The sequence below is a fragment of the Humibacillus xanthopallidus genome (assembly GCF_006716675.1).
In the GTDB taxonomy this organism is placed as follows: Bacteria; Actinomycetota; Actinomycetes; order Actinomycetales; family Dermatophilaceae; genus Humibacillus; species Humibacillus xanthopallidus_B.
The window spans coordinates 1-457,440 of the sequence record NZ_VFPM01000002.1 but is presented as its reverse complement, the minus strand read 5'-3'; the positions used below and the strand labels follow the sequence as shown (position 1 = coordinate 457,440).

Genomic DNA, 457,440 nt, shown 5'->3' with positions numbered 1-457,440 from the left:
ATGGCCACGACTCCGGAGGCAGCCATCGCGTCGAAGGGGCGGGCTATGACGTGGATGCCCACCACGCCCTCGCCCGCGAGGTGGCCGCGCGCAGCGTCGTGCTGCTCGAGAACGACGGCATCCTCCCCCTCGCGCCCACGACCCGGGTCGCAGTGATCGGCGCGTTCGCGGCCCAGCCGCGCTACCAGGGCGCCGGAAGCTCCCTCATCAACCCGACCCGACTCGACACGGCGCTCGACGGCATGCGCGAGCACGCCGCCGAGGGCACCGTGACGTATGCCGCGGGCTTCGTCCTCGGCGACACGGACCCCGCCGCCGCAGCCGCCCAGACCGGCGAGGAGCTCGTGCGCGAGGCCGTGGCCGCAGCGGCGGCGAGCGACGTCGCCGTGCTCTTCCTCGGCCTGCCCGCCGAGCTGGAGTCGGAGGGCTTCGACCGCGCCGACATCGAGCTGCCCGCGGAGCAGGTGGCCCTGCTCGGCGCTGTTGCCGACGCGAACCCGCGCGTCGTCGTCGTGCTGTCCAACGGCGGGGTCGTGCGCCTCGGTGAGGTCGCGGACCGCTCGGCCGCCGTCGTCGAGGGCTGGCTGCTCGGTCAGGCCGGCGGCACCGCCGTCGCGGACGTGCTCTACGGCGCCGTCAACCCCTCGGGGCGCCTCGCCGAGACGATCCCCCACCGACTGCAGGACTCCCCCGCCTACCTCGACTTCCCGGGCGAGCGCGGTCACGTGCGCTACGGCGAGGGGCTCTTCGTCGGCTACCGGTGGTACGACGCTCGCGACCTCGACGTCGCCCACCCCTTCGGCCACGGACTGTCCTACACGACGTTCGAGCACTCCGGGCTGTCGGTGACGCCGGATGCCGAGGGGCTCGCGGTGAGCGTCACGGTGACGAACACCGGCGAGCGCGACGGACGTGAGGTCGTGCAGGTCTACACCGGCCTCGCGTCCTCCGACGTGGCGCGGCCCCCGCGCGAGCTGAAGGCCTTTGGCTCGGTCGCCCTGGCCGCGGGTGAGAGCCGCGTCGTCGAGCTGCGCGTGAGCCGAGCAGACCTGGCCTGCTGGGACATCCGCGCTGGTGCGTGGGTCGTCGAGGGCGGGTCGTATGCCGTCGAGGTCGGCGCATCGAGCCGTGACATCCGGGGCAGCGAGACGGTCGCCGTCGTGGGCGACGAGGTCGCGATGCCCCTCACGCTCGAGTCGTCGCTCGACGAGGTCATGGCCGACCCGGAGGCGGCGCAGCTCGTCCGAGAGGGACTCTCCCGCTTCCTCGACGACCCCGACATGGTCAAGCTCATCGGGTCAGCCCCCGTCGGCCGAATCCTCGGCTTCCCGGGCACCGGCGTCGTGCCGGCGGAGGTCGGCGCGCGGCTCGAGCGACTCAACGCCGAGCGCGGCCTGACCTGAGGAGGATGCTCAGGCGGCGTTCGGCCGCGTTCCCCTCACGACCGGGTGACCGGACTGGATCCACTCCGACGTACCGCCGTCGACCGAGCGGGCGTCGAAGCCGGCGCGCTCGAGGAAGTCGGCCATCGCGCGGCTGCGGTTGCCGCTCGCGCAGATCACGAAGACCGGGCGCGAGCGGTCGAGCTCGAACACGCGGGAGGCGAGCTGCCCCATCGGCATCAGCACGGCGCCGGGCACGTGCCCGCCGACGTACTCCATCGGTTCGCGGACGTCGATGACGACGGCGCCGTCGGCGTGCGCCGCGGCGAGTGCGCTGACTGTCGTGGTCGCGGTCATGAAGTGTCTCCTCACACTGGTGCCTTATACCCCCTGGGGTATATCTCGAGGCACAGCGTAACCCGGCCGCGACATCGAGCGCCAATCGGACGGCATACCCCAGCATGGGGACCATGAGCACCTCCGCCGCGCGCTCACGACACGACGGTCGGCCTGACGAGTCAGCTTGGACGACAGGGCAGCTCGCCCGTGCTCAGGACATCGAGCGAGAGCTCGTGCAGCTTCCGGTTCTGGTCCTGGCTCGCCCTGCGGAGCAGCTCGAAGGCCTCGTCGCGGGTCACCTTCTTCATCGCCATCAGCACGCCGATGGCGGCGCCGATGTCGCGGCTGTGGCCAAGGGCTCGTCTGAGATGGGCGGCCTCCGTGTCGGCGGCGTCGAGCCGCTCGAGCATCTCGAGGATGAACTGCTCGGTCTCGGTCAGGTCGACGTCAACCGCTGGTCGCGGCTCGCTGGTGTGGATGGCGTGGGCCTCGTGCACGGGCTCCGGCACCGAGGTCGACGATCGTGTCATCGGACTACTCCTGCGACGGTGGTGCGAGTCCGGCACCTTGCCTGACCGGCTCCTCACCAGAGGATAATCCGTGGCGCGGGCGTGCTGCCAGACCGATATCGGGAGGCGTCGTCCGGTCACAGGCGGGTCAGCGGGGGTGCTCCACGAGCATGGCGCGGACGGCGGCGCGGAGGTCGCCTCTGGCGTCCGCGGCCACCGCGTCACGCATCCGCAGGTAGCCGGCGCCGCCACGGAGGATGTCCTCGACTCCCGCGAGCTCGGCCGAGCAGCCGAGCGTGCGGGCAGTGGGCTCGAGCTGCGTGAGGAGGTCGCAGATGTCGTCGACGACCGGGCCCTCCCGGTTGGCGGCGTCGCGGATGATGATGGCGTCGAGGCCGTAGCGCGCGGCCCGCCACTTGTTCTCCTGCACGTGCCAGGGCGGCAACGGCCGCGCCAGGACGCCCTCGTCGAGCTGGTCCTCGAGGTGTGCGACGAGGCAGTGGATGAGGGCGGCGATCGCCGTGACGTCCTGTGGTCTGGCGAAGCCGTCACACGCGCGCACCTCGATCGTGCCGAGCCGCAACGACGGTCGGATGTCCCACCGCAGCTCGCTCGCGTCGGCGATGACGCCGGTCGTGAAGACGTCGTGGAGGTACTCGCGGTACTGCGCCCACGTCTCGAACTGGAAGGGCAGGCCGGCGGTGGGCAGCTGCTGGAAGAGCATCGTCCGGTTGCTCGCATAGCCCGTGTCGGCGCCGGAGCCGTACGGCGACGACGCCGAGAGCGCCGTGAGGTGCGGGTGGTAGGTCAGCAGCCCGTTGATGAGCGGCCACACCTTCGCGGCCGAGCGGACGCCGACGTGCACGTGGACCCCGAAGATCACCATCTGCCGTCCCCACCACTGGGTCCGGTCGATGAGGGTCGCGTAGCGCTGCCCCTCGGTGACCTGCTGGTCCTCCCAGCGGGCGAAGGGGTGCGCGCCACCCCCGTAGAGCAGGACCCCGAGCTCGGCCGCCGCCGCCTGGACCCGCTCGAGCCCGTCCGCGAGGTCGGTGGACGCCTCCTCGGCGTTCGCGCAGATCCCGGTGACGATCTCGACGGTGTTGCGCAGCAGCTCCTTCGTGACCGTCGAGCGCGACTTCGTCCGACGCGCGTGGCCGCTGTCGCCGACACCGTTGGCGAGGGCCAGCAGCTCGTCGGCCCTCGACGTGAGGTCGAGGGTGACCGGGTCGACGAGCCCGAGCTCCCACTCGACCCCGAGCGTGCGCCCCACCGAGGGCGCGAAGCTGACCTCGGGGGCTGGCGCTTCCGGTTGGGTCATGGCCACCTCGCATGGCTCGTCGGTGCAGGTCCGCGGAGACGTCGCTGCGGGCTGCGGTGCCGGGTGTGAGCGGGCTCCTCGAGCCTATCGGCGCCGATCGGCAGTCGACGAGCAAGCCGTGACGCGTGCGTCGACGTCGTGGGGCTAGAGGACCTGCGAGAGGAAGCGCCGCAGCCGCTCGGTCCTGGGCGCGTCGAACACCTGGTCCGGGTGCCCGGCCTCGATGACCTGCCCGTGGTCCATGAAGAGCACCTGCTCTGCAACCGAACGGGCAAAGCCCATCTCGTGGGTCACGACGATCATCGTCATGCCTTCCGCGGCGAGGTCGGCCATGGTGGCCAGGACACCCTTGACGAGCTCGGGGTCGAGCGCCGACGTGGCCTCGTCGAAGAGCATGACCTCCGGCTCCATGGCGAGCGCCCGCGCGATGGCGACCCGCTGCTGCTGGCCACCCGAGAGGTTGCCGGGGCGCACGTCGGCCTTGTGGGCAAGGCCCACGCGGTCGAGGTGGTGGAGTGCCAGCTCCGCGGCCTCGTCCTTGCGCAGGCCCTTGAGCCGAGTGAGACCGAGGGTGATGTTGCCGCGAACGCTCTTGTGCGGAAAGAGGTTGAAGTGCTGGAAGACCATGCCGACCCGCTGGCGCAGCGCATCGGGATTGTCGGCGAGGACGCTCCGACCGTCGAGAAGCACGTCTCCCCGCTCGGGCTCGATGAGGCGGTTGACGACGCGGAGCAGGGTCGACTTCCCTGATCCGGAGGGGCCGATGACGCAGGCCGTGGAGGCCGCCGGGACGTCGAGATCGACACCGCGCAGCACGCGGTTGGACCCGAAGGCGAGGTGGATGTCGCGCACCGCGACGGCAACCCCGCGGGTCGAGGGTGGTGAGGTGGTCGCTGCGCTCATCGGGGCTCCTGTGCCAGGGCGAGTCGTGAGGTGGTGAGGTCGTCGTGACGAGACCCGCTTCGGCCGTCGCCGTCCGGTCCGTCGCCGCCGCCAGACGTCTCCGCACCGTCGGCGGCGCGGCCGTCGCGCAAGCGCCGGTCGATGGCGTTGACCGCATGGGTCAGCGGCACGGTGATGAGCAGGTAGAAGAGCCCGGCGAGGACGAGCGCCGACTGGTTGCCGGTGTTGGCAGCCGCGTCCTGACCGATCCGGAAGAGGTCGCGCTGGCTCGCGAGCAGCCCGAGGAAGTAGACGAGCGAGCTCTCCTTGATGAGCGCGATGAACTGGTTGACCAGGGCGGGCAGCACCCGCCGCACGCCCTGGGGGATGACGACGAGGCGCATGCCCGACGGCCGGCTGAAGCCCAGGGCCCGAGCGGCCTCGAGCTGACCCTGGTCGACGCTCTGGATGCCCGAGCGGAAGATCTCGCCGATGTAGGCACTGGCGATCAGGGACAGGGCGAGGATGCCGAGCGGATACGGGTTCGGACCCCAGATCTCGAGGCCCACCGGGGCCAGCCCGATGCCGATGAGCAGGATGGTCACGGCGGCCGGGAGCCCGCGGAAGACGTCCGTGAACACCCGTGCGGGCCAGCGGAGCCACCGTCGGTGCGAGAGCCCGCACACCGCGAGTCCCATCCCGAGGACGGTTCCGATCACCGCCGAGAAGAGGGCCAGGATGAGCGTGTTGGGCAGCCCGACCCGGATCAGCTCGGGCAGCGCGGCGAGCATGGCGTCGAGGTCGAAGAAGGTCTCCTGCAGCGTGTTCAGGATGTCCATCCGGCCCTCCTCTCGGTGTGGTGGTGTGGCGGCGTGGGGGTGTGATCCGTCGGCTACGAGGCCGAGGAGCCACTGCCCGGCGTGAAGTCGGCCGGGATCGCGCGGCTCGGGTAGTACTGCTTCTGCAGCTTCGCCCAGGTGCCGTCGGCGACGACCTCGTCGATGCCCTTGTCGAGAGCCGCCCGCAGCCTGTCGTTGCCGGGGGCGACGGCGTAGGCGATGCCGCCCGGGTCGAGCTGCTTGGCGACCGAGACGACCTTGCCACCCGAGTCCGCGGCGGTCTTCTCGCCGATCTCGGCGGGGGTGATCCAGGCGTCGGCAGTGCCCGATCGCAGCTGGTTGAGTGCAGCGTTGTAGTCGGGCACCCGCACCGGGTTGAGGTTCTCTCGGGTGGCGTAGTCGTCCTGGACCGTCCCCTGCACGACGACGACACGCTTGCCGGGGAGCTGGTCGAAGGAGGTGATGCTCGAGCCCTGGGGCACGTCGAGGCCGAGGAAGCCGAAGTCGTACGTGTTCGTGAAGTCGACCGTCTTCTTGCGGGCCTCGGTGATGCTGATCGAGGACGAGCCCACGTCGAACTTGCCGGTCTTGACCTGCGCGAGCAGCGAGCTGAACTCGGTGCCGACGAACTCGACCTTGAGGCCGAGCTTGACGGCCACTGCGGTCAGCAGGTCGTTGTCGAAACCGGTGAACCTCCCGTCCTTGAGGAAGACGTTCGGCGGGGCGTCGGTGAGCGTTCCGGCCCGCAGGGTGCCCGGCTGCTGGAGGTTGTAGGGGTTCTCAGCCGTTTCTCCGCTCGGAGCGGAGCCACCTCCGCAGGAGGCGAGCGAGAGGGCGACGAGGGAAAGGGCGGAGGCCGTCACGGCGCTCTTGAGCAGGGGCATGCGGATGTCCTTCGGGACGGGACGCGTGAGCACGCCGAAGCGCGGCTCGCCGGGCGTCGGTGCTGGCTGACGGGGTGGACGCTGGCGGTCACCGGAGCAGCCGGGCCCTGGGCCCAGGCATGACCGAGCGATCCCGCTGAACGCGGGAAGGAGCCTCGCATCCGTTCGCAACGTTATAGGACAAATAACGTTGAGTGATAATCCGTCGGCCGCGGTCCACTGCACCGCACCGAACCGCACCGCACCGCACCGCACCGCACCGCACCGCACCGCACCGCACCGCACCGCACCGATGAGCCTGCCCGCGCATCCCGCTCACCGTGGGATCACAGCCATGCCGCCTACCGTCAGCGGATGAGGAGCGTCACTCGGCTGGTGGCCGCCGGGGCGGCCTGCCTCGCCCTCGCTGCGTGCTCCACCCCCGCGACCGGCCCCAGCGGGAGCACCGTTCCCGCACGCGCCGGTTCGGTGGCGTCCGGATCCACCGGGTCGCCCACGTCGACGACGCGGTCGACGGTGGCGGCGAGCACAACGCCCACTCCATCGCTGCCGACCAAGCCGTCCGGAACGGGACCGCCCGCGCACGCGAATGCTCCGCAGAGCTACCGGACGGTCGCGGTGCACCGCGGCCCCGACCACCCCGACGACCTCGTCCTCGACGCCTCCGGTGCGCTGCTCTACAGCGACTACACGAACGGCACGATCAGCCGACTCAACGCGGACGGTTCGAGCACGGTCCTGCACCGCGGCCTCGACGGGCCCGAGGGCATGGTGCTGCTCGCCGACGGCACTCTCGTCGTGGCGGAGGAGAACACCAACCGTCTGCTCGCATTCCCTGCTGGCCGGGCCCGTCCGGTCGTGCTCACGACCCTGCCCGGCCGTCCGCTGAAGGTGACCTGCCACCAAGGTGTCGACGGGATCGCTTGGGACGCAAGGACTTCCAGTCTCGTCGTACCCGACCCGGTCATGGGCACCATCTACCGCATCACACCCGACGGCACCTCACGTACCGTGCTGGCGCGAGGTTTCGTCCACCCCGTCGGCGCGGCTGTGGCATCAGACGGCAGCGTCTTCGTCGCCGACGAGTGCGGTGGTGACGTGTGGCGGCTCGGCGCAGGCGGCTCCCGCACGCGAGCCGCACGGGCCTCGATGCCGGACGACGTGGCTCTCGACGGCTACGGCAACCTGCTCGTGACCGACGTACGCCACAGCCGGCACGACCTTCGTCGCTGGCCCCTCCGCGGCGGCCCCTCCACGGTGCTGGCCGCGAGCGGCCTCATCGAGCCGCAGGGCCTGCTCATCGACGGCTCGGGCCGCATCTACATCTCCGACGACCAGGCCCGGGTCATCCTGCGCCTCACCCCCGCATCGTGACGCGGGGGTGAGGCAAGCACGGGGTCGAGATGGGCCCGGGTCAGCGCCAACGGCCGCCGCGCCAGATCAGCTTGTGCACGCCGAGGTGCTTCGGCAGCGTGCGCAGGCCCGGGATCCAGGGGATGCAGATGAAGCCGATGCTGAGCAGGATCATGAGCGCCCAGACCTGGACGTCGGCGTTGTCGGAGGTCGAGAAGGGCGGGATCTGATACCAGAACGTGTAGAGCCACAGCCACGGCTGACCCGGGTAGTTGCCGGTCTCGTTCATGATGCCCCACTGGTCACCGCCGAGGTTCTGCGCCCTGGCCTGGTCCTCGAGATAGGTCCCGTCGGCGAGGAGCAGCAACGGCTTCGTGCTGTCGGTGCCGAAGAAGCTCGTCCTCGAGGAGACCAGCCCCTCGAGTGCCCCGCTGCTGGCGAGGGCGAGCTCACCCTTCGCGAGCGCCGGCACCGGACCGTAGTCGCCGGACGCCACCTTCGCGGGGTCGCCGTCGGGTGCGGCTGCGAGGGCGTCGGAGTATGCCTGCGCCCACGCCGTGCGCTTGTCGGCACTCGCGCTCGACCACTGGCGGAGCGCCGCGGCAACGGCCGGGTCGGAGGACAGGGTGCGCAGCGGCGTGATGACGAAGTCGTTCGCTGCGTCGATGGGCTGGGTGACGCCGGCCAGCTTCGGCAGGACGACCGGGCCGAGGCTCTGCCCATCGGCATTCGTGTTGTAGGGAGGTCCATAGGTCGCGGTCGTCGTCGTGCCGGCGAGCTCGCCGGTCGCGGTCGCGACGACGTCGTTCGGCGCCTCCTGTGCCCAGCGCTCGAGGGAGAGGGCGCTGTCGTCGGGCGAGGAGAAGACGAGCGCCGCCACGATCGTGAGCACGAGCATCACGCCGAGCGCGATGACGAACTCCTTGACGAGGTCGTAGCGTCTCGTCGGGAAGTCGTGTGAGTCGGGGGCCCAGGTGGCACTGCGTCGGGTCGCCGTGGCGCTCATGACCCCACCTCCTGGGCCGAGACACCTGCGGTCGGTCGGGCAGCTCCGGGAGGGGCGGCATCCGGGGCCGACGCGGTGGGCGGTTGTGCCCTGGCCGGCGGCTCAGCCGCCACCGGAGACTCGGCGCCGACGGGAGACTCGGCCCCGATGGGTGGGACGACGCCACGCCGCCGGACGAGCAGCAGATGCAGCCCGACGATCACTCCGACGACGAGTGGCAGGAAGGACACGTGCCAGAGCACCATCTGGCCGACGTTCATGACGTTGAAGTAGGCGCCGACGCCAGCTGCGTTGAGCCCGTCCTTGGCTTGGGTGCTGATCCACTGCGCATCGAAGTTGGTCTGGATCAGGTAGCCGGTGAAGGCCGTTCCGAGCGAGCCGAAGAAGGCGAGCGCCCCTGTCGCCCAAGTCATTCCGCGGTGACCACGCCACGCCGCCATGAAGAACTTGCCCCACAGGTGAATCACCATGGTGGCGAAGAAGAGCTCGACGCTCCACAGGTGCGTGGAGTTGACGAAGTGGCCGAAGGAGTTCGTGTGCCACCACGTGATGCCGCCGAAGGTGAGCACGAGCCCCGATGCGATGACGACGACGAGCGCGGCGAGGCACGCCACGCCGAAGACGTAGATCCACGAGGCGACATAGGCGGGTTGCCGGTCGGGCAGCCACTGACCCTTGGGCACGAGCCCCTCGATCCAGCCACTGAGGGCCCGGGTCCAGCTGTCGTGGTTGCCGGCGCGCGGGGGCGCCGCCGGGTCCGTGCGGCTCATGGCCGGTCCTCGTCACGATCCGCAGGGAAGGGCAGAAGGATCGCCAGGACGAAGACGACGATCATCGTGAGGATCACGATGAGGTTCGCGGCCGTGATCGTGAGGAAGCCCCACTGGACGACGGCGCCCGCGGGGACCGTGGATGTGACGAGCTGACCGGACATGTGGCTCTCCTGGACGAGGGATCTGCGTGAGTCACTCCCGCCAGTTGAACTACTACACGCCGTAAGAGTAAGTCCGGTCAGCCCGTCGGCGCACCCCTTTGCCGGAAGCGGATTGTCGCGCAAGGGAGCCGTATGCCGTCAGGCTGAGGACCAGCCCCGCCCGACGGCATACGGCAGGCCGGGTCAGCCGACGGCCTTGAGCGCGTCCACCTCCCCCGCGCCGTACCAGCTGTTGTGCCCCACTCCACCCGTGCACGTCTGCGGTGCGCCGTTGTCGACGGCTGGGAAGAAGTCGTAGGCAGTGGTGTCGGCCGGGCAGGCGATCGGGTTGACCGCCCGAGTCAGCGCGGCCACCAGCGCGCCGCCCCGCTGGCCGGTGACACTGGCGATCAGGGCAGCGACGCCGGCGGCGTGGGGTGACGCCATCGACGTGCCCTGCTGGTAGCAGTAGGTCGCGCCCGAGGCGTCGACGAGACGGCGAGCCGGCAGGCAGGTCGTGCTCATCAGGTTGGCCGGCCACGTCGACAGGACCCGTCCGTTCGGGGATGCCGCCGTCCGTTGGAGGATCGAGTCGCCGCCGGGGGCGGCGACGTCAGCGGAGGAGATGCCGTAGGACGAGTAGAACGACTTCTGCTGCAGGTTGCCGGTGGCAGTGACACCCACGACACCGGGCACCTCGACGGGCATCACCGCACACGCGTTGGTGACGTCACGCGTCACCGGCGTCGTGTCGTCCGGACTCGTGACGTCCTGGGTGGGGTGCGAGAGGTCGTCGGCCTGGTTGCCCTCCGCCGCGACGAAGGCGACCCCCTTGGACTGGGCGTACTGGAGAGCGCGGCGCTCGGCGGTCCAGATGGCTCGCTGATCGGGGTCGTTCTTGCAGTTGAAGAGCCACGGGTCGGCGAAGTAGCTGTTGTTCGTCACCGCAGCACCCGTGCCGGCCACCCACATGTAGGCGCAGATCACCGACTCCGGGAAGAAGAACCCGTCGGCGTCACCGGCCTTGACCCCCGCGATCCGCACACCCGGCGCGACACCGACGATGCCGATGCCGTTGGCGGCCGCGGCGATGGTTCCGGCTGTGTGGGTGCCGTGTCCGTTGTCGTCGTTGCCGACGGTGAGCGGCGAGGGAACGCCGCTCACACAGTTGGCGCTGTTAGCCGCGTCGTAGTTCAGCGCGAGGTCAGGGTGGGTGAAGTCGAGACCGGTGTCGATGTCGGCAACGAGGACGTTGGGGCTTCCGCCGGTGACGGCGTTCGCCTCGGGCACGTGGATCTGGGCCATGTCCCACTGCAGGCCCGACAGCGAGTCGGCGTCGGTGACCGGCGCGTTGCCCGCCGGTGGGTCGGCCGTGGTCGACGACGCTGTGCTTCCATCATCGATCCGGGTCGCGAACCTGGCTGTGGCAGAAGCACCCTCGACACCGGGTGCGCCGCGCATGGTGCTGGCGAAGCCCGCGTCGGATGAGCGTGCGATGACGACCCCGATCTTCGAGTAGTTCGCCACCACCCGGCCATTCGCGTCGCTCACCGCCGTGGCGGCACCGGACGTGGAGACCCCCGTCCGGTAGACGATGACGTAGGTGGCGGTCCCGCTCTGGGACGTGTCCGCGGCCGAGGCACCCGTGGGTCCGGCAGCCGCGAGGGCAAGAGCTCCGGCCGAGATGGCGGCCGCGGCGACGAGCATCCGAGATCTTCCCCGAGAAGCAAAGACAGACATGAATCCTCACTTCCACGGCGGTCGCGTGGGACGCGTACCGCCTGGTGACCGTCTCCGTTGGCGGTCATCCCATCGACGGTAGACCCGCGCAGCCGGACCGGCACGGCATTCGGCTCAGTCGCCGAGCGCCCGCGACGACGCTCACCCGGCGCTCGGTGCGCCTGGCGGCATACCGCGTCGACGGCTGCATGCGCGGCCGGGTGCTGGGTAGGGAGACCACGACAGCACCGGGCTGTCGATGCCGAGTGGAAGGGACATCACCATGTCGAAGGACCTGAGCAGCGGCAAGAACCGCAAGAACCTCAAGAAGTCGTCCTTCGCGCTGCCCGAGGAGGAGAAGTACCCGATCCCCGACATCGCGCACGCGCGCAACGCGCTGGCGCGGGTGGCGCAGAACGGAACGGCCTCCGAGCAGAAGAAGGTCCGGGCAGCCGTCGAGAAGAAGTACCCCAGCCTGAAGAAGGACGACTGAGTGCCCGCCGTCGCCCACGGGCGTGGCCCGTGGCTGCGCTGAGCGCCCCCTCGCATGGGTACGCGCCAGGTGAGCTGACCAGACGAGAGGGTGCCCGATGCCACTACCCGGGATGATGGGAGAGGTCGCACAGCTCGTGCTCGTGCGGCACGGCCAGAGCGCGGGCAACGTCGCCAACGACGAAGCCCACCGGCGCGGGCACGGCCGGCTCGAGCTCGCCACCCGCGACGCCGACACGCCGTTGTCCCCCGAGGGGGCGGCCCAGGCGCGCGCCGTCGGCCACCACCTGGGCGACCTCGCACCGGACGATCGCCCCGAGGTCGTCCTCAGCTCGCCCTATGAGCGAGCCGCGCGCACGGCCGCGCTCGCCATGGAGTCCGTGGGCACAGAGGTCGTGCTCGACGAACGTCTTCGCGAGCGCGACCTGGGCGCCTTCGACGGCCTGACGGGAGACGGCATACGCGCTGCGTTCCCGGAGGAGGCCGAGCGCCGGTCGCTGACGGGCAAGTTCTACTACCGCCCGCCGGGGGGCGAGAGCTGGACTGACGTCGCGCTGCGCATCCGCCAGTTCCTCACCGAGCTACGACAGGTCCACCCCGACCGACGGGTGTGGATCTTCACGCACCAAGCCGTCATCATGAGCTTCCGCCTCGTCGTCGAGAGGTTGGATGAGCAGCGTCTGCTCGAGATCGACCTCTCGGAAGCCCTCGCCAACTGCTCCCTCACGACCTACGTGCGAGCGCCCGACGGCCGGTTGCGGCTCGAGGCGTTCGGCTCCACGACTCACCTCGACTCGTGTGACGCTCCCATGACCCACGAACAACCGCGGCATGGCCCCGGTGACCCGGGTGACCAGAAAGCCGTTGACGGAGAGGGAGATTCATCCTCCGATGCCTGACACCGAGCCGACGAGCCTCAGCCCGACCGTGCTACGGCAGTGGCCGTTGCCTCGGCTCGGCGGTGACAAGCACGCTCGGGGCACCGCCCTCATCGTGGGCGGTGGCCGCCAGACGCCGGGAGCGGTGCTGCTCGCCGCCGAGGCGGCCCTGCGTCTCGGCGCCGGAAAGGTGCAGGTCGCCACCACCGGGTCGACAGCGGCGCACGTCGCCGTGGCGCTCCCTGAGGGCTATGTCGAGGCACTGCCCGAGACGCGGGAGGGTGACCTGCTGCCATCGGCTGCCTCGCGCATCCTCGACCTCGCGGCTGGCGCCGATGCCGTGCTCATGGGTCCGGGCCTCTCCGACCCGCTCACGAGCGCGCTCCTGCTCGGCGAGGTCGTGCCGCACCTCGACTGCACGCTCGTCCTCGATGCGCTCGCCACCGCCTACCTGACCCCGGACCTCGATCGCGTCTCGCACCTCTCGGGGCGGGTCCTGCTCACGCCGAACGTCTCGGAGCTGGCCGCCACCCTCGCCCTCGAGGTCGATGAGGTCCGGGGCGACCCGGAGACCGCCACTCGCGCGCTTGCCCGACAGACGCGGGCCACCGTGCTGAGCGGTGACGAGACGTCATACATCGTCACGCCCGACGGCCGCTGCTGGTCGACGGCGGCCGGGCCACCATCCCTCGCGACCGCCGGCTCGGGCGACGTCAAGGCGGGGGCCGTCGTGGCGCTCTGCGCCCGGGGCGCTCCCGTCGAACAGGCCGCGGCGTGGGCGGCATACTGCCACGGGGTCTCAGGCGAACGGCTCGCCCGGACCACGTCCGGCTTCCTCGCACGTGACGTCGTGACCGAGCTGCCGTCGGCCCTCGCGGCGATCGAGGCCGGTTGACTGTTTGAGCCCAGCCCCCTCGGGGAAGGGAAGGAGCAGCGCACGACGGAGGAGGTGGCGCCATGACACGTATGCCGTCCGGCGGGTCCTCCGGGTCGGGCCGTCGCGCGCTCGTCACCGGGGCCTCCAGCGGCATCGGCCGCGCCACCGCCCTCCGGCTGGCCGACGCGGGGTGGGATCTCGTGCTCGTGTCCCGTTCGTCAGAGGCGCTCGGCCAGGTGGTGGACCTCTGCACCGACCGCGGGTCACGAGCCCTGATGGTCGTTGCCGACGTGGGCGACGAGGCCGCCGTCGGCCGCGCCTTCACCGTCGCCGAGCGTGAGCTCGGCGGGGTGGACGCCGTCGTCCATTCCGCGGCGGCCCTGGCCTACGGGCGCTTCGAGGACGTGCCCTCCGATGTCTTCCGGGCCGCCACGGAGACCACCCTCAGCGGTACGGTCCACGTGGCGCGCGCGGCCCTTCGCAGCTTCCACTCACACGGAGACCGGGGATCGCTCGTCGTCGTCGGCTCGCTCCTCGGCAAGATCGCTGCGCCTTTCATGAGCTCCTACGTCACCTCGAAGTGGGCAGTGCACGGCCTCGTGAGGACGTTGCAGATCGAGGCCCGATCCACTCCGGAGATCTCCGTCTCCCTCGTCTCACCTGGCGGTGTCGACACGCCCGTCTACCGTCAGGCAGGCAGCTATCTCGGCGTCCACGGTCGGCCCCCACCACCCATCTCGTCTCCGGAGGAGGTCGCGGAGGCAGTCGTGAGATCGATGACGCACCCGTCACGAGAGAGGTCGGTGGGCCTGGCCAACCCCCTTGTCGTTCTTGGCTTTCGCGCTCTCCCGGCCGTCTTCGACGTCATGGTCACTCCGCTCATGCGACGAGGGGGCCTGTCTCGGGAAGAAGTCCCTGCCACGCCGGGCAACGTCCTCGACCCCGTGCCGCGCGGGGAGAGACTTCACGGCGGTTGGACCCGCAGTACCCGGACGAGCAGCAACGAGTCGGAAGGACCAAGCCACATGAGCACACCGGAGAACGCCCTCGTCGTCGAACGTGAGGTCCAGGCCGGCGCCGATGCCGTCTGGTCGGTCCTCGCCGACGGGTGGTCCTACGCGACCTGGGTCGTCGGCACGGCGAGCGTCAGGGCTGTCGACGACGGCTGGCCCTCGGCGGGGACCCGGATCCACCACTCTGTCGGCATGTGGCCGCTGCTCCTCCATGACACCACCGCGGCGCTCGAGAGCCGTGCGCCCACGCAGCTCGTCCTCGAGGCCAGGGGCTGGCCGATCGGCAAGGCACACGTCACCGTCGAGGTGCACCCGCAGGGCGCGAGCTCCTGCCTCGTCACCATCCGAGAGGACGCGGTCGCCGGACCCGGGACCCTCATTCCCAAGCCGGTGCGTCAAGCAGTGATCCTCCCCCGCAACCGCGAGGCCCTCCGGCGCCTTGCACTGCTGGCCGAGGGCAGGGCCCAGGGCTCCCTCGACCGGGCCGTCACCGGTGGCAGCACGTCGAACGACACTGTGGCGCAGTCGAACGACACTGTGGCGCAGGCGTCGTCCGACCCCAGGGACCCGGTCCTCTCACCCGATCAGCCGACCAACTCGGCATGATGGTGGTCCGCGCGAATGTGAGCCCGTCGAGGGAGTGACCCATGCCAGATCCTGATGCCGTCGTCATCGGGAGCGGACCCAACGGACTCGTCGCCGCGAACCTGCTCGTCGACGCCGGGTGGGACGTGCTCGTCCTCGAGGCGCAGCCCAGGGTCGGAGGTGCCGTGGCCAGCGACTCCGCCGTGCGCGAGGGATGGGTTCACGACACGTTCAGCTCGTTCTACCCCCTGGCCGCAGCCTCGCCGACCATCGCCGGGCTCGGCCTGCAGCAGCACGGCCTCGAATGGGTGCACGCTCCTGCCGTCGTCGGTCACCCTCTCGCCGAGGGACGCTGGGCCGTCCTCCACCGTGACCCGGATGACACGGCGGCCTCCCTGGACGACCTGTGCCCCGGGGACGGGGATGCCTGGCTCGAGCTCTGCCACTGGTGGAGCCGCATCTCGGAGCCGCTCATCGGGGCGCTCTTGACCCCCTTCCCCCCGATGCGTCACGGTTCAGCCCTGGGGCTGCGCGCGGCGCGGGCGGGCGGCCTCGACATGGTGCGGCGCATGCTCCTGCCCGCGCGGGCCCTCGGAGCCGAGCTCTTCCGCGGCGAGGGCCCGCGGCTGCTCCTCGCGGGCAACGCGGCTCATGCCGACATCCCCCTTGACTCGCCCGGATCCGGGCTCATGGGGCTGCTCCTCGTCATGCTGGGCCAGGAGCGCGGGTTCCCCGTCCCTCGAGGTGGCGCCGGCAAGCTGGCCGAGGCGATGGCGGCGCGCTTCGAGGTGGCGGGCGGGACGGTGCGCACGTCGTGCCGTGTCACGCGCATCGTCGTCGAGGCGGGTCGAGCAACCGGAGTCTGGACCGATGACGGGGAGCACCTCCGCGCTCGCCGGTGCGTCATCGCCGATGTCTCCGCTCCAGCCCTCTACGGCGGACTCGTCGGCTGGGACGACCTGCCCGGACGGCTGCGGCGTCGGATGGCCCGCTTCGAGTGGGATCCGGCCACCGTCAAGGTCGACTGGGCCCTGGACGGTCAGATTCCCTGGACGGGGGCGCCCGCCGCCGCGCCCGGAACGGTGCACCTTGCTCCGTCCGTCGCGGGTCTCGCCGTCGCAGGGGCCGAGGTCTCAGCAGGCGTCGTTCCGCGAGACGGACTCATCCTCCTCGGGCAGATGGCGACCGCCGACCCGAGCCGCGCGCCGGCTGGAGCTGAGTCCGTCTGGGCCTACACCCACGTGCCCCACGAGGTGCGACAGCCGAGCACCGGCACGGGCGGCAGCCCGACGATCGAGCCCGGCGCATGGTCATCGGCCGCTGCGGAGCGCATGGCCGACCGCGTCCAGGCACGCATCGAGGAGCGCGCCCCGGGTTTCGGTGACCGGGTCGTCGCACGTCGGGTGCTGGGACCCGCCGACCTCGAGAGCCTCGACGAGAACCTCGTCGACGGCGCTCTCAACGGGGGCACCGCGGCCCTTCAGCAGCAGCTCGTGTTCCGTCCCGTGCCGGGTCTGGCGCGGGCAGAGACACCCATCAAGGGGCTCTACCTCGGCTCCGCGTCGGCACACCCCGGGGGCGGCGTCCACGGTGCGTGCGGGTCCAATGCCGCGAGGGCGGCTCTGGCGCACGCGCGGGTCGCCAGCTGGCGAGCGCCTGCCCGACGGCGCGAGTCAGAAGGGGGCTGAGCCGGCCACATGCGATGTCGTTGCGACGACGGAGGGCGCAGACCTCGCGGTCTGCGCCCTCCGTCGTCCGGTCGACGTCCAGTCGAGGTCAGTGCTGCTCGCGCACCGCGTCGGCGGACTCGGCGGCGCTGTCGCGCACGTCGCTGCCGGCCTGCTTGGCTTCCTGCTTGACATTCTCGGCCGACGTCTGGGCCTGCGCCTTGACGGCATCGACCGCATCAGAGGCGGGAGCCCTGAGGTGCTCGCCCGCCTCGCTGGCGACGTCCTTGACGGTGGACTGCGCCGCCTCGACGACGGGAGCCGCCTTCTCCTTCACGGTCTCGCTGAGCTCGCGCTCCTTCTCGGAGGCGGGCAGCAAGGAGCCGAGCAGCCACCCCGCACCCAGCGCGATGAGTCCGGCGGCCAGGGGGTTGCCCTTCGCCCGCTGCTTCACGGCCGAGGCAGCATCGTGCGTGCGGTCCCCCACGTCCGAGGCGAGCCCCGACGCGCGGTCAGCGGTGGCGCTCCCCGCGTCGGAGGCGCTGCCCATGACGCGGTCCTTGAGGTCGCCGGCCCGGCCCATGACCTTGTCGGCCTGCCGCCTCGCGACGTGGCTCGGGGTCACCGACTCGCCGAGAGCGTTGACGTCGCGGCTCAGGTTGCGGCGGGTCTGCTCGATCTCCTCCCTCAGGACCTCCGGGTCGTTGGTCGTCTCGCTGTAGTTGGTGCTCATGTCGTCTCCTGTCCCTTGAGCGCATCGGGAACTCGTTTGGTGGTCTCGACGGTGCGCGGCAGCCCGCTCACCCGCCGCATCTCTGTCCTGCCCATGGCGGCTAGAACCGCTGCGATCACGGCCCAGATGGCCATGACGATGACGGCGGCCCACCCACGGTTGTCGATCGCACCGGCGATCCACTCCCACACGGCGAGCGAGAGGAAGAGCGCTGCCATCCAGCCGCCGAGTGCCGCACCGCTGAAGAGACCGGCTGCCTTGCCGGCCTGCGACGCGGACTCGCGTGCTTCGGCCTTGGCCAGCGCGACCTCCTGCCGCATGAGTGTCGACAACCCGGAGCTGATGTCACCGACGATGTCGCCCAGCGACGCCGTCTCGGCCTTCTGCTCGGCGCTCATCCCGTCGACGCCGGGGCTCGATTCGAGCGGATGCGGTGTGTGCGTGCTCATCGCAGCCCCTGGCGGTGCTCCACGCCCTCGAGGGGCTCGACGCCCGCGATGTCCGGGCCGTCCTCGATGCCCTCGAGCCTCTCGGTGCCCTCAGTGCCCTGCCCCGCCCAGGTGCGGTCCTCAGGACCTCGGGTGGACGGCGACGGAGCAGCGACGACGGGGTCGAGGCCGGCATCGACCCGGGTCGGGTCGGTGCCCATGCTCGTCGCGGAGCCAGGGGCATACCCCGTGCCGTTGCCGGCGGCCCCGTTCGAGGACGAGGCGCCGGACCCCGCCGCGATGCCGCGGGTGAGCCGACCGCCGACGAGGCCGACGACGGCCGCGGCGGCGAGGAAGGTGCCGGGACGGCGGCGCGCGAAGTCACGCACCTCGTCGAGGACCTCCCCCGGCTGTCGGTGGTCGAGCCACCCGGCGAACGACTGCACCCGGTCTGCGGCCTGCCCCGCAAGATCCGTGGCGAGGCCCTTCTGCCCGGACGACGATGCCATCTGCCGGAGCTCGTCACCGAGGGCCCGCAGACCCTGCACGGCTCGGTCGCTCTGGGCGGAGGCCTGGTCTGTCGCCTCGCCCCGCAACTGATGCAGGAGCGTCGACATCTGCGAACGAGCCTCTGCGACAACGTCCTTGGCTTCCGATACAGCGGCGCCGGCAACCTGACGACCGCTCTGGGCCGCATCTGAGGTCACAGAGGCCGCCTCGTCACGCACGGACGCTGCTCTGCCGTTTCCTCCCGGCTCCACACCGAAGCTCGAGCCACTCGCCGACGTGCCGATCGACTGCTCTGTGCCCGTGGGAGGCACGCTGGTGACGGACGTCGCGTCGTCATGGGTGGACCCTTGCGTCGGCAGGGTGGCATCCGACTCGTAGGACGTGCCGGATGGTGTCAGTGGATTTTGGGTCATGGGTGTGCCCTTCCGCTGCGCCGGCCACGAGGAGCCCGTGTCTTGAGCTGTGGCAGGGCCGGCGCTGTGCTTGTCCTGGCTCCCTACCCCACGCCCTCGGGGTCTAAGCCTGGGATGGCGATCTGTCCGGCGAGGTCTTGCCCTGCCCGGGCCCTCCGTGGCAAGGTCGAAGGGAACAGAGCGGTCCAACCACGCGCCTGCTCCGGCATCACCACCTCCTCGGAGTCAGTCATGTCGCGTGGCACCCACAGTGACCGAAACTCGTACGACGATCGAGACCGCGAGTCCGATCGCCTGTTCCATCAACTGAGCTCGGGGCCGGACGAGCCGACCCGGACCAGGGCACGGGACGAGCTCGTGCGGCTCTACCTCCCTCTGTGCACCGCGATGGCGCAGCGCTACAACGGCAGGGGCGTCGAGCACGACGACCTCGTCCAGGTGGCGCGCCTCGGTCTCGTCAAGGCCATGAGCCGCTACCGGCCCGGCCGCGGCCGCTCCTTCGCCGCTTATGCCGTTCCGACCATCTCGGGTGAGCTGAAACGTCACTTCCGCGATCGCGGGTGGATGGTGCGGCCCCCGCGCCGCGTCCAGGAGCTGCGAGCCAACGTCAGTACCCATCGCGCCGAGCTCGAGCAGCACCTGGGCCGCACGGCGACGGATCCCGAGCTCGCTGACGCCCTGGGCCTCGCCGTCGACGAGGTGCGCGAGCTGGCGCGGGCCACGAGCTGCTTCCGACCGACCTCCATCGACACACCGCTCGACAGTGAGGGGCCACGAGAGCCGGCCGCCGGCCTCGCCTATGACGACCCGGCCTTCGAGCTCGTCGAGGACCGGGTCTGCCTCGCAGGGCTCCTCGCGGGGATCGACCAGCGCTCGCGACAGATGCTGTCGCTGCGCTTCGTCGATGGACTCACGCAACGTGAGATCGGCGAACGGCTCGGCATGACCCAGATGCAGGTGTGCCGCTGGCTGAACCGCGTCCTGCGGCAGCTGCGCAGCGAGGTCACCGCGGAGGGATCACCCCGATCTGCGTGACGGGCAGGGGCGCTGGCCCACGGCGAACACGATGATCATGCGAGCTCCCTGGCCCGGCGGCGAGAAGATCGGCCCCATCGGGGTACGGCGGGGTCATGGAACCGATTCCTGAGACTCAGGCGGCCCTCGACCGGCTGGCCCACGACCAGGACGACGACGTGCAGGCCCAGTTCTCCGAGATGGCCGCGAAAGCACGGCGGCTGGTGCCCAGTCTCGTCGGCCTCAGCGTCACGCAGATCAGTGAAGGGGTGACCCTCACCTACGTTGCCAGCCCGGCGACCGCGGTGGCCCTCGACGCACTCCAGTACGTCGACGGCGGGCCGTGCGAGGCAGCGGTCCGTCGAGGCGCTCACGTCGCAGTGGACCACGACGAGCTGCTCGACGAGGGACGTTGGCAGCTGTTCGCGCAGGCCAGCGCCCACGCCGGCGTGCGGAGCACGCTGTCGTTGCCCGTCTTCAGCGGGAGCGACGTCACCGGAGGCGTCAACCTCTACGGCTCGCTCAACGACTCCTTCGTCGGCCATCACGAGGCGTTGGCCGCGCTGTTCGGGGCGTGGGCGGCGGGAGCGATCAGCAACGCCGACCTGTCTTTCAGCTCGCGGCTCGAGGCCATGGAGGCTCCCGCGCGAATCGAGGACGCCAACACCGTGAGTGCTGCCATCGGCGTGCTGAGCGAGACCCATCAGATCAGCACTCGAGACGCCGAGGACCATCTCCGCCGAGCTGCAGCTCGCGCCGGGGTCCCGATCGTGGCCCTCGCACTGTTCATCCTCCACCCGCCACAGCCGTCCTGAGAGACGCTCGGGCACACCGTTGGGATTGCTCATGACTGAGTCGCCAAGCAGCGCAAGCGTGCCGGGGCACCTGCGACGGGTCGCGGAGGCCTTCGAGCGACTGGGCCGCCAGCTCCACGCATCCGGATCGAACCCCTTCGACGCCGTCACAGAGCTCGCTCTGGAGCGCGTGCCCCACGCGGCGGCCGCGAGCATCACCACCGTCGTCCACGGGCGGTTCGTCACGGCGTCGGCGACCGACGACATCGCCAGGAGAGCCGACGCGATCCAGTACGACCTCGGGTCCGGTCCGTGCATCGATGCGATCGTCGACCAGACGATCTACCAGCCGAAGGATCTGGCCTCCGATCTCCGGTGGCCGGACTACGGCCGTCGCGTGGACGCAGAGCTCGGTCTGCGAAGCATGCTGTCCTACCGGATGAACCTCGAGTCCACCGGGGTGATCGCCGGTCTCAATCTCTATGCACACCGAACGGCCGCGTTCGACGAGCACGACCTCGCCGAAGGGTTGTTGCTGACGACGCACGCAGCCCAGGCGGTCGGCGCTGCCCACCTCCGAGACCGCGCAGACAACCTTCAGCGAGCGCTCGACTCCAACCGCGACATCGCCACCGCGGTCGGCGTCCTCATGAGCGAGCAGAAGATCACGCGTGACCAGGCGTTCGACCTCCTGCGGATCGCGAGCCAGAACACCAATCGCAAGCTGAGAGAGGTGGCCCTCGACGTCATCGAGACCGGCGCGCTCGACGTCACTCCCCGCGGTTGGTCCTGACCGGCTCGCTGGACCTCACGGCCCTGGCACAGAGCGGCAGCTCGCCGGTGTTGAGGAGGTCCCTCGCGACGTCGCGCAGCTTGACGTTGCCGGTCTGCGAGACCCGGCGAAGGTAGCTGAACGCCGCCTCGGCAGACAGCTCGCACCGCTCCATGAGGATCCCGACCGCCTGCCCGATCTGCTGGCGGGTGATCATCGCGAACTCGAGGTTCTCCGCCTTCTTCGCATACGACAGCGTGGCCGCGGCCTGTGCGGCATACGCCGTGGCGAGCTCGACGACACCGTCGGGGAGGGAGCCTTCGTGCACGGAGTAGACGCTGAGGGCGCCGAGCGTCCTGCCGCTCCAGCACAGCGGGACCGCCGCGACCGACGTCACCCCCAGGGCGCGCGCTCTCGGCCCGAACTCCGGCCAGCGCGCGACGATCTCGTCGCACTCGACGATGACGGGCACCGCCTCGTGGGCTGCGTCGTGCGTCGGCCCCTCGTCCAGGACGACCTGGAAGGACTCGAGACGACGCGGGAGGTCGTCGGTGGCGGTGAGCAGGCGCAAGGTCTCGCGCTGCATGGCGCTGAGCGCCACATGGCGAATCCCGGGCACGACCTTGGTGCTCGCCTGAATTACGTCGTGGACCACTGCCGCGACAGCATCATCCACAGGAGGGCACACCGTCATGGATGCTGGTGCGTCAGGGTTGTCAACTCGTCGGGACGTCAGGGTCACGGGAACTCCTCACAGGCCGGCGAACCCTCTGCGGTTGAAGGCGCCGTGCACGAGACCTGACGTCGTCTGCCGACCTGGTCAGGGAACTCGTGTGCCCGATCCTTTGCGACGGTACACCGTCGACCTGTCTCCGAAGCGCTCCGCCATCGCACGGGGTGCGAAGGTCTCGCGGCGATCCCGCCGATCAGGGCAGCAGACAGCGCCGCGCGATCCTGCTGGTTGAAGACCGACGGCGCTGATCCCACTGTGACAGCGCCCCGGCGGGCTGTCTCGATTTTGTCCAAGGTTGCATCACCTCTCGTGACAACTAGGACGTCCAGCCCATGGCCCACAGCTCACGCTCCTCGAAGCCCTCGGCGGCGCGGTCGAAGTCACCGAGGGCGCGTACGAGCGCCCGGCGCGACGCGGGCGCCATCCGTGCGAGCACCGGCTGGATCGCCTCCGCGCGTTGACGCATGACCTCGTCGACGACGTCTCGACCCTCGGCCGTGAGCCGGAGCAGCAGCTGCCGGCGGTTCGCCGGGTCGTCGGTCCGGTCGACCAGACCCTGGGACACCAACCGGTCGCAGAGGCGACTCGCGCGGGTCAGGTGGATGCCGACCGAGCGCGCCAGCTGTCCGAGCGAGAGCGTCTCGCGGCTGCGCAGCACGACCATCGCTCGCATCTGGAGTGGGTCGGTCACCTGGGGCACCGCGGCCAGGGACCGCGCCGTGATGGCGACGAGGATCCGGCACGCCCGCAGCACTGTGTCGACCTCGCCCTCCTGGGGTAGTGGACGAACAGCGGTCTCGGTGCGGTCCGTTGTCGGCACCGCACCAGTCTGCTCCGCAACCCTTGCGCATCGCAACAGTTGCGCGTAGTACACAAAGAGATCTTCTCGTCGGGCGCCGCTGGCGAGGGGCTCGCACGAGGCGAGCCCGGAGCGGGCCGACCCCGCCCCGGCTCGCAGTCGATGACGACGACGAAGGAGATCGAGATGGCTGACCAGGTTGCCGATGTGGTGCTCTCACGACTGCGCGAGTGGGAGTCCGGCCAGTGTCCGCCTCGCTGAGCCGACAACCGCTGCCCCCGACCCGGAACCACACCACCGAGGAGAGGAATCCCCATGAACGACAAGACATCCCACGGCGACCAGGTCGTCGCCGTGACGGGCGCCAGCGCCGGGATCGGTCGGGCCTGCGCGATCGCCTTCGGCGCGCGAGGCGCCAAGGTGGCCCTTCTCGCGCGCGGCACGGCCGGGTTGGAGTCGGCGGCCGAGGAGGTGCGCGCGGCCGGAGGACGTCCCCTCGTCGTGCCCGTCGACGTAGCCGACGCGGAGCAGGTGAGCGAGGCCGTCGACACCGTCGAGCGCGAGCTCGGTCCCGTCGACGTGTGGGTCAACGTCGCCTTCACGTCCGTCTTCGCGCCCTTCGACCAGATCACGCCGGACGAGTACCGACACGTCACGGAGGTTGCCTACCTCGGCTACGTCTACGCGACGATGGCCGTGCTGCCGCGCATGAAGCGACGTGGGGCGGGCACGATCGTCCAGGTCGGCTCGGCCCTCGCCTACCGCGGCATCCCGCTGCAGACGGCCTACTGCGGAGCCAAGCACGCGATCCAGGGCTTCCACGAGGCGCTGCGCTGCGAGCTGCTCCACGAGAAGAGCCCCGTGCGGGTCACCATGGTGCAGATGCCGGCGGTCAACACGCCCCAGTTCACCTGGGTGCGCTCGCGGTTGCCACACAAGCCACGACCCGTCCCGCCGATCTACGAGCCGCACGTGGCAGCCGCCGCGGTCGTGCACGCCGCCGACCACCCGCAACGCCGCGAGTACTGGGTGGGCGGGAGCACCGCCGGGACCCTTGCGGCGAATGCCGTGGCCCCGGGGCTGCTCGACCGCTACCTCGCACGCACCGGGTTCACGTCCCAGCAGACCGACGAGCCGAGCGACCCGGACCGACCCGACAACCTGTGGCAGCCGGTCGACGCCGACCGGGACCACGGCACGCGTGGGCCCTTCGACAGCCGGTCGACCGACCGGTCACCGCAGCTGTGGGCCTCGCAGCACCACGGCGTTCTCGGCACGCTCGGTGGCGTCGCCCTCGGCGCCGCCCTTCTGGGGGTGGCGGGGAGACGCTCGCGGTGACGGCGCCGGCATCTGGGGCGACGACGCGGGCGTGACCCCTCTGCCATCCTGACCCGATGCGAGCCGTTGTCATCGATGCAGTCCGGGCCCGGCCCGAGGTCCGTGAGGTCGCCGACCCGACGGCGCCGACGTCCGGCGTCGTCGTCCGGGTCATGGCGACCGGCCTGTGCCGGAGCGACTGGCACGCGTGGGCCGGTCATGACGACATCGCCGTCCCCCACGTGCCGGGTCACGAGCTCGCCGGCGTCATCGTCGAGGTCGGCCCTCACGTGCACCGCTGGGCGGTGGGCGACCGGGTGACCGTGCCGTTCGTGTGCGGCTGCGGCCGGTGCGCGTGGTGCCTCGCCGGGGAGGCCCAGGTCTGTCCGGACCAGGAACAGCCCGGCTTCACCCACTGGGGGTCCTTCGCCGAGCTCGTCTCGCTGCACGCGGCTGACACGAATCTCGTGCGGCTCCCCGACGACATCGACTTCGCGACGGCTGCTGGTCTCGGATGCCGCTTCGCCACCGCCTACCGCGCGCTGGTCGCTCGGGCGCGGGTCGTCGAGGGCGAGTGGGTCACGGTGGTCGGCTCGGGTGGGGTCGGGCTCAGCGCCGTGATGATCGCGCGCGCGCTCGGCGCCCGGGTGGTCGCCGTGGACCGCAACCACGATGCGCTCGCGGCCGCACGGGCCTTCGGCGCAGATCACACCGTGCTCGCGGACGGCGCTGACATCCCGGCCGCCGTCGCGGAGCTCACCGGCGGCGGAAGCCACGTCTCCGTCGACGCCGTCGGCAGCGAGCAGACCTGTGCCGATGCCATCCTCAGCCTGCGCCGTCGCGGCCGGCACGTGCAGGTCGGGCTGCTGCCTCCCGTGGGTGGGCACCCCCGCGTGCCCATGGCGCGGGTCATCGCCTGGGAGCTCGACCTGCTCGGCAGCCACGGGATGGCGGCAAGCGACTACCCGGCAATGATGCAGCTCATCCAGCAGGGCCGGCTCCAGCCGCAACGGCTGGTCGAGCGCACCGTCGGTCTCGACGAGGCCGCCGCACTGCTCCCCGGCTTCGACGTCGCCACGGTCGCGGGCATCACCATCATCGACCCGAGCCGCTGAGCAACTCCCGCCACACACACAGCGACGTCCCGAGCCCTCGAGGGACTCGGGACGCCGCCGTGGTGTGCGGGCGGTGGTCAGCCGTTGACCTTCAGCGTCATCTTGCCCGTCGTGTTGCTCTGGACGACCTGGATCGTCACACCGGCGCCCGCGACCTTGACGCTGCCGCCGGGGTTGGCGGTGTCGTAGTAGCGGTTCGGGTCGCTGTCGTCGAAGACCGGGACGGCGGCCTGCGACGGCACCTCGAGCGTCGTCATGCCTGCAGCGGTCTCGCGGTGGAGCGAGATGGGGTCCGTCGGCTCGACACCGAAGGTCGAGTCGAAGGACTGGATGCGGTTGCGCGCGACCGTGTCGTCGCTCCACCTCAGCGGCACGGGGCGGGCGTCGACCGGCAGCACGCGACCGGTGCCGGGATGCGAGCGGGTGTTGTTGTTCGACACCGCGGTGTTCCAGTAGCTGACGAGCAGGCCGTCCTGGTAGGGAAAGTGCTCGACCCAGTTGTCCTTCGTCAGCGGCCAGCCGAAGTTGTACGGCCCCGTCTTCAGCGTGGCGTCGTAGCCGGCATACTGCCGGTTCTCGGCGATGTAGAAGCGGTCCTTGCCCGCGGCATCCTTGGGCAGGGTGACAATGAGCGCCTGGTCCTTCTTCGTGGCGTGCATCGACGGGCCGAGCATGAGCGTGGCCTCCTCGTCATGAGCGACCGTCGTGTAGTCGAGCCAGCCGAGCTGGAGCTTCTCCCAAGCGCCCATGTGGTCGGGCGTCGTGCCGATGTCGCCCGTGCCGTGACCGAGCCAGGAGCCCGAGCTCATGAGCGTCCAGAAGCCGGTGCCGTTCTCGCCGCCGCTCGTGTCGTAGAGGTCGGGCAGGCCGAGGTCGTGGCCGAACTCGTGGGCGAAGACGCCGAGGCCGCCGTTCTCGGGCTCGGTCGTGTAGTCACGGATCCAGAAGGCCGTGTTGCCGATCTGGATGCCTCCGTTGCGGTTCCAGTCCGGTCCGCCGTTGCGTGTCTGGTTGACCGACCACCGGTGCGACCAGATCGCCCACGCGGGCGCACCGGCCTCCTCGCCCTCACCGGCGTGCACCGCCTGGAAGTGGTCGATGTAGCCGTCCGGCTCGTTGAAGTTGCCGTCCTTGTCGTAGTCGTAGCGGTCCCACCGGTCGAACGAGCCCAGGTATGCCGCGATGTCGGCGTCCGACGTCCCCTTGGCCTTCTGCTGTGCGTACCAGGCGTTGGCACTGTCCTGGATGAAGCGGCGCATGTCGGTGGAGTTCTCGGTCTGCCCGTAGCTCGCCTCGTTGTAGGGCACCGTGACCCAGTCGGAGGTGTCGCCCTTGACCGTGTAGCGGCCGCTCGACATCTCGCGGTAGACGCTCGACATCGACTCGCCCGCACCGAAGAACGTCTCCTGGAAGTGGTCGCGGTTGAAGTCCTTGACCCAGTACGTCGTGTTGTCCGTGGTGCGGTCGGGCTCGGGGATCGCGTTGTGCACGGGCCCCGCGGGAGCCGTGGGGTAGCGGGCGTCCTTCTGGTCACCGAACTCGACGAGGAAGGTGAGGATGCTGTCGGTCGACTGCAGGCCGTACTGCGCCCACTGGCCGGGGGCCATCTGCACCGCCTTGCCGCCGGCGCCGCCGCGGGGCTCGGGGGTGGCCTCGCCCCGGACGACCTTGGCGACCGCCTCCTCCATGGCAGCCCGGCGGGCATCGCTCTGCGCATCGGGGCGGTCGTCGACGCGCTGCACGGCAGCGCCGTCCGCATCGACCGACGCGCCCGGCACCGGGTCCGGCGTGGCGCTGGCCGCGATGCCCGGGCACAGCGCCGTGGCCGCGGCAAGCACCGGGACCACGACGAATCGGCGTTTCAGGTTTCGCATTTCTCCTCCATCCCGCATTGCTGCGGCCCTGTCTCATGCGTGCGCGCCAGCGGCGACGGGCGCGTGACCGCCGAAGCGGTCATCGGAGCGTATGTCGGGAAATGCACTATTTGTTTAAAGAAAGTGCAAACTCTTGGCCGGTGAGCGGTACCGCGGACCGGGACCTTCGACCCTGCCCGACAACCCCGGCACCGGAGGAGGGTGAGCCTTCGAGACGCGGCGCAGATGGCGCGCCGCACCAACGGGAAGACGCCGACATGCAACCGATCAAGGACGCCGCAGCCACCTTCCTCAGTCATCATCGGGTGGCCGTCACCGGGGTCTCGCGCGAGGCGGGAACCCACGGCAGCAACGCCGTCTACCGCCGCCTGCGCGAGCGCGGCTACGAGGTCTTCGCGGTCAACCCCAACACCGCGCAGGTGGAGGGTGACCCCGCATACCCGGACCTGGCCGCCATCCCGGGGGGTGTCGAGGCGGTTGTCATCGGCACCCGTCCCGAACGCGCCCAGGCAACGCTGGAGGAGTGCGCCGACCTCGGCATCACGCAGGTGTGGATGCACCGGGGGCCCGGGGGCGGCAGCGTCTCGACGGAGGCCGCCGAGTGGGGGCGAGCACACGGGATCACGGTCATCGCCGGTGGGTGCCCGCTGATGTTCAAGCCCACCTCCGACGCGGGACACACGATGATGCGATGGATGTTCTCCTTGAGCGGCAACGTTCCCCGCAGCACCTGACCCCGACCCGCCCCCGGCCCCCGGCGCTGTCAGCCGTTCGCCGGCACCTTGTTGAGCGTGCAGACGAAGTACCTGACGATGCCGTCGTCGACGAGTGCCCCTGAGGCCAGCGCGGTGTCGATCTCGTCGGCGGAGTCGAGCACGCCGTTGCCGTCGAGGTCACCGGCGGCCAGCGCGGCGGCATACCCCTGCGGGGTGGACACCTTGTGCACCTGCCAGCGCCCGCCGTTGTAGCCCGGGTCGCCGGGCGCTGCCGTGGCCACGCTCCGCTGCGCGCCGAAGAAGTTGTAGATCGTGTCCCAGCTCTGGGACGGCGCGCCGGTGCCCGAGAGGTCGGTCGGCGTCGCGACCGTGCGGTAGAGGACGTGGTTGACGTAGATCGCCGGACCGGACACCCCGGCAGCGTGCGCCGTCGCGCTCAGACCCAGCGCTGCGCCGGCCGCGGCCGTGACGACGGCGATGGTGCGAATGACCCTGTGCTTCATGGGATTTCCCTTCTTCCAAGCGCACCTCGGTGGTGGCCTGTGTCGAGTCAACCGGCCAGAGAGTCCACACGCCATGACATGGAGGTTGCCGCCTCCTTACGAGGTCGTGACCGGGCCGTCATGCTCCGTCCGCTCCGCGTGGGCGGCCCTATCCTCGGAGCATGAGCACCGCCCTCGTCGTCGACGACGACCCCACCGTGGGCGACGTCGTCAGTGCCTATCTCGCGCGGGCCGGCTTCGAGGTCCACCGCGCCGCGGATGGCGTCGCCGCGCTCGCGCAAGCCGCGGCGACCAACCCCGACGTCGTCGTGCTCGACCTCATGCTGCCCGGGATCGGCGGGCTCGAAGTATGCCGCAGGCTGCGTCGCGACCACCCCCGCGTCCCCGTCGTCATGCTGACTGCCCTCGGTGAGGAGGAGGACCGGATCCTCGGGCTCGAGGTGGGCGCCGACGACTACGTGACGAAGCCATTCAGCCCCAGGGAGCTCGTGCTCCGGGTGCAGGCCATCCTCCGGAGGACGGCCACCGCGGGCACCTCCGGACCGCCGGAGGGCGCCGCGTCCGACGGGGGCACCGGCGACGGCGCTCTCGCTCCCGCCCCGCACGTCGTCGCCGACGGCGACCTCGTGCTCGACCGCCGCGCACACGTCGTGACACGGGGCGGCACCGAGCTCGCCCTCACCGCAAGGGAGTTCGCATTGCTCGACTGGTTCCTCAGCCACCCCGGCGAGGTGCACCGCCGCGACGACCTCATGCGGGCGGTCTGGGGGTGGGAGTTCGGGGACGAGTCGACGGTGACCGTCCACGTGCGCCGGCTCCGCGAGAAGGTCGAGGCCGAGCCCTCCGCGCCGACGCGGCTCGTCACGGTCTTCGGCGTCGGCTACCGCTGGGACGCCCGGCCGCCGGGCGGCAGCTGATGTCCACCCAGGTCTCTGCCCTGGCCCTCGCGGCGGGGGTCACCCTCGTGGTCGGACTGCTCGGCGTCCTCGTCGTCGTGGCGCTCGCCCGCAGATCGGTCGGGAACGCGGCGGTCGCGGCCCCGGTCGTCGTCGTCATCGCCGTGGCCGCCGGCGTCTACGCGAGCGCGCGGGCCATGTTCCTCCAGCCCGAGGACTCGACGACCGTCCTGCTCATCCTCGTCGCGGCAGTGCCGATCGCCGCGGTGCTGGGCGGCCTCGTCGCCCGCCGGGTCATCGACGCCGACCGGGCAGCCACCGCCGACCGGATGGCGCGCGAGCTCGAGGCGCGGGCCGAGGCCGACCGGCGAGAGCTCGTCGCCTGGGTGTCGCACGACCTGCGCACGCCGCTCGCCGGCATCTGGGCCATCAGCGAGGCGGTCGAGGACGGGGTCGCCACCGACGTGCCCGCCGCCATGTCGCAGGTCCGCGACTCGGTGCGCCAGATGGGCGACCTCGTCGACACCCTCCTGGCCCTCTCACGGCTGCAGGCTGCCGACCCGGCCCTGCAGATGACCGAGCTGGACGTGGGCGACCTCGTCTCCGACGCGGTGGCCGCCCTGCAGCCGCTCGCCGACGCCGAGGGAGTGCGGCTCACCGGCTCCGCCGGCCCGGTCGTGCGGGCCGTGGTCGCCCCCGGGGAGGTGCGACGTGCAGTCGCGAACCTCGTCGTCAACGGCATACGGCACACCCCGCGTGGCGGGGAGGTGAGGACGACCGTGACCCCCGACGGAGACGGGGTCGTCGTCGCGGTGGTCGACCAGTGCGGTGGCATCCCCGACGACGTCATCGGAAGGGTCTTCGAGACCGGCTACCGGGGAACCGCGGCGCGCAGCCCCGGCGAAGGTCGGGGCTCGGGCCTGGGGCTGGCCATCGTCGCGGGCGTGGCTCGGGCGCACGGCGGCTCGGCGGAGGTGACCAACGTCGACGGCGGCTGCCGGTTCACGCTGCGCCTGCCCGCGCACCGCCGGTGAGGCACGGCTCGCATCACGTCCCGGGGGCCGTCAGCCCGTCCACGACCGCGACGATGGCGTGGCCGAGCTGCCGAAGCTGGTCGGCGTCGAGGGACGCCAGCGAGACACGCACGTCCCAGGCCTGAGAGCCGAACAACCCGCCGACCTGCACGATGACACCGTGCTCAGCTGCGAGACGCAGCACGACGTCCTCGGCCGACGCCGTCGTCACCAGAACGTCGGCGAAGCGGTCACCGCGCCGCGTCCGGACGACCTCCACGAGATCGATGAGCGCGTAGTAGAGGCTGTCCTGGCCGCCCGGCGGCTCGATGCCGAGCGGCTCGAAGAGGGCGCGTGACCGGCGCGCCAGCTCGGCTCGGGTCGCATCGAGATAGGTCCGCCCCGAGGGCATGAGGTATGCGAGCGCGAAGAGCGCCATCTGCACCTGCCCGGCGGTCGAGAGCCCCGCGATGTTGTGCAGCGCGACCTCGCGGCTGTCGGCGACGACTCGTGACATGAACGGCAGGTGGGTCGCGCTCGGTCCGACGGATGAGTAGCGGTCGTCGTGGAGGGCCCGCACCTCGGCCGGCTGCGCGGCGATGACGTCGTCGACGACGGTGTCACTCGCCATGGCCATGAAACCGAGCCGGTTGCCCGTCGCCCCGAAGTTCTTCGAGAAGGAGTGCAGGACGATCGTGTGCCGCGGCAGGACCGACAGGACGCCCCGGAAGCCGTCGACGAAGGTGGCATAGGCGGTGTCCGCGACGACGACGAGGTCGGGCCGCCTCTCGATGACGAAGTCGCGCAGCTGGATCAGCTTCTCGGGCCGGATCGCCCGGGTGTCGGGGTTGCCGGGATTGATGACGAAGAAGACCTTGATGCTCGGGTCGAGGAGGCGGTCGAGGAAGCCGTCGTCGAAGCGGTGCGGCGCGTTGTGGGCCGAGGGCACCTCGACGACCCGGACCCCGAACTGCGCGAGGACGGGGATCTGGAGATAGGGCGTGAAGACAGGTGTGGCGATGGCGACCGCGTCGTCCGGTCCGATGACGTGGTTCTCACGCAACGAGCGGAAGACGTAGGCCATCGCAGCCGCACCACCCTCGGTGGCGAAGACCTGGTAGGCGCCCGGCTGCCCCTCGCCGGCTCCGGTCATCGTGACGAGGTAGCGTTCGAGGATCCTCTCGAGCTGCGTCAGCATCCGCGTGGGCGCCGGGTAGCCGGCGCCGAGCACACCGCGCACGAGCTCATGGACGAAGGCATCGGGCTCCACGCCCAGCTCGGAGACGGCATACGCGACGGCGTCCGCGAGGAATCCCGCGCCCTCGGAGCCGTCAGCGGCGAGGCACTGGAGCAGGCGATCGTGAAGGCCGGTGGGCGGGGGGAGCTCGCCCCACTCGCGGTGACGGCTGACGCGTGCGGCCTCCTCGACGGCGAACGTGCCCAGCCGGAAGAACGCCGCACGAGGCAGGGTCGCCGTCCAGTTGGGCTGGCCACGCCCCGCGTCGAGCAGCGGCCGACCCGATGCCCGGGCCGCGACGACAATCCTCGCCTGGAGCGCGGAGCTGCTCGCGAGGCCGGGCGCCGGCGTTACAGCTGGCTCTGGCGTTGGCGCTGGCCCGGGGACGGCGTCGCTCATGTCAGGCGTGAAGGCTCGTGGCCTGCTGCGAGCGCGCCCGTTGCGCCGCCATCTGCTCGTCGAACTCCGCGCGCCACGTCTCGCTCACGGTGATGCCCCGCTGACGCGCCTCCTCGGTCGACAGCTCGACGGGGAAACCGAAGGTGTCGTAGAGGACGAACAGCTCGGCCCCCGTGACCCCGGTCCTCCGGTAGCCGCCCAGCTGCTTGAGGCCCTTGCGCAGGGTACGGCGGAAGGCCTGTTCCTCCTTGGCCAGGATCGCGACGACGGTGTCGGCGTGCTGCTTCACCTCGGGATAGTGCACGTCGTAGATGCCGGCGACGGTGGGGATGATCTGCGGGAAGAAGTTCTCCTCGAGGCCGAGCTTGAAGGCGTAGCGGACGGCTCTGCGGATGAGGCGTCGCATGACGTAGCCCTGGGCCTTGTTGCCCGGCCGCACCCCGTCGACTGCGAGGAAGGTGGCTCCGCGCAGGTGGTCGGCGATGACGCGCATGGCGTGGGTCTCGTCGTCGTAGCTGCGGCCCGAGAGCACCTCGAGCTGCTCGACGATCGGCCAGAGCAGCCCGATGCGGAAGACGTCGGAGGTGTTGAGCGCGGCCGCCGCGATGCGGGCCAGACCCCCGCCGTAGTCGACGTTGCGGCGCGGAAGGGGCTCGAAGCCCGTCTCGGTGCGCCGATACTCCATGAAGACCGAGTTGCCGAGCTCGATGAAACGGCCGCAGTCGCAGTTCTGGTGGCAGTGGGTGCCGTAGGCGGGGTCGTGCTCGATGTGCGGGAAGAGGTAGAAGACCTCGGTGTCGGGGCCGCCGGGCTCGCCGATCGGCATCTCCTCGGCCTTCCCACCGCGGCACCACCAGTTCTTCTTGCCGTAGAAGGCGATCCGGGCCCCACCGGTGCCGACCGAGGCGGCGTGCTCCTCGGTGTCCACCTCGACCTGGTCGGCGGCGATGCCGGCCTCCGCGAAGAGGCGAGTCCAGACCGCGGCGGACTCGTCGTCCTTCGGTATGCCGTGGGTGGGGTCCCCGATGAAGCACGACACGTAGATGCGGTCGGGGTCGAGGCCCACGCGCTCAGTGAGGAAGGTCCAGAACTGCCGGATCTGCTCGTCCTTGAAGTAGTCGCCGAGGCTCCAGTTGCCGAGCATCTCGAAGAACGTCGTGTGACGGTTGTCGCCGACCTCCTCGATGTCCTGGACGCGTAGGCAGGTCTGGCTGTCGGCGAGACGGGTCCCCGCCGGGTGATCGGCGCCGAGGAGGTAGGGAAGCAACGGCTGCATCCCGCTGCCGGTGAAGAGGGTCGTCGGGTCGTCTCTCGGAATGAGCGGCGCCCGCGGGATCACGACGTGCCCCTGCTCGGTCATGTACTCGAGGAACGCGGCCCGAATCGCGTCGGCATCCATGTCCAGATTGCACACCACACACCGTGATCCGTCCCGAGAATGACCGAAACGGTTGCGCCACCTGCGAACCCGCCGTAACCTCACGGTCAACAACAAGGGGGATGCGCACTTGGGGCGCCTTGCCGGGTTCAACTCCTGGATCCTCCACCAGATCCGGATCGCATTGGAGATCACGGAGGCCACGGCCGGATGTCGACTCTGCACCTGATCCAGTGATCCTGCGACTGCATCGACTGCGGCTGTGGTGGGAGACAGCCTTCTGGGTCATCCCGTTCGCGGGAATCGTCGTCGCCTTCGTCATGGCGGTGGTCACCGGGCAGCTCGACGACTCGCTGCGCGACGTGGGCCTCACCCTCGTGTCGCCGTCCTCCGCCCAGACCCTGCTCGCCGCGATCGGTGGCGGCATGGTGACCTTCACGGGTTTCGTCTTCTCGGTCATCCTGCTCGTGATCCAGTACGGCTCGTCCGCCTACTCCCCTCGAACGGTGACGTACTTCATGCGGGCCCGCACGACGCGGTGGGCGCTTGCGTCCTTTCTCGGGACCATCACCTTCTCCTTCGTGGCCCTCGTCGACATCGGCTCCGCCGGGACGGAGACCTTCGTGCCCGTGATGAGCGTCGTCCTCGCCGTCACGGCGCTCCTCATCAGCATGGTGTGGTTCCTTGCGCTCATCTCCACGGTCGCGCGGCGCATCAAGGTCGACTTCCTGTGTTCGGACATCGGGCGGATGGCTCGGGTGCAGCTGCGGCGACGACACGCCGGCGCGGTGGCGCACAGCGGTGAAGTGCTCTTGTCGTTGCCGCAGCCACCGGAGGGCGCGGTCGCAGCGCGCCAGGTCGGCCGGTCCGGCCAGCTGGTCGGTGTCGACGTGGCTCGGCTTCGACGTCTCGCCGAGCGCACGGGAGCCCGCGTGGACCTGCTCGTCGGGGTGGGCGACGGCATCACGGTGGGCGCCCCCATCGCCCTCGTGACCCGGGGCCAAGACACCCCGACGGAGCGGGAGCTCTCGCGATGCCTGCTCGTGCACCCGGAGCGGTCGCTCAAGTACGACCCGCTGTACGCGCTGCGCCTGCTCATCGACGTGGCCCTCCGGGCCCTCTCGCCCAGCGTGAACGACCCGACCACCGCGGTCCGCGCCCTCGACGAGGTCGAGGGAGTCCTGCTCGAGGCGGCAGGCCTGGACCTGGGCCCCATCCGGCTCGCGAGCTCGGCCGGGGACGGTGTGGTCCTGCTGCGGTCTGCGACCTGGCCCGATGTCGTCGACCTGGCGCTGACGGAGGTGGTCGAGGCGGGGCTGTCGAGCCCGCAGGTGACCCGACGCCTCAGTGCCCTCTTCACGGATCTGCGAGCCGAGGTGACGGCAGACCGCCGACCTCCCTTGGAGCGACACCACCGCAGGCTGGTTGACGAGATCGCCCGCAAGCCCGGCGCCGACCCGGAAATCTGGCTGACCGGGGACCGTCAGGGCCTCGGGGGATCTCGGTGAGGACGAAGGACGTCACCGTCGAGCGGATCACGACCGTCCTCGACGGGGTCGAGGTTCCGGGCCTGGGCAGTCATGACGTTCTCCCTCGGGGTGTCATGCCGCAGTCGTGGCCAGTTCGCGAGGGCCAACCGGTGCGTGGACATCATCTGCCGTGACCGGTCCCCCGACCCTGCCGCCACTTCGAGCGCATCGCCGCGGCCAGATGGCCGGGTCGTGCCGGGCAGGTCGCTTCTCAGCGACCTGCCCCTGCCCATGCACGACTCTCAGCAGTGCAGACCCGGGTTCCATGGGGCGAACAGGCCTGCTTGGTTGTGCGTGCCGACCCACACGTGCAGGTCGTAGTGCGTCGGCATGCCGGGCTCGTGACCGGGCATCGGGCCATCGAAGGCTTGCCCGCCGTACATCGGGGTGGGCTGGCCGACCTCGGGCTCGAAGAACTCAGCGCTCCACAGCTCCAGTCCCCCGTCCGTGGACGGGCCGTAGGTGAGGAAGGGCGGGCGGGCAGGGTCGACGACCCCGGGCGTGATGAGCGCGGGGTTCATGAAGTGGATGCCCATCGCCCCGTCCGGACTCTCGGCACACTCGCCGACTGGCACGTAGCCGGCTGCGACCGCGGCGTCGACCTCGTGGAACTTCGCGACTGCGGCTCGCGTCTTCGCGACCAGCTGGTTCGTGATCGCCGCCGAGTCGGGTGCCGGCGCGGCGGCGGCCGGGAGGACGGCTGCTCCGAGGGCGAGGGCCGTCATGACGCCGCCGACGACCGTTCGGGCGACGGTTCGGGTGGTGCTTCGCATGTCGTTCTTTTCTCCTTGGTTGGTGTCGTGGATCAGACCGCGTGCGCGGCAAGCCACATCCGGGTTGGGTCGTACCGGTCTCGTATCGCCGTGAGGCGTGCGCTGGTGACCTCGTCGTAGAGGGCGGATGCCGCGACCTGGCGCTCTGCGAAGTTCGGGAAGTCCGTGGCCGCCGCCCACGGTCGCAGCGCGTCGACGACCGCCTTCGTCACCTGCTCGCCGGGCGCCAGCAGGTCGGGGACCGGCACGGCGCTCAAGGCGAACAGCGCGTACTGCCCGCACAGATGCGGCAGTGCGGCATCTGTCGACGCGTCGAGCGCACCGCCCGCGTGCCGCAGCTCCGCGACCATGAGCGGCGTGTCGGCGCCCGGGCCGGCCACGGCGATGAGCGCGTCGATCGCCTCGGGCGGGAGAGCGGTGAGCATCGCGTGGTCGCTCACGCCGGGCGTCGGGGCAGGCGGGTCCATGTGGACCCCGAGGAGCCCGGCGGCCGGCATACGGCCGAACGTGTCCATCTCCGGCCCCAGCGCACGCAGGGGTGCGAGCAGCTCGGCGGCCCTCTCGTCGCTCTCGAGGACCGCGCCGTCGATGACGACGAGGCTGCGACCGCTAAGGAACGGCGGCAGGTCGGGGATCGGCGGGAACCGCATGAACCGGATGCTGGTGGTCGCCGACTCGGGAGCCCGCGAGGTCCACTCGGCCCACGCGCGGAGCACCTCCGCGCCGCGAGCCAGGTCCCACAGCAGCATGCCGGCATACACGTCGGCGTAGGGCAGCAGGTCGAGCTCGACGGCGACGACCGCGCCGAACCCGAACCCGCCGCCGCGCAGCGCCCAGAAGAGGTCCGGGTGCTCGTCGGCGGTCGCACGCACGAGGGCGCCGTCGGCCGTCACCACCTCGAACGCGCGCACGGAGCTGCAGGCGAGGCCATGGCGGCGGCCGTAGAACGAGAGGCCGCCGCCGAGAACGTACCCGGCGACGGCGACGTCTCCGGCGCTGCCGTGCAGGGCGGTGAGCCCGTGCGGCGCGGCCGCCGCGACGACGTCGCGCCACAGCGTGCCTCCGAGCATCCGCGCCGTGCGGGCGACCGGGTCGACCGTCACCCCGGTGAGCTCATGCAGGCGCAGCAGCAGGGTGTCGTCCTCGCGACCGGCGAGCGTCGACGAGAGGTGCCCCGTGCTCTGGGGCGCGACCCGCAGGCCGAGCTCGGCTGCCGCGGTCACCGCGGTGATCACCTCGTCGATCGAGTGCGGCACGGCAACCGCGGTCGGGTGCAGCGGGAACGCGAGGTTCCAGGGCGTGCTCGCCTCGTCGTAACCGGCGTCGCCGGGGAGCAGGAGGCCCGAGACGTCCCGCAACGCCGCGACGTCGAGAGTGGATGCAGACATGGGAGTTCCTTCGTGGGTGGTGGATGGGGTGGACGGAGGTGAGACCACCTCGGCGCGGAGCGCGACGAGCAAGCCCGGCTGGGCAAGACGCTCTGCCGGCAGCACGTCGACAGGCACGTGGGCGCCCTCGGGTGTGAGCCGCTCGCGGATGAGATCGACGATGTCGCCAGGTGCTGTCGTCGGTCGCGAGCGCCCGGTGGCGAGCGGCTCGGCGGCGTCGGCATCGGGCGCCGGTGCCGGTGACAGCACCGTCAGCCTCCTGAGCGCTGCGAGGGCGAGACCGCGGCATTCGAGCTCGCGTTCCAGACGCACGAACGCGAGGCAGGCCTGAGCCGTGGCGTCCTCGGCGTGCATGAGCCGGCCGTGGTCGTCGACGGAGGCCGTTCGGATGGTGATGGTCACGAGACGAGACTCGGCGCCGGCGGCGCCGCGCGACATCCCACGTGTTCGGGGACTTTCGCCTCCCTCCGCGGTGGACGGCGCGGACCCCACACTTCTGGGATATCCGCGGGCGCGCACCCCGCGGCATACTGTGCGCATGGGGAATCGGCTGACGGCCGAGCGCGTCCGGGGGGATGTCGACGTGCTCTCGCGTGCAGGGCTGGACCTCGACGAGTTCCTCGGCGAGGCATCGACTGCTGTGCGGCGCGCGGTGCCGTGGGAGGCTGCGTGCATCGCCACGCACGACCCCGCGTCGCTGTTGCTCACCAGCGGACGGAAGTACGGCGCACTCGCCGAAACCGACTCGCAGGACGTGCTCTTCGCGAACATCGAGTACGGCGGACAGGAGCAGTCGTCGTTCCGCCAGCTCGCCCTCACCGACCGGTCGGCGATCGGCATGCACGAGTCGATGCCCGACTACGTCGACCACTCACTCCGCATGAATCAGCTGATCAAGCCCATCTTCGGGTTCGGCGACGAGGCGCGGGTGCTCTTCAAGGACACCCTCGGCATGTGGGGCGGCATGGCTCTCTTCCGTGGTTCCACCGACCCGAAGTTCGGCCCCGACGACGTCGAGTTCCTGGGATCGCTGTCGGAGTCGTTCGCCCGCGGAGTGCGCGGCGGCGTGCTCGCGCGCCTTGCCGAGCCCGATCAGCTGGAGCCCACCGGCCGCTCCGCATCCACCGGTCCGGCGGTGATCATCGTGGACGCGACCGACGAGGTGACCCAGATCAGCCTCGGCGCGGAGGAGCGCCTCGCCGAACTCCGGTCGGCACCGCACGTCATCGACCCGATGGGCATCGTCTTCACCCTCGTCGCCGCCGCCCGCCACAGCCTCAGCATCCCAGGTGCGGGACTGCCACGTGGACGTGTGCGCGCCGCATCCGGTCACTGGCTGCTCCTCCACGCCGCGCCGCTCGCCTCACGCAACGGCATCAGCGGCGACGTCGTCATCACGATCGAGGAGGCGCGACCGCCGGAGATCGTCGAGCTCGTCGTCGCCGCGTTCGACCTCACGGCGCGCGAACGCGACGTCACGCGGCTCGTCCTGCAGGGTGTCGACACGAAGGAGATCGCGGCGACCCTCCACGTGTCGGCCTACACCGTTCAGGACCACCTCAAGTCGATCTTCGACAAGGCCGGCGTCCGCAGCCGCCGTGACCTCATCTCGCGCGTGTACTTCGACCAGTACGCTCCGCGGCTCGGCTCCGTGGTCGGCCCGACGGGCGGGTACCTGCAGTAGAGGTCATCCAAGCAGTGACACGCCACCGGCAGAGACTCATCGCTCAGTTGCAGCGCTGCCGCGTGCCCCACGTCAGAGCCCTTCGAAGGAGCAAGACTGGAGTAGTGGCTACTCCGCCTAGGTTCGGGCGATGGGGCGGCTCGAACTCTCGTCGAATGGGGCCGCGACCCCCTTTGCGCGGGCGTCCAATCGCGCAGCCACCTTGGGAATGAGGTTGGCCATCTCCATGCAGGGAGTGCAGTCGTACACGGCCGCCGTACCGTCATCGCTAGCCGTGATGAGCTGGGTGCCGTCGGGCGTGAACTCCACGCTGTTCACCGCGCCACTGTGCCGCTGCATAGACCCCCGAGCCTCGCCTGTATCACGGTCCCAGACATAGACGCGACCGTCACCAGCGGCGACCGCGACCCTGGAGGCGTCGGGACTGAACGTCACGTCGCCGATCACGCTCGAGGGTCCGTGAAGCGTCTGCACGAGTTGACCGTCGTCGATGCGGTACACCCGAACCTCGTAGTCCACCGATACGGTCGCCAACCACTTGCCATCGGCCGAGACGGCCATATTCGACAGGGGAATTGTGCCCGGGGAGCCGAATACGCGCACGGGATCGCCGCTCTTGGACGCATTCCACATACGGACGGTGCCATCCGTGCTAGCACCCAGAACGAGGTCCGATCTTGGTCTGAACACCACATCGATCATGGTGTCCTTCTGGCCCGCACCGCTGAGTCGACGCTCGATATGACGCGAGGCAACGTTCCACAGCACGACACGGTTGTTTCCATCGCCCATGGCAACGAGCTTTCCCGACGTGCTGACCGCGAGCCCGAACGTTACCCGGTCGTTCTCGTCGAAGGGCTCGGACATGTCATCCGCGGAGAGCTCGCGCAGCTGTGGAGCCCACGCCCAGTTGTTCGACACCAGAACACCGGTTGCGTCAGGAAGCCACCTCACGCGCCAGTAGACCACCTGAGTTGTGTCCGAGCTCAGCCATTCGGGTTCATCGCCCTGACCTGAGCTCCGATGCCAGACATTCAGGACGCCCTGGTCGCTGACGGCGGCGATGGTACGCCCGTCAGGACTCAAGTCTGCTCCCTGCATCCAGTAGGTGACCTTCGCCACTGTCGAATCTCGGGTGGCTTGCCATAAACGCACGGTCCCGTCGTCCGCTGCACTGACAAGAAGGTCGGGCCGGGCAGGTGAGAAGCTCACGTCTTCGATGGTGCCCCCATGGCCGAGCATCGTCGCTACCGGCGCGGGTTCGGACGAACCCCATCGCCAAACCGCCACCTGACCGCCGTAACCGCCGGTCACGACGTACGACCCATCCGGACTGAAGTCCACGGCGTACAGCAGGTCGGGCGCCCTGAGACGTTGTTCGAGTTCACCAGTACCCGCATTGAAGATGTGGACTTCCTTGTCGAACACCGACGCCAGGTATTGCCTGTTTGGGCTCAGCGCGATCGCGGACGGCGTACGGCTCACATCGGAGCGCTCGGCAATCGATGTCTCAGTATTCCAGTCCCAGAATGCCAGGCCCCAGAACTCGTCCGGCGGCCTGATCCAGACGGCCAGACGATCCGATTTGGAGCCTACAAAGGCCAGGGAGTCCAGATCTCCGTCGAACTGGGTCTTCTTCAGCAGCTTGCCCGAGCGTGAGTCCAGCACGCTGAGGGTATCTGTCGACGCCAAAGCAACCTTTGTGGAGTCCCCGCTCACTGCCACCGATGCCGGGTCCGAGCCACCTGCTTTGTAGGACAAGAGCAGCCGACCCGTCTTCGGAGACCAGGACCGCGCCTCGTGCCCGTAACCACCTGTGAACAGGACCTGGTCGCCGTCCATCACGCCCCACGCTGCGGTGACCAAGTACTGATGGTCGTCGATGACCAAGAGGGAGCGACCCGTCTCCACGTCGTACACCGTCGCGTCGGGGACACCTGTGCTGATCTCGAGCATGGATCCGTCAGGGCTGAACTGGGCGCGGTAGATGCCTCCCTTGGCCGTGGGGAATTGCCGGATTAGTCTACCTGTGGCCGTGTCGAATAGTTTGACTCTCCCATCGGACGAACCAGTGACGAACGACTTGCCGTCGGGGCTGAAGCGGGCCACGTAAGCCGACCCCGTGCCTGCTCGCACGACGAGTCGCTCCTTGTCGGCGTCGTAGGCGACCCGGACGGCGGCTGCGGCAGCGGGCTCTCCCGTCAGCTCATAGGCTTCGCGCGCTCGGGCCAGGGCCACTGCAGGGCGGGAGGCCAACAGTTCACGCGACTGCGACAACAATGCGCTGCTTCTCGCCGCATCGGCGTTTCGCTGCGCTTCGTCTCCGTTTCGCTTGGCGAGGACTCCGACGACAACCGTGCCGACGAGAAGCACTACCAGAGCGGCAGCCACGAGCCGGGTACGCCGAAGACGACGACGCGTCTCCCGGTGCCTGACCTCCTCATCGTGCTTTCTGGACTGCAGCTCCCGCTCCGACTCGGCGCGCGCAACATCAGCCACGAACCGGCGGCGCCAGTCGAGCACAGCCGGTCCCAGAACGTCGTGGAAGATCTCGTAGCGGGGTGACGAAGGGCGGTCCATGGACGGCTCCACGGGACGCAGGATTCGCTCACGTCCTGAGGACAGCTCCTCTAACACCGGTACGATGTCACGCTCGTCCGTCATCCCGGCGTATTCCGCGAGGTCCTCGGCCGTGTGCGCGATCTTCATGCCTGACGGGGTCACGAGATATCGGAAGATGGACGCGGCAACTGACCGCTGTGTATCCGTCAGGGCGGCCAGCACGGTGTCCAAGTGCGTCCGCACGATTCGCTCAGCGTTGCCAAGTTCCCTGAGAGTAGACAGCCGCAGCACGTGACTGCCACGGGCCTGCTCTTCTGCCCACAGCCGAGTCATGACGAGCTGCAGGAAAGGCGTCTCGATGGTCACCGCTTCCATGTCGCGGCTTCCCTGTCCCGCATCCGACACGGACAGGCGGCCCGTTCGAAGCTGGACGAGGAGCTCATCGACCAAGGCGGGCTCGATGGTGATCCGCTCATCTTCGGGCCTACCGTCATTGAAGCGTACGAGCGGTTGCTCGATGGCCGCTCGCGCCGCGTGCTCGTCGAGATGCTCGAGTCGCAGCTTGTTCTCGAACAGAGCTGGCACGTGTCCCTCGAGGCGGTCCAGCTTGGCGAGGGCGTCTTCTCGGACGGCGATGAGCAGGTTGGCCCGCAGGTTCTGCGCGCCGAGGATGCGTCCGAGTTCGGAGGCAAACTCCTCCGCGCTCTCCGGATCCGCATAGAGGGCCTCCTCCTCGAACTGGTCAAGGATGAAGTAGACGTCGGCATCAAGGTTCTCTGTGACGTCGCGGAGCAGTTCCACCGACATGGGCCCATCGGGCGGCGTATACCCCGGCCTCGAGGGCCCGCCGGGAATGGCGGCACGAAGGGCCTCGCCCAGCGCCTCCAGGGGACGCTGTCGCCACGAGGCGAAATACACAACCACGGCGTTGCCGACCGCCAGGTAGCTGAAGGCGGTCCGAGGCATGCTTCTCATGAGCCCGGCCACACCGGCGCGCAGCAGGGAACTCTTCCCGACTCCGCTTGGGCCGTAGAGAATCGTGAGCCGACTCGCCATGAGGTTGGCGATGACCAGGTCGCGGTCCCCGTCTCGACCGAAGTAGTACTCCTCGTCCCCCTCGTCGTAGGACTGCAGGCCCTTGTACGGACAGTCCGCCAAGCGGGCGGAGGGCGCCGCCCCGAGGGTCGGCGTGTTCGAGATCATGGCAGCGTCTCCTCGAAAGAGCTCTGCAGCCGGGCATCGAGCAGAGCCGCATATTCCTCGAGTCTCATGTCCATCAGCTCAACCCCTCGCTTGGCCCACGCCTTCTCTTCGATACGTTCTGGCTGCGATTGAATAGCCCACGAGTTGTAGCCGGCTCCCTCTGCTCCCCACAACCGATGCAGAATCACACGTAGATTCCAGTCTTTGAGGCTGTAACCGAGAAAGAGGAAATGACTCTTCCGCATGCGCGTCAGAATGTTGACGGGGATCAGTTTGGCGATGTCGGTGTGGCTGAGATATTCGATGTAGTGGTTCTCAGTGATGACGAAACTGTCCTCCTCGCCGTCGACCCGTGCCACCGCGCCGTGGATCTTGGCGATGGTCGGCCTCTCATCGCACTTGAACTCTGGGTAGGCGTTCGGGCCCAAGATCAGTTCGGAGTCGCCATTAGGACGTGTATGCCGGAACTTGCCTGCATGTGCACCGCCTGCGATGTAGGTGAGAAGATCGAACTCCTCCCCGGCAGCCAGAAAGGCCTTTTCGAGCGCGTCGTCGTAGTTCGTCGTGATGATGAGCGGGTAGAAGCATCGCTGCCCGGCAGCCCGCCGCCGAACCAAGCTCGGAAGGCCCGCCAGCAGCTGGTGCACTGGCGTGGGGGAGTAGTCAGCATCGAAGACCTCATGCAGGGCCTCGTAGAGGGGTCCGTTACCGAGGCTCACGTCGACGTACTGAGACACACGCAGCAAGTTGGAGATATCCGAATATGGGTAGCTCACACCGACGTCAGAAGCGAGGTAGTTCGCGAGCTCACCGCCACTGGGGAGGTATCGACCGCGCTCCCAAGAGGCTGTCGCAGGTCGACCGCAGAGGTTCACACCCGCACCTAAGAAGGGAACCACCGCGCCAACCAGAAGGCGTTTTGCAATCATGTGAAAGTGTGCCGAGTCAGGCCGCTCTGCCATCGTGACTCCCCTGCACGCCCTTGCCGTGGATGGGCCTCTTTCCAGTATCACCCTGTCTAAGCCGGAGCGCAGGTCTTTTCAGAGACGCTCCCGCAGACGCCCGGACGTGCGGCTCGCCTCGGGATCCAGCAGTTCCACAAGCCTCAGAAGCTCGTGCTGCACCATCGTCAGCCTCGCCCGTGCCGGAGACGGATCGCCTGACAACTGCTCGAGGTCGAGCCTGAGCGGTGCGAACCATCGGGCCACCCGTTCAAGCCCTTGCTGTTCGACGAACTGTGCGTAACCCATGCAGTCCCACTTTGGCCACCCAGGGGCAGAGCCCGCTGCGGGTATGAGCAGCATCTCTCCGATCGCCCGCTGCTGCCCCCTGAAGATACGGAGCTCCGGCCCACCTACAGTGCTCGAGGCGAGGGCATCCCGGACGCGTTCGAGCTGATCGGCGACGGCCCGCTCGCGCGCCTGGCTTCGCGGATCCAGAAACTGCGATTCCCGACGGAGGATCTCCACCCAACACAGGTACTGGCCGATGAGATACAGCGTGTTGTCGAGAGTGTAGGAACGGTCGGAAGGGCGCGCTGCATCACCAGCGAACTTCGCGAAGAAGTTCATGCGCACGATGTTGTAAATGCGAGTCTGGAGGTTGAATGCGGACTGCAGCAGTGGCTCCCTGAATCTCGATGCCAGGTCCTCCGCCGCTGAAGCGTGGCGCGCGCGCTCGGATCGCTGCGCATACCACGCCGACAGAAGTGCCGCGGCGGCGGCAATGCCCGCGGCCACCATCGTTGCAATTGTGGGTCCGTCCATGGCGGCGCCTCTTGAGTCTCTCCTATCGGCCCATCTGACTTCTCGGTTCCAGCCGAGACAGTGCCCTAGCGCTCTTTCTGGTCGATGACGCAGACACCCACGCGACCTCGCCCGGTGACCTGTTGCCTGCATCTGGCGACTCCGCGATCTCCAGCAAGGCGCTGGTCGTCAGTTGGCCCATGAACTTGAACAGTTCTGCCATGGCGGGCCCCTATCTCGCTCAAACATGCTGGCCTCACCACCATCCCACGAGGTGTAGTCCTGCGTCCCAGCCATGTGTCTTCCGACCCCGTGACATGGGCTTTGACATCGTCGTCCGGAAACCCAAGGCTGCCCGCGGGCCGTTCCGCCGACTGATTTGAGCTGCGCGGCGGGTGAGACATGGGGTCGCAGATTGCGAAGGCTAGGGTGCGGCGCTCGCAGGCCGCTCACGCCTCGACCTGGGCCTCCACAGCGACCGCCGAAGCACCGGGTGCACCGGGGCTCGCGACACGGATGATCGGGGTCCCCTCACCTTCGCGCAAGGCGCGCCTCACCTCGAACGTGGTCGCAAGCTCGAGCGTCATGCGAGCGACGGCGACGGTTGCACTGTCGGTTACCGACGCGAGCTCGATCTCCACGACCGCGAGCTCCGTCAGTCGCCGCCTGGTGGTGTAGTCGCCCTCGTCGCCGCTTGTGGTGACGAGGGCGAGCAGCTGGTCGGTCTCCAAGGTCAGAACGGCCAACGCAAGGTTGGCGGCCCGCTCGACCAGCGCGGGTGGGCCGGTGAGGCTGATGACCGCCTTGCCCGTGCCCAACAGCATTACCGTCACGGCGTCCAGCCCGAAGTCGACCCGCACGCTCGTGGCCCCGGCGAAAGAGCGGTGTGGTCGAGGGGAGAGAGTGAACTCCGTGAGGTCGTTCGGCGTCCAGGACACCTCCTCGTCGCGCAGCGTGAAGGCGATCGCGTCATCGATGAGCACCCGAACGACCCGACCGCCAGGGGCCGGCGGCGTCTGGAGCCGGTAGGGACCTTCAAGATGCTCCGGATCGAACGTCAAGGACTCCGCGTGGCTCTCCCGTCGAACACCCACGGGGCCATGAGGGGGACTATTTCGCAAGGTGACCGACTCGCGGGACACGCTCACCGCTACGGCCGGGGGGCTGCCGCCGAACAGCTCCGCGGACGCGTTGACGAGCAGAGCGACGACGACGTCTTCCAGATCACCGGACGCCAGGTCTGCCATGGGGACCTCCTCGACCTGTCGAGCGTAGTGCGGAGCGAGGTGCCCGACCCGACAAACGGCATACATCGTTCTATTCCGCCGCCTGAGGTCGAGGGGCTCGTCGGGTGCCGAGAGCAAGGCAGACGGCCTTTCCCGGATCTGACGTCTCCACGACCTGGGGTCAAGCCCGACCGTGGATTTCCCGGTCACGACGGGGATGCCCGGCTAGGCTGGTATGTGACGGTTCCGACGGTTACGGTCCGAAGGGATCGGCGGGAGGCGTGATGAGCAGGGATGAAGAGAGTTCGGCGCGTTCGCAGACAGTGGGCTGGTCCATTGCCATCCTCGACGCTCCCGAGGTGGACGAGTTCGACCTCGACCTGCAGCTCGGTGAGCTCACCAGACTTCTAAGCCCTCACTGGCTCGGAATGCCGTTCGCCGCGCAGACTGATGCACCGTGCGACGTTCCCACAGGCGGACGAGGTGCTGGGACCACGTGCAACACCCAGGACAACACCTGCGCCGCGACCTGCGCGGGGCTCAACACGTGCCCGAACACCCAGTGCGGAAACACGTGCGCGGCCACCTGCCATACGTGCCAGACGGAGTGTCACCAGGCCACCTGCTTCTGCACTGAAGCGTGTCCGACCGATAACCACAACGGGCTCGGCATGATGGTGTGCCAACTGCAATGACGGCTGTGTCCAACACGAGCCAGAGACAGACGGCTCTCGATGTAGCGGCGGGGATGGGCCGGCGGCTGGCAGACGACGAGACTCTGGCACGCGCGGTGCGCCGGGCTTCATTGGACACCTCCTTTCCCGCAGTCGGATGGCGGTCGCACTCGCTCGCCGCCGGGCTGCCCAGCTTGGCCCTCCTCAGCGCTGCCCTGGATCGGCTCGAGCCCGGTCGCGGCTGGGACCGAGTCGGTCACAGCCAGCTCCAACGGGCGCTCGACGCCGTCGCCAATGTGAATCCAACAGTGTCTCTGTTCAGCGGACTCGCCGGAGTCGGGTTTGCCGCGCAGGCCCTCGCCGCCGGGCGCGACCGATACGAGCGGCTCCTGGCCAGCATTGACGCTGAGGTCGCCCCACGCGCCCAGGCGATCGCGGCCCGGCTCGGCGAGGCAGACGGATGCGGTGCAGCCGACTTCGATGTCATCTCAGGTGTCAGCGGTGTCGGCGCCTACCTGTTGCTACGACGCGACTACTCCACCCCGAGCGAAGCGCTGCTATCGGTACTGACGGCGCTTGCCACCTTGCTGGCAGACACCAGCGAGCCACGCCGGTGGCACACCCCCGCCGAGCATTCCAGCGAGTCCATGTTGGCGGCATTCCCCGACGGTCACCATAACTGCGGTCTGGCGCACGGTCTGCCGGGACCTCTCGCACTGCTGTCCATCGCTTCGCTGGCAGGGGTCGAGGTAGACCGTAGCCAGACCGCGATCGGTGTTGCCGCACATTGGCTGGCGATGCACGCAGACGACAACGGCCGAGGTCCCGACTGGCCGAACGCCGTGGCCGCGACCGGGGGACCTCAAGGGCGTCCGGCCACGACATCGCCGAGCCGTCCGACGTGGTGTTACGGCAGCGCCGGTGTCGCACGCTCTCTCTGGCTCGCCGGAGAGGCACTCGACCATGATGTTTATCGCGAGCTCGCCTTGCGCGCCATGCGCGCCGCCGTGGACCAACCCCTGCGGGAACGCGGGATCATCAGCCCAACGTTCTGTCACGGCATTGCCGGCGTGCTGCAGATCACGACGCGGTTCGCCGGCGACACCGGCTTGCCCGAGTTCGCGGACGCTGCCGACACTCTGCTCGCGGACCTGCTCGCCGAGCACGAGCCCGGCGCGTTGCTGGGCTACCGCGATGTCGAGCCCGCCGACAACCGCGTGGACCAACCCGGGTTGCTCGACGGTGCGTGCGGGATCGCACTCGTGCTGTTGACCGCCGGCGGCGGCCCGGCCGACTGGGATCGGGCGTTCCTGCTCTCGTGACGGCAGATGGGGTGCGCGAACCGACGACGGGGTGGTATGCCGTCGCCGATGCGCTCGTCGTCCGCGCCCCACTCCTGCCGGTCAGCTGCTATTCGGACGCATGTGCCCGGGCGGGCGCTGATGGCGGCCCCATCTCGAACCCACTCGTCCGCAATGCCATCCATATTGGCAGCGAGTCGCTTGGCCGAGCCATTGACGTGGCCGTACCTGGCCAGCAGCCGAAGTCGGTCACCGCGGCCACACTGCGCTACTCCATCCGGATGTCCACGCGCCCGACGCCGTTTGGACTCTTCGCCGCCGTCGGCCTGGCCGGCTGGGACGTCCATACTGACCTTGAGATAGCCGACATCCCAAGACGCCTCCGGTCACGGCCCGACATGGGCTGGCTCACGAGCTGGGTGCTTGCCCTGGAGGCCGATCCCGTCACCCGCGCTCAGGCTCGACTGGTGGCCAACACGAGCGCGTTCGAGCGCAACGGCCGGATCCACTTGTCCGACCGCGGTACCGGCGGCCGCGCGGGACAGCCGGATGTCTCGGTGCGCGCGACCGGCGCCGTCGTGCGGGCCCTCGCGCTGGCGCGCCAACCCATCGACCATTCGGCCCTGTGCGCTGCGCTCCTGTCGGCCACGGATGGCGCCACGCCCGACCGTGTCGAAACGTTGGTCGAGGACCTCTGCCGGCACGATCTGCTCCTGACCGACCTGCGCCCAATGCTGACGGGTGACCCCGTCCACCGCGCGCTTCACCAACTCTCCGGACTGGCTGCCACGCGGGGGGCGGCCGAGGGTTTGGCCTCTGCGCTAGAGCGGCTCGAGGCACTCGACCGAATGGCGCCGGGTGACCCCGGCGTTCCCCAGACGCTGGGTGCGGCTCGTGCACAGCTGCGCGAGCTGCATGCGCCCGCGCAGCGCGGCGACGACGTCATCCAGGTCGACGCCGCACTGCCACTTGCCGGCCGTCACGTCGGCCACCTCGTGGCGGTCGACGCCGCTCGCGCCGTCGACCTCCTTCTCCGCATGCACCCAGCCCCGCACGGCCCGGCCCACCTCGCCGCCTACCGGGCGGACTTCCTGACACGTTACGGCCCCCACCGCCGAGTTCCGCTCTTGGAGCTGATCGACCCAAGGTTCGGCATCGGCCTACCGGAGGACCGCGCCATGGCCCGGCCGAGCCCTTCCAGCTATTTCGCATCCGCCCGAGAGGCACTGCTCCGCGAGCTGTCCGCGGGAGCCCTGCGCGACGGCGCGCTCGAGATCGCACTCACCGAGGAGCACCTACAGACCCTGAGCACCTGGACACCGGACCCGGCTCGGCTGGCCGTGTCGCTGGAGCTGAGTGTCCTCCTGTCCGCAGCGGACCCGACAGCCATCGATCGGGGCGACTACCAGCTCGTGGTCGGGCCGAACCTCGGTGGACACGCGGCCGGGCGCGGGCTGGCCCGATTCGCCGACCTGCTCGGCCAGGATGCCCGCAACGCGCTGGCACTCATGGCCGCGGCCGAGCAACGCGTCGATCCAACGCTGACTGCCGAACTCGTCTACGTGCCCGCACGGCATCGGAGCGCGAACGTGGTCGTCCGGCCGGTCGTTCGCGATTTCGAGATCCCGGTTGGCGTGACGGCGGGTGTCCCGGCCGACCGCGTCATAGCGCCGGATCGGATCGCGGTCTGTGTCCGCGACGGCCGGCTCAGGCTGTGGTGGGTTGACGGTGCCTGCGAGATCAGAGTGTGCGCCGGTCACATGCTGAACGTGGCCGGCGCGCCCGCAGTCTGCAGGATCCTCTCGGAGCTCGGCTTCGATGGCGTCGCCATGCTGCATGGATTTGACTGGGGCGCGGCCGCCTGGCAGCCGTTCCTTCCGCGGGTGCGGGTGGACCGCATTGTGCTGCAACCCGCCCAATGGCGATGGCCCCGGGACCGGCTCCGACGCCTGCTCGCGGCCGATGACGATGGCGACGGGTTTGCTGACACCCTCAAGAGCTGGAGGCACGCATGGAATGTGCCTCAGCACGTCTACCTCGCTGCCGGCGACAACCGGCTGCTGCTCGACCTCGACGAACGGGCGCACGCCGACCTCTTGCGGGCGGAGCTGACCCGCGGCGACCCCCGCGGGCTGGCCGGGTGGGTCCTCCTGCAGGAGGCGCTCCCGGGCGCGGACGGTGCCTGGCTCGCCGGCCCGGGAGGACGGTACATGAGCGAGCTCGTGGTGCCCATGATCCTGAGACCCCGAGTCGCTGTCCGCGACATGACCACCAGAGTCGAGAGCACCGACGCCGGCGCGACCGCCGAGCCCACTTACCCCGACCCGACGTCGGAAGGCGCCCGGCGGTTGCGGCCGCCCGGCAGCGACTGGCTCTTTGTCAAGTTGTACGGGCCGTCGACCGGCGCAGACGCCGTGCTCACCGGACCGATCCGACGCCTCGTGGGCGAGCTGATCGACGCCCGGGACGCCGACAGCTGGTTCTTCCTCCGCTACGCCGACCCCGAGCCGCACCTGCGGCTGCGACTGCACGGGGATCCGAATCGGCTTTTCGCCGGGGCACTGCCTCGACTGGCCATGTGGGCGGCGGGGCTTGTTGCTACCGGCGCGCGAAGCCGGTTCACGATAGAGACTTACGAGCGCGAGCTCGAGCGATACGGCGGGGCCGCCGCGATGGCTGTGGCCGAGGCAATCTTCGGCGCCGACAGCGCAGCGGTTGCCGCCCTCTTGGGTCAGCTGCCCCCGACCGCGGCGGACGCGGGGCGTCGGCTCGAGCTCGCCGTGCTCAGTACCGATCGGCTGCTGGCCGCGCTGGGCCTCGACGCCGCCGAGCGGTTGGCCTGGTGTGCCGCGGCAGCGCCGCCGCCCCAGTTGTCGGGAGCCGCCTTCCGTGAGCGCAAACTCACGTTGCGGACCCTGCTCAGCGCCACCCCAGGCCCGCCGCCCCCGGACCTGGGGGGTGCCGCGGAGGCCGTGCTCTGCACAATGACGGACACTGTTGCGCCGCTTGCCGCCCGCCTGACCGCCATGCACGCCTCGGGTGCCGCCTCCGTGCCGGTCACGGACCTGGCGCACAGCCTGGTGCACCTGCACGCCAACCGGTGGGGCCTCGACCGGGACACCGAGAGACTGGTCCTCGGACTACTCCGGCGCACGCTCGCGTCGCTCGCGGCGGCGCCACCGCGCGACTGACGTATCGCGCAGCGGGCGACGAGATGGATGCCCTTATGCCGCGGGGGTGTCCGTCGCCTCCAGTGCAGCGACCCGCCGGCGCAGCTCGTCATTGCTCGCTGCGAGCTGCTTGACAGCCTCGAGGAGTACGGCCGTGAGCCCGCTGTAGTCGACACCGAGATGCCCTTGCTCGCCGATCGTCGAGATGAGCTCGGGGAATACCTCGGCGACCTCTTGTGCGACGACGCCGAGGTGGGCGGTCGCCTCGGCCGCGGCGTGCGGCCCGGGCGCGATCGCGCCCGGTGCCGTCCCGGGGCCGGCGGTTGGCGCCTGCTCGCCAGCGGCCTCGTCGCGCCAGTGGAAGCTCACACCTCTCAACCGGGAGACGCGCTGCAGGGAATCCGCGATCGGGGCGAGGTCCGACTTTAGCCGGCCGTCCGACAGATTGCAGAACGACCGGGCACATGACTGGCCGTTCACCTCCAGCTTGCCGAGCGAGGTGCCGTCGTTGCCGATCGTGACCGTGTCCCACAGACCCACGAGCCTGGGGTTATCCGGCCGCGTGTTGGACTTGTTCCCGACGATCATCAGACGCTTGAAGCCCACGACGTCGTTGCTGATCTCTGACTGGCCCTTGGCGTTGTCGGGGAACGTGGTCCATCCGGACGTGAACCTCAGTTGCGCATTCATCGTTCCCCCCGGGGGTGTGGGCAAGCTCACGGGCATGCCCACCCGCATGATCCCCACCACATCCAAGGTGTCCTGCGGCCCCCCGGCGCCGGCACCGACGCGCGCCGAAGCCAGCGTCGCGGTCCCCGACACCGACGCCGCCCCTTGGACGTTCACGCCGCCGCTGACGCTGGCGCTGGCCAGCGTCGCCGCTCCGGCCACGGTCAGGGTGCCACCGACCGCCGCCGCGCCCAGCGTCGCGTTTCCCGTCACCGAGAATGACTGCTGCAGGGCAAGCGGCCCGGTGACGGTGCCGCCGGCCGTGTCCAGCTTGGCGGCGCCCAGTCGTTTGATCTCGTCGACCATGTTGTTCCACCCCGAGGACGGGATGGGATTGCCAGGGTTCTGGTGTCCTTCGTTGAACGGCATCGGGTCCTCCTAGAAGACGATCTCCCAGATCAGGGTGAGCTGGAACGTGTCAGTTTTGGTCACGGGTTGGAACACGACGCGGCTGTAGAGGACGTTGGCGTCGTTGAAGAGCCCGGCCTCGCGCAACGGTGTGGCGGGATCGTTGGCCACGGTGAAGTCGAGCAGTGCGCTGAGCTGGACGCGGACGCGGTCGACCTTCGAGCCGGGGTCGGTGAACGTGCCGTAGTCGACCTTGGTGATCGCGATCCGATCGCCGCGCTGGGCACCGAGCATCGTGTCGGCGTCCGTCGGGGCGGTGCTGCCCGTGCCCACCGCGATGGTGCTGACGGGCGTTCGGGGTGCGCCGGTAGTGTGCCCGGCGAACATCTCGGCGACGAGACGCCGACCGCCTGCGACGATCCGGTTCGGCTGACCTCGCTCCAGCACGACCGCGCCGCTGCGGTCGCGCAGCACGAGGGTCAGCTGCCCAGCCATGTCCATCCGGTCCTTCATCGTGTCCGCCTCTCGCTCGGGCCCGGCACGACGACGGCGCTGCGCGCCGGAGCCGGGACTGCTGTGTTGTTCACTCCAGGAACCCCCATGGGCGCTGGTCGAAGGTCGCGACGTTGAAGATGCCGCCGAGCGTGACCGTCTCGGCCTGATCGTGGTCGTGGGCGATCGCGTTGACGCTGCCGACCGACAGCGACTCGACCGCGTCCTCGCTCTCGTCGGTGGTCAGCACGCCCTGCAGCGTGACCCGCTCGCGTACGTCCTGCCAGTCCCGCAGCGACTCGGCGGGCGGCGACGGCTCGTCCTCCGGCGGCTCGACGGGGGGCAGCGTGACGGAGAAGCGGACCCGCCCCTGGACCCCGGCTGCTCGCGTGGCATCGACGACGGCTTGGATCTGCTCCCGTGGCAGGCCTTCGTGCGTGAAGACCGGGCCCTCGAAGCCGAGGTCCTTACGGAGCCGCTTGACGGCCTCCGCGAGGAAGTACGGCACCGTCACGTCGAAGGTGAGCGGCGTCGATCGTGTCCAGCTGATCTGGACGTCGAAGGTGGGCAGGTCGAAGGTGTCGACGTCGAACGCGCTCCAGCGACCCCGCCGCGGACCTCCTGGCAGCGGCCCGGGTAGACCCGGTAGACCCGGTAGACCCGGTAGACCCGGTAGACCCGGTAGACCCGGTAGACCAGGAGCAGGGCCAGGGCCTGCGACAGGTCCAGGCCTGACCGCGGGCGGGGTCTCCTTCCGCGCCGTGAACCCGCTGCCGGCCCGGAAGATCCACGTGCTCGCCCCGACCGGGATCAACGGAATCTGGGGCGGCCCCCCGCTGAGCGCGGTGAACAGGTGGCTCACGGTGCGTTGGCCGGTGGGACCGATCAGCTGGGCGTCGAAGACCTCGAGGACGGTGCTGAGCACGAGCCGCTCCCCCGGCTTCACGGCGAGGTCCTCGGCGGCCTGGATGCCCTCGTCCGTGCCGTCGACCTCGACGGAGATGTTTCGCGCGACTCCGCTGGTGACTGCGAGCTCCACGACGGGCAGGCCGGGCTGGACGCTGGGCAGGTCGACGGGCAGGTCGAGCCGGTTGCGGTCGCCTTCGACGTGGATCGTCGACGCCGACTGACGCTGCACGGTCGGCACCGGTGCGAACTCGGTGAGGTCCACCAGCGCGTCCACGGCGGCGACGAGCGGGTGCGTGGGCGGGACGGGCAGCTCGGTCAGGTCGTACGGCAGCCCCAGCGCAGACCGCACCGCGCCCTTGACCGCCGCCACGGTTCCACCGCCCTTGAACCGTGCGACGAGACTCCGCAGCCGCTGACGCAGCGCCTCGTCGCTCTCGGGGGCACCCCCCACCCGACGACGACGCTCCCCGAACGTGGCGGCCAAACCGTCGAGGGCGCCACCTTTGGCATGGTCGAGCCAGTGCGAGACGAGCAGCTGTTTGATCGCCGCGTCGGCCAGGGCCAGCTCGGAGCCCACGGAGTCCACCAGACGATGCAGGGCACCCTGGCCGTACCGGGCGGCATACACGTCCGGCAGGAGCGCCTCGAGTCGGGAAGTCTTGTCGGGCATGACGGCGCCTCAGCCCAGCGTGAGGTCGGCGGTGCCAGCCGGCACGGAGGAGCCGACCACGGTCAGGGTCGCGTGGGCCGCGGTCGCGTGCTTGGTCGGGTCGAAGCCATGCAGGTCCTGGTCCGCACCCGACCCTGCCGTCAGTGTCAGGACGGCGAGCTCCGACTGGTCGAAAAAGACCTCCTTGACCACATCCGCGACAACCTCGGGCGGCTGGTTCGGCGTGCTGAGCAGCCCGGCCCGGACCTCGACGCGTACCTGGACCTTCACCGACGAGAACCTCAGCGGCGAGGTGCCGTGCAGCAGTCGGACGCCGATCGGCACCTCGTCTCCCACCTTCACCGCTTTGTCGCCGCGGAGCCCGTCGACCGGGACCACGGTGATCTCCCCGGCGACCGTGTGCTCGGCGTGGCCGACGGGTAACAGGTCGCCCACGTCGTCGGACTCGGTGTTCGGCGGCCGACCGCGCGTGAACTCCAGCTGAGCCTCCAGGACATCGGTGAGCCCAGGCTGGGCAAACGCCATCGCGACGAGCTTGCGGGTCGAGAGCGGTTCGCCGATCCGGGCGCCGTTGATCGCCTTCACGAGTGCGTCTCGGTATCCCGCAGCACCCGCCGCTGCACCGTCCTGAGTTCCGACGACGATGACCTTGCCGGCGATGGTGACCTGCTCCACTGTCTCCGCGATCGCCTTGATCCCCGCCGCCCTCGTCGCCTCGACGACCCGCGAGACCGCGGTATGGATCTCAGCCAGGCGGCTGTCGACCCCGTTGGCGGAGAACCGGACTCGCACCTCGCCGAGCGGCACCGTCGGATCGACCGAACGGTCGATCACCGCCACGTCCTCGACCCCGTCGACGTCGCGGACCGCAGCCTCGAGCGCGGTGGACGTCGCGCTTCCGACTCGATCGAGGGAGTGTCGCGCCCGCTCGCGTAGCGCGTCGTCCGGCTCCTCTGCCAGCCCGCCGGTGATGGGCTCGTCGTTGGTGACGCCGACGACCCCGGTCGGCGGAGTCGGCATGACCGTCAGGGCGTTCTGGGCGTTGTTGCCACCCGGGCCGGCCTCGACGGCACGCACGGCAGCGTCCGCTTCGTCCTCGCCCTCGGCGAAGACGGCGTCCGCCGTGGTCTGGTAGCTCCGCTGAGCGGCGTCCTCCACGATCACCCCGGCAGGCACGATGAGCTGTCGCGTGGTCTGGCTGCGCGTGAAGGTCACCGCTCCGGTGGCCCGCTGCTCCGGGTTTCGTGTCACGCCGAGCAGCGCCACCACGCCGTCCAGCGCGACCCCCGACGCGGTGTCCAGGAACGCTCGCCGGTAGGCCTCGTTGACCTGTTGGTGGAGCAGCGCGAGCTCGCGGCCGAACGCTCGGAGCAAGGTGCCGACGACGCTGCCGGGACCGACGTCCCGCAGGCCAGAGGGGATGTCCTTGTACGCGAAGGTCACCACGAGCTGGGTCTGAGGGTCTGGGCGGTTCTTGGCGTCGATCCGCCACACCACCCTGGACAGCCCCGCGTCGTAGTCATCGCCCGCGACGAAGTCGAAGGGACCGCCACGAAGGAGCCCGCTGACCCGCACGACCGCGGTGTCCCCCTGCGGCAGGTCGTAGACCCGGATCTCGGGGTCGAACACGAAGCGGGTCGTCGCCTCGTGCGTGACCCCGTTCAGCACACTCTCCTGCAGCTGTTCGACGAGCGTCGCGAAGTCGCGGTCCTGCAGGAACGGGTTCCCTGGATCGATCATGACGGCTCCCTCACGACGGCTCGAGCGGGACTGCGATGGCCAGCCTCAGCGGTGCCGGCTCGCCGACGAGCTGTACCTGTAAGGCGATTCGGGCCTCCAGCCGGTCGGTCGTGACGGTCACCTCGGTGACGTCGTCGACCCGCCAGTCGGCGGCCACCGCCTCCCGGGCGTACTGCGCCAGCCGCAACCGGGTACGCGGCACGTCGGGCTCGCCGATCAGCTCGTGCAGGCGCGAGCCGTAGTCCGGCCAGCCGAGCGGGGCCAGCTCGCCGCGCCGCACCAGCAGCCTCATCGTCAGGCCCTGCACCGCGGCGTCCGCGTCGCGCACCACGCCCAGGTCACCGCCTTGGCTGGCCCGGGCATCGCGCACCCCGCCGGCCGTTGGGGCCAGCTCGATGTCCACCCCGAAGCGTCGCGCGTCGGTCATCGCCGCCTCCTTCTGGACGCCAAGGTCATGTCTTCACCTCGACGTTGTGCAGCACGTGCTCGTGCTTTCGGACCCTCACGCTCGGGTCCAGCTCCGCAGCCGCGAGGTCCGGCGCGTACACCACCCGCAACGTCAGGGTGTAGACGCCGTCGGGCACTGCAGGCACTGAAGGCGGAACTGCGGGGACGGCAGGTGTCGCCGGGATCTCGGTGAAGCCGACCCGTGGTGGTTGGGCGTCCTTGCGATCTTGGAACTCGAGCGCGGTCGGGTTCGGGTCGAGCACGATCGCGGTGCCGGACTTCTCGAACGTCCAGCTGTAGCGGAACCGGTTGACGTCGTCGTCCTTCCAGGTCGGCGGCGCCTCCGCCCACAGGCCCTCACTCCGCTTCGCAAGCACGACCGCACCCTGGGTCGCCGGTGGGACAGGCACCCTGGAGCTCGCCAGGAGGACGTGGACGACACACGGCGCCGGGCTCATCGGGCCCCCGCCCGCCGTGCCCGCGGCCTGAACGGCTTTCAGCGCCGTCTCGTCGTCCCCCATCTGGTCCTTGACCGCGACGGTGATCGACTGGGAACCCACCAGGAGCGGATGCACGAACTCCAGCGACGTCGGTTCGACCCAGTCGAGCTGCGTCTGAAGCGCGAACTTGTCGACATCCTGCGCCGTCGGGGGGTCGGACGGCTTCGGTGGCTCGCCGGGCGTGGCCGGAAGCGAGGAGTACCAACGGACGAACAGGCTTTCGGACGGCGCTCCACCCTCCAGCACCGCACGGAAGATGACCGCGTCCGCCTCTGGACCGACCAGGACGGTGCCGTGCATCGGCGACTGGATCCTCAACGGCACCACAGCCATCGGTCACCTCCCGATCCGTCCATCACTGGCCCGTCGTGTCGATGGGTACCGAACTGCCGCTCGGAAAGATGACGGCCGTGTCCTGTTTGACATTGATCGGCAGCATGTTCGCCGTGACCCGCTGGTTCTGGGTGCTGCGGATGATCATTCCCGGCCAGATGCCCTGCAGGACGAGACCCGTGGTGACCACGGTCTTGCCACCCGCGGTGACGCCGGCGCCGAGGCTTTTCACGCACTTGACGTTGGTGCTCTGATCGGCTGGGGATGACGGCTGGGGAAGTGGGACTGGCGCAGGGGCTGTGCCGCTCGCATCCTCGACGAGCGCCTCCACAGTGTTGACGAGTACCTTGCCGCCATCCGCGGTCAGCTCGACCGCACCCACCAGGTCCAGCGTGCCGTTCAGCTCGAGGTCTGCCATCGCCCCTCCCCTCATGCCCCAATGATCTTGTTGCCGTCGATGGTGGTGGACTTGTTGGCGCTGTTGGTGGCCTTCATCGTGCCCTCGGTGACCTCGACGTTGCCCTTCTTCACCGTGAGGTTGCCCTCCACGGTGAGCGTCGAGCAGGTGATGGTCACCTCCTTGTCCTTCGCGGTGATCGTGAGCTTGCCGTCGCCGTCGAGCAGCAGCGTCACGGCTTGGTCGCCGTTCGCGTCGAAACGCTGGAAGGTCAGCTGGCCGTCGGCCGCCAGCTTCATCCGGTTGCGGGGCTTGCCGTCGACCCGCTGCTCCACGATCCGGTCGTGCTCCTTGTGCAGCGGCGGCCGGTCGTCCGCGGTGTGGAAGCACGCGGTGACAAGCGGCTGCTGCAGGTCACCGCCGAGGAACTGCACGAGCACCACGTCCCCGGTCTTGAGCGGCGCCGAGGTTCCTGGAGCATCGACGGCGACGGGCACGTTGACCAGCTGGGCCTTCTCGTGCTGCAGCGTGACGTCGACCTCGTCGTTGAAGTCGTCGCTGTCCGAGGAATGCGGGTGAAGACCGGTGATCACCCCGAGGGCCGGCCCGCGGAGGCCCGCCAGCTCACGGCGCACCACCGCCCGGATGGCTTCCACCATTGAGCTCATCGAGCCACCTCCTGCATCATCCGACCGCCTCCCCTGGCGGCGGCAGCGCCACCGTGATGGAGGTGGTGTACCCGCGTATGCCGTCCAGCCGATGCCGCAGGCCACGGACCGTGCCGCTGCCCGTGACCAGCCCGTCGGGGTCGGCGCCTGCGGCGGAGCCGATCTCGAGGGAGTCCCCGAGCTCGGTCCCTGGGCGGCCGGGCACGACGACCTCGACGAGCCGCACGTGCCGGCCGGCATACTGCAAGGTTCCGTCAGCGAGGTCGCGGGCCAGGTCCTTGGTGCGGGCCAGCGGATCGAGCGTCAACAGCCGCCGGTCCCCTCGCCCCGCCTCGCCGAGCGACGCGTCGTCGTCGGACGTCAGCCAGTCCGCGGCCTTGGAGCCCTTGGTGGACGCCGGGCTCTCGCCGCCGACTGACACGGCATCCCAGGCCGGCGGCCGTCGGCGCCCGGTTGCGGCCAACACCTCGGCACCGTGACGCACCGGGCCCGCACCGGCGCTGCCCGGGGCCGCGACGCCGACGGCGGCGGCCGCCCCGCCGAACCCGCCGAGCCCGCCGACAGCGCCCCTCGCCGGCCCACCCCCCGGAACGGCTCGGATGACGAGCGCACCGCGCCGGTCGGCGTACACCTCGAGACCGAAGCGCGCTGCGAGCTCGCGGAGCTGCCCATGTGCGCCGCGCCGTGCGTCGAGGACGAACCGCGGCAGTGTCGGCCCCTCGGCGACGTCCGTAGCCGACAGACCGGCGCGACCGGCCAGGTCGCGAGCGATGGAGCCGACCGAGCTGCGCGTGTACGTCGCCGTGACGCGCAGGTCGAGTAGGGCGGTCATCGCGCCCGCGGCGACGACGGTGGCGCCCCAGACGTCCGCCCGAACCTCGACCACGGTGCCTGTGAAGACCCGCTCCGGGGTGGTGCCGAGCCCCAGCGCGAGGGTGCAGTCGTCACCCACGCTGATGTCGGAGCGGTCGGTCAACCGCAAGCGGGCCAGGTCGAGCGGCACGTCGATCTCGCGCTCGACGACGAGCGCGCCGGGGCCCCCCGCCGCGATCGAGTCGGTGGAGGTGAGCGCGCCAATGCGCAACTCGTAGCGGGGCCGGCTCAGCGAAGCCATCGCAGGTCCCAGAGCCTGATCCGGGCCATCGCCCGTTCGGGGTAGTACGCCTTGAACCAGTCCCAGTTCTTCACCGTCTCCGACGCCCACCAGTCCCGCGGCGGGCGGCAGTGCGGCAAAAACAGCGCCTTGGCCGTGCCGTCGACCGGGCAGGTCCAGTCTTCTGGCACCGTCTCGGGTGGTGTCCACAACCAGCACGCCGTGGTCTTGAAGGGAGTGCCGGGTGCGACCCCGTGGGCGGGGTCGCCGAGCGCCGGGTCGTAGACGTACCCGTCGTTCGGGCAGCGGAAATGGCTGCCGAGGAAGACCGACACGCCACCCAAGGAGCGGAATCCCGGCCCGTTGAGCCCGAACGAGCGGTTCGACTCCAGAGTCAGCAGCCTGCCGGTCTCCGGGTGCACGTCCACGATGAGCAGCGTGTGGCCGGCCCGTGTCGTCTTTCGTTTCTTGTCCTCGTCCAGGTACGGCACGTCTCGCCAGGTCTGGACGGCGGTCCACGGTGGCGGGAGCTCGTCGGCGTCCACGGCGTCCGCGATGCCGGCGTCTTGCAGCACCTCGACGGGCGAGAAGGGCTTCTCCGCCGGCCGGTCGATCATGGCCCGCCCGTGCTGCGCGGCCCCCCAGGTGAACGGGGCGACGGCTGCGTCGCGCCAGCCGCGGACGAGCAGGGCCTCGACGAAGGTGCAGCAGTCGTCGTACGTCGCGGGCACGGGGTGACCGGGGTCGAGCTTCAGCGTGATGCCGATCTCGAACGGATACTGGGGGACGAACCGGCCCTTGTCGTGGTCGTTCGGGTCGCGGTACGGCGTGTAGTACCAGCCGTCGAAGTGGTGCAGCAGGTCGACCAGACGGGCCTCCGTGACGTGGACGGGCAGGGGCTCGGCGGCGAGGTGGAAGGGCTGCGCGGCATACCCCCGGACGCTCTCGGCGTCGCGGTGACCCTCGTGAACGGCACGCAGTCGGAAGAGCTGTTCGGCAGGGGTCCCGGGTAATGCGGGCACGCCTGGTGCGGCGACCGAGTCGGCCGTCTCGACAGCGAAGCTGCCGTCCGCCGCGGTGACCGTCCCGGTCGTGACGAGCGGCACGTCGTGCAGCAGCGCGTAGTGCGTGGCGCGCCACCGCGAGCAGATCCATGCCTCTTCGCCAGCCAGCTCGTCGACGGCCACGCGGACAAAGTCCGCACCGTCCTTCGGACCGTTGACGACCTCCAGCGCTGCCCGCTCCCCGACGGGCAGCCTGCCCAGCACGCTCGCCGTGGTGCGTGCTGCGGCATACGCCTTGAGTGAGCGAGCGAGCCGGAGCAGCGTCCGGTAGCCATTCACGGTCGCCCCGGCGATGGGAGTGTCGGTGCCCTGCTCGACGAGCACTCCGTCGAGCGCCGTCATGGCCCGACCCCTGGTCCGAAGTCGGCGGGTAGGAACTGGATCGGCGGCGGGAAGCGGAACACGGTGTTCGCGCCGTCCGGGGCGTTCCCGTGGCCGGACGCGTCGGTGTAGTAGACGAGCCCGGTGCCGAGCACGTGGTTCGGGTAGGTGAGGTTCGGACTCGGCCCGCGGGTGTGGTCCGCGAGGTCGAGCCACGTCATCGACGGCCGCACGGCCCAGGCGGCCCCGGTCCACACGAACTCTGTCCCACCGTTGTACCGGCGCACGGTCTCGCGCTGGAACACCGCGCGCGTGAGGAGGTCTAGCGGCACTGGAGCATGCTGCCCGACCAGGGCCCAGGCGCCGACCGCCTTGTCGGCGAGCACGACGAGGATCGCCGCGCGCAGGTTGGACACCCAGTTCCAGACCTCGTCGTTGTTCGCCCCGCGCTGTGGGCTGTCGAACACATCGAGCTGGCCGATGCCGTAGCCGTGCGGCGGCCCGAACAGCGGCATACCGTTCTCGGTGCCGAACGCCCACGTGCCCGCCTGCCGGCGGAAGGCACGCCGCCCGGCTCCCCGCTCGTCGAACTGCCGGTAGTTGCCACCGCTCTCGTGACGCAGGATCCGCAGCACTGTCTGCACCCAGGCGTCGGCCCCGAGGGGCGCGATGTGCGCCGCGCCCCCGTGGGCCCGAACGTACTCGTGGACCAGCGCCTCGACGACACGCTCGACCTCCGCCGGAGGCGCGTTCCGGCCGTAGACGCGCGCCGGCGGCAGCCGGAGCAGGGGCGACCCGGCGGGAGCTGCCGGTGCGCCGGATGCCGGCGCACCTGGGTCGACCGCCGCACCGTCGAGCTTGACGTCCTCGATGAGCAGCACCGCGTCCCCGCCGCGGACCACCTCGCCCGTCGCATCCTCGATCGACGGCTGGAACTCGATCACCAGGCTGGGCAGTGAGGCGGCTCCGCGGGCGCGCCCCCAGGCACGGGGCGGACCGAGACGGACCGCGGGCAGCCGGCGGCCCGCGACCGGGTAGGGCGCGGCGGCGGGTGCTGGCTGTAGGATTCCGGGCAGCCCGCCGAGCGGGTCGGCGGTGAGCACAACGCCGTGCGCGTCGGTCAGGCGCCCCTGGTCGTCGTAGCTGAGCACCGCCGTCACGACCGCCGGGTTAACGGGCAGGTGGAGCGTGTAAGAGTGGGACTGGTTCGGCCGTGGGAACGGCGGCCCGAATGCGGCGGACCCGCCGTCCGGGCCGTCCCAGGACAGGCGCAGGCCCCAGCTGAAAGAGATCCGGGTGGTATGCGGCCCTGCCGGGGCGTTCGGCGGCGCGCCGCGTCGGTCCGCCCGACGGCGGAGCAGGTCCTCCAGGTCCGTACGGCCCACCCCGACGAGCTGGACCTCCCCCATCCACAGCGGCATACGGGGGCGCAGCACCGGCGCTCCCCCGGTCGGCAGCGGCCGCGGCGCGTTGGCGATCGGATAGCGGACCATCCTGCGGGCCCGCGCCTGGTCGGCGAGCAGTAGCCGGGTGTCCCTCGGGCTCGTGTCGAAGTCCACGACCACGACATCGTCGGCCTCGCCGGTCTGCGGACCGGGCTTGGTCGGCGCAGGGTCGTCGACGAGCGCCAGCTGCAGGCCGCACAGCTGCCCCGTGAACGCCTCGACGACCGGGCCGGTCGGGGTGTCCACCACGACCCAGAGATGGACCTCACCGAATGCCGTCGGCGGGTCCGCAAGCTCGAGGACCGCCTCGAACCCGCGCCGCCCGGCACCGGGTGCCGGACCAGGCAGGGGACCAGGCGCGGGACCAGGCGCCGCCAGGGTTGCCGTCACCTCGGTGCGCGGCTGTCCGGCGGCATTCGGCGTGAGGGCGACCGGCTGCCCTGCCGGCGTCAGCAGGCCGACCCGCACGGCGGTCGCCGTCGCCTCGACGTCCCCGCGAACCTGCAGCCCACGCGTGCCCGGCCGAGCGGCGCCCGGGTCGGGCGCGGGCGCGTTGTCCTGGACGTTGAGCGCGTCCGTGCCGGCCGGGTCGGCCCAGAGCGCGGCGCCCTGAGGTAGGCCGGCCTGCACGTAGCCATCGGTAGGCAGGTCGTGCGGCAGCGGCCACAGCGCGAGCTCGGCAGGGGCGTCGACCGCGATCGTCCGCTCGGTCAAACCGACGTGAGCCCGCCCACCCGTGCCGGCGGCCACGACCAGCGGCGTGAACAGTCCGGGCGTTGCGAGCAGGGCGGCGGGCAGCGGCCGTGCTCCGGCGCTCGACACCACCTCGACAGGATCTCCCACCTTCGCCTCGAACCGAGCCGAGTAGTCCCAGGGGCGGGTCGAGCCGGGGACCGATGTCGCGTGCAGGACTCCATCCTGTCCGGTCCGCAGTACGGTCGTCGTTCCCGCGGCCTTCCAGTACACCCACCGCTTGACCAGGGGGGTCGCGACCCCACCACTGCCGCCCGGCTCGTTGGCAACCACCTCGGTCGGGGCGTCGGGCCCGTCGGAGTGCTCACGGGCATCCCGCTCGGCCCAGACTCGCGTGTAGCCGCGGACGATGGCATCGATGAGGTAGTAGACGAGGAAGCCGGGACCCAGCCAGCCGTACTGGTTGGTGTGCCGCAGCTCGTGCTCGTAGAGGATGTGGGTCTTGGGGACCCGGACCTTGCCGGCATACGCAGGCGGCAACACGTCGCCGGGCGCTTGGTACTTGGGAATGCTCTCCCACTGGCCGTAGACGAAGAACACGTTGCCGAACGTGATGCCGTGCAGCGACGAGAACGAGCCGAGCCACCCGCCCCGGAAGACGAGCGCGAACGCATTGAGTCGGCCGGACGCGGCGACGTCGAACCCGGGGGTCTCCCAGGTCAGATGGCCGAGGCTGATCAGCCAGGCCAACCAGCGCACGACCTCGCCGGCGAGGCACAGGATCTCGATGACGAGCCCGATCACGGTGTTCGGCAGCGTCCAGATGGCACCGAGCAGACTGAGCAGGACCGCGCCGAAGGACCAGTGCCCATCGGGATCGACCCGGTTGACCGGGTCATTGGCGCACAACGCATAGGCACCGCACAGTCTGGGGCGGCGCAGCCATCCGGCCTGGAACTCGGCCCGCGACAGGACCTGTCCGCGTCCGGTGAGCGCCGGGCGCATGAGCCGCTCGTCGTCGGGACCGGCGGTCCAGGTGTCCCGGCTCAGGAACCGACGCAGCCGCGGGTGGTACCACCGGGCACCGAAGCAGTAACAGCCTGTTCCCGGGACGAGCTGACGCCCGACGAACGTGGGCCGGGGCGAGTCCGGGTGGGCGTCCTCGGACGTCGACGCGGGCACCGGGTCACCGAACGCGTCGTAGTCGTAGCGGGCGAGCACCTCGCCGCCCTCTCCGGTGGACAGCCACAGCGTGCCGCGGTCGTCGGCATGCAGGTATCGCACCCGGACCCGGCCCGTTCCAGCGAGCGCCTCCCCATGGACGGCCCACGGCGTCCGCAGCGGTACCCGAAGTACCGCGCCGGTGGCGTCGGTGACGGCGAGGAGCTCGTCATCCGGCCCGTAGACGTACCGCTCCGCTCCCGCCGCACCGTTATGCACGTCGTGCCCGGCGGCGTCGTGCGCCCACTGCGCGAGCACCAGCCGTCCGGCGTGGTCGTAGCGCAGCCGGGCTGTCACGCGAGTGCCGCGCCGAACCTGGACCAGCCGGCCGGCCGCGTCGTACCGCCAGGCCCACAGTGCGCCGTCCAGTCCGACGCAGGACAGCGCACCGTGGCGGTCATGGGTCGCCCCGACTGGTTCGCCGGCCACTCCGAGCAGCCGGTCGCCCTCGAAGTCCAGCCGCAGCTCCCGCGCGGCGGGCGATGGCCCCAGCGGAACCACGCGGTCGAGGTTCCCGCTGCGGTCGTAGCCGTATTCCCAGCCACCGTCCAGTTGCCGGACCGCCACCACCCGGGACTGCGCGTCATACTCGTATCGGCGGCGGCCGTCGTCGATGATCCGGCCCGCGGTGTCGTAGGTGTAACGGTGATGCAGCAGCGTCACGCCGTGGCGGCGAACCACCCGCTCGACGGTGCGGCCGTCGGTCGGGTCGGCTCTGGCCTGCTCGACCACCCCGTTCCCAAGCTTGGTCGAGACCACTTTGTGCTCGTCGTCGTACCCCACCTCGACCGCGACCGCACCGTCCACGGTGATCGCTGCCGGCCGGCCGGCCCGGTCCCACACGTAGCCGACCCGCGGGCCGCCGACGGGTACCACCTCGCGTCGGCGGCCGTCGCCGTCGTACTCGAGATGCACGACCGCAGCGGCGCCCGCGATCACCTGCTCGACCCGCACGGCCTGGCCGTCCGCGTCGTAGCCGTAGCGCGTGACGACGGCACCGTCGCGAGCCTCCAGCACGCGCCCGGCCTCGTCGTAGCGATAGGTGGACAGGACCTCGTCGTCGTGTCGAAGGGCCGTCACTCGGCCGGAGGCGTCGTAGCCGGCCCGGAGTCGGTGGCCCTGGGACTCGACCTCGACGAGACGGTCGGCGTCGTCGTACCGGTAGCTGGCGACCCGGTCCGGGTGGTGTGACCGGACCAGCCGTCGGTCATCGTCGAAGACGAAGCGTGACGTTCCCCGTACGGAGTCGTCGATCCCGACGAGGTCGCCGCAGTCGTCGTACGTGTAGCTGCAGGTCCGGTCGCCGTCCGCGACCTGGACGACGCGCCCGCCCTCGTCGAGCATCACGTCCGGCGCCAATTCGGGCCTGACACAGTCGGCGATGCGGTCGAGCAGCTCGGTCATGCTGCACCCGCCTGGGTGGTGCCGGAGCGGGGATGGATCCGGTGGCCGATCGGCGCCGCATCGAGCATGGCGTCGAAGGCCCGGGCGATGCGTCGCAGCTCGGTGTCGAAGCTGTGCTGGAGGTTTTCGAGCACCTGCCGTAGGCGCTGCAGCAGGTCGACGAAGACGAGGTCGGAGACGCGCTTGACCACGTCCTGCACATCGGTTGTGGCGGCAGTCAGCGTGGTGTCGAGGCGGCCGAGCAGGTCCTGGACGGCCTTCCGGACGCCGGCGAGGTGTTCGTTCAGGGCCCGCGTGACGGCGTCGATGAGCCCGGTGAACTCGTCGAGTATGCCCGTCCGTGCCTTGGTGTATGTGGCGTCCAGGCGGGCGGCGAGCTCGTGCGGGTCCAGGGCAGCGATCGCCTCGGTGATCGGCAGGTAGACCTCGGTGCGCAGGTCTGCGAGCAGTGTGGTCGGGTCCAGGGCCTCCACCTGGGCGCGCACGGCATCGAAGACCTCGGCAATCGGCGGCTCCAGCGCGAGCGGGTCGATGAGTTCCGCGGTGGCGTCCAGGTCGTCGGCGAAGGCATCGAGCGCCTCGCCGAGAGCGTCCGCCACGGGAGCAAGCGCGGCGGCGAAGGCCGTGAGTCGTTGGTCGAGCTCGGCCGCCCGGAGAGAGGGTCGCCAGTGCTCGCAGGCCGTGAGGACGACGCTGGCGGTGAGGGGGCCCGTCCGTGGGAGCGAGGGCGGAACCAGCGCGTCCACGGCGTCTCGCAGCTGGACGAACGACGCCTGCGCGGCGTCCAGACGTGAGTCGCCGGCGAGCTCGTTCGCGGCGTTTCCGAGCGCGATCAGGGCAGCGTCCTGCGCGCTGTCGAGGGCGTGTGCCACCGTGCTGTCGGTGACGCCAGTGAGGAGGGAGAGCACCGCGTCGAACCGGGCGTCGACTCGGGCCACCTCTCCGGCGGGGGTGCTCACCGCGACGTCGACGCGAGCGTGGAACGCCGCCTGCAGCTCGGCCGTGGCCGAGAACGGGGCGAGCACTGGTGCGTGGAGCCCGATGAGCCGGGTGTGCGCGGCGCGCAGCCGCGTCAGGAGGGCGGCCGGCTCGAGGTCGTCGAGGGTGGTGACGGCGTCGCGCACGGTGGTGGCGGCGGCGACCAAATCGCCTTCGGGCACGGAGCCCAGGGCGGCGAGGGCGGAGGTGAACACCTCGTCGAGCGGCACGTACAGGCGGGAGACCGGGAAGTCGGCCTGGACCTGCTCCGACAGCCGGCGCAGGAACGCACCTGGTTCGAGGGTGACCAGTTCCGTCGTCCCTGTCACGAGCGGCATGACACTGGTGAGCCAGCCCGCCACCGGCTCGGGCAGGTCGGCCGCCGTGAGCGACTGGGTCAGGCCGTCCCGGGCCCGCTCGATGAGGTCTCGGCGCCGGTCATTCAGCTCGGTGAAGAGCGGGCCGAGGTCGAGCCGTTCCGCAAGCGCGGTGAGGTCGGCGTGCAGCCCGGCCAGCGGAGCTCCCCAGATCTCCGGGTCCAGCCGATGGATCATGGCGACGCCGTCGTCGTAGGTGCCCTGGAGAGGGGTCAGGACAGTGCCCGGGTGCAGGGTGGCGAGCCAGCTGTCGAGGTGACGCAGCTGATCATGCAGCGGCGTCGTCAGCGTCGCAGCGTCGAGGGAGTCGACGGTCGAGCGGACGACGGCGAGCTCCTTCGTGACCGGAGCGAGCAGCGTGGCCGGGTCCAGCTCCCCGACCGACCGGTGCAGCCGCTCCAGTCCGGCGGCGATGTCGTCCAGCACCTCGCGGACCTTGGCGTCCAGCTCGGCGTAGCCCTGGCCCAGGACGTCGACGACCTTGTCCTCGACGTCCACGGCCTCGAGCACGGCCAGGGCCGCGCGGATGGCGAGCTTGGCCTCGTCGGAGAGGGCGTCGGGGTTCATCGACGCCAGGCGGGACTTGAGCTGGTCGATCTCGCCGATGACCTCGTCGGACACCGGGGTGAAGCTGAGCTGGCTGAGCGAGTCGACCTGGGCCTGGAGGTCATCGATAAGGCCGCTCGCATCGTCGTGCAGCCCGTCGACCACTCCGCCGAGCCGACCGACGGCGTCGGCGAGGGCCCCGGCCAGGTCTGCGACCGGCAGGTCGTCGATCGCGTCGAGGAGCCCGGTGAGGGCGCCCTGAACGAGGTCCGAGGCCTCTCGGCAGGCCTTCATCGCGGCGGCGGCCAGGTCGTCCAGGCCCTTGCCGATCGTCTCCTCGAGGTTGGCCAGTCCGAGGTCGGAGATCTCACCGCCGACCCGGTCCAACATGCCACGCAGCGCGTCCCGGGCCGCGGTCAGCGGGATCTCGGCGACGGTGTCGCGGATCCGGCCGAGGAACTGGACGACCTCGCCTCGCGCCTGGCCCACGGCGGACCCCGCGACCGTGTCGCGAAGGTGTCGGCCGAGCTCGCCCAGCGTGGTGCCGAGCTCGGCGGACGGCGTCAGGGCCTGCACCGCGGTGATGAGCTCGTCGAACAGCTGGACGGTCGTGTCCAGCACGTCCCCGATGAGCTCGTGTCCGGTCAGCTCAAGGTCGTCCAGGATCTCGAGGTAGCCGGCCAGGAGCTCTGCGGGCTGGAGCACCGCGAAGGTGTGCGCCACATCGTCGTACACAGGCCTGAACGCAGCCCCGGCGCCGTTGATCGCGGCGGTCGCAGCGTCCAGCGCGCCGAGCAGCGTCTGATAGCTCGCTGCGCTCGCCGGGTCGAGCGCGTCGACCGCGCTCCGGATCGCGGCGGCGGCCTGGGTGGCGGCCTGCGTGACTGGTCGGCCGAGAGTGGCCAGCACCCCGTCGTCGAGTCGGGCGGCGAGGTCCACGACGACCGACATGCGGGCATGCAGCGGGCTCAGCACCGCCGGGTCGAAGCCCAGCAGGGTCTGCGCCACGAACTCGGCGAGCCGGTCTGCGTGCGCCGGGTAGTCGGTGCGTAACCCCGAGAGCAGGGTGAGACCCTCGCGCAGCGTGGCCAGTTCGCTTGTCCCGAGGAGGCTTTCGCCGAGCTGGGTCAGGCGCTGTTCCAGCAGGTCCACTGCCTCGTCGATGATCTGCGCCACGACGTCACGCAGCGCCCCGCCCTCCGGCAGTCGGCTGAGCACCGGGTTCGCACCGACCGCGTCCAGGACCCCCGAGAAGGCACGGTCCATGCCCTCGATCCGCTCGACGACAGAGGCCGGTACCGCTCCGGCGATGGTTTTCAGTGCACCGTCGAGGGAACCGGCGAGCCCAGAGACATCGACCTGCGCCCCAGCGGTGACGCTACCGAACGCCCCGGAGACTGGGGCGAGGAGCGTCCCGTCGCCCAGGGACTTGTGCGCCTTCGCGGACGCGGCGCAGCCGGCCTGTGCCGAGCCGGACAGTCGCGTCGCGAACGCCGAGTCGGGCAGCGTGGCCAGCGCGCCAGTCACGACACGCCGCCTTCGAGCACGTCCCGCAGACCACTTGCCGGCTCGGTCTGTCCGCCGCCGGCGGCCTGGTAGTCGGTCAGCATCCGGGGCGCCTTGGTCGTGGGGTCGCCGAAGCCCGCCAGCTGGGTCAGGCTGACGAGCTGCGAGATCTGCCAGATGGCGTCCTGGACGTCGTCCAGGTAACCGACGGCCTCCTGGGCCAGGCTGGCGTCGATGCCCGGCAGCGCTCCGAGCGCGGGCGCCGCCGGAGGCTCGACGTACTCCACCAGGACGACCCGGTAGTCAAAGCGTTCGACGTCGCCGGAACGCTGCCAGACGTCGAGGCCGGCGACCACCACCTTGGCCACATAGCCGTCGCCCGCCGCGTCGGCGAGTAGGTCGACGGGGTCGCCGCCGCGCAGCACCGTGCGCAGCTCGGCGAGCTGCTGGGCCGCGTCCGAGCCGAAGAAGCTCCCCTGCAGCACGAGGTCGACCGCCGGGCGGCCCAGTGGCTGCAGGAGGTCGCCGGCCATCGCCGGTACGTCGTAACGGGCCAGCCGGACCGCATCCCGGACCGCAACGTCGGATAGGTGGTCCAGTGCGACAGACCCGAGCTGGACGGCCATCTGCTCACGCCTCCGTCGTCCCGTAGGTGCGCAGTACGTCGAGCTGGAGCCGGTCGGCGAGCGCCGCGTAGAGGTCGTCGATCGGCGCGGCCGTCAGCGGGTCGCCGATCGCGGCCGTCCAGGCGGCGACGTCCGTGGCCGGCTCGTCGACACCTGGGCCGTCCAGTGACGGCGGCCGATACCGGGGCGCACCCGACGGCCGGACCGGGCTCTGGCCGGGGGGCGAAGCAGCGAGGTTGGCTTGAAAGACGTCGGCGGCTCGCTCGGGACTGTGCACGATCCGCACGGTCGCAGCCCGGTCCGGCGAGTCGGCCCCGCCGGAGTGGACGCCGCGTCGGATGCCGACCCCGTCGACGTCCCCCGCCGGTAAGGGAGCGGCCCCCTCGGTAGAGCGCACGCGAGACAGTGCGGGGACGCCGCGGGCTGGTCCGCCGGTTCCCCGCGCCACGGTCGGGCCGGACGTGGCCGCAGGCTCGACGTGCTGATGCGAGCCCAGCGCAGCGCCGTCCGGCGCGCCGCGTGCTCCCCTGCGCGTGGCTGGCTGCCCTGCGCGCACGTGCGGGACAACCCCCGGCCCGAGCCCGTCGGGCGCCGGCTCGCCGGACACGGCTGCTGCCCTGCGCTGAGCCGCGCCGATGCCGGGCGCGACGTCCCCACCGCTTCGCTTGCGGCTGGGCTCGATCGCGGTCACCGGACCGTATGCCGTGGCCGTGTGTCGCGTGGCGTGCTCGCTCAGTGTGTCCGACGTCCAGCCCGGGCGCTCGGCGGGCTCCCCATTAACCCGGGGCCGGGCTTCGTCTCCGGACCGGAGGGCCCGGACTGTCGGTCTGTCGTCATCCGCTATGCCGTCGCCCGCGACGCCTCCCGGTCGCTCGGAGTGCGAGAGGACTCCGGACAGCCGGCGAAGTGGCTCGCCGAGGAGCAGCTCGGCAACAGGCGGCATACGGTATGCCGTCATGGCCGCGGGCCGGGTCAGCCGCCCGACGAGCCGGTCGAGCCGATCGGCGATCTCGGCCAGCGCCTCGACGGCAGGCATGCTCATGGCAGGCCTGCGAGAAACGGCTCGGTCGGCGGACCCGCCTGCTCATCCGGCCGCTCCGCGTTGTCGAAGAGGGCGTCGACACCGGCGAGATACACCGCCACCTGTCCGGGGGTGAGCCTCGCCACCTGGTCCGGCGACCAGCCGAAGTGCCTGGCCAGCAGGATGTGCACCTGTCCCACGGGTGAGCTCACGGCGTCATCGAGGACGTCGCCTGACGGACTGAGCCCCGAGATGGTGTTCACTTTCGAGACCAGGAAGTGGATGAGCCCCGCGTGCAGCCTGCGCAGCTCGTCGAGCGACATCGCCGGTTCGACCATCGACTCCTTCACGAGCAGCAGCGGGACCAGGCTCGGGTCGTCCCGGGCCGCCCGGGAGATCAGCACGAGGGTGCCGACCGTGAGCGGGCGCAACCGGACCGCGCCGGGCAGGCCGGGTCCGCCCTGCGTCTCGGACCGCTCGGTAGGGTCACCCGGGCGCAGGACGTGCGCGGGCACGACGACCTCGTGAACGGTTGCCGTGCCCGCGAGCAGGTCCTCGGCCGTGAGGAGGCGAGGGTCGCTCATCAGGCCTCCTCGTAGCCCAGTCGCATCGCCTGGAAGGTGACCGACTCCATGACGAAATCCCGATCGGTGCCCAAGTCATAGGACCACGAGTCGAACTGAGCACCGAATACCGTGAGCTTGGCGAAGGAGTCCGGCCGGGCCGGCTCACGCAGGGTGGCCAGCACGTTGAAGGCGGGCTGGACGAACGCCGGGCCGCTCGGCGGGCTCACCGAGCCGTCGCCGAGCAGCAGCCGCAGCAGCGCGCCGTTGATCATGGCGCGATCGGCGCAGCCCCGCACCGACACTCGGCCGGGCCGCAGGGCGGCCGGGTAGCGGCGACCGATCTCGTAGAACGACTCGACCGCGCTGGCCACGCTGATGCGCAGATTGGTCAGCCGGCCGACCGCGTTGGTCATGTCGTACTGCGCGATGAGGCCCGTGGCGGCGGCGCCCCCTGGTTGGGTGTCGTCAGTGGCAAGCACGATAGTGGCGTCCGCGGCGCGGAATACGTCTGTCGGCATGGTCGCTCCGTTCTGGGGACTCGCCGTGAGAAGGCTTGACTATCAATGAGTTTCGTGGGTCACGGGCGCACGGCCACCCATGGTCACTGCAGGTACATCGTGACGCGGACGAACTCGATGCTGAACGTGGGAAGCAGCGTCATGACCACGCTGACCTCGCCGCGCCGCTCCTGAGCGCGGTCGGCGAACACGTTGAGCTCGTAGCCGGTCAGGGCCTCGTCGTCCACCATGCTGGTGAGGAACCCGTCGAGCGTTGCCTTGAGGGCATCCCTGACCCGGGGGTTGTTCAGCCGGCCGATGTACGGGTCGGACGCGGACCGGACGCCGTAGCGCGCATAGTCCACGATTCGGCGGATCGGGATGGTCGAATAGGGCTGGCCCTCGCCCTCGCTGGTGAGCCCGCGAAGGACGCGGAACCCGTTCTTGCGGATGACTGCGAGCACGTTTCCCTGGATGAGCTGGGCCTGCTCGCCTCGGTTGAGGTCGAGCGCCAGGTCGGGCACGTTCAAGGTCTTGTTCGTCAGGCTCGTCTGGACACTGACGGAGGCGATGAGGCCGGCCACGGCTGCAGCTGTATAGGCGTCGTCCAGGATCAGCCCGTCCGGGTAACGAATCGCCGGCGCGACGACGACGATCCGCCCGCTGGACATCCCGTGCCCGACGATCTCGTCGACGTTGCTGCCACCCGCGCCGATCACCCCGATCCGCTCGTGCTGGGAGTTCTCCGCGAGGGCAAGGTGCCCCGCCAGCACGCTCCCGGCGTCCCGAGCATGCTGCCCTGCGAGCACCACGACGTTGACCGTGCGGTTGGTCAGCACGTCCAGCCCGCCTTGGTACTCCTCGCCTGCGGCGCCGGCGCCGTTCGCGCCGCGGACGTTGCTACCGCTCCCGAGGTTCGCCTGCACCGGCAACGGTCGTCCGTGTGCGCCCGCGTCGTCGGCGACGGCCTCGACCAGCGTCGAGGACTTGGTGACCCGGGCGCACAGCTCGGCGGCGTCCGGTGCCACGTAGTGCTCGCGGGTGCCGCCAAGGGAGACGTCCAGCGCGACACAGCTGGCTCGATCCACGAGATAGGTTGCTTCGAGCCGGTCTCCGGCCGCGCCGTCCGGGCCCTCTCCGTCCGCGAAGTCGAGACTGCCGCTCCATGCCGTCACCAACGCCTCACCCGGCGCCGGGTCGGCGTGCCCGACGCCATAGGTGACCATGACCGTGTCGCTCGGTTCCGGCTTCTCGGCCGCCGAGAACACGAGCTCACCCGTCTCCGTGGCGATGCTCACCTTTCCAGGATCCGGGGCACCGGCCGGGTCGTAGTCAATGGCGTCCCCCGTGTAGTCCGTGGGAGGCCCGCCCTGTGGGGTCACTCGGACGAGGGCCGCCGGAACGCCGGCTTCGACCGGGCGTCCTTTGAGGAAGAAGCGGTTGGCCGCTGTCGGGACCACCACCTCGGAGGTCTGCAGCCGACGGTAGACGAGCCTGAAGCCGTCGGACCGCCCCGTCGCGCCGCGGATGACCCGCAACCGGTTCCGCGCGGACTCCAGGACCGGCGTGAACGCCACCTCGTCGAACGGTGGTGGGACCTGCTGGCGCTCGATCAGGCAGTCCTCCGTCGCGGAACCGACGTGGACCTGGATCTGATTTGCCCAGGTCCCGGGCGAGAGCGCGGTGAGCTCCGCGACCGGACCGACGGCGTTGCGGAGGGTGAACGAGGCGTTCGCGGCAGCTGACCCGGCCACGCGAACTCCGATCACCGTCGACGCCCCGTTGGCGTAGCAGAGCTCGATCGCCCTCACGAGGGTGAGCGCACTCTCGCCGTCCTCTGGATCTCGTGGGTCGTCGGGGGCGCCGAACTGGGTGCGCGCCTGGTCCGGCATGGCCAGTGTGATCGGTGACAGCACCGGTCCGGCCGATGCGGTTCCGACTACGGCCACTACGCCCGTAGCCACTCTTCCCGCCGAGATGAGCCCCTCGGCGCGAACGTCTATGTACGTTCCCGGGATAATCGTTTCGGTCATCGCGGCACCTTCCCTGCGCAGATGACGGAGCTGACACGACCGGCGCTGTACGCACCGAGGGTTCCGGATGCCGGGCGCGCTGAGGTTTCTACGGTAGGCCTTGGTGGCGTGTCCCGGAGGCAAATCCGATGCATTCATGACTGTTCGTCCGATACCTATCACTTTCAACTAGATGTCTGGGCCAAGCTCTCAAACGGACTCCAGGCAACGTCGTATGGCGGTGGGGCCGAGCGCCTCGGCTCTGGGCGTGAGTGGCCATGAGCAGCCGGACGAGCCAACCGGGAAGCTCGCCATGGGACCCGTTTCACCAGCGCGGTTCACCCGGTGACGACGGGCGATCGAATCGGTGCCGTCATCCGTGGCTTAGCGCTTACCCCCACCCCAACGCCATCGCGGCCCGCCACCACCCGAGGCACGCTGGGCGTCCCGCAGTGCACCACGGAGTTCCGAAGGTGATGACACCCGACGGGTACGCCAGAAGGGCCTTGACCGACGTTTCCGCTGGTCAAGGCCCTTCTCAGCACGGGGTGGCAGGTGAAGGATTCGAACCTTCGTAGCTCTCGCGACGGATTTACAGTCCGTTTCCATTGGCCGCTCGGACAACCTGCCTTGGTGCGTCTGGAAGGATAGCAAGAGATCGGGCGGCGTCCGAAATCGGGGCCGCGGCGGCTGCCAAGGCGCCTCCACCAGCCCCCACGCGCCCGCCCGACTGACCAGACAACAGCATCCGGAAGGACCCACCGATGGCCGACTCCTCCTTCGACATCGTCAGCAAGTTCGACAAGCAGGAGATCGCGAACGCGGTCAACAGCGCCAGCAAAGAGATCGCGACGCGCTACGACTTCAAGAACGTCGGCGCCTCCGTCGAGCTCGCCGGCGAGGTCATCAAGATGAAGGCCAGCACCGAGGAGCGCTGCAAGGCGGTCCTCGACGTCGTGCAGACCCACCTCGTCAAGCGCAAGGTCAGCCTCAAGCACCTCGACGTGCCCGAGGCCGGCCCGCGCATCTCCGGCAAGGAGTACCACCTCGACGCGGCCCTCAAGGAGGGCATCTCGCAGGAGAACGCGAAGAAGATCAACAAGCTCATCCGCGACGAGGGGCCCAAGGGCGTCAAGAGCCAGATCCAGGGCGACGAGCTGCGCGTCTCGAGCAAGAGCCGCGACGACCTCCAGGCCGTCCAGCGCATGCTGCGCGAGGCCGACCTCGACGTCGCCCTGTCCTTCACCAACCAGCGCTGACCCGCGGGGATCGATTGCCCCGCAAGGGTTTCCGTATGCCGTCCACCTGAGCGAGGTGGGCGGCATACCCTTGCGGGCGGCGAGGTTGCGAGCCGCGCCCTAGACGCGGTGATCGACGATCGGCTCCGCGGCGCGCCGGCCGCCGCCACAATGAGCGTGTGGACGCCACCTCTCGGAGAGTGCGGCCGGCCGACGCGGGGGCGAGTTCCTTCCCCGTCGCGGGTCGGTGGGCCGTGGTGGTCGGCGTTTCCGAGTACAAGGATCCACGACTCAACCTCGAGTTCGCGGCCAACGACGCCCGAGAGCTGGCAGAGCTGATCTCCACGCCGACGGGCGGAGGCTTCCCGGCGGAGCGAGTGCGCGTCCTCGTCGACAAGGACGCGACGACTCGCGAGGTGACGCGCGCGCTGCGCAGCTTCCTCACCAAGCCTGCTCCTGAGGACCTCGTCCTGATCTTCCTCGCCTGCCACGGAGGGCCCGACCCTCGCCGGCCCGGCCGTCTCTATCTCTTCACCCACGACACCGAGATCGACGACATCGCGGGAACGGCCGTGCCGATGGACGAGATCCAGGCGTCGCTGCGGGACTCGCTCCTGGCCGAGCGCGTCGTCGTCATCGCCGACACCTGTCACAGCGGCGGTCTGGGTGGCCGCGGGACCCGAGGCGCTGCGACGGCCGAGGCCACCAACACCTACCTCGCCCAGCTCGCCGCGACGAAGCCCGGAGTGGCACTGCTGACATCGTGCGAAGCGGCGGAGTCCTCCCTCGAGGATGCCCGGTGGGGCGGCGGGCACGGCGTCTTCACGTGGCACCTGCTCGAGGGGATGCGGGGCGCGGCCGACGGTTTCGGACGGGCGCGCGACGGCATCGTCGGGGTGGGCGAGCTCTTCGACTACGTCCGCGACCGCGTGCTCGCCGAGACGGACGGCCGGCAGCACCCGAGCATCGGCTCCACCCCCTTCGACCGCGACCTGCCGATGGCCGTCACCGCCGGCTCCGAGGCGCGCCACCACCTCGACCTCGCGCGCAGACTGACGGCACTGGGCTGGCTCACCGACGACCCTGCAGCGTTCCGGTGCGCGCTGCACGAGGCGCGCGAGGCCTCCTTCCTCACCGACCTCGGCGGAGGATCCGACCGGGAGATCTCGCTCGTCTGCGCTGAGGCGCATCTCGCGATCGGCGATGCGATCGCGGCTGTGCGCGATCTCGACGGCGCCGACGACCAGCAGTGGCCTCCCGAGACCGGACTGCTCCGCGGCGTCGCGCTGGCGGAAGGCGGCGAGCCCGACAGAGCTCACGACGCCCTCCTGCAGTTTGCCGAGGCGCTGCCGGAGGATGACGAGGCCGGCTGGGCGCGGGCGTATGCTGACGCGCTGGCCCACGCACGGGTGAGCCGCGGGCACGCCCTGCTCGTCGGCGCCGGGACCTTTCCTGCGCTGCCCTCCATCAACCTGCGCGGAGCCGCGAACGATGCCAGGGACCTCGCCGGCCTCCTCAAGCGGACGTGCGGCTTCCAGGCTGCGAACACGAAGGTGCTCGTGGGAGCGAAGGCCACTCGCTCGGCGCTTCTGGCTGGCCTCGACCGCTTGGCGGAGAAGGCCGGTCCGCACGACACCGTCGTCGTGTCCTTCAGTGGGCACGCGACAGGGCAAGGTCCTGATGACCCCTACCTGGTCACGACGGACTGGACAAGTGAGCAGACTGCCGCCATCTCGGCCCACGAGCTCGTCGAGGGGCTGTCTCGCATCAACGGCCGCAGCAAGGTCCTCATCCTCGACACCGGTCTGGGCCCGGCGCGACCGCTGCTGTCGGCACTGGAGGGTTGGACCACCCTCGGGGTGGCCCGAGGGATGGCCCTCGACGTGCTCGTGGCGGGTCGACAGAACGGCGCCCTGACCCGGGCCCTCATCGACGAGTGGCCCGAACACGGGACGATCACCTGTGCAGAGCTCGCGCAGCGCGTGGACCTCTGGCTCCGCCACCACGACTTCGACATGGCGCCCGACGTGATCGGCGACCCGAGCACGGTGCCGGGCGCAACCGGCTTCGCCGCCGCGCAGCTGTGGGGGCTGAGCCGGCGCGGCGCCGTCGCCGACGTCGACAGCCTCGCATGGCTGCGAGAGAACCCGGCACTGCTGGCCGACCCACGCGGTCGCTGGGCACTGGCACGACTCCTGCTTGCCGCCCACGACGTCGAGGCAGCGGGACCGCTGCTGCGCAGCGCACGGAAGTCGCTGGGGCACGGTGTTCCAGCGCTCGAGCTCGACTGGGCGAGGTGGGCCACCGAGGCGGGGTCACTCCACGAGGCACGCTCCGCTCTCCGGTCACTGCACCCCGGGACCCATGCCCCGGAGGACCTCGTCGTCAACGCCCGCGCAGCCCTGGACGCTCTCGCCGACTGTCGCATGAAGGCGCTCATCGTCGGGATCGACACCTATGCGACACCGACGGAGGCGAGTCGCGGCGCTGAGCTCGACGCCACCTCCTGGGCAGCCGGCCTCGCTCGCCTCGGACTCGAGGAGGAGGACACGACGGTGCTGCTCGGCCCGGCTGCGACCCGAGAGAGGATCCTGTTTGAGTTCGATGCGCTCGCCGAGCACGGTCGCCGCCAGCTTGCCGTGTTCTGCTTCGCAGGGGCCGGCTCGTGGACCGCGGAGGGCCGCGCCTCCATCCTCAGCTGGGATGCCCGGCTGCCCGGAGTCGGCGACATCGGGCTCGACGAGCTGGCCGCACGGGCCGGGGGCTCTCCCAACGTCGTCGCCATCCTCGATGCCGGCGGTGGCGTGCTCGGCTCCGAGCAGACGACTGCAGGCCAGCCCGAGTCGGGAACACGCACGGTCGCCGCCGCCACGCGGGAGCACGCAGGGCGCACGCCGCACCTCGGCCCCGCGATCGCGCCACCCACGATCGGCGCGATCACCCTGACGCCGCGGCTGCCGGCGCGTTCGCAGTCCCGCGGCCTCGAGGTGGACGACCCGACGTCCGGCGCCGCCCGAGGCCGACTCTCGTCAGGCCTCCAAGCGCTCCTCGCGCCGCGGCGGGCACATCGGTCCTCACCCGCGAGCTATGCCGCGCTGGGCACGAGACGAAACCTCAAGGGCGCGCTCCGGGTCATCGGCGAGGCTGCGGACGAGCCGGTGCTCCAGCACCGCACGGCACAGCAGACCGCCGTGCGCGCCATCCGGGAGTTCGAGCTCCGGGGCGCGCGCGGGTGCGTCGCCCTGGCCGCCTCCTTCCGCGACCGACAGGCGGCCCGCAACGCCGTGGACCCGTGGACCGAGCTCGAGCTCGGGTTGGCCTTCGCGGCACTGGGCGACGACGCCAGCGCCATGAGCTCCCTGCGCAGGGCCCGCAACCTCCGCGGCGAACGGCAGAGCCGAGCGTCCGACGACGACGTGTGGTTCGCCTGGGCCTGCCATCACCTGGGCCGACTGCTCTACGAGACCGGCGCCGACCTCACCGAGGCCGTGACCAACCTTCGGGCAGCCTCCGAGGTGGCACCCGACGAGGCCCGCACGACCTACCACCTCGCCCACGCGATCCGGACGCTCGTGGAGCAGGAATCTCTCGTGAACGTGGCGACCCTGCTCCGACGCTACCTCGACCTCGGGGCTCCTCTCGGGAGGGTCGACGCCACCCGGCAGCTGCTCGACAGGATCAGCCGCACCACCGGGCCTCAGCCGGGTGGGCCAGCGCCCTCCTCGGACTGAGTCCCGTCAGGCGCGGAGCCCCCGGAGCTCGGGGAACACCTCGGCCGCGAGCGGCCACCAGAAGAGATGGCCGCAGAGGGCGGCATACTCCTGCGGCGTGACCCAGCGAGTGGCGTGGATGCCGTCGTCACCGTTGGTCAGCGGGGGGCGCACCGCGTCGAGCTCGGTGCGGAAGACCTGGAGGTAGGGCTTGTCGAGACTGATGACGTTGTCGTCGGTGCGCGGCGTGAACCGCTCGTAACCGCAGGGAGACACGCGAGCCGGGTCGAGGAGCAGCCCGGTCTCCTCGTGCGTCTCGCGCACGGCGTTCTCGACTGGGGACTCGTCTGACTCGCGCCAGCCGCCGGGCGAGCCCCACTGGCGGCGGCGGATGCTGTAGACGACGGCGAAGTCACCGCGCGAGTCGCGGACGAAGACCATCGCCGCGTAGACGCGACGCTCGTCGACGGGCACCGACGATGCGACGAGGTCGACGTCGCTTGCGCCGTTGGGGAAGAGGACGTCGAGCTGCCTGGCCACCCCGCGGTCGTGCTTGCGCTTGCGCAGGCGCAGGCCCGAGGCGTTGAGACGGCGCGCGAGGTCGACCCCCGAGGTGGGCGTGGCGCCCGCTGCGACCGCGTCGTGCCAGCGCACGTCCGGCACGTCGTAGTGGTCTCCGTCGAACGACCTGGGGTGCAGCCCCGCCGCCCGGGCGACAGCGTGCAGCTCGGCATAGGACTCGTCGCTCACGAGGTGAGCGAACTGCCGACCGTGCGCGGGCCAGATGGGCTCATCGATCCACACGGTCACCCTCGCAGCCTAGGGCAGCACGCCGACAGCGCCCCGGCCCTGGCTCGGCCCTGCTCGGCCGTGATCGGCCCTGGTCGGCCCTGTGGATGAAGCCAGAGCCGTCGTCCCGTGGCGACCTAGCCTCGATCGGGACAGGACGTCAGACCGGGCGTCCCGACCCGAAGGAGCCACCATGTCCCGCTCGATCGTCGACACCGAGGTCATTGCCACTGCGGCGGGTGACATCAACCGCCTCGCCGAGAGCATCCAGTCCGACGTCGCGACCCTCCGCGGTCGCCTCGCCTCGCTCGACGGCGCGTGGGAGGGCCCCGCCAAGGCGGAGTTCGTCCGGGTGCTGCACGACTACCAGAGCGCCCAGGCCCGCATGAACGAGGCCCTCTCCGACATCGCCCGCCTCACCTCGCGGGTGTCGGCGGCCTACCTCGAGCACGAGAACGCGACGCGAGCCCTCTTCGCCCGCTGACGACAGCCGACGCACCTGGCAGCCCACGACTCCCGGCCGGGTCGCACCCCTCCATGGCCCGGCCGGGTTCGGCGTTTCCAGCCGCAAGCGGCTCAGGACCGCACAGCGGCACCACCTGTTGCGCGTTCGGCACCCGCCAGGCTTCGGGGGTGCCGGACGCACAGCAGATCGTGCGTCTGACACCCGTAGCCCGTCGAGGGTGCCGAACGCGCAACAGAGGATGCGTTCGGCATGGCAGAGCCGACGAACCCACGCACACACGCCGAAGGGCGGCTCCCCCCAGAGGAGGAGCCGCCCAGCGGATCGATCAGGTCGTGCGGAGCAGCGGGCTCAGAAGCCCATGCCGCCCATGCCACCCATGTCGTCGCCACCGGGCATGGCCGGAGCGTTCTTCTCGGGCTTGTCGGCGATGACGGCCTCGGTCGTGAGGAAGAGCGCCGCGATCGAGGCGGCGTTCTGCAGCGCCGAGCGGGTCACCTTGACCGGGTCGATGATGCCGGCGGCCAGCAGGTCGACGTACTCACCCGTGGCGGCGTTGAGACCGTGACCGGCGTCGAGACCGCGCACCTTCTCGGCCACGACTCCACCCTCGAGACCGGCGTTGATCGCGATCTGCTTGAGCGGGGCCTCGGTCGCGACGCGCACGATGTTGGCGCCCGTCGCCTCGTCACCCTCGAGGTGGAGCGACTCGAACGCGACCTTGGCGGCCTGGATGAGGGCGACGCCACCACCGGCGACGATCCCCTCCTCGACGGCAGCCTTGGCGTTGCGCACGGCGTCCTCGATGCGGTGCTTGCGCTCCTTGAGCTCGACCTCGGTGGCCGCGCCCGCCTTGATGACGGCGACGCCGCCGGCGAGCTTGGCGAGACGCTCCTGGAGCTTCTCGCGGTCGTAGTCGGAGTCCGACTTCTCGATCTCGGCCTTGATCTGGGCGATGCGGCCCTCGATCTGCGAGCGGTCCTCGGCGTCCTCGACGATGGTCGTCTCGTCCTTGGTGACGACGACCTTGCGAGCCTTGCCGAGCAGGTCGAGGGTGGCGTTCTCGAGCTTGAGACCGACCTCCTCGGAGATGACCTGGCCACCGGTGAGGATGGCGATGTCGGTCAGCATGGCCTTGCGGCGGTCGCCGAAGCCGGGGGCCTTGACGGCGACCGACTTGAACGTGCCACGGATCTTGTTGACGACGAGGGTCGCGAGGGCCTCACCCTCGATGTCCTCGGCGATGATGAGCAGCGGCTTGCCCGACTGCATGACCTTCTCGAGGAGGGGCAGCAGGTCCTTGACGTTGCCGATCTTGGAGTTCGCGACGAGGACGTAGGCGTCGTCGAGCACGGTCTCCATGCGCTCGGTGTCGGTGACGAAGTAGGCGGAGATGTAGCCCTTGTCGAAGCGCATACCCTCCGTCATCTCCAGCTCGAGGCCCATGGTGTTGGAGTCCTCGACGGTGATGACACCTTCCTTGCCGACCTTGTCCATCGCCTCGGCGATGAGCGCGCCGATCTCCTCGTCAGCCGCCGAGATGCTGGCGGTCGAGGCGATCTGCTCCTTGGTCTCGATCTCCTTGGCCTGCTCGAGCAGGGTGGCGGAGACGGCGTCGACGGCCTTCTCGATGCCGCGCTTCAGCGCCATCGGGTTGGCGCCGGCGGCCACGTTGCGCAGGCCTTCCTTCACCATGGCCTGGGCGAGGACGGTGGCCGTCGTCGTGCCGTCACCGGCGACGTCGTCGGTCTTCTTGGCGACCTCCTTGACGAGCTCCGCGCCGATCTTCTCGTAGGGGTCGTCGAGCTCGATCTCCTTGGCGATCGAGACACCGTCGTTGGTGATCGTGGGGGCGCCCCACTTCTTCTCCAGCACGACGTTGCGGCCCTTCGGGCCGAGGGTGACTCGCACGGCGTCGGCGAGGATGTTCATGCCCCGCTCGAGGCCGCGGCGTGCCTCTTCGTCAAAAGCAATGGTCTTTGCCATTCGGGTGGTTCCTCCCACGCGAAAAATGTGTGGTGGTCCGCATGTCGCCCGCGACGGACGAGGCCGACTCCCCCAGCTCACGTCGCTGTGGGACCCAGCCCCTCGGCATACGGCCCGGATCTGTCACTCCCCCATGGAGAGTGCTAACGCCATTATTGGCACTCTCGGGGTGAGAGTGCAAACGATGACGAGGCGGTATGCCGTCCGCTCGGGTCAGTCGCTCGGGCGCGGGCCCAGCGCGGCGGCGAGACGCGCGGCATACGCCGCGGACTCCTCGGCCGACGCGTAGGTCGTGCGCGGCCAGAAGAAGCCGCGCAGCCCGTCACCCTTGGTGCGCGGCACGACGTGGACGTGCAGGTGGGGCACCGACTGGCTCACGACGTTGTTCGTCGCGACGAAGGTGCCCTGCGAGCCCAGGCCCTCGACGGCCGCACGGGCGAGGCGCTGCGCCGTCTCGGTGAGGCCGGCGTGGAGGCGCGCGGGCAGGTCGAGCAGGGTGTCGACGTGTTCGCGCGGCACGAGGAGCACGTGCCCCTTGAACACCGGCCGCCGGTCGAGGAAGCCCACGAAGTCCGGCTCGTCGAGCACGACGTCGGCCGGCACCTCCCCTGCGACGATCGAGCAGAAGACGCAGTCCATGTGGTCAGGCTCCCATGACCCGTGCGCTCGCTCAGCGGCGAGGCGGCGGGGTCGTCTTGGGCTTGGGCCGCTTGAGCTGACCCGGCGGCACGTCGCTCGTCGGGCTCGTCGTCAGGGTCGTGGCGGGCGTCGCCGGGGCCGGCGGCGCGGGTGCGTTCGTGGTGCGCGCCACGGTGACGGCGGTGCGACGCGGCGCGACGGTCGTGGGGGCGGTCGGTGTGCCGGTGTCGGCCGTGAGGCCGGGCGCGCTCGAGGTGGGCACCGAGGTCGTGCCGGGCGCGTCGCTCCACACGTCGTCGTCGGTGGGCGTCCAGGCGCTCGTCGCGGACCGCTTCGACTGGTCCGCCGAGGCCGGCTGGTCGGGTCCGCCGCCGGTGAGGAGGGCGACGAGCAGGCTCACACTGAGTACCGACGCGAGGGCGACGACCCCGCCGATGACGAGGTTGCGGCGCTGGCGGGCCTGTCGTCGTTCGGTGCGGGTATCGAGGGACATGGCTACCCAAGGTAGACGAAGATCGCCACCAATCGGGCATCGCGACGCTGCGAGAACCGTTCCGGGGCGTGCCGACCCCCTGCTCGCAGCTAGCGTGGGCCCATGACGGCGAAGTCCTCGACCCGGCCATCGGTCGCCCGCGGCTTCATCGAGGTCGCCGACCGCGTCTTCGTGGCCCGCTACCCCCAGTGGGACGTCAACGTGGGGCTCGTGCTCGGCCGCGACGGCGCCGTCGTCATCGACACGCGGGCGAGCGACGTGCAGGGCAGGCACGCCCTCGACGACGTGCGCCGGCTGGGCCGTGACATCACGGTCACCCACGTCGTCAACACCCACGTCCACTTCGATCACACCTTCGGCAACGCCGCCTTCGACACGGCGACCGTGCACGCCCACGACAACGTCGGCCGCACCCTCGAGGCCGATGCAGAGCGCATCAAGTCGCTCGTCCGCGCCGACCCCGGGCCGGCTCCGGAGTTCGGCTACACGGCCCAGGACGCCGCGGACGTGCTGGCCACGGTCGTGCGCGGTCCCGACCGCACCTTCGGCAGCAACGCGACCATCGACCTCGGCGACCGGTGCGTCACGATGACGTATGCCGGCCGGGGCCACACCGACGGAGACATCGCCGTCGTCGTGCCCGACACCGACGCCGTCTTCCTCGGCGACCTCGTGGAGGAGAGCGCCCACCCGTCCTTCGGCGGCGACTGCTGGCCCTTCGACTGGGCCGACACCCTCACCTCGCACCTCTACCAGACGAGTGCGCGGACCGTCGTCGTCCCGGGTCACGGCCGCCCGGTCGATGCCGCCTTCGTCGAGGCGCAGCGCGACGACATCGCCGCCGTCGCGTCCGTCATCCGCGGACGGCGGCTCGGGGGCCTGTCACTGGAGGAGGCGCTGCGCGAGCCGGACGCGAGGCTGCCCTACCCGCTCGAGCAGCTCGAGTCGGCGATCCGCCGCGGTTGGGAGCAGGCCAACCCTCCGGTCGCCTGAGCCCTCGGGACGGCGGCCCGATCGGGCGCCCCACGGGACCGTCGTCAGTCGATGGCCCAGACGGTCTGGTCCTCGAGCGTGATCGTGACGGCGACGTCGATGGGTGAGGCCGAGTCGACGTGCAGGACGTAGGCGACCCCGCCCGACTCCCCGTCCGGGACCTCGCCCAGGCCGAGCGGAGAGACGTTGCTCACCCAGACGTCGGCATCTCCGACGGTGTAGGAGAAGGGCTGCGTCGTGAGCTGGCCGGCGTCGGCGTTGGGACCGTACATCATGTCGTTCGGTCCGGCCTCATGGGTGACGACCTGTCCGGCCGAGACGTGCACGACCGACTGTGACGACAGCATTCCCCAGTCCGGATGGGTGAACGTCTCGGACACCCGTCCGTGAACTCCGGAGATGAGGTGTCGGAATGACCTGGCCATCATGAGCTCCTGTTCTGTTGGCGGTGCACACGTGCCTGCCCCCGACCGGCGCCCCGTGAAGACGAGGCGCTCCGAGTCTCCCGCGTACGGGGCCGTTTGGGAGGCGATTCCCGCGATCACAGCGGCTAGCATCCCCGCCATCCCCCTCGTCGCCGAAGGACCCCCGTGTCAGAGCCGCACCCCGCTGCCCCGCCGTCCCGCCCCGCGCCGACTCGACCCGTGCAGCGCCTCTCATGGTTCGCCCGGAGGCAGCGCGCATCCCTCGATCGCGCTGCTGAGCGCGCTCACCGAGCGCTCGTCGCCCGCGGGTCGGCAGCGGCTCCGTCGCCGACGTCGGTCGGTCTCGTCATCGCCTCCACCGTCGTGCTCCTGGCCTCGGTGACCGCTGTCGCGCTGCTCGTGTGGGCGTCCGTGCAGCCCAAGGGCCTCTGGGGGTGGGTCGGCGTGCTGGTCGCGTGGGCGGTGGTCGCCGCCGTGGTCCTACGCTCCCAGCAGGTCTCGGATGCCGAGCCCCTGCCGAGCGAGAGCTTTCCGCACACACATCGCCTCGTGGCCGCGCTGGCCTCGGACCTCGGGGTGCGGCCGCCCGCCAGCATCCACGTGAACCTCGACTTCAACGCGTACGTCATGAGCACGGGCTGGAGGCTCCGGCCGGCGCTCGTCATCGGTCTGCCGACCTGGACCTACCTCACCGACGACGAGCGCATCGCCATCCTCGGGCACGAGCTCGGCCACCTGGCCGGTCGTGACCACGGTCGTGGCACGCTCGTCGGGACGGCGCACGTCGTGCTGGTGCGACTCGCCACCCTCGTCACCCCGCTGCCCGCCGGCGCCTCCTCGAATCTCTCTCCCTCGACCGTCGACGACGGCGGCTGGGGCGGCACCGCGACGATGAACTGGATGGGGACCCTTCTGCTGCGGGTCATCTCGTTCCCCGCCGTTGCGCTCCTCCTCGCGTTCGAGCGGTTGGCCGCGACGGACAGACAGTGGCGCGAGTACCTCGCCGACCTGCGCGCCGCCGACGTCGCAGGCACGGCAGCGGTCGTGCGGCTGCTGCTCACGATGATGAACACGAGCGGCCTGCACACCCTTGCCGGGTCCGCCGCGCGCCGGCGGGAGGACCCGTTCGCCGTCCTCGAGCACGTGCGCACGCGGCCGGCGCCCACACCGTCGGAGGTTTCCTCCGCCCGAGCCCGGGCCCGACAGGCCGACCTGCGGTGGGACGACAGCCACCCCCGCGACGACCTGCGCCTCGACGTCGTCGAGGCGCACCCCGCCACCCCGGAGCCCGCGGCTCTCGAATCCCACCGTGTGCTCGTCCGGGCGGCCGAGGCGGAGCTCGCGACCTTGCGCCCGGGCCTCTCGCGCGAACTGTCCCACGAGCTGGTCGAGACCTGGCTCTGACCGGCCCGCACCGTCGCGACCAGCGACCAGCGACCAGCGACCAGCGGCCAGCGGCCAGCGGCCTGCCCCTCAGGCCAGTGCCGAGGGGAACGCCTCGGTGAAGGACCGCAGCGCGACGCCGCCGTCGGCGGTCCGGTCGACCGAGGTGGCCGCGAGCATCGCGTGCACGATCGCCCGGGCCACGCAGTCGGCGCCGGCCTCCATGACCATCGCCTGCTCGGCGGGGTCGGGCGCAGGCCGGCTCCCCGTCGCGAGCGCGAAGAGGGTGTCGCCGTCGAAGAGGGTGTGGACCGGTCGCACCGCCCGAGCGAGGCCGTCGTGCGCGATTCCTGCCATCTTCTGGCACTGCGCCTTGGTCAGCGTCGCATCGGTCGCGATGACCCCGATCGTCGTCGCGAGCCCGGGCACGGCCGCCTCCCCCGCCTCGACCGCTGCCAGTGAGCGAGCCTGTGCCGCAGCGAGATCCGCCTGGCTGGGCGCCTGCACGTGACTGAACTCCCCCGGCAGCCCGAGGCGGACGGCATACGGCAGCCCGGTCTCGAGGTCGACGGCCGAGCCGACGGCGTTGACGACGACGAGGGCCGCCACCACGACACCCGAGGGGAGCACGACGCTCGCCGAGCCCACCCCTCCGCGTAGGCCGCCCGCCTTGGCTCCCGTGCCGGCGCCGACGCTGCCCTGGACCACCGCCGCGTCCGTCGCCGCCGCGTATGCCGCCCTGCCGTCCTCGGCGCGCGGACGGTTGGCCCACGTGCCGCCGCGTCCCAGGTCGAAGACGATCGCGGCCGGCACGATGGGCACGACCCTGGTGGCATCGGGTGGGTCGGCCGTCGGCCAGCCCCGGCCGTCGGCGGCGAGGGCATCCATGACGCCGTCGGCGGCGGCGAGCCCGAAGGCCGACCCGCCGCCGAGCACCACCCCATCGACCCGGTCGACGAGGTTGCGCGGGTCGAGCAGGTCGGTCTCGCGGGTGCCCGGTCCGCCGCCACGCACGTCGACCCCGGCGACGGCTCCACCGGCAGGTGCGACGACGACGGTGACGCCCGTCAGCCAGCCCGGCTCGTCGCGGGTGCGGTGTCCGACGCGGATCCCCGCGACGTCGACGAGCGAGTTCGTCGGTCCGGCGCCCGCGGGGTGCGCCACCACGCCGCCCGGGGGCACGGTCACTGCGAGTCCCGCAGCTCGAACTCCATGAGGCGACCGGGAGAGCTGAAGCCGAGCCGCTCGTAGAACTCCTGCGCCCGCGCGTCCGGTGCGTTGAGCCGGATCCACTTGACGTCGGTCGTGCGCGCCCACTCGATCATCGCCTCGGTGAGGGCGCGTCCGACCCCGCGGTCTCGGCAGGTCGGCGCCACGAAGAGACCGCCGACGTGCAGCCAGCTGACGTCCTTGCGACCCGGCCACGGCAGGGCCCGGATGCGCCTCGTCTCGAGCAGCCCGGCGTGCTCACCCCGGCTCTCGGCGATCCACGTCGGCCGGTCGGGGCGGTCGGCCAGCCACGCGTCGACGAAACGGTCGAGATAGCCCGGCTCGGACGGCATACCGAGCTCGCGGGCGAACTGGAGGTGCAGCGCGGCGACGACGAACGCGTCATCGGGACCCGCGCGACGGATCACGACCTCGGCCATGCTCGAAGTCAACCACGACGAGCGCGTGCAGGCGCGGACGTCGGAGCCGAGCGAGACCCCGTCGGCGGTGGCCTCAGACGTTGATGCCGAGGCGCCGGCTCGTGCGGGCGCGCTGGCGGCTCGAGCGCATCCGGCGCAGCCGCTTGATGAGCATGGGGTCAGCGGCGAGGGCGTCGGGGTTGTCGAGGAGCGCGTTGAGCACCTGGTAGTAGCGCGTGGAGCTCATGTCGAAGAGCTCCTTGATGGCCTGCTCCTTGGACCCGGCGTACTTCCACCACTGGCGCTCGAAGGCCAGGATCTCGAGGTCGCGGGCCGACAGGCCGACCTCCGAGTCGTGGCGGTCGGGCTGCGCCGTGGCGTGGTCTGTGCTCATGTCCCCGTCTTCGCTGCGGTCGTCAGGTGGTGCGGTGAGGCGTTGGCTCCGGCACCCACCATAGACCGAAATGACAGGGGTGTCATTCGCCTCCGGGGCCGCGATCGGGCGTGTCCGGGGGCGGTGTCTGACCAGACGTTCCACCGGCAACACCAGTCCCATGAGCCCCTCACGCCATGGTGTCGAGGATGGCCGTGATGTCCTCCTTCGTCGTGTGCGGGTTGACGACGGCGAAGCGGGTCAGGGTCTCCCCGCGGAAGGTCGTCGGCACGACGAACGCGAACTCCCGGTCGAGCAGCCGGTCGGTCCAGGCCTGGTAGTCCTCCGCCGACCAGCCGAGCCGCCGGAAGACGATGACCGACAGGTCGGGCTCCCGGACCGCCTCGAGGTAGGGGCGCTTGTCGATCTCGGCGGCAGCGTGCCGCGTCACCGCGAGGGTGTCCTCGATCGCCTCGACGTAGGCGTCCGTGCCGTGGACGGCGAGGGAGTACCAGAGCGGCAGCCCGCGGGCACGGCGCGTCAGGCCGATCGAGTAGTCGGTGGGGTTCCACTCCGCCGACCTCGTGATGACGTCGAGGTAGCCCGCCTCCTGCGTGTGCGCGATGCGCGCCAGCTCGGGGTCGCGGTAGATGAGCGCGCAGCAGTCGAACGGCGCGAAGAGCCACTTGTGCGGGTCGACGATGAAGGAGTCGGCGCGCTCGATGCCCTCGTAGAGGTGGCGCACCGAGGGCGCCGCGAGCCCGGCACCCCCATAGGCGCCGTCGACGTGCAGCCAGATGCCGAACTCCTCGCACACCTCGGCAACGCCGTCGAGGTCGTCGACGACGCCGAAGTTCGTCGTGCCGCTCGTGGCGACGACGGCGAAGAACGTCTCGGGGCCGTGCTCCTCGAGGGTGCGCCGCAGCTCTGGGCCGGTCATGCGCAGCATGTCGTCGACGGCGACGCCGCACACCTCAGCGTCCATGACCGCCGCCATCGAGACGACCGACGAGTGCGCGTTGTCCGTCGCCGCGATGCGGAACGGCCGCGCGCCGGTGCCCTCGGCCACCGCCTTGGCCCGGGCCGTATGCCGTGCGGTGACGAGCGCCGACAGGTTGCCGACCGTGCCACCGGGCACGAAGACGCCGCCCGCCTCCTCGGGCAGGCCGGCGAGGTCGGCGATCCAGCGCAGGGCCTGGTTCTCGGCGTAGACGGCGCCGGCGCCCTCCATCCAGGACCCGCCGTAGATCGAGGAGGCGCCGACGACGACGTCGAAGGCCGCGGCCTCACGGGTCGGTGCGCACGGGATGAAGGAGAGGTAGCGGGGGTGGTCGGTCGAGAGGCAGGCCGGGGCGAGGGTGTGCTCGAAGAGCTCCATGGCCCGGGTCGAGCCGAGCCCGGCCGCCGTGATCGTCTGGCCGGCTGCGGAGAGCAGGTAGTCCTCGGACTGCGGCCCGTCGAGCGGGATCGGGTCCATGAGGAGGCGCTCGCGGGCGTAGGTGAGGACCTTTTCGACGGCGATGTGGTCGGGGTCCTTGTCGAAGCTGTGCACGGGAGGATGCTAGGCCCTCTGGCGGGGACTCCCCCACGCGCTGGGGCTGCGCTGTCGGTCTGCCCCGGTAGCGTCGGTGGGCAAGATGACCGGTTGGTCCGAACCGGTCCAGACACGAGGAGGAGTCGCCGTGGATCCGACTCAGCCGGCTGGAGCCGTCCCGACCTTCGACGCCGTCGTGCTCGACTGCCCCGATCCGGCAGAGCTCGCCCGTTTCTACGCGCGGCTGCTCGACTGGCCGATGCCCGAGGTCGGCCCGGAGGCCGACGAGGAGGGCGGAGCCGTCACGCTCGACCCTCCCCGCGGGGGCACGGCGATCGGCTTCCACCGGGCTGCCGGCTTCGTAGCCCCGACGTGGCCGGAGCCCCGGGTGCAGCAACAGCTGCACCTCGACTTCCACGTCGGCGACATCGAGGCAGCCCACGAGCGGGCCGTCGCCCTCGGCGCCCGGCACCTGCACAGCCACGCCCACACGTCCACCGCCGGCTACCGCGTCTATGCCGACCCGGTCGGCCACCCGTTCTGCCTCTGCTGGTGGTGAGCCCGGGCTGACCCTGGCTCACACGGGCGGCCCGGGGCCGACCCGTGCTTACCCAGGCTGAGCTCAGCCGAGGAAGGCCGCGCGCAGCTCGGCGGCGTTCGACGCGACGGCGGTGGGCCGCACGGCGTGCAACGCCTCCGGCTGGCCGGCGCCCCACGTCACGGCGAGGGTGTCCATGCCGGCAGCCTTGCCCGCGAGCACGTCGACGACGGCATCACCGACGTAGACGGCGGCGTTGCTGCTGCGGCCCATGCGCTCGAGGGCGAGCAGCAGCGGCGTCGGGTCGGGCTTGTGGCGCTCGGTGTCCTCCATCGCCACGAGCACGTCGACGTGCTGGCTGATGCCGAGGATGTCCATCGCCTGCTGGGCCGACTCGCGCCGCTTCGACGTCGCGATGCCGACGTGCACCCCTGCAGCGCGCAGGTCGCCGAGCACGTCGACGACTCCGTCGTAGGTGCGGATGAGGCGCTCGGTGTTGTCCGAGTTCCATTGCAGATAGGTCGAGTACAGCTCATCGGCCTGCTCGGGCGAGTGGTCGCGGAAGGCGCTGATGAGCGGCCGGCCGATCCACGACCTGATGACCTCGGGGTTCTCCTCGCGGCCGAGCACGGTGCGGAACGCGTGCTGGTAGGACTCGACGATGAGGTTGATGGTGTCGGCCAGCGTGCCGTCGAGATCGAAGACGGCGGTGGACCAGCGGGAATTCGTCACCGGGCGAGCGTAGCCAACCGCTCAGCCCGTGCCGAGCCAGCGTCCGGCACGCATGACTCGGCGCACCCTCGTCTCCTCGTCGACGACGACGAGGTCAGCGCGCCCCCCAGCCGCGATCGAGCCGCGGTCACCCAGCCCGAGAAGGCGGGCAGGCGTGCGCGAACCCGCCCGGACGGCATACGGCAGTGGCAGCCCGAGACCAACCTGCCGGCTGACGATGTCGGCGACGTGGCTCGTGCCGCCGGCCATCGAGCCGGGCGTCGTGCCGTCGGGGTCACGGGTGAGGCGCGCGACGCCGCGGTCGACGACGACCGACAGCCCGCCGAGCGCGTAGGTGCCGTCGCCCACCCCGGCCGCCGCCATGGCGTCGGAGACGAAGGCGACCGAGCCCGCACCGGCGAGGTCGAGGACGGTGCGCACCGTGTCGTCGGAGAGGTGGGCGCCGTCGGCGATGACCTCGACGACGACGCTGCCGCGGGCTGCCGCACGCAGCAGGGCGGGCACCGCTCCGGGCACGCGGTGGTGCCACGGGTCCATGCCGTTGAAGAGGTGGGTGGCGACGTCGGCCCCGGCAGCGATCGCCTGCTCGACCTGCGCGAAGCTCGCCGCCGTGTGACCCACGGCCGCGTGCACTCCGGCGGAGGTGAGCCAGCGCACGAGGTCGAGCCCGTGGTCGCGCTCCGGCGCGAGGGTCACCTGGCGGATGTGCCCGCGCCCCACGGCGAGCAGGCGCTCCACCTCGGCCAGCGTGGGGTCGCGCAGGAGCGTGGGGTCGTGGGCGCCGCACCGCGCCTCGGCGAGCCACGGACCCTCGAGGTGGATGCCGTCGACGAGCCCGTCGTCGGCGATCTCGGCGAGCATCGCGACCCCGCGCTCGAGGTCGCGCGGAGTCATCGTGACGAGGCTGGCGAGCAGGCTCGTCGTGCCGCGTGCGTGGTGGTGCTCGGCGGCGCGCGCTGCGGCCGCGTCGTCGAGGTCGGTGAAGGCGCTGCCGCCCCCGCCGTGGCAGTGCATGTCGACGTATGCCGGCAGCATCGTGCCGCTCACCGGCTCCGCTCCCGCGGGGCTGGGGGCCGAGCCGGCACCGCCGTGGTCGGCGGCCAGTGGTGTGACGGCGGCGATGCGGTCACCCTCGATGCGGACGAGCACGTCGGGAAGCACGGCGTCGTCGACGAGGGCGGGTCCGCGGAGCGTGGCGTTCATCGCTCCCGATTCTGTCGCACTCCCCGATTCGAGGTGATCGCGGAGCCCACGTCGGTGCCGGGATCACCTCCATCCGTGAGGAGGGAGCGAGCGGGGGTAGCGTGTGCCCGTGCCGGCCCGACCCCTGCGTGAGCTCGTCCACCCGACCTGGGTGCCAGCCCTCGAACCTGTCGCCGACACGATCAGCGCGATGGGCGACTTCCTGCGCGCAGAGGTCGCCGCGGGCCGGGGCTACCTCCCTGCGGGCGACCGGGTGCTGCGGGCCTTCTCGCTGCCCCTGCCGGACGTGCGCGTGCTCATCGTCGGCCAGGACCCCTACCCGACCCCCGGCCACCCGGTGGGGCTGAGCTTCAGCGTGGCTCCCGACGTGCAGCCCGTGCCGCGCTCGCTGCAGAACATCTATGCCGAGCTCGGCACCGACCTCGGCCTGCCGACACCGGGTAACGGCGACCTCACGCCGTGGTTCGAGCGCGGCGTCATGCTGCTCAACCGGGTGCTCACGGTGCGCCCCGGAGCGAGCGCCAGTCATCAGGGCAAGGGCTGGGAAGCCGTTACCGCACAAGCGATCTCGGCTCTCGCTGACAGAGGCGGGCCGCTCGTCGCGATCCTGTGGGGTCGTCAGGCGCGGTCCCTCGCCCCGATGCTCCGCGACGTCCCGCGCATCGAGTCGGCCCACCCGTCGCCGCTCTCCGCACGCTCGGGCTTCTTCGGGTCGCGGCCCTTCAGCCGCACCAACGACCTCCTCGCCCAGCAGGGCGCGGCACCCATCGACTGGAGGCTGACATGACCCAGCCATCGCCCGAGGTCTCCGGACCGACGATCTGGACCCGCTATGTCGCGATCGGCGACTCCTTCACCGAGGGCATGTGCGACGACGACCCGACCTTCGGCCACGACGGCGAGTTCGCCGGCTGGGCAGACCGGCTCGCGTCGCACCTGTCCGAGATCGCCCGTACGGGGGGACTCGACTTCGGCTACGCCAACCTCGCCGTGCGCGGTCGCAAGCTGGCCGATGTCGTCGGGCCGCAGCTCGAGGACGCCCTCGCCCTGCAGCCCGACCTCGTCAGCATCGTCGGTGGCGGCAACGACATCCTGCGGCCCAAGGCCGACCTCGACGGGCTCGCCGCCCGCCTCGAGGCCGCCGTCGCCCGCATCCGCGCGACCGGCGCCGACGTGCTCATGGCGACCCCCGTCGACCCGGCCGACGCCCCGCTCGTCAAGGCCACCCGGGGCCGCGCCGCGATCCACACGGCCAACATCTGGAGCATCGCCCGCCGCAACGGCGCCCACGTCATCGACCAGTGGGGGCTGCACGCCCTGCGCGACTGGCGGATGTGGAGCGAGGACCGCATCCACATGACGACCGAGGGCCACCGCCGCGTCTCGCTCGCAGCACTCGAGGCGCTCGGCCACACGCCGGCCGAGAGCGACTGGGCGACGCCGCTCGAGCCGGCCCCGCCGATCGGCCGCCGCGAGGCGCTGCAGGCCAACGCGCAGTGGGCCAAGGAGTACGTCGGGCCCTGGGTCCACCGCCGCCTCACCGGCCGTTCGTCGGGCGATCACCGTCAGGCCAAGCGGCCCGACATCACGCCCTTCGACTGACGGCATCCCCTGCCCACCTCCAGCAGGCTCCCAGCCATCTCCCAGACGGCGTCCGGTCGTTCCTGCGCCGGGGCGCGGCCATACCGCTGCTTCTTCGGAAGTTGTCCAGAACGTCCTGAGGATCTCCTGAACTTTTCCGCTTTGACCCCTAGTGCGAGGTAGGTCGGAAGTGGTTAGGTCTCCCTCGGGTCGCGCGCCGGGGGTGCCGGCTCTCCATCCCACACACAGCGTGCGGCTCCTGACCGGGGCCGCACGTCATGCGCACCGACGGACACACGAGCCGTCGAACGAGGAGGATCCGTGCGTAGGACATCCAGAGGCTTGCTCAGCCTCGCTCTCGCCGCCGGCATGGGGCTCGCCGTCGGCGTGCCCATGGTCGGCGCCCAGCCGACCGTCGACCAGGTGGCGAACCAGCCGGCCGACGCCGCCGCCCAGATGGGGTCGGACGAGCTGCCCAACCCCAGGGAGGACAAGCGCCGTGCTCTCAAGGAGACGGCGATCAAGCAGGTGCTGAACGGCACCGCGACGCCCGTCAAGCAGGGCAAGAGCACCGTCGTCAAGCTGAAGGGTGCGAGCACCGGCCAGGGCCCCACCGACGAGTACGTCGAGCTGAGCCGCGAGGGCACCGACAAGATCTTCGTCATCCTCGCCGAGTTCGGCAACCAGCGGAGCGCGAGCTACCCGGACCAGGACACCGACCCGAACATCCCCGGCCCAGCGACGTTCGACGGCCCGCTGCACAACGCGATCCCGGCTCCCGACCGCACGCTCGACAACTCGACGAACTGGAACGCGAACTACTCACGCGACTACTTCCAGAGCCTCTACTTCGGTGCCGGTGGCCCCATCGGCCAGGGTGGCGCCCAGGAGAGTGTCAAGCAGTGGTACGAGCGCCAGAGCTCGGGCCGCTACAGCATCGACGGCGAGGTCTCCGACTGGGTCAAGGTGCCCTACAACGAGGCCCGCTACGGCCGCTCGAACGGCTACCCGTGCGGCGGCAACGTCTGCAACAACACGTGGGCCCTCGTGCGTGACGCCGTCAACCAGTGGGTCACCGACCAGAAGGCTGCCGGTCGCACGCTCGAGCAGATCAAGGCCGACCTGGCGCAGTACGACCAGTGGGACCGCTACGACATCGACGGCGACGGCAACTTCAACGAGCCCGACGGCTTCCTCGACCACTTCCAGATCGTGCACGCCGGTGGCGACCAGGCCGACGGCGACCCGTACCAGGGCGAGGACGCCATCTGGTCGCACCGCTGGTACGCCTCGACCAAGGCCGGTGGCCCCGGTGGCCTGCCGGGCACGCCCATCGCCGACACCGGCATGTGGGTCGGCGACTACACGATCCAGCCCGAGAACGGCGGCATGTCCGTCTTCACGCACGAGTACGGACACGACCTCGGTCTGCCCGACCTCTACGACAGTGACACCGGCCAGGACAACGGCGTCAACTGGTGGTCGATGATGAGCCAGAGCCGCCAGTCCGGTCCGAACGACCAGTCCATCGGCTCCCGTGGCTCCGACTTCGGCGCGTGGGAGAAGCTCTTCCTCGGCTGGCTCGACTACCAGGTCGTGAGCCCGACCGCCAAGGGCGCGAAGGTCATGCTCGGCCCGCACGAGTACAACACCGACAAGGCGCAGGCGGTCATCGTCCCGCTGCCGAGGAAGAACGTCGTCTCGCCGCTCGTCACCCCGAAGACCGGCTCGAGGGACTTCTACGGCGGCCGTGCCAACGCGACCGAGGCAACGCTGACCCGCTCGGTCACGCTCGCCGCCGGCACGTCGACGCTGTCCTTCGCGACGAACTACGCCATCGAGGACTGCGGCTGTGACTACGGCTACGTCGAGGTCAACGACGGCTCGGGCTGGACTGCCATCGCCGGCACGGACACCCGCGCCGACGAGGGCAACGGCATCACCGGCTGGAGCGGTCCTGCTGAGGGCGAGATGGGCTGGAAGAACGCCTCGTTCGACCTGTCGGCCTACGCCGGCAAGACGGTCCAGCTGCGCTTCCGCTACCACACCGACCCGGCCTACACCGAGCTCGGCTGGTTCGTCGACGACGTCAAGGTCGTGAGCAACGGCGCGACCGTCGTCGACTCGGGCGCCGAGGCCGGCCTCGAGGGCTGGACGGCCAACGGGTGGTCCTCGGTCGGGGCCACGGTCACCACGTGGCACGACAACTACTACATCGCCTCGTACCGCAACTACCTGTCGTTCGACTCGTACCTGAAGAGCGGCCCGTACAACTTCGGCTGGCTCAACACGAACGGCGACAAGGTGGAGCACTTCCCGTACCAGGACGGCCTGCTCGTCAGCTACTGGGACACCTCGCAGGCCGACAACAACACCGGCGCGCACCCGGGAGAGGGCCTCATCCTGCCGGTCGACGCCAACCCGGCGCCCCGCGTCCTGTCTGACGGCACGACGCTCCGCGCCCGCATCGCGGGCTACGACGCCCCGTTCTCGACGCAGCAGTCCGACACGTTCACGTTCCACAAGAACGGCGTGCCGTTCGTGGTCGCGGGCGCGCCGGCCAAGCCGGTCTTCAACGACAGCGGAACCTACTGGTACGGCTCCACGCCGTACACCGGGGTCAAGGTTCCGAACAACGGCGTGAACATCGGCATCGAGAACCAGTTCGGCACGTCGATGCAGGTCAAGGTGTGGCTGCGCTGACGCGGATCCCCTTGTGAGACAGTGAGGCCCGCCCCATCCGATGGGGCGGGCCTCACGCTTGTCAGGAGGTATGCCGTCCGGTTCCGTTGCGCTGGAAGGCAACCCGACGGCATACGCTCGTCGGCAGATGGATCAGACGGAGGCTGCGAACGCCTTCTCGAAGATGTCGAGACCCTCGTTGAGCAGCTCGTCGCTCGCGGCGAGCGGCGGCAGGAAGCGGAAGACGTTGCCGTAGGTGCCGCACGTCAGGGTGACGAGGCCCTCGGCGTGGCACGCCTTGTTGACGGCGGCCGTGAGCGCGGCGTTGGGCGTGATGTCGCCGGCGCCGTTGACGAGCTCGACGGCGAGCATGGCGCCGCGGCCGCGGATGTCGCCGATCTGCGGGTACTTCTCCGCGAGTGCCTTGAGCCGCGGCACGAAGAGCGCCTCGACCTGCGTGGCGCGGCCGCAGAGGTCCTCCTCCTTCATCGTCTCGATGGCGCCGAGGGCCGACGCGCACGCGACGGGGTTGCCGCCGTAGGTGCCGCCGAGGCCGCCACCGTGGATCGAGTCCATGACATCGGCACGGCCGGTGACGCCGGCGAGGGGGAGCCCGCCGGCCATGCCCTTGGCGGTCGTGATGAGGTCGGGGACGACATCCTCGTGCTCGCTGGCGAACCAGTCACCCGTGCGGCAGAAGCCGGTCTGCACCTCGTCGGCGATGAACAGGATGCCGTTGTCGGTGCACCAGTCGGCGACCTGCTTGACGAATCCCGGTGCAGGCACGATGAATCCACCCTCGCCCTGGATTGGCTCGAGGATGACGGCGGCGAGGTTCTCCTCCCCCACCTGCGCGTGGACCTGGCTGACGAACGCGTCGAAGCTCTCCTTGGCGCAGTCGGCGGGGCCGCCCGGCCAGCGGAACGGGTAGCTCATCGGCGCGCGGTAGACCTCGCCGGCGAACGGCCCGAACTTGTGCTTGTAGGGCATGTTCTTGGCCGTCAGCGCCATCGTGAGGTTGGTGCGTCCGTGGTAGGCGTGGTCGAAGGCCACGACGGCGTTTCGGCCGGTGAAGTGGCGGGCCACCTTGACGGCGTTCTCGACGGCCTCGGCGCCGGAGTTGAAGAGAGCCGTCCGCTTCTCGTGGTCGCCGGGGGTCAGGTCGTTGAGGGCCTCGGCGACCTCGAGGTACTCCTCGTAGGGCGTCACCATGAAGCAGGTGTGGGTGAAGTCCTGCACCTGCGCCGTGACGCGGTCGACGACGCGCGGGGCGGCGTTGCCGACGGTCGTCACGGCGATGCCGGAGCCGAAGTCGATGAGCTGGTTGCCGTCGACGTCGACGAGGATGCCGCCGCCGGCGCGCTCGACGTAGACCGGCAGACCGGTGGAGACGCCGGCCGACACCGCGGCCGTCTTGCGCTTCTGGAGCTCGGCCGAGCGCGGGCCGGGGATCGCGGTCTGCAGGAGACGCTGCTGGGGGACGTTGCTCATGCTGGCCAGTATGCCGTCCGGCGGGCTCCCAGCGGAACCCGGGCGGCGTGAGGCCGGCGTGCTCATTCCGCACTCGAACGGCCCGCTCGGTCACGAACTCAGTGGTGAAGCGCTGCGTTCGCGACCGAACGCGTCGTCCGGCGCATCATCAGGGCGGTCTGCGGGGTCCGTGGGGTCAGGGCTCGAGGTTCTCGCCGAAACGGCCGCGGTGCTCGTGCGGGATGAGCGGCTTCTCGGCGCGCGCCCTGATCTGCTGGACCGCCCACGAGTTGCCGTCCGGGTCGGCGAAGCCGAAGAAGGTGCCGCCGTCACGGTCGTCGAAGACGGTGATCTCGGAGCACTCGACCCCTCGGCCCATGAGCTCCTCTCGGGCGGCAACGGCGTCGGCGACGACGAGCTGCAGCCCGTGCAGGCTGCCGGGCGCCATCGACCGCTGGGACGGCAGGTCGCCCACGACGATCGAGCAACCCGAGCCGGGCGGCGTCAGCTGGGCGACGTGCATGTGCTCGTTCGTCGTGTCGTGGTCGAGGGTGAAGCCCACCTGGTCACGGTAGAAGGCGATCGCCGCGTCGAGGTCGCTGACGGGGACGATGACGACCTCGAGGGTCCAGTCCACGGGCTCAGGCCTGCGCCGGCGTAGTGGCTGCGGGTGCAGGCTGGCCGACGAGCTCGTCGAGACGCTCGTAGCCCTCGGACATGCCCTTCTCCATGCCGCTCTCGACCATCATGTCGCGGCCCTCGACGGTGCGCCCGACGCTGCGGCCCTCGAGGCGGCACCGACCGTCGCCGAGGTCGACGAAGCGCATGAACTCGATGGCGACCTCGTCGGGCGCGCCCTCGAACTCGAAGGTCTGGATGGCGAGGTCGTTGTCGCGGATCGTGTGGAAGGTGCCGTGGAAGCCGAACTCCATGCCGTCGGGGTTGCGGTGGACGTAGCGGTAGCCGCCGCCCGTCGTGAAGTCCCAGCGCTCGATGTCCATCTCGTAGCCGCGCGGGCCGAGCCACTGGCGCACGAGCTCGGGGTCGCGGTGGGCGTTCCACAGGGCCTCGACCGGTGCGTCGAACTCGCGCGTGAAGTCGATCCACGGCACGCCGGCGGGGATGTCGAGGGTGAGTGCGTTGCTCATGACTGCTTCTCCTTGTCGGTGGTGGTGCTGTTCCTGTCGGTGAGGGTGTCGTCGGTCGACGTGGCGGTGGCGTTCGAGGCGGAGGCGGAGGCGCCCAGGACGGCGTCGAGCGCTCGGAAGCGCTGCTCCGCGGCGAGGCGGTAGCGGTCGATCCAGGCCGTCATCGACTCGAGCCGGGCCGCCTCGAGGTGCACGGGACGACGTTGGGCGTCGCGGCTGCGACTGACGAGGCCGGCGAGCTCGAGCACCTGGATGTGCCGGCTCACCGCCTGCTTGCTGATCTCGAACGGTTCGGCCAGCTCGTTGACGGTCGCCGCGCCCCGGCTGAGGCGGGCGATGATCGCGCGGCGCACCGGGTCCGCGAGGGCCGCGAAGGCGCGGTCCAGGTCGGCATCCGAGGCGGGCGTGAGGATCATCGTCAACAAACTCCTTTATCAACTGACCTGTTGATTAAACCTCGCCGCCGACGCCCGGTCAACCCCCCAGCAATCGAAAGAGCAGTTCGTCGCACTTCCACGGCACCGCGCGGGATCGCTCGACGGCGACGAACTGCTCTTTCGATTGCGGTTCGGGCGTGCGCGGATGCGGCCCATTGCGCGGTGCAATCACGCAACTGCGGGACTAGAGTCACCGTCATGCCGCATCTGCGAATCACCGAGGCTGCCGCCCTGCTCGGCGTCAGCGACGACACCGTCCGACGCATGGTCGACGCCGGCCGCCTCGACGGCAGCATCGACGAGGCCGGGCGGCGCACGGTCGACGGCGCCCAGCTCGCCGCCGTCGCCCAGGAGCTGGCCCATCCGGCTGCGGTCGGCGCCATCGGGGGCGCGTCCGCCCGCAACCGGATGCGCGGCATCATCACGGCGATCACCAAGGACACCGTCATGGCGAAGGTCGAGATGCAGTGCGGCCCGTTCCGCATCGTGTCGCTGCTCTCGAGCGAGTCCGTCGACGACCTGCGCCTCGAGGTCGGCTCCGTGGCCGTGGCCAGCGTCAAGTCGACCCACGTCGTCGTGGAGGTCCCCGCATGAGCGCTGGCCGACACCCGCACCCGCACCGGGCCCGCAGCCTCGCTCTCGCGGCAGCCCTTGCCGCGCTCCTCGCGGCGCTCCTCAGCGCGTGCGGGGGCTCCACCTCCGCCTCCTCCGGCACAGCCGGCACCGGTGGCAGCGGACTCAGCGGCACCGTGACCGTTCTCGCGGCGGCGTCCCTGACGGAGTCCTTCGACCAGCTGAAGAAGGACTTCGAGGCAGCGCACCCGGGCGTCACCGTCGAGACGTCCTACGGGTCGAGCGCCACCCTCGTGCAGCAGGTCAACAACGGCGCCCCCGCCTCTGTCATCGCGCTCGCAGGCACGTCCGCCGCGGAGCCGCTCGACAAGAGTCTCGTCGAGGACACTCGGACGTTCGCCACCAACGTCCTCGAGATCGCTGTGCCACCAAGCAATCCCGCGGGAGTCAGGTCGATCGACGACCTTGCCAAGCCCACCGTCAAGGTGGTCCTGTGTGCTGACACGGTGCCCTGCGGCAAGGCGGCCCAGGCAACGTTCACGAAGGCCCGCATCGCGCCCAACGTCGTCAGCACGGAGGTCGACGTCAAGGCGACGCTCGCCAAGGTCAAGCTCGCCGAGGCGGACGCCGTCGTCGTCTACCACTCCGACGTCATCGCCGCGAAGGACGCGGTGAAGGGAGTCGAGATCCCGGCGCAGCTCAACACGACGCTCACCTACCCCGTCATCACCCTCGCGGGCGATGCCGCAACGAGGGAGTTCGTCGCCTACCTCCTCAGCACTCAGGGCCGAAACACGTTGCAGGCCTATGGTTTCGGCGCGCCGTGACGCCCGCGTGGCCCCGCCGATGAGGTATGCCGCCCGGTGGCGTTCGCGAGTCGTGCTCGGTGTGCCCGCGGCGGTGGCGCTGCTGCTGCTCGTCGTTCCCCTCGTCGCCCTGCTCGTGCAGGCGGACTGGTCGCGCATCCCCTCGGACCTCGCGACGCCGACGGTCCTCCCGGCGCTGCGCCTGTCGCTGACGACGACCTCCATCACGGCCGCGCTGTGCCTGCTCCTCGGCACTCCCCTCGCCTGGTTCCTCGCGCGCTCCGACCACCCGGCCACGAGCTGGGCGCGGGCGCTGCTCACCGTGCCGCTGGTGCTGCCACCTGTCGTCGGCGGCGTGGCCCTGCTCCTGACGTGGGGACGCAACGGGCTGCTCGGCCAGTACCTCACCCCCTTCGGCATCCAGATCCCTTTCACGACAGTGGCGGTCGTGCTCGCCGAGACGTTCGTGGCGATGCCCTACTACGTGCTGGCCGTCGAGGGCGCCATGCGGGGGCTCGACCCCCGGCTTGAGTCGGTGGCGCGCACCCTCGGCGCGAGCGACCTGCGCTACCTGTGCACGGTCGGCATCCCGCTCGTGCTGCCGGGCATCGCCGGCGGGCTCGCGCTCGCCTGGGCCCGCGCGCTCGGTGAGTTCGGCGCGACCATCACCTTCGCCGGCAACTTCCAGGGGCGCACGCAGACCCTGCCCCTCCTCGTCTACGTCGAGCTCGAGCGCGACCCACAGGTCGCGATCTCGATCAGCATCATGCTGCTCGCCGTCAGCGTGCTCCTGCTCGGCGTGCTGCGCGGGCGGTGGCTGCGATGAGCGTCACCACGTTCTCCGGCCCAGGGCTCGACTCGCGCGTCGCCCTGGCGCGCGGGGCGATCGAGGTCGACGTCAGCCTCACCGCGGAGCCCGGGCAGGTCATCGGCATCCTCGGCCCCAACGGTGGCGGCAAGACGACGACCGTGCTTGCGCTGGCCGGCGTCCTGCGCCTCGAGCGCGGCCATGTGCGTGTCGCCGGCCAGCTCTGGGCCGACGACACCCACCACCTCGAGCCGGAGCAGCGCGGAGTCGGCCTCATGCTCGCCGACAGCCTCCTGTTCCCACACCTCCGTGCGCTCGACAACGTCGCCTACGGGCCCCGCAGCCGCGGGGTGGGCCGTAGTGCCGCCCGAGCCCGCGCCCACACCGAGCTCGAGCGGGTGGGCCTTGGCGACCTGGCCGGAGCCCGGCCTGCAGAGCTGTCGTCAGGTCAGCAGGCGCGCGTCGCCCTCGCCCGGGCGCTGGCGACGGACCCCGCCCTGCTGCTGCTCGACGAGCCGCTCTCGGCGCTCGATCCCGACACCAGAGCGCGAACCCGCAGTGACCTCGCGACCCGCCTCGCGGCATACCGCGGCGTGACGGTGCTCGTCACCCACGACCCGCTCGACGCCCTCACGCTCGCCGACCACCTCGTCTTCATCGAGGACGGCCGGGTCACCCAGACCGGCACCCCGAGCGAGGTGCTGCGCGAGCCGCGCAGCCCCTATGTGGGCACCGTCGTCGGTCTCAACCTGTATGCCGCACAGGGCGATTCGCATGGCCACGTGGAGACGGCAGACGGCGGGCGCATCGTCACCACCAGTCCCACGGAGGGCTCTGTCTGGGCGACGATCCCTCCGACGGCCGTCTCACTGCACGCCCACGAGCCCGAGGGGTCCCCGCGCAACACGTGGCGCATGCGCATCTCCTCGGTGACGATGCAGGGCCAGTCCGCCCGCATCGGTCTGGTCGGCGACGTTCCCCTCACCGCAGAGGTGACGCTCGAGTCGGTGGCCGCCCTCGGGCTGCGCGTCGGAGCCGAGGTCTGGGCTGCCGTGAAGGCCACCGAGGTGCGCACCTACCCCCGGTGAGCGCGGTGTCAGGTCGTCGGGCTCCCGGCCACCCGCTCCGCAGGAGCTCCGAGGCGGCGGATCCGCCAGAAGGCGACGACCGACGGCGCCTGCATGACGGCGGCGACGAGGAGTGCGACCGGGATCGAGGTGCGGGTTGCGAGCGCGCCGAGCGGAGGCCCACCGACGACCTGCCCGATCGCGCCCGCCTGGCTGTTCATCGACAGCACCGTGGCACGGGTCGATGAGTCGAGGTTGCGAGCGAGCCAGGCCGCCTCGATGGGTCCGCTGAAGGCCATCGCGGCCCCGCGCAGCCAGACGAAGGCCAGCGCCAGCCAGAGACTCCCGACGAGCGCCAGACCGGCGACGGCGAGCACCTGCGCCCCGGCCGCGATCGCGATCGGCAGGCCGGGGTGGGCGTCGATGACGTGCCGGGGCAGCCACCGCCCGCTGGCGAGGGACGCGGCGAGCGAGACCATCGTGCCCACGAGCGCGAAGACGGTGAAGGCCACCGCCTCGTCGCCGCCGAAGACCGCCGGCATGTCGAAGCTGTCGAGCACCCGCACCTGCCAGAGCCGGTCGAAGACCTCGCTGGCGAGACCGGCGAGCACGCTGACGAGCAGGAAGACCCGGACGACACGGCGGCTTCGGGCGACGGTGAGGCCGGCGACGAACTGCTGCTTGAGATGGGCGTAGGTCTCACGCTCGCCCCGTGGGGTGGGCTCGAAGTGCCGCTCGGGCATGACCACCCAGAGCACGACGCCGAGGAGGATGAGCGTGGTTCCCGCGACGACGATCGGGACCCGGAGCGAGATGAGGCCGAGTGCCCCCGCGGCCAGGGTGCCGACGATGGTGAAGGCGAGGTCGATCTGGGTCTCGCGGGTGAAGACCGGCGCGACCTGCTCCTCCCCCACCTCGTCGGTGATCCAGGCCTGCAGGGCACCGGAGGTGAAGGTGTAGCCGATTCCCCACACGATGTTGCCGACGATGGCGGCCGTGAACGTCGCGACGATGCCCTCGAACGCGAAGCCGGCCCCGATGAGCACGAAGCCGATGATGACCGAGACCCGACGGCTCCACAGGTCGGCCACCACACCGGTCGGCACCTCGAAGAGGAAGCACGTCAGCTCGAGCACCGTTCCGACGAGCACCATCTGGAAGGGGTCGAGCCCGACGACGCGGTACTGGAAGACGAGGTTGAGGGTGAAGCACGCCGCAAAGGAGAAGGCGGCGACGGCCGTCAGGGCATAGAACGTCGGGATCGCGTCCGCTTCGCGCAGCGGACGCCGCAGGAGCGTGAGCACGCCCCGACGCTAGGCCTGCGGCCGCCGCGGCGTCATCCCGTTTCCACCCGAGCACGTCTCACATTTTGGACACAATGCTCGGACGTCCTACTATCTACCCATGCCAGCGACGAGGCTGATGCCCACCGACGACGCCACCGACCTCATCGAGCTCACGCGAGAGATCTGCCGAAAGGCCCTCGCACCGAAGGTCGACGACGCCGAGCGTGCCCGCACGTTCCCCGAGGACACCTTCCGCACCCTCGGCCGGGCGGGCCTGCTCTCCCTGCCCTACCCCGAGGAGTTCGGGGGCGCCGACCAGCCCTACGAGGTCTACCTCCAGGTCGTCGAGGAGATCGCCTCCGTCTGGATGAGCGTCGCGGTCGGGGTCAGCGTGCACAGCCTCACGGCCTACCCCGTTGCGACGTTCGGCACGCCCGAGCAGAAGGAGGCCCTCCTGCCGGGGATGCTCTCCGGCGAGCAGCTCGGCGCCTACTGCCTCTCCGAGCCGCTCGCGGGGTCCGACATCGCGTCGATGACGACCCGCGCGACCCGCACCGACGACGGCTGGTCGCTCAAGGGCACCAAGGCGTGGATCTCCCACGCCGGTCACGCCGACTACTACACGACTTTCGCCCGCACGTCCGACGACGGGGGTCGCGGGCTGTCGACCTTCGTCGTGCCGGGTCATGCGCAGGGTCTCGTCTTCGCCGAGCCGGAGAAGAAGATGGGCCTGCACTGCGACCCCGTGGCGCAGGTGATGTTCGACGAGGTGCGCATCGACCCCGACCGGCTCGTCGGTCGCGCGGGTGAGGGCATGCACATCGCCCTGTCCGCACTCGATGCCGGACGCCTCGGCATCGCTGCCGCGGCCACCGGACTCGCACAGGCCGCTCTCGAGCGTGCGACCGAATACGCCTCGGAGCGAGAGCAGTTCGGCCGTCGGATCGGTGACTTCCAGGGACTGGGGTTCCTGCTCGCCGACATGGAGGCGGCCGTCACCTCGGCGCGCGCCACCTATCTGCACGCCGCCCGCCTCAAGGACGCCGGCCGCGGCTTCAGCAAGGAGGCGGCGGTCGCCAAGCTCGTCGCGACCGACGCCGCGATGCGGGTGACGACCGACGCCGTGCAGGTGCTGGGCGGAGCGGGCTACACCGAGGACTTTCCGCTCGAGCGCTACATGCGCGAGGCCAAGGTGACCCAGATCTTCGAGGGCACCAACCAGATCCAGCGGCTCGTCATCTCGCGCCACCTCCTCCCCCGCTGACGTCGTCTTCCTCCCCCTGCCGAAAGGTCCTGCCATGCAGCTGAGCTCGTCCACCGTCGCCCTCGTCACCGGAGGTGGCTCCGGCCTCGGCGGCGCCACGACCCGTCGGCTCGTCGCCGACGGCGCGACGGTCGTCATCGTCGACCTCGAGGGCTCGACCGCACCGGCGCTCGTCGAGGAGCTCGACGGGCAGCGTTCGGGCAGTGCGGTCTTCGTCGCCGCCGACGTGCGCGACGAGGCCCAGGTGCAGGCGGCTGTCGACCGGGCCACCTCCCTCGGTGAGCTGCGCGTCGCCGTCAACTGCGCCGGCGTCGCCACCCCGGGGCGGGTCGTCGGTCGCGGGGGCCCGCTGTCGCTGGAGACCTTCAAGACGGTCATCGACATCAACCTCGTGGGCTCGTTCAACGTCCTGCGCCTCACGGCCGCGGCGATGCTCGCCAACGAGCCGGTCGACGGAGACCGCGGCGTCATCGTCAACACCGCGAGCATCGCGGCCTTCGACGGACAGATCGGCCAGGCCGCGTATGCCGCGAGCAAGGGTGGCATCGTCGGGCTCACGCTGTCGGCGGCTCGGGACCTGGCAGACAAGGCGATTCGTGTCATGACGATCGCTCCGGGCACCTTCGAGACGCCGATGCTCGCCGGCCTTCCGGGTGAGGTCAAGGAGGTCCTCGAGAAGCAGGTGCCGCACCCCTCCCGGCTGGGTCGCCCCGAGGAGTACGCGAGCCTCGTGCGTCACATCGTCGACAACCCCATGCTCAACGGCGAGGTCATCCGTCTCGACGGCGCCCTGCGGATGCCGCCGCGCTGACAGCCGGAGGCGGCGCACTCGACTCTCGAGTGCCCACTTCCCGACGAACCAAACTGAGCACTCGACTCTCGAGTGCCCACTTCCCGACGCACCAAACTGAGCACTCGACTCTCGAGTGCTCAGTTTCGTGCGGCTTGGGCAGAATGGTGAGGTGAACGAACCCGGGGACGACCTCGTGATCGCGCCCGGCCCCGGGCTGCGGCGTGGCCTCGTCATCCCCGCCTCAGAGCTCGTCGAGCGCTTCAGCCGGTCGTCCGGACCCGGCGGTCAGGGCGTCAACACGACCGACAGCCGCGTCGAGCTGCTCTTCGACCCCGCCGGCTCGGCCGCGCTCGACGACATGCAGCGCGAGCGGCTCGCGCGCGCCCTGGAGGACCGGCTCGTGGCCGGCAGGATCTCGATCGTCGCGTCGGAGCACCGGTCGCAGCTGCGCAACCGGGCGGCCGCGCGCGCTCGCCTGTCGGAGCTCTTGCGCACCGCGCTGGCGCCTCCACCGGCGGCACGTCGGGCCACCAAGCCCACGAAGGTTTCGCAGCGGCGCCGGCTCGAGAGCAAGAAGCGGCGCTCCGACCTCAAGTCCGGGCGCGGTCGCGTCACGGGCGAGTGACACGCGAGTGGCGCGTGCCCGAAGGCACGCGCCACTGCCGGGTCGTGCGTGCGTCGTCAGGAGACGACGGCGTCGATGACCTTCTTCACCGCGCTCGGCTGCTCAGGCCGGCGTGGCGCCGTCTTCTTCGCCTCGATCATCTCGGCCCCGAGCTGCTGGAGCTGGGTCCGGCTCAGGCCCTCGCGGACCTTCGGGAACCACTCCTGCTCCTCCTCGTCGATGTGGTGCGTGACGTTCTCGATGAGCACGGTCGTCTTCGCGTCGAAGCGCTCGTCGGTCGGCTGCATCGCGGCCAGCTCCATGCAGAGCACGTCGGCGACGTGGTGCTCCTCGTACGACTCCAGCACGTCGTCCTCGAGGTCGGGCAGCAGCTCACGCACCCGGGGATACATGATCTCGTTCTCGATGTAGGTGTGCACGGTGAGCAGCTCGAGGATGGTGTCGACGATCTTCCCCTTCTGAGCGGGGGTCTTGCCCGGCTTCTCGAACTCGCGGAACTGGGCCTTGACCTCCTTGTGATCGGACTTCAGCAGGACGATGGCGTCGGTGGACATGGTGCTCCTTGCAGCGTGCGGCGTGGTGCTCGTTCAGGTGGCGCGAGGTGCGCACCCCTCCCATGCCCCTACCCGCTCGGCCTCAAACCGACCCGCGCGGCCCGTGTGGTGGGTCGAGACGCGTGGTGGCCACCACCGCTGCGAGGTCGATCGGCCCATAGACGTGGGGGAACCGCTCACCCGTCACGGGGTCACCGACCTCGACGACGACAGGTGAGCTGAGCCGCGACTCGTCGATGTGCAGCAGCACGAGTGGCTCGTCCACCCCGGCATAGAACCGCGAGCGCACCACCGGCCACTGCTCCGCCGACGAGGCGTGCACGAAGCCCTCGTCGTCGAGCGATCGGCCGATCGTCGACCGCGTGTAGGCGCCGTCGCGCTGCGCCTGCTCCCAGTCGGCCTGCTGTGCGAGGTGGTAGATCACGCGGCCCACCTTTCCACGACGGCCCGCCCGGATCACCCCTACGACCGCCTCGAGCGCACGACACTGGAGAGGACCGGGCCGAGGAGGTGTCAACCGGATCGCCCCGTGGGCGCGTTGAGAGTGTGTCCAGCCATGTACGACAGGGGAAGTCACGTGGGAAGCCCAGAACGCGAGGCCGACTTCACGGCATACGTGCGAGCGCGTCAGGCCTCGTTCGCGCGCTTCGCCTACCTGCTGACCGGAGACCCGCACTCCGCCCAGGACCTCGTCCAGTCGGCCCTGGCGAAGGTCTACGGCAGGTGGGAGCACATCAGCACCGTCGACTCCCCCGATGCCTACGTGCGCAAGGTCATGGTCAACGAGCACACGACGTGGTGGCGGCGCCAGTGGCGCCATCGCGAGCGCACCGACAGCGAGCTCATCCGCGTGCACGAGCCGGCGGCCGCCACGCAGCCCACCCACGACGACGACCTGTGGTCGCACGTGCGGAGCCTCTCGCCGCAGCAGCGCGCGGCCGTGGTGCTGCGCTACTACGAGGACCTCAGCGAGGCGCAGACGGCCGAGATCCTCGGCTGCACCGTCGGCACCGTCAAGAGCCACACGAGCCGGGCGATCAAGTCACTGCGCGCGACGATGACGGAGGTCACACCATGAGCCTCGACGAGGACGAGCGCGAGCTCCGCGCCATGCTGCACCGGCAGGCCGACGGCGTCGACGTGCGGGGCGACTTCGCACCGGCCGTCATCAGCCGGCGCCGGCGAGACGTGCGCACCCGGGCCGTCATCGGGGCCGTCGCCGCTGCGGCTGCCGTCGCCGTTGCGGTGCCGACCCTGTGGTCGGCACAGGGACCACGCCCCTCCCCCGTGCCCGCGTTGCCGACCTCCACCGCACCGACCACCCCGACGCCCACGACCTCCACCACGCCGGCGCCCACCCGCTCGACCACCGCCTCGATCACCTCGGCCACCCCGACCACCCCGGCTCCACGGGCGGGTGCCATCGCGACGCGCGACACGGCATACGCCCTCGACGACACGATCCGCTTCGGTGAGACGGTGCTCCGCCTCGAGAAGGGCACCGTCGTCGAGAGCTTCGCCGTGCTCGCGAACGGCGGCTTCGTCCTCCAGTCGCACCTGTCCACCGGAGCGTCGAACAGCGAGATCGAGATCCTCTCCCCGGCCGGTCGCACCGTGCGGGCCGCGGGCCAGTCAGGGGCGTATGCCGTGTCGCCTGAAGGCACCCGCGTGCTCGTCAAGGACGGCAGGGCCAACACGGTGGTGGTCTACGCGGACGACGGGACGGTCGTGGGTCAGCGCCAGGACGCCCGCGAGGTCGGTGCGATCGTCGGCGACGTCGCCTACCTGACCGGCGACACGTCCGAGGGCTCGCTCGAGTGGGATGTCGCGACGGGCAATACGCGGAAGCTGCCGGCGCACCTCGTCGCAGTCTCGCCGGACCGCACGCGGGCTGCCCTCCAGTGGTTCGTGGCCACCGACGCGATGGACGACGTCTGCTGGGCTGTCGTCGACCTCACGAAGCCGGCGTTCCCGAGGACGGTCGAGCGCTGCGGCGCGGGCGAGAACCCGACCCTGTTCATGCCAACGGCGTTCTCCGCCAAGGGGACCTACCTCGTCGGCTCGCACTACGTCGACGGCGGGTTCTGGTTCAGCGCCGGGGTCGTGCGCGTCACCGACGGGCAGGTGGTCCTCGGCGGCACCGGTGGCCGGGTCGTCTCGGGCTGGACGTGGCACCTCGACGCCGGGGAGTCGACGTTCCGCATCTCACGCAACACGTCGGAACCGTTGTCGCCGGCAACGAGCAACACCCTCCAGGCGTGCAGCCTGTCGATGGAGTGCACGGAGGCTCAGCCCGCGGTCGACCTCTCGGGGCGCGGTGGACTCACCGAGGGGCGCTACGCCGTCCCGAGGTGACCTCGACGCCGTCACCGGCCCTGTCGCTCACGAGCGGCTGGGTGGGCTCGGCGTGCCCGCCGCGAGCCGGAGTGCCTGCACGTCCCGCACCGTGATGCGGCCCCGGAGGAGCTCGACGACACCCTCGGCTTCGAGGCGCCGGAGCACGCGGTTGGCGGTCGGACGGGTGACGCCGGCGAGCTCGGCCAGACCGGTCTGGTTGAGCGACACCGTGACCGGTGAACTCCTCTGCGCGGGAGTGGAGTACATGCCGCAGAGGTTGACCAGACGTCGGATCACCCGCTGCTCGGCGGGCGCGTGGAGCGCCTCCATGAGCGCATCGGTGAGACGGTCGATGCGGGCGACGAGTAGGCGCAGCAGCAGGCGGTTGACCTCGGGGTGCGTGGCGCAGAGCCGTTCGAAGTCGCCGTACGCCAGCGTCATGGTCACCGTCCGCTCGACGGCCTCGATCGTGACGGTGCGGCGCCCGCCACGCCGGATCATGGCGAGCTCGCCGAACGCCTGACCGGGCCCCATGAGGCTGTATGCGTGGACGTCGCCCGCCTCCGAAGCGCGACGAGCGACGACGCGCCCCTCGATGACGAAGTGCATCGTGTCCGCTGGGTCGCCCTCGTGGCAGATGATCTCGCCGGCCCGGTAGGTGTGCCGATGCATCCGCGAGACCACGGCGCGCTGCTCGGCGGGACGCAGCTCGGAGAGGAGCCCGAGGTCGGGCGTCATCAGGTCACGACCAGGGGGCAGGAGAGGTCGCGAGTCCTCCCGGTGTGTCGCCGCGGGCACAGACCGGTGGGCGCGCCCCGGGGATCGTGAGGGGAGAAGGGATCCACCGAGGTCCCGGTGACGAACCCCCCACAGAGAGGCACTCCGATGACGACGACGACAGCCCGGCGAAGCCGGACCGACCTCGCCCACCACCACCCGCGGGTCTGCCGCACGGAGCTGGGCGGATGGACCTGGGAGTGCGCCTGCGGTGGTGCGTCCGCCCGGTCACGCACCACGCGTCTCACGTGGCACCAAGCCTTCGTCGGCGCGCTCATCCACTCGGCGAGCATCTGCCCGTGAGGCATCCCGAGCGCTCACCGAGACCGTGACGGTGCCAGTGGCACCGGGGAGAGGGAGTCATGCGCCTCGGCGAGAAGAGCCGCCTCCGCCCGGTCGAAGACATCCTGGGCGGAGGCTGGCGTGTCGCCGATCGCCGTCATGCCCACCCGGCCGCACTCGGTGATCGAGCTGATCATGTGGAAGACGACGCCGGCCTGTCGTGAGGGATCGAAATGCAGCCCGGTCCGGGCGATGAGGTCGAAGAGGTCCTCGACCCGCAGGCCCCTCAGAGCGTCGTTCTCCAGGTGGTCGGTGGCCACGAGGTGGCGCTCCGCCCCGGCCGGCGTACGGAACACGCATTCGTCGGGCAGGTAGCGCCCGTCGGTGAGGAACTGCAGCGTGAGGAAGGGGTGCGTCGTGCCGCCCTTGCGGAGGTTGATCTCGATGGCGTGCGCCTCCCACGCATCACCGTGGCGGACGACGACGAAGTCGAGGGCGAAGCGACCGAGCACACCCTTGTCGGCGAGCACCCGCCCCACCGCGGTGGCCTCCTGCGTGATCGCCGCCGCATAGGCGGGATCGGCGGGGAACCGAGCGCCGAGGTAGACCTGGCCGGACGGGCCACCCAGGATCTGGTCGTGGGTCGAGAGGATGTCGAGCTCGCCGAGCGGGGTGACCGCCATCTGCACGCTCGGGCTGCGCACCTCGTCACCGACGATGCGCTCCTCCACGATGCCGCCTGCGTCAGCCAGGCGCTGCAGGTAGGTGTCGAGGTCGATCTTCGAGCTCTCCAGCTGCATCTTCCTCACGCGCTCCGTCACGGCTGCACGCACGTCGCCGGAACGAGGCAGCTCTCGCAGGTCGACGAGTGCGTTGCCCGAGCCCGACGCTCCCTCGTTGAGCTTCACCATGGCCCACCCCGCGGCCGGGCGAGCCGTGTGCAGAGCGAGCAGCGCAGCCACCACGTCGTCGACCGAGTGGAGGTCCTCGGCACCGAAGGGGTAGGTGACCCCGGCCTCGGCGAAGGCCCGCCGACAACCCGTCTTGGTCCCCAGGGGAAACAGGCGCGGATCGGCGGCATACATCGGGATGTCGAGCACGAGCGCGAGGTCACGCTCACGCCACGTGCTGTTGTAGGGGATGAGGTGCGAACGCGCCGTGTCGGGGACGAGAGAGGCGATGTGCGCGAGCAGACGCGGGCGGGCGAGCAGCTTGTCGGTCAGCGGCACGGTGGACGAGTCGCCGACGGACACGAGCGACAGGCGCGAGCGCGCATGGCTCGGGATGACCCCTGGCAGCAGCGAGAGGTAGTACTCGACGATCTGGTCACTGATCGGCATCGAGGTGACATAGACCATCCGGAGCCGCGGCTGGCGCAGCAGGAGGAGCAGGAAGAGGAGGCGCTCCTCCATCGCCTGGTTCATCGCCCCCGCAGTCGGGGCCAGCCGGTCGATGCTCATCGAGGGCACGACGACGACCGACTCGAGAGGGTCGTCCTGCCGTATGGACCGCCAGACCTCGGGCAGGCGCTGCTGGAGGTCACCGAAACGCTCCTCCCGCGCGGCTTCGTCGAGATCGTCGAGCAGTTCCATCTGCCCGAGGTCCGGTGCTCCGGTGGTGGCGTTGGCGTTCATGGGTTGCCTTCCGGGTCGATGGTGCCGATGACCTCGTGGACCTCCACGGGGCGGGATATCCCCCGCAGCTCGACGGGCCCGAGCGGTCGCGTCTCGAAGCGCCCATCGAGGCCGGCCCGCACGCGGGGACTGATGAGGATCTGTCGTGCCTGGGCCGCAGCGCAGAGCCGGGCCGCGACGTTGGTGACCGTGCCGATCGCGGCGTAGTCCCATCGCCCCTCGAAGCCGACCCGTCCGAGGGTCGCGTAGCCCTGCGCGATCCCGACGCCGAAGCCGAGGGCATGACCCTGCCGGCGCCAGCCCTCGGTCAGCACGTCGACGCGGTCTCGCATGTCGAGGGCCATGCGCACGGCGCGCTCGGGGGCGTCGACGCAGGGCGGGGGGTCGTTGAAGAAGACCATGAGGCCGTCTCCCGCGAAGTGCTCGAGGGTCCCTCCGTAGGCGAACACGAGCGCGCCGAGGGCCTCGTGGTACTCCCGCAGGACCGCCATGGTCTCCTCGGGCTCGGCCGTCTCGGCGAAGGCGGTGAAGCCGCGCAGGTCGGTGAACACCGTCGTGATGTCGCGGCGATGGCTCTCGAGGAAGGACTCGTCGCCCGTCTCGACGATGAGCTGGGCGATCTGGGGGGACAGGAAGCGACGCAGGCGACCCAACCTCTCGAGGTCGTCGACCTGAGCGGCCACCCGCTCCTCGAGCTCGGCGTTCCAGCTCTCGAGGGCGGCGGCCTGCTCGACGATCGTGTCGTGCAGGCGTTTCATCCGCGCGAGCGACCGCACCCGTGCGACGAGCTCGGCCTGGTCGAACGGCTTCGTGATGAAGTCGTCGGCGCCCATCTCGAGCGCCCGCAGCCTCTGCCGCTGCGCCCCGCTCGCGGTGACCATGATGATCGGGAGCGCTGCCGTGCGGGGTTCGGCCTTGATGCGCGCACACGTGTCGTAGCCGTCGATCCCCGGCATGAGCACGTCGAGGAGGACGACGTCGACATCGGTCTCCTCGAGGGTTGCGAGCGCTGCCTCACCCGAGGCCACGGAGTGCACGACGAAACCCCGGGGCTCGAGGACGGCGCGCATGAGCTTGCGGTTCGTCTCGAGGTCGTCGACGACGAGCACCCGCACGCCGGTGGTGGTCGGCTCCGACGAGCCGTGCGGCTCGACGCTCGTCATGTCGCTCGCCCGTCGTCGCCGCGCGGCAGGTGCCGCCGCACCTGCGCCGGGAACTCCCTGACGCTGATCGGCTTCTCGAGGTAGCCGGCGAAGCCGGACGCAAGGACCCGCTCGCGATCTCGCGCCATCGCGAAGGCCGTCAGTGCCACGACGGGGATGTGGGCCGTGAGCTCGTGCCCACGGATGAGCTCGAGCGCCGCGTAGCCGTCGATGCCGGGCAGCTGGAGGTCCATGAGGATGACGTCCGGCAACGTCGTGCGCGACCGCTCCACCGCTTCCTCGCCCGTCGTCGCGATGACGACGACGAAGCCGCCGTACTCCAGCACGTCACGGGCGAGCTTGAGGTTGCGGGGGTTGTCCTCGACGAGCAGGACAGTCGGTGGCCGGCTCACGACGGCTCCTCGCGTCGCTGGCCGTCCTCGTGGTCGGATGCCACGGCAGCCAGCCGGCGGGCGAGGACGGGCAGGTCGATGCCGGCCTTCTCGGCGACGAAGGCGATCCGTCCCTCCAGCCGCGAGCGGTCTTGTGGCGTCAGGGACTTCGCCGTGAGCACGACGATCGGCGGCCCCTCCGAGTCACGCTCGGGGCGCAGCTCGTCGATGACGGCGAAGCCGTCCACCTGGGGCATGAGCAGGTCCATGACGACGACGGACGGGGAGACCGTACGGACGACGTCGGCCGCCTGCTGTCCACCCGCGCACGTGTGGACCTCCCACCCGAGCGGCTCGAGGGTGCTGCGCACGAGCTTGAGCGCGAGAGGGTCGTCGTCGACGACGACGACGCTGAGCCGGCTCGCGGCCGGGCCGTCGGCCGGTTGCCGCGGCAGCAGGCGGGTCACCGCGGCCAGCAGGTGCTCCCCGCTCACCGGCTTGACGAGGTACTCGGTGGCCCCGAGTGCGAAACCACGACCACGCTCCGGCTCCACGCTGACGACGACGACCGGAACCGTCGCGGTGACGGGGTCGGACTTCAGCAGGGTGAGGACCTCCCAGCCGTTCATGCCGGGCAGGTGGATGTCGAGCACGACCGCGACCGGCTGCTCGCCGCGCACGAGCTCGAGGCCGGCCTCTCCCGAGGCGGCGACCCGCACGCGGAGCCCGGCTGCGCGCAGGTGCAGCTCCACGAGCTCGGCCGACCGCGGGTCGTCCTCGATGACGACGATGGTCGGGCCGGAGGCCGACTCGTCGTCGGCCCTCCAGCGCTGCTCGGCCGCCGCCCGGGAGGCGGCTCGTGGCTGCGGGATCGAGAGGCCGAACGTGCTGCCCTCCCCGGGCGAGCTCGACAGCCAGAGGCGGCCGCCGTGCAGCTCGATGATCCGGCGGCTGAGGGTGAGGCCCAGCCCCGTGCCCTCACTCGTCGAGGCGGAGCGCTGGCCCTGCTGGAAGGAGTCGAAGATGCGCTCCTGGTCGGCGGGGTCGACGCCGACGCCGGTGTCGGAGACGGTCACCTCCACGACGTCGCCGTCGCGCCACGCGCGCACGTCGATCCGGCCGCCGTCGGGCGTGAACTTCACGGCGTTGCTCAGCAGGTTGAGGAGCACCTGCTTGAGCCGCAGCTCGTCGGCGGTGACCATGCCGAGGTCCTGGCTGGAGTCGAGCCTCAGCTGCAGGCCGTGCAGCGCCGCGCGCTCACGCACCAGCGAGATCGCCTGCGAGAGAACGTCGTCCATCGGGAACGTCGTGAGGTCGAGCTCCATCCGCCCCGCCTCGATCTTCGACAGGTCGAGGATGTCGCCGAGCAGCGCGAGCAGGTGCCGGCCGGCCGAGTGGATGTCGCGGAGGTAGTCCTCCTGGCGCTCGTTGACCTCGCCGAACATCCGCTCGAGGAGCACCTCGGAGAAGCCGATGACGGCGTTGAGCGGGGTGCGAAGCTCGTGCGACATGCTCGCGAGGAACTCCGACTTGTGGCGACTGGCCTCAGCGAGCTCGCGGCTCTGCCGCTCGAGCTGCTGGTAGAGCCGAGCGTTGGTGAGGGCGACCGCCGACTGGCTCGCGAAGGCCGAGAGGAGGTCGCAGGTCTCCTCGCTGAAGGCGCCCCGGCTCAGCCGGCGCACGACGAGGGCGCCGACGACCCGGTCCGGCCGCGCGAGCGGGATGGCGACCAGCGAGCGCCACCCCGAGGCGTGGAGGATCGCGAGGTGCGGGTCGAGCGGGAGCGGCTCCGCGTCGAGGTCGGCGATCTGGAGCACCTCGCGGTCGCGGGCGGCTTGGCCGACCCACGTGTGGTCGATGTGGATCTCGGCCCCGCGGAGTGCCTCGACGACGCCCGGGCCGGTGCCGTAGACGGCGCGCACGCCGAAGAGCCCCGTCGACTCGTCGTACTCCATGAGCGAGCCACCGTCGGTGCCCGACAGCCGCACGGCGTGCGTGACGATCGTCGTGAGCACCTCGTCGGCGACGAGCGTCGAGCTGATCGCCTCACCGACCTCGGCCAGCGCCTCGAGCTGCTCCACCTTGCGCACCAGCTCCGCCGAGCGGTTCTCGAGGGCCGTGACGAGCTGGACGTGTCGAACGGCGAGTGCGGCTTGCTCCGCGAAGGTCGCCAGAAGGGTCTCGGCCGCTTCGTCGAACGGAGCCACCGTCGTCCTCCAGACGTTGATGGCCCCGACGACCTTGTCACCCACCACCATGGGGGCACCCATCATCGACCGGTATCCGCCCAGGCGCTGGAAGTCGCTGCGACCGTACTCCGGGTCGGCGAGCACGTCCGTGATCCGGTGCACCGTGCGATCGATCGTGACCCGCCCCACGAGGGTGGCTCGGTCACGAGTGATGGGGTGGCGTGCGATGAAGTCGACGAACTCCTCCGACAACCCGCTCGAGCGGGCCAGGACGTAGGTATCACCCTCGACGAGATAGATCTGCGCCACCTGGGCGTCGAGGAGCCGGCGGGCATTGTCCACGACGGCATCGAAGACCGGGGTCTGTTGTGACGAGGAGCTGGTCAGCACCTGGAGGATCTCGCTCGTGGCACGCAGCTGCTCCTGCACCTCGGCCAGCCGCACCTCGAGCACACGCGCACGGTCCATCCCGGGTGGTCCACTCGACTCCGCGAACCGGCCCATGCCAGTCCTCCATCACGCTGTGAGCAACTCCGATGTCCCCCCCTCCAGCAGTGTCCACCTCACGGCGCCCGTCCACCCGCGAAACGGCGAGGCCCCCGCAGGGCTCGACGGACCCTCAGCCGAGGCCGCGTGCGCCCTGCGCCTGACTGGGTGTCCGCATGGCGGGCGGGGGCGGGGCGGACCCGGCCGGACCGGTCGAGCAGCCTTAGGCTCGCGGGTGTGCAGCCCGGGGGTCGGGCTGCCTACCACGACAAGGGGTCCCTCATGCCTGACACCAAGCCGGCCAACGCGCCCGCTCCCGACATCACCCGCAAGGCGGTCGCCGAGGCGGTCGGCACCTTCATCCTCGTCTTCTTCGCTGTCGGGTCGGCCGTCTTCGGCATCGAGACCATGGGCAAGCTCGGCGTTGCCGTTGCCTTCGGCTTCGTGCTGCTCGCCCTCGCCTACTCCATCGGGCCGGTCTCCGGTTGCCACGTGAACCCAGCGGTCACGCTGGGCGTCCTCCTGCGCAAGGGGATCACGATCCAGGAAGCCGTCTACTACTGGGTCGCCCAGCTCGTCGGCGCGATCGTCGGGGCGGCTCTGCTCAAGCTGCTCGTCTCGAGCTTCGGGGGCGCCACGGACGAGACCGGTGCGCTCGGCACCAACAACTGGGGCGACAGCATCACGGCAGGCGGCACCTTCGTCCTCGAGGTCGTCATGACCTTCCTGCTGGTGTTCGTCGTGCTGCTCGTCACGAACCGCGCCGCTGCTCCCGGCTTCGCCGGACTCGCCATCGGTCTCGTGCTCACGGTCATCCACGTCGTCGGCATCCCGCTCGACGGCACCTCCGTCAACCCGGCCCGCTCGATCGGCCCGGCCCTCTTCAACGGCGGCGAGTCGCTCGCCCACGTCTGGATGTTCATCGTCGCGCCCCTCATCGGTGGGGCGCTCGCAGCGCTCGCGGCGCCGTTCTTCGAGACGGCCACGGACCGCTCGGAGAAGGACCCGACCGGGGCCGACGTCCCGGCCTGACATGCACCGCACACGGTCCCAGCGCGGGCCGTCGCCTCAGCGGCGGCTCGCGTGGACCAGGTCGGGACCGACGTCTGCGCACGAGCGGCACCCGGAGAGCACGAGTGCCTCGAGCGCCTGGGCCGTGAGGTCGTCGAGGAGCACCCGGACGCCGTCGGGGCCGCCGGTGGCAAGCGCCCACAGCACCGGTCGCCCGACGAGGACCGCTTGCGCCCCCAGGGCGAGAGCCTTGAGCACGTGCGACCCGGTGCGCACGCCGCCGTCGACATAGACCTCGACCTCGCCGCCGACCGCATCGGCGACGGCCGGCAGGGCGAGCGGGGTCGGCACCACCCCGTCGAGCTGGCGCCCTCCGTGGGTCGACACGACGACCGCCGACGCCCCGGCGGCCACGCAGTCGCGGGCAGCTGCCGGCGACAGCACACCCTTGGCGACGACCGGGAGCCCACTGGTCTCTGCGAGCCGCTCGAGATCGCGGGGGCCGACGTCCCGGGCCTGCTGCAGCCGTTCGTCCGTCACGACGCGCCGGTCGAGCGCCGGCACGATGCCGAGGGGCGGAAGGGCCGACGGCAGACCGACCCGCTTGCCGGCCACGACCGGGGTGTCCACGGTGACCACGAGGGCGAGCGCCCCTGCGGCCGTGGCCCTCTCGACCACCTCGTCGGTGACACCGCGGTCCTGCAGCACGTAGAGCTGCTGCCAGAACGGCCCCACCTGCCCGACGTCCTCGACCCGCGTGCTCGACCGCATCGACAGCACCATGAGGGAGCCTGAGTCGCGGGCTGCGACCGCGACTCCCACCTCGCCCGACGGGTGGGCCAGCCGCTGGGCAGCCATCGGCGCGACGAGCACCGGCGATGCGACCGGCTGCCCCAGAAGGCTCGTCGCCACGGTCGCGCCCGAGACGTCCCGGAGCACGCGGGGTTCGAGCAGCACGTCATCCCATGCCCGGGCCTCGCGCGCCAGGGTGACCTCGGCGCCCGAGCCACCGTCGAAGTATCCGAAGACGTCGTCAGGCAGCAGCTCCTGCGCCCGCCGCCTCAGCAGCTCGTGGTCGATCACCGGTCCAGCGTGAGGTGCACGACGTCAGTCCACAACCGCGCGCGACGCAAAGACGTTGAGGCCCAGCTCGATCGACAGCCTCCGCGTGATCATCTGCCCACGCACGCTGTTGCCGGCCTCGTCGAGCCGTGGCGACCACGTCGCGAGCCCGCCCTTGCCGGGAGACACGGTCACGATGGCGCCGCTGACACCGCTCTTGCCGGGCAGCCCGATGTCCCAGAGCCAGTCGCCGGAGTGCTCGTAGAGTCCGGCCGTCGCCATGACCGCGAGCACCTTGGCGCACGTGCTCTCGCGCACGACCCGCTCGCGGGTGATGGGGTTGACGCCTCCGTCGGCGAGGGTGGCGGCCATGACTGCGAGGTCGTGCGTGTCGACGGAGAGGGAGCACTGGCGCGTGTAGACGTCGGTCGCCACGTCGGGGTCGCCGTGCACGCTGCCGTAGCTGTGCAGCAGGTGCGCGATGCCGTGGTTGCGCAGGTTGGTGCGCGACTCGCAGGCGTAGACCTCGTCGTCGACCGCGAGGTCGCGGCCGGCGAAGCGGCTGAGACCCGCCTGCACGAGACGCCACGCCGCGTCCCCGTCGCCGCCCACCTCGACGAGCAGGCTGGTCGCGGCGATCGCGCCGGCGTTGACCATGGGGTTCATCGTGCGCTGCTCGTTGAGCTCGACCGCCATGACCGAGTTGAAGGGCATACCGGTTGCATTGGCGCCCAAGCGATCTCGCGTGCGGTCGGCCCCCAGCGCGTCGCAGGCGAGCGCCAGCACGAAGGGCTTGGAGACGCTCTGGATCGAGAAGCGCTCACCGATGTCGCCGACCTCGACCGACCGGCCGGCCACCGAGACCACCGAGACCGCGCACGCATCCGGGTCGGCCTCGGCAAGCTGCGGAATGTAGGTCGCGACCAGGCCCTCGTGCACTCCGAGGCTGTCGGCGTGCGCCTCCGTGACGAGCGCGCGCACCGTCTCCTCACCGGGCAGGCTCCCCGTCGAGATCGTCGCCGCCACCGTGCCACCCCCATCCGACCGCGTTGCCGTATGCCGCCCGGCCGGGTCTGCACGCCGGCCGACGCACAACCTCGGCAGCGTCGCAGGCCCGCGCTCGCCATGGCATCACCCGACGGGGGTGATGCCCCTGTGGGACCGCGCCAGCAGAGTCGATGACGCAGGACGTGTCGGCGGTGCGCCGGCGCGATGACGAAAGGACTCGGCATGGCAACGATTCCCCTCGGCTCCCTCACGTCGGCCCAAGGCGACCTCATCCGAGAGACCGAGCCGGCGCGGCTCGCCGAGCTCGACGAGGACGCCCTGCTCGACCTGCACGCGCGCGTGCGTCGTGCCCGCAACAAGTACGTCGGTCTCTACCGCCGGCAGGGTGCCGCCCGCGTGGTCGCCAAGGGTGCCCGCGGCAAGGCCCGGCCCGCCAACCGCACGAACGCCGAGCGGGCCGAGGTCTTCGAGCTCGCGCTGGCCCGGGTCAGCAAGCGCATCGACGTCGTCGCCCGGGCCGCAGCCGCCGAGCTCAAGGCCGAGCGCCTCGCCGCGGCCGCAGCGGTCAAGGCCGGCACCGGGCCCGACACGTCGGGCGCAGCGTCGAGTGGCACCGGCACCGCCGCGGCGTCGACGCGCCGGCGCGCGACGAAGACGACGGGCGGCAAGAAGCGCGACGCGAGCTCCCAGTCCGCCGGCGCCCGTCGGCAGGCCAAGCGCGACGCTCGCTGACCAGCCCGCCCATCGTTTGCAGTCCGGTCCCTGCGCACCCGACGAACTGCTCTCTCGATCGACTCAGTGATCGAGAGAGCAGTCCGTCTGGGTTGGCGTTGCCGGTCGCGTCAGCGCTCTGCCCCGTGGTGGCGACTCCTCAGTCGCGTCCCGGCACCGTGAAGGTGCAGGCCAGCTCGACGAGCAGCCGGGTGCCGAAGCCGGTCGCACCCTTGTTTCGCCAGCCGCGTGCGGCGGGCAGCTGGGCCGTGCCGGCGATGTCGACGTGTGCCCAGGGGGTGTCGCCGACGAACTCCGCGAGGAAGAGCGCCGCGGTGATCGACCCGGCATTCGGCCCGCCCATGTTGGTCATGTCGGCCACCGGCGAGTCGAGCTGGGCACGGTAGGGGCGGTGCAGCGGCAGCGGCCACACCGGCTCGTCGACGACGGCACCCGCACGGCGGACCTGGTCGGCGAGCCCGTCGTCGTTGGCCATGAGACCGGCGACGTCGACGCCGAAGGTGCGCAGGCAGGCACCGGTGAGGGTCGCGATGTCGACGATGGCGTCGACCCCCCGCTCCACCGCCAGCACGAGGGCGTCGGCCATGACGAGGCGCCCCTCGGCGTCGGTGTTGAGCACCTCGACCGTCGTGCCGCCACGCATCGTGAGGATGTCACCGAGCTTCATGGCCGAACCGGAGGGCATGTTGTCGGTGCACATGAGGTAGCCGGTCACCTCGGTGCGACAGCCGACGTCGCGCAGGGCCGTCATCGCCGCGAGCACGGTGGCCGCACCCGTCATGTCGTTCTTCATCTGGGCGTGCGAGTCGTCGCTCGGCTTGAGGCTGATGCCGCCGCTGTCATACATGATGCCCTTGCCGACGAGGGCCAGGTGCCCGGTCGGCGACTCCGGCACGTAGCGCAGGACGACCATGCGCGGCTCGTCGACGCTGCCCATGTTGACCCCGAGCAGGCCTCCGCAGCCCATCTCGATGAGCTCGTCCTTGCCGTAGACCTCGACCTCGAGACCGCTCCGCCGGCCGACCTCCTCGGCCACCTGCGCCATGCGCGCGGCGCTGAGGATCGCGGCGGGACAGTTGGCGAGGTCGCGACCGAGCATCGCGGCGTACGCGAGCACCCGCCCACGCTCGATGCCCGCGCGCACGTCGTCGGCGGCGGCATCGGGGGCGACGATGACGAGGGACTCGAGGGTCGGTTCGTCGCTGCCCTTGCCGATGACGAAGCGCCAGCGGGCGAGCAGGACGCCCTCCACCACAGCGGTCGCGAACTCAGCGGCCGTCAGCCCTGTCTCGCCGGCTGGGAGCTCGACGGCCAGGCGCTTCTGGTGAGGCACGGCCCGGGCGAAGTCGGCAGCGAGGTCGCGGACCGTCGCGGCGTCGACGCTCGCGGCGGCGCCGATGCCGACGGCCACGAGTGCCCGGCCCTCGGCGGACGGCACGACGAGCGTGGTCCCCCGGTCGGCGCGGAAGCCGGCGGCCTCGAGAGCAGCTCGGTCGAAGCCGAGATCCGCCGGTACCTCCCCGTCGCTCGCCACGGGGACGGCGACGGCGCGGGCCCGGTCAGGCGTCGGCAGGGACGCCGAGGTCGTGACCTCGATCTCGAGGCTGGCTGACGGGACCGGGTCTGCGGACCGGGCTGCTGGCGTGCTCATGGCGTCTCCTCCGATGCTGGCGCCCGGCCCTCCGAGCGACGTCGAGCGGCAGCTCGCTCGTCGAGCGACCCACCACGGCCAGCGTCGGTCATGCCGCACCGGCTGCCGTCACCCGTAGGGGGTGAAGCAGGTCTCCTAGGCTCGGGCTAGGTTCACCACGACCGGGGCCGCCCGGTCGCCGCATTCCGGGAGGCGTGACACGAATGGGCAGTCCCTCAGGGCCTCGAGGGGCGTGCGCGTGAGTCCGTCGACGACGAGCCTGCTCGTCCTCGCCGCGACGATCGTGCTCTTCATCTGGAACCGCCTCCCCGTCGGGGTCGTCGCCGTCCTCACCGCCCTCGCCCTCTACGTCACGGGCCTCGTCGACGCGAACACCGCGCTCTCCGGCTTCGGCGACCCCGTCGTCGTCTTCATCGCCTCGCTCTTCATCGTCAGCGAGGCCCTCGACTCGACGGGCGTCACGACGTGGGCCGGGCAGCGCCTCATCGCGGTCGTCGGTGATGCGCCGACGCGTGTGCTCGTCGCGGTGCTCGGACTCTGCGCCGTCCTCACGGCCGTCATCACGCTCAACGGCTCGGTCGCGGCCCTCCTGCCGATGGTGCTCGTCCTCGCGCTGAAGATCGGCGCGCCACCCTCACGCATGCTCATGCCGATGGCCTTCGCGGGCAGCGCCGGCTCGCTCCTCGCCCTCACCGGCAGCCCCGTCAACGTCATCGTCTCGGAGGCTGCGCAGGACGCCGGCGCCGGCGCGTTCGGCTTCTTCGCGTATGCCGTCATCGGCGTGCCGCTCGTCATCGGCACCATCCTGCTCGGCGTCCTCCTCGGACCCCGGGTGCTGCCGGTGCGGCAGTCGTCCAGCGCACCGCGCGACCTCAGCCGCCACGCCGGCCAGCTCGCCGAGCACTACGAGCTGCACGACGGCTTCTACCGTCTGCGCGTGAGACCGGGCTCCACGCTCGAGGGCACGGCGACCGCGCACCTCGACCTCGCGGCATACCCCGGGCTGACTTTCATCGGCCTGCAGAGCGGCGGGGGGCACACCTTCTCGGACGAGCACGTCGTCGAGGCGGGCGACGTGCTCGTCGTCACCGGTGACCCGGCGCAGGTGAGCCGCCTCATCGTCGAGGAGGTGCTCGTCGTCGAGATGAAGCCGATCACGACGGCCGACGGTGAGCTCGTCACCCGCGACGTGGGGGTGAGCGAGGTCGTCGTGCCACCACGCTCGCCCCTCGTCGGCGAGATCGCCTTTCCCGGACAGCAGCGCAGCTCCGAGCTCGTCATCCTCGGCATCCGTCGCCTCGGCCACGACGTCGGCCCGCGCCCGGTGGAACTGGCCGCGGGCGACAGCCTGCTGCTGCACGGGACGTGGCCCTCCATCGACGAGCTCGTGCACGACAGGGACGTGCTCATGGTCGACTCCCCCGATCTCGTTCGGCGGCAAGCCGTTCCGCTCGGCAGGCGCTCGGGTTTCGCGATCGCCGTGCTCATCGCGATGGTCGTGCTGCTCGCCTTTGCGATCGTGCCGCCCGCCATCGCCGGCCTGGCCGCAGCGACGGCGATGGTGCTGCTGCGGGTCGTCACCGTCAACCAGGCCTACCGCGCGGTCTCCTGGCAGACCGTCGTGCTCATCGGTGGTCTCATCCCGCTCTCCACGGCGATCCAGACGAGCGGCGCCGCGGACGTCGTCGCCGGGGGCCTCGTCGACGTCGTCGGGGCGGGCCGGCCCTACCTGCTGCTCGTCGCCCTCTTCGCCCTGACGGCCGTGCTCGGTCAGGTCGTCAGCAACACGGCGACCGTGCTCATCGTCGTGCCGATCGCGGTCGCCGCGGCACAGGAGACCGGCGTCTCGGTGCTGCCGGTCCTCATGCTCATCGCCGTGGCCGGCGCCGGCGCCCTGCTCACCCCGATCGCCACCCCGGCCAACATGATGGTCATGGGGCCGGGTGGTTACCGCTTCTCGGACTACTGGCGTCTCGGGCTCCCGGTCATGCTGCTGTGGCTCGTCGTCGCAGTCGTCGTCATCCCCGTCGTCTGGCCCTTCACCGGCTGACCGAGACGTCGACGCCGCCACTCGAGTCGCCCTGGCCGATGTGCCCCGTGACGGTCTCAGTGGTCTCCCGCAGACGTGCCCGAGTGGGCGCAGGTCGCACACGCTTCATCCTCGGAAGGTGATACCTCCGCGCGGCGCGTCTGGGACGCTCGACGGACGGATGCGAGGTGCGCTGCGACGAACGCAGCCCGACCATGGGAGAGACTCGTGAGCGTTGACCGGAAGGCTCGGACGCAAGCCCCGACGGCCCCCAAGGCACGAGGCGCCGCGGCGACGCCGATCGCGCACCTCACACCGGAGGAGCGCATGGCGCGAGGCAAGGCGGCGCGCAACGAGACGCCACGCCGCGGCCACGGGACCTGGCGCCCGGCGACGGATCGTCCCGACCCCGTCGACCTGCTGGAGTCGCAGGCCGCCTCGAGGGTGCCCGAGCTCGTCCCCATCCGCTACGGCCGGATGATGGTCTCGCCGTTCACCTTCTACCGGGGCGCGGCCCTCATCATGGCCAGCGACCTCGCGGCGACGCCGAGGTCGGGCCTCAACACCCAGCTCTGCGGTGACGCCCACCTGTCGAACTTCGGCATGTTCGGCTCACCGGAGCGGCGGCTCGTCTTCGACATCAACGACTTCGACGAGACGTTGCCGGGCCCGTGGGAGTGGGACGTCAAGCGGCTCGCAGCCAGCTTCGAGATCGCCGGCCGCGACCGGGGTTTCGCCCCGGCCGAGCGGCGGGCCATCGTCAGTGGCGGCGTCGCCGAGTACCGCGAGCGCATGCAGCAGTTCGCGGGCCAGCGCACGCTCGACGTCTGGTATGCCCACATCGACGTCGAGACGGTCTTCGAGGAGCTGAAGAGCTCCATCACGAAGAAGCAGCAGGCCCGCACCCAGGCCAACATCGCCAAGGCGCGCACCCGCGACAGCATGCAGGCCTACACCAAGCTGACCCACGAGGTCGATGGGCACCGTCGCCTCGTGTCGGACCCGCCTCTCGTCGTCCCGATCGAGGAGCTGGTCCCAGCGGGGTCAGCACGCGACGACATCAACGGCGAGCTCCACGCGCTCATCCGCTCCTACCGCCGCACGCTCGAGACGGATCGACGGGAGCTGCTCGAGAGCTACCGCTACGTGCACTCGGCCCGCAAGGTCGTCGGGGTCGGCAGCGTGGGCACCCGGGCCTGGATCCTGCTGCTGCTCGGCCGGGACGAGGAGGACCCGCTCCTCCTGCAGGCCAAGGAGGCCCAGGAGTCGGTCCTCGAGCGCTTCGTCGGCAAGAGCAAGTACGCCAACAGCGGCCAGCGCGTCGTCGCCGGCCAGCGGCTCATGCAGGCAGTCAGCGACATCTTCCTCGGCTGGCAACGTGTCACCGGGCTCGACGAGCTGCAGCGTGACTTCTACATCCGCCAGCTGCGCGACTGGAAGGGCTCCGCCGACGTCGACACGATGAGCGCGCGCGTCATGTCGGCCTACGCCCGGCTCTGTGGGGCGACGCTCGCGCGCGCCCACGCCCGCTCGGGCGACCGCATCGCCATCGCGTCCTACCTCGGCACGAGCGAGGCCTTCGACAAGGCGATCGCGGACTTCTCCGCCGCGTACGCCGACCAGAACGAGCTCGACTACCAGGCCCTCGTCGACGCCGTCGCCTCCGGCCGGGTGCAGGCCCAGACAGGCCTGTAGCCGCGGGCCGGAGACGACGCGTCGCGTCTGCTACTGCGAGCGCTTCGCGAGGCGCATCCACGTCTCGACGACGGTGTCGGGGTTGAGCGACATCGACTCGATGCCCTGGTCGAGCAGCCACTCGGCGAGGTCGGGGTGGTCGGACGGGCCCTGACCGCAGATGCCGACGTACTTGCCGCGCTCGCGACAGGCGGTGATGGCCATCGAGAGCATCTTCTTGACCGCGGGGTCACGCTCGTCGAAGGAGCCGGCGACGAGCGAGGAGTCCCGGTCGAGGCCGAGCGTCAGCTGGGTCATGTCGTTGGACCCGATGGAGAAGCCGTCGAAGTGGTCGAGGAAGGCGTCGGCGTTGACGGCATTCGAGGGCACCTCGCACATCATGACGACCTGAAGGTCGTTCTCGCCGCGGCGCAGCCCGTGCTGCCCCAGCAGCTCGATGACGCCCTCGGCCTCGGCGACGGTGCGCACGAAGGGGATCATGATCTTGACGTTGGTCAGGCCCATGTCGTCACGGACGTACGTCAGGGCCTCGCACTCCATCGCGAAGCACTCCGCGAAGTCGGCCGAGAGGTAGCGCGCGGCACCGCGGTAGCCGATCATCGGGTTCTCCTCGTGCGGCTCGTAGCGCTCCCCACCGAGCAGCCCCGCATACTCGTTCGACTTGAAGTCGGACATGCGCACGATGACGGGCTCCGGAGCGAACGCAGCCGCGATGGTGGCGACGCCCTCGGCGACGCGCTGCACGAAGAACTCCCGCGGGCCGGCATACGCCGAGATCAGCGCCGTGATCTCGGCCTTGATGCCGGGCTCCTGGTCGTCGAGCTCGAGCAGCGCCCTCGGGTGGATGCCGATCTGCCGGTTGATGATGAACTCCAGCCGGGCGAGCCCGACGCCGCGGTTGGGCAGCCGGGAGAACTCGAAGGCCTGCTCAGGCGTGCCGACGTTCATCATGATCTTGACCGGCACCTCGGGCATCTCGTCGAGCGCCGTCTCGGTGACCGTGAAGTCGCGCAGCCCCTCGTAGACGAAGCCCGTGTCGCCCTCGGCGCACGAGACCGTGACCTCCTGCCCGTCGGTGACGGCCGTCGTGGCCGAGCCCGTGCCGACGACGGCCGGGATGCCGAGCTCGCGGGCGATGATCGCCGCGTGGCAGGTGCGCCCGCCGCGGTTGGTGACGATGGCGCTCGCCCGCTTCATGATCGGCTCCCAGTCGGGGTCGGTCATGTCGGCGACGAGCACCTCGCCGGCCTGGAAGTCGTGCATCGCCTCGATGGAGCTCAGCACCCGCACGGCTCCGGCGCCGATCTTCTGCCCGATGGCGCGGCCCTCGACGACCACGGGCCCGCGCTCCTCCATCCGGAAGCGGCGCAGGGTCGAGCCGGTCTGGCGCGACTGGACCGTCTCGGGGCGGGCCTGGAGGATGTAGAGGCCGCCGTCGACGCCGTCCTTGCCCCACTCGATGTCCATGGGGCGGCCGTAGTGCTCCTCGATGCGCAGCGCGTGCTGCGCGAGCTCGGTCACCTCGGCGTCGGTGAGCGACAGCAGCGGCCGCTGCTCCTCAGGCACCGGCACGAACTCGATGGTGCGACCGACGCTCGCGTCGGAGGTGTAGACCATCTTCGTCGCCTTGCCGCCGACGCCCCGCTTGAGGATCGCCGGCCGACCGGCCCGAAGGGCCGGCTTGTAGACGTAGAACTCGTCGGGGTTGACGGCGCCCTGCACGACCGCCTCGCCGAGGCCGTAGCTGCTCGTGACGAAGACCGCGTCACGGAAGCCGGACTCGGTGTCCATCGTGAACATGACCCCGGAGGCCCCGATGTCGGAGCGGACCATCCGCTGCACGCCGGCCGACAGCGCCACGACGGAGTGGTCGAAGTCGCTGTGCACGCGGTAGGCGATCGCGCGGTCGTTGTAGAGCGAGGCGAACACGAGGCGGATCGCGTGCAGCACGTTGTCGATGCCGCGGACGTTGAGGAAGGTCTCCTGCTGGCCCGCGAAGCTGGCGTCGGGCAGGTCCTCGGCGGTCGCGCTCGAGCGCACGGCCCAGCTCACCTCCCCGCCGCTCTCGCCGACGAGCCGGTCGTATGCCGTGCGGATGTCGCTCTCGAGGTCGGCGGGAAACGGCTGCCGCTCGACCCACTCACGGATCTCGCCGCCGGCGGAGGCGAGTGCCCGGGTGTCCTCGACATCGAGGTCGGAGAGGACCGCGTTGATGCGGTCTGCGAGACCCTCGTGCGCGAGGAAGCGCCGGTAGGCGTCGGCGGTGGTCGCGAAGCCGTCGGGCACCCGCACCCCGGCCTTCGACAGGTGCTGGACCATCTCGCCGAGCGAGGCGTTCTTGCCGCCCACGCGCTCGACGTCGTGCAGGCCCAGGTCTGCGAACCAGGCGATGTTGGCGTGCGGGTCTCCGGCGACGTTGCCGGTCTGGTTGCCGTTCACGGCGTTCCTTTCGTCGGTTCGGCGGTCAGCCGAGGTTGGGCAGACGGCTGCTCTGCATGATGACGGCTGCCATCTCCTCCACGGACATGGCGGCGGAGTTGATCGAGGGGATGCGGTGCGCCCGGTAGAGCGCCTCGGCGCGACGCAGCTCGAAGCTGCACTGCGCCAGGCTGGCATAGACCGACCCCGGTCGCCGCTCCCCCCGGACCTGGCTGAGCCGGGCGGCGGTCGAGAGCAGGCCGAAGCACTTGTCACCGATGCGCCGCAGTGGCCGGGGCAGGTCCCCGGACTCGAAGTCCTCCTCGACGAGGGGGTAGTTCGCCACCTTGAGACCGTGCTGGAGGGCGAGGTACATCGAGGTGGGCGTCTTGCCGCACCGGGACGGCGCGACGAGCACGAGGTCGGCCTGCTCGAGGTTGCGCAGGCTGGCGCCGTCGTCGTGCTCCATGGCGAACTCGATCGCCTTCATCCGGGCTTCGTAGCGGCGGGCGTCACCGACCCCGTGCAACGCCGCGGCGTTGTGGGTCGCGTTGGTGTGCAGCACCCGCTCGACGGTGTCGAGGTGCGACCCGAAGAGGTCGATGAAGGCGCACGTGGTCCGTTGCAGCTCCCGACGGATCACCTCGTCGGAGACCGTCGAGAAGACGAGCGTCGTGACCGAGTCGGTCATCGTGGCGTCGAGCAGCGCCACGACGTCGCGCGCCTGCTGGACGGTCGTGATGAACGGGATCTTGCGCCGCCGGAACCGCAGGCTGGGGAACTGCGCGAGCATGAGGTTGCCGAGCGTCTCGGCCGAGATCCCAGTGCCCCCGGCGAGGAAGAAGACGGGCGTGACGCCGTCTCCCCCCGCCGGCCCGTCGGGCTGAGGACCGGAGGCCGCATCGACACCGTTCATGGCGTCAGTGTCCACCACCACGGGTGGGCACTGCGTCGCCGGGACCCTCCTTTGACGTCGGTTCGGAGACGAGCACGACCACGAGGGTGCGCGGCCCGTGCACGCCCTCGACGCGCTGGAGCTCGATGTCGCTCGTGGCGCTCGGCCCGCTGATCCACGTCAGCGGTCGGGCACTGCCCGGGCTCGGACGCAGCCGCGTCACGGCGTCGGAGACGTGGGGGACGACGTCTCGGTCGGCGACGACGCACACGTGGATGTCGGGAACCAGGGTGAGCTCACGCCTGCCCTGGCCGGCAGCGTGGTCGAGCACGATGGTCCCGGTGACGGCGATCCCGACCGTCGCGGTCGTGACCACGGCGTCGACGTCGTCGAGCTGCCCGTGGCTCGTCGCCTCGGACTCCGGCACCCTGACGACCGCGTCGGGGAGCCGGCTCAGCCACGACGGGTCGAGACCGCTCGGCACGACGAGCGACCGGCACTCGAGCCCCGCGAGGACGTCGGCGAGGACGGCGGGCACCTCCTCCCCTGTCGCGCGCAGGACGGTGGCCCGGTAGTCGGCGACGTTCTCTGCGAAGAGCTCGAGCGTCGCGTCGCGCGCCGGTCCGGCTGCCGGTCCGGCTGCCGGTCCGGCTGCGCCGGCACCTTCCGTCGTCGGCGTCTCGGCCGCGCGGGGTGGCGTCGTCACGTCGGCCACGGCGTCACGGACCCGCGCCAGGATCTCGTCTCGAGCGGACATCAGGCGTCCTCGTTCCCGTGCTCGCGGACCCACCACTGCCGGAAGGTCTCTCTCGGAGGGGTAGGCAGGTCACGCGCATTCGTCCAGGCGCCCAGACCCGGGACCGAGCGGATGGTGCGGCCACCCGCGAGCCGCCCGGCTATCGTCGCCGCCTTCTGCGCGGTGGCGAGCCGTCGAGGGTCGGACAGGACCCACGCCGCGGCCTTCATGGCGGTGGACTCCGGGGTCGGGCCGGACTCCTCGACGACCTTGCCTCGCAGCTCGACGAGCAACTCGGGGATGTTGATCCGGACGGGGCAGGCGTCGAAGCAGGCGCCGCAGAGGCTGGAGGCATAGGGCAGGGAGCGGTCGATGTCGGACGTCGTGCCCCGCAGCTGCGGGTTGAGGACCGCGCCGATGGGCCCGGGATAGACCGAGCCGTAGGCGTGGCCACCGGTTCGCTCGTAGACCGGGCACACGTTGAGGCACGCCGAGCACCGGATGCACCGAAGCGCTTGTCGCCCAACGCGATCCGCGAGCACGTGGCTTCGCCCGTTGTCGAGCAGGACGACGTGCACCTCCTGCGGCCCGTCGCCCTCGTGCACCCCGGTCCACATCGTCGTGTAGGGGTTCATCCGCTCGCCGGTGCTCGACCGCGGCAGCAGCTGGAGCATCGTCGTCAGGTCGTCCCATGTCGGCAGGACCTTCTCTATGCCAACGACGGAGATGAGCGTCTCGGGCAGGGTGAGGCACATCCGCCCGTTGCCCTCGGACTCGACGACGACGAGCGTGCCCGAGTCCGCGACGGCGAAGTTGGCGCCGGAGATGCCGACCTTGGCCCGGAGGAACTTCTCCCGCAGGTGCAGACGAGCCGCCTCCGCGAGGCGCGCCGGGTCGTCCGTGAGGTCGTCGGGTGCCGGCCGTCCGACTGCGCCCATCTCGCGCAGGAAGATGTCGCGAATCTCCTTGCGGTTGCGGTGGATCGCCGGCACGAGGATGTGGCTCGGCCGGTCGTGACCGAGCTGCACGATGAGCTCGGCGAGGTCGGTCTCCCACGCGCTGACGCCCGCGGCCTCCAGCGCTTCGTTGAGCTCGATCTCCTGCGTGACCATCGACTTGACCTTGACGACCTCGTCGACCTCCTTGGCCCGCACGATGTCGACGACGATCCGGTTCGCCTCGGCTGCGTCGCGCGCCCAGTGGACGACGGCCCCGTTGGCGGTGAGGCTCTCCTCGAGACGCTCGAGGTAGTCGGCCAGGTGGGTCAGCGCCTCGTCCTTGGCATCGGCTCCCTTGACACGCAAGGCTTCCCAGTCGTCGACCTCGGCGACGACGTGCGCGCGCTTGTCACGGATGGTGTGGGTCGCGTGGCGCAGGTTGCGGCGCTGTTGCGCGTTGGCCAGCTCGGCGCGAGCGGCCTTTGGGAACTTCGGCATCCCGACGAAGGTCGGTGACGTCACCTGCACCGGGGGGTATGCCGCCTGGCCGGCCCCCCTGCCGACAGTGCGGTCGTGGGCGGGGTCGGGGCTCATGCCGGGTGCTCCTCGGTCGAGGCGAGGATCTCGGCGAGGTGCATGGTGCGCACCCCGGAGCGTTGCCGCCCGAGGATCCCGCCGATGTGGGCGAGACAGGAGTTGTCGCCCGCGACGAGCACCTCGGCGCCGGTGTCGAGGACGTTGCGGGCCTTGTCGGAGCCCATGGCGATGGAGACGTCGGCATTCTTCATGGCGAAGGTGCCGCCGAAGCCGCAGCACTCCTCCGCACCTGCCAGCTCGACGAGGTCGATGCCACGGACCGCGCGCAGCAGCTGGAGCGGCCGGTCGGCGACGCGGATCATCCTCAGGGAGTGGCAGGTCGGGTGGTAGGTCACGCGGTGCGGGAAGTAGGCGCCGACGTCGGTGACCCCCAGGACGTCGACGAGGAACTCCGAGAGCTCGAGGACCCGCGGGGCGACCTCGGCCACCCGGCTGCTCAGCACCGCGTCGTCCTTGGCGATCATCGGGTGCTGCTCGCGGACGGAGCCCACGCACGAGCCCGACGGGGCGACGACGTGGTCGTAGTCACCGAACACCTCGACGAAGCGGCGGACGAGCGGGACGGCCTCGGCGGCATACCCCGTGTTGGTGAGCATCTGCCCGCAGCAGGTCTGCTGGAGGGGGAACTCCACGCGGCACCCGAGGCGCTCGAGCAGCCGGACGGTCGCCTTGGGCGTGCCGGGCCACATCGTGTCGTTGAAGCACGTCGCGAACAGGGCGACGCGGGGGCCGTCGCCGCGCGATGCGGGGCTCACGGCAGCATCCAGGCGAGGACCGAGGACTGGAGCCCCACGAGCAGGCACATCGCGACGAGCAGCCCGATGCTCCATGGCACGACCTTGCGGAAGATGTCGGACTCCCGCCCCAGCAGGCCCACGGCGGTTGCGGCGATGGTGAGGTTCTGCGGGCTGATCATCTTGCCGACCACTCCTCCGGACGTGTTTGCCGCCACGAGCAACGTGGGGTCGATGCCAGCAGTCTTCCCCGCCGTCTGCTGCAGGGTGGCGAACAGGGCGTTGGCACTCGTGTCGGATCCTGTCACCGCGGTGCCGATCCAGCCCAGGATGGGGCTGAGGTAGGCGAAGAAGGCGCCGGCGCCGGCGATCCAGGTGCCGATCGTGATCGTCTGGCCCGAGAGGTTCATGACGTAGGCGAGGGCGAGCACGCAGGCCACGGTGAGGAACGCGAAGCGCATCTTGACCGCCGTCGCGACCACCTCCTTGAACCATCCGCCGAACCCGACGCCGAGGACGAGGGCAGTGATGATGGAGCAGATGAGCAACATCGTGCCGGGCGAGCTGAGCCACGGGAAGGTGTAGGTCGCCGACTTGCTGACCTGACCCGCGTGGGTGAGCACCTCGCCGGCGAGCCCCGGCCAGGCGATCTTGACGTCGGTGGATGCGAGCCAGTCCTTGACGGCAGGCACGAGCTTGGCGACGGCGAAGACGGCGATGACGAGCAGGTAGGGAAAGAGCGCGGTGGCGATGCGCCTTGGGGTGAGCGAGCGTGCGCGAGCGTCGAGCTCGGTGAGGGACAGCGCGTGGTCGTGCTCGGCGGCGAGCACGGCCTCGCCCTCCGGCTCGCTGTGGTCGCTGCGGACGCCGGCTCCTGCAGGCCCGGCGGCGACGAGGATCCGGTCCCGCTCCCGCTCGACGGCGAGCGACTCGAGGGCGGCCTCGCGGCCGGAGGGCTGCCACACCCGCAGGAAGAGCACGGCGGCGGCGAGGCCGGCGAGCGAGGCGATAATGTCGGTGAGCTCGACGGAGAGGTAGGTGGCGGAGAACCACTGGGCCACCGCGAAGGTGACGCCGACGACGACGGCCAGCGGCCACACCTCGCGCACGCCGCGCCGGCCGTCGGCCATGAGCACGAGCAGCAGCGGCACGAAGACGGCGATGATGGGCGTCTGGTGTCCGACGTAGGCGCCGATCTCGGTGTAGGGGATCTTCGTCAGCGCCCCCGCCGTGATGATCGGGGTGCCGATCGCGCCGAAGGCGACCGGAGCGGTGTTGGCCAGCAGCACGATCGCCGCGGCCCGCAGCGGCGAGAAGCCGACGGCCATGAGCATGACGCCCGTGATGGCGACGGGGGCGCCGAAGCCCGCAAGCGCCTCGAGCAACCCGCCGAAGCAGAACGCGATGATGATCGCCTGGATGCGCGGGTCGTCCGAGATGAGGTGGAAGGTCGCCCGGAGGTCCTCGAAGTGACCCGACCTCACGGTGACCTGGTAGAGCACGATCGCGGTGAAGACGATCCACATGATCGGGTAGAGCCCGAAGGCGGCCCCCTCCGTGGCCGACAGGACGGCGAGGTGCAGCGGCATCCCGAAGAAGAGGCTCGCCACGACGACGGCGACGGCGACGGCGGTGAGGCCGGCCCAGTGCGCCTTCCAGCGCAGCACCCCGAGGGTGAGGAAGACGGTGAGGAGCGGGAGCAGCGCCACGACGGCCGAGAGGGCCAGGTTGTCGGCGATGGGCGAGATGTCAGGTTGGAAGGTGCTTGGCATCAGGTACGTCACGGGTTCCTCCGGTGGCACGTCGTCGGGCTCGGATTAGTGGTCTGACCACTAGGCGCCTGCTCAAGGTAGGGGTGGCGTCTCTGCGTCGTCAAGTGGTCTGACCACTGTTCGTTCGTGGTGGTCTGACCATTTCGCGCCTCGCGGCCTCCCGGGGATGGCATGCTCCCGTCGTGACGAAGAAGAAGTCCCGGGAACCCGTCGAGGCCGGCCACACAGTCGAGGCCGCCGAGCCCGGCGAGGCTCGCGACGTCCCCGAGGCCGGGGAGGCCGGGGAGGCCGGGGAGGCCGGGGGGGCCCGCGAACCGGCTGCGCCCGCGGGGCAGGCGTTCGAACGCGTCCTGCGGTGGGTCGACGACCGGATCCTCGGCGGCGAGCTCCGGGTCGGCGACCACCTCCCCCCGGAGCGCGAGCTCGCGAAGACCCTGCAGGTCAGCCGGGCCGCGGTGCGCGAGGCGGTGCGCACGCTCCAGGCGCAGGGTGTCGTCCGGTCGGCGGTGGGCGCCGGAGCCGCCGCGGGCACGACCGTGACCGCCGTGCCGGCACATGCACTGACCCGGCTCCTGCGCCTGCACGTGGCCCTCGCGAACTTCCCCCTGCCCGACGTCGTCGAGGTGCGCATCAGCCTCGAGCGCCTGAGCGCCCGGCTGGCCGCGCGGCACGCCTCGCCAGACGACGTCGCCGGTATGCAGCAGCTGCTCGACCACATGGCACAGCCCGGGATCGAGCGTGAGGAGTTCAACGACGCCGACACGGCCTTCCACGTGGCCATCGCCGCGTCCGCCGGGAACCTGCTGGCGGCCGATCTGACGGCGGCGATCCGCGAGTCGATGCGCCTGCCCATCCTCGACCGCTTCCGCCGCATCGACGCCTGGGAGGGGGTCATCGACGAGCTCCGCCACGACCACGAGGCGATCTACGCCGCCATCACCGACGGCCAGGCCGATGACGCCGCACGCCTCATCGAGGACCACATCAGACGGGCGTGGCAGACCCTCGGCTCCGGCGAGGCCCCCTGACGGGGGCCCTCCTCAGGAGGACGGCTCTGCCATCAGGCGCGTGAGGAGCACGACGGCGTCGGTGCGGAGGCGTCCGGTCGCGGCGGTGTCGCCGGCGAGGTGGCGCTGGAGCGAGCCCTCGAAGAGTCCGTCGAACACGGCATACACCCCCGCTCGGGAGAGCGCGACGTCGCTCGCAGCGAGCTCGGCGTGCTGCGAGACGACGCGCCAGATCATGTCCTCGAGCTGGCGGTCGAGGTCGACGACGGTGGGCAGCAGCGCGCCGTCGAACATCGCCTGGGTGCGCAGGTCGTACCAGAGGCGGTGCATCGCCGTGTCGTCGAGGAGGGTTGCGACGAGCGCGTCTGCAAACCGCTCGGACAGCGTTGCGGCGTCAGGGGATTCGGCGACGATCGCGTCGTAGCGGGTGACGCAGTGCTCCTTGTAGCGGCGCACGCAGTAGGTGATGAGCTCGACCTTGTCACGGAAGTAGTAGTGCAGGACGCCGTGGGAGAAGTCCGTCTTCTGGGCGATCTCGCGCAGGCTCGTCCGGGCGAGGCCGAGCTCGCCGAGCGTGGCGAGCGCCGCGTCGGCGAGCTCGGCGCGCCGTGCCTCGAACTTGTCGATGCCGGCCCGCTCGAAGCGGCCCGTCGCAGACGCCGCCTCCTGCGTCGCGTGGCTCACGCCTGACTCACCGTCCTCGTCGTCGTTGCGGGCGTCTCGGGGGCCCTCGGGGCACGCGACGCCCACCCCGACTACCGACCTTGACAACTGTCAAGGAATCTCTTGACAACTGTCAAGACCCTGCAGCACTGTGCTCCCAGAGCGGCGCCGACGCGCCGTGACCCGCCGGCAAAGGAGCCGCCATGACGTCCATCGACCTCACCGGGCGCGTCGCCCTCGTCACCGGAGCAGCCCAGGGGCTCGGAGAGGGCATGGCCGGCGCGCTGGCCGCGGCGGGCGCACGCGTCATGGTCGCCGACGTGCAGGAGTCCGGCGCGCAGACTGCGAGCGCTCTCGGTGACGAGCACGGGTTCGTGCGGCTCGACGTGACCGACGAGGACTCGTGGACGGCCGCGGTGAACGACACGGTCGAGCGCCTCGGCGGCCTCGACATCCTCGTCAACAACGCCGGCATCGAGGTGACGAGCCTCATCAGCGAGGTTGACCCGGCCGACGTCCGCCGCATGCTCGACGTCAACATCCTCGGCACGACGCTCGGCATCAAGCACGGGCTGCGGGCCATGCGTCCCGGCGGCGCGGCCGGCAGGGGCGGCAGCATCGTCAACGTCGCCTCGGTGGCCGCGACGATCGCCTTCCCCGGGATCGCGGTCTACTCCGCGACGAAGTCGGCCGTCGACCGCCTCACGCGCGTCGCCGCGATGGAGTCCGGCAAGCTCGGCTTCGGCGTGCGCGTCAACTGCATCTACCCCGGCCTCGTGCCGACCGCCATGGGTGCGGGCCTCGCCAACGACGTGGCCGAGCTCGGTCTCTTTCCCTCCCCCGAGGCTGCGGTGGAGGCCGTCGTGGGCCTCACCCCGGCGGGCCGGCTCGGGCAGGTCGACGACATGGCAGACGCCGTCGTCTTCCTCTCCTCCGACGCCGCGAAGTTCATCACCGGGGTGGGCCTGCCCGTCGACGGCGGCATGGGGATGTGAGCGCGGTGGCCCATGCGCCCGATGCCCCCGGCGCCGGCACGCACGAGCGCTGAGCGCCGCGCCGTGCGGATCGTCGACTACCTCGACAAGGGCGCCTCGCTCGACCCCGCCGCCCCCTGCCTCACGACCGACGGGCAGTCGATGACGTATGCCGCCGTGCGGGCCCTGTCGTTCCGCGTGGCCTCCGCACTGGCGAGCCGGGGTGTCCGGCCCGGTGACAAGGTCGCCGTCCTCTCCGCCAACGATCCCGTCGCGTTCTCGTGCGTCTTCGGGATCAGCCGCGCGGGCGGCGTGTGGTGCCCGATCAACCCCCGCAACGAGGCTGCGGAGAACCGCGACCTGCTCGAGCTGTCCGACTGCTCGGTGCTCATCTTCCAGCGTGCCTTCAGCGGGCTCGTCGCACGCATCCGCGACGAGCTGCCGCGGGTGCACACGTGGGTGTGCCTCGACGCCGACGTCGGTGCGGAGGTGTCCGGGGCGATCACCTGGGAGGCGTTCCTGTCCGGGGGCGGCGCCGACACCCCGGAGGGGCCCGACCTCGCGGCCGTCGACGACCTCGCCATGATCGTCGGCACCGGAGGCACGACGGGCCGGCCCAAGGGCGTCATGCTCACCGGCACGAACCTCGAGACGATGACCGCGCTGACGCTGATGGGCTACCCCTTCGAGGGGCGTCCTGTCTATCTCGCGCTGGCGCCGCTCACGCATGCCGCAGGGGTTCTCTGCTTCCCGGTCCTCTGCCTCGGCGGCGAGATCGTCATCATGCGGACGCCGGACGTCGGCGGGTTCCTCCGTCTCGTCGAGGACCACCGCGTGACGCACACGTTCCTGCCGCCCACCCTGATCTACATGGTGCTGGGCCACGAGGCCCTCGACTCGACGGATCTCTCCGCGTTGCAGTGCTTCTGGTACGGCGCCGCGCCGATGTCGGTGTCGCGGCTCGAGGAGGCCCTGCGGCGGATCGGCCCCATGGCCCAGATCTTCGGGCAGACGGAAGCGCCGATGATGATCTCGATGATGCCGCCGGCCGACCACTTCCGGGCCGACGGCTCGGTGGCGGTCGAGCGCCTGTCGTCAGCGGGCCGACCGTCGCCCCTCGTCACGGTCGGCATCATGGACCCTCTGGGAGGCCTTGTGCCCCAAGGAGATCGGGGCGAGATCGTGGTGCGGTCCTCACTCGTCATGCCGGGCTACTACAAGAACCCCGAGGCGACGGCCGAGGCGTCCCGCTTCGGCTGGCACCACACCGGCGACATCGGCTACCTCGATGACGAGGGCTTCCTGCACATCGTCGACCGGGCCAAGGACATGATCATCAGCGGCGGCTTCAACGTCTACTCCACCGAGGTCGAGCAGGCCCTCATGCAGCACCCGGACGTCCAGGACTGCGCCGTCGTCGGGCTGCCCGACGACCGGTGGGGCGAGCGCGTCGAGGCGGTCGTGCAGGTGCTGCCGGGCAGGACGGTCGACGCCGAGGAACTCATCGCCTTCGTCAAGGCGCGCATCGGATCAGTCAAGGCTCCCAAGGCCGTCCACGTGTGGTCGGACCTGCCGCGGTCCAAGGTCGGCAAGGTGCTCAAGGTGGAGATCAAGAGCGCACTGTCGCAGTCCTGAGCATCGGGCTGCACACTCCTCCCCCGCGGTGCCAGAATCTGGCCATGCTGCGCCTCGAGGACCGCTGGATCTGGGACGCCTGGACCGTCACCGACGGTGACGACGTGCACCTCTTCTACCTCCAGGCGCCCAGGTCGCTCGGCGACCCGGGGCTGCGTCACGTCAACGCCACGATCGGGCACGCGGTCTCCACCGACTGCGTCGAGTGGCAGGTCCTGGGCGAGACCTTCCGCCCGTCGCTGGCCGGTTTCGACGACCTCGCGGTCTGGACCGGATCGACGATCTGGGACGGCGAGCGCTGGCGGATGTTCTACACCGCGATCTCGACGGCGGGCCACCACATCTACGACCAGCGCATCGGCTCGGCCGTGTCGGACGACCTGCATCACTGGACACGGGTGTCGTCGGAGCCGGCCCTGCGCGTCGACCCGGCGCACTACAAGACGCTGTCGTCACACCCCGGACCGACGGAGGGGCCTGATCTCGAGGGCAGCAGCGAGACGTGGCGTGACCCGCTCGTGCTGCGGGATCCCGACGGTGACGGGTGGCACCTGCTCGTCACCGCGCGCGCTCGCGAGGCTGCGCGGAACGACGACGGCGTCATCGCCCACGCGTGGAGCGCCGACCTCGAGACGTGGGAGGTGCGCGAGCCGCGGTGCTCCCCCGGCGCCGGGTTCGGTCAGCTCGAGGTTCTGCGCAGCCAGGTCGTCGACGGCCGGCCGGTGCTCGTCTTCACCTGCCATCCCGATGAGATGACGCCCGAGCGGCAGCAGGACGCGCAGGGGTGCTGCACGTGGTCGGTGCCCTCACCGGGGCTGCTCGGGCCGTGGGACCTGTCGCTGGCGCGGCCGTTCCGTGCCGACCCGACACTCTTCGCGGCTCCCCTCGTGACTCGACCCGACGGCAGCACAGTGATCTTCGGCTTCCACCACGACGGAGCCGACGGCGCGCTGTGGATCGGCGACCCGATTTCGGTGACCCTCGACGCCGAGGGCTACCTCGTGCCCACGGGCGCCTGAGCGCAGACGCCGTCACTCCTCAGTCGCCGGCCGTGTGCTTGGCGCGCTTCACGACCTTCGGGTCAGGCGCGAACACGACGTCGGGATCCTTGTCCTCGTAGTCGAACTGGTGCAGGAAGGCACGCAGGGCGTTGACGCGGGCCCGCTTCTTGTCGTTGCTCTTCACGGTCAGCCACGGAGCGTGCCGCTTGTCCGTGCGGTCCAGCATCGCCTCCTTGGCTGTCGTGTAGGCCTCCCACCGGTCGAGGCTCTCGAGGTCCATCGGCGACAGCTTCCAGCGGCGCACGGGGTCGATCTGACGGATGGCGAACCGGGTGCGCTGCTCGTCCTGCGTCACCGAGAACCACAGCTTGGTGACCGTCGTCCCCGAGTCGACCAGCATCCGCTCGAAGGCAGGCGCCTGGGCCATGAAGATCTCGTACTCCTCGTCGGTGCAGAAGCCCATCACCCGCTCCACCCCCGCGCGGTTGTACCAGGACCGGTCGAACATGACGATCTCTCCCGACGTCGGCAGATGGTTCACGTAGCGCTGGAAGTACCACTGCCCACTCTCGGTCGACGTCGGCTTGGTGAGAGCCACGACCCGCGCCGCCCGAGGGTTGAGGTGCTCGGTGAAACGCTTGATGGCCCCACCCTTGCCTGCCGCGTCGCGGCCCTCGAACACGATGACGTGCTTGGCGCCGCTGTCCATCGTCCAGTACTGGAACTTGAGCAGCTCGATCTGAAGCAGATACTTCTCCACCTCGTAGCTGTTGCGCGACATGAGTTCGTCGTAGGGGTAACCCTCACGCCACGTCTCGACGGCGCTGCCGTCCGGGGCGATGAGGATGGGGTCGTCTCCGTGGTCGTCGCGCACGGTGTACCCCTCGGTGCGGAGCTGGTCGATGTAGGCGCGCAGGGCCATCTTCTGGGTCATGACCCCATTCCAGCGTGAGGACTGGGATCCGGGACACCTTTCAGGTGAGGTGAGATCGACACCCCAGGGGCCCAGTCCGTGTCGACGGGTTCCCTATGCGACCAGGGGACGTAGTGGCGGCTTCTGCCGGGCCTACACCCGCGTCCTATCGCCGCGAAACGCCCTAGGGTTCGCGGGACGCAAAAAGCGCTCGGGGTGGGCGAACGCGCGCCATTATGTGAACATGGTTCAGGCGGCACCTGGCCCCTCAAGCGGTCGCAGACCTCGTGGTTTCCGCTATCCCAGCCGCGAGGAACTAGAACGTTGGGCGCCTGCTGGGCAGCCGACGGAGGCGACACTGGCTGCACGGCGCACAGCCCGTTACGGGCGCCTGTATCTCTGGTCCGCGCTCGTGCCTGTCGTGGTCGCCGCCCTGCTGACCTGGACTGTGAGCACGTTCGGGTCTGAGCTGTCGGATGTTCAGTACGCGTTGGCAGTGGCTTTCATCGCCGCGCTGACGTTCCTCGTTCTACTGCAATGGCGCCAGGTTTCGCTACGCCTCTGGCCCAGTCCCGCACTCGACTATTACGCCTCCGCGGTATTGAACCGGTTGCGTGACCGGGCAGTGCTGACAGTGGAGGACCGCGCCTACCTCGTGGCGGTGCTTCCAGACCTAGAACGGATCCTCACGAGTGGGATGCTTGCCGGCCGCATGGCGGGTACTTCAGTTGCCCGAGACAGGTCGCGGAGCCACCACCAGTACCTCGCGCACCGTCTTGGTGAGGCGGAGATTCAGCTGATCCAAGCCCCCAGTCCGGAGGCTGTTAGCGGTCTACGGTCTCAGGCGACTGAGCTGCTCTTGGGATCGTGGACGCTCCCCCTGTCCGAGCCCCTTCCAGAGCGATCACCGGGAGTCGCGGAGACTGTCGGTGCAGGTGAACCGACGATTCTCAACCGGGCGGCGAGTTCGTTCCTGAACACGTCTGTCGAAAGCGCAGTTACTGCGTGTGTGGCCGCGGTGGGCGTTATTGCCAGTGGGGTCATCGGGAGGTGACGTTGCCACATAATCGACTGCCGAGGACGGCCCGATGCAGGGCGGCAGCGGTGAAATGGCGTGGCCGAGGACCCGAGCTCCACCTACCCCGCCGAAGCCCAGAAAGGGGTGTCGAGCTGCAATCGAAGCAGCGCGGCGGCAGCGCGGAGGTGGTATGTATCGCCGCGTCGATAAGGGCGTCGACCACTCCGTAGCTGCGCTGGATCATCGCCATCACATCATGTCCGGCGGGGAGACTTCCCTTTCGGTCAGGCCAGCGTGACCCGACGCAAGGGCCGTGACCGGGCTGCACCTAACTTCCGGGGTCCAACCATCAGCGCTCCACCGTTGGCCTGTCGACTTGGCGGTGACCCGATCGGTTTCCTAGGACATGGAGACGTGGGCGAAGCCGTCCCAACCTTCCCGGGCACGTCTAAGACGGCGAAGGTGGTGCTTTCCTCCCGGGCCAGATCGCGTGGTCTGCCTGCGTCTTGGATGTCGCCAGAGCTTGGTTCACGTCAACGGCCATTGCCCTGGCCGTGTCCGTCCCCGCGTTGCCAACGTGGAGATTGCCAAACCGGCGCCACCAAACACCCACTGGACGTCGGGTCGCTCTCGAGTGCGCCGCTCCGCTCGGCGAGCACAAAAGGCCGGAACGCTGAGAGTCAGCGCAGCGACCCCTTCGACGCTCGAGCCGACAGTCAGGGCGTCCATCTCCATTGAACGACGTTGAGGGTGACTGGTGACACTAGACCCGATAACCGCGTCGTTTCGCCGCCTGTCGACCGGACCCGCTATGACGATTCCGCCGAGAAGAGCGGGATCGGCCGGCGGGCGCGATCTGCCATGCCGCTATCGCACTCCCGGGCGCGTTGCGAAATCCTTCGCCGTCACACTGGCCCGTGCACTGACGATTGCATGTCGAGTGGCACCGTGTACTGGTTCAGTGGCGGCGTGTCGGGGTAGGCCACTGTGTACCGACCTCGTTCTGGCTCCTGCCCGACGTATCCGCGGTACGGGTGGCCGGTTCCCACGGGGATGCCTGCGCCGAACAGCATCCGGGCATCGAGGTAGCTAGCCGCCATGATCGGGCTGGTGTCGATCCTCAGTCCGCGCAACTCGTCGCCGACCGGGTGGTCCCCGAACGCGAGGTGGCCACTCGCAGAGCCCATCATCGTCTGCCGGTGGCCGAAGAATCGGACAGTGCTTTCTAGAAGCTGACCGTCGAGCACGGAGTACATGATCACCGGGGCCCGGTTCGTCGTCACGCGCCCTGAGGGCATTACCCGCACCGTCAGGATCTCGCGGCCGGACTCTGAGACGGTGACGGACCGGCGGGCCGGCTCGTCGACGAAGTCCATGTCGGACACGAACTTCGGGTATCCGAGGAGCAGCCGACCGCTCTCGGCTGCGATGGCCGTGGTCACCGGCATGTGCAGCACGAAGCCGCGGACACTGCGGCCAAAAACCGGCAGGCCGCGTGGTGCGGGCCGCCGACTGACGATCACGCCCACGCTGACCTCGCCGTAGGGCGGGGCAATGTACGGTTCACCCCCGTCGTAGCTCGCCGTCACGTCCTGGTGGCGCATCGCAGAGACGAAGACGACAGCGCGACCGTCGAACCAACGCACCGGGCGCAGGTCGCCGGTCGGGATCGCGGCACGGACCGGGTCGAATGCCGCCAGGTGCAACGTCTGGAACGCAGCAATCCGGTGGATCGCCGTCGGCCCCCTGACCACGCGCCCGCGAAACTCGGCGACGGGTCGTTCCCCAGCCCAGTCGAAGAACGTCGCGTCGCGGCCGGACCGGGTCCAGCCCTCCCATCTGCGCATGACTCCCCCGTTCCTAGGTGGTCATTCCCAGACGACGCCACCGGGCAGCAGGAACGCCAGAGTCCTTGGTCCCGAGCATGAGACCTACCGCCGCGCTGCCGGGCGCGTGGTGTTGCGTGGTTTGCCGATGGCTCGGGCGACCGCTGGTCCGAGTCATGCCGGTGACCCCGGACACGCCCCTCAGATGCCACAGATGGCGCCCTCAATCGTGCCGAGAACGAGGACTGTGCAACGGCACGTGCTGCACCGGATCCTTGGCCTCATGAACATCCTGACAATGGTGTCCGCCGACGTGGATCAAGGTCAGGCCCACGACCTGACGGCAGACTTCGAGAACCTGCTGGCCGGCGGTCTTCCGGACGGGCTACTCGAGACTCGACTGCTTGGAGACGGACAATGGCATTGGGCGATTCACTCGCTTTGGCGAGATCGTGCGGCGCTCGATGCGATGAGGGCATCGCCTGAACCGCCTGCTGCTCCTGCGTTGTTCCGCCGCTTCACGGCTGAGCCGACCTTGGTGGTCATGCAGGTCCTCGCCGGCAGTGCGGATCCTGCCTGAGCGGCACCCTACTGGGATGACTTGCGCGGCCCAGGCCTGCGTCACACCGCCGCGTAGAGCGATAGGCGCAGAAACGACTACTGCGCTTGGGCTGGGACGGAACCGAGCGTCAAAGCGAGGCGCCGAGTCGGTGTCGCACCACCCTGCGGCGCAGGGTGGGCGAAGCCTCGACCTCGTAGCCGGCGTCGAGGAAGACCTGCAGCAGCCCGACCGACGCCTCGTCCCAGATCACGGTCTTCCCGGGCGGCGGCTCGGTCGGGTAGCCCTCGAGGACGCGAGCGCCGACCTGTCTGCCGTACACCACGGTCGCGGCGGCGAGCTCGTACATGAGTCCCTGTCGCCGGAAGCCCTTCCGCACGACGAAGCAGCTGACCGACCAGACGTCCTCGAGGTCGGGGTCCATCCGCATCCACGCTTTCTGGCGGGCCCAGATCCTCGGGTAGTTCTCCCGCGGCTCGACCGCGACCCAGCCGGCCGGCTCGCCGTCGACGTACCCGAGCAGCCCGGAAGTGGGGCCGCTCGTGCCGCACCCGGCCTGCTCCAGCAGGGCGGTGTCGCGCTCCTGCTGGGTCGTGTCGCGCCAGATCCAGCCAGGGACCTTGAGCGCCTGGCAGCGGCACTTGCGGGCGCCCCCGGCCTCGAACACCGCCTCGACGTCCTCACTCGTCGCGTCATTCGCTGATCGCCAGGTGAACTCAGACACACCGCGAGACTAGTGGCGGGGCCGCCGCCAGTGACCATGCCGTGACAGTCAATCCGTGTCCTCGTCGAGGCGTCTCACCGCCGCGAAGTCCTCGGGCACGCCCCGCGCCCTGCGCGACGTTCGGTGGGAGGCTTGATACGTGAGCGACACGTCGAGGCCCTTGGTGCTGGAGTTGACGTGCGCCTTGGGCGCATCGGCCGATCGCGTCTTCACGGCACTCACCGATCCTGCCGAGCTCCCGAAGTGGTGGGGCCCATCAGGCTTCACCACACCCGTGATTTGGATCGACCTGAAGGTCGGTGGCGGATATCGCTTGGGGATGCAGCCACCCGACGGTGAACTGTTCCACCTCGTAGGGGAGTTCCTCGAGATCGACGCACCCACCCGACTCGCCTACACCTTCCGGTGGGAAGATCCCGATCCCGATGACGTGGAGACGGTCGTCAGACTGTTTCTCGAAGCGGAGGGCAGCGGGACCCGGGTGTCACTGCGGCAAAGCCCGTTCGCGACCGACGCGCGGTTGGCCTTGCATCGGGCCGGCTGGACGGATTCACTGCAGAGGTTGACTGAACTCCTGACATGAACTGCCTGAGTTCATCGACGGCGTCGGTCGCCGCTACCACCGCGATCGATGCACCCCGGTTGCGTCCAACCGCCGCCTGTCGGGCGTACGTGTTCACCCACACGCGGGCTGTCCCCTACCGGAAGCCGAACGGGCGGGACCCAAAGGTTCCGCCCGTCGCATGTGCTCGGGTGTGCCTAGAAGTTGATCTGGGTGCCGGCGATGACGAGGTTCGAGTACGTCGTCTGACCGTTGTCACTGTCGTGGATCTCGGCGAACGCCGTGATGGTGCCGCTCTTCGTGATCGTGTAGGTGACGGTGCCGGTGTTGGACGTCAGCTGCGTGCACGTTCCGCTGTCGAAGGTGTTCTCGCCGGCCGACGCGCCACCGTCGAACTGGAGGTACACCCGAGGGGTGCCCCCGCCGCAGGTGCCGAGGAAGTCGAAGGTGACGGTGTCACCGGCGGTGACCGGGATGTTGGTGTAGCAGTAGAAGTTGTTGCCAGTTGTGCTGGTGTCGCCGCGGACGGTGACCGTGTCGGTCTTCCTGTTGACCTGCACGTCGGAGCGGTCACTCACCCCGCATTTCGTCGCATTGACGGCGCTGGCGGCGTTGGCCGCGCTGAACGAGAGGCCGACGACTGCGAAAGCCATCAGGGCCAGTGCTACGAATATTCGCTTGAGCATGCAATTCTCCCTGTAAGTGTGCCTGGATCGAGCAAGGAACTCCCCGGCGTTGAATGTCTGCCGAAGCGCGGGCTGTGGAATCCCCCCGGATCAGCCACCTGGCGCAGAGTGCGCCCCTCGGCATATCTATACACCCCGACAGGTGTCGCGGTATAGGCCGAATGGATGGGTGTGGACCGCACCACTGCGAGCCCGCACAGTGATCCACCCTGGTTTCGTGGCGGCTGATGACCCGGAAGGATCTGGATTAAGCCGACACCGCAGAAGTATCCCGATGAGATCAAAGAGCGAGCGGGACCGACCCCAAGCACGTGCTCCGGATCGTAAGGAGCTAACACAAGGCCACTCAGTGCCTGGAGCAGGCCCTCCGGGAAAGTCCGCATCAAGGCCGTCGCGGGGCGTACCGCCCAGATCACACCCCTGCCTCACTTCGTCGCGTAGCGCCCTAATGGACGCAGCATCGATCCGCCGCGAGCTGACCTTCCCGTCTGCGGGAGCTCAGAATGTCCGCGCGAGATGTCCTTGACCGTTGGGGCGGGAGATGGAATGGAGCGGCCACTGACGATCGGAGCTCCAGGCTCCGTCGGCCGTGATGACGACGACGCTCGGCCCGTCCGTCACCGGGACGACCCCCTTGTATCTGCCGATTTCGTTGACCAAGATGAGATCGCCGTTGCCGACGGACTTCACCGCGAAGTTGTGGTCGCCGGGGTGCGTGAAGTGCAGGTCGCTGGCAGCGACCTCGTAGAGCAGAACCGCGTCGCCCTTCTCCGCGTTCTTACTGGAACTTGGGAGCCTTAGACGCGGGCTGCACGGCGATCGTCCAGCTGACGTCTGCCTCGATCTTCAGCTTGGTGGGAGTCTCGTCGTTGAGTCCCTCACCGATGAACGTCGTGCCGCTGTACCGACCAGTGTCGTCGACCAGCAGGTCCAGGTCCTGGTTGCCGCTGTCGAGCGAATGGATGGCAGAGTTCCTGGAACCACGATGAGTGGGGGTCAGGATGCACCCTTCAAGCCGGCTCGCGGTTTCACAACGGCGTCGCCGTGCCCGGACTTCTTGACGACCGTGAAGGACCCGAATGCTCCGTCGTAGTCGCCGGCGAAGGACACCGGCTCCGGTGTCGATGTGTCCTCGGGCGTCTCCTCATGCGCTGACGTCGGATCAGGAGCGGCGGCCGTCTCGGACGCGGATGATCTTTCCACGGTCACGCTGGGCGAAGGGGCCGTGCCCGAAGGCCCCACGTCAGTGCCGTTCTGGTTGATCGTTGACCCAATGGGCGCCACGGCGAGGACCCCGGCCGGGGATGAGGACTCGCTTTCCCTTCCACCAAGGGCGCTGGTCGCGCGATCCCGAATCGTTCGGGGAATCGTCGCGGTCGTTCGGGTTTGAGCGCACGTTCATCTTGTCGCCGCGGCTGTCGAGCCCGGCGACCGCCGGGTGGGCAGCACCTCGAACGACGAGATCGCACGTGCGCGGGCTCAACGACGTTCTGCCCCTAAATAGGGACTTAGGGCCCTTACTGCTCTCGATGGCGGTGCGATCGTTGTAGCTAGGCGACACCGAGGGCGGTGTCGGTGCTTCAAGGAACGGGGGAGGTCTCAATGAAACGAGCACGTCGACGGATAGTGGTCGCCGGATTGGGGGGAGCCGTCCTTATGTTGGGCGCCGGAGTCGCCTTTGCGCAGGTTCCGAGCGAGGGAAGCGGCATCATCAGTGCCTGCTACTCAAAACCGGGCGGCGCTCTTCGCGTGATCGACACCGACGCTGGTCAGACCTGCTCCGCCAAGGAGCAACTCCTCCACTGGAACCAGAAAGGCGAACGAGGTGACCCCGGGCCTGGCGGACCGGTGGGCCCGCAGGGCGAGCAAGGGGTGCCCGGCGATCCCGGCGCCGCGGGCGTCGCTGGGGAGCCGGGCCCCCCTGGAATCTCCGCATATGCGCTCTGGTTGCAGGGGGGAAACACAGGCAGCGCCGAAGACTTCCTTGCCTCACTGAAAGGCGAACCGGGGCAGACCGGAGCAACGGGCTCTCAGGGCATCCCGGGCCCCGTTGGTTTGAAGGGTGACCAGGGCCTGCCAGGTGAACCCGGCCCGCAAGGACCGCAGGGGCCGCCCGGGCAGGACGGCGAGAACGGGAGGATGCCTGTGGAGATCGCCAATTGGGAGATCTCCTGGGTGGCCAACGGCGACTCGTATGTTGTCAAGGATTCGACGCAACAGATCGAGCCCCGCGCGAGCGTGAAAGGCCTATGGGCCAGCCTGAGCGGCGACTTCAGCGGATGCGCGAACAGTTGGCTATGGGTCGGCGTAGGCAACGGGATCTTCGCGAACTGGCTTATCGACCAACCACCGCCCGGCCAAGAGCCCCCGTTGACGTTGTCGAATGTCGGTACCTACGTCGGAGGACCACTGCGCGTCAACGCTGTCTGTTACGACCCGGCCGTGCCGAACAGCCAGAAGCCTGTGCCGAGCTTCAAGGTAAACGTTCAATTCGAGTGGACACACGCCACCCCCATCATCACGGTCCACTGAACGCTCAGTCCACGCTGACCCCATCTGGGTGCTGAAGTTAGCGTGCACCCCGGCAGGATCCTTCGGCCCCCAGCCAAGCCACAGATCGCACTCGAAGTCAATAGACACGACCACCGCGACAGTGCCGCAGGAACCGATATTGGATCGAACGCCTCATCACCTGACCAGGCCCGCGTCATACCGCCGCCTGCTGGGCGCGTGGGCGCTACCGGATGCCGATTTTCGGGCCAGTGCGAGAATCCATGTTGTGGAGGCGCAGCTCGTTCCCCGCGCGATAGCCGCGGCCACAGCACTGGCCGCAGAGCTAGAGCTGGACATCGACGACGCGGTGATGGTGCACCAATCGAACAAGCTCGCCCTACGCCTGGCCCCGTGCAACGTCTTGGCTCGAGTAGCACTGACGGGACACGAGGTCGCCGCGTTCGAGGTCAACCTCGCCCAGCGACTCACTGAAACGGCAAGCCCCGTCGCCGCGCTCGAGCCTCGAGTCGAGCCGCGCCCCTACGAACGCGACGGCTTCACCGTGACCTTCTGGACCTACTACGAGTCGGTTGCTCCCGACCCCAACTCACCAGCCACCTACGCAGACGCGCTCCACCGCCTCCACGCCGGCCTGCGCAGCGTCGATCTCCAGACAACGCCGCACTTCCTGGACCGAGTCGCGGAGGCTGAACAACTGGTCGCCCACCAACACGAGACCCCCAGGCTCGGCGAGTCTGACCGGCGGCTGCTCCTGAACACGCTGCACGACGCGCGTGAACGCATCCTCGCCCGCGGCGCCGCCGAGCAGCTGCTGCACGGCGAACCGCACCCCGGCAATCTCCTGCGCACCCGAGACGGGCTGTTGTTCATCGACCTCGAGACGTGCTGCCGTGGACCCATCGAGTTCGACGTCGCGCACGTCCCACACCGGGTCAGCGCGCACTACCCGGATCTCGACCGCGTCCTTGTGGCAGAGTGCCGCCGGCTGGCCCTGGCCATGGTCGCCGCCTGGCGCTGGGACGTCCGCGATGAGTTCCCGGATGGGCTCCAACACGGCCGAGACATCCTGACCTTGCTCCGCCAGGGTCCGCCGTGGCCCGCGCTCGGCGCTCTTGCCGCCGACTAGAGCAACGCACACGCAAAGTGGCGATCGCTCCTCCAACGCATGGTCGCCAAACGCGTCCTACCGTCGCCAGCCGACCTACTTGTGTTGGCGTTCCGTGGTCTCGCCGCTGCTGCACCCGCAGGACGTGTGAGGGGGCCATTCCTATAGTGGGCTGATGACGAGCGCCTTCGGCTTCACGCCCGGCCAGCCACCAGAGTGGGACATGGAGCGCTTCATGCGCGGCGACGAGGTCGATACGGCTGTGATCACCCTGGAACGCAACCGGCGGACCTTCGCGTGGAAGTCTGCCGATCTGGGCGCCGAGGCGCTGGGTCTGCGGCTCGGTGCGTCGGCAGTGACGCTGGGGGGCCTGCTCAAACACCTTGCCTGGGTCGAGGAGCTCTATTTCCAGAACCGGCTCGCGGGTCGCCAGCCCCTGGCGCCGTTCGACCAGCTGGCTCTCGATCGGGACTGGGAGAACTGGGCTTGGAGCACGGCAGCTCACGACCCGCCCGATGCTCTGCGCGCCCTCTGGGTCGAGACCGTGCATCGCTCCCGCGAAGCGCTGGCGGAAGTGCTGGCCCACGGTGGGCTGGAGCAGACGACACGGGACGGTATGAGCGTGCGCCGGCTGCTCGCCGACATCATCGAGGAGTATGCCCGCCACACGGGGCACGCCGACCTGCTGCGTGAACAAGTCGACGGGGCTACGGGAGAAGGCCCTCCGAAAGACTTCCCGGTGCCCTGATTCCTCCCCACCTGGACGTCTGCCGCACTCGGAAACAGTGCGTCTGGCCGATGGCGTCGGCGCCACATGAAAGGAAAAGGAGCCACCATGACAGACCGATCCGGCGGCTGGATGGGGACGACCGCCGACGCGCTGCGAAGGGACCCGACGTTCTGGCCCACCTGCGAGTGGAACGTGTTCACTCCCAGCAGGGAAGAGGAACGGCAACGTTGTCCCAATCCCGCGGTGTGGATCCTTACCTACGAGAACGAGTTTCGCGTCGTGCTATGCGACGAGCACCTCCCGGAGCGGCCGACGCCCAGCAACAGGCTGCTGGCCACCGAACGGATCGACGAATGGAGGACGAGGACGTCCACGTGAACGCCATCGGCGCCGGGATGCCGTCGGATCAGGAACAGAGGTCCTGCCCAGCACCCTGAGTTGACGCGAGCCGGACGTCACCAACGGCGGCGAGGTGCGTCACGTCGCCGCCTGTCGACCATGCGGACGCCGGCATGAGCCGCATACAACCCTGCTCAGTCAGGGAGGCCCCAGAACGCACCCGAGAGGCCGACCTCCTGCAGGTACCCTGCCGCCGCACTCGGCTCGCGCCGGACGTAGCCGCGCTCGAGCCGTCCGGCGTACCAGCCCGACGCCAAGCGCCACAGGGTCGGCAGATCCATCACATAACCGCGCTCCTTCCCCGAAAGGCCCAACCAGGCGGACACGCAGTTCTCGGAGCAGAAGATCCGCTGATGCCCGCACGTGTAGACCACGTCATCCCACATCTGCGTGGTCGGCACCAGGAAGTGCGCCACCTGCTCGCCCGGCGGCGGCTGCTCGTTGTCGACTCGCCAGGCATGGGCGCGATCGCAGGCGGGGCAGGTTGTGGCCACCACCATGGGTCCCTGCTCGGGCAGCAGATGTGGCAGGGCGAAGGAGTCCCACGCACAGCCGCCCCACCACAACCTGTCCCGCCCCATCACGGAGAACCCCAGGGGCACCGCCGTGAACGGGTGCGCCATGGCGATCTCCCCGTCGGCGCCCAACGCGATATGCCGCTGCGCGACCAAGGCTCGCAGGCCTGCCGTGACCTCCGCCGGCGGCACCGCCAGATCCGCAGCCAGTGCTTGCACCTTGGGCGCCTCGCCCCGACGGAACCGGTCGTAGACGGCAACTCGCAGGTCTTCTGTGTCCACCTGTCCGAGGTTAGAAGGCCTCGTGGTCCGCTGGAGGGGAGACCTGGTCCAGGCGAGCACGCCATTCGGCACTATCGCTCGAAGAGCGGCAAATGAGTGCGTTGAGCCCGACCGTTTGGCCACCGTGGGATTCGTGCGTCGGTTGCGATAGCGCGGGCAAAGAGGTGCTCTCGGCTGGAAGCCGGGACTTCCGGCACTACACCGTTGGCCACGGGCGACCGCACCATGGGACCGTCCGGAAGGAAAGCATCATGTCAGCGAGTGTCGAGGCCGAGGGGCGGCCCAGGAAGACGACGTGCTCTTCGCGCTGATGAGCAGCACCCCCGAAGCGTGAGAAGGCTGCGCGCTGATCCCGTCCCGGATCCTCCGCTCGCGTTGATTTGGAGGAGAACCATGACGCGCAGAACACAGTTGCCAGCCGACGCCCTGGTCAGCGAAGTCGATCCGCCCGCAGAACAGCTGGGCTCCAACGACGCGGCTGGCGCTGGGCGCAGGCCCGCCCCCGAACCGGTCTGGGGCATCGCGAGGGCCGTGATCGCCGGGGCCACCAGGGCTGCCACGGCCGGTGGTGCCATGGTGCGCCGTCGGCTCCGGGCACAACCCACCTCCAGCCCGGATCCGGTCTTCGGGATCTTCGCCAACGGCATGGCCTACTTGCGGATGGGCGGAGGCCCGAAGACCCTGCTATGGATCCCGGGAGGTCCCGGAAACACGCTCCCCACCGGGGGCCTGGCGCTTCGAATGGGCCAGTCCTGGTCCCGGCCATTCGCCGATGCCGGCTACACCGTCTGGTGGGTCACCCGCAGACAGAACATGCCCACAGGGCACTCGTTTGCCGACATGGCCAACGACTACGCCCAAGTGATCGGCGAAGAGTTCGGCGGCAAGGTCGACCTGGTGCTGGGCATGTCCACCGGAGGGCAGATCGCCTTTTACCTGGCCGCTGGGCATCCTGAAACCTTCCAACACATCATCATCGTGGCAGCCGGCTACGCCGACGCTGAGCACGACAAGGACCTCCTACTGCGCTCGGCGCGGCTGCTCAGCCAGGGACGGGCCGGCGAGGCCATGGCGCTGTTCGTCGATGATATGTACCCGCGGGTGCCCCGCCCCGCGCGACGGATCCTCGGCGAGGTGATGGGCCGCTCCATGTACGGCAACACCCACCCACACTTCGACAACGACGTGATGGTCGAGGCCGAAGCGGAAGCTGCCAGCGACGCGCGCGAGGTCCTGCCGGACATCACGATTCCGGTGCTCCTGGTCGGCGGCGACCAGGACCCCTACTTCCCCAAGGAGATGTTCCAGGACACGGCCGGGCTCATACCGGACTGCACCCTTCGGTTGTATGAAGGCAAGGGGCACGAGGGATTGCTCTCCGAGAAGCGCTTCCTACAGGACGTCCTGACCTTCATCGCTGAGCATCCCGCAGCCCAGCCCGAACCTGCCACCGAGCAGCCGGAAACCAACGACCAACTCGGCGCCGCCACCTGAGCCGGGCCAAAAGCTCAGCCACCGGTGTCGGACACGGCCCCGCGTTCGACAACCTCTTCCCTTCTGGCGGGATGTCGTGCGCCTCCGGACATCCGCTCATCGGCTAGATCCGGTTGATCACGGACCTCACCCGGGGGCAGTCGTCGGCACGGGCGCGCCTGGGTGCGTCTCGTCTCCGCGAGAGGGGCGACGTACTCAGGTGGTTCACCGGGCTCGCCCGGGGCCGTGATTACCCGGAGGGTCACGCGTCACGACCCACGCGAGGCAAGATTGATGGACAGCCGTGTCCCAGGAGGCCCAGCCTGACTCAGTTCACCCCTATGCCGCTGGCCCGCGCTGCCCTGCGCTGGTCGCTGGGTCACGCCCTTCCCCGCACCGTGCTGCGGCGAGCGGCGAAGCAGGGCGACCTCCATGGCCGCATGTTCGTGGCCACCCAGTCCGGTGATTGGGCAGCGCTCGCGCCGGTCATGGACGAGCTGCGCGCACACGCCCCGTTCTACCGGGGCAGGTTCGCCTCGGTGACCGTGGACCATGCCGCAGTGCGAGCTGTGCTGTCCAACCCTGATGTCGGGGCTCGGTTCCCCCGCGTGGACAGCGGACACCTTGCTCGGCTGTTGGCGTGGGCCATGGAGGACGCGCCGCTCGGACCCCTCACCCCGCCCTCCTTGTTGGTGACCGAGCCGCCGGATCACACCCGCTACCGCAAGCTCGTGTCGCGGGTCTTCAGCCCCCGGGCGGTTGAGAAGCTGCACGGCCGCACTCAACAGATCGCCACCGAGCTCCTCGACCAGATCGACCCGAGAAGTCCGGTCGACCTCGTCGCGACGTACTGCAGCCTCCTGCCGGTCACCGTGATCGCGGAGATCCTCGGCGTCCCAGACCGCGACCGCGAGAAGGTGCTCAGGTTGGGGGCCGCGGCCGCGCCCAGCCTCGACCTCGGGCTCTCGTGGACGACGTTCCGCCACGTCGAGTCGGCGCTGGGCGAGTTCGACGAGTGGCTGGCGCAGCACCTCGACGGCCTGCGTCGACAACCGGGCGACGACCTGCTCAGTCAGCTCCTCGCTGCCCAGGAGGACGGCGTGAGCCTCACCGACGTCGAGCTGAGGTCCACCGCCGGGCTGGTGCTTGCGGCCGGCTTCGAGACCACCGTCAACCTGCTGGGCAACGGCATCGCGCTGCTCGCGAGTCGCCCCGAGCAGCGCAGGCTCCTCGCCGAGCGGGACGATCTCTGGCCCAACGCTGTCGACGAGGTCTTGCGCGTCGACCCGCCGGTGCTCCTCACCGGACGCATGACGACGGCCGACACCGAGGTCGCAGGCGCCCCGATGCGGCGCGGATCCGTGATCTTGGCGCTGCTGGCCGGCGCGAACCGTGATCCCGGGGTCTTCCCGGAGCCGGACACGTTCGACATCACCCGGCACAACGCCCGCGAACACCTCTCCTTCTCCGCCGGTCGGCACTTCTGCCTAGGGGCGGCACTGGCCAGGATGGAGGGCGAGGTCGGGCTGCGGACACTGTTCGAGCGGTATCCCGAGCCACGGGTCGAGAGCGGCGCCGTACGCAGGAGCACCCGCATCTTGCGCGGCTACGAACGCCTTCCCGTGACGCTCAGCCCCTGACGCTCTGAGGTTGCTCGAGGAGCTCAAGCTTCAGCTCCCATGCGGAGCACGACGAGACCGCATACGGCGACTTACGCAGACGAATTCGCCTTTGCCCAGATGGTCGGCGAGACGCAGCCGACTGAACACGTGCAGGAACTCGCCTGCGCCTGGGACGGCGTGGTGCGTCACATCGCTACGTGTCGGCTCGGTGCGTGTGGAAGTGCTGTCGCCCCACACCGTCCCCGTCGACTAGCCACGCCGGGACACCGGCGTTCTGTCCCGCCCAACCTGGCAGCAGCAGAATGGACTCGTAACGGCGCAGAGGAGGGCAGCCGAATGTTGTCGACCGTCGACCTGGCCTACCCGTTCAGGGGCCGATGGCTGACTCAGAACAGCCCTGCGAGCCGCGTGCCCAGTCACGGCACCGCCCTGTTCGCCAGCTCATTCGCGATCGACTTCGTCCCCGTCAACGAGGCAGGGCGAACGGCACCAATCACGTTCGGGTCGCTTCTGCGCCCCGAACCGGCAGAGCGGTTCCCGGGCTTCGGACGCCCCATCCTCGCACCCGTCCACGGCCTGGTCGTCGCCGTGCATGACACGGCGCCTGATCACCAGGCCTTCCGCGGCCTGCCCTCCGTTGGCTACGCCCTCACGCAGCGCCGCCGGGCAGCAGCGGGTTGGGTGGAGTTGGCTGGCAACCACGTGATGATCCAAACGCCTGACGGCGTCGTGATGGCGGTGTGCCACCTGCAACACCGCAGCGTCCAGGTTCAGCTTGGTCAAAGAGTTCGGGTGGGCGAGCCGCTCGGGCATTGCGGCAACTCGGGCAACAGCACCGAACCGCATGTCCACCTCCAGGCCATCGACCGCTCGGACGTGGTGCACGCCTGCGCTGTCCCCATCACCTTCGGCGGCCGCCTGCCCGACAACGGCGAAATCATCGACGCGGTGTAGAGGCAACCTCCCGTATTCACGTCCGTGCCGCGCTGGCGTGCGTCACCTCGGGGGCCTGCCGGGCCATGCGTCTCACCCACGTGATGCCCCGTCGCGGACGTGAGGTCCGACCATGACCCGTGGAGGGCGACACACGTGCTATTTCGGTTGCCCATCAGCAGGGGCCCTGTCACGCTCGCGAGATGTCCAGCAGCATCGCCGACAAGCTCTTCGACCGTTTCGGAGAGACTGCCTTCGCTGTGGTGAAGGCGCGCCCTGAGGTGGATCCGGCGATGGTCCAGGACATCTTCGGCGAAGCGGCGACCATGCTGCACAACGGACTTGCCCTCGACCATTTGGATGGCCACGACGCCGACATTGTCATCTCAGAGTTGTGTGCGGCCCTTGCTGATGCGGATCCGACGACCGCGCTGTTGACCCGGTTCTATGCTGCCACGGACGAGCCCACAGACCTGCACGACCCAAGGGGGGCTGCCGTGGCCTACGAGAACGTTCTGCGGATCTTGCAGCTCTGACGCATTCGGGCTGACACATAAGTCGGCGTCACGGCGCACCTCGCAACGCTGGAATCACCGCATCCGCCTTCAGTTCAGACCACGCCTGCGGGGCGCGAGCGAGCCCCCGCCCCACACCCGCGATCGCTACCGGATCTGTCGCCTTCGGAGAATCATGGGCTCCATGGACTTCCCGCAGATCTGGCCGCTCCTCAAGGACTCCAGCCGCCAATGGCTGATGGAGCACAACGGGGAGCCTCTCCCGGACGATCTCATCGCGGACATTCTCCGGGTCACCGGAGGCGAACAGAACGCTCAGTGGTGGGCGGGCGACGCTGGGGAGGGCGAGACGCAGCTGTCCGACGAGGCGGTCGACTGGATCGAGACCGTCGCCAACGACGAGGGCTGATCCAGCCCTCCCCTTCGGAGCAGCCTGTCGTGCGCCGACAACGGCCACCGCGGTGCTGCCGCGACCCGCCAGACAGCCAAGCACCGCGAGGCACACCGCGCAGCTGCACAGACGGTGCGACGTGGCCTCGGCCAGCGGGGTTTCAGGCATACCGTGGGGTCATGGCGAAGACCGTGCTGCTCACCGGCGGTGGTCGGGGCCTCGGGCGGGTCACCGCCGAGAAGCTCGCCGTTGCGGGGCACCGTGTGCTCCTCACAGCCCGCACCGGCATCGCCGCCCAGACCGCCGTGGACCAGATCCATCACGGGCGCAGTCATCTGCGAGTGGAGCCGCGTGCGGTCGACCTCTCTTCACTCGAGCAGGTCCGGGCCTTCGCCACGGCCGAGGCCGCGCGCGGTGACGCCATCGACGTCCTCTTCCACGTCGCGGGCATCATGCAGACCAGCAAGACCCGCCGGCTCACCGTCGACGGATACGAAGAGACCTTGGCAGTCAACGCCCTCGCACCCTTCCTGCTCACGGCCCTGCTCCGGCCCGCACTCGAGCTCGCCCCGGCGGCACGGGTGATTACGGTCAGCTCCCGTTTGCACCTGCCGGATTCACGTGGCGCCCCGGTCGACTTCGACTTCGACGACCCGCAGCTCCAGCGGGGATACAACCCCGACCGGGCCTACAAGAACTCGAAGCTCGCCGTGCTGTGGTTCACCTACGAACTGCAGCGCCGCCTGTCTGGCACGTCGATCACCGCGAATGCCATCTGCCCAGGTTTCGTGCCGACGACGGCAGCGGCCAGCACCACCGGTCCGATGCGACTGCTCATGTCGTTCGTCATGCCGCACATGCCGTTCGCGACATCGGTCGCCGACGCGACCGACTCGTTCGTCTTCATGGCGCTCGACCCCTCGATCGACGGGGTCGGGGGCGCCTTCTACGGCGAGCGGCACCCGATCGAGTCCAGCCCGCAGTCACATGACATCCAGCAGGCCCGTCGATTCTGGCGCCTCGCCGACCAGCTCACCGGTCTCACCTGACAGCCCAGCCATGGACTGAACGCGCGGACCCTTCGCCGCGGCCGTCCCGTCAAGGAAGTACGCGTATCCGCCGGGTGTCCGCGGCGATCAAGACGGACCCGTCACCTGTCAGCCGACCACCTCGTGGAGGCGGACACCGTGGTCCATGGCGATCAGCTCGGCAGCCTTCTCTCCGATCATGATTGCGGCGGCGTTGGTGTTGCCGCTGACGACGTTCGGCATCACACTCGCGTCGGCCACGCGCAGGGCCTCGATGCCGTGGACGCGCAGCCGCGGGTCGACGACCTCACCGATCCGGCAGGTCGACGTCTCGTGATAGACGGTCAGCGCGTAGTGGCGGGCCAGGTCTTCCAGCAACGCGTCGCTCGGCTCGGAACCGGCCTCGTGGCCGTGGGCGCGCGCCAGGTGCGGCGGGATCACGGGCTCACCCAGACCGCCGCCCGGCCACGCCTTGGCGATCTCGAGGGCCCTGCGCATCACGGCGATCATGACCAACACGTCGTGCGGGTCGTCGAAGTAGTTGAGGTCGATCCGGGGTGGCACGGCGGGGTCCGCACTGGCGAGCGTCACCGAGCCCTCGGAGTGGGGCTGCACGGGGTTGGGCAGCACGACCACCTGTCCGCGCGTCGGGTCGAGGAAAGACTCCGGGTCCTCGAAGAACGCGGACGGCGGGAGTCGGAAGACGCCCTCCCAGATCGGCGGCGTGTAGCCGGTCGCGAGGAAGCCGATCTGCGCGTCGTGGGTGTGGTCGTCGCCCAGCCCGGTCGAGAAGAACGCGACGGCGTCGTAGAGGGAGGACGAGGCGAGGCCACGGCCGGTCGTAAACCACTCGCCGATGCGGCGCTCGGCCTCGGCCTTGGCAGCAGCAAGAGGTTCCGGGAGGTCGACATCGTCGGCGGGGTCGGCCGGGAGCGGCCCGGCAGGGGCCCGCAGCGCGTCTGGCCCGAGGGACAGGGCGACCTCGGTCATCGTCTCGCCGATGCCGTCGGCGGCAAACATCAAAGGCGTGTGGAGGTGGTCCTTGAGGTGACGTCCGACGTCCGGGAGGTCGACGACGCAGTCCACCCCGACCGCGGCGAGCTCATCGCGAGCGCCGACTCCGGAGAGCAGCAGGATGTGCGGCGAGCCGATGGCGCCCGCGCACAGCACCACCTCGGTGCCCGCGACCACCTCCTCGCGAGTGCCGGCGGCCTCGGTGCGGTACGCCACCCCCGTGGCCCGAACTGCCTCCCCGTCAGTCTCGAGCAGAACCCGCTCGACGAGCGCACCCGTGACCACGGTGAGGTTCTCGCGGTCCATGGCCGGTTCGAGGTATGCGTGGAAGGTCGAGCTGCGCCGGCCGTCCTTCGTCGTCGTCTGGAAGAGGGATGCCACCCCGTGCGGGTCGAGGCGGTCGCGACCGTTGTAGTCACCCTGCTTCAGGCCGGCAGCGCCCGCGGCCTCGACGAACTGGTTCGAGGCGCGGAGGATCGGCTGGCGCACCGACACCCCCACCGGCCCGTTGTGGCCATGCATGTCGCGGTCGGGCTGCAGCTCGGGGCTGTCCACGAAGCCTTCGGCCTTGAGGAAGTACGGCAGGACCTCGGCATACGACCAGCCCTCCGCTCCCCCGGCCGCCCACGAGTCGAAGTCGCCGGGGTGCCCCCGCACGTATGCCATGTAGTTGAGGCCCGAGGACCCGCCGAGCATCTTGCCCCGCGGCACCATCATCTGGCCGCCGACGAGGCCCTTCCCGACGCCGCCGGGGTCGCCGTTGAACATCCAGTCCGTCGCTGGGTTGTTCTGCAGGCTCGCGACCGCGGCCGGCACCAGCTCTGCGGGCGGCGGCGGGCCACCGGCCTCGAGCAGGCACACCCGGACATCCGGGTCCTCGCTCAGCCGGGCGGCGACCACCGCACCCGCCGATCCCGCCCCCACGATCACGTAGTCGTACGTCGAGCCCATCGCTACCACCTCATCGTGGCGCCCCACCGGGCGGCGGGGACGGTATCGCCACGCAACCACATTGCGGCAGGGCAGACAAGGGACGACGATCCGTGGAGCCAGCGTGCGTCCGCCCCCCCAAGGCGGCGGGCCAGAGCCGAGCCCGACCCGTGGACGCCGCAGGGTGGTCGTGTCCCCCCACTACCGGTAGAAGCGGTCGCCGGAGGACCAAAACCCTCTAAATGGCGGCACGACCCGGTTCGCACCCCGCGCCGTCCCCGCGGGCCGACGGATGGTCGGCCCGCGGGGACTGCGTGTCACTTCTTGCCCGTTCCGCCCTTGATGACGACGGTGGCGGCATTGGTGTTGTTGGACGTCACCGGATCCGGGGTGGCGCTGGTAACAGTGGCGCTGTTGGTGACAGTGCCCACGCTGCCGTTGACCTGTGCCTCGATCACGAATGTGACCGACTCACCCGCCGGGACGCGGGGAGCCGTGCATCGCACGGTGTGAGTCGCCACGGTGTAGACGCACTGCGGTGACACGTACTGCACGACGACCTTCTTCGAGTCGAGGGGCAGCTTGTCGACGACGACGACGTCGGTCGCGTCGGACGGCCCGCCGTTGCCGCAGTTGGGGCTGACGGTCGACTGGGCGTCGCTCTCGCAACCGGCCTTGTTGTAGACCGTGAGGGAGTAGACGAGGACCGGGCTCGGGTTGCCCGAACGCTTGGTCCCCGTCTTGTCGAGCCACAGCTCAGCACTGGTGTTGACGGTGGTCGTACTGGTTGCCGAGTTGTTCGACGCGTCGGGGTCGCCGGTCGTCGAACCCACGGTTGCCGTGTTGCTGAGGACTGAATCGGGTGGCAGGGCCGCGCTCACCTTGACGGTGAGGAAGACCGTCACGACCTGCTGGGGGAGGAGTGTCCCCAGGTTGCACACGACGGTCGGCGGCTGGGTCAGAGCGCAGACGGTGTTGCCGTTGCCGTCCTGTCCCGTGACGAACGTCGTGCCGGCCGGGATCGGGTCGGTGATCTTGACGTTCTGCGCAGTCGACGGGCCCGCGTTGGTCACCGTGACCGTGTAGGTGAGCAGGTTCCCGGCGATCACGGGGTCAGGGCTGTCAACCTTGGTGATGCTGAGGTCGGCGGAGCCCGAGACGGTGGTCGACACGCTCTTGCGGTTGTTGGAGTTGTCGGGGTCGCTCGTGTCGCTCGCGACAACGGCCTGGTTGTAGAGGATCGTCCCGGACGACACCGAGGGGTCAACGTGCGTGACGACGGTGATCGTCGCAGTCGCGCCGGAGGCGAGGTTCCCCAGACCGCATCGCAGGTCACGCGCTCCCGGCTGCCCGTTGGTGCATGTCCCGATGCTCGGTGTGGCCGACACGAACGTGAGACCACCGGGGAGGGTGTCAGTGACGACGACACCCATGGCGGTCGACGGTCCGTTGTTCCGCACCGAGATGGCGTAGGTGAGGTCCGTGCCGGCGACGACGGTGGACGGGGCGGTCTTGTCGATCGACAGGTCGGCGGAGCCGAGGAAGGTGACCCGGCCGGTGGCGGTGTTGTTGCCCTTGTTCGGGTCAGGTGTGGCACTCGACACGGTGGCGACGTCGTTGACCTGTGCCACGTCGGCAGCGGAGACCGACACGCGGACCGTAGTCCGGCCAGCGGCCGGCTCGGAGCCGAGATCGCAGGTGATCGTCGCCGTGGTGACCGCGCCCGTGCTCGTCGGTGCGCATGACCCGCTGGCTGCGGGGTCCACTGTCACTCCGGTGACGCTGAACGGGTACGCCGAGGTGAGGACGTCCGTGAGTGTGACGGAGCGGGCGTCCGAGGGGCCGAGGTTGTCGATACGTATGTCGCAGAAGCCGGTGTCTCCGGCCGGGGCGGGATCGTCGGGCTTGCAGACCTTGATGACGGCGAGGTCCGCCCGGTCCTCCACGATGGTGCCGAGCGTGAACGTGTTGTTGCGGGTGTCGGTGTCGTTGTCGCCGGCAACCGAGACGGTGTTGTTGATCGTGATCGCGTTTGCGTTCCCGAGAATTCCGCTGTCCACGTGGACCTTGATCGTGAACGTCTTCGAGGCGGAGGCGGACACGTCACCCACGGTGCACGTCAGCGTGCGCACCGGCCCTTGGACACACGGAATGGTGGAGGTCTCGAAGGTCACGCCGTCCGGGAGCTCGTCCGTGACGACCGCGTTGAAGACCGTGTCTGGTCCGTGGTTCGTCACGGTGACGTCGTAGTACAGCTGGTCGCCGGCAATCGCGGGATCCGGTCTCGAGGTCTTGCTGACGGTGAGGTCACCGCCGGTGAGGGCCGGAGCCTCCAGGCGGTCGTAGTAGACGTCCAGGTCGAGGCGACCGGCGGGGAAGCCGGTGGTCGTGATCGATCGGCGACCGTCACCCCAGAGGTAGTGGAAGCTCGCGGCGTCGCCTGCAACGGCGAGGTACTCACCGAAGTAGCACTGCGCGGTTCCGGGGTTGTAGTGCGGGAACAGCGGCGGAATGCCTGCGGTGACATCGCTCACCCGGATGTTGGCTCCGTAGGTCTGGCCGCCGTCAGTCGAGTACGCCGTGAAGACGTCGGTGTTCGTGTTTCCCGGGTTGTCGTTGCGCTTGTCATACCACGCCACGGCGACCACGCCCGTCGGTGAGACTGAGACGTAAGGGTTGAACTCGTCGAGGTTGTTGGCCGGGACCCCCATCTGCTGGACGTTGGTCCAGTTCTGGCCGCCGTCGGTGGACCGTGCCACGAGGACGTCGGAGCGGTCGGTGGCGTTCGCAGGGTTCTCCATCCAGGCGGCGTAGATGTTGCCGTCGTTCGGACCGCCGGTCGTGTCAACAGCCAGCCAGGCGCCGTGCAGCATCCGGATGTTGCCGTTGAGGATCGGGCGGCTGTTGCCTGCGCCGCAGTTGTTTGCCGCGGTGACGTCGCCGGGTTGGGCCGCCGCCGTGTCGATGTCGACGATCGGGTCGAACGTCAGACCCCCGTCGAGCGAGCGGACGAACTCGATCTGTCCGGCGTTGCGGTTGGCGTAGGCGACGTAGATCTCTCCGCCGGATCCCACCTGGATGCTGCAGCCGAAGGCCGCCGAGCCGGTCGGGACGATGACCTGTTCGCCGATGTAGGTGGCACCGTTGTCGTTCGAACGGCTGAAGCGCATCTCGCTGGTGCCGGTGGCCGTGTTGCCGGGAGTCGTCTGGAAGAAGCGGGTCCAGCACACGTAGATGTCACCGTCGTTGGGACCGCCGGTGTTGTCGACGGCCACCCATGGCTTGTCGTTCAGGGTCGTGCCAGCGGCCGCGGAGGAGACGGGTGCCGCATTGGTGGCGGCTGCGAACGTCTGGCAGCCGTCGGTCGAGCGGGCCACACCGATTGCGGGGTTGCCGCCGATCGTGGCGATCTCGCCGTAGTAGAAGTCGCCGCTCGTGAGGTGAGTTGCGATGACGGGGTCGCCCCGGCCACCGATACCGTCGAGGTCGGTGAAGGTCTGACCGCTGTTCGCGGACGACGCAAGGCCAGAGAGTCCCCCAGCTGTGAAGTCGTTGTATCCGGCGCAGACGACATTGCCGCTGACTGCGAGTGCGGTCTCGCTCTGGGTCGTGTTGTCGGTGTTGAGGTTGTCGTCCGCTGGATCATTGACCATGACGTCAGCGCCGAAGATCGGGTCCCCGGCGGCGTTGGGACCGAACTGGTCGACGGCCGGCCGCTTGGGGGTTGAGGCATCCTTGGCTGGCGGGGCGGACACCAGTCCTGCACGCTCGAGCAGGTAGCGCTCTCCCGCGCCCGATGGCGACTCATTCGGCGGATATTGACTGAGGATCGCGCCGACCGGGTCCGATGTGACCGCGCTCGGGCCGGTTGCCCCGGGTCTCGCCGATGCCGATGCGGGGACCAGCAGACCTCCTATGAGTATGGGTGCCAAGGCGATCCCCAGGATCGCGCGAGCGCGTGGTGTGAGTCGCATCGCTGTACTTCCTTCCGTACTTCCTTCCGTGGTGGATCTGCGGTCAGCTCGATGGGCAGGTCATCGACAGGAGGGCGTCCGCGATCTCACGGCGTCTCACTGCCGACGTCGACGGCGCGGAGGTGACTGTCGTCGCGATCTCGGCGCGACGGTCGGCAGACTGCGCGTAGGCAAGCCTTCGCGAGTCCGAACCAGCTGGGGTGAGGACGTCGCACGTCCCGTATCGGCTCCGGGCGGCAGAGGTCACGCCCTGACTCGCGAGCCACTGCTCAAGGCTCAATGTGTCCCGTATGGGCAGGACGCAGATCTGGACGGCTGCTCTCGGAAGGTCAGCGACCCCGGATCCGGATGACGCCGCAGGATCGAGGAGCTCGGCCGAACTGCACTCGGAGCTCTGCCGTTGGACTTGCGTGCCAATGATCGGCTCCGGCCTCACGTTCCATGAGGGCGGCACCCGCATCGCAAAACCAGCAATCGACAGTGGGAGGGCAGCCGTGCTGGTCGTGCTCGGGAGTGGCGCCGACGGAACGGACGTCGTGGCCCCCGACGACTCGGCGACATCGGAAGAAGCCGAGCCGACGGATTGCCCGGAGCCGCAGGCCATCAGCAGCGCGCACAACGCGATGGTCGTGATCGCGTGCGATCCCTTGCCCTGTCTCGACCTGAAGCCCATCTCCGCGTCCCCGATCGGAGCCTCGTCGGATCCGTCAACTCTCGAGCATGGCAGCCGACGCGACGCACCGCAGCGATATTGCGCAACCGCAGTGGCCGAATCGGCGGCGCGATCGACTGGGCAGGCCGAGCGGGCGGCATTGCCGGCGCACTCCTGCCAGCAGTAGGTCAAGTCCGGACTGGAACACCTCCACATCGTCGTGGTGCTCGAACTCGTCGGCGATCTGGTGGACGAAGGGGTATTGCGCGGGGTCGAGGGCCCGCCAACGGTCGGCGTACTCTTCAGGAACGCAGCCGGCTCCAGGCCGGTGTTGCGGAGCATGGAGGAGCCGAACCCCGGGCGCCGCTGCATCTCCTCGAACAGCGCCAGCGAGAGCGCTCGCAGGTTTGCGATGGGGTCCGGACCGTCCACGACGCACTCGGCGTCGGTAAGTATCCGTGCCATCACTTCGTCGGTCGCCAGGTCGAGCAACTCCTCTCTGCTGGACACATACCAGTACACGCTCGCCACGCCCCCGCCCAACCGTGCGGCCAGGGCACGGAAGGTCAGGGCGGGTTCGCCCGACTCATCCAGCAGCGCGATCGTCTCGGCCAGCACGGACTCCATCGAGTGCGTGGTGCGCCGCCGTGTCCCGCCCGGGCCTCGGGTTCGTCGCCGCGGTGTCGCTTCCACACCGTCTGCCACGGCCCGAACCGCTCGGGCAGGTCACGGCACGCAGTCCCGGTCCGGAACCGGTACGCCACGCCCCGACGATCGTTCAGTGGTCACGAAAACGGTTGTCCCTGATGCCATCCGATGATGGCATCAGGGGTTCGATCAGCTCCCATTGGGCATCGGTCAGCACGGCTCAACGCGACACGCCTCCACCATCACAGCCGGCAGCGCTCACCCCAGAAGACACGCCCTAGCTGTGGACACGGACTCTGAATAGACGGTCACGAGGCCGTCTCATGGAGTCACGATGGCGAAGTCGGGGTTTCGGAACGGGGCAGCCGTAGACAGGTGTCGACCTCGCCGCCCCGACATGGGTGAGGTCGTCACCGACCCGCCCGAGCAGCCCTGCGACCCCCCCGGCCCACCATCGGCTGGTAACCGCGCGGGCGCCTGGCCCATCACCTGTGTGTCACTCATGCACTCTTTGTTCCGCGTCCGCACCGCGACCGCGGCCGCCCGCCGTGGGGCTACGGCGGCAACTGGCCTGCCACGGTGAGCATCCGACGTCCGTCGTCAGGAGGCGCCGTCGGTCGACGCACGACGCGGAAGCCGATGTGGCTCATCCCCGTGTCTATCATCTGCGGGCGCCGCGCTGCCGGGCGGTAGCGCAGGCAGTACGAGTCGGCGCAGAGGAACGACCCACCCTTGATCACCTTGCGCGGCACGTGAAACTGCGGCTGCGCCGGGTCGAAGCTCGCCTCCACGGCCGGGCCTCTGGGGTTGCGTGGCACGCAGCACGGCTTCGGGTCGGCCTGACCGGCATGCCCTGTCGCGTACCAGTCCGACGTCCATTCCCAGACGTTGCCCGCCATGTCGTAGAGCCCGTATGCGTTGGGTGGGAAGGATCCCACCGCCTGGGTCGCGCCGTACCCGGGCTCAGGACGCGACGGGAAGTCCCCGTGCCAGTAGTTGGCGAGCCGTTCCCCGGCTCGCTCCGGCTGGTCCCCCCAGACGAAGCTCGCTCCGCTGAGGCCCCCGCGCGCCGCCGCCTCCCACTCGGCCTCGGTGGGGAGAGCGTCACCGCTCCACGCGGCATACGACTCGGCGTCCTCGTAGGCGACGTGGACGACAGGGTGGTCGTCGAGCGCGTCTACCGTGGACGCGGCCCCGGTCGGGTGGCGCCAGGACGCCCCGGGTGTCCACGTCCACCAGAGGTTGATGTGACGCAGGTCGACCGGTCCCGCCGTGCGATTGAAGACCATCGAGCCGGGCTGGAGGTTCTCGGCCGGGGCACCGGGGAAGTCCGCGGCGTCGAGAGGTCGCTCGGCGACCGTGACGTACCCGGTCGCATCGACGAAGGCGGCGAACTGGGCGTTCGTCACCTGCGTCGGTGAGATCCAGAACCCGTCGACCGTGACGGGATGCGCCGGCGCCTCCTCGGAGTAGTGCGCGTCCGAGCCCATGGCATACGTCTGCGGTGGCACCCAGGCGAGGCCGACCTCGGCGCTCACCGTCACGCGTCGCCCCCCGCGAAGACGGACGACCAGTCGTCCTTCATGCTGACCACGGTCCAATTCTGGCGCTTGGCCGTGGCAAGCGCCTCTTCGGCTCCCGCGACGTAGTCGAACTCCCGGTCGGCGTCGTCGTGGAGCAGGAGCAGCCGCAAGGACGGCGTCGTGTCGGTGCCTGCGTAGGCGAGCATGGGCAGGTCACCGTTGGAGTTGCCGACGGCGAGGATCGGGCGTCGTCCGATGCGGCTCCAGATGCGCACCGGCTTCTCTGGTCCGTCGTCGAAGAAGTCCATGGCGGCCTTGTACATCAGGCTGGTCGTCGTGCCTTCGTCGATGTAGGTGAGGCCGAGGGCGCTGCCGATCACCCGCTCGGGCGGCACGCCATAGAGGTCGCCGGCGACAGGCCGCATGAAGTCACGGTCACCGCCGGAGGCGATGTAGGTCGTGAAGCCATGGTCGTCGAGGTGGTCGAGCAGCTCGACCATCGGCTGGTAGGCACAGCCGCGATAGGGCAGGCCGAGGGTGGGGTGGCTGGCGTCGCCGAAGAAGGACACCACCTGGGCGTCGTAGTCCTCGACGGTGACAGCGTCGAAGGCCCGGGTGACCGCCCCCATGAGCAGCCGCAGGTCGGCGTCGTCACCCTGGTAGTGCTTGACCATCGCGGCGCCGAGCCAGTGCACGTCCTTCTCGTAGGCAGCCTTGAAGGGCTGCTCGTCGCGTAGGGACGCGTCCTCGGCCGCCAGCTCCGCCAGCCGCCGGATCGTGAAATCGAGCTGGATCGGCATCGGCTTCTCGCACCACAGCGTGCCGTCGTTGTCGAACACCGCGACCCGTGCTGCCGGCTCCACGTAGTCCGGGCCGCCCTCATCGGTGACCCGGTCCACGAAGTCGTGGATCGCGGACCGGGTCTCGCCGTCGGACCAGCTGTCAAGTGGCATCTCCGCCTCCTCGCGGGGACTGGGCTCAGCTGCTGCCGAGGAAGGCGTGCAGCTTCTTCACGGCGTGGTCGATGGTGAACGACGCCGGCTCATGCCTCGGCGGGAACTCCTTGAACGACTCGAGGAAGACGGTCGCGATGGCGGTGCCGTAGGCGGCGATGAAGTCGTGGTCGATGAACCAGTCGTAGTAGGTGTTCGAGGTCTGGTCGGCACGCTCGAACGGGTCGGTGCGCAGGTTGAAGAGCTTGGGGATGCGCAGCTCGGTGAACGGTTCGAACCAGATGCCGAGCGTGCCTGTCACGCGCTGCTCCATGAAGACAATCTTCCAGTTGTCGAAGCGGATGCCGAGCACGTCGGCGTCGTCGGAGAAGTAGATGAGGCCCTGACGCGGGCTCTTGTCGACCTCGCCCGTGAGGTAGGGCAACAGGTTGTAGCCGTCAATGTGCACCTTGAAGCTCGTCTCGCCGAGGTCGTGGCCCTGCTTGAGCTTCTCGACGATCTCGGGCTCGCCGGCGGCTGCGGCGAAGGTCGGCAGCCAGTCGTGGTGCTGGATGATCTCGTTGGACACCACGCCAGCCGGGATGCGGCCCGGCCACCGGACGAGCTCGGGGATGCGGAAGGCGCCTTCCCAGTTCGTGTCCTTCTCGCTGCGGAACGGCGTCGTGGCGCCATCGGGCCAGGTGTTGCCGTGGGGCCCGTTGTCCGTGCTGTAGACGACGATCGTGTCGTCGGCGATGCCGAGCTCGTCGAGCAGGTCGAGCACCTGCCCCACGTTGCGGTCGTGGTCGACCATCGTGTCGTGGTAGGGCGACTGCCAATGCCCCGCCTGACCGATGCTCTCCGGCTTGGTGTGGGTGCGCACGTGCATGTGGGTGAAGTTCAACCACACGAAGAACGGCGTCTCGGCGTCGTGCTGGCGCCGGATGAAGTCGATGCAGGCATCGGCAATCTCATCGTCGATGGTCTCCATCCGCTTCTTCGTCAGCTTGCCGGTGTCCTCGATGCGCTGCTTGCCCTGCGGGCCGAACTTGGGGTCGACCGTGCCGTCGTCCTCGTCGGTCGCCCACGAGTGGATCACGCCGCGCGGGAGCTGGAGGTTGTAGAGCCGGGGGAAGTCCTTCTCCTTGGGGAAGTCCGGCAGCTCAGGCTCCTCCTCGGCGTTGAGGTGGTAGAGGTTGCCGAAGAACTCGTCGAACCCGTGCGCTGTCGGCAGGTACTTGTTGAGGTCCCCCAGGTGGTTCTTGCCGAACTGGCCGGTGGCGTAGCCGAGCGGCTTGAGCACCTCGGCGATGGTCGCATCCTCGGCGGCGAGGCCCACATCCGCCCCCGGCACACCGACCTTGCTCATGCCGGTGCGGTAGACGCTCTGCCCGGTGATGAAGGACGAGCGACCGGCGGTGCAGGACTGCTCGCCGTAGGAGTCGGTGAAGCGCATCCCCTCGTCGGCGAGTCGATCGATGTTGGGGGTGCGGTAGCCCATCAACCCGTCGCTGTAGCAGCTGAGGTTGGTGATCCCGATGTCATCGCCCCAGATGACAAGGATGTTCGGCTTCGAGTCAGGCATGGCAGGTGCTCCTTCAGGTCCTCGGTTGGGAAACGGTCCACGGTCAGTTGGTGTCGAACTGGCTGCCTCAGCCGGGGCGAGGTGAGCCTGAGGTGGCGACGCATGCGCGCTACTGGTTGAGCAGGCGTCCCTTCTGCGTCGCGAACTCCTCCTCGGTCAGCACCCCGTCGTCGCGCAGCTGCCCCAGCTCGCGGAGCTGGTCGAGGAGGCTGGCGCCCGACGAGACGGTCGAAGCAGGCGGCGGCGCGGGCGGCGGCGGAGTGGCCGGCGGCGCTGCCGCGGGCTGTGGCGCGCGGTAGGCCGCGGACTGGGCTTCGTATGCGGCGGCCTCCTGCTCCTGCTGGTCCCTCCGCGCCCGACGGCGCATCATGCCTCCGGTCACTGCCGTCGCTGTGCCCGCGACGACGGCGGTCCGGGCTGCGGTCTGCAGAAGGCTTGGCCGCCCCAGCCGTAAGAAGGGTCGTCCGATCATGAGGTATCCCCTTTCGGTGTGGGCGCCCCGAGGGGCGCCAGCTCTCGTGCCACCCGCGTCAGGTGCCGCTCTGGAGCCCGGCCAGTGCCGACTCGGCCGTCTCGAGTGGTACGACGCCCTCGTCGACGACCACCCCGCCCGTCTCGGCCAATGCGGTGACGAACCGGTCTGCCCAGGTGTTCTCCCAGATGAGCACGGCAGCGGCCGTATCCGGATCGAGCTGTCCGCCGACCTCCGCGAGGTCGACGTCACTGATGAGGCCGCCGAACTCGCCGTCGACCCCGTCGTAGCCGGCTCCGCCGTCAGGCAGCCCGTCGACCTCGAGCGTCGACACACCACCTTGTGCATCTCGAGTGACGAAGACGAGGTCGAGCAGCCGGACGCTCCTGCTCTCCACGAGAGCAGCGAGCTCTGCTGCCAGACGGCCGTGGAAGTCGGGGTGGTCGAAGGCGACCACCACGTAGTGAACGGGTCCCATGTCATCCTCTCTGTGTGTCGTGGCTCGCGAGCAGCGCCTGGGATCCGGGGGATCCGCCTGCCGAGGAGGTGCGTCGGATGTCGACCAGCTCGAGGCCGAGCGCGGCGACGCGCTCGATGATGCCGTGCAGCGCTGCCTGGTCGAGCGCGCCAGACAGGACCGTCGAGGTTTCCTCGATGCGGATGTCCAGGTCGGCGAACGCCTCGCGCGCGGCTGGCCCGACGATGCCTGCGACGCGCACCTCGTAGTCGCTGGACAGTGCCATGGCTGGGCCTCCTCCCTGTCGGGCATGTCCCCAGCGTCGAAGGCCGCGGTCTGTCGCGGATCACCCTTCTGACATGAGACGGCCGAAAACACGGGACCAGCTCGCCCCGAGATTTGAAGCGGCTGGCAGGCCACGGCCGTTCTACGCTTCTCACAGGCAGTCGCCAAGTCCGTTGGCAGCTACACCGGCCGAGGGATGCCACGCAGTCACGGTCGGGGTGATGACGATGTACTCAGCGTTCAGGGCACGCAAGTTCGTCGTGCCGGATCTGCCGCCTCGGCATGTACCGCGTCCCCGGTTGATCTCCGCGTTGGCCGCAGCCACTGAGCGACCCCTGACGGTGGTCGCCGCCGGTCCGGCGTCCGGCAAGACGGTGGCGGTGAGTGAGTGGGTGCGCAGCCGTCGCGCGCCGACTGCGTGGGTGTCGCTCGAGCCGGCCGACAACGCCTCCGGTCCCTTCTGGGGTCTGGTCGACGAGGCCCTCGAGCAGGTGGGCCGCGCCGTTCCGAGTGACATAGGGGGAGGTCGACCGGCTCCCGAAGAGACCCTGGAGCGGCTCGCCGCCGTCGTCTCAGCGGACGACCCCCTCTACCTCGTGCTGGACGATGCGCACGTCCTCAGGGACCCCGGTCTGGTCCAGCAGCTTGACGCTCTCCTTCAGCTCCCGCTCCCCGGGCTGCACGTCATCCTGTCCGCGCGGAGTGACCCGCTCGTCGCGCTACATCGCTACCGCATCGCGGGACTGCTGTCCGAGCTGCGCGCGGTCGACCTGGCCATGAGCCCCACCGAGGTGGACGACCTGATCGCCGCTCACGGCCTCGCGCTCGACCCCTCCGCCCGCGCCCTGCTCATGGAGCGGACAGAGGGATGGGTGGCAGGGCTGCGGCTCTCCATGGTCCGCATGGAGTCCTCCGATCGCCCGGAGGACTTCGTCACGGCATTTGCGATGGACCGCGGCAGCATTGGGGAGTTCCTACTCGAGGAGGTGCTCGCATCGCTGGACCCCCACTCGCGACGGATGCTCATCCGCACCAGCGTGTGCGAGGCCATCTGCGGATCCCTGGCCGACGCGATCTGCGACGACACCGGTGGCGCCGACATCCTCGCCCGGTTGGCCCAGGGGGGCTCCTTCGTGTCCCCCCTCGAGCACGAAATGGGCTGGTACCGCTACCACCCTCTCATGCGCGAGGTGCTCGTCCACCTGCTGGCCAGCGAACCTGCGACATTGCGGCGACTCGTCAACGCACGGGCAGCGCGGTGGCACGACGAGCGGGGCAATCTCGTCGAGGCCCTCCACCACGCCGTCACGGCACATGATTGCGGGCACGCGGCCGACCTGCTCTCCCGAGGCGCCTTCAGCCGGATCTTCCTCGGCAGCGGGGAACGGGTCGTGTCCGACCTCCAGGGCTTCGTGCAGACCCCGCGGTCACACCTCGAGGGCGACGTCGCGGCCGGCACGGAACGAGTGTTGCTGACCGCGGCCCAGGCCGCGGTCGCGGGCGCCACCGGCGAGATGACGGCCCTGCGGACGCAACTGCTCTTGATCGGTGACGAACCGGAGGCCCCCGGCACCCGGATGCTCGCCGACTACGCCCGCCTCGTCCTCGCCATGCACGACGGCTACGCCGACACCGCGACGATGGTCGCAGAGCGAATGACCGCCGAGGACCCCGATGGACCTTTCGGCGCGTTCGCCCTCAGCCAGATCGGCGCCATTGCCCTGTGGTGCGGCAACGAGGACCGCGCGATCGAGTACCTCACCAGGGCGCTGACCCGAGCCCACGGCCTCGGCATGACTCCGCTCGCGCTGGAGTGCATTGGCCTGCTCGGCATCCAGCACTGCTCGCTGGGACGGGTGGCGACCGCCGAGGACTACGTGATGGAGGGTTCCCGTCTGGTCCGCAGTCACCCGCGCCTCACGGGGCGAGCCCAGGCAGCGCTCTTCGTCGCGGCGGGCGAGGTGGCGATCGCCCGCGGCCGCCTCGATGAGTTCGAGCTCGCGATGGAGCGAGCCTCCGATGCGCTCGGAAACGGCGCTGACCCTGCCCTGTCGAGCACAGTGACTCTGCTGAGGGCCAAGGCCCTCCAGGCGGTGGGACAGTACGTCGGGGCCATGACCCTCCTCGTCGAGGACCCGTCCTTGAGGTCTCCGGGGTCGTTCAACCTCGTCACCGTGGGTCGCACGATGACGGCGGAGCTGTCCAGCCTGTCGGGATGGCCGCTGCGGCCCCCGGACGAGGTCGTCGCCGCAGCCGCCTCGAACCATCATGTCTCTGGCCTTGTCGGCATCGCTCGTGCGCGCGCCGAGCTGGCCAGTGGCCAGCTCGATAGTGCCGAGCGTCATGTGCGTCGCGTCGTGGCCTCGAGCCGTCCCGCCCCCTCGCTACCCGTGCTCGTCGAGGCCGTCCTCATCGGATCTGAGGTTGCCCTGGCCGCTGGCGACGAGAGACGTGCAGTCGAGCGCGTCACCCATGCGATCGACCTCGGCAACAACGGCGGCGTGGTGCTCCCCTTCGTCGAGGCTGCGAGGCGCCTGCTGCCACTCATCACGCGCCACCACGGCCTCGAGGAGCGGTGGCCGATCCCCTTGGAGGGAATGACGCACGAGATCCCCAACGCCAGGACCACCCTTCCCGAGTCGCTGACCGACCGTGAGCTGTCGGTGTTGCGCTGGCTCACCACAACCCTGTCGGTGTCCGAGATCGCCGACGAGCTGTGCTTGTCGATCAACACGATCAAGACCCACGTGGCCGCTGTCTACCGCAAGCTGGGCGTCGGTCGACGCCGTGACGCGGTCGCCCGTGGCCGCGAGCTGCGGCTGCTCTGAGCCCGGCCGAGGGCACGGTTGTCACCAGGGCGCGGCGCCAGTCACATCCATGTCGGTGACCCCTTCGAGACCGAGGACGAGTTGGCGCACGGCGAGAGGGTCACGCGCCATCTCACCGTCGGCTGCCTCGAACACGGGCTGAGCCTGGTCTGCGTCCTCCGCTCGGTCGAGCACGTCGACCGCCGGGGTTGGCGGCGCGCCTGGTGAGATTGATGAGGGAGGACGAAGGCGATGACCATTTCCCGAGATTGACCTTGTCAACCAGACTCGGGTGAACCTTCACGGCTTGATTGATGCCCTCATACGGCGACGCTCCGTGAGCCCGCCGACGCGTAGGGGGAGAGAAAGGGACTTCTGGCTGCTGTCTATCAAGCGATCTCGCCTCCCTTCTTCCACGGCTGATGATCACTGGCTTGAGCGATTGAAAGGTGGCTGTTTCGTCGTAAGGCGTTCGGCGTGTTCTCGTGGCACGCTGGGGGTTATGTCGGACTCTGATCGGGCGGGGTACTTGTCACGGGTTGCGATGGACGGCGAGTTGCCGCGGCGCCAGGACCTGGGACTTGTGTTTGACGAGCTGGACTACCAGATGGCCTGCCAGGCGTACTTGTGGGCGTTGCCGCTGGTGTCGTACGCGCAGTGGAAGACGCAGCACTACGACGTGTTCGGTGCGACCAGCTCGGATTTGGTGCACTACGTCTCCTATCGCGACCGGCTCGGGCTGATCACTGCCAACGCGACGACGCCGTACATCCTCAACTTCTTCGACTTGAGCGAGACTGGCCCGTTGGTGATCGAGCTTCCCCCGGGCCCGACCGCCGGAGGCATGTCGGACTTCTGGCAGCGCGAGTTCGCCGTCATGGGCGAAATGGGCCCGGATGCCGGAAGGGGTGGGCGGCACGTCGTCGTACCGCCCGGGCAGGACCCGCCTGAGGTCGGGGACGGCTGGTACGTCCAACGCGCCACGGGCATGAACATCATGTTCGGGTTCCGCACGCTCGACCCGGACCCTCAGAGGGCTCAGGCGCTGGTAGATGCCGTGCGGATCTACCCGTACGACCAGCGCGAGAACCCCGCCCCCACGCGCGTGGTCTCACCCGAAGGACGCGCATGGTCGGGAGATCAGCCGCGCGGGCTCGACTACTGGGTGCGCCTGCACGGCATCTACCAGGACGAGGTCGTCGACGAGCGCGACCGGTTCTTCCTCGCCATGCTCAAGCGCCTCGGCATAGAGCGCGGGAAGCCGTTCGAGCCCGACGAGCGGCTCACCCGCATCCTTACCAGAGCTACCAGGGCAGGTGAGCTGATGGCGCAGGCCAACACCTTCGCCAAGCAGTTCCCCGGCTCACGGTACTGGCCCGACCGGACGTGGGACCTCGCGATCGTGCTCGACAACCCGGCGCAGCGCGGCGAGGGCTACGACGAGCTGCTCGAGCGCGCGTCATGGTTCTACGAGGCGGTCAGCTTCTCGGAGGCGATGAAGAGCACGACCCCTGGCGCGGGGCAGGCTTACCTCGGTGCCTACACCGATGCCAACGGGGCGTGGCTGGACGGCGGGCAGAACTACACCCTGCACGTCCCGGCTGACCCGCCGGCGAAGCTGTTCTGGTCCGCGACGGTGTACGACGCATGGACGAGGTGCCTCATCGACAACGAGCAACAGCGTGGTGACCGCGGCTCGCGTGACGCCGACCTCGTGCGCAACGACGACGGTTCGGTCGACGTGTGGTTCGGACCCACCGCACCGGAAGGGAAGGAGTCCAACTGGGTGCCGACCATTCCCGGCCGGCATTGGTTCTCCTACTTCCGCCTGTATGGCCCGCTCGAGAGCTACTTCGACCGCAGTTGGAAGCTCGGCGACATCGTGCCCGTCTGACCGGCGGCTGTCAGCGACCGCGGATGACCGACAGGACGAGGACTACCCGGCGCCCGAGGTGGCTCGCGCCCTCGTTCGGCGGGTACCGCAGGACGTGGCTGACCGGGGACCTCCTCGCCGGCCTGACGGTCTGGGCGGTGCTCGTACCGGAGTCGCTCGCGTACGCCACGATCGCCGGGGTCTCGCCGGTGGTCGGACTGTACGCGGCCGTGCCGTCCCTCATCCTGTATCCCCTCCTGGGCTCCTCGCGGCACCTGGTGGTCGCGACGATGTCGGGCACGGCGGCCCTGTCGGCCAGCGTTGTCGCTGACGTCGCCAGTCAGGGAGGTGCTGACTTCGCCGCCACCACAGCGGCACTAGCCGTCGTCATGGGGTTGCTGTGCGCTCTGGCCGGAGTGGTGCGGATGGGGTTCATCGCCTCGTTCATCTCCGAGCCGGTGCTCAAGGGCTTCATCATCGGCCTCGCCCTGACCATCATCATCGGCCAGGTGCCCGCGCTTCTGGGCATCGACAAACCACCGGGGAGCTTCTTCGAGAAGCTCTGGGGAATCCTTGGTGAGCTGCGCGACATCGACTGGCTGACCACCGCGGTCGGCATGGCATCGCTGGTCGTGATCTTGGTCCTCAAGCGTTACCTGCCGCTGGTGCCCGCGTCGCTGGTCGTCGTGCTCACCGGCATCGCCGCGGTCGCCCTGTTCGGCCTCGATGAGCAGGGGCTGGACATCGTCGGACCGATCGACTCGGGTCTGCCAAGTCTGGCGCTGCCCGACGTGGGTCTGGACCACTACCTGGCGTTGGTGGGCCCAGCCTTCGGGGTGCTTCTCATCGGTTTCGCCGAGGGACTCGGGGCGGCGAAGACCTACGCCGCCAAGGAGGGCTACGACGTCGACCCGAACGCCGAGCTGCTCGGGATGGGCGCAGCCAATGTCGGGTCGGGGCTGTTCGGCGGGATGGTCGTCAACGGCAGCCTGTCCAAGACCGCCGTCAACGGCGGCGCCGGCGCCAAGTCCCAAGTGTCAGGGCTGACCGTCGCCGCACTCACCGTCATTACACTGCTGTTCCTGACCGGCCTGTTCGAGGACCTCCCCGAGGCGGTGCTCGCCGCGGTGGTCATCGCCGCCGTCATCGAGCTCGTCGACATCGCCTCGCTGAGCCGCCTGTACCGGGTGTGGACCGGGCCACTCGGCCGGATCTACCGGCACACCACTCGGGTCGACTTCATCGCCGCCCTGGCCGCCCTCCTCGGCGTGCTGGTCTTCGACACCCTGCCGGGCCTGTTCATAGGCATCGGCGTCTCAGTGATCGTGCTGCTCTACCGGTCCTCGCGCCCGCACGTCGCACGGCTCGTGCGACGCCCAGGTCCGGGCGACTGGGTCGACCAGGACCGCGCTCCCGAGGTGCCACCCACCACTGATGTCGTCGTGCTGCGGGTGGAGTCGGGGTTGTTCTTTGCGAATGCCGACCACGTGCGCGACACCGTGCTGGACGCCGTCAGGGGAGACACCGTCGCTGTCGTTCTTGATGCGGAGACGATCCCGACCATCGACGTCACCGGCGCCGGGATGCTCGTGGCATTACGCGACCGGCTGGCCGAGCGCGGCATCCAGCTGCTCGTGGCCAAGTCAATCGGTCAGGTGCGCGACGTCGTGGCCACTGCCGAACCGGGTGCGGACGTCCCCGGCCGGTACGACAGCATCGACGCCGCCATCAAAGCGGCACGTGGCGTGTCGGCTCGGCCTGAACAGCAACCACCACCCCCGGCCACCCCAGGACAGGACGGCACGTGAACGAGGTCATCGGCGAGGTCCTCCCGCTCGCCCTCGGAGTCGCGATCAGTCCGATCCCGATCATCGCGGCGATCCTGATGCTGCTCTCGCCCAGAGCGAAAGGCACCAGTATCGGGTTTCTGCTCGGATGGATCCTCGGCATCCTCGTGGCCGTCACCGTCTTCACCCTGCTCGCCTCCATTCTCCCTCAGGAGGCCGAAGGGTCATCCAAGCCCATCGCCGGAACCATCCAGATCGTTCTGGGCGGCCTGCTCCTGCTCCTGGCGACCAAGCAATGGCGATCTCGCCCCACGGGCGACACCGAACCTGCATTGCCGCCGTGGATGCAGGCCATCGACACCATGACCACCGCGCGAGCCCTCATGACGGGCTTCCTGCTCTCGGGGCTCAACCCAAAGAACCTCCTCCTCGGAGCTGCCGCCGGCGTGGCCATCGGCTCGGCCAGCCTGACGGCCAGTGGCACCATCGCCTCCATAGCCGTGTTCACGATCCTGGCCGCCTCGACGGTTGCCATCCCGGTCACCGCCTACCTCGCGGCCTCCGCAAGGATGGCCGGTCCCTTAGGAACACTGCGCAGCTGGCTGGTGCACAACAACTCCACCGTCATGGCCGTGCTGCTGCTCGTCATCGGGGTGACACTCATCGGCAAGGGCATCGGCAGCTTCTGAATGGGCAGTGCGCAGGTGCAGCCATGACCACGGCCCCCGTCGACTGAGCACCCCCTCGACGGCTACTCGTCCCGCCTAGTGACCGACTGACAGACACGGACACATGTGCCGGCCAGCCGGCCAGGGCAGTACGGGGACGTTTCCAGCCTCACAATCGAGACGACAGGCGACGAACGAGTGCTGCATTCACTCCCGGGCGCACTCGATCAGAGCGATCCTCGCGACCTCCCGATCGAGCCACCGCCGTGCGATTAGCGTGCGATTGGAGAGTACGTCTGAGCGGTGTCGTGTCCGCTTGTGACGCTGGGACACAGCGCCCCGTGGCGCCGCATAAGCGCAGGTCAGAGCCTGTCTTCGCAGGTCACACGATGGAGCTGGCGAGGGGACTCGAACCCCTAACCGCCTGTTTACAAGACAGGTGCGCTACCGATTGCGCCACGCCAGCACGCCCCGACACCTGGGTGACAGGAGCACGAGCCCAGCCACCGTCATCGGGACGGCGAAAGCGTAACGGAGCCGGACGGCATACCGGAAAGCTGCTCACCGCAGCAGCGCTGCCACCCACCCCGCAACGCAGAAGGACGGCCCCGCGAGACCCAGGGGGTGATCGCGCGGGGCCGTCCAGGTCAGCCAGCCTCCAGCGGGCCGTCAGCAGTCCGTCGGCAGTCCGTCAGCCGGCCGGAGCCGGCCTCACGACGGATCAGGGCAGGCGGATGACCTGACCGACGTAGATGAGGTTGGCGTTGGCGATGGTGCCGCGGTTGGCGGCGTAGAGCTCCTGCCACCCGCCCTTGACCCCGTGCTTGACGGCGAGCTTGCTCAGCGTGTCACCGCTCTCGATGGTGACCTTCGCGCCGGTGGCCGTCGACACGCGCGATGCCGAGCGTGACGTCTCCTCGTTGCTCGACACCTTGGGCGCCGCGTAGGTCTTCTTCGTGACCTTCTTCGGCGCGGCGTAGGTCTTCTTCGTCGTGACCTTCTTGGTCGCCGTGGTGCCCGTGGACGCGGTCGCGCCCGAGGCGCCACCGTTCGCCCGGGTCAGGCCCGCACGGACGGAGCAGACGGGCCAGGCTCCGGGGCCCTGCCCCTTGAGGACGCGCTGGGCGACCGTGATCTGCTCGGACTTGGTCGCGAGGTCGGCGCGCGAGGCGAACTGCCCGCCGCCGTAGCCACGCCACGTGCTGCCCGAGAACTGCAGACCGCCGTAGTAGCCGTTGCCCGTGTTGATGCTCCAGTTGCCGCCGGACTCACAGGCGGCGACGCGGTCCCAGACGCTCCCCGCCGCGGAGGCGGAGTTGGCGGCGCCGATGCCGGCGACCACGGTGGCCGCGCCGGCGATGCCGACCCCCGCCATCCGCTGCTTGAGGGACAGGCGCTTGGCCAGGGCATGCTTCGACTGGTAGTGCATGGGTGTGTCCTTCCTGACGCGCGCCTGCGGGGTTAGCTGTCGGGTTCGGGCGGTCAGGTGCCCGGCCGCTCGCGCGGCTTCACCCCGAGACCAGGACGGCGGGATACGCCGTCATCGCACGCTGTCACTGCACGCTGGCCACACTGGGTCCCCCGTCCTCGCCCGGCCCGCGCGGTGCGGGCTACGTCTCTGGCTGGCGAGGCTCGGCGCGCTCAGAGACCGGATTGATGGGTGTCCATGTGAAGTTGTGGAGCGCGCCGGTGGCTTCCGGGCACGACGGGCGACCACATGGAAAGGAAGGAAAAACCCCGATCCGGCTCCGGATGAAGGAGGCCGCCGAGATCCGACGGTACGTGAGCCAAAGGCACGAGACAAGCAGGACCGAGATCTTTTCGTGATCTGGAATTGACCATTCCTTGACATTCTCGGAGACCGCTGTGCTGTCCCTGTGTGTCCCATTTCGAGACGGTATGCCGTCCGGCACCGTCGCGAGGTCACCAGCGGGTGGCGCCCTAACCGCCGAATGGGTTGCCGGAGAAGGGATTCCACGTCAGGCTCGCCCCGTTGGCGATGGCGATCGCGCCCGCGACCACCCCGACCGTGGCGAGCACCCCGGCGACGATCTGCGTCGACAAGCCGGCAGGCACGAGGCGTCTCACGATGGAGCGCGATCCTCGTCGCAGTGATGCCCCACCGGGCCCCCACCACAGCATCGCCAGACCGAGCGCGCCGCCGATGACGAGGGTCACGGGGGCACCCGGGCCGAGCTCGCCGCCCCGCGTGCCGGCGAGCAGCAGCGCTGAGCCGAAGATCCCGGCGAGCGCCACGCCGACCGGGAGGATGAGGCTCACCGCGGTGGCGATGATGCCGACGACGAGGTGCCACGGGCTCGTGACGACTGCCATCGCGACGTCGCTGCGCCGCCGGCCGTGCTCGTAGCGCCGCAGCACGAGGGAGGTGAAGGACAGGTCCGTCGCCCGGGCGATGACCGACCAGCCGACGAGCACGAGCAGGGCGATGCCTGGCCACGCCGCGAGCGCCCCGACCCACGCGAGCCCGGCGGCGCCGAGCAGCCCCGTGCGCATCGCCAGCCCGATGCGCGGGTCGCCCTCACGGGGGGCGTCCTCGGCCTCGTCCTCGGGCACGCCGCGACCCCAGTAGTCGTCGGTCGTCGGCAGCCCCCCACGGGCCGGCTCGATCTCCTGGCCCGCATAGGGGTCGGCGTCGTAGCCGTCGTAGCCGTCCTGGGGGTCGTAGCCGTCGTGCGGGTCGTAGCCGTCATGCCCGCCCACGGCGGCGGGAGCCCCGGCCGGGGGCGCCCACGACGGCTGCGGAGGCGCATACGGCACAGGAGGCAGCACCGACGTGCTCCGCTCCTGGAGCACCTGGGTCGACCCGGGCGGCAGGGGTGGCGGCTCGACGTGTGTCGTGTCGTCGTCCCACGGACCGCCGCGGGGGGCCGGCACCGTCGCGGCGCGCCCGGCGGCATACTGCTCGAGGGCCGCGATGACGTCGTCGGCGTGCGGCCGACGGGAGGGGTCGGGCGACAGCGCCGCCCGCAGCAGGGGCACGAGGAGCGGGTCGACGCCGTCGAGGTCGACGTCGCCGGCACGGACGCGGGTGAGCACGGCGTCCATGCGGGCCCGGCCGAACGGCGGACGGCCCGAGGCCGCGAAGGTGATGGTCGCCGCCCACCCCCACCAGTCGGTGGCGTCGGTGATCTCGGCGCCCTCGACGAGCTCGGGCGAGAGATAGCCCGGGGTGCCCATGACGAGGCCGCCGACGGTGTGGCGCACGTCGTCCTGCAGGTGGGCGATGCCGAAGTCGATGAGCACGGGCTCGCCGTCCTCGAGCAGGACGTTGCCCGGCTTGATGTCGCGGTGCACGACGCCGCAGGCATGGATGGCGCGGATCGCCTCGGCGACGCCGCGGGCGAGCCGGAGCAGCTCGTCGGGGGCGAGCGGCCCGTGCTCCTCGACCGTCTCGTCGAGCGCCGGGCCCGGCACGTACCGGGTCACGATGTAGGGGCGCGGTCCCATGATGTCGGCGTCGATGACGCTCGCGACCCGGTCGTCGCGGATGCGCGAGAGCGTGTCTACCTCGCGGCCGAGGCGGCGACGTGCGTCGTCGTCGTGGGCGATGTGGGCGCGCAGCACCTTGATCGCGACCGCGCGGCCGCGCGGGTCGAGGGCGAGGTACACGACGCCCATGCCCCCCTCCCCGATCTCCTCGATGAGGCGGTAGGGGCCGAGCCGCTCGTGCCGCTCACGGGGTATGCCGTCGCGGCCGTCCTGCGGGGCGGCGCGCACACCGGACGGCGGGCTGGGCGCCCGATCGGTCCGGTCGTAGGCCGTCATCCCCCTACGGTATGCGACCGGACGCCCACACCGGCACCGACAACCGCGGAGCGGGCGCTAGCTCGTGATGTAGTCGCGGAGCGCGTCGCGCTCCGACTGCAGCTCGCTGAGGCGGTGCTTGACGATGTCGCCGATGCTGACGATCGCCGTGAGCTTGCCGTCCTCGTCGACGATGGGGACGTGGCGCACGCGCATCTCGGTCATCGTGCCCGCGAGGTCGGCGATGTTGTCACCGGCCGACCCCGTCGTGACCTCACTCGTCATGATGGCCGACACGGGCCCGTCGAGCACGTCGGTGCCGCTGGCGTGCAGGTGGCGCACGATGTCGCGCTCGCTGACGATGCCCTCGACGGCGGCGCCGTCGGTGCTGACGACGAGCGCACCGATGCGGTGCTCGTCGAGCAGGGCGAGCAGATGGCTCACCGTGTCGTCGGGCTTGATCGTCACGACGCCCCCGCCCTTGGACCGCAGCACGTCCGAAATCTTCATGGCGACCTCCGTCTCGAGTCGGCGACTTGCCGGCAGCCTCCGGCGCACCGGTGCCCTAGACCCGACCCTAGAGCGGGACCCGTCCGGGCGCCAGCGTTCTCTCGTTAGAGTGGGCTGCGCACCGTGGCGACCACCACCATGCGAGACAGCCGGCACCATGTGGCCGCCTCGGATCCATCCGCAGCCCTGACCGGCAGGCCACCGGTCCCGTTCGAGCAGGAGTTGATTGCGTGCCGTCCGCACGGCAGACCTACGACCTCGTCATCGCGGCGAACCGCCTGCCCGTCGACAAGGTCGTCACCGACAGCGGCGAGTCCGAGTGGCGGCGCAGCCCCGGCGGGCTCGTCACGGCCATGGAGTCGGTGATGCGCAGCCAGCCGGGTGCGTGGGTCGGCTGGGCCGGTGACACCGGCGAGGCGCCCGAGCCCTTCGACGAGGACGGCATCCACCTGCGTCCGGTGCCGCTGTCCGCCGACGAGGTCCGCGACTACTACGAGGGCTTCTCCAACGACACCCTCTGGCCGATCTACCACGACGTCATCGTGCCGGCCTCCTTCCACCGCGACTGGTGGTCGAGCTACCAGACCGTCAACCAGCGCTTCGCCGAGGCGGTCGCCGAGGTCGCGGCCGAAGGGGCCCGTGTCTGGGTGCAGGACTACCAGCTCCAGCTCGTGCCGGCCCTCGTGCGCAAGCTGCGCCCCGACGTGCGCATCGGCTGGTTCAACCACATCCCCTTCCCTCCGGTCGAGCTCTTCGCCCAGCTCCCGTGGCGCACCCAGCTCCTCGACGGGCTGCTCGGGGCCGACTTCCTCGGCTTCCAGCGCCAGGCGGACTCGCGCAACTTCGTGCGAGCGTGTCGGCAGCTGCTCGGCGCCCGCACCAAGCGCGACCTCGTCACCGTCGAGGGCAGCCACCGCCGGGTCCGCGCGGCAGCGATGCCCATCTCCGTCGACTTCAAGGGGCTCGAGGAGCTCGCCAAGCAGCCCGACGTCATGGCCCGCGCGCGCGAGATCCGCGCCAGCCTCGGCGACCCCGAGGTGCTCATGCTCGGCGTCGACCGCCTCGACTACACGAAGGGCATCCGGCACCGTCTCAAGGCCTACGAAGAGCTGCTCAGCGAGGGCCGCTTCGGTCCGCCCGAGGTCACGCTCGTGCAGGTGGCGACGCCGAGCCGCGAGCGCGTCGACGCCTACCGCATCCTGCGGGGGGAGGTCGAGCAGACCGTGGGGCGCATCAACGGCGAGCTCGGCAAGATCGGCGCGCCGGCCGTGCACTACCTCCACCACTCCTACCCGCGCGAGGAGATGGCCGCGCTCTTCCAGGCGGCCGACGTCATGCTCGTCACCCCGCTACGCGACGGGATGAACCTCGTCGCCAAGGAGTACGTCACGTGCCGCCACGACCTCGGCGGCGCCCTCGTGCTGTCGGAGTTCACCGGCGCGTGGCACGAGCTGCACCAGGCCTTCGCGTGCAACCCGCACGACATCGAGGGCCTCAAGCAGACCATCCTCCGCGCCATCAACACCCCGGCCAAGGACAAGCAGCGCATCATGCGAGCCCTGCGCCGACGGGTCGCCGACCACGACGTGCAGCGGTGGGCCGCGCGCTACCTCGCAGCCCTCGACGCGGCACCCGACGTGCCGCGCCCCAGCCTGGTCTCCGGCGCCGACCCGCTCGCCGGGCCGGGTGCGGATCCGGGAGCCATGCACCTCGGGGGCATCAGCACCGCAGAGAGGGCCACGTTCGCATGACCGAGGGACTGCCGGCCCTGCTCGAGACCCTCGAGGACGTCGCTGTGGCGAAGCGGCTGCTCCTCGCGACCGACTACGACGGGGTGCTCGCCCGCTTCGCCGCCGACCCCATGCGGGCCGTGGCCGAGCCGGGCACGATCGACACGCTGCGGGCGCTGGCCGACCTGCCGGGTCTGCACGTCGCGGTCATCTCCGGGCGCGACCTCAAGACCCTGCGCCGCCTCACGGGCATCGACGAGGACGAGCCGATCGTGCTCATCGGCAGCCACGGAGCCGAATCCTCTGACGCGGCAGTGCGATCCGCGATGGAGCACGCGGCAGTCACCCCTGACGACGAGGTGACGCTCACGGAGCTCCGTTCCGACATCGAAGCGCTCGTCAAGGAGCACCACCCGGAGGCCGGCATCGAGTACAAGGCTGCCGCCGTCGTCGTCCACACTCGCGGCCTCCCCCGCGAGGTGTCCGACGCCGCGCTGGCCGATGCGCGCCGCCTCGCGCTCGAGCACCCCGGCGTCAAGGTGCTCAAGGGCAAGTCCGTGCTCGAGCTGTCGGTCTCCCACGCCGACAAGGGCTCTGCCGTCACGGCCCTCGGCCGCAGCGTCGATGCCGTCGCCCGCATCTACTTCGGCGACGACGTGACCGATGAGGACGCCTTCACGCGCCTGCGTCGTCCGCAGGACGTCACGGTCAAGGTCGGCGCCGGCTCGACCGCAGCCCGCTTCCGGCTCGACGACGAGGCCACCGTGGCCCGCGTGCTCACGAAGCTCTGGCAGCTCTGCTCTGCTGCCCACGTGCCCAGCTGAGCGCGGTCACCCACCCCGCGAGGCGGCATACCCCGGCGGGCGACGCGAGGGCGGTATGCCGTGTGGCGGGGCTCAGCGGCGACGCACCGCGCCGGTGGAGCCGCGCACGACGAGCTCGGGCCGGAAGACGTATTCGGCTCGGGGAGAAGGCTGTCCGGCGATCTCGTCGAGCAACGCCCGCACTGTGGCGGCACTCATCGCGTTGACGCTCTGACGCACCGTGGTCAGCGGCGGGTCGGTGAACGCGATGAGCGTCGAGTCGTCGTAGCCGACGACCGAGAAGTCGCGAGGCACCTGGAGGCCCCGCTTGCGTGCCTCGCGGATGGCGCCGAGCGCCATGAGGTCGGACCCGCACACGACGGCCGTCGCACCCCGGTCGAGCAGGCGCCCCGCCGCGGTGGCGCCGCCCTCCACCGTGAAGAGGGAGCGCTCGATGAGGTCGTCGACGTCCGAGCGGCCCGTCAGCTCCTGCATCGAGTGCCGGAAGCCCGCGATCTTGCGGATGACAGGCACGTAGCGGTCCGGCCCGACGGCCAGGCCGATCTCGCGGTGACCGAGGCTGACGAGGTGCTCCAGGGCGAGGCCCATCGATGCCACGTCGTCGTTGGAGATGAACGGCGCGTCGACGCCTTCGATGTAGCCGTTGACGAGCACGAGCGGCAGGCCTCGGTCGCGCAGGGCGATGTAGCGATCAGGGTCGGTCGTCGTGTCGGCGTGCAGACCGGAGATGAAGATGATGCCGGCGACGCCGCGCTCGAGGAGCATCTGCACGTAGTCGTCCTCGTGAACTCCACCGGCGACCTGCGTGCACAACACCGGGGTGTAGCCGTTCTGCGCCAGGGAGTTCTCGATGATCTGGGCGAAGGCGGGGAAGATCGGGTTGGTGAGCTCGGGGACGATGAGGCCGACGAGCCCGGCGCTCTTGCGGCGCAGGCGAGATGGCCGGTCGTACCCCAGGACGTCGAGCGCGGTGAGCACCGCCTGCCGGGTCGACTCGGCCACGCCGGGCTTGCCGTTGAGCACCCGCGACACCGTCGCCTCGGACACCCCCGCCTGGTCGGCGATGTCCTTGAGCCGTGCTCTCACCTCACCGCCCCCTTCGCCGTGCGTGCCGCGCTCCTCCATCGGTGGGCTTCCAGATCCAGATGCGGACCAGCGCGCTGTCGGCGCCCAGTGTGACAGCCCCCGCACCGATCTCCGGACCGGGTCCGTATGCCGGTGCCCCGTTCTCGATGCCGGCGAGATGGTGGGCGGGCAGGACCACGGGCGCGTGGGCGTCGCGGGCCACGTGCACGAGTGCGACCTCCTGCTCGGTCTCGCGGAGGAAGACGATGGCATCGCCCTCGGCGTGGACCCAGCGCAGGCCACCACGGCGCAGCGCGACCGAGCCCTTGCGGGCAGCGATGAGACCGCGGTAGACCGCGAGCGTGTCAGTGTCCCAGTCGGATTCGTCCCACGGCATGGGTCGGCGCCCGTCCTCGCCGAAGGTGCCCTCCATGCCGATCTCGTCGCCATAGGTCAGCATCGGCATCGACGGGAACGTGAAGAGCAGGCCGGCGGCCGCCTCGACGCTGTCCGGTCCGACCAGGGTGCGGATGCGGGGCACGTCGTGCGAGCCGACGAGGTTGAAGGAGTGGACGAGCGACTGCCATGCGATGCGTGAGGTGAAGTCGCGCATCGTGTCGACGACGGCCGCCGCGCCGAGGTGCGGCAGTGGCACCGGGGCGCCGAGGAAGCGCGGGTCCTTGGGGTCCTCACGCAGCCACGTCCACGCCGGCTTGCAGAAGCCGGCGTAGTTCATGACGCCGTGCCAGCCGTCGCCCGGCATGTCGGGCGTGTAGTCGTGGAAGTGCTCGCCGACGAGCAGGGCGTCGGGAGCCACCCGGGCCATGACGTTTCGCATCTGCCTGGCGACGTCGTGGTTGACGTCGGTGTCGCGCCACCGCCCCGTCATGTTGGCGACGTCGACGCGCCAGCCGTCGAGACCACCGGAGCGTCCGAGCCACTTGCGCACGACACCCTGGGGGTGCTCGAAGATGCGCTGGCGCAGCGCCGCGTTGAGGTGGTTGAGCTTGGGCAGCGACGGCACGCCCAGCCAGGCGACGTAGCTGCCGTCCTCCCAGATGTAGTAGTCGCGCTCGGGACGGCGCTTGCCGTCGGGTCCGGATGCCGCGAGGAACCACTCGTGAGCATCGCCCGTGTGGTTCGTCGTGAAGTCACCCATGACCTTGAGGCCGCGCTCGTGGGCCGACGACGTGAGCCGCCTCAGCGCAGGCGCCCCGCCGAGGAGCGGGTCGATCTGCTCGAACGAGGACGCGTCGTAGCGGTGGTTCGAGCGGGCCGGGAAGAACGGCGTGAGGTAGACGACGTCGACACCGAGCGACTCGAGGTGGTCGAGGTGCTCGGTGACCCCGTCGAGGTCACCGCCGTAGAACTGGTGAGCGACACCCTTCGGGCTGAGGTCGACCGGGTCGGTCCAGGCCGCCGGGATCGCCCAGTCGGGGGTCTCGTAGCGGTCGGCGCGACGAGAGCGCGCGAAGCGGTCGGGGAAGATCTGGTAGACGACGGACCCCAGCGCCCACGCGGGCGGCGGGCTGTCGTGCGCCACGAGGCGGAAGTCGCTGGCGTCGGGCAGGTCGCGCGTGTGCAGGCCGGTGCCGTTGAGCCACTGGTACTTCGTCGGCCCGCCGGTGAGCAGGAAGCGGTAGGTGGTGACCGGGTTGTGGCAGGTGAGCGTCGCCCGCCACCAGTCGTCCGTGGCGGTCGTGCGCACCCGCTTGGCGACCGTGAAGGTCGCCTCGCCGTCGGGGGCTGTGCGCACGTGGACGGCGTCGACCTCCGCCTCGAGTGGGACGCGGAGCAGGACGTCGACGCGGTCGCCCAGACGGGGGGCCTGGTTCGAGACGTAGCGCCCCGACCCGTCATGGTGCGGCTGGCTCAGCCACGTCTGCTGGCGGGTCGGGGCGTCTGTCACTTCACCGAGCCCGTCGTGAGTCCGCCGACCAGCTGCTTCTGGAAGGCCAGGTAGAGCACCATGACCGGCAGCGAGGCGAGCAGTGCACCGGCCGTGAAGCGCCCGAAGAGCTCGTTGGCCGTCGTGCCGAGGGTCATGCCGTAGAGGCCCACACCGAGCGTCTGGGTGTCGACGTCGGTGAGGAAGATGCTCGCGAGCATGAACTCGCCGTAGAGGCCGACGAAGACGAGCATGAAGACCGTCACGAGGATCGGCATCACGAGGCGAAGCGTCATGGTGAAGAAGATCCGGGCGTGGCTCGCGCCGTCGACGATGGCCGCCTCGTCGAGCTCTCGTGGCACGGTGTCGAAGTAGCCCTTGAGCAGCCAGACGTTGGCGCCGAGCGCACCACCGAGGTAGGCGAGGACGAGGCCGGCGAGGGTGTTGAGGCCGAAGGCCGGCAGGACGTCACCGATGCCCGCGAAGATGATGTACATCGCGACGATGGCGAGCAGCGCCGGGAAGAACGTCGTCAGCAGCAGGAACATCATGCCCGGCCGGCGACCCTTGAAGCGCAGCCGCGAGAAGGCGAAGGCCGCGCAGGCACCGACGAAGACCGCACCGAGAGCGCCGATCGTCGAGACGATCATCGAGTTCTTGTACCACGTCCAGTACGGACGGGACGCGTCGTTGAAGAGCGCCTCGAAGTTGACCGTGGAGAAGCCCGAGGGGAAGAGGCTCGCCGTGTTGAGGGTGCCCGAGGGGTTCGTCGCGGCCGAGTAGATGAAGACGATCGGGAAGAGCGCCCAGATGAGGGCGAGGATGCCGAGGGCGTGGCGCCACCAGACGTGGCCGCCCAGGCCCCGGCGCTTGGGCGACGCGGGCGCGGGCTCTCGGGTCTCGGCCTCGAGGCGCTGCTCGAGCCGTGGGTCAGCGGGAACGGGGGCAGACATCAGTTGATCTCCTCGAGAGCCTTGGTGCGACGGAAGCCCGGGATGCTCATCAACGCCACGAGGATGAAGATGATGACCGAGACCGCGGCCGCGAAGCCGTAGTTGGGTGCGCTACCGGAGAACGCCAGGCGATACGCATACGTGATGAGCAGGTCACTCGACCCGATCGAGGTATCGGCGCCGTTGAAGGGCCCGCCCTTGGTGAGCAGGTAGATGAGCCCGAAGTTGTTGAAGTTGAACGCGAACGACGCGAGGAGCAGCGGGCCCACCGCGACGAGCAGCAGCGGCATGATGATCGAGCGCAGCGTGCGGAAGGCGTTCGCCCCGTCGATGGTCGCCGCCTCGCGGACGTCCTGCGGGATCGACTGCAGGGCGCCGGTGCACACGATGAACATGTAGGGGAAGCCGAGCCACAGGTTGGTGATGAGGATGGCCGTCTTGGCGCCGAGACTCGTGCCCAGCCAGTCGACGTTGAGGCCGGTCAGCTGGTTGATGATGCCGTAGTCCTGGTTGAACATGCCCTTCCAGACCAGCGCCGTCACGAAGATCGGCAGGGCGTAGGGCAGGATCAGCAGCGACCGGTAGATCCCCTTGCCACGCAGCCTCGGATCGTTGAAGAGCAGGGCGATGAGCATGCCCAGCAGGAACGTCGAGAGCACCGAGAAGATGGCGAAGAAGAGGTTCCAGACGAAGATGCTGACGAAGCCCTCGCGCAGGGTCGGGTCGGTGAAGATGCGGGTGTAGTTGGCCAGGCCGACGCCCTCCTTCCAGCCCTGCGGCAGGGTCTGGGAGGGGTCGGCGACATTGGTCCACCGAGCGTCTGCCGGCGCGTAGACGGTCGGCGGGGTCGTCGAGCTGTCGGTGATCCGGTCGCTCGCCGCGTCGTAGCTCATCGTCGGCTTGCCCTCGAAGGCCTCGGAGAGGCCGACCGGCTTGATGCCGCCGCCGTCACTGGTGGGCACGGCGAGAGCGGACAGGTCCGCGCTTCGTGCGTTGACCTGGCGAGCGGTGAGGAGCGTGTAGCCGGGCGCTGAGAGGATCTTCCCCGAGGGGGCCTTCGTCACGCCCTCGGGCGCAAGCGGCTTGAGGCCGCTCGGGTCGCCCGTGAAGGTCGCGCCCTCCGGGTTCGTGAGCAGCAGGATGAGGTCGGCCGTCTCGACGCTCGCGCGCTCCTTGACCGCCACGCTCATCTTGTATCTGGGGGTTCCCGGCACCTCTCGCACCGACTGCGCGATGATGTCGGAGACCGACTCCTCCTTGGAGTAGAGGTGTCCGTCACCGTAGTTCGTGAAGGAGAGGTTGGCGGTGTAGACGACCGGCCACAGCTGGAAGAGGATCATCAGCAGCACGCCGGGGGCGAGGTACTTCAGGGGCACAGCGCGTCGCGTCGCGTAGATGGCGAGGATGCCCAGGCCGACGACGCCGGCGAGGACGACTGCGAGGGTGTTGCCCGCTTCAGCGAGCTTGGTGGCGATCACGAAGGCGCCGGCCACCGCCGCGGCGATGAGGACCCACTTGATCGCAAGGGCGAGGGGCTTCGTCATGGAGACACGTCCTTTTGCGCCGACCGGCGCCGTTGCCGAAGATGCACGAGGGAGAGGCCCCGGGGCCTCTCAGGTCGACTCCACACTGAGCCGACCGACGAGCCGGGCCCCGGGGTCCGCCGCAAGGGCGGACCCCGGAACCCTTTCTACATCAAGGAAACTCAACCCTTGGCGATGTTCGCCTCGATCTCCTTGGCGGCGGCGTCGAGACGCGCCTGGGCGCCTGCCTTACCGGCGATGATGTCAGCGGTCGCCTGGCCGAAGGGGCCCCAGACCGAGTTCATCGCGGGGATGTTCGGCATCGGGGCACCGTCGACGCCGGCCTCGTACCACGCCTTGACGTCGGGGTCGGTGGCGGAAACCTCGTCGTAGGCCTCCTTGAGGGCCGGCGGACGCTTGCCGACCTCGAAGAGGGCGAGCTGGACGTCCTTGCGCGGGATGTAGTTCGTGACGAACTCCTGCGCGAGGGCGGCGTTCTTGGCCTTGCTCGAGACGTAGAACATCTGGACGCCGAGGAACGGCTTCATCGGACCGCCGCCCTCGAGGCTCGGCAGCGGGGCGATGCCGTAGTTGATGCCCGCCTCCTTCGCCTTGGCGACGCTCCACGGACCGCTGATCATGAACGGGGCGGCCTTCGAGTCGAAGAGCGCGTCCTGGTTCGTGTCGTCGACGTTCGTCGAGAGGACCTTCTTCTTGCCGAGGTCGGCGAGGACCTCACCGCCCTTGACGGACCCGGGGCTGTCGACGATGACCTTGTTGGGGTCGTAGCCACCCTGGGCGTTGGTCCCGAAGATGCCGCCGCCCTCGAAGGCCGAGAGGTAGGGGTAGGCGAAGTAGGCGTTGCCGACCTTGGAGACGAACTGCGACAGGACCTGCTTGGCCTTGCCCTCCTTGACGAGCTTCTCGCCCGTGGCGACGAGCTCGTCCATGGTCTTCGGCGGGTTCGGGACGAGGTCCTTGTTGTACATGAGGCCGATGTTCTCGACGGCGTAGGGCACGCCGTAGGACTGGCCGTTGAACTTCGTCGCCTCGATCGCCTTCGGGAGGAACTTGGCGGACACGTCGGACGCCAGGTTGACCGGGGCGACCGTGGAGTTCTGGACGAGCTCGCCGAGCCAGTCGTGCGCGCCGACGATGACGTCCGGGCCCTTGCCGACCTTCGTGGCGTCCTTGAACTGCTGACGCGTGTCGGTCGAGATCTGGACCTTGACCGTGACGCCGTTCTCGGCGGCGAACTCGTCGGCGTACTTCTGCACGGCCGCGGAGCGGTCGGCGTCAGTCCAGATGACGAGGTCCACATTGGCGTCGCGGACGGGAGCCGCGGTGCCGCTGGGGGTCTCCGGAACGCCGGTCGTGGTCGCCTTCGCGGTGCCGGCGGCGGTGTTGGACGGGGTGGTGGGGCTGGACCCACCGCAGGCGCTGAGGGCCAGGGCGGCGACACCCGTGACAGCAACAGCACCAAGCGCACGCTTGTGCATGGATTCTCCTTTGAAGCCAGGTGGCACACGCCGCCACCGGTGGGCCCGAATGTAGCAAGAACTTGCAGACTGGCGAAACCCGCTTGCAGCAAGTTCTTGCAACGTTCTGGTCAAGGATTCTCCTCGTCCAGGAGCCCGCCGTGCGGCTCGGCCGCGGACGAGACCGACGCTGGCACGACGTCGGCGAGGGTGCGACCCGTGTCCCGGATTGAGCACCGAACCGTGCCCTGTCCGTGTCTGTTCCGAGACCTGAGCGGGCCGGCGCGCGAGAAGCTCTCAGGGACCTGTGCGGGCCCTGTGCGGGCGTGCCCGAGGCCCGCGGCCTGGGACACATCTGGTCATCCCGCCGACCATGGGCCATGATGGCCCTGCCCGTCCGCTCGGGTGGGTAGCCCTTTACAACGGATCGTCCGGCACGTTCCTGCCGGTGAAGGAAGGCAATGAAGCCATGGCAACTGTGACGTTCGACAACGCGACGAGGCAGTATCCCGGAAACCCGGTTCCCTCCGTCGACAAGCTCAACATCGAGATCGCGGACGGTGAGTTCCTCGTCCTCGTCGGTCCCTCCGGATGTGGCAAGTCCACCTCCCTGCGCATGCTCGCCGGCCTCGAGGAGGTCAACGGCGGCCGCATCCTCATCGGTGACCGCGACGTGACGAACCTGTCCCCCAAGGACCGCGACGTCGCGATGGTGTTCCAGAACTACGCGCTCTACCCGCACATGACGGTCGCCGACAACATGGGCTTCGCGCTCAAGATCGCCGGCGTCGACAAGGGCGAGATCCGCAAGCGCGTCGAAGAGGCCGCCAAGATCCTCGACCTCACCCCGTACCTCGACCGCAAGCCGAAGGCCCTCTCCGGTGGCCAGCGCCAGCGCGTCGCGATGGGCCGCGCGATCGTGCGCTCCCCCCAGGTCTTCCTCATGGACGAGCCGCTGTCCAACCTCGACGCCAAGCTGCGCGTGCAGACGCGCACGCAGATCGCCTCGCTCCAGCGCCGTCTCGGCGTCACGACGGTCTACGTCACGCACGACCAGGTCGAGGCCATGACGATGGGTGACCGCGTCGCGGTCCTCAAGGACGGCATCCTCCAGCAGTGCGACAGCCCGCGCCGCATGTACGACCACCCGGCCAACGTCTTCGTCGCGGGCTTCATCGGCTCCCCGGCGATGAACCTCATGGACGTCCCGGTCACCGAGGGCGGCGTGGACCTCCACGGCCACACCGTCCCGATCGCACGCGAGGACCTCGCCGGCGTGGGCAACCACGTGACGCTCGGTGTCCGTCCCGAGGACCTCGACCTGTCGTCCGACGCGTCCGGCATCCCGGTGACGGTCGACGTCGTCGAGGAGCTCGGCGCCGACGCCTACATCTACGGCACCGCGGACGCCAAGCTCCTCGAGGCCACCGGTGAGAACGCCGGCGCCGTGCCGTTCATCGCGCGCGTCGACGGTCGTCGCCCCCCGGAGAAGGGCGAGAAGATCTACCTCAAGCCGAAGACCGGCCACGTGCACGTCTTCAACGCCGATTCGGGCCTGCGCGTCGGCGACTGAGCCGTCGGTCACGTCTGACTGACTCGGGCGCCCTTGGCGCACAAGCTGTTTCGTATGCCGCTGGGCCGGCACCCCGTCGTGGGTGCCGGCCCAGCGGCATACTGCGTCAGTGGCAGACCGACTCGCTCGGAACGCGGCGCGGGGCGACTGTCGAGGGTTGTGGCGTCGTGACGGCCGGGCACCTAGGCTCTCGGCTGTGACGAGGTCGAGGGTCGGGCGCTATTGGCACATCACCACTTTCGTCGTGGCGGCCTGCGCCCTGATCTTCCAGCTCTATCTCGTCGCATCGGGTGACAACATCCTCGACTCCACGGCTGCAGCCAGCCGGCTCGAGCAGACCCGACGCTACTTCTCCTACTTCACGATCCAGTCCAACTTCCTCGTGGCGGTCTCGATGGTGTTCATCATCCGGGATCGCTTGGAGAGCCAGCTCTTTCGCGTCATTCGCCTGGCCTCGCTCGTCGGCATCACGGTCACCGGCATCGTCGCGGCGATCGCCCTGCCGCCCTCGCCGAACTACACGACCGGCTCGCTCGTCTGCGACCGGCTGCTGCACGTCGTCGTGCCGGCCCTGACCTTCGTCGGCTGGGTCGCCTTCGGCCCCCGCGGCGTCGTGCGCCGCGAGGACCTGCTGCCCGCGCTCATCTGGCCGATCGCCTGGCTCGCCGCGACGCTCGCGCTCGGCCCGTTCGTCACCTGGTATCCCTACCCCTTCATCAACGTCACCCAGATCGGTCTGGGGCGCACCCTGCTCAACTGCGCCGTCATCGCCGCGCTCTTCCTCGCTCTCGCAGCGCTCGCCCGGTGGGCCGACCGACGCCTGCCCGGTGATCGTGACACGATGGCTTCGTGACGCTCGAGATCACGACGGCGCGGCCCGAGGCCGCCCTGCTGGACCTGCCCTGGTCGACCCCCCTGGAGGAGTGGCCGGAGAGCTACCTCGCTGCCCTCCCACGCGGCATCTCGCGGCACGTCGTGCGCTTCGTGCGCCTCGGGCCCCGCGTCCTCGCCGTCAAGGAGATCAAGGACGACATCGCCGACCGCGAGTACGCGATGCTGCGCAACCTGCGCCGCCTCGACGTGCCGAGCGTCGAGCCCTTCGGCGTCGTCCACGGGCGCACGACCTCCGACGGTGAGCCCCTCGACGCCTGTCTCATCACCAAGCACCTGCAGTTCTCCCTCCCCTACCGTGCCCTCTACAGCCAGAACCTGCGCCCCGACACGGCCGTGCGCCTCATGGACGCGCTCGCCCTGCTCCTCGTGCGCCTCCACCTCGAGGGCTTCTGGTGGGGCGACGTGTCGCTGTCCAACACCCTCTTCCGCCGCGACGCCGGCGCCTTCGCCGCCTACCTCGTCGACGCCGAGACCGGCGAGCTGCACGCGCGGCTGTCCGACGGGCAGCGCGAGCACGACCTCGACATCGCCCGGATCAACATCGCGGGCGAGCTCATGGACCTCGCGGCCGGCGGCTTCCTCGAGGAGCACGCCGACCCCTTCGAGGTGTCGGCCTCGATCATCGAGCGCTACCACACGCTCTGGGACGCCCTCACCGGCACGGAGCGCTTCGAGTCCGGAGACCGGTGGCGCGTCGACGAGCGCATCCGCCGTCTCAACGAGCTCGGCTTCGACGTCGACGAGCTGTCGATCACGACCGACATCGGTGGCACCGAGATCGTCATCACTCCCAAGGTCGTCGACGCCGGGCACCACTCACGACGCCTGCTGCGCCTCACAGGCCTCGACGTCGGTGAGAACCAGGCCCGCCGCCTGCTCAACGACCTCGACGCCTACACGGCGGCCACCGACCGTCAGGGCGAGGACGAGGAGATCGTCGCGCACGACTGGCTGACGCGGGTCTACGAGCCCATCACCCGTGCCGTGCCGCGCGAGCTGACGAGCCGTCTCGAGCCGGCCGAGGTCTTCCACGAGGTGCTCGAGCACCGCTGGTACATGAGCGAGCGTGCGGGTCACGACACGCCCATCGAGGAGGCCCTGCGCGACTACGTCTCGACCGTCCTGCCGGCCAAGCCGGAGGAGAAGGCGGTGCTCGGCGTCGACACCGAGGAGATGCCCGTCATCAGCATGTTCGACTGACGTCGACCCGGGTCCGTATGCCGTCCGGCCGGCTCCCGCGCTCCGCCCAGCTGCTCTCCCAATCGAAAGAGCAGTTCGTCGGCCCACGCGCCCGCAGCCCGCGGGCTCAGAGTTCCGACGAACTGCTCTTTCGATTGACTTGCGTGCGTCGTGAGGGGGTGAGGTGGGCGCGCCCGCCACGGTGGTCAGGCGTCCTCGGGGGGCGGCCCCGACAGGATCTGGCCGAAGAGGACGACGATCCACAGCAGGAACGTGACGACGTGGACCACCGTGCACCAGAGGCAGATGGCGTGGATGCGGAAGAGCTCGGCCCAGACGAGGTAGAGGGCGAAGCCGAGCCCGACGGTGAGCCAGCCGATGCGGGCCGGGTCCAGCCAGGCCGCCGGCGAGCGCCAGGCCCGTGGCAGGCAGAGCCCGAGGGTGACGACGAAGAAGAGGAGCCCGAGGACCGCGACCGGGATGCCGAGGAAGGTGCTCCACGCGCTCGACGTCACGCGCGCGCAGTCGATGACGCCGCCGATGCTGCACGCCAGGGTGGCGTTGTCGGTGTAGTGCTCGAAGGTGAGGTAGCCCGAGACGGCGAGCCCGACGACCGAGAGCACGAGGGTGGTCGGGGCAAGCCACGCGGGGCGCCGGCGCACGCCGGGCACGGCCCGGTCGGCCTCGGTCACACGGCTCACGACGTCACCGCTTGATGAGCACGGAGGCCGACATGACGGCCTGACTCGTGCAGACGTTGGTCGGCTTGCCGCCCGTCATCTCGCAGAGCTGGGCCGTGATCATGTTGACGGCGGGATTGACCGTCTTGCCGATGTCGGAGCTCGGGTCCTCGATGCCGGCGATGATCTGGTCGTAGGTCTTGCCGTCGAGCACGTTGGCGTCGACCGTGGCGCCATCGGTCGCGTAGGTGCCGCCGTAGGTGATCCACGGGATGCCGCCGCCGGGGTTGTACTTCTGGAAGACCGCGAGGTTCTCGCCCTCGAGCGGCTCGAGCGGCTGCTTCTCGCGGTCGGACGTCTCGACGGCCTCGAAGGCGAGGACGTCACTGGTGTACGTCGAGCCGGCGAAGCTCCACGTCGGGGTGTCGGGGTGCACGTCGTCGGTGGCGCTCGTCGTCGGCTTGAGCCCGTTGAACGTGCCGAACTTCGACAGGGCGGCGATGAGCGGCCAGCGCTCCATGGCACAGAAGGGGCAGTACTCCGCACCGACGTAGAGGACCTTGGGCTTGCCGTCCTTCGTCAGGGCGGTGCCACCCTCCAGCTTCGACGGCGCCTGGCTGGTGTTGGGCGCAGCCGAGGCGTCGAGCGTGGCCTGCGGGAGCGCGACGAGCTTGGCGAGGGCCGCATCCGCGCTGGCGGTGGAGCCCGTCGAGCCGCCGGCGGTGGGGGTCGATGCCGGCCGGTTGGCGACCACGACACCGATCACGACGGCGCCGATGACCACGACGACAGCGATGACTGCCGCGATGACCTGCCGTCGCTGACGGTCCTTGCGAGCCGCCTCCTCGCGCATCCTCGCGGCCTTGGCCGCAGCCTCTGCCCGACTGCTCTTCGCCACGTCATCCGTCCTTCTCATCGCGAGCGTCTCGAACTACTACCGCATGTAGTGGTAGCGGGCACCACTCTACAGACGTCACTGGGCCAGCGTCTGGCCCACCCTGCAGAGTTCCCGGATCGACACGGCACCTGCCCCTGCGGGCTCGCCGGGACGTCCGGGCACGGCTCAGCGTCGGCGCTGTCGGCTGATCTCGTAGAGGGTGACCCCCGTCGCCAGACCAGCGTTGAGCGACTCGACGGCCGAGCTCATCGGGATCAAGACGATCTGGTCACAGGTCTCGCGCACGAGGCGCGAGAGGCCCTTGCCCTCCGAGCCGGTGACGATGACGAGGGGCTCGGAGGCCAGCGACAGGTCGGGCAGCTCCACGTCACCGTCCATGTCGAGGCCGAGGACGAAGAAGCCCGCCTTCTTGAACTCCTCGAGGGCGCGCGTGAGGTTGCCCGCCTTGGCCACGGGGATGCGTGCGGCGGCCCCCGCCGAGGTCTTCCAGGCCGAGGCCGTCATGCCCACGGACCTCCGCTCCGGCACGACGACGCCGTGGCCACCGAAGGCCGCGACCGAGCGGATGATGGCCCCGAGGTTGCGCGGGTCGGTGATGCCGTCGAGGGCGACGACGAGCGGGATGCCGGGCATCTCGGGGTCGATGAGGTCCGCCGGGTCGGCGTAGTCGTAGGGCGGCACCTGCAGCGCGAGGCCCTGGTGCACCCCGCCGTCGGTGAGGCGGTCGAGCTCGCCCCGCGGCGTCTCGAGGATGGCGAGCCCGCGCTCCGTGGCGAGCTTGAGGGCCTCGCGCACGCGGTCGTCGGTGTCGATGCGGTTGGCGAGATACATCGTCGACACGGGGATGTCGGCGCGGAGCGCCTCGACGACGGAGTTGCGGCCGTAGACCATCTCGCTCGTGCCCTTGGCGCGGCGCTGCGGCCGCGAGCCACTCGAGCCGCCGGAGCCACCCGAGCCGCCGGTGCCCCCGCGCCGGGAGCTGGCCACAGCGCGCTTGTGCGCCGGGTGGTACTCGCGCTCGGACGCCTTGGGCGTCGGGCCCTTGCCCTCGAGGCCGCGTCGGCGCTGGCCGCCGGAGCCGACGGTGGGCTTCTTGCCGCCCTTGCGCACGGCTCCGCGCCGCTGGGAGTTGCCGGGCATCTTCAGTCCTTCTTCTCTGTGGTGACCGGGTCGGCGGCCGGCCGCGCGAGCGACCACTGGGCACCGGACGGGGTGTCGGTGATGGCGATGCCGGCCGCGGCGAGCGCGTCGCGGATCGCGTCGGCGCGCTCGAAGTCGCGCTCCTGGCGGGCGGCCTGACGAGCATCGAGCTGCACCCGGACGAGGGTCTCGAGGGCGGCCTCGACCGCGGCGTCACCGCGTCCGTCACCTGAGCCCCAGTGCGCCGCAAGCGGATTGACGCCGAGGACCTCTGTCATGGCGACGACGGCGGACGCCGCCGCGAGCGCCGCCTCGTCGTCGTCCTCGTCGAGGGCGGTGTTGCCGGCGCGCACCGTCTCGTGCACGACCGCCAGCGCGCCGCTGACGCCCAGGTCGTCGTCCATCGACTCGACGAAGTCGGCGGGCAGCGTTGTGGCAGTGGGGATCTCGTGCCCCGGGGCTCGGCGGGCGGCTCGCTCGAGGAAGCCCTCGATGCGCTCTACCGCCGCACCGGCCTCCTCGAGGGAGCCGGGGTGGTACTCGATCATGGAGCGGTAGTGCGCAGCCGTGAGGTAGTAGCGCAGCACGAGGGGCCGCGTCGTCTCGAGCAGGTGCCGCACCTCGAGGGCGTTGCCGAGCGACTTGCCCATCTTCTGTCCGCGCACCGTCACCCAGGCGTTGTGCAGCCAGTAGCGGGCGAAGCCGAGGCCGGCCGCTCGCGACTGGGCCAGCTCGTTCTCGTGGTGCGGGAAGCGCAGGTCGATGCCGCCGCCGTGGATGTCGAACTCGTCGCCGAGCCAGCGCCGGGCCATCGCGGAGCACTCGAGGTGCCACCCCGGTCGGCCCGGGCCGAAGGGCGTCGGCCACGACGCGCTCTCGGGCTCGTTTGCCTTGCGCCCCTTCCACAGGGCGAAGTCGCGCGGGTCGCGCTTGCCGCGCGGGTCGGCGTCGTCGGCACTCGCCATGTCGTCGATCGACTGGTTGGACAGCGAGCCGTACTCGGGCCACGACCGCACGTCGAAGTACACGTCACCGCTGCCGTCGGGGGCGGCATACGCGTGCCCCTTGTCGATGAGCGTCTCCATGAGCGAGACCATGTCGGGCACGTGCCCGGTGGCGCGTGGCTCGTAGGTGGCCGGGATGACGCCGAGCGCGTCGAGCGCCTCGCCCGTGAGCCGCTCGTTGCGGTAGGTCAGCGCGAACCACTCCTCGCCGGCCTCGGCCGCCTTGCGCAGCACCTTGTCGTCGATGTCGGTGACGTTGCGCACGAGGGTGACGTCGTAGCCGTGACCGGTCTCGAGCCACCGGCGCAGCACGTCGAAGGCGACGGCGAAGCGGATGTGGCCGATGTGGGGGGCGCCCTGCGTCGTCAGCCCACAGATGTACATGCCGACCTTGCCCGCCTGGCGCGGCGTGAAGTCGCGCAGCTCCCGGGTTGCGGTGTCGAACAGTCGTAGGCTCACCCGCCGAAGTCTATCGGCGCGTCCCACGCCACCCGACCACGAGCGAGGGGGCGGGTCTCTACCCTCGGTCCATGGCCCAACCGCGCCTGACGAGCTACGACCGGCTCGACGGCACCGAGGTACGCGCCGTCCTCACCTACCTCGGCGAGCGCATCGACACCTACCTGCCGCGCCACCCCGGGCTCCGCACCGCCGTCGACGAGTGCGGCACGCTCGTCGACGGCCTGCTCGATCGGCGTCGGCACGCCCCGGCCCAGCGCGCCGCCCTCGTCTGGACGTCACGCGTGCTCATCGTCGTCGTGCTCGCCGTCGTGCTCGTCGCGACCGCCTTCGCGGTGCGTGACGCCATCGCCAACGCGAGCTCCTTCGAGTCCTTCGAGTGGCTGCCGCTCGTCGAGAGCCTCATCAACGACCTCGTCTTCGCCGGCATCGGGATCTGGTTCCTGCTCTCGCTCGCCGACCGCGTCGTGCGCAACGACCTCATCCGGCGACTCCACCGCCTCAGGTCGATGGCGCACATCATCGACATGCACCAGATGAGCAAGGACCCCGCCGCCCTGCTGCCCGACAGCGTCATGGGGGCCGTCGCCGGCGACGACGTCATCAGCCCACGCACGATGTCGGTGCGCGACTACGCGCTCTACCTCGAGTACTGCTCCGAGCTGCTCTCCCTCACGTCGAAGGCCGCGGCGCTGTGCGCCGAGGAGTCGACCGACGCCCTCGTGCTCGACACCGTGAGCGAGATCGAGAACCTCACGACGGGCATGAGCCGCAAGATCTGGCAGAAGATCAGCCTCTTGCAGACCGCCGACCGGTCGCACGCGCCGCGGGCCTGACGGTGCACGGATCGACACACGGGTCAGGGCCCGCTCCCCCCGAGGGAGCAGGCCCTGACGTCCGAGGGGTCACGCCGAGGTGACCGAGAGGCCAGCGTATGCCGTCAGCCCGCCGGACGGCATACCCCCGCGGGTGTGCGTCGGCGGGCTCTCGAGCACCGGGGCGGTTCGAGCGCGACGGGATCCGTGCGCGAGTGGCTCAGTGGCCCCGGCGGATCCACTCCTCGACGTCGGGCTTCTCGTCGCCGACCGTTGTCGAGCGGCCGTGCCCGGTGAGCACGACCGTCTCGTCGGGCAGGGTGAGCAGCGCGTCGCGGATGGACTCGATGATGGTCGGGAAGTCGGAGAACGACCGCCCGGTCGCACCCGGGCCGCCCTGGAAGAGCGTGTCTCCGGTGAAGACGACCCCGAGGTCGCGGGCGTGGAAGCACACCGCGCCCGGCGAGTGTCCCGGCGTGTGGAGCACGACGAGCTCGACGTCACCGACCAGCACGACGTCACCGTCGGCGAGGTCCTGCGTGGGGGCGAGGTCCGCGTGGGTCTGCTCCCAGAGCACCCGGTCGTCGGGGTGGAGCGCGACCTGCGCGTCCGGGTGCGCCTCGAGCAGCTCGGCGACGACGGTCACGTGGTCGTCGTGGGCGTGCGTCAGCAATACGTGCGTGAGACGGCGCTCCCCGACGAGCTCGAGGATCGGCGCCGCGTCGTGCGGGGCGTCGATGACGACGCACCGGGTGTCGTCGCCGACCACCCAGACGTTGTTCTCGACGTCCCACGTGCCACCGTCGAGGCTGAAGGTGCCCTCGGTCGTCGTGTGCTCGATCCGGACGCCGCCGGGCGACGGGGTGATCTGGTCGGCGACCGTCACAGCACGACCACCGATCGCAGCACGTTGCCGGTGTGCATCTTGTCGAAGGCAGCCTCGACGTCGCCCAGGCCGATGCGCTCGGTGACGAAGGCGTCGAGGTCGAAACGGCCCTGCGTGTAGAGGTCGACGAGCATCGGGAAGTCGCGGCTGGGGAGGCAGTCGCCGTACCAGCTCGACTTGAGCGCGCCGCCGCGTCCGAAGATGTCGATCATCGGCAGCGTCACCTGCTGGTCCGGGGTCGGCACCCCGACGAGGACGACGGTGCCGGCGAGGTCGCGGGCGTAGAACGCCTGCTCGTAGGTCTCCGGGCGACCGACCGCCTCGACGACGACATCGGCGCCGTTGCCGCCGGTGAGGCTGCGGATCGCCTCGACCGGCTCGGTGGTGCTGCTGTTGACCGTGTGCGTGGCCCCGAAGTGCGTCGCCTGCTCGAGCTTCGCGTCGCTGACGTCGACGGCGATGATCGTCGTCGCGCCGGCCACCCGGGCACCGGCGATGGCGGCGTTGCCGACGCCGCCGCAGCCGATGACGGCGATGGAGTCACCGCGGCTGACCCCTCCGGTGTTGACGGCCGCGCCGAAACCCGCCATGACGCCGCAGCCCAGCAGGCCCACGGCGGCGGCGTCGGCCTCGGGGACCTTGGTGCACTGGCCCGCCGCGACGAGCGTCTTCTCGATGAAGGCGCCGATGCCGAGCGCCGGCGTCAGCTCCGTGCCGTCGGTCAGGGTCATCTTCTGCGTGGCGTTGTGGGTGTCGAAGCAGTACTGCGGCTTGCCCTTGGCGCAGGCCCGGCACTGGCCGCACACCGCGCGCCAGTTGAGGATGACGAAGTCGCCCGGCGCGACGTCGGTGACGCCCTCACCGACCGCCTCGACGCGGCCGGCGGCCTCGTGGCCGAGCAGGAAGGGGTAGTCGTCGTTGATGCCGCCCTCGCGGTAGTGGAGGTCGGTGTGGCACACCCCGCAGGTCTCGATCGTGACGACCGCCTCACCCGGGCCGGGGTCGGGCACGACGACGTCGACGAGCTCGACGTCGGCCCCCTTGCTGCGGCTGATGACACCCTTGACGGTCTGCGGCATGACTACTCCTGTCGATCCAACGGACGTACGGCCCCTGGGACCGTCCATGACCTACCCAAACGCGCCCGGCCTCCGGACGCAACGAGCGCACGCCAGGTCGAGTGCCCAGTTCCCCCGTCGAAAGGTGGGCACTCGACGATGTGGGGCCCGACGCCTTGTCGAGTGCCCAGTTCCCCCGTCGAAAGGTGGGCACTCGACGATGTGGGGCCCGACGCCTTGTCGAGTGCCCAGTTCCCCGCAGGGAAGGATGAGCACTCGACGAAGGTATGTCGTTGGGTGCTCAGTCCTCGACGGGGACCACGAGGGCGGTGGCGACGGCGGCGATGCCCTCGCCGCGGCCGGTGAGGCCGAGACCGTCGGTCGTCGTGCCGCTGACCGAGACCGGCGCCCCGGCTGCGGCGCTGAGGCCCGCTTCGGCCTCCGCGCGCCGGGTGCCGACCTTGGGACGGTTGCCGATGACCTGGACCGCGATGTTGCCGATCTCGAAGCCTGCCTCGCGGACGAGGCGGGCGGCCTCGGCGAGCAGCGTGACGCCGGAGGCCCCGGCGAGCTCGGGCCGGGCGGTGCCGAAGTGCGCACCGAGGTCGCCGATGCCGGCCGCGGAGAAGATCGCGTCGCAGGCGGCGTGGGCCGCGACGTCGGCGTCGGAGTGGCCCTCGAGACCACGCTCCCCCGGCCAGTTCAGGCCTGCGACCCAGAGCTCGCGAGGCGAGCCTTCGGCGGCATACGCGTGGACGTCGACACCGACGCCGACCCGTGGGAGCTGGGTCATCGGCCCTCCTTCCAGTCGATCGGGCCGCGGTGGATCTTGTGCGGGGCGGCCTGGGCGACCGGCTTGATGACCATCGTGTCGATGTTGACGTGCTGCGGGAGCCCGACGACGAAGCCGACACACTCGGCGACGTCGTCGGCGACGAGGGGTCGGTCGACACCGTCGTAGACCTTGTCGGCGGCGGCCTGGTCGCCGTGGAGGCGGGTCAGCGAGAACTCCTCGGTGCGCACCATGCCGGGGCGGATGTCGATGACCCGGATGTTCTCGCCGTTGAGCTCGAGCCTCAGCGTCTCGGAGACGACCGACGTGCCGTGCTTCGCGGCGACGTAGCCCGCGCCGCCCTCGTAGACGCGCTCGCCGGCGATCGAGCTGATGTCGACGATGGTCGCGCGGGGGGACCGGCGCAGCATCGGCAGCGCGGCCTGGACGACCCGGAGCGTGCCCACGACGTTCGTCGCGTACATCTGCTCCCACTCCTTGGGGTCGCCGTCCTCGACCCGGGTCACCCCGAGGGCACCGCCTGCGTTGTTGACGAGCACGTCGCAGTGGCCCAGCGACGCCACTCCCTCTGTGACGGAGTCGGGGTCCGTGACGTCCATGACCATCGCTCGCGCGACGCCGCCGTCGCCCTCGATCTCGGTCACGACCGTGTCGAGCTTCTCGCGGCGCCGGCCTGCGACGACGACCTCGAAGCCGTCGCGGGCGAGTCGCTTCGCGATGGCGGCACCGATGCCGGTGCCGCCCCCGGTGATGAGGGCGGTGGGTCGGGTCGGGCTCGGGTTCGGCTGCTCGCTCGTCACGTGGCCGAGGATAAACGCTCCCCGGGTCGACGTATCCGCGCGGTCCAGAGCCCGCGCGGATACATCGACTCGCGGGGTGGGGGGTGGGGTCAGGTCAGGTTTCAGGTCAGGTGGCGGGCATGCCGAGGAGACGGGCCGCGGTCTCCAGGTCGTCGGGCGTCGTCACCTTGAAGGCCCGGGCGTCACCGTCGACGACGAGCACGCGCTCACCGAGCCGCTCGACGAGACCGGCGTCGTCGGTGGCCGCGCTCGAGACGGCGTGGGCGCGCTCGAGGACCTCGCGCCGGAAGCCCTGCGGGGTCTGCACCGACCGGAGCGATGACCGCTCGGGGGTCGCCACGACGAGGCCGCGCTCGTCGACCTGCTTGATCGTGTCGACCACCGCGGTGCCGGGCACCACCGCGACGGCCCCTGCCGCCACGGCCGCGACGACACGCTCGACGACCGCCACCGGAGTGAGGCACCGCGCGGCGTCGTGCACGAGGACGATCTCGACCTCCGGTGAGAGACCCGCCAGCCCGGCGGCGACGGAGTCGCCTCGCTCGGCCCCGCCCACCACCACGGTCACGTCTGCGTGGGACCCGACGTCGCGGCATACGGCAGCGGCGACGTCCTGCGCCTCGCCGCGGTGCGCGGCAGGGGCGACGACGACCACCTCGGAGACGCCCGGAGACGACAGCACCCCTCGCAGGGCGTGCCCGAGGATCGGCAACCCCGCGATTGGCACGAACGCCTTGGGCACAGCGTGGCCCAGACGCGAACCGGAGCCGGCCGCGACGACGATGACGCCGACGCGACCGGCTCCGGTCTCGTTGTTCAGTGCGCTGTCCGAATCAGGAAGCGAGGACCTCGTCGAGGATCGTCTCGGCCTTCTCCTCGTCGGTCTTCTCCGCGAGCGCGAGCTCGGAGACGAGGATCTGACGCGCCTTGGCGAGCATGCGCTTCTCGCCGGCCGACAGGCCGCGGTCCTGGTCACGACGCCACAGGTCACGCACGACCTCGGCAACCTTGATGACGTCACCGGACGCGAGCTTCTCGAGGTTCGCCTTGTAGCGGCGCGACCAGTTGGTCGGCTCCTCGGTGTGGGGCGTGCGGAGCACCTCGAACACGCGGTCGAGGCCTTCCTTGCCGACGACGTCGCGGACACCCACGAGGTCGCAGTTCTCGGCGGGGACTTCGATCGTCAGGTCACCCTGAGCGACCTTGAGCTTCAGGTAGAGCTTGTCCTCTCCCTTGATCGTTCGTGTGTTGATCTCTTCGATGAGTGCAGCCCCGTGGTGGGGGTACACGACCGTCTCGCCGACCTTGAAAACCATCTGCTGTTTTCCCCTTTCGCGACCTCCAGATTATCACGAACCGGCTGACAGTGCGATCTCAGGATTCGGCATCGCTGCAGGTCAGAGCCATAGTGCCGGGTGGTTGAGGGGTGATTGACGTCTTGACAGACGACGATTTGCGTGCATCACGGGGGGTGCTGGACGGCCGTGGAGGGCCGCTCCCGCGGCGGGCTCGGGGGCGCTGGAAGGGGTCGGGAGGACGCCGAGGAGCCGGTCGGGCGCGAGCGTGACCCCGTGCGGCGGGTGGGGCACGCGCGCGGGCACCGCGCCGGTAGGCTGTCGCCCGTGAAGCGTCGACTCCCTGCTGCGGCCCCCGCGCACCGCCCGTTCGTCCGTCGCGCCCTCGCCGCCGGCGCCGGCCTCGTGGTCGTCGGGGTGACCGCCGGCTGCCAGGTCAACAACCCCGTCCAGACCGACGTGCCCTACCAGCCGGCCGACGGCGTGGCGGCCAACGTCGGCGAGCTCGCCGTGCGAGACCTCGTCCTCGTCGGCGACGGCTCGGGGCCGGTCGTCATCTCGGGCAACGCCACCAACAAGGGCACCGAGGCCATGACCGTGCAGATCGCGGCGCAGCCGAGCGCGACGGCCGACCCGTCGGCCCCCACGCAGGGCGGCTCGGAGATCCAGCTCGGCCCGCGTGAGCAGGTCGACCTCGCCACGAAGGGCCTGCAGCTCACCGGCGTGACGTCGAAGCCGGGCACGCTCGTGCCGGTCAGCCTCACGTCGAGCACGGGCGGCACGACGATCGTCTCGGTGCCCGTGCTGCCCGCGGTCGACTACTACGCCACGATCACTCCCGCTCCCACCGCGAGCTGACCGCGCGAGAGCCGCCCGTTTGCCCCTGCCCCGGGTCGCGCTGGACGGGGTCCCGACGAACTGCTCTTTCGATCGTGCGGGTGCGTCGGGCTCAGCGGGTCACGACGAACTGCTCTTTCGCTTGCGCACGGGGCGGGGCCGGGTCAGCCGGCCTCGAACTTGTAGCCCAGGCCGCGCACGGTGACGATGTGCACCGGGTTGGTCGGGTCGGGCTCGATCTTGGCGCGCAGGCGCTTGACGTGCACGTCGAGGGTCTTGGTGTCGCCGACGTAGTCGCTGCCCCACACCCGGTCGATGAGCTGCATCCGGGTCAGCACCCGCCCCGAGTTGCGCAGCAGCATCTCGAGCAGCTCGAACTCCTTGAGCGGCAAGGAGGTGGGTCGGCCCGACACGCTGACGGTGTGACGCTCGACGTCCATGCGCACGGGGCCGGCCTCGAGGGTCGCCGGCAGCAGCTCCTCCGGCTCGGCCAGACGCCGGAGCACGGCCTTGACGCGGGCGAGCAGCTCGCGGCTGGAGTACGGCTTCGTGACGTAGTCGTCGGCCCCGATCTCGAGGCCCACCACCTTGTCGATCTCGCTGTCCTTGGCGGTCAGCATGATGACCGGGACGGTGGAGCGCTGGCGCAGCGCCCGGCACACGTCGACGCCCGAGAGGCCGGGGAGCATGAGGTCGAGCAGGACGAGGTCGGCGCCGTTCTTGTCGAACTCGGCCAGGCCGTCGGGGCCGGTCTCGGCGACGGCGACGTCGTAGCCCTCCTTGCGCAGGACGTACGACAGCGGATCGGAGAACGACACCTCGTCCTCGACGATGAGAATGCGGCTCAAGAGTGGCCTTTCGGGCTCGTGCGGACACCTGGGGAGACCGGGGTGACCGGGTCCGTGGGGAGGGGCAGGGCGGCCGGCGTGGTCGGGGACGGACGTGCGGTGGAGGTGCTGGGGGTCGAGCGAGGCGAGGCCACGTCAGGTGCGGCAGGCTCGCCCGTGACATCGTCGCCGACCGAGCGCTGGGCCCCGCTCGCCACCGGCAGGCGGATCGTGAAGGTCGAGCCGCGCCCCGGCTGTGACCACACCGACACCGTGCCGCCGTGGTTGTCGGCGATGTGCTTGACGATGGCGAGGCCCAGGCCGGTGCCGCCGGTGGCGCGCGAGCGGGCGCTGTCGACGCGGTAGAAGCGCTCGAAGATGCGCTCCTGCTCCTCGGGGGCGATGCCGAGGCCCTGGTCGGTGACGGCGAGGTCGACGAGCCCGTCGCTGCCGCGCCGCACCGACACGGCGACGCGGGTGCCGCCGTCGCTGTAGGCGATGGCGTTGCCGATGAGGTTGGCGATGGCCGTCGTCACGAGCTGGGCGTCACCCCACACGAGGCAGCCGTCCTCGCACGCGACGGCGAGGTCGATGTCGTGCTCCTCGGCCATCAGGCGGCTGTGGTCGAGGGCGTCGCGTGCGCAGGCGCCGACGTCGATGAGGGCGGGCTCACGCACGACGTCGGCACCTTGGAGGCGTGACAGGTCGACGATCTCCTTGACGAGGCGGCTGAGCCGGTCGGACTCGACACTGATCCGCTTGGCGAAGCGGGCGACGGCCTCGGGGTCGTCGTGGGCGTCGAGGATCGCCTCGGCGAGCAGGGCGATGCCGCCGACGGGTGTCTTCAGCTCGTGGCTGACGTTGGCGAGGAAGTCGCGCCGGATCTCCTCGACGCGCGCGGCCTTGGAGCGGTCCTCGACGAGCAGGAGCACGTGGTCGGCCCCGAGAGGAGCGACGCGGGCGGCGACGACGAGCCGCCCGGGGCCGATGCCCTTGCGCAGGTCGAGCTCGGCCTCGCGGATCACCCCGTCACGGCGCACCGCGCGGGCCAGGTGGAGCAGCTCCGGGTGCACGAGCTCGTGGTCGCGGACGAGACCGTGGGCGACGGCAGCAGGGGAGTTGTTGACGACGCGGTCGGACGAGTCGACGACGATGCCGCTCGAGCGGAGCACGGCGATGACGTCGGCCACCCCCGGCGGCACGGGCTGGGGCGGCACGACGACGGCGCCCGCGTGGTCGGCGGAGCGGTCGGACAGGCGCACGGCGATGATGGCCGCGCCCCCCAGGGCGAGGCCGGCGATGACACCGAGGGTTGCCGCCGTCGTCGCATCCACGACAATCAGGGTACGCACCACGAGGTGCACGCCCCGACCACGTGGGCGCCGGGCGCGCACACGGCATACCGAGTGTTCACCTGAGCGCCCCCGATCATTAACGCAGGGCTGCGACTCTCTGCACGACGGAGCCCGGCAAACCGACAGGACAACCATGCGCGACCAGTTCCACGAGGACCTCGACACGATCTCGGACCAGCTCGTCGAGCTGACGAGGCTCGCGGGCTCCGCCATCTCCCGCGCGACCACGGCTCTGCTCGACGCCGATGTGCACCTCGCCGAGTCGGTCATCGAGGCCGACCGCAAGCTCGACGACATCCGGATCGAGCTCGACGAGCTCTCCATCGACCTGCTGGCCCGCCAGCAGCCGGTCGCCACCGACCTGCGCATCGTCGTCACGGCGATGCACATGAGCTCCGACCTCGAGCGGATGGGCGACCTCGCGCGCCACGTCGCCAAGGTCGCGCGGCTGCGCACCCCGGACTCCGCGGTGCCGCCCGAGCTGCGCTCCCACATCCTCCAGATGGGGCAGGTCGCCGAGGCGATCGTCGCCAAGTGCGGCTCGATCATCGCGAGCAAGGACGTCGCGGCCGCGATCGCGCTCGAGAAGGACGACGACCAGATGGACGAGCTGCACCGCCAGCTCTTCGCCGCGCTGCTCGACGAGGACACGTCGTGGCCGCGCAGCTCGATCCTCGACCTGACGCTCGTCGGTCGCTACTACGAGCGCTTCGCCGACCACGCCGTGTCGGTGGCGCGACGCGTCATCTACCTCGTCACCGGTGAGTACGACCAGGTGGTCGACCACGAGGAGGAGGAGGACGCGCAGGAGGTCGCCGCCCTCGAGCACGGCACCCCCGCCACCTCCTGAGTCCGCTCAACCCAGGCAGTCGAAAGGCCACTTCTCGTGACGAGGAGTGGCCTTTCGGCGTTCGTCAGGGCGACGGGGAGCGGCCCCGGCGTGGGGTCGGGCTCAGCGCCCCTGGTTGGCGACGGCCTCGGCCGCCGCACGTGCGGCCTCGGGGTCGAGGTAGCGGCCACTGCGGGTCACGGGTGTGAAGTCGTCGTTCAGCTCGTAGACGAGCGGCATGCCGGTCGGGATGTTGAGCGCGGCGATGTCGTCGTCGGAGATGCCGTCGAGGGTCTTGACGAGCGCACGCAGCGAGTTGCCGTGCGCGGCCACCATGACGGTGAGGCCGTCGGCGAGGTCGTTCTGGATCTCGTTCTGCCAGTAGGGCATGAGGCGCGTGACGACGTCCTTGAGGCACTCGGTCGCGGGCATCGCGTCGCCGAGACCGGCGTAGCGCGGGTCGCCCGCCTGCGAGAACTCGTCATCGGGGTCGATGGGCGGCGGCGGCACGTCGTAGGAGCGGCGCCACTCCATGAACTTCTCCTCGCCGAACTGCTCGAGGGTCTGCTTCTTGTTCTTGCCCTGCAGCGCGCCGTAGTGGCGCTCGTTGAGGCGCCAGTCACGCTTGACGGGGATCCAGTGCCGGTCGGCGGCGTCGAGCGAGAGGTTGGCCGTCGTGATCGCCCGTCGCAGCAGGGACGTGTGCACGATGTCGGGCAGGATGCCGGCCTCCTTGAGCTGCCGGCCCGCCGCGACGCCCTCGGCGCGGCCCTTGTCGGTGAGGTCGACGTCGACCCAGCCGGTGAAGAGGTTCTTGGCGTTCCAGTCGCTTTCGCCGTGACGGACGAGGACGAGCGTGTAGGTCATGCGGGCCAGCCTAGCGATGAGGCTCACGCCTGCGAGGTGTCCTCCAGCAGGTGGCGGAAGGCGTCGAGGTTGCGGGTCGACTCCCCGCGGGACACCCGCCAGGCCCACTCCTTCTTCATCGACCCGAGGAAGCCGAGCGCGAGCAGCTCGTTGAAGGCCTCGTCGCTCGCCGTGAGGACGACCCCGAGCAGCTGGTCGAGGTGCTCCTCGTCGAGCGCCGTCGTCGGCAGCTCGCCGCGCAGGTAGACGTCGCCGTCGGTGTCGATCGCGTAGGCGACCCCCTGCAGCCGCAGGTTCCGGCGCAGCAGCGTGCGGTAGAACGCCTCGTGGTTCTCGTCGGGGTTGCGGATGACGAAGGCGCTGAGGCTCGTCGTGCGGTCGCGCACGAGCAGCGACACGACCGTCTTCAGCTTCTTCTCCCCCGGCAGCGTCACGACGTACTCCCCGGGGCGGCCACCGAGCTCCCAGCCCAGCCCCACAGAGTCGAGGTATGCCGTGAGGCGGGCTTCCGCAGCCGGCGCGCGGTCGGCCGCGGCGTCGTCGGTCGACGGCTCCTCCGGAGCGAGGTCGGCGCTCACGGGATGACCGCCGTCGGCACGCCCACGAGCGCCCGGCCCTCGTCGATGGGCGAGTCGTTGCCCGACGCCTGCCGCCCGAGGATCGCCTGGCGGTAGACCTCGACGAGGCGGTCGGTCGTCGCGGCCCAGCCGTAGCCGGCAGCGTGCTCGACGGCCCGGCGGCCCAGCTCCAGCCGGTGCGGGCGGTCGCGCAGGAGGGCCTCGACCGCGTCGGTCCACGGGCCCACCCGGTGCCCGTCGACGAGCACGCCGGCGTCGCCTACCGCCGTCGGCAGGCCGCCCACGTCCGCAGCGACGACGGGGGTGCCGCAGGCCTGGGCCTCGATGGCGACGAGGCCGAACGACTCGGAGTAGCTCGGCACGAGCACGAGGTCGGCAGCGCGGTACCACTGCGCGAGCACCGTCCGCTCGACTGGACGCACGAAGCGGACGACGTCGCTGATGCCGAGCGAGACGGCGAGCTCCTCGAGCTCGTGCGGCCGGGTCAGGCCGCTGCCGCTCGGACCTCCGACGACCGCCACCGTGAGACGGTCGCGGCGACCGGGGTCGCGCTCCAGCAGCTCGGCCGCGACCCGCAGGAGCATGTCGGGGGCCTTGAGGGGCTGGATCCGGCCCACGAAGAGCAGCACGTCGCCCTCGACGGGCAGCCCGAGCGCCGCCCGCGCGGCACCGCGGTCGCCCGGGGTGAAGGTGTCGAGGTCGACGCCCGGGGGCACGACGGAGACCTTGGACGGCAGGGCGGCATACAGCTCGATGAGCTCGCGCGCCTCGCCGTCGGTGTTGGCGATGAGCCGGTCGGCGGCCTCGACGACCTGGACCTCGCCGATCTCACGGCCACGCGGCTCGGGGGTGTCGCCATCGGCGAGGTGGAGGTTCTTGACGCGGGCCATCGTGTGCATCGTGTGGACGAGCGCGACCCGCCAGCGGTCGGCGGCCAGCCAGCCGACCTGCCCCGAGAGCCAGTAGTGGGAGTGGACGAGGTCGTAGTGGTCCTCGGGCACGGAGAGGCCCGCCTGCATGATGCCGGCGGAGAAGGCGCAGAGCTGGCCCGGGAGGTCCTCCTTGGAGAGCCCCTCGTAGGGGCCGGCCGTCACGTGGCGCACGCGCACGCCGGGCACGAGCTCGGCCTCGACCGGCGTCTCGCCGGTGGTGCGGCGGGTGAAGATGTCGACCTCGATGCCGCGGGCGGCGAGCTGGGTCGCCGTCTCGGCGACGTAGACGTTGAGCCCGCCCGCATCGCCCGTGCCGGGCTGCTCGAGCGGCGACGTGTGCACGCTGATCATCGCCACCCGCCTCGGATCGCCCTGCATGCCTCGCCTTCCGCCTGACCGAACTGTCCTCTCGAACTCAACCACACGGTCGATTCGATGTATTCCACGCCCACGGGCGCCCGTGGGCGGCCTGGAGCGGTCGGAGCGGTCGGAGCGACCACGGAGACCCGGCCCGGGGCCTCTAGGCTTCGAGGGTGGCCAGCCGTGACCGACCCGTGGGCACGGTCACGCGCGGCACGACGGCGCCCAACCGGCTGCGTCGCTGTGACCGCTGGATCGCCGGACCGCAGGGGTGGCGCCTGCGGCGCAGCCCGACTCCCCCCGTCGTCGTCGACCTCGGCTACGGGGCGTCGCCGGTCACCGCCGTCGAGCTGCACGACCGGCTGCGCCGGGTCCGCCCGGACGTCCAGGTCGTCGGCATCGAGATCGAGCCGGCGCGCGTGCGTGACGCGGCACCCCTCGAGCGGGAGGGCCTCACCTTCCGACGCGGCGGCTTCGAGGTGCCGCTCGACGGCGGAGCACGACCGACGGTCGTGCGCGCCTTCAACGTGCTGCGCCAGTATGCCGAGGGCGACGTCCCGGCGGCGTGGGCGCGGGTGCAGGAGCGGCTGGCTCCGGACGGCATCCTCGTCGACGGCACGTGCGACGAGATCGGGCGCCGAGCCGCCTGGGTCACCGTCGAGCGCGACGGACCCGTCAGCCTCACCCTGTCGCTGCGGCTCGGCGGCCTGCAGCGGCCCTCCGACATCGCGGAGCGCCTGCCGAAGTCGCTCATCCACCGCAACGTGCCGGGCGAGCCGGTGCACGGCTTCCTCACCGACCTCGACCGGGCGTGGGAGCGCAGCGCCGCCAGCTCGTCGTGGGGTGCTCGACAACGCTTCCTCGCCACGGTCGAGCAGCTGCGCGACACGTGGCCGCTGCGGGGCGGGCCGGCACGCTGGCGGCTCGGCGAGGTGACGGTCGACTGGGCTGCGGTCGCGCCCCTGGCCCTTTCGCCGTGACGCAGCGTGACGTTCCACGCAGGCCCGGGCGCAGGCCACTTCCGGCGCGTCCTGCGGCGTAGCATGGCGGCATGTCGGACACCGACATGCCGAGGTGGGCCCACGGCGATGCAGTGAACTGGCACGCCCTGGACAGTGGCGAGGTCGAGGCCGTGGCGCGGTTCGTGGCGCACGGGTGGGCGCAGTCCGAGCACGCCCTGCTCATCGCGAGCGCCGGCCACCGCCACCGCATCGAGGCGGCCCTCGCCCAGCTGGGCGCCGACCCGGAGCTCGAGCGGGTGCAGGGGCACTACCTGACGTGCGACGCCGACGAGACCCGTCGCCGGTTCGTCGTCGACGGCGTGCTCGACCCGCGCCGGTTCCGCGCCGTGGTGACCGACCTGCTCGCGCGGGCCTCGGGCGACGGGTCGCACGTGCGGGTCTACAGCGAGCTCATCGCGCTCCTCTGGCAGGGCGAGGACGCGCAGGACGCCCGCGACCTCGAGCTGCAGTGGCGCTTCCTGCTGCGGCGACACGACTTCTCGCTGCTCTGCGCGTACCCGGCCGCCGACTTCGCCGACTCCGGCCAGGTCGACGTGCGACGGGTGTGCGACCTGCACACCGACCTCGCCGCCGGCAACCCCGCCCGCAGCGGAGCCGACGAGGGCACGTCGGGCCGGCCGGTCGCCGTCGGCCGCTACCACGCGTGCTCGGAGGTCTACCTCCCCGTCGCCGAGTCGGTGCCCTCCGCGCGGCACTTCGTCGTCGACGTGCTGCGGGCCTGGGGCATGGACGACCTCGACGGCGACGCCGCGATCGTCATCTCCGAGCTGGCCACCAACGCCCTGCGGCACGCCGAGACACCGTTCCGAGCCGTGCTCGACCGTCAGCAGGACGGCGTCCGGCTCGGCGTCGAGGACGCCGCCCATGACCCGCTGGCCCGCCGCTCCCCCGACTCCTACGACCTCAGCGGCCGAGGGGTCGACATCGTCGAGGCCCTCTCGCGCCGGTGGGGCTGGACCGAGCTGCCCTCGGGCAAGCTCGTCTGGGCCGAGCTCGTCGGGGCCGCCCCGGCCGCGGGGTCCGAGACGGCACCCGAGGTCGCGGCGTCCGAGGCCGGCTGAGCGGGGCCGCACCTCGCGTCGTTACCACGCGAGGCCGTCGCGCAGGGTCACCACGACGCGCGTATGCCGTCCGCGCCCGGGGGCGGGGACGGCATACGTCGTCGGTGGCTGGTGACCCAGGTGGGGCCGGGGTGCGCTCAGCGCACGTAGTCGTCCTGGAGGCGCTCGATGTCGGACTCGTCGAAGAGGCCGAAGGCGACCTCGAGGAGCCGGCCCGGGCGCTCGCCCGAGTTGCCCATGCGGTGGGTCGCGCCGCGCGGCACCCAGATGGTCTCACCGGGCTGGGCGAGCCAGGCACGGTCGTCGACGATGATGTCGATCGGCACGTCGAGGACCTGCCACATCTCACCGCGGTGGTCGTGCTTCTGCAGCGAGAGCCGGTGGCCGGGGTGCACGGTGATGATCTTCACCGTGACCTGCTCGTTGGACACGAACTGCTGGAACTGCCCCCACGGACGGTCCGCGACGAAGATGTCCTCGGTCGGGTTGCGGTCGCCGAGGTCGTAGTCGTACGGGCTGTGCGCCGGCGCGAGCTCGTCGTCGTGGTCGTGGGCGTCGACCACGGGGTCGCGCAGGTCGTGCGCGTCCAGGTCGATGGCCGGGACGGCGGCGCCGCCCTGGTGCTGGTCTGTCATGGCTCCCCCATGGTTGGTGAGAGCCCAGTGTGCCCTACGCCAGGTGCTGCGCGCGCCTCGACGCCGTGCTCACCACCCGCTGGAGCGGCCGCCACGCCCGCGCACCTGCCGCAGCGCGGGGCGCACGTCGGCGAGGTAGACGGCAGCCGCGACGAAGCCGAGCAGGGCGAAGAGGTTGAGGGAGGCGAGGGTGACGACGCCCAGAGCCATGGCCACCCCGAGCAAGACCAGCCAGAAGGTGCGGGTGCGCTTGCCGGCCGCGAGGTAGGCGGCCTCGGGGTTGCGCAACGCGTCGACGAACGCGAAGACCTCGCAGGCCAGCGCGCCGGCGCCGAGGGCGTAGAGCACGACGGTCTGGAAGCCCTGGAACAGTTCCATTGCACCAGCGTAACCCGCGTATCGGCGCTTTCAGCAGGCGTCAGGTGTCGATGACGAGGGTGACGGGGCCGTCATTGACGAGCGACACCTCCATCATCGCCCCGAAGCGTCCCTGCTCGACCTCGATGCCGCGCGCCTGCAGGGCAGCGACGAGGTCCGCGATGACCGGCTCGGCGACCGGGCCGGGCGCGGCGGCCGACCACGACGGGCGCCGGCCCTTGCGGGTGTCGGCGTGCAGCGTGAACTGGCTGACGACGAGGACGGGCGCGCCGGCGTCGGTGACGCTCTGCTCGTCGCGCAGGATGCGCAGCTCGGCGATCTTGCGGGCCATGAGCTCGACCTGGTCGGGGCCGTCGTCGTGCGTGACGCCGACGAGCGCGAGGAGGCCCGGTCGGTCGATGGCGCCGACGACCTCGCCCTCGACGCTGACGCTCGCACGGGAGACGCGCTGGAGGACGGCACGCACGGCAGCCTCAGACGCCCACGGCGACGACGGAGCCGACCGGCTGCCCGTGCCCGAGCACCGGAGCGTGCTCGAGCGCGGCGAACGCGTCGACCGTCGCGGGCACGTCAGGGGCCTCGAGCCCGATCCGGCGCAGGACCGCCGCGAGCACGACCGAGCGGGCCCGGGGTGAGCCGTCGGCGATCTTGACGGCCACGCCCCGACCGTCGGCCAGCCCGACGGCATACACCGCCTCGGCGCCGTCCTTGGCGACCAGCCCGTCGACGCCGCGCACGAGCGCGGTGACGTCACGCGTCGTGCCGCCGAGGTACTCGGGGAACGCGCGGATGGCGCGGGTGATGCGCGCCTCGGGGCCGTCGGTGGCGGCCGCGAGGCGACCGAACCCGCGCGCGAGCGCCGTCAGCGGGATCGCGTGGATCGGGGCTCCACAGCCGTCGACCGCGACCTCGCCGGGCCGGCTCCCCGTGATGTCGGCGATCGTCTCGGTGATCGCGACCTGGAGCGGGTGGCCGGGGTCGCGGTAGGTCGCGGGGTCCCAGCCGTTGACGACGCACGTGGCGAGCATCGACGCGTGCTTGCCCGAGCAGTTCTGGGCGATCGACTGCTTCGGGCTGCCGGAGGCGATCCAGGCGGTGCGCGCGGCCTCGTCGTAGGGGTAGTCGGGCGTGTTCTGCAGGTCGGTCTCCGACAGGCCCGCGCCGGCGAGGATCTCGCGCACGGCCTCGAGGTGGAAGTCCTCGCCGGAGTGGCTCGAGCAGGCGAGCGACAGCAGCCGGCCGTCGGTCGCGAGACCGTGCCGCACCATGGCCAGGGCCTGGAAGGGCTTGCTCGAGGACCGCGGGAGGACGGCGCCCTCGGGGTCTCCGACGGCGAGCTCCACGCTGCCGTCGGGTGCGGTCACGACGGCGGTGCCGTGGTGCACCGACTCGACGACACCGCTGCGCACGACGTGCGCCACGACGGGCGCAGCGGAGAGGGCGGGAGAGGTCGAGGCAGGGGGGTGGGGCACGCCCCGCAGTATGCCGGAGGGTGCAGTCCGCCCCGACGGCCACCCACGCGCCCCAATCGAAAGAGCACTTCGTCGGCAGGTCAGGGCGCCCGCGCGGTGAGCGCCCGGGCAATCGAGGGAGCACTTCGTCGGCACGTCAGGGGTGCCGTCCGGCGCAGACGCGACAGGGCCGCCACCCCGGAGGATGGCGGCCCTGCTGCGTGCGGTGCGAGATCAGCTCGTCGTGACGCCCGTGACGTTCTCGGCGGCCGTCGTGGCGGTGTCGGCCGTCTTGGCCGCCGCGGTCTTGGCGGTGTCGGCGGTCTTGGCAGCCGCCGTGCTGGCGGCGGCCTTCGTCGTCGACGCAGCCTTCTTGGCCGTCTTCTTCGTCGTGGTCGACGCCTTCTTGGCGGTCTTCTTGGCGGCGGTCTTGGCCGGGGCGACCTTGCGGGCCACGGTGGCCTGCGGGTCGTCGGTCGTGGCCGAGCTGCGGGCGGCGACCTTGCGGGTCGTCGTGGCCTCGACCTCGTTGGCCTTGCGCGTCGCGGCAGCCTTCTGGGCGGCCGACTTGCGGATGGCGCGCTGGTGGGCGGCCGTGCGCTTGGCCGGCACCGGGGCGGCAGCCTTCTCGACGGCCTCGGCGGACTTCTCCACCTGCGCACCGATCTTCGAGGCGTCCTGGGTGACGACGTCGACGACGCTCGAGGCGAGCTTGCTGCCCTCGGACGCGGCCGTCTTGACGACGCGACGTCCGCGGATGGCAGCGGCGTGCCGCAGCTCCGAGGCGTCGAACGCGGCGCGCTCGCTCTGGGCGCGCAGGTCGGTCACGACCTTCTCACCGCGAGCGGCGGCAGCGTCGTACTGGTCCTTGGCGTTGCTCGCGATGACGAGACCCTGGTTGAGCACCTGCGCGGGCAGCTCCTGCGCTTGGGCGACGAACTTGTCGGCGTAGGAGGTCGCGATCTTCTGGAGGGCAGCGGTGCTCTTCTGGAGCTCGGCGATGCGCTTCTCGAGGTCCTTCTGGATGTCGGTCGCCTCCTTCTTGGCACCCTTGCGCAGGTCGAGCTCCAGGGCCTGCTTGCGCGCGAGGTCGAGCTGGACACCAGCCGCGCGGACCGTGTCGAGCGCGATGTTCGCGGCGCCGACGACGGCGTAGAACGGCGTAGGGTCGACCGAGACCTCGGGCAGCTTGCCCTCGATCTCGTCGAGCTGGCCGCGAACGTCGGCAGCAGTGGCCTCGGCCTGCTTCTGCGCGTCCTTGACGGCCTTGGTGATCTTGTCGCTGAGAGCCATCTCAGTTCTCCTTCTCTGTGACGTTCTGGGCCGCGGCAGCGGAGGCGCTGGGCGGAGGGGTGCGGCGTCGGGCGCGAGGTGGCGGCGTCCGGCCGGGGGTTCGGGGGTCGTCGTCGTCTCCGACGAAGGACAGGTAGATCTCGACGAGCACCCCGCGCTGACGCTCCGTGAGGGCGGCGTCGGCGGCGATGGCGGAGAGGACGTCGGGGGCGGCGGCCGGGTCGTCGCCGACCCGCTCGTCGAGGATTCCGGCCCGGACGTAGAGCGACTCGGCCGACACCTGCAGCCCCTTGGCGATCTGCTGCAGGATCTCGGCGCTCGGCCGCTTGAGGCCTCGCTCGATCTGCGACAGGTAGGGGTTGGAGACTCCGGCCATCTCGGCGAGCTGGCGCAGGGACAGCTGGGCACTCTCGCGCTGTTCGCGCAAGTAGGCCCCCAGGCCCGGTAGCGGCAGCTTGCTCATGTCTCCATTGTGCTAACTACAGCAAGCAAAATGCAAACTGTGGGCAGCGTGAGACCGCCCACATCGGCGGCATACCCGGGTCCGCGGCAGGCTTCACGCTCGCCGCGCGATCGGCACCCGGGCACTCATCCCGCGTCAATCGAAGGAGCACTCCGTCAGCCTGATTGCAGGCCCTGGCAATCGAAAGAGCAGTTCGTCGCCCTTTCGACGGGACCGCGCGGGGCATCCCGGTGGCGACGAACTGCTCTTTCGATTGTCGTGGCGTCCCTGTGCTCACTCGCGGCAGCACACCCGCCCGTATGCCGTGCGGCCGGCTCAGCGGGTGCGGCGGTCCTTGATCGCCAGGGTGGCGCGCGCCTCCGTCGTCGACATCGGCGGTCGCTGCATGAGGGTCGCGATCTGCGCGGCCCGAGTGACGAGCTCACTGTTGTGCTCGACCGGCTGCCCCTTGGCGAAGACGAGGTTGTCCTCCATGCCGACGCGCAGGTGGCCGCCCGCGGCGAGCGCGGCAGCGACGATCGGCAGGTGCGCCCGGCCGATCCCGGTCGCCGACCAGCTCGTCACCTCGGGAGGCAGCATGGCGACCCCGGCGAGCAGGGCCTGGGGCGTGCCGGGCATCGAGCCGGGCACGCCGGTGACGAAGTCGACGTGGACCTTGCCGCCGAAGGGCAGGCCGCACTCGTCGATGAGCCGGCGCAGGGCGTGCACGTGGCCGAGCTCGAAGAGCTCGAACTCCGGCACGACCTCACGCTCCTGGGCGAGGCGGTAGAGGTCGACCATGAAGCCCCACGGGTTGAGGAAGACCCCGTCACCGAAGTTCGTCGTGCCGCACGTCAGCGAGCACGAGTCGGGGTCGGCGTCGAGGACCGTGAGCCGCTGCTCGAGCGGGTCGGTGATGGCTCCTCCCGTCGACAGCTGGACGACGAGGTCGGTCGCCTCGCGCACGCCGTCGACGGCTTCCTTGAGGAGCACGGGGTCGAGGGTGGGCTGGTGCTCGCGGTCGCGCACGTGGATGTGGATGAGGGCGGCGCCGGCCCGCTCACACGCGACGGCGGTCTCGACGAGCTCCTCCGGAGTCGTCGGGAGGGCCGGCACGTCGGCCTTGGCGGACTCCGCCCCGGTCGGCGCGACGGTGATCAGCGTGCTCGCGGCGCTGCGTGCGGTGCTCATGCCGTCATCCTGCCAGCCACCCCGCGGGCCCGAGCGACGGGTGCGTGAGCCACCCAGGCGGCATACCACCGCGTCGGCGGCCGAACGAGGGACCAGTGGCCCAAGGGGGTGCGCGGGTCGGGCGGGGTGAGGGTGACTACGGGGCGACGATGACGGTCTGCGCAGCGCTGAGGCCGCCCACGAGCAGGTCGATGCTCGGGTCGGTGTTGCGCTTGATGATCGCGAGCGCGATCGGACCGTCGGTGTGGTGGCGACCCACGGAGGTCAGGTGGCCGACGACGCGCTCACCGGCATACACCTCGGCGCCGAGCGGCGGGAGGATGTGGCCCGAGCCGTCGACGTGGAGGAAGACGAGGCGACGCGGCGGGCGGCCGAGGTTGTGCACGCGCGCGACGGTCTCCTGCCCGCGGTAGCAGCCCTTGTGCAGGTGCACGGCGGTGCGGAGCCAGTCGACCTCGTGGACGATCGTGCGGTGGTCGGTCTCGAGGCCGAGCCGCGGTCGCCACGCTGCGACGCGCAGCGCCTCTGCGGCCCACAACCCAGCGAGAGGCCGATCACCCACTGCCGCAACGAGATCCGTGCGGGGAACGATGACCTCGCGCCACGCGCGGGTGCTTCCGGGGTGGTCGTCGACGGGACCGTAGGCCGTCGTGTCACCGACGAGCTCGGGCCACGGGTCGCGCCAGGCGAGCGGCTCGCCCTCGACAGACTCTCGGGCGTGGGGCTCCCCGAGCACGGCCCAGTCGGCGGTGACGTCGGCGACCTCGACGCGGAGCATGAACTTCATCCGCTCGAGCCACGCCACGAGGGCTGCGCCGGCCCCGGGCTCGGTGGTGATCCACGTCGTCTCGCCGTCGTCGACGAGGTGCAGGGCGTGCTCGACGTGGCCCTTGGGCGAGAGGATGAGGGCCTCGCGCGACTCGCGGGGCGGCAGGTCGAGCAGCAGCTGGGTCGTCAGGGAGTTGAGCCAGCTGAGCCGGTCGGGCCCGGTGACGGTGATGACCTCGCGGTTGCCGAGGTCGACGACGCCGAGCCCCTCGTCGAGCATGCGCTGCTCGCGCATCGGGTCGCCGTAGTGGAGCGCCACCGTCCTGTCGAGCCCCTCACCGGCCACGGCTCCCGGCCGGTCCAGCAGCGGGCTGCGCGGCGCGTCGCCCGCGGGCCCCCCTTCCGGCACGTCGGGCTCACTATCGGTCGGCACCTGCGTCACGTCACTCACCACCATGCAACCATCGCACGGCCGAGCGACATTCCGTCAACGGCCCTCGCCGCTGCGGCCCGCCCGTCACTCCACGCGCTTGAGCCGCGCCGAGACGTGGCTCTGCAGCTCCTGGCCGACGGCGGCCATGTCCATGACCCAGAAGAGCTGCGACTCGACGAGGCCGTACATCCGGGTCGCCGCGTTGTACTCCTTGGCGCCGGGGGCCCGGAGCACGCCGTCGGTCTTCAGCTGGATCTTGGCCGGCTCCATCGTGCCGTAGTAGAGCTCGAGGATGCCGGTGGGGTGGGCGAGGAGCAGCTCGACCTCCCCGCCCTCGAGCGGGCGCCAGAAGCCGGACTCGACCGCTGCGGGACGCACCCGCTCGCCGGTCTCCTTGTCGAGGATCCAGGCCCGGCTCTCCCACTTGAGGAAGCCGCGCCCGTCGTGCGTCACCTCGATCTCCTGACCGAAGTTGGCCTCCTCGATGGTCGGGTAGCCGACGACGCCGGCGCCCTCCCAGCGACCGATGAGCCACGCCAGCGGACGCAGCGGCTCGGGGATGTCCTGGTCGAGGTTGAACATGCGGCGATCGTAGCCTGAGCGCATGGACTCCCCCGCGCGCACGCTCGTCGTCAAGCTGACCTCCGGTGTCGAGGCGCCGGAGCGGCTGTCGCAGGCCTTCACCGTCGCTGCGACCGCCGTCGCGAGCGGCGTCGAGGTGTCGCTGTGGCTCACGGGGGAGGCGTCGTGGCTGGCGGTGCCCGGCCGCGCCGAGGAGTTCGAGCTGCCGTATGCCGCCCGCCTGGCCGACCTGCGCGACGCCCTGCTCGCCGAGGGCCGGGTCACGGTCTGCTCCCAGTGTGCCGCGCGGCGTCAGCTGACCGATGGCGACCTCCTCGAGGGCGCGCAGATCCGCGGCGCCGCAGCCTTCGTCGAGGAGGTCATGGAGCCAGGAGCCCAGGCGCTCGTCTACTGACCCACCCCACGTCTGCGGGACCGGCCCCGCGTGAGGCGTGGTGTCGTCAGGCGAGGACGGTGGCGACGGTGTGCAGGACGGCTCCGACGACGAGCACCGACGCGACCGATGCGCCGACCTGGCCGCGCACCGTCGCCACGGCCGGCTGGAGGACGAGCACACGCCGCAGCGCCCACGAGACGAGCCCCGCGACGGCTCCGACGACGGCCGCCGCTCCGGCACCGACCTCGTCGAACCGGGTGCCGACGAGCACGGCCCCGGCGACGGCCGCGCCGAGGGCGACCGCGGCGAGCACTCCGCCCGCGGCCCGCTCGTCGCGAACAGCCCCGGCCACCACCCCGGAGAGCAGGTCCGCGGCCACCGCCGCAACGACCGCAGCGCCGCCGACGGCCGCCACGGCCGCGCCCGTCGACGAGGAGGCCGCCACGACGGCGGAGGTGCCCGAGGCGATGACGACGAGGCCGCCGAACGACGCGAGGAGGGTCAGCACGAGACCCTCCCGCTGCGGCGGCCGGATGAGCTGCGCGCAGAACGACACGAGGATGCCGAAGGCAACCGCGGCCGCGAGCCACTCGAGGTCGTCGCGCAGGGCGCTCAGCACGATGGCGACGGCCGAGAGCGCGAGCACGATCGAGGTGGCATCGGGCGTGTGCGACTCCGCCACCGGCGGCCACCCCCAGGCCACGGCGAGGGCGAGCACGAGGGTGACTGCGAGCAGGGCGGCATACCCCCACGTCGCGGCGAGCAGGAGCGCGACGGCGGCGACGAGCGTGACCCCGACCCCCACCCAGCGGATGCCGGCCGCGGCCGGCGGCGCCGATCGGTCCGAGGCGGCCCGGGCGCGCGGCAGGCCGGTCGCGCCCACGGGGGCGGTGGCGGCGTCGTCGTCAGGCACGGGCGCCATTGTGCATCACCCGCCGGCGAAGGGGGGCAAGACCTCGAGGCTCGCACCGTCCGCGACCACCGCGTCACGGCCGACGGAGCGTCCGTCGAGCAGGAAGGTGGCGACGCGCGAGACACGCTCGAGCGCCGGATGGGCCGCGACGGCGGCCTCGACGACGACGCCGACCGTCGTGGGCACCGCGACCTCGAGGGTCTGGGAGTCGACGCCGGTCGCGGCCCTGGCCGCAGCCCAGTACCGCACCGTCACCACGGCCCGGGTCTCCTCGACCGTCATGTCTCTCCCTGCGCTCGTCGTCGCCGTCTCACGCTGCGCCGGGAGCGTCCGCGCGGCGTCTCACCGTGCAGCGTGATCCGGCCGCAGGTGACCAGTCTCGCCTATCCTGCATGAGATGGCCCGACTGCTGCTGCTGACCAACGCGCTCGCTCCGAGCGCCGAGGTCCTGCCTGCCCTCGGCCTGCTCAGCCACACGGTACGCATCCTGCCGGCCGAGGCCACCGCCCTCGTCGACTCCCCCGACTGCGACATCGTCCTCGTCGACGCCCGTCGCGAGCTCGCGAGCGCCCGGTCGCTCTGCCGCGTGCTGCGCACGACCGGCATCGGCACCCCGCTGCTGGCCGTCCTCACCGAGGGCGGCCTCGCCGGGCTGACGGCGGAGTGGGGCCTCGACGACGTCCTGCTCGACACCGCGGGCCCGGCCGAGGTCGACGCCCGGCTGCGCCTCGCCATGACGAAGGGCCAGGACGACGATGCCGACCTCGACATGCCGATCACCTCGGGCGAGCTCGTCATCGACGAGGCCAGCTACTCGGCGCGCTTCCGCGGTGCCGCCCTCGACCTGACCTACAAGGAGTTCGAGCTGCTCAAGTACCTCGCGCAGCACCCGGGCCGGGTCTTCACCCGCGCCCAGCTGCTCCAGGAGGTCTGGGGCTACGACTACTACGGCGGCACCCGCACCGTCGACGTGCACGTGCGGCGGCTGCGCGCCAAGCTCGGCCCCGACCACGAGGCCCTCATCGGCACCGTGCGCAACGTCGGCTACCGCCTCGTGCCCGACCGCCCGAGCGACGCCCCGGTCGGCGCCTGAGCTCCTCGGCCCCGCCCGAGCGGCCCCCGCCCCAGACAGCGGTATGCCGCCCCGCTCGGCGAGCGGGGCGGCATACCTCGTGGTGGTGCCGGGTTCGGCCCTCGGTCAGCTGCCGGTGATCCGGTCCAGCGGACCGGGCGTGTAGCCGGTCGGGTTGAACGAGGCGAGGTAATTGGCGAACGCGTCGATGTCGAGCCCGCCGTAGTAGACGTTCGTGCCCTTCGTGAAGGTCGGGAAGCCGTCACCGCCGCCCTGCAGGAAGTTGTTCGTCACGATCCGGTAGGACTGGCCGTCGACGAGCGGGCTGCCGTTGAGCGTCACCGCGCCGAGCGTCGTGCCCGTGTAGCTGTAGGTGAAGCCCTTCGAGACCTGGAGGATCTTCTTGCCGGTGCCGGCGTTGCTGCCGGACCACTGCTGGCCGAGGATCTCCTTGATCTGGGCGCCGGTCAGCGTCATCGACACGAGGTAGTTGTTGAACGGCTGGACCGTGAACGCCTCGTCGTAGGTGACGTCACCGGGCGCCTCACCGTAGGGAGACGTGGCGTAGCTGAGGTCGGCGCGGATGCCACCGGGGTTCATGAAGGCGATGACCGGCTTCTCACCGCCCGTGACGACCGACGGGTCGGCGAGCTGAGCGTCGGCGATGAGGTCTCCGAGCTGCGACTCGCCGCCGGCGTTGACGCCCGCTCCGCCCTTGAGGACGTCCTGGGTGATGTGGCCGATGACCTTGGACGCGATCGGCCGGACGAGCTCCTTGTACTCGTTGATGAGCTCGGTCTGGGCCGGGTCCTTCGTGCCGCGCGTGACGATCATGTTCGTCCCCGCGACCGAGCTGCGCACGATGTCCTGCGTGCGGCGGTCGTACTGGAGGTTCGTCTCCGTGAAGAGCCGGCCGAACGAGGACGCCGAGGTCACGAGGCGCGACTGGTGGGCCGGGTCCTTGACGTCACACACGTAGGGCTGGTGCGTGTGACCCGAGACGATCATGTCGATCTCGGGGTCGAGGTTCGCCGCGATCGGCAGGATCGCGGAGTCCTGGGTGAGGTCGCCGCCGCCCTGGCACGCCCAGTCGTAGACCGGGTTGGCGAGGTAGCCCTTGTTCGTCGTGGGGTTGGTCCACGGCTGCTTCGTCGGCGTGCCGCCCTGGTGGATGAGCACGACGATGGCCTTGACGCCCTGCTTGCGCAGCTCCGGGACGAGCGCGTTCGCGGTCTTGACCTCGTCGGTGAACTCCAGCCCGGCGACGCCTGCGGCCGTGACGATGTTGGGCGTGTCCTTGAGGGTCATGCCGATGAAGCCGATCTTCGCGCCGTTGACGTTCTTGATCGAGTAGGCGGGCAGGATCGTCTTGCCGCTCGCCTTCTCGATGACGTTCGCCGCGAGGATGTCGAAGCTCGCGCCCGGGAAGGAGCCCGTCGGGCAGGAGTTCTGGTTGTTCTGGCCGTCGCCGTCGTCGATGCAGCCACCGTTGGCGAGGCGCTGGATCTCCTTGTAGCCCTCGTCGAACTCGTGGTTGCCGACCGACGTGACGTCGAGACCGAGCTTGTTCATCGCGAGGATCGTCGGCTCGTCGTGGAAAGCGGCCGACAGCAGCGGCGAGGCGCCCACGATGTCACCGGCGGCGACGGTGAGCGTGTTGCGGTGACCCTTGCGGGCCTCGGCGAGGTGGGACGAGAGGTACTCGACGCCCCCGGCGTCAACCGTGACGTCGGCCGGCTCCTCCGTGTTGCCGTCCTTGTCCGCGTCCTTCGCGTCGGGAGCGTGGTCGACGACGATGCGTCCGCTCGATCCGGAGGGTGCCTCGAGGTTGCCGTGGAAGTCGTTGAACGACAGGAGCTGGACGTTGACCAGCGGGCCTTGCGGGTCGCTCTTCTGGTTGCCGTTGTCGGCAAGAGCCGGCGCTGCGAGCGCGGCCGCAGCGCAGACGCCGGCGACTGCGATGCCGGCGACCCCGGCGACGCGGCGGGTGGAACGGGACATGTCTTCCCCTTGCTCATCGGTGGTGATCGGTGCCCGTGGGCATCCCTAGGGAGGCTAGCCGCGGCTGAGTGCCAAATGTGGGTTCTCAGGTAAAAGACTGATGACGCTGCGGATGCGGGCGGGAAGACCCGCGGCGACGCGGCTGCTCGGGCGGACGGATTGCTCTGTCGATCGCTCGGCGACGAACTGCTCTGTCGATGGGTGGGGGAGGCGACGGATTGCTCTTTCGATCGGGGTTTGGTGGTATCGCGGTATGCCGCCGACCCTCGTCGTCCGTGATCGCGAGCACCCGCTGACCGCTGCGGAGAGCGACGCGGTCGTCGCGCTCGCGCAAGAGGCGACCCGGCACGACGGCTTCGCGCCGCTCTCGGAGCAGTTCCGCCTGTCGGCGGGGGCGCGCGAGGTCGACGGCGTCGACCACGTGCTCGCCCTCGACGCCGCTGGCGCGGTCGTGGGCTACGCCCAGTCCCGGCTCGGCGTGGAGGGCGAGCCCCCGTCGGCCGAGCTCGTCGTCGCCCCGGCCGCACGACGCCAGGGCGTCGGCCGGGCCCTGGCAGCAGCCCTCCCGCGCGACGCCCGCATCTGGAGCCACGGCTCGGGCGCGAGCGCCGCCGCGGCCTCCTCCTTCGCCGCCGCCCTCGGGCTCGAGCCGGTGCGCCGCCTGCACGTCATGGGCCGCTCGCTGCGGTCCGGGCCGCCGTGGCCCGCCGCTGACGTGCCGGCGGGGTATGCCGTCCGGACCTTCGAGCGCGGACGCGACGAGGACGCGTGGCTGGCCCTCAACGCGGCCGCCTTCGCCCACCACCCCGAGCAGGGCTCGCTTCGTCGCCCCGACCTCGAGCAACGGATCGCCCAGCCGTGGTGGGACCCCGCCGGCCTCATCCTCGTCGTCGACGCCGACGACCCCGACCGGCTCGCGGCCTCGCACTGGACCAAGGTCGACCCTCCGGACGGCGAGGTCGGCGAGGTCTACGTCGTCGCGGTGTCGCCCGAGCGCCAGGGCCAGGGCCTGGGCCGGCTCGTCACCGTGCTCGGCCTCGACCACCTGCGCTCGCTCGGCCTGGCTCGGGTCGTGCTCTACGTCGACGAGGAGAACGTCGCGGCCGTGCGCACCTACTCGGCGCTGGGCTTCACCGACGTCGAGGTGCACCAGCAGTTCGCCCGTCCCTGAAGGACCCCCGCGCGACGCGGGCGCGCTGGCGAGCAGGACGGGCCGGACGGCATACGGACTCGTGGAGCGGGCACCTCAGGGGGCGAGACATGTTGACCCCAGCCGGCCGGATCGGTGCCACCATGGGCACATGAGCACCGGGAGCCTCACGACCACCGACCTCGACGACACGAGCACGAGCGCGGGTGCGGAGCTGGAGGATCGCGACGCGCCCCGAGCCGAGGACGGCGCCATGAGCGAGGGCCTCGAGCCCGAGGTCAGCTCCTTCACGAGCACGGTGCAGGGGCGACGGGTGCCGGCCCGAGGCCCGAACGGCCGGTTCGTCGGCACCGCGACGCAGCCGGAGCCCACCGACGACCTGCCCGCCGACCGCTACCTCGAGCGCGAGCTGTCGTGGCTCCAGTTCAACGAGCGGGTGCTTCAGCTCGCGATGGACCCCGCGGTGCCGCTCCTCGAGCGCACCCGCTTCCTCGCGATCTTCGCCAACAACCTCGACGAGTACTTCATGGTGCGGGTGGCGGGCCTCAAGCGCCGCATCGCCACCGGCCTCGCCGTCCGCACGGCTGCGGGTCTCGAGCCGCGCGAGCTCATCGAGCGCATCGCCCGGCTCGCCCACGAGCTCATGCACCAGCACGCGTCGGTCTTCCAGCACGACGTGCGCCCCTCCCTCGAGGAGGAGGGCATCACCATCGTGCGCTGGGACGACCTCGACGACGACGACCGCGAGCCCCTCCACTTCTTCTTCGCCGACCGCGTCTTCCCCGTCCTCACCCCGCTCGCCGTCGACCCGGCCCACCCCTTCCCCTACATCTCCGGGCTCTCGCTCAACCTCGCGGTACTGCTCCAGAACCCCAAGACCGGCTCGGAGCACTTCGCCCGGGTCAAGGTGCCGCCGAGCCTGCCGCGCTTCATCCTCGTCGAGGAGGACATCGACTCCGAGATCGAGCGCAAGCGCTTCGTGCCGCTCGAGGACGTCATCGCGAGCCACCTCGACCAGCTCTTCCCCGGCATGCTCGTGCAGGAGCACTTCTCCTTCCGCGTCACCCGCAACGAGGACCTCGAGGTCGAGGAGGACGACGCGGAGAACCTCCTCACGGCCCTCGAGAAGGAGCTGACGCGGCGGCGCTTCGGGCCACCGATCCGCCTCGAGGTCGAGGACGAGATCGACCCCAAGGTGCTCGACATGCTCGCCCGCGAGCTGCAGATCAGCGACCGCGAGATCTACCGGCTGCCCACGCCCCTCGACCTGCGCGGCCTCTTCACCGTCGCCGACATCGACCGCTCCGACCTCGAGTTCGCGAAGTTCTTCCCGCGCACCCACCCGGACTTCGCGCCGACCGAGAGCGCCAAGGCCATCGACCTGCTGACGGCCGTCCGCAACAAGGACGTGCTCGTCCAGCACCCCTACCACTCGTTCTCGACGTCGGTGCAGGCCTTCATCGAGCAGGCGGCGGGCGACCCCAAGGTGCTCGCGATCAAGCAGACGCTCTATCGCACCTCCGGCGACTCCCCGATCATCGACGCCCTCATCGACGCCGCCGAGGCCGGCAAGCAGGTGCTCGCGGTCGTCGAGATCAAGGCCCGCTTCGACGAGGTCAACAACATCTCGTGGGCGCGCAAGCTCGAGGAGGCTGGCGTCCACGTCGTCTACGGCGTCGTCGGGCTGAAGACGCACGCCAAGCTCTGCCTCGTCGTGCGCCAGGAGGCCGAGGGCCTCGTGCGCTACTGCCACATCGGCACGGGCAACTACAACCCCAAGACGGCCAGGGTCTACGAGGACTTCGGCCTCTTCACGACCGACCCGCAGGTGGGCGAGGACCTCTCGCGCCTCTTCAACCTTCTCTCGGGCTTCGCGCCGCGCAGCCGGTTCAAGCGCCTCCTCGTCGCGCCGCGCTCGGTGCGCTCCGGTCTCATCGACCTCGTCGAGCAGGAGATCGAGATCCACGAGGACCGTGACGAGTCGGCGCCTCCCGGTCACATCGTCATCAAGGTCAACTCGATGGTCGACGAGGCGGTCATCGACTCCCTCTACCGCGCGAGCATCGCCGGCGTGAAGGTCGACGTCTGGGTGCGCGGCATCTGCGCGCTCCGGCCCGGCGTCGAGGGCCTCTCCGAGAACATCCGCGTGCGGTCGGTGCTCGGCCGCTTCCTCGAGCACTCGCGCGTCTTCTGGTTCGACCACGGCGGCGACCCGCAGGTCTACATCGGCAGCGCCGACATGATGCACCGCAACCTCGACCGCCGGGTCGAGGCCCTCGTGCGCATCACCGAGCCGAGCCACATCCTCGAGTTCGCCGACCTGCTCGACCTCGCCTTCGCCGACACGACGTCGCGGTGGGATCTCGGCTCCGACGGACGCTGGGTCCGCCACCACCTCAGCGAGAGCGGCGAGCCGCTCGACGACGTGCAGGAGAAGCTCATCGAGCGTCACGACAAGCGCCGGCGCAAGGCCCGCCGCCGCTGACCGGCCGACTCGATCAGCCGGATTCTCGCGTCTGCGGCGTGACCACCGCGCCCGGGGCGTCCACATGCGGCACACTGTCGCGCGTGGCCTCCATCGTCCCAGCCGCCGGCACCCTCCCGTGGCGCCACCGCGACGGGCGGCTCGAGGTCGCCCTCGTGCACCGGCCGAAGTACGACGACTGGTCGTGGGCCAAGGGCAAGCTCGACCCGGGTGAGCACCCCTGCGTCGCCGCCGCGCGCGAGACCTTCGAGGAGACCGGGCTCGTCGTGCGCCTCGGCACGCCGCTGCCCCTGTCGGAGTACCCCATCCTCGACGCCACCGGCGCGCCGGCCACCAAGGTCGTGCACTACTGGGCCTCGGTCGTGATCGGCGGGTCGGGCAAGCTGCTCCACGAGATCGACGAGGTGGCCTGGGTCGACGTGCGCACCGCCAACGTCCGCCTCGACTACGCGCGCGACCGCGAGCAGCTGCTCGCGCTCGTGCGGGCCGAGCGTGCGGGCGAGCTCGACACCTGGCCGCTCGCCCTCGTGCGCCACGCCAAGGCAACGCCTCGGAGCAAGTGGAAGCGCGATGACCGGCTGCGCCCGCTCGACGCCGTCGGACGGGCCCAGTCGACGGGCGTCGCCGCCGTGCTCGGTGCCTACGGTGTGACGCGCGTCGTCAGCTCGTCGTCGGTGCGGTGCAGCGCGACCGTGGAGCCGTATGCCGTGTCCAAGGGCCTCAAGCTGCGCACCCGCGACGGACTCTCCGAGGAGGGCTTCGCCGTGAGCCCCGACGACGCCGCGAGCGAGCTCGCGCGCCTGCTCGCGCGGGGCGAGCCGGCTGCCCTCTGCAGCCACGGCCCGGTGCTGCCCGGGCTGCTCGAGACGCTCGGGCACCGCGCCGGCCCCGACCACACGGAGGTGGGCACTCGTCTCCACGAGGCGGCCCGCTCGGCCATGCGCAAGGGCGAGGTGCTCGTCTGCCACGTCCACGGCACCGGCGAGCACGCCCGCATCGTCGGCGTCGAGCGCATCGACACCTGAGCCGGCGACCCGGCCGGACGGCATACCGGCGGGGTTGCCCAACCCCTCATCGTGCGGCGGCGCACGCGGGCCCGCACGACGAGATCGCTCCTCTCCCCAACTCGTCAGGCCCCGTTCACCTGCCGTTAACCGGACGGGGAGAAACGGTCACCCGACCGGCTTAGCGTCGCCGGTGGACGAAGAGTCCACCCCGCCGGTCGGACTGACCGCCCGGCACCAAGACCACCCCCCATCGAGAGGGAACCGCTCGTGTCTGTATCGCGTATCAGCGCTCTCGGCGCCATCGCCCTGTCCGGCGCTCTTGCGCTCTCGGCCTGCGCATCCGAGAACACCAGCACCACCACCCCCGCTGGCAACGGCACCTCCGCCGGTGCCACCGGCAGCGCCAACTGCTTCTCCGGCGACCTCAAGGCAGAGGGCAGCTCGGCCCAGAAGAACGCCATCGACGAGGCGATCTCCGTCTTCCAGAACGCCTGCACCGACGCCAACATCGACTACCAGCCCACGGGCTCCGGTGCCGGCATCAAGCAGTTCATCGCCAAGCAGGTCGACTTCGCCGGCTCCGACTCGGCGCTCAAGACCGTCGAGAAGGACGGCGCCATCGAGTCCGAGGACGCCGCCAAGTCGTGCGGCTCGCCGGCGTGGAACCTGCCGATGGTCACCGGCCCCATCGCCATCGCCTACAACGTTGCCGGTGTCGACAAGCTCGTCCTCAACGCCGACGTCGCCGCCAAGATCTTCGACGGCAAGATCACCGTGTGGAACGACCCGGCCATCGCCGCCCTCAACAAGGGCGTCACCCTGCCGGCCACGCCCATCAAGGTCTTCTTCCGCTCCGACGAGTCGGGCACGACCGAGAACTTCACGAAGTACCTCAAGGCCGCGGCTCCCGAGGCCTGGACCTACGAGACCGGCAAGAAGTGGACCGGCAAGGGCGAGGGCAAGGAGAAGTCGGCCGGTGTCGCCACCGCCACGAAGGGCCAGGACGGCGGCATCACCTACGTCGAGCTCTCCTACGCCCAGCAGAACTCCCTCAAGATGGCCCAGATCGACACCGGCTCCGGGCCCGTCGAGCTGACGGCCGAGTCGGCGGGCAAGACCATCGCCACCGCGGAGCAGACCGGCACGGGCAACGACCTCGCGCTCAAGATCGACTACGCCACCAAGGAGCCGGGGGCCTACCCGATCGTCCTCGTGACCTACGAGATCGTCTGCTCGAAGTACGCTGACGCCGAGACGGGCAAGAAGGTCAAGGCGTTCCTGCAGACCTTCTCCTCCGACGAGGTCCAGAGCAAGCTCGGCGAGCAGGGCTACGCTCCCCTGCCGGCCGAGGTCGCCACCAAGGTGAAGACGGCCGTCGACGCCATCTCCTGACCCGATGTGCGGGGGCGGGCGCCGTGATCCGGCGTCCGCCCCTCGCGGCACCACCAGCCCCCTCCAGGAAGAAGGAACCACGTGTCGAGCGTGACCGGTGTCTCTGCCACCGACGAGCTGCCCGGCCCTGACGGCAGGCCTCCCCTGAGCGCCGACGCCGCCTCGACGGGCCGTGTGGGCGACCGCATCTTCGGCGGCGCCGCCACCCTCTCGGGTGTGGTCGTCATCGTCCTCGTCAGCCTCATCGCCGTCTTCCTCATCGTCCAGGCGATCCCCGCGCTGGCCGACAACAGCGCCAACTTCTTCACGTCGCGCGAATGGGCCCCGGGAGGCGAGGAACCCCGCTTCGGCATCCTCGAGTTCCTCTGGACCACCGTGACGGCCTCGACCCTGGCCATGCTCATCTCGGTGCCCGTGGGCGTCGGCGTCGCGCTCTTCATCACGCAGTACGCCCCCGCGTGGATGCGCCGCCCGGCCGCCGCCCTCGTCGACCTGCTCGCCGCGGTGCCCTCGATCGTCTACGGCCTCTGGGGCCTGATCACCTTCAGCCCCTTCTTCAAGCCCGTGCAGGGCTTCATGGAGGACAGGCTCGGCTGGTTCCCGCTCTTCTCCCCCACCGGCATCTCCGGGGGCACCATCTTCTTCATCGGCATCGTCCTCGCGATCATGGTGCTGCCGATCGTCACCGCACTCTCGCGCGAGGTCTTCGACCAGACCCCGCTCGCGCACAAGGAGGGCGCCCTGGCGCTCGGCGCGACGAAGTGGGAGATGATCCGGACCGCGGTGCTGCCCTTCGGCCGCCCCGGCGTCATCTCCGCCTCGATGCTGGCCCTCGGCCGCGCCCTCGGCGAGACGATCGCCGTGACCTTCCTCGTCTCGGCCCTCGCGGACGGCTCGCCGTGGACGTGGTCGCTCTTCAACGGCGGCGAGACCTTCGCGTCCAAGATCGCCAACAACGCCGCGGAGTTCAGCAACCCGAGCAAGACCGGCGCCTACATCGCGGCCGGCCTCGTGCTCTTCGTGCTGACCTTCATCGTCAACAGCATCGCCCGGGTCGTCATCGAGCGCAGGAAGGCCTTCACCGAATGAGCGCCATCACCGACGAGCGCCGGCCCGACGACCCCTCCGTCCCCGACGACGCCAGCACCCCGCCCGGCGGTCGCCCGGGGCGTGACGCACTGCGCCAGATGGGCAGCCCGCACCGGGCCCGCAACGTCAAGGACGTCATCGCCCGGGTCGTCATGTGGTTCTGCTTCTTCCTCGCGATGGTCCCGCTCGTCTGGATCCTCTGGACCGTCATCTCCAAGGGCGCCCACCTGCTCGGGTCGATGCAGTGGTGGACCGGCAACCAGCGCAACATCAACTCCGACGACGCGGGGGGCGGTGCCCGTCACGCCATCGAGGGCACCCTGCAGATGGTCGGCATGACCGCCCTCATCGCCGTGCCGATCGGCATCTTCACCGCCGTCTACCTCGTCGAGTACGGCCGGGGCCGCCTCGCCAAGGCGATCAGCTTCACGGTCGACATCCTCTCGGGTGTCCCCTCGATCGTCGCCGCCCTCTTCATCTACGCCGTGTGGGTGACGACCTTCGGCCTCAGCCGCTCGGGCTTCGCCGCGGCCCTCGCCCTCGTGCTGCTCATGATCCCCGTCGTCGTGCGCTCCACCGAGGAGATGCTGAAGCTCGTGCCCAACGAGCTGCGCGAGGCGGCGTATGCGTTGGGCGTGCCCAAGTGGGTCACGGTCGTCAAGGTCGTGCTGCGCACCGCCTTCTCGGGGATCATCACCGGCGTGCTGCTCGGCATCGCGCGCGTCATGGGCGAGACCGCCCCGCTGCTGATCCTCGCTCCCTATACGAAGAACTTCCAGCGCGACCTGTTCAACGGCAACTTCCCCACGCTGCCCATGATGATCAACCAGGACCGCGGCGACTTCGCCCTCGCGACGGCGGCCGAGCGGATGTGGGCGGCAGCGCTCACCCTGATCATCCTCGTCCTGCTGCTCAACATCATCGGCCGGGTCATCGCGTACTTCGGCTCGGTCAAGAAGTAAGAGAAAGCGAAGCGTCCAGACATGGCAAAGCGAATCGACGTCAACGACCTGAACGTCTACTACGGCTCCTTCAAGGCCGTCGAGGGCGTCTCGATGACGGTCGAGCCCCGGTCCGTCACGGCCTTCATCGGCCCCTCGGGCTGCGGCAAGTCGACCTTCCTGCGCACCCTCAACCGGATGCACGAGGTGATCCCCGGCGGCCGGGTCGAGGGCAAGGTCATGCTCGACGACCAGGACCTCTACGCCCCCTCGATGGACCCGGTCACGGTGCGCCGCACCATCGGCATGGTCTTCCAGCGGCCCAACCCGTTCCCGACGATGTCGATCTACGACAACGTCGCCGCGGGCCTGCGCCTCAACGGCGTCAAGAACAAGAAGACCCTCGACGGCATCGTCGAGTCCTCGCTCAAGGGCGCGAACCTCTGGACCGAGGTCAAGGACCGTCTGAACAAGCCCGGCGCCGGCCTCTCCGGCGGCCAGCAGCAGCGCCTGTGCATCGCACGCGCCATCGCCGTGCAGCCGCAGGTGCTCCTCATGGACGAGCCGTGCTCGGCCCTCGACCCGATCTCGACGCTCGCCATCGAGGACCTCATCAACGAGCTGAAGAGCGAGTTCACGATCGTCATCGTCACGCACAACATGCAGCAGGCCGCTCGGGTCTCCGACCGCACGGCCTTCTTCAACCTCAAGGCCACCGGCGAGCCCGGCCGCCTCATAGAGATCGACGACACGACGCGGATCTTCAACAACCCGTCGGAGCAGGCCACCGAGGACTACATCTCCGGCCGCTTCGGCTGACCGATCGACAGCGCAGGTCGTCGGCACGAACCGCAATCGAAAGAGCAGTCCGTCGGCTCAGCGTGAGGTCACCCTCACGCCGAACCCCGACGGACTGCTCTTTCGATGGGGGAGGCGGGCGTCAGCGGAAGATGCCGCTGACGTACCACGCGAGCACGGCGACGAGGCCGGCACCCGGGAAGGTGAGGAACCACGCCCCGACGATGTTGCCGGCGACGCTCCAGCGCACGGCCGACAGGCGCTTGGCCGCGCCGACGCCCATGATCGCCGAGGTGATCGTGTGGGTCGTCGAGATCGGCGCGCCGAAGGCGAGACCGGCGACGTAGAGGATCGACGCCGCGGTGGTCTCGGCGGCGAAGCCCTGCGGGGGTGTGAGGTCGATGATGCGGCGCCCGAGCGTGCGCATGATCCGCCACCCACCGGCATACGTGCCGGCGGAGATGACGATCGCCGACAGCAGCAGCACCCACGGCGGGATCGAGTCACCCTCGTGGTAGCCCGCGATGTTGAGGACGAGGACGACGACGCCGGCCGTCTTCGCGGCGTCCTGGAGGCCGTGACCGAACGCCATGGCCGCCGCGGAGCCGGTCTGGGCGAGGCGGAAACCGCGGGTCACCTTGGACGGGTTGGCGTGGCGGAAGCCCCAGAGGATGGACACCATGAAGAGGTAGCCGATCGTGAGACCGAAGATCGGCGAGAGGACCATGGGGATGATGACCTTGGTCCAGATGACCTCCCACTGGACGGCCACACCGGCCGCGAGCGCCGCGCCGGCGAGGCCGCCGATGAGCGCGTGCGACGAGGATGACGGCAGGCCGAACCACCACGTGATGAGGTTCCAGCCGGTCGCGCCGATGAGGGCCGCGGCGACGAGCCACAGGCCGTCGACCCCGGTCGGGGTCTCGATGATGCCGGAGCCGATGGTCTTGGCGACCTTGCCGCCGAAGAACGCTCCGAAGAGGTTGGCGACCGCGGCCATCGCGAGCGCGACCCTGGGGGTCAGGGCCCGCGTCGAGATCGACGTGGCGATGGCGTTGGCGGCGTCGTGGAAGCCGTTCGTGTAGTTGAAGCCCATCGCCAGGGTGATGCAGGCGATGACCCCCAACAGGGGAAGGGTGGGTTCCATCGGAGGGTCAGGACTCCTTGACCGCGATGCCCTCGACGACGTGGGCCACCTTCTCGAACGCGTCGGCGGCGTCCTCGAACCCGTCGACGATGGCCTTGACCTTGATCAGCTCGACCGGGTCGGGCGAGTTGGTGAACAGCGCTGCGACCTGCTTGCGGTGCAGCGTGTCGGCCTGGTTCTCGAGGCGGTTGATCTCGATCCAGTAGCTCTTGAGGTCCTTGAGCGAACGCAGACGCGGCATCGCCTCCGCGGTCACCTCGGCCATCCGCGCGAGGATCTCGAACTGCTCGGCGAGACCCTCGGGGATGTCTCCCACGCGGTAGAGCACGATGAGGTCGCCGGTCTCCTCGATGAGGTCCATGCAGTCGTCGAGCGAGGCGGCGAGGGCGTGGATGTCCTCGCGGTCGAACGGCGTGATGAACGAGCTGTTGACCCGGTTGATGAGCTCATGGGTCGCGTCGTCCGCGGCGTGCTCGAGCTCCTTGAGCCGGTCGGCCACCGCCTGGCGCTTCGAGGGGTCGACCTCCAGGAACCGGGTCAGCTCACTCGTCGCGTCGACGAGCAGCTGGGCCTGTGCGGTGAAAAGCGTGAAGAAACTCGTGTCCTGGGGTGTGAGGCGAAAACCCACGGGGGTGCTCCGGTCGATGGGGGGTCTGGGTCCGGGAAGATGCTACGGGTACTTGGACCTCTGCACGCAACCGAGCCGACATCTGCCGTTCACTGAGGTGCCGTACCTGCTCGAGAGCGGCCGAGCCGAGCGAGAAGCCCCAGGACGAACCGGACGAGAGGTCCCCATCCGCCCTCAGGACGTCGCCGCGCCAGCCCCACGCGCCGCAGTGATCCCGAGCAACGCGTCGACCTCTGCAGGAGTGAAATGACGCGTCGTCGTGGACGCGGCCACCACGAGGTCGCTGACGAGCTCGATCTCGTCGGCCAGGGCAACGTCGAGCAGGTCTCCGGACCGCTCATCCTCGGGCGTCATGCCCTCAATCTAGATTGCCGGGCCGGGCCCCGTGGCTCTTAGTCACAAACAAGACAGGGCTTTCCACACCCGGCGCGCGAGAGCATCATGACGACATGCCCCCGGACGCCGAGGCCGCCGATCCGTGGAGCGTCACCGTGCGCGGGAGCTTCTTCGTGGGCCGCTGCGGCACGTGTGCGTGGACGGGCCCGGCCCGCCGCGCCCGTTTCTCCGTCGCGGCCGACATGACGGCCCACGAGGTGCTGTGCCGCTCGGCGGCGACACAGGACGTGCCGATCCCGGCCGGGGCGCGGGTGACCGCGGAGGTTGGGGAGGTTGTGGCGTCGGGCCGGGAGCGCCTCTCGGCACAGGGCCGCTCGTAGCGGCTGAATTTGGGACCCGGGGCTACCGCGACCCGACGCGAGGAACAGAATAATCGCGTCGCGGGAGGATCACCAAAGGTGCTGATGCGCAACCCCTGCGCAACCCCTGCGCAACCCCTGCGCAACCCCTGCGCAACCCCTGTCAGGCATCGGCTCGCGCCGTGCACGCAGCCCCACGCCGTCCCACGTCGAGGCCGTATGCCGTGTGGCCGGGTCTGCGGGTCACGCCCGTCAGTCGAGCGCGCCGGCCCGCCACAGCCGGGCACAGGCCGTGAGGTCGTCGGCCATCGTCAGCATGTTGGCGGCCTGCTGTGCCGTGTCTCCGCCCGAGGAGATGTCGGCGCGCCCGGCCGACACGACGCGGCAGAAGGCCGATGCGCGCTCGAGAGCGACCGCGAGGTCTCCCTCGAAGACGCCGCGGAGCACCGCGTCGATGACCCGGCTCATCTCCTCGGGCCCGGGCGGCTCGGCGGCGCCGGCCACGGCATGGTTGGGTCCAGTGAAGCGGATGCCGGCGGCATACTCCCGGCTTGCCTCGTCGGGGGCGCGCTGCACCCACTCGCGCAGCACGTAGAGGCGCCAGAGCGCACCCGGGAGCGAGCGGGCCGGCCGCTGCGACCACAGCTCGGCGAGGGTCGACAGACCGATGTCGTCGACGAGCGCCACGAGCTTCTGCGTGACCGCCGGGTCGGCAGCCGCGCGGCCGGCGTGGACGAGCGCCTGCGCCGTCTCGTGCGCGACGTGGATCTGCTCCGTGGGGTCGTAGGCAGGCCCGTGAGCCTCGAGGGCCGACGGGCTGAAGAAGGCGGGCCGCCTGTGGTTGCGATGCTCGCTCTCACTCATCCCAGCAGGCTAGACCCCGACGCCGACGGGCCGAGTCCGCGATCCACGGCGCTCGTTCGGCAACGTCCTCTCGGGCTGCGCCCGCCCGGACCGTCCCGTCGCGCAACGTTGAACAGGTGAGTTGCGCACTGTTCAGTCTTTGTCTAACGTCTGTCCAGTCGGTCAAGAAAGCGCCGCCACATCTTTGATGGAGGACGCATGACCGACCTGTCGAGGGCTCCGCGCGACGCCCAGACCCGAGCACTCATCACCACAGTCCGCACCGCTGACAGCGAGTCCGAGCGCTCCAAGGCCCTCGAGGCCGTCACGAGGCTGCACCTGCCGCTCGCTCGTTCACTCGCCCACCGCTACGCCGGCAAGGGCATCGAGCGAGACGACCTCGAGCAGGTGGCGTTCCTCGCCCTGCTCAAGGCGGTCCAGCGTTTCGACCTCGCGCAGACCACGGAGTTCGGGGCCTACGCGACGCCGACCATCACCGGAGAGCTGCGGCGGCACTTCCGCGACCACGGCTGGCTCGTGCGCCCACCGCGCAGCCTGCAGGAGCGCCGGCAGCTCGTCACCGACTCGCGCTCGCGGCTCGAGCAGAGCCTGGGCCACGAGCCGACCCTCGAGGAGCTCGCCGCCGAGCTCGACCTGACCCTCGAGGCGGTCAAGGAGGCCCAGGTCGCGGCAAGCAACCTGCGACCGGCCTCCCTCGACGCGACGACGACCGAGGGCGGCCGACCCGTGCTCGACCTCATCGACGGTCGAGCCGATGCGCTCACCGACCCCGGCCTCGACGAGGGCATCGTCGTGCGCACGGCCCTGCAGCGTCTCGCGCCCCGCGACCGCGAGCTCGTCGAGCTGCGCTTCACCCGTGACATGACCCAGGCCGAGATCGCGGAGTCGATGGGCCTGTCGGCGATGCAGGTGAGCCGCCTGCTGCGCCGCATCCTCGACGAGCTCCGCGAGCACCTCGAGCCGTCCGAGCTGCGCCCGACCGAGGTCCGTCCGCTCGAGCCGCGCCGGGCCGAGCCTCGTCGGGCAGCGCTCATCTCCGCCTGACCACCACCCCTGCGACATCGGCGTCGGGCCCGGGAGACCGGGACCGACGCCGATGCCATGCCGGCCGTCAGTGCCGGCCGTCAGTGCTGGCTGTCAGTGCTGGTAGGTGCCGTGGATCAGGGCGCGCCCCAGCGTCTTGAAGGCGAGGTTGAACGACACGACGGCCGGCGAGGCGTTCTCGTCGACGCCGAGGGTCGGCTCGGACACGGCGTGCACGACGAAGAAGTAGCGGTGCGGCATGTCGCCCTTCGGCGGGGCCGCACCCATGAAGCCATGGTCACCTCCGTCGTTGCGCACGTGGAAGGCCTTGCCCGGCAATGACTTCGAGGCAGCGCCGGTCTCGAGCGAGGTGACATCGGCGGGCAGGTCGACGAGCACCCAGTGCCAGAAGCCTGACGGCGTGGGGGCGTCCGGGTCGAAGCAGGTGACGACGTAGCTCTGCGTGCCCTCGGGCGCGCCGCTCCAGGAGAGCTGCGGCGAGGTGTTGCCGCCGTCGGCGACCTGGTCGCTCTTGAGCGCAGACCCGTCGTGCACGTCGTCGCTCGTGACGTCGAAGGACGGCACCGGGGGCAGGTAGTCGTAGGGGTTGGGGGCGACCTTGCGGGCGAGGCTCATTCGGTGCTCCTGGAGGTCCGCTGACGAAGGGTGGACTCCAGTGATACCCCATTCGCCTGAGGCGCGATCGCAGGTCGCGCGAGAGGACGCGCACCCTGATAGCGCGCGCGCACCATGACAGCGCGCACCCTGGCACCCAGGGCCATGACGTGGCGCGGCGCTCCTAGGTCGGGGAGGCCGCCTCCTCGATGACCTGGATGACCGAGACGTCTCCGGCCTTGGCCGTGCCCAGGCGCTCGACCGCCCGTTGCGCGATGACCCCGAGCTTGACGTTGCTCGCCTGCGAGTAGCGGGACAGGATGCCGAACGCCGCCGCGTCGTCCAGCCCGTAGGCGAACCTCAGCGCCCCCTTGACCTGCTCGATCGCGGCGCGGTTCGTCGTCGCGGCGGCGACCGCCGCGTTGGCCAGCTCCTCGACCACTCCGGTGACGTCGAAAGCGAGGCCGCGCATCCGCAGGAGCTGGCCGTCCGCGTCGCGGTCCGCGTCGCCGACGAAGGCGATCGAGCGCACCCGGTCGTCCCCGTCGTAGAGCCGGTACTGCCCCGAGATCGGCGCCCCCGCCTCCAGCGCGGCGGACAGCGTCTCGGCGATGGTGTCACGGTCGTCCTCGTGCATGCGCTTGAAGAGCAGCTCGGAGGGGTCGGCGTCGCTCCGGGTCAACCCGGCGACGGCATACATGTCATCGGACCACCACCACGTCTGCGTGGCGTAGTCGTAGACGCACTCCCCAAAGGCTGGACGCGTGCTCATGGCGTTCCTCCTCCATCCCTGCCCTGCACGTGCAGGACCAGAATCTCATCGTTCACGCGCCCGTGTCAGCCCAGCCGGAGGCCGACAGAGGGACCGCACCGACCCCGGCCAGACGGCATACGGGCACGAGCGCCGAGGGTACGGGCCGCTGAGCCGGAGGGCTGCGGCATACTGGCCGTGAGTCAGCCCGGGCGGCGCTGGCCCCCGTCTGGTCCGCCATGGCTGCGAGGGACGTTGCCCTAGACTCCCCACTCCCGGGCCTCTAGCTCAGTCGGTAGAGCATCGGACTTTTAATCCGCCGGTCGTCGGTTCGAGCCCGACGGGGCCCACCAGTCAAACGCAGGTCACATCTCATCGGCGCCTGAGGTGTGCGCCAGCCGGAGGCGACGGGGAAGATGGCGCCATGGCGCCCACAGCCTTTCCCGAGCCGTCCTCCACCCCCGACCTTCGAGACCTGTTGCTGCAGTACCTCGACTACTACCGGTCGGTGATCAGCAGCAAGGTCGACGGGCTGGACCGCGACGAGCTGCAGCGGGCCACCGTGCCCTCCGGCTGGACACCTGCAGGCCTCGTCAACCACCTCGCCAACGTCGAGCGCCGTTGGATCCGTTGGGGATTCATGGCAGAGGCCATCGCCGATCCGTGGGCGGACCAGGAGGGCGCCGGCTGGGTGTCACCCGACCTGACGGCTGGGGAGCTGACGGCCCTGCTCGAGGGTGCGGGGCGCAGCACCCGGGCCGTCGTCGAGGACCACGAGCTGACCGAGAGCGCCACCATCGGCGGACGGTTCACCGATGCCGCCGCCGCACCACAGCTGCACTGGATCCTGCTCCACCTCGTCCAGGAGTACGCGCGCCACGCCGGTCACCTGGACATGGCGCGAGAGCTCATCGACGGCCAGACGGGTGAGGAGCCCTGAGGCTCTCCGGCTCAGTCGGCGAGGCCGCTCGTCCACCTCTCCTCGATGCGGCCCCAGCGCCAGATGGCGAGGGACACGAGCCAGGTGACGACGAAGAGCCCGACGATCCAGAAGCCGATGCTCGCGAGGTCGATGCCGCCGATCCACGCAAGGGGGCCAGAGGTGATCTCGAGCTTGTCCGTGATGATCGAGACGAGCTCGATGATGCCGATGACGAGGGCCACCGCGACCGAGAGCGACGTCACGGTGATGTTGTAGTAGAGCTTGCGCACCGGCTTGCTGAACGCCCACCCGTAGGCGAAGTTCATGAACGAGCCGTCGATCGAGTCGAGCAGCGACATGCCCGCGGCGAAGAGCACGGGAAGGGTGAGGACGGCATACCACGGCAGGTTGGCGGCAGCGGCGCCGCCGGCGATGACGAGCAGGCCGACCTCGGTCACGGTGTCGAAGCCGAAGCCGAAGAGCACCCCCACGGGGTAGAGGTGCCACGGCTTCGTGACCGCCCGGTTGACCCGCCCGAGGATGCGGTTGAGGAAGCCACGCTTGTCGAGCTGGCGCTCGAGCTCGGCCTCGTCGTAGTGGCCCGAGCGCATCTGGCGCGAGACGCGCAGGATGCCGATGAGCGCGGCGAGGTTGACGAGCCCGATGAGCACGAGGAAGACGCCGGAGACCGAGGTGCCCCACACCGACGTGATCTGCTGCAGCTCGGAGCCGTCGTCGGCGAGGGCGCCGGCGAGCGCCCGGATGCCGAACGCGAGGAGCATGACCATGGCGAAGACGACGGACGAGTGCCCGAGGCTGAACCAGAAGCCGACGCTCATCGGCCGCTGGCCGTCACTCATGAGCTTGCGGGTGGCGTTGTCGATGGCGGCGATGTGGTCGGCGTCGAAGGCGTGGCGCATCCCGAGGGTGTATGCCGTGACGCCGAGTCCCACACCGAAGAGCTGGCCCGCGACGCGGTACTCCTGCGGCGCCACGACCCCGAGGAGCAGGCCCCAGCCGATGACGTGGAGCGCCAGGACGACGACACTCATGCCGAGGACGCTGCGATGCTGGTCGGGCGACAGCCGGGAGCGCAGCGTTCGCCTGGTGCTCGGTTGCCCCACCTCGATCGCCACGGGGCCACGCTAGATGCGACAGAGTCGCAGGTGCAACCACCGTCGGACGTGGCATGCTCGCGGCACCGGACGAAGGAGACCGCCATGACCGACTGCTGTGACGAGGTGCGCGCGTGAACGACGCCTTCGTCTACGACGCCATCCGCACCCCGTTCGGACGCTTCGGCGGGGCGCTCGCAGCCACCCGGCCCGATGACCTCGCGGCCCTCGTCGTGCGCGCCGTCGTCGAGCGTGCACCCGGTCTGGCCGGTGACGGCGCGGGCGAGCACGTCGACGAGGTCGTCTTCGGCAACGCGAACGGGGCAGGTGAGGACAACCGCAACGTCGCGCGCATGGCGACCTTGCTCGCCGGTCTGCCGACGACGATCCCCGGAACGACGGTCAACCGGCTCTGCGGCTCGAGTCTCGATGCAGCGATGATCGCCTCGCGCCAGATCGCGACCGGTGAGGCCGACGTGGTGGTCGTCGGCGGCGTGGAGTCGATGACGCGCGCCCCGTGGGTGCTCCCCAAGACCGAGAAGCCTTATCCCGCAGGCGATCTCGCTCTCGCTTCGACGACCCTCGGGTGGCGGCTCGTCAACCCGGCGATGCCGCCCGAGTGGACCGTCTCCCTCGGCGAGGCGACCGAGCAGCTGCGCGAGCGCTTCGACATCTCGCGCGAGCGGCAGGACGACTTCGCGGCCCGCTCCCACCGCCTGGCGGACGAGGCCTGGAGCTCGGGGTTCTACGACGAGCTCGTCGTGTCGGTGCCGGGCGTCGACCTCGCCCGCGACGAGTCGATCCGGCCCGACACCACGCCCGAGAGGCTCGCCGGTCTGCGCACCTCGTTCCGGGCCGAGGGGGGCACGGTCACGGCCGGCAACGCCTCGCCGCTCAACGACGGCGCCTCAGCGGTGCTGCTCGGCAGCGCCGCGGCCGCGGACGAGCTCGGCCTGGCGCCCGTCGCCCGGATCGCCGGCCGGGGTGCGAGCGCGCTGGACCCCCAGTTCTTCGGCTACGCGCCCGTCGAGGCCGCCAACCAGGCCCTGTCCCGGGCGGGGATCACGTGGGGCGACGTCGCCACCGTCGAGCTCAACGAGGCTTTCGCGGCGCAGTCGCTCGCGTGCATCGACGCGTGGGACATCGACCCGGAGATAGTCAACCGCCACGGCGGCGCCATCGCCATCGGACACCCGCTCGGCGCCTCGGGTGGACGCATCCTCGGCACGCTCGCGAGGAGCCTGCAGCGCAGCGGCGACCGGTGGGGCGTCGCGTGCATCTGCATCGGCGTCGGCCAGGGGCTGGCCGTCGTCCTCGAGAACGTCACCGCCTGACGCGACCCGGCCCCCCGGCGCTCAGGGCAGGGACGCGCCCCCGCAGATGACGATCGTCTGCCCCGTCACCATGGCACCTGCCGGCTCGAGGAGGAACCTCGTGAGCGCAGCGATCTCTGCCGGCTCGACCAGTCGACCGAGAGGCGGCACGACGGGCGGCACGGAGGCACGGTTCGGGTCGTCGAGCATCGCCGTGCGCGTCGGGCCCGGCGCGACGACGTTGACGGTGATCCGCCGCGGCGCGAGCTCGGCCGCCCATGAGCGCGCCATCGCGGTGAGCGCCGCCTTGGTCGCGGCGTACTGGCTCTTGCCAGGCACGCCGGTCATGGTGCGGCTTCCGACGAGCACGACCCGGCCGCCGTCGCAGAGCGTCTCGACGAGACCCCCGACGACGAGCTCGGCGCCTCGAACGTGAACCGCCCACATGCGCTCACCCTGCTCTGGCCGCAGCTCCGCCACCAGGGCGGAGAACTGGAGGCCGGCGGCGTGGACGATCGCGTCCACGCCGCCGGTCGCGGCCTCACGCACCGCCTGCACTGCCTCGCCGGCCGAGATCACGTCAGCCAGGTCGCACGGCACCCACGTGGCGGCGTCCGGCAGCGCGCCGCGCGAGCGGCTGAGGCCGAGGACGTGCCACCCGGCACCGACGAGGTCGTGGGCGATGGCGAGGCCGATGCCCGAGCTGGCCCCCGTGACGACCGCGCTGCGTGTGACGCGGCCGTCCGGTGGGGAGGGGGCCGGCTCGGGCAGGGTCGCCGCCGTCATGGGGACGGGCTGGGTCGCAGACGGTCGACGACGTCAGGGGGAAGGTGCACGTGCTTGATGGCCCGACGGCGGTAGGTGTAGGCCACGTGGAGCCCGCCGTCGCGAGCGGGCAGCACCGAGGGATAGGAGAGCTCGCGGTTGAGACCGTCGCGCGAGTTGTTGGACATGCAGTAGCCGTCGCCCGTCTCGAGGTCGACCTGCACGGGCCACGACCGCCCCTCGTCGGGGCTGAGGCCGAGCGTCATCGGTGCCCTCGGCGCCCCCCAGAAGGCGGTTCGCCGGCCGACAGCCTCCGCCTCGTCCACGGAGGGCTCGGCGACGACCGGGCCCTCGAGCCCGTCGCGCACACCCTCGTCGTCGATCTCGTCGTAGAGCGAGACCCGCCTCTCGGTGGCGTCGCGCGCGGAGCTGCGGTTGAAGACGAGCGCGACCTCTCCCCCACCGGTGGCGACAGCCTGGATCGAGGAGTTGTTGTTGGGCAGCTCGGTCGGGGTCGGCTCGGCCCACGTGAGCCCGTCGTCGGTCGACGTCGACTGCCAGATGTGGTCTGCCCAGCGGCTCCGGAAGCACGCCCAGAGCGAACCGTCCTGCCGCGCAACGACATTCATGTGCACACAGCCGAGTGATCCGGGCACTGGCGACTCGGTCCAGGTCGCCCCGTCGTCATCGCTCCACCAGACGCTCGACGTGTCCTCGTTGCCGACCCACTTCTCGCCGGGCACGGTGACGCAGTTGAAGACAGGGATCAGGATGCGTCCGCTGCCGAGCACGACCGGAGGCTGGCGGACGAAGACGCCGCCGGCATCGGTCGCCGGGAGGAGCACGCTCGGGGGCTCCCACGTCGCCCCACCATCGCGGGAGACGCGTCGGCGCACCTCGGACGTGTCCTGGTTACCCGCGAGCTGCGCCGTGTAGAGCAGCCAGACGTCGCCTCCCGGCGCCGTCAAGAGCACGGGATTCTGCTCGGACCGCGTCGGGTCGTCGCTGAGCGGCACGGGGTCCAGCCACGTGTCGGTACCGGACGGCATACGGCTGAGGTAGGCGGTGATGTCGCTGACACCCTCCTGGGTGCCGCCGAACCACACGCAGGCGAGATCGCCGTTCGGCAGCCACGCGAGGTTGGCCGCGTGGCACTGCACCGTCGGGGTGGGCAGGTATGCCGTCCGGCCACCTCCCTCACGGACGCGCAGGACACCGTCGGTCGGGAGGGCCGGAGCGGCCTCTGCGGTGCTCACAGCTCCCCGCGAGCGGCGCGGAGGTGGGCCGTCGCCGCCTGCTCGAGGTGGATGAGGTCGGACGACACGGTGGCGAGCGTGAAGCCCTGGCCGAGCCGCTTCGACGCGACCTCCCCACTGGGAGTGTGGAACCCGGCTGCGATGCCGGCGGACTCGGCTGCTCGGAGGATGCGGGCGACCGCCTCCTCGAAGACGTCGTCGACGTCAGGGTCGACCGAGGTCTTTCCCCCGACCGCGAGGCGCAGGTCGGAGGGGCCGATGTAGAGCCCGTCGATGCCGGGGGTCGCGGCGATCGCCTCGACGTTCTCGAGCCCCTGCGGCGTCTCGATCATCGCGAGCACGACGGTGGCGGCGTTGGAGTCGGCCGGGTTGGGGCCGACGCGCAGCTGGGCCCGCATCGGGCCGTAGGAGCGGATGCCCTCGGGGCCGTACTTCGCGTACGAGACCGCCCGCGCGGCGTCCTCGGCCGTGTTGACGAGCGGCACGATGACCCCGGCGGCGCCGGCGTCGAGGGCCTGCCCGATGAGGAAGGGGTCGTTGGCGCCGACCCGGACCATGCCCACCGACTCACCGCCGGCGTCGATGGCCTGCATGCCGGCGAGGATGCCCTTGTAGTCGAGCAGCCCGTGCTGGCCGTCGAAGCAGACGTAGTCGTAGCCGACGCGCGCGAGCCGCTCGGTGGAGACCGGCGAGTCGATGATGACCCAGTAGCCGAGGATCGTCTCGCGTGCCCGGAGCCGGCGGGCGTAGTCGAGCACCCGCTCACGGCTCCGCTCCATGGCGGTGCCTCCCCCGGCGCTCATCGGTTGTACCCCGGCATCGACCCGGCAAGCGCCTGGCCGGCGTCGTCGCACGCTGCCACGACATCCTCGGGGAGCGGACCGGCTTGTGCAGCAGTGATGTTGGCCTCCAGCTGACGTGGTTTGGACCCGCCCAGGAGGACCGCCGACACGACGGGCTTGGAGAGCAGCCACCGCAGCGACAGCTCGGGCAGGGTGATGCCGGAATCGGCCGCGATCGCGCCGAGGGCGTCGATGACCGCGAACGTCTCGGCATTCCAGTAGCGGTCCTTGTACATCGTCGCCAGCGCCGAGTCGCCGAAGCGCCCCTGCGCGGGCGACTCCGTGAAGGAGTGCCGGCCGGTGAGCAGACCGCCACCGAGCGGGTTGTAGACGATCGTCGCCAGACTCTTCGTCGTTGCGAACTCGACGTACTCGGCCTCGATGCGACGTGCGACGAGGTTGTAGAGCTGCTGCGCGAGGATCGGGCGGGGCGTGCCGAGGGCATCGCAGGCAGCGAAGACGTCGCCGATCTGCCAGGCCGAGAAGTTGGAGACGCCGATGGAGCGCACCTTGCCCTCCTGGACGAGATCGGCCAGAGCGCCGATGGTTACGTCGATCGGCACCGAGCGGTCGGGCTGGTGGAGGTAGTAGACGTCGACGTAGTCGGTGTGCAGGCGACGCAGGCTTGCCTCGAGGGACGACCGGAGCCCGGCCGCGGAGAGCAGCGGCGCGCCACCCGCGTCGCCGGGATAGATGCCGGCCTTGGTCGCGATCGTCGCGGCGTCGCGGCGGCCAGCGAGGATCTCGGCGAGCATCTCCTCACTGCGCCCGGCGGCATACCCGTTGGCGGTGTCGATCGAGGTGATGCCGGCGGCGAGCGCCGTGTCGACCATGGTGCGGGCGGTGTCGAGGTCGACGGTGTCGCCGAACGTCATCGTGCCGAGGACCAGCCGTGAGAGCGGCCGGTCGAGGCCCGGCAGCTCGATGGCCGGCAGGGTTGCGGTGGTCATGATGCCTTCTCGGTCTCGGCCGTCCGGGAGGCGGCGATGTGGCGGATGAGGTGTCGCGGTTTGATGCCCGTCATGAGGCCAGGCTCGAGCGCCGAGCGGCGCAGGCGTTGCGTGTAGTCCTCCTGCGGGCGGGAGAGCAGGTCGTCGGTGCGGCCGCTCTCGACGATCCTGCCGGCGCGCATGACGACCGTGTTCTGCGAGATCGCCCGCACGACACCGAGGTTGTGCGAGATGAAGAGGTAGGTCAGGCCGGTGTCGGCCTGGATGTCGGCGAGCAGCTCGAGCACCTGCGCCTGCACCGACACGTCGAGTGCGCTCGTCGCCTCGTCGCAGACAAGGAGCTCGGGCTCGGACGCCAGCGCGCGGGCGATCCCGATGCGCTGGCGCTGCCCTCCGGAGAACTCCGGAGGCTTGCGCCCGAGCGCCGTCTTCGGCAGTCCGACGCGGTCGATGAGCTGTGCTGCCTTGTCCCGCTGGGCCTTGCGTGACTTCTCTCCGCGCACGGCAATCGGCTCGGCGACGATCTGCTGCGCGGTGAGGTGCGGGTCGAGGGAACCGTAGGGGTCCTGGAAGACCATCTGGACGCGGTGCCGGATCGGGCGCAGCTGTCGCTCGGTCAGAGCGGCGAGGTCGGTGCCGTCGAGGTCGACGGTGCCGGACGTCGGCTTCAACAGGCGGACCAGGGCCTTGGCGATGGTCGACTTGCCGCAGCCGGACTCTCCGACGATGGCGAGGGTCCCGCCGCGCGGCACGCTGAACGAGACGTCGTCGACGGCGCGGAAGGTCTCGCTGCCCGTCTTGTACTCGACGACGAGGTTGCTCACGGTGAGCAGGTTGTCAGCCATGGCTGGCCTCCTTGACGAGCTTGGCGCCGGATGCTGCGGAGCCGCTGGCTTCCGTTGAACCAGTCTGCGGCGCAACGGAACCCGAGTCGGGAACGTCGCCCACGGCATACGGCCCCGGTTGTGACGGCTCCGTGAGTGCGGGATCGTGCCAAGGGCCGAGCTCGGGGATCGCCCCGAGCAACTTCTGCGTGTAGGGGTGCTGCGGGTGGTCGACGACGTCGGTGACAGGACCGCTCTCGACGAAGACGCCGGACTTCATGACGTGGATGCGGTCGCTCATGAGCCGGGCGACACCGAGGTCGTGCGTGATGAGCAGCAGGGCGATGCCGGTCTGCTCCTGGAGCTCGAGGAGCAGGTCGAGGATGCCGGCCTGGACGGTCACGTCGAGCGCACTCGTCGGCTCGTCGGCCACGATGAGGTCGGCGTCCGTCGAGACGGCCATGGCGATGAGCACCCGCTGGAGCATGCCGCCCGAGAGCTGGTGGGGGTAGGCGTCGAACTGCTTCGCAGGGTTGCGGATGTGCACCTGCTCCATGAGCGACAGCGCCCGCTGCTTGGCCTCCGACCTGCCCAGCTTGGGGTACTTGATGCGCACGGCCTCGGTCATCTGGCGCCCGATGGTGCGGATCGGGTTGAGCGCGGTCATCGGATCCTGCGGGATGAGGGCGACCACCCGGCCACGCAGCTGGTTGATGACCTTGCGGTCGCCGGTGACGTCCTGTCCGGCGATGCGGGCCTCCCCCGAGATGACGGCGAGGTCGTCGGGCAGCAGCCGCAGCAGGGCCATCGCCGTCGTCGACTTGCCCGAGCCGGACTCGCCGATGATGGTCACCGTCTCGCCCTCGTCGATGTGGAAGCTCACTCCGTCGACGGCGCGGACGACCGCATCGGTCGTCATCAGCTCGACCTGGAGGTCCTTGACCTCGAGCACGCTCATGCCTGGTCTCCCTTCGCACGGCGCACGCGGTCGCGCAGGCCGTCGCCGACGAGGTTGACTCCGACGACGAGCATCGCGATGGCGACGCCCGGCACGGTCACGAGCCACGGCTTGCCCGTGACGAAGAGCTCACGCCCGTCGGAGATGATGCCGCCCCAGGTCGGGTACGGCCGCTGGACGCCGGCGCCGAGGAAGGACAGGGCGCTCTCGAGCAGGACGGCCTGGGCCAGCAGCAGGAGCACGACGACGAGCACCTGCTGGAGGATGTTGGGCACGACGTGCCGGCGCAGGATCGAGAACTTGCGCAGGCCGAGCACCCGCGCCGCCGCGACGTACGGCTTCTCCCGCTCGACGAGCACGAGCGCCCGGGTGATGCGTGCGGGCTCCGGCCACTGGGCGAACGCGATGACGAGCGTGATCACGGGGATCGACGGCCCGAAGAGGGCGACGACGAGCAGCAGCATGAGCAGCAGCGGGAGGGCCATCTGCGCCTCGAGCAGTCGCGAGATGAACGTGTCGACCCACCCGCCGAAGTAGCCTGCAGCGGCGCCCGCGACGATGCCGAAGAGTCCCGAGACGAAGATCGCGAGCATCCCGATGACGAGCGAGGTCTGGCCGCCGTGCAGGATGCGCGAGAGCAGGTCACGGCCGTTCGGGTCGGTGCCGAGCAGGTGCCCGGGGCTGAAGGGCGGCAGGGCCGAGTCGCTCAGCTGCCCGACGATCGGGTCGGGCAGCGGGAGGACGTTCGCCAGCACGACGGGAATGATGACGACGCCGGCGCAGATGGCACCCACCCAGATCTTGATCGTGCTGTAGCGGGCGCGTCGGGCTGCCGCGGATCGGCGCAGCAGCACCTTGTTGACCGCCGAGTCACGCCCGAGGATCGAGCCGGGAACCTCGCTGAGGTTGGGCGACCGGGGTGCGGAGGTGGAGGTGGTCATGAGCTCGCCTCTCCGAGACGGACCCGCGGGTCCATGAGCGGGTAGAGCAGGTCGACGAGGAGCTGGACGAAGAGCGCCAGCATGACGGTCACGAGGACGGTGGCCTGGATGAGCGGGAAGTCGCGCTGCTTGAGCGCGTTGACGACGAGCTCGCCGACCCCCGGCCAGTTGAAGACCACCTCGACGATGACGACGCCGTTGAGCATGGCGGCGAAGCGGGTTCCGAGCGCCGTCACGACAGGGAGTGCGGCATTCGCGAAGGCGTAGCGCCAGGTCAGGGCTCGCTCGGAGACCCCCCGCGACCGCGCCACGGTGAGGTAGGGCGAGGCGAGGTTGACGACCATCTCGCGGCGCACGAGCCGAGAGATGAGGGCGATCTGCAGGATGGCGATCGTCACCGTCGGCAGGATGATCGAGGCAGGCGAGTCGTAGCCCGACGGCTCGAACCACCTGAGGTTCACCGCGAAGAGGATGAGCAGCACGAAGCCGATCCAGAAGTCGGGCATCGACTGGCCGGCGATCGTGCCGATGTTGGCGCCGAGCTCGGGGCCGGTGTTGTTGCGCCGCGCCATCCACACCCCCAGCGGGATCGCGACGATCGACGTCAGGATGATCGCCGCGACCGCGAGGGTGATCGTGTAGGGCAGGCGTTCCAGGACGACCTCGAGCGCGGGGCGCTTGAAGAAGAACGACGTGCCGACATCGCCCTGGAACAGGTGCTGCAGGAACGTCCAGAACTGCACGGGGATCGTCTGGTCGAGCCCGAACTGCTGGCGGATGGCCTCGAGCTGCTCGGAGCTCGGGTTCGGCGGCGCATAGTTGGCCGCGGGGTCGCCCGGCGCCATGCGGAGCAGGACGAACACCGTCGCCACGGCCAGGAAGGCCGTCAGGATCGTTTGACCGATCCGTTTCAGGACGTACGTGAGCATGGAATCACCTTGGTCTGGTCGGCTGGACGTCAGCCGGAGACGGTCACGGCGGCGAGGTCGTAGGAGTTCGTCGCCCGGAGGTTGAGGCTCTGGACCCGCTTGCGCTTGGCCAGGACGTTGTTCGGGGTCCAGGCCCACACGGCCGGCCACTGCGCCCAGATCTTCTCCTGGGCCTGCTTCAGCAGGTCGGTGCGCTTGGCCTCGTCGGACTCGGCGGCGGCCTGGTCGAGGAGCGCGGTGATGTCGGGGAAGACGAAGCCGTGGTAGGTGTCGCGCGTCTTCTCCTTCTCGGCCGTGCCGCCGTACTGGCCCTGGAGATTGGTGAGGGCGAGCCCCGTCTGGTTGCCGTAGCCGTTGGCCAGGATGTCCCAGTCGCCGGCCTCGCCGCGACGCCAGGCGTTGATCTCGCCGCCCTTGGGGATCATCTTCAGCTCGGCGGTCACGCCGACCGCGGCGAACATCTGGGACACGGCCTCGAGGACCCGCGAGGCCCCCGCGAACTCCGAGTCCTCCCAGATGATGCGCACCTTGAGACCTGCGGCGCCGTTGTCGGCGAGCATCTGCTTGGCCTTGGCCGCGTCGTAGACGTAGTCGCCCGTCTTGGCGAAGCCGGCCAGCGTGGTCGGCACCACCCCTTCGGCCGAGGTCACCTGGCCGTTCATGAGGGCCTTGATGAGCGACTGGTGATCGATCGCGTAGCTCAGCGCCTCGCGGACCTTGGGATTGGCGAGCGGGCTGCTCGCCGGCTTGCGGAAGTTGTAGAAGAGGTGGATGAGGCGCGTGCCCGGAGTCTCGATGACGTCGATGTCGGAGTTCGTCTTGAGCGAGGCGGCGGACTCGGGCGTGATCGTGTCGATGACGTCGGTCTGACCCGAGGTGATCGCGATGACGCGCGCCCCCTCCTCCTCCTGGTAGCTGACGTTGACCTCTTCGAGCTTGGCCGGGGTGCCCCAGTAGTTGGCGTTGCGCACGAGGCGGTAGGTGCCCGTGCCGGAGTCCGCGCTCGCGATCGTGAAGGGGCCGGTGCCGAGGCCGGTGCCCAGCTCCTCGGGCTTGTTGTCCTTGGCCGGCGTGATGAGGATGTTCGACATCAGGGAGTTGAGCGAGACGACGGGGTTCTTCGTCGTCAGGGTGAAGGTCCGGTCGTCCACCTTCGTGAAGGTCGGCTGCTCGGGGAACTGCGAGGCGACGTAGCCGGCCTTGACCTCGAAGTAGAGCTTGAGCGCGGTCTCGACGTCCTCGACGGTGACCTTCGACTTGTCGGAGTAGTGGATGTCGTCGCGGAGCTTGACGGTCCAGACCGTCGGCTTGGTCTGCTCGAACGACTCGGCGAGCACGAGCTCGGGGGTGAGCTTGTCGCCGATCCTCGTCAGTGCCTCGCGCACCGCGCGCTGCACCGTGACGGCGGCGTCGTACTGGTTCAGCTTGTTGTCGAGGCTGACCAGGTTGCGGTTGAGCACGATGCTCAGGGCGCCACCGGCAGCGGCAGCGCCTCCGGTGGACGTGCTCGTGGCGGACTTGGGCCCGGCGCAGTTGGCGAGCACGGGGGCGAAGATCAGGCCCGCGCCGGCCAGCGAGCCGAACTTGAGGATGGAGCGGCGCGAGTGCTGCCGCGCCGGCTGGTCAGACGGGGAAACGCGAGATGGCGTTTGCTGGGGCATCGGAACTCCTCGTTGAGCGTGGCCTCGACCGCGACTGCGCACCGCGCGCCGTTCGGGTCCCACTACATTCGCACCATTGCACGAATCGCGCAATACCTGTAGCGTTTTTTGTGACGGGACGCCTCGTGACACCTTCACGGACAGTGCGAAGCAGGCTCGCTCAGTGAGACGGCAAGGGTGCCAAACTCCTTGCTGTAAGGACGATTACCGGCAGGAGAGGGGTCATGGTCGCACTGGAGATCGGCGTCATCGCCGATGATCTCACCGGTAGCGCAGAGTGCGCAGCGCACGCGTTGTTGCGCGTTTCGCGCAGCTCGATCCTCCTGACTGCCCCGGAGGTGCCCACGCAGGACCCCGGCCACCCCGCCGACAACACGGCCGCGTCGGACCGCGCAGGCATGCTGCGCGTGCTCACCGTGGACACGCATTCACGCGGCGTCGCGCCATCGGCTGCTGCAGCCCGCGCCTCCGCGGCGGCCGACGTCGTCGCCGACGCTCCCGTCGTGGTCAAGAAGGTCGACTCGCTGCTGCGTGGCAACGTGGCTGTCGAGATCGCCGCCGTGGCTGCGCAGCTCGGTCGTGCTCCTGTCGTCGCCGTGAGCAATCCCGCGTTGGGCCGGGTCGTGCGCGACGGCGTGCTGCACGTGGGCGGGATCCCCCTGCACGAGACCGAGCTGTGGCACGTGGAGCCCACCCCCGCACCGCGGTCCGTGCCCGAGGCGATGATCCCGCTGCGCACCGTGCTCGTGCCCCAGCGCACCGTCGACGCAGGCGTCGCCGCTGTCGCTGACGTACTGCGCGACATCGCGTCGTCCGGCGCCGTTGCCGTGTGCGACGCCGCCACGGACGCCGATCTCGTGACGATCCACGCGGCGGCCACGGGCGGCCGACGAGCAGCGCTGCTCGTCGGCTCCGGAGCCATGGCAGACACGGCCGTCCGCGCGCTCGCGCCCGAGCCGGACGCCGCCCCCACACCCCTCCCGCGCTTGCGCTCGCTCCTCATGGTCCTCGGCACGCGCGCCAGCGCGGTCGCTCCCCAGCTCGAACACCTCGGCGCCGAGGCCGCGCACATCGAGCTCGTCGGCCCGACGAGGTTGCTCGCGGACCCTGGGGCCCTCGCGGCGCGACTCTCCCAGCTGCCGGCGAGAGGACTCGTCGCCGTCGCGCTCGACCCGTCGGCTGCGACCGAGACCGGCGACGTCAGCCGGCTCGTGCACGCGCTCGCTGATGCCCTCGCCCCACTCGTCGTGCGCTACGACGGTGTCTTCCTCACCGGTGGAGAGACCGCCCGCGCAGTGCTCGACCGGCTCGGGGTCGGCTCGCTCTCCGTCCTCGCCGAGCTCGAGCGGGGCACCGTCGTCAGCCGGACGGACGGCGGCCACGTCGTCGTGACCCGCCCGGGAAGCTTCGGCGCCCCCGACTCCCTCGTCCGCACGGCCCACCGGCTCCTGGGCTGCGCGGCCCACCCCGACACCGACACCCACCCCGACCGAACCGCCCCACTCAGCCGGCGCGGCACCAGCCCGCACCGTCTCGTCGCCCCATCCAAGGAGAACCCATGAGCGCCGTCCTTCCCCGCATCGCCGTGACCATGGGAGACGGTGCCGGCATCGGGCCCGAGATCATCGTCAAGGCGCTCGCAGACCCGCACGTCGCGACGATGGCCCGCACCGTCGTCATCGGGGACGCGCTGCGGCTCAAGCAGGCCGCCGCCGTCATCGGCAGCCCCGTCGACATCGTCACCGTGACCGAGGTCGAGGAGGCGCAGGAGCTGCCGGGCCGGATCAACGTCATCGACCTCGGGCTGCTTCCGGAGGACCTCCCCTTCGGACAGCTCTCCCCGGTCGCCGGCGACGCGGCATACCACTACGTCCGGGTGGCATCCGAGCTGGCGATGGCGGGCAAGGTCCAGGCCATCTGCACCGCGCCGCTCAACAAGGAGGCGCTGCACGCCGGCGGGCACCTCTTCCCCGGCCACACGGAGCTGCTCGCCCACCTGACCGGCACACCCGAGGTGTCGATGATGCTCTCGACCGAGAAGGTCAAGGTCATCCACGTGACGACCCACATCGGCCTGCTCGACGCCGTCGCGCGCATCGAGCCGGGTCTCGTCGAGCGCGTCATCCGCCGCGGGCACAAGGCGCTCGTCGACGCGGGCAACCCCCACCCCAAGATCGGCGTCTGCGGGATCAACCCGCACGCAGGGGAGAACGGCCTCTTCGGATACGGCGAGGAGGAGTCGAAGATCAACCCGGGCGTGGAGGCGGCTCGAGCTGACGGCATCGACGTGCACGGCGCGCTTCCGGCCGACACTCTCTTCTTCCTCGCCGGCCGCGGCGACTACGATCTCGTCGTCGCGATGTACCACGACCAGGGGCACGGCCCCGTCAAGGTGCTGGGCCTCGAGGCCGGCGTCAACGTCACGATCGGCCTGCCCGTCATCCGCACCTCGGTCGACCACGGCACCGCCTTCGACATCGCAGGCACCGGCGTAGCCGACCACCGCTCGATGATCGAGGCCCTGCGGCTCGGCGCCGAGATGGCTCCCCGCCCGGTCAGCGCCTGAGGCGCGGGGCGTGGCGAGGCACGCGGCGCAGACCCGCCGAGGAGAGATCCTCCGACTCGCCACGACAACGGGCCTGGCGAGCGTCGAGGAGCTCTCCGACCAGCTAGGCGTCACCGCATCGACGATCCGACGCGACCTCGCCAAGCTCACGGCCCAGGGCATGCTGGCGCGCACCTACGGCGGGGCCATGCCCTTGTCGCACCCCACGGAGGCCTCCCTCCGGCAGCGCCTCGGCGAGGCGTTCGATGCGAAGCAGGCCATCGCGCGGTGGGCCTGCTCGGTCATCGAGTCGGGTGAGACAGTCCTGCTCGATGCCGGGTCGACGACCGCCGCCCTCGCTCAGCAGCTCAAGGCCGCCACAGCCCTGAGCAGAGGCTCCGGCCACCTCGGCCGCGCCGACCTCACCGACCTCACCGACCTCACCGTCGTGACGGCGGGCGTCAGCACCGTGGCCGCCCTCGCCGAGGCGGACGGTGTCGAGGTCATCGCCCTCGGCGGAAGGCTGCGCACGATGAGCCAGGCCTTCGTCGGGCCGCTGGCCGAGTCGGCGATCTCGCGGCTGTCCTTCGACCGGGCGTTCATGGGCGCCGACAGCGTGCACGCGGAGCGCGGCATCTGCGAGGCGGACCTCGAGCAGACCCTGCTCAAGGAGCTCATGATGAGTCGCGCGACGCACACCTACGTGCTGGCCCACGGGGCCAAGCTCGGTCAGTCGCCCTTCCACGCCTGGGCCGTCATGCCTGCCCGCTGGACGCTCGTCACCGACGAGAGCGCGGATCTCCCTGCGGTGCAAGAGTTCTGCGATCGCGGGGTCGAGGTCGTCATCGCACCCGCACTGCCCCGCTGAGCACACCCCGGCCGAAACCACCCCCACCACCGTCGGCCTGCCGTGGTGGCGCGGGCCTCGGTGTGGCCCTAGGGTGCCGAGCGTGGCCAAGCACTCCGCGCAGGCACGCCGGACCGAGATCGTCCGGCTTGCGACGACGACCGGCCTCGCCAGTGTCGAGCAGCTGAGCGACGAGCTCGGGGTCACCGCATCGACGATCCGGCGCGACCTCGCCAAGCTGACCGCGCAGGGCAAGCTGGCCCGCACGTACGGCGGCGTCATGAGCCTGGCGCACCACCCGGAGGCCTCGCTGCGGCAACGGCTCGGCGAGGCGCACGTCGCCAAGCGCGACATCGCCCAGTGGGCCGCAGCGCAGATCGGGTCCGGCGAGACGATCCTGCTCGATGCCGGGTCGACGACGGGCGCGTTGGCCGACGCGATCACCGCGTCACCCGCACTGACCGGGCTCACCGTCGTCACGGCGGGCATCAGCGCCATGGGTGCCCTCTCCGACAGCGCCGGCATCGACGTCATCGCGCTGGGCGGTCGGCTCCGGCCCCTCAGCCAGGCGTTCGTCGGGCCACTCGCGGAGTCGGCGGTCCAACGCCTCTCCTTCGACCGGGCGTTCATGGGCGCCGACAGCGTGCACGCTGAGCGCGGCATCTGCGAGGCGGACCTCGAGCAGACCCGGCTCAAGGAGCTCATGATGAGCCGCGCCGACCACATCTACGTGCTCGCGCACGCCGAGAAGCTCGGCCAGTCGCCCTTCCACGCGTGGGCGGTCATGCCGCGTCGCTGGACGCTCGTCACCGACGACTCCGCGGACCCCGGCGCACTGCAGGCCTTCCGCGACAACGACGTCGAGGTCGTCGTCGCACCCCGTCGGGAGTGACGCCCGCGACCCGGCCACCCGACCAGCGGGGTATGCCGCCTGGCTGAGCCACGCGGCATACGCACCCCTGCGGGGCAGCGGCACATCGAAGACGGGGTGCGTGCGGCCTTTGGGTGTGCCGCTGAGCCTGCGAGGTGTCGGCGGACAGGCCAGTGGGCCGGCCCCGAAGGGACCGGCCCACCTCGCCGGGAAGTGCCGTCGATTCAGCGCTTGAAGGCGTCCTTGACGTCGTCGCCCGCATCCTTGAGCTGCTCTCCCCGCTGCTTGAGGTCGGCCTGAGCCTGGTCTCGCTGGCCCTCGGCCTCGAGTCGCTCGTTGTCGGTCGACTTCCCGGCTGCTTCCTTGGCCTTGCCCTTGAGGTCTTCCCCGGCGTTCTTGGCCTTGTCCATGAGTCCCATCGTTTGGACTCCTCTCGATCGGATACTCCCCCCCTACCCGGTCACTGCGTATCCCCACCACGACCCCCGGCGTCCGCGGACCAGTCCCGACGTGCCTGCTGTCGGTCGCTCTTGTCACACTGGAGTCGTGTCGACCAACGCGAGCCCACCGACCGCCGAAGCCCCCCTCGGGGGCGCTCGGGCCCAGCAGACGCGTGACCTGAGCCGCTTCGCCTACCTCTCGATCGTCGCCGCGCTCGTCACGATCACGCTCAAGGTCGTCGCCTGGCGCATCACCGGGTCGGTCGGCCTGCTCTCCGACGCGGCCGAGTCGGTCGTCAACCTCGTCGCCGCGGTCGCGGTGCTCGTGGCGCTCAAGGTGGCGGCCATGCCGGCCGACAAGAACCACCACTACGGCCACACCAAGGCCGAGTACTTCTCGGCGGCGATCGAGGGGATGATGATCTTCGTCGCCGCCCTCGTCATCATGTACACCGCGGTCGAGCGCTTCCTCAACCCCCGGCCGATCGAGAACGTCGGGATCGGTCTCGCCATCTCCGTCGGGGCCTCGCTCATCAACGGCGCCGTCGCGGTCGTGCTGCTGCGGGCCGGGCGCCGCTACCGCTCGCTGACGCTCACCGCCGACGGCAAGCACCTCATGACCGACGTGTGGACCTCTGCGGGCGTCGTCGTCGGTGTCCTCATCGTCGCGCTGACGGGCATCGAGCGGCTCGACCCCGTCGTCGCCTTCCTCGTCGGTCTCAACATCGTGTGGACCGGGTGGAAGCTCATCCGCGAGTCCACCGAGGGGCTCATGGACATCTCGATGTCCAAGGAGGACAACCGCGCCATCGCCGACATCCTCGCCGGCTTCGTCACGAGCGAGGTCCACTTCCACGCGCTGCGCACCCGCGAGTCGGGGCACCACCGCTTCGCCGAGGTGCACGTGCTCGTGCCCGGCGCCTGGACCGTGCAGCAGGGGCACGACCTCGTCGAGGAGATCGAGGACGCCGTCCACGAGGGCTTCGGCGAGATCGCCCTGACCTGCCACCTCGAGCCCTCGGAGGACCCCCGCGCCTACGGCGACTACACGGCCGAGTACCCCGTGCCGACCCACGACGACATCCTGGCTTCCCACGAGAAGTCATCCGGAGCGGGGCCCGAGCGGTCATGAGCCCCTCGCACGTCGTCGTCGCGTCGCCCATCGGCGAGCTCACCGTCGTCGCCGACGACCGCGCGATCACGCACCTGCTCATGGATGCCGCGAAGTACCGTCCCGACGACCCCGACGTCTTCGGCGAGCCCGGTGACCCGGCAGCGGAGCCGTTCGCCTCGGCCGCAGCGCAGCTCGCGGCATACTTCGCCGGCACGCTGCGCGAGTTCGACCTTCCGCTCGCGCCGCGGGGTGACGACTTCCACCAGCGGGTCTGGTCGCTGCTGCGCGAGATCCCCTACGGCGAGACCCGCAGCTACGGCGACCTCGCCCGCGCCCTCGGCGACCGCAACCTCGCCCAGGCCGTCGGCACGGCCAACGGCCGCAACCCGATCGCCGTCGTCGTGCCGTGCCACCGGGTCATCGGCGCCGACGGCTCCCTCGTGGGGTATGCCGGTGGGCTGGGTCGCAAGCGCCATCTCCTCGCACTCGAGGAGCCCGAAGCCGCCGACGCCGGCCGCCTCTTCTGAGCCCGGGGTCCCCCAGCGTCCGGGCCGCGGGCTGAGCGCGGCAGCCAGCCGCACACGTCGCTGCCAGCCGCACACCTCCGGGGCGACCCACCCACCGTGCACGGTGTGCGACTGACCTCGGGGTGCGCGGTCGGTCAGACTGGGACCTCACATCCTCCGAGGCCGGAGCGTCCACAGGACATGAAGCGACCGTTCGAGCAGGCCGTCACCGAGCACGGCACCGTGGTCCTGCGCGTCTGCCGCGCGGTGCTCGGGGTGGAGGAGGCCGACGACGCCTGGTCGGAGACGTTCCTCTCCGCCCTCCGCGCCTGGGCCGACCTGCCCGACGACGCCGATGTGCGCGGCTGGCTCATCACCATCGCGCACCGCAAGGCCATCGACGTCGCGAGGGCCCGGAGCCGGCGCGCCGCTCCCGTCGACCGGCTGCCCGAGCAGCTGGCACCCCCCTCCGACCGCCCCGACCTCGCGCTGCCCGACGACGCCCTGTGGTCAGCCCTTGCCGCCCTGCCCGACAAGCAGCGCCAGTGCGTCGCGTACCACCACGTCGCGGGCCTGCCGCACACCGAGGTCGCCGCGATCGTCGGCGGCACGCCAGCCGCAGCGCGCCGGGCCTGCGCCGACGGCATCGCCCGGCTGCGCCTCACCTATGCCTCGAAGGAAGTGAGCTCCCATGTCTGACAACCTGATCCACACCCTTTCCTCACTCGGCGACTCCGAGACCATGAGCGCCGATGTCGCACGGCTGCACGACCGACTCGTCGAGCGTGCCTCTGCCACAGGCTCGCTCGACCTCGGCTACCGCGTCGTCGACTCCCCCGTCGGCCGCCTCCTGCTCGCGGCCACGGATGACGGCCTCGCCCGTCTCGCTTTCGAGAGCGAAGACCACGATGCCGTCCTCGACTCCCTCGCCACGCGCATCGGATCACGAATCCTCCGTGACGACAAGCGATTCGACGAGCTCGCTCATGAGCTCGACGACTACTTCACCGGTCGTCGTCGCACCTTCGACGTCCCTGTCGACCTGCGCCTCGCGCACGGGTTCCGCCTCGAGGTCCTGCGTCACCTGCGCGACATCCCCTACGGCCACACGGAGAGCTACGGCCAGGTCGCCGCATCGACGGGCCGCGCCACGGCCGTGCGGGCCGTCGGCAGTGCTTGCGCGACCAACCCCGTCCCGATCGTCGTGCCCTGCCACCGGGTGGTCCGATCCGACGGCAGCCTCGGCGGCTACCTCGGCGGCCTCGCCGTCAAGCGCCGGCTGCTCGACCTGGAGAGTGCTGCGTGACCGGACGCACCTGGACGCTGATGGGCGTCGACGGCCTGCCCTACGAGAGCGAGACGCCGGGCACCCTCGGCGGCAACGCCCGCAACCCCCGCGACCGCCTCTACGGCAGGCTCGACTGCGGCTCGGCCCGGGCCGCCCTCGCCCGGGGCGGCTACGCCGAGCACCGCGTCTTCTTCGCCGACGAGGCCACCGCCGTCGCCGCGGGCTTCCGCCCCTGCGGCACCTGCCTCAAGCCGGCGTATGCCGTGTGGCGCGCCTCCCGGGACGCCGGCGCCTGAGGCGCACCTCGCGCACCCAGCCCCACGGCATACCGGCCTCGAGGCGCACCCGGCCCGCACGGCATACCGGCTGGGCCCGCCACCTCACGGCGCGCGGACCGACACCGCGAAACGACTCGCCGCGTGCGGCGAGTCGTTTCGCGGTGGCACCCTGTAGGGATGGCCGACACGTCGAAGCCCGCAGTGGAGCAGGCCCTCGCCCCCACCCTGATGGTCAAGGTCGTCAACCCGGTGCTGCGGGCGCTCCTCGGGTCGCCGCTGCACGGCATCGCGAGCAAGGGCCTCATGGTGCTGCACGTGACGGGCCGTCGCACCGGCCGGGTCTACGACGTGCCGGTCGGGCGACACGAGCTCGACGGCCAGCTGCTGACCTTCGGCGGAGGCGCCTGGCGGGTCAACCTCCGCGGGGGTGCAGATCTCGAGGTGACCATCGACGGACGCCGCCGGCGCGCCCACGCGGTGCTCGAGGAGGACCCGGACCGCGTGGCAGAGATCTTCGACCGCCTGCTCCGCGGGCTCGGCCCCAAGCGCGCGAACCGGGTCGGGCTCAAGGTCAACGTCGACCGGCGGCCGACCCTCGACGAGATCCGGGCGGGCACCGCGGGCCGCGCCATCGTGCTGCTCACCCTCACGGACTGACGGGGCCGACCACGGACCCGGGTGACCACCCGGTGACCACCCGGAGGCCGCGAGCGGCCACCTGCCGGACCGCCGCCCCAGCGTGATGCGACCATCGGGACATGCGAGAGCGACGCCCCCGATGAGCTGGCCGGTGACACGGACCCGCGTGGCCTACGAGAACCCGTGGATCGTCGTGCGCGAGGACGAGGTGGTCAGGCCCGACGGGTCGCCCGGGACCTACGGGGTGGTCGAGGTGCGCCGACCCGCGGTCTTCGTCGTCGCGCTCACCGACGCCGACGAGGTCGTGCTCGTCACGATCGACCGGCACACGGTCGGCACGTCGATCGAGGTGCCCGCAGGTGGCACCGACGGCGAGGACCCCCTCGTCGCAGCGCGTCGCGAGCTGGCCGAGGAGACGGGGCTCACGGCCCAGACGTGGCGGCGGGTCGGCGAGATGTCAGCCCTCAACGGCATCTGCCGCGCGCCCGAGGTGGTCTATCTCGCGACCGACCTGGGCGAGGACACTGCCGCGGATGACGACGGTGTCGACGGCCGCTCCGGTGAGCAGGTCGCCGAGGGCATCTCGGCCGTCTCGCGCGTGCCCGTCCGCGAGGTGCTGGCGATGATCCGCCGCGGCGAGATCACCGACGGCGAGACCGTCGCCGCCCTCATGCTCGCGCTGCTCGAGCTCGGCCGCATCGCCTGATTCGAGGCATCTCACTCGGATCGCGGCCGGGGTGCAACGGTTCGGTGACCTCGCGTGTCCATTCTGGTGTACGACAACACCACACGATCACGACACCCGGCGGGGAGCAGATGAGGCGAAGGGACGAAGCGGCCTTCCGCGCGTTCGTCGACGAGCGGCAGGGCCTGCTGCGCCGACGCGCGTTCCTCCTCTGCGGCAACTGGGCCGACGGCGACGAGCTCGTCCAGGAAGCCCTCGCCCGGGTCTACGTCGCCTGGCCCCGCATCGGGGCGGGCGCCGAGACGGCCTACACGAGGCGCACGATGCTCAATCTCTATCTCAACGACCAGCGCAAGCGGAAGCGCGAGGTCCTCACCGACACCCCGCCGGAGCCGGCCACCACCGACCACGACCGTGAGCTGGCGATGACCCTCACCGCCCTGCTCGCCGACCTGCCCGAGAAGCAGCGCGCCGTCCTCGTCCTCCGCTTCTGGGAGGACCTCACCGTTCCCCAGATCGCCGAGTGCACCGGCGTGGCCGAGGGCACGATCAAGAGCCACATCCACCGCGGCCTCGCGGCCCTGCGTGACCGGCTCGCCGAACCACCGCTCACCGGGGCAGGAGCAGCGACATGACCGACGACCCGACCCGCCTTCCGGCCTCGGGGCCCGACCAGCCCGAGGACGGCGGCGACCGACTGCGAAAGGCGCTGGGTGCCGTGGACGACCTCGAGCCACCTCGTGACGACCTCTTCGCGCAGCGCGCCCTCCTGCGCGGACGCGCTCGCACCTCCCGCCGCCGCAACGCGCTGCTCGGTGCTGCCGCTGCCGTCGTCGTCGTCGGCGCGGTGGGCGGCGCCTGGGTGGTCGGGCAGCAGGGCACGGGGTCGAGCACGAGCGCCGGCTCGGCCATGGAGGAGCGCGCCGTCAGCGGGCCCGCGGGCGCCGACAAGGGCGCTGCGACCGGCAGCGACAACGGAGCGGGGCCGGCCTCGACGACCCTGCCGACCGGCATACCGACGGCGCCTGTCCTGCCGAGTGCGCCCGGGGGCGTCCCGGGAGCCCAGGACGGGTCGGCGTGGTTCACCGGGCCGACGACACCGCAGCGCGCGGCGTTCGCAACCGTCGAGCCGCGCCTCGTGACGGAGTTCGCCGACGTCTTCGCCGGCGCGTATGCCGCGGACGACGGCACGGACCACATCGTCGTCACGGTGACGCGCACCGACCCCGCCCTCGAGGCGCTCGTCACGTCGGCGATGCCCGCCCCCGGCGACGTGGAGTTCCGGACCGTCACCAACTCGTATGCCGTCAAGCGTGCCGTTCTCGACCAGATCGTCGCCGACGCGCCCCAGTGGCGGGCGCAGGGCGTCGACATCACCGGCGTGCGCATCGACGCGCGCAGCGACCGGGTCGTGGTGGCAGCGGTCGAGGGGCTCACGCCCGGGGTGCTCGCGCGGCACTACGGACCCGACCTCGTCTCCGTCGAGGTGGCCGCCGACACGGGCACGCGTCCGGACGGCACCCCCTCGACGCCGCAGCGCTAGGGCGGCGCCGGGGAAGGCTGGGGCAGCGCTCGGGGCGGCGGCGTCGGACCACCTGGCTAGGCTGCCGACATGGAGCAGCCGACCCCGCCCCAGGCGCCGATGAGCCCTCGGGAGGCGTTGCGACGCGTCTGCTTCCTGCTCGAGCGGGGGCGCGAGAGCAGCTATCGCGTCGATGCCTTCCGCAGGGCGAGCGAGGCGATCACGCTCATCTCCGAGGAGGAGCTCCACGAGCGCGTCGAGGCCGGAACTCTCAAGCAGATCAAGGGGATCGGCGACTCGAGCGCCGCCATCATCGGGCAGGCGGTCCGCGGCGTCATGCCGGCCTACCTCGCCTCGGCCGAGGAGAAGCACGGGGCGCCGCTCACGACCGGCGGAGCCGAGCTGTATGCCGCGCTCCGCGGTGACCTGCACGCCCACTCCAACTGGAGCGACGGCGGCAGCCCGATCGAGGAGATGGTGCTCGCGGCCGTGGAGCTCGGCCAGGAGTGGATGGCCCTCACCGACCACTCACCACGGCTCACCGTCGCCAACGGTCTGAGCCGCGAGCGCCTCGCCGACCAGCTGAAGCGCGTCGAGGCGATCAACGCGAGTCTCGGCGACGCCTTCACGCTGCTCAAGGGGATCGAGGTCGACATCCACCTCGACGGCACGCTCGACCAGGACGACGACATGCTCGACCAGCTCGACGTCGTCACCGCGTCGATCCACTCCAAGCTGCGCCAGCCGTCGTTCGAGATGACGCCGCGCATGGTCGCGGCCGTGCGCAACCCGCACACCAACGTCCTCGCCCACTGCACGGGGCAGCTCGTCACGGGCGGTCGGGGCAAGCGGCCGCCGTCGCAGTTCGACGCGGAGAAGGTCTTCCGCGCGTGCCTCGAGCACGACGTCGCCGTCGAGATCAACTCGCGTCCGGAGCGGTGCGACCCGCCCGACGAGCTCATCGAGCTCGCCCGCGACCTCGGGTGCCTCTTCACCATCGACTCCGACGCGCACGCGCCCGGGCAGCTCGACATGAAGGCGCTCGGCTGCGAGCGCGCCGAGCGCCTCGGGATTCCCGCCGAACGCATCGTCACGACGTGGCCCGTCGACGACGTGCGAGCGTGGGCGAAGGGCTGATGCAGGCGCTGGACGAGCCTGGGGAGAGCCGGATCGGGGCCGATTTGGTCGGGCGACCTCGCAGACCATATAGTTTCGACGTCCCAAACGGAATGGTCGGGCCGGTCCCCATCGTCTAGCGGCCTAGGACTCCGCCCTTTCACGGCGGCAGCACGGGTTCGAATCCCGTTGGGGATACGCAGTACAGTTCCACCCAGCACGACAACGCACCACCAGTAAGGCCCCGTAGCGCAGTTGGTTAGCGCGCCGCCCTGTCACGGCGGAGGTCGCCGGTTCGAGCCCGGTCGGGGTCGCTTCACATGGAAGCGCCGCTCTCAGCGAGAGCGGCGCTTCCTGCGTTCTAGGGTTGAGCGCATGCGCATCGCGGTGCTCGACGACTACCAGGGCGTGGCCCTCTCCAGCGCCGACTGGTCACCCGTGACGTCGCCGCCGTCCGGGCAGCCGTGCACGGTCGAGGTCTTCCGCGACCACGTCGGTGAGCCCGACGCGCTCGTGGAGCGTCTGGAGGGCTTCGACGCCGTCGTGGTCATGCGCGAGCGCACCCCGTTGACCGCCGACGTCCTCGGCCGGCTGCCCGGCCTCCGTCTCCTCGTGACGACGGGCCGTCGCAACGCGAGCATCGACCTCGCGGCGGCCGAAGCTGCGGGTATCACCGTCTGTGGCACCGAGAGCCGCGCGTCCGCCCCCGCCGAGCTCACGTGGGCGCTCATCCTCGGGCTTTCGCGGCACCTCGTGACCGAGGCGACCGCCGTGCGTGAGGGTGGCTGGCAGACGACGGTCGGCACCGACCTCGCCGGCCGCACCCTCGGGCTGCTCGGAATCGGACGCCTCGGCACGCAGGTGGCCACCGTCGGCCGGGCCTTCGGCATGGACGTCGTCGCCTGGAGCCCCCACCTCACCGACGAGCGGGCTGCAGCCGCTGGGGCCCGGGCCGTCGGGCTCGATGACCTGCTCGCCACCTCGCACGTCGTGTCGATCCACCTCGTGCTCGGGGAGAGCACCCGCGGACTCATCTCGCACCGAGAGCTGGGCCTCATGCGGCGCGACGCCCTGCTCGTCAACACCTCGCGCGGGCCGATCATCGACGAGGCCGCTCTGCTCGCCGCCCTCGATGCAGGCCAGCTCGGCGGGGTCGGGCTCGACGTGTTCGACGAGGAGCCGCTGCCGGTCGACCACCCGCTCCGGAGCGCGCCGCGAACGCTGCTCACACCGCACCTCGGCTACGTCACCGAGGAGGTATACGCGACGTTCTTCGCCGGGGTCGTCGAGGACATCGTCGCCTACCTCGACGGCTCCCCGATCCGCCTCCTCTGACTGAGGCTCGTCACCGTCGAGTGCCCAGTTCCCCACACACTCACCCGTCGGAAGAATGAGCACTCGACCAGAGGAACCCGTCGAGTGCCCAGTTCCCCACACACGCACCCGCCGGAAAAGTGAGCACTCGACCAGAGGGACACCTCGAGTGCCCAGTTCCCCACACACCCACCCGCCGAGAAATGAGCACTCGACCACAGGAACCCGACGAGTGCCCAGTTCCCCACACCGGCACCCGCCGGAAAATGAGCACTCGACCAGAGGAACCCGACGAGTGCCCAGTTCCCCACACCGGCACCCGCCGGAAAATGAGCACTCGACCAGAGGAACCCGTCGAGTGCCCAGTTCCCCACACACGCACCTGTCGAGAAATGAGCACTCGACTGGTGGATGTGGTGGTGTCGCGCGCTCGTGGTGCGGCTCAGCGGTGGCCGGCGCGCAGGACGAGCTCGAGCTCGAAGCGCACCTCAGGGTCGTCGAGGTCGTCGCCGAAGATCTGCTTGAGCTGGGCCACCCGGTAGCCGACCGTCTGCTGGTGCACGAAGAGCTCGTCGGCGATCGGCGCCCGCTGCCCCTGGTGACGTAGCCACGACAGCAGGGTCTCGGTGAGCCGGGCACGCACGGGCGGCCGCAGCCCCTCGAGCGGGGCCAGGCGCCGCCGGGCCAGGTCGTCGGTCGCCAGCGGCTCGGCGCGCACGACGAGCTCGGCGAGGTGGTCCTCCACCCAGACCGTCGACCCGGCATCCCCGGGCCTGACACCCCCTGCCCCGTCGGCGTCGTGGCCGAGCCGGCCGATGCCGTGGGCACCAGCCGAGGTGGCGAGCTGGAGCGACTCCCCCGCCTGCTGCCAGGGCCGCGACGGCCCGACGACGGCGCGGCGGCCGGCGAGCGCCCGGTCGAGCTGGCGACGGCGACGGGTGGTCGAGGTGGCGGGGAGGACGACGACGACGTCGGTGCCGCGCTCGGCCACCAGCGCATCGGGTCCGAGAGCTGCGCGAAGCCCCTCGACGTGCGGGAAGGGCACGAGCGCCACGAGGACCGACTCCGGCAGCGTCCAGCCGACCGCGGCGGCCAGGCGCGCGGGTCCCCCGTCGCTCGAGTCCCCGCGAAGCAGCATCTCGAGCAGCTCGGCCCGCAGCCGCTGCTGCTCCCCCGCTCGCTCCGACTGCTCCTGCGCGTAGCCCTGGGCGCTCGCCGCCGAGATCTCGTCGATGTAGGCGAAGAGCGACTCCCCCAGGGCGAGCAGCACGTCGGGCGGCATCTGGGAGACGTCGACGAGGCGTGAGATCGCCCGGAAGGTGACGCGCGCGCCGTAGCGGTAGGCGGCGAGCAGCGACTCGAGACTGCGCCCCGAGCGCACCTCTCCGCGGCCGAGGCTCTCGTAGATCCACTTGCCGTCGGGCGAGAGGGCCTCGAGGCGGGTGCCCGGCAGGTCGAGGAAGCGGTGCAGGGCCACGGTGACGCCCTGCCGAACGCCTTGGCCGAAGCGGCCCTCCATCGGCATCGCATAGACGGGCACGTCGCGCGGGATGCCCTCGATGATCGCCTCGACGATGTCACGCACGACCGGGCGGAGCGCGGCGCTGATTTCGGCAGGGAGATACAACCATGGCGGGTCTGATGGGGTCTGGACCAACGGTGCGCTCCCGTTTTTTAGCTCGAAACAACAGTTTCTTGCTCTAAAGAGTACGCCTCGCCCCAAGATGTCGGGGTCGCTCGCGGGCGATCATGGTGTCATGGCCCAGATCAGAGTGCTCCGGCGTATGGCGTCGATCCTGACGACCCCGCTGGCCCCTGAGGACGTGCTGGGCCTGATCAACCCGCTGTCGTCGTCGCGGCAGCTGCGTGGCGTCGTGACGAAGGTCGTGCGGGAGACCCCCGACTCGACGACCATCCACTTCCGCCCGGGTCGCGGCTGGAATCCGCACGCCGCTGGACAGTGGGCCCGCGTCGGCGTCGAGATCGACGGCGTGCGCCACTGGCGCAGCTACTCCCTGTCGGCCGCCGCCGGTCACGATCCCGCGATCACCGTCACCGCCATCGGCGTCGTCTCGACGGCCCTCGCCCGTGACACCAAGACCGGCGACATCCTCTTCCTCGACACGCCGCAGGGCGACTTCACGCTGCCCGAGCACCCGCGACCCCTGCTCATGCTGACCGCCGGCAGCGGCCTCACCCCCGTCATGTCGATGATCCGCACGCTCGTGCCGCGCCGGCCTGACGCCGACGTCGTGCTCATCCACTCGGCCCGCACTCCTGCCGATGCCCTCTTCCACGACGAGCTGCTCGAGCTCGCAGACCAGTTCCCCGGCCTCACCGTCAAGCACTGGTTCACCCGCGACTCCGGCACCGACGCACCCGCCCGGCGTCTCGACCTCAGCGACGCCACCGACCTCGAGACGCTCTGCCCCGACTGGCGCGACCGGGCGGCATACGCCTGCGGGCCGGCCGAGTTCCTCGACGCGGCAACGGAGCTGTGGCTGCGCGACGGCCACGACGACACACACGAGAACCTCACGATCGAGCGTTTCGCTCCCGCCCTGCTCCCGGGCACGGGCGGAGAAGGCGGCCTCGTGACGTTCGAGAAGTCCGACAAGGAAGTGGAGGTGGGCGGCGACGTCTCCCTCCTTGACGCCGGCGAGGGGTGCGGGGTGGTGATGCCGAGCGGATGCCGCATGGGCATCTGCCGCAGCTGCCTCACCCCGCTCGTCGCCGGCAAGGTGCGCGACCTGCGCACCGGCGAGGTGCACGGCGACGAAGGCGAGCTCATCCAGACCTGCGTCAATGCTGCCGCCGGACCTGTCCATTTGGACATCTGAGAGAGGACCCCCAGACATGACCACCACAGTGAACAGACCCATCCCGCAAGCCGATTCGCGCCCAGCGGCAGCAGACGCGGCCGACGAGACGACCGCCATCCGGCCGCGCAAGCCGATCCTCGCCGCGACCGGGCACCCGGCCGCCCGTCCGCGCGCGGCGGCCCACCTCACCGACGCCCAGGTCGAGCAGCTCGGCCGTGAGCTCGACGCGATCCGTGACCGCATCATCGCCTCGCGCGGGGCCGCGGACGCCGCCTACATCCGCCGCGTCATCAAGGTGCAGCGCACCCTCGAGATCGCCGGCCGCGCCACGCTCCTGCTGTCACGGAAGAAGACGGCGTTCGTCGCCGGCACCGCGATGCTCTCCGTCGCGAAGATCCTCGAGAACATGGAGATCGGGCACAACGTGCTCCACGGCCAGTGGGACTGGATGCGCGACCCCGACATCCACTCGACGACGTGGGAGTGGGACTTCGTCACGCCGGCCGCCGCGTGGAAGCACACGCACAACGACCTGCACCACACGTGGACCAACGTGCTCGGCAAGGACAAGGACGTGGGCTACTCGACGCTGCGCATGGCCGACGACCAGCCGTGGCAGCCGTACAACCTGCTGAACCCGGTCATCAACGCCGTGCTCGCGCCGTTCTTCGAGTGGGGCATCGCCATCTACGATCTCGAGCTCGAGGCGTGGCAGCTCGGCGAGAAGTCGACAGACGCCGTCAAGAACGACCTCAAGGCCGTCGGACGAAAAGTGGCTCGGCAGTTCACCAAGGACTACGTCGCGACGCCCGCGGCCGCTGCCGTCTTCGGCTCGGGCAAGCAGGCGCTCGTCGGGACCTTCACCGCCAACGCGATCCGCAACGTCTGGGCCCACTCGGTCATCTTCTGCGGGCACTTCCCCGACGGCGTCGACACCTTCACCGAGGAGGAGATCGAGGGCGAGACCCGGGGCGACTGGTACATCCGCCAGATGCTCGGCTCGGCCAACATCTCCGGCAGCAAGCTCATGCACCTCATGACGGGCAACCTCAGCCACCAGATCGAGCACCACTGCTTCCCCGACCTGCCGAGCAACCGCTACCACGAGGTCGCGGTCGAGGTGCGCGAGATCTGCCAGCGCTACGGCCTGCCCTACACGACCGGCCCGATGCACCGTCAGGTCGGCCAGGCGTGGGCCAAGGTCTTCCGCCTCGCGCTGCCGCCGAAGGGCGAGCGCGGCCGGCTGGTCGGGCGCGGCCGTCCGCGGACGACCGTCAACGCGGCGCCCCGGGTCGCCTCCGTGCAGCAGCGCGATCCGCTGAACTCCCTCGCGTGATCCGTCGCTGCGACAACAGCTCACGCACGACCAGGGCCACGACGACCACCGCGAGGAGCGCGTCGATGGCTGCCACGGGCCACGCCCCGGCGAGCGGGAGGGCGCAGCAGGCGACCACGGCGCCGAGATAGAGCCAGACCGCGTCACCGACCTTGCCGTTCGCTGCCTGCTGCAGCCACGCGATCGCGGCAAGGGAGACCGCGACCGGCATGGCGACTGCTGCAGCCGAGACGACGTGATCGGTCACCTCGCCGTGGGCGTCTAGCTGCAGCTGAGCCTGGACGCCCGCGCCGACGGCGGCAACTGCTGCGAACAGAACGTAGTGCCCGTATCCCCAGAGGAAAGCTGCTCTGCGATGGCGGGTGAGCGCGTCGCGTCCGAGGGCATCGAAGTAGATCCACCACAGGCCGAAGGCGATGACGAGGGCGGCCCCCACGATGGCCGGAGCCGAACCGAGGCCGCCGTCGCCATCGAGCACATCCCGCAGACCGACCGACACCGCCAAGATGGTCTCGCCGAGGACGATGATCGTGAAGAGGCCGTAGCGCTCTGCGATGTGCCAGGGGTGGAACACCCGGTCCGGCGAGCGCTTCACTGCGAGCACGGGAGTGGCCAGCTCGACGGCGAGGGCGGCCGAGAACACGGCGGCTCGCGCGGGGGCCGGAAGGACCGCCCCCACGACCCAGCCCACCTGCGCGAGAGCGGACCCGCCGGCATACGTCAGAGCGAACGCGCGGTGGGCGGGGTCGTCATGGGCAGACCTGAGCCACTGCACGATGAGCGGAAGACGCATGGCGGCGTAGGCAAGGCTGAAGGCCAGCAGGTCTCCGTCGATCGCCGTCGGGATCGCTGCAGCGACGGCGAGCACGCCCGCCATCTGGAGCAGTGTCAGCAGCCTCGTCAGCGCGTCATCGTGCGAGAACGCGGTGGCGTACCACGTGTAGCTCATCCAGGCCCACCAGATCGGCACGAAGAGCAGGACGTAGGTGACGGACGCCTCGAGCGCGTGGCCGTCCACGATGCCGTGGTCGAGCCCGGCGGCCAGCACCGCCACGGCGACGACGAAGCACAGGTCGAACAGCAGCTCCAAGGGCGTGGAGGGACGCTCGTGGACGTCGTGGTCGCGCATGGTCGCCGGACGGAGGATTCCGCCGGGACGGCGGGTCGGCGACGTCGTCGACGGCATGGGGGTCACCGCCCCAGTGCGTCGATGACGAGGCGGGCGGCTGCGGCGCCGGAGTACTGCTGCTGGCCGGTGACGAGGTTGCCGTGCCGGACGGCGTGGGGGCGGAACCGCTCGTGGACGATGAAGTTCGTGCCGGTCATGACGCGCGCCTCGTCGTCGATCCAGAAGGGCTGGATACGGGTGCCGACGTAGTCGTCGGCATACCGCTCCTCGCTGTTGGCGAAGCCGGTCCAGGTGCGACCCGCCACGACGAGCTCGCCGTCCGGGAGGGTCGCGTCGAGGAGCACGCAGGTGGCGTGGCAGACCACGGCCGCGACCTTGCCGTCGGCGAGGAAGCCTCCGACCAGCTCCTTGACCCGACTGTCGTGGCGGAAGGTGAACATCGGGGCCTGTCCGCCGACGAGGAACACCGCGTCGAAGGCGTCGACGTCGAGGGAAGCGAGCGAGGGGGTGTCCTGCACGAGCGCAGCGTGCTCCGGGCTGGCGATGAAGCCGCGGCTCAGCAGGTCGTGGGCAGAGTAGCCGGACTCGTCGGACGGGTCGGACCAGGAGTCCGCCTGCAGCGCTCCGCCGTCCGGGCTCGCGACGGTGACCTCATAGCCCGCCTCGACGAACTCCCAGTACGGATGCGTCAGCTCCGCCCACCAGAAGCCGACGGGCCAGCCGGTCGTGCTCGAGACGGCAGGGTTGGAGGCGAGGAGGAGCACGCGCTTGGGGCGACCGTGAACGTCGATGGTGCCACTCATGGGCCTTGTCCTTTCATTACATGACCGGAACGTAACGGTGACAATAGCCGAGCGATGTCTTGCTTTCAATACACGGGTGGCACGTAAACTCGGGGGGTGAGCTCTGCTGTGGCCGATGACCGGCCTTTCGCCCCCGGGAGGCCGCGCGATGCGTCGATCGACACCGCCGTCCTCGACGCCACGCTGCGGCACCTGGCCCGGGACGGTTTCGCCCGACTCTCCCTCTCGGCGATCGCCGCCGATGCCGGCACCACCCGCCCCGCCCTCTATCGCCGGTGGAAGGACAAGACCGCCCTCGCGGTCGACGCGGTCGCCCACCTCGCCAAGGTCGACCCGCCGGTGCTCAGCGGTGAACCGTTCACCGATCTCGTCGCCGAGCTCACGCACTTCCGCCACTGCATCGGCGAGGCGGCAGCGCTCCCGCTCGTCGGCCTCATGCTGGGCGACGGCGTGTCGGCGCAGGTGCGCCAGCAGTACGTCGACGAGATCGTCGCACCGCGTCGCGCACGCATCCGCGCCTGCCTCGAGGCCGCCATCGAGCGGGGACAGCTGCCGGCGGACGCCGACCTCCCGATCGCTGCGTCCTTCCTCACCGGCTCGTGGTACTCCCTCGCGCTCGTCGGTGCCGAGGTGCCGGACGACTGGGCCCTACGCGCTGCCCGGCTGGTGTGGCTCGCCTGCGGGGGCGACGACCCGACCGCCTAGGCGCGGCCGCCTCACCGACCGACTGCCACCGACCGACTGCGGGCAGTCCGGCGCGAGCCCCCTGCCTACCAGGAGGTGTGAAGCGGGCGCCCCTCGGCGAAGCCGGCCGTGCTCTGGAGCCCGACGATCGCCCGCTCGTGGAACTCCTCGAGAGTGCGCGCACCGGCATACGTGCAGCTGCTGCGCAACCCCGCGATGATCTCGTCGATGACGTCCTCGACGGAGGGGCGCGCCGGGTCGACGTACATGCGTGCCGAGCTGATGCCCTCCTCGAAGAGCGACTTGCGGGCCCGGTCGTATGCCGTGTCGCTGGCTGTGCGACCGCGCACCGCGCGCGAGCTCGCCATGCCGAAGGACTCCTTGTACTGACGCCCGTCGTTGTCGGTGTAGAGATCGCCGGGTGACTCGAGGGTGCCGGCGAACCACGAGCCGATCATGACGTTGCTGGCACCGGCGGCGAGCGCGAGCGCCACGTCGCGGGGGTGGCGCACACCACCGTCGGCCCACACGTGCTTGCCGAGCTCCTTTGCGGCAGTGGCGCATTCGAGCACCGCCGAGAACTGCGGGCGACCCACGGCCGTCATCATGCGGGTCGTGCACATCGCACCGGGCCCGACCCCGACCTTGACGATGTCGGCGCCGGCGTCGATGAGCTCACGGGTGCCGGCGGCCGAGACGACGTTGCCGGCGACGACCGGGACGGTCGGCGACAGGTCGCGCACCGCCCTCAGGGCGTCGAGCATCTTGTCCTGGTGGCCGTGGGCCGTGTCGATGACGAGGACGTCGGCGCCGGCGTCGAGCACCTCGGCAGCCTTGGCCGCGACGTCACCGTTGATGCCGACCGCGGCAGCGACGCGCAGCCGCCCGGAGCCGTCGACGGCGGGGTCGTAGAGGCCGGCGCGCAGGGCCCCGCCGCGGGTGAGGATGCCGACGAGCTCGCCCTCGGCCGAGACGACGGGGGCCACACGCCGACGCGCGGCGAGCAGGCGCTCGAAGGCCTCCTGCGGGTCGATGTCGTCGGGCAGGACGACCATCTCCTGGCCCATGACGTCCTTGACCTGGGTGAAGCGGTCGACGCCGGTGAGGTCCTTCTCGGTGACGATGCCGACCGGCTTCGCACCGTCGACGACGATGGCAGCGCCGTGAGCGCGCTTCTGCAGCAGGACGAGCGCCTCACCTGCCGTGAGGTGGCGCTCGAGCGTGATCGCCGTGTCGTGCACGAGGTGGCGCTGCTTGACCCAGCTGATGACGTCACGCACGACCTCGAGCGGGATGTCCTGCGGGATGACCGTGATGCCGCCACGCCTCGCGACCGTCTCGGCCATGCGCCGACCGGCGATGGCGGTCATGTTGGCGACGACGAGCGGGATCGTCGTGCCCGACCCGTCGGCCGTCGAGAGGTCGACGTCGAGGCGACTCGTCACGGACGACCGGCTCGGCACCATGAAGACGTCGTCGTAGGTGAGGTCGAGCTGGGGCTGGAGACCGTTGAGGAACTGCACGAGGGCTGAGTCTACGTGGGGTGCGCGGCGCCACCGGCCCCGGCGATCTCACCGACGCCGCCGTTCACGTGCCCGAAACGCAGGTCGCCTACGGTCGGTCCGATGAGAGCCTTTGCGTGCGCGGTCTGCTCGAGCCTGCTCGGCTTCGAGAACTCGGTGTGTGTCACCTGTGGCACCGACCAGGGCTTCTCGATGCCGCGGATGGCGCTCGTGCCGGTGCCGACCGACGGGTCGGCGGTGGCCTGCGCCAACCTCGGCCCGGTCGGCTGCCAGTGGCTCGTCGACCGGCCGGGGCAGCTGTGCCTGTCATGCCGCCTGACCCGCAAGCGTCCCAACGACGCCGACTCCGAGGGCCTCGCGGCGTGGGCCAAGACCGAGGCGGCCAAGCGGCGGCTCATCTACCAGCTGCTCGACCTCGTCCTGCCCGTGGTGTCGCTCGACGACGACCCGGCCGGGGTCGCGTTCGAGCTGCTGTCGAGCCGCGACGAGTCGGTCATCACCGGGCATGCCAACGGCGTCGTGACGATCGACCTCGCCGAGGGCAACGACGCGAAGCTCGAGGCGATGCGCCTGCAGATGGGTGAGGCCTACCGCACGATGCTCGGCCACCTGCGCCACGAGACCGGGCACTACTACTGGCAGGTGCTCGTGGACGCGGCCGTGCCCCAGGCCGGCTGGGTGCGCGACGAGGACTCGCGCCGCGCGTGGGAGCGGGGCGAGGACTCGCTCGCCGCCTTCCGCGAGCTCTTCGGCGACGAGCGTGCCGACTACGCGGAGGCCCTCGAAAAGCATTACGACGACGGCCCGCCCGCCGGCTGGCGCAGCGCGCACGTGAGCGAGTACGCCACGTCCCACCCGTGGGAGGACTGGGCCGAGACCTTCGCGCACTACCTGCACATCACCGACTCGATCCAGACCGCGGCCGCCTACGGCATCGTCGTCGAGGGCGCCGACGTGGTCGACGCCAAGGCCCAGCACCTGCGCACCAGGCCGGTCGACGCACCGAGCGAGCTGCCGACGGTGGAGGCGCTCATCGCGCACTGGCTGCCGCTCTCGTATGCCCTCAACGCCTCCAACCGCAGCATGGGCCACGACGACCTCTACCCCTTCGTGCTGAGCGAGACCGTCATCGCCAAGCTCGCCTTCGTGCACTACCTCGTCCGCCGCGGCTGAGCCGGAGGTCGAGCCCGTCGGGAAGTGAGCACTCGACGGGAAGGGGGGCGACCCTGGGGTCGAGCCCGTCGGGAAGTGGGCACTCGACAGCAAGGGGGACGACCGCACAGCCGACGTATGCCGCGTGGCGGGGCCGGACGGCATACCGCGGTTTGGCTGTGGCGGCGACGCGACGCGAGGACAGTTGGAGGAGGCGCATCCTCGCGCCGCGTTCGAAGGGGACGGGCAATGTCAGAGACGACACGAGAGAGCACTCACACGGCCACGACGGACGCCGCTCCGCACGTGTGCTTCGACCGGATCCTGCCCAAGGACCTCCTGCGCCCGCACCGGCGCGAGCGGGGGCCGGACGGTGGCGACCGCGCCATATCGCCCATCGGCAAGTCGTGGCCCAACGGGACGCGTCTGACGGTGAGCTTCAGCGGCGGCACTCCAGCGGAGCAGGCGACGGCACGGGCACAGGCGGCCTGGTGGGAGCAGGCGTGCAACATCAGCTTCGACTTCGGCCAGCACACGGCGGCAGACATCCGCATCGCGTTCGACCCGGGCGACGGCGCCTGGTCCTACGTCGGCACCGACTGCAAGGGGATCCCGGCCGACCAGCCGACGATGAACCTCGGCTTCCTCGACGGCGGCACGGCGGGGCACGAGTTCGGTCACGCGATCGGGCTCGCGCACGAGCACTCGAGCCCGCTCGGCGGCATCCAGTGGAACGAGCCGGTCGTCATCGCGGCGCTCGCGGGGCCACCGAACCGGTGGGACGCGGCCAAGGTGCGGCACAACGTCTTCAGGAAGTACGCGGTCGACCAGATCAAGGGGACGCAGTTCGACCCGGACTCGATCATGCTCTACGCGTTCCCGGCGTCGTGGACGCTCAACGGGGTCGCGACGCATGCCAACGACGTGCTGTCGACGCTCGACAAGTCGTTCGTCTCCGGGGCGAGCATGTATCCGCGGACGGCTCCCGTCGTGGGCGACGCCCCGACGATCGTCGTCGGCGGCCCGAAGGTGTCGGGCGCGATCGGCGCCCCGGGCGAGGAGGACCTCTACTCCTTCGACGTGGAAAGCGACGGGCTCTACGAGCTCGCGACCCGTGGGACGACCGACGTCTACCTCAAGCTCTACGGGCCGGACAGCCCGACCGCGCTCATCGCCGAGGACGACGACAGCGGCTACGGCCGCAACGCGAGGATCCGCAAGGCCCTGGGCCCGGGGCGGTATCTCGCGCAGGTGCGGCACTACTCGCACGCCGGGACGGGCAGCTACACGATCCGGGTGAAGCAGGCGTAGCGGGTTTGCCGTGGACGGCGCGCCGGCCTGCCGCTCGGGCGCGGGGGTGGCCGGCGCGCTCGGGCGCGAGTGGAGCGCTCGGGCGCGGGTGGCTGGCGCGCTCGCGCGGTGTTCGTCCACGGCGAACACCGTTGACGTCCTCGTGTAATGGAGTAATGCTGATTACATGATTACTCATGAAGCACAGGAGCGGGTGCGCGGCTGGTTCGTCGGCCGCCTGCCCGAGGAGTGGCGCGGCGACGACGATTCGACCGCGCCCCAGGTGACGGTCGACCGCGAGGAGATCACGGTCGTGCTCACCATCGGCGACGTCGACCTGCCCGACGGCACGAGCGACGCCGCACGCGCCGAGGCTCGGGCCGGCCGGGCCAAGGCGTTCCGCGAGGACACCCGTGGCCGGCGCATCGAGATCGCGCGCGAGGCCGAGCACCGCTTCGACCGCAAGGTGTCGTGGGCGGTGCGGGTCGGCGACCGGGTCGAGCTCTTCACCCACGTGGCAGCGCCGGCGATGACGCGACTGCGCCAGCCCGAGCGGCTCGTGCTCGACACGCTCGTCGACGCCGGGGTCGCCCGGTCGAGGGCCGATGCGCTCGCGTGGTGCGTCAAGCTCGTCGGCCAGCACGAGTTCGACTGGCTCGGTGAGCTGCGCGAGGCGATGGAGCACGTTGCCGACGTCGCGAGCAAGGGCCCCGCGGCATGAGTCGTTGGTCGTGGCAGCCGCAGGCCGTGACCCGTGGGTCGTCACAGCCGCCCGGTCTCCTGGCCCGCTCCCTTGCGGGTACGAGGCGGCGGACCCAGCCACGCGGCATACGGCTTCGGGCGGGCCGAGGCGGCCACACGGCATACCTCCACGGTGCCGTGGGCACATGACAGAGGGCCGACCCCGGCGGGTCGGCCCTCTGTCATGCGTGGTGGGTGGTCAGCCCTCGGACTGGTCGCCACCCTGGTCGCCACCCTGGTCGGCGTCCTGGTCGGCGTCCTGGTCGGCGTCCTGGTCGCTGCCGCGCTTGATCGCGGAGATCTCGAACTCGAGCGAGATCTTCTCGGAGACGAGCATGCCGCCGGCGTCGAGCGGCATGTTCCACTCGAGGCCGAAGTCGCGGCGGTTGATGCGGCGCGAGCCCTCGAAGCCGGCGCGGAGCGCACCGAACGCGTCGGTCTGCACCCCCATGAGCTCGAGCGGGATCGTCACGGGCTTCGTGACGTCGCGGATGGTGAGGTCGCCGGAGACCACGAAGGCGTTGTCGCCGACCTCCTCGATCTGCGTGCTGACGAAGCGGATGTCGGGCCACTTCTCGACGTCGAAGAAGTCGGGGCTGCGCAGGTGGTCGTCGCGCTGCTGGTTGCGGGTGTCGACGCTGGCGGCCTTGAGGGTCACCTCGGCGTAGGACTTGTCCATGTTGTCGAGGTCGGCATAGAAGCGGCCGGTCACGTCGTTGAACGACCCCCGGACCGTCGTGACCATGGCGTGCCGCGCCGAGAACCCGATGCGGGTGTGTGCCGGGTCGAAGTCCCAGTCCCCACTCAGTGCGGAACCTTTGTCGGTCATGCGGTCACTCCCCTGCTCTTCGGTGTTGACGCCACATTCTGTCACGTCGGCGAGGTGGTTGAACATTTCATGACCTTGGGAGGGGTCACGGGCGCGACAGCAGTCGTATGCCGTCTCTTACCCTCTCGCACGTCGGGCCGTCACGCACACCCAGCGTCCACCGACGGGTGGTGCGGTCGGTCGCGTCGGGTGCTCGAGCGCCGGCTGGGCGCGTGGGCGTGGGGCGGGGCCATCGGGCAGGGCCGGCCGGGTGGGGCCCGCTCCGGCTGGCGGGCGCGTTTGCGAGGTGGGCCATGGGGTCGGCTATAGTTCCACTCGTTGTGCCCGGCCAGGTAGCTCAGTTGGTACGAGCGTCCGACTGAAAATCGGAAGGTCGGCGGTTCGACCCCGCCCCTGGCCACCACCCGAAACCGCAGTTCAGAAGCCTCTGACCTGCGGTTTCGTCGTATCCCAAGTTTTTCCGCGAGTCGCTCAGCGCCCGCTGCTGAGCCACCGTCAGTGACCACGACACGCCGAGGATCGCCGGGAGTTATCGCACGAGTTATCGCACGACATCTCGACCTCAAGACAAACTGGCGACCACAGGGCCGGCGAGGGGCCCGGTGTGGCGCGCCCTGGACGAGGTCACCCCTGCCCGGCTGCGGACATCCAGGCCTCCCGGGCCAGAGTGCGCCGGCAGGTGTGGGCCAACTCGTCGACAGGAACGGCGGTGTCCCGGCCAGAAGGGTTGTCGGGACCGACCTCGGGCCGGTGGTGGTGCTCGCTGTGGACGCCACGATCTTAGTCGCGCACAGCGACAGGGAGAACGCCTCGGCCACGTTCAAACGCACCTTCGGGTTGCATCGGCTCGCTCGGCGCTGACGCACGATGTCGTCAGGCGCGCCTCCGAACGCGAGCCCTGGCGCGGGTCGTACGTCGGGATCTGCTGGCGGACGAGCGGGTCCTTGAGGGCTTTGTCGACCCCATTTACCGCGAGGACCCGGCTCCTTGGTCGTCGTCGACTACAACCGACGACATCCCCGATGCAGCCGTCCCGGCTCGAACGGCGTATTGCCAGCCGCAGCTCGACGCTTACCGCTTGGTCGTGACCGCGGCAGCGGCAGGAGCCTTTGCGGAGCCGCGACTGGTCTTCCTGCGCCCGGCGGGCGCATCGACAGAAGACCCTTGAGCGACGCGGCGAGTCCACTCGAGGCAATGCCCAATGCCATCGACCTTTGCCTGGCTCTGCAACGACGACGCGCCGGCGCCGGATGACGCCCCTGCTCGATCGTGCGGGCTCTCTCTCAGCGTACAACCCGATGTAGAACGGGTCTTCGAGGTACATGCGGCATAGTCGTGTGGATGCGCGCCGTCAAATCGCAACGATCGGCCATTTGATATCCCATGGGGTTAGCCCAGTCTTCCGATGCTCCAGCGACGCTAGCGTCCGCTCTCGTGAACTGTGGTTTCGGAAAACATGTCGCTGGCGAGCCAGTCGCTGATCGTGTTGATAAGTGACTGGTGTCCGGCTTGGAGCGCCAACGACATCAAGTTAAGTGGGAGCGCGGCCAGTTCGATGTCACTGCCTCCCAACGCGGAGGATAGCCGCCACACGGTCGGTGCACGGTCCGCAGCGACCGGATAGGTCAGCGAGACCCGCTGGCAGCCGAGAACGTGGCCTGCGGTCAACACCTGGTAAGTGTCCGGCGCCTTGGGTCGCGTGCCGAGGCGCTTGTATTTTGAGTCAGTGACGGCGACCGCTCGCCCTTGGACATCACGGAAGACCACGTCGGGAGTCGTCTCCAGTTTGGATCCCTCACCCGCGATGACCTCGCCGAACCTGATCGCGCCCTTGTTGACGCGTTCGCCCCGGCGGCTCGCTGCCCGCTGGCACAGCCAGTAGACGTAGTTCTCGTAGATCACATCGGAGTTCCAGAGGAAACCGGAAAGGGCGTGGTCGCCGCTAGCGTGGTGAACGCCCGCGCCCTCGAGAAGCAGCAGCCCGACGACCCGCGCAGCCTCGAGGCCTTGGTGCTGGATACCAAGGGTGATTCGCTGCGCATCCAGCAGGTGGGGGGGTTGCCTCCCAACATGGGCAAGGCCGGCCGCAATCTCGCGCACTGCTCGAGCACGTCCGGGCGCTTTGACAGTTGCGGCCAGACACGCGGCCGCCCAGTGGAGTAGCCGCGCGAGCGGCGTGTCGTCGGTTAAGTGATCGGCGACGTAAGGAAGCTCCCACGGGCGAGCCACCCAGTCCCCGAGGCGTGAGATGTCCAAGCTGCCGCGGAGCGCGGTGCCGGTCGCCTGTTCGGTCAAGTACCCGCGGGGCAGACCGCGGGCAGCGCCCTTGCCGTAGGACGCAAGGAACATCTCGGCGAGCAGGTCCGGCATGGAAAGAGAAGCGAGCTCATGGGCGGTCGTGAGCGTGTCATCGACATGACCGCCTTCGACGACCGTGAGGATACGCCAAAGTACCGTCTGCCAGCTGCCGTCGGCAGTGCTCAGGAACTTGGGGGCAATCTCGATGTCCGTGTCGCCTACTCGAACGACGCCGGTGACGGCTTCGGCCCGCAGCCTCACGAGACCGTCACCGATGTCTTCGACCTGGATGGGGTCGCCGCGGAGGCCCAGCGCCCTGCCCCAGCGCTTGTTTGCCTCGGCGAGTGCGTGAAGATCAAGGTCCGCGACTTCGCAGACCACCGGAGCGCCGTACTCCTGGAGCTCTATGCGCGGCGAGGCGATTACCGCGTCAGCCACCTGAAGGACCTCTTGATGACGTCTATATCTAGTTCACTCACCCGGACGGGTGCGAGCGCGCGGGTCTCGACCGTGCCGCCCTTGGCGGTCCGCAGGGTCCAAGCGTATCCGCCAGTAGTGGGCGAAGTATCGACGTGCAAAAGATCCAGTAGCTGCTCGGGTCGACCGGAGTAACGGTCCTCGAGCTGAGGGAAGAGGACGTCGTCCCAAGTCTTGGCAAGGCTGCGCCAGGCGTCCTTCTCCTCAGCTGGCTGCAGGGTCCCGTCGTCGGCCGTCCTCCTGGCCAGCACAGGCGTCAACAGCCCGTGGCCCAACTCAAACTCGGGGCCCAAACCGGAGGCGATCGCCACATTGAGGCGGTCGAGGAGGAGGTACGCGGTCTCGAACGGGCCGAGCGCCTCCCAGTTGTCCTCCGTCGGGGTGGGAATAGCCGTCTCGTCAATGTCCCAGTGCAAGGCAAGGACGTGCAGGTCGGGGCGCATCTCGATCCTGTCGAATCGGCGCGCAAGCGCGCTGTCGATTGGAACGGCCGCTCGGTCGACACTGTTCATCGTCGAGACGATGTAGACGTGTCTGGGAAAGGTGAAGCCCTCTGGGATCCTGCTCGTCCTGCCACCGGGCCGGCGGATCTCCTCGCTCTGACCCTCCTCGTAGGTCAGCTGCCGGAGTGGCAGTGGAAGGGGGACGCTGCCCCCGTCGCGGTAGTCGAAGTCCAGGAATGTCATGAACTCGCCGAAGATGCGGGCGGCGTTACCGCGGTTGATCTCGTCGATGAAGATCACGACCGACTTGTACTCGGAGTCGGTGTCCGCGAGTTCGAGTGCTGCATCGAGGTAGATCCCGGCCCACGGCTGCAGTCGCGCGCCCTGGGACGTGATCTCTGGCCGCAGCCCTAGCACGAAGTCTTCGTACCCGTAAGACTGATGAAAGGTCGTCCACACGACCTTGATGGGCTGGGGGATGGTGATCTCCTGCTCAGGCCGACTGAACGGCTTCTCGGCGTCGGCGACGTCGAGAAGGATGCCGTGATGCGCCTCCGGCGGCTTGTTGAGAGCGGTGAACAGCTCGCTGATTAGCCTGGTCTTCCCGGTGGCCGGGGGGCCGTAGAGCAGCGCGTTCCGGCCGGCGCGCCAAGACGACAGGATGTCGTCGATCTTGTCAGCCACTTCCTACCTCAGTCCGCATCGATCACACCGCCCACAACTCTGCCTTCAGGGTAGAGATCCCACATCGGGTCGTTGGGCTTCATGTCTGCTGGACGCGACCCCTTGGTGAACCCGGCATAGTAGTCGCCCTCCGCGGTCTTGGCGATGTAGACGCGGAGGCCGCCCTCGGGAAAGTACGGCAGCGCCTCCTGCTTGTTCCGGACATCGTCCGGCGCGGTCGGGAAGCCACGGGCAGCGGTCCACGCCGGATGCCGCTGAGAGTTGGGCTGCTGGCGGTTCTGACGCGCGATGCGCATCCGACTGCCTTGCTTTCGCTGAAACTCAATAGGACCAGCCAGGCCGGGCTGCCCGACGACGCCGGCATGGATCGTGATGACCGGGAGCGCATCTACGTTGGCCCCCGTTGCGTCCAGGAAGTCGAGGGTGGCGGGCACCATCGAGCTCGGGATCTCGATGTAGAGAGACCCGCCGCCTCCCTGGATCTGATGGTGTCGCTCGATGTTGTAGAACTCACCGGGCTGGACGTTGCGCCACCAGATGCGGTCGATGTTTATTTTCTGCGCCATGCTCAGAAGGCCTCAACGTGGTACAGCCGCTCCAGCACTGATCCATCCTTAACACGGTCGTTGCTGCGGTATCGGGCGTGGGGTTGCTCATGAAGTGTGACCTTGCCGAAGTCTCTCAGGATCGACAACAGTTCATCTTCCTGGACTTGGCCGTCCTCGCTGTACGAGATGAACACGTGCGGCACTTCGAGTCGTTTGAGCGTCTCCCGGAAGGCCTGTCCGGCACTGCGGCGATAGCAGAAGTCAGATGCCTGGTCCGTCCACGGCCGGAGCCCGCCGTCCCCAGCGGCGACCGGCTCATCCTCGCGAGCCAATGTTTCCAACACGTGGTAGTTCCCGGCGTACTGGCGCTTGGTGTACGGCGGATCGAGGTACACGGCGTCAGTCGTGAGAGTTGAGGCGAGTTGCTCGACCGGACCTTGGAGGACCGTGTGATGGCACGGGGTAGGCTCAAACTCGATCGGCTCGAATGCCAGGGGCTGAAGGGCCGAGCGGGAGAGCTTGCGCAGGAAGTACCCATAGGTACCGCTGATGTTGGCGACTTTGTTGGCGCCCAGAATTAGGTGATGCAGCAGCACACTGTGCTCGACCTCTGTTAGGACACCGGCCGCCGCCAGCTGCCGGATGCCGTCTCGGACGCCGTCGATGTGTGCGGCGTTTGTCGCCGAGAAGTAGAGCCGTGGCGGCCGCCCGTTGGCGGGCTTGCCACCCTCGCCGAACTCCCGGAAGAAGTAGCCCTCCATAGGCGCGGCCGAGCGCATCCAGTGCAGGGCCTTCACGTACCCGCCAAGCGCCTTGAATGCCGGTGGCTGCTTGGCTAGGAGACGAGCGCGTGCATGGATGACGGGAAAGGTCAGCGCATCGGCCGCCGTGACAGCGTAGCCAGCCCGGGCCAAAGCGATGGAGACAGCCGCGGTACCACACATCGGGTCGGCGATAGTCGAACCTACTGGCAGAATTCGAGCGATTTCGCCGACTATCCAGTCGGTCAGCCGAGTCTTGTTACCGAGGTAGCGATACGACATGGCTACCTTTCTGCTTTGTGGACCTGGTCATGTCAGATGTTTGTTCTTGATAACGATGCGGTCGTACATTCGGCGGTAGGTGCCGTCGCCGTTAGGCAGGTAGAAGCGGGGTCCCCCCTGCTGATAGGTGCCCCTCTTCGCGATCCCTGACATCGGACGGCCAAGCGTCTTGCTGGAACCGAGAATGTCAAACTGACTCGGGTTGTACTTGTCGAGGAAGGTGATCGGCACACCCATGGGGCCTTCGTAGTCGGCGGGGATGTCCATGGTCTTGCTGACGTCGATCGCGTCAAAGTTGGCATATTTCGGGTAGGCGTGTGGGCTATAGGTCCGATGGAGCTTCAGGTCCTCGTGTCGCCCCGTGTAGTCGAGGTTGGTGAACCAGCGGACGCCCTTCACCCGCACATACTTGCGGCCGTCTCTGTCGATCCGTGAGCCCGCCGCGGTTATGGGGTAGTCGTCCGGCACACGGAACTCGCGGTCGCCACTGCGGATGCTCGGCCCATACCACATCTGGTCGTGCTGAAAGAGCGGGAAGATCTCTTTGTAGGTCAGGGCGTTCATGTTTCCGATGATCAAAAACTGCTTCTGGTGCTCAACTAGTTGCGCGACGTACTCGCGGAACAGCGAGAACGGCGGGTTGGTTACCACGATGTCGGCCTCCTGAAGCAGCTGGACACTCTCGGCGCTGCGGAAGTCGCCGTCGCCGGCGAGTGGCTCGATGCCAATCTCCTCGGCGGCGGGGATCCTACTGTCGCTCCTTTCGCCGTTGTACTCCAGATAGACAGCGTGGTCGGAGTCGTCGCGGCCAAACTGGCTGGCGTCCCGGCTGCGGTAGCAGGTAGTGATGAGCTTCTTCAGGCCGAGATGCTCGAAGTTGGCGGCGAAGTAGCGGAAGAAATTGCTGGCCCGGGGGTCGTCGCAGTTGCAGTAGACGACCTTGCCCTCAAAGTGGGGCCGGTAGTGCTTCAGCTCGAGCTCGATGTCATAGAGCGATGTGTAGAACTCATCGGCCTTGGCCCTGCGCGCTTCGCGGAAGTCTCGGTTCCGGGTGGTGATCGTCATCGCTCTCCTCGTTCCGCTCCCGGGTGCCTCTCGTTGCCCAGCTGTGGAACGCAGACTAGCGAGGAGCACCGACGGCTTCGCGGCGACCCGCGGCGAGGGCGGGCAGATCGCTGTCTGTGGACGACGCCAGCTCGCGATGCCGCGCCCAAAGCCGATCGACGGCATGAACCCGCACATCGGCGCCGACGAGACATTCGGGCCCTGCTCGCGGCCGGACGATATTCGGCGTGGGACAACGACGTGACAGACCGGACCAGGTCTGTTTGCCCTTGCAGGCGTCGGGGTTGTCGATCATCTTGGCTTCGGGCGGACTGGGCCAGCTGGCGACTCTACGCCCTGTCCGGCCGTCGACTGGCGGTCGGTGAGAGGGGGTCGTCGGGTTCCGGCCCCTCGGCGCGTTCCGTTGCGCGAACGGTGGGCACAGAGGCAGCTCACGCCCGACCGCGTTGGGGGGCAAGACTTCTCGCCTCGCCCGTGTGCACGCCTCTCAGGCGCCTGCGCTCCGGGCCAAAGCTGGCTTCCGTTCAGATGCGAGGGAAGTGCACCACGCATGCACAGAAGGGTCAGGGGGCAGGCTCGTCCGTTTGCACCAGCGATCTAGGCGCGGCCGGGCGGCTCAAGCTAGGCATGGAACGTCAAATCATAGGCCCGTTGGCCAGGTAGGGCCGATCCGCAGAAGGAGAGACCGATCTGACGGCGCGGTGGCGTGCGGCCACTACTGCACTTTCGGCCATGACGCGCGACTCTGCGTGTGTTGCGGCCTCCTCGGCCTGACGGGTGGCCGTCGCGGATAGTTCGGCGCCGCTGGCGCTGATGACGTGCGCAAGGACCTCGCCCGGGTCCGCTTGGGTCACGCCCTCGTGGGTGGTCGACGCGTCCGGGTCGTAGGTGGTGTCGACGTAAAGCCGGTTCGATTCGCGGCCTCGGGTGACCATCACGTAGAGCGGCTCACGTACCGTAGCTGTGCTGACATAAGCGTGCGCCGTGTCGACAGTGCGACCTTGCGCGCGGTGCGCCGTACTGGCGTAGCCGAGCTCGACATGCGCCTGAACGTAGGTCGCCGGCAGCTGGGCGACCGCTCCCCCGCCGGCGCGCTGCACCCGCATGGATCCGTCACGTTCGGTGCACTGCACAATCCAGTCGTCACCGTTCTTGACCCACCCTCTTCCGGTCACGAGGGAACGCTGGTTGTGTCGGGTCACGACCACGTCACCCACGCCGACCACGACACCCTCGGCCACCCGCACCCCCTCCGCAGCAACCTCACCTACCTCCACGCGATACGCATGGGCCCGGGCGTTCAGGTCCGCGACGGTCTCGGCGTCCGCGGCGAGCATCAGCGACGCCCGCCCAGCGCGGACATCCGTCAGCCAGCCGTCGAAGATCAGGTCGATCATGTCCTCACGGCTGCCAGATTCGACCCGCCCGCGCCCCATATAGGCAGCCGCGACGGAGGGCCTGCCCGCGCGGAGCTTGAGCGAGGCGACCCGTTCCCACTCGTGTCGGAAACGGCGCACGTCGTGCAGCGCGGGCGCGTCCCGCCGCGTGTCGGCGAGCAACTTGAACGAACCCCCGGCCTGCACCGGAGACAGCTGCGCCCAGTCCCCAACCAGCAGCACCTTCGCGCCCGCCCGCTCAGCCGCGGTGGTGATGTAGTCCAGGTCCATCGTGGCGGCCATGGACGCCTCATCGACGATCACCAACTGACCCGGCCGCAGGCAGAACCTGGCGTAAGCCGCGGAGCTGGCGGCCGCCTGCTTCTGCAGTTCCCGGGTGGCTTGCGAGGGGTAGGCGCCAGCCATCCGATCGGCATACGCCTCGATCTCCTGGCGCCGTTCGGGGAGGCGGCGGTGCTCGGTGATCCACTTGGCGGTGTTCTCGGTGGGGACGCCGACGGCGTCGGCGAGGACTTCCGCTGCCGCGGCAGATGGTGCGAGCCCGATGACCGAACCGGGTCCGTGGGCTGCTTCCCAAGCGGCGCGGACGCCGACCATGGTGGTGGATTTGCCGGTGCCGGCGGCGCCGACGATCAGGTCGAGCCGGCGACCAGACGTGAGGACCGCAGAGACAGCTGCGGCCTGCTCCCCGGAGAGGACCTTCCGGCCTGCGGCGACCGTCTCGGCCCGGTTGTGCTCGGCGGGCAAGGGTGCGGTCGGGGCGTCGAGCGCGGCTGCTGCCTCGAGGAGGCGGGCTTCGGCGTCCAGGAGTTCCTGGGTGGCGTAGATCTCGCTGTTGCGCGCTCGGAACTTGCTCGACCCGTCCGCGCGCTTCAGCACGTCGGGAACCCGGCCGACCTCTGGCGGGGTGAGCATGACGGCACGCTCGGCGGCATACGTCGCGGTCTTCTCGGCGACTGCGACGCGGTCGGCGGGGGTGGCGAACCGGACCCCGTGCAGCTCGCGAAAGGTCTCGGCAAGCAGGTTGGCGCGGGTGAAGGTGGCGCGCTTGTTGGCGACCTGGGTCAGGACGACAGTGGCGACGTCGCGCAGCATCCCGTCGTCGAGATTCACGGCCGCGACCAGCCGTGGTGGGGTGAGCTTCGTGAGATTTCCAACCCAGGTGTCAGGGTCGGCACCCACGAAAGGCCGGGCGCGGTCCTTCCACTTGTTGATCAGCTCCCGCAGGGGCCGGACGTGCTTGTCCTCGCGCGTGGCGAGGGTGGCCTGCTGGCGCAGCTTGATGACTTCGCGTGCAGTAGGTTGCCGCCCGTGGGACCTGGCGAACGCGGCGACGAGGTCGTCCTTGGCGGTCTCGATCGCGTTCGAGCGCTGGGAGAAGTGCTCCCGCAGCGGCTGCGGCACGCCGTCGACCTCCCACTTCGGTTCGGCCGACCGGCGACGCTGCTCAGGCGTCCAGCCCCAGCCGAGTTCGGCGGTCAGCTCGTCGGCGAGGACGCCGTTGTACAGCTCGGACATGCCGACCGCGGCGCGGTAGAGCGCCTTCGAGTCGAGCGTGCGCCACGCGCCGTCGGCGACGGCCTGGACCCGGTTGAGGACCACAACGTGGGTGTGGAGCTGGGGGTCGCCCGCGCGGGAGTCCCAGTGGTCGAACGCGGTCGCGACGATGCCGCGGATGTCCTCCTGGATCACGCCGCCCTTGCCCATCCGGGTGGCGAAGACCTGGCTCTCGCCGTAGCCAATGACCGCCTCGAGCGCACGGCGATGCGCGCCGTAAATCCGGGCGCGGGTGGGGTCGTCGGCGAGCGCCCACGCGACGGAGACGGACTTCGGCGCGGAGAAGGTCAGGTCGAATCCGGCGACGGTCTGCGGCGCCTTCTTCGGCCGGCCGAGGTCGTCGACGTCCTGTGCACGATGGGTCGGAGGGGCCTGACCGAGCTGCTCGCCGGTCACGGGGTCCTGCAGCATGCCGAGCATCCGCCACAGGTGCTCCTCCGTGACGACCGAGCCCGCCTGGACGCCTTGGCCGTTGTTGAGGCCGGCGAGGCCAGCGCCGAGGAACCAGCCGGGCGGGGTGCCGTTGGCGGCGTAGTACGCCTGAAGCCCGGCCGCGGGGCCGGCCTGGTCCATCCGGGCAACGGAGGACATCAGGTAGCGGTACCCCGCTCCCGGCGTCATCCGTCTGATGGACATCGTCATGGACCGGTCACGGGCGGCGCGGGGGCACCACCGGTCCACCCGCGGAGCGGGTGCCAGACGTGTAGAGCGAGTGTTGTGGTGTCTGGGATCGGCCCCGGCAGCGGCCCTAGCGCGGCGTCCCCAGGGGGCGTTCGGTCAGGTCACGTCAGCTGGCCGTAGGAAGCGCGCGGACAACCAGGTGTGCACCGTGGTCGAGCTCACGGCATCCGAGACCACGTAGACGACAAGCGCGGACCACTCTGCGTCGCTCGGATCGTGGCGCCATTCGACGACGACGCCCGGCCAGGGACCCGGGTTGTCCGGGGGTCCTTCCACCCAACAGTGACGGCGAGCGTGCTTCGGCGTTGTGGAGGCGAGTCCTGGCGTGGCCACGGGACGGTCCCACAGCGGAACGCCGCGCCCACGTCCCATCCCGCCTGCCATCGCCCCATTGTGGCATCGTGTCGAACAACTGTTCGATGAGTTGCCAATGGTGTCCCAAACGAAACGTCCTCGCGACGATCACAACCTGAGCCCCGGAGGTAGACGATGTGCCCACTCCCAGTTGATCCTGCCGCTCGCAAGCGGCTCCAGGATGCCCAGCGCCTCGAGACTGAGGCCCTGAGAGCAGTCGAGCTCGCTGCTCGAGCGCGAGATCGGGTTCAAACCAAGCTCGACGCGGCCAACGAGGTGCTCAGCGCCGCTGTAGCCGAACTGGTGCAAACCTCTGGGCGTGCTCGGGCCGCCCTGCTCCTCGGACCCGAGCTGACCCCCCATCGACGAAACGCGGGTAGCTCGCGACGCCCTCAGGCGGGGTGACGCTGGTCCACAGCGGCCGTTGGGGTGTCGGGCGTGCCCTCGGCAAAATGGCGAGGACTGCCAAGAGGTTCCGGAAGGCGAGAATCACCCGAGAACCCCGTCGGTCATGGCGTGTCCTTGGTCGCGCCTACGCTCTGGAGCCGAGACACGCCTGTAGAGGTCTCATGCAGCATCGCCGCGAGAAGGAGCCCTGCATGCCCGCCGAAGCGCTGACTGTCGGAACCGACGGGGCATGCATTGGAAATCCGGGCCCCGCGGGGTGGGCATGGGCGACGAGCACGGCAACTATCACGCCTCGGGACAGGCGCATGGCACCCACAACGTCGCTGAGCTCAACGCTGTGCTCAGCGCACTGCGCGACCACCCTGAAGTCGAGCGCTTCATCATTCAGATCGACTCGACCTATGCCCGCGACTGCTCGACGACCTGGCGGGCCAACTGGGAGCGCAACGGGATGCGCAACTCCAAGAAGCAGCCTGTAGCCAACGCCGACATCATCGTTGCCATCTGGCGGGAGCTCGACTCCCGCGCTGGGTCAGTGACGTTCTTGAAGGTCCCGGGCCACGACCCATCGAACGCGTCCCCCATGAACACGGCTGCCGACCTCCTCGCCACCGAAGCCGCCGAGAAAGCACAGGCGGGTCGCTCCTGCGACCTCGCTTCCACACTCGATCTCGCCCTGGTCAAGCCGAGAGCGACGTCATTCGGCAAGTGGTAAGGGCTTCGGCGTTCGCCGAGGACGACTCCTAACTAGCACCCCAGCGGACGGTCAACATCGTGGAGTCCTCGAGTGCCTGCCACGCGTGGAGGACCCCTGGTCCCCACATCACGTAGTCGCCCGGCTTCGCCAGCTCGACCTCGCGGTCGGGCAGTTTCTGCACGAAGTGACCCGAGATGAGAAACATGATCGACGTCCTGGTCTCGCCCGTGGTCCACTCCGCCCGTTCCTCGCCGGCCTTGTGGACTCCCCACTTGATCTCCACGTCCGAGGAGTTGCGCACGTTGTCCGCTGGCTCAATGAAGTTCCCGACGATCCAGCCCCGGTAGGGACTGCCGTCCTCAAACGCGTTGCCAGCGGCGATGCTCACGTCTCAACTCCGATCTCGAAGGGCGGGAGGACAACCCGCTCGGGGTCCAGCTCGGCCAGTCGCTTCAACCCTAATGCGAACGCGACGAGCCCCTCGTCGGACCAGCCGGGCTCGCGCATGACGGCCGCGATCCCGGGGCCGTCGCGGCTTGAGAGTGTGCGCAGCCTTGAGGACTCCCAGTTCGTTTCGATTACGCCGCCGAAGCGGTTCCAGAAGTCTTCGTCGTGGACGGCGATGAGGGCTGCGTACTCGTAGTTGCCGGTTGTGAGGTTGAAGCCGAAGCCAGTGCCCTCCATGCCCCATCGATGCGAGCCGACCAGCCAGCGCATTGGTGGGCTGAGCCGACTCGGATGCATCGGGTCGGCGATTGTGTTGCCTCCCCTGCCGGCATCAAGCTCGTCGCGGCCGAAGAGCTCCTCCTCGAGCTCCCGCATCATCGTGCGCCCAAGCCCCAGGTCCCGGGTGGCGTCGTTGATGGGTTGATGGAAGCACTTCGGGATCGCAGCCAATCGTCCCGTTGCGTTGACCACCTGCGGGCTGCGTTCCTGGACGAGGAGCAAGTAGTCCGCCGGCGCGTCGCCCTCAGGGGGCCGAGCGAAGGCGCATAGGGCCTGCGCGCCACCGACGCAGATCCGCGATGCCGGCTCGAGCACGGCCGTCGCCGAGGGCAGCAGGAGCTCACGGAGGGGGAGGTTGTCACGCAGCCCCAGTGCCAGATCGCACACTTCAGCCTCGAGCAGATTCCACGTGAGGCCGTACCGCGCGAACGTGTCGAGCGCAAACTGTGCGCCAACCACGCCGCCCTCCCCAGGCCTCCGCACCATCCGATAGACGGGCGCGTCAACGAATCTCGTTCTGGCAAGAAGGATCTCGGCGAGTCGTAGCGTCGCCGCCTGGATCAGGCTTGGTGTCTTGGGCACCTCCACGCTGGGCAGCTCGTGGACGAGCTGGAAGCCTTGGCTGCCCGACTCGAGGTCGAGCCGCGGGTCCAGCCAGGCGTCACGAGCGACCAGTGTCGTTGCTTCTCGAATGCCGGGCAACGTGAGTACCACCGTGCCGAAGCCCGCTGGCGACGTGCTGTAGAAGTGCCGGACGATGTCAGCGACCACGGCTCTGTCCAGACTTCCCCGGGCGCGCACGCGCGCTTGGAGTCGTTCCGCGCCACCGTCACAAAGCAATTCTTCGACGTCGCGACGTGTCGTGCCAGGAGGCTCTTGTCGTATGCCGTCGAGGCAGTCGAGGGCGGACGCGACGTCTCCGTCAGCGTTGAGTCGTCGCCGCCAGGGCTCACGGTGTTCGGGTTGCTTCTCCCATGGTGGCGCCACGAGCCGCGTGAAGCGCAGCCGCTGCTCCTCGGTGGCGCGCTCGAGCATTGTGTCGAGGGCCTGCTGCATATCGAGGGTCAACCTCATGGCCGGGTTGGCGTGCCATTTTGCAATCGTCCGGGCGGCGGACCCTAGACGTGCCGCGAACGCCTCGTTGGTCAGTCGCAGGGCCTGCTGCAACAGGCATGCCTCGACCGGGCGCCACTCTGCGACAACAACGCTCACGACTGCTCGCCCCCGAGGCAGCGGTGATGAGGCAGCGCGCCCCGAGTGCATTGCGGGTGCACCGCGCGTTCATGGCGTCGCCCCCGCCCGGCTGGCTGACTGAGAGGCATGAGCCACCAGTCGCCGCGAACCTTACTGCCACGCAGCAAGGCCCGCGTCCTCGCGTGGTCACCGCAACATCTGACGCAGCCGGTTGCGCTGGGTCGGCCCACTGGTGATGCCACGCAGTCCATGCGCATGCGTCGATGTCTGCTCACGTCGAACCCCCGGTCGAGAACGATCTGGAAACCCCAGTTTGTGCCGCTGCGGGGAAATCCGCCCTCCTCCAAGTGATCGCTGTGGATAACTGCCGCGGCATTAGTGGTGATCCACAGACGCTGGTCCTGGTGATGCAGGGCCCGCCCAGGTGGAGGACAAACGACCCAAGACCCGGCACCGCGAAGGGCCGGCCGGCAAAGCAAGGAGCCTCGCAATGAAGCAGAACGAGATCAGGGGTCAACTCGTCGCAGAAGCCCTTGCGATGTGCACCTCGTTGGCCCAGCCCTCACCAGAGTTCGAGGCGCTGTGGTTCACGGTCCGAGAGAACATCTGCACCCGGGGGTTGTGCCTCGTGACCCCTCTGGGATCGTCGTCATCGATTCCGGTCACCGCAGAGCACGCCACCAGCGAGCTCTTGGCTGCGATGGAGTGGCTCATCGGCCACGAGGACGAAGCAAGGGGCCTCACGCCGATGGTGCTCTTCATCAAACTGCGGGGTATCGCCACACGGGGGGCGTCAGGCTCGGCGCGGGCAGCGCAGAGTGACGCGCTGCACGGGCTGACTCACGTCTCCCCCGGCGATCCGGTCGTCTTCACCGACATCGATCCGATCGAGGCTGCGTCATGACCCCGGATGGCTTCGAGGACTGGGCCATCGACGAGCTCGACCTGGATGAGGACGACATCGAGGCCATGAAGCTCGCGGCGGTCTTCGACCTCTTCATCTCACGCATCGAGGCCGCCCGCGCCCGCGGCGCCGCTGACCCGTTGCAGACCGTCACCGCGAAAATCGCCGGCGGCAACTCCCGCGCCAGCACCAAGCGCATGCTCGAGCAGCTGGGTTTCTCACCCTCCCAGCGGCGTGCCGTCCACCGTCTTCTGGCCGGCTCGCCTTCAGGCTGGCCCGGCCTGCTTCGCCTCTACGTCGACCGTCGCGCCATGACCCGCGAGCAGCGTCAGTACGCCCGTCGACAGGTGAAAGTGCTTCGCGCTCAACCGGCCCGGTCTCGCAGCGGTTCAAGCGCGGCGTGCTCGGCCAGAGCCGTGACGCCGTAGAGCCGCGCGACACCCACGACCGCCACAGATGCGACATCCGGCCCAGACAACCAGCGCGGGTACCCATCTCCCAAGTCGAGGATGACGGACGATCGGGCAAGGTCCGGGTGGAAGCCCACGAGCGAACCCCACCACAGCGAACTAAGCCCGCCCAGCGGCATACCGACCATGAGGCGGCGGTCGGTCACGACGACGCGCGACTGCGACGGCTGGGACCAGCCGTCACCTGCTCGGTGGCTCACCCAGGCCACGGCGACCTGGTAGGCCGTCTCCTCTGGCTCGAGGACGAGCCCGATGGCCATGGGGTCTACGGATGGCAGCGGTGCCAGACCGGCGAGCCCGAGCGCCAACGCTCGCGCCTGATGGGCAGCCGGCGTGCGCGCCGGTTGCGGGGAGGGCTTGCGTACACGCCGCCATGCCATGGACACACCTCCTCGGTACGAACTACAAGACTGGGCCCGCGGGGCACGACCCGGCAACCCGAACTGATGGTGACCCCGCAAGCCGGTGACGCGCTCATGTCGCTGCAACGCATTGCCGCCGTCGGTCTCGTCGGCTTCATTGGGCTGGCTGGGACGCTCGGCCTCGTGACCGTCGGGGCTGTCGGCTCTACTGCACAGACGAGGGCGCCGTCGTGCGTGTCCAGTGGCTCCGTCTCGGGCCTCACCGCGTCGCAGGCCCAGAATGCGCGGACCGTCGTCGCCGTCGCGACCCAACGCGGCGGTGAGCGGGCGGCGTTCATCGCGGTCATGGTGGCACTGGCCGAGTCGGGTCTCCGCGTCCTAACAAACCCGAACGACCCCTCAGGCGCGGCCTACCCGAACGAGGGCGTCGGCTACGACCACGACTCGCTGGGGCTCTTCCAACAGCGGCCGTCTTGGGGAACAGCGGCCCAGCGGATGAGCCCGACCGAATCGACACACCTGTTCCTCGATGCACTGCTCCGGGTGCCGGGCTGGCAGGAGATGACACCCTGGTATGCCGCGCAGATGGTGCAGCGGTCTGCCTTCACCGGGCGGCCGACGGTCGGAAACCATGGGTCGAGCATGGTCGGGGAGAACTACTGGCGTCAGGCGGACCGCGCCGTGGGGATTGTCGCGGCGATCAAGGGCTCCACGATCACGCTGGACTGTGGGGACGCTGGCGTTCCAATAGTCCAGACGGCATCGGCAGGCACCCACGGGCTCCCTGCGGAATACGCGATCCCGCAGGGCACCAGCCCGGCCGGTCGACTCGCGGTGACGTTTGCACTCGCGCAGCTCGGCAAGCCCTACGTGTGGGGCGGCAACGGCCCCGGCGGGTACGACTGCTCCGGACTGACCCAGCAGGCTTGGATCCGCGGGGGCGTGCGAATCGGTCGGGTGGTCAGTCAACAGCTGCGTGCCGGAGCGCCCACGACGCTTGCATCCCTACAGCCCGGCGATCTCGTCATGATTCCTGGGGCGCTCGGCACCATGGCTGCACCTGGCCACGTCGGCATGTACATCGGCCAGGGCCTCGTCGTGCACGCACCCAGGACTGGCGACGTTGTACGCGTCGTCTCCCTCAAGCCCTTCATCTCCGATGGCCTGGCGGGACTCCGGCACATTTCTTGACGCCTGCCCGTGGGTCCCGCCGAAGTGCCCGATGGTGCCCCGGAAGACCGCTACGGCAATCACGGCGCGGACATCCGGCTCGCGCTCAGCTGCGAAAGGCACTCTCATGGCTGCATCATTCCTGCTTGCGCTTCCCGTGGACGTGAGCCCCAACACGACCGGCCTGCCTGGCATCGCCGCCCTCGAGCGAATCGTCGGTGGCCTTCTCACCATCGGACTCGTTGCTGCTGTCGCGGGTGTTGCGATGTCGGCGATCGCGTGGGCTATCGGGTCCCACTCGTCGAACCCGCACGTCGCCGGGCGCGGCAAGACCGGTATCCTGGTCTCCGTCGCCGCGGCGATGCTGATCGGCGCAGCGAACGCGCTGGTCAACTTCTTCAACGCCGCTGGCTCCGCGGTCCAATGAGCACGTTCAGCTCGCGCCTCCGGTCCCGCTTCAAGTGGCCTACGTTCGCCGTCGCGGCGGCGCTTGTCATCGTGGCCGTGCTCGTCCTGTACACGACTCGGACATCCGCGCCGACCGCGTCACCTGCGCCGGCCGCAGCCCGACCGGAGCGTGCGACTGATGGCCGGCCGGCCCAGCAGACAATGCCAGCAGACGCGGCGGCGGGTGACCCGGCGGCATACCAAGTCCAGCGCCTCCGCTCCCTGCCTGCCGTGGCACCAGGCCCGAGAGCTGCCACGATCGCTGGGGAGGCTGCGCAGCAGCCGGACCTCTACGCGGCCGAGTTTGTTCGGCGCCTGCTGAGCCACGACTTCCGGACGCCCCGCTCCGCGCACCTTCGGTGGGTGCAAGCCGAATCCGCTGTGACCAGAGAGCCGCTCGTGGTCGGTCTGATCCCTCCCGATTTTCGTGACCGCTACGCCGTCTTCTCGGTCACCGACGCCGCCGACACGGTCGCCCCCATTCCCACCGATACGGAGTGGGAGGCTCTCAGCCTCCAGCACGGCTACACGACCGTGACGATCGAGCGGGTCGAAGAGCCGATTGCGTGGACCAACGCCGTCGCGTCCGGGCGGATCAGCGATCCCGGCATCACGGGACGCGAAGTCACCGCGACGGTCGTGCGCCACACGACCGTTGACGGCGAACGGCGGACAGCGAAGTTCAGTGTCGCGGTCTCCCTCAACCTCGAAGGCCCGCCGACCCGCCCCACGTGGGGATTCGTCGCGGTCATCTCCTACACAGCGATCCAGGTGAGCTGACATGCCCTGCGAAGGAATCGAACGCCTCAACCCCATCTGCCTGCCGGTCAACGCGGCGGAAGCCACCGCGACGGCGAACCAGTTCACCGACCCGTTCAGCACCATCGCTGGGTTCTTCAGCTCGGCCGCCAACAACGCCACCACCTGGCTCTGGGCCCAGATCAACGACGCCACGACCCTCGACCTGCAGTCGCCGCAGCTGCTCCGCGAGATGACGATGACCGGGGCGATAGCGGCCGTCCTCTGCGTCGGACTCTTCCTCATCCAGCTCATCGCAGCCAGCCTGCGCGGCCATCCGCCCATGCTCGGGCGCGCCTTCAGCGGGCTGCTGATCAGCTTCTTCGGGTCGGCGTTCGCGATCGCCACGACCCGGCTGCTGCTTGGGGCGGTCGATGCGCTCAGCAACGGCGTGATCCAGTTCACGTTGGGTACCAGCCTCGACGGCCTCGGCGCGAAGTTCGCGTTCGCGAACCTCGCGGGGCTGACGAATCCGGCCATCGTCATCCTGGTCTCGCTCGTCGTGCTCGCCTCGGTGGTCGTCGTGTGGGCGGCGATGATGATCCGCAAGCTGATGATTCTGCTCGCCGCCGTCTTAGCCCCGCTCGCCTTCGCCGGCGCGACCGCGGACTTCACCCGCGGCTGGGTCCGTAAATGGATCGAGTTCACGGCCGCCATGATCGCCTCGAAGCTGCTGCTCGTCATCATTCTCAGCCTGGGAATCTCCATCCTCAACGGCGCTGGCCAGTCCGGCACCGGCGATGGGCAGACGGCCACGCAGCTCATCGGTGGTTCCCTCATCCTCCTGCTCGGCGGGCTCGCCCCGTGGGCAGCGATCCGGATGTTCCACTTCGCCGGTGACAGCCTGTATGCCGCTCACTCCGTCGCGCGACAGAGCGGAGCAGGTGCGCAGTCGGTGATCTCCGGCCCCCAGAAGGTCGCCGCACTCCAAGGCCAGGCACGAGCCCTCAGCGCCGGATTCGGTCCCCGAGGCGGATCGGGCGGAGGCCGCGGTGGTGGGGCCACAACACCGCCGTCGCCGCAGCGGCCTGCCTTCGCAGGCTGGCCGGCTCCGGCGGGGTTGCCGGCCGGAGCCGGAGCTGGGACGGGTGCCGGGGGTGGTGCCGGCGTATCAAAGCCGGCTGGGGCGGCCGCGGCTTCCGGTGGCGCCGCAGCCGCCACCTCCGCGGCCGTCCCGGTCATCGGCGCCGCCGCGGCGACCGCGTCCGGGTTGAAGGGAGCGGTCAACACGGTTTCATCGGCGGCCCAGTCCGCCGCGGGAGGTGACGCGGCAACCGGGGGGACCAACGCGCCGACGGCGCCCGGTGGGGGCTATGCGGCCGACACAGCCACCACCAGCACAGGCAGGTCGAGTGGGCCGCCAGCGTCTGTCATGCGCCCCGCATCTTCGGTGCCGCCGAAGCAGCCACCGACCAGCAGCGGCGGGAGCCAATCATGATCGACACGACAACCCCCTTCACTGTCCGGTTCGCCCGGCTCCCTCGCCGCGGACTGCTCCTCGGACTGTCCGCGTCCCGGGTTGCCTGCATCGCTATCGCCGCCCTCGTGCTGATCCCGGCGATGTTCGTCGCCAGCACCCTCGGCGCGATCGCGACTGCACCGATCTGGGGAGCCTTGGTTGCTCTCGCGTTCGTCAGGCGGGGCGGACGGCCTGCGATCGAAGCGCTGCCGACCGCGGCCCACTTTGGCCTGCGCCGAGCGTCGGGGCAGACGAAGTGGCGGGCCCGTCCCGCGAAGCCACGCCCAGCAGGGACACTCGCCCTGCCAGGGGACGCGGCCGCGATGCGGTTCCTCGTCGACGAGAAGAGCGGCACCGCAGTGCTGCATGAACCGCACGCCCAGAGCCTCACCGTGGCCGCGGTCGTCAGCCACCCGGCATACGTGCTCCTCGCCCCCGAGGAGCAGGCGCGGCGAGTTCACGGCTGGGGACGAGCGTTGGCAGGGCTTGCGCACAGGGGGACCGGGACCCGGGTGCAGGTGCTCGAGATCTCGCTGCCCGACGCCGGGCGCGGCATCACCGGCTGGTGGGACACTCACGGGGTCAAGAGCCGCGACCAGTGGGCCGTGCGCGAGTACGAGGCGCTGATGAAGACCGCCGCTCCTGCCGCGTCGACCCACCGGACCCTCGTCGCGATCTCCCTCGACCTGCGCGCTGCCCGCACCCACATCCGGCAGTCGGGACGGGGTCTCGCCGGCGCAGTCGCGTGCCTGCGCCAGGAGATGACCTCGTTCGAGGCGAGCCTGCGCGCCGCGGACCTCCGCCTCGTGTCGTGGCTCGGCGAGGCCGATCTCGCCGCCACCCTGCGCCAGGCGTACGAGCCCGGCTTTGACAAGGAACGCTTCGTCCCGTGCCGGCTGGAGTCCGCAGGCCCGATGGCGGTCGACGAGGAATGGGACCATCTGCGTCACGACAATGCCCACTCCGCCGTTCTGTGGATCAGCGAATGGCCCCGCATCGACGCACCACCCTTCTTCCTGCATGCGCTCGTCTTCCAGCCCGGGATCCGCAAGACGATCTCCATCACCGCCGAACCCGTCCCCGCCGACGAGGCGATCCGCGAGATCCGCAAGGCCAAGGTCGAATACGCCACCGAGGCCGCGCAGAAGGCCCGCATCGGGGCCCTGGCCGACCTCTCGGACAGCGTCGAAGCCAGCGACGTCCTCGACCGCGAGCGTGCCCTCATCGCCGGGCACGCCGACATCCGGTTCACCGGCCTGATCGCCGTCACAGCGGCGACGGGAGCGGACCTCGAGGCGGCCGTCGCCGAGGTGAGCCGGGCTGCGATCCAGTCCGGCTGCGAAACCCGACGGCTCTACGGGCAGCAGGCCCGTGCGTTCGTCGCGGCCGCGCTCCCCCTCGCGAGGAAGGTCAACTGATGGTGAAGCTCAACAAGGGCGATGGTGGGCCGACGTTCTACGCGCCAGCCGGTCAGCGTGCACGTCACAGTAGGGGGCGCGGATCGCATGGCCGTCAGGACCGGAGGCCATGCGCGCCTGAGTCGGCTGTGGGCCGGGAGGCTCCCGAGTCGGGCAGCTACCTGCCGCCGGGAGGTGAGTCGGGGCCTGAGGCACTGCGGTCCCTTCGGCGGCTGGGGCTGCCGGCGCACCGGGCCACCTCGGACGTCATGGCCGGCGCCTACCCCTTCCTCGCCGAAGCCGGGCTGGGCAGCGCTGGTGTCTACGTCGGCCAAGATGCCTGGTCGGGCGGCGGGTTCTGCTTCGACCCATGGGTCCTCTACCAGCAAGGCATCCTGACGAACCCGAACTGCCTCCTCGCCGGCGTCGTCGGCAAAGGCAAATCCTGCCTCGCCAAGTCGATCGCCACGCGGTCGATCGCCTTCGGGCGCCGTGTCTACGTCCCCGGCGACCCCAAGGGCGAATGGACAGTCGTCGCCGAAGCCGTCGGCGGCACGGCCATCCGGCTCGGCGGCGGCTCCGACAACCGCCTCAACCCGCTCGACCCAGGTCCGCGCGACTCGACGCTCACCGACGAGCAGTGGAGGGCTGTGCTAAGCACCCGTCGACGCGTGCTCGTCGGATCACTCGGCGAGTCGGCGCTCGGGCGAGCCCTCGTCGCCGTGGAGCACACCGCCCTTGACGCGGCCCTGATACATGCGGTCCAAGCCTGCGATACGCCCACGCTGCCGGCGGTCGTCGATGCGCTCCTGTCGCCGACGACGTCGATGACGGGAGCCACGGTTGCCGAGCTCACGCGGGACGGACGCGACCTCGGCCACGCCCTCCGGCGCCTCGTCGCCGGCGACCTCGCCGGGCTCTTCGACGGACCCTCGACCGTGTCCTTCGACCCGACACGCCCGATGGTCACCCTCGACCTCTCCGGGATCCAAGGCTCCGACCAGCTCATCGCCATGGTCATGACCTGCGCTTCCGCGTGGATGGAGTCCGCCCTCGCCTCCAGCGAGGGCGGACAACGCTGGGTGATCTACGACGAAGCATGGCGCCTCATGCGCCAGCCTGCGCTCCTCGCCCGCATGCAGTCGCAGTGGAAACTCTCCCGCGGCCTTGGCATCGCAAACCTGCTCATCGTCCATCGGCTCTCCGACCTGGATGCCGTCGGCGACGTCGGGTCCGAGTCTCGCGCCCTCGCGCGCGGGCTCCTCGGTGACTGCTCCACCAAGATCATCTACCAGCAGGAAGTCAGCGAGTCACCGCACACAACCAGGGAACTCGGCCTCTCCAGCGCTGAACACGCCCAGCTTCCCGAACTGCAAAAGGGCGAGGGCCTCTGGCGCGTCGGCCAGAGATCCTTCGTTGTCCGCCACATCGCAACCGACAACGAGCTTCACCTTTTCGACACCAACGCACGAATGAGCATCGATCAGTGACGGCTGCCGAGGTAAGCGGATCAGCAGCTTCTTCCGTCGCGGTTACTTCCGCCCAACCCCCGCCCTTTCGGACTGACGCACCACAGTCACGGCACATCACGAGTGGCCCGCGCACGACGGCGCTCGCCATTCCAGATCCCTGCGCCGGCCCCAGAAGGCCGGAGCGCCCAGACCGCGTGGGTCGGGCGCTCTCTGGCATTGCGCGTCTCTAGTGGGCTGCGTCGAACGCGGAAACAACCCGCTGCGGGATACGTCCACGGGCGGGCACGTCATGGCCGTTGCTGTGTGCCCAGGCGCGGATCTCCGCGTTGCGGGAGTCGCCCACGGCTGCGATCCGCTGCCGGGTGCGCGCGGGCCGGCCTGAGGTTCGAGCTCGCTCGGTCCAGTGCTTAAGGGTCTGGCGGAGCGCCTTCGCGTTCTTCTCAGATAGGTCAATCTCGTAGGACTTGCCGTCGAGGGCGAACGTGATCGTCTCGGCTGCATCCGTGCCGTCGATGTCGTCAACCAGAGTGGTGATCCGTTGTTGGGCCATGAGGCGATCGTAGGGGCGTATCGGCTCGGTGGAGTGCCACCTCCCCGAAGGAGGTTAACTTGCGGCCGAAGTGACGCAGTCTGTCGCCCCGGTCCGACGTGGTGAGGCCGCAAATGCGTTTCGGGGTGTCTTTGTTCTTGCCGTGGGCAGCGGTCCTAGCCGATAGGCCGAGAGCCTCTACCTGGACCTAGGTGTCGAAGCGGAGGTCAGCAAGGGCGGGTGGATCCAAGGCAATACCAGATCCGGGCATAGGTCCCGGCGACATGAGGCCAGACCTGTTGTAGGCCGTCTTCGACTGACTGAATCTCCTTGGCCAAATCCCCGAGAACGACGAATTCGTGTGGGATGACGCGACCTGCGGCATCTGTGCGGCCCAATGGGTCGGGAAAGCGCAGCGCGACCTTGTGGGCGGTGCGGCGGCAGGTCGTTGGCTCGTCCTCAAGGTTCGCGAAGGCCCGTTCGTAGGCGAGGAGGGGGTCGGATAGCCCCCCGTCGAGGAGGAACCGGAATCCCCAAGAACGCCCTCTGGTGGCCCAGATGAGCCCCTCGGGTGGATCCTGGTCAGGGCTCACTTGGGGCTCCGGATGAGCAGCTTGTCCAAAGCGCCTTGGTCGAGGTCCAACTTGAACTGCGTGAGCGTGGCAGTCAGGTAGTCGTGGTTCTCTCGCGCTTGAGCGTTCATCTGCTTGAGTTGCATTCCACCCATCTTGGCGCTCGCAATCAGAGCGGGAAGCGCGGCCCTGCTTGCGAGAGGCCCAACCACCGGGATCCTGGCCACTAGCTTGTCGACGCCGATCGACTTACCGGCTGTCAGGGCCACGGCCAAGGTCTCCGCGCCGTCCGCCAGGGTCTCCAGTACCTTTCTGGGGATCTCCATCCGCTCGTTCCACTGGACTCGGCGCTCAAGTGGGAGCATCGAGGCCACGGGCAGGATGAGGTCGAGTCCGACCCGCTGGGTCACATCGATCTCCACCGGCTCGGGGGCGCTGGAGGATAGTTCGAACTTGGCGGAGGAGAGCAACATGAGGTCTTCGCCGACGGACAGGGCTTCAGGGGTGTCCACTAGGTCTTGGAGCGTCGCGCGCAGGGCCTCGATGTGCTCTGCGGCCTTGCCGATGACGAGGTCGCGGAACGAGTAGATGTCCCAGTCTGGGAACAGATCGGTCTTCGAGAGTGCCAGCACCCAGATGCGCGGGAACTCGACGAGGCGGTCTTCGTCGGCTAGCAAGTCTTCCCTGAGTCGCAGCAGGCTTTGGCGGAAGTTCGTCAGAAGCGACTTGAGGTACCGCTCCTCCTCCCCCTTGTAGTCCAGCAGCTTCTGCCCATCGACCAGGAAGAGCGCCACGTCCGACCTCAGTAGGGACCGGAACGTATCGACACGTCGATGAGCCTCCTCCTCGCTACTCGGAGACTCTTCGAACCATTCCCCGGGGTAGTCGTGCCATGCGATCCGCAAAGCGTCGAACGGACGCCTCTTCCCTGCGGGGTTGTCTCCACCCTTGAGCTTGACCGAGAAGTAGTAGGTCGTTGCCGCGAACCGAGTCGGCATCGGGGCTGTCGCCCGATCTCTCATGCCGAGATAGTTCTGGGACAGCCGGTTGCCCTGGCCCGTGTCGTCCGCGACGAGGTCCCACAGGTCGTTCGAGTACGAACCCTCCTGCGTCGGTCCGAAGAAGGAGGACACCAGCACGGTCTTCCCGGAGCCACTTTCCCCGAACACGGCGATGTGCTGCTCTCGGATCCTGGGGTATTTCGGCATGGCGGGAACGTACCTCACCCCCGTCCCGGACCCGCAGGTGCGGGGGCTGCGCCGTCGTGACAAGAGAACCACGGCACACCGGGTGGCTTGACTCAGCGGTGTGAGCAGATCCCTGGCGGCCGAGGATCCGCTCGGGGTATCCAATGCCTACCGGCATCTGTGGTTGCGCCTTCGAGGGCGCGCGCGTCCACTCCGATTTCGAGCAGTCTGCTGCAGACAGCGATGCGACCGAGAACGTGACGTCGGACCTTGTCTGGCTTTGGGCGGCGCCAGGGGTCAAACCCTTGTGCTCGATAAGCGTCCGCGGGTCTCCAGCGTCTGTAGTGTCGACGCGCCGAGAGGAGCGCATTTTATGCAGACTGATGTCCGAACCCCGCTGGAGATCTTTTCCATGCCCCAGCACATGGTGGTCCCGGTGTTCCAGCGCCGGTACGTGTGGACGGCGGAGGTCCAGTGGGAGCCGCTGTGGCGTGACATCTGCCGCGTCGCGGAGCGGCGGCTTGAGGGAGTCTCGAGCCCGCATTTCCTCGGGGCGGTTGTGACTCAGTCAAGTTCGGCGGGGATGGGGTCGCTCGCGAGTCATAGCCTCATCGATGGTCAACAGCGACTTACAACGTTGCAGATCCTCATCGATGCTGCGGCGGCGGAGCTTGAGGCCGCCGAGCACACGCAGTTCTCGCAGCAGCTGACGATGCTGACGCACAACCCGCCAGCGTTCGGGTTGGATGAGTCTGGGGTGTTGAAGCTTCAGCACGAGAACGATGACCGGGCCGGGTTCGTCGCTGTGATGACTGCGGAACCTCCGATCGACTACTCCGGGCTTCCACAGTCGAGGATCGTTCAGGCGCACCAGTACTTTTCCGAGCAGGTGCGCGAGTGGCTCGGCTCTCCTGTCGCACCCGCACGGGCTGGGGCGCTTGTGGCGACGCTGAGCCAAGGGCTGCAGCTTGTGGTCATCGCACTCGCTGAGCATGAGCCGTCGCAGGAGATCTTCGAGACGCTCAACGCACGTGGGACGCCGCTGACCGCCGCGGACCTGGTGAAGAACTACGTGTTTCAGCAGATCGTCCGGGAAGGAGGCAGCGCCGATGCTGCGTTCCGCGAGCACTGGCAGGAGCTGGAGAAGTCGTTCTGGACCAAGGAAGTCCGGATCGGGCGGTACTCCCTGGAACGCCTCTCCTTGTTCCTGAATCACTGGCTTGTCGCACAGACCGGTGAGGAGGTGAGCACCCGCTCAACTTTCACGCGCTTCAAGTCCTGGCACGAACAGTCGGGACGCCCCATGACGGGGGTGCTAGCTGCGATACATCAACAGGCAACGCTGTTCGAGGAGTGGGTGCACGAGGCGGGCAAGTCCGAGGGCGACCTTGGCCCGGTAGGGCTCTTCCTGTACCGGACCGAGGCTGCTGAGCTCGAGGCGGTCAAGCCATTACTGCTGCGCCTGTTCGACGTCGAACGAGCTCTGCCGCCGGACGTCGCTGTCGCAGCGCTGCGTGACGTGGAGAGTTGGCTGATGCGCCGCTCGGTGCTTCGTCGTCCCGCCTCTGAGTACAGCCGCGTGGTCGCCGGCCTCATCGATGACCTCCGCGGCGTCGAGCCGCACGGCGTCGCCGAGGCGGTACGCCACAGCCTCGTCCGTCTCAACCGGCCCGGCACGTACTGGCCCGGTGATGAAGAGCTGGCACGGGAACTGGTTTCGGCTCCGATCTACACACAGCCGAAGGGGCGGCTTCGTGCCTATCTGGAGGCGGTCGAGGACTGGCACCGGGGCTACACGAAGGCTACCTCTGCAAGCGGGTCACGGGTCAAACGTGGGGCGATGACGATCGAGCATCTCCTGCCGCAGAAATGGAAGGATCACTGGCCCGTCGACACGCTCCAACAGCAGATCGACCGCGACGCCCACGTGCACCGACTGGGCAACCTCACCCTGCTGACACAATCTTTGAACTCCGCGGTATCGAACGGCCCCTGGAACGGCCCCAAGGGCAAGCGGCAGGCGCTGGACGCCAGCGACACCCTGCTCATGACCCGAGGTCCCCGCAAGACCGAGGACTGGAATGAGGGGCGGATCGACGACAGAACCGCGACGATGACAACCGCATTTACTGAGACCTGGCCTGCACCAGAAGGCCACAACCCCGATCCGATCAAACGCACAGAGCAGGAAGCCGCGGGCTGGGTGATGCTCCGCGACCTCGTCGCCACCGGTCACCTTCCAGTCGGGACCATCCTCACCGCAAGGGAAGGCAACTACGAAGGACGCTCCGCAACCGTGACCAGCGACGGACTCCTCGAGATGGACGGCAAGACCTACGACACCCCCTCTGGAGCCGGCAAGGAAGTCCTCGGCAGAGCCGTGAACGGGTGGACGTTCTGGCGCCTACCCGATGGCGGGAAGCTCATGGACGCCCGGCAGAAGTACCTCGGGACGTACGTGGACCGGAGGGGGTTGTACGAATCCTTCTGGCGAGAGGTCCTCGCGCGCATCAAGAAGGCTGCCCCCGACTGGACGCAGGCGACATCACCGGGCGGCAGTTCGTGGATCACACTGCCGTACGGCTCGTCCATCGCGCGCTACTCCCTGGCCTTCACGGTCACAGGACCCTCCGTCGACCTCGACTTCGGATCGGCAGACAGTCAGGCCAATTTGGTGGAGTTCGAGAGGTTCAGGGCCCGTCGTGACGAGTTGGAGGAGCACTTCGGCCGGCCCCTGACTTGGGAGCCCTTGCAAGACAAGAAGTCATGCCGCATCCGGCACTACCGGCCATCTGGCGGCCAGATCACAGACACGGATGAGCGGGAGGAGTTGATCGACTGGTTCGTCTCTTCGGCCCTACGCCTCCGCTATTCGATCAGCGCTATAAGGAACGCAGCGCAGGGTCAGTAGCACAGGCAGTTCGACCAAAGGGTGCGCTGATAGGCGGCGATGTGACGCGGGTCTCTTTCCGTGTTGCTGAAGCGGCCTTCCAGGCTCGCCTACCGGATCCTCGCTCGCCAGTTCCGCACAGTCTGCTCTATGTGGGCACCGAGCCTTTCGGTCGCCGCGTCGCCTGGTACCGCCGAGTCAAAGCACTCGCTTGAGCGACGGGCCAACAGTCGCATCAAGGTTGTGGCGCCTTGCGCCGGAAAGGCAAGACTGGACCTTGCGTGGCCCATTTCGGATGCCAGCCCAATGAACGCCCTGCCAATGTCGATTCCCGGGGACGCGGCATAGTGCTTTGCTTCGATCGCAGCGATCAATCCACTCTTCCGCGGGTGGATTTTGCCTCGCCGGCTCCGCTCAGCTTCGCGCCCATCGAGCACGGCAACATCACACTCGTGAGGCACTCCAGACTCGCCAACGACGAACACCCCCAGATGTGCTTCACATGTTCTACTTGTCCCTGGGAAGGCAGCCACGGCGTAGGTGAAACCAGGCGTCCAGAGGTAGCCCGGCGAGCGCCTCAGAGAGATTTCGCTCGCGGCACTCGTCCCATCGTTGGTTAGCAGCACCGACGTCGCTCCCGCGGCCCGCATACTGGCTATGGCAACAACGAGCAGGGCTGCCTCGTAAAGGTCGGATGCGGAGGCTCCGTGCTCATACGTATCCGCGAGTCGTCCAATTTGTGCGCTTACGTGCGCAATCAACTCGTCAGTGTTCACGGTCGTTCCGGTCCTTTCGGAGAGAGCGCCGAATCACTTCAAACTGCGCCGCAAGGTCCTCGCCGTGGCCAGGGTCTGCGGGAGCCAGGGGAACTTCTAACACAGCGGTCTCATCGGACTCGGGTCGTCGGAAATTGACTCGCCTAGAAGGAATGGAGAGCTCGGTCATCAGCGCGCCTAGCGCTTCCAGAGACCGCTGAGCCGTCTGAGCTGACGTCGTCAAAGCGTCTACGAGCAGGTCGAGCCGCTCCTCGTCGCTATACGGGAAGACAGAAACATCCGCCTCACCAATGCGGCCAAGATTCCCGTCGCCAAGAATTCGATCTCGGCCCTCTCTCTCCGTTCGCTCAATATCTGTGCCACGCAGCTCTTTCCCGCGTGCAACCTCGTCGGCGATTTGATCATGCAGCGCGGGTAGCCGTTCGCGCACGATGGCCATGAGTTCGGTGTACGCCCGTGCGTCGTCGATCATCTGGCTCCTTCGTTGCGGCACGCCCCCAGCTCACCGCTCTGGAGGTTGGAACTTCGGCCGGGGCCTCGGAATGAGGCTAGCGACCGCTGCCGGGTGTATCCAGTCGATTGCAGCCGCAGGTTTTGCCCACTGGCTCACGCCTCGGGCCTGGATAGGACACTGAGGCTCGGGGCCATCGCTTAATCCACCGGGACAGGCCCGGACCAGCACCCGCAAGTCAGGCGCCAGCGACGTAGGCGGTGAGGAAGTGGACGCCGTGTCGGTCAAGGTTGCAATTTCGTAGGTCTTGCCGTCGAGACCGAACGTGACCGTTTCGGTCGCGGTGGACCCGCCGACGTCGTCGATCAGAGTGGTGATCGACCGTCGACTCATGGGTCCGAGCCTAGTTTCAGGCCGCGATCGACTACCATGCGCCCATGGAGCCCATGGCCGCTTTGGAAAGCGCGGAGCAAGCGTTGAGGTTATTGGTGTTGGAAGTTCTCGGCCCAGATTGGCTCGATGCCCCCGGCGCCCCACCGAGAGGGAAACTGGAAAGCATCCGTGCTTCCGAGTCTCGCGCGCGGCCCGGCGTATCCATTAGCGACAACCTTGTGGACTTCACCTTCACTAAGCCCCTGATCGAAATGCTGCGTGCGAATCCAGAGAAGTTCGCAGAGGTGTTCCCAAATGTGGAACAGAGCCTATCGTTCCTTCAGTTCGTTGCCGACGTCCGAAATACTGTTGCCCATGCACGTCCGCTCTACGCCCATGAAAGAGCATTGCTCGAAGGTATTTCCGGGATGATAAGATCGGCCCTTGCAGACTACAGAATGGCTAAGAGCCCCGCAGCGCAGCACTATGCCACGATTGAGAGCATTGTGGACCACTTTGGCGTAGCAGGTTGCATGGCAGATATTGTCCCAGAGAATCGGCATAGATTAGCCGTCGGGGATATCTTGACCTTCGATTGCAAGGCGTGGGATGGCCGCGGGAGGGAAATTGAATGGATGGTGGCCACCACGGATTTCCCGCCATTTGCGAGAGTTTCTGATTGGATGCCGCAAGCGCGGGGTACAAACGTCTCCCTTCAATATGAAGTCGGTCTTGACGATGTGGGGGAATCAACCCACGTCTACATCGCCATGCGCAGTACTGGCAGATTCCATCTAGTCAAGGAAGGGGCTGGAGTGGATGGGCTGCGATTCTTTACCTACGCCGTGAACCCTCCTCTTGACGACTGACAACGGGAATGGGTCGAGCGCCGATGGGCTGATGGCTGAGCGCTGTCGGGCGCTGCGTCTGACGGGCTGAGGGTCGCTAAGGCGCTAGGTGAGCCGTTTGCGGTGGTGCCCTGCCCTGTGTGTCTGGATGACGTTTGGGTGCCTGTGGGGGTACCGCCACTGCCGGCTGTCGTCCAACAAATCAGATCGACCCGGCGTCCGCTGCTCTTGAGCAGGCGCCAACGAGGTCGCGCACGTCGTCTGCGGTGAGGATGGTCGATGTGAGCTCCGCGATTCCGCCCCGCGCAACCAAGATCTTGCCGGGTTCGCTGCTCTAGCTCTGTTGGTCCTCGGGCTGCCAGAGGGGCGGGCGCGTCTATCTGGGCGGAGTTGACGCTGTTGGGGTCTCCCGGAAGTCAGACGCCGGCTACGTAGGCGGTGAGGAAGTGCACGCCGTGCCGGTCGGGGTTGCCTCGGGCGCGGTGGTAGTGCTCGGTGGTTCTCGGGTCGGCGTGCCGGGCCAGGATCTGAGCGTCACGGAGCGGGACTCCGGCGTCGAGGGCGTTGGTGATGGCGGCGTGCCGTAGCGAGTGTGGGCTGATGTGCCGCGGGATGCCGGCGGTCTTCGCGATCCGGGCGACCATCCGGTAGACGTCGCGTCGGTCGATGGGCTTGCCGGAGACCGGCCGGAGCACGAGCGGCCCCATCGTGCGCTGGCCACGGCAGGCTTCCAGGGCCCGAAGCACGGGGACGGTGACCGGCATGGTGGCGGGCTTGTTGCCCTTCCCGACCAGGTGCAGGACGCGGTGGCCGCGCATCGTGTCGGCGTAGTCCTCGATCCGCACGGCCGCCGCTTCCGATGCGCGCAGGGCGTTGATACCGAGCAGGTAGGCCAGCGCCCCGTGGTGGACGGTGATGGTCTGGGCGACCTGCAGGAACCGGATCAGCTCGAGCCGGTCCAGTCCTTGGGTGCGGGTCTCGTCGCGGTGGATCTTCGGCAGCCGGGCGTAGACGGCCGGGTCGGAGGTGATGAGGCCGTCGATGTGCGCGAAGCGGAAGTAGCCGCGGACGGCGTGCATCATCGTGTTGACGGAGGAGTCCATCAGCCCCCTGTCACCCAAGCTGCGGATGTAGAGCTCGACATGAGCTCGCTGGACACCCAGCAACGGGTCGAGCCCGTTGCTCTCGCACCAGGCGAACCACTCTCGCAGCTGGAACGAGTACAGCGCGTGGGTGCGACCGGAGTACCGGGCCAGGTACGACACCGCGGCGAGTTGCGCCGTCGACATCGTCGCGGGCTGGAAGGAAAGAAGTCGAGTTGGAGCGGACATGGGGGTCACCTCACGCGGCGACCGGCTCCGGGCCAGACCCCGCTCGCCGCCGACGCGGCCTGCCACATGCGTCCAACGACGCTAAGTCTGAGGCGGCTGTCGCGTCGGCTGGCTGCGGTGTGACGCTGGTCTTACACGCGAATCGCGGGAGATCCAGTCGGACGCCCTGTGGAGCAATGTTCTTGAGATCGACGGGGGTCGTCGGGAGCGTCCCTGCGCGGGCGCCTCCCCGCTGGGTCAGTTCCTGACCGACGAGTTTGCCTTCGCAAGGAAGCGCTGACTCATGAAGGCCGTGGCCTTCGCCTGCGGTGAGCGAAGATGGGTCTGTGCCCTCTTCGTGTGTCTTCTGTGGCTCAGCGGGACCTTTGACCCGTGAGCATGTCTTCGGCCAATGGGTCAGCAAGATTGGCTTGGATGCCACGCCCGCCCAACATCACGCGGGACCGTTGAACCGAGTGCCGCGCTACATGGGAGTGCAACCTCCGTTTCGGCAGACAGTGAAGAACGTGTGTGCCTCCTGCAACAACGGCTGGATGGCCAGACTCGAAGATGTTGCTCAGCGAGTCCTCCCCCCGCTGATCCGAGGAGAAGCGGGCACGATTGCGGTTGAAGACCAGGCTCCGATCGGGGCCTGGGTCCAGAAGACCGCACTCACCGCAATGCTTCTGTCCAGTGAGGTCGAGCGGAAAAATGGCTACGGGCTCTCGCAGAGCGAGTACGCGGCCCTGTACGAACATCGTGACCGCAGGCGACCCCTTGACGCCAGCCAGTTCTGGGCCGGTAGGTATGAGGGACCTGAGGGTTTCAGCGCAGTCCAGGTAACGCCTCTGTGCGTTCGTATTCCAGAAGCCCCAGAGCCCGAACTGCCGCAGGGCTACGCGATGACAGTCGTGCTTGGCGAGCTCCTCCTGCATGGGCTGCGGTTCACAACCCCATCGCTAGCGATCGACGTGAGGACGGATCTGGAGATGCCACGGCTCTGGCCCTCTCTTGCGCCAGCGCCGTGGCCGGTCGGGCACCCTTGCGGCCATGCCTCCTTTCGACGACTAGCGTCGGGCGAGATGCTCCGACCAACGGTCGAAGGCATAGCGCTGAAAGCGTGGTCGCGCGCAGCCCAGCTGCCGCAGAGTTCAATAGCGGACGGCAAGGTCGAGGTCCCGAGCCTGTGTGGGCGCCACTTCATCCGCTATCCCATCGCCCTCCTCGAGGAGGCCATGCGAGGACGGTTTTACACGTTCGCGCTGGCGTGCGAGTGTCACGCATATTTGATCCAGACCACGGGCGATAGTGTCAGGTTCAAGGCGGCTGGCGACTGGGAGGAGATTTCCGTGATGTACGAAGACTTGCCGGGCGAAGAGTTCCTCTTCAGAGATCAGATCGGCCCTTTCGTCTGCAAGAAGTTGCCATCCGCCTGACGAGAACGGGTCGGCGTCGAGGCGCGGTGGCTGCGCCGGCGAACGCGAGAGGGCGTCTTCGTCAACTAGATCGCCGAGGAGTCGTCGTGCGCGGGTTGCCACCTGACTGGAAACGCTTCCAGAGGCGCGTCGCGCGACCGACGACCGCAGGCGGCGGAAGGACTGTAAGGATCGCCAATGCGGCCCGAAGGTGCTGGGCTGTGATTGGTGACCGCTATGCTCACCACCATCGCCGCCGACCTCATCGCGTGGCTGGGGCTGCCCGCCCTCCCCGAGGCACTAAAGGCGTGCGAGCCCAAAGGGTTGCGCTACCGGCTGCTGCGCGTACCCGCCCGGATCACCCGAAAATTACGGCGACGACGACTGAGGATCACCGCGACGTGGCCCTGGGTGCACACATCGCGTCCACGTTCAAGCGGATCACGGCGATCCCGGCACCGACCTGACCCGTCGTCACCGATCCTTGTCCGCCCACGAGCAGTCCACGGAGAACCGAACCGCAGCGCCACGCGGCAATCCGTCACGCCCTCACCCTCGGCCACCCACCGTCGAGCCCTGACGCATCATTCCCGACCAGCTCACCGGCCCCTTGAGTGACCGGGCCAGCGACCGACCTGGTGATCGGCACGAACCGGACACCGATAGGGAGACGGCACGCCACCTCGGCCGGGAAGCCGTTCACTACATCGAGCGGGGCTGCTACCCCGGCACGGACGGGCAAGCCGTGGCCTGGGTGGAAGCCGTCAAGCACGCCGGTCAAAGCAAGGTCAGCAGCCCACCGGACGCCGGCCTGCCCACGCCGCAAGGCCAGTCCACCCGGTCACGGTGGTCGGGATCGCTAAGGATTTGGCCCTCGCGGCCGCCCACCAATCGGTGGATCAGGGCTAACGCAGACCCGTAACAGCCATCCATCTGTCTGTGCGGCATCGTTTTCGACCGCCGCAGTGGCCCCATCGTCAAGCGCCGTCGACAGGCTTACCCGAACGTCGGTTCGTGGGGACTTGTCGGCGCACCGTACAGAGGGCCACGCCGTTCCGCCGCGTCCACCCCAGGAGTCTGGGCCTGGCGCGACAGACGCCTTGTTCCGCGAGGGAGGCGGTTACCGGTTGCCTTGACCTGCTCCATGACCGGTCGCGATGACTTGGGTCATCCGAGGCGAGCTCGGTGCTACGCCGCGAAGAGGGCAGAAGGCGACCCCGGTGCGCGTCCCCGCAATCGGCCTATAGCCGGCGATCGAAACCGCAGGCGCTACCGCTTGGCGCGGCTCAGGCAAGCGCAATCCACCACGCGCGCCTCGCTTAGCCTTGATGATGGAGATATGGATCCTGCACTCGCGGGTGTGCTCGGGGCGGCGATTGGTGCGATGGCCGGGCTCGCCGGAACTTTCATGTCAAACGTCGGGACGCGAAAGCAGAGTTGAGTCCAGCAGAGTGGTGTACGACGATCCCGGTGAGCGTGTCCTGCTGATGTAGGTGCGGTCACCGCTGTGATCCTTCGAGTGATCTCTCACAACCGACTCGAAGAAGGACACCGCGATGACCGCGAAGCCCATTATTGACCCTTCCGTCTTCCTGCATGAGCAGCTGGCCCAGGCCAGTCCCGACCTGATGCGGGAGCTGCTGTCCACGTTCATCGACGCCCTGCTCTCGGCGCAGGCCGACAGCGTGTGCGGCGCCGAGTACGGCACCCGCAGCGACGAGCGCATCAACCGGCGCAACGGCTACCGGCACCGTGATCTCGACACCCGCGCCGGCACGCTCGACATCGCGATCCCGAAGCTGCGCGAAGGGTCCTTCTTCCCGGACTGGCTGCTCGAGCGGCACCGCCGCGCTGAGGCGGCGCTGACGACGGTGGTCGCGACCTGCTACCTCCTCGGGGTCAGCACCCGCCGGATGGACAAGCTCGTCAAAACGCTCGGGATCACGGGCCTGTCCAAGTCGCAGGTGTCGGTGATGGCCAAGGACCTCGACGAGCAGGTCGCCGCGTTCCGCACCCGCCCACTGTCCGACGGGCCGTACACGTTCCTCGCGGCCGACGCGCTCACGATGAAGGTCCGCGAGGCCGGCCGCGTGGTGAAGGTGGCGGTCATGGTCGCGACCGGCGTCAACGCCGACGGGTACCGGGAGGTCCTCGGGATCCACACCGCCACAACAGAATCCGGTACCGGCTGGTTGGGCTTCTTCCGGGACCTGACCGCCCGCGGCTTGTCCGGGGTCGCCCTCGTCACCTCCGACGCGCACGCCGGGCTGGTCGAGGCCATCGGTGCGACCCTGCCGAACGCGTCCTGGCAGCGGTGCCGCACCCACTACGCCGCGAACCTCATGAGCGTGACCCCGAAGAGCCAGTGGGGCTGGGTCAAGGCGCTGCTGCACTCCGTGTACGACCAGCCCGACGCCGACGCGGTGCACGCTCAGTTCGACCGGGTCCTGGAAGGCCTGTACGAGAAGCTCCCGGTCGTGGCGGAGCACCTCGAGCTGGCCCGCGCCGACATCCTCGCGTTCACCGTGTTCCCGAAGGAGATCTGGCGTCAGGTCTGGTCGAACAACCCGAACGAGCGGCTCAACCGGGAGATCCGCCGCCGCACCGACGTCGTCGGCATCTTCCCGAACCGTGAGGCGATCATCCGCCTCGTCGGGGCCGTCCTCGCGGAGCAGCACGACGAGTGGGCCGAGCAACGCCGCTACCTCGGCCTCGAAGCCCTCAAGAACGCCCGCGCCGTCCTGACCGCCCGCACCACAGACGACCAGCCTGAGGAGGTGCCCACCGACCTGATCGCCGGCGCGATCACCTGCTAACCGAACCACCCCGACGGATCACCGTCGTACACCACCGATTGGGACTTGACCCGAAAGCAGGCCAAGCAGAAAGAGTGCGCCGACAGCTACGCGACCGCACTGAGCCACCTCACGCGGGCTGCCGCACGACGGGCGGAAGACGTGGGAACCGGGGCAGGACTCGAGCGCAGGACACAGGTGGCCAAAGAGGAACTGCCCCAGTGGTTGCTGGACCTCGCCGACGCGGAGCATTCGCTTGCGGTGGCGACTGGTCATTGCAGCGCGGCCGTTCGCCAACAAATGGCGGGAGCACTGGGAGACCTCACGGCGATCGTGCGCGAGATTACGAGGAGCCACGGCGGCGTGCCAGTCCCACCGTCAGGTGTGAACGTTATTGCACGTCTTTGGTCGGTTCAGGAACTCGTGGCGCAGTGTGCGATTCACGATCTCGGCGGTTCGGTCTGACTGTCGGTGATGAGGAACTACCCTGCACGCCGTCGTTGCCAAGGGTGAGCCGAGTCTTCCCGTCAGGCGATGCGGACCCTGAGGCGTCATTGGAAGACTGTCGCACAAAGGTCCTCCGATGGGTCGACTGGTACAACCGGACGCGCCTGCACAGTTGGTGCGGCGACGCTCCCCCACCGAGTACGAGCAGCACTACTACGCTGCCCCCACAACCTCCCCGGTGACCGCCGAGGAACCACACCAGACTCTCCACTGAACCCGGGGCGGTTCACCTTGATCGGCACCTGCGCCAGCACCGCCAGGGCGGTTCCGTTCGCGGCCGGTGCGCCGGCGGACGACGTCGTTGGGGCCGGCGTCGTAGTCGTGGGCTGTGCCGTGACCTGAGTCGGCCCGGCGCACCTCACATCGTGTGGGGTGCGCCGATGCCGACTTCAAGGGGGCTGGCGGAGAATCCGCTCGTAACTTGCGTGTTGGAGCCGCGGAGCTTAGCGCCGTAACCCTCGCGGGCGTCACTACTGCCGTGACGCCCGGTCGTCCGCGTGGTCCACAGTGACGCGAGGCTGCCGCAGGTCAAAGGTGGACGCTCGGCGCACTCTCCCAAGTCACGGTGTTGTTCGCGTGGAGCACCAAGTACTCAGCGGGCTTCGCATCGGAAACTGCCACGACTTCCACGGCCTCATCCGCACCGTCCCTAATGGCCGTCGCATCGACGGGCTCGTCAAAGGTGATCATGTGCAGGCGACCGTTCGCCTGCTTCTCAGCGGATGTGGCCATGCTGCGGGCAAGGACGTCAGCAACGGACGTAATCGCCCAGACCGCCAGAACGGCAATGATGATTGCCGTCACTTCTCCGGACGTGAACGTTACGCTCTTGAGTTGCGACGCGGCCCAAGTGCCGGCCGCTGCCACAACCGGGGCGAGAAGGCCTATGACCTTGGTGAGGCTGAATGCTTGAGCTTCGACCAACGCCGAGTCCTCTTGTTCAGGACTGGTGTTTGTGAAGAACTGCCAGATGTTTGCCATGGTGATGGCCCCCTAGTCTTTCCGGAGCCGAATGGCTCCGGTTCCATGAAACTCGGACGACGTGCCGTCCGGATAGAGGCGAAGGTCCCAGTCGAAACCGGGCACGGTCGCGTTCCAGATGGTGTAGCGGGTCGACCACCTGCTGGATGAGCGAGCCGAACGGGCTCTTGGTTCTTCTCCGGGGCTAGGTGATGGGCTCTCCGGCGCTGTGAAGCGCGCCTAGCCGGAGTGGTCCTGGTTGCGGACGCCTCGGGCAATTCTGCGGTCGCTCGCGGGAGCGCTGGGACGACGTCCGCCTAGTGCACGCTGACGCAGAGCGCCCACAGACGAGACGGCAGGCTGCCCATCCCACATGAGCGGGCAGCCGAACAAACTGCTAGAAGAGAGTCTGGCGAAGCAGGTTGGGATGGTTGCTCTAGATCCCTTGGTCCTCGGGCTGCCAGAGGTGGGGGGGCGTCCATCTGGGCGGTAGGGGCGCCCCAACTGGGCGAAGTGGGGCGCTAAGCGCCACGACGGGTGCCAATAGGGTTGTCGTGGTCGCAGCAGCAGGGTCTTGGTGCCGTGGGCAGTTCTTCCTTGACGTACGGCCCATCGCACACTCGCGAGATCAATGGTGACCCCGCAGACCTGTGAGTCTGGCGGGAGGTAGTCAACGTGAAGCAGCCCTTAATGGTGGAGGACCGTGGTCTCGCCCTCGGGATCCTTGTTGCGAGTGCCGCATGGCTGACGCCGTCTGCTGGGGCCGCCGTCGCGGCCGCGGCCACTGGCGCGGGTCCGCCATCGTTCACCGCCGCCGCGCCAATCACGCTGCTGACGCATCCCAGCGCGCCGGCTTTGGCCTTTGGCCCCTCGGTAGGTCCCGCGTGGTGGTACTGGGTCACCACGGCGACAGTGGCTGCGATCGTGCTGATTCCGGTTCTGGCTTTCTGGCGTCGCGAATCCACCTCCAGGGCGACGCCGGTGGGATGCGCATCCGGTACCCAGGTGGCAGCAGCGTCGGGCCGCCGTGCCTTACTCCGCCGCGCGAGAGTGCTGCGTCCTTCCCTGACCGCGGTCCGACCGCAAGACGTCGGCTACCGGCTCGGTTCGTCTCACGGCGTGGACAGCTACGCAAGCGTGGAAGACTCGATGGTGATTCTTGGTCCGCCCAGAGCTGGCAAGGGACTCCACCTCGTCATCCCGATGATGCTGGACACTCCGGGCGCCGTGCTGACGACGAGTACTCGGCCGGACAATCTCACGACGACTCTGCGCGCCCGCAGCCGCCGTGGCCCGGTCGCCGTCTTCGACCCGCAGGGCCTCGCGCCGGGCATCGCATCGGCGACGCGTTGGTCGCCGATCCGCGGCTGCCAAGATCCTCACATCGCGATGGTACGCGCCAAGGCGCTGACCACGAACACGGCTGCAGGGACAACGGATTCGACGTTCTGGCAGGCGTCAGCCGAACAGGCGGTCCGCTGCCTGCTGCACGCGGCCGCTCTGGCCGAGTGCGTCGCGGCCGACCTCTACCGGTGGTCCCTGTCCGCGGTTCAGGCCCGCGAAGCTGTCCTCATCCTCGCCACTGACACCCGCGCTGCGCCCTCCTGGCATCAGGCCCTCGACGCGATCATCAACGCCGACGCGCGGCAACGCGACTCGATCTGGGCGATGGTGACCATCGCGTTCTCGGCGCTGGCCGACCCGAAGGTCCTCGATGCGGTGTCGCCGGGCCGCGGTGAGCACTTCGACCCCGAGCGGTTCCTCCGCAACAACGGCACCGTCTACCTACTCGGCACCTCCACGGGGGTCGCGGCGACGGCCGGCCTCGTCGGCGCGTTCGTCGAGGACGTCGTCGAGGCCGCCCGACGCGTCGCCGCCCGCTCCCCCTCCTCCCGGCTCGACCCGCCCCTGTCCCTGATCCTCGACGAGGCTGCGAACTACCCGCTCCCGTCGCTGCCGTCACTGATGTCCGACGGAGGCGGCTCCGGGATGTCCACCATCGTGGTCCTTCAGTCACTCGCTCAAGCCCGCGCGGTGTGGGGCGAGAACCACGCCTCCGCGATCTGGGACGCCGCCATCGTCAAGACGATCCTCGGCGGCGGCTCCAACGCCCGCGACCTCGAGGACCTCTCCAAGCTGCTGGGTCAACGCGACGAGCGCAACACTTCCAGCAGCCGTGGACCGGACGGCCGCCGCTCCACCTCGACGACCACAACGAAGGTCCCGATCCTCGAACCCTCCGCCCTGCGAACGCTGCCGTTCGGGCAGGCGATCCTGTTGATGAAGTCCGCGCCCCCCATCGCCCTGACCCTGTCCCCGTGGACCGGCCGCAAGGACGCCAAGGCCCTGACCGATGACCGCGAGGATTCCGAGGCCGCAATCCGAACCGCCCACGCCAACCGCAGCGCCACGCCTGGCACGGCGACAGCGCCAGATCCCCGACAGACCGGGTGCGACGACCGCTCCAACACCATGGGCACGGCGTGACCCAGCCCGGATGGGCGTACCCGTCACCCGACCAGCCCAGCGCCGACTTCGACCAGCTCGCCGGACCGGTCCACGTCCCCTCCCTCACCGCAGCCGAGCGCACCGACCTGCTCTCCCAGCTCCGGCCGTGGGTGGCGCAGCTCGTCACCCGCTTCCACATCGACGCCCGCGTCATCCCACCGTGCTGGGAGCGGCACAACGGCATGCTCGAGGCCCTGACCGCGCTGCGCGACCTCGAACGCGACTGCTACAGCCACAAGGCGCCCCCGTCCGCGGCCGTGGACTGGTTCCGCGGGTTCCGGGAGATCGAGGCCCGCCTCATCGAGCTCGCCTCCCTGACGAACTGCACCGCCCGCGAGCACCGCGACCCTCCCGCGGGCTGGTCGGCGACACAGACACCCAGCCAGACCCGCGCCGCTGCCACCGACCACGACCGCCACCACGCTCACCGGCCCGCCGGTGGTGCCCCACCCGTCGACGTCACCTGACCGAGGCGCGGGACCCGCCCGCGCACGGGGAGGCCGTCATGACCGACACGCCCGCTCTCGACCAGCGCTCCACCGCCCTGATCGACGAGCTGCTCTGGCTCGCCCGTCACGCCCAGCAACGCATCGAGCTGGAGAACCTCGGCGACTACTGGTACGTCCTGGGCCAACGCAACACCTACGCCCGAGCCGCCGCCCTCGTCGCCGCACCCCACCTCGGCGAGGACTCGGCCGTCATCGGCGAACGTATCGTCGACGCCCTCACCTCCGGCTCGGCCACCAGCGGGCCCGGCGACCTCGCCCAGTTGCGCGCAGCGACCCTCGGCACCACTGCCCCAGCCACCTCCCGAGCCTCGTCTCGGCTGGAGTGGATGGGCCGCAAGGCGTTCGACGCCCGCTGCGCCGACATCCCCGGCCTCGACCGCGACTTCGGCATGCGCTGGGGACGCACCCGCAACCAGCGCCTCTCCCTGCGACGCGACCCCGACGCCTCCAGAGACCCGGTCGGGATGCTGTACGCGTACGACCCGACCTGGGACGAGTACGCCCTCATCCAACGCCGCATCCCTGACTCCATCGTCGGTGCGGTCTTCCTCGACGCCTTGAAGCTCGACGAGCACCTTCCCGTCGAGGACTTCGCGCGCCTCCTTGAGGCGCACCGCGACATCCGCACCCGCGTCGTCCCCGCCAGCCTCACCGCGCCCGCCACCGTCAGCCCCGCTGCCAGTCCTGCATTTCGGGTCCTCGAGCCATGACCCTCAACACCGGTGCCCGCACTACCCGGACCACGGTCGGCGCCGTCGATGTGGAGGACGTCCGCCGACGCCACCCCATCGAGGAGGTCGTCGCCGCTTCCGGTGTCGAGCTGCACCGGACCGGCCGCGGGTGGATGGGCTGCTGCCCGTTCCACGACGACACCACCGCGTCCCTATCCGTCGCGGGCGTCGCCGACCGGTTCCACTGCTTCGGGTGCGGCATCTCCGGAGACGTCATCGACTACATCAGCCGCCTCCACGGGGTCGGTTTCCGTGAGGCCGTCGCCGTCCTCGACCACACCGCAGAGGCGGGTATGCCGGCAAGCCTGGCTCCACGCGTTCCTGCCGTCTCGCACGGGGCCGGCGCACGAGTCATCGCCGACGTCGACCCCGGCCGCGGGTACGAGATCAACTCCCTTGCCTGGCAATGGTTCTCGCGGCCGGTCGCGCACACCTTCGCCGTCAGCTACCTGCGCCACCACCGCCGCATCGACCTCCACGCTGCCGAGCTCGAGCTCGGACAGGCCCTGGTCGGCCACTCCGGCCACGGCTGGACGGCCCTGGTCGACCACCTCCGCGGCAGCGGCGTCACCGACGACGAGCTCGTCGCGATGGACCTTGCCCAGACCTCGCGTCAGGGACGGCTCATCGACACCCTCCGCGACCGGCTCATCATCCCCGTCACCCGCCCGGACGGCCAGATCACCGGCTTAGTCGGCCGCGAAACCAGCGGCCACCCCCGAGCACCGAAATACCGCAACCCCACCCGCACCCCGACCTTCAACAAGAGCGAGTGCCTCTACCGACCGACGCACAGGTCCGTCCCCGACGCGGCAGTCGTCGTCGTCGAAGGCGCCCTCGACGCCCTCGCCATCACCGCTGCAGCCTCAGCGTCCCGCTTCATCGAGCAGGTCGCGCCATGCGCGACCCTCGGCACCACCACCACGCCAGCGCAGATCCAGCAGGTTGCGGGCCTCAGCACTGAGCCAGTGGTCATCGCCCTCGACGGCGACCAGGCCGGCGCCGACGGCACCCTCCGCTGGGTCTACGCGCTCTGCCGACAGGGCGGGCAGCTCGCCCTCGTTTCTCGACTTCCCGACGGGCTCGACCCCGCGGACTGGCTCGCCCGCCACGGCCCGGACGGGCTGGTCGCGTTCCACCCGACCCAGCGGCATACGACCCGGGACGCCACGAGCGACGCCCAGGTGCAGGCGGCCAGCCCGCACCTGCCCGGTCGCGAGCTCGCAGCCCTCGCCATCGCCGGCAGCGACCCCGTCAGCACCCTCCTCAGCGACCTCCAGCGGCTGGGGCCGCTGCTGAACCGAGGAGCCCTCCGCGACCTCACCAACGGCGCGGTCGCCGAGATGACCCGCCAAGGCTGGAACCGCGGCCAGGCGTTCACCCGTGAACTGACCCGGGCCCTCGGCTGGGACAGCCAGCCTCCGCCACGGGGTCGGGACCACCTTCCCCCGACCCCGCCCCGCACACCCCATCTGCGCTGACGACCCTGTCCATCGATCAGAAGGAGCACCATTCATGCCATCCGCCGCCGCCCTGCTCGACCGGGCCGCCGACCACCTGACCCGCGCAGCCGACCTCACCGAGACCACCGACCCCGCGTTCGCCGGCCAGATCCGCCTTGCAGCCGCAACCCTGCCCAGTGGCACCGGCGACAGCGACCTTGTCCCGGCCCCCAGCCGGTACAACTCGCCGGCACCGTTCGCCAGCACAGTCGATGTCGCGGGGCTGCTCGAACGGGCCCTCGACTGCCTCGACCAGATCCCGCCCCTCGCCGGACCCGCCGACCTCCAGCTCTGCGCCTGGCACCTGCACGAGCTGCGCCGGATCGCCACCAGCGGGATCGCCTCGTGAGCACCACAACCGCACTCGACCTGCTCGAACTAGCCGACGTGCAGATCCGACGCCTCCGCCACTCCGAGGTCGCCGCGACCACTGAGCAGTGGGAGTCCTTCGACGTCACCCTGCACCGCCTCCTGCTCGAGCTCACCGGACCCGACGCCGGGTACGTCCAATCGCAAGACCCCAGCCGCAACGCGCTGACCATCGCCGTGCGCACCTATCCCAAACCACTGCGCCACCCGATCAACACGCAGCTACGAACCGCAGAGGTCGCCGCCTACCTGAACACTACGAAGGTCACCGTGGTCCGGCGGGTCCACCGCGGCGCACTCCACGCCGTCAAAGACGGCAGCGAGTTCCGCTACGCCAGCAGCAGCATCGACGACCGCCCAGACATCAGACCTTCCGACCCCACCGACCCACACCCCCTCTCCCGAGCCTCCTGCGCCCTCGGCACCATGGCCGACCTGATCCGCGAGAGCCGCGACCACGGGCCAGCCGTCCTGGAACGTGCCGGCGAAGTCGCCGGCGCCGCCCTCCATCTCCTGTCCCTTGCCGCCGTGGCCGCCCGGCACACCCTGGCGCACGGGTCCCTCGACGACGCCATCCGACCCGTTCTCATCGGCCGATACGCCGAGCGAGTCATCGACTCCCTGCGCGACGCCGCGCTCCAACCCGCCAGCCTCGACCGCCTCACCAGCGTCCAACCCGAACGCATCCCGACGTCACTGAACGACCGCCTCGAGGCAGCCCTCCATGCCTGGCAGGGCAGCGTCCGGCAGGAGATCAGCCAACTGATCCCCAGCGTCGATGTCCTGCGGCAGATCGCCAACCAAGGCGCGCACCTGTGCCAGGTTTTGGCCGCCTTCGAGCCAGCCTCAAGCGATTCTGCCCGACACCTCCATGCAGCGGCGCTGGCCCTGACGCAGGGTGATCGAGCCTGGGGGCGGTTGACGACCCTTGCTCGACCCAGCTACCAGTTCGTCGCGGCTAGCCGTGAATTGTTCGAGACTCTCTCCACCGTTGCGAAGGCCTTCGAGCACCCGACCCTAAACAAGTGCCGCGTGGTGAACGACCTCAGTAGCGGAGTCGCCGTCGTGAGCGACCTGATGATTCTCACCCGGTCGCTACCCGATCGGCTTCTCGCCGCCAACGTTCTTTGGGGGCCGGCAAGGGCGCTAAGACACACTGACGATCGACTGCACGACCGCGACCGGGGCCGCCTCGTGCGCGTGGACCAAGCAGATGCTCCCGACCTCACGTCGACGTGGGAGACTGCTACTGGCTTCTGGTCGTGCCTCCCGCAACTGGCGCCCCCGAGTTCGGCGGTTCATCCCACTCTGTAGGTGTTTGCTCCCTTTGACACCGCGCCCTCCGAAGCACCATCGACCGATTCCTTGTGAAAGCCCAGTGTGGGGCATTCGGGCACGCCGCGCTGGTGCTGCCTTCCCCCTACACAGACGCTCTCAAGGATCCCGACCTCGTCACCAAGCCCGAACTTGGCTTCCGATCGAGGATGGGCTTCCGCGTCACCAAGGCGACCACCAACGGCCCGCCCGACGGAACGCCTAGGACATGCTGGGTGCTTCGCCGCGGGGACGTTCATCGATTTTGCAACGGCTCCCGCCCGCGTGTCCCCGTCGTCACCATCACTGGCCCCAGGCACTCATGGACCCCCCACCGCCAAGAAGCAACCCCATCCGCCTCCCCGCGCCCGGCGGAGAGAAGGATGCAGCATTAGCGCACTTTCCACGACGTCATGTGCGAGCCTACTTCCAACCAACTTTGGAGGGGTGTTCATGGGGGCAATCCAGCTTGCACGGCGAGCCGCGCGGACCGGGAGTACGGAGGACCTTCCGGACACGGGAAACCCCCGCCGACCGACCACACGCGGATCAGGCAAACGAGAAGGTACAGGAACCAGCCCTCAACAATCCGGCGGGATATCCCAAGCCCTGGAGACGATCGCCACGTTTACTCCAGGAGAGGCGCTTGGGTTCTACGTGACAGGGGTCGCCCTCATTGGGCAGCCAACGCCTGGCCAAGACGCGTTTGTATTCTCACTGGCCATAGCTGTCACGATTCTTCTTGTGGCAGCGAGCTGGAAGACTGATGGGCGCCCGATGCGAAGTGGGAAGTTCATGCTCTCCCTACTCTTCGCCGTGGCGGCGGCAACTATATACATGTCAGCGATGCCGACCTCCTTCATGCATCAGTGGCCTCCATACACGTCGACTGTGAGCGGACTAGTTGTACTTGCCGCTGCACTCGCGTTGCCCAGTTTGGCCGGGCTTACAGGGCTCTTTGCGCCACAGCGGCGACCCAAATGAACGAGTTCGCTAAATGGTGAGATTGATGGACACTTTGCGGCAAGAGGGCCAGAGACGCAGAAGACTCCGAAAGAGGCTCAGGCGCCTTGCGAGGCGCAAGGTGCATGCAAAAGAGCCTTCGACAGAACGCTCGCAAGACGCCCTAATCCACATTGGCCTCGAACATCATGACCACAGAGATGGTCGATCTTGCTATATTTGGCTACAAAGGAACGGGTTGGCGCTCTGTGCAACCCATTGGTATAGCGCACTCGAGTGTAGAAGGACATCGACCCTCCAGAACACTATACGAAACGCGAGTCATATCCCGGACGCTCTAGTGCACCTCTACGTCGTCTTCGCACACACGAGGCTCGCTCGGATCGAGCCCGAGAGAGGCCCTGCGCTAGGTGTGCCACCAATTACACCTCTGCGACCCCAGGAGATGACCGAGGTAGCGAGTCGCATCTCATACATATCCCGCGATGAGATCGAGCTCATCAATGCTTCGATTGACTTTGTTGCTTGGAAGGCAGGCAGCGGTCGACTCTCCCCAAGCGTCGTCAAGACCTTCCGACGCCTCAGCACCTCCGAGTTGTCTCATGTTCGAGTCGAAGCGATCCTGACGCTTGCCGAGGTGCGCATTATTGTGCGTTTGCGCGAACGGGGACTCAGGGCACGACAACTCCAACGTGTTATTGGCGGAGAAAACGGCAACCACGACATTCGCAATGAATTGAAGAAAGGGCTGGCGGACAGCACTTGGGGCACATCGTACAGTCACAAGTCCATTCTGGATTCATTGGCGCGGATCGAAGGCGGTGACCTGGAGGCGGCTTTACGCGCACTAGCGGGCCAGCCAGTTGTTGAGGAGGCAGGTCCCGCAGCCGAGACGCGAAGCACGCTCCTTGCAGAGAATCTCGCTGACCTGGCGGGGCGGCCGGACCACGACGGGCTACTTGCTCCAGGCGCTATGAGTCGCGCCTTGTCTTTGATAAGGCAAATCTCGGTGTTTGAACTGCCTGAGGATCTCCTTCAAGGCTATACCTTGACGCTCGCCCGAGTCGACGCAGCACTATTGAAGAGTGGAAATAGGCGTGCTCGCACTATGAGAGAAACGATCTGGGACCGGTACTTCGAAATTCGCCAGGCCGCGTGGGATCGTCACGTTGAGGTCGAGCTTGCCATCGCCCAGGCAATGTATACGCACTATCAGATTTGCTCGTGTGGACAATCCATTGCATGGGCTACGCAGTCGCTATTTCATGCTCATGGCCATCTTGAGCCCAACGACCCGAGGACGCTCGGAGTGACAATAAGTCTCTTGAACTGCGCCCTGACCGATCACAGCGAGAATGATTCATATGTACCGATCGTCCCGTTCCTCGACACCCTCGAAGAGCTCTCCGGGTTTCGAAGTGATGCAGATGTGTTAGCAGTTCTTGGCTCGCTCCTGGTAAGCCTTAGCGCCTTCGGCAACGAACGGGAAGCGTTGCTGGATAGAGCCGCGCGTTACTACGAGTGGGCACTCTCGATTGCGCGGATTCAGCGTAGCGCCAGGTATCAGGATTGCTTGGCTGGCGTGGCCACTGTGTTCTTCGCCAGGGGCAACTTGGCGATGGGGGCTCAGGACTTCCGGTCGGCTGAGGCGTTCTATTCTAAAGCAGTTCGATACAGCTCGACAGCATACAAAAGAGCCGACGAGTCAGATCACGCCCGCGCGCTGCTATACGCGAAGATACTTCATGTTCGCTCGGCTCTCAAGAGGGATGCGGCGGGTGAGCAGCGTGCGATTGCAATTCAGAGCCGCAGCCTTCGGGCGGCTGCTGAGATGGGCAAGCAGATCGGTGGTTTGGCCGAGCTAACCATCTGGGTCGATCCGAGCCATCACGCCGGCGACTTCAGCCTGGTTCTCTCCGCCCATGTGGAGGCCATAGAGAATTGGCGTGACAACACTACTTCGGCGCTAGAGGCGGCACTCGCAGTGGCGCGCCATGCCCCGCTGATCTCCGATCCTCGCCTTATTCGGCGCATTCTCGACATCGCTCTGGAGGCGGTTGCAAGTGCTGTATCGGTGCGCGATCCACGGCACGCACTCAGGCGGATTCAGGGTCTTTCGAGTTATGCCGCCGAGTTCTCAGTGGTGAGACTTAACGACCCTTGGCGTGCTTTGCTAGAGCTGGAGCGTGGAACCCTGTTGCGCCTACGCTATCAGCAAATTAAAGGCATCCGGTCCCAACATACAGCGGCATCATTCTCGAAGATGGATGATGAGCAGGAAAGGAGAAGAAGAATCTCGGCGGACCCAGACCGCGCGCCGAGAAGGCCAAAGTTGCTAAACGTTTCGGGGCCGGTTCGGTCGGATCGTCTGGCGCAGGCCACGGGCCAGCCAGTCGTGTACTTGTCCTGCACGGAACGGGGAGGTCTCGCCGTGATGGCGACGCCCGACGGTGATATCACCTGCCGCGTGCTGAATCGACTCAACCTGTCGGTTGTCAATGCGTGGCTAGATCGACTTTCGACCGAGGGGAACGTGCCGGAGTCCCAAGAAGTCCGCGGGGTCCGTGGCCCAAGAGGCTCGGTGGCCCCTGGTCGAGCGCAGGTCGAACGCATCCTGCAGGAGGCAGCGGAGGCGCTGAGCCCGATAGACGAGTACCTAACTGGCTCGGGCTATCGGACTGCTCATGTCATCCCAGTCGGGCAAATGTCCGGGATTCCGTGGTCGCATGTCTTTCGGCTGCAGGTCAACGTCGACCCGTCTGCCGCCCTTGTGTGGGAGTCAATATTGAGAGAGACTACAGTTGGACCTCCTATCGCGATTGGTTCGCCAGATCCATGCGTGTACGCGGGCGAGGAATTCCCACCTCTGCCGGGTGCTCAGGAAGAAGCGACTTGGCTCCGAATGGAGTTTGGATGCCAAACGCTCTCCGGCGGTGAGGCGACTCGGGAGGCGTTTCTGGCCGCATTAGGGTCTGGCGCTGAGTTTGTCCATGTTGGTACACATGGGCACGTTGATCCGACGGCGTGGGGAGAAGACGCCCACCTCTTGTGGTCGAGCCTCAGCGGACCAACTGATGAGAACACTGTGAGCTTCCAAGACCTGATGGAAGCTCAGGTGAGCTGCGATTTGGTTTTCCTCGCAACATGTTGGGGGGGATCGCCGAACAGATCACTCCCGGATGAGGGGATCAGCCTCCCGGCCGCGCTCTTGGCTAGGGGTGCTAGGACTGTCATCGCACCGCTTTGGCCAATTGACGATGATGTGGCAAGTTATCTGGTAAAGCGCTTCTATAGGCATTGGAAGGTCGATGGTATGAATGTACGAGGGGCGCTTGCAGCAGCGTCCGAGGATACGCGGACCCATCCGGATTTCGCGGCCTCCTCGACTTGGGCGGCATTCGCGGTCTCTGGTAGTTCGGACGACTAGAGAGGCACGATCGAAGAACGAGCTCGCCGGCCGTCTCCTTGGATCGGTCCAATCCCCGCCACCGCGGCGGCCCTCCCCCAAACGCACCCCCGCGGGGCGGCTATTCTTGGGCGGCCCCGGCGCCCGGGTAGGGATGGCGATGGCTGCCCAGAAGGTGCCGGTTCTGCTCACCCGAGGAAGCGGCCAGGGGTGCGGTGCCGGTCCATTACGCGAACCGATTGCGGTCGGCGAACCTCATGATGGCGCCGACGACGGCCAACGTGCGCGCCGCGACGAGGGGTCCGACACCTCTAAGGTCCATCATTCGCGACCCCCGGGCCAGGACGATGGCGTTGAGCTCGGCGAACTCCTCGGCGGGGATCCTGCGGCGGTTCTGCCCGCCGATGTCACGCGGGCGGACCGAGGCGGGCAACGTCCTGGCTGACCAGTGGTGATATCCCCCTTCGCCTGTCCCGGAAGCGGTTCCGCCAGCAGCGCGTGGAGCCGCTTGACGGTCTGCACCCGGCGCCGGGAAAGGGCTTCGCGGCGGTTGTGCCCGGTGTCGAACAGGCGCACCCGGGCGGCGAGCTTGGCCGGGACGTCGAGGACCTGCTCGCCGTCCTCGAGGAGCCCTGCGCCAGCGGCCGGGCCGCGCCGTGGGCGCCCGCCCAGACCCGCTCCGGCCAGGCCTTCGCGTAGACGCGCATCGCGGTGTAGCCGGCCTGGTCGGTGGTGAACCGGCCCGAGCCGAGGAACTTCTCGCGTGTGTCGACGACCTCGACCGTCGCGGACAGCTTGTGCGGGTCGACCCCGATGATCACGTGTTCCATGTGCCGCTCCCGACTGTGGTCGAACCGATAGGGACGCCGAGGCGGGCAGTGCTACGACGAGCAGGGCAGTCCCTTTTGAGCCACGCCTTGTCAACGGTGATCGACGGGCCGCAGACCGGTAGTGAGCCACACCGATCAGCTGGCGCGCAGCCACTTGGAGAACTGCCCGCCGATCACCTCGACCGAGTCTGGCCAGACACCGGTCCTAAGGGAATCATTTAGCAGCTGCCAATGGGAGAGGGCACTGACGCCGAAAGCTGCCGCCCTCTCGGCGCCGTCGGGCTGGGTGGGCGGAGAACTGGAGCTGACGAACATACTCTCACGGGCGACCGATCGTGACCCCTGGCGAGCGTGCACACTCCAACCATTAAGGAGTGGAGGACATGGAGCGACTGCTGAGCGTTGATGACGCCGCAAAGGTTCTCGGAACCACGGCGAGGTTTCCGCGGCGCCTCATCGCGGAGAGGCGCATCCGGTTCGTCCGTGTGGGCCGTCACGTCCGGATCCCGGAGTCGGAACTGCAGGAGTTCATCGACGAGGGCACGGTGCAGCGGCTCCGTCTGTATCCGGCCGGTTCGGGCTGATGGTCCGTCGCCGGTTCGGGTACATCCGCAAGCTGCCGTCGGGCCGGTTCCACGCCAGCTACAAGACGCCCGACGGGCAGCGTCACAACGCGCCCGAGACGTACCGGACCGAGGCTGACGCCGGGCGGTTCCTGGACCGGATGCAGCAGGAAGTTGAGCGAGGGCACTGGCAGCCGGACGTGCGACTCGGGCGACGGACTCTGCGCGAGTGCTGCGAGGCCTACCTCGAAGAGAACCCGCGCGTCGGTGAGCGGTGGGCCGAGACGTGTCGTCGCAACATGCGCCTGCACCTGGATGACCTTCTCGACCGACCGATCGCGACGATCACGCCGCCGATGATCCGTGCCTGGCACGCCAAGGCATTGCGTGGATCCGGGGGCCGCACGGCGATCAGCCAGTCCTACCGTTTCATCCGCGCGGTCCTCACCGTTGCCGTCCAGGACGGAGCGATCGTGCGCAACCCGTGCCAGATCTCCGGCGCCGGGGCGCAGCGGTCGCCCGAGCGCAGCATCGCCACGCCTGCTGAGGTCGCTCAGCTGATCGAAGCCACGACACCCCGGTTCCGCGCGGCAGTGGCCCTCGCCGCCTGGTGCGGGCTGCGTCGCGGTGAGATCTGCGCGCTGAGGACGAGCGACGTCGACCTCGCGCTGCGCCGCGTCACCGTACGCCGTAACTACGTCGAACTCCTCGAGGTGGCAAGGAAGTTCGAGAAGGACCCGAAGAGCGAGGCCGGCAAGCGCACCGTCACGATCCCGCCGCACATCATCCCCCTCCTGGAGGAGCACGCTCGCGAGTACGCCGGACCCACCTACTTCGTCGCCGACAGCCGCGGGAACCAGTCCCGCGGCAACACGATCTACCAGGCCTTCGTCCGCGCCCGCAAGGCAGTCGGGCTCACCCTTGCCTTCCACGATCTGCGCCACACCGGCCAGTCCCTTGCCGCGGCGACCGGAGCCAGCCTCGTCGACCTCAAGAAGCGGCTCGGGCACTCCTCCACCGCCGCGGCCCAGCGCTACATGCACGCCGTCGAGGGACGCGACGCCCAGATCGCCGACGCTCTGTCGAAGCTCGCCGAGGGCGGCGACGCGAGCAAGCTGCCCAGGTCGTTCTGATCGCCTGAATCGCACGCTGGATCGCACGGCGACGGCGAAACCCCCTGTGACCAGCGTGAACTCGTCTCCCTGAAAATCGGAAGGTCGGCGGTTCGACCCCGCCCCTAGCCACCACTCTTAATTGCGGTTCAACCGCCTCTCACCCGCGGTGGATCCGTCGGCATATGTGTGGGCCGTGGTCCCGAGATGCCTTCCTACGGTGCTGACCGTCGTGTAGAACTCGAAGATGACCGCCCGACGTCGGCCGCGATGGTCCGAGCTGCAGCCGATCCTTCGTCCGAGGCAGGCGTCGCTCAACCCCACCGTTCGGCGGCTGGCCACGACCGCGTCGATCGCGGATCTCCGGCAGTTGGCTCGCAGACGGGCGCCCCGGGCCGTCTTCGACTACACCGACGGCGGCGCGGGTGACGAGATCGCGCTGCAGCGCTCGCGGGAGGCCTACGCCCGGATCGAGTTCCGGCCCCACGTCCTGCAGGATGTGTCCGAGGTGGACACCACGACGGCCATCCTCGGGCGACCCGCCGCCGCACCGGTCGTGTTCGCCCCGACCGGCTTCACCCGGATGATGCACACCGAGGGTGAGGGAGCCGTCGCCCGGGTGGCCGCACGGGCAGGCATCCCCTATGCCCTGTCCACGATGGGCACGACCTCGATCGAGGCACTCGCTGACGCGGCGCCCGAGGGTCGACGCTGGTTCCAGCTCTACCTGTGGCGCGACCGCGAGGCGAGTCGCGACTTCGTCACGCGGGCCCATGTGTCGGGCTACGAGGCGCTCGTCCTCACCGTCGACACTCCCGTGGCGGGCCCGCGCCTCCGCGATGTGCGCAACGGGCTCACGATCCCGCCGTCGCTGTCGCTCCGTACTGTCGTCGACGGGGCACTGCACCCGGCCTGGTGGTTCGACCTGCTGACGACGGAGCCGCTCGAGTTCGCCTCGCTCACCCGCTTCGAGGGCACCGTGGCCGAGCTCGTCGGCCGACTCTTCGACCCGGCCGCGACGATCGCCGACCTCGCCTGGCTCCGCTCCATCTGGGAGGGGCCGCTCGTGGTCAAGGGCATCCTGACCGTCGAGGACGCGCGGGCTGTCGTCGACGCCGGTGCCGACGCGGTCGTCGTGTCGAATCATGGCGGACGACAGCTCGACCGCTCCGCCACGCCCCTTGAGGCGCTCCCCGCGATCGTCGCGGCCGTCGGCGACCGGGCAGAGGTCTACGTCGACGGCGGGATCATGTCGGGCAGCGACGTCGTCGCGGCCGTCGCCCAAGGCGCCCGGGCTGCCCTCGTCGGGCGGGCGTATCTCTACGGCCTCATGGCCGGTGGGGAGCGAGGGGTGCAGCGGGTCGCCGACATCCTCCTGCGCGAGGTGTCCTCCACCCTGGCGCTGCTCGGTGTCACCCGGGTCGCCGACCTGCGACCCGATCACCTGCGGATTCGTCAGGACGCGAGGTAGTTTCGGGCATGGACGTCATCGAGTACACGCCTGCGCGCGACCAGTACGCCTATACCTTCGGCGGCGCCGCCCCGGCCCTGCGCGTCACGCCCGGGACCGCCCTGCGGCTCTGGTCCGACGATGCCTTCGGGGGCGCCCTGCGCAGCGTCGACGACCTCTCGAGCGCCAAGGTCGACCTCCGCTTCGTCAACCCGCAGACCGGGCCCTTCTACGTCGAGGGGGCAGAGCCCGGCGACACGCTCGTGCTCCACCTCGTCGCCCTCGAGCCGGCCCGCGACTGGGGCGCCTCGGCGGCAATCCCGTTCTTCGGCGGCATGACGAGCACCGACCGGGTCGTCACCCTGCAACATCCCCTGCCCGACACGACATGGATCTACGAGCTCGACCGGGACCGTCGCACCGTCGCCTTCGCGGCGAGGCACAGTGACCACCGCATCGAGCTCCCGCTCGAGCCGATGCTCGGGACCGTCGGGGTCGCGCCTGCCGGAGGAGAGGTCCGCTCGTCCCTGGTCCCCGAACGGTTCGGCGGCAACATGGATACCCCGCAGATGCGAGCCGGGTCGACCGTCTTCCTCGGCGTCAACGTCGAGGGCGCGCTCTTCTCCATCGGTGACGGCCACTACAGACAGGGTGAGGGTGAGGCCTGCGGCACGGCCGTCGAGGGCGCGATGACGACCACCCTCATCGTGGACCTCGTCAAGGGCGGGGCGCCTGGCTGGCCCCGCATCGAGGACGACACCCACTGGATGACGGTCGGCTCCAGCCGGCCGATGGAGGACTCATGGCGAATCGCGAACGCCGAGCTCGTCCACTGGGTGGCCAAGCTCCAGGGCCTGCACACCATGGACGCCTACCAGCTCTGCTCGCAGATCGCCGAGGTGCCCGTCGCCAACGTCGTCGACGCCAACTACAGCGTCGTCGTCAAGGCGGCCAAGGCGCTGCTCCCTGCCGCTGACGCCTTCGGTGGCATCCATGCAGACCTGCGTGCACGGGCTCGTTCCCTCGGCACGGTCTGACCCTCGCTGCTCACACCGGACCACCGCACGTCCCTCTTCCGTCATGAAAGGCCCAGACCCATGGATCTGCAGCTGACCGACAAGCGCGTCCTCGTCACCGGAGGCACCCGTGGCATCGGGCTTGCCATCGTCGAGGCCTTCCTCGACGAGGGCGCCACCGTCGGCTATTGCGCCCGGGACACCGACGCGGTGACGATGACGCAGGAGGCGCTGACCGCCCGCGGGCGAGCCATCGGGTCGGTCGTCGATGTCGGCGACGGCGAGGCGCTCGCCGCCTGGGTCGAGCGGTCCGCCGCGGCCTTCGGTGGCATCGACTGCGTCGTCGCCAACGTCAGCGCGCTCGCGATCCCCGACACCGAGGAGAACTGGCAGCTGAGCCTCAACGTCGACGTCATGCACACCGTGCGTCTCGTGCGGGCCGCCATGCCCTACCTCGAGCGGAGCGACGCACCGTCGATCATCGCGATCTCCAGCGTGTCGGGCCGTGAGTCAGACTTCGCGTCCGGCCCCTATGGCACCGCCAAGACCGCGATCGTCGGCTACATTCACGGCCTGGCGATGCAGCTCGCCGACAAGGGGATCCGCGCGAACACCGTCTCGCCCGGCAACACCTACTTCGAGGGCGGGGTGTGGGCGAGCATCGAGACCGGCGACCCGGCACTCTTCGAGATGGCGGTGGGACTCAACCCAACCGGCCACATGGGAGCCCCGGAGGAGGTCGCCGCGCCGGTCGTCTTCCTCGCCAGTCCGGTGGCCAGCCGGATCAGCGGCACGAACCTTGTCGTTGACGGTGCGCTGACTCGAGGGATCCAGCTGTAGACCCCCAGCGCCCAACGGCATACGGGCGCCTGGGTACGCGGGCCGACGTCAAGCGTCGGGCGCGCCGAGCACGCCCTCGAGTACCCCGTCATCAGGCACATGAACAACCTCGAGTCGGTGCTGACCCACGAGGGCACGGTCGAGACCCACACCCTCATCCTCGGTCGGGCCATCACCGGCCAGTCCGCCTTCCGCTGACGCGGGTCAGGGCTTCTTGGACGCGGCCGGTGCGTCTGCGGGCTCGGTCGCCGTCACACCCGTCTTCGCCGAGAGGTCGGTGATGAACGCAGATCCGGGCCGGTCGGAGATCCGACGTCGGAACCACAGGATGAACTTCCTCTTGTCGCTGTTCTTCTCCCCCGCCGGCACGGTGTCGGAGAGCCCCTGGTAGTACGCGTCCAGCGCGGTGATCGTCGCCTCGCGCTGCGGGAACTTGCCTGCTCCATCAGGCTTCTCGGCGTCGTAGTACCCGATGAGCGGAGCCCACTGGTTGCCGAACGTCTTGATGAAGTAGTGGACGAAGCTGTCCGTCCACACCTCCAGCTCGCCGGCCGACGGCTTCCTCGAGTGGTAGAGCTCGTGGTCGGCGTAGAGGGCGACGTCCATCGGCGATCCCGCCTTGAGCGCCTTGGGCCCGAGGATGCAGTACTGCGCGCTGGGACCCGGACCGAACGTGTGCCCGGCGACGTCACCGACGGGGTTGCCGTTCGTCTTCTTCTTGCTCGTCAGCCGCACGTCGACGTTGATCGTCGGCGCGAGCGCGTAGTCGGCAGGGGCGAGCTGTCCCGGCGAGGTCGTGCCCGCCTCCTTGACGGTGTATGCCGCCCCGAGTGCCTCCTGCGCCAGCGCGGTGAGTGCCGCGCTCTTCACGGTCAGGTCGGTCTCGGCCTGCGCCTCGGTGACCCGCTGGTCCCACGTCTTGACGGGAGCAGCGGGGTTGGTCGTGGGGTTGGTGGTGGGCGCCGTCTTCGCCACGGTGCCGGCATCGACGGTCGGCGTGTTGGGCTTCGGTTCCAGCGCCGGGAGGCCGGACGGGGTCGCGGGCTGGCCGACTCTCGACGGACGCCGCTCGGCCACGGCCACGCCGGCACGGTCAGCGGCGGCCTGGGGGTCGAGAGCCGCCCCGGGGGCCGGTTGACCACCCTCCTGCTGGATCACGTGTGCGAGCTCGTGGCCGATCAGGCGTTCGCCCTCGTGAGTGCCGGGGCGGTACTCGCCGGGAGCGAAGTAGACGTCGCGACCGATGGTTGCGGCCCGCGCGCCGAGGCTGTCGGTCACCCTCTCCGCCTCGGCGTCGGCATGGATGCGCACGTGCGCGAAGTCGTGGTCGAGGAAGCGCGACGCCCGTTCCGCGGTCACGTCAGGCAGTCTCGCGACACTCGACGACGGCGTGGCGGTCTCGGGCGTCTGCGCCGGAGTGCGTGCGCGGGCCGGAGTCATGTCGTCTCCTTGGGCTGTCCTGCTGACCCAGCGTACCGACCACCCCATCGCCCGCGACGAAATCGCAGATAACGGACAACGCCCGCGCTGACCGTCCTACGCTCGAAGAGGCCCACGGAGAGATGAAAGGGGCGGCGCGAATGAGCACACGATGGAAGAGGGCACTGGTCGCGACGTCTGCGCTGGTCCTCGTCAGTGCCGGGACGGCGGCGGCCGTGGGCTTCTCACCAGGGTCGCCCGGGGCGGGTGACCCCTACTTCCCCAACGCCGGCAACGGCGGTTACGACGTCTCCCACTACTCCCTCACCCTGGGCTACGAACCCACCTCGAGGCAGCTCACCGGCACAGCGGTTATCAGTGCGACGGCCACGCAGGACCTCTCCCGGTTCGACCTCGACCTCCGAGGCTTCACGATCTCAGCACTGCAGGTGAACGGCACTCCCGCAGCCTTCGAGCGCGTCGGCACCGAGGAGCTCGTCATCACACCGAGCACGGGCCTTCGCGCCGGTGGCGCGTTCAGCGTGACGGTCACCTACTCCGGCATACCTCAGTCGGTGACCGACCCCGACGGGTCGATCGAGGGCTGGGTGCCGACGGCAGACGGTGCCTTCGTCGTCGGGGAGCCGCAAGGCTCACCGAGCTGGTTCCCGGTCAACGACACCCCGCGAGACAAGGCGACCTTCGACTTCGCGGTCTCCGTTCCGGAGGGCCTCACCGTCATGGCGAACGGCGTCCTCGTGTCGAACAGGTCCGCGGGGGGACGCACGACGTGGGTCTGGCGAGAGAGCGACCCGATGGCTCCCTACCTCGCCACCGCGACCCTGGGTCGCTTCGACCTCACCGTCGGGCAGGTCGGCAGCATCCCCTCCTACGTCGCCATCGACCCGACGCTGCCCGCGGGCAACGTCTTCCGCAAGCTCCCGCAGATCGTGCAGTTCTACGAGTCGATCTACGGGCCCTACCCGTTCAACGCCGTCGGCTCCGTCGCGGACAACGCCCCGGAAGTGGGGTACTCCCTCGAGACGCAGACGAAGCCCGTCTACGACCGGATGCCGGACGAGCCGACGGTGGCCCACGAGCTGTCCCACATGTGGCTGGGAGACTCCGTCACCCTCAGCCAGTGGCCGGACATCTGGCTCCACGAGGGCTTCGCGACGTGGTCCGAGTGGATGTGGAGCGAGCACAACGGACAGAAGAGTGCCCAGAGCACCTTCGACACCCTCTACAACACGCCCGCCTCCAGGACCTCCTTCTGGACGCCGCCCCCAGGTGCCCCTGGCGACCCGGCGCACCTCTTCGACGGCACCATCTACGAGCGCGGCGCCATGACGGTGCAGGCACTGCGGCAGAAGGTCGGCGACGACACGTTCTTCCGGATCATGCGCACGTGGGTCCAGGACAACCGCTACGGCAACGTCTCGACCCCGCAGTTCATCGCGCTCGCCGAGACGATCTCGGGCCAGGACCTCGGACACTTCTTCGACGTCTGGCTCTACCAGCGCGAGAAGCCCACCTCCTGGTGACCCCGACCACCGGCGCTCGACCCGGAGGTCGTCGCGTCCACTCCGGCTGACATCTGGGCCACCATGGTCCGTATGGGTGCGACAGGCCATGACGAGATCGAGCGCAAGTACGACGTCGAGCGCAGCACGACCTTCCCGGATCTCCGAGCCGCAGAGGGCGTTGCCTCCGTGGGGCTACCCGCCGAGCTCCTCCTCGAGGCGGTCTACTACGACACCGCCGCCTACGACCTCGCCCACCACGGCATCACGCTGCGGCGGCGCGTCGGCGGCACCGACGCGGGTTGGCATCTCAAGCTCCCGGCGGGCACGGACACGCGCAGGGAGCTGCACGAGCCCCTGGGTCCCGGCGGCGAGCCGGTGCCCGACGGGTTCGGCGAGCTCGTGCATGCCGCCGCCGCGGGCCAGCGCCTCGCCCCGGTCGCCACGCTGACCACGAGGCGGCGGGAGTTCGCACTGCTCGACGCGGAGGGCATCCCCCTCGCGCACGTCTGCGACGACGCGGTCGACGCGCGCGCTCTGCTCCACGAGCGCGACCAGTCCTGGCGCGAGTGGGAGGTCGAGCTTGCTGCAGGTCCGGAGGCGCTGCTCGACGCCGTGGCTGAGCTGCTGCTCGCGGCGGGCGCCACGCCCTCCACCTCGGGCTCCAAGCTCGGCCGGGCGCTGGGCGTGTCCTTCCGGAAGGCCCGCCTGTAGTCGAGGGCCCAACGAGAGTCAGCGCGTCCGCTGCCCCGCGTCGGTCATCGCGGGGCGACGACTCTTCCACACGAGGTCGAGGACGACGCTGAGGGCAAGCAGCGCGACGAGCGTGATCGTCGTCGCCGGCTCGTTGACCAAGGTCGTCGCGGCGAAGGCCACCAGCACGACGATCGTCGCGAGGTTGGCCAGCACGAGCACGGACAGGCGCGCTCCCGTCTCGCGCCTGATCCTCATGTGCCCGAAGGTGACCAGGGTGAAGACGATGAGCGCGACCGCACTACCGATCGAGGCAATCGCATTGAGATCCAAGAAGATCGCCATGAGGATGGCCGCCGTCGTCGTCAGCACGATGCCCATCGAGGCTCGGCCACCCACCCGGTGACCCATGACCGGCGGGAACTGCCGTGACGCCGCCATCTGGTCTGCGAGTCCCGTCGCCGGGTAGAGCCCGGAGTTCGTGGCGCCCGCCGTCGCAAACAGCGCCGTGATGCTCATGAGCCAGTAGCCGGCCGATCCCAGGACCGGCTCCGCGGCCACCGCCAGAGCCGTACCGCCCGAGGCGATCACCTGTTCGACGGTGAGGGTGCCGAAGACCCCGATCGCCACGGCCACGTAGACGACGGTGGCGATCGCGAGCGCCAGGTAGACGGCCCGAGGCAGCTGACGCCTCGGCTCGGCGAGGTCCTTCGACGTGAACGTGATGACGCCGAACCCGAGGAACGCGAAGAACGTGAGCGCCACGCTCGAGACGACCTGCCGGAACGACGGGTAGCCGGAGAAGGCCAGCAGGTCGACGTTGAGGTTCGCGATCGTCGCGACCGAGAAGACGGTGAGGATGCCGACGACCACGACCACGACGACCGTCTGGGCCCGCGCAACCGCCTGAGAGCCCAGGACGTTGAGTCCGGCCATGACGAGCAGGATGAGCACGGCGAATGCCGTCGTCCAGCCGGCCCCGTCGGACACCGCAGCGCTCGCATAGCTGCCGAAGGACACGGCCACCATGGCCGTGATGATGGCGTTGACCGCGATGAGCATCCACGCGATGACACCGGTGAGGTGACCGTCTCCCCAGCCGCGCACGACGTACTCGACGAAGCCCCCACCCGCCGGGTACCGGGCACCCAACCGGGCGAACGAGTAGCCCTGCAGCGCGGCCACGGTGCCCGCGAGGAGGAAGGAGATCCAGACCGCCGCGCCCGCGACCTCGCCGGCGGCTCCGAGCAGCGCGAAGATGCCGGCCCCGACCATCGAGCCGACCCCGATGAACGCGGCCTGACGCACCGTCAGCGCGCCGGCCTTCTTCTTCTCGGGTCCCGTTGCGGATGGCGACTGCGTCCTCGCCTCGGACATGGTGCTCAGCCCCTCAGGCCTCGTGGCAGGCCCGCCCCTGGCGCGCCTCGCCACCCTCGATCCCTGCCCTTCCATCGTCCGCCCGGACGAGCCGCAGGGATGCGCCGCCGAGGGGTGACCTCCGCGACACCCCTCGTCCGCGAATCATCCTTCGCGTGTGGTGACAACCCGCCTGCCCCCGCGATGTCCTGATGGAGTCAACGCATGTGACACGAAGGAGACAGTCATGGGCATCGGAGATCGTCGACGCGAGCGCCGCGAGGAGCGGCGGGGCGTCGGCAGGACCACCTACCGGATGAGGCAGAAGCTCGTCGCGATCGGCGACGACTACTGGATCGAGGACGAGCAGGGCCGCCGCGCCTTCAAGGTCAACGGCAAGGCCGTCCGCTTCCGCGACACCCTCGTCCTCGAGGACGCCGACGGCACCGAGCTGCTGAAGCTCCAGGAGCGCAAGCTGCACCTGCGAGACACGATGGTCATCGAGGACCCGTCAGGGCACAAGGTGGCGACCGTCAAGAAGGCGATGATCACCCCGCTGCGCGAGCGCTTCGACGTCGATGTCGAGGACGGCGAGGACATGGAGGTCAAGGGCAACATCGTCGACCACGAGTACCACATCACCCAGAACGGTGAGCAGGTCGCCGAGGTGTCGAAGAAGTGGTTCCGCGTTGCCGACACCTACGGTGTGGAGGTCGTGGACGGCTCGGACGCCGTGCTCCTGCTGGCGATCGCGGCCGTCATCGACAGCATGACGCACGACGTCGGATAGCCGACCGACCCCCAGCTCCCCGGCCGTCAGTGCGTATGCCGTCCCCGCCGCTCTCGTGTGAGCACACCCCAGCACGGGGCTGGCGCGGTCGGCCCCCTCCGACCGCGCCGACCTCCCCATCAGGCTGCGCCGACGACCTGGACCGTCAGGCTCCGGTTGCGGGCCAGCACCTGCCCGCCCGTGGAGCGCCACTCGACGTCGACGGTGTGGTACCCCGGTGCGACGTCGGTCCACGCGGCGTACGCGCGGGTGGCGTAGGTGGTGGAGTCGGTGAGGACGCAGGGGCCGGGGTTCATCACCTTGCCGTCGACGGTCACCCTGACCTCGAGGCGGGCGCCGGGCGCGGTGCGGGCCTCGCCGACGAACGTCGCCACCATCGTGCAGGGCGCCGTCGTGCGCAGGCTCCCGAGCCCCGGCACCAGCCGGGTGAAGGCCGTCGAGGTCGTCAGGTCCTCACGGGCGGCCGCTGCCATGTCGACCGTCAGGCTCTGGTGAGGCGGCTCGACCCGGTCGGTGGCCGTGAACGTCGCCGCGTTCGTGACGGTCGTCGCAGTCGCGACGACCGCCCCGCCGCCGCCCGCCTCGGCCTCGACGTAGCGGCCGTTGGCCGCCCGAAGTGCGAAGCTGCCGCCGGGGCGCAGCCACGGGCGCCGGCCGACGACGACGAGGGTGAACGTCTCCCACTCGCGCGGCCACGGACCGGCTGCGCTCACCTTCCCGCCGCCACCGCCCTCGGCCTGCAGGTAGTGGCCCGAGTCGGTGCGCACGTGCACGCGCGCCCCGTTCGTGAAGCCGCGTGCGGCGCGGTCGGCGGCCACGAGGTCGAAGGTCTCCCACTCGCGCGCCCACGGGCCGCGCGCCGACAGCGCAGCCCCTCCACCGCTGTCTGCCTGCAGGAAGTGCACCTTGGAGATCGTGCGGATCCCCGTCGTCAGCACCGCGTCGGAAGGCTCCGGGTGCAGGACGGCGACGAAGGTCTCCCACGGACCCATCACGTCACGGTTGGCCACGAGGATGCCGCCACCTGCACCTTCGGCGCACACGAACTTGCCGTTGGGGGCCTTGAGCCCGAAGCCCCCGAGGTGCCCGAGTGCCGACGGTTCGCCGGCTGGGGTGATGAGCGTGAATCGTGTTGAGGCAGTGGGCGTCTGGGCAGTGGCGACGAGCGCCCCGCCCGGGCCGTCGGCCGTCACGTACTGACCGTTCGCGGCGCGGAGCTGCACTGCGCTCCCCGCTGTCAGGTCCGCCCAGTCCCCGGCGGCGCTGCGCATCGTGAAGGTCTCCCACTCGCGCGGCCACGGGCCCCGCGCACTGACCTCGCCCCCGCCCCCGTTCGTTGCCTGTGCGTAGTAGCCGTTGGCCGTCTTGAGGTGCATCGCGACGGACATCATTCCTCCTCGAGTCGTGTCGTCGAGCCCGGCCGAGTGGCGGGCCCACCTCCACGCAACCGCCGTCTCGCGCTTCCGAACAGTGCCGGAAGTCCCGTTTCGGTCGATTTGTGATGGACGCCTCCCTGGGCGGCCCGTCACTCCCGCAGGTCGGCGCTCAGCAGCACGACGGAGTGCGCAGCCGCCCGGTAGGTGCTGCCCTCCACCGCCGGCGCGCTCCCCAGGGAGCAGATGTCGTCAGGGGCGTCGAGCCCCGTGTCCACGACCCGTCGCCACGGCAGCCGCGGGCTCACGACGGGAGGCAGCTCGAAGTCGAGCGGCTCCTCCCAGGCGTTGAGCAGCGCGTGCACCATCCGGGTGCCGATGACGCTGCGGATGGTGAGGGCCAGGGCGTGCGAGTCCGCCGACCAGTCCGGCTGGTGGAGGCGCACGCCGTGCAGCTCCACGACCGACCGCGCGAGGAACTCCTCGAGGGTCAGCCCGTGCCTCACCTGCGTCATGTCGAGGGCCAGCCGCACCTCGACCAGCCCCCGCACGAACCGCCGCAGGTCCGCCTGCCGCCCCGTGAGGTCCCAGTCGAGCCAGCTCGTCTCGTTGTCCTGGCAGAAGGCGTTGTTGTTGCCTCCCTGGGTGCGCCGGGCCTCGTCGCCCATGCCGATCATCGGCACCCCCATCGAGATCAGCGTGATCGCGAGGAGGTTCCGCACCTGCCGCGAGCGCAGGCGCTCCACCGCGGGGTCGTCGGACGGCCCCTCGACGCCGCAGTTCGCCGAGTACTCGGCGTCGGTGCCGTCGGTGTTGTGCAGCCCGTTGGCCTCGTTGTGCTTGCGGCTGTAGGAGACGAGGTCGGACACGGTGAAGCCGTCGTGGCACGCGACGAAGTTGATGCTGTGCTCGACCTCTGCCGGGCGCCCCCTGAAGAGGTCGGGGCTGGCGAGCACCCGGTTGGGCAGCAGTGGCACCGTGCCCGGGTCGCCGCGCACGAAGCGCCTGATGTCGTCGCGGAACTGCCCGTTCCACTCGCGCCAGCGCTCTCCGACGAACGAGCCGAGCTGATAGAGCCCGCCGCCGTCCCAGGCCTCCGCGATGAGCTTGGTGCCGGCGAGCACCGGGTCGCTCTCGATCTGGTAGATCACCGGCGGGTTGGCGAGCGGCGTGCCGTCCGTGTCACGCGACATGATCGAGGCGAGGTCGAAGCGGAAGCCGTCGACGTGCATGTGGTCGACCCAGTGGTGCAACGCGTCGATCGTCATGGCGCGGACGACGGCATGGTTGGCGTTGAGCGTGTTCCCGCAGCCCGTGTAGTCGCGGTAGCGCGACTGGTCCACCGCGTCGAGCAGGTAGTAGGCGCGGTTGTCGAGGCCGCGCCAGCAGAAGGTCGGTCCACCCGGACCCGCCTCGGCCGTGTGGTTGAAGACGACGTCGAGGATGACCTCGATGCCTGCGCGGTGCAGCTCCTTGACCATCGTGCGGAACTCGTCGAGCGCCGCCAGCGGGTCCCGCGTCGAGGCGTAGGCGGCGTGCGGCGCGAAGAACGACACCGGGCTGTAGCCCCAGTAGTTCGTCAGCCCCGGCGGCGCGTCCTGGGCGTCGAAGGCCTGCACCGGCATGAGCTCGACGGCCGTGACCCCGAGCGACAGCAGGTAGGGGATCCTCGCGACGAGGCCGGCATACGTCCCGGCGAGCCGACGCTCGACGCCGCTGTTGGGGTGCACGGTGAAGCCGCGGACGTGCAGCTCGTAGATGACGGTCCGTGAGAACGCTCGCCCCAGCGGGGTGTCCCCCTCCCAGTCGTATGCCGCGAGGTCGGCGACGACGCTCTTCATCGCCGTGCTCGGGTCACGTCCAGGACGGCAACCCGCTCCCCGGTCGTAGCGTTCGGGCACGACGACCGCGGCCCCGTACGGGTCGAGGAGCAGCGCCGACGGGTCGTGACGGAGCCCGGCCGACGGGTCGAAGGCACCGTGGACGCGCCACGCATAGACCTGACCCGGACCGACCCCCGGGACGAAGACGTGCCAGAACGAGGAGGTCCGGTTCTCTTGTGGTGCAAGGAGGATTGCGCGCGACGGGCGCGAGTCGTCGACGTCGTCGAAGAGGAGCAGGTCGACCTGGCTCGCCGTGCGCGACCACACCGAGAAGTTCGTGCCACCATCGGCGGGGTGGGCACCGAGCGGGTGCGGCCGCCCCGCCGTCGTCGCGGTGGTCGCAGTCGTCGCGGTGGTCGCCGAGCCAGCCCGGTCGAGCTCCATACCTGCATTCTCGTCGGGCCCGGGTAGTCGGGTCCTCGCGATGTGGCTCACGACGCGTGAGTCATCGGTCACCCGGACGCCACCCCGCCGCCGGCGACATCACGCAGATCCACGCTGCTCCCGCACCGGCAGGTCGATCGTGTGGGCTCCGCGCCGTGCCTTGGTCGACAGGTAGCGCGCGTTCGCGTCCGACAGGTGCACCCCGGTCGCCACGCGGCGCACGACGGTGATGCCGAGCCGCCGCAGCTGCTGCGCCTTGTCGGGGTTGTTGCTGAGCAGCGCGATCCGGCCGACCCCGAGCGCCCCGAGCATCTGGGCCGCGACGGTGTAGTCCCGCTCGTCCTCGCCGTAGCCCAGTGCGACGTTGGCCTCGTAGGTGTCGAGCCCGCGGTCCTGCAGCACGTAGGCGTCGAGCTTGGGATAGAGGCCGATCCCCCGCCCCTCCTGCCGGAGGTAGAGCAGGAACCCGCCCGAGGCATCGAGCAGCTCGACCGACTCACGCAGCTGCGCACCGCAGTCACACCGCCGGCTGCCGAAGACGTCACCGGTGAGGCACTCGCTGTGCAGCCGGGTCAACGTCGGAGCCGAACCTCGCGAGCCGATCCGCGCCCGGTCGCCGAACCCCAGGGCCAGGTGCTCGAGCCCGTCGGCCAGGCCGTCGAACGTCACGACCCGCGCGGTCGTCTCGAGACCCCCGGCAAACGCCACCGGCACCAGCACCTCCGTGCGGATCCGCGCAGCCCGCGGCGCACCGCCCACGCGGATCATGTGTCCGCCCCGAAGCGCGGCGACAACGCATACCGCAGGAGCACGACGTCGCCGATCTGGCGCACCTCCGCGAGCGTCGCGCGTCGCCCCGGGTGCCATGGGAACTGCCCCTCGCCGACGAAGCGGCACGCGCGCGCGTCACCGACGAAGAAGGGTGCGACGACGAGCTGGAGCTCGTCCGCGAGGTCGCACGTGAGGAGCTGGGTGTGCACGGTGCCTCCGCCCTCGACCATGAGCCGCCGCACTCCGCGCGCGCCGAGGTCGTCGCAGACCCGGCGCATCGTCACGGGCTCCCCCGCGTCGACGACAGCCGCTGCCGGTCCGAAGCGTCCCCGAGCCTGCTCGACCGCACCGCTTGGGCAGTAGACGACCTTCTCTGCACCGTCATCCGCGAAGAACCTTGCCGCACAGTCGATCTCGACCCGTTCCGTCACGGTCACCTTCATCGGAGACGGCGACAGGCCCAGGGCGACGCGGGCGGCACGGCGCTCGGGTGAGCGCACGAGCAGGCGGGGGTTGTCCTTGCGGATCGTGCCGGCTCCCACGAGGATCGCGTCGCTGGCGGCCCGCTCGGCATCGACCCGGTCGAAGTCGGCGTCGTTGGACAGGAGCAGGCGGGTGTCCGTGCCCGAGCTGAGGTAGCCGTCGATCGACATGCCGCAGCTGAGGAGGGTGTAGGGGCGGTCAGGCACGGGCGGCCTCCTGCTCGGCAAGAGCCGACGCGCCGAGAGCGCTTGCTCTGCGCGACCTGACGAGCAGCACCGCGCCCGGCAGGCACGCGACGAGCGACATGACGCCGTAGACGACGGCCGTCCCCACCCCCGCGGCCGCGCCGAGGCCTGCCGCGCCGAAGGCCCACGCCGCAGCCCCCTCGCGGGGTCCCCATCCGGCAACGTTGAGCGGCAACGACATGGCGACGAGGACGAGAAGTGCCAACGGGAGCAGGCGCGTGGACGACGCGGAGACGCCGGCGCTTCGGGCCGCGACGACGAAGGTCGCCACGTGCCCGGTGACGACCACACCCGACGCCGCCACCACCCCCGGCCAGGTATGCCGTCCGAGCACGCCCGCGCGCACGTCGCGCACGAGCGCCGACCCGATGCCACTCGGCAGCGCGAGCACGGGAACGCGCCACCGCCTCAGGAACACCACGGCGAGGGCGAACAGAACGAGAAGGCAACCCAGCAACGCCAAGGCAGAGGTCGTTGCGAGAGAGGGGGATCCGCCCATCGAACCTGGCACAACCGCTGCGCTCGCTCCATCCGCGGGGGCGGTCACCCCGGTCGGGTCCGAGGGCCGCAGCGCCGACGGGAGGGCGAGGAGGGCACCCATCGTCAGAGCCGCGAGCACGACCTGGCCCGCGGCGCGCTCCCAGAGCACGGATCGCAGCCCGCGGCCCACATCATCGGTGTCGTGCCCGTGGCCGAGGCCGCGCCGCACGTCGCCGATCACCCCGCCGGGCAGGGTCACGTTGAGGAACTGGGACCGGTAGCACTCGGCGACAGCGGTGCGCAGCGGCAGCTCGGCGCCGAGCCCCCGGGAGACGAGGACCCAGCGCCAGGCGCCGCTCACCGTCGTCACGACACCGATCGTCGCCGCGGCGAGCAGCGTCCACCCGTCGATGCGCCGCAGGCCGTCGACGAAGGGTGCGGCTCCGACCCGCCAGCCCAGCAGGCCGAGGATCGCGACACCGACGAGGGGCCGCACCCACCTTCGGTCGCGACGCATGCTCCTCCGCCCTTCTCCGCTCTGCTCCGAGGACCTCCGATGAGGACGACGTCCGGCGACGTCGCGTGGTTCAGCCACCCCGCACGTCATCCCTCACCTCACCCCTCACGTCGCTGAGCACTCGCGAGACGAGCTCTGCCGTGCGGTGCCAACCGGCGAGCCCTCGGCGACGCTCGAGCGCGCGGTTGCGCAGCCGGTCACGCAGAGCCGGGTCGGCGAGCCACGACCGGAGCGCCCCCGCGAGGGCCTCGACGTCTCCCGGGGGCACGAGGAGACCGGGACGGCCGTCAGCCGTGTCGCCCAGCGCCTCCGGCACCCCGCCGACGGAGGTCGCGACCACGGGGATCCCCCGGGCCAGGGCCTCGGTCACCACCATCCCGTAGGTCTCCGCGAGCGAGGGCAGCACGAGGAGGTCGGCGGCGGCATACGCCTGCTCGAGAGCAGCTCCGGCGAGCGGACCCACGAGCCGCACCCGGTCGGCGACGCCGACCCTCGCGAGGCGGTCACGCACCTCCGCGACGTGGCGCAGGTCGAGCGTCAGCGCCCCGGCAAGGACGCACGACCACGGCTGGTCGGCGACGAGGGCCAACGCCGCGACGAGGTCGAGGTGGCCCTTGGCCGGTGTCACCGCCGCGACGCACAGCAGCTCGCCGCCACTCGCCGTGCCGGGTGACACCGCCGCCTCGTCGACCCCCGGCGCGGCGACGTGCACCACCGACGGAGACAGCCCGTATGCCTCGAGCAGGGAACGTCGGGTCCAGTCACTCGTGGTCACGACCGCGCGCGCCGCGGCGAGCACGCGGCGCTCACCCGGGCCCGCCGCCGGGTCGGTCGACCCCAGCGCCAGGTGCACGAGGACGACGAGCCGCAGCCGGCCCGCGGCCGGCACCAGAACGCTGTCGGCACAGGAGGCGACGAGCCCGTCGACGAGCAGCAGGCCCCCCGAGGGCACCCCGGCCACGACGGTGGCCAGCCCTGCGAGCGCCGCGGCATCCGGCTGCGGCCACGCTCCCTCCACGCGGTGCTCGCGCACCGCCCAGCCCAGGTCAGCCAGCCCGGCCAGCACCCGGCGGTCATACGTGTTGCCCCCGCTCGGTCGGGTCGGGTCGTCGATCACCGCCGGCACGATGACGTCGAGGTCGGTCACAGGTCGCACTCGTAGGTCGCCCACGCGACGTGCGACTCGTGCAGCCGCACAGCCAGGCCGGTCGCCTGCCTCGCGGCGCCTCCGAGGTCGCCGGCACGCACCCTCTGGGCGACCCGCTCGGCGATGGTGCGCGCGAGCACCTCCGTCGTCGTGTTCGTGCCGGCGAAGGCCGGCTCGTCGTCGAGGTTGCGATAGCTGAGCTCGCCGACCACCTGGCGCACCTGGTCCGTCGCGAGACCGATGTCGACGAGGATGCCGTCACCGTCGAGCTCCGGCCCGCGGAGGGTCACGTCGACGACGAACGTCGCCCCGTGCAGCCGCTGCGCCGGCCCGAAGACCTCACCGGTGAAGCTGTGGGCGATCATCATGTGGTCGCGGACCGTCACGCTGAACATCGGGGCTCCGCTCGGTCGGGGTCAGTAGGCGATGGTGTGGCAGATGGCAGGCAGGGTCCCGGCGACGAGCTGCGGAAGCACCGCCGGCAGCTCCTCGAAGGCCGACTCACCGGTGAGCAACGAGTCGAACGCGGGGTCGCGCAGCAGGTCGACGGCGAGGGCCAACCGCTGCGCATGCGTGTAACGCGAACGGCGCACTGCTGCAACGGAACCCACTTGGCTGGCTCTGATTCCCAGCCGCCTCGAGTGGAAGGAGCCCCCCAGAGCCAGCTCGACCCGCGAGTCGCCGTACCAGCTGAGCTCGAGCACCGTCCCCTCGTCCGCCAGCAGGTCGAGTGACAGCTGCAGGCCGTCGCCCGTGGCGCTCGTGTGCACGACGAGATCGTGACCCCCGAGGCCGCCGGCCGAGCCGCCCTGCAGCTCCTCCGGCAGCGCGAAGCCCACTCCCAGCCGACCGGCGACCTCCACCCGCGTCGGGTCGACGTCGACGAGCGTGACCGCCACGCCGGGCACCCGTGAGAGCAGCCGCGCGACGCAGCACCCGACCATGCCTGCTCCGACGACGGCGACACGGTCACCGATGAGCGGCGGCGCGTCCCAGACCGCGTTGACGGCCGTCTCCACGGTGCCGGCGAGCACGGCGCGCCGCACCGGCACCTCATCGGGCACGACGGTCACGGCCTCGACCGGCACGACGTAGCCCGTCTGGTGCGGGTGGAGACAGAACACGGTGCGCCCCACCAGCGCGGGCGGCCCCTCCTCGACGACTCCGACGCTGAGGTAGCCGTACTTCACCGGCGCCGGGAAGTCGCCCTCCTGGTGGGGAGCCTGCATCGCGGCATACTGGTCGGCCGGGACGGCTCCGCGGAAGACGAGGGTCTCGGTGCCCCGGCTGATGCCCGAGTGGAGGGCGCGCACGCGCACCTCGCCCGCACCGGGAGCGGGCAGCGCGGCGCCCCGGATCTCGCCCCTGCCGGGCTCGACCACCCAGAACGCCCGCGCGTCGGTGGACACGTGACCACACTAGGGCGGTCGGTGAACTCCGTCAGGGGCGTCGTCGTCCTTTCGTGCAAACCCCCGTTCGATGAGGTGGAGGAGTGTGGCCCAGGTGACTGCTCCCGTGCTCCCTCCCGGCCCCCTCGTCGGCCTCGCCGCGGTGGTGGCCCTGCTCGAGACGCTGGACCGGGTCGCCGGGCTCGGCCAGCGCGGCTGGGTCGTCGGGCTCGTCTGCGGTGTCGCGCTGGCAGCGTTGCTGTCCCGCGGCCTCACTCGCGCGTCACGCCGCACCCTCGGGCCCGCCGACCGGGTGACCCTGGCGCGCGCCGTGCTCGTCTGCGGGGTGGCTGGACTCACGGCCGACGCCGCGCTCTCGGCGGGGTCCCCGGTGGTCCTGCTCGTGGCCCTCTCGTCGGTGGCCCTCACCCTCGATGCCGTCGACGGGGCCGTCGCCCGCCGCACCGGCACCGTGAGCGCGCTCGGGGCGCGCTTCGACATGGAGACCGACGCGTTCCTCATCCTCGTGCTGAGCCTGCACGTCTCGCGCGACCTCGGCTCGTGGGTCCTCGCCATCGGCCTGGCTCGCTACGCCCTGCTGCTCGTCGCCGTGGCCGCGCGGTGGGCGCCGTGGCTGCGGGAGCAGGTGGCGCCGCGGCGCTGGCGCAAGGTCGTCGCGGCCTACCAGGGCATCGTCCTCACCGTGGCCACCGCCGATGCCCTTCCCCCCGCCGTCGCCGGCGCGGCGGTGGGCGCCGGGCTCGTCCTGCTCCTCGTGTCGTTCGGCACCGAGGTCGTCGCGCTGAGACAGCAGTCCGCAGTCGCGCGGCGCCACCTCACGACGGGGTATGCCGTCCCGCCCGGGCCGCTGGACGACGCCGTCCCACAGGCCGCACCGTGACGCCGCCCGCTCCGAGAGGGGTCGCGGCGCGGCGCGCGGCCGGCTCCGTCGTCACCGCGCTGGCCCTGCTGCTCCTCTGGGTCGCCCTCGTGGCGCCGCGGCCCGTGCTCGGCTGGTCGGCGACCCCACTGGCCCTGCTGCGGATCCCCGCCGAGGGCATCCTGCTCGTCGCCGCGCTCCTCCTGCTGCGTGGAGCTGCCCGACGCTGGCTCGAGGTCGTCGCGGGGCTGGTCCTCGGAATCCTCCTCCTCGTGCGCCTCCTCGACGCGGCCTTCCTCACGACGCTCTACCGGCCGTTCAACCCGATCACCGACTGGCGCTACGTCGGGTCGGCGAAGGACCTCGTCGGCGACTCGGTCGGGTCCAGCACCGCAGTGCTCGCCGTCGTGGGCGCGGCCCTCCTCGTCGTCGGTCTGCTCGTCGCCATGCCGCTCGCGCTGCGTCAGCTGGGTCGGCTCCTCGACCGCCACCCCTCGGGCGCGCTGCGCTCGGTCGTCGGCGCCGCGGTCGTCTGGCTCGTCTGCCTCTCCGTCGGCGTCGGCGTCACGAGCGACCTGCCGGTGGCGTCGTCGAGCACCGCCGGGCTGGCCGTCCACGAGGTCACGTCGGTGCGAGACGGTCTCCACGACCGCGCCGTCTTCGCCGGGCAGATCCCGATCGACCCGTTCCTCGACACCCCACCGGCGGACCTCCTGACGGCCCTCCGCGGCAAGGACGTCGTCATCGTCTTCGTCGAGAGCTACGGCAAGGTGGCTGTCACCCAGAGCCGCGACGTGGCCACCGCACTCGATGCCGGCACGAAAAGCCTTGTCAGCGCAGGCTACTCGACCCGCAGCGCGTGGCTCACCTCCCCCACCTTCGGCGGCGTCAGCTGGCTCGCCCACTCGACGCTGCAGTCAGGGCTCTGGGTCGACAGCCAGCAGCGCTACGACCAGCTCCTCGACGCCGAGCCCGGTGGCACGAAGCGGCTCACCCTCGCCCGCGCCTTCGCCGAGGCGGGGTGGCACACGGTCGACGTCATCCCGGCGAACCGCCGCGACTGGCCCGAGGGGATCGCCTTCTACGGCTACGACCGCGTCTACGACGCCCGCACCCTCGGCTACGCCGGCCCCGGCTGGGGCTACGCCCCGATGCCCGACCAGTACACCCTGTCGGCCTTCGACCGGCTCGAGCTCGCTCACCCGGCCACGGGCTCCCGACGACCGGTCATGGCCGAGATCGACCTCGTCACGAGCCACGTGCCGTGGGCGCCTCTGCCGCGCCTCGTCGACTGGGCCCAGGTCGGCAACGGCTCCGTCTTCGAGGCGCAGGCGGGCACGGCGACGCCACGTGACGCCGTCTGGAGCAGCCCGGCCGGCGTCCGCGCCGCCTACGGCCAGTCGGTCGCGTACTCGATCGACAGCGTCGTGTCCTTCCTGCGCGGCACGCGCGACGACAACCTCGTCGTCGTCATGCTCGGCGACCACCAGCCGATCACCCTCGTCTCCGGTGACAACGCGAGCCACGACGTCCCCGTGTCCGTCATCTCGCGGGACCCCGCGGTGCTCGAGCGCATCCACGCCTGGGACTGGCAGAGCGGCCTGCGACCGGGGAGCGCGGCGCCGGTGTGGCCGATGGACCGCTTCCGCGACCGGTTCCTCACGGCATACGGCCCCCAGGGCGGGTGAGCCCGCTCGAGTTGCGCGCTGCCGGTGAACCGGCGGCAACGCCGACGCGTCTTCTCACGTGAGGGAGTCCAACACCGCGGCGCCACCCGGACGTCGCGGCGCGACCCGGAGGGCAGGAGAGTCCCCATGAGACTCCGAATCGTTGGTGCGGTGGCGTTGCTCGTCTCCGCCGGCGTGCATCTCTACCTGTGGTTCGACGGGGTGCGTCACCAGAGCGTCGGCCCGATGTTCCTCGTCAACGTCGTGGCCGGCGTCGTCATCGCCGTGCTCCTGGTGCGCTGGGAGCACTGGGTGCCGGCCTTCCTCACCCTGGGCTTCGGGGTGGCCACCCTCGGGGCGTTCACGATCGCCTCGACGGTCGGGCTGCTCGGCGTGCACACCGTGTGGGCCGGCGGCTCCGTGTGGACGGCTGCCATCGCCGAGGTCGTGTGCATCGTCGTCGGCGCGGCCCTCCTCGTGCAAGGACGCGCCGCCCTGCCGGGGATGGCACACCCGCACAGCCGGCACGCAGCCTGAGATCTCGCCCGCGACCCCGGGGTCGGCGCGACGTCACTCCTAGCGTCTAAGAGGCGTCCAGGAGGCGTCCAGGAGGCGTCCAGGAGGCGTCTAGGAGGACGGACAGGCGTCCGTGCCCTGGTGCTCGACATCGGAGAGCGACTGCATCATCTGCACCTTGTAGGCCGTCAGAGGAAGGGCTCCCAGGTGGGCCTTCGCGCGCTCGAGGTGCGCTGCGGCCGCTTCGCACTGCCCGAGCGACTTCTCCATGCCCGCCCACACCCACTCGGTGTAGACGTCGGCCGCCGCGGCGACGCTCGGCTCCGCCGCGGCATACGCCTCCAGGGCCCTCGACATCGCCGTCCGTGCCTGCCCGAGCTCCCCGGTGGCGAAGGAGAGAGCACCCTTGGCCCGCCACAGGGCCGCGAGGGAGCTGGGGTCGTTGTCGCGAGCCAGGCCGGCATCGAGCACGGTCCCGGCCCGGGCGTAGTCGCCCGTCTGCACCAGGGCCTGGCCGACAGCGAAGTACTCCGCCCCGGTCACGAGGTCCGGTATGCGCGCGATGACGTCGGAGGCCTGCAGTGCGAGCACGGCGTTCTCCGTCGTGACCATCCCGCTCAACGTGTTCAGCGTGTCGGTGTCACCGGCATACTTCGCCTGAAGCTCGGCGTTGTCCTTCGGCAGCGACGTGAGCCGCTGGATGAGCTGCGAGAGCTCGACCCGGGCAGCAGCGGCGTCCCGCTCGCCCGCGCGCTGCTCGCCGAACCACGTGGCCATCATCGAGAACGCCAGTGCCAGCCCCGCGATGAGCACCGATGCCTGCCGGTACCACGGTCGTTCGTTCGCGGCGCGCGCGGCGCGCGCCGCCTCCAGAGCCGCGACCCGTGGGGCCAACCCCCCGTCGCTCGCAGATGGCGCCGGGGCCTCGGACGGGTCGGGGTCACGCCGGGCGGAGACGTCACTGGTCATGGCAGCACCACGAGCGCCGCGCACATGGGCGCGCCCGCCTCGGTGGCGATGGGCCCGACCTCGTCGGCGAGCGCCGTCTGACGCTCCTGGATCGCCGTCAGCTCCTCGCTGAACGTCGGGTGCTGGGCGTAGATGCTGGCGGCCCGCTTGCTCAGGTCCCTCGTCTCCTCCATCACCGTGACGAGGTCGTCGAGGGCCGGGGCGGATCCGAGCTGGGCGAGCGCAGCGTCGAGGAGTCCGGCGTGCCACACCTCGAAGAGGGCCATCTCGTCGTCCATGTCTCCGGACTCCGCGTGAGGCGCGGCGCCGCGGCCCAGGTAGACGGCCTCGCAGACGGACTGCGCCGCTACCGCCGGCTCGGGCGGAACCGGCTCAGGCTCCGTCGTGGTCGGTTCCGTCGTCGTCGGTTCTGGCGAGGTCGACGACGTCACCTCAGAGGTGGAGGACGTCGGCGGAGTCGGTGTTGGAGGATCTTGAGCCGAGCCGCAGCCCGCCAGCGCAACCGCCACCGTGAGCACGAGCGGGCCGATCCTTCGACAGAGGGCTCCCGACGTGCAGCCGACCATGGTTCCCACCCCTAGCGAGTCTCGATGCTGACGTGTTCCGTCAGTTCCACGCTAGAAACCCCTCGAGGCACCGGGCAGGGCCGAAAGTCCCCAGACCATGTCAAACGTCTTGAAGCATCTCGGAACGGATTATCGAGACCTCACGCGAGCGCGCGGCGCCTCTCGAGGTAGCCCATGACGGGCGTGGCGAGCACGCCGTGCACGACGACCGAGACGACGATGGCGAAGGCGACCGTCGACCAGAGCCACCGCTCCTCGGGGAAGTACTCGTGCCCTGCGGCATACGCGAGGTAGTAGAGCGAACCCACGCCGCGCACGCCGAAGAACGCCGCGGCGAGCGCTTCCTTGCGGGCGAGCCCGCCCGGCAGGTCGGGCGAGCGAGGACGCAGCCGCAGGCTGAGGACGCCGGCAACGGGACGGATGAGGAAGACGAGCGCGAGGGCCACGAGCACGCCGCGCCAGTCGAGGGCGCCGAGCAGGCCGTTGGTGACGCCCATGCCGAGCAGCAGCAGGATGATGAGCGTCAGGAGGCGCTCGAGGCGCTGCACGACGTCGTGCATCGAGCGGTGGTACTCGTGCCCCCGCTCGGCGGCCCGGAGGGTGAGCCCGCACGCGAAGACCCCGAGGAAGCCGTAGCCGTGCGCCACCTGGACGAGGCCGTAGGCCATGACGAGGGCCGCGATCGCGAGCAGCGGCTCCCCCTGCTCGGCGAGGCGCAGCGTGGGCTGCTTCGAGCGGAAGGCGACGCGTCCGAGCAACCAGCCGAGCGCAGTGCCGAGGACGACGGCGATGAGAACCTTGCCGACGAGGTCCCAGGCGAGCCAGCCCACCCACGAGCCGAACGACGTCGCGGTGCCCGCGGCGATGAGCAGCGACGCCCCGACGAAGGGGAAGGCGAGACCGTCGTTGAGGCCGGCCTCGGAGGTGAGCGCGAAGCGCACGTCGTCCTCCTCGTCGACCGCCTCGGCCTCCTCCTCGTCGACGTCACCCTCGGCCGGCGCAGCAGCGTCGGAGGGCGGGCCCTCACCGTCGCCCTCGGCCTTGGGCTCGGCAGGGCCCACGTGCGGACCGCCGACCTGCACGTCGCCCGCGAGCACGGGGTCGGTGGGCGCGAGTGCGGCCCCGAGCAGCAGCGCCGCCGCGGGTGCGAGGCCGAGGCCCCAGCCGAGCAGTGCCACGCCGGCGATGGTGATGGGCATGCCGATGGCGAGCAGCCGCCACGTCGGTGACCAGCGTGCCCAGCTCGCGCGGTCGCGCAACCGCAGCGGGCGGTCGATCGCGAGGCCCACGCCCATGAGCGCGACGAGCACGGCGAGCTCGGTGATCCGCTCGATCTGGGGGCCGATCGCGACCGGGTCGAGGTCGAGCCCCTCGGGCAGGGGCAGCAGGCCCACCACGACGCCGACGACGAGCAGCACCATGGCGGCCGACACGGCATACCGCTCGAGGACCCCGGGGAGGACGGCCGCGAGCAGGAGCGCGACGCCGAGCAGGAGGTAGATGAGGTCGATCGACAGGGTGGGTCCTTCCAGAGGGGTGCCGCGTGCACCTACCCAGCACGGGCAGGGCGGTCACGGCGGACGCGGCCGCAGACCCGACTCACGCCGGACCCGTGGTGCTGGCCAGCGCCGGCGCCCCGCCCCCCTCGCGGCACCGTCGCCAATGTCCGAGGCCAAGACTAGGGTCTGGCAGGGAGAGCGAAAGGGGTGCTCGTGGCCAGCGAGGACGACACGGCGACGCTGGACCTCGGCCGGGTGGCCGAGCGGTTCCGCGACATCGGCGACCACCTGCGCAAGATGACCCACCGCGACCCCCTGGAGGCGGTCGCCCGGATGGCCGTCGAGCTCATCGACCGCGCCGAGTGGGCCAGCGTCACGCGCCTCGCGGAGGGCGAGTTCTCGACGGTTGCCCTCACCGACGACAAGGCCTGCGAGGCCGACGCCATCCAGTACTCCGTCGGCTCGGGCCCGTGCATCGACGCGATCATCGACAACGCCGTCTACCGGCCGAGCGACCTGCGCCACTGCACGACGTGGCCGGAGTTCGGCCGCCGGGTCTCGCAGGAGCTCGGGGTCGAGAGCATGCTCTCCTACCGCCTCCTCAAGGAGACCGACGACGAGTCCATCCACGGCCTCAACATCTACTCACGGGCCCGTGCCGCGTTCGACGACGACGACGTGCTCGTCGGTCTCATGATCGCCACCCACGGCGCTCTCGCGGCCCAGTCGGCGGTCGACGCGCGCCAGATCGAGAACCTCCAGAAGGCCCTCGTCAGCAACCGCGAGATCGGCACCGCGATGGGCGTGCTCATGACCCGCCACCACGTCACCCGCGAGCAGGCCTTCGACCTGCTGCGCATGGCGAGCCAGAACTCCAACCGCAAGCTGCGCGACGTGGCGCTCGACGTCGCCGAGACCGGTGAGCTGCCGCTGTCCGCCCGCGGTGGCGGGCGGCGCGACGCGCGCAGCAGCGCAGGCCGGGAGGGGCAGGGTGACCATGGCGGCCACGACGAGGACCGCCGCGAGGCCTAAGCCCGTCGCGCGCCGATCGGGTACGGCCCGCACGTGAGCGAACTGCGACCCCGCCTCGTCGACACCCACGTGCCGGACCGGCCGCAGGGCCTCGTGCTCGTCCTCCACGGTGGGGCCGCGCGTCGCGAGCGGATGCCGGTGAGCGCGGCCCAGCTCTCGGTCCTGCGCATGGTGCCCGTGGCCGCCAGGGTCGCCCGCACCGCGCCGGCCCTCGTCGTGCAGCGCCTCCTCAACACTTCGCGGGGCTGGGACTCCCGCGCCACCCCGGTCGACGACGTGCGGTGGGCGCTGACCCGGGTGGCCGAGCGCTTCGGCCCCGACCTTCCCGTATGCCTCGTGGGCCACTCGCTCGGTGGGCGGGCTGCCCTGCTGGCGGGCTCCCACCCGGCCGTGCGTGCCGTCGTCGCGCTCGCACCGTGGCTCTATCCGACCGACGGCGCGACAGACCTGTCAGGACGCGACGTGCTCGTCGTGCACGGTGACCGCGACCGGATCGCCCGACCCGAGATCGCCGAGCAGGTGGCGCGGCAGCTCGCCACGCGGGCCCGGGTGGCTCATGTGACCGTCATCGGCGGCACGCACTCGATGCTGCGCCACATCGCGACGTTCGACGGGCTCGCTGCCGACTTCGCCGCCGCGACCCTGCTCGGGACGGCGGGCACGGGGCTGGTGGGCCGCGCCCTCGCAGGCGAGCAGTGGCTCAGCACCGAGCCCGCGGCCCGCTGACCCGGCGCCCGATATCAGATCGCTCCCGGACGACTCCGATGGCGCCACGTGGGTAGGCCACAGGTGAGGCGCCGTCCGGCTCCAACAGCGCGGGTCGGGCGGTGTCGCCCATGCAGACCCCGTCGGGAAGTGAGCACTCGACTGACGAGCTGGTCGAGTGCTCAGTTTCCGACAGGGACACACCGTCGGGAAGTGAGCACTCGACTCACGGGCTGGTCGAGTGCTCAGTTTCCCAGCGGGGAGCAGGGCTCAGGAGGCGCGTCGGTCGGATGTCGCGTCGTCGGCGAGGTCGACGCGCAGGCGTGCCACGAGACGCCGCAGCGCGCGCGACACCTGCATCTGGCTGATCCCGAGCCGCAGCCCGATCTCGCGCTGGGTCAGCTCGTCGACGTAGCGAAGGGCGAGCAGCGACCGCTCCTGCTCGTCGAGCCCCGCGAGAGCCTCCCCCAGGCACACGCGGTCGTCGACCCTGGCCAGCGACTCGTCGTCGTCGCCGAGCAGGTGGGCGACCGAGCCCGACTCGTCGTCGGTCGTGCCGGCATCGAGCGAGGTCGGGTGGAAGCTGCTCGCCGCCGCCACCGCCTCCTTGACCGCGGCGCGGCTCACGCCCAGCGCCCGCGCCACCTCGGCGTCGCTCGGGCTGTGACCGGACTCCTGCTCGAGGCGGTTGCGGCACGACTGCACCTGCACCCGCATCTCCTGCAGGCGCCGTGGCGGGCGCACCATCCACCCGCGGTCGCGGAAGTGCCGCTTGAGCTCGCCCGAGATGGTCGGCACCGCGAACGCCGCGAACGACGGCCCCTGCCCGGGCACGTAGCGGTCGATCGCCTTGACGAGCGCCAGACGGGCGACCTGCTCGAGGTCGTCGTGCTCGATGCCGCGCCCGTCGTAGCGGGAGGCCATCGACCCGCAGAGGTCGAGGTAGAGCAGGACGAGCCGCTCGAGGACCGCGGCCCTCGCACGTCCGTCGGGGGCCTCGGCGAGGGCGGCGAACAGCCCGTCGGTCTCCGCGTCGCGCTCGGCGTGCAGGGCCGCGGTCGCGGACTCGGCTCCCGCAGTCGTCGCGCCGGTGGCGATCTCAGGGGCGGTTTCGGGGCCGGTGGTCTGGGGGGTTGCAGTCGCAACCACACGCACTGGTGCCATGACTCATCTCCGGTGATCGGTGACGGAGTCGGCACTGTGGTTGAACCGCTCAGATCTTCGACCCTGCCACGGGGCCGGGGATGACGCAAGACCTCGTGTCGAGGGTCGCGGTGTTGGCAATGCCCGCCGGACGCGCGCTGCGGGCGACCCGGAGAGCACGCCGGACGGCATACAGCCGGGGCCCGTATGCCGTCCGGTGGGGGACGCGAAGGACGCCGGCTACCCGAGGTGGCCGCGCACGGAGGCGTGGCCCTTGAGCAGGTTGCGGGCGATGGTGCGGCGCTGGATCTCGTCGGTGCCCTCGTAGATGCGCAGCAGGCGCAGCTCGCGGTACCACCGCTCGATCGGCAGCTCGCGGGTGTAGCCCATGCCGCCGTGCATCTGGAGCACGCGGTCGACGATCTCGTTGGCCTTGACGCCACCGAAGAGCTTGGCCATCGACTGGGACTGTCGCGAGTCGATGCCGTTGTCGACCTGCCAGGCAGCGGTGAGCACGAGCCACCGCAGCGCCTCGATCTCCACGGCCGAGTCGGCCACCATCCACTGGATCGCCTGGCGCTCGGCGATGGGCTGGCCGAAGGTGACGCGGTTGCGCGCCCACTCCATGCCCATCTCGACGAGGCGCTCGCACGAGCCGATCGCGTTGGCGGGCAGCATGTAGCGGCCCTTGCCGATCCACCGCATCGCGAGCTCGAAGCCGCGCCCCTCCTCGCCGAGGATCGCAGAGTGCGGCACGCGGACGTCGTCGAAGACGAGGGCGGCCGGGCCCCACTCGCCCATCGTGTCGATCGGCGTGCTCGTCCAGCCGCGGTCCCGGTCGACGAGGAAGCACGTGACGCCACCGTCGGCGCCCTTCTCCTTGTCGGTCACGGCGAAGACCATGACGAAGTCGGCCTCGTTGCCGCCGGTGATGAAGGTCTTCTCGCCGTTGATGACCCACTCGTCACCCTCGCGGCGGGCGCTCGTGCGGATGGCCCGGGCGTCCGAGCCGGCGCCGGGCTCGGTGATGGCGAAGCACGACTTCTTGTCGCCGTTGATCGTCGGCACGAGGTAGCGCTCCTGCTGCTCCTCGGTCGCGCTGAAGAGGATGTTGTCGGCCTCGCCGGCGAAGCGGAACGGCACGAAGGTGCGCCCGAGCTCGACCTGGATGAGCGCCGACATGACGGCTCCGAGGCCCATGCCGCCGTGGCTCTCCGGCGTCTGGATGCCGAAGAAGCCGGCCGCCTTCGCCTTGTCCTGCAACGCCGTCAGCTCGTCCGGGGTGACTCCGCGCTCGCCGCGGCGCTCGCGGGTGAGCACCTGCTGCTCGAGCGGCATGAGCTCCTTGGTGACGAACGTGCGCACCCAGTCGCGGATGTCGCGTTCCTCGGCCGACAGGTTGAGGTCCATCTCAGCTCTTCTCTTTCGTGGCGGCCACGGCGGCCGGGGTGGCGTGCTTGCGCAGCTCGGCCTTGGCCAGTGCGTTCTTGTGCACCTCGTCGGGCCCGTCGGCGAAGCGCAGCGTGCGGACGCCGGCGAAGGCGATGGCGAGCTCGGTGTCCTGGCTGAGGCCCGCGGCGCCGTGCGTCTGGATCGCCTTGTCGAGAATCCACTCGACGGTCCTCGGGGTCGCGATCTTGATCGCCTGGATCTCGGTGTGCGCGCCCTTGTTGCCGACGGTGTCCATGAGCCAGGCCGTCTTGAGCACGAGCAGGCGCAGCTGCTCGACCCGCACCCGCGACTCGGCGATCCAGTCGCGCACGACACCCTGCTCGGCGAGGGGGCGGCCGAAGGCGACGCGCTCGGAGGCGCGGCGGCACATCGCCTCGATCGCCACCTCCGCCAGGCCGATCGAGCGCATGCAGTGGTGGATGCGCCCGGGCCCGAGCCGAGCCTGGGCGATGGCGAAGCCGGTGCCCTCCTCGCCGATGAGGTTGCGCGCCGGCACGCGCACGTCGGTGAAGCGCAGCTCCGCGTGGCCGCCGTGGTCGTGGTCGTCGTAGCCGAAGACCTCCATGCCCCGCACGATCTCGACCCCTGGGGCGTCTCGGGGCACGAGGATCATCGACTGCTGGCGGTGGCGGTCGGCGGTCGGGTCGGTCTTGCCCATGACGATGAAGATCGAGCACTCGGGGTTCATCGCCCCGGTGATCCACCACTTGCGGCCGTTGATGACGTAGTCGTCGCCGTCGCGCACGATGCTCGTGCCGATGTTGGTGGCGTCGCTGCTCGCGACATCGGGCTCGGTCATGGCGAAGGCCGAGCGGATCTCGCCGCGCAGCAAGGGCTTCAGCCACTGCTCCTGCTGCTCCGGGCTGCCGAACTGCGCGAGCACCTCCATGTTGCCGGTGTCAGGAGCGGCGCAGTTGAGCACCGCCGGCGCGAGCCGGATGCAGCGCCCGGTGATCTCGGCGAGGGGGGCGTACTGCAGGTTGGTCAGCCCCGCCCCGTGCTCGCCGGGCAGGAAGGCGTTCCAGAGACCCCGGTCGCGCGCCTCCCGACGCAGGTCCTGGAGCACCGGTGCCGTGCTCCAGGCCCAGGAGTCGGGCATCGCCGTCACCTGCTCGTCGAAGGTCGCGAGCGAGGGCACGATCCGCTCGTCCATGAAGCCGAGGAGAGCCTGGCGCAGCTCCTCGGTGCGGGCGTCGAATCCGAAGTCCATCAGTCCTCCTCGAGTGCGCGCAGACCGGCGGCGACGAGCGGGCCGGTGGCCTGCCCGATGGACTCGAAGCCCGCGCCGACGGTCTGGCCCTGGGTGTAGCGGTAGTGGATCCCCTCGAGGATCACGGCGAGCTTGAAGTAGGCGAGCCCGAGGTGGAACGACAGGCTCGAGAGGTCGCGTCCGCTCGCAGCGCCGTAGCGCTCGAGCAGCACTGCCGACGTGGGGAAGCCGGGCGCGAGAGCGACGTCGGAGACGGCATTGGTCTGCATCATCCGCGGCAACGACTGGTAGGCGGCGAGCAGGGCGACATCGGTCAGCGGGTCGCCGATCGTCGCCATCTCCCAGTCGAGCACGGCCGTCACCTCGTCGCGGCCGTCGCGCTCGAGGACGAGGAGGTTGTCGAGCCGGTAGTCACCGTGCACGACGGCCGGTGGCCCCTGCTCGGGCACCGAGGCCGCGAGCCGGGCGTGCAGCTCGTCGATGCCGGCCAGCTCTCGGCTCCGCGAGGCGTCGAGCTGCTGCTTCCAGCGCCGCACCTGTCGCTCGAGGAAGCCCTCGGGGCGGCCGAAGTCGCCGAGCCCCACAGCCACCGGGTCGACGGCGTGGAGCGCGACGAGGGTGTCGACCATCCTGTCGGCGATCGCCCGAGTTCGGCTGGGGCCCAAGGGCTCCAACTCGCTGGCGAGGCGATACGGCGTGCCCTCGACGCGCTCCATGACGTAGAACGGCGCGCCGATGACCTCGTCACCCGGGCACACGGCATACGTCTCGGGGACGGGGACCGCGGTGTCGTGCAGAGCCGTGATGACGCGGTGCTCACGCACCATGTCGTGGGCCGTGGCGAGCACGTGGCCGAGCGGCGGACGCCGCACGATGACCGTGCGCCGCCCGTCGCCGACCTCGTAGGTGAGGTTGGACTTGCCGCCGGCGATGACGCGCCCCGAGATCGGGCCGGAGAGCAGTCCCGGCGCCTCCCGCTCGAGGAAGTCGCCGAGCCGGCCCAGGGGCAGGCCAGGAGGGTCCTGGGGGGTCGCGCTGTCGTCGGGGAGGTCTGCCACGTCAGGCTTTCGGGCCGCCAGCGACATAGATGACCTGGCCGGAGACGAAGCCCGCCTCGTCGCTGGCGAGGAAGGAGGCCGTGGCGGCGATGTCCTCCGGCTGGCCGACGCGGGCGACGGGGATCTCCTTGGCCGCGCCCTCGAGGAACTGCTCGAAGGTGATGCCCATGCGCTCGGCCGTCTGGCGCGTCATGTCGGTCGCGATGAAGCCCGGGGCGATCGCGTTGGCCGTGACGCCGAACTTGCCGAGCTCGATGGCGAGGGTCTTCGTGAAGCCCTGCAGGCCGGCCTTGGCGGCCGAGTAGTTCGCCTGGCCGCGGTTGCCGAGGGCCGACGTCGAGCTGAGGTTGACGATGCGGCCGAACTTCGCGTCGATCATGTGCTTCTGGGTGGCGCGCGTCATGAGGAAGGAGCCGCGCAGGTGGACGTTCATCACGGCGTCCCAGTCGTCGACGCTCATCTTGAAGAGCATGTTGTCGCGGATGATGCCCGCGTTGTTGACGAGAACGGTCGGCGCGCCCAGCTCGGTGGCGACGCGCTCGACGGCACCGGCGACACCTTCTTCGTCGGACACGTCGACGCCGACGGCAAGACCCTTGCCGCCTGCGGCCTCGATCTCCGAAACGACTGCGGCGCAAGCGGACTCGTCGAGGTCGAGGACGGCGACGGCATACCCGTCGGAGGCGAGGCGCTTCGCCACTGCGGCACCGATGCCGCGGGCGGCTCCGGTGACGATGGCCGTGCGCTGCGTGCTGGCGGGACGGGGCTGGTCGGTCATGCGTTCTCCTTGGCGGGGGTGTGCTGGCTGTCGAGCTTCTGCTGGAGCCGGTTCATGCCGGCGAGCCAGGCGTCGGGGTGGGCCGCGCGCTGCGCGTAGTAGTCGCGCACCTCGGGGTGCGGCAGGACGAGGAAGTCATCTCCTGCGAGCGCAGCCCAGACGGCGTCGGCGACCTCGTCGGGAGTCACCGTGGCGTCGCGGGTGAGCAGGCCCTGCAGGGGCCCCGACTCCTCGAGCATCCTCGTCTGCACGCCCTGGGGGCAGATCGCCTGGACGACGATGCCGCGGTGGCGGTAGGTCGCGCTCAGCCACTCGGCGAAGGCGACGGCCCCGTGCTTGCTGACGGAGTAGGGGGCATCGCCCAGCATCGTGAGCAGGCCGGCCGCCGAGGCCGTGACGACGAGACGGCCGCCGCCGGCGTCGAGCCAGCGCGGCACGAGGTGACGGGCCGCGCGCACGTGGGCCATGACGTTGGTGTCGAGCGCCCTCGCCCACTGGGCGTCGGAAGCCTCGAGGCCCTGGAGGGTGCCGATGCCGGCGTTGGCGAAGAAGGCGTCGACGTGACCGAGGTGGCCGTATGCCGTGTCGACGAGGTGACGCACGCCTGAATCGGTCGAGGTGTCGCCCGGCACCGCGAGGGCGCCGAGCTCGGCTGCCGCGTCGCCCAGTGCGTCCGCGTCGAGGTCGGCGACGACGACCGACCAGCCCTCACGGGTCAGCCGGGCGGCGATGGCGCGGCCGATCCCCCGGGCGGCCCCGGTGACGACGGCGGTGTCGGCCATGACGATGCTCTCCTTGCTACTGCTCGGAAACGCGTGACTAAGCGCTTGCTTACCTTGACGACTCGGGCGGCCCACGTCAAGTGCCGGGCAGACGGACGGGTGGGTCCCACGAGTAGATTTGGCGACATGACCGAGCGCCGGAGCAGGCCCATGGCCGGCATCATCGACCGCATCGGCGGCGTCGGCGCGGCTGCGGTCGGCACGGCCGTGGCAGCGGCTGCCGCCGTGCGACTGTCGCCCTGGCCATCGGCCCTGGCGATCCGCGCCGTCTTCGACCGGGGCGCCGCACGCGCGAGCGCCGCGCTCGCACCGCACACGCCGACAGACCTCGTCGAGGTGCTGGGCGAGGCGTATGCCGTGTCCGACCCCGACGGGCGTCTCGACGTCTTCCGTCCGAACCGCAGCGATGCGCTGGCCACCGTCGTGTGGGTTCACGGCGGGGCCTTCGTGTCGGGGTCGAAGGACGACGTCGCGAACTACCTCCGGGTGCTCGCGGGTCGCGGTGTCACGACGGTCGGCGTCGACTACTCGATCGCGCCGGGCAAGCGCTACCCCACGCCGGTGCGCCAGGTGGCCGGCGCCCTCGCGCACCTCATCGACCACGCCGACCGTCTCGGCGTCGACCCCACCCGGATCGTGCTGGCCGGCGACTCGGCGGGCGCGCAGATCGCGGCGCAGGTGGCGAGCCTCGTGACCGACCCGGAGTATGCCGCGCGGGTGGGGATCGACGTGGCCCTGCCGCCGTCGGGGCTGCGCGGAGTCGTGCTCTTCTGCGGGGCCTTCGACTTCGCGCTCTCGCACGGCAGCTCGAAGATCGGGGCCTGGCTGGTCGACACGGCCCTCTGGTCCTACCTCGGCACGCGCGACCACCGCTCGCACCCTGCCTCGGCCCTCGCGTCGGTGCCACAGAACCTCACGGGCTCCTTCCCGCCCGCCTTCGTGTCCGCAGGCAATGCCGACCCGCTGCTGGCGCACTCGCTCGGGCTCGTCGCCGCCCTCGACGCGGCCGGGGTCCCGCACGACACGCTGTTCTTCCCCGACGACCACGAGCCGCGTCTCGGGCACGAGTTCCAGTTCGACCTCGACACCGAGCCCGGCAGGCTGGCCCTCGACCGGGCGGTCGCCTTCATCGAGCGGGTCACCGCGGACTGAGCGGCCGGCTGTCGCCTCTGGCCGGTGTCGGTGCGTGGAGGCAGGATCGGGGCATGCAGCTCTCTGACGTCGTCGACACCGGCCGTGCCGTGGCCGCGACCAGCTCTCGCACCGCGAAGGTCGAGGCGCTCGCAGCCTGCCTGCGGCGGGCGCAGAGCGACGGTCCAGAGGTCATCGAGGTCGTCGCCGCCCACCTGTCCGGGGTGCTGCCCCAGCGGCGCATCGGCGTCAGCTGGCGAGGGCTCCAGAGCCTCCCCGAGCCGGCCGCCGAGTCGAGCCTCACGGTCGAGGAGGTCGACGCGGCTGCCACGACCATCGCGGGCATCACCGGATCCGGCTCTGCGACAGCGCGGTCCGCGGCCGTGCGCAATCTCTTCAGGCGGGCCACCGCTGACGAGCAGGCCTGGCTGCGCGGCCTCATCACGGGCGAGACGCGACAGGGCGCCGGCGACGGCGTCATGCTCCAGGCCATCGCCAAGGCGGCCGACGTGCCCGACGCAGCCGTCCGTCGCGCGGTCATGCTCGCGGGCTTCGCGGGACCTGTCGCACGGGCTGCCCTCACCGGCGGGTCTGACGCGCTCGCGGCCCTGACCCTCGAGGTCGGGCGGCCCCTGCGGCCGATGCTCGCCGGCTCGGCGCCCGACGTCGCGGGCGCGCTCGCCACGCTCGGAGGCGAGGTCGTCGTCGAGACCAAGCTCGACGGCATACGCCTGCAGGCCCATGTCGACAACCGCACGAGCCCCGGCAGCGTGCGCCTCTTCACCCGCACGCTCGACGAGGTGACCGACCGCATGCCCGAGATCACCGAGGGGCTCGCGGCGCTCGACGTCGAGACCCTCGTGCTCGACGGCGAGGTGATCGCCCTCGCTGAGAGCGGCCGGCCGCAGCCCTTCCAGGTGACGGGCGCGCGCACGGCGAGCAGCGCGGACGTCGCGCGGCTGCGCGATGAGGTGCCCCTCACGCCCTACTTCTTCGACGTGCTGCACCTTGACGGCGAGGACCTGCTCGACGAGCCCGCGCAGGTGCGCTGGGAACGCCTCGCACGCACCGTGCCACCGGCGTGGCTCGTGCCGCGCGAGCGCACCGACGACCCCGGGCGGGCCCAGCAGTTCTTCACCGACCTCGTCGCGGCCGGTCACGAGGGCGTCGTCGTCAAGGACCCCGCCCTGCCGTATGCCGCCGGCCGGCGCGGTCCCGGGTGGGTCAAGGTCAAGCCCCGGCACACCCTCGACCTCGTCGTGCTCGCCGTCGAGTGGGGCAGCGGGCGCCGCAAGGGGTGGCTCTCCAACATCCACCTCGGCGCGCGCGACGCCGAGACCGGTGAGCTCGTGATGCTCGGCAAGACCTTCAAGGGGATGACCGACGAGATGCTCGCGTGGCAGACCGAGCGCTTCCGGGAGCTCGCCGTCGACCCCGGCGACGAGAGCGGCTGGGTCGTCCACCTGCGCCCGGAGCAGGTCGTCGAGATCGCCTTCGACGGGGTGCAGCGCTCCACGCGCTACCCAGGCGGCATGGCGCTGCGCTTCGCCCGGGTGCTGCGCTACCGCGACGACAAGCCGGTGTCCGAGATCGACACGGTGCCGACGGTCCGCGCGCTCGCCGGCTGGTGACGCCGTGGTGATGACCATTCACCGTGCCAGATCTCAGCCGTCAGGCTAGCCTCATGAGTCACAGGGTGCTCATCGGCGCCGTGTGCCACGAGAGTCCCCGGCATGGTCGGCAGGGGCCGGTTCGGAACGGTGGCTGACGGGAAGGGTGGCGACATGCCCACTCCCTGGCGACGGTTCCTGCTCCTCGTCGGCGCGACGGGGCTCGTCCTCGGCGGCGGTGGCCCTGCACCGGTCCTCGCGGCGGGAGGTGAGACCCCGGCCAGCCCGGCGGCAGCCGGTCCGGTAGCGGTCGACCCGCTTGCGGCCACGTCGGCTGCAGTCGGCGCCACCTCGTCCCCCGCGGCGGCGGGCAAGGGGCATCGGGTCAGCTATCGCGGCGTGAGCCTCGACGTGCCGAGCGACTGGCAGGTCGTCGACCTCGCTGCCGACCCGAGCCGGTGCGTCCGGCTCGACGTCAACGCCGTCTATCTCGGAGACCCCGGCCCCCAGCAGGACTGCCCGGCGCACCTCGTCGGGCGGGCCGAGACGATCCACCTGCGCCCGGCCTCCGCCCAGCGGCTCGCCGCGACGACAGCCCGGCCGACGACGGTGGGCCGGATGGCCGCCCGCACCGGTGCCAACCCGGTGGGGCGCTCGAAGCAGGTGTGGTTCACGAGCCCGAACGTCGAGGCCGAGGTCTTCTGGGGAGCCGACGAGGCAGCCGTGGAGGCCGTCCTGGCCACGGCGGCCCCCACGAACGCACCCACGACCGGGCCGGCCACGTCCAGCCAGGCCACGTCCGGCCAGGCCACGCCGGCTACGCCCGCGCGGGCCACGCCGGCGCGCACGGCGACCGATGCCCCCCTCGGCGTCAGCCGGAGCCTCGCCGGCGAGCCGCGAGCTCAGGTGGCGACGACCCTCCCCTCCGCGACTGCCTCGACAGCCTCGACAGGCGCCACGACCTTCACCGGCATGGGCTTCGACACGTGCGCCGCGCCGTCGGTCGCGACGATGCAGTCCTGGTTCTCGTCCTCGCCCTACCGCGCCGCAGGCATCTACATCGGCGGCTCCATGCGCGCCTGCCCCGACGGCAACCTCAGCTCGAGCTGGGTGAGCCAGACGACCTCGATGGGGTGGGGGCTGATCCCGATCTACGTCGGTGTGCAGGCGCCGTGCGTCAACCAGACCGGCCTGGCCACGATCGACCCGAGCAGGGCCGCGGCCCAGGGCAAGGCGAGCGCTGACGACGCGGTGAGCCGCGCCCAGTCCTTCGGCCTCGGCGCCGGCACGCCGATCTACTACGACATGGAGGGATACCGCAGCTCCGACCAGGCCTGTGTGCAGACCGTGCTCACCTTCATGTCGGCGTGGACGGCCGAGCTGCACGCCCTGGGCTACCTCTCCGGCGCCTACGGGAGCACCTCCTCGCTCATGGTCGACATGTCGAACGCCGTCGCCGCCGGCACGAGCGGCTTCGTCCCGCCCGACGACGTCTGGTTCGCCCACTGGAACGGCCTGCAGACGCTCTCGGACTCGGCCTCCTACCCGGCGTTCAAGGACATCTTCTGGTCGCGGGGCCAGCGGCTGCACCAGTACGACAACCTCACCGAGACCTGGGGCGGAGTCAGCATCAACATCGACGCCAACTGGCTCGGCGGCCAGGTCGCGGGCTCCCCCGTGCCCGTCGACTACGGCCCGAACGTCTTCGGGCCCGGTGGCACGTCCTTCGTCTTCACGGGCAGCATGTCCTACTGGAAGCCCAACCCCGGTCAGGGCCTCCGCGGCCGCGCCTACTCGACCTACTCCAACGGCGCCACCGAGTCCAACGGGGCCACGTGGTCTCCCCAGCTGCCGCCGGGCACGTATGCCGTGAGCGCCTACATCCCGGCCACCCGCGCCAGCGCGACCGTGCCCTACACGATCAAGGACGCGAACGGCACTGTCGTCCGGACGGTCAACCAGTCCACGGTGACCGGCTACGCCGCCCTCGGCAGCTTCGTCGCCCGCTCGGGCAGCCCGATCACGGTCCACCTCGGTGACAACGGCCCGAGCCCCACGACCGCACAGGTCGGCGCCGACGCGATGTCGTTCCAGCTCGTCGCCAACGTCCCGTCCGCGCCCACCTCGGTCTCGGCCGTGCCCGGTGACAAGCGCGCCACGGTGCGGTGGCGCGCGCCATCAGACAACGGGAGCCCGATCACCGCCTACACCGTGACCGCGTCACCCGGCGGCGCGAGCGTGACCGTCGCCGGCACCGCGACCTCGGCGGTCGTGACCGGGCTGACGAACGGGACCGCCTACACCTTCACGGTCACGGCGAGGAACGGCGTCGGCACCGGCCCGGCCTCGGCGCCCTCGGCCCCCGTCACTCCACTTCCGCACGGGCACCTCGTCCCCGTCGCACCGGTGCGGCTGCTCGACACCCGCGTCGGCACGGCGACCAACCCAGTCAAGGTCGCGCTCGCACCGTGGGGCTCGCTCACGGTCACGGTCGCCGGCGTCACCGGCTCCCCCGTCCCCGCCGGCGCACAAGCCGCGGCGATCAACCTCACCGTCACGGCTCCCCAGACGGCCGGGTTCCTCACCGCCGACTCCACCGCGAGCGGCGGCACGTCAACGGCCAACTTCACCGCGGGGCGGACGGTGGCCAACCTCGTCATCACCCGCCTGGCCGCCAACGGCACCATGACGGTCGTCAACCACTCGGGCGGCTCCGTCCAGGTCGTCGCTGACGTCGAGGGCTACGTCACCGCGACCGGCACGACGAGCACGTGGGTCTCCCCCGCCCCCGTCCGCCTGCTCGACACCCGCACGGGCACGGCGACCAACCCGGTCAAGACGGCGCTCGCCCCCGGAGCCTCGCTCACCGTCAAGGTCGCTGGGGTCAGCGGGTCACCCGTCCCCTCTGGAGCCACGGCTGCAGCCGTCAACCTCACCGCCACCTCGCCCACGGCGGCCGGCTACCTGACGGCCGACTCGACCGCGAGCGGAGGGACGTCCACGGCGAACTTCACCGCCGGCCAGACCGTCGCCAACCTCGTCATCACCCGCCTCGCGACCAACGGCACCATGACGATCGTCAACCACTCGCGCGGCACCGTCCACGTCGTCGCCGACGTCGGGGGCTACCTCGGCCCCACCGGTTCCACGAACCAGTGGGTCTCGCCCACCCCGGTGCGCCTCCTCGACACCCGCACGGGCACGGCGACGAACCCCGTCAAGACGGCGCTCGCGCCCCGGGCCTCGCTGACGGTCAAGGTGGCCGGGGTCGCCGGCTCCCCCGTCCCGGCCGGAGCCACCTCCGCGTCGATCAACCTCACCGCCACCTCCCCCACCGCAGCAGGCTTCCTCACGGCCGACTCGGCCGCGAGCGGGGGAACCTCCACGGCCAACTTCAGCGCCGGCCAGACCGTCGCCAACCTCGTCATCAGCCGCCTCGCGAGCAACGGCACGATGACGATCGTCAACCGCTCCAGTGGCACGGTCCAGGTGATCGCCGACGTCGAGGGCTATCTGCACTGACCTTGGAGCGAGCCGCCACCACCTGAGCCGGCCGGACGGCATACCGCGGCCACCTGTGCCAGCCGGACGGCATACCGCGGCCACCCCACCCGGCCGGACGGCATACCGACGACCGTCGAAGGGCGTGCGGACAGCCCGGGCGTGGGGCGCGCCCGGCGGCCTCACTAGGCTCGGAACCCACCATCCCGACCCGTACCGCCGGAGCGCACCATGTCTGAGCACGACCCCCACCGTCCCGGCCTGGGCTCGATGCCCCACGAGGGCGGCACCGCTTTCCGCGTCTGGGCACCCCACGCCGACGCCGTCTCCGTGACCGGCAGCTTCACCGACTGGTCGGAGGACGGCCACCCCCTCGAGGCGGAGGACAACGGCCACTGGTACGCGGACATCGAGGGCGTCGGCCCCGGCACGGAGTACCAGTTCGTCATCCGCAACGGCGACCAGCGCCTCATGCGCATCGACCCGCGCGCCCGCGCCGTCACCCACTCCTCGGGCAACGGGATCGTCTACGACCGTGACGCCTTCGACTGGCAGGGCGACTCCTTCGCGTGCCCGCCGCACGACGAGCTCGTCATCTACGAGACCCACATCGGCTCGTTCATGGCCGACCCGGGCAACCCCGGCGACCTCGAGGGCGTCACCGGCAAGCTCGACTACCTCATCGCGCTCGGCATCAACGCCATCGAGCTCATGCCGGTCGCGGAGTTCGCCGGCGACTACTCGTGGGGCTACAACCCGTCGAACCCCTTCGCGGTGGAGCACACCTACGGCGGGCCCGACCTGCTCAAGACCTTCGTCCGCGAGGCGCACCGCCATGGCATCGCCGTGATCGTCGACGTCGTGCTCAACCACTTCGGGCCGAGCGACCTCGCCCTCTGGCACTTCGACGGCTGGAGCGAGAACGACCTCGGCGGCATCTACTTCTACAACGACGAGCGCTCGTCGACGCCGTGGGGCGACACGCGCCCCGACTACGGCCGCGAGGAGGTGCGCGCCTACCTGCACGACAACGCGCTCATGTGGTTCGACGAGTACCACATGGACGGCCTGCGCTTCGACGCGACGCTCTACATCCGCACCATCGACGGCGTCGGCACGGGCGACCTGCCGGAGGGCTGGGACGTCATGCAGGCGATCACGTCGAGCGTGCGCGAGACCCGCCCCGACAAGATCCTTATCGCCGAGGACCTGCAGAACGACGCCGCGCTGACGACCTTCGGCGACGGCGGCGCCGGCTTCCACGCGCAGTGGGACGCCGGCTTCGTGCACCCCGTGCGGGCGGCGTTGACGGCGGTCGACGACGGCGAGCGGTCGATGACCGAGCTCGCCGAGGCCATCGGGGCCGACGACAACCCCTTCGCGCGGATCATCTACACCGAGAGCCACGACGAGGTCGCGAACGGCAAGCTGCGCCTCACCCACGAGATCGACAGCGAGGACCCGGGCGGCTGGGCCGCGCAGAAGCGCGCCACGCTCGGGCTCTGCCTCGCCCTGACCGGCCACGGCATCCCGATGCTCTTCCAGGGCCAGGAGTTCCTCGAGGACGAGTGGTTCCGTGACGACGTGCCGCTCGACTGGGAGCGCGCCGAGAAGTTCCGAGACATCGTGCGCCTCGCGCGGGACCTCATCCGCCTGCGCCGCAACGCCGACGGCACCTCGGCCGGCCTGACCGGCAACATCTTCTCGCTGCTGCACGTCGACGACGAGGCCAAGACCCTCTCCTGGGCGCGCTCCCGCGACGAGGAGGTCGCCGTCGTCGTCGTCAACGCGAGCGCCGAGCCGCGCGACGTCACGACGCCCCTGCCGGGCGGAGGGCACTGGGCGGTGCGCTTCAACTCCGATGCCGCAACCTACAGCGCCCTCTTCGCCGGCCACGAGACCGACGACGTCGACGCCGTCGACAACCCCGACGACGACCAGCCGCCCCTGGGCACGGTCTCCGTCGGCGCATACTCCCTCGTGGTCCTCACCCGCGCCTGACCCTCATCCGCCGAGACAGGGCGCACCCCACCCCGCCCGAGACCGGCGCAACCGCACTTCTCGTCGCCCGGGCTACCAGACGTGCGGTGGAATCGCGCCGATCCGCGGATTTCGGTCGCCCGGGCTACCAGACGTGCGGTGCTCGGGCCGGACCCGCGGGTTCGGTCGCCCGGGCTACCAGACGTGCGGTGGAATCGCGCCAGGCCCGCTCGTTTGGTCGCCCCGGCTACGAAGAGTGCGGTGGGGATGCGACGCGGATCGGGGCCGGCTGGGCCGGGCACGCCAGGCGGGGCCGTGTGCTGATGTGACGTATGCCGCCTGGCGTCCTTGGGAGGCTGGCGGCATATCGCGTCTAGCGTGGAAGGGGGACCATCCTCACGCAGACAGGAATGCCCGATGAGTGCCACGACGACGAGTGCCAGAGTGAACGCCCACGGCCCGACGACGGACACGATGTCGGTCAGCCACCTCGGCGGGGACCAGTTCGAGATCGAGGTGCGCGGTCACCGCATCCGGGTCGACCAGCCCGATGCGCTTGGCGGTGAGGACACGGGGCCGACCCCGACGGAGCTCTTCGTCGCGAGCCTCGCCTCGTGCTCGGCGTTCTATGCGCGCCGCTACCTCGCGCGGCACGACCTGCCCGTCGAGGGACTGCGCGTCGAGGCGAGCTACGTCATGGGCACGTCGCCATCGCGGGTCGCGAGCTTCGACGTCCGGATGCACCTGCCGGCGGGCGTGCCGGAGAGCCGGCACCAGCCGCTGCTCGCGATGGTCAACCGCTGCACGGTGCACAACACACTGACCCACGAGCCCGACGTGACGATCGCGCTCGTTCCGTGAGCAGACCGTAAGGACCTCGTCATGGTCGCGCTCCCGCGCGCCACGGTGCAATGGAGCACCGACTCCGGCGCGCCGGCCGGGGTCGTTGCCGCAGCGGCGCCCCGCAGGCGCCGGAGCCGAACCGGAGCGACCCATGACGCACGACACGTCCCCCGCCCCCGAAGGGCCAGCGCCGGGCGACCCGCCGCCGCATGACCCGACCCCGAGTGCCCCCGGGCGGCGGACCGGGCGGCGTCGGATCCTCATCGCCGTCTCCGCAGTCGTCGCGGCCCTGCTCGTCGGGGGGCTCGTCCTCTTCCAGCCGTGGCGGCTGGTCACCCGCAGCACCGTGGACGAGGCGCTTCCCGTCGCCGCGACCACGCCGGCGGATGCCGACCCCTCCGGCGGCCTGACACCCACTCCAGCAGGGCCGAGCCCAACCGAACCCACTGGCACAACGAGCACGACCGCCCCGAACGCCTCACCCCCCAGCGCGCGGCCCGCGCTCGACGTGCTGAGCGAGGGGCGCTTCATCGACGCCGAGCACGCCACCTCGGGCACCGCGCGGATCGTGCAGCTCGCCGACGGGTCTCGCTACCTGCGCCTCGAGGGCTTCTCCACGAGCGACGGCCCGGACGTCGACGTGTGGCTCACCGACCAGCCGGCCGGAGGCGACTGGCACCGCTACGACGACCGGTTCCACGTCTCCCTCGGCGACCTCAAGGGGACGGACGGGAACCAGAACTACGCCATCCCGGGCGACGTCGACCTCTCCCGCCTGCGGTCGGTCGCCATCTGGTGCGACCGCTTCGACGTCGCGTTCGGCACGGCTCCCATCCGGATCGCGTGAGGCTCCGAACCACCATCAGGTGGCTGTCGCCCTGCTGAGGGGTCGGGAGCGGCCACTCGGCCACACGGCATACGCCGTCGGCCCGTCGGGCGCCCAACCGAGCCCCTGGGTGCACGACAGTGCCCACCCGACCGAACGGTCGGGTGGGCACTCGTGCGTCGTGACCGTTGCGGGTCCGGGCGATCGTCAGCGCAGCGGGTTGAAGGGCGCCAGCTGGGCCGGGGCGACGCCGGTGACGATCTGCTCGGCGAGGAGGCGACCGGTGACGGGGCCGAGGGTGATGCCCCACATGCCGTGACCGCCGGCGACGAAGACCCTGGAGCTCTTCGTGGCGCCGATGAGCGGCAGGCCGTCGACGGTGCAGGGCCGCGAGCCGACCCACTCGTCCTGGCGGTGGTCGAGGTCGGCGCCCTTGAGGAGCGGGCGGGCGGCCTCGACGATGGCCTTGATGCGGCGCTGGTCGAGGGCGGCCTCGGGCTTGCGGAACTCCATCATGCCGGCGACGCGGAGCCGGTCGCCGACCGGCGTGCAGGCGACGCGGGCGGCCGGGAAGTAGACGGGGCCGTTGGGCAGGTCCTCGACGGCGACGCTGAAGGAGTAGCCGCGACCGGCCTGGACGACTCGCTTGACGCCGAACTCGCGGGCCATCTGGCCGAGCCATGCCCCGGTGGCGACGACGACGGCGTCGTACTCCTCGCTGACCCCGAAGTCGTTCGTGACGAGCACCCCCGTGGCGGTGTCCGTGAGTCGCTGGATGGCGCTGCCCGTCAGGATCTTGCCGCCGCGGGCGATGACCGAGTCGGCGAGGGCCGCGACGTAGGCGCCGGGGTTGATGAAGCGCTGACCGTGCAGCACGATCGCGGCGCCGATGTTGTCGGAAAGGGCCGGCTCGATCGTGCGGGCCTCGTCGCCGGACAGCACGTCGAAGGTGATGTCGCCGCCGGAGGCGTGGATGTGCTCGATCTCCTCGAGCAGGGTCTCGCGCTCCGCAGCCGTGCGGTAGGCGGCGGTGAAGGACTTCGCCTCGTAGGTCTCGGCGTCGACGCCACCGTCGCGCAGCAGGTCGAAGCTCTGCAGCGACAGGTCGTTGACGGGCACGAGCGAGCCCATGGCCTTCTTCCAGGCCTTCATCGTGCTGTGGCGGGTGAAGCCGGTGACGAACTTGAGGAAGTCGGGCTTCGCGCTCGGCGGGACGTAGACGGGCGAGCTCGGGCTGAGCACCGCGCGCAGGCCGTACTTCAGCACGGCAGGCTCGGGCAGCGGGGTCGCGATGCCGGGCGTCAGCCAGCCGGCGTTGCCCCACGAGGCGCCGGCGGCCACGCCGTCACGGTCGATGACCGTCACCTCGACGCCGCGCTCCTGGAGGAACCACGCGGTCGCGAGGCCGACCATGCCGGCGCCGACGACGGCGATGCGCTGCGGGGCGGGGGAACCGGCGGGGGTGACTGCGGCCATGGGGTCGACTCCTGGTGTCGGCTGGGGCTGAGGATCGTGCTGTGTCCATGGTCGCGTCCGACTGAGCCGCACCATTGGTGCTCGGACGCCAACGTTTTCGGCTGACGTTGTGCTCGGCGCACGATCCCGTGCGACGATGGCGTATGCCGCCCTCCTCCTCACGCTCGTCGGCTCGCTCCGCCACGCGCACGTCGTCGACCACCCCGGTCGGGCTGCCCGTCCACCAGCTCGTCGGCACGCTCGGCGGCGGCCTGCTCACCGTGGTCGTCGAGGCCGGCCAGGCGACGATCGACGACGTGACGCTCGCCGAGCCGGGCTCCGGTGTCTACGGACAGGCGGGCGACCTGCTCCTCGGGGTCGGCGTCGACCGCGCGGCCGACGCTGCCGCCCTCCTTCAGGGCGCCGCCGCGGTCGGCTGCACCGCCGTCGTGCTGCGACGGGTGGCCACCCGCAGCACGCAGGTGCGCGCTGCCGCGGCCCGCTTCGGCGTCGGGCTCGTCGAGCTCGCCGACCACGCCTCGTGGGCGCACGTCGTGTGGCTGCTCCGGGGGGTGCTCGACCGGGCCGCGAGCGGGCCGTCCCTGCGCGCAGAGGGGCCGGTGCTCGACGAGCTCTTCGCCCTGGCCGACGCGTGCGCAGCCCTCGTCGACGCGCCCGTCACCATCGAGGACACCCAGTCACGCGTGCTCGCCTACTCCTCGACACAGGACGTCGCTGACCCGGCGCGGGTCTCGACGATCGTCGGTCGGCGCGTGCCGGACGAGGTGATCGCCTCGCTGCGGGGCCGGGGGGTCTTCCGCCGGCTCGCACGCTCCGAGGAGCCGTTCTTCGTCACCGCCGGCCGCGGCCTGCGGGCACGCCTCGTCGTTCCGGTGCGGGCCGGCACCGAGTGGCTCGGCTCGATCTGGGCCGTCGTCGACGAAGAGCCGGCCGAACCGGTGCTGCGCTCGCTGCGCCAGACCGCCTCGGTCGTCGCGCTGCACCTGTTGCGCATGCGCTCCCAGGCAGACCTCGCCCGGCGAGTCATGAGCGACCGGCTCCGCGCCGTGCTCAGCGGCGACGTCGTCGAGGCGGAGGGCTGGCTCCCCCCTCCACCGTGGCGTGTCGTCGTCCTCGCCGGGGCCCATGACGGCCCCGGGGCCACCGCCGGCTCCCCCGCACGCGTGGATCCCGAGCGCGAGCTCGACGTCTGGGAGTCGGCGGCGCGGCGCCGCTCCTGGCGCCAGCCCCTGCTCTCGATCGTCGACGGCGTGCCCCTGACGCTCGTTCGCGACGCGCCCGGTGACAGCTCACCCGGCACGTGGGAGTGGCTGCTCGCGGTCGTCGAGGAGGTGGCGGCCACGACCCCGACCGCCACGGCGAGCGCCGGGGGCTCCGTCGGCCGGCCCGTCGAGCTCGACCGGTCGCGGCGCGAGGCGACCGAGGTGCAGCGATTGCGCGAGGCGGGGCGCATCACCGGCACGACGACTACCGTCGAGCATGCCTGGGCAGCTGTGACCACCGCGCGCGCCCTCGGCGGGATCTGGACCGAGGAGCTCCTCGGCCCGGTCGGCGCCCTGCAGGCGCACGACGCAGCGCACCAGACGGCCTACCTCGAGACGGTCGCCGCCTGGCTGGACCACCCCGGCGACCCGCGCGAGGCGGCCCGGACACTGCACGTGCACCCCAACACCCTGCGCTACCGGATGACGCGCATGTCCGATGTCGTCGACCTCGACCTGCACGATCCTGAGACCCGGCTCGCCCTCCGCCTCCAGCTGAGGGCGCTCGGCCACTGAGGAAAGCACGCCGAGCGGCACCTCACCTCTCCCCCACACGGGACCTAGCGGTCCTACGGTTGCACGGTGGACGAACAGGCCGCATCGCAGGTGTGGATGCCGCGCACCGAGTTCGAGCGGATCTACGGACCGCAGGTCTCGTGGACCCCCACCGAGGCTCGCGACCTGCTCGACGACCTCGGCGTGCCGTGGTGGGTCGCCGGCGGTTGGGCGATCGAGGCCTTCACCGGCGTCCCCCGGGAGCACGAGGACATCGACCTGTCCGTCTTCCGCAGCGACCTGCCGTCCGTTCGCCGCCACCTCGAGAGGGACTGGCACCTCTGGGCTGCCTCGGACCACGGGCTGGCCCACCTGGCCCCCGGACGCGAGATGCCCGAGCACGCCGAGCAGGTCTGGGTGCGCGAGCACGCGCTCGCCCCGTGGCGCGGCGAGCTCTTGCTCAACGCCGACGTCGACGGCCGCTGGCAGCTCAAGCGCGACGCGTCGGTGGTCCTCCCCCTGGAGGAGGCGACGTGGGAGCGCGAGGGCATCCGCTACCTGCGGCCCGAGCTCGTGCTCGCCCACAAGGTGAGCAACACCCGGCCCAAGGACGATGCGGACCTGCGAGCGGCGCTGCCCCTGCTCAGCGAGGGCCAGCGGGACTGGCTCTCGGGCTTCGTGACCCGTCACGCCCCCATGCACCCGTGGTGTGACGTTCTCTGACCGGGCTCCCACAGCCACAGCCGGGAGTCACGACGACTCTCCAAGATGCACCGTTCCGTCCGGGTCGACCCGGAAGTTCGGGTTGAAGACGAAGTCCCACCGGAAGCCGTCGGGGTCGGCGACACACGCGCTCACCCCACCCCACTCGCGCTCCTGCGGCGCGGAGACGGAGGTGGCACCTGCGGCCAGCGCGGCGGCATGCAGCTGCTCGACCTCGACGGGTGAGGCGACGGTGTGGCCCAGCGACATGGGCGGCGCGGCGGGCCCGTGGGCGACGTGGCCGTACTCGCTCGGCATCTGCTCGACGTCCCACAGCGCGAGCACCTGCCCCGGTGCGCACTGCACGAAGCTGATCTCGCCGGGCAGGTGCAGCACGGCGCGGAAGCCGAGCCCGTCGACGTAGAAGACGCGCGCGGCCTCGACGTCGCGCACTCCGAGCGTGATGGCGGTGATGGTCGGTCCGGTCGTCATGACCTGACGGTAGGACCAGCCGCCGACATCGGAACGTCCTGACGTCCGGCAGAGCTCACGAGGGCTCACGAGGGCTCAGGAGGAGCCGGACGGGACGTCGTCGCTCACGGCCCGGCTGACGTGTCGGGGGAGGGGTGCCGTCGGCGCCCCTCCCCCCGTGTGCGGTGTCTGCCTGCCGCGAGCGGGCCGCCTGTCAGCTGCCGCCCCCGAGCAGCCCGCGGACCTCGGACTCGCGGTAGCGACGGTGTCCGCCGAGCGTCCGGATGGACGTCAGCTTTCCCGCTTTGGCCCACCGGGTGACCGTCTTCGGGTCCACCCGGAAGAGCGCTGCGACCTCGGCTGGCGTGAGCAGCTTCTCGGTCTCGTGTCGATCCTGCGTTGTCATTGTCATTTCCCCACCACCCTGTCGCTCGTGCAGCGACACGCATCCAGCCCCAGGGAGAGGCTTAGGTAAAGACAGAGTAAAGTCCCGCGCCTGTGGTTACCGGCCAAACGCCGAAAAGAGACGATTCGGTGTGGACAACCGGCGGGGTCGTCCTACGGTGTGAGGCGCTGCTCACCTCCCGTTCACCTCGCGGTGACCTGCCGGTGACGCGCTGGGGGTGCGGCGGCCACCCGACGGCCACCCGACGGCCACGCGACGGCCACGTACTCGGCGACGCGCCGCCGAGGGGCCGGTCCGACCGTGGCACGCAGGAGCCGCTCCGCTCATGTAGCGTTAGCCCCACGAGAACACACACATTCCCGGGGCCGCTACGCGGACATCGAAGAGCCACCCGGTTCTCCGACGAGCGATGCCGTCCCGGCACGACGCACGAGGGGGTCACGCCATGGGGCGCGGCCGAGCCAAAGCCAAGCAGACCAAGGTCGCACGGCAGCTCAAGTACTACACACCCGACACGGACTTGAGCGCGCTGGAGCGAGAGCTGCACCGCGACACGTCCAGTCCGGTTCGCGAGCCCGCACGGGTCACCGAGCCGGATGAGTACGACGACTACGGGAAGTGGGCCTCGGGCGAGCGGTGAGCTCTCCCTTTCTCCTTCCCTGCTCCACCTCGTGAGTCGAGTGCCTGCACTCGGCCCGCGATCGGCTGTGCCGGTCCTCAGGTCGTCGGGTGCTGCCCGACGACCTGGACCGAGCCGCCGTCGACGCCCTTCGCGCCCCTGACGACCTCGGTTCCCGCGACGATGTCGGCACGCTCCAGCGTCGTCACGTCGCCGAGCCGCCAAGCCGGTATGCCGCCCGCCCGGCTCAGCTCGATGGCGCGCTCCGCCTGTGCCTCGGGGAGCACCGCGACGAAGCCGATGCCCTGGTTCAGGGTGCGCTCGATGTCGGCCTGCGGCACGCGTCCGAGGTCCTGGATCGTGCGGAAGACCGCGGGTGGCGTCCACGTCGACCGGTCGAGCCGTGCGTAGGTGCCGGCCGGCAGGACCCGCGCGAGGTTGGCGGCGAGGCCGCCACCGGTGACGTGGCTGAGGGCGTGCACGTCGACCCCGTCGGCGGCGATGAGCTCGAGCAGCGGCCGGGTGTAGATGCGGGTCGGCTCGAGCAGCTCCTCGCCGAGGGTGCGCCCGAAGTCGTCGACGTGCCGGTCGAGGGCCCAGCCGGCGCTCTCGACGACGCGGCGCACGAGGCTGTAGCCGTTGCTGTGCAGGCCGCTGCTCGCGAGCGCCACCACGACGTCTCCGTCAGCGACCCGATGTGGACCCAGCACGTCGGCATACTCGACGACGCCGGTGGCGGCGCCGGCGACGTCGTACTCCTCGGGCTCGAGCAGGCCCGGGTGCTCGGCGGTCTCGCCGCCGACGAGGGCGACCCCGGCCTCCTCGCACGCGCGGGCGATGCCGCCGACGATCGCCGCGATGCGCTCGGGCACGACCTTGCCGGTCGCGATGTAGTCGGTCATGAAGAGCGGCTCGGCGCCACAGACGACGATGTCGTCGACGACCATGCCGACGAGGTCGAAGCCGATCGTGTCGTGCGTGTCGAGAGCCTGGGCGATGGCGACCTTCGTGCCGACACCATCGGTGCTCGTGGCGAGGATCGGACGGGTCATCCGCGCGATCGCGCTGGCGTCGAACATGCCGGCGAACCCGCCGAGCCCACCGAGCACCTCGGGTCGGGTCGCGCGCCGCACCGACTCCTTCATCAGTTCGACTGCCTTGTCACCCGCCTCGACGTCCACTCCGGCAGAGGCGTAGGTGATGGGGGCATCGCTCACCCGACCCACCCTACCGGCGCCGGTGTGGTGCACCCCCGCGCGTCCAATCGAAAGAGCACTCCGTCGCACGACGGAGTGCTCTTTCGATTGGGGGCGGGCCCTCGACGACCAGACTGAGTGCTCTTTCGATTGGGGTCAGGGGTGCTGGAGGGCGTTCTCTCCGCCGAGGCCGACACCGAGGGTGACGCCGTCGACGTCGACCGAGCGGTCGTGGCCGGTGCGCACCGTGAGGGGCAGGGTCTCGAGCACGTGCTTGCCGACGCGGCCGTCCTCGGGCAGCTCGATCGGGTAGCGGCCGGTGAAGCAGGCGCTGCACAGCTCGTCGGCGGGCTGGTTCGTCGCGCCGATCATCCCCTGCTCGGAGATGTAGCCGAGCGAGTCGGCGCCGATCGAGGCGCGGATCTCCTCGACCTTGAGACCGGTCGCGATGAGCTCGGCGCGCGTCGCGAAGTCGATGCCGTAGAAGCACGGCCACTGCACGGGCGGCGAGCTGATGCGCACGTGCACCTCAGCAGCGCCCGCCTCGCGCAGCATGCGGATCTGGGCCCGCTGGGTGTTGCCGCGCACGATCGAGTCGTCGACGACGACAAGCCGCTTGCCGCGGATCGTGTGCTCGAGCGGGTTGAGCTTGAGCCGGATGCCGAGCTGGCGCAGCGTCTGCGACGGCTGGATGAAGGTGCGCCCCACGTAGGCGTTCTTGACGAAGCCCTGCCCGAACGGGATGCCGGACTCCTGTGAATACCCAACAGCAGCAGGCACGCCCGACTCCGGCACCCCGATGACGAGGTCGGCATCGACGGCGTGCTCGCGGGCGAGGACCCGGCCCATCTCGACGCGCGCCTCGTGGACGACCCGGCCACGGATGACGGCGTCGGGTCGCGCGAGGTAGACGTACTCGAAGACGCACCCCTTGGGCTGCGGCTCGGCGAAGCGGTGCGAGCGGAGGCCGTTCTCGTCGATGGCGATGAGCTCGCCGGGCTCGATCTCGCGGATGACCGACGCGCCGATCGTCTGCAGCGCCGCGGTCTCGGAGGCGACGACCCAGCCACGCTCGAGGCGACCGAGGGCGAGGGGACGCACGCCCCACGGGTCGCGGGCGGCATACAGCGTCGTCTCGTCCATGAAGACGAAGGAGAACGCGCCCTGGAGCTTGGGCAGCAGCTCGAGGGCGGCCTGCTCGGGAGTGCGGTCCTCGTCGGCGGAGAGCAGCGTCGTGACGAGCGCCGTGTCGGACGTGTTGCCGCGGGCGAGCTCGCCCGTCACGCGGCCGGTGCCGAAGTGCTCGTCGACGAGCGCCTTGAGCTCGACGGTGTTGATGAGGTTGCCGTTGTGCGCGAGCGCGATCGTGCTGTGGCCGGTGCCTCCGAGCGTCGGCTGGGCGTTCTCCCACGTCGAGCCGCCGGTCGTCGAGTAGCGCGTGTGCCCGATCGCGAGGTGTCCGCGCAGGGACGACAGCGCGGTCTCGTCGAACACCTGCGAGACGAGGCCCATGTCCTTGTAGACGAGGATCTTCTCGCCGTCTCCGGTCGCGATGCCGGCCGACTCCTGGCCGCGGTGCTGCAGCGCATAGAGCCCGAAGTACGTCAGCTTCGCGACGTCCTCTCCGGGGGCCCAGACGCCGAAGACGCCACAGGCGTCCTGTGGGCCCTTCTCGCCGGGGAGGAGATCATGACCCAGTCGTCCATCGCCACGTGCCACTACCGCAGTCTCCCACACGGATCGCCGGACTCCCGCCTCCGTGTCAGCGCCCGAAAGGCAGGTCGGCCACGACCTCGTAGCGGGGCCGCCGGCCGCGCCCCTCCCCGAGGTGCGACTCGATGAGCGTCGCCCCGTCGGCCACCCACGCCGGCCCCTCGAGGCCGTCGAGGGCGCGGATCCACCGCGTCGCCTCGGTCGGGCGGCCGAAGCGGCCCAGGGTGAGGTGGGGGTGGAACCGCGCCCCGTCCGGTGAGGCGCCTGCCGAGCTCGCCGAGGAGCGTATGCCGTTCGCGACGGCCCCGAGGTCACCGCGCACCTGCTCGACTCCCGCCCAGAGGACGCGGGCGGCATACGGGCTGGGGAAGGCGCCCGCGCCGGAGAGCCGCAGCACGAGGGGGCTGCGCTTGGCGGCCGACCGGCCGAGCACCTCGGTGAGGTCGTCGAGACGGTGCTGCGGCACGTCGCCGAGGAAGGCGAGGGTCACGTGCCACTGGTGCCGGTCGGTCCAGCGCACCTCGCCACCGGCCGCACGACGTGGCTCGAGGTGCACCTCGAGGTCGTCGAGCACGTCGTCGGGCGGCACGACCGCGACGAAGAGCCTCATGGCCTGTCGGCCGCCTCGACCGCCTCGGCCGCCTCGACGGCCGCGCCGGAGGCGAGCAGGGCCTCGACGTCGTCGATGCCCCACGCCTCGAGGGCGCGTCGGGTGTCGACCCCCGACGCGCGCGGAGGCGGTGTGGAGAGGGCGCCGGGCGTGCGGGAGAAGCGCGGCGCGGGCGCCGGCTGGACGACGCCGTGGTGCTCGACGTAGGTGCCCCGCGCCGCGAGGTGCGGATGGTGCGGCGCCTCGGCGTAGCTGAGGACGGGCTCCACGCAGGCGTCGGTGCCCTCGAGCAGGGCGGTCCACTCGTCGCGGGTGCGGGTGGCGAAGGTCGCTGCCAGCCGGGCACGCAGGGCGGGCCACTGGCTCGGGTCGAGGCGGTCCGGCGCCGCGTCCTCGATGCCCAGCAACCGCAGCAGCTCCGCGTAGAAGGGCTGCTCGAGCGGCCCGACGGCGAGCCAGCCACCGTCGCTCGTCTCGTAGACGTCGTAGAAGGGGGCGCCGGTGTCGAGCAGGTTGGTCCCACGCCGGTCGGACCACAGCCCGCTCGAGACGAGGCCGACGACGAGTGCCGACACGTGCGCCGTGCCGTCGACGATGGCGGCGTCAACCACCTGGCCGCGACCGCTCGTGCGCGCCTCGAGCAGGGCAGCGAGCACCCCGACCGCGAGGTAGAGGGCACCACCACCGAAGTCGCCGACGAGGTTGACCGGCACCTGGGGCGGGCCGCCGGCCCGGCCGATCGCGCCGAGCGCGCCGGTGATCGCGACGTAGCCGATGTCGTGCCCGGCGGCGTGGGCGAGGGGGCCGTCCTGTCCCCAGCCGGTCATCCGGCCGTAGACGAGGGCGGGGTTGATCGCGAGGCAGTCGTCGGGGCCGAGCCCGAGGCGCTCGGCCACGCCCGGACGGTAGCCCTCGACGAGGACGTCGGCCCGGGCGACGAGCCGCCTTGCCGTCGCGAGCCCGTCGGGGTGCTTGAGGTCGAGCACGACGGACGGACGGCCGCGACGCAACAGGTCGGCCTCGGGCGGCATCGGCACCGGCAGCGGCGGTACGCCCGGCCGGTCGAGCCGGATGACGTCGGCGCCGAGGTCGGCGAGCAGCATGCAGGCGAAGGGGGCCGGGCCGATGCCGGCCAGCTCGACGACGCGCACGCCCGCCAGGGGGCCGGTGCCCGTCACGAGCTGCGGCGGCCCGACCGGTCGAGCAGGATGCCGAGGATGCCGGCGAGCCCGGCACCGAGCAGGGCGCCGAAGGCGCCGAGGAAGAGCGCTCCGGTGGTGGCGGAGTAGCCACGCACGTCGTCGCCGACGAGCGAGATCACCGCGCCGACGACGAAGCCGAGGAGCGCGCCGGTGATGAGGAAGCGCTTGAAGTTCGGGACGCGAGGCGCGGAGCGCCCGTCAGGGGAGGTGGTCACCCCTCAAGGTTAAGCGAGTGGAGCGGAAGAAGTCCGTCCAGGTGCGCCCGCTGGCCACTGGCCCGCACGAGCGCGCCCGCGACGGCGTCATCCCAGGTGAGGTCACCGACCGCGAGCCGCAGCCACGTGGCCCCGTCGGTCTCGATGACGTTGGGCGGCGTGCCGCGCGTGTGCACCGGCCCCTCGATGCACTGGACCGCGCCGTGCGGGGGCACCCGGACCTCCACGGTGCGGCCCGGGGCCGTCGTGGCGAGCTCGTCGAGCGTGTAGCGGACCGCGGTGCCCGTCGTGCGCCGGTCGGCACTCCAGCCGGCCGAGCGGCATACCTCGAGGGCGGCGCGGCCCTCTGCGACAGGGGTGCGACGGCGGGGCGACATGCCCAGCAGGCTAACCCCGCCCACCGACGGCGCCGAGCCGGTATGCCGCGTGGCCGGCTCGCCCCTCGCCGGCCGGCGGGCGCTCCCCCGCGCCTCGGCGACAGGGGCTGTCTCAGCGAAGGCGGGGGATGACGCCGCCTGCGACCTCGTCGAGCACGTCACGGGTGCCCTGGTAGGGGTCGCTGTCGCGGGGCCAGTGCGTGATGACGTCGGTGAAGCCGAGGGCCTCGGCGCGACCGACGGCATCCTCGAAGGCGGCGGCGCTCGTCAGGGAGAAGGTCGGGGCGCTGTCGAGGTTGAGGTAGCGGGTGAGGGTCTCGGGAGCGCGCCCGGCCGCGGCGAGGCCGTCGTCCACCCGGGCCGAGAGCTCACCGACGAGGGCCCACCAGGCGTCGTCCGTGTCGGCGGTGCCGCCGTAGGTCATCCAGCCGTCGGCGCGGTCGACGGCGAGCCGGATCGTGCGAGGGCCGTTGGCGGCGACGATGAGCGGAACCCGGTTGCCCCCCGCGGCGCCGCGCACCGGACCGGGGAGGGTGCGCACGTCGCGGGCGCTGTAGAACCGCCCGTCGACCGTGACGTGGTCGTCGCGCAGGAGCCGGTCGAGCAGGTCGGTGAACTCGTGGAAGCGGTCGACGCGGGCCCGCAGGGGCAGGTCCTCACCCATGATGCGGGCGTCGAGGTCGCCCCCGCTGCCGATGCCGAGCAGGAAGCGCCCACCCGAGATGTCGTCGAGGGCGAGGACCTCACGCATGAGCTGCACGGGGTGGTGGTTGTTGGGCGAGGTGACGAAGGTCCCCAGACCCATCCGGTCGGTGACGGCTGCTGCCGCGGCCAGGGTCGGCACCGCGGCGAACCACGGGGAGTCGGGCAGCCCACCCCACGTGACGTGGTCGAAGGTCCACGCGTGGTCGAAGCCGAGCGCCTCGGCCTCGCGCCACCGCGGCTCGGCGACCGACCACGTGTGCTCGGGCAGGATCGTCAGGCCGAATCGCATGGCTCCGACCGTAGCCTGTCGTGGTGACACCGATCTGGGACCCCGAGTCCGTGCTGGCCGCCTCGAACGAGTGGGCCTGGGTGCCTGACCACGCGCGCAGCGTGCGGACGGACGAGTACCTCGTCGTGGCCTACCCGCCGACCTACCTGACGCCCACGGGCGCCCGCCTGTTCGGGTCGGACCGCGAGCCGGCCGAGGTCGTCGACGAGGTGCATCGCGTGGCTCGAGACCTCGGCCGTGAGCGGATCTGGTGGACGCTGTCGGACACGAGCCGGCCGTCCGGCCTCGAGGCCGAGCTCGTGCGGCGCGGCGCGCAGGTCGTCGAACGCATGGACGTGCTCGGCCTCCACCTCACCGACGGGGTGCCCGAGGTCGCACCCGGCGCCGACGTCACGGTCACCCGGGTCGTCGACCGCGACGGCGTGCGAGACGCGCTCGTGCTCAGCCAGAGCGCCTTCGGCGGGTCGGCACCCGACGACGAGGAGGTCGACCGCGGGCTCGTCGAGATCGCCCGCGGTCTCGGCGACGACAGCGTCGGCCGGGTCGTCGCCTCCGTCGCCGGACGGCCCGCGAGCACCGGTGGCTGGGGCATCGTCGGGCCGGTGTGCCGGCTGTGGGGTGCCGGCACCCACCCGGACCTCCGGGGGCTCGGCGCCTACCGGGCCGTGCTCCGGGCCCGCCTCGACATCGCCGTGCGGGCGGGCGCCACCCTCGCGCTGACCCACGGGCGGGTCGACACCTCCTCGCCGATCCTCAGGAGGCTCGGTTTCCGTCGCTACGGCGAGCAGCGCCAGCTCGCCGTCGACCTGTGACCGGCCGATGACCGACCACGTGACGCTCCAGTGGGACGAGCGTGGTGGGGTGACCGTGCACATGGACGGGTCGCCCCAGTCGCACGTGCAGCCCGACGACCCGACCCTGCTCGTCTTCGAGTACGTCCAGCACCTCGCGCTCGCCATCGACACCCTTCCGCCGGGGCCGCTCGGGGTCACGCACGTCGGCGGCGCCGGGCTCACCCTCCCTCGCTGGGTCGAGGCGACCCGGCCGGGCTCGCCGCAGATCGTTCTCGAGCCGGACGAGGCGCTGACGGCACTGGTGCGCAAGGAGATTCCGCTTCCGCGTCGACACCGGATCCGCATCCGGCCCGTCGACGGACTCACCGGGGTGCGAGCGCTCGGCGGCGCCTCGGCGGACGTCGTCGTGACCGATGCGTATGCCGCGGGCCGCGTCCCAGCCGAACTGGCCTCTGCGGCATACGTGCTCGAGGTGCGTCGTGTGCTGAAGCCCGCCGGGACGGCGCTGTGGAACCTCGCCGACGAGCCGGGAATGCGTTATGTCGCAAGGGTTCTCGCGACGGTCCGCCAGTCGATGCCCCACCTCGCCCTCATCGCCACGCACGAGGTGCTCAAGGGCAAGCGCTTCGGCAACTCGGTCGTCGTGGCGAGCTGCGCGCCCCTCCCTCTCGAGAGCCTGCGCCGGGAGGTCGCGCGCGCACACCTCCCGACCGGGCTCCGCGAGGGCGCGGCCCTGGAGCGCCTCATCGCCGGCGCGAAACCCCTTGACGCCAAGGGAATGCAGAGCCCGCCACCCCCCGAGGCCGGGAGGTGGCGGCCCCGTTGACACCGGTCGGGGTCAGCTCACGGGCTGACCCGGCTTGATGTCGCGGTCGGCCGGGATGTCGGCGTAGCCGCCGAGGCCCCCGTTGCCGTAGGTGCGGTCGACCTTGGTCGTGTCACCGTCGATGAGGATGCGCACCGTCGGGCCGAGCGTGCCGCCCCGGCGGAAGTTGTCCTTCGTGCCGATCGTGTCGATGAAGGACTGCACGAGGCCACCGGGCATGACGTAGTGCGAGTAGGCCTGGAACGCACCCGGGTGCTGGTTGTAGTCCGGGTCGAACGGGAAGCCCTGGTTGAAGTTGAGGTTCGTCGGGTTGCCGAGCGCGAGGCCCGAGCCGCGGTTGACCGGCTGGAAGTCACTGCGGATGCCGTTGCCGACGAAGCCGTAGACGCCCTCAGGACCGTCGACGCCGGCCGCGAACGTGCTGCGGTGGCTGATGGTGAAGAGGTAGTACTTGCCGTCCTTCAGGTAGATCTGCGGCCGCTCGGTCTGGTCGGTGACGCAGTTGGCCGACAGGATCGGCGGCAGGAAGTGCCACTTGGTCAGCTCCGTGTTGTCGGCCACGGCAAGACCGACGTTCGCCATCTGCAGGTGCGCGTTGCGGTCCATGACCTCGTCCGGGGTCTCCGTGTACGGGTCGCCGGGCTGGTAGCCCATGTCGCCGGTCGTGCAGGCGCGGGTCCCACGCTGCGTCGCCGTGTTGCCCTCGAAGACCATGTAGGTCTTGCCCGGGTGCGCCGGGTCCTGGAAGGTGAAGGGGTCGCGGAAGTTGTAGTACGGGTTCTGCGCGCCGTTCTGGTAGAGCTTGCCGTCGGGCTTGAGCAGCTCGTTGTGCGTCTTGAAGCCGCCGAACCACACGCCCTTGTCGTTGGCGAAGATCTTGCCGGGCGACATCATGATGCGCGCGTCGGCCGGCTTGGTGTCCTGACCGGCAGCGTTGCGGTAGAAGGCGACAGCCGTGTAGAAGACCTTGACCTCGCCGTTCTTGAAGATGCGGGTCGAGCCCGACCACTCGGTCTGGTGCGAGAAGGACTGGTCCTCGAAGACCTTGCCGGACAGGCCCTTGGGGAAGACGAGTCCGCCGTAGGTCCACCCGCCGTTGGCCGGGCGCTGCGACGAGGGCACACCCGCCTTGCGGAAGAAGTAGCCGAGCTTGGCGTAGGTGTGGCGGTCGTCGAAGCCGAGCTTGCGGTCGGCGACGAGGGAGAAGACGACCTCCCAGCCCTTGTAGCTGTACTGATGGGCGGCGGCGTCCGTGAGCGGCCAGGTGTCCCAGACCCAGACCTTGCCGTTGCTCATGTCGGGGAAGTTCTGCGGGACGGTCGGTGCCGTGTAGTCCTCCGGCATCGAGTTCTGGCGGGAGCCGGCTGTCGGGTCGGACATCGCCTTGATCTGGCGGGCGTCGGCCCGGGTCCACTTCGCGGTGAAGTCGGCAGCCGGGTCGTAGGCCTTCTGGGTGTGCGGAGTCGGCTCGGGGAAGCCGGGGACAGCCTGCGCGGGGAGCGCGGACTGGGCGGACGGCGCGGTGGCCGCCCGAGGAGCCGCGGTGGCGCCGGCTCCTGCGGTGGCGACGAGCGCGGCTGCCGCCACGCCTGCCGCAAGCGCTCCCTTGAGGAAGCGGTGGTGGAGGAACATCATCTTCTGCCCTTCGATGGCTCGCCGGGGGGCGAGGTGTCGGGTGTGACGAGATCGAGTTCCAGGTGCGGCACCGACCATAGGGGCGTGATGACAACGTTGTCCAACCGAGATGGCCCGAAGCAGTGGAATGTCTGTCTCGGGTCTCATGATGTGAAATCGTTACTTTTGCGTAGATCGAGACCTCCCCCTACCGTCGAGGCGACGTGAGGCTCTGGTTTGCTCCCGATCTGGCTTCCAGGTGCGGGCCCGCGTCCAACGGCGCGGATGCCTCCCCACGCAGGGACGGGAGGCATCCGCGCCACCTTTGTGCCCGGCTCCTCCCTCGTCAGGGGTCGTCGCAACCGGCGACCCCGACCCGAGCTCGGAGATGACATCGTTGACAACGCAACCTTCGCTGACACGCCGCAGCCTGCTCGGTGCGGGCCTCGGTGCCGTCGGCATCACGGCGCTGGCGGCCTGCACGGCCACAGCTCCAGATGACGACGTGCCACCGGTGCCGGACGCCGCCGGCCCCTTCTCGCGGCCCGCGGGCGCCGACGTCGACCGCCCCGGCTACCACCTCACACCCCCGTCGCACTGGATGAACGACCCCCAGCGCCCGCTGCTCCTCGGGGGGCTCTGGCACCTGTGGTACCTCCACAACGCCGACCACCCGCACGGCAACGGCACCGAGTGGCGGCTCGCGACGAGCCCCGACCTCGTCACCTGGCGCGACGGAGGCACCTCGATCCGGAAGTACGTCGACGCGCTGGGAGACGTCGAGTCGGGCAGCGCCGTCGTCGACGGGGACGGGGTCGCGGGCCTCGGCGCCGGAGCCGTTCTCGCGTTCGCCACCCAGCAGGCGGACGGTGTGCAGCGCCAGTCCCTCTACGTCTCCCACGACGTCGGCCGCACCTTCACCCCGGCGCCCGGCAACCCGGTGATCGACAACCCCGGCACCGCACAGAGCCGGGACTTCCGTGACCCCAAGGTGATTCGTGACAGCGCCCATGACCAGTGGGTCATGCTCCTGGCCGAGGGGCACCGCCTGGGGTTCTACACCTCGACCGACCTCCGCACCTGGACCTACCGGTCCGACTGGAGTGTCGACGACCTCGGCACCCTCGAGTGCCCCGACCTCTTCGAGCTCGAGCTCGACGGCGACCCCTCACGCCGCACCTGGGTGCTCGTGGCGAGCGCCAACGGGCAGTCACAGGGCCGCACGACGGGCGTTGCCCACTGGACGGGGGTGTGGGACGGCACCCGCTTCACCGGCGACGGGGCACCCGCGCGCTGGCTCGACCACGGCCCGGACTTCTACGCCGCCGTCACCTGGGCACCCGACGACGAGCCTCGGCCCAGTTCCCGCTGGTGCCTCGGCTGGCTCGACAACTGGGCGTACGCGAGGTCCCGACGCAGCGGGTCCTTCGCGGGCGGCGCCCAGTCGGTCGTGCGCCGCGTCCGGCTCGTCACCGGACCGGGCGGAGTGCCACGGCTCGTGAGCACCCCGCTCGATGCCCTCGACGTCGTCACCGGGCCGCCGGTCCCCATGGGCGGTATGCCGTCCAGCCCGTCCGCGGTCCCGGTGCCGTTCGCGGGGCTCCACCGGTTCACGCGACCGACCCCGAGCGACAGCATGCGGCTGGACCTCGACATCGAGTCGGACGCTCCCTACCGGCTGCGCCTGCTCGACGGCGACGCGGCCTCTGCGACCGTCACGGTCGATCCCGCCCACCTGCGGGTCGCGGTGGACCGGGAGTCTGCGTCACCGGCCACGGGAGTTCTCGGTCCGACGTGGACCTCGAGCCATGTCGCCGACCTGGCACCGCAGCCACGCGGGCGCCTGCGGACCCGGATGTCGCTGCTCGTCGACCGGGGCACGCTCGAGTGCTTCGTCGACGACGGCGCCGTGTGCCTCTCGGCCGCCAGCGGCCTCGGCGAGGTCGTCGCCATCGAGCTCGAGGCAGACGGTTCGGTCCTCGTGCACGCCGCGACGGCAGCCCCGATCCGGCCGGTGCAGCTCGCCTGACACGACGACGGCCCCTCCCGGCATACGGGAAGGGCCGTCGAGGCGGCGAGCCGGGCTCAGCTGCCGAAGACCGCCGGCATCGTGAAGGTGTGGGCGGACTCGAGCTCCGAGACCGACACCGAGAAGAGGCCGGCGATCTCGAGGTCGCGGCCACCCGTGGCGCCGATGCGCCGGTGCGGCACCTCTCCGAGCAGAGCCTCGAACTGCGCGGCGCTGCCGGCCGGCACCGCGACGAGAGCACGCGCGCTCGACTCGGAGAAGAGTGCCGTGAAGGGGTCGAGGATGGTGCCGTCGGCGTCGACGCCGACCTGGTCGAGCCCGTCGATCGTCGCGCCGACACCGTGTCGCATGCACGCCTCGGCGAGCGCGATCGCGAGGCCGCCCTCGGACAGGTCGTGCGCCGCCTCGACGAGCCCGGCCTCGGCCGCGGCCACGAGTGCCCGGCCGAGGGCCTGCTCGGCCGCGAGGTCGACGACCGGGGGCAGACCGCCGAGGTGCTTGTGGATGACGTGGGCCCACTCGGAGCCGTCGAGCTCGGGACGCGTCGTGCCGAGGAGGTAGATGTGCGCGCCGTCGGTGCGGAACCCCGAGCGCGAGCGCTTCGACACGTCGGGCATGACGCCCAGCACCCCGACGACGGGAGTCGGGTGGATCGCCACGTCGCCGGTCTGGTTGTAGAAGCTGACGTTGCCGCCGGTCACCGGGATGCCGAGGAACTTGCAGCCCTCGGCGATGCCGCGGATCGACTCGCGGAACTGCCACATGACACCCGGGTCCTCGGGGGAGCCGAAGTTGAGGCAGTCGGTGACGGCGAGGGGCGCCGCGCCCGCCGTGGCGACGTTGCGGTAGGCCTCGGCGAGCGCGAGCTGCGCACCGGTGTACGGGTCGAGCTTGGCGAAGCGGCCGTTGCAGTCAGTCGCGACGGCCACGCCACGCCCGGTCTCCTCGTCGACCCGCACGACCCCCGCGTCGTCGGGCTGCGACAGCGCGGTGTTGCCCATGACGTAGCGGTCGTACTGGTCGGTGACCCACGACTTGTCGCAGAGGTTCGGTGAGCCGATGAGCGTCAGCAGCTGCGCCCTGATCTCCTCGCCCGTCTCGGGGCGCGCGAGCGCCGAAGCGCTGTCGGCGTTGAGGGCGTCGAGGTATGCCGGCCGGCTGAGCGGGCGATGGTAGGTCGGCCCGTCGTGGGCGACCGAGCGCGGCGGCACGTCGACGATGACCTCGCCGTGCCAGGTGATGACGAGCCGGTCGCCGTCGGTGACCTCGCCGATGACGGTGGCCTCGACGTCCCACTTGTCGGTGATCGCCATGAACTCGTCGAGCTTGTCGGGCTCGACGATGGCCATCATGCGCTCCTGCGACTCCGACATGAGGATCTCGTGGGGCTGGAGGCTCGCGTCGCGCAGGGGCACGAGGTCGAGCTCCACGCGCATGCCGCCGTCACCGTTGGAGGCGAGCTCGCTGGTGGCACAGGAGAGCCCGGCCCCGCCGAGGTCCTGGATGCCGTCGACGACGTGCGCGGCATAGAGGTCGAGGCAGCACTCGATGAGCACCTTCTCGGCGAACGGGTCGCCGACCTGCACGGCCGGGCGCTTGGCCGGGCCGCCGGAGTCGAACGTCTCGGAGGCGAGCACCGAGACGCCGCCGATGCCGTCGCCGCCGGTCTTGGCGCCGAAGAGGATCACCTTGTTGCCGACACCGGTCGCCTTGGCGAGGTGGATGTCCTCGACGCGCATCGCGCCGACACAGAGGGCGTTGACGAGCGGGTTGCCCTGGTAGCAGTCGTCGAAGACGACCTCACCGCCGATGTTGGGCAGGCCGAGGCAGTTGCCGTAGCCGCCGACCCCCGCGACGATGCCCGGCAGGACGCGCTGGGTGTCGGGGTGGTGCAGGTTGCCGAAACGGAGCGGGTCCATGACCGCGATCGGGCGCGCGCCCATCGACATGATGTCGCGCACGATGCCGCCGACGCCGGTCGCAGCGCCCTGGTAGGGCTCGACGTAGCTCGGGTGGTTGTGCGACTCGACCTTGAAGGTCACCGCCCAGCCGTCGCCGATGTCGACGACGCCGGCGTTCTCACCGATGCCGACGAGGAGCTTCTCGCGCATCTCGTCGGTGGTGTTCTCGCCCCAGAGCTTGAAGTGCACCTTGCTCGACTTGTACGAGCAGTGCTCGCTCCACATGACGGAGTACATCGCGAGCTCGGCGATCGTCGGACGGCGACCGATGATCTCGCGGATGCTGGCGTACTCGTCGCCCTTGAGACCGAGCTCCGACCACGGCTGGTCGATGTCGGGCGTGCGCGTTGCGTGCTCGACGGTGTCGAGGCCGGCCACGGGCTCTGCCGCCGCTGCCTGTGCATGCGTGCCGGTCTGGGTCTGCTCGTCGGTGGTCGTCATCGCGTCAGGCCTTTGCTGCGGTCTCGAGGGCGTGCGTGAGGATCGAGGTGAAGAACCCCCGGCCGTCGAGGGTCGGACCGTAGCCCTCCTCCACCGCGTGCTCCGGGTGCGGCATGAGACCGACGACGTTGCCACGCTCGTTCGTGATGCCGGCGATGTGGCGGTAGGAGCCGTTGGGGTTGCGCCCGTCGGCATCGGGCACGTAGCGGAAGACGACGCGGCCCTCGCCCTCGAGCATGTCAAGGGTCTGGTCGTCGGCGACGAAGCCGCCCTCGCCGTTCTTCAGGACGATCGTGATCTCCTGGCCGGCCTCGTAGTCGGAGGTCCAGGCCGTCGAGGCGTTCTCGACGACGAGCCGGGTGTCGACGCAGTTGAACTTGCGGTGGTCGTTGCGGATCAGGGCGCCGGGCAGCAGGTGGCTCTCGGTGAGCACCTGGAACCCGTTGCAGATGCCGAGCACCGGCAGCCCGCCCTGGGCGGCGGGCACGAGCACGTCCATGACCGGGGCGAAGCGTGCGATGGCCCCGCACCGGAGGTAGTCACCGTAGGAGAACCCGCCGGGGAGGATGACGGCGTCGACGCCCCGGAGGTCGTCGTCGCCGTGCCACAGCGGCACCGACTCGCCGCCGCAGGCGCGCACAGCACGCGCGGCGTCACGGTCGTCGAGCGAGCCGGGGAAGGTGACGACCCCGATCCTCACTGGGACTCGTCCTCGCTCGCAGCGCGGTCTCCTTCGGCCTCGGCCGAAGGCTCCCCGTCGGCCGCAGCCTGCGCCTCGGCCCTGGCCCTGGCCTTGCGCCCGGACTTGGCCTCGGCCGGGGAGGGCTCCGAGTCGTCGACGCTGTCGTCGAGCACGTGCACGGACACGACGTCCTCGATGACCGGGTTGGAGAGCAGCTTCTCGGCTGCCTCGCGCGCGGCCGTGAGGTGCTCGTCGGTGACGTCACCATCGACGGTGAGCACGAAGCGCTTGCCCTGGCGGACGTCGGTGAAGCCCTCGAAGCCGAGGCGCGGGAGTGCCCCGCCGACGGCCTGCCCCTGCGGGTCGAGAATCTCGGGCTTGAGCATGACGTCGACGACGATGCTTCCCATCGGTGTGGTTCTCCCTGTTGCTGGATGGGGCGACCGGGTGCTCCGATCGAGACGTCGGAAGTCTATCGGCCCGCACGCGCACCCACGCTCACGCGTCCAACCCGTCGAGACGCCTGCGTCGCATCCGACGTCGGGCCAGGAGCCGCTGCCCGGCGAGCGGGACCTTCTCCCCTTGTGCGGGGGACGGATCCACGCGTACCTGAAAGGGGGTGCGACATGACTGACATCCGCAAGGACACATCTGCCCTCGAGCCGGAGGCGTCGAGGTCGACGCCCGTGCCCATGCCACGGACCGCCTGGGCCGACAACCTCAAGGTCGTGCTCGTCGCCGGGGTCATCGCGGCCCACGCGACGATGGCGTGGACCGGGCTCGGCACCTGGGTCTTCGACGAGCCGCCGGTTCGCGAGCCGCTGCTGACCGTGCTGACGCTCGTCACGGCGGTGGTCTCGCTCTTCGGGTTGCCCGTCTTCTTCCTCCTCGCCGGCTACTTCACTCCGAGGTCGCTCGAGCGGAAGGGGACCCGACGCTTCCTGACCGACCGGGCCCTGCGCCTGCTCGTGCCGATGGTCGCCTTCATCGTGCTGCTCAGCCCCTGGATCGAGTTCGTCGACCCGGACAACTCCGGGTGGTCGCAAGGGTTCTGGGCCTTCGTGCCCCACGTGTTGTGGCCGCCTGCGCCCGGACCGACGTGGTTCCTCGGCGTCCTCTTCGTCCTCTCCGTCGGTTACGCCGGCGTCCGTGCGGTGTGGCCGCGGCGCCACTCGGGTCCGGTGCCCCTGCGCCTGTGGCACCTCCTCGCCCTCGCGGCGCTCGTCGCCGTCGCCTCGTGGACCATCCGCCTCGGCGTCCCCATGGGCGAGGAGCGGTGGCACCTCGCCATCGCCCAGTCCCCGGGCTGGCTGGCCGGCTTCGTGATCGGGATCCTGGCTGCAGAGCGCAGCTGGCTGCCTCTGGAGCCCGACCTGGCCCGCCGGGTCCGGCACGTGGCGTGGGCAGCCATGCTCCTGAGCGTCGTCGCGATCGCCGTGAGTGGACCGCTCGGCTACGCGATGGAGCTCTACCTCGGCGGCGTGACCTGGCAGTCAGGGCTGCTGGCGGCGATCGAGGGCGTCATCATCACGACGGCCTCCCTCTGGGTCGTCGACCTCTTCCAGCGACGGTTCGATCGCCAGGGACCGCTGGCACGCCAGCTCGCCCGATCGGCCTTCGCTGCGTTCCTCGTGCACCAGGGCGTGCTCGTCGGCCTCGTCCTCGGCTCCCGCGAGGTCGGCACGGCCCCGGAGGTCTCCTACGTCGCGGTGGCCTCGATGGGCATCGCGATCTCGTTCCTCGTCGGGTGGCTCCTCACGAAGGTGCCCGGGGTGCGCCGCATCGTCTGACGTCGACGGGCAGGGTCAGAAGCGCTCGCCGGTGAGCAGCTCGTAGGCCTCGACGTACTTCGCCCGCGTCTGCTCGACGATGCGGGCGGGCAGCTCGGGTGGCGGGCCCCCGGCGTGGCGGTCCCAGCCCGACTCGGGCGACGTCAGCCAGTCGCGCACGAACTGCTTGTCGTAGGACGGCTGGGTGCGGCCCGGCTGCCAGGCAGCAGCGGGCCAGAAGCGCGACGAGTCCGGCGTCAGCACCTCGTCAGCCAGCACGAGGCCACCCGAGCCGTCCGGCGAGACCCCGAACTCCACCTTGGTGTCGGCGATGAGGATGCCGCGCTCGGCGGCGATCTCGTTGCCGCGGGCGAGGATCGCCCGCGTCAGCCGCGAGACCTCGGCCGCGACCTCGGCACCGAGCTCGGCCTCGACCTCGGCGGGCGACATCGGCAGGTCGTGCTCGCCGACGGGCGCCTTCGTCGTCGGGGTGAAAACCGGCTCGGGCAACCTGGACCCGTCCTCGAGCCCCTCGGGCAGCACGACGCCGCACACCGCGCCCGTCGCCCGGTACTCCTCGAGCCCGCCGCCGGTCAGGTAGGCCCGCGCGATCGCCTCGACCTTGAGCATCTCGAGCTTGCGCACGAGCACGGCCCGGCCGGCGACTGCGGCAGGCACGTCGGTCGAGATGACGTGGTTGGGCACGAGGTCGGCGAGCTGGTCGAACCACCAGAGCGACAGGCGCGTCAGCACCGCACCCTTGTCGGGGATCTCGGGCGACATCATCCAGTCGTAGGCGGACAGGCGGTTCGAGGCGACGAGGAGCAGCCGGTCGGGGACGACCTGACCGTCGTCGCCGACCGGCGCGTAGAGGTCACGCACCTTGCCGGAGTAGACGTGCTCGTACCCGGGCAGTTCCAGTGGTAGGTCGGTCACGCGCACAGCCTGCCATCTCCTCAGTCGATCGGGCAGGGCGCGTTCGGGGGGCGTGGGCAGGTTCATGACAGGTCCTCCTTGAGTGCCTCGATCTCGATCACGCTCATGAGGCTTTGGCGGGCCCGATGGAGGCGCGACTTCACAGTGCCTTCCGAGATGCCGAGCGCGTCGGCCGCCTCGGCCAGCGAGCAGTGCGACCACACCACCAGCTCGATCGCCTCACGCTGCACCGCAGGGATGCGCGTCAGGGCACGGCGCACCTCGCTCATCTGTCGCTCGTCATCGACGCGCGCTGCCGTCGTGGCAGCATGGTCGGCGGCAACGGCGCCGCCAGCGTCCGCCTCTATGCGCCCGTGCAACAACCGCTGCCGCCGAGCCGACCGCGCGACGTTCGCGCACTCGTGCCCCGCCATCACGAGGAGCACGGCGCGCGCCGTCTCTGCTCGCAGCGGGTCCACCGCGCCCTCCCGCGCCCGCCGCCAGACAGCGGTGAAGGTCGCTTGCACCACGTCTTCCGCGGACGACCAGGACGCCGTGCGCCGGAAGGCGAAGTTGTAGACCGCATCGCAGTGCCGCCGATACAGCTCCGTCAGCGCCGCGTCGTCGACGTGCGCCAGGCGCGCCCAGAGTCCGCGGTCGTCCAGCTTCCCGCTGCGCTCGGACATCGGCACCCCTCGGACGGCAGTCATTGCGCTCATGAAAGGAAGAGTCCGGCTCCGCCCGGACGGTTCGCCTCAGCCGACGGTGATGTCGCCCCGTTCGGCGCGCAGGGCGATGTCGGTGCGGTGGTGGGAGCCCTCGAGCTCGATGACGGCCACCGCGTCGTATGCCGCCCGCCTGGCCTTCGCGAGCGTCGGCGCGACGGCGACGACGTCGAGGACCCGGCCGCCGGCCGAGACGAGGGCGCCGGTCTCGTCGAGCCGCGTGCCCGCATGGAGCACGGCGACGCCCGGCACCTCGGCCGCGGCGTCGAGCCCCGTGATGGGGTCGCCGGTGCGGGGCGCCGAGGGGTAGCCCGCGGCCGCGACGACCACGACGACGGCCCGGTCGTCCGACCAGCGCAGCCGCCCGAACTGGGCGAGCCCGCCGGTGGCCGCGGCGTGGAGCAGCTGGGCGAAGGGCGTCTCGAGCCGCGCGAGCGACGCCTGGCCGTCGGGGTCGCCGAAGCGGGCGTTGAACTCGATGACCCGCAGCCCGCGTGAGGTGAGCGCCAGCCCGACGTAGAGCACCCCGACGAAGGGCGTTCCGCGGCGGCGCATCTCGTCGATCGTCGGCTGCGCGACGCGGCGCACGACGTCGTCGGCGAGACCCTCGGGCGCCCAGTCGAGCGGCGAGTAGGCCCCCATGCCACCGGTGTTGAGGCCTGCGTCGTCGTCGCCGACGCGCTTGAAGTCCTGGGCCGGGGAGAGCGCCACGACCGACGTGCCGTCGCTGATGCAGAAGACCGACACCTCCGGACCGTCGAGGAACTCCTCGACGACGAGGCGCCCGTCGGGCTTGGCGAGACAGGCGCGGGCGTGCTCGATCGCCTCGTCGCGCGAGTCGGTGACGACGACGCCCTTGCCGGCGGCGAGCCCGTCGTCCTTGACGACGTGCGGAGCCCCGAGCGCGTCGAGCGCGGCCTCGACCTCGACCATCGTCGTGCACACGTGGGCCAGCGCGGTCGGCACGTCGGCGGCGGCCATGACCTCCTTTGCGAAGGACTTGCTCCCCTCCAGACGCGCGGCCTCGGCGGAGGGTCCGAAGACCGCGAGCCCGGCCGCACGGCATACGTCGGCGACGCCCACGACGAGCGGGGCCTCGGGGCCCACGACGACGAGGTCGACCTCGTGCTCGCGGGCCAGCGCCGCGACCGCGTCGCCGTCGAGGATGTCGACGGGGACGCACAGCGCCGTCGCGTCGATGCCGGGGTTGCCGGGCGCCGCGATCACCGCGTCGACCTCCGGGTCGGCCGCAACGGCCTTGACGAGTGCGTGTTCGCGGGCGCCTGAGCCGAGCACGAGGACCTTCACGGCGCCCAGCCTAGGGTGACGCGAGCCGCGTCAGCAGGCCTGCCCGGACCGTGGGCCACTCGTCGACGAGGATCGAGTGCACCGCCGAGTCGCGCCACGTGCCGTCGGGCCGCCGCACGTCGCGGCGCGTGACACCCTCGAAGACGGCGCCGAGCTTGAGGATTGCCGCCCGTGACCGGCCGTTGATGACGTCGGTCTGGATCTTGACGCGGCCGAAGCCGCACGTGTCGAAGGCGTGCTCGAGCAGGAGCAGCTTGCACTCCGGGTTGACCTGCGTGCCCCACCAGCGCGAGCCGTACATCGTCCACCCGAGGTGCACGTGCTCGCGCACCGTGTCGACGTCACCGAGCGAGGTCGACCCGACGACGGTGCCCGCCGTCCCGAGGGCGCCGTCAGCGGCAAGACGCACGGCGTATGCCGTCCGGCCGGCTCCGCGCGCCGCGATGCCGTCCGCCACGAGAGCCTCGGTCTCGGCAAGAGAGGTGTGCGGCCGCATCATCGCGAATCCCTGCTCGTAGCACCGCGGGTCCGAGTAGACGGCGAAGAGCCCGGGGGCGTCGTCGGGCTGCAGGGGATCGAGCCGGACGACGCGGCCGACGAGGGGCTCGCCGGTAGGAGGGATGCAGGCAGGGACGGGCATGCGATGACACTAGACTTGATGGTTCCCGCGCCGCCCCCGCGGCGCCCGCCGAACGCTGGGACGTCAGTGAGCACCTCCAACGCAGCATCGCACCGGTCGACCACGACCGGCGAGCCCCGCACCGTGACCCCTGCTGGCACGCCGTCGCGACGCGGCGGCGTACACGTGACCGACGACGTCGCGAGCGAGATCGCCGTCGAGCAGGCCCACGTCGACCGGGTCCACGAGGAGCTCGAGAAGGCCGGCCACCGCGCCGACGTCGTGCAGGCCGAGGGCCTGGCCCGGGGCCACATCGCCAAGTCCGCGGAGGTCGGCATGGAGGAGGCGGCCGGCCTCTTCGAGCGCGACGCCCTGATGTTCCACGCCGCCAAGCGGCGCACGGCCCTCGACACCCAGTACGAAGGTCTCGTCTTCGGTCGCCTCGACCTCGACCACGCCATGCTGCGCGAGGCGGCGGCCCGCGCGAACGGCCACGGTGGGAGCGGCGGGGCCGCCGGGACCGAAGACGCCGGCGGGACCGACGACGCGGGCGGAGCCAACGGCAGCGGCGAGCGGCAGGCCCGCCCCGACGACCGCGAGGTGCGCTACATCGGCCGTCTCGGGGTCCGCGACGACGACTACGAGCCCCTCGTCATCGACTGGCGCGCCCCCGCGGCCTCCGCCTTCTACCGCGCGACACCGGCGCAGCCCATGGGAGTGCTGCGGCGGCGGGTGCTGCGCAGCCGCGGAGCCACGGTCATCGGCATCGAGGACGACCTCATGGTGCCCGAGCCGCCCGACGACCTCGTCATCGTCGGCGACGGCGCCCTCATGGCGGCGCTGACCCGCACTCGCGGTGAGCGCATGCGCGACATCGTCGCCACGATCCAGGCGCACCAGGACGAGGCCATCCGCGCCAGCGCGCGCGGGGTCACCGAGATCACCGGGGGCCCGGGCACCGGCAAGACGGTCGTCGCACTCCACCGCGCGGCATACCTGCTCTACTCCGAGCGGCGACGCTTCGAGTCGGGCGGCATCCTCGTCGTCGGCCCCTCCGGCGCCTACACGGCCTACATCGAGCGCGTGCTGCCGTCACTCGGCGAGGACAGCGTCACCCTCCGTGCGCTCGGTGACGTCATCGACGCCATGCACGCGGAGCGGCTCGACCCGCCGGAGGTCGCGCGCCTCAAGGGCTCCACGCGGATCCGCCCGCTGCTGTCTGCCGCTGCGCGCGGTCGCGTGCCCGGCGCCCCGACGGAGCTGAGGGTCATGGTCGCGGGGCGCGCCGTGCGCCTCGAGGCCCGGGCGCTCGACCGGGTGCGCTCGCAGGTGCTGCGCCAGCACCAGCGCAACGCCGCGACCGCGGTCGCCCAGGCCGCGCTCGGCGAGGCCGCGTGGGCGAGCCTCGGGGTGACCGGTGAGCGCGACGCCAAGGCCGAGTTCATCGACAAGTGGGAGGACCACCTCGACGTCGAGTCCTTCATGGAGCAGTGGTGGCCGCAGGTCGACCCGCGCGAGGTGCTGCTCTGGCTCGCCGACCCCGAGCTCGTGCGTCGTCACGCACGCGGCGCGTTCTCCCCCGCCGACGCCGAGCTGCTCGCCGGCTCGTTCACGACGGCCCTCGAGACCGGCACGTGGTCGGTGGCCGACGTGGCGCTCGTCGACGACCTCGCCGGGCGCGTCGGCCCGGTCAAGGAGAAGGAGGCCGAGGAGCGCGGCTTCTACGAGATCGAGGAGTTCGACGACCTCACGCAGTACGGCGTCACCGAGGTGCAGCCGGTCAACCGGCCGGAGCGCGAGGACACGTCGCACACGCGCTCGGCCGACCCGCGCGAGCGCCTGCTCGCCGGACGCATCGGCAAGCCCGACGACTACGCCCACGTGCTCGTCGACGAGGCGCAGGACCTCTCCCCCATGCAGTGGCGGATGATCGGCCTGCGGGGGCGCACCGCGTCGTGGACCGTCGTCGGCGACGCGGCGCAGGCGTCGTGGCCCGACCCCGACGAGGCGACGACGGCGCGCGAGGAGGCCTACGGCCGTCAGGTTCGCCAGCTCTTCCACATGGACACGAACTACCGCAACGCGCGCGAGATCTTCGACTACGCCGCCGAGGTCGTGCGCCGCGAGGTGCCCGACGCCGACATCCCGCAGGCGGTGCGCGAGACCGGCATCCACCCGGTCGAGGGCTCGCTCGGGGAGGACCCCATGGGCTCGGTGCGGGAGGCCGTCCTGCACCTGCTCGGCGAGGTCGACGGGTCCGTCGCGGTCATCACGCCGTCGTCGTATGCCGCCCGGCTCGCACCTCTGTCAGAGCTCGCCCACGACGGTGTCGACGGGCGTGTCCAGGTCGTCGACCCGATGTCGACGAAGGGCCTCGAGTACGACGCGACGGTGGTCGTCGACCCTCGCGAGATCGTGCGCGAGTCGCCCGGCGGGGTGCGCGTCCTCTACGTGGCCCTGACCCGCGCGGCCCACCGCATGACGGTGCTCTCGGCGCAGGAGCAAGAGTTCGCCAGAGCAAGGTAAAGACTTGTTCAAGGAATGTCGATGTGGTCAGTGTCGCCCCCCGGCACACGCAATGATGGTCAAGACGTCGACGGCAGTGCGAAATCACCCTCCCCGCCGGTCTATCCCCCCAGACCCAGTCGGCGTCCGGCGCAGTCCCGCCCCCCAATGAGGACGCGCTCGGGCGAGGGACGAGACTCACCCCCCCAGGGTCTCGCCCCTCGCCCGCTCCTTGCCCGGCGCCGTCGCGCGCCCGGGTCCGGTGGAAGTGCCCACTCGACCGTTCGTGAGTCGAGTGGCCACTTCCCCCGATCGAGAGAGCACTTTGTCGGCGCACCCCGATCGAGAGAGCACTCCGTCGGCTCACCCCGATCGAGAGAGCACTTTGTCGGCCCTCCTGACGAGTCGGTTTGGGTCGGATTGGACCGGAAACAGCCTGCAACCTGTGAGCAACCTGAGAGCCGGGCCGTCCTTCATTCATTTCTTCTTCAAGCACTGGTAAACCTTGCTCCGAGCCTCTGGCGCCGACCCACCCTCTCCCACGACGGTGACGACACGATCAATCCGATCGTCTCGGGGGACCGACCGGTAGCCAGGAGTTCACACCTTGACGAACAAGCGCCTCATCACGACGGTCGCCACCGCAGCGATCGCCGCTACTGCTCTCGCCACCATCGCCACAAGCGGTGCGCAGGCGGCCACACCGGCCGCAGCGGGGAGCAACGGCATCGACCGGGCCGTCGCCGCGGCCACCGCCCACGGAGCTGCCTTCGGCCTCGACCGGGACCAGTCCCTCTCGAGCCGAAGCGTCGCGACCGACCCTGACGGCACCACCCACGTCCGCTTCGACAGAACCTTCAAGGGTCTGCCCATCGTCGGCGGTGACCTCGTCGTCCACACCGACAAGGCCGGCGGCTGGAAGGGCGTCAACGCGGCCTCGACCGCGGTGCGGGTCGCCTCGACCACACCGACGGTTGCTGCGGCAACCGCGGCGCACACCGCGGCCGCCACAGCCGACTTCACCGTACGAACCTCGACGCCCACTCTCGCCGTCTACGCCTACGGCCCTGCCCGTCTCGTCTGGAAGACCCAGGTCGACGGCGTCGGCGCCCACCAGGAGCCGGCCGGCAAGGTGGTCTTCGTCGACGCTCGCACCGGTGCGGTCGTCGACCAGTGGGCCACCGAGATCAACGACGCGGGCACGGGCAACAGCCTCTACCTCGGCACCGTCACCATCCAGACCACGCCGTCCGGTGGCCAGTGGCAGATGATCGACCCGGCTCGCGGCAACGCTCGCACCGAGGACGGCAACAACGGCTCGACGTCCTCGACGACCGGCACGCTCTTCACCGACGCCGACAACACCTGGGGGACGGGCTCGAACACGAACCGACAGTCCGCCGCGGTCGACGCCGACTTCGGCGTGGGCGCCACGTGGGACTTCTACAAGAACACCTTCGGCCGCAACGGCATCAAGAACGACGGGAAGGGCGCTCGCAGCCTCGTCCACGTCGGCAGCAACTGGGTCAACGCCTCGTGGAGCGACACGTGCTTCTGCATGCGCTACGGCGACGGCGACGGAGTCAGTTACGGACCGCTCGTCTCGCTCGACGTCGCCGGGCACGAGATGACGCACGGCGTCACGTCCGCGACGGCGGGACTCGCATACCGTCGCGAGTCCGGAGGCCTCAACGAGTCGACCTCCGACGTCATGGGCACGATGGTCGAGTTCACTGCCAACACGGCCGGTGACCCGGGTGACTACCTCATCGGTGAGCGCTTCTCGCTCAAGTCGCCCAAGAAGCCGCTCCGCTGGATGAACAAGCCGAGCACCGACGGCGCGTCGGCCGACTGCTGGAGCAAGACGGTCGGCAGCCTCGACGTGCACTACTCCTCGGGCGTCGGTAACCACGCCTTCTACCTCCTGGCCGAGGGGACGGCCGCCAAGGTCTTCGATGGCGTGACCTACACCAGCCCGACCTGCAACGGCTCGTCGGTGACCGGCATCGGCCGCGACGCCGCCGCCGCGATCTGGTACCGCGCCCTGACGACGTACTGGACCTCGTCGACGACCTACGCCGGCGCGCGCGCCGGGATGCTCTCGGCCGCCACGGACCTCTACGGCGCCGGCAGCACGCAGTACAACGCGACCGCCGCGGCCTGGTCGGCCGTGAACGTCAACTGACGCGTTACCCCGCATGAAGGAGGGGCCGCTCGACCGTTCGTGGGTCGGGCGGCCCCTCCCGTATGCCGCGCTTCCCCTGATCGAGGGCGACGAAGTGCTCTCTCGATCGGGGGTGATGCCGACGGAGTGCTCTCTCGATCGGGAGGGTTCTGCGTGAGGTCAGTGGCCGATGAGGCTGCGCACGCGGTCGGCTCCGACCGCGAGCAGGAGCGTCGGCAGGCGCGGGCCGGTGTCCTTGGACACGAGCAGCCGGTAGACGAGCACGAAGAACGCGCGCTGCGCCGCCGACAGCTCGGGGTCCTTGACCTTGGCCTCGGGGTCGAGCCCGCGCTGGATCTTCGGCACACCGTAGACGAGGTGGGTCAGACCGTCGAGCGACCAGTGCTCGTCGAGCCCCTCGGCGAGCAGCCGGAGCGACTCGCGCTGCTGCTCGTCGAGGCTGCCGAGCAGCTCCGCGTCGGGCTCGGTGCGCACGATGGTGCGGTCCTCGGCCGGTACGTAGCCGAGCATCCAGCGCTCGGCACAGTCGAGGCGCGGGCGCAGGTCGTCGGTCGAGGTGACCGGGTTGTCGGGGTCGAGGTCGCTGAGGATGCGCACGGCCTGCTCCTCGTCACCCTGCGTCACGTCGATGACCGAGGCGATCGTCCGGAAGGGCATCGGCCGCGGCGTCGCCGGCAGCGCACCCGATGCGGTCGAGGTCGCCCGCAGGTGCGCGGCGAGATCTCCCGGCTGGGCCGACCCGTCGGCGACCTTGCGGTTCAAGGCATCCCACTCGTCGTAGAGGCGCTGCAGCTCGGGACCGAAGGCGACGTCGAAGCTCTGGTTGGGCCGCCGGCGGGCATAGAGCCAGCGCAGCACCGGAGCCTCCATGACCTCGAGCGCGTCGGTCGGGATCGGGACCCCACCCTTGCTCGAGCTCATCTTCGCCATGCCGGCGATGCCCACGAAGGCATACATCGGTCCGACCGGGCGCTCCCAGCCGAAGATCGGGGCGAGGTCCTTGCCGACGACGAAGCTGCTGCCGGGGCTCTGATGGTCGACGCCGGACGGCTCGAACAGGACGTGTTCGTGCGCCCAGCGCATCGGCCAGTCGACCTTCCAGACCAGCTTGCCGTTCGTGAAGGTGTCCAGGTCGACGGTCTCGCTGTGACCGCACCGGGTGCAGTCGTAGGTCAGCTCGTGGCTGTCGTCGTCATAGGCGGTGACGGTCGTGAAGTCGGTGCCGCACGCGGTGCAGAAGGGCTTGTACGGGTAGTAGCCCGCCTTGCCCTCGCTGCCGTCGTCCTCGCTCGCCGCGCCCGACCCCCGCTCGGCCTCGGTCGCCGCAGCAGCCTGCTCCTCGGTGAGCTTCGGTCCCTTGCCGCCGCCGGGACCGGCGCCCTTGCCCTTGCCGGTCGCCTTCTGCCGCGCGTTCTCAGCGGCCTCGAGGGTGCGGTACTGGTCGAGCACCTTGTCGATGGCGAAGCGCTCACGCATCGCGAGCAACACCTGGTCGCGATAGACGCCGGCGCGGTACTGCTCGGTCTGGCTGATCTGGCGCACCTCGATGCCGGTGGCCTCCATGGCCTCGATGAGCGGTGCCTTGAAGTGGTCGGCCCAGCTCGCGTGCGGCGAGCGTGCCGGCGGCGGTACGGAGGTGAGCGGCATACCGATGTACTGCTCCCACGAATCGTCAACGCCTGCAAGGTTCTTCGGCACGCGACGGAAGCGGTCGAAGTCGTCCCAGCTGAGGATGTGCTCGCAGTCGACGCCGCGGCGCTTGATCTCGTCGGCGACGAGGTGCGGCGTGATGAGCTCGCGGAAGTTGCCGAGGTGGATCGGGCCCGAGGGGCTGATGCCCGACGCGCACACGATCGGCCCGTCGACGCCGCGGCGCTGCGCCTCGGCGACGACCTCGTCGGCGAGACGGGTGACCCAGTCGAGCTCGACCTTCTGCTCGACGACGTTGTCAGTCATGAATGTCCTTCTGCTCCAAGCACTTTCAATGATCAGGTAGGCCGCTGAGTGACGTCAGCCGGCCACCGCGGGCTTGAGCGGGTGACGCTCGATGATCTCGTCACGACCCGGCCCGACCCCGATCGCCGACACCCGGGCGCCGATGAGCTCCTCGACGCGCAGCACGTAGGCCTGCGCGTTGGCGGGCAGCTCCTCGAAGCTGCGGCACGCGGTGATGTCCTCCCACCAGCCGGGGAGCTCCTCGTAGATCGGCGTCGCGTGGTGGAAGTCGGTCTGGTTGACCGGCATCTCGTCGTGGCGCACGCCGCCGACGTCGTAGGCGACGCAGACGGGCACCGTCTCGAGCCCGGTGAGCACGTCGAGCTTGGTGATGACGAAGTCGGTGACGCCGTTGATCCGCGTCGCGTAGCGGCCCACGACCGTGTCCATCCACCCGCAGCGGCGCGGGCGGCCGGTCGTCGTGCCGTACTCGGCGCCCGTCTTGCGCAGGAACTCACCGAAGTCGTCGTGGAGCTCGGTCGGGAAGGGCCCCTCACCCACACGCGTCGTGTAGGCCTTGAGGATGGCGATGACCGAGTCGATACGGGTCGGGGGCACACCCGACCCGGTGCAGGCCCCGGCGGACACCGCGTTGCTCGACGTCACGTAGGGGTAGGTGCCGTGGTCGACGTCGAGCAGGGTCGCCTGCCCGGCCTCGAAGAGCACCGTCTCGCCCCGGTCGAGCGCCTGGCCCAGCACCAGGCTGGTGTCGGCGACCATGGGAGCCAGCCGGTCGGCATACGACAGCAGCTCGGCCACCACCTCGTCGACCGCGGCGGCACGGGTGTTGTAGATCTTGGCGAGCACCTGGTTCTTGAACGCCAGCGCGGCCTCGACCTTCTGGCGCAGGATCGGCTCGTCGTAGAGGTCCTGGATGCGGATGCCGATCCGGTTCATCTTGTCGGCGTAGGTGGGGCCGATGCCGCGTCCCGTCGTGCCGATGCGACGCTTGCCGAGGAAGCGTTCGGTCACCTTGTCGATGGTGCGGTTGTAGCTCGGGATGATGTGGGCGTTGGCGCTGACGAGCAGCTTGCTCGTGTCGACGCCACGCGCCTCGAGACCGTCGAGCTCCTCGAAGAGCACCGAGAGGTCGATGACGACGCCGTTGCCGATGACCGGCACGCAGTTGGGGCTGAGGATGCCGGAGGGCAGGAGGTGGAGCGCGTACTTCTCGCGCTTGCCGTCCTTCTCGATGACGACCGTGTGGCCGGCGTTGTTGCCGCCGTTGAACTTCACGACGTAGTCGACGCTGCTGCCGAGCAGGTCGGTCGCCTTGCCCTTGCCCTCGTCACCCCACTGCGCTCCGACGAGCACGATTGCCGGCATCCCTCCGCCTTCCGTTCGCTGGGTCAGCCAGTGGCAAGGCTATCGGGTCAGCGCCGGGCCCCCGCTCGCCTGCCCGGTCCCCGGGCCCAACGGGCCAACCCCCTCGCATCCTGCTCCGCCCAGCGGAGCAGACGTGAGCCCGTCAGAAGGCGTCCGCCGCCAGCCACTGCTCGAGGTGCGCCGCGACGCCGTCCGCGTGGTGCGCGGCGGTGACCTCGGAGGCCGCCTCGAGCACGTACGGCTTCGCGTTCGCCACTGCGACGGAGGTGCCGACGACGGCGAAGGCGGACAGGTCGTTGTCGTTGTCGCCGTAGAAGACGGTGTCAGCGAGGTCGATGCCGAGGTCGGCGGCGATCGAGCGGACGCCGGCCCCCTTCGAGCACTCGGCGCTCGCCACCTCGAGGTAGGTCGCCTTGGAGCGATAGGTGACGAGCCCCTCGCGCCCGGCGAGCACGCGCTCGAGCTCGTCGACGAGGTGGGCGTCGCCCATCCCCATCACCTTGTGCGGCGGCTCGGCCTCGATGCGCCCGGGGGCCGCGTAGTCGTGCGCCGACTCCGCCGAGGGCTCGACGGCCGTGTGGTTGATCTCCCGCTGGGTCCAGCGGTCGCGGCCCCACGCATACCAGGAGTCACCCGCGAAGAAGCTCCCGTGCAGCCCGAGGCGCGCGCACGTGTCGTAGGCGACGCGCGCATCGGCGGCAGCGATGTGCTCGTCGGTCGCGACGCTCCCGTCGTCACGGATCACGAGCCCCCCGTTGTAGGCGATGAGCGGCACGCCCGTGCCCCCGCAGAGACGGTCGAGCGCGGCCATCGACGACGGCATCCGCGACGAGCACAGAACGAAGGTGTGCCCCGCCTCGCGCACCGCCTGGATGGCGGCGATGGTTCGCCCCGAGAGCGTGCGGTGCGCGTTGAGCAGGGTGCCGTCGATGTCACAGCAGAAGAGCGTCATGCGGGCGTATGCCGTCCGGTCGGGTGGGTGCGAAACGGCGGGTCAGAGACCCAGCTCGCGGGCACCTTCGGCCGAGCTGTCACGCAGGAACTGCGTGCACCGGGCCTCCTCGTCGCTCTCGCCGATGGCGCGAGCCGCCCGGGCGAGCGCCGCGAGGGAGCGGAGGAAGCCGCGGTTCGGCTCGTGCGACCACGGCACCGGACCCTGCCCGCGCCAGCCGCTCTTGCGCAGGGAGTCGAGCGCGCGATGGTAGCCCGTGCGGGCGTACGCGTACGCCTCGACGTCGCGGTCCCCGTCGGCGAGCGCGTCCTCCGCGAGGACGGCCCACGCGAGCGAGCTCGCCGGGTAGGCCGCTGCGACCTGCACCGCGTCGATCCCTGCAGCGAGTCGCTCGGCTGCAGGGTCGACCGCGAGGCGGGTCTCGGGGATGCCGAGCAGGTTGTCGCTCACTGGTGGGTGCCGGCCGACCGCAGCGCCTGGCACGCCTCGACGATGCGCACGGCCATGGCCTCCTCGGCCGCCTTGCCCCAGGCACGCGGGTCGTACTGCTTCTTGTTGCCCACCTCGCCGTCGACCTTGAGCACGCCGGCGTAGTTCGAGATCATCCAGTCGGCGACCTTGCGGGTGAACGCGTACTGCGTGTCGGTGTCGACGTTCATCTTGACGACGCCGAAGTCGACGGCCGCCGAGATCTCCTCCGGCAGCGAGCCCGAGCCGCCGTGGAAGACGAGGTCGAACGGACGCGCCTCGTCCGACAGGCCGAGCTCCTGGGCGGCGGCCTGCTGGGCCTGCAGGAGGATCTCGGGGCGCAGCTTGACGTTGCCGGGCTTGTAGACACCGTGGACGTTGCCGAACGTCAGGGCCGTCAGGTAGCGGCCGTTCTCGCCCGCCCCGAGCGCCTGGATCGTCGCGATCGCGTCGGCAGGGGTCGAGTAGAGCTTGTCGTCGATGGCACCCTCGACGCCGTCCTCCTCGCCACCGACGACGCCGACCTCGATCTCGAGGATGACGTTGGCGGCACGCGCGAGGGCAAGCAGCTCACGGGCGGTCTCGAGGTTCTCCGCGAGGGGCACGGCCGACCCGTCGAACATGTGCGACTGGAACCACGGGGTGCCGCCGGACTGCACGCGCTCGGTGCTCGCGGCGAGGAGCGGGCGCACGAAGCCGTCGAGCTTGTCCTTGGGGCAGTGGTCGGTGTGGAGCGCGATGTTGACGGGGTACTTCTTCGCCACCTCGTGGGCGAACGCCGCGAAGGCGAGCGAACCGCTCACCATGTTCTTGATGCTCGGACCGGAGAGGTACTCGGCGCCACCCGTCGAGACCTGGATGATGCCGTCGGAGCCGGCGTCCGCGAAGCCCTTGAGGGCCGCGTTGAGCGTCTGCGAGCTCGAGACGTTGATGGCGGGGTACGCGAAGGAGCCAGCCTTCGCGCGGTCGAGCATGTCGGCATACACCTCGGGGGTGGCGATGGGCATTGCTACTCCTGCTGTCGAATGAGCGGGTTCACGATCCGCCAACGATCCTGCCATGTATGCCGTCGCGGTCATATGCCTGTCCGCGTGCTGTCCCGCGCGCCATCCCGCGTGGTTTCCCGAGACCGGGAGGATCGTGCGTCCGGTCGCGGTCTCCGGCGATCAGAGCAGGTGCGCGACGAGAACCCGCAGGGCGTGCGCGCGCTCGCCGGTCCTCCAGCCCCCGCCGTCGAGAACGGCCCACACGAGGTGGTCGCCTCGACGCAGCAGGACGAGCTGGGCCGCCGGGGCGCGATAGTCCGACGGGGCCGTGCCGATGAGCGCCTCGATGCCGGCGGCACTTGGGACCTCGGAGGTGGTGGCCGGGCGGGCCTGCGCGCAGCTGCGGAAGGACCGGTCGAGGTAGGCGCCCACACCCTTCGGGTCACCGGGAGCGAGGTCGAGCAGTCGGTAGGTGACGACGCGGGTGCCCGGCGTCTTCTCGGGGGGCGCTTCGGGGTCGGAGCCGTGCGGCATGGCCAGGAGGTAGCCATCCACCACCCGGCGAGCGCCGCTCGCGGTGACGAAGGTGTCGAACAGCAACCCGGTCCACGGCAACGTCTCGTCGCAGTACGGGTTGGTCGGAAGCTCGCCGGGGCACCGGGCCGGATCGGCGGCGTCTCGCCCCGGCACGACCTCGCCGGGATCTGAGAAACCACCCGAGCTCCACCCGGGGAAGACCTCGTCGATGGGCACCCTGCGGTCGGCACCTGCGAGCTCGCGACGCACCGTGCACTGGGCAGCATCCTCGATCACCGTCATCGACGGTCCCGGCTCGGCGAGCGCGGTGGGAGCCAGTCCCGTGGGTGCCTGGTCCGTGGGTGCCGGCTCGACGCCGGGCGGGGCCTCCATTCCGGTCGCGGACGGCCGGTCGACACCCGGGGGTGCGGTGCCGGTGGTCGCCGAGGCGGGAGCCGCCGGCCCTGCCGACACACCCGAGGTGCAGCCGCAGAGGAGGCCGAGCACACAGCCGACCGCGAGGGCCGCCGCGGCCGGTCGCCCTCGGCGCGGCTGCGGCGAGGCGTCTCGGGTGCCGGCCTCCACGGCTGGAGTGTCCCAGACTCGCGGCCGGTCAGTGCGAGCGCGGGTCGAAGACGTAGGGCGTCGTCGTCGCGACGCGGTGCAACCCCAGCCGTCGCAGGATCGGCTCGGAGTCCGGCGAGGCGTCGACCCGCACGTGGTCCTTGCCCCGGTCGAGGCCGAGCCGCGCCCGGTGGAGGAGGGTCGCACGGTAGAGACCGCGCCCGCGCCACTCGGCGCGGGTCGAGCCGCCCCAGAGGCCCGTGAAGCTGCTCTCGTCGTACTCGCTGCGGGCCGCGCAGAGCACGGGGCCGTCGGGTGACTCCTCGATGAGGACGACGTCCATGGCACGCGGGTCGCGCTGCCAGCCCGGCAGCAGCGAGTCGGTGACCCACGACTGCTCCTTGTCCCAGACCTCCTCGAGCATCGCGCGGATCCGGGCGAAGTCGTCCTCGGTCTCCGCCGCGCGAACGGTCACGCCCTCGGGGAGTCGGATGTCCTGCGCGGCGAGGGGCGCGGCCTCACCGAGGATGAGGGCTTCGTCGTCCTCCTTGACGAAACCGGCCCGCAGGAGGCGCTCACCGAGGTCTGCCGGCTCGTCGTAGTCGTAGGTCTTCCACTCGACCTGCAGGCCGCGGTGGGCGAAGAAGTCACGCTGGCGCGCGATGACCGCGTCGTAGGCGTCCGGGTCGGGCCCCAGCCCGTCGGGGCTCTCGACCATGTTCCATTGGCCCCCGTCGACGTCGTACTCGCGCCGGATGAGGCCGTCGACCTCGATGGGTCGCTGGGCGGTGCCGAGTCTGATCGGCGCCCGGGTCTCGTCGTGGAAGACGCGCAGCAGCTCCTCAGGGGTCATGGACCTGAGACAACCAAAGCGGGTGCGCGTCCTGCAACGGGTTTCGCCCGTCGGGCAAGGGGCCTTTCGCCTCAGGGTTTCGTCATGGTGCGATGGGAGGTTCCGTTTCGACCGGGCCTCGTGGTCGAATCACACGGGTCATGAGCAACCGACCCGCCGCCCTCAGCCCCCGCGCCGCGCGCGCCCTCGCCGACGCCGCTCCCACCCCGTTCTGGACCGACCGGGCCGAGCGGCCCGAACCGCGACCGCCGCTCACCGGCCTCGCCTCGCGCACCGACCTGCTCGTCGTCGGCGGCGGCTTCACCGGGCTGTGGACGGCGATCCAGGCGAAGGAGGACGACCCCTCCCGCGACGTCGTCGTCGTCGAGGCCGACCGGCTGGCCGACGGCGCGTCCGGTCGCAACGGGGGCTTCGTCGCTCCGAGCCTGACCCACGGCCTGTCGCAGGGGCTCGGCTGCTGGCCCGACGAGATCGACACCCTCGAGCGGCTCGCGGCGGAGAACTTCGCGGCCATCGGGAGGACGCTGACGGCATACGGCATCGACGCCGACTTCCACGTGCCCGGCGAGCTGACCCTCGCCCTGACCGACCACCAGGTGCCCACCGTCCGCGAGGCCTTCGAGCTGCACCGGGCCCACGGCTACGACGTCGAGCTGCTCGACGCCGCGGGCGCGCGCTCGCGGGTGGACTCGCCGCTCTACCGCGCGGGGATGTTCGACCCGGAGGTCGGCCTCGTCGACCCCGCCCGCCTCGTGTGGGGCCTCGCTCGAGCGGCCGAGTCGCTGGGTGTGAGGATCCACGAGTACACGCGCGCAACGGGATTCGACGCCGAGGGCGACGGTGTGCGCGTCTCGCTCGAGGACGGCAGCGTGCACGCGCGACGCGTCGTCATCGGCACCAACGCCGCCCGCGGCGTGCTCAAGAGGTTCAGCGCCTGGGTGCTGCCCGTCTACGACCATGTCCTCATGACGGAGCCGCTGACCCCTGCGCAGCTCGACGCCGTCGGCTGGAAGGGGCGCGAGGGGCTGACCGATGCCGGCAACCAGTTCCATTACTACCGAAGGACGCTCGACGACCGCGTGCTCTTCGGGGGCTATGACGCGAACTACCACTTCCCGGGGCGCATCGACCCCGCGCTCGAGCAGTCGGACGCCTCTCACGGACTGCTCGCCGACCACTTCGTCGACATCTTCCCCCAACTCGACGGCATCCGGTTCACCCACCGCTGGGCCGGCGTCATCGACACGACGTCGCGCTTCACGCCGGTCTTCGGCACCGCGCTCGGCGGTCGCATGGCGTATGCCGTCGGCTACACCGGGCTCGGCGTCGCGTCGACCCGCTTCGGCGCGCGGGTCGCGCTCGACCTCGTCGACGGCCGTGACACCGAGGCGACCCGGCTCCAGATGGTGCGGCGCAAGCCGATCCCCTTCCCTCCCGAGCCGATCCGGTATGCCGCCGTGCGGGCGACGCGGTCGGCGCTGGCTGCCGAGGACCGCACCGGCAAGCGCAACCTGTGGCTCAAGGCTCTCGACACGATCGGCGTCGGCTTCGACTCCTGACCCATTCCCCCGCCCGGGCTACCAAAACTGCGGCCAAAAGCCCCAAAACCCGCACTTCCCGTCGCCCGGGCTACCAAAAGCGCGGCCAGCCGCCGCACAACCGCACTTCCCGTCGCCCGGGCTACGAAAAGCGCGGCCAGGGGCCCCAAAACCCGCACTTCTCGTCGCCCGGGCTACGAAAGGTGCGGGGCGGCCTCGGGGGTTGGGGTGCGCAGGCCGGCTCTAGAGGATGGCGAGGTCGTGGGGACGGGTGTTGTAGCGCTCCACACCGTCGGACGTCACCGCGACGATGTCCTCGATGCGGGCGCCCCACCGCCCGGCCAGGTAGACACCGGGCTCGATCGAGAAGGTCATCCCCGGCTCGAGCACGAGGTCGTTGCCGGTGACGATGTAGGGCTCCTCGTGCACGTCCAGGCCGATGCCGTGACCCGTGCGGTGGATGAAGTGATGAGCAAGGCCAGCCTCCTCGAGCACGGATCTCGCTGCGGCATCGACCGATTCGCACGTCACCCCGCGACGCACGGCATCGACGGCGGCTTGCTGGGCGGCTTGCAACGCGGCATACGCCTCGGCGACGTCGGGCTCGCGGGGCGCGCCCACTGCATACGTGCGGGTGCTGTCAGAGTTGTAGCCCGAGGGCAGCGGGCCACCGATGTCGACGACGACGACGTCACCTCGCTCGATGACGCGCTCGCTGACGGAGTGGTGCGGGCTGGCGCCGTTCGGCCCGGAGCCCACGATCACGAAATCGGCTGCGGCGTGGCCCTCCTCGACGATGGCAGCGGCGATGTCCGCAGCCACCTGCGCCTCGGTGCGCCCCGGACGCAACCACTCCCCGACGCGGGCGTGGACGCGGTCGATGGCTGCGCCCGCGGCTCTCAGCTCGGCGAGCTCGACGGGGTCCTTGCGCATGCGCAGCTCGCGCAGGACCGGGCCGGCGAGGCGCTGCTCGGTGGCACCCGCGTCGCGCAGCTGAAGCAGGTGCAGGGCGGGCGTCATGTCGGAGACCGCGACGGGGCCGGCAGCGAGGCCCGCGAGAGCGAGAGCGTGGGCGTCCTCCCCGTCGACCCACGTGCGCACCTCGACCCCAACGGCCTCGAGCGGAAGGTGCCCGAGCCCGGCGAACTCGAGAGCGGGAGACACGAGGACGGGGGCGACCGCCCGGTCGGTCGGCACGACGAACGCCGTCAGCCGCTCGAAGGAGGAGCCGCCGACCCCGAGGAGGTAGCGCAGGTCCGACCCCGGCGTGATGACGACGGCCACGACCCCGGCGTCGGCGGCCCGGGCGCGCAGTCGGTCGAGCCGGTCGCGCATCGTCGTGACGTCGAGGGCGGCAGCACTCACACTCATGGAGCGGACGTTACGCTCATCCGTTCCGAGTGATGCGCCGGACGCCACGCGCTGCTGCGATGGAGGCATGTGCAGGTGGATGGTGTACTCAGGTGACCCGGTCCTCGCCGAGGATCTCCTCTTCAAGCCGAAGCACTCGCTCATCGAGCAGAGCCTCCATTCGACGATGGGGGCGACGACGACGAACGGTGACGGCTTCGGCATCGGCTGGTACGGCAGGGGCCCGACCCCGGCCGTCTTCAAGAACGTCGACCCGGCGTGGAACGACCGCAACCTGCGCGAGCTGACGTCGCAGGTCAGCACCTCCCTGTTCTTCGCGCACGTGCGCGCCTCGACGGGGACCCCCGTCCAGCGCAGCAACTGCCACCCCTTCCGATGGGGGGATCGGCTGTGGATGCACAACGGCGCCGTCTTCGGCTTCCACGAGCTGAAGCGTGACCTCGTCTTCGCCGTCGACCCGTCGCTCTACCCCGACATCGAGGGGTCGACGGACTCCGAGGTGCTCTTCTTCCTCGCGCTGACCTTCGGCCTGCAGGACGACCCGATCGAAGGGGTGGCTCGGGCCGTCGGGTTCGTCGAGGACCTCGCCGAGCGCAAGGGGGTCGCCAACCCGGTCCAGGCGACGATCGCCACGAGTGACGGCAGCTCGGTGTGGGCGTTCCGCTACTCGACGCAGCACCAGAGCCGGAGCCTCTTCCACTCCACCGCGGTCACCGAGCTGCGCAAGCTGCACCCCGAGGTCGAGGTGCTCGCAACCCTTGGCGACGACGCCCGGCTCGTCGTGTCCGAGCCGCTGCGCGACCTCCCCGGCGCCTGGCGCGAGGTGCCCGAGTCGTCGTGCGGGATCATCCAGGAGGGCGACGACGAGATCCGACCCTTCGCTCCGGTGCGTCCGACCCACGTCGCCTGACGGGTCGTTGGCTCGACGAGACCACGGCGTCCCACGCCGGGTCTCGTCGAGCGCAGAGGCACGCAGGCCCGCGACGATCCCTTGACCTGCGCCTGCCAACTCCTGACCAGGTGCTCGCCCGCGGATGACCTGCACGGTCCTACGTTGCGATGAGTCGCCCGCGCCGAGGGTGACCCGACCCTCAGGAGCACTCACATGCACCTCACGAAGTCCCGCACCCTGTCCATCGCCGTCGCCGCCACCTTCGCCGCCGGGCTGGCCACGACCAGCGCGTCGGCAGCCCCCGTGGCCGGCGACGTGCCGACCTTCCAGGAGTTCGCCGCCAGCACCTACCAGGACGAGGGCGGCGTCTACGTCGTCAACGGCGACGAGCCCGAGGGCAGCATGGGCGGCCTGCGCCAGTTCTACGACTCGATGGTCTCCTCGCCGAAGCACGTGGACGAGGACTCGCTCATCATCAACACTGTCAGCGGCCGCGACGACAAGTGGTCGGCCACGCAGGCGGCCAACCTCACCTACTGCGTCAGCACGAGGTTCGGCGCCGACTACACGCGCGTCGTGCAGGCCATGGCGGCGGGCGCGGCCCAGTGGGAGGCGGCCTCCTCGAAGGTCAACTACGTCTACGTCTCGAGCCAGGACGGCAGCTGCACCACGCGCAACAGCGCGGTCCTCTTCTCCGTCGAGCCCACGAAGACGACGCAGTACATCGCGCGCGCCTTCTTCCCGAGCACCTCGAAGTCGGGCCGCAACATCCTCGTCAACGCGAAGTCGCTCTACAACTCCGGCTCCTGGACGCCGTCGAACATCATGGCCCACGAGCTCGGGCACACCCTCGGCTTCCGCCACGAGCACACGCGGCCCGAGGCAGGCACGTGCTTCGAGGACAACAACTGGCGCCCGCTGACGCCCTACGACTCGGCGTCGATCATGCACTACCCGCAGTGCAACGGCACCTCCGACGACCTGTCGATGACCGACCAGGACCGCGCCGGCGTGCGCGCCGTCTACGGCAGCTGAGCCCGCCCCACGGCATACCGGATCGAGGTGATCCTGGCACCCACCTGGGTGTCAGGATCACCTCGATCCGGGGGTGTGGGGGGCCTTTCGCTAGCTCGCCCGTCCGGCCGTCCGCTCGGGGAGCGGCTGGGGCGCCGGCGGGCCGACGTAGCGCGCGGCCGGGCGGATGATCTTCGGGTCACGAGCCTGCTCGAGCACGTTGGCACCCCACCCGACGACGCGGGCCACGCAGAACGTCGGGGTGAACATGCTCGGGTGCAGGCCCGCGAGCTTCATGACGACGCCCGCGTAGAACTCGACGTTGGCGTGCAGCTCGCGCCCCGGCTTCAGCTCGGCGAGGGTCGCCTCGACGGCGTCCTCCACCCCCACGGCGAGGTCGACGAGCGGGTCGTCCCAGCCGCGGGCGATCTCCTTCAGCATCTCTGAGCGCGGGTCGCGCGTGCGGTAGACGGCGTGCCCGAAGCCCATGATGCGCTCGCCGGCCTCGACCCGGTGGCGCACCCAGGCCGCCGCCCGGTCGAGCGAGCCGATCTCGTCGAGCGCTTCGAGCGCCCGGCTGGGCGCGCCGCCGTGCTTCGGCCCCGAGAAGGACCCGATCGCCCCGACGAGGCAGGCCGCGAGGTCGGCACCTGTGCTGGCGATGACGCGCGCCGTGAAGGTCGAGGCGTTGAAGCCGTGGTCCATCGTCGCGACGAGGTAGCTCTCGACGGCGCGGGCCTCGTGCTCGGCGGGCACCTCGCCCGTAACCATGCGCAGGTAGTCAGCGGCGTGGCCGAGCGACGAGTCGGCGGCGACCGGCTCGAGACCGCGCTGGAGACGGTGTGCGGCGGCCAGGATCGTCGGCGTCACGGCGATGGCGCTGAGCACCGCCTCGCGACGCTCCTCCTCGCTCGAGTCGTAGAGCGGGCGCAGGTCGGCGATGCCGCCCCAGGCCGAGAGCGCGGTGCGCAGCACCTGGAGCGAGTCGCTCGTCGTGCGACAGATCTCCGGCAGCAGCGCGGCCAGCCGGGAAGGGAGCGGGCGGCGACGGCCCAGCTCCGCGCCGAAACGGCCGAGCTCATCGGCGTCGGGTAGGTGGCCGACGAGGAGCAGGTGTGCGGCGTCCTCGAACGAGACGTGCTCCGCGAGGTCGACGGCGGAGTACTGCCGGTAGTGGTAGAACCCCTCGTCGCCGCGCACGTCGCCGAGCTCGGTCTCGGTGACGACGACCTTGGCGAGGCCGGGCGGCACGGTGACGAAGCCGTCTGATGGGGTGGTGGTGGCCGGGCGGCCCGCTGCAGTGGTGGACATGTCGTGCTCCTTTCGGTTCACTGCTCACTGTCGGCAATATTGATCAACATCGTCAATGTTGATCGCCTCAACGTTGACCGGATCAACATGGAGACCGCATGCCCCCACACCCCGATGGCTGGATCACGACGACAGAGGCGGCCCAGCGCCTCGGCGTCAAGCGGGCCACCCTCTACGCCTACGTCAGTCGCGGTCTGCTCCAGAGCCAGCGTCGGCCTGGGCAGCAGGAGAGCCTCTTCGACCGCGCGCAGATCGACGCGCTCGCCTCGTCGTCGCGCCCCACCGGGTCACCGCAGCCGGTCCTCCGCTTCCGCAGCATCGCGACGACGGTCAGCAGCCAGCTCGACGGGGATCTGCTCTATCGGGGCGTGCCGCTCGTCGAGGTGATGGCGCTCGACTCTGTCGAGCAGGCTGCCGCCCTCGTCGTGGGATCCATGTCGGGGCAGTCACTCTCGGACAGCGAAGACCTCGGTCCGCAGGCTCTGAGAACGCCGGAGATCCCCCGTGAGCTGCGCAGCCTCGCCACGAGCATCACCCGCCTGCCGCTCGAGCGGCGGCTGCCCGTGGCGGTGCAGCTGCTCGCTGCCGCCGACCCTCTCGCGGGCGACGTCGACCCGGACCGGGTGCGCTCGACGGCCCTGGCCCTCGTGCCGGCCGCGCTGTCACTCGCCGCGGGAACGCTGCCGACCACGAGGCACACCCTCGCGGTCGGAGACCTCGCCGAGCACCAGCTGCGCGCGCTCGGCGGACGCTCCGGCACGGAGGCCGAGCTCCGGCTCACCCGGGCGCTCCTCGTCTCGCTGCTCGATCACGGCCTGACGGCCTCGACGGTCGCCGCCCGGGTCGCTGCCTCCACCCGTGCCGGGCTGCACGACTGCCTCGCCGCCGCGTATGCCGCGATGGCGGGGCCGCTCCACGGCGCGGCCCCGATCGCTGCCCACGCGCTGCTCGCGCCCGGCCTCGACCCCGCCGTGGCCGTGGGCCGCGTCGTGCGCGAGCACCGCGGTGTCGCCGGCTTCGGCCACTTCCTCTACCCCGACGGTGATCCTCGGGCAGACCTCGTGCTCGAGGCGGTGTGGCAGCTGCCGGGCACCCGGCCGCTGCGACGCCGAGTCGAGGCGCTCTCGCGCGTCGTCGCCGAACGCACCGGTGCGAAGCCCAACATCGACCTCGCCAGCGCCGCCGCCCTGCACGCCCTCGACCTGCCGGCGGAGGCGGGCGAGGTCGTCTTCCAGGCCGCCCGGTCCTTCGGCGTCGCGGCACACGTCGTCGAGGAGTACGCCGAGGAGCCGCTGCGGTGGCGCGGCCGCGACCCCGTCACCTGAGGTGGCACGTCAGTCGGTCAGGGCCGCTGGTCGAAGACGTGGCGCCGCACCCACGCGTGCATCGCGATGGCCGCTGCAGCTCCGGCGTTGATCGAGCGGGTCGAGCCGAACTGCTCGATGTGCAGCACGACGTCGCACTCGGCCCGCATCTGCTCGGACAGGCCCGGCCCCTCCTGGCCGAAGACGAGCACACACTCCCGGGGCAGGTCGTGGGTCTCGAGCGGCAGCGAGCCCGGCAGGTTGTCGATGCCGACGAGCGCCAACCCTGCGTCTCGCGCCCACGACGCGAGCCCCGCAGCATCGCGGTGGTGGTGCTCGTGCTGGTAGCGGTCGGTCACCATGGCGCCCCGACGGTTCCACCGCCGCCGGCCGACGATGTGGAAGGCCCGGGCCCCCATCGCGTTGGCCGTGCGGATCACCGAGCCGATGTTGAAGTCGTGGCCCCAGTTCTCGACCGCGACGTGGAAGTCGTGGCGGCGCGTGTCGAGGTCGGCGACGATCGCCTCGTGCCGCCAGTAGCGGTAGGCGTCGACGACGTTGCGCCGGTCGCCCTCGCGCAGCAGGTCAAGATCCCAGTGCGCCCCTGACGGCCACTCGCCGACCCAGGGCCCGACGCCCACGTCGGCCACGCTGCCGCCGACACCGCCGACACCGCCGACACCGCCGACGCTGTCCACGCCACCGGCACCGGTCTCACCCCGTTCGTACGATGCCAACGCATCCCCTTCCGGTCCACGCTGGACCTGATGTCGGACTGCCCGAAAGACTAGCGACCGGGCCGGAGCCGGGGAGATGCCGCCCGCACCGGCCAGGCCGTGACAGGAGAACTGCCATGCGACCCACGACCGAGACGACCACGCCGACCGCTGTGGGGGGCACGTCATGAGCACTGCCGCGATCGTCATCCTGCTCGTGCTGCTCGCCCCGATCATCGGGGTCGTCGTGTGGGTCGTCCTCGCGGCGGGCTTCACCACGGTGCCCGCGGGCTCCCTCGGTCTGGTCGTGAAGAACGGCAAGGCGACCGACCACACCCTGGCGCCGGGCCGCCACTGGGTGCCACTCGTGCGCCGGTTCATGATCGTGGAGTATCCCTCCGTCGAGATGGCCTACCGCGCCGGTGAGGGCGCCTCGACGGCCAGCTCGGAGCTCGACCGCTCCGGCCCGAGCCTCAGCTGCGCACTGGGCGACCGCGCCCGCGCCGACGTGTCCTACACCGTGCGCTACGCGATCATCCCCGAGCAGCTGCGCACGGTCCACGAGCGCTTCGGCCCGCAGGGCATCAACGGTCTCGTGCGCGACGAGAGCGCGCGGGCGATCAGCCGCTCGCTCAGCGACCCCGAGGTCACCGTCGCGAGCCTCTTCGGCAGCGAGCGGACCGAGACCGAGGCCCGGCTCGCGGCCGCCGTCACGGCTGCGCTCGAGGAGCACGGCCTTCGGGTCGCCGGCTTCGTCCTCGGTCCGGTCGACCTCGGTCGCACGGGCGAGGTCATCCAGGCCACCGTGCGGGCCCGCTTCGAGCTCGCCCTCGAAGAGGCGGAGGCGGCCACGCGCCTCGCCCAGGCCCGGAACGACGGGGAGCTGGAGCGGCAGATCACGAGCCTGCGTGAGGGCGCCTGGCGCTACCGCGAGACCGACCTGTGGCGCGAGCTCGTCCAGCGCTCGGACGGTGTGCAGCTCGGCCGCCGACGCCCGGGCTACGGCCCCGGCAGGCTCGGCCTGACGGTCCGCGAGGACACCCCCACCAATGACCCGGCCACCACCGACCAGACCACCACCGACCAGACCGCGGCCGACGACACCTCGACAGCGACTGGAATGCCATGAAACGCGAGTTCACCGGCATCGATCGGCTCATCGAGCTCGTCGCGGTGTTCGTGCTCGGCATCGCCACGGTCGGCACCGCGTGGTGCGGCTACCAGGCGACCCAGTGGAACGGCGTCCAGGCCAGCGCGATGACCGCCTCGACGGACGCCCGGGTCGAGGCGAGCCGGCTCTTCGGGCTCGCCACCCAGAAGGCCTCCTACGACAGCAGCATGATCGCGCAGTACGCCCAGGCGGTGCAGGCCGGCAACACGAAGCTCGCCACGTTCTACCGAGAGACGCTCATCCGGGAGGAGCTGCTACCGGTCATCGACCGCTGGGAGACGATGATCAAGGCCGGCAGCATCCCGACGCGGCTCATCGACGACACGAGCTACATGAACGCCCAGTTCGGCCCCTACCGAGCCGCCACCGCCAAGGCCGATGCCGCCACCGCGCAGGCGCTCCGGGCGGGAGACATCCAGCACAGCTACGTCATCACCACCATCCTGCTCGCGGTCGCACTCTTCTTCTCCGGGGTGACCTCGAGCTTCATGTGGCGACCCGCACGGGTGCTGCTCGTCCTCGCCGCCATCGCAAGCCTCGGGGTCGCAGCCGTCAACCTCGCGGACCTGCCGGTCGCGTGAGCGGGCTCGGCTGACGAGGCGCTAGAGCCGGGCTGTCGACGTGCACAGTCTGCGAGCCTGCGGTATGCCGTCTCGCCAGACCCGTCAGTCGTGCGTGGGACGTGCGCGCGCTACTGACATGGCTTAATACGGCCGGGATGGTGGGGGGAGGCCGGCTGCGTCGCGACCGAGGTCGCGTCCCCGAGACCGGAGCCGGGTCGGTCCTCCCCCCGTGCTCCCACGACCATCGTGAGGGGCGACCTGCACCGTTTGGAACCATCTCGTCGGTTCCGATACGAACCTGAGACCTCGCTGTGGGCCGTGCGGACGATTCCGGCTGAGCGGGCCGCACCGCTTACCCTGTTGATCATGCATGCACTCGCCGCCCTGTCGGCTGCCGCCCCAGCCCTCGGCCCCAAGTGGATGGACCCCACGTATCTGCTCGAGCAGTACGGCGCGGCCTTCTTCTGGATCGCCATCGCCATCGTGTTCATCGAGTGCGGGCTGCTCTTCCCCATCCTGCCCGGCGACTCCCTCCTCTTCGCGGTGGGCCTGTTCATCGCCACGGGCCAGATCCACATCAACCTCGTCGTCGCGATCGTGGGGCTGTGCGCCGCCGCCTTCCTCGGCAACGTCGTGGGCTACGAGATCGGCCGGGCCATCGGCACGCCGCTCTACCAGCGTGACGGGCGCATCCTCAAGAAGAAGTACTTCGACGAGACGACCGCCTTCTTCGACAAGCACGGCAACAAGGCCCTCGTCATCGGCCGCTTCGTGCCGATCGTGCGCACCTTCATCACGGTCGTCGCGGGCGTCAGCCGCATGGACCGCCGCCGCTTCTTCACGTGGAGCGCGGTCGGCGCGGTGCTCTGGGTCACCAGCCTGACCCTGCTCGGCTACTTCCTCGGGGCGGCCTTCCCGTGGCTGTCCGACAAGCTCGAGATCGCCGTGCTGCTCATCGTGGCCGTGTCGGTCCTGCCGATGCTCTTCGAGTACCTCAAGCACCGGCGCCAGGCGAACGCCATCGTCGAGGAGCTCGGCGAGGCCGCCGAGGACATCATCGACCCCGCGGACGGCGGGGTCCTTCCCGCCGAGAGCGTCGGCGACCCGGGGCGCGGCGACCGCCGCTGACCGGCTGCCTCTGACCGGCTGCCCCTGACCGGCTGCCCCTGACCGGCTGCCCCTGACCGGCTGCCCCTGACCGGCTGCCCCTGACTGGCTGCCCCTGACTGGCTCACAGGGCCCGATCCCCGCGGATCGGGCCCTGTGCCGTATGCCGTCCGGTCGGCTTCGCCGGATTGCCCTCCCCGCGCCCCCCGACCGGCGCACACTGGAACGGCAGGAAAAGTACCGGGGGTGGATCGGAGGTCACGATGGCTCGGACGACGTCTCCGGGAGGGCCGGCCACGCAGGGCGCGCTCGACACCGCGAGCCTACACCGGCGCTCCGTCGAGGGGTGGCTGGCGACGCTCGCGGCCGTGCCCGACGATGCATGGGACGACCCGACCCCGTGCCGCGGGTGGTCGGTGCGGGACCTCGTCAACCACGTCGTCGGCGAGGACCTGTGGACCGTGCCGCTCCTCTCCGGCTCGACGATCGAGGAGGTCGGAGACCGCTTCGACGGAGACGTCCTCGGGGCGCACCCGAAGACGGCGGGCCGGGCGGCCGGGCACGAGGCGATCGATGCGTCGGGTGCGCTGAAGTCCGCGGGCACCGTGCACCTCTCCTACGGCGAGGAGTCGGCCGACGAGTACGTGCGCCAGCTCATCGCCGACCACCTCGTGCACGGCTGGGACCTCGCTGCCGCCACCGGCGGCGACCGGACCCTCGACCCGGTCCTCGTCGAGGCGGTGTCGGCGTGGTTCGACGGCCGCGAGTCCCTCTACCGCGACGGTGGCGCCATCGGGCCCCGCGGCTTCATGACGGGAGACCCACGGGCCGACCTGCTCGCTCGCTTCGGGCGCGATGCCGCCTGGAGCGGCGCCCACGCGGCCTTCTCCGACTTCATCGCGGCCTTCGGTCGGGGAGACGTCGACGCGATCATGGCCCTGATGACCGACGACTGCGTCTTCGAGGCGACCGGGCCGGCTCCCGACGGGGTGCGCCATGTCGGCGCCTCGGCGGTTCGGAAGGTCTGGGAGTCGCTCTTCACCGAGACCGGCAGCCCCGCCTTCACCGAGGAGGAGTCCTTCGTGGCCGGGGATCGCGGGGTGCTGCGGTGGCGCTTCGACTGGGTCGCGCCGGACGGGTCACCGGGGCACGTGCGCGGCGTCGACGTCGTGCGGCTGCAGGAGGGCAAGGTCAGCGAGAAGCTCTCCTACGTCAAGGGCTAGGCCGCCGCGGCGACGCCCTCCCACCGCCGCGGTGCGCCCTGACCACACGTTCAGCGTGCCTGACCACACGTTCAGCGTGCCTGACTACGCGTTCGGCGTGCCCGAGTCGGTCGTCGGGTCGGGCGTCGACCCGCCCGGAGCCTGGGCCTGCGGCAGCGCTCCCGGCGCGGCGCCCGGCTGCGTCGAGGCGCCGCCGACGGCCCCCGGCTGGGTCGACGGGGCAATGGTCGGGGCGCCGCCGGCAGGACCGTTGGCGCCGAACGAGATGCTCGGGGCCACGGCCTCGGTGGCGGGGGTCTCGAAGTACTCGGCGCGCTGCACCTTGGCGATGCCCGCGACCATGTTGGACGGCACGCTCTCGACCTTCGTGTTGAGGTCGCGCACCAGGGCGTTGTAGTAGCGGCGCGAGCTCGCGATGCGGTCCTCGGTGCTCGACAGCTCCTGCTGCAGGGCGAGGAAGTTCTGGTTGGCCTTGAGGTCGGGGTAGGCCTCGGCGACAGCCATGAGCCGGCCCAGCGCCTGGCTCAACTGCCCCTCGGTGGCGGCGGCCGCGGCGGGCGTCGAGGCCCCGCTCATCGCGGCCGACCTCGCCTGCATGACCTCCTCGAGCGTTCCCCGCTCGTGCGACGCGTAGCCCTTGACCGTCTCGACGAGGTTGGGGATGAGGTCGTGGCGACGCTTCAGCTCGACGTCGATCTGGCGCCAGCCCTCCTCGACCTTGTTGCGCAGCCCGATGAGGCCGTTGTACATGACGACCCCGACGACCGCGGCGAGCAGGACGAGGCCGAGCAGGATCCAGACGATGAGCATGCGAACTCCCGAGGGCGAGGCGAGCGGCCACCGTGACCGCCCTGCCGATCCTAGTGGCGGACCCGCGCGTCCGAGGGGTGTCGGTGCACCGTCCTACCCTTTGTCCATGACGACGTGCCGCTTCTCGGCCGACCTCTGGCGCTGGGAGGCGCAGGAGGCCTGGTTCTTCGTCACGGTTCCCGCCGAGGAGTCCGCCCTCATCCGGGAGCGCCCCCGACCGCCGCGCGGCTTCGGCTCGGTGCGGGTCCGGGCGACGATCGGCTCCACGACGTGGCAGACCTCGGTCTTCCCCGACAGCACGCGCGGCGCCTACGTCCTGCCGGTCAAGAAGGCCGTCCGACGTGCCGAGGACCTCGAGGAGGGCGACCCTGCGGCCGTCGTCCTCGAGGTCCTCGAGTAGCCGTCAGTCGCGCACGGCGAGCTCGCCGAGCTCCGACCACTCCGTGCCGGGCACCGTCGTGTTGACGATGCGCGGCGTCGCCGACAGGTAGGCGGGCAACTCCTGCGTCGCGGCGGTGAAGTGCGCGCTCTGCACGTGCGCACCACCGGCCGCGTCGTCGCGGAAGGCCTCGACGAGGACGTACTCGTTGGGGTCGTCGAGGCTGCGCGACCAGTCGAACCAGAGGCAGCCCTCCTCGGCCCGGGTCGCCTCGGTGAAGGACCGTGAGATCTCGGGCCAGTCGTCGGCGTGCTCGGGCTTCACGGGGAACTTCGCGGTGATGAAGATCAAGGAACTCTCCTGATGGTGTGACGAGAAGTCGTGCAGGACAAGGGAGTCGGGTCCGGCGTCTGACGGGCGCCGTCGGCCTCGCTCAGGGGACGAGGATCGCCCGGCCCCTGACGTTACCGGCGTCGAGGTCGGTGATCGCCTTCTGGAAGTCGTCGAGCGCGTACGTCTGGGTGTGCAGCTTCACGTGTCCACGAGCGGCGAGCACCATGAGCGACTGGAGGTCGTTGTAGGAGCCGACGAGGTTGCCGATGAAGTTGATCTCGGTCGAGACGATGTCGATGGTCGGCACGTTGATGTTCTCGCCGTAGCCGACGACGTGGTAGTCACCCGCCCGGCGCAGCATCGCGACACCCTCGGCGGTCGCGCCGCCCTCGCCGACGAAGTCGACGACGACCTCGGCGCCGTGGCCGCCGGTGAGCTCGAGCACCTCCTGCACCTGGTTGCCGTCGCCGACGACACCGTGGTCGGCGCCGATCGACAGGGCGAGCTTCAGCGCGTCGGGGTTGCGGTCGACGACGATGATCTCCGCCGGGGTCAGCGCCTTGAGCACCTGGATCCCGATGTGCCCCAAGCCTCCTGCTCCGATGACGACGACGCGGTCACGCGGCGTCAGCCTCCGGGCGGCCTTCGCCGCCGCGTGGTATGCCGTGAGGCCGGCGTCCGCGAGGGCCGCGACGTCCTTGGGCTCGAGGGAGTCGTCGATGCGCACGACGCTGCGGGCCGATGTGCGGAGGTACTCGGCATACCCCCCGTTGGTGTCGATGCCGGGGAACTGGTTGCTCTCGCAGTGCACGTCGTCGCCGGAGCGGCAGGCGCGGCACAGCCCGCACGTGATGAGCGGGTGGACGATGACCTTGTCGCCCTCCTTGACGTTGGTCACCTCGCTCCCGACGGCGTGCACCCAGCCGGCGTTCTCGTGACCGATCGTGTAGGGCAGCGCGACGTTGGACTTCTCGGCCCACTGGCCCTCGAGGATGTGCAGGTCGGTGCGGCAGACGCCCGCACCACCGATCTTGACGACGACGTCGAACGCCCCCGTGACCTCGGGAACCGGCACCTCCTTCATCTCGAGGTCCTGGTGGTAGCCGACGACCTGGACGGCGCGCATGGTGCTCATGAGTGGTGCTCCTTCAGCTGAGAGATGGGGATGAACGTCAGAGCCGGACGACCTTGAGGCTCAGGCAGATCCGCGGCGTACGCGGCGTCCGCAGCCTCGGCCCCTTCGGGCCGCTGCACCTGGTCGCGCTCCGAGCCGGGGTAGCGGGTGCGGAGCAGGCCACGGCAGAAGTGCGCGTTGCCGTCGATGGAGATGCGGGTCGAGCGCGCCCGCCGCAGGGCGAGCGGCACGTCGCGGACGGCATACCCCCGACCCTCGTGGTCGACGAGCACGGCGGCGCTGTCCTCGTCGGGCAGACCGATGGCCGAGCGGCGCCGGCGCAACGCCGCCGTGCGGTCGTCGGCCGGCAGGTCGCCCAGCGTCACCGAGCCGAGGTCCTCGACCGCGCGGCCGGGCTCGGCCCGCAGCAGCGCCGTCAGGCAGCGCTCCATCGCCGCGGTGTGGGCCTTGCGCTGGAAGGTCACGCGCAGCTCGTCGAGGTCCTGCTCGGCCTCGTGGCGGAACGTGCCCCGGTAGCCGGCGTCGGCCGCGAGCCCGGCGTTGATGAGGTCGCTGTCGTGGTGGTCGTCGAGCTCGACGACGACGTGACGAGCCCAGGGCAGCGCCGAGAGCGCGTCCTTCGCATCCGAGGCCATGAGGTAGGCGAAGTTCGGCGCGCAGAACGAGGTCGGCAGACGCAGGTGCGCGACGACGTCGTCGCCGACGACCTCGAGCGAGCGCACGAAGCCGAGGTCGGTGATCGGCTCGTCGAGCTCGGGGTCGATCACCGTCGAGAGCGCGACGTATGCCGCCGTCAGCGCCTCGATGTCGGGCGCGGCCCGCAGGGGTGCGAGACCCATCGTCAGACCCCGGCCAGGGCCGTCGGGTCCTGCGCCCGCTCGGCCGTGTCGTCGGCACCGCGCGGTCCGGTGGCCGTCTCGTCGGCGTCGGGCAGCTGCAGCTCGGCGGGCACGTCGATGCCGTACATCTTCGCCGCGTTGAGCCCGAGGATCTTCTTCTTCTGGGCGACCGTGAGCGGCGCGTACTCCGTCATGTCCTCGGGGATCTGGAAGTCGACGAACTTCTCGATGAGCCACTTCGGCGTCCAGATGGCGTAGTCGCTGGAGAACTGGATGCGGTCCTCGCCGATCCAGTAGAGCAGCTCGCCGATGATCTGAGCGAAGTAGCGCGGGCGGGTGTGGATGAAGGGCATCGCAACGGCGAGACCGCCGTGGACGTTCGGCTCCTGGGTGGCGATCCAGCAGAAGTCCTCGAGGCGCGGCAGGCCGACGTGCTCGACGATGAAGTTGAGGTCGGTGAAGTCGCTCGCGACGTGGTCGATGTCGGCGACGTCGAAGGCGTCGCGGTCGAGCGGCCGGATCGTCGGACCCTTGTGGACGTGGATGTTCGTCACGCCGAGCTCTCGGCAGGCCTCGAAGTAGCGGTAGGCCCACGGGTCGTCGAGCTTCCAGCCGCGGCTCTCGCCGTGCCACTCGGCCGTGTAGAGCTTGACGCCCTTGAAGCCGAGCCGCTCGACGTCCGCACGCAGCTGGTCGAGGCCCTGCTCGCCGTTGCGGGGGTCGAAGTGGTGGTTGTACGTGAGGCGGGCCGGGTCGGCCTTCGCGAGCTGCGAGGCCTCCTCGGTCTGCCCGAAGCCGCGCACGTAGAACTCGCCGAGGTGTGCCGGCTGGAAGATCGCGTGGTCGACGTAGCCGTCCTCGAAGAGGTCCTTCTTGAGGCGCTCCCCGCCCTGGTAGAGGTACTCCTCGTAGGTCCAGACCTCGGACTCGGGGCTGAGGTTGCGGTGGTAGTCGTAGAAGCAGTCGATGAACTGCTTGCCGTGGATGTTGCGCTGGTTCTCGGGGCGGGCGTCCCACAACGCGACGTGCGCGTCGACGATGAAGTAGTTCTCGCCGTCCTTGCTGTACATGCTGTCTCCTCGGTGATGTCGTCGTTGACCTCTCCACGACCGTAGGCACCGTGCGCCGAGCCGGACAGACGCACGGTGTCCCAATTTGAGACGCAGCGACCGAGACGGATGCCCAGCCCGGAGGTAGCGTCGGATCGAGGCCGAACCGAACGACCGAGACAGCGCTCGAGGTCGGCGGGGTCGAGCAACGGCTCGGGCAGGAGGCGGCGATGGTGCCGGAGGACGACGCGGCGCCCGCGAGGGCGGGACAGGCGGTGTGCCGGGAGACCCGGGCACGTCCGTCTCGGCGCCCGTGGACGAGCGGCTCCTCGCGTCGTGGCGCCGCAGCGAGGACTACGGCGTGCCGCTCGAGTCGGTGACCCCGGTCTTCTCCGGGGCGCCCGAGCCACGCGACTCGCTCTTCTTCCAGTGCGGCCACGAGGTGCTGACGAGCCTGCACCGCACCCTCGCGGACGAGCCGATCAGCCTCATGCTCACGGACGCGGACGGTCTCGTGCTCAACCGGCTGAGCGGCGACACGTCGCTGCTGCGGGCCCTCGACGCGGTCCACCTGGCGCCGGGGTTCGCCTTCTCCGAGCGCGAGGCGGGCACCAACGGGCTCGGCCTCGCGCTCGCTGACCGAGTGCCGGCGCTCGTGCGCGCCGAGGAGCACTACAGCCTGAGCCTCTGCGGCTACACGTGCGCCGCCGTGCCGGTGCTCGACCCCACGACCGGACGGCTCGAGGGCAGCGTCAACATCACGACGTGGTCGCGCGACCGAGGTGACCTGCTCCTCGCGCTGGCCCAGTCGGCGGCGAGCACGACGACGGCCCTCATGCTCGCCCGCTCACGTGGCCTGCGGCCGCGGGCGGCGCCCCGGGGCGAGGTCTATCGCGTCGAGGCGGCGCATCTCGAGCCGGGCTCGGGCACGCTGCACGACCTCTCCCCCGCCTGGCGCGAGGCGGTCGACGCGGCTGCGAGCGCCCTGGCGGCGGGTCGTCTCGTCGCCGCCGTCGGGGAGCCGGGGTCGGGGCGCGCCACGCTGCTCGCGCAGGCACTGCGCGCCGCCCGCCCTCGCGACCGCATCCTCAGCGCCGGGCTCCCGGCCCCGCAGGACGTCGCTGCCTGGCTCTCGCTCTGGACCCCGGAGGTGGGCAAGCCCAGCACCTCGGCCATCGCGTGCGATGTCGACGAGCTGCCCGCGTGGGCGGGCGATGAGGTGGGCCAGGTGCTCGGCCGCGTCAGCCGATCGACGTATGCCGTCGCCGACGTCACGCCTGCTGGCACCGGAGGCAGCCCTGCCGACGTCACACCCCGGACGGCCTCCTCGTGCCTCGCTCCCTCGAGCCTCGCCCCCTCGATCCTTGCCGGCCCAGACCTCGCCACGTGCGGTGGCGCGGTGACCGCGCGGCACTTCGACGGCATACCGCCTGCGGTGCGAGCGCTCGTCGGCACCGTCGTCGAGGTGCCACCGCTGCGCGAGCGCCCGGCCGACGTGCTGCCGCTCGCCGCCCATGTCGCGCGACGGGTGCGCGGGCGCGAGATCGAGTTCACGCCTGCGGCGCAGCGAGCCCTCACCGACCACGGCTGGCCCGGCAACGTCGAGCAGCTCGTGCACGCGGTGCGCCAGGCGGCGACCCGCACCGACGTCGTCGATGCCCGGCACCTGCCGAGCGAGGTGCTGAGCGGCTCGCACCGGCGCCTCACCCGCATCGAGGCGTTCGAGCGCGAGGAGATCGTGCGGGCGCTGACCCGGCCGGGGGCGACGATGAAGGAGGCCGCGCGTGACCTCGGCATGAGCCGCTCGACGATCTATCGCAAGATCGCGCAGTACGACCTCCACGTGCCCCGCCTCTGATCACCCGCCAATCGAGAGAGCAGTCCGTCGGACCATGGGCAGCGCGCTCACCCGCTCGAGACCGCAGTAGGCGCTCTGTCGGTGGGTGGGTGTCAGCCGAGTCCCAGCTCCTCGAGCGAGTAGGCGTGCAGGTAGGCGACGCCGGCCTCCTCGCTGATGCGCTCGCCGGCCCCGGTCGCCCGGTCGGCGATGGTCGCGACGGCAACGACGGTGGCGCCGTCCTCGCGGGCCGCCTCGACGGCGGCCAGTGGCGACGCACCGGTCGTCGTCGTGTCCTCGACGATGACGACACGGCGGCCGGTGATCGACGGTCCCTCGATGCGCTGCTGCAGCCCGTGGGCCTTGCCGGCCTTGCGCACGACGAAGGCGTCGAGCCGCTCGCCGGCGGCCGCCGCGGCGTGCAGCATCGAGGTCGCGACGGGGTCGGCTCCGAGTGTGAGGCCGCCGACGGCCTCGTAGTCGAGGTCCTTGGTGAGGTCGCGCATGACGATCCCGACGAGCGGCGCGGCCTCTCCGTCGAGCGTGATGCGGCGCAGGTCGACGTAGTAGTCGGCCTCCTTGCCGGAGCTCAGGGTGACGCGACCGTGGACGATCGCCTTCTCCCGGATGATCTCGAGGAGGCGGGCGCGGGCGGCGGCGGTGTCAGTCACGAGGCTCAATGGTAGGGCGAGTGGCGGCCGCCCTCAGCGCGTGCCCGCCCCACGGGCGCGGTCGCCGCCCGAGACGCGGCCGCCGCCCGAGAGGCGGGCGACGGCTGTCAGTCGAGGCAGAACTCGTTGCCCTCGACGTCCTGCATCACCTGGCAGGACTCGTTGTGGCCGTCGGCGAGCAGGAGCGGCCCGCGCACCGCACCCAGGGCGACGAGCCGTGCGCACTCGGCCTCGAGGGCGTCCAGTCGCTCCTGCCCGACGAGTCCGGTGCCGACGCGGACGTCGAGGTGCACGCGGTTCTTGACGACCTTGCCCTCGGGCACGCGCTGGAAGAACAGCCGCGGCCCCGCTCCGGTCGGGTCGACGCACGCGAACGCCGAGCCCTGGTGCTGCGGTGGCAGCGAGCGGTCGAAGTCGTGCCAGCTCGCGAAGCCCGGCGGCGGTGGCGGCACGACGTAGCCGAGCACCTCGCACCAGAACCGAGCGACCCGCTCGGGCTCTGCGCAGTCGAACGTGACCTGAACCTGCCTCACCGTCGCCATGGCTCACACCCTAGGAGTACCTCCCGACAGTGGTCGCCCGATGTCCGGGCGCGCAGGAGTCTCAGCGACGCACGAGGCGGGCCCGGCGCCGGATGACCGACCGGGGAACGACCCGCAGGAGACCGACCATCGCCTTGTACTGCAGCCCCGGCACCGAGACGACCCGACCCTTGGCGACGTCGTCGAGGCAGTCACCGACGAGCCGCGACGGGTCGAGCCACAGGAAGTCGGGCCCCGGCTTGCCGATGCCCGCACGCTGCTGGAACTCCGTGTTGGTGAAGCCCGGGCACAGGGCTGTCACGGTGACGCCGGTGCCCTCGAGCTCGCTCGCGAGGCCCTCGCTGAACGTCGTCACCCAGGCCTTGGCCGCCGAGTAGGAGCCCGAGGCGATGAACCCTGCCACCGACGAGACGTTGATGATCTGGCCCCGGCCGCGGTCGCGCATCGCGACCCCGGCTGCGTGGGAGAGCACGAGCACGGCCCGGGTCAGCACGTCGAAGGCCGCCTCCTCGGCGGCGAGGTCGTTGCGCAGGAAGCTGCGCCGCTGGCCGTAGCCGGCGTTGTTGACGTGGACGTCTACGGGACGCGCCGGGTCGGCGAGCCGGTCCGCGACCGTCTGCACGGCGGACCGGTCGGAGAGGTCGGCGACGAGCACCTCTGCGGAGACGGCATACCTGCTCGTCAGCTCGGCGGCGAGGGCGTCGAGCCGCGCGCGGTCCCGTGCGACGAGCACGAGGTCGTGCCCGCGCGCGGCGAGCTGGACCGCGAACTCGCGACCGATGCCGGCGCTCGCACCGGTGACGAGTGCGGTGGGTCGAGGGGTTCGCTCAGCAGCCATGGGTGTCACCCTAGGCACACGGTGTCGGGGCGGCGGTCTAGGGTGACCGACTGTGCGCATCGCCACGTGGAACGTCAACTCGATCCGGTCCCGCATCGACCGGGTCACGGCCTGGCTCGAACGCAACGAGGTCGACGCGATCGCCCTCCAGGAGACCAAGGCTCGCGAGGACCAGTTCCCCTTCGACCGCTTCGAGGCGCTCGGCTACGAGGTGGCCCACCACGGGCTCAGCCAGTGGAACGGCGTCGCCGTCGCATCACGGGTGGGCCTGTCCGACGTGCAGGTGGGCTTCGACGGCATGCCCGGCTGGGGCGAGCCCGCGGCGGCAGAGGCACGCGCCCTCGGCGCCGTCTGCGGAGGTGTGCGCCTCTGGTCGCTCTACATCCCCAACGGCCGCGCCCTCGAGGACCCGCACCTGACCTACAAGCTCGAGTGGCTCGCGGCCCTCGAGCGGGCCGCCAGCGGCTGGCTCGCCGACGACCCCGCCGCGCAGATCGCCCTCATGGGCGACTGGAACATCGCCCCCACCGACGCCGACGTCTGGAGCGTCGCCTACTACGAGGGGCGCACCCACACCTCGCCCGCGGAGCGCGCCGCCTTCGCCGCCGTCGTCGACGCCGGCTACTCCGACGTCGTGCGCCCCCACACCTCGGAGCCCGGCACCTTCACCTACTGGGACTACACGCAGCTGCGCTTCCCGAAGCGCCAGGGCATGCGCATCGACTTCGCACTCTGCTCCCCCGCGCTCGCCGAGCGGGTCGTCGGCGCCGCCATCGACCGCGAGGAGCGCAAGGGCAAGGGCGCCTCCGACCACGCGCCCGTCGTCGTCGAGATCGCCGACTGACCGCGCCTGCTCGCCGGGGCTCCTACGGGACGACGACCAGCCGCTCGTCGCCGCGGCTCGTGACCCGGTCGGGCCGCCGCAGGCCGAGCGTGAGGGCCACGGCCGACCCGGCGAGCGCCGCCAGCGCACCGCCGAGGAAGACGGTCTGCACCTGCACGACGCCGGCGCCGATGAGGGCGGCGGTGTCGAGCGGGTCAGGCAGCAGCCGCACGGCGGCGTAGTAGCGCGACAGGCCCACCGTGGTGAGCAGGGCGAGGCCCACGACCATGCCGACCATGCGGGCCACGACGACGAGCGAGCTCGCGACGCCGTGGGCGTCGGCCGGAGAGTCGGCGAGCGCCGCGTTGTTCACCGGTGCGAGCGCGAGCCCGATGCCGAGCCCGACGACGACGAGCACGACGGTCGTCGACACCGTCTCGCCGAGCGAGTCGAGGGTCCAGCGCGACATGACGAGCAGACCTGCCGCTGCGAGGGCGAGACCGATGCCGGCCACCGCTCCGTCGCCCAGGCGGCGCAGCGCCCAGCCCCCGGCGAAGGCCCCGACGGGCACCGCGACGAGGAAGCGCACGAGCACGAGCGCCGCACCCGTCGCGTCGTAGTCGTCGGTGAGCCGTGCGAGGAGCGGCACGTCGACGACGACGGCCACGAGGGCCGCACCGACGAGGAGGCTCACGGCGAGCGAGCGCACCCCGCGCGCGTGCAGCACCCCGCGCGGGATGAGCGGCGCCGCCGCCCGCCGGTGCCACCACCAGAGCACGAGCAGCGCGACGGCGCCGACGGGCAGCAACGAGTAGCCGAGCGGGCCCACGACCTCGCGCTCGGGGTCGGACGACGCGAAGGTGAGGACGAGGCTGCCGAGCGCCACCGCGACGAGCAGGGCCCCGAAGAGGTCGGAGCGCCGCAGCACCGGCCACCAGCGCGGCGCCGTGACGACCGCGAGCAGCACGAGCAGCACGAGCGCGACGAGCCCGATCGGTGTCAGCACCCGCGAGTCGCCGGCGAAGGGCACGAAGGGAGCACCGAGCGCGACGTCGGTGACGAGCGAGTCGGGGGCGGCGAGGGCCAGCCCTCCGATGCCGAGGGCGAGGAGCGCGAGCACCCACGCGAGCACAGTCACCCCGCGCCCTCGCCCACCCCCCGATCGAGAGAGCGACTCGTCGGCGCGCCGTATGCCGCCCGCCCCGGTGCCGAGGGCACGTGACCCGAGGAGGTGGATGACGGCATACAGGAGCAGGCCGGCGACGACGTTGGCCCAGAAGATGGCCCGCCAGCCCGCCCACGCGAGGATGACTGCTCCGAGCACGGGCCCGAGGACGGAGCCGAGCTCCTGCACCGCGCCGACGACGCCGAGCGGGGTGCCGCGTCGGCCGGCGGGCCAGAGGTCGGCGACGAGTGCGAGCGTCGCCGGCACGAGCCCTCCACCGCCGATGCCCTGGAGCACGCGGCCCGTGACGAGCACCGGCATCTCGACCGCGAGCGCCGTGATCGCGGAGCCGACGACGAAGACGACGAGGCACCCGAGCAGGATGCGGCGCCGGTCGAGCAGGTCGGAGAGGCGGCCGATGAGCGGCAGCACGGCGATGTAGCCGAGGAGGAAGCCGGAGATGATCGGCGTCGCGCGCTGGAGGGCGTTGATGCCGATGCCGACGCCGGCCATCATGTCGGTGAGCGCGAGGACGACGACGTAGGTGTCGGCCGCGGCGAGCGCCACGGCGGCTGAGGCCGCGGCGAGCAGGGGCAGGCGACCGCCGGTGGCGCTCACGGGGCCGTGATGGTGACGGGCTGGCCGTACTGGTCGAGGGTGAGGACGTAGGTCGAGGACGTGCCTGCACCGAAGAAGGGGCCGGTGAGCGTGACCTGCCGCAGCTCGTTCGCGTCCGTCAGCCCGTAGGCCACCGTGAAGGTGCCGTTGCGGTCGCCGATCTTGAAGAGGTCGACGACGGCCGCCCCGGGGATCGTGCCGGTGATCATCGTGAGCACCTCGGAGCCGGCGCGCACCTGGCCGGAGACCTTCGGATCGACGGTCTTCGCCATGAGGCTCGTCAGGCCCGCGTCGGGAGAGAAGAGGGTGGCGGGGTCGGGCAGGCCGAGCGAGGCCGGGTCGATCTTCTGGGTGCCGGGGACGAAGGGGAGCTTCGCGTAGACGGCGCCGTCGACCGAGGTGATCTCGGCGTCGCCCTCGATGCCGCCGAGACGCACCTTGAAGGTGCCCTTGAAGGCCGGAGGGTGCTTCCCCCACCCGTCGGCCGAGATGATGCCGTTGCTCCCCTCGGGCACGTCCTTGCTCGCGAGGCCGAGGTGCACGGAGGTCGCGGCGTCGACCTTTGCCTTGGCGGCTGTCAGCCGCTGCGCAGCCGACGGGGTCGACTGGGTCGGGCTCGGCATGTCGCCGCTGCCGGAGCAGGACGCCGTCGTCATGAGGCACACGGCGGCCAGTGCAGCGGCCGCGAGCCGTCCCAGGATGCGCATGGGGGTCAGGCTAACGGCAGGCGGCAGGCGCAGCCGTGCAAGCCGGGCTCATGGGCCGTAACACCCGGTTTGGGGTATGGCAACAGATGACAGTATCGAGAGGGCGGTGACCCGCCCCGCTATCCCAAGGAGTCAAGCATGGCCCTCATCGGAGTGATCCTCCTGTTGATCGGCGCCGGAGCAGCGGTGGTCACCTACATCGGAGCGCAGGCGGCAGGCGGCACGATCGCCCTCACCGCCCTGGGCTTCACGCGCACCGTGAGCCCGCTGGAGCTCGCGGCCTATGCCGCCATCGCCGTGCTGCTCATCGCGCTCGGCTGGGCGCTGCTCTCGTCGGCTGCCCGCCGCCGGGCACGCGCGCGTCGCGAGGACAAGGAGGCCGCCCGGCTCGCCGAGGTCGAGGAGAAGGCGGAGACCGCCCGGCTCGACTCCGAGCGCCGCATCGAGGAGGCCGGCCTGCGCGACGAGGACCTGCGACGCCGCGAGTCGCAGCTGAGCGCCCGCGACGAGGAGCTCGGCAGCCGCGAGGCCGAGCTGTCCCGCCGTGAGGCGGAGTGGCGCGAGCGTCAGGGGCCGTCGGTCGCCGACGTCGTCACCGGCCGGGCCGAGGGCAACGTCCACGAGGGCACGGCCTCGTGGACCGACAACGGCACCGACCGCACCGACGGTGCCGACGGCACCTACCGCGACAACGGCACGGACCGGACCGACGTGGGTGACGGCGTCGACGGCAGCGACACGACGGCGGAGCGCCGCACCCGCGCGTGACCTCGACGAGGGAGCACACCGCATACGTCTTCGACCTCGACGGCGTCGTTCGGGACTTCGCCCCGGGCGACGCCAACCCGGCCATCGAGGCAGCCCTCGGGCTGCCGGCAGGGCACGTCGCGGCGACGGCCTTCCGCAGCGAGCTGCTGCTGCCGACCATCACCGGTCGGCGCAGCTTCGACGCGTGGTTCGATGCGATCTGCACCGAGCTCGAGCACGTCGTGCCGGAGCCGGCGCGCGTGCGCGAGCACATGGAGGCGTGGCGCACGCACCGCGGCACGGTGGTCGACGAGACCGTCGAGAGACTCGAGTCGCTGCGCTCCGACGGGCACCGCACCTACGTCTTCACCAACGGCACCGACTACGTGCCGGCCGAGCTCGAGCTGCTCGGGCTCACCCGGCTCTTCGACGGGGTGCTCAACAGCGCCGACTTCGGCGTCGCCAAGCCTGACCAGCAGGCGTATGCCGCCGCCCACCGCGCCATCGAGGGTGACCTCGGGCGTGACGTGGCCCCGGAGGAGGTGTGGTTCACCGACGACCGCGCCGAGAACGTCCGGGCCGCACGCGAGTTCGGTTGGGACGCCGAGCTCTTCGCCCGCTGACCCCGACACCGACGACACCGGCGCCGGCCGACTGGAGCCGGTCACGGCATACGACGGAGGGGGCCTCGCTGGTGCGAGGCCCCCTCCGTGCGTCGGGCGGACGTGCGACCCAGGGTCGTCCAGCGGTCAGCCGAGGACGAGCGCCTCTCCGGCCTCGTCGACGTCGACGGTGACGGTCGACCCGTCGCGCACCTCCCCGGCGAGCAGCGCGCGGGCGAGCCGGTCGCCGATCTCGCGCTGCACGAGGCGGCGCAGCGGTCGGGCACCGTAGGCCGGGTCGTAGCCGCGGGCGGCGAGCCACTCGCGCGCCGGGTCTGTCACCGACAGGGTGATCCGCCGGTCCGCCAGGCGCGCACCGAAGGCACGCACCTGCAGGTCGACGATGTGCGCGAGGTCCTCGCGGCTCAGCGCATCGAAGACGACGACCTCGTCGAGCCGGTTGAGGAACTCCGGCTTGAAGGTCGAGCGCACGACCGTCATGACCGACTCACGGCGCTCCTCCGGCGAGAGCAGCGGGTCGATGAGGAACTGCGACCCGAGGTTCGAGGTGAGCACGAGGATGACGTTGCGAAAGTCGACCGTGCGGCCCTGGCCGTCGGTGAGACGCCCGTCGTCGAGCACCTGGAGCAGGATGTCGAACGTCTCGGGGTGGGCCTTCTCGACCTCGTCGAGCAGGATGACCGAGTAGGGCCGACGGCGCACGGCCTCGGTGAGCTGGCCGCCCTCCTCGTAGCCGACGTAGCCAGGAGGGGCGCCGATGAGGCGCGCGACGGAGTGCCGCTCGGAGTACTCCGACATGTCGATGCGGACCATGGCCCGCTCGTCGTCGAAGAGGAAGTCGGCGAGGCTCTTGGCCAGCTCGGTCTTGCCGACACCGGTCGGGCCGAGGAAGAGGAAGCTGCCCGTGGGCCGGTCGGGGTCGGAGACCCCGGCGCGGGTGCGTCGCACGGCGTCCGACACCGCGCGCACGGCGTCGGCCTGACCGATGAGGCGGGCACCGATGTGCTGCTCCATGTGCAGCAGCTTCTCGGTCTCGCCCTCGAGCAGGCGCCCGGCCGGGATGCCGGTCCACGCGGAGATGACGTCGGCGATGTCGTCGGCGCCGACCTCCTCCTTGACCATCGGACCCTCGTCGTCGGCCGTGGCTGCGGCCTCGCGCTCCTGCGCGTCGGCGAGCTGCTTCTCGAGGGCGGGGATGTCGCCGTAGAGGATCTTCGACGCGGCGCCGAGGTCGCCCTCGCGCTGGAGCCGGTCGGCCTGGGTGCGCAGGTCGTCGACGCGGGCCTTGAGGTCGCCGACGGCGTTGAGGCCGGACTTCTCGGCCTCCCACCGGGCGTTGAGCGCCGCGAGCTCCTCCGAGCGGTCGGCGAGGTCCTTGCGCAGCCGCTCGAGGCGGTCGCGCGAGGCCGCGTCGGTCTCCTGCGCGAGGGCGAACTCCTCCATCTTGAGTCGGTCGACGGCACGGCGGAGCTCGTCGATCTCGACGGGGCTCGAGTCGATCTCCATGCGCAGTCGCGACGCCGCCTCGTCGATGAGGTCGATGGCCTTGTCGGGGAGCTGGCGCCCGCTGATGTAGCGGTCGGAGAGGCTCGCGGCCGCGACGAGGGCGGCGTCGGCGATCGTCACCTTGTGGTGGGCCTCGTAGCGCTCCTTGAGACCGCGGAGGATCGCGATGGTGTCCTCGACGGACGGCTCACCGACGAAGACCTGCTGGAAGCGGCGCTCGAGCGCGGCGTCCTTCTCGATGTGCTTGCGGTACTCGTCGAGGGTCGTCGCACCGACGAGGCGCAGCTCGCCGCGGGCGAGCATGGGCTTGAGCATGTTGCCGGCGTCCATCGCGCCCTCGCCACCGGCCCCCGCGCCGACGACGGTGTGGATCTCGTCGATGAAGGTGACGATCTGGCCGTCGGAGCCCTGGATCTCCTCGAGGACGGCCTTGAGCCGCTCCTCGAACTCGCCGCGGTACTTCGCGCCGGCCACCATCGCGGCAAGGTCCAGGCTGTAGAGGGTCTTGTCACGCAGGCTCTCGGGCACGTCGCCCTCGACGATGCGCTGGGCGAGCCCCTCGACGACGGCGGTCTTGCCGACGCCGGGCTCGCCGATGAGGACGGGGTTGTTCTTCGTGCGGCGCGAGAGCACCTGCACGACGCGGCGGATCTCGGCGTCACGTCCGATGACGGGGTCGAGCTTGCCCTCGCGGGCGCGGGCGGTGAGGTCGGTGCCGTACTTCGCGAGCGCCTCGAAGGTGCCCTCCGGGTTGTCGGAGGTGACGGGGCGGCCGCCGCGCAGGTCAGGGATCGCCTTCTCGATGGCATCGGCATCGAGCGCGAACTGGCCCGTGCGCGCGAGCGCGAGCAGCAGGTGGTCGGTGGAGACGTAGGAGTCGCCCATCGAGGTCATGTACTGCTGCGCCTGCTGGATCGCCCGCAGGGAGGCCGGGGAGAGCTGCGGCTGCTGGGCGACCCCGCTGACCTGGGGCAGGGAGGCCATGGCTCGCTCCGCTGCGGCGGTCGCGGCGGCCACGCTCGAACCGCCCGCCGTCAGCAGGGCGGGCGTCGTCGTGCCCGTCTGTGCGGCGAGGGCGAGCAGCAGGTGGGCGGGCTCGATGGCGGGGTGGTGCTTGCCCGTGGCGGTGGTGGCGGCCTGGGCGAAGGCCTCCTGCGCCTTGGTGGTCAGCTGAAGGTCCATGCGGTCTCCTGGTCAGGGGTGGCGAACACCTGCGACAACTCGTGCCGACTTGAGTCTATTCCACTCAACTTTGTGAACGCGCAAGAACGTGACCAACGTGGCACTCGACGGTCGAGTGCCCAGTTCTCGACGACGGAAGTTGAGCACCCGACGGTCGAGTGCCCAGTTCCCAACGACCACAAGTGCGCACTCGACGGTCGAGTGCCCAGTTCTCGACGACGGAAGTTGAGCACTCGACGGTCGGGTGCCCCGTTCCCGACGCTGGCGTGGACGGCGCCGGCGATGATCTCAGCCGTGTGGGTGGGGGTCGTACCACCCGTCGTGGCGCTCGGCGATCGCGAGGAACTCGACGGCATACCCCGGGTCGTCGGGGGTTCGCACGTGCACGGCCCACTCGTGGGCCTCGGAGTCGTCCTCGCCGGCGAGCGCCTCACGGATGACGCGGACGTCGGCGAGGCCGGCGGCCTCGAACTGCTCGGCGACGAGCTCGGCCGCGTCACGGTCGGGGAAGACGAGGAGGTGCTCAGCGTCCACGGCCGCAGTCTCTCAGACCGCGGCCGTGGACGCGCCGGATCAGGCGGTCGTCGGCTCCTCGCCGGACTCGACGACGCGCGTCGCGATCTCGCGGAGCTTGATGTTGCGGCTCAGGGACGCCTGGCGCAGCATCTCGAAGGCCTCGACCGGCGTCGTGCGGTGGCGCTCGATGAGGATGCCCACCGCCTGCCCGATGAGCCGGTGGCTCTCGATGGCCTGGCCGAGCTGCTCCTGCTTGGCGGCGCTGTCGCGGCGGTCGACGACGCGGTCGACGGCCTGGCCGAGGGCCTGCGCGAGCAGGTCGCCGACGATGAGCTCGTCGGACGGCACAAGGCGCGGCTCGTCGAACTGCACCCACGCCCGGCAGTCGGAGCGCTGGGAGGTCGGGGCGAGGAGCAGGCCCTCGCGCTTCTCCCCCGCACGAAGGTCGGTGCTGCCCTTGCCGAGGAGTCCCTGGCGCGCCGGGTGCGGCAGCTGCTCGGGCCGGACCCGACCGCGCGGGCTCAGCACGACCGTGTCGCCGCGCTCGGGGGCCACGCGCAGGCTCACCTCGCCGTCGAAGAGCACCGTGAAGCCCGTGACGGCCGTCGCGAGCACCGACTCGAGGTCGTCGGCGGCCGCCAGGTCGACGGCGATCCGCGCCGCGAGCTCACGGCGCATGCGCGACTCCCGCTCACGGGTCTCGTCGCGGGCCACGACGATGACGAAGCCCGCGTGCTCCGGCGTGGCGGGCACGAGGGCCGCGCGCATGTGGACCCACGCCTCCCCGCCGCCCTTGCGCAGGACGCGGTAGTGGTCGTCCATGACGGGCTGCCCGGCCCGCAGGAGGTCCATCCGACGCTCTGCCGCACGGCGTTCGTCGGGAAGGTGCTCGGCGGAGACCCACCACGGGTAGGGCGGCACGAGCGGGCCGTCGGCGAGGGACCAGCCGTAGGCCTGCGTGAAGGCGGCGTTGATCTCGACGACCAGCCCGTTGGTGTCGCAGACGACGACCGGCTCCTGGATCGAGCCGAGGATCGCCCGCAGCCAGGCCGCGTCGCGAGACCGGGACTGGGCGCGCACGAGGTTGGACGCGAGCCGGGCGCGCAGCTCGTCGGGCTGGAAGGGCTTGACGACGTAGTCGTCGGCGCCCTCGAGCAGGCCCGTCGTGCTCGCCTCCACCCCGGCGCGCGCGGACAGCAGCACGACCGGCACGTCGCGCAGCCGCTCGTCGGCACGGATCTGCCGGACCAGCTCGAGCCCGTCCATGCGCGGCATCATGACGTCGGCGAGGACGAGGTCGATGGGCGGGTCGATACGCATCCGGTCGAGGGCCTCGCGGCCGTCGCCGACGGGCACGACGTCGTAGTCGGCGGCGAGGTGACGCGCCGTGTAGTCACGCATGTCGGCGTTGTCCTCGACGAGGAGCAGGCGGGGCCGCTCCACCTCCACACCGAGGGCGACGGCAGCGGCCTCCGCCGCCGCCTTGGCCGCCCTCGAGCCGGCACCGGGGGCATCGGCCAGACGTGAGCTGGAGTCGGGTCGCTGCTCGACCTCGACCGCGGCCGTGTCGGTGGCGTCGATGGAGCGCAGCGCCCAGCCGCTCGCCTCGGTGATGAACGACTCGACCGACCGCGGGGTGATCGACGGCCGGGTCGCCGAGTGCGAAGCCGGCGCGCCCCACGGCAGCGCGACGGTGAAGGTGCTGCCCTCACCCTCGGCGGACTCCACGGAGATGCGCCCACCGAGCAGCGCGACGAGCTGCTGGACGAGCGAGAGCCCGATGCCGGCGCCCTCGCGCGAGCGACGCTCGTCGTCGCGGCTCAGCTGTCGGAAGCGGTCGAAGACGAGCTCGAGGTCGCGCTCGGCGATGCCGATGCCCGTGTCGGTCACGGACACGACGTAGCCGTCGCCCTCGGCCGCGAGACGCAGCGTGATGCTTCCGCGCGGGGTGAACTTAAGGGCGTTCGAGAGCAGGTTGAGCACGATGCGCTCGAGCATGTCGACATCGAGGAAGGTGTCGTGGTCGAGGTCGTCGAGCTCGACGGAGAAGTCGAGACCGAGCCGCTCGATGGCCGGCCGGAAGTTGGCGGCGACACCGGTGAGGACCGCGCGCACGTCGGTCTGCACCCAGTGCGGCTCCACCGCGCCCGCCTCGACGCGCGTGAGGTCGAGAATGCGGTCGACGAGCCCGACGAGGCGGTCGGTGTTGCGGCGGATGAGCTCGAAGCGCTCGCGCGCCTCGTCTCCGAGGTCGGGGTTCTTCAGCGCGTCCTGCACCGGCCCGGCGATGAGCGTGAGCGGCGTGCGCAGCTCGTGGCTGACGTTGGCGAAGAAGTCGGACTTGGCCGTGTCGAGGGCGGTCAACACCTCGGCGCGGTGACGCTCCTCCTGGAGGCGGCGCACGCCGCTCAGCGCCATGGCGACGTGCGAGGCACAGAGCTCGGCGTACACCTGGAGCGGACCGTCCCACGGGCGGCGCGGGTTTGCCGTGAGGTGCAGGTGGGCGGTCGGCTCGTGCAGGCCCGGCTCGAGGACCGGCAGCACGTGCACCGCCCCGTCACCCTCCCCTGCGGCGGCGCTCGGCTGGTCGGCGTCGACTGACGCCGCCGGCTCGCGCCCGTCGGCCCACACGAGGTCGACCCAGAGGTGGTCCTCGGTGTGGGCGCCGAGCACCTCCAGGGCGCGCCGACGGACGTCCTCGTCGGACCGGACGTCGGCAAGGGCGGCGACGAGCTCGGCCGACACCCGGGCCCGGCGCTCGGCCAGGACCTTCGCGGTGACCTCGGTCGCCACGTTGAGGATGCCGACGACGTCCTCACCCGAGTCGTCGTGGATGGCGCCGTAGGTCCACGTGAAGTAGGCCTCCTCGACGAAGCCGAAGCGGTCGACGAGGAGGAGTCCGTCCTCGACCCAGGTCGGCGGCCCGCCCTGGACGACGCCGTCGAACATCGGCCCGATGACGTCCCAGATCTCGGGCCACACGTCGCGCACGGGGCGGCCCCACGCCCCGGGGTGCTTCGTCGCCCCGAGGAGGGTGCGGTAGCCGTCGTTGTAGATCATGACGAGGTCGGGACCCCAGCAGACGAGCATGGGGAAGCGCGACGACAGACAGATGTCGACGATGGTGCGCAGACGCGCGGGCCAGCTCTCGACCGGCCCGAGCTGCGTTGCGCCCCAGTCGGTGAGGGAGAAGAGCTCCTGCATCTCACCCGGGTGGTCCGAGACCTTCGCCAGGGAACCTGCAGTGAGGTCGGCCGTCGACTCGGCGTCCGGGTAGTGCGGGGTCACTCGACCTCCGGAATCAAAATCACGAGAGGCCTCCGGCGGCATCCAGCTACTGCACTTGACACCCCTTTGCTCGAGGCGGCCCCACAGTCTTGCACATGCGGTTGACGATTCAGCCGCTAGCGCTCGGGTCTCCACACGACGAGGGCCTGCGACGATGCATGGCGAGGTGGCCGCTGACCGGGACGAATCGGCACGACCTCACCCATCGGCCCCACGGCGAAGACGCGCGAGCCCGACGCGAGCGCGGCACGCGCCTGGTCGAGCGCCTCGGTCAGCTCGGCCACCTTCGCCTGGAGCGCGTCGACCTGCGTCTCGAGCTCGAGGATGCGCTGGATGCCGGCGAGCGAGACGCCCTCCTGCGACAGCCGCTGCACCTCGCGCAGGAGGGCCACGTCGCGCGTGCTGTAGCGGCGGCCGCCACCGCGGGTGCGCGACGGCGTGACGAGCCCGAGCCGGTCGTACTGGCGCAGCGTCTGGGCGTGCATGCCGGCGAGCTCGGCCGCGACCGAGATGACGAACACCGGGGCGTCGTCGTCGTGGCCGCCCGCGCGGGCGTTCCTGCGTGCCATCGTCATCACCGTCCTTCGCTGTGCCGGCGGGTTGCTGCCGTATGCCGTCAGGCCCGGGCCCGCTGGAAGAGCTCGGCCCGCGGGTCGTGGCCGTCCTCGGCCGCTGCCATCTTCTCGATCGCCTCTCGGGCCTCGTCGGTGAGCCGCTGCGGCACGACGACCTGGACCTTCGCGAGCAGGTCGCCCTTGTGGTCGCCGCGCGTCACGCCACGGCCCTTGAGCCGCAGCACGCGGCCGCTCGGGGTGCCGGGGGCGACCTTGACCTTGACCGACCCGCCATCGAGCGTCGGCACCGACACGGTCGCGCCCAGCGCGGCCTCGGCGAAGGTGACGGGCAGGTCGATCGTCAGGTTGTCGCCGTCACGCCCGAAGACGGGGTGCTTGCCGACGGTCACCGTGAGGATGAGGTCGCCGGGCGCAGCGCCGGGGTCACCCTGACGACCCTTGCCGCGCAAGCGGATCCGCTGGCCGTCCTTGACGCCCGGAGGGATGCGGGCCGTGATGCGGCCGAGGTCGGGCGAGGTGAGGGTGACGGTCGAGCCCTCGACGGCGTCGCGGAAGCCGATGCTCGTGCTCGCCTGCACGTCGGCGCCCGGCCGGGGCCCGGCCGTGGAGCCGAAGCCGCCGTAGCCCTGGCGGCCGCCGAAGCCGCCGGCACTGCCGCCGAACATCTGACCGAGGAGGTCCTCGATGTTGGGCTGCCCGCCACCGGTCGTGTCGAAGCGCACGCGCTGGCCGCCCCCTCCGGGGCCACCCGGCCCGCCGAACGCGGAGAAGATGTCTTCGAAGCCGGCGCCGCCACCGCCGGGCCCGCCCGCGGTGAAGCGCGCGCCGCCGTGCGACATGGCACGGACCGCGTCGTACTCGCGACGCTGCTCGGGGTCGGAGAGCACGGCATACGCCTCGCCGATCTCCTTGAAGCGCTCCTCGGCCTGGGTGTTGCCGACGTTGTGGTCGGGGTGCAGGTCACGGGCGAGCTTGCGGTAGGCCTTCTTGATCACCGCCGCGTCGGCGTCCTGGGGCACGCCGAGGGTGGCGTAGAAGTCCTTCTCGAACCAGTCCTGACTAGCCACGGCGCACCTCCTTCTGATCGTGTGGCTGGATCCTCACATCATGCTGCATGTCTCCCGACCCGGGGGTCCCGACGCGGGTCACCCCGCGCCGGGAGGTGTCACGCTCAGCCTGCGTCGGCAACCGAGACCCTCGCCGCGCGCACGAGGCGCTCGCCGATGCGGTAGCCGGGCTGGAGCACCTGCACGACGTGCGTGCCGGTGGCTCCCTCGGGCAGGTCGGCCTCGACGTGCATGAGGGCCTCGTGCACGTTGGGGTCGAACTCCTGGCCGGCCTCGCCGAGCCGCTCGACGCCGTAGCGACCGAGGATGGCCTCGAGCTTGTCGGCGATCGCGGAGAACGGACCGTTGGCGAGGTCGCCGACCTGGCGGGCCATGTGGATGTCGTCGAGCACCGGGAGCAGCGACTCCACGACGCTGCCGACGGCAGCGTTGCGGATGACGTCACGGTCGCGGTCGACCCGCTTCTTGTAGTTGACGTACTCGGCCTGCAGCCGCTGCAGGTCGGAGAGGTAGGAGGCTGCCAGCGCGTCCTCACGCGCCAGCACCTCGCTCTCGCTCTCGCCGGCGCCGTGGTCGAACTCGTCCTCACCACCGGGCTCGGACGAGGCTCCGGGGCCACCCTCGAAGTAGCGGTGGTGACCCGCACCCGCCCCGGCCGGGGAGCCGGCAGCAGATGCGCTGCCGGCTCCCTCGGTCGCGGCGGCCGACTCAGCGGCCGTCGTGGCCGACTCGGTCTCGACACCCTCGGGCTGTGCGCCCTCAGGGGTCGGGGTTCCGGTCGTGTCGGTCACTTGGCGTCCTTGGTCTCGTCCTCGTCGACGACCTCGGCATCGACGACGTCGTCGTCGGCGGCCGAGCCCGCACCGGTCGAGGCGCCGGTGTCAGCCGAGGAGTCCTGCGCCCCAGCGGAACCCGCGGCACTGGCGGAAGCCTGCTCCGCGGCATACAGCGCCTGGCCCATGGCCTGCGACTTGGTGTTGAGGTCCTCGATCTTGGCCTTGATGTCGTCGGCGCTCGCCTCGGAGCCCTCGGCGATGGCGGCCTTGAGGTCGGCGAGCGACTCGTCGACCGGGGTCTTGACGTCGGCCGGGATCTTGTCGCCGGACTCCTTGAGGAAGTTCTCGGTCGAGAAGATCAGCTGCTCGGCCTGGTTGCGGACCTCGGCCTCCTCACGGCGCTTGCGGTCCTCGTCGGCGTGGGCCTCGGCGTCCTTGACCATCTTGTCGATCTCGTCCTTCGACAGGGCCGAGCCGCCGGTGATCGTCATCTTCTGCTCCTTGCCAGTGCCCTGGTCCTTGGCGGAGACGTTGACGATGCCGTTGGCGTCGATGTCGAAGGTGACCTCGATCTTCGGCACGCCGCGCGGCGCCGGCGCGATGCCGGTCAGCTCGAAGGTGCCGAGCGACTTGTTGTGCTGCGCGATCTCGCGCTCACCCTGGAAGACCTGGATGAGGACCGACGGCTGGTTGTCGTCGGCGGTGCTGAAGATCTCGGAGCGCTTCGTCGGGATGGCCGTGTTGCGCTCGATGAGCTTGGTGAACAGGCCACCCTTGGTCTCGATGCCGAGCGAGAGCGGCGTGACGTCGATGAGCAGGACGTCCTTGCGCTCGCCCTTGAGGACACCGGCCTGCAGGCTCGCGCCCATGGCGACGACCTCGTCGGGGTTGACGCCCTTGTTGGGCTCCTTGCCGCCGGTCAGCTCCTTGACGAGGGCCGTGACGGCGGGCATGCGGGTCGAGCCACCGACGAGCACGACGTGGTCGATGTCGGCGACCTTGATGCCGGCGTCCTCGATGACCTTGTGGAAGGGGGCCTTGGTGCGGTCGAGCAGCGACTTCGTCATCTGCTCGAACTGCGCCCGCGTGATGTTCTCGTCGAGGTGGATCGGGCCCTCGGGCGTCATCGAGATGTACTGCGCCGAGATGTTGGTGCTCGTCGCGGTGGAGAGCTCCTTCTTGGCGCGCTCGGCCTCGTCACGGAGGCGCTGCATGGCGATCTTGTCCTTGGACAGGTCCTGGCCCGTCTTGTTCTTCACCTGCGTGATGAGGTGCTGGACGAGCATGTCGTCCCAGTCGTCGCCACCGAGGTGGTTGTCACCGTTGGTCGCGCGCACCTGGATCGTCGCGAAGCCGTCCTCGGCGTCCTTGCCCACCTCGAGGAGGGACACGTCGAACGTGCCGCCACCGAGGTCGAAGACGAGGATGAGCTCGTCCTCCTTGCCCTTGTCGAGGCCGTAGGCGAGCGCCGCGGCGGTCGGCTCGTTGACGATGCGCAGGACGTTGAGCCCGGCGATCTCACCGGCCTCCTTGGTGGCCTGGCGCTCGGCGTCGTCGAAGTAGGCGGGCACGGTGATGACCGCGTCGGTGACGGTCTCGCCGAGGTAGGCCTCGGCGTCGCGCTTGAGCTTCTGGAGGATGCGGGCGCTGATCTCCTGGGCCGTGTAGGTCTTGCCGTCGATCTCGGGCGACTTCCAGCTCGTGCCCATGTGGCGCTTGACCGAGCGAATCGTCCGGTCGACGTTGGTGACGGCCTGGCGCTTGGCGACCTCACCGACGAGGACCTCGCCGTTCTTGGAGAACGCGACGACGGAGGGCGTCGTGCGCCCGCCCTCGGCGTTCGCGATGATGCTCGGCTCGCCGCCCTCCAGGACGGAGACTGCCGAGTTGGTGGTACCGAGGTCGATTCCGACCGCACGTGCCATGGGTGACTCCTCGTTGCGTGATGGTGCTGTTGAGATGGGGCTTCGGAGCAAATCTGCGCGCCCGGCCAGCGATTGTCAAAGCCGGACTCGCAAATCTTGCGTTCACTCGACTCAACTCTGGGTGCAGCTCGATTGTTCCCCACCACCTCGGGGTCGATGGCGCTCGCGCGCGTCGACGGCCTCGGGATGCCTCGGGATGCCTCGGATGGCAGGACCAACGGCCCTGCCGCGACCCGGTGCGCGCGTCGCACGCTGGAGGTGGAAGGGAGATCACGATGAGCAACCCGATCGTGCCGCCAGGCGCCGAGGTCCCACCGGACCGGGTGGATGACGACCTCCGCGCGCTGGCACTCAAGCACCTCAAGGCGAAGCGGGACCTGCAGGCTCACGCCATCGCCTACGTGATGGTCAACCTCCTGCTCGTCGGCATCTGGTGGGTGAGCGGAGCGGGCTTCTTCTGGCCCATCTTCATCCTGCTCGGCTGGGGCATCGGCTTGGCCTTCAACGTCTGGGACGTCCTCAGCCCGGAGCCGGGGCCGGCCGAGGTCGAGGCCGAGATGAACCGCCTGCGGATGCGGCACTCCTGACCGGCGACGCCGGCCGGCACACCAGCCGGCGCACCGGCACACCGACAGGCCCGCGCGACCGCAGCGACGCCGCCGCTTGGCATGAGACCCCGGCGGCGCCGCTGAGCGGCGTCCCCGCTGCCTGTGCCTCCAGCCGCTGACAGGAGGAAACGGTCAGAACGCCCGCTTCACGGCGATTCGCTCCATCCGGCGCGTGAATACCGTCGCGGATTCCGCTGCGCCGCGCGGCCGCTCGCGAGACCATGTCTGAGGAGTCCTGCGGGTTGGCCCGCGCGTCGTCGGACGGGGGGTCTCATGCGTGCAGCGGTGAAGCGGGTTGTCGCCGCGCCCTTCCGACCCCTCACCGCGCTGCCGATCGTCAAGCGGATCACCTTCCACCTCAGGCGGATCAGCGGCGACGTCGACCTCCACTTCTTCCGCACCCTGCTGCTGGCCGTCATCGCGTTCGTCTTCGTCGCGGCGTTCCTCGTCACGGTCTTCGAGGTCGAGAAGCGCTCGCTCCACGGCCTCGGCGACTCCTTCTACTGGGCGGTGACCACCGTCATCGGCTCGGGCGACCCGAGCTACGTGAACTCGGCGCCGGGCTTCGTCATCGGCTGGCTGCTCGCCTTCTTCGGCGTGGCGATCGTCGCCGCGCTCACGGCGGCCCTCGTCGGCTTCGTCATCGACTACCTGCTCAAGGAGGGCCAGGGCATGGGTGCTGCCGGCTACGAGAACCACATCGTCGTGTGCGGCTGGAACGCCACCGCGCGCGAGCTCATCGAGGAGCTGCGGGGCGACGAGTTCACCTCGAAGATCGTGCTCGTCCACGACGCCGAGTCCAACCCGGCCGGGATGGGCGTCTACTTCGTGCGCGGCGACGTGACGAACGCCCACGACCTCGAGCGCGCGGGCATCGAGCAGGCCAGTGCCGCCATCGTCTTCCCGGCGGACGGCAGCAACGAGGCCGACATGCGCTCGATCCTCGCCGTGCTCGCCATCGAGTCGCTGGCCCCCGCGGTGCGCACGGTCGTCGAGGTCAACAACCCCAAGCACGTCGAGCACTTCGAGCGCGCCCACGCCGACGAGATCCTCGTGACCTCGACCCTCGCCTCGCGGCTGCTCGCACGCTCGGCGCTCTACCCGGGCCTCGCCGAGCTCGTCACCGACATCGTCTCGGGGGGCGACGGCTCGGAGCTCTACCGGGTCGCTCTGCCCGACGACTACGTCGACCTCACGACCGACGAGCTCTCGGCCCGGCTCCGCCAGGAGCACGAGGCCACGCTGCTCGCCGTCGTGCGCGACGGCATGACCGTCACCAACCCCAAGACCGACTTCCGCCTGAGGCCCGGTGACGACGCCGTCGTCGTCGCTGAGAGCCTCGGCAGCCTCAGCCCCCTCGACCCCGAGAACGCCCTCGAGCGTGACGAGCCCGAGGCGCTCGAGGAGCCACACGGCATACCTGCTGTGCCGGCCGCGCCCAACCGGTGGCGGCGCGCCCCCTCCGCCTCGTGAGCGGGCGCTAGCTGCCGGTCACGCGCCGCAGGTCGTATGCCGCCCGCAGAGGCCCGAGGTCGGCGCCGGGAACGAGCCGCTCCGCGAGCTCGAAGGTGTCGTGGACGAGGGCCCCCATCATCGCTGCGGCCTCGGCCGGCGTCGCAGCGAGGAGGGACCGGATGCGCTCCTCGAGATCGTCGGGGCGCTGGGCCAGCAGGGTGGCCTCCCACGTGAGCCACTTGTGGAAAGGGTGGGGCGCGTAGACCCGGTTGGCGCCGAAGAGGGCGTCGAGCACGCCCTGCACACCGTCGACGAGGTCACGGTGGAGGAGCACGACGTCGTCACGGGCGGCGAGCATCTCGAGTCGCTCCTGCGGGCGCAGGTCGAGGCCCTGCTCGACCATGGCCCGCGCGAGCGGCTCGGGGTAGGGCCGGCACCGCGAGCGCCAGGCGTCGAGGACCGGCTCGCCGTGCAGGGTGACTCCGTCGAGCAGGGCAGTGATGCGCACCTGGAGCTCGGCCTCCGTGTCGCCGCGGGCGGCCCGGTCGAGGTAGTCGTCGATCGTCGTCGTCACGAAACCGCTGACATCGATCTTGACGCCGTCGACCATGAGCCCGTCGGCCCACTCGTGCTCGTCCTCCTCGGCGTAGACCCGTTGCCAGCCGGCTCCCTCGACGGCGGCGCGTCTCTGCCGGATGCTCGGTGGCCGCGACCAGTAGACGTCGAGCTCGACGTCCGAGGCGTCGTCGGCGAGGCCGCGAGCGACCGAGCCGGCGACGAGGACGGCGGCGACGGCGGCGTCGGCCCGGTAGGCGCGCGCTGCGCGACGGGCGATCTCGAGGCGGCGGGCCACGGGCGCGGTCGGTGTCACCCCGGCATCATCGCGTGACGGTGTGCCGCTCGTCAGCCGCGCTCTCGCCGATGCCGACACCGACGTCCTGACCTCCGGGGATGCGCACCGCACCGACCGTCGTCAGCACCGGGTGCAGGTCGTCGCCGTCGCGCACCTCCCCGCCCCGCCACACGATGGCGACGTCGGGGCCCTGGATCGTCGCCTCTGCGAGGCAGTTGTCGAACCACGGGCCGTCGGTGACGAGCCACGGGTAGGCCGGGTCGGGCACCCGCTTCGAACGGCCGGCGACGAAGCGCATCGGGCGCACGAGACTGCGCGCGAAGGCCGACATCATCACCCTGACCGCACGCGGCATGGGGTTGCGGATCGGCGAGCAGACGGCCTGGACGATGCGGGAGCGCGCGCCGTGCCGCTCGGCGGCGTCCGTGACCTCGGCGAGGTAGGAGTTGTGGACGTCGCCCGAGAGGAAGACGATCGTCGACGGGGCCCGGCCGCGGTTGCCCCGGGCCACGTCCATGACGATGTCGAAGACCTCGGCGAAGCCCTCGTTGAACGCCGCCCAGTGCTCGAGGTCGATGCTCTGCCGGGCCCGCTCGGCGACGGTCGCGACGAGGCGCCCGTGCGCGCCCTCCGCCAGCACCTCGTCGATGGCCTCGAAGTCGTGCAGGCCGGGGGGCAGCAGGAACGGCAGCGACGTGCCGATGAAGAGGTGCTCGACGTCTCCGGTCAGCTGCTCGTCGAGCCAGGCCATCTCGTCGGGATCGAGCATCGAGCGGTGGTGGGGGTCGAGCACGCGGGCCGCCCGCGAGTCGACGACGACGAGCCGGCAGTCACCGAGGTCGCGCCGGTAGCTCCAGCGGTAGACCTCCGGGTGGCGGTCGACCCGGCGGGCGAGGTCGAAGAGCGGCTCGGTGAGATCGACCTCCCCGGCCTTCGGCCCGTCGGCGCCCGCAACGCCGCCAGCGCCGCCAGCACCCGCAACGCCGCCAGCGCCCCCAGCGCCCGAGGTGCCGAGCAGCCGCGAATACACCTCGTCCTCGGCCAGCTCCCCCGGAGGGAGGTTGCCGAGGTGCTGGTAGACCCAGTACGACGAGAGCCCGCCCATGAGCCGCTCGTGCCACCACGGGGTGCGGTTGATCTCCTCCTGCCACGTCCACGACGTGTTCCAGTCGTCACGGATGTCGTGGTCGTCGAAGATCATGCAGCTCGGCAAGGAGGAGAGCAGCCACCGGATCGCGTCGTCGCTCCAGGCGAGGCCGTAGAGGTGGGCGTACTCCTCGTAGTCCTTGATCTCCTCCCCCGGCGGCTGAGTGATGTCACGCCGGGCGGCGATGAAGGCCCGCATCTCCTCGGACGTCTCGTCGGCATAGACCTGGTCGCCGACGAAGGCGAGCAGGTCGGGCCACTGCGCCGCACCGTCGGCGAGAGCGAGGGCGAGGGTCCGCAGCGCGTCGACGCCGTTGCTGGCATTGCCTGCCCGGTCGTGCGACACGCTCGTGCGACACGAGCCGAAGAGCAGCCGCGTCGGCCTCGACCGGTCGATGGTGCGGATGCGCGGTGGCGGGAAGGCGTGGCCCGCAGGCGGCCACACGGGCTCGTCGCCGATCCGGACGGCATACGGCAGCTCGTCGCCGGGGGCGAGCCCGTCGACGACGACGAGGGCGTAGTGGTGCCCCTTGACGCTGAACGTCGGCGCGCGCCACTCGCGGCCGTCGGCCTCAACCGTGACGACGTCGGCGCCGGACGTCTCGACCCAGACGGTGGCGTCGGTCTCGCCGATGTAGCGCAGCATGGGGCCCAGGACGAGGGGGCCCGGCGACCCGGCCATCAGAGGTGACGTCCGAAGAAGTCGAGTGTGCGCTGCCAGGCGTCGCCGGCCGCCTCCGCGTCGTAGCGCGAGGGCGAGGTGTCGTTGAAGAAGGCGTGCCCGACCTCGTGGTAGACGCGCGCCGTGAAGTCGACACCGGCATCGGCCATGCGCTGCTCGAGCTCCGGCACGCCGTCGGTGATGCCGTGGTCCTCCTCGCCGTAGAACGCGAGGACGGGGCAGCTGATCGTGGCGGGGTCACCGGTCTCGGGGAAGCCGCCGTAGAAGGCGACGGCGGCGCGGAGCCGGGGCTCGGCGAGTGCGAGTGCGTAGCTGTAGGAGCCGCCGAAGCAGAAACCGACGACCCCCACCGAGCCGTCGACCCCGGGCTGTTCGAGGAGCAGGTCGACGACGGACCGCAGCGCCGGCACCGCCCAGGCGGCGAACTCCGGCGACCGGGCACCACCCAGCGCCTCCCGCATGCGCGGCTGGGCCGCCGTGCGCGTCGCCTCGTCGGCTGCCATCAGCTGCTGCAGCTCGGCGCCGACCTCCGGCGTGAGGCCGATGTGCCCGAGCAGGTCGGGGGCGACCGCGAGGTAGCCCTCTGCCGCGAAGCGGTCCGCGACGTCCTTGATGTGGTCGGCCAGACCCCAGATCTCCTGGATGACGACGACGGCCCCGCGCACCTCGCCGGGCGGGTCGGCGCGGTAGGCGGTCAGGTCATGCTGGGGCAGCTCGATCATCGTTCCCATCCCCCTGTCTTACCAGCGAAGACTGAGGAGCGGTCCGTAGCTGCCGGTCTCGTCGCGACGGTTCGGCGAACGGCAGCGCTCTTCGCCGATAGTCCTGCGCGACCCGTCAGTGCACCGGACACTGGGACGGTGAAGGTGATGGTCACCGGAGGCACCGGTTTCGTCGGGTCGCACGTCGTCGTCGGCCTGCTGGCGGCCGGCCACGAGGTGCGACTGCTCGCGCGCCGACCCGAGCGCGTGCAGTCGGCGCTCGCGCCACACGGCCTCGCGGACGCGGTCCCGCCCGATGACGTCGTGGTGGGCGACGTGCGCGACGAGGCGCTCATCAGCCAGGCCCTCGACGGCTGCGACGCCGTCGTGCACGCCGCGGCCGTCTTCTCGGTGGACCCCCGACGGGCTGCCGAGGTGACGGCCACCAACCTGGCCGCCACCGAGGCTGTGCTCGGCCGTGCCGTCGCGGCCGGGTGCGACCCCGTGGTGCACATATCGTCCACGGTCGCGCTGACGCGGCGCGGTCCCAGCGGTCCGGACCTGCCCCTCGGCGACCTGGAGATGCCCTACGCGGCGTCGAAGACCGAGTCCGAGCGGGTCGCCCGCCGCCTGCAGGAGACCGGCTCGCCCGTCGTGTCGGTCTATCCCGGGGGCGTCTACGGCCCGTACGACCCCCATCTCGGCGACCAGGCCGCCCGTCTCGTGGCTGTCGTGCGAGGTCGCCTGCCGGTGTGGCCCGCCGGGGGCTACCACTGCGTCGACGTGCGCGACGTGGCCGCCACCGTGGTCGGCGTCATCGAGGCGGGGCGCGGGCCGCGCCGCTTCGTCGTGCCGGGTCACCACGTCGGCGGCAGGGAGCTGTTCGGCGCGGTCGAGCGGGCGATCGCCCGCAGGCGCCCTCACCTCACCCTGCCCAAGGCCATCGCCGCACAGGCGACGGCACCGATCGATGCCGTGAACGCTCGCCTCCCGGCGTCGTGGCACTATCCGGCCGACCGTGAGGGCGTCGAGATCACGATCCGCGACACGCGGCTCGACGACAGCCCGGCCCGCACGGAGCTCCACCTGCAGCCGCGCGCGTGGGACGACACGATCCGCGACACGATCACCTGGCTCGTCGACGCCGGTCACCTCGACGAGCGCTATCGCCCGGCTGCGTCGGCGACAATCCCCGGGTGACGGCCGAACCCTCCGACGCGTGGCTCAGGGCGTATGCCGCCAGGCTGAGCCGCGGGGTCCGCGACGGGTCGCCGGTCCGACGGGTCCACACCCCGTCCGGTGCGCTCGTCGTCCACGTCGGGGACGTCGTCGTGAAGGTCCACCACCTGCGGACGGATGCCGCCGCCCTGTCACGTCGGCTCGCGGCCTCGGGGCAGCTGGCTGCCCGTGGTCTCGTCGTGCCCCCGTTGTCGAGCAGGCCTGTGACGGACCCGGCGAGCGGCCGTCTCGTCACGGCCTGGCCCGCGTCGACGTGCTGGGTCCGGACGACGGCGATCTGCCGTGGGCGGCGGCCGGCGAACTCCTCGCCCGCCTGCACCGCACGCCGGTGGACGCGGTGACCGCACGGCTCGGCGCGCACGGCGGGGGCGACAGGGTCGACCGAGCGCTGGCGCGGGTCGCCGACCTAGGCATCGGTGACGACGTCCGGCACCTGCTGTCGACGGTGGGCGCACCGCTGGCAGCACAGCTGGCAGCACAGCTGGTGGCGCAGCGCAGGGATGGCGCGCAGCCCGGAGACTCACGCCGCGGGTCGCTGGTCCACGGCGACTGGCACCTCGGCCAGCTGGCGCACGACGGCGACGGCTGGCGGTTGCTCGACATCGACGACGTCGGGCTCGGGGACCCCGCATGGGACCTCGGCCGGCCGGCCGGCTTCTGGGCCGCGGGGCTGCTCGACGACGAGGACTGGGGCACCTTCATCGACGCGTACCGCGCCGCCGGCGGCCCGGGCATCCCCCACGACAGCGACCCGTGGCCACGCCTCGACCTGCCTGCCCGGTGTGCCGTCTTCGTCGCCGCGGTGCGCGAGCTCGCCATCCAGCCGGCATCCAGTGAGATCTCAGCATCAGCCCTGTTGCAGGCTTGCGCCCGGATGTGAGGATGGCCCCATGAGCCAGCAACCGCCGCCCTTCCCGCACCAGGACGCCACCGGGGCAGCCGCGTACCAGCCGCAGGGATTCATCTGCCCGAAGTGCCGGGGCGCGATGCGCACCTATGACCGCAACGGCGTCCACGTCGAGCAGTGCGACCAGTGCCGGGGCATCTTCCTCGACTTCGGCGAGTTCGAGCACCTGTCGCAGCTGGAGGCCCGCTTCGTGGCGCACCCGCCGCCGCAGCAGTACGGCGGTCCGTCGTGGGGCCACCACGGCGGCAAGAAGTACCGCAAGAAGGGCATGGCCGGCCTCTTCTTCTCGAGCTGACCCGGGCCCCAGGCGGCTCCCGCTAGGTGACCACCGTCGTGACGACCGCCGTCACCGACGGCCGCGTCGGCGTGGACGAGAATCCGAACCGGCACGGCGGGTCCACCGGGGCGAGCGCTCCGAGCGGCTCCCCGTCGAACGAGCCGACGAGGCTGGTGACGGCGTGGAGGTCGGTCGCCCCGTAGTACTCCCGCCGGCCCTCGAGGGCGGTTCCTCGAGTTCGCACGCCGCGCAGGGCAACCCGTGCGAACGGATCAACGGCGGTTGCCCATGCCCGGCTCGTGGCGATGCGGGACGGCACGAGCCGCAGGAGCCGGCCGAGCGGCATACGCCCCCCGACGCTCAGGTCGAGCAGGAGCGACGGCGACTCGACATGCCACCCGTGCTCCGCGGAGGTCACGGTGACCGGCTCGAGACGCACCTCGTCGAAGGCGTAGGTCGCCTCGATGAAGGCCGCCACCTCGGGGCTCGGCGCGACGAGAACCCGGTGGCCCGACGCCGTCTCGACCATGGCGTCACCGAAGGACCCCAGCGGGGTCCGGTGCCACGACCCGACGACGACACGGGTGCCCGACGCCGAGCCGATGCCGGCGATCTGTCCGTGGAAACGCTGCACCGGCACCCGCCGAGCGTAGGTCAGCGCCGCCCGGGTCGCTCACTCGACCCGGCTCACCGTCTTCTCGATGCCCGCGATGATCGCCGAGTAGTCGTCGGTCGGCGACCCGCCGAGCACCGACCCCCAGGCCGGCACGAGCTCGGCTCCGTAGCGGTGGCCGTAGCCGTCGGGCGGGTCGTGGCCGACCGCCATGTCGGTCGTCAGCTGCCAGAAGGTGACGAACGGGATCCACGTGACGTCCGGGTTGACGTCGCGTCCGCGAGGCTCGCGCAGCCACTCCGGCTCGGCGCCGAGCAGTGCGGGGTTCCACCAGACGACGGGGTCGGAGGGGTGCTGGGCGTAGACGAAGCGGGGGAAGTCCCACGTGCCGTAGTCGCGGCCGTAGTAGTCGTGGTCAGCCGTCGCTGCCGGCGACGAAGCGGATGTGGCGTCCCGCGTCGACGACGGGGACGATCTCGGGCGAGCCCTCGTTGCGGCGAGCCGTCAGCTCCATCGCGATCCCGGTGAAGCTCGGCGTGCCGACCCACACCCCGCCCTGCGCCTTGCGCAGCATGTCGGCGGCGTCGGTGAAGGCGGCGTGGCCGCCGTACGAGCCGAGGGACTCCCCGCCGACGACGAGCTGGGAGCCGGTCCTCGGGGAGGCTGCTCCACACGGCATGCACCCGGTCGAAGAGCGCCTTGCCGGCCTCGCGCGGGGTGTCGCGGTCGGTCATCATCGACAGGGCGCTCGGCAGGTAGAGTACTGCATCGCCGCGATCGCACTGATCGCCGTTGCTGAGGTACTCGATCGACTGCGCCGACCAGTCGTCGACCCAGCCCGTACCCGTCGTCGTGATGACGGCGAGCACCCGGCGCTCGAAGGCGCCCGTGCGCCGGAGCTCGGCCACGACCGAGTCGACCACCTCGTCGATCGACTCGTCCGGCGAGCGGCCGGCATAGACCCGGATGGGCTCGATCGCGTCGCGTCCCGTGGCGGCCGTGATCTGCGCCGGCGTCGGGGCGCTCGTGACGAACATCTGGCCCTGGTAGCCGAGACTCGCATAGCTCTCGAGCGACCCCGGCCCACCCGAGCGCAGCGGCGAGCCGGAGCGGCCCGCCCCACCGGTGGGCTCGAGTTCACTTGCGCCGCAACGCCGGCGAAGGCCTGGATCCGCGGTGGAAGACGACGCTGTCGCTCACCCACGCCGTCGTGAGCACGACGACGACGATGGCCACCCCCGACGCGATCGTCTTGGGCAGCACGTGGCCGGCGGCCTCGGCGAGCCGGTGCGTCATGCCGCGCACCCGCGCGCGAGGGCGATGAGAGCGGCGGTGATGGCTGCGGCCAGCAGGAGGGCGAGCACCCAGTCGAGCGGGCTCAGCGGGCGAGCCCCACGACGGCGGCGGTGCGGGGCCTGCGACCGGACGTTCGAGACGGTCACGGCGACGACGGCCACCGCGGCGAAGACGGGCGCGGCGACGAGGATCCAGTGCCGCGCCTCGCCACTGACCAATGATGCGCAGGTCGATGACGCGAGCGATCGTCCGCACCAGCCACGCGAGCACGACCCTAGCGCATAGCCGGCCGCGGCGCACAGCCCGGTGATCATGCCCTGGTAGTACCAGGTGCGCGGCAGCAGGCTCGGCGACATCGCGATGATACGTAGGCCGCGCCGAAGAAGACCCCTGTGCCCGAGACGTGCCACCACCGGCGACCGGTGCGCAGGTGGGCGGTGGTGGTGGGCATACCTCCACGGTAGTCCCCGCGGCGGCCGAGACCTCAGGTTTCTCCCGGAGCGGGCCCTGAGACCGCTACACGAGCGGCCGGGACCGCCCAAGGACTGCCGGGGGCCGCCCCGCCCGCAGGCGTCATGATGGGCAGATGGCTGACGACCCGGCGCGACTGCACTCCTTCACCCGCGCGCCTCACCTTCGAGGTCGACGACGAGGGCCGGTCGGGGGCGAGACGGCGTGCTGCTGCACGGCTTCCCCCCGATCGCACCTGCTGGCACCGCATCGCACCGCTGCTCCACGACCCGGTCTCGCACCCTCGCACCTCCACGCACAGCGCGCGCTACAGCGCGGCGCGCGCGCGCGCCCACCCGGCCGGCGGCATACCGCCTCGAGGAGCTGCTCGCCGACGTGCTCGCCCTGCTCGACGCCGCCGGGGTCTCGCGCGCGCACGTCGTCGGGCACGACTGGCGGCGCCGTCGCTGGCTGCTGGCGGCCAACCACCCCGACCGCGTCGCGACGGTCACGGCACTCTCGACACCCCACCCCGCCGCCCTCTCGCGTGCACTGAGGTCGGACCGAGGGCAGCAGCTCAAGTCGTGGTACATGGCGGCCTTCCAGGTGCCGTGGGTGCCCGAGCGGGTCGTCGCCGCCCTCTTCCACTCCATCGTCGTGCGCACCGGCATGCCCCTCGAGGACGCCGAGCGGTATGCCGCCCACCTCGCCCACGCGGACGCGCTCGCCGGGCCGATCGGCTGGTACCGCGCCACCGCCTCCTCGCACGTGCCCGCCCACCGGTGTCGGTGCCGGCCACCTTCGTCTGGGGCTCCGCGGACTCCGCCCTCGGCAGGACTGCGGCCGAGCTGACCCGCGAGCACGTGACCGGCCCCTACACGTTCGTCGAGCTCGACGACCAACCACTGGCTGCCCGAGCGGCGGCCGCGCGAGTGCGCGAGGGCGGTCATCGCGCGGGTGCGTGACGCAGATGACCCGATGCGGGGAGAACGCGGCCCGCGGGTAGGTGCAGGACCGTGAAGATCGACATCTGGTCCGACATCGTGTGCCCCTTCTGCTACCTCGGCAAGCGCCGGCTCGAGGCCGCCCTCGGCGCGTTCGAGCACCGCGACGACGTCGAGGTGACGTGGCACAGCTTCGAGCTCGACCGGGGCGCGCCGGCCGTCGCGGACCTCCCCCTCGTCGACCTCGTCGCGGCGAAGTACGGCACGAGCCAGGAGCAGGCCGTCGCCCAGCACCGCTCGATGGCGGCCGCCGCGACCGAGCTCGGGCTCGAGTTCAACTGGGAGCAGGCCCGCTACGGCAACACCTTCGACGCGCACCGCGTCGTGCACCTCGCGGCGGAGCACGGCCTCGCCGACGCCGCCCGAGCGCCTCATGCGCGCCTACTTCACCGACGGTCTCGCGGTCGGTGACCGTGACACCCTCGTCGGCCTCGCCACCGAGATCGGGCTCGACGAGTCCGAGGTGCGCGCGATGCTCGAGTCCGACGACTTCGGCAACCACGTGCGCAGCGACGAGGCCACCGCCAAGATGCTCGGCATCGAGTCGGTGCCCTTCTACGTCTTGGACCGCAAGTACGGCGTCTCCGGCGCGCAGCCCGTCGAGGTCTTCACGCAGGCGCTCGAGACCGCCTGGGCCAACCGTCACGAGCAGCCCGAGCCGGTCGCCGTCGGTGGCGGCTGCGGCGGGGCCTGCGGAGCCGACGGCTGCGGTGGGGGCCCTGCGCCCGCTGAGGCCCCTACCGTGGAGGGCATGGCCCCCCGTGATGTTCGAGGACGCCGACCCCTACCTCGCGCGGCTGCGCGAGATCTGCCTCGCGCTGCCCGAGGCGCAGGAGAAGGTCTCGCACGGCCGGCCGAACTTCTTCACGAAGAAGGTCTTCGCCGGCTATGGCGCGGTGGTCCGGGGCGACCACGACCCCGAGCCCTACGCCCGCTCCCTCGTCTTCCTGCCCGACGCCGCCGACCGGCCGGCGCTGCTCGCCGACGACCGCTTCTTCGAGCCCCTACCTGGGGCCCTACGGCTGGCTGGGGCTCGACTTCGCTCCGGCGGGCTCGGTGGAGCAGGTGGCGTGGGACGAGGTGGCCGAGCTCGTCGACGCGTCCTACCGGCTCACGGCGCCGGCCCGGCTGGTTCGCCTGCTCGACGACGGCGACAGGTCGTGAGCGACGGGGTCGCGCGCCCGGCTCCGCCGTGGCACAGCCAGGACGGCCACGTCGTGCGCCTCGAGTGGGGTCCAACGGGCGCCGAGGCCCTGACGCGGTATGCCGTCGCGTCCCGCGCCGCCGTCACCGCCGTCGTCATCGACGTGCTGAGCTTCACGACCTGCGTCTCGGTGGCGGCGGACGCCGCCATCCCGTGCACCCCTACCGCTGGAAGGACGACTCGGCCGTCGCGCACGCCGAGCGGCTCGGGGCGCGGCTCGCGGTGCCGAGGTCAGCGTCACGCAAGGCCTCGGCTGGTGGCCAGCCGGACGGCATACCGCCGATCAGCCTGTCTCCCAAGTCGATTCGTGAGGCGTCGGGGGTGAGCGCTCTCGTCCTGCCGTCACCGAACGGCTCGACGATCAGTCACCAGCTCGCCGACGCGGGTGCCGACGTCGTCGCGGTGTCGCTGCGCAACCGGGCGGCTGCCGCACGGTGGGTCGTGGGCAAGATGGTGGCGGCCCGAGGTCGACAGCCGGCTGTCGTCGTCGTGCCGGCGGGAGAGCGCTGGCCGGATGGGTCGCTGCGCCCTGCAGTCGAAGACCTCTGGGGCGCAGGCGCATTCGTCGCCTCGCTCGTCGAGCGGCTCGAGCACCAGGCCGGCCCCCTGCTTCTCAGCCCCGAGGCGAGCGCCGCGCTGGCGGCCTGGCTCACCGTCGAGGACGACGTGCCCGCGGCCTTGGAGAGGTCGGCGAGCGGGCGCGAGCTCGTGGCCCAGGGCTGGCCCGACGACGTCAGGATCGCGGCCGAGCTCGATGCGTCGACCGCCGTCCCGGTCCTGCGCGACGGGGCCTTCCGCCCGGCCTGACCGGGTTCCCACTCGCCGTCGAGTGCCCACTTCCCGACGCACCCACGACGTCCGAAACCGAGCACTCGACGCAGCCTCCCGGTCGAGTGCCCACTTCCCCGTGGGGAACTGGGCACTCGACGGTGAGTGAGGGCCTGGGGCTACTGGCCCATCGCCGTCCAGAAGGCCGAGGCGGCGCGCGAGCTGCGGCCGGTGCGTCGCTCCGACCAGTCGGCCGAGGTCATGAGGGCGGTGACGGCGTTGACACCGAGCCAGCGCAGCGGCTCCGGCTCCCAGGCCCGCGACGTCCGCCCGGCCCAGGGCAGCGAGGCGAGGTCGTCGGGGTCGTCGCCGCTGATCATCGCCGCGAGCGTGCGGCCCGCGAGCGCGGAGGTCGCCACGCCGTCACCGACGTAGCCCCGGCGAAGGCCAGCCCCGTGTGCTTGTCGTGACGCACCGACGGGAACCAGTCGCGCGGCACGCCGAGGTTGCCACCCCAGGCGTGGGTGAAGGCGACGTCGCGCAGCACCGGAAAGAGCTCGACGAGGATCCGCCGCAGCATCGCGTGCACGCGTTCGTCGCGCTCGTACGCCGACGAGAGCCGCGACGCGTATGGTAGGGGGCCCCGCGCCCACCGAAGGCGATGCGTCCGTCGCGGGTGCGCTGACCGTAGACGACGAGGTGCCGGTTGTCGGCGAACGTCGTGCGGCGCTCGAGGCCGATCTGCTGCCAGATGTCGTCGCCCAGCGGCTCGGTCGCCGTCATGAGCGAGTAGACCGGGGCGATCGCCCGCCGGCGGCCCGCGACCGTCGGCGTGTAGCCCTCGGTGGCGAGCACGACGTGCTCGGCCCGCACGGTGCCGTGCGGGTGACGACGCGCCGGCTGCCCACGTCGACGGCCGAGGTGCGCTCGTAGATCGTGACGCCGCGTCGCTCGACGGCCGCGAGCCCACGCACGAGCCGCGCGGGGTGGATCGCCGCGCAGTGCGGCGTCCACGAGCCGCCGAGCGCGTCGGAGACCTGCGCGAACTCGGCCACCTCGTGGGCGGACCGGTGGTCGTCCGGCCCGAACCCCCAGGCGTGGAAGTCGGCGACCTCCGCCCGCACCCGCTCGAGCTGGGCGGGGTTGCGTGCCACCGAGAGGTAGCCACCCTGGTCGAAGTGGCAGTCGATGCCCTCCTCCGGCGATGGCGCCGACGGAGGCCACCGTGCGTGCAGCTGGTGCTGCATCCGCACGGCAGCGTCGCGTCCGCGCTCGCTCGCCATCCGCTGGAGCGACGCCGGGAAGAGCGCCGAGCACCAGCCACGTTGCGCCCCGAGGCACCGAAGCCCGCGATCTCGCGCTCGATGACGGCGACGCGGACCGTCGGGTCGGCGCACGAGGTGTATGCCGTCCACAGCCCGGTGTAGCCCGCCCCCACGATCGCGACGTCGACCTCGACGTCGCGATCGAGCCCCGGTCGGGGGTGAAGTCGTCGTCCATCGTGTCGTGCCACAGACTCAGGCTTCGGTATCCGCTCGCAGGCATGCGGGCAGTATGCACCGCCTGCCTGTCGTGGTGAAGGTGGGGGCAGCACACACTTTTCGGTGGAATGCGGTTCCATTGCCTACGGATTCCGAAGGTGAACGGCATTCCCCATACCCCTTCCGCGGAAGCCGCCGCCGGGGCAGGATGCCGGCATGACCTCCCTCGACCGATCCCGCCTGGCCCGGCTCCACGAGCGCGAGCGTGCCGCCTTCACCGCCGCCCGTCCCCGCTCCCGCGAGCTGGCAGAGCGCGCGCGGGCCCACATGCCCCGGCGTCCCGATGAGCTGGATGGTCAAGTGGCCGGGCGACTTCCCGGTCTTCGTCGAGAGCGCGGCCGGGGCCCACTTCACCTGCGTCGACGGCATCGACCACGTCGACCTCTGCCTCGGCGACACCGGCGCGATGATGGGCCACTCCCCCGCCGCGACCGTCGACGCGGTGACCCGGCAGCTCTCCCGAGGCATCACGACGATGCTGCCGACCGAGGACGCCATCGCGGTCTCGACCGGTCTCGCCGAGCGCTTCGGTCTGCCCTACTGGCAGTTCACCCTCACCGCGACCGACGCCAACCGGCACGCGATCCGCTACGCCCGCCTTCTCACCGGCCGCCCAAGGTCGTGGTGCACAACTGGTGCTACCACGGCTCGGTCGACGAGGCCTTCGCGACGCTGGGCGAGGCGGCTCGACCGTCGACCGGCCGAGCAACATCGGCGCCCCGGTGCCGACCTCGGAGACGACCCGTGTCGTCGAGTTCAACGACCTCGAGCGCTCGAGCGCGCCCTCGCCCACGGCGACGTCGCGGCGATCCTCGTCGAGCCGGCGCTGACCAACATCGGCATCGTCCTGCCCGACGAC

At 70.3% G+C, this 457,440-nt stretch carries 412 protein-coding genes, 6 tRNA genes, 6 pseudogenes and 1 riboswitch (1 of these 425 only partly in view); of the genes and pseudogenes, 185 read left to right on the top strand and 239 right to left on the bottom strand.

The features are described 5' to 3' along the window. Positions 1-1,403, top strand: the 3' portion of a protein-coding gene (locus tag FBY41_RS10020) for a glycoside hydrolase family 3 C-terminal domain-containing protein (RefSeq protein WP_141845051.1). It extends 880 nt beyond the left edge of the window; the window shows 1,403 of its 2,283 coding nt (coding positions 881-2,283); the start codon falls outside the window, past its left edge; the stop codon is at positions 1,401-1,403. Positions 1,404-1,412: 9 nt separating this feature from the next. Here FBY41_RS10020 and FBY41_RS10015 read toward each other — a convergent pair whose 3' ends face one another. From FBY41_RS10015 to FBY41_RS09990, 6 genes are all read right to left on the bottom strand, one after another. After that, positions 1,413-1,739 carry a rhodanese-like domain-containing protein gene (locus tag FBY41_RS10015; RefSeq protein ID WP_141844025.1) on the bottom strand — a complete coding sequence of 109 codons (327 nt, stop codon included), beginning with the start codon at positions 1,737-1,739 and terminating at the stop codon, positions 1,413-1,415. 161 nt (positions 1,740-1,900) lie between these two features. Continuing rightward, positions 1,901-2,251, bottom strand: coding sequence for an ANTAR domain-containing protein (locus FBY41_RS10010; protein ID WP_141844024.1), 351 nt, complete (start codon positions 2,249-2,251; stop codon positions 1,901-1,903). A 127-nt stretch (positions 2,252-2,378) separates the two neighbouring features. Then, positions 2,379-3,551, bottom strand: a complete 1,173-nt coding sequence (locus FBY41_RS10005) for a glutamate--cysteine ligase (protein ID WP_141844022.1) — start codon at positions 3,549-3,551, stop codon at positions 2,379-2,381. A gap of 144 nt (positions 3,552-3,695) precedes the next feature. Then, complete coding sequence (locus FBY41_RS10000; protein WP_141844020.1) at positions 3,696-4,454, bottom strand: amino acid ABC transporter ATP-binding protein; 759 nt, start codon at positions 4,452-4,454, stop codon at positions 3,696-3,698. After that, positions 4,451-5,272 carry an amino acid ABC transporter permease gene (locus FBY41_RS09995; protein ID WP_260439680.1) on the bottom strand — a complete coding sequence of 274 codons (822 nt, stop codon included), beginning with the start codon at positions 5,270-5,272 and terminating at the stop codon, positions 4,451-4,453. The genes FBY41_RS10000 and FBY41_RS09995 overlap by 4 nt, the downstream gene beginning before the upstream one ends. A 53-nt stretch (positions 5,273-5,325) precedes the next feature. Then, positions 5,326-6,156 (bottom strand): ABC transporter substrate-binding protein, encoded by an 831-nt coding sequence (locus FBY41_RS09990; protein ID WP_141844018.1) that lies wholly within the window; start codon positions 6,154-6,156, stop codon positions 5,326-5,328. Positions 6,157-6,510: 354 nt separating this feature from the next. Between FBY41_RS09990 and FBY41_RS09980 the strand changes: the two genes are divergently transcribed. After that, positions 6,511-7,530 (top strand): hypothetical protein, encoded by a 1,020-nt coding sequence (locus tag FBY41_RS09980; RefSeq protein ID WP_141844014.1) that lies wholly within the window; start codon positions 6,511-6,513, stop codon positions 7,528-7,530. Between the two features lie 40 nt (positions 7,531-7,570). On the opposite strand, the gene FBY41_RS09975 is transcribed toward FBY41_RS09980, so the two are convergent. The 4 genes from FBY41_RS09975 to FBY41_RS09965 form a co-directional block, all read right to left on the bottom strand. Then, positions 7,571-8,515 (bottom strand): hypothetical protein, encoded by a 945-nt coding sequence (locus tag FBY41_RS09975; protein WP_141844011.1) that lies wholly within the window; start codon positions 8,513-8,515, stop codon positions 7,571-7,573. Beyond that, the gene (locus tag FBY41_RS09970) at positions 8,512-9,285 is read right to left on the bottom strand and encodes a cytochrome b N-terminal domain-containing protein (RefSeq protein WP_141844009.1); all 774 of its coding nucleotides are present in this window, start codon (positions 9,283-9,285) and stop codon (positions 8,512-8,514) included. The genes FBY41_RS09975 and FBY41_RS09970 overlap by 4 nt, the downstream gene beginning before the upstream one ends. Then, on the bottom strand, positions 9,282-9,449 hold the full coding sequence (locus FBY41_RS23405; protein ID WP_185749009.1) for a hypothetical protein: 168 nt from the start codon (positions 9,447-9,449) through the stop codon (positions 9,282-9,284). Before FBY41_RS23405 ends, FBY41_RS09970 begins: the two co-directional genes overlap by 4 nt. A gap of 183 nt (positions 9,450-9,632) precedes the next feature. Then, positions 9,633-11,135, bottom strand: a complete 1,503-nt coding sequence (locus FBY41_RS09965) for a S8 family serine peptidase (RefSeq protein WP_141844007.1) — start codon at positions 11,133-11,135, stop codon at positions 9,633-9,635. A gap of 295 nt (positions 11,136-11,430) precedes the next feature. Between FBY41_RS09965 and FBY41_RS09960 the strand changes: the two genes are divergently transcribed. From FBY41_RS09960 to FBY41_RS09935, 5 genes are all read left to right on the top strand, one after another. Next, positions 11,431-11,640, top strand: coding sequence for a DUF6582 domain-containing protein (locus FBY41_RS09960; RefSeq protein WP_141844005.1), 210 nt, complete (start codon positions 11,431-11,433; stop codon positions 11,638-11,640). A 97-nt stretch (positions 11,641-11,737) separates the two neighbouring features. Beyond that, positions 11,738-12,538 (top strand): histidine phosphatase family protein, encoded by an 801-nt coding sequence (locus tag FBY41_RS09955; protein WP_221629252.1) that lies wholly within the window; start codon positions 11,738-11,740, stop codon positions 12,536-12,538. Beyond that, positions 12,531-13,412: an NAD(P)H-hydrate dehydratase gene (locus tag FBY41_RS09950; RefSeq protein ID WP_141844003.1), complete on the top strand. Its 882-nt coding sequence runs from the start codon at positions 12,531-12,533 to the stop codon at positions 13,410-13,412. Before FBY41_RS09955 ends, FBY41_RS09950 begins: the two co-directional genes overlap by 8 nt. Before the next feature lie 62 nt (positions 13,413-13,474). Further along, positions 13,475-15,013 carry an SDR family NAD(P)-dependent oxidoreductase gene (locus FBY41_RS23590; RefSeq protein WP_221629251.1) on the top strand — a complete coding sequence of 513 codons (1,539 nt, stop codon included), beginning with the start codon at positions 13,475-13,477 and terminating at the stop codon, positions 15,011-15,013. A 41-nt stretch (positions 15,014-15,054) separates the two neighbouring features. Then, positions 15,055-16,680 (top strand): phytoene desaturase family protein, encoded by a 1,626-nt coding sequence (locus tag FBY41_RS09935; RefSeq protein WP_141844001.1) that lies wholly within the window; start codon positions 15,055-15,057, stop codon positions 16,678-16,680. An 88-nt stretch (positions 16,681-16,768) separates the two neighbouring features. On the opposite strand, the gene FBY41_RS09930 is transcribed toward FBY41_RS09935, so the two are convergent. From FBY41_RS09930 to FBY41_RS09920, 3 genes are read right to left on the bottom strand one after another with little or no spacing between them, the layout of a single operon-like run. Further along, positions 16,769-17,392 (bottom strand): DUF3618 domain-containing protein, encoded by a 624-nt coding sequence (locus FBY41_RS09930; RefSeq protein ID WP_141843999.1) that lies wholly within the window; start codon positions 17,390-17,392, stop codon positions 16,769-16,771. Then, positions 17,389-17,841 carry a phage holin family protein gene (locus FBY41_RS09925; RefSeq protein WP_375869867.1) on the bottom strand — a complete coding sequence of 151 codons (453 nt, stop codon included), beginning with the start codon at positions 17,839-17,841 and terminating at the stop codon, positions 17,389-17,391. Before FBY41_RS09925 ends, FBY41_RS09930 begins: the two co-directional genes overlap by 4 nt. After that, complete coding sequence (locus FBY41_RS09920; protein WP_141843997.1) at positions 17,838-18,437, bottom strand: hypothetical protein; 600 nt, start codon at positions 18,435-18,437, stop codon at positions 17,838-17,840. The genes FBY41_RS09925 and FBY41_RS09920 overlap by 4 nt, the downstream gene beginning before the upstream one ends. Positions 18,438-18,665: 228 nt before the next feature. Here FBY41_RS09920 and FBY41_RS23400 point away from each other — a divergent pair, with 228 nt between their 5' ends. The 3 genes from FBY41_RS23400 (at position 18,666) to FBY41_RS09905 (ending at position 21,344) form a co-directional block, all read left to right on the top strand. Then, positions 18,666-19,778: a sigma-70 family RNA polymerase sigma factor gene (locus tag FBY41_RS23400; protein ID WP_141843995.1), complete on the top strand. Its 1,113-nt coding sequence runs from the start codon at positions 18,666-18,668 to the stop codon at positions 19,776-19,778. 95 nt (positions 19,779-19,873) lie between these two features. Next, positions 19,874-20,572, top strand: a complete 699-nt coding sequence (locus tag FBY41_RS09910) for a GAF and ANTAR domain-containing protein (RefSeq protein WP_141843993.1) — start codon at positions 19,874-19,876, stop codon at positions 20,570-20,572. Positions 20,573-20,603: 31 nt separating this feature from the next. Beyond that, the gene (locus FBY41_RS09905) at positions 20,604-21,344 is read left to right on the top strand and encodes a GAF and ANTAR domain-containing protein (RefSeq protein ID WP_141843991.1); all 741 of its coding nucleotides are present in this window, start codon (positions 20,604-20,606) and stop codon (positions 21,342-21,344) included. Here the strand turns inward: FBY41_RS09905 and FBY41_RS09900 are convergent. Together FBY41_RS09900 and FBY41_RS09895 are read right to left on the bottom strand one after the other, a co-directional pair. Continuing rightward, positions 21,322-21,999, bottom strand: a complete 678-nt coding sequence (locus FBY41_RS09900) for a GAF and ANTAR domain-containing protein (RefSeq protein WP_185749007.1) — start codon at positions 21,997-21,999, stop codon at positions 21,322-21,324. The genes FBY41_RS09905 and FBY41_RS09900 overlap by 23 nt on opposite strands. A gap of 373 nt (positions 22,000-22,372) precedes the next feature. Beyond that, positions 22,373-22,876 (bottom strand): MarR family winged helix-turn-helix transcriptional regulator, encoded by a 504-nt coding sequence (locus FBY41_RS09895; protein ID WP_141843987.1) that lies wholly within the window; start codon positions 22,874-22,876, stop codon positions 22,373-22,375. 294 nt (positions 22,877-23,170) lie between these two features. Between FBY41_RS09895 and FBY41_RS09890 the strand changes: the two genes are divergently transcribed. Then, positions 23,171-24,193, top strand: a complete 1,023-nt coding sequence (locus FBY41_RS09890) for an SDR family oxidoreductase (protein ID WP_141843985.1) — start codon at positions 23,171-23,173, stop codon at positions 24,191-24,193. 56 nt (positions 24,194-24,249) lie between these two features. Continuing rightward, positions 24,250-25,287, top strand: a complete 1,038-nt coding sequence (locus tag FBY41_RS09885) for a zinc-binding dehydrogenase (protein ID WP_141843982.1) — start codon at positions 24,250-24,252, stop codon at positions 25,285-25,287. A gap of 77 nt (positions 25,288-25,364) precedes the next feature. Here the strand turns inward: FBY41_RS09885 and FBY41_RS09880 are convergent, their stop codons facing one another. Then, positions 25,365-27,161 (bottom strand): immune inhibitor A domain-containing protein, encoded by a 1,797-nt coding sequence (locus FBY41_RS09880; protein WP_141843980.1) that lies wholly within the window; start codon positions 27,159-27,161, stop codon positions 25,365-25,367. A gap of 257 nt (positions 27,162-27,418) precedes the next feature. On the opposite strand from FBY41_RS09880, the gene FBY41_RS09875 reads away from it, so the two are divergent. Next, positions 27,419-27,895, top strand: a complete 477-nt coding sequence (locus FBY41_RS09875; protein ID WP_141843978.1) for a CoA-binding protein — start codon at positions 27,419-27,421, stop codon at positions 27,893-27,895. A 29-nt stretch (positions 27,896-27,924) separates the two neighbouring features. Here the strand turns inward: FBY41_RS09875 and FBY41_RS09870 are convergent, their stop codons facing one another. Then, positions 27,925-28,380 carry a hypothetical protein gene (locus FBY41_RS09870; protein ID WP_141843976.1) on the bottom strand — a complete coding sequence of 152 codons (456 nt, stop codon included), beginning with the start codon at positions 28,378-28,380 and terminating at the stop codon, positions 27,925-27,927. Between the two features lie 161 nt (positions 28,381-28,541). Between FBY41_RS09870 and FBY41_RS09865 the strand changes: the two genes are divergently transcribed. Further along, the gene (locus FBY41_RS09865; RefSeq protein ID WP_141843974.1) at positions 28,542-29,297 is read left to right on the top strand and encodes a response regulator transcription factor; all 756 of its coding nucleotides are present in this window, start codon (positions 28,542-28,544) and stop codon (positions 29,295-29,297) included. After that, positions 29,297-30,310 (top strand): sensor histidine kinase, encoded by a 1,014-nt coding sequence (locus FBY41_RS09860; protein ID WP_141843972.1) that lies wholly within the window; start codon positions 29,297-29,299, stop codon positions 30,308-30,310. The genes FBY41_RS09865 and FBY41_RS09860 overlap by 1 nt, the downstream gene beginning before the upstream one ends. 13 nt (positions 30,311-30,323) lie before the next feature. On the opposite strand, the gene FBY41_RS09855 is transcribed toward FBY41_RS09860, so the two are convergent. Both FBY41_RS09855 and FBY41_RS09850 read right to left on the bottom strand, forming a co-directional pair. Continuing rightward, positions 30,324-31,925 (bottom strand): bifunctional aspartate transaminase/aspartate 4-decarboxylase, encoded by a 1,602-nt coding sequence (locus FBY41_RS09855; protein ID WP_141843970.1) that lies wholly within the window; start codon positions 31,923-31,925, stop codon positions 30,324-30,326. A gap of 1 nt (position 31,926) precedes the next feature. Then, positions 31,927-33,324 (bottom strand): alanine--tRNA ligase-related protein, encoded by a 1,398-nt coding sequence (locus tag FBY41_RS09850; protein WP_141843968.1) that lies wholly within the window; start codon positions 33,322-33,324, stop codon positions 31,927-31,929. Between the two features lie 212 nt (positions 33,325-33,536). Here FBY41_RS09850 and FBY41_RS09845 point away from each other — a divergent pair, with 212 nt between their 5' ends. Next, positions 33,537-34,811, top strand: coding sequence for a DUF2254 domain-containing protein (locus tag FBY41_RS09845; RefSeq protein ID WP_185749006.1), 1,275 nt, complete (start codon positions 33,537-33,539; stop codon positions 34,809-34,811). Between the two features lie 263 nt (positions 34,812-35,074). Here FBY41_RS09845 and FBY41_RS09840 read toward each other — a convergent pair whose 3' ends face one another. Then, positions 35,075-35,605 carry a hypothetical protein gene (locus FBY41_RS09840; protein ID WP_141843964.1) on the bottom strand — a complete coding sequence of 177 codons (531 nt, stop codon included), beginning with the start codon at positions 35,603-35,605 and terminating at the stop codon, positions 35,075-35,077. A gap of 32 nt (positions 35,606-35,637) precedes the next feature. After that, on the bottom strand, positions 35,638-37,395 hold the full coding sequence (locus tag FBY41_RS09835) for an FAD-binding oxidoreductase (protein WP_221629250.1): 1,758 nt from the start codon (positions 37,393-37,395) through the stop codon (positions 35,638-35,640). Between the two features lie 136 nt (positions 37,396-37,531). On the opposite strand from FBY41_RS09835, the gene FBY41_RS09830 reads away from it, so the two are divergent. Next, positions 37,532-38,677, top strand: a complete 1,146-nt coding sequence (locus tag FBY41_RS09830) for a helix-turn-helix transcriptional regulator (protein WP_141843962.1) — start codon at positions 37,532-37,534, stop codon at positions 38,675-38,677. Positions 38,678-38,794: 117 nt separating this feature from the next. On the opposite strand, the gene FBY41_RS09825 is transcribed toward FBY41_RS09830, so the two are convergent. From FBY41_RS09825 to FBY41_RS09810, 4 genes are all read right to left on the bottom strand, one after another. After that, positions 38,795-42,442: an nSTAND1 domain-containing NTPase gene (locus FBY41_RS09825; protein WP_141843959.1), complete on the bottom strand. Its 3,648-nt coding sequence runs from the start codon at positions 42,440-42,442 to the stop codon at positions 38,795-38,797. Next, entirely contained in the window at positions 42,439-43,161 is a 723-nt protein-coding gene (locus FBY41_RS09820) for an SIR2 family NAD-dependent protein deacylase (protein ID WP_185749005.1), read from the bottom strand. Before FBY41_RS09820 ends, FBY41_RS09825 begins: the two co-directional genes overlap by 4 nt. A gap of 321 nt (positions 43,162-43,482) precedes the next feature. After that, positions 43,483-44,208: a hypothetical protein gene (locus tag FBY41_RS09815; RefSeq protein WP_185749004.1), complete on the bottom strand. Its 726-nt coding sequence runs from the start codon at positions 44,206-44,208 to the stop codon at positions 43,483-43,485. A gap of 428 nt (positions 44,209-44,636) precedes the next feature. Continuing rightward, a complete protein-coding gene (locus FBY41_RS09810) occupies positions 44,637-45,434 on the bottom strand; it encodes a hypothetical protein (RefSeq protein ID WP_141843953.1) in 798 nt (265 codons plus the stop codon). Positions 45,435-46,113: 679 nt separating this feature from the next. Between FBY41_RS09810 and FBY41_RS09805 the strand changes: the two genes are divergently transcribed. Both FBY41_RS09805 and FBY41_RS09800 read left to right on the top strand, forming a co-directional pair. Continuing rightward, positions 46,114-47,409 (top strand): lanthionine synthetase C family protein, encoded by a 1,296-nt coding sequence (locus FBY41_RS09805; RefSeq protein WP_185749003.1) that lies wholly within the window; start codon positions 46,114-46,116, stop codon positions 47,407-47,409. Continuing rightward, positions 47,406-50,579 (top strand): lantibiotic dehydratase, encoded by a 3,174-nt coding sequence (locus tag FBY41_RS09800; RefSeq protein ID WP_185749002.1) that lies wholly within the window; start codon positions 47,406-47,408, stop codon positions 50,577-50,579. Before FBY41_RS09805 ends, FBY41_RS09800 begins: the two co-directional genes overlap by 4 nt. A 33-nt stretch (positions 50,580-50,612) precedes the next feature. Here FBY41_RS09800 and FBY41_RS09795 read toward each other — a convergent pair whose 3' ends face one another. The 18 genes from FBY41_RS09795 to FBY41_RS09710 all read right to left on the bottom strand — a co-directional run bounded on the left by FBY41_RS09795 (position 50,613) and on the right by FBY41_RS09710 (position 73,791). Further along, positions 50,613-51,656 (bottom strand): tail fiber domain-containing protein, encoded by a 1,044-nt coding sequence (locus FBY41_RS09795; RefSeq protein WP_141843947.1) that lies wholly within the window; start codon positions 51,654-51,656, stop codon positions 50,613-50,615. Between the two features lie 9 nt (positions 51,657-51,665). Beyond that, the gene (locus FBY41_RS09790; RefSeq protein ID WP_185749001.1) at positions 51,666-52,148 is read right to left on the bottom strand and encodes a hypothetical protein; all 483 of its coding nucleotides are present in this window, start codon (positions 52,146-52,148) and stop codon (positions 51,666-51,668) included. A gap of 70 nt (positions 52,149-52,218) precedes the next feature. Further along, a complete protein-coding gene (locus FBY41_RS23395) occupies positions 52,219-53,706 on the bottom strand; it encodes a hypothetical protein (RefSeq protein ID WP_185749000.1) in 1,488 nt (495 codons plus the stop codon). 9 nt (positions 53,707-53,715) lie between these two features. After that, a complete protein-coding gene (locus tag FBY41_RS09780) occupies positions 53,716-55,446 on the bottom strand; it encodes a baseplate J/gp47 family protein (protein ID WP_141843943.1) in 1,731 nt (576 codons plus the stop codon). 10 nt (positions 55,447-55,456) lie between these two features. After that, complete coding sequence (locus FBY41_RS09775) at positions 55,457-55,873, bottom strand: hypothetical protein (protein WP_141843941.1); 417 nt, start codon at positions 55,871-55,873, stop codon at positions 55,457-55,459. Between the two features lie 25 nt (positions 55,874-55,898). Continuing rightward, positions 55,899-56,693, bottom strand: a complete 795-nt coding sequence (locus FBY41_RS09770) for a hypothetical protein (protein WP_185748999.1) — start codon at positions 56,691-56,693, stop codon at positions 55,899-55,901. 55 nt (positions 56,694-56,748) lie between these two features. After that, positions 56,749-57,144 (bottom strand): hypothetical protein, encoded by a 396-nt coding sequence (locus tag FBY41_RS09765; RefSeq protein WP_141843937.1) that lies wholly within the window; start codon positions 57,142-57,144, stop codon positions 56,749-56,751. Positions 57,145-57,155: 11 nt separating this feature from the next. After that, complete coding sequence (locus tag FBY41_RS09760) at positions 57,156-57,791, bottom strand: hypothetical protein (protein WP_141843935.1); 636 nt, start codon at positions 57,789-57,791, stop codon at positions 57,156-57,158. Between the two features lie 16 nt (positions 57,792-57,807). Then, positions 57,808-58,905 carry a hypothetical protein gene (locus FBY41_RS09755; RefSeq protein ID WP_141843933.1) on the bottom strand — a complete coding sequence of 366 codons (1,098 nt, stop codon included), beginning with the start codon at positions 58,903-58,905 and terminating at the stop codon, positions 57,808-57,810. Next, on the bottom strand, positions 58,893-60,290 hold the full coding sequence (locus FBY41_RS24165; RefSeq protein WP_311769387.1) for a rubredoxin: 1,398 nt from the start codon (positions 60,288-60,290) through the stop codon (positions 58,893-58,895). Before FBY41_RS24165 ends, FBY41_RS09755 begins: the two co-directional genes overlap by 13 nt. After that, positions 60,287-65,032: an RHS repeat domain-containing protein gene (locus tag FBY41_RS09745; RefSeq protein ID WP_141843931.1), complete on the bottom strand. Its 4,746-nt coding sequence runs from the start codon at positions 65,030-65,032 to the stop codon at positions 60,287-60,289. Before FBY41_RS09745 ends, FBY41_RS24165 begins: the two co-directional genes overlap by 4 nt. Then, on the bottom strand, positions 65,029-68,460 hold the full coding sequence (locus tag FBY41_RS23390; RefSeq protein ID WP_185748998.1) for a hypothetical protein: 3,432 nt from the start codon (positions 68,458-68,460) through the stop codon (positions 65,029-65,031). The genes FBY41_RS09745 and FBY41_RS23390 overlap by 4 nt, the downstream gene beginning before the upstream one ends. Further along, positions 68,457-69,065 carry a hypothetical protein gene (locus FBY41_RS09735; protein WP_141843929.1) on the bottom strand — a complete coding sequence of 203 codons (609 nt, stop codon included), beginning with the start codon at positions 69,063-69,065 and terminating at the stop codon, positions 68,457-68,459. Before FBY41_RS09735 ends, FBY41_RS23390 begins: the two co-directional genes overlap by 4 nt. A gap of 4 nt (positions 69,066-69,069) precedes the next feature. Beyond that, the gene (locus tag FBY41_RS09730; protein ID WP_141843927.1) at positions 69,070-70,107 is read right to left on the bottom strand and encodes a hypothetical protein; all 1,038 of its coding nucleotides are present in this window, start codon (positions 70,105-70,107) and stop codon (positions 69,070-69,072) included. Further along, positions 70,104-70,670, bottom strand: coding sequence for a hypothetical protein (locus FBY41_RS09725; RefSeq protein WP_141843925.1), 567 nt, complete (start codon positions 70,668-70,670; stop codon positions 70,104-70,106). The genes FBY41_RS09730 and FBY41_RS09725 overlap by 4 nt, the downstream gene beginning before the upstream one ends. Next, positions 70,670-71,170, bottom strand: coding sequence for a hypothetical protein (locus FBY41_RS09720; protein WP_141843923.1), 501 nt, complete (start codon positions 71,168-71,170; stop codon positions 70,670-70,672). The genes FBY41_RS09725 and FBY41_RS09720 overlap by 1 nt, the downstream gene beginning before the upstream one ends. A gap of 83 nt (positions 71,171-71,253) precedes the next feature. Beyond that, positions 71,254-73,320: a phage tail sheath subtilisin-like domain-containing protein gene (locus tag FBY41_RS09715; protein ID WP_141843921.1), complete on the bottom strand. Its 2,067-nt coding sequence runs from the start codon at positions 73,318-73,320 to the stop codon at positions 71,254-71,256. 390 nt (positions 73,321-73,710) lie between these two features. After that, positions 73,711-73,791: transfer RNA gene (locus tag FBY41_RS09710), tRNA-Tyr, on the bottom strand. Positions 73,792-73,925: 134 nt separating this feature from the next. On the opposite strand from FBY41_RS09710, the gene FBY41_RS09705 reads away from it, so the two are divergent. Both FBY41_RS09705 and FBY41_RS09700 read left to right on the top strand, forming a co-directional pair. Further along, positions 73,926-74,420, top strand: a complete 495-nt coding sequence (locus FBY41_RS09705; protein ID WP_141823294.1) for a YajQ family cyclic di-GMP-binding protein — start codon at positions 73,926-73,928, stop codon at positions 74,418-74,420. A 158-nt stretch (positions 74,421-74,578) separates the two neighbouring features. After that, positions 74,579-78,130, top strand: coding sequence for a caspase family protein (locus FBY41_RS09700; RefSeq protein WP_141843918.1), 3,552 nt, complete (start codon positions 74,579-74,581; stop codon positions 78,128-78,130). A gap of 6 nt (positions 78,131-78,136) precedes the next feature. Here the strand turns inward: FBY41_RS09700 and FBY41_RS09695 are convergent, their stop codons facing one another. Then, positions 78,137-78,919 carry a DUF4031 domain-containing protein gene (locus FBY41_RS09695; protein WP_141843915.1) on the bottom strand — a complete coding sequence of 261 codons (783 nt, stop codon included), beginning with the start codon at positions 78,917-78,919 and terminating at the stop codon, positions 78,137-78,139. Positions 78,920-79,091: 172 nt separating this feature from the next. On the opposite strand from FBY41_RS09695, the gene FBY41_RS09690 reads away from it, so the two are divergent. Continuing rightward, complete coding sequence (locus FBY41_RS09690) at positions 79,092-79,382, top strand: WXG100 family type VII secretion target (RefSeq protein ID WP_141843913.1); 291 nt, start codon at positions 79,092-79,094, stop codon at positions 79,380-79,382. A gap of 330 nt (positions 79,383-79,712) precedes the next feature. Here the strand turns inward: FBY41_RS09690 and groL are convergent, their stop codons facing one another. The 3 genes from groL to FBY41_RS09675 form a co-directional block, all read right to left on the bottom strand. After that, positions 79,713-81,347 (bottom strand): chaperonin GroEL, encoded by a 1,635-nt coding sequence (gene groL / locus FBY41_RS09685; protein ID WP_141843911.1) that lies wholly within the window; start codon positions 81,345-81,347, stop codon positions 79,713-79,715. Positions 81,348-81,560: 213 nt separating this feature from the next. Then, on the bottom strand, positions 81,561-81,986 hold the full coding sequence (locus FBY41_RS09680) for an HIT family protein (protein WP_141843909.1): 426 nt from the start codon (positions 81,984-81,986) through the stop codon (positions 81,561-81,563). 31 nt (positions 81,987-82,017) lie between these two features. Then, a complete protein-coding gene (locus FBY41_RS09675) occupies positions 82,018-82,479 on the bottom strand; it encodes a hypothetical protein (protein ID WP_141843906.1) in 462 nt (153 codons plus the stop codon). A 102-nt stretch (positions 82,480-82,581) separates the two neighbouring features. Here FBY41_RS09675 and FBY41_RS09670 point away from each other — a divergent pair, with 102 nt between their 5' ends. After that, positions 82,582-83,472 (top strand): MBL fold metallo-hydrolase, encoded by an 891-nt coding sequence (locus FBY41_RS09670; RefSeq protein ID WP_141843904.1) that lies wholly within the window; start codon positions 82,582-82,584, stop codon positions 83,470-83,472. 44 nt (positions 83,473-83,516) lie between these two features. Here the strand turns inward: FBY41_RS09670 and FBY41_RS09665 are convergent, their stop codons facing one another. Continuing rightward, entirely contained in the window at positions 83,517-83,897 is a 381-nt protein-coding gene (locus FBY41_RS09665; RefSeq protein WP_141843902.1) for a hypothetical protein, read from the bottom strand. 219 nt (positions 83,898-84,116) lie between these two features. Between FBY41_RS09665 and FBY41_RS09660 the strand changes: the two genes are divergently transcribed. After that, the gene (locus tag FBY41_RS09660) at positions 84,117-85,301 is read left to right on the top strand and encodes a M48 family metalloprotease (RefSeq protein WP_185748997.1); all 1,185 of its coding nucleotides are present in this window, start codon (positions 84,117-84,119) and stop codon (positions 85,299-85,301) included. Between the two features lie 69 nt (positions 85,302-85,370). Here FBY41_RS09660 and FBY41_RS09655 read toward each other — a convergent pair whose 3' ends face one another. From FBY41_RS09655 to FBY41_RS09640, 4 genes are all read right to left on the bottom strand, one after another. After that, on the bottom strand, positions 85,371-86,468 hold the full coding sequence (locus tag FBY41_RS09655; protein ID WP_260439678.1) for a P1 family peptidase: 1,098 nt from the start codon (positions 86,466-86,468) through the stop codon (positions 85,371-85,373). After that, positions 86,465-86,929 (bottom strand): GNAT family N-acetyltransferase, encoded by a 465-nt coding sequence (locus tag FBY41_RS09650; RefSeq protein WP_141843898.1) that lies wholly within the window; start codon positions 86,927-86,929, stop codon positions 86,465-86,467. The genes FBY41_RS09655 and FBY41_RS09650 overlap by 4 nt, the downstream gene beginning before the upstream one ends. 73 nt (positions 86,930-87,002) lie before the next feature. Continuing rightward, a complete protein-coding gene (locus FBY41_RS09645; protein ID WP_141843896.1) occupies positions 87,003-87,302 on the bottom strand; it encodes a DUF3263 domain-containing protein in 300 nt (99 codons plus the stop codon). Positions 87,303-87,471: 169 nt separating this feature from the next. Beyond that, complete coding sequence (locus FBY41_RS09640; protein WP_141843894.1) at positions 87,472-88,833, bottom strand: pyridoxal phosphate-dependent decarboxylase family protein; 1,362 nt, start codon at positions 88,831-88,833, stop codon at positions 87,472-87,474. Positions 88,834-88,963: 130 nt separating this feature from the next. Here FBY41_RS09640 and FBY41_RS09635 point away from each other — a divergent pair, with 130 nt between their 5' ends. After that, positions 88,964-89,374 carry a VOC family protein gene (locus FBY41_RS09635; protein WP_260439677.1) on the top strand — a complete coding sequence of 137 codons (411 nt, stop codon included), beginning with the start codon at positions 88,964-88,966 and terminating at the stop codon, positions 89,372-89,374. A 63-nt stretch (positions 89,375-89,437) separates the two neighbouring features. Here the strand turns inward: FBY41_RS09635 and FBY41_RS09630 are convergent, their stop codons facing one another. Together FBY41_RS09630 and FBY41_RS09625 are read right to left on the bottom strand one after the other, a co-directional pair. After that, the gene (locus FBY41_RS09630; protein WP_141843890.1) at positions 89,438-90,085 is read right to left on the bottom strand and encodes an HAD family hydrolase; all 648 of its coding nucleotides are present in this window, start codon (positions 90,083-90,085) and stop codon (positions 89,438-89,440) included. A 21-nt stretch (positions 90,086-90,106) separates the two neighbouring features. Next, positions 90,107-91,288, bottom strand: a complete 1,182-nt coding sequence (locus tag FBY41_RS09625) for an N-acetylglucosamine-6-phosphate deacetylase (protein WP_141843888.1) — start codon at positions 91,286-91,288, stop codon at positions 90,107-90,109. 109 nt (positions 91,289-91,397) lie between these two features. Here FBY41_RS09625 and FBY41_RS09620 point away from each other — a divergent pair, with 109 nt between their 5' ends. The 3 genes from FBY41_RS09620 to FBY41_RS09610 all read left to right on the top strand — a co-directional run bounded on the left by FBY41_RS09620 (position 91,398) and on the right by FBY41_RS09610 (position 95,572). Then, positions 91,398-92,075, top strand: coding sequence for a uracil-DNA glycosylase (locus tag FBY41_RS09620; protein WP_141843886.1), 678 nt, complete (start codon positions 91,398-91,400; stop codon positions 92,073-92,075). Further along, positions 92,072-92,890 carry an SGNH/GDSL hydrolase family protein gene (locus FBY41_RS09615; protein ID WP_141843884.1) on the top strand — a complete coding sequence of 273 codons (819 nt, stop codon included), beginning with the start codon at positions 92,072-92,074 and terminating at the stop codon, positions 92,888-92,890. Before FBY41_RS09620 ends, FBY41_RS09615 begins: the two co-directional genes overlap by 4 nt. A gap of 321 nt (positions 92,891-93,211) precedes the next feature. Further along, entirely contained in the window at positions 93,212-95,572 is a 2,361-nt protein-coding gene (locus tag FBY41_RS09610; protein ID WP_260439676.1) for an immune inhibitor A, read from the top strand. A gap of 132 nt (positions 95,573-95,704) precedes the next feature. Here FBY41_RS09610 and gabT read toward each other — a convergent pair whose 3' ends face one another. The 4 genes from gabT to FBY41_RS09590 form a co-directional block, all read right to left on the bottom strand. Beyond that, positions 95,705-97,042, bottom strand: a complete 1,338-nt coding sequence (gene gabT / locus FBY41_RS09605) for a 4-aminobutyrate--2-oxoglutarate transaminase (RefSeq protein WP_141843880.1) — start codon at positions 97,040-97,042, stop codon at positions 95,705-95,707. A gap of 175 nt (positions 97,043-97,217) precedes the next feature. Next, the gene (locus FBY41_RS09600) at positions 97,218-97,658 is read right to left on the bottom strand and encodes a VOC family protein (RefSeq protein ID WP_141843878.1); all 441 of its coding nucleotides are present in this window, start codon (positions 97,656-97,658) and stop codon (positions 97,218-97,220) included. A gap of 4 nt (positions 97,659-97,662) precedes the next feature. Next, positions 97,663-98,169: an SRPBCC family protein gene (locus tag FBY41_RS09595; RefSeq protein WP_141843875.1), complete on the bottom strand. Its 507-nt coding sequence runs from the start codon at positions 98,167-98,169 to the stop codon at positions 97,663-97,665. Beyond that, positions 98,166-98,585 carry an ArsR/SmtB family transcription factor gene (locus FBY41_RS09590; protein ID WP_260439675.1) on the bottom strand — a complete coding sequence of 140 codons (420 nt, stop codon included), beginning with the start codon at positions 98,583-98,585 and terminating at the stop codon, positions 98,166-98,168. Before FBY41_RS09590 ends, FBY41_RS09595 begins: the two co-directional genes overlap by 4 nt. A 219-nt stretch (positions 98,586-98,804) precedes the next feature. Here FBY41_RS09590 and FBY41_RS09585 point away from each other — a divergent pair, with 219 nt between their 5' ends. From FBY41_RS09585 to FBY41_RS09570, 4 genes are read left to right on the top strand one after another with little or no spacing between them, the layout of a single operon-like run. Next, entirely contained in the window at positions 98,805-99,200 is a 396-nt protein-coding gene (locus FBY41_RS09585) for a TOBE domain-containing protein (protein WP_141843873.1), read from the top strand. Beyond that, positions 99,197-100,006: a molybdate ABC transporter substrate-binding protein gene (gene modA / locus FBY41_RS09580; protein ID WP_141843871.1), complete on the top strand. Its 810-nt coding sequence runs from the start codon at positions 99,197-99,199 to the stop codon at positions 100,004-100,006. Before FBY41_RS09585 ends, modA begins: the two co-directional genes overlap by 4 nt. 19 nt (positions 100,007-100,025) lie before the next feature. Further along, complete coding sequence (locus tag FBY41_RS09575; protein WP_141845044.1) at positions 100,026-100,811, top strand: ABC transporter permease; 786 nt, start codon at positions 100,026-100,028, stop codon at positions 100,809-100,811. Next, positions 100,808-101,881, top strand: coding sequence for an ABC transporter ATP-binding protein (locus FBY41_RS09570; RefSeq protein ID WP_141843869.1), 1,074 nt, complete (start codon positions 100,808-100,810; stop codon positions 101,879-101,881). Before FBY41_RS09575 ends, FBY41_RS09570 begins: the two co-directional genes overlap by 4 nt. An 8-nt stretch (positions 101,882-101,889) precedes the next feature. Here the strand turns inward: FBY41_RS09570 and FBY41_RS09565 are convergent, their stop codons facing one another. Further along, positions 101,890-103,164 (bottom strand): MFS transporter, encoded by a 1,275-nt coding sequence (locus FBY41_RS09565; protein WP_141843867.1) that lies wholly within the window; start codon positions 103,162-103,164, stop codon positions 101,890-101,892. Positions 103,165-103,264: 100 nt separating this feature from the next. Between FBY41_RS09565 and FBY41_RS09560 the strand changes: the two genes are divergently transcribed. From FBY41_RS09560 to arfB, 3 genes are all read left to right on the top strand, one after another. Then, on the top strand, positions 103,265-104,410 hold the full coding sequence (locus tag FBY41_RS09560) for an acyl-CoA dehydrogenase family protein (protein WP_141843864.1): 1,146 nt from the start codon (positions 103,265-103,267) through the stop codon (positions 104,408-104,410). Between the two features lie 34 nt (positions 104,411-104,444). Next, positions 104,445-105,221, top strand: coding sequence for an SDR family NAD(P)-dependent oxidoreductase (locus tag FBY41_RS09555; protein ID WP_141843862.1), 777 nt, complete (start codon positions 104,445-104,447; stop codon positions 105,219-105,221). 151 nt (positions 105,222-105,372) lie between these two features. Further along, positions 105,373-105,828, top strand: a complete 456-nt coding sequence (arfB, locus tag FBY41_RS09550) for an alternative ribosome rescue aminoacyl-tRNA hydrolase ArfB (protein WP_141843860.1) — start codon at positions 105,373-105,375, stop codon at positions 105,826-105,828. A 56-nt stretch (positions 105,829-105,884) separates the two neighbouring features. Here arfB and FBY41_RS09545 read toward each other — a convergent pair whose 3' ends face one another. Beyond that, positions 105,885-106,382: a hemerythrin domain-containing protein gene (locus FBY41_RS09545; RefSeq protein ID WP_141843858.1), complete on the bottom strand. Its 498-nt coding sequence runs from the start codon at positions 106,380-106,382 to the stop codon at positions 105,885-105,887. Positions 106,383-106,464: 82 nt separating this feature from the next. Then, positions 106,465-106,806: a DUF952 domain-containing protein gene (locus tag FBY41_RS09540; RefSeq protein WP_141843856.1), complete on the bottom strand. Its 342-nt coding sequence runs from the start codon at positions 106,804-106,806 to the stop codon at positions 106,465-106,467. A 153-nt stretch (positions 106,807-106,959) separates the two neighbouring features. On the opposite strand from FBY41_RS09540, the gene FBY41_RS09535 reads away from it, so the two are divergent. Both FBY41_RS09535 and FBY41_RS09530 read left to right on the top strand, forming a co-directional pair. Then, complete coding sequence (locus FBY41_RS09535; RefSeq protein WP_141843854.1) at positions 106,960-107,460, top strand: SigE family RNA polymerase sigma factor; 501 nt, start codon at positions 106,960-106,962, stop codon at positions 107,458-107,460. Next, positions 107,457-108,737, top strand: coding sequence for a hypothetical protein (locus FBY41_RS09530; protein WP_141843852.1), 1,281 nt, complete (start codon positions 107,457-107,459; stop codon positions 108,735-108,737). The genes FBY41_RS09535 and FBY41_RS09530 overlap by 4 nt, the downstream gene beginning before the upstream one ends. A 27-nt stretch (positions 108,738-108,764) precedes the next feature. Here the strand turns inward: FBY41_RS09530 and FBY41_RS09525 are convergent, their stop codons facing one another. Then, the gene (locus FBY41_RS09525; RefSeq protein ID WP_141843850.1) at positions 108,765-109,457 is read right to left on the bottom strand and encodes a Crp/Fnr family transcriptional regulator; all 693 of its coding nucleotides are present in this window, start codon (positions 109,455-109,457) and stop codon (positions 108,765-108,767) included. A gap of 147 nt (positions 109,458-109,604) precedes the next feature. On the opposite strand from FBY41_RS09525, the gene FBY41_RS09520 reads away from it, so the two are divergent. Then, positions 109,605-109,799 carry a hypothetical protein gene (locus tag FBY41_RS09520; protein WP_141843848.1) on the top strand — a complete coding sequence of 65 codons (195 nt, stop codon included), beginning with the start codon at positions 109,605-109,607 and terminating at the stop codon, positions 109,797-109,799. Between the two features lie 14 nt (positions 109,800-109,813). On the opposite strand, the gene FBY41_RS09515 is transcribed toward FBY41_RS09520, so the two are convergent. Genes FBY41_RS09515 through FBY41_RS09500 form a run of 4 tightly spaced genes read right to left on the bottom strand, consistent with a single transcriptional unit; the run spans position 109,814 to position 115,603 of the window. Beyond that, on the bottom strand, positions 109,814-111,412 hold the full coding sequence (locus tag FBY41_RS09515) for a peptide ligase PGM1-related protein (RefSeq protein ID WP_141843846.1): 1,599 nt from the start codon (positions 111,410-111,412) through the stop codon (positions 109,814-109,816). Next, positions 111,409-112,575: an adenylate/guanylate cyclase domain-containing protein gene (locus FBY41_RS09510; RefSeq protein WP_141843844.1), complete on the bottom strand. Its 1,167-nt coding sequence runs from the start codon at positions 112,573-112,575 to the stop codon at positions 111,409-111,411. Before FBY41_RS09510 ends, FBY41_RS09515 begins: the two co-directional genes overlap by 4 nt. Continuing rightward, on the bottom strand, positions 112,572-112,967 hold the full coding sequence (locus FBY41_RS09505) for a response regulator (RefSeq protein ID WP_141843843.1): 396 nt from the start codon (positions 112,965-112,967) through the stop codon (positions 112,572-112,574). The genes FBY41_RS09510 and FBY41_RS09505 overlap by 4 nt, the downstream gene beginning before the upstream one ends. Beyond that, positions 112,964-115,603 carry a hybrid sensor histidine kinase/response regulator gene (locus tag FBY41_RS09500; protein WP_260439673.1) on the bottom strand — a complete coding sequence of 880 codons (2,640 nt, stop codon included), beginning with the start codon at positions 115,601-115,603 and terminating at the stop codon, positions 112,964-112,966. Before FBY41_RS09500 ends, FBY41_RS09505 begins: the two co-directional genes overlap by 4 nt. A 300-nt stretch (positions 115,604-115,903) precedes the next feature. Here FBY41_RS09500 and FBY41_RS09495 point away from each other — a divergent pair, with 300 nt between their 5' ends. Next, positions 115,904-116,653, top strand: a complete 750-nt coding sequence (locus FBY41_RS09495) for an aquaporin (RefSeq protein ID WP_141843840.1) — start codon at positions 115,904-115,906, stop codon at positions 116,651-116,653. Positions 116,654-116,689: 36 nt separating this feature from the next. Here the strand turns inward: FBY41_RS09495 and FBY41_RS09490 are convergent, their stop codons facing one another. Both FBY41_RS09490 and glsA read right to left on the bottom strand, forming a co-directional pair. Further along, on the bottom strand, positions 116,690-117,715 hold the full coding sequence (locus FBY41_RS09490) for an alpha-hydroxy acid oxidase (RefSeq protein WP_141843838.1): 1,026 nt from the start codon (positions 117,713-117,715) through the stop codon (positions 116,690-116,692). A 24-nt stretch (positions 117,716-117,739) separates the two neighbouring features. Beyond that, positions 117,740-118,720, bottom strand: a complete 981-nt coding sequence (gene glsA / locus FBY41_RS09485; protein WP_141843836.1) for a glutaminase A — start codon at positions 118,718-118,720, stop codon at positions 117,740-117,742. Between the two features lie 204 nt (positions 118,721-118,924). On the opposite strand from glsA, the gene FBY41_RS09480 reads away from it, so the two are divergent. After that, positions 118,925-119,434 carry a hypothetical protein gene (locus FBY41_RS09480; protein WP_141843834.1) on the top strand — a complete coding sequence of 170 codons (510 nt, stop codon included), beginning with the start codon at positions 118,925-118,927 and terminating at the stop codon, positions 119,432-119,434. A gap of 139 nt (positions 119,435-119,573) precedes the next feature. Here FBY41_RS09480 and FBY41_RS09475 read toward each other — a convergent pair whose 3' ends face one another. Then, entirely contained in the window at positions 119,574-121,085 is a 1,512-nt protein-coding gene (locus tag FBY41_RS09475) for a leucyl aminopeptidase family protein (RefSeq protein ID WP_141843832.1), read from the bottom strand. A gap of 238 nt (positions 121,086-121,323) precedes the next feature. On the opposite strand from FBY41_RS09475, the gene FBY41_RS09470 reads away from it, so the two are divergent. Both FBY41_RS09470 and FBY41_RS09465 read left to right on the top strand, forming a co-directional pair. Beyond that, positions 121,324-123,135, top strand: coding sequence for an SLC13 family permease (locus FBY41_RS09470; RefSeq protein ID WP_141843830.1), 1,812 nt, complete (start codon positions 121,324-121,326; stop codon positions 123,133-123,135). Between the two features lie 207 nt (positions 123,136-123,342). Beyond that, positions 123,343-124,809 carry a DUF2252 domain-containing protein gene (locus tag FBY41_RS09465; protein ID WP_260439672.1) on the top strand — a complete coding sequence of 489 codons (1,467 nt, stop codon included), beginning with the start codon at positions 123,343-123,345 and terminating at the stop codon, positions 124,807-124,809. Between the two features lie 30 nt (positions 124,810-124,839). Here the strand turns inward: FBY41_RS09465 and ppsA are convergent, their stop codons facing one another. The 6 genes from ppsA to FBY41_RS09435 form a co-directional block, all read right to left on the bottom strand. Then, on the bottom strand, positions 124,840-127,248 hold the full coding sequence (gene ppsA, locus FBY41_RS09460; RefSeq protein ID WP_141843828.1) for a phosphoenolpyruvate synthase: 2,409 nt from the start codon (positions 127,246-127,248) through the stop codon (positions 124,840-124,842). Between the two features lie 25 nt (positions 127,249-127,273). Beyond that, positions 127,274-128,143, bottom strand: a complete 870-nt coding sequence (locus tag FBY41_RS09455) for a pyruvate, water dikinase regulatory protein (protein ID WP_141843826.1) — start codon at positions 128,141-128,143, stop codon at positions 127,274-127,276. 4 nt (positions 128,144-128,147) lie between these two features. Then, positions 128,148-128,879 (bottom strand): LutC/YkgG family protein, encoded by a 732-nt coding sequence (locus FBY41_RS09450; RefSeq protein ID WP_141843824.1) that lies wholly within the window; start codon positions 128,877-128,879, stop codon positions 128,148-128,150. Beyond that, positions 128,879-130,294 (bottom strand): LutB/LldF family L-lactate oxidation iron-sulfur protein, encoded by a 1,416-nt coding sequence (locus FBY41_RS09445; protein ID WP_260439802.1) that lies wholly within the window; start codon positions 130,292-130,294, stop codon positions 128,879-128,881. The genes FBY41_RS09450 and FBY41_RS09445 overlap by 1 nt, the downstream gene beginning before the upstream one ends. Before the next feature lie 92 nt (positions 130,295-130,386). Beyond that, complete coding sequence (locus FBY41_RS09440) at positions 130,387-131,148, bottom strand: (Fe-S)-binding protein (RefSeq protein ID WP_260439671.1); 762 nt, start codon at positions 131,146-131,148, stop codon at positions 130,387-130,389. Next, positions 131,145-132,899: an L-lactate permease gene (locus FBY41_RS09435; RefSeq protein WP_141845042.1), complete on the bottom strand. Its 1,755-nt coding sequence runs from the start codon at positions 132,897-132,899 to the stop codon at positions 131,145-131,147. The genes FBY41_RS09440 and FBY41_RS09435 overlap by 4 nt, the downstream gene beginning before the upstream one ends. 182 nt (positions 132,900-133,081) lie before the next feature. Between FBY41_RS09435 and FBY41_RS09430 the strand changes: the two genes are divergently transcribed. Beyond that, a complete protein-coding gene (locus tag FBY41_RS09430; protein ID WP_141843818.1) occupies positions 133,082-133,927 on the top strand; it encodes a FadR/GntR family transcriptional regulator in 846 nt (281 codons plus the stop codon). A gap of 12 nt (positions 133,928-133,939) precedes the next feature. Here the strand turns inward: FBY41_RS09430 and FBY41_RS09425 are convergent, their stop codons facing one another. After that, on the bottom strand, positions 133,940-134,590 hold the full coding sequence (locus tag FBY41_RS09425; protein WP_141843816.1) for a TetR/AcrR family transcriptional regulator: 651 nt from the start codon (positions 134,588-134,590) through the stop codon (positions 133,940-133,942). A 182-nt stretch (positions 134,591-134,772) separates the two neighbouring features. On the opposite strand from FBY41_RS09425, the gene FBY41_RS09420 reads away from it, so the two are divergent. From FBY41_RS09420 to FBY41_RS09410, 3 genes are read left to right on the top strand one after another with little or no spacing between them, the layout of a single operon-like run. Next, on the top strand, positions 134,773-135,564 hold the full coding sequence (locus FBY41_RS09420) for an SDR family NAD(P)-dependent oxidoreductase (RefSeq protein WP_141843814.1): 792 nt from the start codon (positions 134,773-134,775) through the stop codon (positions 135,562-135,564). 12 nt (positions 135,565-135,576) lie between these two features. Beyond that, a complete protein-coding gene (locus tag FBY41_RS09415) occupies positions 135,577-137,178 on the top strand; it encodes an acyl-CoA synthetase (protein ID WP_260439670.1) in 1,602 nt (533 codons plus the stop codon). 44 nt (positions 137,179-137,222) lie between these two features. Then, positions 137,223-138,197, top strand: coding sequence for a glycosyl hydrolase (locus tag FBY41_RS09410; RefSeq protein ID WP_141843811.1), 975 nt, complete (start codon positions 137,223-137,225; stop codon positions 138,195-138,197). Between the two features lie 19 nt (positions 138,198-138,216). Here FBY41_RS09410 and ppk2 read toward each other — a convergent pair whose 3' ends face one another. Then, complete coding sequence (gene ppk2, locus FBY41_RS09405) at positions 138,217-139,113, bottom strand: polyphosphate kinase 2 (protein ID WP_141843809.1); 897 nt, start codon at positions 139,111-139,113, stop codon at positions 138,217-138,219. Between the two features lie 1,902 nt (positions 139,114-141,015). Next, a complete protein-coding gene (locus FBY41_RS09400) occupies positions 141,016-141,957 on the bottom strand; it encodes an acetoacetate decarboxylase family protein (protein WP_141843808.1) in 942 nt (313 codons plus the stop codon). Between the two features lie 262 nt (positions 141,958-142,219). Between FBY41_RS09400 and FBY41_RS09395 the strand changes: the two genes are divergently transcribed. Next, entirely contained in the window at positions 142,220-142,516 is a 297-nt protein-coding gene (locus FBY41_RS09395; protein WP_141843807.1) for an antibiotic biosynthesis monooxygenase, read from the top strand. A 109-nt stretch (positions 142,517-142,625) separates the two neighbouring features. On the opposite strand, the gene FBY41_RS09390 is transcribed toward FBY41_RS09395, so the two are convergent. Continuing rightward, the gene (locus tag FBY41_RS09390) at positions 142,626-143,219 is read right to left on the bottom strand and encodes a GNAT family N-acetyltransferase (protein ID WP_141843804.1); all 594 of its coding nucleotides are present in this window, start codon (positions 143,217-143,219) and stop codon (positions 142,626-142,628) included. A gap of 139 nt (positions 143,220-143,358) precedes the next feature. Between FBY41_RS09390 and FBY41_RS09385 the strand changes: the two genes are divergently transcribed. After that, positions 143,359-143,802, top strand: coding sequence for an SRPBCC family protein (locus FBY41_RS09385; RefSeq protein WP_141843802.1), 444 nt, complete (start codon positions 143,359-143,361; stop codon positions 143,800-143,802). A 176-nt stretch (positions 143,803-143,978) separates the two neighbouring features. On the opposite strand, the gene FBY41_RS09380 is transcribed toward FBY41_RS09385, so the two are convergent. Continuing rightward, positions 143,979-144,434, bottom strand: a complete 456-nt coding sequence (locus FBY41_RS09380) for a hypothetical protein (RefSeq protein ID WP_141843800.1) — start codon at positions 144,432-144,434, stop codon at positions 143,979-143,981. 1,782 nt (positions 144,435-146,216) lie between these two features. Here FBY41_RS09380 and FBY41_RS09375 point away from each other — a divergent pair. The 4 genes from FBY41_RS09375 (at position 146,217) to FBY41_RS09360 (ending at position 149,194) form a co-directional block, all read left to right on the top strand. Continuing rightward, entirely contained in the window at positions 146,217-146,999 is a 783-nt protein-coding gene (locus FBY41_RS09375; RefSeq protein ID WP_185748996.1) for a collagen-like protein, read from the top strand. 247 nt (positions 147,000-147,246) lie between these two features. Continuing rightward, the gene (locus FBY41_RS09370) at positions 147,247-148,107 is read left to right on the top strand and encodes an aminoglycoside phosphotransferase family protein (RefSeq protein WP_141843796.1); all 861 of its coding nucleotides are present in this window, start codon (positions 147,247-147,249) and stop codon (positions 148,105-148,107) included. A gap of 154 nt (positions 148,108-148,261) precedes the next feature. Then, positions 148,262-148,834 (top strand): mycothiol transferase, encoded by a 573-nt coding sequence (locus FBY41_RS09365; protein ID WP_141843794.1) that lies wholly within the window; start codon positions 148,262-148,264, stop codon positions 148,832-148,834. Positions 148,835-148,921: 87 nt separating this feature from the next. Next, positions 148,922-149,194, top strand: coding sequence for a hypothetical protein (locus FBY41_RS09360; protein ID WP_141843792.1), 273 nt, complete (start codon positions 148,922-148,924; stop codon positions 149,192-149,194). Positions 149,195-149,349: 155 nt separating this feature from the next. Here FBY41_RS09360 and merB read toward each other — a convergent pair whose 3' ends face one another. Next, positions 149,350-150,012 (bottom strand): organomercurial lyase, encoded by a 663-nt coding sequence (merB, locus tag FBY41_RS09355; RefSeq protein WP_141843790.1) that lies wholly within the window; start codon positions 150,010-150,012, stop codon positions 149,350-149,352. 393 nt (positions 150,013-150,405) lie between these two features. Here merB and FBY41_RS09350 point away from each other — a divergent pair, with 393 nt between their 5' ends. The 6 genes from FBY41_RS09350 (at position 150,406) to FBY41_RS09325 (ending at position 155,995) form a co-directional block, all read left to right on the top strand. Continuing rightward, entirely contained in the window at positions 150,406-151,506 is a 1,101-nt protein-coding gene (locus tag FBY41_RS09350; protein ID WP_185748995.1) for an alpha/beta fold hydrolase, read from the top strand. Positions 151,507-151,826: 320 nt separating this feature from the next. Beyond that, the gene (locus FBY41_RS09345) at positions 151,827-153,125 is read left to right on the top strand and encodes a cytochrome P450 (RefSeq protein WP_141843785.1); all 1,299 of its coding nucleotides are present in this window, start codon (positions 151,827-151,829) and stop codon (positions 153,123-153,125) included. A 318-nt stretch (positions 153,126-153,443) separates the two neighbouring features. Beyond that, positions 153,444-154,061 (top strand): M23 family metallopeptidase, encoded by a 618-nt coding sequence (locus FBY41_RS09340; protein WP_141843783.1) that lies wholly within the window; start codon positions 153,444-153,446, stop codon positions 154,059-154,061. A gap of 182 nt (positions 154,062-154,243) precedes the next feature. Then, the gene (locus FBY41_RS09335; RefSeq protein WP_141843781.1) at positions 154,244-154,576 is read left to right on the top strand and encodes a hypothetical protein; all 333 of its coding nucleotides are present in this window, start codon (positions 154,244-154,246) and stop codon (positions 154,574-154,576) included. Positions 154,577-154,739: 163 nt separating this feature from the next. Next, positions 154,740-154,964, top strand: a complete 225-nt coding sequence (locus FBY41_RS09330) for a hypothetical protein (RefSeq protein WP_141843779.1) — start codon at positions 154,740-154,742, stop codon at positions 154,962-154,964. Positions 154,965-155,125: 161 nt separating this feature from the next. Further along, on the top strand, positions 155,126-155,995 hold the full coding sequence (locus FBY41_RS09325; protein ID WP_141843777.1) for an SDR family NAD(P)-dependent oxidoreductase: 870 nt from the start codon (positions 155,126-155,128) through the stop codon (positions 155,993-155,995). 108 nt (positions 155,996-156,103) lie between these two features. Here the strand turns inward: FBY41_RS09325 and FBY41_RS09320 are convergent, their stop codons facing one another. The 9 genes from FBY41_RS09320 to FBY41_RS09275 form a co-directional block, all read right to left on the bottom strand. Beyond that, on the bottom strand, positions 156,104-157,939 hold the full coding sequence (locus tag FBY41_RS09320) for a GMC family oxidoreductase (RefSeq protein WP_141843774.1): 1,836 nt from the start codon (positions 157,937-157,939) through the stop codon (positions 156,104-156,106). A 296-nt stretch (positions 157,940-158,235) separates the two neighbouring features. Then, positions 158,236-161,673: a DUF11 domain-containing protein gene (locus FBY41_RS09315; protein ID WP_185748994.1), complete on the bottom strand. Its 3,438-nt coding sequence runs from the start codon at positions 161,671-161,673 to the stop codon at positions 158,236-158,238. Positions 161,674-161,935: 262 nt separating this feature from the next. Continuing rightward, a complete protein-coding gene (locus FBY41_RS23925) occupies positions 161,936-163,171 on the bottom strand; it encodes a TetR/AcrR family transcriptional regulator (protein ID WP_260439667.1) in 1,236 nt (411 codons plus the stop codon). A gap of 575 nt (positions 163,172-163,746) precedes the next feature. Next, positions 163,747-164,736: a formylglycine-generating enzyme family protein gene (locus FBY41_RS09300; protein WP_260439666.1), complete on the bottom strand. Its 990-nt coding sequence runs from the start codon at positions 164,734-164,736 to the stop codon at positions 163,747-163,749. Further along, complete coding sequence (locus FBY41_RS09295) at positions 164,733-165,668, bottom strand: HAD family hydrolase (RefSeq protein ID WP_141843769.1); 936 nt, start codon at positions 165,666-165,668, stop codon at positions 164,733-164,735. The genes FBY41_RS09300 and FBY41_RS09295 overlap by 4 nt, the downstream gene beginning before the upstream one ends. Before the next feature lie 25 nt (positions 165,669-165,693). Beyond that, a complete protein-coding gene (locus FBY41_RS09290; protein WP_141843767.1) occupies positions 165,694-167,232 on the bottom strand; it encodes an arylsulfatase in 1,539 nt (512 codons plus the stop codon). Positions 167,233-167,341: 109 nt separating this feature from the next. Further along, positions 167,342-167,704, bottom strand: coding sequence for an SHOCT domain-containing protein (locus FBY41_RS09285; protein ID WP_141843764.1), 363 nt, complete (start codon positions 167,702-167,704; stop codon positions 167,342-167,344). A 58-nt stretch (positions 167,705-167,762) separates the two neighbouring features. Next, positions 167,763-168,182 carry a DUF6325 family protein gene (locus FBY41_RS09280; protein WP_141843762.1) on the bottom strand — a complete coding sequence of 140 codons (420 nt, stop codon included), beginning with the start codon at positions 168,180-168,182 and terminating at the stop codon, positions 167,763-167,765. Between the two features lies 1 nt (position 168,183). Continuing rightward, entirely contained in the window at positions 168,184-168,447 is a 264-nt protein-coding gene (locus FBY41_RS09275; protein WP_185748992.1) for a hypothetical protein, read from the bottom strand. Between the two features lie 310 nt (positions 168,448-168,757). On the opposite strand from FBY41_RS09275, the gene FBY41_RS09270 reads away from it, so the two are divergent. The 4 genes from FBY41_RS09270 to FBY41_RS09255 all read left to right on the top strand — a co-directional run bounded on the left by FBY41_RS09270 (position 168,758) and on the right by FBY41_RS09255 (position 175,602). Then, complete coding sequence (locus FBY41_RS09270) at positions 168,758-171,274, top strand: LuxR C-terminal-related transcriptional regulator (protein WP_141843760.1); 2,517 nt, start codon at positions 168,758-168,760, stop codon at positions 171,272-171,274. 523 nt (positions 171,275-171,797) lie between these two features. After that, positions 171,798-173,147 (top strand): DUF1254 domain-containing protein, encoded by a 1,350-nt coding sequence (locus FBY41_RS09265; protein ID WP_141843758.1) that lies wholly within the window; start codon positions 171,798-171,800, stop codon positions 173,145-173,147. A 23-nt stretch (positions 173,148-173,170) separates the two neighbouring features. Beyond that, positions 173,171-174,934, top strand: coding sequence for a SulP family inorganic anion transporter (locus FBY41_RS09260; protein ID WP_141843756.1), 1,764 nt, complete (start codon positions 173,171-173,173; stop codon positions 174,932-174,934). Beyond that, positions 174,931-175,602, top strand: a complete 672-nt coding sequence (locus FBY41_RS09255) for a GAP family protein (protein ID WP_141843754.1) — start codon at positions 174,931-174,933, stop codon at positions 175,600-175,602. Before FBY41_RS09260 ends, FBY41_RS09255 begins: the two co-directional genes overlap by 4 nt. Before the next feature lie 369 nt (positions 175,603-175,971). Here the strand turns inward: FBY41_RS09255 and FBY41_RS09250 are convergent. The 4 genes from FBY41_RS09250 to FBY41_RS09235 form a co-directional block, all read right to left on the bottom strand. Further along, a tRNA-Thr gene (locus FBY41_RS09250) sits at positions 175,972-176,047 on the bottom strand. A gap of 255 nt (positions 176,048-176,302) precedes the next feature. Beyond that, a complete protein-coding gene (locus FBY41_RS09245) occupies positions 176,303-177,010 on the bottom strand; it encodes a LysM peptidoglycan-binding domain-containing protein (protein ID WP_141843751.1) in 708 nt (235 codons plus the stop codon). A gap of 27 nt (positions 177,011-177,037) precedes the next feature. After that, a riboswitch (cyclic di-AMP (ydaO/yuaA leader) is annotated at positions 177,038-177,165 on the bottom strand. 357 nt (positions 177,166-177,522) lie between these two features. Continuing rightward, a complete protein-coding gene (locus tag FBY41_RS09240; RefSeq protein WP_141843749.1) occupies positions 177,523-179,367 on the bottom strand; it encodes a serine/threonine-protein kinase in 1,845 nt (614 codons plus the stop codon). Between the two features lie 57 nt (positions 179,368-179,424). Next, positions 179,425-179,856, bottom strand: coding sequence for a CBS domain-containing protein (locus FBY41_RS09235; protein WP_141843747.1), 432 nt, complete (start codon positions 179,854-179,856; stop codon positions 179,425-179,427). A 230-nt stretch (positions 179,857-180,086) separates the two neighbouring features. Between FBY41_RS09235 and FBY41_RS09230 the strand changes: the two genes are divergently transcribed. Together FBY41_RS09230 and otsB are read left to right on the top strand one after the other, a co-directional pair. Beyond that, entirely contained in the window at positions 180,087-181,607 is a 1,521-nt protein-coding gene (locus FBY41_RS09230) for an alpha,alpha-trehalose-phosphate synthase (UDP-forming) (protein WP_260439665.1), read from the top strand. Further along, positions 181,604-182,410 carry a trehalose-phosphatase gene (gene otsB / locus FBY41_RS09225; RefSeq protein ID WP_141843745.1) on the top strand — a complete coding sequence of 269 codons (807 nt, stop codon included), beginning with the start codon at positions 181,604-181,606 and terminating at the stop codon, positions 182,408-182,410. Before FBY41_RS09230 ends, otsB begins: the two co-directional genes overlap by 4 nt. 72 nt (positions 182,411-182,482) lie before the next feature. On the opposite strand, the gene FBY41_RS09220 is transcribed toward otsB, so the two are convergent. The 5 genes from FBY41_RS09220 to FBY41_RS09200 all read right to left on the bottom strand — a co-directional run bounded on the left by FBY41_RS09220 (position 182,483) and on the right by FBY41_RS09200 (position 189,338). Continuing rightward, positions 182,483-183,496, bottom strand: coding sequence for a LacI family DNA-binding transcriptional regulator (locus tag FBY41_RS09220; protein ID WP_141843744.1), 1,014 nt, complete (start codon positions 183,494-183,496; stop codon positions 182,483-182,485). A 1-nt stretch (position 183,497) separates the two neighbouring features. After that, positions 183,498-185,384: a glycoside hydrolase family 13 protein gene (locus tag FBY41_RS09215; protein WP_141843742.1), complete on the bottom strand. Its 1,887-nt coding sequence runs from the start codon at positions 185,382-185,384 to the stop codon at positions 183,498-183,500. Beyond that, positions 185,381-186,316: a sugar ABC transporter permease gene (locus FBY41_RS09210; protein ID WP_141843740.1), complete on the bottom strand. Its 936-nt coding sequence runs from the start codon at positions 186,314-186,316 to the stop codon at positions 185,381-185,383. Before FBY41_RS09210 ends, FBY41_RS09215 begins: the two co-directional genes overlap by 4 nt. After that, positions 186,316-187,860, bottom strand: coding sequence for an ABC transporter permease subunit (locus tag FBY41_RS09205; protein WP_141843738.1), 1,545 nt, complete (start codon positions 187,858-187,860; stop codon positions 186,316-186,318). Before FBY41_RS09205 ends, FBY41_RS09210 begins: the two co-directional genes overlap by 1 nt. Positions 187,861-188,021: 161 nt before the next feature. Continuing rightward, positions 188,022-189,338: a sugar ABC transporter substrate-binding protein gene (locus FBY41_RS09200; protein ID WP_141843736.1), complete on the bottom strand. Its 1,317-nt coding sequence runs from the start codon at positions 189,336-189,338 to the stop codon at positions 188,022-188,024. A 448-nt stretch (positions 189,339-189,786) separates the two neighbouring features. Between FBY41_RS09200 and FBY41_RS09195 the strand changes: the two genes are divergently transcribed. The 3 genes from FBY41_RS09195 to FBY41_RS09185 all read left to right on the top strand — a co-directional run bounded on the left by FBY41_RS09195 (position 189,787) and on the right by FBY41_RS09185 (position 192,984). Further along, a complete protein-coding gene (locus tag FBY41_RS09195; RefSeq protein ID WP_141843734.1) occupies positions 189,787-190,890 on the top strand; it encodes an ABC transporter ATP-binding protein in 1,104 nt (367 codons plus the stop codon). 196 nt (positions 190,891-191,086) lie between these two features. Further along, positions 191,087-191,743 carry a Pr6Pr family membrane protein gene (locus FBY41_RS09190; RefSeq protein ID WP_141843732.1) on the top strand — a complete coding sequence of 219 codons (657 nt, stop codon included), beginning with the start codon at positions 191,087-191,089 and terminating at the stop codon, positions 191,741-191,743. Beyond that, positions 191,740-192,984 (top strand): DUF4032 domain-containing protein, encoded by a 1,245-nt coding sequence (locus FBY41_RS09185; RefSeq protein WP_141843730.1) that lies wholly within the window; start codon positions 191,740-191,742, stop codon positions 192,982-192,984. The genes FBY41_RS09190 and FBY41_RS09185 overlap by 4 nt, the downstream gene beginning before the upstream one ends. Positions 192,985-193,169: 185 nt before the next feature. Here the strand turns inward: FBY41_RS09185 and FBY41_RS09180 are convergent, their stop codons facing one another. The 4 genes from FBY41_RS09180 to cysS all read right to left on the bottom strand — a co-directional run bounded on the left by FBY41_RS09180 (position 193,170) and on the right by cysS (position 197,144). Beyond that, positions 193,170-193,664 (bottom strand): vitamin K epoxide reductase family protein, encoded by a 495-nt coding sequence (locus FBY41_RS09180; RefSeq protein WP_221629249.1) that lies wholly within the window; start codon positions 193,662-193,664, stop codon positions 193,170-193,172. Positions 193,665-193,668: 4 nt separating this feature from the next. Continuing rightward, on the bottom strand, positions 193,669-194,541 hold the full coding sequence (locus FBY41_RS09175) for a DUF929 family protein (RefSeq protein ID WP_185748990.1): 873 nt from the start codon (positions 194,539-194,541) through the stop codon (positions 193,669-193,671). 165 nt (positions 194,542-194,706) lie between these two features. Continuing rightward, positions 194,707-195,681, bottom strand: coding sequence for a 23S rRNA (guanosine(2251)-2'-O)-methyltransferase RlmB (gene rlmB / locus FBY41_RS09170; RefSeq protein ID WP_141843727.1), 975 nt, complete (start codon positions 195,679-195,681; stop codon positions 194,707-194,709). A gap of 2 nt (positions 195,682-195,683) precedes the next feature. Then, a complete protein-coding gene (gene cysS / locus FBY41_RS09165) occupies positions 195,684-197,144 on the bottom strand; it encodes a cysteine--tRNA ligase (protein ID WP_141843725.1) in 1,461 nt (486 codons plus the stop codon). A 71-nt stretch (positions 197,145-197,215) separates the two neighbouring features. On the opposite strand from cysS, the gene FBY41_RS09160 reads away from it, so the two are divergent. After that, the gene (locus FBY41_RS09160) at positions 197,216-197,980 is read left to right on the top strand and encodes a hypothetical protein (protein ID WP_141843722.1); all 765 of its coding nucleotides are present in this window, start codon (positions 197,216-197,218) and stop codon (positions 197,978-197,980) included. A 199-nt stretch (positions 197,981-198,179) separates the two neighbouring features. On the opposite strand, the gene FBY41_RS09155 is transcribed toward FBY41_RS09160, so the two are convergent. The 6 genes from FBY41_RS09155 to FBY41_RS09130 all read right to left on the bottom strand — a co-directional run bounded on the left by FBY41_RS09155 (position 198,180) and on the right by FBY41_RS09130 (position 202,812). After that, on the bottom strand, positions 198,180-198,845 hold the full coding sequence (locus FBY41_RS09155) for an MBL fold metallo-hydrolase (protein ID WP_221629248.1): 666 nt from the start codon (positions 198,843-198,845) through the stop codon (positions 198,180-198,182). Then, a complete protein-coding gene (locus FBY41_RS09150; protein ID WP_141843720.1) occupies positions 198,842-199,924 on the bottom strand; it encodes an S-(hydroxymethyl)mycothiol dehydrogenase in 1,083 nt (360 codons plus the stop codon). Before FBY41_RS09150 ends, FBY41_RS09155 begins: the two co-directional genes overlap by 4 nt. 280 nt (positions 199,925-200,204) lie before the next feature. Then, the gene (ispF, locus tag FBY41_RS09145; RefSeq protein ID WP_141843718.1) at positions 200,205-200,696 is read right to left on the bottom strand and encodes a 2-C-methyl-D-erythritol 2,4-cyclodiphosphate synthase; all 492 of its coding nucleotides are present in this window, start codon (positions 200,694-200,696) and stop codon (positions 200,205-200,207) included. Continuing rightward, positions 200,693-201,496 carry an SDR family oxidoreductase gene (locus tag FBY41_RS09140; RefSeq protein WP_141843716.1) on the bottom strand — a complete coding sequence of 268 codons (804 nt, stop codon included), beginning with the start codon at positions 201,494-201,496 and terminating at the stop codon, positions 200,693-200,695. The genes ispF and FBY41_RS09140 overlap by 4 nt, the downstream gene beginning before the upstream one ends. A gap of 106 nt (positions 201,497-201,602) precedes the next feature. Continuing rightward, on the bottom strand, positions 201,603-202,280 hold the full coding sequence (ispD, locus tag FBY41_RS09135) for a 2-C-methyl-D-erythritol 4-phosphate cytidylyltransferase (RefSeq protein ID WP_260439801.1): 678 nt from the start codon (positions 202,278-202,280) through the stop codon (positions 201,603-201,605). Between the two features lie 49 nt (positions 202,281-202,329). Beyond that, positions 202,330-202,812 carry a CarD family transcriptional regulator gene (locus FBY41_RS09130; RefSeq protein WP_141843714.1) on the bottom strand — a complete coding sequence of 161 codons (483 nt, stop codon included), beginning with the start codon at positions 202,810-202,812 and terminating at the stop codon, positions 202,330-202,332. A 306-nt stretch (positions 202,813-203,118) separates the two neighbouring features. Here FBY41_RS09130 and FBY41_RS09125 point away from each other — a divergent pair, with 306 nt between their 5' ends. Further along, complete coding sequence (locus FBY41_RS09125) at positions 203,119-203,649, top strand: hypothetical protein (protein ID WP_141843712.1); 531 nt, start codon at positions 203,119-203,121, stop codon at positions 203,647-203,649. 143 nt (positions 203,650-203,792) lie between these two features. On the opposite strand, the gene FBY41_RS09120 is transcribed toward FBY41_RS09125, so the two are convergent. Both FBY41_RS09120 and FBY41_RS09115 read right to left on the bottom strand, forming a co-directional pair. Beyond that, the gene (locus FBY41_RS09120; protein WP_141843711.1) at positions 203,793-204,476 is read right to left on the bottom strand and encodes a response regulator transcription factor; all 684 of its coding nucleotides are present in this window, start codon (positions 204,474-204,476) and stop codon (positions 203,793-203,795) included. Next, positions 204,473-205,789, bottom strand: coding sequence for a sensor histidine kinase (locus tag FBY41_RS09115; RefSeq protein WP_141843710.1), 1,317 nt, complete (start codon positions 205,787-205,789; stop codon positions 204,473-204,475). Before FBY41_RS09115 ends, FBY41_RS09120 begins: the two co-directional genes overlap by 4 nt. A gap of 154 nt (positions 205,790-205,943) precedes the next feature. Here FBY41_RS09115 and phoU point away from each other — a divergent pair, with 154 nt between their 5' ends. Further along, the gene (gene phoU, locus FBY41_RS09110; RefSeq protein ID WP_141843708.1) at positions 205,944-206,660 is read left to right on the top strand and encodes a phosphate signaling complex protein PhoU; all 717 of its coding nucleotides are present in this window, start codon (positions 205,944-205,946) and stop codon (positions 206,658-206,660) included. A 102-nt stretch (positions 206,661-206,762) separates the two neighbouring features. On the opposite strand, the gene FBY41_RS09105 is transcribed toward phoU, so the two are convergent. From FBY41_RS09105 to mshA, 3 genes are read right to left on the bottom strand one after another with little or no spacing between them, the layout of a single operon-like run. Further along, positions 206,763-207,506 (bottom strand): phosphoglyceromutase, encoded by a 744-nt coding sequence (locus tag FBY41_RS09105; RefSeq protein ID WP_141843706.1) that lies wholly within the window; start codon positions 207,504-207,506, stop codon positions 206,763-206,765. A gap of 23 nt (positions 207,507-207,529) precedes the next feature. Beyond that, positions 207,530-208,084, bottom strand: a complete 555-nt coding sequence (locus tag FBY41_RS09100; RefSeq protein ID WP_141843704.1) for a YbjN domain-containing protein — start codon at positions 208,082-208,084, stop codon at positions 207,530-207,532. Beyond that, positions 208,081-209,367, bottom strand: coding sequence for a D-inositol-3-phosphate glycosyltransferase (gene mshA / locus FBY41_RS09095; protein ID WP_375869866.1), 1,287 nt, complete (start codon positions 209,365-209,367; stop codon positions 208,081-208,083). Before mshA ends, FBY41_RS09100 begins: the two co-directional genes overlap by 4 nt. 182 nt (positions 209,368-209,549) lie before the next feature. Between mshA and FBY41_RS09090 the strand changes: the two genes are divergently transcribed. Further along, positions 209,550-210,356, top strand: a complete 807-nt coding sequence (locus tag FBY41_RS09090) for a class I SAM-dependent methyltransferase (protein WP_141843700.1) — start codon at positions 209,550-209,552, stop codon at positions 210,354-210,356. A 71-nt stretch (positions 210,357-210,427) separates the two neighbouring features. After that, positions 210,428-211,459, top strand: a complete 1,032-nt coding sequence (locus FBY41_RS09085; RefSeq protein WP_141843697.1) for an MEDS domain-containing protein — start codon at positions 210,428-210,430, stop codon at positions 211,457-211,459. A 137-nt stretch (positions 211,460-211,596) separates the two neighbouring features. Here the strand turns inward: FBY41_RS09085 and FBY41_RS09080 are convergent, their stop codons facing one another. The 9 genes from FBY41_RS09080 to FBY41_RS09040 all read right to left on the bottom strand — a co-directional run bounded on the left by FBY41_RS09080 (position 211,597) and on the right by FBY41_RS09040 (position 218,632). Further along, a complete protein-coding gene (locus tag FBY41_RS09080) occupies positions 211,597-212,094 on the bottom strand; it encodes a phosphomannose isomerase type II C-terminal cupin domain (RefSeq protein WP_141843694.1) in 498 nt (165 codons plus the stop codon). Positions 212,095-212,163: 69 nt separating this feature from the next. Beyond that, positions 212,164-212,472, bottom strand: a complete 309-nt coding sequence (locus tag FBY41_RS09075) for a DUF2516 family protein (RefSeq protein ID WP_141843692.1) — start codon at positions 212,470-212,472, stop codon at positions 212,164-212,166. Between the two features lie 40 nt (positions 212,473-212,512). After that, positions 212,513-212,938: a D-aminoacyl-tRNA deacylase gene (gene dtd, locus FBY41_RS09070; RefSeq protein ID WP_141843690.1), complete on the bottom strand. Its 426-nt coding sequence runs from the start codon at positions 212,936-212,938 to the stop codon at positions 212,513-212,515. Positions 212,939-212,945: 7 nt separating this feature from the next. After that, positions 212,946-213,944, bottom strand: a complete 999-nt coding sequence (locus FBY41_RS09065; RefSeq protein ID WP_185748989.1) for an asparaginase — start codon at positions 213,942-213,944, stop codon at positions 212,946-212,948. 213 nt (positions 213,945-214,157) lie between these two features. After that, entirely contained in the window at positions 214,158-215,216 is a 1,059-nt protein-coding gene (locus FBY41_RS09060) for a hypothetical protein (protein ID WP_185748988.1), read from the bottom strand. Position 215,217: 1 nt separating this feature from the next. After that, positions 215,218-215,679 carry a helix-turn-helix domain-containing protein gene (locus FBY41_RS09055; RefSeq protein ID WP_141843689.1) on the bottom strand — a complete coding sequence of 154 codons (462 nt, stop codon included), beginning with the start codon at positions 215,677-215,679 and terminating at the stop codon, positions 215,218-215,220. Positions 215,680-215,994: 315 nt separating this feature from the next. Continuing rightward, entirely contained in the window at positions 215,995-216,849 is an 855-nt protein-coding gene (locus FBY41_RS09050; protein ID WP_141843688.1) for a 3-keto-5-aminohexanoate cleavage protein, read from the bottom strand. Positions 216,850-216,985: 136 nt separating this feature from the next. Further along, positions 216,986-218,074, bottom strand: a complete 1,089-nt coding sequence (ygfZ, locus tag FBY41_RS09045; RefSeq protein ID WP_141843686.1) for a CAF17-like 4Fe-4S cluster assembly/insertion protein YgfZ — start codon at positions 218,072-218,074, stop codon at positions 216,986-216,988. Positions 218,075-218,134: 60 nt separating this feature from the next. After that, on the bottom strand, positions 218,135-218,632 hold the full coding sequence (locus FBY41_RS09040; RefSeq protein ID WP_141843684.1) for an FABP family protein: 498 nt from the start codon (positions 218,630-218,632) through the stop codon (positions 218,135-218,137). Between the two features lie 22 nt (positions 218,633-218,654). Here FBY41_RS09040 and FBY41_RS09035 point away from each other — a divergent pair, with 22 nt between their 5' ends. After that, a complete protein-coding gene (locus FBY41_RS09035; protein ID WP_141843682.1) occupies positions 218,655-219,026 on the top strand; it encodes a DsrE family protein in 372 nt (123 codons plus the stop codon). A 46-nt stretch (positions 219,027-219,072) separates the two neighbouring features. On the opposite strand, the gene FBY41_RS09030 is transcribed toward FBY41_RS09035, so the two are convergent. Both FBY41_RS09030 and FBY41_RS09025 read right to left on the bottom strand, forming a co-directional pair. After that, positions 219,073-219,930, bottom strand: a complete 858-nt coding sequence (locus tag FBY41_RS09030; RefSeq protein ID WP_141843680.1) for a hypothetical protein — start codon at positions 219,928-219,930, stop codon at positions 219,073-219,075. Between the two features lie 6 nt (positions 219,931-219,936). Then, positions 219,937-220,203 carry a MoaD/ThiS family protein gene (locus FBY41_RS09025; RefSeq protein WP_141843678.1) on the bottom strand — a complete coding sequence of 89 codons (267 nt, stop codon included), beginning with the start codon at positions 220,201-220,203 and terminating at the stop codon, positions 219,937-219,939. Between the two features lie 115 nt (positions 220,204-220,318). Here FBY41_RS09025 and FBY41_RS09020 point away from each other — a divergent pair, with 115 nt between their 5' ends. Continuing rightward, positions 220,319-221,014: a response regulator transcription factor gene (locus FBY41_RS09020; RefSeq protein WP_141843676.1), complete on the top strand. Its 696-nt coding sequence runs from the start codon at positions 220,319-220,321 to the stop codon at positions 221,012-221,014. 105 nt (positions 221,015-221,119) lie between these two features. On the opposite strand, the gene FBY41_RS09015 is transcribed toward FBY41_RS09020, so the two are convergent. Further along, positions 221,120-222,994: a bifunctional metallophosphatase/5'-nucleotidase gene (locus tag FBY41_RS09015; protein ID WP_141843674.1), complete on the bottom strand. Its 1,875-nt coding sequence runs from the start codon at positions 222,992-222,994 to the stop codon at positions 221,120-221,122. Positions 222,995-223,247: 253 nt separating this feature from the next. Between FBY41_RS09015 and mshD the strand changes: the two genes are divergently transcribed. The 7 genes from mshD to pstB all read left to right on the top strand — a co-directional run bounded on the left by mshD (position 223,248) and on the right by pstB (position 231,877). Then, positions 223,248-224,165 carry a mycothiol synthase gene (mshD, locus tag FBY41_RS09010; protein WP_141843672.1) on the top strand — a complete coding sequence of 306 codons (918 nt, stop codon included), beginning with the start codon at positions 223,248-223,250 and terminating at the stop codon, positions 224,163-224,165. Positions 224,166-224,295: 130 nt separating this feature from the next. Further along, positions 224,296-226,629 (top strand): RNA degradosome polyphosphate kinase, encoded by a 2,334-nt coding sequence (locus FBY41_RS09005; protein WP_141843670.1) that lies wholly within the window; start codon positions 224,296-224,298, stop codon positions 226,627-226,629. An 83-nt stretch (positions 226,630-226,712) separates the two neighbouring features. Beyond that, positions 226,713-227,654: an NUDIX hydrolase gene (locus FBY41_RS09000; RefSeq protein WP_260439664.1), complete on the top strand. Its 942-nt coding sequence runs from the start codon at positions 226,713-226,715 to the stop codon at positions 227,652-227,654. Between the two features lie 249 nt (positions 227,655-227,903). Continuing rightward, entirely contained in the window at positions 227,904-229,028 is a 1,125-nt protein-coding gene (gene pstS / locus FBY41_RS08995; protein WP_141843668.1) for a phosphate ABC transporter substrate-binding protein PstS, read from the top strand. A gap of 81 nt (positions 229,029-229,109) precedes the next feature. After that, positions 229,110-230,117, top strand: coding sequence for a phosphate ABC transporter permease subunit PstC (gene pstC / locus FBY41_RS08990; protein WP_141843666.1), 1,008 nt, complete (start codon positions 229,110-229,112; stop codon positions 230,115-230,117). Then, on the top strand, positions 230,114-231,079 hold the full coding sequence (gene pstA / locus FBY41_RS08985; RefSeq protein WP_141843664.1) for a phosphate ABC transporter permease PstA: 966 nt from the start codon (positions 230,114-230,116) through the stop codon (positions 231,077-231,079). The genes pstC and pstA overlap by 4 nt, the downstream gene beginning before the upstream one ends. 21 nt (positions 231,080-231,100) lie before the next feature. Further along, positions 231,101-231,877, top strand: a complete 777-nt coding sequence (gene pstB / locus FBY41_RS08980) for a phosphate ABC transporter ATP-binding protein PstB (protein WP_141843662.1) — start codon at positions 231,101-231,103, stop codon at positions 231,875-231,877. A gap of 121 nt (positions 231,878-231,998) precedes the next feature. On the opposite strand, the gene FBY41_RS08975 is transcribed toward pstB, so the two are convergent. From FBY41_RS08975 to FBY41_RS08965, 3 genes are all read right to left on the bottom strand, one after another. Continuing rightward, positions 231,999-233,003, bottom strand: coding sequence for an inorganic phosphate transporter (locus FBY41_RS08975; RefSeq protein ID WP_141843660.1), 1,005 nt, complete (start codon positions 233,001-233,003; stop codon positions 231,999-232,001). Positions 233,004-233,010: 7 nt separating this feature from the next. Beyond that, the gene (locus FBY41_RS08970; RefSeq protein ID WP_141843657.1) at positions 233,011-233,631 is read right to left on the bottom strand and encodes a DUF47 domain-containing protein; all 621 of its coding nucleotides are present in this window, start codon (positions 233,629-233,631) and stop codon (positions 233,011-233,013) included. A 174-nt stretch (positions 233,632-233,805) separates the two neighbouring features. Beyond that, positions 233,806-233,985 (bottom strand): hypothetical protein, encoded by a 180-nt coding sequence (locus FBY41_RS08965; RefSeq protein ID WP_141843655.1) that lies wholly within the window; start codon positions 233,983-233,985, stop codon positions 233,806-233,808. A gap of 95 nt (positions 233,986-234,080) precedes the next feature. Here FBY41_RS08965 and FBY41_RS08960 point away from each other — a divergent pair, with 95 nt between their 5' ends. Continuing rightward, positions 234,081-234,347 carry a hypothetical protein gene (locus tag FBY41_RS08960; protein WP_141843653.1) on the top strand — a complete coding sequence of 89 codons (267 nt, stop codon included), beginning with the start codon at positions 234,081-234,083 and terminating at the stop codon, positions 234,345-234,347. A gap of 231 nt (positions 234,348-234,578) precedes the next feature. Here the strand turns inward: FBY41_RS08960 and FBY41_RS08955 are convergent, their stop codons facing one another. Further along, positions 234,579-235,190, bottom strand: a complete 612-nt coding sequence (locus FBY41_RS08955; RefSeq protein WP_141843651.1) for a hypothetical protein — start codon at positions 235,188-235,190, stop codon at positions 234,579-234,581. A 198-nt stretch (positions 235,191-235,388) separates the two neighbouring features. On the opposite strand from FBY41_RS08955, the gene FBY41_RS08950 reads away from it, so the two are divergent. Continuing rightward, a complete protein-coding gene (locus tag FBY41_RS08950) occupies positions 235,389-236,234 on the top strand; it encodes a sigma-70 family RNA polymerase sigma factor (protein ID WP_141843649.1) in 846 nt (281 codons plus the stop codon). A 93-nt stretch (positions 236,235-236,327) separates the two neighbouring features. Here the strand turns inward: FBY41_RS08950 and FBY41_RS08945 are convergent, their stop codons facing one another. Together FBY41_RS08945 and FBY41_RS08940 are read right to left on the bottom strand one after the other, a co-directional pair. After that, positions 236,328-236,849, bottom strand: a complete 522-nt coding sequence (locus FBY41_RS08945; RefSeq protein WP_141843647.1) for a YbhB/YbcL family Raf kinase inhibitor-like protein — start codon at positions 236,847-236,849, stop codon at positions 236,328-236,330. Positions 236,850-237,012: 163 nt separating this feature from the next. Beyond that, positions 237,013-237,600 carry a PAS and ANTAR domain-containing protein gene (locus FBY41_RS08940; protein ID WP_141843645.1) on the bottom strand — a complete coding sequence of 196 codons (588 nt, stop codon included), beginning with the start codon at positions 237,598-237,600 and terminating at the stop codon, positions 237,013-237,015. Between the two features lie 256 nt (positions 237,601-237,856). On the opposite strand from FBY41_RS08940, the gene FBY41_RS08935 reads away from it, so the two are divergent. Together FBY41_RS08935 and FBY41_RS08930 are read left to right on the top strand one after the other, a co-directional pair. After that, positions 237,857-237,932, top strand: a tRNA-Lys gene (locus FBY41_RS08935). 71 nt (positions 237,933-238,003) lie between these two features. After that, a complete protein-coding gene (locus FBY41_RS08930; RefSeq protein ID WP_141843643.1) occupies positions 238,004-238,519 on the top strand; it encodes a DinB family protein in 516 nt (171 codons plus the stop codon). A gap of 11 nt (positions 238,520-238,530) precedes the next feature. On the opposite strand, the gene FBY41_RS08925 is transcribed toward FBY41_RS08930, so the two are convergent. After that, on the bottom strand, positions 238,531-239,553 hold the full coding sequence (locus FBY41_RS08925) for a HoxN/HupN/NixA family nickel/cobalt transporter (protein WP_141843641.1): 1,023 nt from the start codon (positions 239,551-239,553) through the stop codon (positions 238,531-238,533). 197 nt (positions 239,554-239,750) lie between these two features. On the opposite strand from FBY41_RS08925, the gene FBY41_RS08920 reads away from it, so the two are divergent. Further along, on the top strand, positions 239,751-240,950 hold the full coding sequence (locus tag FBY41_RS08920; RefSeq protein ID WP_141843639.1) for a thiolase family protein: 1,200 nt from the start codon (positions 239,751-239,753) through the stop codon (positions 240,948-240,950). 21 nt (positions 240,951-240,971) lie between these two features. Here FBY41_RS08920 and FBY41_RS08915 read toward each other — a convergent pair whose 3' ends face one another. From FBY41_RS08915 to FBY41_RS08875, 9 genes are read right to left on the bottom strand one after another with little or no spacing between them, the layout of a single operon-like run. Continuing rightward, a complete protein-coding gene (locus tag FBY41_RS08915; protein WP_141843636.1) occupies positions 240,972-241,715 on the bottom strand; it encodes an SDR family NAD(P)-dependent oxidoreductase in 744 nt (247 codons plus the stop codon). After that, positions 241,712-242,950 carry a sialidase family protein gene (locus FBY41_RS08910; protein WP_141843634.1) on the bottom strand — a complete coding sequence of 413 codons (1,239 nt, stop codon included), beginning with the start codon at positions 242,948-242,950 and terminating at the stop codon, positions 241,712-241,714. Before FBY41_RS08910 ends, FBY41_RS08915 begins: the two co-directional genes overlap by 4 nt. Next, on the bottom strand, positions 242,947-243,753 hold the full coding sequence (locus FBY41_RS08905) for an HpcH/HpaI aldolase family protein (protein ID WP_260439663.1): 807 nt from the start codon (positions 243,751-243,753) through the stop codon (positions 242,947-242,949). The genes FBY41_RS08910 and FBY41_RS08905 overlap by 4 nt, the downstream gene beginning before the upstream one ends. After that, complete coding sequence (locus tag FBY41_RS08900) at positions 243,750-244,742, bottom strand: aldo/keto reductase (RefSeq protein WP_141843632.1); 993 nt, start codon at positions 244,740-244,742, stop codon at positions 243,750-243,752. The genes FBY41_RS08905 and FBY41_RS08900 overlap by 4 nt, the downstream gene beginning before the upstream one ends. After that, positions 244,739-245,587, bottom strand: a complete 849-nt coding sequence (locus FBY41_RS08895; protein WP_141843630.1) for an ATP-binding cassette domain-containing protein — start codon at positions 245,585-245,587, stop codon at positions 244,739-244,741. Before FBY41_RS08895 ends, FBY41_RS08900 begins: the two co-directional genes overlap by 4 nt. Further along, positions 245,580-246,524, bottom strand: coding sequence for an ABC transporter ATP-binding protein (locus FBY41_RS08890; RefSeq protein ID WP_260439662.1), 945 nt, complete (start codon positions 246,522-246,524; stop codon positions 245,580-245,582). The genes FBY41_RS08895 and FBY41_RS08890 overlap by 8 nt, the downstream gene beginning before the upstream one ends. After that, a complete protein-coding gene (locus tag FBY41_RS08885) occupies positions 246,521-247,465 on the bottom strand; it encodes an ABC transporter permease (RefSeq protein WP_141843628.1) in 945 nt (314 codons plus the stop codon). The genes FBY41_RS08890 and FBY41_RS08885 overlap by 4 nt, the downstream gene beginning before the upstream one ends. Next, entirely contained in the window at positions 247,462-248,394 is a 933-nt protein-coding gene (locus FBY41_RS08880; protein ID WP_141843626.1) for an ABC transporter permease, read from the bottom strand. The genes FBY41_RS08885 and FBY41_RS08880 overlap by 4 nt, the downstream gene beginning before the upstream one ends. Positions 248,395-248,423: 29 nt before the next feature. Then, the gene (locus FBY41_RS08875) at positions 248,424-250,055 is read right to left on the bottom strand and encodes an ABC transporter substrate-binding protein (protein ID WP_141843624.1); all 1,632 of its coding nucleotides are present in this window, start codon (positions 250,053-250,055) and stop codon (positions 248,424-248,426) included. A gap of 224 nt (positions 250,056-250,279) precedes the next feature. Here FBY41_RS08875 and FBY41_RS23380 point away from each other — a divergent pair, with 224 nt between their 5' ends. From FBY41_RS23380 to FBY41_RS08860, 4 genes are all read left to right on the top strand, one after another. After that, positions 250,280-251,617, top strand: coding sequence for a four-carbon acid sugar kinase family protein (locus FBY41_RS23380; protein WP_185748987.1), 1,338 nt, complete (start codon positions 250,280-250,282; stop codon positions 251,615-251,617). Beyond that, a complete protein-coding gene (gene pdxA, locus FBY41_RS23375) occupies positions 251,614-252,621 on the top strand; it encodes a 4-hydroxythreonine-4-phosphate dehydrogenase PdxA (protein ID WP_185748986.1) in 1,008 nt (335 codons plus the stop codon). The genes FBY41_RS23380 and pdxA overlap by 4 nt, the downstream gene beginning before the upstream one ends. A 10-nt stretch (positions 252,622-252,631) precedes the next feature. After that, entirely contained in the window at positions 252,632-253,468 is an 837-nt protein-coding gene (locus FBY41_RS08865) for a DeoR/GlpR family DNA-binding transcription regulator (RefSeq protein WP_141843623.1), read from the top strand. 82 nt (positions 253,469-253,550) lie between these two features. Beyond that, a complete protein-coding gene (locus tag FBY41_RS08860) occupies positions 253,551-254,339 on the top strand; it encodes a DeoR/GlpR family DNA-binding transcription regulator (protein WP_141843620.1) in 789 nt (262 codons plus the stop codon). A gap of 203 nt (positions 254,340-254,542) precedes the next feature. On the opposite strand, the gene FBY41_RS08855 is transcribed toward FBY41_RS08860, so the two are convergent. Beyond that, on the bottom strand, positions 254,543-254,737 hold the full coding sequence (locus FBY41_RS08855; RefSeq protein ID WP_141843618.1) for a CsbD family protein: 195 nt from the start codon (positions 254,735-254,737) through the stop codon (positions 254,543-254,545). 127 nt (positions 254,738-254,864) lie between these two features. Between FBY41_RS08855 and FBY41_RS08850 the strand changes: the two genes are divergently transcribed. The 13 genes from FBY41_RS08850 (at position 254,865) to FBY41_RS08790 (ending at position 263,241) form a co-directional block, all read left to right on the top strand. Beyond that, positions 254,865-255,890 carry a cation diffusion facilitator family transporter gene (locus FBY41_RS08850; protein WP_141843616.1) on the top strand — a complete coding sequence of 342 codons (1,026 nt, stop codon included), beginning with the start codon at positions 254,865-254,867 and terminating at the stop codon, positions 255,888-255,890. Further along, positions 255,887-256,399: a methylated-DNA--[protein]-cysteine S-methyltransferase gene (locus FBY41_RS08845; protein WP_141843613.1), complete on the top strand. Its 513-nt coding sequence runs from the start codon at positions 255,887-255,889 to the stop codon at positions 256,397-256,399. Before FBY41_RS08850 ends, FBY41_RS08845 begins: the two co-directional genes overlap by 4 nt. A 180-nt stretch (positions 256,400-256,579) precedes the next feature. Beyond that, on the top strand, positions 256,580-257,077 hold the full coding sequence (locus FBY41_RS08840) for an RNA polymerase sigma factor (RefSeq protein ID WP_141843611.1): 498 nt from the start codon (positions 256,580-256,582) through the stop codon (positions 257,075-257,077). Further along, positions 257,070-257,684, top strand: coding sequence for a methylated-DNA--[protein]-cysteine S-methyltransferase (locus FBY41_RS08835; RefSeq protein ID WP_141843607.1), 615 nt, complete (start codon positions 257,070-257,072; stop codon positions 257,682-257,684). Before FBY41_RS08840 ends, FBY41_RS08835 begins: the two co-directional genes overlap by 8 nt. Further along, positions 257,681-257,962: an Ada metal-binding domain-containing protein gene (locus FBY41_RS08830; RefSeq protein WP_141843605.1), complete on the top strand. Its 282-nt coding sequence runs from the start codon at positions 257,681-257,683 to the stop codon at positions 257,960-257,962. The genes FBY41_RS08835 and FBY41_RS08830 overlap by 4 nt, the downstream gene beginning before the upstream one ends. A 159-nt stretch (positions 257,963-258,121) precedes the next feature. Beyond that, positions 258,122-258,601 (top strand): nitroreductase/quinone reductase family protein, encoded by a 480-nt coding sequence (locus FBY41_RS08825; protein WP_141843603.1) that lies wholly within the window; start codon positions 258,122-258,124, stop codon positions 258,599-258,601. 121 nt (positions 258,602-258,722) lie between these two features. Then, a complete protein-coding gene (locus tag FBY41_RS08820; RefSeq protein ID WP_141843601.1) occupies positions 258,723-259,289 on the top strand; it encodes an NUDIX domain-containing protein in 567 nt (188 codons plus the stop codon). Between the two features lie 110 nt (positions 259,290-259,399). Next, the gene (locus tag FBY41_RS08815) at positions 259,400-259,903 is read left to right on the top strand and encodes an RNA polymerase sigma factor (RefSeq protein ID WP_141843599.1); all 504 of its coding nucleotides are present in this window, start codon (positions 259,400-259,402) and stop codon (positions 259,901-259,903) included. After that, a complete protein-coding gene (locus FBY41_RS08810) occupies positions 259,900-260,811 on the top strand; it encodes a hypothetical protein (RefSeq protein WP_141843597.1) in 912 nt (303 codons plus the stop codon). The genes FBY41_RS08815 and FBY41_RS08810 overlap by 4 nt, the downstream gene beginning before the upstream one ends. A 69-nt stretch (positions 260,812-260,880) precedes the next feature. Continuing rightward, entirely contained in the window at positions 260,881-261,927 is a 1,047-nt protein-coding gene (locus FBY41_RS08805; protein ID WP_141843595.1) for a PHP domain-containing protein, read from the top strand. Positions 261,928-262,031: 104 nt separating this feature from the next. Next, positions 262,032-262,104 (top strand) — tRNA-Glu (locus FBY41_RS08800). Positions 262,105-262,146: 42 nt separating this feature from the next. Then, positions 262,147-262,220: transfer RNA gene (locus tag FBY41_RS08795), tRNA-Asp, on the top strand. A 61-nt stretch (positions 262,221-262,281) separates the two neighbouring features. After that, on the top strand, positions 262,282-263,241 hold the full coding sequence (locus FBY41_RS08790; RefSeq protein ID WP_141843593.1) for a D-2-hydroxyacid dehydrogenase family protein: 960 nt from the start codon (positions 262,282-262,284) through the stop codon (positions 263,239-263,241). 421 nt (positions 263,242-263,662) lie between these two features. Here FBY41_RS08790 and FBY41_RS08785 read toward each other — a convergent pair whose 3' ends face one another. After that, positions 263,663-264,805, bottom strand: coding sequence for a PucR family transcriptional regulator (locus FBY41_RS08785; protein WP_260439661.1), 1,143 nt, complete (start codon positions 264,803-264,805; stop codon positions 263,663-263,665). Positions 264,806-264,977: 172 nt separating this feature from the next. Here FBY41_RS08785 and FBY41_RS08780 point away from each other — a divergent pair, with 172 nt between their 5' ends. After that, positions 264,978-266,060, top strand: a complete 1,083-nt coding sequence (locus FBY41_RS08780; RefSeq protein WP_141843591.1) for a ferredoxin reductase — start codon at positions 264,978-264,980, stop codon at positions 266,058-266,060. Positions 266,061-266,076: 16 nt separating this feature from the next. Further along, positions 266,077-267,378 (top strand): fatty acid desaturase family protein, encoded by a 1,302-nt coding sequence (locus FBY41_RS08775; RefSeq protein ID WP_141843588.1) that lies wholly within the window; start codon positions 266,077-266,079, stop codon positions 267,376-267,378. On the opposite strand, the gene FBY41_RS08770 is transcribed toward FBY41_RS08775, so the two are convergent. Together FBY41_RS08770 and FBY41_RS08765 are read right to left on the bottom strand one after the other, a co-directional pair. Next, entirely contained in the window at positions 267,317-268,564 is a 1,248-nt protein-coding gene (locus FBY41_RS08770) for a low temperature requirement protein A (RefSeq protein ID WP_141843586.1), read from the bottom strand. The genes FBY41_RS08775 and FBY41_RS08770 overlap by 62 nt on opposite strands. A gap of 5 nt (positions 268,565-268,569) precedes the next feature. Next, positions 268,570-269,310: a type 1 glutamine amidotransferase domain-containing protein gene (locus FBY41_RS08765; RefSeq protein WP_141843584.1), complete on the bottom strand. Its 741-nt coding sequence runs from the start codon at positions 269,308-269,310 to the stop codon at positions 268,570-268,572. Between the two features lie 96 nt (positions 269,311-269,406). On the opposite strand from FBY41_RS08765, the gene FBY41_RS08760 reads away from it, so the two are divergent. After that, the gene (locus FBY41_RS08760; protein WP_221629247.1) at positions 269,407-270,015 is read left to right on the top strand and encodes a TetR/AcrR family transcriptional regulator; all 609 of its coding nucleotides are present in this window, start codon (positions 269,407-269,409) and stop codon (positions 270,013-270,015) included. A 65-nt stretch (positions 270,016-270,080) separates the two neighbouring features. Here the strand turns inward: FBY41_RS08760 and FBY41_RS08755 are convergent, their stop codons facing one another. Then, positions 270,081-271,517, bottom strand: a complete 1,437-nt coding sequence (locus FBY41_RS08755) for a GuaB1 family IMP dehydrogenase-related protein (protein WP_141843582.1) — start codon at positions 271,515-271,517, stop codon at positions 270,081-270,083. 102 nt (positions 271,518-271,619) lie between these two features. On the opposite strand from FBY41_RS08755, the gene FBY41_RS08750 reads away from it, so the two are divergent. The 3 genes from FBY41_RS08750 (at position 271,620) to FBY41_RS08740 (ending at position 274,680) form a co-directional block, all read left to right on the top strand. Then, on the top strand, positions 271,620-272,690 hold the full coding sequence (locus tag FBY41_RS08750; RefSeq protein WP_141843580.1) for a zinc-binding metallopeptidase family protein: 1,071 nt from the start codon (positions 271,620-271,622) through the stop codon (positions 272,688-272,690). Positions 272,691-272,918: 228 nt separating this feature from the next. Next, positions 272,919-273,980 (top strand): M12 family metallopeptidase, encoded by a 1,062-nt coding sequence (locus FBY41_RS08745; protein ID WP_141843578.1) that lies wholly within the window; start codon positions 272,919-272,921, stop codon positions 273,978-273,980. Positions 273,981-274,146: 166 nt separating this feature from the next. Beyond that, entirely contained in the window at positions 274,147-274,680 is a 534-nt protein-coding gene (locus FBY41_RS08740; RefSeq protein WP_185748984.1) for a hypothetical protein, read from the top strand. 219 nt (positions 274,681-274,899) lie between these two features. Here FBY41_RS08740 and FBY41_RS08735 read toward each other — a convergent pair whose 3' ends face one another. Next, positions 274,900-275,529: a YceI family protein gene (locus FBY41_RS08735; protein ID WP_141843576.1), complete on the bottom strand. Its 630-nt coding sequence runs from the start codon at positions 275,527-275,529 to the stop codon at positions 274,900-274,902. A gap of 326 nt (positions 275,530-275,855) precedes the next feature. On the opposite strand from FBY41_RS08735, the gene FBY41_RS08730 reads away from it, so the two are divergent. Continuing rightward, positions 275,856-275,932: transfer RNA gene (locus FBY41_RS08730), tRNA-Phe, on the top strand. Positions 275,933-276,948: 1,016 nt separating this feature from the next. Here the strand turns inward: FBY41_RS08730 and FBY41_RS08725 are convergent. The 6 genes from FBY41_RS08725 to mobF form a co-directional block, all read right to left on the bottom strand. Then, positions 276,949-278,265: a 5-methylcytosine restriction system specificity protein McrC gene (locus tag FBY41_RS08725; RefSeq protein ID WP_141843574.1), complete on the bottom strand. Its 1,317-nt coding sequence runs from the start codon at positions 278,263-278,265 to the stop codon at positions 276,949-276,951. Next, complete coding sequence (locus FBY41_RS08720) at positions 278,250-279,431, bottom strand: AAA family ATPase (protein ID WP_141843571.1); 1,182 nt, start codon at positions 279,429-279,431, stop codon at positions 278,250-278,252. The genes FBY41_RS08725 and FBY41_RS08720 overlap by 16 nt, the downstream gene beginning before the upstream one ends. 8 nt (positions 279,432-279,439) lie before the next feature. Then, complete coding sequence (locus tag FBY41_RS08715; protein ID WP_141843568.1) at positions 279,440-279,997, bottom strand: hypothetical protein; 558 nt, start codon at positions 279,995-279,997, stop codon at positions 279,440-279,442. Positions 279,998-279,999: 2 nt separating this feature from the next. After that, a complete protein-coding gene (locus tag FBY41_RS08710) occupies positions 280,000-281,022 on the bottom strand; it encodes a DNA adenine methylase (RefSeq protein ID WP_141843566.1) in 1,023 nt (340 codons plus the stop codon). 27 nt (positions 281,023-281,049) lie between these two features. Then, complete coding sequence (locus FBY41_RS08705; protein WP_141843564.1) at positions 281,050-282,087, bottom strand: adenine-specific methyltransferase EcoRI family protein; 1,038 nt, start codon at positions 282,085-282,087, stop codon at positions 281,050-281,052. A 635-nt stretch (positions 282,088-282,722) separates the two neighbouring features. After that, complete coding sequence (mobF, locus tag FBY41_RS08700; RefSeq protein ID WP_260439660.1) at positions 282,723-285,683, bottom strand: MobF family relaxase; 2,961 nt, start codon at positions 285,681-285,683, stop codon at positions 282,723-282,725. Positions 285,684-286,713: 1,030 nt separating this feature from the next. On the opposite strand from mobF, the gene FBY41_RS08695 reads away from it, so the two are divergent. Beyond that, positions 286,714-287,199: an RNase H family protein gene (locus tag FBY41_RS08695; RefSeq protein ID WP_141843562.1), complete on the top strand. Its 486-nt coding sequence runs from the start codon at positions 286,714-286,716 to the stop codon at positions 287,197-287,199. 28 nt (positions 287,200-287,227) lie between these two features. On the opposite strand, the gene FBY41_RS08690 is transcribed toward FBY41_RS08695, so the two are convergent. Together FBY41_RS08690 and FBY41_RS08685 are read right to left on the bottom strand one after the other, a co-directional pair. After that, positions 287,228-287,569 (bottom strand): signal peptidase I, encoded by a 342-nt coding sequence (locus FBY41_RS08690; RefSeq protein WP_141843560.1) that lies wholly within the window; start codon positions 287,567-287,569, stop codon positions 287,228-287,230. Further along, positions 287,566-289,119, bottom strand: coding sequence for a transcriptional regulator (locus FBY41_RS08685; protein WP_141843558.1), 1,554 nt, complete (start codon positions 289,117-289,119; stop codon positions 287,566-287,568). Before FBY41_RS08685 ends, FBY41_RS08690 begins: the two co-directional genes overlap by 4 nt. A gap of 472 nt (positions 289,120-289,591) precedes the next feature. On the opposite strand from FBY41_RS08685, the gene FBY41_RS08680 reads away from it, so the two are divergent. Next, positions 289,592-290,005 (top strand): hypothetical protein, encoded by a 414-nt coding sequence (locus FBY41_RS08680; protein WP_141843556.1) that lies wholly within the window; start codon positions 289,592-289,594, stop codon positions 290,003-290,005. Next, complete coding sequence (locus FBY41_RS08675) at positions 290,002-290,433, top strand: hypothetical protein (protein WP_141843554.1); 432 nt, start codon at positions 290,002-290,004, stop codon at positions 290,431-290,433. Before FBY41_RS08680 ends, FBY41_RS08675 begins: the two co-directional genes overlap by 4 nt. On the opposite strand, the gene FBY41_RS08670 is transcribed toward FBY41_RS08675, so the two are convergent. Beyond that, positions 290,370-290,735 (bottom strand): hypothetical protein, encoded by a 366-nt coding sequence (locus tag FBY41_RS08670; protein ID WP_141843552.1) that lies wholly within the window; start codon positions 290,733-290,735, stop codon positions 290,370-290,372. The two genes, FBY41_RS08675 and FBY41_RS08670, sit on opposite strands and share 64 nt — an antisense overlap. Positions 290,736-290,921: 186 nt before the next feature. On the opposite strand from FBY41_RS08670, the gene FBY41_RS08665 reads away from it, so the two are divergent. From FBY41_RS08665 to FBY41_RS08640, 6 genes are all read left to right on the top strand, one after another. Then, positions 290,922-292,028, top strand: a complete 1,107-nt coding sequence (locus tag FBY41_RS08665) for a C40 family peptidase (RefSeq protein ID WP_260439659.1) — start codon at positions 290,922-290,924, stop codon at positions 292,026-292,028. A 142-nt stretch (positions 292,029-292,170) separates the two neighbouring features. Then, positions 292,171-292,434, top strand: coding sequence for a DUF6112 family protein (locus FBY41_RS08660; RefSeq protein ID WP_375869865.1), 264 nt, complete (start codon positions 292,171-292,173; stop codon positions 292,432-292,434). A gap of 419 nt (positions 292,435-292,853) precedes the next feature. Further along, positions 292,854-293,234 carry a hypothetical protein gene (locus FBY41_RS08655; protein WP_141843547.1) on the top strand — a complete coding sequence of 127 codons (381 nt, stop codon included), beginning with the start codon at positions 292,854-292,856 and terminating at the stop codon, positions 293,232-293,234. A 1-nt stretch (position 293,235) separates the two neighbouring features. Beyond that, positions 293,236-294,690: a hypothetical protein gene (locus tag FBY41_RS08650; RefSeq protein ID WP_141843544.1), complete on the top strand. Its 1,455-nt coding sequence runs from the start codon at positions 293,236-293,238 to the stop codon at positions 294,688-294,690. Then, positions 294,687-296,129, top strand: a complete 1,443-nt coding sequence (locus tag FBY41_RS08645; RefSeq protein WP_141843542.1) for an SCO6880 family protein — start codon at positions 294,687-294,689, stop codon at positions 296,127-296,129. Before FBY41_RS08650 ends, FBY41_RS08645 begins: the two co-directional genes overlap by 4 nt. 248 nt (positions 296,130-296,377) lie before the next feature. After that, positions 296,378-297,598, top strand: coding sequence for an ATP-binding protein (locus FBY41_RS08640; RefSeq protein WP_141843540.1), 1,221 nt, complete (start codon positions 296,378-296,380; stop codon positions 297,596-297,598). Positions 297,599-297,806: 208 nt separating this feature from the next. Here the strand turns inward: FBY41_RS08640 and FBY41_RS08635 are convergent, their stop codons facing one another. Together FBY41_RS08635 and FBY41_RS08625 are read right to left on the bottom strand one after the other, a co-directional pair. Then, positions 297,807-298,130: a histone-like nucleoid-structuring protein Lsr2 gene (locus FBY41_RS08635; protein ID WP_141843538.1), complete on the bottom strand. Its 324-nt coding sequence runs from the start codon at positions 298,128-298,130 to the stop codon at positions 297,807-297,809. Positions 298,131-298,698: 568 nt separating this feature from the next. Beyond that, a complete protein-coding gene (locus FBY41_RS08625; RefSeq protein ID WP_141843532.1) occupies positions 298,699-299,889 on the bottom strand; it encodes a TRAFAC clade GTPase domain-containing protein in 1,191 nt (396 codons plus the stop codon). A 352-nt stretch (positions 299,890-300,241) separates the two neighbouring features. On the opposite strand from FBY41_RS08625, the gene FBY41_RS08620 reads away from it, so the two are divergent. Then, complete coding sequence (locus tag FBY41_RS08620; protein WP_141843529.1) at positions 300,242-302,779, top strand: DUF4268 domain-containing protein; 2,538 nt, start codon at positions 300,242-300,244, stop codon at positions 302,777-302,779. A 744-nt stretch (positions 302,780-303,523) separates the two neighbouring features. On the opposite strand, the gene FBY41_RS08615 is transcribed toward FBY41_RS08620, so the two are convergent. Both FBY41_RS08615 and FBY41_RS08610 read right to left on the bottom strand, forming a co-directional pair. After that, positions 303,524-304,006: a hypothetical protein gene (locus FBY41_RS08615; RefSeq protein ID WP_141843526.1), complete on the bottom strand. Its 483-nt coding sequence runs from the start codon at positions 304,004-304,006 to the stop codon at positions 303,524-303,526. A 30-nt stretch (positions 304,007-304,036) separates the two neighbouring features. Continuing rightward, complete coding sequence (locus FBY41_RS08610) at positions 304,037-304,378, bottom strand: Lsr2 dimerization domain-containing protein (RefSeq protein ID WP_141843523.1); 342 nt, start codon at positions 304,376-304,378, stop codon at positions 304,037-304,039. A 44-nt stretch (positions 304,379-304,422) separates the two neighbouring features. Here FBY41_RS08610 and FBY41_RS08605 point away from each other — a divergent pair, with 44 nt between their 5' ends. Further along, positions 304,423-305,226: a hypothetical protein gene (locus FBY41_RS08605; protein ID WP_141843520.1), complete on the top strand. Its 804-nt coding sequence runs from the start codon at positions 304,423-304,425 to the stop codon at positions 305,224-305,226. Positions 305,227-305,621: 395 nt separating this feature from the next. Here FBY41_RS08605 and FBY41_RS08595 read toward each other — a convergent pair whose 3' ends face one another. Continuing rightward, the gene (locus tag FBY41_RS08595) at positions 305,622-306,536 is read right to left on the bottom strand and encodes a tyrosine-type recombinase/integrase (RefSeq protein ID WP_141843518.1); all 915 of its coding nucleotides are present in this window, start codon (positions 306,534-306,536) and stop codon (positions 305,622-305,624) included. Between the two features lie 533 nt (positions 306,537-307,069). Between FBY41_RS08595 and FBY41_RS08590 the strand changes: the two genes are divergently transcribed. From FBY41_RS08590 to FBY41_RS08575, 3 genes are all read left to right on the top strand, one after another. Continuing rightward, the gene (locus FBY41_RS08590) at positions 307,070-307,951 is read left to right on the top strand and encodes a hypothetical protein (protein ID WP_141843516.1); all 882 of its coding nucleotides are present in this window, start codon (positions 307,070-307,072) and stop codon (positions 307,949-307,951) included. A 1,535-nt stretch (positions 307,952-309,486) separates the two neighbouring features. Next, the gene (locus FBY41_RS08580; RefSeq protein WP_141842850.1) at positions 309,487-310,746 is read left to right on the top strand and encodes an IS256 family transposase; all 1,260 of its coding nucleotides are present in this window, start codon (positions 309,487-309,489) and stop codon (positions 310,744-310,746) included. Positions 310,747-310,791: 45 nt separating this feature from the next. Beyond that, on the top strand, positions 310,792-311,190 hold the full coding sequence (locus tag FBY41_RS08575; RefSeq protein WP_141843512.1) for a hypothetical protein: 399 nt from the start codon (positions 310,792-310,794) through the stop codon (positions 311,188-311,190). 570 nt (positions 311,191-311,760) lie between these two features. Here FBY41_RS08575 and FBY41_RS08570 read toward each other — a convergent pair. Next, positions 311,761-312,213: a hypothetical protein gene (locus FBY41_RS08570; RefSeq protein WP_141843509.1), complete on the bottom strand. Its 453-nt coding sequence runs from the start codon at positions 312,211-312,213 to the stop codon at positions 311,761-311,763. A gap of 654 nt (positions 312,214-312,867) precedes the next feature. On the opposite strand from FBY41_RS08570, the gene FBY41_RS08565 reads away from it, so the two are divergent. From FBY41_RS08565 to FBY41_RS08505, 13 genes are all read left to right on the top strand, one after another. Then, the gene (locus tag FBY41_RS08565) at positions 312,868-314,679 is read left to right on the top strand and encodes a type IV secretory system conjugative DNA transfer family protein (RefSeq protein ID WP_260439658.1); all 1,812 of its coding nucleotides are present in this window, start codon (positions 312,868-312,870) and stop codon (positions 314,677-314,679) included. Next, on the top strand, positions 314,676-315,167 hold the full coding sequence (locus FBY41_RS08560; RefSeq protein WP_185748982.1) for a hypothetical protein: 492 nt from the start codon (positions 314,676-314,678) through the stop codon (positions 315,165-315,167). Before FBY41_RS08565 ends, FBY41_RS08560 begins: the two co-directional genes overlap by 4 nt. Before the next feature lie 38 nt (positions 315,168-315,205). Then, the gene (locus FBY41_RS08555; RefSeq protein ID WP_141843507.1) at positions 315,206-315,919 is read left to right on the top strand and encodes a hypothetical protein; all 714 of its coding nucleotides are present in this window, start codon (positions 315,206-315,208) and stop codon (positions 315,917-315,919) included. Continuing rightward, positions 315,916-317,421 carry a CHC2 zinc finger domain-containing protein gene (locus FBY41_RS08550; RefSeq protein WP_141843505.1) on the top strand — a complete coding sequence of 502 codons (1,506 nt, stop codon included), beginning with the start codon at positions 315,916-315,918 and terminating at the stop codon, positions 317,419-317,421. Before FBY41_RS08555 ends, FBY41_RS08550 begins: the two co-directional genes overlap by 4 nt. A gap of 34 nt (positions 317,422-317,455) precedes the next feature. Continuing rightward, positions 317,456-317,791 (top strand): hypothetical protein, encoded by a 336-nt coding sequence (locus FBY41_RS08545; RefSeq protein WP_141843503.1) that lies wholly within the window; start codon positions 317,456-317,458, stop codon positions 317,789-317,791. Beyond that, complete coding sequence (locus tag FBY41_RS08540; RefSeq protein WP_141843501.1) at positions 317,788-319,125, top strand: helix-turn-helix domain-containing protein; 1,338 nt, start codon at positions 317,788-317,790, stop codon at positions 319,123-319,125. The genes FBY41_RS08545 and FBY41_RS08540 overlap by 4 nt, the downstream gene beginning before the upstream one ends. 1,408 nt (positions 319,126-320,533) lie before the next feature. Beyond that, the gene (locus FBY41_RS08535) at positions 320,534-323,515 is read left to right on the top strand and encodes a CHAT domain-containing protein (RefSeq protein WP_185748981.1); all 2,982 of its coding nucleotides are present in this window, start codon (positions 320,534-320,536) and stop codon (positions 323,513-323,515) included. A 477-nt stretch (positions 323,516-323,992) separates the two neighbouring features. Continuing rightward, on the top strand, positions 323,993-324,193 hold the full coding sequence (locus tag FBY41_RS23370) for a hypothetical protein (RefSeq protein WP_185748980.1): 201 nt from the start codon (positions 323,993-323,995) through the stop codon (positions 324,191-324,193). A gap of 514 nt (positions 324,194-324,707) precedes the next feature. Then, positions 324,708-324,908 carry an excisionase family DNA-binding protein gene (locus tag FBY41_RS08525; protein ID WP_141843498.1) on the top strand — a complete coding sequence of 67 codons (201 nt, stop codon included), beginning with the start codon at positions 324,708-324,710 and terminating at the stop codon, positions 324,906-324,908. Further along, positions 324,908-326,020, top strand: a complete 1,113-nt coding sequence (locus FBY41_RS08520) for a tyrosine-type recombinase/integrase (protein WP_141843496.1) — start codon at positions 324,908-324,910, stop codon at positions 326,018-326,020. The genes FBY41_RS08525 and FBY41_RS08520 overlap by 1 nt, the downstream gene beginning before the upstream one ends. 226 nt (positions 326,021-326,246) lie before the next feature. Further along, positions 326,247-327,470, top strand: a complete 1,224-nt coding sequence (locus FBY41_RS08515) for an alpha-hydroxy acid oxidase (RefSeq protein ID WP_141843494.1) — start codon at positions 326,247-326,249, stop codon at positions 327,468-327,470. Between the two features lie 8 nt (positions 327,471-327,478). After that, the gene (locus tag FBY41_RS08510; RefSeq protein WP_141843492.1) at positions 327,479-328,486 is read left to right on the top strand and encodes an acetamidase/formamidase family protein; all 1,008 of its coding nucleotides are present in this window, start codon (positions 327,479-327,481) and stop codon (positions 328,484-328,486) included. Between the two features lie 60 nt (positions 328,487-328,546). Further along, entirely contained in the window at positions 328,547-329,305 is a 759-nt protein-coding gene (locus tag FBY41_RS08505) for an SDR family NAD(P)-dependent oxidoreductase (RefSeq protein WP_141843490.1), read from the top strand. Between the two features lie 204 nt (positions 329,306-329,509). Here FBY41_RS08505 and FBY41_RS08495 read toward each other — a convergent pair whose 3' ends face one another. Then, positions 329,510-330,664 carry an eCIS core domain-containing protein gene (locus FBY41_RS08495; protein WP_185748979.1) on the bottom strand — a complete coding sequence of 385 codons (1,155 nt, stop codon included), beginning with the start codon at positions 330,662-330,664 and terminating at the stop codon, positions 329,510-329,512. Between the two features lie 221 nt (positions 330,665-330,885). On the opposite strand from FBY41_RS08495, the gene FBY41_RS08490 reads away from it, so the two are divergent. After that, the gene (locus tag FBY41_RS08490) at positions 330,886-332,268 is read left to right on the top strand and encodes a M1 family metallopeptidase (RefSeq protein WP_221629246.1); all 1,383 of its coding nucleotides are present in this window, start codon (positions 330,886-330,888) and stop codon (positions 332,266-332,268) included. Positions 332,269-332,340: 72 nt separating this feature from the next. Then, entirely contained in the window at positions 332,341-332,961 is a 621-nt protein-coding gene (locus tag FBY41_RS08485) for a CYTH domain-containing protein (RefSeq protein WP_185748978.1), read from the top strand. 18 nt (positions 332,962-332,979) lie between these two features. Here FBY41_RS08485 and FBY41_RS08480 read toward each other — a convergent pair whose 3' ends face one another. Further along, complete coding sequence (locus tag FBY41_RS08480) at positions 332,980-334,317, bottom strand: APC family permease (protein WP_141843482.1); 1,338 nt, start codon at positions 334,315-334,317, stop codon at positions 332,980-332,982. Positions 334,318-334,543: 226 nt separating this feature from the next. Here FBY41_RS08480 and FBY41_RS08475 point away from each other — a divergent pair, with 226 nt between their 5' ends. Next, positions 334,544-335,086 (top strand): LURP-one-related/scramblase family protein, encoded by a 543-nt coding sequence (locus FBY41_RS08475; RefSeq protein ID WP_141843480.1) that lies wholly within the window; start codon positions 334,544-334,546, stop codon positions 335,084-335,086. 119 nt (positions 335,087-335,205) lie between these two features. On the opposite strand, the gene FBY41_RS08470 is transcribed toward FBY41_RS08475, so the two are convergent. The 8 genes from FBY41_RS08470 to FBY41_RS08435 form a co-directional block, all read right to left on the bottom strand. After that, positions 335,206-336,474 (bottom strand): fascin domain-containing protein, encoded by a 1,269-nt coding sequence (locus tag FBY41_RS08470; RefSeq protein WP_185748977.1) that lies wholly within the window; start codon positions 336,472-336,474, stop codon positions 335,206-335,208. A 137-nt stretch (positions 336,475-336,611) separates the two neighbouring features. Next, positions 336,612-338,726, bottom strand: a complete 2,115-nt coding sequence (gene glgX, locus FBY41_RS08465; RefSeq protein ID WP_141843476.1) for a glycogen debranching protein GlgX — start codon at positions 338,724-338,726, stop codon at positions 336,612-336,614. Positions 338,727-338,825: 99 nt separating this feature from the next. Next, positions 338,826-339,494: a GTP cyclohydrolase II gene (locus FBY41_RS08460; protein WP_141843474.1), complete on the bottom strand. Its 669-nt coding sequence runs from the start codon at positions 339,492-339,494 to the stop codon at positions 338,826-338,828. Beyond that, complete coding sequence (locus FBY41_RS08455) at positions 339,491-340,186, bottom strand: RibD family protein (RefSeq protein ID WP_141843472.1); 696 nt, start codon at positions 340,184-340,186, stop codon at positions 339,491-339,493. The genes FBY41_RS08460 and FBY41_RS08455 overlap by 4 nt, the downstream gene beginning before the upstream one ends. Then, positions 340,179-341,222: a lysylphosphatidylglycerol synthase transmembrane domain-containing protein gene (locus tag FBY41_RS08450; protein ID WP_141843470.1), complete on the bottom strand. Its 1,044-nt coding sequence runs from the start codon at positions 341,220-341,222 to the stop codon at positions 340,179-340,181. The genes FBY41_RS08455 and FBY41_RS08450 overlap by 8 nt, the downstream gene beginning before the upstream one ends. A 70-nt stretch (positions 341,223-341,292) precedes the next feature. After that, positions 341,293-342,369, bottom strand: coding sequence for a glycosyltransferase family 4 protein (locus FBY41_RS08445; RefSeq protein ID WP_141843468.1), 1,077 nt, complete (start codon positions 342,367-342,369; stop codon positions 341,293-341,295). Then, positions 342,366-342,764 carry a 6-pyruvoyl trahydropterin synthase family protein gene (locus FBY41_RS08440; RefSeq protein ID WP_141843466.1) on the bottom strand — a complete coding sequence of 133 codons (399 nt, stop codon included), beginning with the start codon at positions 342,762-342,764 and terminating at the stop codon, positions 342,366-342,368. Before FBY41_RS08440 ends, FBY41_RS08445 begins: the two co-directional genes overlap by 4 nt. Before the next feature lie 21 nt (positions 342,765-342,785). Continuing rightward, positions 342,786-343,778: a zinc-dependent alcohol dehydrogenase gene (locus FBY41_RS08435; RefSeq protein WP_141843465.1), complete on the bottom strand. Its 993-nt coding sequence runs from the start codon at positions 343,776-343,778 to the stop codon at positions 342,786-342,788. Between the two features lie 94 nt (positions 343,779-343,872). Here FBY41_RS08435 and FBY41_RS23585 point away from each other — a divergent pair, with 94 nt between their 5' ends. The 3 genes from FBY41_RS23585 (at position 343,873) to FBY41_RS08425 (ending at position 346,841) form a co-directional block, all read left to right on the top strand. After that, on the top strand, positions 343,873-344,658 hold the full coding sequence (locus FBY41_RS23585; RefSeq protein ID WP_260439657.1) for a CDP-alcohol phosphatidyltransferase family protein: 786 nt from the start codon (positions 343,873-343,875) through the stop codon (positions 344,656-344,658). After that, complete coding sequence (locus FBY41_RS08430) at positions 344,655-346,325, top strand: CDP-alcohol phosphatidyltransferase (protein ID WP_221629243.1); 1,671 nt, start codon at positions 344,655-344,657, stop codon at positions 346,323-346,325. Before FBY41_RS23585 ends, FBY41_RS08430 begins: the two co-directional genes overlap by 4 nt. Positions 346,326-346,451: 126 nt before the next feature. Next, positions 346,452-346,841 carry a hypothetical protein gene (locus tag FBY41_RS08425; RefSeq protein WP_260439656.1) on the top strand — a complete coding sequence of 130 codons (390 nt, stop codon included), beginning with the start codon at positions 346,452-346,454 and terminating at the stop codon, positions 346,839-346,841. A gap of 90 nt (positions 346,842-346,931) precedes the next feature. On the opposite strand, the gene FBY41_RS08420 is transcribed toward FBY41_RS08425, so the two are convergent. From FBY41_RS08420 to FBY41_RS08410, 3 genes are all read right to left on the bottom strand, one after another. Further along, complete coding sequence (locus tag FBY41_RS08420) at positions 346,932-347,789, bottom strand: hypothetical protein (RefSeq protein WP_141843463.1); 858 nt, start codon at positions 347,787-347,789, stop codon at positions 346,932-346,934. Beyond that, complete coding sequence (locus FBY41_RS23365) at positions 347,786-348,067, bottom strand: hypothetical protein (RefSeq protein ID WP_185748976.1); 282 nt, start codon at positions 348,065-348,067, stop codon at positions 347,786-347,788. Before FBY41_RS23365 ends, FBY41_RS08420 begins: the two co-directional genes overlap by 4 nt. Positions 348,068-348,495: 428 nt before the next feature. Next, positions 348,496-349,788 (bottom strand): cation:proton antiporter domain-containing protein, encoded by a 1,293-nt coding sequence (locus FBY41_RS08410; protein ID WP_375869864.1) that lies wholly within the window; start codon positions 349,786-349,788, stop codon positions 348,496-348,498. A gap of 279 nt (positions 349,789-350,067) precedes the next feature. On the opposite strand from FBY41_RS08410, the gene FBY41_RS08405 reads away from it, so the two are divergent. Beyond that, on the top strand, positions 350,068-350,886 hold the full coding sequence (locus tag FBY41_RS08405) for an ANTAR domain-containing protein (RefSeq protein ID WP_260439655.1): 819 nt from the start codon (positions 350,068-350,070) through the stop codon (positions 350,884-350,886). Positions 350,887-350,919: 33 nt separating this feature from the next. After that, positions 350,920-351,612 carry an alpha/beta hydrolase gene (locus FBY41_RS08400; RefSeq protein WP_260439653.1) on the top strand — a complete coding sequence of 231 codons (693 nt, stop codon included), beginning with the start codon at positions 350,920-350,922 and terminating at the stop codon, positions 351,610-351,612. Positions 351,613-351,861: 249 nt separating this feature from the next. Here the strand turns inward: FBY41_RS08400 and FBY41_RS08395 are convergent, their stop codons facing one another. From FBY41_RS08395 to FBY41_RS08370, 6 genes are all read right to left on the bottom strand, one after another. Then, positions 351,862-352,755, bottom strand: coding sequence for a sigma-70 family RNA polymerase sigma factor (locus FBY41_RS08395; protein ID WP_141843457.1), 894 nt, complete (start codon positions 352,753-352,755; stop codon positions 351,862-351,864). Between the two features lie 219 nt (positions 352,756-352,974). After that, positions 352,975-354,144 carry an acyl-CoA dehydrogenase family protein gene (locus FBY41_RS08390; RefSeq protein WP_141843455.1) on the bottom strand — a complete coding sequence of 390 codons (1,170 nt, stop codon included), beginning with the start codon at positions 354,142-354,144 and terminating at the stop codon, positions 352,975-352,977. Between the two features lies 1 nt (position 354,145). Then, positions 354,146-355,396, bottom strand: a complete 1,251-nt coding sequence (locus FBY41_RS08385; protein ID WP_141843453.1) for an acyl-CoA dehydrogenase family protein — start codon at positions 355,394-355,396, stop codon at positions 354,146-354,148. Beyond that, positions 355,396-356,454, bottom strand: coding sequence for a phosphotransferase family protein (locus FBY41_RS08380; protein ID WP_260439652.1), 1,059 nt, complete (start codon positions 356,452-356,454; stop codon positions 355,396-355,398). Before FBY41_RS08380 ends, FBY41_RS08385 begins: the two co-directional genes overlap by 1 nt. Position 356,455: 1 nt before the next feature. After that, positions 356,456-357,232, bottom strand: a complete 777-nt coding sequence (gene fabG / locus FBY41_RS08375; RefSeq protein ID WP_141843449.1) for a 3-oxoacyl-ACP reductase FabG — start codon at positions 357,230-357,232, stop codon at positions 356,456-356,458. Further along, on the bottom strand, positions 357,229-358,014 hold the full coding sequence (locus FBY41_RS08370) for an SDR family oxidoreductase (protein WP_141843447.1): 786 nt from the start codon (positions 358,012-358,014) through the stop codon (positions 357,229-357,231). The genes fabG and FBY41_RS08370 overlap by 4 nt, the downstream gene beginning before the upstream one ends. Before the next feature lie 126 nt (positions 358,015-358,140). Here FBY41_RS08370 and FBY41_RS08365 point away from each other — a divergent pair, with 126 nt between their 5' ends. The 6 genes from FBY41_RS08365 to FBY41_RS08340 all read left to right on the top strand — a co-directional run bounded on the left by FBY41_RS08365 (position 358,141) and on the right by FBY41_RS08340 (position 367,926). Beyond that, positions 358,141-359,166 (top strand): alpha/beta hydrolase, encoded by a 1,026-nt coding sequence (locus tag FBY41_RS08365; RefSeq protein WP_221629242.1) that lies wholly within the window; start codon positions 358,141-358,143, stop codon positions 359,164-359,166. Positions 359,167-359,219: 53 nt separating this feature from the next. Next, positions 359,220-360,776 (top strand): ATP-dependent DNA ligase, encoded by a 1,557-nt coding sequence (locus tag FBY41_RS08360; protein WP_141843445.1) that lies wholly within the window; start codon positions 359,220-359,222, stop codon positions 360,774-360,776. A gap of 153 nt (positions 360,777-360,929) precedes the next feature. Next, a complete protein-coding gene (locus FBY41_RS08355) occupies positions 360,930-364,277 on the top strand; it encodes a glycoside hydrolase domain-containing protein (RefSeq protein ID WP_141843443.1) in 3,348 nt (1,115 codons plus the stop codon). Between the two features lie 210 nt (positions 364,278-364,487). Continuing rightward, positions 364,488-366,257: an alpha-amylase family glycosyl hydrolase gene (locus FBY41_RS08350; RefSeq protein WP_141843441.1), complete on the top strand. Its 1,770-nt coding sequence runs from the start codon at positions 364,488-364,490 to the stop codon at positions 366,255-366,257. Positions 366,258-366,653: 396 nt separating this feature from the next. Then, positions 366,654-367,097, top strand: coding sequence for an OsmC family protein (locus FBY41_RS08345; protein ID WP_141843440.1), 444 nt, complete (start codon positions 366,654-366,656; stop codon positions 367,095-367,097). Between the two features lie 133 nt (positions 367,098-367,230). Next, positions 367,231-367,926 (top strand): DM13 domain-containing protein, encoded by a 696-nt coding sequence (locus tag FBY41_RS08340; RefSeq protein ID WP_141843438.1) that lies wholly within the window; start codon positions 367,231-367,233, stop codon positions 367,924-367,926. A gap of 186 nt (positions 367,927-368,112) precedes the next feature. Here the strand turns inward: FBY41_RS08340 and FBY41_RS08335 are convergent, their stop codons facing one another. Then, entirely contained in the window at positions 368,113-369,381 is a 1,269-nt protein-coding gene (locus FBY41_RS08335; protein ID WP_141843436.1) for an NAD(P)/FAD-dependent oxidoreductase, read from the bottom strand. A 143-nt stretch (positions 369,382-369,524) separates the two neighbouring features. Here FBY41_RS08335 and FBY41_RS08330 point away from each other — a divergent pair, with 143 nt between their 5' ends. Beyond that, entirely contained in the window at positions 369,525-371,159 is a 1,635-nt protein-coding gene (locus tag FBY41_RS08330) for a PucR family transcriptional regulator (protein ID WP_141843434.1), read from the top strand. A 66-nt stretch (positions 371,160-371,225) separates the two neighbouring features. Continuing rightward, positions 371,226-371,861 carry a nucleotidyltransferase domain-containing protein gene (locus tag FBY41_RS08325; protein WP_141843432.1) on the top strand — a complete coding sequence of 212 codons (636 nt, stop codon included), beginning with the start codon at positions 371,226-371,228 and terminating at the stop codon, positions 371,859-371,861. Positions 371,862-371,888: 27 nt separating this feature from the next. On the opposite strand, the gene FBY41_RS08320 is transcribed toward FBY41_RS08325, so the two are convergent. Together FBY41_RS08320 and FBY41_RS08315 are read right to left on the bottom strand one after the other, a co-directional pair. Next, the gene (locus FBY41_RS08320) at positions 371,889-372,332 is read right to left on the bottom strand and encodes a VOC family protein (protein ID WP_141843430.1); all 444 of its coding nucleotides are present in this window, start codon (positions 372,330-372,332) and stop codon (positions 371,889-371,891) included. A 193-nt stretch (positions 372,333-372,525) separates the two neighbouring features. Then, positions 372,526-372,717 (bottom strand): BldC family transcriptional regulator, encoded by a 192-nt coding sequence (locus FBY41_RS08315; protein WP_141823717.1) that lies wholly within the window; start codon positions 372,715-372,717, stop codon positions 372,526-372,528. Positions 372,718-373,162: 445 nt separating this feature from the next. Between FBY41_RS08315 and FBY41_RS08310 the strand changes: the two genes are divergently transcribed. Next, positions 373,163-373,357, top strand: coding sequence for a DUF3073 domain-containing protein (locus FBY41_RS08310; protein WP_141823050.1), 195 nt, complete (start codon positions 373,163-373,165; stop codon positions 373,355-373,357). Between the two features lie 77 nt (positions 373,358-373,434). Here the strand turns inward: FBY41_RS08310 and purM are convergent, their stop codons facing one another. The 7 genes from purM to FBY41_RS08275 form a co-directional block, all read right to left on the bottom strand. Further along, a complete protein-coding gene (gene purM / locus FBY41_RS08305; protein WP_141843428.1) occupies positions 373,435-374,553 on the bottom strand; it encodes a phosphoribosylformylglycinamidine cyclo-ligase in 1,119 nt (372 codons plus the stop codon). A gap of 135 nt (positions 374,554-374,688) precedes the next feature. Then, positions 374,689-376,251: an amidophosphoribosyltransferase gene (gene purF / locus FBY41_RS08300; protein ID WP_185748975.1), complete on the bottom strand. Its 1,563-nt coding sequence runs from the start codon at positions 376,249-376,251 to the stop codon at positions 374,689-374,691. Positions 376,252-376,294: 43 nt separating this feature from the next. Beyond that, positions 376,295-376,855 (bottom strand): RNA 2',3'-cyclic phosphodiesterase, encoded by a 561-nt coding sequence (thpR, locus tag FBY41_RS08295; protein WP_141843424.1) that lies wholly within the window; start codon positions 376,853-376,855, stop codon positions 376,295-376,297. Beyond that, positions 376,852-378,006, bottom strand: a complete 1,155-nt coding sequence (locus FBY41_RS08290; RefSeq protein WP_311769382.1) for a CaiB/BaiF CoA transferase family protein — start codon at positions 378,004-378,006, stop codon at positions 376,852-376,854. The genes thpR and FBY41_RS08290 overlap by 4 nt, the downstream gene beginning before the upstream one ends. Before the next feature lie 23 nt (positions 378,007-378,029). After that, the gene (locus tag FBY41_RS08285) at positions 378,030-378,272 is read right to left on the bottom strand and encodes a hypothetical protein (protein WP_141843419.1); all 243 of its coding nucleotides are present in this window, start codon (positions 378,270-378,272) and stop codon (positions 378,030-378,032) included. Further along, entirely contained in the window at positions 378,269-378,649 is a 381-nt protein-coding gene (locus FBY41_RS08280) for a sterol carrier family protein (RefSeq protein ID WP_141843417.1), read from the bottom strand. The genes FBY41_RS08285 and FBY41_RS08280 overlap by 4 nt, the downstream gene beginning before the upstream one ends. Positions 378,650-378,761: 112 nt before the next feature. Further along, positions 378,762-379,643, bottom strand: coding sequence for an LLM class flavin-dependent oxidoreductase (locus FBY41_RS08275; protein WP_141843415.1), 882 nt, complete (start codon positions 379,641-379,643; stop codon positions 378,762-378,764). Positions 379,644-379,666: 23 nt separating this feature from the next. On the opposite strand from FBY41_RS08275, the gene FBY41_RS08270 reads away from it, so the two are divergent. After that, positions 379,667-380,455 (top strand): GNAT family N-acetyltransferase, encoded by a 789-nt coding sequence (locus FBY41_RS08270; protein WP_141843413.1) that lies wholly within the window; start codon positions 379,667-379,669, stop codon positions 380,453-380,455. Positions 380,456-380,462: 7 nt separating this feature from the next. Further along, on the top strand, positions 380,463-381,263 hold the full coding sequence (locus FBY41_RS08265) for a spermidine synthase (protein WP_260439651.1): 801 nt from the start codon (positions 380,463-380,465) through the stop codon (positions 381,261-381,263). Positions 381,264-381,275: 12 nt separating this feature from the next. On the opposite strand, the gene FBY41_RS08260 is transcribed toward FBY41_RS08265, so the two are convergent. Continuing rightward, complete coding sequence (locus FBY41_RS08260) at positions 381,276-382,895, bottom strand: glycoside hydrolase family 68 protein (RefSeq protein ID WP_141845022.1); 1,620 nt, start codon at positions 382,893-382,895, stop codon at positions 381,276-381,278. A gap of 379 nt (positions 382,896-383,274) precedes the next feature. On the opposite strand from FBY41_RS08260, the gene FBY41_RS08255 reads away from it, so the two are divergent. Beyond that, entirely contained in the window at positions 383,275-384,906 is a 1,632-nt protein-coding gene (locus FBY41_RS08255) for a glycoside hydrolase family 32 protein (protein ID WP_185748973.1), read from the top strand. Positions 384,907-384,962: 56 nt separating this feature from the next. On the opposite strand, the gene purL is transcribed toward FBY41_RS08255, so the two are convergent. The 3 genes and pseudogenes from purL to purS all read right to left on the bottom strand — a co-directional run. Then, on the bottom strand, positions 384,963-387,308 hold the full coding sequence (gene purL / locus FBY41_RS08250) for a phosphoribosylformylglycinamidine synthase subunit PurL (RefSeq protein WP_141843408.1): 2,346 nt from the start codon (positions 387,306-387,308) through the stop codon (positions 384,963-384,965). Between the two features lie 4 nt (positions 387,309-387,312). Continuing rightward, positions 387,313-388,008: a phosphoribosylformylglycinamidine synthase subunit PurQ gene (gene purQ, locus FBY41_RS08245; protein WP_141843406.1), complete on the bottom strand. Its 696-nt coding sequence runs from the start codon at positions 388,006-388,008 to the stop codon at positions 387,313-387,315. A 143-nt stretch (positions 388,009-388,151) separates the two neighbouring features. Further along, positions 388,152-388,400, bottom strand: a pseudogene (purS, locus tag FBY41_RS08240) (phosphoribosylformylglycinamidine synthase subunit PurS); the annotation flags it as partial. A gap of 216 nt (positions 388,401-388,616) precedes the next feature. On the opposite strand from purS, the gene FBY41_RS08235 reads away from it, so the two are divergent. Then, complete coding sequence (locus FBY41_RS08235; RefSeq protein WP_185748972.1) at positions 388,617-389,780, top strand: acyltransferase family protein; 1,164 nt, start codon at positions 388,617-388,619, stop codon at positions 389,778-389,780. Positions 389,781-389,795: 15 nt separating this feature from the next. On the opposite strand, the gene FBY41_RS08230 is transcribed toward FBY41_RS08235, so the two are convergent. From FBY41_RS08230 to FBY41_RS08215, 4 genes are all read right to left on the bottom strand, one after another. Next, positions 389,796-390,701 (bottom strand): phosphoribosylaminoimidazolesuccinocarboxamide synthase, encoded by a 906-nt coding sequence (locus tag FBY41_RS08230; protein WP_260439798.1) that lies wholly within the window; start codon positions 390,699-390,701, stop codon positions 389,796-389,798. A 56-nt stretch (positions 390,702-390,757) separates the two neighbouring features. Beyond that, the gene (locus tag FBY41_RS08225; RefSeq protein ID WP_141843400.1) at positions 390,758-391,360 is read right to left on the bottom strand and encodes an RNA polymerase sigma factor; all 603 of its coding nucleotides are present in this window, start codon (positions 391,358-391,360) and stop codon (positions 390,758-390,760) included. Between the two features lie 69 nt (positions 391,361-391,429). Beyond that, positions 391,430-392,707, bottom strand: a complete 1,278-nt coding sequence (purD, locus tag FBY41_RS08220) for a phosphoribosylamine--glycine ligase (RefSeq protein ID WP_141843398.1) — start codon at positions 392,705-392,707, stop codon at positions 391,430-391,432. Positions 392,708-392,717: 10 nt separating this feature from the next. Beyond that, a complete protein-coding gene (locus FBY41_RS08215) occupies positions 392,718-393,347 on the bottom strand; it encodes a GNAT family N-acetyltransferase (RefSeq protein ID WP_141843396.1) in 630 nt (209 codons plus the stop codon). Between the two features lie 315 nt (positions 393,348-393,662). On the opposite strand from FBY41_RS08215, the gene FBY41_RS08210 reads away from it, so the two are divergent. Beyond that, positions 393,663-395,852: a HelD family protein gene (locus FBY41_RS08210; protein WP_446496952.1), complete on the top strand. Its 2,190-nt coding sequence runs from the start codon at positions 393,663-393,665 to the stop codon at positions 395,850-395,852. Between the two features lie 586 nt (positions 395,853-396,438). Further along, on the top strand, positions 396,439-398,016 hold the full coding sequence (locus tag FBY41_RS08205; RefSeq protein ID WP_141843392.1) for a M4 family metallopeptidase: 1,578 nt from the start codon (positions 396,439-396,441) through the stop codon (positions 398,014-398,016). A gap of 159 nt (positions 398,017-398,175) precedes the next feature. Here FBY41_RS08205 and lysS read toward each other — a convergent pair whose 3' ends face one another. From lysS to FBY41_RS08170, 7 genes are all read right to left on the bottom strand, one after another. Then, complete coding sequence (gene lysS / locus FBY41_RS08200) at positions 398,176-399,972, bottom strand: lysine--tRNA ligase (protein WP_141843390.1); 1,797 nt, start codon at positions 399,970-399,972, stop codon at positions 398,176-398,178. Positions 399,973-400,026: 54 nt separating this feature from the next. Beyond that, entirely contained in the window at positions 400,027-401,337 is a 1,311-nt protein-coding gene (locus tag FBY41_RS08195) for an adenylosuccinate synthase (protein WP_141843387.1), read from the bottom strand. Between the two features lie 142 nt (positions 401,338-401,479). Next, positions 401,480-402,289 carry a Cof-type HAD-IIB family hydrolase gene (locus FBY41_RS08190; protein WP_141843385.1) on the bottom strand — a complete coding sequence of 270 codons (810 nt, stop codon included), beginning with the start codon at positions 402,287-402,289 and terminating at the stop codon, positions 401,480-401,482. A gap of 42 nt (positions 402,290-402,331) precedes the next feature. After that, positions 402,332-402,739, bottom strand: a complete 408-nt coding sequence (locus tag FBY41_RS08185) for a DUF3151 domain-containing protein (RefSeq protein WP_141843383.1) — start codon at positions 402,737-402,739, stop codon at positions 402,332-402,334. Beyond that, on the bottom strand, positions 402,736-403,764 hold the full coding sequence (fbaA, locus tag FBY41_RS08180; protein WP_141843382.1) for a class II fructose-bisphosphate aldolase: 1,029 nt from the start codon (positions 403,762-403,764) through the stop codon (positions 402,736-402,738). The genes FBY41_RS08185 and fbaA overlap by 4 nt, the downstream gene beginning before the upstream one ends. A 159-nt stretch (positions 403,765-403,923) precedes the next feature. After that, positions 403,924-404,844, bottom strand: coding sequence for a hypothetical protein (locus FBY41_RS08175; RefSeq protein ID WP_141843380.1), 921 nt, complete (start codon positions 404,842-404,844; stop codon positions 403,924-403,926). A 28-nt stretch (positions 404,845-404,872) separates the two neighbouring features. Continuing rightward, positions 404,873-405,676, bottom strand: coding sequence for a GNAT family N-acetyltransferase (locus tag FBY41_RS08170; protein WP_141843378.1), 804 nt, complete (start codon positions 405,674-405,676; stop codon positions 404,873-404,875). Positions 405,677-405,816: 140 nt separating this feature from the next. On the opposite strand from FBY41_RS08170, the gene FBY41_RS08165 reads away from it, so the two are divergent. Next, positions 405,817-407,235 carry an NAD(P)/FAD-dependent oxidoreductase gene (locus FBY41_RS08165; RefSeq protein ID WP_141843376.1) on the top strand — a complete coding sequence of 473 codons (1,419 nt, stop codon included), beginning with the start codon at positions 405,817-405,819 and terminating at the stop codon, positions 407,233-407,235. A 222-nt stretch (positions 407,236-407,457) separates the two neighbouring features. Here FBY41_RS08165 and FBY41_RS08160 read toward each other — a convergent pair whose 3' ends face one another. After that, positions 407,458-408,585, bottom strand: a complete 1,128-nt coding sequence (locus FBY41_RS08160) for a M24 family metallopeptidase (RefSeq protein WP_141843374.1) — start codon at positions 408,583-408,585, stop codon at positions 407,458-407,460. Positions 408,586-408,664: 79 nt separating this feature from the next. On the opposite strand from FBY41_RS08160, the gene FBY41_RS08155 reads away from it, so the two are divergent. Together FBY41_RS08155 and FBY41_RS08150 are read left to right on the top strand one after the other, a co-directional pair. Further along, complete coding sequence (locus FBY41_RS08155; protein WP_141843372.1) at positions 408,665-409,495, top strand: class II glutamine amidotransferase; 831 nt, start codon at positions 408,665-408,667, stop codon at positions 409,493-409,495. 195 nt (positions 409,496-409,690) lie between these two features. Then, positions 409,691-410,512 (top strand): M57 family metalloprotease, encoded by an 822-nt coding sequence (locus tag FBY41_RS08150; RefSeq protein WP_141843370.1) that lies wholly within the window; start codon positions 409,691-409,693, stop codon positions 410,510-410,512. 90 nt (positions 410,513-410,602) lie between these two features. On the opposite strand, the gene FBY41_RS08145 is transcribed toward FBY41_RS08150, so the two are convergent. Next, the gene (locus tag FBY41_RS08145; protein ID WP_141843368.1) at positions 410,603-411,802 is read right to left on the bottom strand and encodes a citrate/2-methylcitrate synthase; all 1,200 of its coding nucleotides are present in this window, start codon (positions 411,800-411,802) and stop codon (positions 410,603-410,605) included. A 98-nt stretch (positions 411,803-411,900) separates the two neighbouring features. On the opposite strand from FBY41_RS08145, the gene FBY41_RS08140 reads away from it, so the two are divergent. Then, the gene (locus tag FBY41_RS08140; RefSeq protein ID WP_141843366.1) at positions 411,901-413,127 is read left to right on the top strand and encodes a citrate synthase; all 1,227 of its coding nucleotides are present in this window, start codon (positions 411,901-411,903) and stop codon (positions 413,125-413,127) included. A gap of 17 nt (positions 413,128-413,144) precedes the next feature. On the opposite strand, the gene FBY41_RS08135 is transcribed toward FBY41_RS08140, so the two are convergent. Beyond that, positions 413,145-413,804 carry a TrmH family RNA methyltransferase gene (locus tag FBY41_RS08135; protein WP_185749073.1) on the bottom strand — a complete coding sequence of 220 codons (660 nt, stop codon included), beginning with the start codon at positions 413,802-413,804 and terminating at the stop codon, positions 413,145-413,147. A 205-nt stretch (positions 413,805-414,009) separates the two neighbouring features. On the opposite strand from FBY41_RS08135, the gene FBY41_RS08130 reads away from it, so the two are divergent. The 4 genes from FBY41_RS08130 (at position 414,010) to FBY41_RS08115 (ending at position 417,886) form a co-directional block, all read left to right on the top strand. Further along, positions 414,010-414,951, top strand: coding sequence for an SPFH domain-containing protein (locus tag FBY41_RS08130; protein ID WP_141843362.1), 942 nt, complete (start codon positions 414,010-414,012; stop codon positions 414,949-414,951). Next, a complete protein-coding gene (locus FBY41_RS08125) occupies positions 414,948-415,574 on the top strand; it encodes a hypothetical protein (RefSeq protein ID WP_141843360.1) in 627 nt (208 codons plus the stop codon). The genes FBY41_RS08130 and FBY41_RS08125 overlap by 4 nt, the downstream gene beginning before the upstream one ends. Positions 415,575-415,922: 348 nt before the next feature. Further along, positions 415,923-416,684, top strand: coding sequence for a DedA family protein (locus tag FBY41_RS08120; protein ID WP_141843358.1), 762 nt, complete (start codon positions 415,923-415,925; stop codon positions 416,682-416,684). 242 nt (positions 416,685-416,926) lie between these two features. After that, positions 416,927-417,886: a TIGR03086 family metal-binding protein gene (locus FBY41_RS08115; RefSeq protein ID WP_141843356.1), complete on the top strand. Its 960-nt coding sequence runs from the start codon at positions 416,927-416,929 to the stop codon at positions 417,884-417,886. An 84-nt stretch (positions 417,887-417,970) separates the two neighbouring features. Here FBY41_RS08115 and FBY41_RS08110 read toward each other — a convergent pair whose 3' ends face one another. Continuing rightward, positions 417,971-418,696, bottom strand: a complete 726-nt coding sequence (locus FBY41_RS08110; RefSeq protein ID WP_141843354.1) for a LemA family protein — start codon at positions 418,694-418,696, stop codon at positions 417,971-417,973. Between the two features lie 106 nt (positions 418,697-418,802). Between FBY41_RS08110 and FBY41_RS08105 the strand changes: the two genes are divergently transcribed. Then, on the top strand, positions 418,803-419,096 hold the full coding sequence (locus tag FBY41_RS08105) for a DUF1905 domain-containing protein (protein WP_141843352.1): 294 nt from the start codon (positions 418,803-418,805) through the stop codon (positions 419,094-419,096). A gap of 3 nt (positions 419,097-419,099) precedes the next feature. Here FBY41_RS08105 and FBY41_RS08100 read toward each other — a convergent pair whose 3' ends face one another. From FBY41_RS08100 to FBY41_RS08085, 4 genes are all read right to left on the bottom strand, one after another. Further along, entirely contained in the window at positions 419,100-419,426 is a 327-nt protein-coding gene (locus FBY41_RS08100) for a putative quinol monooxygenase (protein ID WP_141843350.1), read from the bottom strand. 82 nt (positions 419,427-419,508) lie between these two features. Continuing rightward, a complete protein-coding gene (locus tag FBY41_RS08095) occupies positions 419,509-420,543 on the bottom strand; it encodes an NAD(P)-dependent alcohol dehydrogenase (RefSeq protein WP_221629241.1) in 1,035 nt (344 codons plus the stop codon). Beyond that, positions 420,540-421,382, bottom strand: coding sequence for an iron-sulfur cluster assembly protein (locus FBY41_RS08090; protein ID WP_141843349.1), 843 nt, complete (start codon positions 421,380-421,382; stop codon positions 420,540-420,542). Before FBY41_RS08090 ends, FBY41_RS08095 begins: the two co-directional genes overlap by 4 nt. Before the next feature lie 2 nt (positions 421,383-421,384). After that, positions 421,385-422,452, bottom strand: a complete 1,068-nt coding sequence (locus tag FBY41_RS08085) for an amidohydrolase family protein (RefSeq protein WP_141843346.1) — start codon at positions 422,450-422,452, stop codon at positions 421,385-421,387. 256 nt (positions 422,453-422,708) lie between these two features. On the opposite strand from FBY41_RS08085, the gene FBY41_RS08080 reads away from it, so the two are divergent. Beyond that, complete coding sequence (locus tag FBY41_RS08080; RefSeq protein ID WP_221629240.1) at positions 422,709-424,289, top strand: helix-turn-helix domain-containing protein; 1,581 nt, start codon at positions 422,709-422,711, stop codon at positions 424,287-424,289. A gap of 92 nt (positions 424,290-424,381) precedes the next feature. Here FBY41_RS08080 and pyrE read toward each other — a convergent pair whose 3' ends face one another. The 3 genes from pyrE to FBY41_RS08065 form a co-directional block, all read right to left on the bottom strand. Then, positions 424,382-424,939: an orotate phosphoribosyltransferase gene (gene pyrE, locus FBY41_RS08075; protein WP_141843344.1), complete on the bottom strand. Its 558-nt coding sequence runs from the start codon at positions 424,937-424,939 to the stop codon at positions 424,382-424,384. Between the two features lie 107 nt (positions 424,940-425,046). After that, on the bottom strand, positions 425,047-425,481 hold the full coding sequence (locus FBY41_RS08070; RefSeq protein ID WP_141843342.1) for a VOC family protein: 435 nt from the start codon (positions 425,479-425,481) through the stop codon (positions 425,047-425,049). A 61-nt stretch (positions 425,482-425,542) separates the two neighbouring features. Beyond that, on the bottom strand, positions 425,543-426,319 hold the full coding sequence (locus tag FBY41_RS08065; RefSeq protein WP_141843341.1) for an SDR family NAD(P)-dependent oxidoreductase: 777 nt from the start codon (positions 426,317-426,319) through the stop codon (positions 425,543-425,545). A 52-nt stretch (positions 426,320-426,371) separates the two neighbouring features. Here FBY41_RS08065 and FBY41_RS08060 point away from each other — a divergent pair, with 52 nt between their 5' ends. After that, positions 426,372-427,163: an exodeoxyribonuclease III gene (locus FBY41_RS08060; RefSeq protein WP_141843339.1), complete on the top strand. Its 792-nt coding sequence runs from the start codon at positions 426,372-426,374 to the stop codon at positions 427,161-427,163. A 22-nt stretch (positions 427,164-427,185) separates the two neighbouring features. Here the strand turns inward: FBY41_RS08060 and FBY41_RS08055 are convergent, their stop codons facing one another. Then, complete coding sequence (locus FBY41_RS08055) at positions 427,186-428,925, bottom strand: MFS transporter (protein WP_185748971.1); 1,740 nt, start codon at positions 428,923-428,925, stop codon at positions 427,186-427,188. Next, positions 428,922-429,632 (bottom strand): LppX_LprAFG lipoprotein, encoded by a 711-nt coding sequence (locus tag FBY41_RS08050; protein WP_141843336.1) that lies wholly within the window; start codon positions 429,630-429,632, stop codon positions 428,922-428,924. Before FBY41_RS08050 ends, FBY41_RS08055 begins: the two co-directional genes overlap by 4 nt. Before the next feature lie 138 nt (positions 429,633-429,770). Here FBY41_RS08050 and FBY41_RS08045 point away from each other — a divergent pair, with 138 nt between their 5' ends. Both FBY41_RS08045 and FBY41_RS08040 read left to right on the top strand, forming a co-directional pair. After that, positions 429,771-430,400, top strand: coding sequence for a hypothetical protein (locus FBY41_RS08045; protein WP_141843334.1), 630 nt, complete (start codon positions 429,771-429,773; stop codon positions 430,398-430,400). Further along, positions 430,397-431,002 carry an HAD family hydrolase gene (locus FBY41_RS08040; protein ID WP_141843333.1) on the top strand — a complete coding sequence of 202 codons (606 nt, stop codon included), beginning with the start codon at positions 430,397-430,399 and terminating at the stop codon, positions 431,000-431,002. Before FBY41_RS08045 ends, FBY41_RS08040 begins: the two co-directional genes overlap by 4 nt. A gap of 126 nt (positions 431,003-431,128) precedes the next feature. On the opposite strand, the gene clpB is transcribed toward FBY41_RS08040, so the two are convergent. The 7 genes from clpB to dnaK all read right to left on the bottom strand — a co-directional run bounded on the left by clpB (position 431,129) and on the right by dnaK (position 441,837). Continuing rightward, positions 431,129-433,690 (bottom strand): ATP-dependent chaperone ClpB, encoded by a 2,562-nt coding sequence (gene clpB / locus FBY41_RS08035; RefSeq protein WP_141843331.1) that lies wholly within the window; start codon positions 433,688-433,690, stop codon positions 431,129-431,131. A gap of 288 nt (positions 433,691-433,978) precedes the next feature. Beyond that, positions 433,979-434,224, bottom strand: coding sequence for a ribonuclease E inhibitor RraB (locus FBY41_RS08030; protein ID WP_141843329.1), 246 nt, complete (start codon positions 434,222-434,224; stop codon positions 433,979-433,981). Between the two features lie 39 nt (positions 434,225-434,263). Next, positions 434,264-437,494 (bottom strand): ATP-binding protein, encoded by a 3,231-nt coding sequence (locus FBY41_RS08025; RefSeq protein ID WP_185748970.1) that lies wholly within the window; start codon positions 437,492-437,494, stop codon positions 434,264-434,266. Positions 437,495-437,610: 116 nt separating this feature from the next. Next, entirely contained in the window at positions 437,611-438,063 is a 453-nt protein-coding gene (locus FBY41_RS08020; protein WP_185748969.1) for a heat shock protein transcriptional repressor HspR, read from the bottom strand. A 47-nt stretch (positions 438,064-438,110) separates the two neighbouring features. Then, positions 438,111-439,136: a DnaJ C-terminal domain-containing protein gene (locus tag FBY41_RS08015; RefSeq protein ID WP_141843323.1), complete on the bottom strand. Its 1,026-nt coding sequence runs from the start codon at positions 439,134-439,136 to the stop codon at positions 438,111-438,113. A 104-nt stretch (positions 439,137-439,240) separates the two neighbouring features. Continuing rightward, positions 439,241-439,927: a nucleotide exchange factor GrpE gene (locus FBY41_RS08010; RefSeq protein ID WP_141843321.1), complete on the bottom strand. Its 687-nt coding sequence runs from the start codon at positions 439,925-439,927 to the stop codon at positions 439,241-439,243. Beyond that, a complete protein-coding gene (dnaK, locus tag FBY41_RS08005; protein WP_141843320.1) occupies positions 439,924-441,837 on the bottom strand; it encodes a molecular chaperone DnaK in 1,914 nt (637 codons plus the stop codon). The genes FBY41_RS08010 and dnaK overlap by 4 nt, the downstream gene beginning before the upstream one ends. Before the next feature lie 275 nt (positions 441,838-442,112). Between dnaK and FBY41_RS08000 the strand changes: the two genes are divergently transcribed. Further along, positions 442,113-442,424 carry a 2TM domain-containing protein gene (locus FBY41_RS08000; RefSeq protein ID WP_141843318.1) on the top strand — a complete coding sequence of 104 codons (312 nt, stop codon included), beginning with the start codon at positions 442,113-442,115 and terminating at the stop codon, positions 442,422-442,424. 294 nt (positions 442,425-442,718) lie between these two features. Continuing rightward, positions 442,719-443,918 (top strand): potassium channel family protein, encoded by a 1,200-nt coding sequence (locus FBY41_RS07995; RefSeq protein WP_141843316.1) that lies wholly within the window; start codon positions 442,719-442,721, stop codon positions 443,916-443,918. A 7-nt stretch (positions 443,919-443,925) separates the two neighbouring features. Here FBY41_RS07995 and FBY41_RS07990 read toward each other — a convergent pair whose 3' ends face one another. Genes FBY41_RS07990 through FBY41_RS07980 form a run of 3 tightly spaced genes read right to left on the bottom strand, consistent with a single transcriptional unit; the run spans position 443,926 to position 447,312 of the window. Next, positions 443,926-444,771: a DUF4037 domain-containing protein gene (locus tag FBY41_RS07990; protein WP_141843313.1), complete on the bottom strand. Its 846-nt coding sequence runs from the start codon at positions 444,769-444,771 to the stop codon at positions 443,926-443,928. Between the two features lie 7 nt (positions 444,772-444,778). After that, on the bottom strand, positions 444,779-446,581 hold the full coding sequence (locus tag FBY41_RS07985) for a DUF7800 domain-containing protein (RefSeq protein WP_141843311.1): 1,803 nt from the start codon (positions 446,579-446,581) through the stop codon (positions 444,779-444,781). Further along, complete coding sequence (locus tag FBY41_RS07980) at positions 446,581-447,312, bottom strand: dienelactone hydrolase family protein (protein ID WP_141843309.1); 732 nt, start codon at positions 447,310-447,312, stop codon at positions 446,581-446,583. Before FBY41_RS07980 ends, FBY41_RS07985 begins: the two co-directional genes overlap by 1 nt. Positions 447,313-447,450: 138 nt before the next feature. Here FBY41_RS07980 and FBY41_RS07975 point away from each other — a divergent pair, with 138 nt between their 5' ends. The 4 genes from FBY41_RS07975 to FBY41_RS07960 are packed head-to-tail and all read left to right on the top strand — an operon-like array spanning position 447,451 to position 449,723. Further along, positions 447,451-448,482 carry an NAD-dependent epimerase/dehydratase family protein gene (locus tag FBY41_RS07975; RefSeq protein ID WP_260439797.1) on the top strand — a complete coding sequence of 344 codons (1,032 nt, stop codon included), beginning with the start codon at positions 447,451-447,453 and terminating at the stop codon, positions 448,480-448,482. Next, the gene (locus tag FBY41_RS07970; protein WP_141843305.1) at positions 448,479-448,862 is read left to right on the top strand and encodes a hypothetical protein; all 384 of its coding nucleotides are present in this window, start codon (positions 448,479-448,481) and stop codon (positions 448,860-448,862) included. The genes FBY41_RS07975 and FBY41_RS07970 overlap by 4 nt, the downstream gene beginning before the upstream one ends. Beyond that, a complete protein-coding gene (locus tag FBY41_RS07965; RefSeq protein ID WP_185748967.1) occupies positions 448,850-449,401 on the top strand; it encodes a phosphotransferase family protein in 552 nt (183 codons plus the stop codon). The genes FBY41_RS07970 and FBY41_RS07965 overlap by 13 nt, the downstream gene beginning before the upstream one ends. A 10-nt stretch (positions 449,402-449,411) precedes the next feature. After that, entirely contained in the window at positions 449,412-449,723 is a 312-nt protein-coding gene (locus FBY41_RS07960) for a TFIIB-type zinc ribbon-containing protein (protein WP_141843302.1), read from the top strand. Positions 449,724-449,745: 22 nt separating this feature from the next. Here the strand turns inward: FBY41_RS07960 and FBY41_RS07955 are convergent, their stop codons facing one another. The 5 genes and pseudogenes from FBY41_RS07955 to FBY41_RS23895 form a co-directional block, all read right to left on the bottom strand. Beyond that, positions 449,746-450,345 (bottom strand): hypothetical protein, encoded by a 600-nt coding sequence (locus FBY41_RS07955; RefSeq protein WP_141843300.1) that lies wholly within the window; start codon positions 450,343-450,345, stop codon positions 449,746-449,748. 33 nt (positions 450,346-450,378) lie between these two features. Further along, positions 450,379-450,675: pseudogene (locus FBY41_RS23910) on the bottom strand (alpha/beta-hydrolase family protein); the annotation flags it as partial. A gap of 58 nt (positions 450,676-450,733) precedes the next feature. Continuing rightward, positions 450,734-451,415, bottom strand: a pseudogene (locus FBY41_RS23905) (alpha/beta-hydrolase family protein). A gap of 40 nt (positions 451,416-451,455) precedes the next feature. Next, positions 451,456-451,614 carry a hypothetical protein gene (locus FBY41_RS23900; protein WP_260439648.1) on the bottom strand — a complete coding sequence of 53 codons (159 nt, stop codon included), beginning with the start codon at positions 451,612-451,614 and terminating at the stop codon, positions 451,456-451,458. Beyond that, the gene (locus tag FBY41_RS23895) at positions 451,611-451,970 is read right to left on the bottom strand and encodes an alpha/beta-hydrolase N-terminal domain-containing protein (RefSeq protein ID WP_260439647.1); all 360 of its coding nucleotides are present in this window, start codon (positions 451,968-451,970) and stop codon (positions 451,611-451,613) included. Before FBY41_RS23895 ends, FBY41_RS23900 begins: the two co-directional genes overlap by 4 nt. Positions 451,971-452,289: 319 nt before the next feature. Here FBY41_RS23895 and FBY41_RS07945 point away from each other — a divergent pair, with 319 nt between their 5' ends. The 5 genes and pseudogenes from FBY41_RS07945 (at position 452,290) to FBY41_RS23880 (ending at position 455,079) form a co-directional block, all read left to right on the top strand. Then, positions 452,290-452,916 carry an alpha/beta fold hydrolase gene (locus tag FBY41_RS07945; protein ID WP_141843298.1) on the top strand — a complete coding sequence of 209 codons (627 nt, stop codon included), beginning with the start codon at positions 452,290-452,292 and terminating at the stop codon, positions 452,914-452,916. Between the two features lie 164 nt (positions 452,917-453,080). Continuing rightward, positions 453,081-453,479 carry a DsbA family protein gene (locus FBY41_RS23890; RefSeq protein ID WP_260439646.1) on the top strand — a complete coding sequence of 133 codons (399 nt, stop codon included), beginning with the start codon at positions 453,081-453,083 and terminating at the stop codon, positions 453,477-453,479. Next, a pseudogene (locus FBY41_RS23885) lies at positions 453,442-453,630 on the top strand (DsbA family protein); the annotation flags it as partial. The gene FBY41_RS23890 and the pseudogene FBY41_RS23885, both read left to right, overlap by 38 nt. 199 nt (positions 453,631-453,829) lie before the next feature. Further along, entirely contained in the window at positions 453,830-454,597 is a 768-nt protein-coding gene (locus tag FBY41_RS24160) for a hypothetical protein (RefSeq protein ID WP_311769413.1), read from the top strand. Further along, entirely contained in the window at positions 454,594-455,079 is a 486-nt protein-coding gene (locus FBY41_RS23880) for a 2-phosphosulfolactate phosphatase (protein ID WP_260439796.1), read from the top strand. Before FBY41_RS24160 ends, FBY41_RS23880 begins: the two co-directional genes overlap by 4 nt. A 140-nt stretch (positions 455,080-455,219) precedes the next feature. On the opposite strand, the gene FBY41_RS23875 is transcribed toward FBY41_RS23880, so the two are convergent. The 4 genes and pseudogenes from FBY41_RS23875 to FBY41_RS23860 all read right to left on the bottom strand — a co-directional run. Continuing rightward, positions 455,220-455,459 (bottom strand): hypothetical protein, encoded by a 240-nt coding sequence (locus tag FBY41_RS23875; RefSeq protein WP_260439645.1) that lies wholly within the window; start codon positions 455,457-455,459, stop codon positions 455,220-455,222. After that, entirely contained in the window at positions 455,417-455,629 is a 213-nt protein-coding gene (locus tag FBY41_RS23870) for a hypothetical protein (RefSeq protein WP_260439816.1), read from the bottom strand. Before FBY41_RS23870 ends, FBY41_RS23875 begins: the two co-directional genes overlap by 43 nt. Before the next feature lie 190 nt (positions 455,630-455,819). Then, entirely contained in the window at positions 455,820-456,323 is a 504-nt protein-coding gene (locus FBY41_RS23865) for an NAD(P)/FAD-dependent oxidoreductase (protein ID WP_260439644.1), read from the bottom strand. Positions 456,324-456,397: 74 nt separating this feature from the next. Further along, a pseudogene (locus tag FBY41_RS23860) lies at positions 456,398-456,661 on the bottom strand (hypothetical protein); the annotation flags it as partial. Positions 456,662-456,873: 212 nt separating this feature from the next. Here FBY41_RS23860 and FBY41_RS07920 point away from each other — a divergent pair. Next, positions 456,874-457,440 (top strand): annotated as a pseudogene (locus FBY41_RS07920) (aspartate aminotransferase family protein); the annotation flags it as partial.

Excerpts from the sequence above, each read along its gene's own strand:
- FBY41_RS10015 (WP_141844025.1), bottom strand. The coding sequence starts at position 1,739 with ATGACCGCGACCACGACAGTCAGCGCACTCGCCGCGGCGCACGCCGAC.
- FBY41_RS10010 (WP_141844024.1), bottom strand. The coding sequence starts at position 2,251 with ATGACACGATCGTCGACCTCGGTGCCGGAGCCCGTGCACGAGGCCCAC.
- FBY41_RS10005 (WP_141844022.1), bottom strand. The coding sequence starts at position 3,551 with ATGACCCAACCGGAAGCGCCAGCCCCCGAGGTCAGCTTCGCGCCCTCG.
- FBY41_RS10000 (WP_141844020.1), bottom strand. The coding sequence starts at position 4,454 with ATGAGCGCAGCGACCACCTCACCACCCTCGACCCGCGGGGTTGCCGTC.
- FBY41_RS09995 (WP_260439680.1), bottom strand. The coding sequence starts at position 5,272 with ATGGACATCCTGAACACGCTGCAGGAGACCTTCTTCGACCTCGACGCC.
- FBY41_RS09990 (WP_141844018.1), bottom strand. The coding sequence starts at position 6,156 with ATGCCCCTGCTCAAGAGCGCCGTGACGGCCTCCGCCCTTTCCCTCGTC.
- FBY41_RS09980 (WP_141844014.1), top strand. The coding sequence starts at position 6,511 with ATGAGGAGCGTCACTCGGCTGGTGGCCGCCGGGGCGGCCTGCCTCGCC.
- FBY41_RS09975 (WP_141844011.1), bottom strand. The coding sequence starts at position 8,515 with ATGAGCGCCACGGCGACCCGACGCAGTGCCACCTGGGCCCCCGACTCA.
- FBY41_RS09970 (WP_141844009.1), bottom strand. The coding sequence starts at position 9,285 with ATGAGCCGCACGGACCCGGCGGCGCCCCCGCGCGCCGGCAACCACGAC.
- FBY41_RS23405 (WP_185749009.1), bottom strand. The coding sequence starts at position 9,449 with ATGTCCGGTCAGCTCGTCACATCCACGGTCCCCGCGGGCGCCGTCGTC.
- FBY41_RS09965 (WP_141844007.1), bottom strand. The coding sequence starts at position 11,135 with ATGCTCGTCGCCGCGGCCGCCATCTCGGCCGGAGCTCTTGCCCTCGCG.
- FBY41_RS09960 (WP_141844005.1), top strand. The coding sequence starts at position 11,431 with ATGTCGAAGGACCTGAGCAGCGGCAAGAACCGCAAGAACCTCAAGAAG.
- FBY41_RS09955 (WP_221629252.1), top strand. The coding sequence starts at position 11,738 with ATGCCACTACCCGGGATGATGGGAGAGGTCGCACAGCTCGTGCTCGTG.
- FBY41_RS09950 (WP_141844003.1), top strand. The coding sequence starts at position 12,531 with ATGCCTGACACCGAGCCGACGAGCCTCAGCCCGACCGTGCTACGGCAG.
- FBY41_RS23590 (WP_221629251.1), top strand. The coding sequence starts at position 13,475 with ATGACACGTATGCCGTCCGGCGGGTCCTCCGGGTCGGGCCGTCGCGCG.
- FBY41_RS09935 (WP_141844001.1), top strand. The coding sequence starts at position 15,055 with ATGCCAGATCCTGATGCCGTCGTCATCGGGAGCGGACCCAACGGACTC.
- FBY41_RS09930 (WP_141843999.1), bottom strand. The coding sequence starts at position 17,392 with ATGAGCACCAACTACAGCGAGACGACCAACGACCCGGAGGTCCTGAGG.
- FBY41_RS09925 (WP_375869867.1), bottom strand. The coding sequence starts at position 17,841 with ATGAGCACGCACACACCGCATCCGCTCGAATCGAGCCCCGGCGTCGAC.
- FBY41_RS09920 (WP_141843997.1), bottom strand. The coding sequence starts at position 18,437 with ATGTCGACGCTCCTGCATCAGTTGCGGGGCGAGGCGACAGACCAGGCC.
- FBY41_RS23400 (WP_141843995.1), top strand. The coding sequence starts at position 18,666 with ATGGGTGGACCCTTGCGTCGGCAGGGTGGCATCCGACTCGTAGGACGT.
- FBY41_RS09910 (WP_141843993.1), top strand. The coding sequence starts at position 19,874 with ATGGAACCGATTCCTGAGACTCAGGCGGCCCTCGACCGGCTGGCCCAC.
- FBY41_RS09905 (WP_141843991.1), top strand. The coding sequence starts at position 20,604 with ATGACTGAGTCGCCAAGCAGCGCAAGCGTGCCGGGGCACCTGCGACGG.
- FBY41_RS09890 (WP_141843985.1), top strand. The coding sequence starts at position 23,171 with ATGAACGACAAGACATCCCACGGCGACCAGGTCGTCGCCGTGACGGGC.
- FBY41_RS09885 (WP_141843982.1), top strand. The coding sequence starts at position 24,250 with ATGCGAGCCGTTGTCATCGATGCAGTCCGGGCCCGGCCCGAGGTCCGT.
- FBY41_RS09880 (WP_141843980.1), bottom strand. The coding sequence starts at position 27,161 with ATGCGAAACCTGAAACGCCGATTCGTCGTGGTCCCGGTGCTTGCCGCG.
- FBY41_RS09875 (WP_141843978.1), top strand. The coding sequence starts at position 27,419 with ATGCAACCGATCAAGGACGCCGCAGCCACCTTCCTCAGTCATCATCGG.
- FBY41_RS09870 (WP_141843976.1), bottom strand. The coding sequence starts at position 28,380 with ATGAAGCACAGGGTCATTCGCACCATCGCCGTCGTCACGGCCGCGGCC.
- FBY41_RS09865 (WP_141843974.1), top strand. The coding sequence starts at position 28,542 with ATGAGCACCGCCCTCGTCGTCGACGACGACCCCACCGTGGGCGACGTC.
- FBY41_RS09860 (WP_141843972.1), top strand. The coding sequence starts at position 29,297 with ATGTCCACCCAGGTCTCTGCCCTGGCCCTCGCGGCGGGGGTCACCCTC.
- FBY41_RS09855 (WP_141843970.1), bottom strand. The coding sequence starts at position 31,925 with ATGAGCGACGCCGTCCCCGGGCCAGCGCCAACGCCAGAGCCAGCTGTA.
- FBY41_RS09850 (WP_141843968.1), bottom strand. The coding sequence starts at position 33,324 with ATGGATGCCGACGCGATTCGGGCCGCGTTCCTCGAGTACATGACCGAG.
- FBY41_RS09840 (WP_141843964.1), bottom strand. The coding sequence starts at position 35,605 with ATGCGAAGCACCACCCGAACCGTCGCCCGAACGGTCGTCGGCGGCGTC.
- FBY41_RS09830 (WP_141843962.1), top strand. The coding sequence starts at position 37,532 with ATGGGGAATCGGCTGACGGCCGAGCGCGTCCGGGGGGATGTCGACGTG.
- FBY41_RS09825 (WP_141843959.1), bottom strand. The coding sequence starts at position 42,442 with ATGATCTCGAACACGCCGACCCTCGGGGCGGCGCCCTCCGCCCGCTTG.
- FBY41_RS09815 (WP_185749004.1), bottom strand. The coding sequence starts at position 44,208 with ATGGACGGACCCACAATTGCAACGATGGTGGCCGCGGGCATTGCCGCC.
- FBY41_RS09810 (WP_141843953.1), bottom strand. The coding sequence starts at position 45,434 with ATGGCAGACCTGGCGTCCGGTGATCTGGAAGACGTCGTCGTCGCTCTG.
- FBY41_RS09795 (WP_141843947.1), bottom strand. The coding sequence starts at position 51,656 with ATGCCGTTCAACGAAGGACACCAGAACCCTGGCAATCCCATCCCGTCC.
- FBY41_RS09790 (WP_185749001.1), bottom strand. The coding sequence starts at position 52,148 with ATGAAGGACCGGATGGACATGGCTGGGCAGCTGACCCTCGTGCTGCGC.
- FBY41_RS23395 (WP_185749000.1), bottom strand. The coding sequence starts at position 53,706 with ATGCCCGACAAGACTTCCCGACTCGAGGCGCTCCTGCCGGACGTGTAT.
- FBY41_RS09780 (WP_141843943.1), bottom strand. The coding sequence starts at position 55,446 with ATGATCGATCCAGGGAACCCGTTCCTGCAGGACCGCGACTTCGCGACG.
- FBY41_RS09775 (WP_141843941.1), bottom strand. The coding sequence starts at position 55,873 with ATGACCGACGCGCGACGCTTCGGGGTGGACATCGAGCTGGCCCCAACG.
- FBY41_RS09770 (WP_185748999.1), bottom strand. The coding sequence starts at position 56,693 with ATGCACGGCACCGTCCTGGTCGGTCCAGAGGCGGACGCGGTCATCTTC.
- FBY41_RS09765 (WP_141843937.1), bottom strand. The coding sequence starts at position 57,144 with ATGGCAGACCTCGAGCTGAACGGCACGCTGGACCTGGTGGGTGCGGTC.
- FBY41_RS09760 (WP_141843935.1), bottom strand. The coding sequence starts at position 57,791 with ATGAGCTCAATGGTGGAAGCCATCCGGGCGGTGGTGCGCCGTGAGCTG.
- FBY41_RS09755 (WP_141843933.1), bottom strand. The coding sequence starts at position 58,905 with ATGGCTTCGCTGAGCCGGCCCCGCTACGAGTTGCGCATTGGCGCGCTC.
- FBY41_RS24165 (WP_311769387.1), bottom strand. The coding sequence starts at position 60,290 with ATGACGGCGCTCGACGGAGTGCTCGTCGAGCAGGGCACCGACACTCCC.
- FBY41_RS09745 (WP_141843931.1), bottom strand. The coding sequence starts at position 65,032 with ATGACCGAGCTGCTCGACCGCATCGCCGACTGTGTCAGGCCCGAATTG.
- FBY41_RS09735 (WP_141843929.1), bottom strand. The coding sequence starts at position 69,065 with ATGGCCGTCCAGCTCGGGTCTGTCGCACTGGACCACCTATCCGACGTT.
- FBY41_RS09730 (WP_141843927.1), bottom strand. The coding sequence starts at position 70,107 with ATGAGCATGCCTGCCGTCGAGGCGCTGGCCGAGATCGCCGATCGGCTC.
- FBY41_RS09725 (WP_141843925.1), bottom strand. The coding sequence starts at position 70,670 with ATGAGCGACCCTCGCCTCCTCACGGCCGAGGACCTGCTCGCGGGCACG.
- FBY41_RS09720 (WP_141843923.1), bottom strand. The coding sequence starts at position 71,170 with ATGCCGACAGACGTATTCCGCGCCGCGGACGCCACTATCGTGCTTGCC.
- FBY41_RS09715 (WP_141843921.1), bottom strand. The coding sequence starts at position 73,320 with ATGAATGCATCGGATTTGCCTCCGGGACACGCCACCAAGGCCTACCGT.
- FBY41_RS09705 (WP_141823294.1), top strand. The coding sequence starts at position 73,926 with ATGGCCGACTCCTCCTTCGACATCGTCAGCAAGTTCGACAAGCAGGAG.
- FBY41_RS09690 (WP_141843913.1), top strand. The coding sequence starts at position 79,092 with ATGTCCCGCTCGATCGTCGACACCGAGGTCATTGCCACTGCGGCGGGT.
- groL (WP_141843911.1), bottom strand. The coding sequence starts at position 81,347 with ATGGCAAAGACCATTGCTTTTGACGAAGAGGCACGCCGCGGCCTCGAG.
- FBY41_RS09680 (WP_141843909.1), bottom strand. The coding sequence starts at position 81,986 with ATGGACTGCGTCTTCTGCTCGATCGTCGCAGGGGAGGTGCCGGCCGAC.
- FBY41_RS09675 (WP_141843906.1), bottom strand. The coding sequence starts at position 82,479 with ATGTCCCTCGATACCCGCACCGAACGACGACAGGCCCGCCAGCGCCGC.
- FBY41_RS09670 (WP_141843904.1), top strand. The coding sequence starts at position 82,582 with ATGACGGCGAAGTCCTCGACCCGGCCATCGGTCGCCCGCGGCTTCATC.
- FBY41_RS09665 (WP_141843902.1), bottom strand. The coding sequence starts at position 83,897 with ATGGCCAGGTCATTCCGACACCTCATCTCCGGAGTTCACGGACGGGTG.
- FBY41_RS09650 (WP_141843898.1), bottom strand. The coding sequence starts at position 86,929 with ATGGCCGAGGTCGTGATCCGTCGCGCGGGTCCCGATGACGCGTTCGTC.
- FBY41_RS09645 (WP_141843896.1), bottom strand. The coding sequence starts at position 87,302 with ATGAGCACAGACCACGCCACGGCGCAGCCCGACCGCCACGACTCGGAG.
- FBY41_RS09625 (WP_141843888.1), bottom strand. The coding sequence starts at position 91,288 with ATGAACGCCACGCTCCGCGGACCCGCCCTCGTCGACGACGCCGTGCTT.
- FBY41_RS09615 (WP_141843884.1), top strand. The coding sequence starts at position 92,072 with ATGACCCAGCCATCGCCCGAGGTCTCCGGACCGACGATCTGGACCCGC.
- gabT (WP_141843880.1), bottom strand. The coding sequence starts at position 97,042 with ATGAGCAACGTCCCCCAGCAGCGTCTCCTGCAGACCGCGATCCCCGGC.
- FBY41_RS09595 (WP_141843875.1), bottom strand. The coding sequence starts at position 98,169 with ATGAGCAACGCACTCACCCTCGACATCCCCGCCGGCGTGCCGTGGATC.
- FBY41_RS09590 (WP_260439675.1), bottom strand. The coding sequence starts at position 98,585 with ATGATCCTCACGCCCGCCTCGGATGCCGACCTGGACCGCGCCTTCGCG.
- FBY41_RS09585 (WP_141843873.1), top strand. The coding sequence starts at position 98,805 with ATGCCGCATCTGCGAATCACCGAGGCTGCCGCCCTGCTCGGCGTCAGC.
- modA (WP_141843871.1), top strand. The coding sequence starts at position 99,197 with ATGAGCGCTGGCCGACACCCGCACCCGCACCGGGCCCGCAGCCTCGCT.
- FBY41_RS09575 (WP_141845044.1), top strand. The coding sequence starts at position 100,026 with ATGAGGTATGCCGCCCGGTGGCGTTCGCGAGTCGTGCTCGGTGTGCCC.
- FBY41_RS09570 (WP_141843869.1), top strand. The coding sequence starts at position 100,808 with ATGAGCGTCACCACGTTCTCCGGCCCAGGGCTCGACTCGCGCGTCGCC.
- FBY41_RS09560 (WP_141843864.1), top strand. The coding sequence starts at position 103,265 with ATGCCAGCGACGAGGCTGATGCCCACCGACGACGCCACCGACCTCATC.
- FBY41_RS09555 (WP_141843862.1), top strand. The coding sequence starts at position 104,445 with ATGCAGCTGAGCTCGTCCACCGTCGCCCTCGTCACCGGAGGTGGCTCC.
- FBY41_RS09545 (WP_141843858.1), bottom strand. The coding sequence starts at position 106,382 with ATGTCCACCGACGCCATCGTCCTGCTGAAGTCCGATCACAAGGAGGTC.
- FBY41_RS09530 (WP_141843852.1), top strand. The coding sequence starts at position 107,457 with ATGAGCCTCGACGAGGACGAGCGCGAGCTCCGCGCCATGCTGCACCGG.
- FBY41_RS09525 (WP_141843850.1), bottom strand. The coding sequence starts at position 109,457 with ATGACGCCCGACCTCGGGCTCCTCTCCGAGCTGCGTCCCGCCGAGCAG.
- FBY41_RS09520 (WP_141843848.1), top strand. The coding sequence starts at position 109,605 with ATGACGACGACGACAGCCCGGCGAAGCCGGACCGACCTCGCCCACCAC.
- FBY41_RS09515 (WP_141843846.1), bottom strand. The coding sequence starts at position 111,412 with ATGAACGCCAACGCCACCACCGGAGCACCGGACCTCGGGCAGATGGAA.
- FBY41_RS09510 (WP_141843844.1), bottom strand. The coding sequence starts at position 112,575 with ATGACGAGCGTCGAGCCGCACGGCTCGTCGGAGCCGACCACCACCGGC.
- FBY41_RS09500 (WP_260439673.1), bottom strand. The coding sequence starts at position 115,603 with ATGGACCGTGCGCGTGTGCTCGAGGTGCGGCTGGCCGAGGTGCAGGAG.
- FBY41_RS09495 (WP_141843840.1), top strand. The coding sequence starts at position 115,904 with ATGCCTGACACCAAGCCGGCCAACGCGCCCGCTCCCGACATCACCCGC.
- FBY41_RS09480 (WP_141843834.1), top strand. The coding sequence starts at position 118,925 with ATGGCAACGATTCCCCTCGGCTCCCTCACGTCGGCCCAAGGCGACCTC.
- FBY41_RS09475 (WP_141843832.1), bottom strand. The coding sequence starts at position 121,085 with ATGAGCACGCCAGCAGCCCGGTCCGCAGACCCGGTCCCGTCAGCCAGC.
- FBY41_RS09455 (WP_141843826.1), bottom strand. The coding sequence starts at position 128,143 with ATGAACGGTGTCGATGCGGCCTCCGGTCCTCAGCCCGACGGGCCGGCG.
- FBY41_RS09450 (WP_141843824.1), bottom strand. The coding sequence starts at position 128,879 with ATGTCCGCTCGAGACGAGATCCTGGCGCGGGTCCGTGACGCCGTGGCC.
- FBY41_RS09445 (WP_260439802.1), bottom strand. The coding sequence starts at position 130,294 with ATGCCGAAGTTCCCAAAGGCCGCTCGCGCCGAGCTGGCCAACGCGCAA.
- FBY41_RS09435 (WP_141845042.1), bottom strand. The coding sequence starts at position 132,899 with ATGCCAAGCACCTTCCAACCTGACATCTCGCCCATCGCCGACAACCTG.
- FBY41_RS09420 (WP_141843814.1), top strand. The coding sequence starts at position 134,773 with ATGACGTCCATCGACCTCACCGGGCGCGTCGCCCTCGTCACCGGAGCA.
- FBY41_RS09415 (WP_260439670.1), top strand. The coding sequence starts at position 135,577 with ATGCGCCCGATGCCCCCGGCGCCGGCACGCACGAGCGCTGAGCGCCGC.
- FBY41_RS09410 (WP_141843811.1), top strand. The coding sequence starts at position 137,223 with ATGCTGCGCCTCGAGGACCGCTGGATCTGGGACGCCTGGACCGTCACC.
- ppk2 (WP_141843809.1), bottom strand. The coding sequence starts at position 139,113 with ATGACCCAGAAGATGGCCCTGCGCGCCTACATCGACCAGCTCCGCACC.
- FBY41_RS09400 (WP_141843808.1), bottom strand. The coding sequence starts at position 141,957 with ATGCGCAGATGGGAGGGCTGGACCCGGTCCGGCCGCGACGCGACGTTC.
- FBY41_RS09395 (WP_141843807.1), top strand. The coding sequence starts at position 142,220 with ATGAACATCCTGACAATGGTGTCCGCCGACGTGGATCAAGGTCAGGCC.
- FBY41_RS09380 (WP_141843800.1), bottom strand. The coding sequence starts at position 144,434 with ATGGCTTTCGCAGTCGTCGGCCTCTCGTTCAGCGCGGCCAACGCCGCC.
- FBY41_RS09365 (WP_141843794.1), top strand. The coding sequence starts at position 148,262 with ATGACGAGCGCCTTCGGCTTCACGCCCGGCCAGCCACCAGAGTGGGAC.
- FBY41_RS09360 (WP_141843792.1), top strand. The coding sequence starts at position 148,922 with ATGACAGACCGATCCGGCGGCTGGATGGGGACGACCGCCGACGCGCTG.
- FBY41_RS09350 (WP_185748995.1), top strand. The coding sequence starts at position 150,406 with ATGACGCGCAGAACACAGTTGCCAGCCGACGCCCTGGTCAGCGAAGTC.
- FBY41_RS09345 (WP_141843785.1), top strand. The coding sequence starts at position 151,827 with ATGCCGCTGGCCCGCGCTGCCCTGCGCTGGTCGCTGGGTCACGCCCTT.
- FBY41_RS09340 (WP_141843783.1), top strand. The coding sequence starts at position 153,444 with ATGTTGTCGACCGTCGACCTGGCCTACCCGTTCAGGGGCCGATGGCTG.
- FBY41_RS09335 (WP_141843781.1), top strand. The coding sequence starts at position 154,244 with ATGTCCAGCAGCATCGCCGACAAGCTCTTCGACCGTTTCGGAGAGACT.
- FBY41_RS09330 (WP_141843779.1), top strand. The coding sequence starts at position 154,740 with ATGGACTTCCCGCAGATCTGGCCGCTCCTCAAGGACTCCAGCCGCCAA.
- FBY41_RS09325 (WP_141843777.1), top strand. The coding sequence starts at position 155,126 with ATGGCGAAGACCGTGCTGCTCACCGGCGGTGGTCGGGGCCTCGGGCGG.
- FBY41_RS09320 (WP_141843774.1), bottom strand. The coding sequence starts at position 157,939 with ATGGGCTCGACGTACGACTACGTGATCGTGGGGGCGGGATCGGCGGGT.
- FBY41_RS23925 (WP_260439667.1), bottom strand. The coding sequence starts at position 163,171 with ATGGAGTCCGTGCTGGCCGAGACGATCGCGCTGCTGGATGAGTCGGGC.
- FBY41_RS09295 (WP_141843769.1), bottom strand. The coding sequence starts at position 165,668 with ATGCCACTTGACAGCTGGTCCGACGGCGAGACCCGGTCCGCGATCCAC.
- FBY41_RS09290 (WP_141843767.1), bottom strand. The coding sequence starts at position 167,232 with ATGCCTGACTCGAAGCCGAACATCCTTGTCATCTGGGGCGATGACATC.
- FBY41_RS09285 (WP_141843764.1), bottom strand. The coding sequence starts at position 167,704 with ATGATCGGACGACCCTTCTTACGGCTGGGGCGGCCAAGCCTTCTGCAG.
- FBY41_RS09280 (WP_141843762.1), bottom strand. The coding sequence starts at position 168,182 with ATGGGACCCGTTCACTACGTGGTGGTCGCCTTCGACCACCCCGACTTC.
- FBY41_RS09275 (WP_185748992.1), bottom strand. The coding sequence starts at position 168,447 with ATGGCACTGTCCAGCGACTACGAGGTGCGCGTCGCAGGCATCGTCGGG.
- FBY41_RS09265 (WP_141843758.1), top strand. The coding sequence starts at position 171,798 with ATGGACGGCGAGTTGCCGCGGCGCCAGGACCTGGGACTTGTGTTTGAC.
- FBY41_RS09260 (WP_141843756.1), top strand. The coding sequence starts at position 173,171 with ATGACCGACAGGACGAGGACTACCCGGCGCCCGAGGTGGCTCGCGCCC.
- FBY41_RS09245 (WP_141843751.1), bottom strand. The coding sequence starts at position 177,010 with ATGCACTACCAGTCGAAGCATGCCCTGGCCAAGCGCCTGTCCCTCAAG.
- FBY41_RS09240 (WP_141843749.1), bottom strand. The coding sequence starts at position 179,367 with ATGACGGCCTACGACCGGACCGATCGGGCGCCCAGCCCGCCGTCCGGT.
- FBY41_RS09235 (WP_141843747.1), bottom strand. The coding sequence starts at position 179,856 with ATGAAGATTTCGGACGTGCTGCGGTCCAAGGGCGGGGGCGTCGTGACG.
- otsB (WP_141843745.1), top strand. The coding sequence starts at position 181,604 with ATGACCGAGGGACTGCCGGCCCTGCTCGAGACCCTCGAGGACGTCGCT.
- FBY41_RS09210 (WP_141843740.1), bottom strand. The coding sequence starts at position 186,316 with ATGTCTGCCCCCGTTCCCGCTGACCCACGGCTCGAGCAGCGCCTCGAG.
- FBY41_RS09205 (WP_141843738.1), bottom strand. The coding sequence starts at position 187,860 with ATGACGAAGCCCCTCGCCCTTGCGATCAAGTGGGTCCTCATCGCCGCG.
- FBY41_RS09200 (WP_141843736.1), bottom strand. The coding sequence starts at position 189,338 with ATGCACAAGCGTGCGCTTGGTGCTGTTGCTGTCACGGGTGTCGCCGCC.
- FBY41_RS09195 (WP_141843734.1), top strand. The coding sequence starts at position 189,787 with ATGGCAACTGTGACGTTCGACAACGCGACGAGGCAGTATCCCGGAAAC.
- rlmB (WP_141843727.1), bottom strand. The coding sequence starts at position 195,681 with ATGCCCGGCAACTCCCAGCGGCGCGGAGCCGTGCGCAAGGGCGGCAAG.
- FBY41_RS09160 (WP_141843722.1), top strand. The coding sequence starts at position 197,216 with ATGGCCCAACCGCGCCTGACGAGCTACGACCGGCTCGACGGCACCGAG.
- FBY41_RS09150 (WP_141843720.1), bottom strand. The coding sequence starts at position 199,924 with ATGCCGCAGACCGTCAAGGGTGTCATCAGCCGCAGCAAGGGGGCCGAC.
- ispF (WP_141843718.1), bottom strand. The coding sequence starts at position 200,696 with ATGACCCAGCTCCCACGGGTCGGCGTCGGTGTCGACGTCCACGCGTAT.
- FBY41_RS09130 (WP_141843714.1), bottom strand. The coding sequence starts at position 202,812 with ATGGTTTTCAAGGTCGGCGAGACGGTCGTGTACCCCCACCACGGGGCT.
- phoU (WP_141843708.1), top strand. The coding sequence starts at position 205,944 with ATGCGCGACCAGTTCCACGAGGACCTCGACACGATCTCGGACCAGCTC.
- FBY41_RS09105 (WP_141843706.1), bottom strand. The coding sequence starts at position 207,506 with ATGACCTACACGCTCGTCCTCGTCCGTCACGGCGAAAGCGACTGGAAC.
- mshA (WP_375869866.1), bottom strand. The coding sequence starts at position 209,367 with ATGATCAGCGTGCACACGTCGCCGCTCGAGCAGCCCGGCACGGGCGAT.
- FBY41_RS09085 (WP_141843697.1), top strand. The coding sequence starts at position 210,428 with ATGTCGGACACCGACATGCCGAGGTGGGCCCACGGCGATGCAGTGAAC.
- FBY41_RS09080 (WP_141843694.1), bottom strand. The coding sequence starts at position 212,094 with ATGACAGACCAGCACCAGGGCGGCGCCGCCGTCCCGGCCATCGACCTG.
- FBY41_RS09075 (WP_141843692.1), bottom strand. The coding sequence starts at position 212,472 with ATGGAACTGTTCCAGGGCTTCCAGACCGTCGTGCTCTACGCCCTCGGC.
- FBY41_RS09060 (WP_185748988.1), bottom strand. The coding sequence starts at position 215,216 with ATGGCTCTCAGCGACAAGATCACCAAGGCCGTCAAGGACGCGCAGAAG.
- FBY41_RS09055 (WP_141843689.1), bottom strand. The coding sequence starts at position 215,679 with ATGAGCAAGCTGCCGCTACCGGGCCTGGGGGCCTACTTGCGCGAACAG.
- FBY41_RS09050 (WP_141843688.1), bottom strand. The coding sequence starts at position 216,849 with ATGAGCACCGCACGCAGCGCCGCGAGCACGCTGATCACCGTCGCGCCG.
- ygfZ (WP_141843686.1), bottom strand. The coding sequence starts at position 218,074 with ATGGTGGTGAGTGACGTGACGCAGGTGCCGACCGATAGTGAGCCCGAC.
- FBY41_RS09040 (WP_141843684.1), bottom strand. The coding sequence starts at position 218,632 with ATGTTCAACCTCGACCAGGACATCCCCGAGCCGCTGCGTCCGCTGGCG.
- FBY41_RS09035 (WP_141843682.1), top strand. The coding sequence starts at position 218,655 with ATGGACTCCCCCGCGCGCACGCTCGTCGTCAAGCTGACCTCCGGTGTC.
- FBY41_RS09030 (WP_141843680.1), bottom strand. The coding sequence starts at position 219,930 with ATGGCGCCCGTGCCTGACGACGACGCCGCCACCGCCCCCGTGGGCGCG.
- FBY41_RS09025 (WP_141843678.1), bottom strand. The coding sequence starts at position 220,203 with ATGACGGTCGAGGAGACCCGGGCCGTGGTGACGGTGCGGTACTGGGCT.
- FBY41_RS09020 (WP_141843676.1), top strand. The coding sequence starts at position 220,319 with ATGGCCCGACTGCTGCTGCTGACCAACGCGCTCGCTCCGAGCGCCGAG.
- FBY41_RS09015 (WP_141843674.1), bottom strand. The coding sequence starts at position 222,994 with ATGTCCCGTTCCACCCGCCGCGTCGCCGGGGTCGCCGGCATCGCAGTC.
- mshD (WP_141843672.1), top strand. The coding sequence starts at position 223,248 with ATGCCGCCGACCCTCGTCGTCCGTGATCGCGAGCACCCGCTGACCGCT.
- FBY41_RS09005 (WP_141843670.1), top strand. The coding sequence starts at position 224,296 with ATGAGCACCGGGAGCCTCACGACCACCGACCTCGACGACACGAGCACG.
- pstA (WP_141843664.1), top strand. The coding sequence starts at position 230,114 with ATGAGCGCCATCACCGACGAGCGCCGGCCCGACGACCCCTCCGTCCCC.
- pstB (WP_141843662.1), top strand. The coding sequence starts at position 231,101 with ATGGCAAAGCGAATCGACGTCAACGACCTGAACGTCTACTACGGCTCC.
- FBY41_RS08975 (WP_141843660.1), bottom strand. The coding sequence starts at position 233,003 with ATGGAACCCACCCTTCCCCTGTTGGGGGTCATCGCCTGCATCACCCTG.
- FBY41_RS08965 (WP_141843655.1), bottom strand. The coding sequence starts at position 233,985 with ATGACGCCCGAGGATGAGCGGTCCGGAGACCTGCTCGACGTTGCCCTG.
- FBY41_RS08960 (WP_141843653.1), top strand. The coding sequence starts at position 234,081 with ATGCCCCCGGACGCCGAGGCCGCCGATCCGTGGAGCGTCACCGTGCGC.
- FBY41_RS08955 (WP_141843651.1), bottom strand. The coding sequence starts at position 235,190 with ATGAGTGAGAGCGAGCATCGCAACCACAGGCGGCCCGCCTTCTTCAGC.
- FBY41_RS08950 (WP_141843649.1), top strand. The coding sequence starts at position 235,389 with ATGACCGACCTGTCGAGGGCTCCGCGCGACGCCCAGACCCGAGCACTC.
- FBY41_RS08945 (WP_141843647.1), bottom strand. The coding sequence starts at position 236,849 with ATGAGCCTCGCCCGCAAGGTCGCCCCCAACCCCTACGACTACCTGCCC.
- FBY41_RS08940 (WP_141843645.1), bottom strand. The coding sequence starts at position 237,600 with ATGAGCACGCGTCCAGCCTTTGGGGAGTGCGTCTACGACTACGCCACG.
- FBY41_RS08930 (WP_141843643.1), top strand. The coding sequence starts at position 238,004 with ATGGCGCCCACAGCCTTTCCCGAGCCGTCCTCCACCCCCGACCTTCGA.
- FBY41_RS08925 (WP_141843641.1), bottom strand. The coding sequence starts at position 239,553 with ATGAGTGTCGTCGTCCTGGCGCTCCACGTCATCGGCTGGGGCCTGCTC.
- FBY41_RS08915 (WP_141843636.1), bottom strand. The coding sequence starts at position 241,715 with ATGACGGCGGCGACCCTGCCCGAGCCGGCCCCCTCCCCACCGGACGGC.
- FBY41_RS08905 (WP_260439663.1), bottom strand. The coding sequence starts at position 243,753 with ATGAGCGCCGGGGGAGGCACCGCCATGGAGCGGAGCCGTGAGCGGGTG.
- FBY41_RS08900 (WP_141843632.1), bottom strand. The coding sequence starts at position 244,742 with ATGACCACCGCAACCCTGCCGGCCATCGAGCTGCCGGGCCTCGACCGG.
- FBY41_RS08895 (WP_141843630.1), bottom strand. The coding sequence starts at position 245,587 with ATGGCTGACAACCTGCTCACCGTGAGCAACCTCGTCGTCGAGTACAAG.
- FBY41_RS08890 (WP_260439662.1), bottom strand. The coding sequence starts at position 246,524 with ATGAGCGTGCTCGAGGTCAAGGACCTCCAGGTCGAGCTGATGACGACC.
- FBY41_RS08885 (WP_141843628.1), bottom strand. The coding sequence starts at position 247,465 with ATGACCACCTCCACCTCCGCACCCCGGTCGCCCAACCTCAGCGAGGTT.
- FBY41_RS08880 (WP_141843626.1), bottom strand. The coding sequence starts at position 248,394 with ATGCTCACGTACGTCCTGAAACGGATCGGTCAAACGATCCTGACGGCC.
- FBY41_RS08875 (WP_141843624.1), bottom strand. The coding sequence starts at position 250,055 with ATGCCCCAGCAAACGCCATCTCGCGTTTCCCCGTCTGACCAGCCGGCG.
- FBY41_RS23380 (WP_185748987.1), top strand. The coding sequence starts at position 250,280 with ATGGTCGCACTGGAGATCGGCGTCATCGCCGATGATCTCACCGGTAGC.
- pdxA (WP_185748986.1), top strand. The coding sequence starts at position 251,614 with ATGAGCGCCGTCCTTCCCCGCATCGCCGTGACCATGGGAGACGGTGCC.
- FBY41_RS08855 (WP_141843618.1), bottom strand. The coding sequence starts at position 254,737 with ATGGGACTCATGGACAAGGCCAAGAACGCCGGGGAAGACCTCAAGGGC.
- FBY41_RS08845 (WP_141843613.1), top strand. The coding sequence starts at position 255,887 with ATGAGCCCCTCGCACGTCGTCGTCGCGTCGCCCATCGGCGAGCTCACC.
- FBY41_RS08840 (WP_141843611.1), top strand. The coding sequence starts at position 256,580 with ATGAAGCGACCGTTCGAGCAGGCCGTCACCGAGCACGGCACCGTGGTC.
- FBY41_RS08835 (WP_141843607.1), top strand. The coding sequence starts at position 257,070 with ATGTCTGACAACCTGATCCACACCCTTTCCTCACTCGGCGACTCCGAG.
- FBY41_RS08825 (WP_141843603.1), top strand. The coding sequence starts at position 258,122 with ATGGCCGACACGTCGAAGCCCGCAGTGGAGCAGGCCCTCGCCCCCACC.
- FBY41_RS08820 (WP_141843601.1), top strand. The coding sequence starts at position 258,723 with ATGAGCTGGCCGGTGACACGGACCCGCGTGGCCTACGAGAACCCGTGG.
- FBY41_RS08815 (WP_141843599.1), top strand. The coding sequence starts at position 259,400 with ATGAGGCGAAGGGACGAAGCGGCCTTCCGCGCGTTCGTCGACGAGCGG.
- FBY41_RS08810 (WP_141843597.1), top strand. The coding sequence starts at position 259,900 with ATGACCGACGACCCGACCCGCCTTCCGGCCTCGGGGCCCGACCAGCCC.
- FBY41_RS08805 (WP_141843595.1), top strand. The coding sequence starts at position 260,881 with ATGGAGCAGCCGACCCCGCCCCAGGCGCCGATGAGCCCTCGGGAGGCG.
- FBY41_RS08790 (WP_141843593.1), top strand. The coding sequence starts at position 262,282 with ATGCGCATCGCGGTGCTCGACGACTACCAGGGCGTGGCCCTCTCCAGC.
- FBY41_RS08780 (WP_141843591.1), top strand. The coding sequence starts at position 264,978 with ATGGCCCAGATCAGAGTGCTCCGGCGTATGGCGTCGATCCTGACGACC.
- FBY41_RS08775 (WP_141843588.1), top strand. The coding sequence starts at position 266,077 with ATGACCACCACAGTGAACAGACCCATCCCGCAAGCCGATTCGCGCCCA.
- FBY41_RS08770 (WP_141843586.1), bottom strand. The coding sequence starts at position 268,564 with ATGCCGTCGACGACGTCGCCGACCCGCCGTCCCGGCGGAATCCTCCGT.
- FBY41_RS08765 (WP_141843584.1), bottom strand. The coding sequence starts at position 269,310 with ATGAGTGGCACCATCGACGTTCACGGTCGCCCCAAGCGCGTGCTCCTC.
- FBY41_RS08750 (WP_141843580.1), top strand. The coding sequence starts at position 271,620 with ATGAGAGCCTTTGCGTGCGCGGTCTGCTCGAGCCTGCTCGGCTTCGAG.
- FBY41_RS08745 (WP_141843578.1), top strand. The coding sequence starts at position 272,919 with ATGTCAGAGACGACACGAGAGAGCACTCACACGGCCACGACGGACGCC.
- FBY41_RS08740 (WP_185748984.1), top strand. The coding sequence starts at position 274,147 with ATGATTACTCATGAAGCACAGGAGCGGGTGCGCGGCTGGTTCGTCGGC.
- FBY41_RS08735 (WP_141843576.1), bottom strand. The coding sequence starts at position 275,529 with ATGACCGACAAAGGTTCCGCACTGAGTGGGGACTGGGACTTCGACCCG.
- FBY41_RS08715 (WP_141843568.1), bottom strand. The coding sequence starts at position 279,997 with ATGGCGCAGAAAATAAACATCGACCGCATCTGGTGGCGCAACGTCCAG.
- FBY41_RS08710 (WP_141843566.1), bottom strand. The coding sequence starts at position 281,022 with ATGTCGTATCGCTACCTCGGTAACAAGACTCGGCTGACCGACTGGATA.
- FBY41_RS08705 (WP_141843564.1), bottom strand. The coding sequence starts at position 282,087 with ATGACGATCACCACCCGGAACCGAGACTTCCGCGAAGCGCGCAGGGCC.
- mobF (WP_260439660.1), bottom strand. The coding sequence starts at position 285,683 with ATGACGATGTCCATCAGACGGATGACGCCGGGAGCGGGGTACCGCTAC.
- FBY41_RS08695 (WP_141843562.1), top strand. The coding sequence starts at position 286,714 with ATGCATTGGAAATCCGGGCCCCGCGGGGTGGGCATGGGCGACGAGCAC.
- FBY41_RS08680 (WP_141843556.1), top strand. The coding sequence starts at position 289,592 with ATGAAGCAGAACGAGATCAGGGGTCAACTCGTCGCAGAAGCCCTTGCG.
- FBY41_RS08675 (WP_141843554.1), top strand. The coding sequence starts at position 290,002 with ATGACCCCGGATGGCTTCGAGGACTGGGCCATCGACGAGCTCGACCTG.
- FBY41_RS08670 (WP_141843552.1), bottom strand. The coding sequence starts at position 290,735 with ATGGCCATCGGGCTCGTCCTCGAGCCAGAGGAGACGGCCTACCAGGTC.
- FBY41_RS08665 (WP_260439659.1), top strand. The coding sequence starts at position 290,922 with ATGGTGACCCCGCAAGCCGGTGACGCGCTCATGTCGCTGCAACGCATT.
- FBY41_RS08650 (WP_141843544.1), top strand. The coding sequence starts at position 293,236 with ATGCCCTGCGAAGGAATCGAACGCCTCAACCCCATCTGCCTGCCGGTC.
- FBY41_RS08645 (WP_141843542.1), top strand. The coding sequence starts at position 294,687 with ATGATCGACACGACAACCCCCTTCACTGTCCGGTTCGCCCGGCTCCCT.
- FBY41_RS08640 (WP_141843540.1), top strand. The coding sequence starts at position 296,378 with ATGGCCGGCGCCTACCCCTTCCTCGCCGAAGCCGGGCTGGGCAGCGCT.
- FBY41_RS08635 (WP_141843538.1), bottom strand. The coding sequence starts at position 298,130 with ATGGCCCAACAACGGATCACCACTCTGGTTGACGACATCGACGGCACG.
- FBY41_RS08625 (WP_141843532.1), bottom strand. The coding sequence starts at position 299,889 with ATGCCGAAATACCCCAGGATCCGAGAGCAGCACATCGCCGTGTTCGGG.
- FBY41_RS08620 (WP_141843529.1), top strand. The coding sequence starts at position 300,242 with ATGCAGACTGATGTCCGAACCCCGCTGGAGATCTTTTCCATGCCCCAG.
- FBY41_RS08615 (WP_141843526.1), bottom strand. The coding sequence starts at position 304,006 with ATGATCGACGACGCACGGGCGTACACCGAACTCATGGCCATCGTGCGC.
- FBY41_RS08610 (WP_141843523.1), bottom strand. The coding sequence starts at position 304,378 with ATGAGTCGACGGTCGATCACCACTCTGATCGACGACGTCGGCGGGTCC.
- FBY41_RS08605 (WP_141843520.1), top strand. The coding sequence starts at position 304,423 with ATGGAGCCCATGGCCGCTTTGGAAAGCGCGGAGCAAGCGTTGAGGTTA.
- FBY41_RS08595 (WP_141843518.1), bottom strand. The coding sequence starts at position 306,536 with ATGTCCGCTCCAACTCGACTTCTTTCCTTCCAGCCCGCGACGATGTCG.
- FBY41_RS08590 (WP_141843516.1), top strand. The coding sequence starts at position 307,070 with ATGGCCAGACTCGAAGATGTTGCTCAGCGAGTCCTCCCCCCGCTGATC.
- FBY41_RS08580 (WP_141842850.1), top strand. The coding sequence starts at position 309,487 with ATGACCGCGAAGCCCATTATTGACCCTTCCGTCTTCCTGCATGAGCAG.
- FBY41_RS08570 (WP_141843509.1), bottom strand. The coding sequence starts at position 312,213 with ATGGCAAACATCTGGCAGTTCTTCACAAACACCAGTCCTGAACAAGAG.
- FBY41_RS08555 (WP_141843507.1), top strand. The coding sequence starts at position 315,206 with ATGACCGACACGCCCGCTCTCGACCAGCGCTCCACCGCCCTGATCGAC.
- FBY41_RS08550 (WP_141843505.1), top strand. The coding sequence starts at position 315,916 with ATGACCCTCAACACCGGTGCCCGCACTACCCGGACCACGGTCGGCGCC.
- FBY41_RS08545 (WP_141843503.1), top strand. The coding sequence starts at position 317,456 with ATGCCATCCGCCGCCGCCCTGCTCGACCGGGCCGCCGACCACCTGACC.
- FBY41_RS08535 (WP_185748981.1), top strand. The coding sequence starts at position 320,534 with ATGACCGAGGTAGCGAGTCGCATCTCATACATATCCCGCGATGAGATC.
- FBY41_RS08525 (WP_141843498.1), top strand. The coding sequence starts at position 324,708 with ATGGAGCGACTGCTGAGCGTTGATGACGCCGCAAAGGTTCTCGGAACC.
- FBY41_RS08520 (WP_141843496.1), top strand. The coding sequence starts at position 324,908 with ATGGTCCGTCGCCGGTTCGGGTACATCCGCAAGCTGCCGTCGGGCCGG.
- FBY41_RS08515 (WP_141843494.1), top strand. The coding sequence starts at position 326,247 with ATGACCGCCCGACGTCGGCCGCGATGGTCCGAGCTGCAGCCGATCCTT.
- FBY41_RS08510 (WP_141843492.1), top strand. The coding sequence starts at position 327,479 with ATGGACGTCATCGAGTACACGCCTGCGCGCGACCAGTACGCCTATACC.
- FBY41_RS08505 (WP_141843490.1), top strand. The coding sequence starts at position 328,547 with ATGGATCTGCAGCTGACCGACAAGCGCGTCCTCGTCACCGGAGGCACC.
- FBY41_RS08490 (WP_221629246.1), top strand. The coding sequence starts at position 330,886 with ATGAGCACACGATGGAAGAGGGCACTGGTCGCGACGTCTGCGCTGGTC.
- FBY41_RS08485 (WP_185748978.1), top strand. The coding sequence starts at position 332,341 with ATGGGTGCGACAGGCCATGACGAGATCGAGCGCAAGTACGACGTCGAG.
- FBY41_RS08480 (WP_141843482.1), bottom strand. The coding sequence starts at position 334,317 with ATGTCCGAGGCGAGGACGCAGTCGCCATCCGCAACGGGACCCGAGAAG.
- FBY41_RS08475 (WP_141843480.1), top strand. The coding sequence starts at position 334,544 with ATGGGCATCGGAGATCGTCGACGCGAGCGCCGCGAGGAGCGGCGGGGC.
- FBY41_RS08470 (WP_185748977.1), bottom strand. The coding sequence starts at position 336,474 with ATGTCCGTCGCGATGCACCTCAAGACGGCCAACGGCTACTACGCACAG.
- glgX (WP_141843476.1), bottom strand. The coding sequence starts at position 338,726 with ATGGAGCTCGACCGGGCTGGCTCGGCGACCACCGCGACGACTGCGACC.
- FBY41_RS08460 (WP_141843474.1), bottom strand. The coding sequence starts at position 339,494 with ATGATCCGCGTGGGCGGTGCGCCGCGGGCTGCGCGGATCCGCACGGAG.
- FBY41_RS08450 (WP_141843470.1), bottom strand. The coding sequence starts at position 341,222 with ATGCGTCGCGACCGAAGGTGGGTGCGGCCCCTCGTCGGTGTCGCGATC.
- FBY41_RS08440 (WP_141843466.1), bottom strand. The coding sequence starts at position 342,764 with ATGTTCAGCGTGACGGTCCGCGACCACATGATGATCGCCCACAGCTTC.
- FBY41_RS08425 (WP_260439656.1), top strand. The coding sequence starts at position 346,452 with ATGAGACTCCGAATCGTTGGTGCGGTGGCGTTGCTCGTCTCCGCCGGC.
- FBY41_RS08420 (WP_141843463.1), bottom strand. The coding sequence starts at position 347,789 with ATGACCAGTGACGTCTCCGCCCGGCGTGACCCCGACCCGTCCGAGGCC.
- FBY41_RS23365 (WP_185748976.1), bottom strand. The coding sequence starts at position 348,067 with ATGGACGACGAGATGGCCCTCTTCGAGGTGTGGCACGCCGGACTCCTC.
- FBY41_RS08395 (WP_141843457.1), bottom strand. The coding sequence starts at position 352,755 with ATGGCACCAGTGCGTGTGGTTGCGACTGCAACCCCCCAGACCACCGGC.
- FBY41_RS08390 (WP_141843455.1), bottom strand. The coding sequence starts at position 354,144 with ATGGACCTCAACCTGTCGGCCGAGGAACGCGACATCCGCGACTGGGTG.
- FBY41_RS08385 (WP_141843453.1), bottom strand. The coding sequence starts at position 355,396 with ATGGACTTCGGATTCGACGCCCGCACCGAGGAGCTGCGCCAGGCTCTC.
- fabG (WP_141843449.1), bottom strand. The coding sequence starts at position 357,232 with ATGACCGACCAGCCCCGTCCCGCCAGCACGCAGCGCACGGCCATCGTC.
- FBY41_RS08370 (WP_141843447.1), bottom strand. The coding sequence starts at position 358,014 with ATGGCCGACACCGCCGTCGTCACCGGGGCCGCCCGGGGGATCGGCCGC.
- FBY41_RS08365 (WP_221629242.1), top strand. The coding sequence starts at position 358,141 with ATGACCGAGCGCCGGAGCAGGCCCATGGCCGGCATCATCGACCGCATC.
- FBY41_RS08360 (WP_141843445.1), top strand. The coding sequence starts at position 359,220 with ATGCAGCTCTCTGACGTCGTCGACACCGGCCGTGCCGTGGCCGCGACC.
- FBY41_RS08355 (WP_141843443.1), top strand. The coding sequence starts at position 360,930 with ATGCCCACTCCCTGGCGACGGTTCCTGCTCCTCGTCGGCGCGACGGGG.
- FBY41_RS08350 (WP_141843441.1), top strand. The coding sequence starts at position 364,488 with ATGTCTGAGCACGACCCCCACCGTCCCGGCCTGGGCTCGATGCCCCAC.
- FBY41_RS08345 (WP_141843440.1), top strand. The coding sequence starts at position 366,654 with ATGAGTGCCACGACGACGAGTGCCAGAGTGAACGCCCACGGCCCGACG.
- FBY41_RS08340 (WP_141843438.1), top strand. The coding sequence starts at position 367,231 with ATGACGCACGACACGTCCCCCGCCCCCGAAGGGCCAGCGCCGGGCGAC.
- FBY41_RS08335 (WP_141843436.1), bottom strand. The coding sequence starts at position 369,381 with ATGGCCGCAGTCACCCCCGCCGGTTCCCCCGCCCCGCAGCGCATCGCC.
- FBY41_RS08330 (WP_141843434.1), top strand. The coding sequence starts at position 369,525 with ATGCCGCCCTCCTCCTCACGCTCGTCGGCTCGCTCCGCCACGCGCACG.
- FBY41_RS08320 (WP_141843430.1), bottom strand. The coding sequence starts at position 372,332 with ATGACGACCGGACCGACCATCACCGCCATCACGCTCGGAGTGCGCGAC.
- FBY41_RS08315 (WP_141823717.1), bottom strand. The coding sequence starts at position 372,717 with ATGACAACGCAGGATCGACACGAGACCGAGAAGCTGCTCACGCCAGCC.
- FBY41_RS08310 (WP_141823050.1), top strand. The coding sequence starts at position 373,163 with ATGGGGCGCGGCCGAGCCAAAGCCAAGCAGACCAAGGTCGCACGGCAG.
- thpR (WP_141843424.1), bottom strand. The coding sequence starts at position 376,855 with ATGAGGCTCTTCGTCGCGGTCGTGCCGCCCGACGACGTGCTCGACGAC.
- FBY41_RS08280 (WP_141843417.1), bottom strand. The coding sequence starts at position 378,649 with ATGTCGCCCCGCCGTCGCACCCCTGTCGCAGAGGGCCGCGCCGCCCTC.
- FBY41_RS08275 (WP_141843415.1), bottom strand. The coding sequence starts at position 379,643 with ATGCGATTCGGCCTGACGATCCTGCCCGAGCACACGTGGTCGGTCGCC.
- FBY41_RS08265 (WP_260439651.1), top strand. The coding sequence starts at position 380,463 with ATGACCGACCACGTGACGCTCCAGTGGGACGAGCGTGGTGGGGTGACC.
- FBY41_RS08260 (WP_141845022.1), bottom strand. The coding sequence starts at position 382,895 with ATGTTCCTCCACCACCGCTTCCTCAAGGGAGCGCTTGCGGCAGGCGTG.
- purL (WP_141843408.1), bottom strand. The coding sequence starts at position 387,308 with ATGACGACCACCGACGAGCAGACCCAGACCGGCACGCATGCACAGGCA.
- FBY41_RS08235 (WP_185748972.1), top strand. The coding sequence starts at position 388,617 with ATGACTGACATCCGCAAGGACACATCTGCCCTCGAGCCGGAGGCGTCG.
- FBY41_RS08225 (WP_141843400.1), bottom strand. The coding sequence starts at position 391,360 with ATGTCCGAGCGCAGCGGGAAGCTGGACGACCGCGGACTCTGGGCGCGC.
- FBY41_RS08215 (WP_141843396.1), bottom strand. The coding sequence starts at position 393,347 with ATGCCCGTCCCTGCCTGCATCCCTCCTACCGGCGAGCCCCTCGTCGGC.
- FBY41_RS08210 (WP_446496952.1), top strand. The coding sequence starts at position 393,663 with ATGGAGGAGGCGGCCGGCCTCTTCGAGCGCGACGCCCTGATGTTCCAC.
- lysS (WP_141843390.1), bottom strand. The coding sequence starts at position 399,972 with ATGACTGACAACGTCGTCGAGCAGAAGGTCGAGCTCGACTGGGTCACC.
- FBY41_RS08195 (WP_141843387.1), bottom strand. The coding sequence starts at position 401,337 with ATGCCGGCAATCGTGCTCGTCGGAGCGCAGTGGGGTGACGAGGGCAAG.
- FBY41_RS08190 (WP_141843385.1), bottom strand. The coding sequence starts at position 402,289 with ATGACGCTCTTCTGCTGTGACATCGACGGCACCCTGCTCAACGCGCAC.
- fbaA (WP_141843382.1), bottom strand. The coding sequence starts at position 403,764 with ATGCCCATCGCCACCCCCGAGGTGTATGCCGACATGCTCGACCGCGCG.
- FBY41_RS08170 (WP_141843378.1), bottom strand. The coding sequence starts at position 405,676 with ATGACCCCTGAGGAGCTGCTGCGCGTCTTCCACGACGAGACCCGGGCG.
- FBY41_RS08165 (WP_141843376.1), top strand. The coding sequence starts at position 405,817 with ATGAGCAACCGACCCGCCGCCCTCAGCCCCCGCGCCGCGCGCGCCCTC.
- FBY41_RS08160 (WP_141843374.1), bottom strand. The coding sequence starts at position 408,585 with ATGAGTGTGAGTGCTGCCGCCCTCGACGTCACGACGATGCGCGACCGG.
- FBY41_RS08155 (WP_141843372.1), top strand. The coding sequence starts at position 408,665 with ATGGTGTACTCAGGTGACCCGGTCCTCGCCGAGGATCTCCTCTTCAAG.
- FBY41_RS08150 (WP_141843370.1), top strand. The coding sequence starts at position 409,691 with ATGCACCTCACGAAGTCCCGCACCCTGTCCATCGCCGTCGCCGCCACC.
- FBY41_RS08145 (WP_141843368.1), bottom strand. The coding sequence starts at position 411,802 with ATGTCCACCACTGCAGCGGGCCGCCCGGCCACCACCACCCCATCAGAC.
- FBY41_RS08140 (WP_141843366.1), top strand. The coding sequence starts at position 411,901 with ATGCCCCCACACCCCGATGGCTGGATCACGACGACAGAGGCGGCCCAG.
- FBY41_RS08130 (WP_141843362.1), top strand. The coding sequence starts at position 414,010 with ATGAGCACTGCCGCGATCGTCATCCTGCTCGTGCTGCTCGCCCCGATC.
- FBY41_RS08125 (WP_141843360.1), top strand. The coding sequence starts at position 414,948 with ATGAAACGCGAGTTCACCGGCATCGATCGGCTCATCGAGCTCGTCGCG.
- FBY41_RS08120 (WP_141843358.1), top strand. The coding sequence starts at position 415,923 with ATGCATGCACTCGCCGCCCTGTCGGCTGCCGCCCCAGCCCTCGGCCCC.
- FBY41_RS08115 (WP_141843356.1), top strand. The coding sequence starts at position 416,927 with ATGGCTCGGACGACGTCTCCGGGAGGGCCGGCCACGCAGGGCGCGCTC.
- FBY41_RS08110 (WP_141843354.1), bottom strand. The coding sequence starts at position 418,696 with ATGCTCATCGTCTGGATCCTGCTCGGCCTCGTCCTGCTCGCCGCGGTC.
- FBY41_RS08105 (WP_141843352.1), top strand. The coding sequence starts at position 418,803 with ATGACGACGTGCCGCTTCTCGGCCGACCTCTGGCGCTGGGAGGCGCAG.
- FBY41_RS08095 (WP_221629241.1), bottom strand. The coding sequence starts at position 420,543 with ATGAGCACCATGCGCGCCGTCCAGGTCGTCGGCTACCACCAGGACCTC.
- FBY41_RS08090 (WP_141843349.1), bottom strand. The coding sequence starts at position 421,382 with ATGGGTCTCGCACCCCTGCGGGCCGCGCCCGACATCGAGGCGCTGACG.
- FBY41_RS08085 (WP_141843346.1), bottom strand. The coding sequence starts at position 422,452 with ATGTACAGCAAGGACGGCGAGAACTACTTCATCGTCGACGCGCACGTC.
- FBY41_RS08070 (WP_141843342.1), bottom strand. The coding sequence starts at position 425,481 with ATGGCGACGGTGAGGCAGGTTCAGGTCACGTTCGACTGCGCAGAGCCC.
- FBY41_RS08065 (WP_141843341.1), bottom strand. The coding sequence starts at position 426,319 with ATGGCTGCTGAGCGAACCCCTCGACCCACCGCACTCGTCACCGGTGCG.
- FBY41_RS08050 (WP_141843336.1), bottom strand. The coding sequence starts at position 429,632 with ATGCGCATCCTGGGACGGCTCGCGGCCGCTGCACTGGCCGCCGTGTGC.
- FBY41_RS08045 (WP_141843334.1), top strand. The coding sequence starts at position 429,771 with ATGGCCCTCATCGGAGTGATCCTCCTGTTGATCGGCGCCGGAGCAGCG.
- clpB (WP_141843331.1), bottom strand. The coding sequence starts at position 433,690 with ATGGACCTTCAGCTGACCACCAAGGCGCAGGAGGCCTTCGCCCAGGCC.
- FBY41_RS08020 (WP_185748969.1), bottom strand. The coding sequence starts at position 438,063 with ATGGCACGCAGGAACGCCCGCGCGGGCGGCCACGACGACGACGCCCCG.
- dnaK (WP_141843320.1), bottom strand. The coding sequence starts at position 441,837 with ATGGCACGTGCGGTCGGAATCGACCTCGGTACCACCAACTCGGCAGTC.
- FBY41_RS08000 (WP_141843318.1), top strand. The coding sequence starts at position 442,113 with ATGAGCAACCCGATCGTGCCGCCAGGCGCCGAGGTCCCACCGGACCGG.
- FBY41_RS07995 (WP_141843316.1), top strand. The coding sequence starts at position 442,719 with ATGCGTGCAGCGGTGAAGCGGGTTGTCGCCGCGCCCTTCCGACCCCTC.
- FBY41_RS07985 (WP_141843311.1), bottom strand. The coding sequence starts at position 446,581 with ATGGCCGGGTCGCCGGGCCCCCTCGTCCTGGGCCCCATGCTGCGCTAC.
- FBY41_RS07980 (WP_141843309.1), bottom strand. The coding sequence starts at position 447,312 with ATGGGAACGATGATCGAGCTGCCCCAGCATGACCTGACCGCCTACCGC.
- FBY41_RS07975 (WP_260439797.1), top strand. The coding sequence starts at position 447,451 with ATGGTCACCGGAGGCACCGGTTTCGTCGGGTCGCACGTCGTCGTCGGC.
- FBY41_RS07960 (WP_141843302.1), top strand. The coding sequence starts at position 449,412 with ATGAGCCAGCAACCGCCGCCCTTCCCGCACCAGGACGCCACCGGGGCA.
- FBY41_RS23900 (WP_260439648.1), bottom strand. The coding sequence starts at position 451,614 with ATGACGCACCGGCTCGCCGAGGCCGCCGGCCACGTGCTGCCCAAGACG.
- FBY41_RS23895 (WP_260439647.1), bottom strand. The coding sequence starts at position 451,970 with ATGTCGCCGAGCCTGCTGCCGCGCACCTGGTACTACCAGGGCATGATC.
- FBY41_RS23865 (WP_260439644.1), bottom strand. The coding sequence starts at position 456,323 with ATGGCGAGCGAGCGCGGACGCGACGCTGCCGTGCGGATGCAGCACCAG.